Genomic DNA, 461,373 nt, shown 5'->3' on the forward strand with positions numbered 1-461,373 from the left:
ATAAACTGAACTAATATCTCCTCCATTGGAAGAGAAGTTATCAAAATAATCTGTACCTAATTGTGTTATCACTGTTTCCATTGAAGTATTAAGGTCATATTTAACAAAACTGCGTACTTCTCCGCTTTCATAATTTCGTTTAAAAAGATATAGCTCTCCATTAGAATTTAAAGTTAATCCCTTGTATTGGTCATAATCACTGTTTGATAAAATGTCCGTTGATATTGTACCATTAGAAGTGTTAATTTTTAATAGTGTATTGAAATCCACTAATGCTATGACCTCATTTGTGTCAGGATAATAAACTGAACTAATATCTCCTCCATTGGAAGAGAAGTTATCAAAATAATCTGTACCTAATTGCGTTAACACTGTTTCCATTGAAGTATTAAGGTCATATTTAACAAAATTGCGTACTTCTCCGCTTTCGTAATTTCTTTTAAATAAGAATAACTCATTTGTTACAACTTCTGTGATAATTTCAATTTCTCCAATGTTTTCAGTTTGATTGTTATACGTTAAGGTTATTATACCCGAAATAGCATTTTCTGGGACTATAACTTTTAAGAAATTACTGTCGATTTCGATTATAGTAGCAGTTATATTTTCAGTGAATTTTACAACGTATGTTTCATTTGTTAAAAATCCATTACCATCAATTGTAATTGAATCACCAACTTCAGCTGATTGTAATGAAATTTCTATATTCGTGGGGAAACTATTTTGCTCCTGCTCCGTCGAATCATCATTTGAACAAGATAAAATAATCATTAAAATTGTCAATAAACTTAAAAAATTTCTCATTTTTTTGTCTTAATGCGTTATAAAAATAGTTTATATAAACCTATCCAATAAAAGTTTGGTAAACCCAACTGAGCAAGTAGTTATTACAACCTTTTAAGATCTATTTTATACCTTTAAAATGTCAATTATACAAACCTTCTATTTAGATAAGTAGTGAAAATAAAGATTTTATAAAAGAAAATTCCCTGAAAATAATAAATATTGATAAAACTTAATGAAAGTTTCACTTTAAAATATGAGAAGGGGTATAAATTTCAAATAGATATTGCGGAATTATCTATTTAACAAATTCCATCTCTTCTCTAGTTACGTAGATAGCTTCTTCAAGCTTTACAGATGAATATGTTTGATTTTATTCAGGGAGTACTAGTAATTCTAACCCTAATTTGATTAAAACTTTTATTAATTATTCAAGAAAGCAGTCAACTAGTCCAAAACCATTACGTGGAATTACCACGGTAACTGCAAAAATATAACTCATCACCTACCACAAATAATTTGTAGTGAATTATATAAAGCAAATGGCAGAAAACTTTAATATTATCTTATCTGGTACTTATATTTTAGATACCTAAGAGGAATAGGAAGTCTCTTAGCTGTAGATTAAAGATGTACAAAATAATAATTTCAATTACCGAGAACACTATCTTTTAAAAATGCCTTTCTGAAGCCAGGAAACAAACCTAATTTACCAGCCAAAAATATACCGAACTAGAGAAACAATACGCAAAACTATCCATCCGGACGGACACCCTTCAAAAAGCAATTATTAGCCTTGCAAAAAAAGAACATATTAGAGTAGATAACAATATCTCAAACCTGAAAATAAAGCGGGGGTCTAGTTTAAATTTTGTTTCGGAAAACAAAAACAAAAAGTTAATAAATAAAAGAGGAATTTTAAAAAACTATTTAAAACTGAAAATTTAAGAAATGAATTTTGAAAAATTTAAATTTATGAGGTTTTAGCATAATTACCCTACGTGTTTTATTTAGTTGATTGTTAATACAATAGGTTCATTTATTTATAAAGTAATCTATAACTTTAGTGAATTTATCGTTTTCCTCAATAAAATAGTGTAATATCTCACTTAATTTATAATAAAAATAGCATTATTACAACCCAAACCAGGACAAAAATACTTATAAAAAACAAAGAAAATACTATACTTTTTTTATTAAATAATTCTTAGTTTTGTATTGTAAATCAGTCAATTACATATGTAATTGACTATGTATAAACTTAAATTTTAACCTTAAATACTGGGAATTATGAAACTTATTTTATCAATTTTTAAAACTCTTTTTTTACTTTTATCAATAGGAATTATTACCTCTTGTGAAACTTCTGAAGATTTACAGGAGGAAACGGAAATTATTTATGACTTTGAACAAGACGTCCAACTTATCGGAAAAAACGAAATCGAAGACCCCGGAACTAGGGGCAGATAGTAGTAAGATTTTTTTTATCATTATTTTAATAGGTGCTTTACTTGGTAGTTCAGCACCTTTTTTGCATATGCTATTTCCAGTTAAGGCTCAAGAAAAAATTGCTCTTGAGAAACAATATGATGATGGTCAAGTTAATGAACAAGATTATAAAGTTAAAAGTGATATACTATGGGAAAAATATCAAGTTTTTGGTTTTACAAATATGCGTAGATTTCTTTTTGCAGTTGGGTTTCCCATAGCACTTTTTAGTTGTTCCATCTTAATGCTATTTATAGCGAGATTTAGTAATGATCTATATATTAAAAAAGGAACGTTGATAGGTGGAACTTCATTTCAAACGATTTCCTTATATTTTATAATTTGGAGTTTTTGGTCATTTGATGAAGGTATTTATGATTTCAGTGAAACTACGTATTATTTGATTTTGGCAGTTACATCTATAACTCTTTCAATAGGTCTCTATTTTATATTTAAATCATTCGCTTTCCGAAAGTTTGAAATTAGAGAACTTATTGGTTTAACAGTTATTTTACGTAAAAAGCTTTTTCTTTTTATCGATAGACATGAATCTACCCAAAAGGCAACTATCGAAAAAGAGAAAATTGATAATAAAGTCTATACAACATTTAGAAAGGTAGTTGAATAAATCTTAGCACACAAAAATGAAAATTAGCGATTCTGAAAAAAAGGAAATTTTAAACAAGTTGTTAAAACAAGATAAAATTTATGATGAAGACTATAATTCCTTTGATGAAGATTTAAACGAAAATCTTATCTACAAATATAACTTACAAAAGACGAAATTATTCTCTTTATTATGTGAAAAGCAAAAATTAATATATCAAATAAGATTATTAAATTAGTTAGCTTTTTCTTTTTCTAATAAATAAGCAACTGTTTTTTTAAGTTCTTCTACCTCGTTAGAAATTTCATCAATTTTAGAAGCAGTAGCAAAAACCTTTACAAAAGAATCATAACTTTTAAGTTTTGAAAATTCTTCAATATTGTCTGATATATAATTTAGAATACTAACCTTATCAATAGCATCCAATTTTAAACTTAGGTCAGACTGATAATTTAAATCCTTGTTTATCGGATTTTGAATAGTCATAGATTCAGTACCCGTTAACAACCATGTAGGGTTACAATCTGTAAAAGTAGTTAAGAAACTCTCTAAAACACTAGAACTGATATTTGAATTATTTTTTACCATTCTCCATAATGTTCCCCTGCCAATGTTTGCCTTTTGTTCAGCTTGGTGAATAGATAGCCCTTTAAATTTCAAATATTCCTGTAATCGATTAGCGATCATACAAGTTAAGAATAAGTTGTTGTAAGATTTATATGAAATTTATTCATGAATTAATGCAAATATTTCTTATTTAAGTGAAATAATTACATAAAAATGTGTAAATTTGATTATACTTAGTAAATGTATGAAAAATTGCATGAACTCAAATTACTATTACATAAGTGAATTTGTACAATTACATTAAGAATGTCCGAATTACGAAGAAAAAGAGTTGAAAAATTATTGAATGAAATTCAAGATATTATTTCTATTCAAGCATTTGAAAGAAAATTAAACTTAACTCGTGGTACTATTTATAAATTTTTAAAAGAACAAAGAAAATTAAAGAATTCAGAAATTAAAGTCTTAGATAATTATTTCAAAGATATTCTAAATATATATTTTGACTAGATATACAAGAAGTTTATAAGCACTTTGTAAATTATCTAAAATAACCCCAAATAAATTACATTATGAAGAAAGAAGACGCAGAAACAAGGTATTATTTAGAATTATTAAAACACCTACACTTAGACTTTATACCCTTCTGTCAAGGGGTAGCTGAAGATAGGGAATACGAAACTTTACTAGATTCCTGGATTAAGGACTTGTTTAAGAAAAATAAACCAGTAGAAGAAGCTAAAGTGTTGTTGATAAAGCTAAGGCACGAACACTTTTTTAAAGAGGACGAAGCAAGCTAACATACATAATTACAATTACCCCATCCCCAAACGCCATGAACCCCTACTTATGTAATTTAACACTTAATAACGGTAATAAAAATAATTGAATTCATGCTAATAGTATAAACAACTTTAGACCAATTTTAATTTAATACATTTTTAACAACTCATAGGTAGCTATATAATAGCTTTCTATCCAAGTGTAAATACTTACAAACATTTACAAACGAACGTAAATGTTTACCAACCGGGTATAAGGTTTTATGCCTTTTACTTTTGACCCCTAACAAATACATAAGCGGATATTCCTGCTTTTATAATAAATAAACCTATGTATAATTACACAAATCACTTGCCAATGAAAATATAGTACCCTCCCTTACTTTTTACCGGAAAAATGATCTAAGGCAAAACCAGGTTTTTAGCCCAATGGGTCGCTCTACGCAAAATTTTAAGTAATACATAAATTAAAATACAATGAACAAAAAACAATTTATACTGACCATACTTGGTATCTCCTTAAGTGCTTTTACATATGGGCAAGGTGGTATTCAAATATTTGCATTTAAATATGACGAGGCAGGCAATGAGATCAACTTTCAAATCCCTATACCCCCCTCTTTTGGGGTAGCTTCAAAAGATGAATTAGAATCAATAGAAAAACTTACTAAAGAAAATCTTTTAGACGATCAATTCTCAGTATCCCCAAACCCTACAAGTGGGGAAGTAACCCTTCAATGGAACCCTGACCTACATAGAGATATTACCGCCATACGCCTAGTAAGTTTAGTCAATAGTGAGAGCCAGGCTATAAATTTTAATACTGCCAGTTCGGTTTCTATTGACCTTAGTGGGAAAGCAACCGGGTTGTACCTGGTCATCTTCCACCTGAAAGGGGGAAGTACCCCTTTTGTTCAAAAGAAGGTCATTAAACACTAAAACACCCTACTTACAAGAAATAGTTCACACTAAACCATTACAAATGAAAACAAACAACATATACACCCTTTTACTTTTTTTCTGCTTCTGTAGCTTTGGGGTAAAGGCACAACAAGTCCAAGAATATGACCCTTCCCGGGAAGGTACCTATACCATAAGTGAAGGCAAAGTAACAGAAACCCTGGTCACCCCCGCACCTGATATGCCATCAGCGGAAAATGCTATCCCAAAAGCTTCTAACTCCGGGATTGGTGAGACCGAAGCCAATTTTTCCATTTCCCTCTCCGGGGCAGCGACCTATAACATCCCCATAGCAGTACCCCCAGGTATTAACGGGGTTGTCCCACAACTAACTTTTAACTATAATAGCCAATCCGGAACCAACCTACTTGGGTGGGGCTGGAACATCTCGGGGTTATCTTCCATAACCAGAATCCCTTCTACCGTTTATCACGATGGTATTAACGATGCCGTAGATTTTGACAACCTTGACCGCTTTGCCTTAGATGGTAAGCGGTTAGTCTTAAAGAGTGGTACTTATGGCGGGGATGGCGCAGAATATCAGACGGAAACTTATTCTAACCTTACCATTACCTCCCATGGGACTTCCCCCTATGGGTCAAACTATGGTCCTGCATACTTTAAAGTACTGTACCCTGACGGGAGTGTTGCCTACTTTGGTAATTCCCCGGACTCCAATTCAAGATTGGAATATGGAATCACTACGATGACCAACCCTTATAAAGTAAGCATACAATATTCGTACGAAAAAGGCTTGGACACCAATCTTATTTCTATTTCTTCTATAAAGTATGGTGGTACGGGGACTTCCAGTATCAATGAGGTCAAGTTTATCTATACGGTCAGGGATAGGTTTGAAGAAAGCTATATAGGCGGGGTAGAGTTTGTAAGGAGGAACCTTCTCCAATCCGTCCAGGTATTGGCTAAGGGAACCGAATACAGAAATTATAGGTTAAGCTATGACCTTACTGTCTTCCTCTATAATCGGGTTATTGGATTGTACGAGACCGTTGGGAGAGCCGAGCATTCCGCTATTAGCTTTAGATATACCATACCGAATTTTTTTAAACAGTATAAAAGGACGGAAAGTAGGCTTGATGTTGGGAACCTAAACCTAGAGAACGCAAATATAATACCGTTAGATTTTAGTGGTAGGGGGGGCATGGAATTTATAGCACATGAGAAGAAAGACCCTACTAAACTATTTATACAGTTCGGTACCGACTTTACCCGGGGGGTGACCTTTAATAGCGGTAGTTTTACTAGGGTGTTCCCAACTACTACCAGGGATGAATCAAATAAAATTAGCCGGAGCCAAGGCTTTACTATATCTAAAGAAAGCCATTCCGAGGTAAATTTTCAAACCTATGCTTTATTCAAAAAATCGGTTATTGAACTTAGCCATGAGAGGAAATGGAAAAGACCTACCTATGAGTATATGCCGGATTGTGTTTCCACCTTTACCGAAACCATCCCCTTAAAATACGTTTCTGGGGATTTTGACGGGGATGGGCTAACTGATGTTTTAGCGCTTACCAATGCATATGATAGGAAATCTTGTAGGGGTCTTAAAAATCTTTGTAACTGTAGGGAAACCCCAATTAGTTCTTCCAGTGCAACGCTTATCAACCTGGATAGAAATATCACTTCAAATGCTATCAAAGACCTGGGGGAATGGACAACTAGCCTTGGTAGGTTTGATAAGTTACAACCAATCGACTTTAACGGGGATGGGAAAACGGATTTGTTACATATCTTCAACGGTGGCTATAAGGTTTACCAAATAGAGGATAGCAAACTAAAAGAAGTAACCAAAGGTAGCAACTCCCATATAAGGTTGGAAAAACCTATACTGATCGGGGATTATAACGGGGATGGAAAAACTGATTTTATGACGCCTATTGAAGCGGAATCCAATCAATTTTTAACCGTTTTCTCTACGGGTAAGGCTTACTTGGAAGAAATTAACAGTTATGGGTTTAAGTATTGGAATAACGAAAAAACTAATGTTGACTATACAGGTTATTTTCTTATTCCTATGGATGCCAATGGGGATGGAAAAACCGATGTGATTAGCTATACTTCTGTTGCTAATAGAAAATCCCCTCATTCAAGCACACAACGTGTCAAAGTTTTTTACAACCAGTTTAATTCTAATGCAGGGCGTAGGGCATTTTGGGAAAATACCCAAGAAATTAATATCAAATATCCTTTAAAGCGTTTTCCCCTAATTACTTTCTTTAACTCGGAACGGACTAATTACGGTTTACATTTTGCAACGCTAAATGATAGGACGGTACACTCCTATACCTTTGGGCTTGACCATACCAATACCACTACTATCAATACTATTGCCAGTAACGGGGTTAAGTATGACATCAACTATAAAAAAATGGAAAGCTTTAGCGGTGGTTTTTTTGGGTTCTACCAAAAAGGTACTAAGCAGGAATACCCCTTTGTGGATATAGCAGCTGCCCCATCCATCCGGTTAGTTAATTCTGTGGTCAGGAAAGTACCGGACAATAACAGTATAGAAGATGTTACCCAGGAGTTTGCTTATAGGGGCGGTGTTAGTGCCATGGACGGAAGGGGGTTCCTTGGCTTTACCAATGTAGCCCAGAGCAATTGGCATACCACCCCCAGGAACAAGATTTTCAACAACTATACCTTTAGCCTGGAACACAAGGGTGCGGTTAGCCAGTCTTATGTGACAAGGGGGTTTTTTAACCACGATGAAGTACCTGTTGACTATTTGTCTAAGACTATTAATGTATATACTTCCCAACTACTGCCAAATAAAGTATTTAAGCTTAAACTGGAATCCTCCACCAAACAAAACAACATCAATGGTGTGAGCGAATCCAAACACTTTGTATATGATAGTTACCTGAACCCTACCAAAGAGACTATAAACTATAACGGGCAAGGAAGTAAGGTAGTCGATATAAAGTACGCCAATAGCCGTGGTGCCCCCTACTACTTTGGGCGACCCTTAGAAAAAACCACCACTACCACTATTGGAAGCGAGCGTTTTACTACCAAAGAAGTACTAGAGTATGAGGGGTATTCTGTTAAGTTAAAGAAATCTACCGCCAATAACTCAAAAGCAAACCTGGAAGCTTTTGACTATGATGGTTACGGGAACCTAACCAAACAAGTTACCACTCCTGCTGGTGAAGTACCAAGGACGGTATCTTTTAAGTACGACCCTAGCCATAGGTTTATAGTAGAAGCAGTTGATGCCGAAGGTTTAAAAACAACGTATACCAATGATGACAGGACAGGTTCTTTGCTAACCCAAATTAACCCCTATAACCATAAAATGACTTATGAGTATGACCCCTGGAACCGGGTAGAAAAAGAAACGGACTTTTTAGGGAACCTGACTACTTATAAGTATGAGGAAGACAATACTTTTAATTATACGGTAACGGCAACCTCTAGTGATGATAGTTCGTCTTCGGTCACCTATGATGCTTTAAAACGAAAAGTTAGGGAGCAATCCAGGGGGCTTGATGGGGTTTGGAAAGGGGTTTCTTATAAGTATGATGAACTCGGAAGGTTATCGGGAGAGAGTGAACCGCACCTGGGAAGTAGCCCATCCCAATGGAATACTATTGGGTATGATGAAGAAGGAAGGGTAAAAAGCCAGACTTCTTATACCGGGGGTTCGACCCAATTTAGCTATAAAGGTTTGGAAGTTACTGCAACCGATAGAAATAAGACTGTTACCACCTTGTATGATGCCCTGGGCAATACCCTTTCAACTACAGACCCAGGGGGTAAAATTACCTTTACCTATTTTGGGAACGGAAATTTAAAATCGTCCAACTACAACTCCATGACCCAGGTGGTACAGCAGGATAATTGGGGTAGGAAGACAAAGCTTATAGACCCTTCGGCAGGGGAATATACCTATGAGTACAACGGATGGGGGGAAGTTACTAAAGAAACCACCCCAAAGGGTAGTGTTGAGTATACGTTCACCCCGACCGGAAGGCTAAAAAGTACTATTGGGCAAGGTGATGAAACTTATTATGACATAACTTACGATTATGATGATGACACAAAATTATTAGAATCGTTAAACTTTCTAAATTATATTGATCGAAATAACCAAACTATAACTTATGAGTACGATCAGTACCAGCGGGTAAAAGAAGTAAATGAATACATAAGAAATGATAGCTTTAAGAAAACCATTACCTACGATAAGTACGGTAGGCTTAGCCGGGAAGATTATGAAGCAAGTGCAGATCAGTTAAAGAGTAGTGCATCTATTAAGCAACTCTACGATAATTATGGTAACTACAGGGGTACCGATCAATACCAGATCAAAGAGAGTAATGCCCGGGGGCAGGCTACCAAGATAGAAACCATTGGCGGACAGGAGGTAAAAAACCAGTATGATAATTTTGGGTTCCTTAAACAAACTAGCCTAGCTGGAAAAGAAAAGGGAATTACCAGTATCATCAACGACTATAACTTTGAACCGATCCGGGGTAATTTACAAAGTAGGTCAAACCTTACCTATCAGGAGGATTATACCTATTCTAAAAATGAGCGTTTTGACTACGATGGTTTAGACCGGTTGGTAAGTGATAATGGGTCTATTACCAGTTATGGTAATGATGGTAGGATTACCGAAAATGTTAAAGTAGGTAGGTATGCCTATAGACCTGGCAATGATAAATATAAGATGAACGTTATCTACGTTCCTACCGAGAATACGCAAGAGGTTCGTGGCATGACCCCACGCTCCATTACTTATAATGCGTTTAAAGCCCCCGTGGAAATTAAAGCTACCAGGAAAGGTAAAAAGCAACAGGTATTTTTTAGCCACGGTCATAATATGCAACGGATCAAAGCTTACTACGGGGAAGGAGATAAAGCCAGGGTACTACTTCGATATGAGAAAACCTATTCTTCTATTGCCCCGGTTGAAACCATAAGGGACAAGGAGGACGGTACCACTAAGTTTATATTTTACCTCGGGGGCGATGCCTATACTGCACCAACGGCTAAAGTAGAACAGTACAAGGGCACGGTTAATATTCTTTCAGAAAGCTTGATCCTGCAACGCGACTATCAAGGGAGTATCTTAAACATTCTAAAAGTAATAGGGCAGGCAAACGGGGAGAGTAACGCAGAACTATTGGAGCAACGCCATTATACTGCCTGGGGGGTTGTGGATTACTTCTGGTCAAAGAGCGGTAAAAAAGTTATGGACAGGGGTAGTATCCTTGACCGGGGTTATACCGGACATGAACATTTTGATGAGGTTAGCCTTATCCATACGAACGGTAGGATGTACGACCCGTACTTGCAACGCTTTTTATCCCCGGATAACTACATCCAAGACCCTACCAACACTCAAAACTATAATCGTTATGGCTATGTCTTAAACAACCCACTTAAATATACGGATTGGAGTGGTGAAATAATTGATGGAGGTGAGTTCTATGAAATACCTTTTCTAGGTTTAGTATCACCATTTGTAATGGGGTTAGCTTTCTTTGATGCTTTTACCGGGAACAACACTTATCAAGACCTTAGAAATTTAGAGGTTGCAGATTGGATGGAAAACAACATTAATAGTTTAGGTAGAGATACAGAAAACTATTTAAACAATTTGAGAGGTGGTTTTGGGTTAGTTGACCTTGTAACGGATTGGATAAATAATACAGGTAATAGCTTTATTGAAAATTATTATAAGTTTACCAATGGGATTACAAGTTCTGACCCGCTAATGAACTCTAGCCCGGGGATTGGTGGCGCTTTAACTGGTGGTGTAATTAATGGAGCATTTGGCGATAATTCTATTCAAAGGTTACCAGAACGATTGAACTTTGAAGGAGTTAGAACCGTTGAGCAACAAAAGCAATTTTTACAAAATACTATAGATTGGTTCGGACATATCCAAAAGTTTGGGGGTCAAGGTCTTTCACCAGGCGATATCATTGATTTTTTTGCAGAACCCTTAACCGAAAAATCTTTTTCGGAAAAAATAATTGATGGGCTTAGAGATGCACTTGGAGGAGATTCTGATGGTGTTCACGAAGTGAATATTACTAATAAAGAAGGTAATTCTGTTGCAATAGGTTATTTCAGTAATGTTAGAAAATTTGCTCAAAATTATACGCTAAATAGTATAGATTTTGAAAGCAATTTAGGCGGTAGCAATTCCCATAGGATTAGTTTAAGATCCCATAGTACAGGTAGCGGTGTACCACAAGCAGTAGTATATCTTTACTTTTCAGGTGTAAATAGTAATTTATATGATTATATTGTTCAACAAATAAATCAGTATACACCACAGAGAGTTAAAATCACACCCGCTAAATAATTTATAATGCGAAAATTTATTATTGTTAATCTGATTGTATTAAGCTCTTGTATTCAAGAAAAAACGGATATAGATAAAGATTATTTATACGGAAGTTGGTTTAGTTTAAATGACAACTCCTATTCCGAGTTTTACTTTGAAGAAGATAATTATTATATATATGATATTAGAGCTGGTAACTTAGTTGAATATAGATATAAATTGAAAAATGATTCCTTATTTAGAAATTTAAGCTTAAATAAGAAGGAAGATGAAAATTTTGAATTTTACAGTTTGATTAAAAAATTCGATGAAAATCAAATTAATTTTAAATATAAATCTTTAATCAGATATCAAGATTCAATTTCCATTGAAAATTACATAAAAGGTGAAATTAAAAAAGACATTTATGATAGTACGGTAATAAAGCGTCTAAATTTTGTCAAAAGCCAAAGATGATATTAGAATATTGCATAAGGAGCAATTCTATACAAGATTGCTCCTTATTTAATTAATAAGTATTAAAAGAATAAACTCAAATAAAGAAAAGGATAAAGCCTTTCTATCTTGTAATACAGTCCGTAATATTATGATTATAACTAATATGTTTTTAACTATAATTTTAAAAAATTACCATTTATGCTGTATATAAAATCAATTTAAAGGTTATTTAAAATTACACCTCACAATGAGACATAAAATAAATATGTTCATACTTATTGCAACGGTATTTCTTAGTTGTTCAAAGAAGGAAGAGGAGATTAGTCCAGATTATTTACTTGGAAATTGGTTAGGAATTACTGATGGGTCTTATACTGAGTATTTTTTTGAGGATAATTACTTCTATTATTATTCCGTTAGTAGTGGTAATTGGACAAAAATGAGGTATGAAGTTAGGAATGATTCTATGTATAGAATTTTAGATTTTCCAGAAACGAGAAAGGAAAAACTGGAATTTTATAGTATACTAAAGAAATTTGATGAAAATCAACTTAACACAAGATTTGAAACCTTGTACCGTTATAGAGATTCAATATCTTTAGAAAACGCGGTTTATGATAGGATTGACTACGAAAACTATGATAAAAACGTAATGCGACGAGCTTCTGCCTTTGAAAAATACAAATAGGTTAAAATTAGAATTGTTATAGTAATCCTTCCTACTTAGTTGTAGGAAGGATTTTTTAAATGTAGTCAATGTAGTCGTGTAGTTTTTACGTTTTTTAAAATTTTAATACGTTATTTAAGGCTTTATCTGTTTCCGTATGGTCAAAATTACTTTGATGTCTCACAGTAGTGGTAATACTACTATGACGGTAATGTTTTGTAACATTGTATACTAACTTTATCCTGTACGACATGGACGAAAGTATTCCTTTCTAATTGAAAGGATAGCTTTTTGCTTATTACTGCTAATTCAGCCATCTAACAAGGTCTATATTAATTTTGGAGCCTGTACCATTTATTGCTTTAGTTAGAAATTCTGGTATTTAATGATTCCTGCTTCTTTGATTCAAAAGGTCTCGAAATCCGGAAGGAACACTAAAACAACTAAAAGAAAAAATCCTTAAAAGGGTGTATACCAAATACCAAAACGGGAACAGCGAACCCAGGATTATTAATTTTATAGAAATTCAATTGGCAGATATGTACCATAAGGTTTTAAAGGAATAAAGAACCAGCGCAATTTTTAAAATAAGAAAACAAGCCAAAATAGTATATAAATTGAACTGCAAGACAATTATGTGGAAGAATTATTTTAAAACCCCTTTCTGCTTTATTTATTTATAAAGTTCATTTTAAACTAAATAGACTAAACATACATACTTCTCGAAATAACCAATGCCATTATAAAACTAATAATTTCTTTAACCATTTGCATAATTTAACTTTTAACCATAATTTTATTACGGGAAAATTAGTTAAATAATCTACAATACTATACAACTTTTGCTTTTTGTAATACAATACATAAAATATTGTTCTTTATTACAGTAAGAAAACTTAAAGAAAGTATAAAGGAATAGTTTTTGAGATTTCCTATCATAACATACCCCAATATTAAACTGTAACTATTTATTATAAATACAGGTAAAGTTCAGACCCGTATTTATAAAACAAAAATAACTAGAAAACTCAACGAAAAAAGTAAGAGCAACTTAATCGCAAGTATCTATGGAGTACTTAAATGTTTTCTATGATATTTTCCGTAAGGATATGACTAACTTGTTATCAGGTTATTTACCAAGGGGAAAATATCAGAATTATCTAAAAAATCAATACCCTTACATTTCCACCCACTACTCTTTAACGGTAGTTAAACAACCTACTGAAAGTTTTAAAATTACCCGTAGCCAGGAAATACCATTTTACGAATATGAACAACACTGGACAAAGGAGGGTTTTAAAAGTTCTTATTTAAAAAATATAGATCCGGACCTTGTAGAATTCCTCTTTGAAAATACCCGAATCCGGCTTAACGAGTCGCAGGATTTTTATATAAAAGAAAAGCAGGATAGCGTATCCCTGGATATTTTTATAAACCTTGGGTACCGTACCCTTTCCAACCTGGAGCTTTGTTATTATTTCTATTACAGCAAAATGCAAAATGCTTACAAAGATATTACCGGGCATTTACATTCCTTATTCCTGGATGATACCCTATCCGAAGAACAGCTAGGAATAAAAATCAGGAAATACCAGTTAAAACTTAATTATTATAGTGCTACTTTGGAATCAAAGTACCTGGGTTCGCCCCCGGATAATGTTTCCTATCATAAGGGTATTCAGGATGTTTTCCGTTGTTTACACGAAACCATTGACCGTACTATCCTTTTTATGGAAGAATGTTGTTATAAATACCTGGATAAATGTTTAGGTATCTCCTATGAACAAAGGAAAAGCTTTATTCTTGAATATGACAAAAAATCCAAAAGGCTGGAACAGCATATTAAAAAGCAGGGGCTTCCTGAAGAAATCGAAAGCGAACTGTGCAAGCCTTTAAAAAAGATCAGTTGTGGTTTTCTAAAACACCTTACCTATGTCAAAAGGGATTTTTATCGGACCTATATAGACTTGTTTGAACGTTTGTTTTCTAAGTACGAAAACCCTAAAAACGATCAGGTATACCACCTTATTATTGCCCTTAATTTTAACACCCATATTATCGGGCAAGCACTAAGCCAGGAACTTTTAAAACGGCTCAGGGATTTTTCAAATGAACTAGAGGTACAAACCTATCTTTATAGACAACTGGCGCGGTTAGAAGAAATACCCGTTACTGGTAATATCAGTTATAACCCGGAGTTCCCTCAACTGAAAGCCTACCTGGTAGGTTATGTAAATAAAAGGATTGCACTTTCCCGGCAAAGACAAAAAGCACAAGGAATTTACGAAGTAAATAGCACAAATAAAAAAATCGGGGAAGTGGAAATCAAAGAGAGGACTATTTCAAAACGAAAAGTCAACCTGACCGTTTTTGAAATCTCTCTATTTGCCAGGCTTTTTTCTGAAATAGGGGTTATTGATTTAAATGATGGGGATAAAAAGAATTACTTTAAATTCCTTTCCAATATATACCGCTCTAAAGAAACTGACGAAATCTCGGTAAATAGTATCCGTAATGGGTTTTACGGGGCCAACGAGGAAACTATTAAACGTGTTCAATCCCATCTTATCGAGATGCTCGATTCTTTACGTAACCTGAAAGAAGGTAAAAAGGTGTCCTGATATAGGTAGGGTATTCTTAACCATTTTCAATCTGTTTCCTGGTTAAACAGCTATTAGTTATAGATATTTTTCACAGTTTTTTGTCATTAAAACCTTTAGATAAGTGTTAATATTTCCATAACAATTGTAACCCTCAGTGTTTACAAGGGTTGCTTAATAGTACGAAAAACCTCCTATTTATTAAACAATTTGTTGTACCAGCTGTGTACCACTAAAAATATTCAGCCTTATATATGTTAAAATTTATGTATTTATATCTTTTTAATATGCTGAATGTCAAATATTAAACCTGTTAAAACACAGGGTTGCACCACCCCTTTATAACTACCCTTTCATTTCTTTTTTGTCTTGTTTTACCATCATAATGTTGAAAGTAGGTACATAACCAGGCTTTAACGAGCTTGTTTTTAATAATCAATACGGCAGAGGATCCTTTTATTGCAAAACTGGTCGGGTTGATTTTAAAGTACCGCTCTCGCATTCATTTAAATAAATGTAGCATATAAAATAGTAAACAAGAGATATGGAAGTAATCATAATTGAAAGCGAGGCTTTCTACAAATTAATGGAAGAAGTAATGGGAACGGTATATAAAACAGTCCGGGAAGCCAAAGAAGAAGCTTTGAACTCAAAAGCAGTTTCCAAGGACTATGTAGGGACTATGGATGCCTTGAAGCTATTAGGGCTGAAAAGTAAGAAAAGGTTGTACCAACTTCGGGAAGACAAACTTATTGACTGGTATCAACATGGTCGCAGGGTACTTTATAGTAAACAGAGTATTATACGGTATATAGAAGGTCAAAAGGTCAATTAAATAATTAGTCTATGGGGGGATGATACCTATCTCATCCCCCCATAAACTAATTAGTTACCCTTAACAAAATTAAAAAGCATCCAAAATGAACAAAAAAGATCCGGCAGTACTGTGGTATACCAATGATTTCCTGGAAGGGACCGCAGACCTATCCCCTGAAGAGATCGGGGTATATACCATTTTATTATGTTACCAGCACCGTAGGGGGTTCTTACCTGACAACCTGAAAAAACTATCCAGGTTGGTACGCCTTCCCCAACCGGAGTTTGAAGCGATATGGGTAGAAGTAAGCCAAAAATTCGTTTCGTATGCGAGCGTGTTTAAAGAAGGTAGCGACTATGGTAGCGACCTCTTTAGCGATGAGCTAAAAAACAAGATTGTAAACCCCAGGATGTTCCTGGAATCCCGGAAGCGAACAAAATACCTCGGAAAAAAAGCGGTTTTTGCTGTCGTTGGAAACTGGTTCAGGCACCATCCTACGGCAAAAAAACTACGGAAACCTCAAAAAGAGAAAATAAAAAAGCAAATCGATTATCCTATGATCTTTGATAGCCTTCTAAACAAGGAACAAATTGAAATGTACCTTAACAAGATCGCTGATCGCTTCGCTAAGGGAAGTGATCAGCAAGCACTTTTTTTAGAAGATGAAAATAAAGATGTAATTGTAAATGAAAATGTAGATGAAAATGAAAATGTAGATGAAAATGAAATTGTAAATGAAGATGAAAATATAAATAATATAATAGAAGGCGAAGATCTAAAAATTGAAACTTTGGTCAGTAAAAATTTTAAAGAACGACTCGGCTTTTTCTTTGCTCAAAACGGGAATGCCCGTTTCCAGAAAGTGGAAGCCTTCCTTCAAAAACTGTATGCTCGAGGGGAACTAAAAGAATTTGTTGATCAAAGTGAAGCTTACATGGCTTATAAAAAAGCTTCGCAAGAACGTATCCATGGTTGGAGGGGGTATACCGGGGCGTGGAAACAAACGAATTGGAAAAGTAAATTGGCGCAGTTTAATTCAAACCTAAAATTAAATAAAAAGAAATTCTCTGTAAACCGATAGTGTAAAACAGTGGGGGTTTACAAGCCTTTATCCTGTCTTCAAAACGATTAATAAGAATAAAATCCAGTCGGATTTAAGCCGGTATAACCGGTAAGCCTAATAAGTTTCCCCGTTCGAAGTAGAATAAGCAAGGAAAACGGGTTTAAATATGTAATAACGCCAACTTATGATAATCAGTAGGACCATACTTTGGAAGCTTTTTAAAAAAGCCTATGTACTAGCGCATAACAAAAAGTTTGTAGAGACCCCGGATACCCTTGCCAATATCGCGCCAGTTATCGAATATTTCTCCATGCATGAGAATTTCTTCAGGCGAAAAGCCCTGATTACAAAAACCGGGAACACAAAACTGGTTCCCGGTTTTAATAAAGGTTTACTTATCGTAGGGGGGTATGGTAATGGAAAGACTACGATTATGGAAGCACTGGGTTTAGTCTTTGACCATTACCGGATGCCTATGCGCTTTAAAGGTTATAAAGCCCACAACCTGGTTACCGAATACGAACGGATCGGGGCGGATAAAACTTATCTGGAAAGTTCAAAATATCAGTTTTGCCACCGCCTTACCCATTGCAAAGGGTTATACATTGATGATGTTAAAAAAGAAAGGGAAGCTTCTAACTACGGGAAAGTAAATTTAATCCGGGATATCTTGGAAAAACGCTATGACCATAAACAGGGAAAAACTTATATCACCTGCAATTATCGCGAGGGGGATACAACAAATGACCTGGAAGATGCATTGGCCGAGTTCGGGGAACTGTATGGGGGGCATATCTACGACCGTCTGTTTTCCATGTTCAACATCCTTGAATTCAAAGGGCCTACTTTTAGAAGGTAATTTGGTGGAAAACATTCTTGGAAAACATATCTCAATAAAAGTGGTAAACCCATATTAAACGTAAAATGAACAGACGTTAAGAATAATGGAAAACTTATTCTATTCCAATCGCCAAATTCTGAAATTTAAGTTCTTTAACGGTTATAAATAGGGTGAAATCCCCCTTTATTTTAAAAAGTTATCCACTTACTTTTGAAGTACTCCAACTTGACGATCGCAATCATTATTTAATAAAACATTTAAAATTATAAAAATAATGGATTTAAAATATTTAAAAGAGCAACTTAAAAGTAATACCCGTTTATCGGTACCAGAACAGTTCAAGTTAAAAGAAGAAATACTTAAAACTGATCCATCGCTTATCTACCCTTGGTACTGGCTTGAACCCTGTGAGGTTAAAGTACTGATTGTTGTAGATGGGTTGAATTTTGGAATTTCAACAACAGGGTTATCAGGGTTCCTATCTATCTTCAAAAAGCTGGAACAGGAAAGCAATGTACATATCAATTACAAAGTGACCCTCGCAGACCGAAGAAACGTTAATATTAACGGACAGTCGATGCAAGGGGGCAACCCGGATTTTGATAAACGTGTTATTAATTTCAAGTTTGATAATGATCAACATTTTTCCGATACTATGTATGATCAAGTCTGGTTATTTGGAATTGCTTCTACTTCCAATTCTTTAACTAATACAGAAGCTAGTGCTATAGAAAGTTATATGAACAAAGGGGGTGGGTTATTTGCTACCGGCGACCATGGAGCTCTTGGAAAATCCCTTTGCGGTATTATACCCAGGGTAAAAGATATGAGGTATTGGGATGATACAACTCCAAGTCCTATTGATCCTTCAAATGAAGTAAGTATGAGGGGACCCCGAAGAAATGATACAAACCAGCCTAAACCTGGGGATGCAGCATCTACGGATTTTAGTAATCAGGCAGATGATATTCCCCAGACTATTCACGCCAAATTGTATAATGGCCTACCCCACCCTTTGTTAGCTATAAGTACTTCTATTGTACCTTCAGGTATTCTACAACAGATGCCAGACCACCCGCATGAAGGGGAATGTAAGCCTGAAACCGATTTTACCGTGACCAACCCCAAGACAGGGCAAAGTCAGACTATAAGAACACAAAATATTGCCATATCCTTTGTGACATCAGGAAACATAACAAATGGAAAAGTCCCTACTGACCCACACTGCTTCCCTTCTATATCTGTATTTGACGGAAAACAAGCAAATGTGGGAAGAATTGTTATTGATTCAACCTGGCATCATTTTGTAAACGTAAACCTTAATGGGTTGTTACCAAATTCCCTTGCTATCATCGAAGAGTATTTTAAAAATATAGCCAAGTGGATGACCCGAAAAAAAAATATGTTATGCTTGTATAAACGAATATTAGTTTTAGCAACTTTAAATGACAGAATCATGGAGTCCAATATGCAGAACCCGGACTTACCCCTTTCACAAATAAAAGATGAAGAATTAATATCCATAGGGACTCACGCGATACAGTATATGTCGGAAAACCATAATAGTTCATTTGGGATGGATTTTGCTATTTCTTTAATTGAACCTTTGTTACCAGATTTGACTAGAGAACTAAACCCATGGATAGAACAGAGGACTAATAATCATACAAGCCCATGGCTAAATCCTGAAGGTATTCTTCAATATGGTATAGGATCGGGTATTGTAAATCTTAGTGGGATCCTGGAGGCCAATTTAGATAAGCCTATTAGTCCTGAACTAGAAGAAGAAATCGATAGGGCTTTCTTCGATGGTGCCAAGGTAGGTATTAAAAAAGGGTTCTCTTCTTTTCAGGAATCCTTTTCTGGGTTTAATAACAATATTTCTAGGTTAACTACCGAAGATCATAAAGTATTTGGAAAAGTAACTGATGTAAAAGGCAATCCTTTAAGCGGTGTAGTACTTAAAGCTGTCGACAAAGATTTTACTGGTGAGAATTTATTAGGATCCAAGACCCTTACTGAAAAGGATGGTAGTTATAAAATTAATTACCGCCAGACAGATTTTGTGATCAACGGAAAAGAATCTGGAGGTGCTAATATTGTAATTTACGTTTATGACAAAGAAGGGGAGCTTATTTATACTTCAAAAGTTTATAATAACTCTCCAAAGGAAACGGAAATTAATATTGAACTGAATTAAACCTAAAAAACAATTAGGATCGATAGTAAAATAACTATTGTAAAAAATCAAACCCTTTCTCATTTCCTATATGAGAAAGGGTTTTCTTTCATGAACTAAAATACTTATGGCACATATTTTCTACTCTAAAACCCCGAATGCCCGATAAATTAATCGTACCTCCCAAGGGTATAACAACTGCCTTCTCCCGGTATCCAATTCTTCGATTTCCTTTAATTTCCTGCGCAACGTCTGCCGGCTAACCCCTAAAAAAATACTCAATTCCTGTTTTGTCATAAATTTTATCTGCATCTCCTATCGTGTATTAATAGCTATTAATGTGTATTGGTATTACCAAGCGTTACAAAGTGTAAAAAAACCCTCCAAAACCGTCCGTACAGCCCTAATTTACTACAATTTTTATAAAAAACAACCTTTATTACCCAGCTTGTATAACTCCCTTTTTTAACCCGTTTTTTCCACATTACTTTGACCTAAAACCAGTACGGAATGTTTAAATGGATTGCAGGTGGCCTAGCCGCTATTTTTTCGATACGGTACTTGTCCCTTTTACAAAAAGCAAGTGCCAATATCACCTCCCGGATCCGGGTGCGGGTGCATAAGGTGAATCTTATGGGTATCGAACTAAAGGCAATGGTACAATTGCAAAACCCGAACCCGGTAAGCTTGCGGATACAACACCCTTTTGTCAGGGTTTTGCATAAAAACAAGTTACTGGGAAGCTCCATTATAGAAAACCGTCTTATTGAAATACCTGAAAACAGTCAAAAGGACTTTGACCTGCATATACAATCCGCAGGATGGCTTACCCTGATCCAGGTACTGGGAACAGGGGTAGTTGGACTAATAAGGAAAGGGGACCCTGTCCGGATCGCTATACAAACCCAGATTATCTCAAGGGTTAATGGCCTGCCTTATGAACAAACCGATACCATTACCCTGCAACTCTGATGAAAGCACAACGTAAAAGACATATCGCTAGCACAAAGGGTTTTGACCACCTTATCCCACAGAGTATACGCAAGGACACGGTTATCGTAGGTCACGGAAAGGCAAGGCTGGAGGACACCCTGCAACTTATGCAAGTGGTCATACAACAGACGAAAGCAGATACTGCCCTTTTAGCAAAAAAGCTTACTGATAAAAACCTATATAAGACCTGTAAGGGGATATGGCATTTTGTATACCAACATATCCAATACAAGATGGATAAAACAGGGGTGGAACAAGTTCGCCGTCCCTCACGTACCTGGGCAGACCGGTTTACGGGCGTGGACTGCGATTGTTATACGGTTTTTATCGGGAGCATCCTTACCAATCTGGGGATCCCTTTTAAAATGAGGATTACCAAGTACGGGGGCAAGCACCACTTTCAGCACGTGTACCCTATTGTGACAACCCGGAACGGAAATATTATTATGGACTGCGTAACCGACCAGTTTAACTATGAAGTCCCTTATACCGAAAAAAAAGACATTGAAGCCCTGGGTGCTTTTGAAATCAACGGCTTGGGAATTTTATGCGGGGTAGATACGGTAGATATAAGCCTTGATGCCCTGGAAGAAACCCCTATCCCCTTGCGTGAGGTAGTAAGCCCGGCGGTAACGAAAAGAAATTACCCTGTCCGGAACAGGAGGGCAAAACTTCCGATGACCGCAAAACCTGGACGGGTACTCTCCCCTTTTCGCCTGGATGATGGGAAACAGATTAAAACACTGCCCGTAAGGAAAGATTTTAACCTGCTCAATTTTTTAATCCTATCCGGCATTTCCATAGCCGCAGGGATCGGGGTGCTAAAACTAGTGGGTAGCCATAAAAAGGAAAACAAAAGGACCCGGAGGGATAAACCAAATACTAAAAAGGGGCGCAGAGCCCCCTCGAAATAGAAATACTATGGAATTACACCGATTAGACGGCTTTGATGCCACAGGACTGGACGCACTGGATATTACAGATACGGTTGCCACTTACGGGATAGGTACGGTAGAACAGCCGGAGATTGCTTATGAGATATTGGATGACCATGGCAATGTAGTGATGTATGCCGATGTGGATGAGAATATATACGTTATTGACGGGTTGGGCGGGTTCTTTAAAAAGATCGGAAAAGGCCTGAAGAGGTTTGCTAAAAAAGTGGTCAAGCCTGTAGTCAAAACCTTTAACCGCTTTCTAAACCCGGCTACTATATTACTTAGGAACGGGTTTTTACTGGCCATGAAGATCAATATGATGAAAGTGGCAGAAAAACTACGGTTTGGTTATTTAAGCGAATCCGAAGCCAGGAAACGTGGCGGGGATATGGGCAGGTTTGCCAAAATGCGGAAGGCAGTTACCAAAGCTGAAAAGATCTACGAACTGGCAGGAGGGAAAAAGGAAAACCTTAAAAAGGCAATTTTAAGGGGTAAAGGGAATAAAGACCGGAAAGTACCCCTTAGCGGTTTCGCTTTGGGAAGCCCACTTGACAATGGGCAACCTGGCGTATTTAACGACCCCTTTGAAAAGTTTGTAGTAGAATCGGACGTGGATACGGTCGAAGCTTTTATCAGGGACGACTTGCAGGTAGAAGGATTGAGCGGGGTGGCCACCGGGACAGCTATTGCAGCTGCTTCCAGTGCTGTGGCAGGGGTGGCAGCCATCGTAGGGAAGATCGGGGATATTTTCGGGCAGGCAAAAAGCGTAAAACAACAGGCCAGTAGCATTTTTAAAAAGCCAAAAGCACAAGTAGCCCCGGCAAGGTTTAGCGATCCCCAGATCCCGAGGTTCCCTGTTCGCAATTTCACCCCTTCCCCTGCGGGGCGTACCTTGCCAGTACCTGTAATTTCCCAAAACAGAAGCTTGCTCCAAAATGACCCTGGTAGTTCCCAGGGAAAAGAAGGTTTCTTTCAAAAACATAAAACCCCCATCCTCATTGGCGCAGGCTTACTGGTTGTAGGCACCGGGCTTGCCATTGCCGTACGATCCGGAAAAAAGAAACGGGGCAGGCCTATTTCAGGAACCCCGGTTCGGCGGAAAAGTACCAGGCGAAAAAAACAGGGGGTACAAAGGGATGCCCTGGGGCGCTTTACCAAGGGTACAAAGACCCGGAGGAAAAGCAGGGCTACCAGGAAAGCCCCTGAAAAACTGGTGCCCAAAGCACTACTGTAAAATAATAATCAATATTAAAAACGCTAAGTATTATGAAATCAAACGCAAAAGATAGCCTGTTAGAGGTCGGAAAACACTTGAGTACCGGTGTTTTGGGAATGGTAGCCGGATCAGCGGTAGGAAGGTATTCACTTGCCCTGGGCGCGCTAACCATATTCGGGGGGGCTTACTACGGTAAAGACTGGGTTACTTCGGCAGGGGTAGGCATGGCATTCTCTAATGGTTTTTCTAAAAGGCCACAAACCACTAATGGTGTAGATGGTATAAGGGACAACCTGGACGATGCCAAAGACCGGGCAATAACCTCCCTAAAGGCCATTGGCAAAAAGTTATACCTGGACAAGCTCTCCCCTTCCCTGGCCCAAAAAATGGCACTCGGGGATATAGAAGACCGTCCCCTGGTATTTATGGGGTCTGAAGTAGCGGATACGGGCGACTTTGACACCGGGGAAGTAGATGAGATCATCCGGAAGATTGAAGCCGGGGAAGCCTTGCCCACCATTGATATCGGGCAAAGTTTTACCAATGGTACAGGCAATGATATCAACGGTATCGATTCCATGGAGTTAAACGGTGCCGAAGATATCTCGGAACTCAATGCCGTAGCCTAGTAGCAACAGGCACATACACATAAAACTATTAAACCTGTCTGTCGGCAGGCAGAAAAAAGACTTTTAAACGAAAAGACATGATGAAAAAAAGTTCAAGATCGCAATTCCTGGAAATTGTAAACGCCCATATCTCCCTCAGGGACCAGGCAAAAAAGTTTGACCCTGCCATGGTAAAGGTAGCTACCGGGATCAAAGAAGGAAGGTTACAATTAGCTGATACTGCTTACTATTCGATCAAATTTGCGGGTAACAAGGCCAATATCGATATGTTCGAAACCCAGGATGCCAAAGAAACCGGGATCACCAACGTGACCCAGGCCAAACTTCAAAAAGACCGCTTGTTCCTATGCAACCGGATTATCCTTTTGGCTGCACAGATTGAGGGTGACCTGCCCGGTAGTGATTCGGAACTAAAGCGGGTCATGAAACAAACCAATTTCGGGAGTATTAAAGGGGTGGCCGGGCTTCAAAACGGGGTGTTCTCACTTATCGCCAATAAAAAGATCATTATCGATGAACGCCCCATGCAGGAATTTGCCACCGATGGCAATACCCAGATCAATGTAGGGACCTACTTTCTGGAAAGCCCCCGTTTCATAAGGGACGACGAGGAATTTGAATTCAATATCGAACTTGGGGAGGATGCCCCGGAGAAAGCACTGATCAAGGTTGTCCTTGCCGGTACTGCAACCGTCCCTGCGTAAGCCTTACGTGCTATTGGTCAAAGATTAGAAAAACTATTTTAAGAAAAATGTGGTAATAATGGACATGGAAGAAAAGCAACATACCAAGGAAACCAGGGTGGTTTTTTCCTTTAGAATGGAGAAACAAAACGGACTGGTTAGCATCGATACTTTTGAATTACCAAAGCATACCAGGTATGTAAGGGGGATCCAGCTGTTATCCGATTATCCGGACCGCTTGTACTACCGGGGGAAGCAACGTATTGAAATTGGCGGGGAGGAACTCTTCCCGGATGGCTTCGAGAGCAAAATACTGATGTCATCCCTTAGTGTGGCGCCCAGGGAACGCTTCTTTGAACTGGGCGATGTACTACCTGGTGACCTGTCGGTTAAAGTACGGTTTGAGGATACGGATCATACCAAGGCAAATTTTGATACCGGATATATGGTCACCCTGATCCTCCTTATTCAACAGTCAATATAAACAATACTATGAAGTGCATGATCAAAACAGTAAAACATACAGGTAGCAGGGATAAGGTGGTACGTAGGGAGTTTATCCCTATCACCTTTACGGTGGAAAGGGAAGGGCAATTTATAAATGCGGAAGCGAAACTTCCCTTTGCCACTTCCAGGGTAAATGCCCTTTTGGTTACTTCCAGGGTTGAACACGACTGTAAGGAAGGCGCACCTCCCCCACGGTATTTCTATGGATATTCGGATAAGGTGATTACCGATGCTTCTTTCAGGAAGCTGAGCAACGGGGCTTTGTTTGATCCGCCATATCCCCCGGATACGGTTTTCAAGGGGTTTGGCAGAAGGTGGTATTTCGCCTGCCCTAAAACGGAAAGCTTTCCTGTACTGGTAGAAAATGGTTACTACCGGGACCTTGTGAACCCCTTAGAATTACCCCTAATGTTTGAAGGGTATTGCGGTCCGCAACCCTATTACTTATGGACGGGGGAACTGCCCGGGGAAGGGATCGGGGAAGCCCTGTTTTCTTTTAACCCACCAAGTTAAAATCGAAGGTTATGATATTGGGAACACTTTCATTATTTCAGAAACGCGGGATCTTCTACAAAGAACAACAGCTACATTCAGGGGATGCTTTTTCCAAAGTGATCGAAAAGGAGCTAGCCCCGGACTTGCAACTTGGACTTCCGGATATCCCGGATAAAGAGCGGTTGCTTCCGGTAGATGAGCAAGGGGATACCGATTATATAAAGGCTATTTACGAAGATCAGGGACAGGCAACCTATCCCTACAAGGTCACGGTATGGTTACTTATCGAGGCTACCTGATCCATTTTAAAATCAGTTTTCACACCGGAAACAACAAATTTAAATGTACTAATGAGTGAGGAATTTGCATTACAATACGCAAAGCAAAGGGCCAAAGAGCGGGGCTACGACAACTATCGCATAGTCTACCGCGAATTTGTAATCCCGGCAAACGGGACCTTGAAATTTGAGGCATATAATGAAATCTGGCTTATCACCCATATTACCTGGGGGCTTATCATCAAGTCGGATTACGGAAGGTACAACCATTGGTATGCCCGGGGGGTTATTGAAAATGCCCACGAGCATGGGGATCAAATTGAAATTGTCAATACCCGGAAATACCAGCGTACCGTCCGGTTTTTACAGGTGATCTTAAAAACAGCTACGCATGACAGATCGAAATAAAATGATGGGGTCTATCCGGTTAAATGAAGACCAGCTTGCCGAAATGCAGCAAATGGGCTTTACCAATGCAAGTGCCTATGTGCGCCACAAATTGCGGGAGGGAACTTCTAAACTAAAGGAACTGCAGGCTACCGCCAATCAGGATGGGGTACGGCATTTGCCGGTTGCAACGCCCCCCAACCCATCTGACCCCCAACTGAAGGATCAGTTGACCATACAGCGGTTATCACTGGAGAATAGGCAACTCCAGGAAAAACTGGAGCGGGCCAGCAAGTCTAATGAAGAGGCTTTAAACGGGGTACAACTCCAGGTGCATTCCCTGTTACAGGAAGAACTCCAGAAAAGGGATTACCAGCAGCTTAAAGAATCGCACGCAAAAGGCCAAAAAGAAATAGAACAACTCCAAAAAGGGGTTGAGCAGGCTAAAAAGGAAAACGAAGAAAAACAGAAAGAAATAGAAAACCTGGTCAAAAAACTTGGTTTTGTAGAATTAGGCAAGGCCCTGCTCCCAGGGGCAATTTCCGGGTTGGCCAAACAATACCCCAATCAGATGAAAGGGGTTGCAGGTACCCTGGGAAGGCTGGGCCTAAATGAAACGGGGGCACCTGGCAATAGTGAAGACGGGGATTACCTGCTCCAGATTTTAAACCACCTTCAGGAGGTATTTACCGAAGAGCAATTTGAACAGGTTATCCAACTGCTGATACAACTGGGGGAACAGGTCAGGGAGGACAGTAGTTTAATTAGTAAAATAAAGTATTTCCTGAGCCAAAGTACCCATTCCCCCAAAGGGGAACAGGCAAGTCCCCATCTTAACGAAACAGAATTATAACTTTAAAACTGCCCGGGTCAAAGACCCCTTTTAGGGATAGCGGGCCAAATATTATGAAGACACCGATCACCGTACAGATAGAAGTAAAAAACCAGGCCGAAGCCAAACGGGTGCAAAAGGCCCTGGAAACCATCAACAGGAATTTTGGGGCTAAAGGCATTATCAAAATGGAGCAACTCTTCCTTACGGACGCTTTTATCCGGAACCTGGTAAAAATGAAACTGGCGTAGCTGGTAATTCCTAAAAGTAAAGTACTATGGCACTTCCTGCACTTGCAATACAGGCTATTAAAAACAAACCCGGGATTAGCTTGGGAAAAAAGGCTACCAACGTCCTTTTAGCTACGGGAATGGGGGTGGCCGCCTTTTGGGGGGTCAGGGCGTTATGGAGGGCGCTTAAAAAAGACATCCGTGAGGGCCGGGCCCTGCAGGAAGGTGACCCTTCAAATTATGCTATCCGCCTGGTCATGGCCTTTGAAAATGATAATGCCTTTGGATGGGGAACAGATGAGGAAGCTTTATTTATGGTCCTGGAACAAATCCCTACTGCCAGTATGATGCGAAAGGTAAACCGCGCCTATAAGGATTTGGAAAACCGCAACCTCTCGGCAGATTTGCAGAGTGAACTCACCACGGAAGAGTTCGCTATTGCCAACGAAATTATTAATTCAAAACGATAAAACGATGCAACAAAATATAACAGCTGTCGCACCACGGAAAAAGAAAGCAAGAAACGCAACCACAAAGCCAAAACAGCCAACTGGAAAGAAACTGTCCCAACGGCAGGTCTTGATGATAGGCCTGGGGGGCGGGGTGGTTTTAGGGTTGGGGTTTTTAGCTTATACCCATTTTAAGAACAAAGCAGCTGCAAAAAGGGGGCTTACCCTGGATCCAATTACTATCCCAGCCCGGGATGTTGTAACTACAATGCCAAACTTGCCTGTAGCTACCCTTAACTTTCCCTTAAAGCGGGGTGCCAGGGGTGCTCTGGTATCCATGGTCCAGAATGCACTATTGGCTAAAGGCGGGCAACCTGCACTGATCATCAGGGAGACCAGCTTCAGAAATGGAAGGGTGGACGGGATATTTGGTAGTGGTACCGAGCGTGCCCTGCGCGCAGCAGGGTTCCCTTCCGCCATCACGCAATCTGTTTTTACCACTTTGGTCGGCAAAAACAGCATTTCAGGGTTTGACCCGGCATCTGTTTCCAGGGAACTTATTGCTGCTGCTAACAGTAGGAACCTCTTCGGGGTACTTGGTGGCTTGAAGAAGATAGGTTCCGTAAGCCAATATCAACAGGTCAGCACTTTTTTTCAAGGGGTACGCATTACAGGCATAAAGGTTACTTCCCTGGTAAACGCCTTGTTAAGTGTAGCCTTTAAGCAAAAGGAACTGGAAAAAGTAAAGATCAGGGCTGAATTCAGGAGAATGGGTTTGAAACAAAATCCAAAGGGGGTATGGTTTATCCCCGGGCTTAACGGTTCAATGGGTATGTTTGACAGGGACCATGATAAAATTGAAAGGGAGTGGGATTTGGCTATTGCCATAAAACCTACGCTTTTAAAGTCAGCCGACGGGTCTTTTATTGTACCGGAACTAAAACCCGATACGGTAGTAGGGTATATTACGGGGATAGAAAACGGGATCACCCGGATCCTTACCCAGTCCGGGGAAACAGTCTTTGCCCCCACCAGGAACCTTTCTTCCATATAGCAATGATCGAGAACTTTTAACAGTGTGAATAAAAAATTAATGTGAAACCTAAAAACAAAACGTATGAAAAAAGTAAAACAGTGGTTACGCCCTGTATGGGAAAAACTAAAGCCGTTGTATGGTTATTTCAAGGTATGGAGGGAACTGTCCTCCCTGGCAGTAGGGTTTATCGTATGGGTGCATAGTGCGGTATTCCTCCGGTGGGTAGACCCGACGGCAGGGACTTATGATGCCGGGGTATTTCAGGTGTACCTCTTTGCCATTATCGGGATTTTTATCCTGCACGGGATCGTACGTATCCTGATGAAGCTGATCTGGCCCACTTCGGAAAATTACCTTGACAACCATTTTAGAAACGATTTTAACACCATTACACCATGGCAAAAGCTAAAATTATCCACCTTTATTTTCTTTGCTTTCTTATTTGCAGTAGCCTTGTTGGCCAGGGCTTTGTAAAGCCCCCTCAAGTACCTCCGGCAACGGAAGGTGAAATTAGGTTGTGCCTTAAACAGCTCTATGATTCCCAGGTAGGGGTACGCGAATACGAGGGTGCCAACCGGGGGGCTCATGTCGAGATGTACCTGGCAAGTGTAGAGCTAGGACCGGGGTATGCCTGGTGTGCAAGCTTTGTTTCCTGGTGCTATCAGAATGCCGGGGTAACCGCTCCACGTAGTGCGTGGGTCCCTAGTTATGCACTTAAAAGTAAACGGATCTATCACAGGGGGAAATTCGAATTAAAAAGGCCACAAAACGGCGATGCATTTATGATCTGGTACCGTAGCAAAAACCGTCCCGCCCATATCGGGTTTGTAGATGATTGGGGGGAGGACTGGGTCATCACCGTGGAAGGGAACACCAACGACAAGGGTTCCAGGGAAGGGGACGGTGTCTATCGCAAACGAAGGCTAAAAAAACAGATATGGGCAGTCTCCGATTTTATTGGGTCAGGAAAACAGGTAACCAGGAAATAATGATAAAGTAATGCTTGCAAAGAGTATACAGATATTAAGGGGTAAAGGGTACAGGATCTACAGGGAGCCTTACAAGCTCAATATTGTAGGCTACCGTAGCCGTTTTATAGGCAGCAACCGTTTCGACGATGAAATCCACGTGTTCTATACCAATGACAATGGGAAATGGGTTTATCATATATTCCGGGCCACTACCGATCCTGGACAGTACTGGCTGGATAACCCCATGCACCCGCAGGGGACTGCATTCCTTAAAAAAGGGCAATATATTGATGCTTACAGTATTGGGTTGCACCGGGGGGTCTACAGTGCGCTTGTACAGACCAGGCCCGTAACGGTGATCCGTAATTATGAGCGTAAAGGACTATTTAAATGGTTTGAGTCCGGGGTTCAGGATACGGGAAGGTTCGGGATCAATATCCACCGTGCCAGGAAACAGGGGGTGACCAGGGTTATTGATAATTTTTCTGCCGGGTGCCTGGTGTTTGCCAATGCTTCTGATTTTGACCGTTTTATGCAAATTTTAGGTCAGCACCGGAAACGCTACGGAAACTCTTTTACCTTGACGCTGGTAGATTTCAGGGATGAACGCAGGAGGAACCTGCAACGGATCGCCTGGGGGACGCTCCTTGTAACCGGGGGATGGTTGGCCTTCTCCCTTCGGCAAACACGGAACAATAATTAAGTACGCAAGATGAAGGTTTCAAAAAATACAGAAAAAGCGGGATGGACTCTTGTCGGGAGTATGCTGGGGTTTATCGTAGCCAAAAGGTACGCCCCCAAAGAAACCTACCCTTTCATCCTGATCGGGGGGTTTATAGGGACTTGTCTTGGTGAGGAACTGGTTAAAGATAAGGAAATAGTAACCCCCTTACAAAAATCAAATCAGACATCCAATTGATAATTGAAAATGAATGGATTAGGTTCGTAATATTTAAAAGTATAACTACATAACAAGTACAAATGAAAGATGCTGAATTACAAAGAAAGAATGAACAACTTGATGTCAAAAGTGCTATCAAAAAGCTTCCCATTATTTTAAACATCATAGTATAGAAAGTATAGAAGTATTTGCAATCTATCTTAAACCCTAAGAATACAGCTATGAAAATTAATCCCAAAGGATTTTACCTCGTATTCAGACCTGATGAATATATCGAAAGTTTTGAAGATGTTTTTACGGACGTTAAGAGCAATCTTAATGACATAAAGGACATTTTTGAAAATGGGGTCTATGCACCAGAAGATATATATGGCCTGTATTCCAGTAAAAGTGAAGCATTAGAAGATGCAAAAGTGCTATGGGACAAAATTTTAAAAACAAACAAAATGAATGGTTTTGACAACATGATAACACCAGACAAAAAAGAAAGGTTTGCAAGGTTCCTGAATGAATTGATTCAAATATCGAATAAGTATCAACTGGCAATCCCATTTGTAGAAGAAGTTGTTGTACTTAACAGTAAATACCCAAAGACCATCGAATATGAAATTGATGAGGAAACCGGGGAGTTGATGGCATTCTGGGATCCGGACTAAACATAAAATAATACTTATGAAAATAAATTTGAACAAACTATATATAGTCTACAATCCAGGTATTCAGTCAGGAAAAGCAGATGTATTTAATGGAAAGCCAACGGATATTACCGGGCTACGTTACCAGTTTTATAGAGGTTTGGTAGCCGATCAGGTATACGGTATCTATACGACGAAGGCTTCTGCACAAAAAGCTGCCGACCGCTTACGGAAAACTTCTCCTCATACCCCCCTAGAGGGAAATAAGCCTTCCAAGGATAAGAAAGAACGTTTTAGGGAATTTATCGCTGGATTGGAAGAACTCTCTTCCAAGCATGGAATTGCCATTCAATCCATTGGAGGTGTCCTTATATTCGAGTATCCAATACCGATCATTTATGATGAAGACCATACATCCGGAGACCTGATCCCAAACTGGGAAGAGGACTAATACCTGCTAAAGCAACAAAACAATGGAAATAAACATTAAAAAATGTATATCATGTTCTGGCTAAAGCACAAATATAAAAAAGTCGATGTTTTTAGTGGCAGGCCAAATACAATAGGAAGTTTGCGCCCCCTCTTTTTGGGTGGGAGACAACCGAAAGATATCGGGGGTATTTATACTACCAAAGCTGAAGCACAAAAAGTAACAGAGGGGATTTATAGAAAATTTAACATCAAAAGATGAGCTTATGAAGACTAAAAAGAAATTATATGCGATCACTGATCAGGATGGGGTGTTTTTAAAGAGGATGAGCGTACATTCCAAAATTGAAATCCAGCAGTACCTAAACAAAAAATATACAGAAGGTGTCCCTTTGGCAGCTTATGAACTAAATGGTTCTTCCCGGAAACTTTCAAAAAAGCTGATTAGCAAGCTGGAGGCTTTTATTTCAAAAAACGATTATGACCTGGTAAATCGGGATTTAGGGCATTTTAGAATGCTGCTTGTCAAACTGAAAAAGTATCCTGCCCGTGATGGGATGATTGTCGTTAACCAATATTTCGATACGTTTTTAAGGGAACTAATCCCCTCAGAAATCTGGAAAGCTATGGTTGGGAAAATCAATAAATAGAAAAAGAAGATGGAAAAACAAGGAACATACTTTACAGGGGAAGCCCCTGTCAAACTTCGTGCATATTATAAATACGAATTGGCAGCATTGTACAATGTCTGTACCAAGACGTTTTCTTCCTGGATCCATATGTACCTGGAAGAATTAAAGCAATTCGGGTATAAAAAAAGTACAAAACTGCTTCGTCCCGAAGTAGTACGTTTTCTATTTGAACGCTTGGGGGAGCCTTAGATGTTTTAAAGGGTTTAGACGTAAAGAGCTAATTTATTCTGTAACTTTAAAGATGATATATGGGTATAAATTAAAAATGATTTCCATTCTATCAGTTGTAAATTGCTTTCAGTTCTTTAATTTTACAGACGATTCACAGGGCTGGGGTTCCTTCTCCCTAAACCGCCATTGTTGTGAATTGCTTTCAGTTCTGTAATTTTATAGACTATTCACAGGTTCCACCGGAATATCCATCGGTAAAATCTGTTGTGAATTGCTTTCAATTCTTTAATTTTATAGACGATTTACAGGCTGAAGGGGTACATTATATCCGGCACCATGTTGTGAATTGCTTTCAGTTCTGTAATTTTATAGACATTCACAGGATCATACTCTAACACCTTATTTCATTTAAGGTTGTGAATTGCTTTCAGTTATTTAATTTTATAGACGATTCACAGGATAGATAACAAAGAGTTATCAGAAGAATTAGTTGTGAATTGCTTTCAGTTATTTAATTTTATAGATGATTCACAGGGCTATAGCCTTTTTTTAAACATTTCTGTTGTTGTGAATTGCTTTCAGTTCTGTAATTTTATAGACTATTCACAGGGTGATAGTTATAATATGCTTTATTGTTTTGGTTGTGAATTGCTTTCAGTTCTGTAATTTTATAGACTATTCACAGGCAAATTCTTCCGGTTCCAAAAAACCCATAGTTGTGAATTGCTTTCAGTTCTGTAATTTTATAGACTATTCACAGGTAAAGGGGAGTCGATAGTATCTTTTATAGAGTTGTGAATTGCTTTCAGTTCTGTAATTTTATAGACTATTCACAGGTATGAATCATTGTTTTCATCATAAGAACTTGTTGTGAATTGCTTTCAGTTCTGTAATTTTATAGACTATTCACAGGTAAAGGGGAGTCGATAGTATCTTTTATAGAGTTGTGAATTGCTTTCAGTTCTGTAATTTTATAGACTATTCACAGGAATCCACAAATCGCTGAACTTATTAATCCGGTTGTGAATTGCTTTCAGTTCTGTAATTTTATAGACTATTCACAGGTGACCCCTTCTTTTATGTATTTGAAGTTAGTTGTGAATTGCTTTCAGTTCTGTAATTTTATAGACTATTCACAGGCCTACAAGGTTTTGATAATTCTAGCCACAGTTGTGAATTGCTTTCAGTTCTGTAATTTTATAGACTATTCACAGGTCAGGAAAAAAAGGAAGCTGCTAAATCCTTGTTGTGAATTGCTTTCAGTTCTGTAATTTTATAGACTATTCACAGGAATAATTAACTTTTAGAAATAGGCTATGTAGTTGTGAATTGCTTTCAGTTCTGTAATTTTATAGACTATTCACAGGAAAGCAACAGCCTCAATCGGTAACACCTTAGTTGTGAATTGCTTTCAGTTCTGTAATTTTATAGACTATTCACAGGGTAGACTAAATAGGGAAAACTACAGGGGTGTTGTGAATTGCTTTCAGTTCTGTAATTTTATAGACTATTCACAGGACAAGTGTTTTAAAGAAGGTGTGGCAGCATGTTGTGAATTGCTTTCAGTTCTGTAATTTTATAGACTATTCACAGGGCAATAGATTATCTTGATTTATCTGGAGGTGTTGTGAATTGCTTTCAGTTCTGTAATTTTATAGACTATTCACAGGATTACCCAGTAGCAATCTTCAGGGGCAAGAGTTGTGAATTGCTTTCAGTTCTGTAATTTTATAGACTATTCACAGGCGTAAGAATGCGCCAAGTAAGTATTATTATGTTGTGAATTGCTTTCAGTTCTGTAATTTTATAGACTATTCACAGGAAATAGTACGCTTACGTATGCACAACAGGTGTTGTGAATTGCTTTCAGTTCTGTAATTTTATAGACTATTCACAGGCAAGATTGGCTTTGTATTAAAAGATACAGGTTGTGAATTGCTTTCAGTTCTGTAATTTTATAGACTATTCACAGGACCCTGAGATAGAGAAGCACGCCCATAATGGTTGTGAATTGCTTTCAGTTCTGTAATTTTATAGACTATTCACAGGGCTTCCTAATGCCACAACATAGTCCTGCAAGTTGTGAATTGCTTTCAGTTCTGTAATTTTATAGACTATTCACAGGTTATTTATCTTAACCTTTGTTGCTGCGCTAGTTGTGAATTGCTTTCAGTTCTGTAATTTTATAGACTATTCACAGGCAATTAGTGTGAGTACGATCCCAACAACCCGTTGTGAATTGCTTTCAGTTCTGTAATTTTATAGACTATTCACAGGCCCTCTTTCCTTTTTGATCAACCATTATTAGTTGTGAATTGCTTTCAGTTCTGTAATTTTATAGACTATTCACAGGGTTATCTATCATAACCACATATCGTTTTATGTTGTGAATTGCTTTCAGTTCTGTAATTTTATAGACTATTCACAGGTTTAAGCTGCGAAGGGCTGTTCGGATTCTCGTTGTGAATTGCTTTCAGTTCTGTAATTTTATAGACTATTCACAGGTAACGGAGCTTTCGGAAATGGTGATGACCTGTTGTGAATTGCTTTCAGTTCTGTAATTTTATAGACTATTCACAGGATACTTGTTATAACTAACTGGTATCCTGTTTTATACAAGTACAATATGATTAGCTAATTAATCTTATTCGGGAAATAAGTAATTGCTATAGCTCCAGTTTTAAACTTCTAGAACAGCTCGAGTTGCTGTGATGGTGGTTCAGGTTCAATTTCTCTTTGGCAATTAAATAATTCCATCATACCAAACTGCTTGTCAGTTATTTGCATAATACATACCTTGCCTTTTTTAGGTAATGCATTTTTAGTTCGCTTTATATGCACAGCTGCATTCTCACGACTTGGACAAAATCGTGAGTAAATACTGAATTGGAACATTCCAAAACCATCATCAAGCAAATTCTTACGAAATCGTGTAGCTGCTTTACGTTCTTTTACAGTTTCTGTTGGCAAATCAAAAAATACAAGTACCCACATAGATCTATATTGATTTAATCGAGTTGTATAGGTTTTCACAAATTAATCTTTATATCATGAGTACTATTAAGTTATTTAAACTCGGGGTAAAGAATTTTTCTACGACTACCTTCAAAACACTCATATAGACTTGCAGTAGTTCGACTCATTGCATTCATCAGTGGACTTGATTTCCCATCAATTATTATATCCATAGCAGGTATTAGTAATAAATTGGATTTTATATTTCTATTTAAATCTTCTATTTGGCAACCACTCTCAACAATATCATAAACTATTGAGTCAACAAAAGGTCTATATGGTTCCATGATATCATCTGCAAGACAATAAGCGTTGTACTTATTATGATGGAAGATTCCGATTGATGGTAATAAGCCACTACTCACTAAAGCCCTAGCGGTCACAGCCCGTAGAATAGCATATCCGTAATTTAGTAAATTGTTAGGTGGTACTCCTTTTTGATTTCTACTAAATCCATCAAGGTCAAACAAATTCTGGAAATAAAATGCTGCAGCTAGAGCCTCTTGGTTACCCAAATCACCACTCTTTACTTCTTTAGCATAGCGTTTAAGGCGTATAGCATTTTTTGATCTATATAAATAATGACCTGCTTGATTTTCAACTTTTGCAATAACGGTTTGTTGCCAAAGGTTTTTCTTTAAGGGTATGCTAGCATTTAATTGATACCTATATCTTTCTGTCTGCTCGCTATGCCCGGTAAGAGGTTGTAAGAAAGAACAAGGCAGGTGTTGCCTATCGCAGGTGATGATCGCAGTTTTGTTCTGAACCAACTTCATTATTAATCCATTAGTTACAGTAATCTGAGGGTTCTCCAAGATTATATAACCTAAGTCTTCGATAGGAATTGTTTTTTCTTCTTTTCCTTTTTCAGGAAAATTAATTATCAGTTGTTCATTACGAGTACTCAAATATGCAGGATTTCCAAAAAAAAGGGTTTGTTTAATCATAGTTTTAATATTCTCCTACATGAACAATTTGCCCTAAGTGATTTATTCTTACTTTTTTAATACCCTGTAATCCATTTAATCCACAACGTTTCCAACTAATGCCGGAAAGAGCTTTGTTATCTTCAACTGTTGTTTCTAAGTGATGGCGAAAGAAATAATCTTTAAAAGTAAATTTTTGCACGCGATATAAGTTAGGACTTATCAAAGATGTATTTTTTTCATCAAATAAATTAATATGGTTCGGATCAAAGTTTTCTGAAGGGAATACGAACATTTCGTTTTGTTTCATGGTAAATAGAAACTTCCAACCTTTAGGGTGGTTCTTATTTACGACAGGTTGTTTTTGGTTTTTTCTAATAACTGCTTCATAAAATGATACAATCTCTTCTTGCAAGTTTTTATTTTCATCTTCATAAATTGCAACGTGATGATTATTACTAGTACTCACATAATCCACTGGGATTTCCTTACCGCCATCATCAAACAACATCTGTCCCAAATGATCTTTGGCAGTATGAAGTGATTCAACATTAGTCACTCCAGTAATGGTAACACGTTTAATAGTTATCTTCTTCTCCCTATTCAAGTAAATTGGGTCACTATCTAAATCAGAAAGAGCTTTTTTATAGTCGCCACCATACTCCGCTATTCTGGCTTTTAAAACATCTTTAATACCCACATCTGTAATTTTGTCAATATGTTTAGCATTTTTAAAATTATCGGAATTAATATCTTTTCGAATGGTGAAAATTTCTTCAAAACATAACACCTCTTTTAAGTAATTTTCTTTATTAATAATAGGGTCTTTCTTTAGGGTTTTGGTGTCAAAAGCCACATTTGGTTTATTTTGATATTTAGACAAGTGGTTTACTACTAAAAATTTTTCTTCTTTGTTTATAATTAGCTTTACTTCTTTTAAAGTAAATCGCTTGTTCAATTTGGTGGGTTTTAAAAGTGGTCTTTTAGACTTTCCGTAAATAGTTTCATTGTGTAATTTACCCCTGGGAGTAAGCTGTACCTTTACATTTAAACCATTTTTCTTCTTCGTTTTATTCTTGTTTTTTGTAACAACTTTATTTTTATTTTTAAAACTTATAAGAACACTTTCAATATGTTTCTTAGCATTTTCACGAAAATTAGAAAGAGGGCTTTTAAATACTCGCTTACCTTTTCTGTTTTGCACTATAATTAAACTTTCAATGTTTTTAATGCTATGGTGATTATCTTTTGTAGTATCCTTCCTGGCATTTAGGTTATTAATATATTGGATATGATTTCTAGTTGTATAGGCAACTGTTAAGGCATCCATGGCATGATGTCGATGATCATTGCGTTTAGTCCAGTCTTTAATAACTTCATGCTCGATCAATGTACCATTGGTTTTATTTAATCTTATTTCCTGTTCTGTCAGCCCCAATTTTCGGTATTTTGGTAGATTAAGTTCTTTCATAACATTTATTAGATCCCAATCCTCACGTAATTTATCAGTAATACCTCCGGTAGTAGTAACTACATCTGTAAACACTTCAAAAAGCATTTGCTTTGACTTCTTAGCTATATATTGACTATTTCGTAAATCGCGTTCAATAAAACCATCCGGTATCTTTGATTGCGACATTAATAATTTATTTCGCTTCCTTCGGCTTATTTGCCCCTCTTGAGCTATTGATTCAACCCGTTCTATAAAATTTTCTAAGTCCGAATTATAATCCTGCGAAATAAAATCGTAAGCAGTACGATTAGCTTTTTTTTGATTGTCATCTTTAAATGCAAGGGTTTTATTTGAATACGAATCATCAAATAATAAAGCCTTAGGTATAATATGTTCGATATCTATTTCCTTAGAATATAATTTTTCCGGGCTTATATACGTATCCGTAAATAAGTCTTTGTGTCCTCTTGATTCTAATTCTTTATACAGTCTATATCGCGTTACATCACTTTTTGTTGGATTTGGAATGCCGAACTTTTGCCTAATAATTTTTCGCATTTCATCATTACGCCTAGTAGCATTTGCAATTTCTCGAGTCATTTTTACCCGTTCTTTAGCTGATTTTTTAAGTTCACGAGCTAATTCAATCCTTATTATGTCCGGTTTTCCATATGTTTCTATTATTTGATTGACCAGATTGACCATTTGGTTAAGGATCTTCTCAACTACAGGGTTTCGTAAACTGTTTTTCTTTAGGAGTTCTAATCTTGGCTTTAATTTACGATTTTTTAAAGTTTCTACATCTAGGCTTTTTGAATGGTTGTACCCTGCAAGTTTACAAGCTTCAAAATAGAGATGACCATCTACCAGATAGGGTAAAATTTTACGGATAGCTTTAGCAGAAAGGTTGCCATAATCCTGTTGCAAAGGAATATTTGTCATGAGAGAAGCATATATAGGTTTAAACCCAAATTTCTCTTTCAGTTTCTTTTTTAGTGTTACTGCTGAATTACCGTAGATCAATCTATCCTCCTCTGAAATCTTATCGTCTTCTTCTGTGGAATACAATAAATGCCATAGCTGGTAACTACTTTGTTTATCGAAGTCATTCTGCAACCCATTAAATTTAAGAATACTTGTATCAATTCCAATTTCAGGAAAAGTGTTTTTTAATTCTTCTATTATTTGAAATGCATTCTTTTTCTTCCAATCTATTGCATAGCCTTCCCGTTCAGAAATGTCATGAAACACATTAAAAAGTGCCTGATTAGTCCTATTCCCTTCAATTTTTTCAAAATTAGATTTCCATGCAGTTAATTTTCCTATGTTCATTTCTTTAGATAGAACTTTCAGCAAATCTTTATAAGAAAGATCCCCTCTTAGATTTAGTTCATCATAAAGTAGTTTCCGTGTTTCATTGTCTAAATCTTCTATCTTTAGTTCTATGTTGGATTCAACATTTGTAAATATAAGATGATTTAAATTTTGCCAAATCTTAAACTCTTGGAACAATGGTGAAGATTTTGGAATTACTCGTCTTCCTATTGTTCGTTTTTTTGTATTACCAGTTTCTTTTTCTTCGTATTCCTGTTCCCAACTTTCGAATTGACAGAAACTAACGAGTGATTTTTGCGATTTTAATTTTCTCTGGTAAAATATGACTATATCCCTTAGATTTTCTTTTAATTCTTCAGTAAGAATTTTGTGAAATTGGGATTGCGTATTCCATATAGTTTCAAATTCGTCTAAGTAATCTTGACGATAAAAAACTTGCTTTTTTAATGAGGCATGGGGATTTCTAGCTACTTGCTTATATAAATACTGCCCTACAGTTTCATTATTAAGGTACAATTGCTTACTCCTATCAGAAATAGCCCCTAAATGTCCACTGGATTGACTTATATTATTATTTATTTCCTGTAATACAATAGCCAAATGCTCCAGTTCTAACATTTCTGTCAAACCTTTTACACGCCATTGATAATTTTCAAGTTTTTTACTGTTAGCGCTCCCAACTCTTTTTATTCCCACTAAATCAAAAGGCTTTTCGCAGATAGCCCAAGTTTGAGACTTATTTTTGCCTTGTATACTATCATATAAAACTTGGGTAAGAATTGACGGATAATACTCTTTCTGCTTATTCCATATATATTTAAATTCCTGCTTTAAATCAGATCTGTAGAAATCAGGAATATATTTTTCACCTTTTTCTAAAATTTGTAATGCGTATTGACCGGGTGTTAGGTTTTCATCATACATTTTTTTGGCAACTGACATTCCGTTAATGGATTGACCTTCTTCTTCATTATATACTTTACGGCTATCTTTATATCCTCGTTTCTTATTTAAGGATAAAAATACTTTTGCAAGATCTTCCAATAAGACTTTTTCTGTAGCAGCTTTTGAACGGATTTCTAACGTTTGATAGGTGGTATTTTTTCCAATTTCTGTCAGGGGAGTATTAGGTAAAATAAAACCTTTATTTTCTAAAATTTTAATAAGCTCTTTTCTTCGTAATTTATAACGTTGAAGATTGCGCCTTGCTCCACGCTTTAAAGTTCTATTTGCATTAGTGGAAAGAGGACGGCCTTTTTCAAAATCCGTTTTTTCAACTGAAGTTAAAGGATTAACCCTAACCCCCAGTTTAACTATGCTGGAAGTTTCCCCGTCACTTTCTGATTCATTTACAAGTGCCCATCCTATGGATGTTGTTCCTAAATCTAACCCTAATATTTTTTTCATACGTGTAAATTTCCTTCAATTTAATAAAAATAATTATTAGGTCTTTACGGAAAAACCACAATTACATTTTACAAATAATTTTGTATATTTACTGAACTGAAAGCAATTCACAATAAGGATTATTCCGTTGTGAAAACATTCAAAGCGGCCTCTGGTCGCTTTTTCTTTTTTGTCATTATACGAACCCAACCCGAAATTACTTTTTTGAACTTCCCTATAATTACGTAGAAATACGGAGGTAATAAAGAAAGGAAGAATTACGGTTGCCTAATTAAGCAAACCAGCCAAACGAATCCGGAAAAAAGAACAGAAGTGCACTAATGTAATCAATACGACCACTAAGGTTGAACAAGTGGGAGAATTATCAACTTTTAACTCATATTATTTTTACTAAAGGAAGCTTCTCTTAATATACTAAAAAAGAAAAAATATGAGGGAATTAATTTTACTAGACTTATTTTCAGGTATTGGTGGTTTCCCTTTTGGTTTACAACAGGCAGGGTTCCAATTTAAAAGGCATTACTATAGTGAAATTGATCCGTATGCTATTGCCAGTTATCAGTATAATTTCAAAAACTCCATATATGCAGGACCTATCGAAAACATCAAAGAAGGAAGCATCCCAACACCTGACATCATTACCTTCGGATCGCCATGCCAGGATCTATCGGTTGCTGGAAAAAGGGAAGGGATCAAAGGATCTAAAAGCAAACTCTTTTTTGAAGCGGTTAGAATCCTGGAGCTCTATAAACCCCGTTTGTTTATCTTTGAAAACGTCCGGGGGCTTTTCTACAGTAACCAGGGCAAAGACTTTGAAATCGTACTTAGATCGTTCGCCCACCTTGGGGTTTATGAGCTCCAATGGCAATTGCTTAATACTGCCTGGTTTCTCCCCCAGAATAGGGAACGCATCTATCTTGTCGGATCACTTGGAGGGCAAACCAGACCTCAAATATTCCCTGTCGGAGAAAGCTGTCAAAAGGCTCAAAATTGCTCTGGAAAAAGACTCTCGCAAACCAACACTGCTCCAACCATAACTACCAGGGCTGGTGATATATCAAATAAGAACAACCCTTATGTTTTTACTATCAGAAGTGGCAGGAAAGTTCCGGGGGGCTCTAAGGTGGAATTTAGAAAGGATGGCAGTACCAATTGCATTACCGGGGTAGAAAAAGATAACTTACTGCTTGGTAATTGGATACCGTTAAAACCAGAACGTACTGAAAAAGCCAAAAGGGTCCGAAAAGCAAATCAAAGAAAAGGGAAAGACTATGTGGCTTTCCGGGAAAAACAACTTGTTCCCCGGAATGATGGTAAAATGGGTGCTATTACCACAAGCCCGCAAAATGAAAACCTTCTATACAACCTTAAAAATATCCGCAGGTTGACCCCGTTGGAATGCGAACGCCTACAGGGGTTTCCGGACCATTGGACAAAGTACGGTATCCGGGAAGGTAAGAAAATAGGATTAAGTGATAGTAGAAGGTACCGACTGATTGGCAACGCGGTAAGCCCACCAGTTGTTACCCTGATAGGAAAACGGATAAAAGCTGGCAATATGTTTAACCAAGGAAAGATAAACCTTAAAAAACCTTTGAACCCCGATTTGGATGGGTTAGGAAAACCTGGTAAGACGCCTGTTAGTTATTACGGGGGAAAGCAGAACCTGGTCAAGCGGATATTAGCATTGATCCCCAGGCATAACCTTTATTGTGAACCTTTCGTGGGGGGTGCTGCAGTATTTTTTACCAAACCGCCAAGCCCGGTCGAAGTAATCAATGACCTGGATGGGAAAGTGGTTAATTTCTATTACGTCTGTAAAACCCAGTTTCCCAAACTGCAAAAGATGATCCAGGCGACCCCCCATAGCAGAAAGCTCCATACAGAAGCTAAAGAAATACTTTTGGACTCCAGTGAGAAAGATAAAATCAAAAAAGCTTGGGCATTTTGGGTACAAACCAATATGAGCTTCTCTTCCCGTATCTATGGGGGTTATGCATATGAAAGAAAGACCAATGGGGTTTCCAGGACTATCCTAAACAAGAAAAACCAGTTTACAAAGGATATATGTGAAAGGCTGGACCTGGTAGATATTGAATGCAATGATGCGCTCAAAGTTATCCGGAGCAGGGATACCAAAGAAAGTTTCTTCTATGTAGACCCCCCTTACTTTAATTCTGATATGGGACATTATAAAGGGTATAGCGAACAGGATTTTACTGATTTACTTGAGCTACTTTCTAAGATAAAAGGAAAGTTTTTATTAAGTAGTTACCCATCGGATATTTTAGCGCAATACACTAGAAAATATAAGTGGCACCAACAGGCTATAGAGCAAACCGTAAGTGTTACTAAAGGCACCCGGGATAAAAAGAAAATAGAAGTATTTACAGCCAACTATAATATTACAAAAATGGATAATGTCTTAAATGGAAGGAATGATGATATAAAAACCTCAATATTATTGAAAGCAAAAGCCATTAAACTTCGTTTTTCTCTTGTGAAAAAATAACCTATCCCGAAGCAACACGACACAAGCTGAAAGTAGAATAGCCTCCGTTTGTAGTATTACCAAATGGAAAAACAGCATATTTCATTTGACAACTATCAAAATACTATTTCCAATAAAGATGTAATAAGATTACCGGACATCCTGCAAAAGGGGCATCAATTCTTTTTGGAAGCACAGGAATTCTATTATCTCGAACCAGAGATACGGGAAACCGTGGATATCTATTTAGAACAGCTAAATACTCACCTCTTTAGTAATAAAAAAACACCTAAGAAAGATGCACTCTCCTCTGCATCATTTATAAAGGCATTTCTAGTTATGCACCGGACGATCCAATCCAGGGAAAAGCTAAAGGAATTTATCCTTTCATTACAAAAAGCAGTAACCAATAAGGAGATTACTAAGGAAGACCCTTATGCAAACCATATTGAAGAAATACAGGACAAATTAGTCAGGCAGTATAACGAAATGGTAGTGGTCGATCAGATAGAGGTTATCATCAACCCTAAATGGCGTTCCCAACTTCAAAAAATAGTATCCCCCTTGCCTAAAAAGGGATTAGGGAATTTGGATATTCCGGTACCAAATGCCAGGGTTATGACTGCACCTACTATAAAAAACGACCCGTTATTCACTTCTTTTGACCAACAACCCATAAAAAGGGGTAAAAGTACATTTCAATTACCAGGGGCAATGAGGGTATTGCTAGGGGATTTAGAAAAGTTTGAACTGGCCATTACTATTGAAGGGGATCAGGGGGGTGGAAAAACGCGGTTTACATATCAACTGGCGGATGCTTTTGCTGCAATAGGAAACAGAGTAGCCATCTTTACTTTAGAGATTGGTGGGCAATCTGACCTTATCAACCGTATGCGTGAAGAATACTTAAGCCCTCAAAACAGGAACCGTATTTCCAAGGCTGACAGGCTCCCTGACGGTTATAATACTATCACAAATGCAGCAAGAGCTTTTGACGTGATTATCATTGATAGTTGGAACAAAACGGGGCTCCCTTCACAAGACTTTGACCGCTTACGAAAGGAACACCCGGACACTATTTTTATAGTCATCTTTCAGCGTACTACCCAGAAAACAATCCGCGGAGGTACTGCCCCTTTATTTGATGCAGGTATTAATATTGAAGTGGTTAAAGTAGACGATACTTTCCAAAATAACTATGCGGTGACCACTAAAAACAGGTATGGGGTTACCGGGATAAAATACAACATCCACACCAGGAATATTATAGGAGCAGCAGAGGTTCCTTCAGAATCTGAAAATAATCAAATAGAAATGTTATGACCTACTACATCAGTATTATCCAAACTATATGGAAGTTACTTCCTATTGCATTAATTATCCTCTTGGGCATCCTTTTCTTTTCCTGGAGGAGTGAACGGCAAAAAGTAAACGATTTTAAAGAAATGCAACAAGCCCAGTCGCAAGAGATTAAGAAATGGAAAGACAAAGCTGGTAAAAACAGGGCGCGGGCAGAAATAGCAGAAATTAATGCCCGACATACTAAAACAGTAATGAGCAAAGAACTGCAACTAATGCTAAAAAGGGAAGTAGGTAATATTAAAAGGAACCTTATCAGCTACTCTTCCGTAAAAGCTTCAACGCAAGGTAATCTTGGGGTTAGAGGAAAGGATACAATCTATAAAATTGACGAAAAAACAATACTACCTGCAAAACAGTTCGGGCTGCAAAATCCGGATTTGGATTTTGAAGGGGTTTATGTCCCCCAGCTGGACACGCTGATGGCCAACTACAAGATCATCCACAACTTTGATGTTTTCTATTACTATAAAAAGCCTGGTAAAGCCCCCTGGAATTTGTTCCGGAGGAGAAGAGCGGTAGCCGAGATTAAATTCCATAATTACGGATCGCAGGCAGATAGTCTGTTTACACTGGTTATGGAAAGGAGGAAAGGTTTTTTTAAAAGGTTTCTTGGTAAGAAATGATTTTTTCAATTATTTAAGTTATAAGTTATTCCAAAAAAATGTCCAAAACTAAATTTCTCGGTTGTAGGAATTTGTCCTGAAGATCCTAGATCATAAGAAGTAGTACCATCAGGTATGAAATTATTATCTAAAACATTAATTCTACCCATGGTTAAACCACTACTTAAAACAAACCTTTCATTTTTACCCAAGATTATTCCTGCTCCGCTTATAATTTGAAATTTTTGGTTTGATGTAAGTAAAGTTCCAAAATTAATTGTAGGTCTAACCCATGATCCGCCTCTTAGTGAAATATTTACCATAGCGCCAAACCCAAAATCGTATTCACCTAGATCATTTCTTGTAATAGTCTTTTTATTTTCAGACGTATTATTAGTTGTATATACCTGATCAAATAAACTTGTAATAAAGGCACCTCCACTAAAATCTATCTTTAACCCTCCTCGTAACCATATTTTAAACTTATGTACGTATGGTGATGAATTTTCACCATCATAAATTTCCAGTTTAACTATTACATAGTCAATATTATCTCCGAAAACATCTAGAGGTAATAAATAAGTCTTAGACTCAACATTATTTGAAATTTTAATCTTTTCGAACAAAGTATCTAAGCGTTCCTTGTAGGAATTTATGGAATTATTAATATTTAATTTAACATTATTACTACTATCGTCATCAACGTTCAAGAGATTTATTTTGTCTATCAAAGATAAAATATTAGAGAAGTCAGTAAATGCTTCATTCTCAAAATATTCTAAGTCTTCATACTCCAAAGATTGTAGTTTAGATATTTTGTCAAAGTTAAAAGCTATCTTATATTCGAGTTGTTTTAATTTAAAATCTACATCAGTAATTAATTCCTCAATACTTTCACCTTTATCTAATGCGATATAATTGTTATATTCTCTAGGATCGTCTATTTCATTTTCCTTCTTATTTTGATTTATGTATTGTAGGGTAAAGTCATCTGAACCAAATAAATTTATTTTTTCATAAGACAGAATATATTTGTATCTTAAGGGGTTACCATTAATTAATTTTACTGCAAGTGGATTTCTATTTTTTACAATTAATCTTTTACTTCTTCCAGAATGGATAATACTAGTATAATCAGGACTTCCTAGATCTATTGTAATAATTGTTGTTTCAATCTCTTTTGAAGCCGATGTTTTTTTCTCCTTTATTCTCCTTAATATGCTTTGAGTTTCAAGGTTTTCTTCTTTTCTACTATCTTCATTTTCGTTTTTCTTTGTTCTTGTTACAATTAATACACTTTTATCAGGATTTTGTTTTTCATCTTCTTGTGCATTAAGTAACATTGACATAATTACCAGGAATAAACTTAAGATTAATTTCATAAAAATAATTTATTAACAATTTTTAAGTAAGAAATTTAAAAGGCTTAAAGATTACCACTATACATTTAGAACTAATTTAAAAAAAATAGAATACTAAAAAATAACCCTTAATATTCCTGTAATATAATAAATATTCATTTATGCAGAATCGTAAAAATGTGTAGGGGAAGCCTACAGTTGTACTTGAACTTACATGTCGAAAGACAACGTATTTTGAATCCAGCGCTTTTATTTATTCCTTAAAATCGAAGTAATTTTAATTTAACATAAGCCAATTACGTTAGACTAATTGAGTTTCAATAATCTATAGAATTTCAACAATAGTTTTATGGATAGATTTTTTAGTTATGCTTAAATATAAAGAGCTTAAAAGTCCAAAACATTATTGAGTGCCTTATCAGTTTCTGTATGATCAAAATTGGATTGATAACCAATAGTTGTATTTAAACTTGAATGTCTATATAATTTTTGAAGTTTTTGAGGAGACACTTTATCACCGGCAATCTGACCAAATGAATGCCTAGCTATATGACTAGTTATCTTTTTGCTTATTTCCAACATCTCCCCTATTTGCCCTAAATAGTTATTAATTTTTTTCGTGCTTGTCTTTATTTTATTGTACATTGCTTTTGAGTTTTTCTGATCGACTCCCTCGAGGAAAGGAAAAATAAAACCTTTCATTACTTTATCATGTTTTCTGTAAAAACTTAGTATATTGATAGCTTTGTCAGGTAGTCTAAGAGAGTCTATCTTGTTATTTTTCCCCATTTTATAATATAATCGGTTATCTATAATATCCCCCCATTTCATCTGTAAAGCATCGGAGATTCGAATTCCAGCTAGATAGAAAGAAAACAAAAACAAATTTTTAGTATGCCAGATAGGAGTATCTTCTTTCAATTCTAAAGTTTCTATAGCTAAAATTTCAACTTTATTCAAACCTATCTTTTCACTTTCAGGATATCTTATTTTTACCTTGCCGGTACCAAATGGGTAAAATTTCTTTTCTACAATTCCTCTGCGAATAGCTCTGTTAAAAAGTAGCCGAATTAAAACAAAAACATTCATAATTGACCTTTCAGAAACTTCACATTTTACTTTAAGGTAAATTGCTAGCTTTTTTAACATTGTTTCATCAATTTCCTGGAAATTGAGGTGTTCTCCTCCACGAAAATCTTTAATGCTATTTATTTTACTTTTATCAGATATTGCACGGTTATAATTCTCCAGTTTTTTTAAGTCTTCAATATGTTCTTTTGCCAAGGTAAAAAAAGATTGATCATTCTGTTTAAAGGTACGAATGGAATCTACAATTTGCTTGGCAGTTAATTTTAAATTCAGACTTTTGGACTCATAAATTACATCGTCTAACAAATCGTATTTTTTTCTGACAATTCTATTGATGGAAGAATGTCTAGGATGAGATGTTTTAACTTTTTCTGCCTTTTCATCAAAATCTTTCGGATTGATATTATATCCTATATGATAATAGCTCTTTTTTCTATTTACTGTAACTCTTAATGCTAACCTATATAATTTCTCTCCGTTACTATTTTTCTTTGCATGTAAAACGGTCTTTAATTTTGCCATATTACTTATATCGAATTAAAAGCTAATTTACATATAATTTTTTAGCTGGGTAACACATTGGGTAACACATTTTAGTCATTTCTAAAGAATCTCAATTATTATAATACACCATTCAAACCCTGTATATACCGCACTTTATAGGTAATTAGCGTTAATTTAGAACGATTGAAGCACCCCAAGAAATAGACTTAGGATCTAGTGCCGCGAGGTGTGGGAGTTCGAGTCTCCCCGCCCGCACTTCGGCTTCGCTCAGTGCAGGCTATTAAAAAGCTTCTCAGAATATGAGGAGCTTTTTTTATATGTAAAAAGATAAAACTACTTGGGAAAGATCAGAAGTTTATGCTAAATGAGATACAAGCTGAAGGAATTATCCCTGCTTGCACTTTTTAAATAAAAACCTGTAAGTTAATTATTTACAGGTTTTCTTATTTTTACACCTATTTCATAAAACATTGAATGCCAAATACTTATTAGAGCTATGAATTTTTACTTTAACATTTTTTTAAATAAGTTATTCTTATGAGAAAAATTAAAGGGATAAGATATATTCTACCTAAAAACTATACGATCTTCCTTTTCTAATTTGTATAAATATTATTGGATCTTGAACCTGTAATAATCACAATTTGTACTTTTATAAAGTGAGTATGTTAAGTATTTAAATCAACTTATATTTATTTAATGAAAGAAAACAATCATTTTGATAAGAAATCATTAGCAATAATTGAGGGGAAAAAGGCTAATTGGAAAGAACTCGCTAAGGATTGTGTATGTTTTGCTAATAGTTATGGAGGTAAGATATATATTGGCATTGAAGATAATGACGATTTGCCGGAAAAGAATCAAAAAATAAAAGACGAACATATAGAAAACATTCAAAAACGGATTCCATCCCTAACTCTTAACGTAGGGATAGCTCCAAAAAAAGTAATTGCTGAAAACGGCGGAGAGTATATTGAACTCAATGTTTATAGAAGTTCCCAAACTATTGCCAGCACTACAGATGGCAAATACTATATGCGAGTTTCAGATGAATGTAAACCTATTTTACCAGGAGATTTAGATCGTTTAGTTTCAGAAAAAAATGCTTTTGTATGGGAAGAAAAAGTTGTTAAAAAAATTCCTTTAGCTGACTGCGATATTTCAAAATATGATCAATTTATCAAAGATATTAAAACATCGCAGCGTATAAGTGATTTTGTAAAAGAAAAAACAATTGAAGAAATAACAGATTACTATTTCTTGACCGATAATGGGTTTCTTACTAACCTGGGAGTTTTATGGATCGGCAAAAGAAATCATAGAGCTACATTACACTATGCGCCGTCAGTTCAATTTATTAAATATGATGATAATGAGAATAAAATCTACAAAAAAGTATGGGACGATTATTCACAAAACCCGAAAGAGCTAATTAATGCTATTCTTACGGAAATCCCAGACTGGAATGAGTTTGTTGAAATCTCTGATGGTATTTTCAGAAAAAACATATACAATTATTCACCTGAGGTTATAAGGGAATTAGTTGCAAATGCATTTGCACACAGAAATTACACTATGCGAGGTGATATTTTTATTAATTTATATACAGATAGGTTAGAAATTCATAGCCCAGGATTATTACCATTGGGTGTAACGCCATCTAACATTTTAACAAAATCTGTTCAAAGAAATGCGTTATTATCAAAACTTTTCTACGATTTAAAATTAATGGAAAAAGAAGGGAGTGGATATGATAAGATATATGAAGTTTTATTGGGTAACGGAAAAGAAGTTCCGGATGTTTATGAAGGAGAAGATCGTGTCACCGTTACCATAAAAAAGAGAATTATAAGTAATGAAGTACTTAGGCTAATGGATAAAGCATCAAAAGAGCTACAGCTTAAACAACGTGAATTGATTTCACTAGGATTAATTGCTCAGAATGATGGAATATCTGCAATAGAGTTGTCCAAAATACTCAATATTAAACAAGCAAATGGTCTGATGTCTTGGATTGGTAGTCTTTTAGAAAAAGAAGTTATCAAATCGAAGGGAAAAACGAAAGGAACTTTATATTTTGTAAATCCCGAATTTTTACGAGATGCTAACTTTATTGAAAAAACAAATTTAAAAAGAATAGAACCGCACAGACTTAAGGAGCTTATTTATGAAGATTTAAAAAATTATCCTGAAAGTTCAATAAGTGAAATAAATGAACGAATTGACTTGGAAATAAAACAAAGAACTTTAAAAACAAAATTGGATGAAATGATCCTGGAAAAATTACTTTATAAAAAAGGAGAACGTAAAGGAACTAAATATTTTATCAACAAAAACACGTGAAATAATCAGATAAATGTCGATAAAATGTCGATAAACTAATGATTTCAACTTACCATTAAGCCCTATCAACACTAACTTTTCATTTTAAGATTCTTTAATGTATAGCTAAATCATTGTAAGTTGTCATAGTTTTTAGTTAATTTTAAAGATGTCATATTGAACTGGTTTAAACTTTTTTTGGATAAAAGTCAAGGGTTGCAGAGATTTGTGTTGCAAAACGTAAGTCAAACCAAAACAACCCTTTATGTACTTTGTACTTGACAAAGATATGATAGAAAATTCAATTGTGAGATACCTACCTGAACCTAGCCGTGGTTTTGCACCTACGGTCCCGTTGGTTGAGATTGTTAATGCTATACTTTATAAGCTTAAAGCTGGGGTCCATTGGCGTTTGTTACCGGTAAATGCTTTATTTTCAGGTAAGGTGCTATGCTGGCAGTCGGTCTATTACCATTACCGTAAATGGTGTATATCTGAAACCTGGAAGGATTGCTGGATAAGTTTTCTTGACGCCCATAAGGCTTATTTTGACCTGTCCAGTGTAGATTTTGATGGTAGCCATACCCCTGCCAAACGAGGTGGTGAAGTTGTTGAATACCAGGGAAGGAAGAAGGTAAAGACTACAAATTCTTTATATTTGACTGATAGGCAGGACTTCCCCTAGCAATGTCGGAACCTGTAGCGGGCAACCATAACGACCTGTTTGATATAGGGGTACAGTTCGAGGTAGTCACTACCACCCTCAAGCAAGCTAACATTAATATAGATGGGTTATTTTTAAACGCAGATGCCGGGTTCGATTCTAAAAACTTCCGAGATTCCTGTAACGAACAACAAATTAATGCCAATATATGTTTCAATAAAAGAAATGGAAATAGCGATAAGGATGAATACTTTGACCAAGAACTATATGACGAAAGGTATGCAGTAGAACGTACCAATGCTTGGATGGACAGTTATCGTTCACTCCTCAATAGGTTCGATAGATACCCGTCCAAAAAAGTGTGTCTGTGTAATGAAAAAGTTTCCAACAATTTAACAATTTTACAAAATTAACATCACTGTAAAATTTTAAAAATTGAAGGAAACCATGAACCTTACAAAGAAACAAACAGAATTTGTACTGAGCAAATTTTTAGAAAAGCCAACCGGGCTCAATGATGTCCTGGAAATGGTACTTAACGCAATGCTTTACAACGAGCGCAGCGAATTTTTGGCTACAAATGCTACTGAAGGTAATAAAGCCAATGGCTACCGTTTGGGGAAGGTCTTTGGTCAGGGTTGCCAGTTAGAACTGCGCATCCCCCGGGACCGTCAGAGTATGTTTAGCCCAGTACTTCTAGCCCTGTTCAGGGAGCAAGAAGATTACCTTCGCGAGGTAAGTTTTCAGCTCTACGGTAAAGGGCTTACTACCCGGGATATCGGTGAAGTAATGCAAACTCTCTATGGGCGTCACTATAGCAAAAGTAGCATTAGTAATTTCACCCAAAGCTTTTATGATCAGATGCGCCTATGGCGAGAGCGTACCCTGGAGTCCCACTACCTTGCCATCTTTATAGATGGGTTGCAGGTAAAGGTCAGGCGCAACGGTAAATACCAGAACGAATGCTATTATATTATACTGGCCTTAAAGGAAGATTATACCCGGGAGGTCATTGCTATAGAAACCCTGCCCAATGAATCAGCTACAGGTTGGAGGTTGGTGCTACAGGGACTTAAAGAACGGGGGTTACAAACAGTTGGGCTGGTGGCCTCGGATAACTTGAGTGGTATTACCTCAGCTGTAGCCAGCGTGTGGAAAGCTACCCCGCATCAGTTGTGCTGCGTACACTTACAACGAAACTTGCAGGCAAGGGTACGCCATCAGGATAAAGCAGAACTGGCAAAAGACCTAAGGGAAGTACTCTCGCCAGGTGTAGTAGACCATACCCGGGAAAAGGCAATGAAAAAGATAGGCCAGATCAAGATCAAATGGAAAGACTACCCAAAACTGATCTCTCATATAGACAAAGTGCCATGGGAAGATTACCTTACTTATCTGGATTTTGACCATAGGGTACAAAGAATGCTCTATACTACCAACTGGATAGAACGCTTTAACAGAAGCGCAAGAAGGACCCTTAAAGTAAGGTCCGGACTCCCTAGCGAAGAATCAGTATTGACCTTAATTACCAGTGTCGCTATAGAAAAAGGCAATAAAAAGTATGCCTATCCCGTATATAATTTTAAATTTGAGAATAAACTAAAAAAACGTGATTGTTAATTTGATTGAAAACTTTTTCTAAACAACCCCAGACACACTAAAATGGACACTACCGTTCGATACTACAACTCTGAGCTGGAAGGGGTTCAACTATCTGTCTTTTGTTGTGATAGCCGCAAAGAAATTCAATAAAAAGAAATCTAAAAAAGAGAGTGTAAATTAAACCTTATCTGAAGATTTAGAATTACTAATTTTAATATTTACTCAGATAAGATGATAACTACAGAACAACAAGAATTAGAGAAGAAAGCCCTTGAGCAATTTATGACGGGCAAGAGTTTATTTGGCAAGGACGGTGCATTTGCACCGATACTAAAGAGTTTTATAGAAAAAGCTTTAGAAGCAGAGATAGAGTTTCATTTAAGCGATGTTGAGCGTTTAAAAGGCAATAAGCGCAATGGCAAATCCAAAAAGACGGTTAAGAGCAGTGAAGGTACTTTTGAGATAGAAGTCCCCACAGATCGTCAAAGTAATTTTGAGCCAGAATTAGTTAAAAAACGCCAAACGATTCTAGCAGAGAACTTATCGGAGAAGATTATTGGTTTATATGGTCTTGGGATGGGTTTACGCGACATCTCAGCTCATATTAAGGAGCTCTATGATACCGATATCTCTCATACGGTATTGAGTCAGATTACTGATAAGATCATTCCTGATATCAAGGCTTGGCAGAGTCGTCCTTTAGAATCGATGTACTGTATTGTTTGGCTAGATGCTATGCACTATAAAGTCCGGGTTGACGGTAAGGTAGTACACAGGGCTCTTTATAACATTTTAGGTATTAATAAGTCCGGATACAAAGAAGTACTAGGGATGTATGTCTCAGAGAGTGAAGGGGCTAATTTTTGGCTACAAGTACTTACGGATCTTCAAAACAGGGGTTTGCAAGATATTTTAATTGCCTGCACAGACAACCTAAAAGGCTTTACTAATGCTATTATCAGTGTTTTTCCCAAAGCCATCACTCAACTTTGTATTGTCCACCAAATTCGTAATTCCTTAAAATGTGTAGCCTCCAAGGATCAAAAGGAGTTTTTAAAGGATTTAAAAAAGGTGTATCGTGCTGTTAGTAAAGATATGGCCGAGGAGGAACTTTTACGGTTAGAAGAGAAATGGGGTAGTAAATATCCAGTGGTCCTTAATAGTTGGCAGAACAACTGGGAGGAACTCTCACAGTATTTTCAATTTAGTGCCCCTATCCGTAAGATGATCTATACCACTAATGCCGTGGAAGGTTTTCACCGTCAAGTGCGCAAGGTAACTAAAACTAAGGGTGCATTTACCAATGATATGGCTCTGCTCAAACTAGTTTATTTAGCCACTAAAAACATTCAGAAGAAATGGACATCCCCTTTACAGAACTGGAGTTTAATTAGGGTCTGCTGAAAAACTCAGCCTTCATTGATTTTCAAGTTTATGATCGAATTGGTTTGGTTTTGAATAAAGTTTTCACTGAATAAGATTGCTTTTATCCAATAGAGTGCCACCTCAGCCAAATGGACTAAGTTGAGCACTAATATGATACTTGCAATCCAAGACTCACTGGTATTTTCAAGCCTTGCCCTTATACGGTTTAAACCATATGCTGTCTTTGCTTGACCAAACTTTCCTTCAATTGGATTACGTTCCCCAGGGCTTACTTGATTTGACAAAGCCTTTTTGGAGGGCCTTTCAAGGGGTTTGGCCCTGAGATTGATCCCTTTTTCTTTTAGGTACTTACGGTTCTCTCGGGTACAATATATTTTGTCAACCAAAACGTTCTTTGGATAATGACCAAACCGCTTTCGGTACTTCTCCACACAATCTTTCAATCTGGTACCCTCATTGTAGGCTTCCCAACTAGTATCATCCAAAAATGAAAAACCATCTACCAGTGCCATGTTTATCTTGGCACCAAACTCCACTTTTGCATTTGTTTTCCCACGCACTATGGGACGAACATGGGGTTGGTGAATGCTCACAATCCTATGGTCTACACTTTTGGTCTTAGTATCGTACATCAACTTTTGTTGCCTGTAGAGTTCCTGGATGACCAGCCAATATTTATACTCTTGCCTATCGAAAGGGATCCGGTCAAGGGTATCCAAAATACCTTCGATGGAACGTATATTCCTATGGAGATACTTTAATTGCTTCCCTATAGCAGACCGTATCTCTTTATGTGTTTTTCTTTTCTTTTGCGCTGTCTTTAGATATTCTTTCCTTGCTTTTTCCCTGTAGTTCCTCGGTTTAGTCTCTAAAGGGGAAAGTTTATAGGCAATATCCAACAATGATTCGGATTTCTCGCGCGCATCATTGAGCAAATTTAGATCCGTAGGATATGCTATATCTTGTGGACAAACTGTTGCATCAACGATCAAAGTCCCTTTGTGAGGTGGGTCTTCACCATCATCCCTTGCATCATTTGATCCTTTTTCTCTAATTTGTTCTGCTTCTCGTTTTATTTGTAAAATTCGCTGGTTAATAGCATTAATCTGTTCCAAACCAAGACGCTTGCGGAACTCTACGAAAAGAGAAGGGTCGAACGCAGGTGCATCACTAAATGAAGAATAGCCTAGAAATACTGCATATAGATGTTCTCAGAAATCTGATCAACCGTCTCCCTATCATCTAAGTTGCATAAATGTTTGATGATGATTGACCCCAAAACAACTCTTGGGCTTAAATCAGGACGGCCTGTCGATTTTTCCGGAAAATGTTTGCGATAAATGGAACACAGTTCATCCCAAGGAAGTAGCTTAGCCAAACGAACCCAACGGTTAGCAGGGTTCAATTCTCTCTCAAAAGGACTCTCAAAACCTTCTAAAACCAACTGGTTTTGACTTACATATTTGGGAGTAGGTGCACGCTTTTTTGAATGTTTTGTCATAATAACCTTGCACTTGATTGCCTAAATATAACTATAATGCCTTATAAAACAATAGATAAACAGTTTCTCAGCAGACCCTAATTATCCAGCAATTATATATCAAATTTGGGGATCGGGTAGAACTTGATTTGGAGGTAAAACCAGGTAGTTCGTGACGCTACCGCTAGGGTTCATTTTAAAAACAATTCGATTTTTTCAAATCAATTTTGTGAAAAGAAAAAATCAAATTATTTTTAAAACGTAAAAATAAATTTAGACAGAGTTTAGTCTACACAATCTAATTGTTTGATTCTGTGTTCTTGATTGCTTTTATATACCACTCTGAGTTGTGCCATTTGTCGGAACCCTTCCATAGTCCATCGCTGGCCTGATAGTTTTAAGCGTTGTTGTAATACATCTTTATGAGCAGATTCAATAGCACCTGAACCGATAAGAAGCCCTTTTTCGAGATATCTGTGGTATTGCATCCTGTCTCTGTTTTGTTTGTAATAACTGATTAGTCTATTTCTCTTTGCTGTGGTTTTTTGTTGTTTAGGTAATTCTTCAAGTACTTCGATAATAAGGTCAATACCTTTGTCTAATATCTGTTGGGAAAGCTTATTTATCCAATCATGCCTTTTGTTTTCATCCTTGTAATATAATTTGGCAAATTCGCATAAATGTTCTTTACTATGGTAATAATCTACAATTTGTATACTCTCGGGATAGTATCGTTCTACCCACTTCCAAATCCACCTGGCACCATCAGCGATAAAGACAAGGTTGTTCAGGTTCTCTAGATGATAGTCCATCTTAGAGGTGAACTCTTTATGATCCCCCAGGTGGGTAATATAAGTCGAGCTAGTTAGCTCCGTCCGGCTTGGGCTTACTTCAACAATATCTTTGGGTTGGTAGACCCTACCTAACTTACTTTCCTTCCAACTTTCTTCCCGTGTCAGGTACATAGCTCCATCGACACTTACGTAATGAAGTTCATTAGCCTTCTGATAATCATATTCTTTGTAAACCTGCTCTGAGATAACTTTGGTATCAGCATCTTCTATCCACTGCCCATACCTATGGCAGATACGCTCTATTTGTTTGGCATTGACACCTGCCCCCGTTAAACTATTGATAACTTGTTCGGCATCGCTGAAAACTAAGTGTTGCCCTATGAAACACATCGTCTCTTGGGCTAGGCTACTAATAGCCATACTACCCGGACTTTTAGCTATAATATGAGACTTACATACTTCTATCTTTCCGTATCGGGTGTGAAGTTTTTTTTAAGTTCTTATCATTTGGTATAGCTCCAACTGATAGCTGTAGGACTTCCTGCTCTATCTTTTCCATCATAAAGGCATATGTAAACTCATATTGATAACCATTCTCCATACGCTTTGGATCGGACTCCCATTCTGTAAAATGCTTCTCAAATATAGCTAAAGCTTCGGCTTTTTTACTCATTATATTTTTATCCCTAAGATAACTATTTCTTCCTAAACGGATTTTTGTCGTACAACCGATTCTAAACCTACTCCAATACCTTCTCAAAACAAACACTATTTATAACCCCAACGTAAGGTTCGTAATTTGGAATGACCTGGTATCCGTTGCGTTTGTATAACGAGATGGCTTCCGGTTGTTTTTGTCCGGTTTCGAGTCTGCATTTTTTAAACTGAAGAGCATACGCCCATTCCTCTAAGTCTTTTAATAAATTAGCCGCTATACCTCTACCTCTGTAGTCAGGTAAGGTATACATTCGCTTAACTTCTACCGTATCGGCATTTACTTCTTTAAAAGCGCCACAAGCAACCGCTTTATTTTCTATATAAAATACCAAAGCGTGGTTCAAATGTGTAATTCCATTAAATTGTGCATAAAAAGAATGATCTTCTCCATCACGATTTGCCAAATCCGCATCTAATTGTTTAACAAGGTTGATAAAATCTTCGTTTGTAGAATCGGTTTTTAAAATATGTAATTTCTGGGCTTTCAAGGTTGGAATTGGTTTTAGTTAGTTAGTTATTTGGCAAAAGGCACTAGGCAAAAGTTTTATGGTTATTCGGTTGTTGGGTTATTTAGTTATTATGTTACTAAGTTATTTAGTTATCTTTCGTGGAATGATCTCTCATAATATTGTTTGACAGTTTCTACTAAACTACCCAACTTGTTGTTAAGAACTTTTCAGGTTTACTATATTTATTTTTATCATATTTATAATAGCTAGGCAAGCGGAAAAGAGCACTGCTGAGGAGCAACTCTTCAGGAATACCCTAGTTGGCTGCCGGAATACGCAGTAGATTGGGAAGGCAACTTCCCAATCTTTTTTGTGTTCTGTTTGTTGTATTCTAAAGGCCTTTATGCCTAAAGAAAACCTATTATGCGTTTCAAAATCATATAATTCTTTTTTAGGTCGCTGGCTAGGTTCCATTTTAGCAATATCCTCTTCGAAATCAATTACTGTCCGGTAACCCAGTTGCTTTACGGCTCTTTGGGCGTTCATCAAATGTACTACCTTTTGACAACACCTTTTGAGTTCTGCCATATTTTTTGGCGCAAAATGGACTAGGTACATATTCTTTATAATATGGTGCATTTGTTTGCAAGAACCGTTTTGTTTACAACTAGCTGCCCTGCTTATCTTCATCCCCAGCTTAGCTAGTAGCTTACGATAAGACAAAGCATTATATTGAGAACCATTGTCCGAATGGTGTATACACCCTTTTAATAAGTCCGGATCTACTAAGCTAAGCCCTTTACTTAGTGCTTGTAAAGCACTCTGGGCTTTTAAATCCCAGCTAGGGTATAAACTTACTAAACGCTGCGAATATGCATCTTTAATTACAAAGAGGTGGCACCACTGGTCCACTAACCAAAAGTAAGTAATATCAACTACTAACAAACGGTAACAATCATTTATAATAAGGCCGTTAGTTAAATTGCTGTAACCAGACTTCCCTTTCCCATCACTGGTCAAGGGAATAAACCTTTTTGGTTTACTTGCCGTTAAACCAAAACGGCTTATCAATTCTTCAAAACGGGTAATACCCATCGGGATCTTTACCCCTTTTGCCTGCAAAGAGTGGTACATAACCCGGCTACCCATCTGAGGATGGGACATGCGCCATGACCTCACCACATTCAAAACAACTGCCTCCTTTTCTTTAAGGTAATCCTTACGCTGACCAGCATAGTAAACCCCCTGGCGGGTTTTACCTATATGTTTATAGAGTTCCTCCATACTATAATCACGATCCAAACTTTGCACATATCTTACCGCACTTAACCAAACTTTTTTTCAATATCTTCCCCATAATGTTTGGTTGCCGAAGCTATCAAACCACGATGATAATCTATCTGTAGTTGTTGATTACCTATTAAACGCTCCATCTTTTCTATACGGTCTTGTAACTCCTTTAATTGCAAATAATCACTCTCAGTCTCGACCACTATACGTTCGGTAGAAGGGGTACTGCGGTAAAGCTCAATCCACCTATAGATAGCTGTCTCACTAACTGCATAAAGCTTCGAAAGTTGGGATACCCGCATCTTTCCTGTCTCGTATAAACGAACCTTGTCACGTTTAAAACTCTCACTAAATACTCGTCTCTTCATCTTAAAGTCTAATTTAATCGAAAAGTTCTTAACCAAACTATGTGTTAAGCTATTCTATGAGACATCAGAATTTTTGATAGTTGATCTCTCTTAAAATTGTTTGAAAGTTTATAACCACTCCCCATATCTACAAACTTAATACTTTAAAAAATATACTACCTTTCCAAAAATTTAATTTACTATTGAAGGCTATTTAATTGCTAGTTATTTCGACGAAATTATAAACTTATTTAATATCAACAAATCAAAAATTTAAATACCCCTATACTAACATCCTACACTTTATACTTTGTATTTAATACTTTTTCCAAATTAAAAATTCAACTTCATAAAACCTTATTTAGCTATTGCCAGGAGCCTAAACAACTAAAGATTAAAAATCCACATTTAACAACTGCCCGGTCAATTGAAGTAATTGCAATTCAGCCAACTTGGCGTCATATTTAGCCAGGTTTTTATTGGTTCTTGCGTTTAATAGATTAATCTGCGCCTGTCGAAATTCAATTGAGGTAATCTGACCTAACTTAAAGCGTTCTTCGGATCTCTCAAAATTGTTCATATTGGTAATCACATTCTGCTGCTGAATATCATAAATCTTTAAAAGATTTTGATACGTACCTAAAGCATTGGCTAAATTTCTGGCAACATCGTCCTGTATTTGTTTCAGTGCTATCTCTTGATTTTCTAAAGCTATTCTGGCGTTTTTCACCCTGGTAATCGTAGTTCCTCCATCAAACAAATTCCAGGTGAGGTTTACCCCGGCAGATAAGTTATTTGAATTATTAATATTTGGTGGAAAAAACGGACTCGGTGGGTTTCTCGATTGATTCCACCCGTATGAACCATTTAATCCAATGGTGGGTAAATAACCCGATTTACTAACTTTTAAATCGTAGTTATTAATGCTAATATTAGTTTCACTTTGTAGAATAGAAACATTGTTACTCGTATAATCTTGAGTATACGTATTTAAAACCAATTCCGGCACAAAAAATACCGTAGTATCAACTACAGTTTCCGTACTGACTTCTCGGTTCATGATAAAACCTAAATCCCTTTTAGTGTTCGCAATAGATTGGTTAATATTTAATAACGCGATACTATCATTAGCCACGTCCACTTCTGCATTTAATACCCCTAGTTTTGTATTCTGCCCGTATTCGAACTGGTAGGTGGCCCTTTTTACCCGTTCCTGAGAGATTGCCAGGGTTTCTTCTAAAATTTCCTTATTCTCTAATAGCCGAGCCAACTCGTAATAGATACTGAACATCTGAATTAGGGTATTTTCAATGGTTTCACGAGCTTGTAAAGCAGATAAATTATATTGTTCTTTAAGAAGTTTGTAGTTATAAAAGCGACCCAAACCATCAAACAATAGGTAACTTAATGTAATATCCGCATTATAGCGTTGGGTTTCTACTCCCTCAATCACCCGATCAGGTTGCACAACCTGAATACTATCTCCGGTATTCAAATCAATCTGGTCAACAAAGACACTAGGAAAAGTAACCGTGGTTGATGATTTTTGATAGTTAGCCCCTGCATTTCCGGTAAGTTGTGGTAAATAACCAGAGTTTAAAAGTTTCTGATTATTTTCGGCAGCAAGTACCTGGTTGTTAGAGATGGTAATCCCATAATTATTTTCTAAAGTATACCGAATGGCTTCTTCTTTAGAAAGGCTTTGCGCAGAAACAGGGATCATATTGCAAAAAAAACAAGCTAGTATTATTTTTAAAAATACCTTATTCATATTGCTGATGTTCGTTTTGTTCTTTAATCGCACGTTCTACTTCTTCTTTAGTAATTTTATTTCCGGTAATCAACCATTTGCTACCTACTTTAATATTATTACTAAAAGATAAAAATAAGGGTAGCATAAGTAAAGTTAGTACAGTCGCAAAACCGATTCCGTAAGCAATAGAAATTGCCATAGGCTTTAAGAATTGTGCTTGCCGACTTTTTTCAAAAATAAGTGGAGCCAATCCGGCGATGGTAGTTAAAGAGGTTAAAAATATCGCTCGAAAGCGAGAACGTCCCGCCTCAAATAATGCATTATTAAACGTCAATCCTTCCCTTAGGTAACTATTAAATTTTTCAATCAATACCAATCCATCGTTTACCATAATCCCGATAAGGGCAATAATCCCTAAAGCGGATAATACATTGATCGGAAAACCGTGAATCCAATGCCCCCAGGCAACGGCGGTTAAACTAAAGGGGATTAAAAGTAGTAATAGTAGCGGCTGACTGTAACTTCTAAAAGTAAAAGCAATGGTAATGTAAATCAAAAAGAAAATGATAGGAAATACTATCCCGGCCGAACTACTCAACTTAGAAGCTTCGCGGTTCTGACCTTCAAAAGAAGCAGTAATTGTGGGATATTTTGCTTGTAATTCCGGTATTTGAACCGTTCGGATTTCAGTAAGAATGTCCGTAGCACTCTGACTAGGGTCTTTAAGGTCTGCTGAAATCTGTATTTCGCGCTGCCCTTCCAGGTGGTTGACAGCTACATCTCCCCTTTCGATCGTATATTCTGCAATTTCAGAAAGTGGTATTTTACTGCCATCAGGTGTATTGATTCGCATTTCATCCAGATTCGTAATAGAAGAGCGGTTCTCCCGGTCATAGCGTACCCAAACCCTGATTTCGTCTTGCCCCCTTTGAAAGCGTTGTGCTTGTACCCCAAAAAAGCCGGCACGTACCTGGCTCATCACACTACGTAAATCTAGACCAAGCGGATAAGCATTCTCCCGAAGTTTTAAACGGATTTCTTTAATCCCGGCCGGATCGTTATCTGCAATATCTTTTAATCGTGGATCTTTTAGCAGTACATTTTTTAATTCGACTTTTGCTGCCTTCAATTCTTCAATATTATTACTTAATAAAGATACAGATACCGGGCTACCCCCAAAATTTCCACCGGAACCAAAGATCAAACGCTCCGTTCCGGGAACAGGGCCTACCATGTCCCGTAACCGATTAGCAACTAAATTTGAATTTACTGCATCCGGACGTTCTTCTCCGGGAAGCATGTTGATCGTTAAAGTAGCATTTGAAGCACTGGTAAGGCGTTTAATCGTATTTTCAAAAAGCATTACGTCTTTATACTCCGGTGCATCCAGATATTCTTTAGTCAATTCTTTATTTAAAAGAATAGCTTTATCTTCAATCATACTAATTAAAGAGTCTGTAATCCGTTCGTTAGTACCGTTAGGCATTCCTAAATCTATCGTAATCCGGTCACTAGCAATTCTTGGAAATAAAGTAACCCCTACGATTCCCCCACCAATAGAACCTATTGTTAAAATTAAGGCAGCAAGAAAAATAGCAAAGGTTAAAAACTTGTTTTTAATGGTAAATTTTAAGGCCGGACTATACAGGGTATCTCGCAACCAGTTCATTACCTTATCTCCGTAGGTATTGATCGTACGCATTTTGCTGAAAAATCCCATAGAAGTAACAGTAGTAGTATTTTTTGAAACTCGTTTTAAAGCTTTGGAATGAGCTAAATGCGCCGGTAAAATAATAAGGGCTTCTACCAGAGAGACTAAAAGAGTAAGAATCACAATCACAGAAACTTCACCAAAAAATTCTCCGATACGACTATCTAAAAACAAAAAGGTCGAAAATGCCCATATCGTAGTAATAATAGCGGAGATAATAGGCGGAATCACTTCTAGAGTTCCATCGATAGCAGCCTGTACGGGAGTCTTACCCCGTTCATAATGTTGATAAATGTTTTCGGCAATTACAATCCCGTCATCTACCAGGATTCCAATTACAATAATCATCCCAAATAAGGACAAGACATTAATGGTTACATCAAATTGCCCGGCAAAAATAAACATTCCTAAAAAAGCAACCGGTAATCCAAAGGCTACCCAAAAAGCCAAACGGGTATTTAAAAAAACAGAAAGGAACAGCAACACTAGTAACATTCCTACCACGGCATTTTCGGCTAACAAAGCTGTACGTTGATTTAAAGTAATAGAAAGATCCCTAACCACATCCAGTTGAACGTTATTATATTTTTGGTTAAAATCTTCAATATATACTTTGACTTTATCTGCAGAAGCAATTAGGTCTTCGTTATTCGTACTGGTAATTGATATGGCTACCGATAGATTTCCGTTAAAATAAGACACATTCGGAGTTTCAGCAAAACGGTCCCGAACCTCTGCTACATCCTTTAAACGAATCGTTTGTCCGTTCGGATTAGAGCGTACTACCAGGCTTGAAAGTTCATTCCCGTAATAGGATCGGTTATTCGCCCGGATAAGGTATTCTTCTTCGTTTGTTTTAATAGTTCCTCCGGTAACCAAGATATTAGCACTGCTTACCGCTTCGGCAACTTCACTAAAGCTAAGCTGATAGGCTAATAGTTTATTCTCGTCGACGGCAATTTCAATTTCTTCGTCAGGATAACCTAACACTTCAATTTGTGAAATACCATCAATAGCTCGCAAATCATTTTCAATTTGCCTTCCAATTTGTTTTAAGGTTGCCAGCGAAATATTTTCTCCGCTTACAGCAAAACTAATTGTTTCCCGGACTTCTTCTAATTTTGAAACAACTAAAGGTTCCATTCCGGTAGGAAAAGAAGGTACTCGATCTACTGCATTTTTAACCTCTAACAACATGAAATCGATATCCTCTCCCTTTTCGATTTCTACATTAATAGTACCACTGTTTTCTCGGGAAGTTGAGGTAACCCGGTCTACTCCTTCAAGCCCTTTCAGGTTATCTTCTATTTGCAACACAATCCCTTCTTCAATTTCTTGCGGAGAAGCTCCCGGATAGGTAATAGCAATGCTGATAAATTTAGAATCCACCAAAGGAAAAAAGGAAGATTTCATGGAGAGCGCCCCCACGATCCCAAAAACAAAAAAGGCAATAACTACCACGTTTACAGCAACGTGGTATTTAATAAAATAGGCGATGATTTTTCTCATTAGTCAGCCAGCGTTTGAGAAGTTCCTACTGCATTTTCCTTTTTACTTTCTTGAAAAGGAGAGACTAACATCCCGGCATATGCTCCCGGAACACTTTTAGATAATACTACTGTACCATCCGGAATGCCTTGAAGAACCATCTTTTTATCTGAAAAATAGACGGGTTGCACGGGGATGACATCTAGAATACTATCCCTTACAATATACACTTCATTGTCAGATAATAATAAACTACGATCCATCTCAATTGCATTTTCCTGTTCTTTTCCTTTAAGTACAGCTTCGAGGTACATACCTTCTCTAAGGGCAGGGTCTGATATTTCAACAAACGAAGTAATCGTTTGCGAAGCCTGATCGACACTCCCGTTAACCCGTACAATATGACCAAGGTAGGTTTTACTACTCTTCAAATCTTTTAAGGTAACTTTGTTACCAATCGTTAGGAGATCAGCATATTCTTTTGGGATGGCAATTTCCATTTCGTAGGTTCCCGTTTCAATAAATTCTCCTAATTTTTGACCCGGTCTGATCAACGTACCCTCATTTACCAAAGCCTGGGTTAAAACCCCCTTAAACGGAGCAACAATGGTATACTTAGAAAGCCGTTGTTCCAGGTTTTTTACATTGTAGTACGAACTATAAATATTACGACCGGTGATAAAAAACTTTTCCTGGTCAGATGTCACTTCCGGAAGTTCAGGAGTCGCTTTACTCATATCAAAACTATCCAGGTAGGTTTGCCATTTGTCAAAAAAATCAGGATAATCCAAACGAAGGTCCGGCATAATCGATGTAATTAAATTGTATAAATTACTTTTTGCCGATTGTACCGAAGCATAATACTCCGTCGCATCCATACGTATCAATACCTGACCTCTATTAAAAGTCTGTCCGGTTCTAAATAATTTTGCTCCACCTCTAAATACCCCCTGAACTTCAGCGTAAAGTTCCAGGCGTCTTTTAGCAATCAGACTACCAGTAGATGCAATTTCGATAGGAACTGCGGTATTCTTTACCGTATCCGTAAAAACGGTTTTGATTACTTTATCCGGTTTGGGTTTAGGGCGTTTTTTATTTGCAATGATCGTTTTAGCACCAAAAAAAGCACCAACAATCAATAATACGCCTAAAATTGAAAGTATAATTTTTCTCATATATTGGGGTTGTCTTATGATAGCATACCAACTATCCAGACAAAACTATTAAGTAGCTGCTAGTCCCGTAGTTAAGGAAGTCATAAATGTACTATCTATAATTAACAAGGTAAACTTTACTAAATATTCTATTTGTAAGGTGTATTTAGTTCTATTCTTCAAATATTAGCATAAACCAAAGATGAATACAACCTTTCAGGAAAGAAAAAATCAAGTAATAGAAATTACTATTAAGGAAGACCGGTATGAAAAATCACTTGAATTTAATCAAAAGCAATGCGAATTGAGGGCTGAACTCTTAAATGCACACTTCAATTTCTATAAATTTTTAATTAAATAACGAATTGAGGGCTGAGGCTCTCGAATCTACAATTTAATTTATTCAATAAAAACTAGACGAGGACTGAGGCTCTCGAAGTCCGTTTCTAATTATTCTTAATAACTCGAAACAGTATTTATCTTTCTAAATTCATGTTCAATACTGTCCAAACGTTTGTTTACGCTTTTAAAATTAGAATTGCTACCTAATTTTAATTCTTTTATAGCTGCTAATATTTCTTCTTTATCACTTATCGTACAAGAAATTTTACGTAGAGATAAAACTTTCTCTACTTTTATTTATTATGCTTATCGTTAAAAATATATCTATAACACTAGCATAATATTATCAAAATTAAACATAGATATTTTGGCTATTTAGTTCATAAACTTACCCCTTGAAACAATATGATTATTTCTACCGAAGTAAAGAAGAAATATCGATCAAAGTTCCGTCAGGACCGGTGAGAAGCATTCGTTTTTGACCATAAAAAGTATCAGTAGGTTCTTGTACGATACGGTAACCTTTTTCCGTAGCAATCCGAAAACTTTCTTCGACATCATTTACCACAAAAGTCAAATAGGCACCTCCTGGGTTTTTAGACAAATCATTAGGTACAAGATGATGATTAACAGCTAAAAAACCAATTTCAAAACCAGTAGTATGATTTTTTAATTGAATATACCAATCACTTTCAAAAGTAGTTTTGAGATCGAATAGTGTATGGTAAAATAAACTACTAGCCCCTAAATCCTTAGATAAAATATTGATTATAAACCTATTCATTATGAAAATGGTATTATCAACAGTTAATCCGCCAAATCCGCAATTTTACCCTTTACTTTTTGAAGCGTTTGTATTAACTGTTCGATTTCCTGTTCGGTAAGGCTTTCCTGAACTGCCGGAATCAAATCGTACATGATGGGAATTACTTGTTCAATAACTTCTTTTCCATGTGCCGTCAGGAAAATACGATTAATTCTTCGATCGGACATATCTGTTTTACGAACCACCAAGTCCTTACTTTCCATACTATTCACTAAGCGGGTCATAGAGGTTTTATCCCTATGTGTGATAAAAGCCAAATCATTTTGGGATTGACCATCCTTAACACGTAACCTTTTTAAAACGCTCCATTGTTCTTTAGAAAGATCCAGGCCTTTCTCTTTAAATGCTTTCTGAACTAAAAACCCAAAGTCATAATGTATTTTTCCTATCCAGGATAAGGCATGTGAGGTTAAATCAATAGCTTTGGTCTCTTTCATCTTTTCCATTTTATCGTTTGTACAACATTCTGCTTTTACAGCAAAGTATCGCTAATCTAATACATCAGGTACGTTTGATTATGATTAAATTATCCCATACCTAATTTATGACTGGCAAAAATATTTATAAAATTCTGTTTATTCCTTATGGAATTAATAATTAGTACAAATTTAATCATAAATTGATTTTTTCTTTACAACCTAATTTTGAATTTGCTCTTATTCAGTTTATAATCAAACTCATTCTAACTACTTCATTTGATGGTCGGTATTTTTCTAAAAATGTAAGTTAACTAACTGATTATTATTTGTTTGACAATAAGTTATTTATCCATTTAAATTCTCCAACTCCCCTTGCGATTGTTCCCAGTTTTCCATTAATTTTTGAAGCTGTTGTTTTTTATCCTGGTAACTGTTAAAAAATCCTGGTTTGGCAATGGTTTGATCATAATTAAGTGCCAACTCCAAATCAATTTCTTTAATTTCTTTTTCTAACTTATTAATTTTTGATTCGGTGTTGCTAATCTTATTTGTAAGGGATTTAATCTTTTTTTGTTTTTTATAATCAAGCTTGGTATCATTCTTAACTTCGGTTTTTTCTGAAACCACAACTTTTTTCTTCTCAATTTCTTTTAAATCGGAAATTTTACGCTGATCCAGGTAAAAATCAATATCTCCCAGATATTCCCGGATGTTTTTGTTTTTAAATTCGTAAACCAAATTAGTTAAACCTTGTAGAAAATCCCGGTCGTGCGAAACGAGAATCAGGGTTCCTTCAAAACGTTCCAGTGCTTCTTTTAAAATATTTTTGGATTTAATATCAAGGTGGTTCGTAGGTTCATCCATCACCAAAACATTAAAAGGCTCCAGAAGCATTTTACATAAAGCCAAACGATTACGTTCTCCCCCGGATAATACCTTTACTTTCTTTTCTACATCATCTCCTCTAAAAAGAAAAGCACCCAACATGTCCCTGACCTTTGTTCGGGTTTTTTCATTAGCCGCATTGATCATGGTTTCATGAATGGTGATGTCCCCATCTAGATATTCGGATTGATTCTGGGCGAAATAGCCTAACTCTACATTATGTCCCAGTTTTAATTCACCCTGATACTTAATTTCATCAACAATAATTTTAGCCAGTGTTGATTTACCCTGACCATTCTGACCTACAAAGGCAATTTTAGAACCTCTTTCCACTAAAAGGTTGATATTCTTGAGTACTTCTTTTTCCTCGTAAGCTTTCGCAACCTTTTCTGCCTCAATCACTACTTTTCCGGGTTGTACACTTACCGGAAAGCTGATGTTCATTACCGCATTATCATCTTCATCTACTTCAATACGGTCTATTTTATCCAATTTTTTAATCAGGGATTGCGCCATAGAAGCTTTTGTGGCTTTTGCCCTAAATTTTTCAATCAACTTTTCAGTTTGTTCAATTTGTTTGGATTGGTTCTTTTGTGCAGCTAATTGTTGTTCTCTTATTTCTTTGCGTAAAACGAGGTATTTTGAATACGGTTTGTTATAGTCATATATACGTCCTAGTGATATTTCTATAGTCCTATTAGTAACATTATCTAAAAACATTTTATCATGTGATACGATAACTACTACCCCATTATAACCCCTTAGGAAATTCTCTAACCAGATGATAGATTCAATGTCCAAGTGGTTGGTAGGCTCATCCAGCAGTAATATATCGTTGTTTTGAAGCAACAATTTAGCCAATTCAATTCGCATTCGCCATCCACCAGAAAATGTATCTGTTAATTTATTAAAATCTTCCGGTTTAAAACCTAGACCTTGTAGTACCCTTTCTGTTTCTCCCTGGTAGTTATATCCCCCCAGAATTTCATATTGATGGGTCAGATCACTTAGATCGGTAATCAATTGTGTATAGCCTTCACTTTCATAATCCGTACGTTCCGCTAATTGAACGTTAATTGAATCCATTTTACGTTCGGCTGCTTTTATTTCTTCAAAAGCTTCATAAGATTCATCTAAGACCGTACGCCCTTCAACAAAATCAATATCCTGCTTTAAAAATCCGATTTTCACCTCTTTATCCGTGGCAATTTGTCCGGAGTCCGGTTCTTGTTCCTTAGAAAGTATCTTTAACATGGTTGACTTCCCTGCGCCATTCTTTCCTACCAATCCTACCCGATCTCCTGCACTTAATCTAAAAGCTATTTCTTCAAAAAGGTATTCTCCTCCAAAAGATATGGATACGTTATGTATGTTTAACATCTACTTCCGAAATTTTTATGCAAAGATGCTTAATTTTATAGTAGCAAAAAAGGATTATGAGCTTCTTGAAAGGAACTAAATTGTACAGTATATTCACCGGAACCTGCCCGGTTTGTCAAAATGAAAGCATGTATGTCAAATCAAATCCTTACAAGTTAAGTACTACACTGGAGATGCACGAAAGATGTAGTCATTGCCATACCAAATATAAAATCGAACCTTCCTTTTTTTACGGCGCTATGTATGTTAGTTATGCGGTAGGTATTGCTTTTGCAACCGCTGCATTTGTGATTGCTAATCTTATTTTTAAAGCAAGCCTTTTAAACACCTTTTTTGCAATAGTCATCACCTTGGTAGTTTTCTTACCTATTATTTTACGGCTATCCCGAAATATATGGATCAATATCTTTATGGGTTATAATAAAGAAAAAGCGGTATCAGCTAGTAAGTAAAACGGTTAATATCGATTTCCGCAGGTAGAGCTTTCTGATTTTCGATGTGCTGGAATAGTACTTCTGCCGCCCAGGGTGCAGCTAAAATCCCTCTGCTACCCATACCATTTAATAAATGAATGTTAGCGTACTGATGATGAGTTCCTACTAAGGGGCGCCTGTCTTTAACTGTGGGTCGTACTCCTGCCATTTGTTCCACAACCGTAAAATCGGTTTTTATAACCTTTTCCAGTTTTTGTAGAATAATTTCTTTAGCATTAACCGTAGGTGTATTATTTTTTTCCTGGTTATTATAAGTAGCTCCCACCTTATACAAATCATCTCCCAGAGGAATAATAAATAGAGAAAATTTTAAGGCCTCCCGCAGGTTCAAAGACATAGACCGAATAATAAGATATTCCCCTTTGTTACCAACCATGGGCAATTTAGCAAAATAAGGATTATTCTTCATCCCAAAACCTTCGGAAAAAACAATATGTTTTGTTTCAACACCTTTATAAAATACAGCTGAATTGTCAGGATCTATCTCCGCATGATCAAAACTTTCTTTGTGAAAGACATTAATCTCTCGTAGATAATCTTCAAATAACCCTAAGGCTTCGGCAATCTTGATTTTTCCGGTCTTCTCCACCCTTCCTAGCTGGTAAGGTGCAGAAATTTCTTTATTTGCATTGGCTACTAAGGTTGGAGCTAAATAATCTTTTAGTAACACATGATCCCGGGATTCAAACCAAAGATTTTGTTCTTCTATTGAATGAAACCTTCTTAAAATACTCAGATCAACTTGCAAAGACTTCTTTAGTAATCTTTCTAATCGTGAATAGTAGCGAAGTGCTATCGGTAATTGTACTTGGGCGTTCCAAACTGGAGTAAACCGTTTCAAAACAACTGGATTATAGAGTCCACCTGCAACTTTAGATGCTTGTTGTGAAAAATTATCAAACACCAGATAGGATTTATCGTGCTGCTCTAATTGTTCACAGAAAGCCATCCCTACTAACCCAAAACCAACGATAATGTAATCAACTTTCATCGCTTGTAAAGTTACTGGTTTTTAAAGTTATTAGGTTACTAAGTTATTACGGCATTAGCCTCGAGGCGGAAGTTATGATACTTCAAGCCTAATCAGCAAAATTATAAATAGTTAAATTATTCCTAGTTGTCCATTCTATAATAATTTCTATGTGTAACTTATCAATGGAATTTATACAAATAAAGTAGATAATACTAACTAAGTTCACCCAAGTTAACATATTAACTCAGTAACTAAATAATTAATAACACTTTACAACAAAAAAACGCCCGACTAAAAAGCCAGGCGTCTATTATAATTTAAGTAGATGAAGCACTAGTAACTCCACATATCCATTTCAAAATTTCGAATACTTTCTTTAATTCGTTCACTCTCTAACAACTGCATTAACGCATTGTCAACAATATAGTCATCAACCTCACGGTCACCTTGTATATTATCTTCTTTATATATTACCGAATTAAATCTTCTCGCATTTAGAATATGATCATAGGTAAATGGAAACGATGTATTCTTCCTATTGAATGCCATAGCATTATGTAAAATTTCACGAGCGTCCGGGTACCATACCCAAAACAATTCAACCATATCCGGTTCATCATCATCAAGGAAGTTTACATCCGGTGCTACCGGGGCAATCGCTAATAAACGATATCTTAATTCTCCCTGACGCTTGTCAAAATACCAGTATCCTCTGATATGGAATTCCGAAATATCCGCAGCGCTAATAGTAGTTACTTCAACGTATTGAGGGTCTACTGTTTCACCTGCATTAAATTGTTCATACCCTAAGTCTAAAGTATCTATTTTTGACAAAGTAGTAGACAAATCATCCAGTGTACGTTCTTCTGTAAAATACGAATCCGAATAAATCTTTTTGATCTTACCGTTTTTAATATTACTTAAAAGAACATCATACAAGGATCTTCTGTAAGAACCTATTTGTACCGTATCAATTGGATAATATAAAGGAAAATTAATTCGCTCATCAAGATCGATAATTTCCCAGGTAGTCTTAGCCCATAATACATCACGTTTATCAACATACCCGTATTCAAGAGGTTTGTCATTATCCGCTAATATTTGTTCTGCAGTTTTCTTTCCAATTTCTTCAGGTTCATCTGCATTTAAAATATTAGCCTGCCCTAAAGATACTGAGGTAATCAAAACACCACAGAGTGCTAAAAAAACATTTCTCAAATTCATAATCATCGTTTTATTCTAGTTAGATAATTCAATAATTACCGGTGAAATCTTTTTCAATTTATATCCGGAATTACTAGCTAACTGAGCTTTAATATCTATTACCTGCACAGAAGAACCTCTTTTAGCTTTTCTTAAAGCAGATTTCGCTTTTGAACTTAAACGTCCACCATTCACACTTATTGTAGGTTGACCTTCAACTTTAAATTTAAATCCGGTAACTTTTAACTTAATATCAAAGTCAAAGTCCGGTAAAATAGCACCAATAGAAGCTTTATCCAAACCACTCTTAGACATCTTAATACTTCCTTCTTCACCTCTTACAGTTCCAACAGGTCGTGGGATATCTTTAATTCTAAATTTCTTACTACTGGTAATAGAAGTTCCGTTAGGTAATTTACCGGAAACTTTAATATCCACTTCTCTTGACCTAACCGTAGTAACATCCATTACATACCGTCCGGCACCACCGCTTTTACGTAAACCCGGAGCAGAAGCATTAATAGTAGGAACACCTGGAATTGAAATGGTCATCGGATTTTTAACCCCTCTATATACCACATTCATTTTATCCGCAGAAATTACTGCCGAATTTGGTTTAGGGATGACCGCATATGAACTTTCAATAGGAATGGTGACAATAGAATCACCTTCTTTAAATTGAAATTCACCTTTAATTTCTCTTTCACCTACATTTCCAGCCGGGAAGTCCAACAATGTTTGACCTTCCTGCATAGACTCGGCATCCAGTTCTTTACCGTTTACAACTACTTTAAAAGCTTTTAATGTTTTATCTCTTTTACCTAAGATGATACGACCTTTAAAAGGTTCACCACTAAAGAAAGCTGTCTTGTCTGGAACTACAATAGCCTGAAAATTTGATAAAGAAACTTCAGATTGTAACTGACCGGAAAGCATTGCGGAAAGCACTTTACTTTCTGTACTTTTAATATCATTCTGAATTTGAGTCAACTTCGTAACGGAAGCAATCATTGGAAATCCTTCAAAATTATACTTTAACCAGTCTACTTTCTGACCTTCACGATTTGTAATCTTTTCTGTTGAAAATTCCTTTTCAATGTTTTCAGCAATTTTAGGATATTGATCACTAATCACTCCGGTTACACCAGTTCTATACTTATCTATTTTACTCATGAATTCTTTACCAGCCGGAGTAATATTTCCACTTGCAAAAAATAATTCATCCAGTACTACATTCTTATCCATTACCTGGTAGTCCGTAGGATCTTCCACGTCTTTTAAGATAGTACCTTTTAAGTTTTCAATATAAGTATTTAACTCTTTTGTCTCAGCACTCACCTGATCCGCCTTCTCTTTTAAAGGCTTATACTTTGCTGGCTGTTCTGAAACTTTTTCGGTTAAACCTGCCATAAAAGCAGTGTTTCTCTCGGTTGTTGTTGCGTTAGATTCGGATAACTTTTCGTTCATTAATCCGAAGGCAGCCAACACCTCTTTTGACATATTTAATGCCATCATTGCAATAAATACCAAGTACATCAGATTAATCATCTTCTGCCTTGGTGACAATTTTCCTCCTGCCATAATTATATATTTTTTGGTAGTTTTTTAGTTATTACTATTGTTACTGCGATTTCAGAAAATTAATTTCTGTTCATTGCCGTTAACATACCACCATATACACCATTAAGGGAAGAAAGATTACTTGCCAAGCTTTCCATTTGTTCTTTAAGCTTTGTAGCATTTGCAGCAATTGCAGCATTTGCTTCAGCTTGCTCCGTAGAAGATTCTAACTGAACTTTGTACAAGCTATTTAAAGATTCTAATTGCGTTGCAGCTTTAGACATTTCTTCGCTATACTTTTTCTGTCCGGCAATCGCATCTACCGTAGGGGAAATACTTTTAGCCGCACCTTCAAAATTACGAATACTTTCTCCAAGGCTACTCATTAGGTTAGAGTCCAGTCTTGCATCTTTAAGCATATCATCTAACTTCTTAGATAACAAACCTTCTGGAGTTGCATCTACTTTCTTGTCTTTTTTATTACTAGCACCACCTGCTAATTCAGGGTATACTAAAGACCAGTCAAGTTCGTCATCTACAGGTTCAAAAGCAGATACTGTAAATACCAATGCTTCTGTTACCAGACCTGCAATTAACATTTGATTACCAAAAGGCCAATGCATAATTTTAAATAATGCACCTAAAATTACTACAGCCGCACCTAGACCGTAGACCATGTTCATTAACTTTTTGCTTGATTTTGAATTTGCCATAATTAAATTTGTTTAGTTTGAAATTTAAAAAAATTAAAAGGGGTTAAATTATTAAATTGATAGATTTATTGGGACTTGCTTGTATTCTGTATTAAAATAATTAGTTTCTCGTATTATCTGCTCCGGTAGCTTCCGTACCCATATAATCCTGCACGGTTCTAAATCCGATATAACTTCTTGCAGAATCCGCATACTCGTAGTCTCTGGTACTTACCTGTAGGAAATAAGCAACATCCTTCCAGGAGCCACCGCGAACAACTTTTCTTTTATTATCATCGTCATTAACATTAGGGTTCATAGACGATACATATTCGTAAGCCGCAGGATCGTAAGAAGATTGTACCCATTCCGACACATTACCTGCCATATTATAAAGATTATAATCATTAGGCTCAAAGGTGTCTGCTTCTACCGTATATAAGAAGTTATCAGCAGCGTAATTACCTCTCAAAGGCTTAAAGTTTGCAAGAAAACAACCTCTGTCGTTCATTGCGTAAGGACCACCCCAGGGATATGTTCCTGATTCTAAGCCACCTCTGGCTGCATATTCCCATTCTGCTTCGGTAGGAAGTCTGAAATAGTTTACGAATTCTTTTTTACGCTCTTTTTGATAGGTGTTTTTTTCAATAGTTCTCCATTGACAGAAAGCTTTTGCTTGTTCCCACGAAACTCCCACTACCGGATAATCGTCATAAGCACTGTGCCAGAAGTAATCATTATGCATAGGTTCATTATAAGAATAATTAAAATCCTTGATCCAAACCGTTGTATCCGGATATACTTCAATAATTTCTTCTTTTACAAAGTCTTTTCTGTTTTTATTTCGTGCTCTTGCCGCTGCTTGTATATCCATGGAAGTAAAGCGGAATTTTAATTTACTTACATCCAGGGTACGACGACCATTATAAGATTCTTCAAGAGGGATATACATTGTATCCATTACCTCTGCATAAAACTCATCCGGGTAATCTTCTACATCCCACTCGATATCAATATCTTTATTAAGTTTTCGACCTTCGTAACCGGTTTCACCTAAACCACTGTAATTATCGTATACATATTTTTCGTACACCGACATATCTTCAGTATCCGTGTCCAGAAACGCATATTCACCAACACCATCATCACCAGGAGTTTTACCTTGTTCTTCGGCCATAATGGCTAAACGCATACGGACTACGGAATCTCTTACCCACATTACAAACTGACGGTATTCGCTGTTGGTAACTTCGGTTTCATCCATATAAAAGGAACGAACTGTAACAGTTTTAGTAGGGGCGTTAGCAAGTGCTGCTTTATCGTCATCTGATTTTCCCATGATAAATGACCCTCCGGGGATGAGTGCCATACCATATGGTTTTTCAGGATGCCATTTTTTTCCTTGCACTCCGACCAATTCACCACGGTTGCCACTACCGCCGCAACTGGAGAGAATTATTATCATAGCAAGTAATGATACAAATTTCTTCATAACTTCTTTTAGGTTAAGATCTTTGAGATTTAAGATGGTAAACCTATTTATTTATTTCCAGAAAACCAAAAATTTTCTAAAAAATATCTTAAATCTCCCTAATAACAATGTTAAACTTCGTTTTTACGTTTTGCTTTATACCATCTTTCTGGTATTTCCTGATTACAAGCTCGCTTATAATCGTTGTACGTGCAAGGTAATAACGTGTGTCTTTCTAATTTATTATTTCCGGAGGGAAGAAAAGGTATTTCAATCCACCATCTTTTTGTAATCGAACTTTGGTAAAATGACAAAATTTCATCTTCAACGGGCACCTGGTAGTGAAGTGTTTCTTTTTTACTTTTGATATTCAATTCATTAGTCCTGTAATTCAATCCTTCTATAAAATACCATATCATTTGTGCAATCAAAAGATATTGGTGTTTATTTTCCTGAAAACATTCAAATATACTGAGACTTTTTACTTTATCACTTATTCCTGCATATCGGGATATGGCACAAATTTCTCTATGATTAAAACCATTAGGAGATATAACTTCCGGACTTACGAAAGAATTTTGCAAGGCTTTTAGGTCAATACTTACCAAATCCGCATCTCGCATGATAGGTTCTACTATAGTAATATCTGTAATAACATCTCCTAACCGGTACGCATCAAAATATAATTTTTCAATTAAATCAATATGCTCCTGAGAATTAAAATATGTTTGATACCCAATATTACTGTAGTTGAATAGATTGTAGGGTTGATCTACAATGATCTTACCTACGTAGGACTGATTAGTTAAGGTAGTAGCTACATTACCGAGATCAAATGTTGCATCTACATTGACCATATTGACCATACGTTCTAATACGTCATACGCCCGATATTGGTAATAGGCCAAATCCTGACTCCCGCCTAAAAGTATAGGAATTACATCTGCCTTTAATAAATCCTGAGTAATCTCTTGAACGAGGTAATAAGTGTCCTGCAAGGTATTACCCGGATGAATAGTTCCTAAATCTGCAATGGAAACTCCCCAATTTCCCGGAAATAATTTGTAAAGGTTTCTGCGTATTTCATTGAAGTCAAGTAAAACCGGGTTATCTAAAATACTACCTCTGGTTTCATTTATTACAATAATGGCAATATCAATATCTTTGAGATCCGGTACGGTCCATTCATCCGTATGAATGTAGATATTTCGCCCTACCGACTTCTTATCAAACTTCATCAAATCAGCAATAAGGTTACTACTGACCGGTTCTAAAAATTCAAAAGGCATATCTGGGAAAGAGTTCTGCGGTTATTAATTTTTGAGTTACTTTTTCTTTGTTGCAGTCTTACGGGTTGCCTTCTTTTTTGCAGGTGCCTTTTTCTTAGGTGCTTTCTTTTCAATCAAATCTTTCACCTTTTCCAATGTTAATTTTTCCGCATCTACGGTTTTAGGCAACTCAATTTTTATTTTCCCTTTGATAATATTACTCCTACCCCATCTTGCTTTTTCTACCCGAATGCCTTCTTCTTCCCAATTATGAATAACTTTATCTATCTCTTTTTGTTTTTTCTCTTCAATCAATTGAATGATATCCTGTTCGGAAAGGTTGTCAAAGTCATACTTTTTATTAACGTTGATAAACATTCCTTTCCATTTTAAAAACGGTCCAAAACGACCCGTACCTTTTTGTACGGGAAGGTCTTCATACATATAAATAGGGGCATCCGCTTTTTCTTTAGCATCAATCAATTCTTTTGCTCGTTCAAGACTGGTGCTTAACGGATCTTCTCCTTTTTCAAGGGAAACAAACTTTTCACCGAACTTCACATATGGTCCGAATCTTCCATTATTGACGGTAACCGGTTCTCCCTTATAAGTACCTAATTCTTTAGGTAACTGAAACAAATCCATTGCTTCTTCAAACGTGACGTTGCTTAAGGTTTGTCCGGGGGCAAGACTGGCAAATTTTGGCTTTTCATCATCTTCAACCGATCCGATTTGAACCATAGGCCCGAATTTCCCTAAACGTACGCTTACTGGTTTTCCAGTTTCAGGATCTTCTCCCAGAACCCGTTCTCCTACCTCACGCTCAGCATTTTTAGCTACATCTTCAACCCGTGGGTGAAATTCGTCATAAAAGGTTTTCATGACATCAGTCCAATCCTCATTTCCTTCGGCAATATCATCAAAATCCTGTTCGACTTTTGCTGTAAAATTATAATCCAACACCGTAGAAAAATGATTTACCAGAAAATCGTTGACTACCATTCCTACATCGGTAGGAGTTAATTTTCCTTTATCACTACCTACTTTTTCAGAGAGTTGATTATTTTTAATGGTACCGTCTTTCAAAACCATCTTGGTAAACTTGCGTTCTTCTCCTTCTTTAGTTCCTTTTTCTACATATTTTCTGTTTTGAATTGTAGAAATTGTAGGTGCATACGTAGAAGGACGCCCAATGCCTAGCTCCTCCAATTTTTTAACCAGTGCTGCTTCAGAATATCGACTAGGTGGACGCGTAAATCGTTCGGTTGCACTAATTACCTTTTGGTACAATTCTTCATTTACCTTCATTGCCGGTAAGATACCTTCTTTCTCTTCATCTTCTTCATCGCTTCCCTCCAGGTACACCTTTAGAAATCCTTCAAATTTAATCACCTCTCCATTTGCAGAAAACTCTTCTTTAAAAGAACCCGAACCTATTTTAACGTTTGTTCGTTCCAGTTGAGCATCACTCATTTGTGAAGCGATAGCTCTTTTCCAAATTAATTCATACAAGCGTTGCTGATCGGATTCCACCGGAACCGTATGTTTTGAAAAATCAGTAGGACGAATAGCTTCGTGTGCTTCTTGAGCTCCTTTGGACTTTCCTTTGTACTGCCTTAATTTACAGAATTCTTCCCCATAGGCTTCCAAGATTTCTGCTTTCGCTCCGTTTTGGGCTTCGGTAGAAAGGTTTACACTATCTGTTCTCATATAAGTAATAAAACCTGCTTCGTAGAGACGTTGCGCCATATTCATGGTCTTACTTACCGAAAAATATAATTTACGGGAAGCTTCTTGTTGTAAAGTAGAAGTAGTAAACGGGGGCGCCGGTGATTTTTTAGCCGGTTTTGTGGTAAGATCCGCTACTTTATAGGAAGCACTGATATTTTTATTTAAAAAGGCTTCTGCCTCTTCTCTCGAAGTAAAATTTTTAGGCAATTTTGCCTTGATTACTTTTCCTTCTTTGTTAGTGAATTCAGCGTCTATCCGATACGAAGCCACCGGTTTAAAATTAATAATTTCACGTTCTCGTTCTACGATTAAGCGTACGGAAACGGATTGTACCCTTCCGGCTGAAAGCCCACCCTTTACTTTTCTCCAAAGTATTGGTGATAATTCATAACCCACTAGCCTATCCAGAACTCTTCTGGCCTGCTGAGCATTGACCAGGTTATAATCTATAGAACGCGGGTTCTCTATGGCTTTTAAAATAGCTTTCTTAGTAATTTCATGAAAAACAATGCGCTTGGTATTGCTTTTATTTAAATCCAGTTCTTCTGCCAGATGCCAGGCAATTGCCTCTCCCTCACGGTCTTCATCACTGGCTAACCAAACCATTTCTGCTTTTTTAGAAAGGTTTTTTAACTTCTTAACTATATCTTTTTTGTCGCTCGATACGACATATTTGGGTTTAAAGTCTTCCTCAACATCAACTCCTAACTCCTTAGAAGGTAAATCTGCAATATGTCCGAAACTGGAAGCTACGGTATACTCTTTACCTAGAAATTTTTCAATGGTTTTGGCTTTGGCCGGGGACTCCACTATCACTAAATTCTTTGCCATTCTCCTTTTTTTCAATCACAAAAGTATGTGATTTTTTTAATATCCTCGTTTTTTATTGAAGTTTCGTAAGACCGAATGTATCTCTGTTACATTAGAAAGTGGATGGTTCTGACAGATCTGTAATCGTATCATCAGGAAAACCGATTCCCTCTTTGTAAAGGTAATAGACAGGTATAAACATGAACGAAATAGTGAAATATAAGCCGATCCCACATGCTAAAATTCCTATAATGTAGGCTAATAAACCTGATAGTATTAGCAATCCAAAGCTTATCCCCCATACTTTATTTCCGAAAACAAATCCTGCTTTTACAATATCTTTTACTTCCAGTTCAGGATTAAAAGCAAAAATAACTCCAAAAAATTGCAATGGGATAATAGCGTACAAAACCGGCAAAAAACAAAGGGCACTGGATATTGCCAAAATTAAAAAGTAACATACCGATAGTAAGGTTAATTTTTTTAAATATCCTTTTTTAAAATAAAAGAAATAATCCGTGCTTACAGGTTCACCCAGGTCAGTCTGTTTACAAACTTTATAAAAATGAGCTCTGATAGCAAATTGTACGGCATAGGCTAAAAAGGAAAATAAAATAAAAACCAAGGTAAGCATGGCACCGGTAAAAAATGACATTGTAGTCCCTGCAACCGAACTTATTTCGCTAGAATTGTCTACTCCGTCCAGTAGTGCGGATGCTCCAAAAATGCTTAGCCCGGTGACCGCTATAAGGGCATATAATGCTATAATCAAAGGGACTAAGACTACAAAATTAAGCAGTAAGTGGATAAATCCCTGTATCCATACTTTTTTAAAAAGATCGATACTCTTTGAAAATACGTCTCCAAAATCAGGAGATTTGCCGCTATTAATTCGGGTAAAAATAAGATGTTCATTCATGGTTGTTTAGATTTAGTTAGGCTAAATATAAAAATTAAACAAGATTTATTCACTGACACTTTGACATAAATTGAATTGTTACCTATATTTGCAATTAAATTAAAGACCGAATTTCAGCCTTAATTTTTATGGAGAAGATTATTAATGAAGCTATTCAGGGATCTACCCTAACTGTAGAAAAAAATAATGGCAAGCGTAAATTGTTTATTGAAAGTTACGGATGCCAGATGAATTTTAGTGATAGTGAGATTGTTGCTTCTATACTGGCTAAAGAAGGATTTGATACTACGCATTTACTGGAAGAGGCTGATCTTGTCCTGGTAAATACCTGTTCTATTCGTGAAAAAGCTGAACTTACGGTTCGTAAACGCCTAGAAAAATACAACTCCGTTAAAAAAATAAATCCGGGAATGAAGATTGGCGTTTTGGGCTGTATGGCCGAACGTTTAAAAAGCAAATTCCTGGAAGAAGAAAAAATGGTTGACCTGGTGGTAGGTCCGGATGCTTATAAAGACTTACCTAATTTAATAGAAGAAATTGATGCCGGAAGAAATGCGGTAAATGTAATTCTTTCTAAAGATGAAACGTATGGCGATATCTCACCGGTACGATTGCAATCTAACGGAGTTTCAGCTTTTGTTTCTATCACCCGAGGATGTGATAATATGTGTACGTTTTGTGTAGTACCCTTTACCCGGGGAAGAGAGCGAAGCCGTGACCCGCAAAGTATATTATCAGAAATAGAAGACTTGGTAGCTAAAGGTTTTAAAGAAATCACTTTGTTAGGACAAAATGTAGATAGTTTTTTATGGTATGGCGGCGGATTAAAAAAAGATTTTGAAAAAGCTTCGGATTTTCAAAAGGCTACTGCTGTTAATTTTGCTAAATTGTTGGATATGGTGGCGCAAAAGTTTCAAAGTACCCGGCTGCGATTTACTACATCCAATCCGCAGGATATGACAATTGATGTTATTAAAGTAATGGCAAAGCATGATAATATTTGTAAATATATTCATCTACCTATTCAAAGCGGAAGTAACCGTATTTTAAAAGCTATGAATCGGTTGCATACCCGAGAGGAGTATTTTACGCTGATTGACACCATTAAAGAATACATTCCGGACTGTGCAATCTCTCAGGATATTATAACCGGTTTTCCTACAGAAACCGAAGAAGATCATCAGGACACCTTGTCTTTAATGGATTATGTAAAATACGATTACGGATTTATGTTTGCCTATTCGGAACGGCCGGGAACACTTGCAGAACGTAAACTAGACGATGATATACCTCTGGAAGTTAAAAAAAGAAGATTGGCTGAGATTATAGATAAACAACGGGCACATAGTGAATACAGGCACCGCAGTTTTATCGGTAAAACAGTAGAAGTATTAATTGAAAAAGAATCCAAAAAATCCGATCGACACTGGAGTGGTCGCACTACACAAAATACAGTCGTGGTTTTTCCGAAAGAACATTATCAAATTGGGGATTTTGTAATGGTACGTATTGATGAATGTACTAGTGCAACATTGTTAGGGAAAGCAAGTCCCTCAGCCCTCAAAGGAGAAACTTTTACTTGTACTTTGAAAGCTTAGTTTTTTAAATGAAGAAAATAAATTAAACTATCATTATGAAAAGATATTTATTTAATTTTTTATTGTTTGTCGTGGTGATTACCTCAATAAAATGTAGTACTGATGATAGCAATGAGATAAAAAGTGAGAGAAAATTAGTTTTAAAAACAACACAAATTGCAGACACCCCTATAGTATATAATTATGATACTAGCGGAAGATTTATAAATATTGAAGATACCATATCTGTATTTCCGGAGGTGGTAAGATTAAGAGAATCCGTATACAATAAAAATGGTCAAAAGGTTAGAGATATTTTTAGACGAGAGAAAGATTTTATTGCTGGTAAAATTCAATATATCTATAATACTGAGGATCAAATTACAAAAATAGTTCGTAGTTCTTTCAACGTTTTTTCGCTATTACCTAAAATTACCACTAGTACATTGACATACAACGATAACCAAATTGTTAGCATATCAAATATTGACAAAAAAAATCTGTATAAAATGATTTATACATTTAGAGATAATACTTATCAAAACTTAGAGAGATTTGAAGCATTTGACTACGAGTCAAATGACCTAGTGTTTGAAGAAACATATCAATATTCTCCTAACGGTAATTTAATTGCAAATGAAGTTTTAACCGGAGAAGATGATTTTAACAAGTCAAAATCTTTTATCTATGATGATAAGATTAATCCTTTGTCTGAAGGTAGCGAAAATCATTATTTAGATCTTCTCAGGAACCCTGCCCCTGCTTCTTTAGTAAGTAGATTAATTCCTTTATCTACAAATAATTCGCTTACTTCAATTATTGAAGGAGCTGAAATAGCTTTCGAATATAATGCTAAAAGTTATCCTATTGTAAAAACTACCATTTATAAAGATGATCGTAAAGATATTTTGTTGTTTAGTTATTACTAAATCAATTTAGAATTAAAATTAAAAGTTAATGGAAACAATACGTAAATTTTTAAAGTTGCCAATTACTACAGTTATAGTATGCATCTTTTTGCAAATTTCATGTGATAAAATTGAAGATGAAGATGATAATTTTGCAAATGATCCTTTGGCAATTGATATAGTAACAGGTATCAACTTAAGGGCAGAATTATATGATACTTCCATTATTCTAGGAAATCCTAATGATAAGACTAGTTCATTTAATGATAACATAAGGTTTAGCCCAACCCCTAATCCCCCAATCAATATTACTAAGTTATTGTTTACAAATACAAAGTTTACATCATCTCCATCTATTACGAATATTTGGGTTATAAAATCCAAACCATCAAAGGATTACTTAGATACTGACTATACGGAATTACTTCAAGACTTTTCTTATGACGAAAGTGAATTAGCTAATTTAAATATTTTAGAAGCAAAAGACGTAGAAAATACAGATGACGAATTATCTATTAACTTAAATCAATACGATCCGGGATACTATCGTATTTTTATTCAAATAGAAGGAACCCTGGTATGGTCAAACATTGTTATCCTGGATCCGGATAATCCTGATGCATTTACAGAATTAGAAGAATTTTGGAATTCAAAATAATAAAGTAATACTATAGAAATAAGAAATGCATAATAATGGATTCTTATTTCAGAATTAAATAAATGGAATCAGTACAGGCAACAAAACAACGTTTTGGAATTATTGGGAACGACCCCAAATTAAATCGGGCTATTGAAAAAGCAATACAGGTGGCTCCTACTGATATTTCGGTATTAGTTACCGGAGAAAGCGGGGTAGGTAAAGAAAGTATTCCTAAAATTATTCACGCTTTATCACATCGGAAACACGGAAAATATATCGCGGTAAATTGCGGAGCCATTCCCGAAGGTACGATTGACAGCGAACTGTTCGGACATGAGAAAGGTGCTTTTACCGGAGCAACACAAACCCGAAACGGTTATTTTGAAGTTGCAGACGGAGGTACTATTTTCCTGGATGAAGTAGGTGAATTACCGCTAACTACTCAAGTGCGGTTATTACGGGTACTGGAAAACGGTGAGTTCATTAAGGTGGGTTCTTCAAAAGTACAGAAAACCAATGTGCGTATTGTAGCAGCTACTAATGTGCAGATGTTTGAAGCTATTAAAAAGGAAAAATTCAGAGAAGATTTATATTATCGTTTAAGTACGGTAGAAATTCAACTTCCGCCTTTGCGAGAACGTAAAGATGACATCCATCTGTTATTTAGGAAGTTTGCATCTGATTTTGCATCTAAATATAAAATGCCCACCATCAGGCTTGACAACCATGCTGTTTTACTATTAGAAAAATACCGGTGGTGTGGTAATATTCGTCAATTACGCAACGTAGCCGAACAAATATCAGTCCTTGAACAAAACAGAGCTATTACAGCGCAGACGCTGCAAAGTTATTTACCTAATACCGGAAGTAATTTGCCGGCAGTAGTTTCTAAGAACAGTAGCGACAGTGATTTTAGTAATGAACGGGAAATTCTTTACAAAGTACTTTTTGATATGAAGAATGACCTGAATGACCTGAAAAAATTAACTATGGAGTTGATGCAAAACGGAAATTCACAAGATGTTCAGAAGGAAAATGAAGGTTTAATTCGGAAAATATATGGAGAAGATGAAGAAGAGGAAGCCGTTAACTTTGAAGAAGAACTCCCTACGACTACACCTGAGTATTTAAAAATTACGGAAGTAGGTAGTCTTGCTATGGATAGTGATAAATATCATTTTGCTGAAGAAATTCAGGAGGAAGAAACACTCTCGTTACAAGACAAAGAATTAGAATTGATAAAAAAATCTTTAGATCGACACCGAGGCAAAAGAAAAGCAGCGGCAGAAGAATTAGGGATAAGCGAACGAACCCTATACCGAAAAATTAAGCAGTATGATTTGTAGTTGGTAGTTGGTAGTTGGTAGTTGGTAGTTGGTAGTTGGTAGTTGGTAGTTGGTAGTTGGTAGTTGGTAGTTGGTAGTTGGTAGTTGGTAGTTGGTAGTTGGTAAAATATTGATTAATAATTACTTATGAAAATAGATTGCAGTTAATTTTAGAAAAATAGTACCAGATTTAGAAATTAAATATTAGAAAAAGGAGACGTGTAGTATCCCTTAAATTGAGCATTCCTTATTGTAAAGTCAGCTTTCTTTAAAGTTTATTTTTATAATTATTAATGTCCAGTAAAGATTCAAGATCGCTATCGCTTCTAGAATCAAGAATCAAGACTAATTATTATATTAGTAAAAACAATACTATAAAATTAGCTACTTTAAAAAGTTGAACTAATTTGATACCCGGTGATTAATAACTTAACAACACCCATGATGAATTTAGATAATAATTATTATAGAATCCATCAGTTCGAGTGCTTCGCCCAAAGGAAGAAGTGTAATTTATTCACGTTCAGCAGAGCTATCGAGAATAAGGATTTTAGTCAAAAAAGCTATTCTCGATACATTTTTTCTCCATTTCATTACGAAAAAACACTCGAATTGACGCTTTTTTCCCTAAATATATCAGAGATTTAATAACCTTAACCAAACGACGAATAACTTAATAACCAAAAACTCTTAACCAGTGCCTTTTGGCTATTGCCTAAAAAACCATACTATTGAAAACTAAAATTTTAAAGCGATTTCTTTCTTTTCTGGTTCTCGGAGTGGTACTTCTCACCTTGCAAGCTTGTGGAGCTTATTCCTTTACAGGAACTGATATTTCACCGGATATAAAATCTTTTCAGGTAAATTTCTTTCAGAACCAGGCGCCTATTGTTGTACCCGGGATTGATCAGCGTTTTACAAACGCTTTACAGGATTTAATTGTAAATCAAACCAATTTACAACTAGCAACTTCAAATGGGGATTTGGTATATGAAGGAGAAATTGTTCAATATTATATTTCGCCAAATACAGCTACTTCTGACAATACAGCGGCACAAAACCGTTTGACTATTGGTATCAACGTTCGGTTTTTTGATACTAAAGATAATACTAAGGACCTAGAACAACGTTTTTCTTTCTTCTTTGACTACCCGGCAGCAACTTCAGAATCTGCTATTCAGGATCAAGCCATTGAAGAAATTTATGAGCGTATTACCCAGGATGTATTTAATGCAACCCTGGCACGGTGGTAAAATAAAAATATATTGACAACAGAAGAATTTACATATCTTTTAAAAAATCCGGGAATGATTCAGGAGCATCAGGTGAAAACCCTGGAGCAACTTTGTCACACCTATCCTTATTTACAATCGGCTAAAGCAATTTATTTAAAAGCCTTAAAAGATAAAGGAAGCTATCAATATAATGAGTACCTAAAAAAAGCAGCAGCACATACGGTTGACCGATGGGTATTGTTTGATTTTATTACCTCACCCGTATTTATAAAAGACCATTCTCAACATGCAACCTCTTCTAATTTTGAAGAATTAGAAGTTATGGAAGCCGAGGTAATTGAAGTATCAGCCCCCCCCGGACAAAAAGAGCTAACAAATACACCCTTGGAAGTTCCTGTTATTTCTAATCAGGAATCTTCTCAAAAAGAAGAAAAAAAAGAAGAAAATAAACCTGAGCCTGGTTCCACAGAAGGTGATTTTAGTCAAGAACCCATCCCCTTTAAAGCAGATGAAAAACATTCTTTTGCAGAATGGCTTCAGCTTACAAATGTCCGACCCCTTCATTCCGACTTAAAAAGTAACACTGTCAAGATTACCCAACTACCGGAAATTCCTGAAGAAGTAGAGAAGGATAAAATTTCGGAGGCTCAAGAGAGAAAGTTTGCGCTAATTGATAATTTTATTTCTAAAAATCCAAAAATAAAACCTGCCGATAAGAAAAGTCCTTCGCGAAATTTAGCCGGTCAACAAAGCATCCCCCCGGAAGAATTAATGACCGAGACTCTAGCCCGGGTGTATACTGCTCAGCATAAGTATAAAAAGGCAATTCAAGCTTATAAAATATTAATTTTGAAAAATCCCGAAAAAAGTGGTTTCTTTGCAGACCAAATTCGGGCAATACAAAAAATACAAGATACAAAATCATAAAAAATGACAACATTTTCGATATTTTTAGTACTCATCGTTATCGTTTCGTTTTTACTAATTGTAGTAATCATGGTACAAAATCCTAAAGGTGGGGGTTTATCTTCTTCTTTTGGTGGCGGAGGCACACAACAATTGGGAGGTGTCAAAAAAACGACGGATTTCTTAGATAAGAGTACCTGGGCATTAGCTACCTTATTGTTAGTATTAATTTTATTATCTAATGTTAATTTAATGGATGGACCTTTAGATAATTCTAATGTGGATTTGCAAGAAGTTGAATCTGTCCCGGTAACACCATCTGAAGTACCAACAACTGAAACACCCGTAGAGGAAACTCCGGAATAACTATATAAAAGCAGAAAAAAATGCCGACTTTATGACAAGTCGGCATTTTTTTTTTCAATTTGTCATATCGATCCCTATGGCATAATTTCTGAAATAACCGGATTCAAACAAATTCATTAAACTTTTAAATAAAAATAATTTAAAATGGGAATTAACATTAAACCGCTTTCTGACCGAGTAGTAATTGAACCGCTACCTGCAGAAACGCAAACGGCTTCGGGCTTATTTATCCCCGACTCTGCACAAGAAAAACAACAAAAAGGAAAAGTTGCTGCCGTAGGTGGTGGTAAAAAAGACCACACCATGACCGTAAAAGTCGGAGATACGGTTTTATATGGTAAATATTCCGGTACGGAGCTAAAATTAGAAGGTACGGACTATTTAATTATGAGAGAAGACGATATTCTAGCAATCGTATAGCTATAAAACATTTCTGTATTCTAACAGAATTTTAATAACACAATCATATAAACATATTGAGAATTCTGCTTTTGTAGAATTTGAAAAAGTTAAAAGAAAAAATGGCAAAAGATATAAAATTTGATATTGAAGCGAGAGATGGCATTAAACGTGGAGTTGATGCATTAGCAAACGCGGTAAAAGTTACTTTAGGGCCTAAGGGGCGTAATGTAATTATCGGTAAATCTTTCGGAGCACCTCAGGTAACAAAAGATGGGGTTACAGTTGCTAAAGAAGTAGAGCTGGAAAACGCTCTTGAAAATATGGGAGCACAAATGGTTAAAGAAGTTGCTTCAAAAACAAATGACCTGGCTGGTGACGGTACCACTACGGCAACTGTTTTAGCCCAGGCAATTGTAAAAGAAGGCCTTAAAAACGTAGCTGCTGGTGCAAATCCTATGGATTTGAAAAGAGGGATTGATAAAGCAGTAGAAGCTATTACTAAAGACTTAGAAAAACAATCTCAAGAAGTAGGAAGTTCTTCAGATAAAATTAAGCAGGTAGCTTCTATATCAGCTAATAATGATGAAACTATCGGAGATTTAATTGCTCAGGCTTTCGGAAAAGTGGGAAAAGAAGGGGTGATCACTGTGGAAGAAGCAAAAGGAACGGATACTTACGTAGATGTCGTAGAAGGGATGCAGTTTGACCGAGGTTACTTATCTCCTTACTTTGTAACAGATAGTGAAAAAATGACAGCTGACTTAGAAAGTCCGTATATCTTACTATACGACAAGAAAATTTCGGCTATGAAAGATTTACTACCAGTATTAGAACCTGTAGCGCAAACCGGAAAGCCTTTATTAATTATTGCAGAGGATGTTGACGGAGAAGCTTTGGCTACCTTAGTTGTAAACAAACTAAGAGGTGCGTTGAAGATTGCTGCGGTAAAGGCTCCTGGTTTTGGAGATCGTCGTAAGGCAATGTTAGAAGATATTGCAATCTTAACTGGTGGTACGGTAATTTCTGAAGAAAGAGGATTTACTTTAGAAAATACAACCATTGAACATTTAGGAACCGCTGAAAAAGTAGCTATCGATAAAGATAATACTACGGTGGTTAATGGTGCTGGTGGCGAAGATTTGATTAAAAACCGGGTAAATCAAATTAAATCTCAGATTGAAACGACTACTTCTGATTATGACCGTGAGAAATTACAGGAGCGTTTAGCCAAGTTAGCTGGTGGTGTTGCGGTGCTTTACGTGGGTGCAGCTTCTGAAGTAGAAATGAAAGAGAAGAAAGACCGTGTAGATGATGCTTTACATGCTACCCGTGCAGCGGTTGAAGAAGGTATTGTTGCCGGAGGTGGTGTTGCCCTGGTACGTGCTAAATCTGATCTTAATAAGATTAAAACGGAAAACGCTGATGAAGCTACAGGAATACAAATTGTTGCCCGTGCGATTGAGGCTCCTTTACGAACTATTGTAGAGAATGCTGGTGGTGAAGGTTCCGTAGTAATTTCTAAAGTATTAGAAGGTAAAAAAGATTTTGGATATGATGCAAAATCCGAAGATTATGTGGATATGTTAAAAGCGGGTATTATTGATCCTAAAAAAGTAACCCGTGTTGCTTTGGAGAATGCAGCATCCGTATCCGGAATGATTTTGACTACCGAATGTGCATTAACAGATATTAAAGAAGATGCTCCTGCCGGAGGAGGCGGAATGCCACCGATGGGTGGAGGGATGCCGGGAATGATGTAAAATTCCTGAACGTTCTTCGAGAACAAACGAGACCCCAAAGGTTTTTAAAACCTTTGGGGTCTTTTGTTTTAATTATAAATGAGGGGCTTTATTTTAAAAACTAATATCTAAAGAAAACATTACATATCTTGGTAATAAATTACTTTGATAAATAGTAGTAGAAAAATCAGAGTTTTCTACTTGTTGAAATACAGAATTATTCAAAAGATTCTTCCCTATTAATCGACCTGATAACCACCCCTTTTTAGATTGGTATTTTAAGGTACTATCTAAAAATTGAAAGTTTTCTTTACTATTAGAATTAGGTCTAAAATAGTTGTAATTAATAGTTATTAACCAATTTTTAAATGGTTTTATAATAGCTGTAAAACCATTTATAAAAAATAGATTACTATTCAAAACTTGTTCATTTATGGAAAAGCTTGTTTTACTATAAGTAAAAGTATTTTCAAAATTAATAGGAAATCTAAACGCTGTTTTTAAAAATAGATTAGTGTTGAGATTTTGTGTTATACCATTTCTTAGTTCGGATTTATTAACTATATTATTTATTTCAGAAGTAGTATATAATACAGTTAATTTTGCTGTTGTTTTTAAAAATCTGATATATCTTTTAAGAGAAATATTTGAATAAAAGCTTGATAAATTTTTAGAAGATTGAAAATAATTTATTCTAGTAAAATTAGAGTTAATACTGAGATCAGGGATAAAAGCATTTTCTTGAAAAGTATAACCAAAATTAGTATATACGTCAATATTGTTAAATAGGTCATTCAAATAATATCCTATAGAATATTTCTGCGTTTCTATCAGATCAAGTGATAATTCATTATTAATTAAGGTTCTGCTATCAAATATAACCGGGCTAGAAAACAAATATTTGCTTTTAGGTGTAGTAAGTTCGTAACTCCCTAAAAAACTTATTTTGGAACTTTCATTTAAATGGTATTTTAATACTAGTTCAGATTCTGTTACAAAGTCTTTCTTATTTCTATTATCTAAACTCTTTAATTCCTGGTCTAAATATTTTAAAGATAATAATGGTTCGATAATCCACCTATACTTTTCGATTTTAAATGAAAATGTCGAAAAGTACTCACTTTTAATATAGTCAAAATTATTATTAAAATCAGTTTTTTGATTATCAACTAGAGTAGAAGATTTAAATGGTCTACTATCTAATTTAATTCCTATATTTAATAAATAAGAAAATGCATTTGATTTGCTAAAAAATAGAATTTCATTACTAATAAGTTGCTTTTTATATTCCGTACTTTGGACATAATCTCTGAGATTATCATCTATAAGAAAATTTCCAAATGTACTTAACTGTTGTGGAGATTTATCATTTGAAAATACAGAAATATATTGTAATGCTTTATTGATACTTAATCTATGGGTAAATTTTAATTTAGTTTTATTAAATAAATTATCAGAAGATAATCTTGTAGATAAATTAGCTCTATTATTTCTATCTAAAATAGAATTTGATTCTATATCAGATTTACTTATCGAATTTTCAAATTCAACAAGTGATTTTTTAGATAAATTGTAAGTAAATAATAGATCTAATCTTTTACTCAAGGGTTTTTTCTCTGATGAAGTAATATCAGTATATGCTATTTCGTTGCCATTTGCTAAGAAACTATTTTGGAAACTTTCTTCATTCTGAAATTCATCTCTTGTATAAAAGACATTCGTTTTAATCTTTAACTTTGGAGAAATACGATAAATAAAATTATAATTACCAAACCATTCTTGATTAATTCGAGTTCTCTGATCTGATAAAATTAAAGAATAGGACTTATCACTAAGAAGTTTTGTACTTAACAACTCTTCATTTTCTCTATTTTCGGCTGATAGATTGTCATTAAAATAATCGAAAGGGGTATTGTTTAAACCAATATTATTATAAGAAATAGATCCGAAGGATTTCAGAGACTTGGAAATTCCTAAAATATTAAAATTAAGATCATAGCTAACTCTATCACCGTATCCTATACCAAAGATTCCTGTACCAGAGTAATCAGTTTTACCTTTTTTCAGTTTTAAATTTAAAGCTACTACATTTGAATTTTCTATCCCATTTAAAAGTGGATTTTGAGAATAATTGTCAATCGCCTCAACTTGCTCTATCATATCTACCGATATATTTTTTGTTCCAATTGTATAGTTGTATCCAAATAAATCGTCTCCATCTAGATTTACTGCTTCCACAATTTTACCTCGATACTTTATCCTTCCATTTTCCGCGACTTCTATTCCCGGTAATTTTTTAATTAGATCTTCTACCTTCCGTTCAGTACCATCTTTAAAAGCCTCAGAATTAAATACAACAGTGTCTTTCTTGACTTGAAATTTTCTCTTTTCAGAAATAATTACCTCTTCTAATTCGGTAGACTTAGGAGACAATTCAAATTGAAAGATATAATTCTCACCTGTCTTTGGTGAAACTATACTATCAATATAAGATTTATAATTAAGAGCGTTGATCTGTATGTATATCTTAGACTGATATCTTTGTTTTAACTTATACTTAAAATCTCCCTTACTATCACTTAAGAAATATTCTGAAAAAGAAGTAGTATACTTTTCAGTTTTAATCAACACACTTGCTGTAGAAATAGTTTTTCCATACTTATCGATTATAGTACCTTCTAGACTCTGTGAATACAATAAATTAGAAAAGCAAAAAATAAAGTAAAACCTTATATATTCCAACATTAACTACATCTTAATAGAAAACTTTATAAATTTATAAGGTATCAAGATTATAACTAAAAAACATAAAAGTAGAGCTAAAGATTAAAAATAATATGTGAGTTTAAAGTATTCTTTAATTAATTTGTTGAAGTTCTACAACAAAATTATCAGGAATATCTATTAATCTCTTAGTAAATTCCCCTTGATCCTCGTCGTAATATATATTTGCTCCCGGAACTTGAGCAACAATTGCTAATTGATTAATTTTTAAATCAGTAGCTATTTTTGTAACATAACTTTGGTATCTATCATAAGATAATACTTTTCTTTTTTTAACTTCAAAATATTCTCTAAAATAAATTAATTTCTCTCTATTTAATTCTTTTTTTATACCTGTAAGATTAATTTCAAAAAAACCATCTTTTTCTTTAACCGCAACTATTAAACCTGGCAGTCCATGAAGTTTTAATGGTCCAAAAGAAATTGGGATTTCAGTACTGAACCAAACAGTATATTCCCTATTATTTAGTCTTAAAGTTGCTTTTATACAATTATAATTACCTATTTTTTTTTCTTCTTTAGTTATTTGCCATTTGTAACTATCATTTGAAGTTGTATATAAGACTTCTTTCCCTTTGTAATAAACAATTCTTACCTTATTCTCTGATCTATTTGAATAAATAAAGGTTGATAATTCATCATTGAGAATTAACGTTTTAAGATTATCAGGATGATTTGGAACAAACCAAGAACCTTTTTTCCTTTTATCATTTATTTTAAATACACATTCTTCACCGTCTATACACAACTTACTTTCCGAAGTAAATCCAAATTCGTCTTTAAAATTATAAGTAATTTCATAACTGCTTTGACCAAAAAATACAGAATAAAATATTAATAAAAAAAAAGTAGGTATCTTTTTCATAAACTATACTTTTAGAGTAAGCCAAGAAATGGAATTAATGACCTACTCTAATTTCTATTAATCGTTTGAATTATTCAGATAACGATTCTAGAAGATCATTTAACCTTCTAGATTGACCACAATTGTCTCCTCCTCCACATACTTCAATTCGAAATCTTCCGCCTTCATAAGTACAACAACTGAAATCTGCTTCACTAGATGGACTATTAGCATTAGTAGTTGAAAAACTCATCATAGTTCCGGCTACAAATAGCCCTAAAAAAACTTTTTTCATGTTTATAGTTTTATGTTAATAATTATAGCTTACCACATTTAGTAAATAGTGATCATTTAATTAAATATTCGCTAAACATAATAAATTTATGGGTTAAAAGTAACTAGAAAGATTTAAAGTTTATAAGGGAAAAACCATAAAATTTATGAAATTTATTCCTACAATTTCCCTTAACTAACTTCATGATGGTTTTTATACAATTATATAGAAATTCGATAATTTCATTATGTAATTTAGAATAAAAAATGAAACAGATTTAACCATTTTAAAAAGACCTCAAAAGGTTTTTAAACCTTTGGGGTTTTTTGCTTTATATTGTACAGAATAATGTACCTTAGTCGAGAATACTAATTTTATTCGCAATCCCACACAAAATCCTCAATTTCATAATCTTGTCCTAGATTGAAATTATAATGCCACCATTCAGTTGTAAAACTGGAGAAACCTGCGTTTTCCATAACGGTTTTTAAAAGTTTCCGGTTGTTTATAATTTTGGCAGGTAAATCTTTATAGGTGTGATGCGCTTTTTCGCTAAAATCATCAAAATCAGTACCCATTTCCACAACATCTCCTTTTAAATTGGTCAGAGTTAAATCTACTGCCGCTCCCCTATTATGTACAGAGCCTTGTTCTGGATCGGCTACATATTGAGGATCAGGTTGCAATTCCCACATCTTTCTTTGTACGCTTAATGGCCGGTAACAATCAAAGATTTTAAAACGATAGCCTTTTCTCATTAATTCTTTCTGCTCAGCTAATAAAGCTTTAGCCACCTCACCCCGTAACAGGCATCGCTTACAATCATACATTTGTTCACCTAAGAAATTATCAGAGGTCGCATATGGTAGGTCGATAATAAAATACGTAGATAATTTTTCCAGGTTCACAAATTCATCATCTGCAATCTGGTTTAAGTAGTCTTGCCGACTTTGTCTTGCCGAACCAAAGTCATTGCTTTGTTGTATGTTTTTTAAAACATCAGAAGCTCTTTTTTGACTATTCTTAGAATGTTCTAAAAGCGCCAATACATCCGAACTTATTGCTACTTCGCTTTCTTCTTTACAAGAAAAAAAAGTAAGTACTACAACATAAGTAATAAGTAAATTTTTGATCATATGTCTTTTCTTACAATCAATCACAATGAAATGTTGTAGTATTTTTATCCCTTCTGCTAAAGGTATTATTTTTACTTAGAACGACAGGTGTAAGCATCTAATAACTCAAATTTTAATAGAATCTTACCACGTTTAAAATCATTTGTTCTATAGAGTACTTGCATTCTCGTTAAAATCTTTGAATTCTCTTCCTTTTAACCTAGCTAATTCCAACAAACTTTTCACTTATATAAAACCAAATATTCACCTTTTTTATAAAAGACATTTATGATTACAATTCAATTTTTCCGATATAAAGATACATTTTTTTACTTACATCGCATATAAAATACTTTTCGTCGATATTTTAAGGGATAGCCGCCTTTACTTTACCGTATTCTAAATTCTTAAAACCATAATACGGATTTCTAATTTCTTTAGAGTCAGATAACCAATAACCACCTTCTCCTTCAAAAACAGCAGGACAAAACTGCAAATATATTTTGCCGGAAATTATGGTAGAAGTAGTTATAACCTTTTGCGTTTCTTCTGTTAGCGTTTTAAAAAAATCCCGTTGTTTTTGTAAATCTCTAGTCAAAGCAATTAAATTAGCCGTAGCTTCAAAAGATTGCTCATAACGATGTTGAGCCAGAAATTTTTCTAATTTTTTAGATGCTTTCCTTACTTTTTTTGGATCACTATTGACCAGGTGTTTTTTTATTTCCAAATAATTATTATATAGTTGATTAACTTTTTGGTCTGTAAATACGGCATCACTTTGATGCGTAGTACGATTAAGATTCTTTATAACTCCTCTCTCTACGGTAGTTACTTCTGTAGTAGGTTGCTTTCCTTTCTTTTCTTTTGAACAATTAACCATGAGTATACCCATAAAAAAAATTAAAATACGAAAGTAACAATTCAGCATATTCATTGTAAATAATTTAAAACAGCAGTTTGTTGAAAATAACTGGTGATGGCTTCTATTTTTTTTATTTTATACGCCGTGATTTTACGTTCCGAATCATACTTACTTTTAATGCTACTATTTTCTAATACCGACGACAACTTTTTAAGTTCATCAATAATTTCTTGATAGGCATTTAAGGAAATCCGGGCAGTTATCCTATTATTTACTGCGCTATTCAATAAGTTTTCTAATTTGATCTGCGTAGTTGTTTTATCAAAGCTATTTTTTTCTTGGGTAAGCAATAGTGCTTCTCTTTTAGTCTTACTAACACCGGAAAATACCGGAAATGAAAAAGTGGCCTTTGGCATTATAAAATCCTGACTATTATTTCCTGTTAAGTTTGTATTTTCATCAATAATAAAATAATCTAATCCTAGGGATAACGCAACTGTTTTTTTATGAGTATCAAGTTGGATCCTATCCTCATACAATTTTTCTTCTAAATCAAAAGTCATCATTTCCGGATGATAGGTAATATCTTCTAGTAATAAGGTAGGTTCCTCTTCCGGAAGGTATAAATTATCCGGAATAACGAGGGCTTCAAAACCATCTCTACCCAGCATTACATTAAAATTTGCTTCTTCGTTTAATAAAGATCCTTTTAACAGTTCGATAGCATTTTGCACTTCGTTTTTTTCAACTTGTAGCATAAGCCTGGTTACCTGTAAATTCTGCGTACTATCCACCTGTAGAGTATCCATATATTGGTCTACCACATCTAACTGCTTTTTTAAAATTCTAATCTTTGCCTTATGCTCGTATAATTTATAGTATAACCGCTCTAATTTCAAAAAGAATTTTTTCTGAAAAACTTCAAGAATATGACCATTTTTTTCTTTTTGTACCTGAGCAATTTTTTTCTGCTTTTTAAGATATCCGAGAATTGGAACCGGTTGTGAAATACCTACTACCGCTTGTACATCTCCATCGACTATACCCGGATTATTGATAAAATAGCCGGATGAAACTTCTGTATTTCCCCAGGATATTTTTTGTTTAGCTACCACTTCATCAATTCTATGACCTGTTTTTAAAGCTTGTAATTCACTATTATTTGCTAAAGCCTCTTGTTTGTATTCTTGTATAGATTGTGCGGATATGTAAATGCCACTAAACAAAAAAGTTATTAAAACTAATGTATTTTTATAGCATAGAGAATATAATGATTTCATGTATGGTTAAAATAGAGTTAGTACACTTATTTTACTGCAAAAGTCTATATTTAAACAAAGTTACCTTCATAAATTTGAACTATTTTTGTCAAAAAAGCGATGATTTTTGACGAGTTAAGACCTAAAATACAAAAATTGATACAAGAGCAGCATATTTCAGTAACAGACCGACTGCACCAAATATGTGTTTTACTAAAAGAAGAAGTGGCTCATTATGACTGGGTAGGATTCTATTTTAAAAATGGAGATAAAAAAGAATTAAAATTGAAAACTTACGTAGGGGCACCTACCGATCATGAAATCATACCTTTTGGAAAAGGGATTTGCGGACAAGTAGCAGAATCTAATCAGAATTTTGTAGTTCCGGATGTACAAGCACAGGATAATTATATTGCTTGTAGTATTTCTGTAAAATCAGAAATAGTCATTCCTCTATTTAAAAATGGCGAAAATATTGGTCAGATTGATATAGATTCGAATCAAAAAGATCCGTTTACCGAAGCAGACGAGCGTTTTCTTGAATTTGTTAATAAAGAAGCGGCTAAAATGCTTTGATTGAATTAGGAAAATCAAAAAATAGATAAGAACTATGATGTCCGGACGTTTTTCGGAATAACAATACTATGCCAAAGAAAACCCCAAAATCCATCTTACCCCTGGTACAAAAGATCTACGATCTACAAAATATAAATTCTATTTCCAAACATGAACAGATCGTTCATGGTATTATAAATGCTATTGATTCCGGAATTTTAATCGCTGGTGATAAGCTACCTTCTATTAATGAAATGGTTGCAGAAATAGGTTATGCCCGGAAGACTTTTGTAAAAGCTTATACCGAACTTAAAGAGCGAGGACTTGTAGAATCTAAAAATTTAAAAGGATACTACATCATCAGTACCGAAACTAATGTAACCCTAAAGGTAGCACTCATCCTCTTTGCCTTTCATAGTTTTCAGGAAGACTTTTATAATACCTTCAGAAAGGAGCTGGGAGAAAAGTTTCATATTGATATATTCTTTCATCATAATAATATTGACCTATTTCGTACCATACTTAATAATATTTCAGGGAAATACGGTATGTACGTCATTGCTCCTATCCAACAGGAAGCTACCATTACTTTATTAAAAAAAATATCAGCAGACCGTTTACTTATTGTAGACCGTTTTATTAAAATGCCCAGTGATTATTCTTATATTTCGCAAGAGTTTGAAGAAGTAACCTATCAAAAATTAGTCGGCTTAACTTCAAAAATTAAGAAATACGATCGATTTGTTTTATTTTATAAGAAGCAGGCAGATTATCCGCAAGGGATTTTAAAAGCTTTTAAAAGATATTGTGAAGACTTTGATATCAATGGAAATATAAAAGAAAGTTACGAGGAAGGCTCCCTCGAGAATCATACAGCTTATTTCTTTATTAGTGATTCACAACTATGGAAAGTACTAAAAGACGTACGTACGATGAACTATCACATAGGAAAAGATATTGGCGTATTAGCTCATGATGATAATATTGTAAAAGAATTAACCTTTGGCGGAATTACAACCATATCAACAAACTTTAGCGAAATGGCAAAAAAGGCCGCTCTTTTTATAAAAAAAGGAAAAAGAATACAAGAAATTGTTCCTACCTACTTGTATCAACGCAATTCTTTATAACCTACCTATGTTCCATTTTGGAAGTAAATGATAAAACTTTAAAGCTTTGAGGTATCAACTAAAATTGTAGCTAATTGCTATCCATAACTACTTCATCACATACCTGATTTCTCTATTTAAATTCTTTATAACATTTATACCACACCTTCTCTCAAAAATAAATTTCTTTTTAGACTTATACTTCTAGTTATTATATAATTGTTTTTTAACGTTTATATTGAAAAAATGATAATTAAATTGAATAAAATTAAGTTTATGAAAAAAATTACTATATATTTGTCAAGTAGCATAGAGTATCATAGCACTATAAAAATACTTTTACTACTTCGCAATAACAAACTTTATAAACACCTATTATATGAAGCAAAAACTCTTTACATCCATAATGATTACGATGCTTATGGGGATCACTACTTGTGTTCATGCGCAAATTACAGTGACAGGTATCGTAAGTGAAGCTAACGGACCCTTACCGGGCGTAAATATTTTAGTTAAAGGAACGCAAAATGGAACTACATCGGATTTTGACGGTGTCTATACACTTACGGATGTAGCAGAAGATGCCACTCTTATTTTTAGCTATATTGGTTTTGTATCTGTTGAGATTCCGGTAAACGGACAAAATGAAGTCAACATTACCTTACAAGAAGACGCCGCAGCATTAGATGAAATCGTCATTGTAGGATATGGTTCTGAAATTAAAAGAGATTTAACTACTGCCATATCCTCTATAAAAGGTGATGAAGTTACAGAAACAGCAGTGGCTAGTAATCCGGTTACCGCACTACAAGGTAAAGTCTCAGGGATTCAGGTAGAAAGCTTTGGAGGTCAACCGGGCGGTAGGGCTAATGTATTTATCCGGGGTGTGAATTCACTTAGTAATGCCAACCCGTTGTTTATTGTAGATGGACTTTTTGTAGATAATATGCAGTATATTAACCCCAACGATATTGAAGAAATTTCTATTCTTAAAGATGCAGCAGCCGCAGCCATTTACGGAGCCAGAGCTGCTAATGGCGTAGTATTAATTAATACAAATCACGGAAGAAAAGAACAAGATATTGAAGTAAAATTAAACACAAAAGTAGGAGTTGACACTCCCAGTAAACGACTGGATTTTATTGACGGACAACAATATACGGATTATCTTAATCAGCGTTTTGCCAATGATGGTTCAGAAACCCGGGTGGACTGGAATGGGGTAAATACGGACTGGCAAGATGAAAATTTATCCAGTGCCTTAGTGGAAGATTACGGATTTTCAATATCCGGAGGTGGACAAAAGTCTTCGCATTTTGTATCTGCAAATTATTTTAAACAAGATGGTATCCTGGTAGGTTCCGGTTTTGAAAGGATCAATTTTAGAATTAATAATAAATTTGAATTTGGAAAAATACGGGTCACGCAATCTGCAGGTATTACACAGGGCAAACTGCAACAAAATAACTGGTATGGATTTGATGGTACTACCGCCCCTACCATAGCCCGTACAAATGAAGCTAATGAAGGTGGCTTTGATGGTCCTAATACTCCGGTACAGGGACCAGGAGGGGTCAATCAATTTGCTTTAGCCAGTTTGGAAAACAACCTTACTACCACCCGAACTTTATTTGGGACTGCTAAGTTTGATTATGACATTAATGAACATTTTACCGTATCAGCAAATTTTGGAGTAGATTATATAACCAATCGGGTTTTTCAGTTTACACCTACTTTTGTCATGAGTGAGACCATTGATCCGGTACGTAATTTTAACGAACTTAATGATCTGACAGATTTTAGAGAAGATGCCCTGAACCTGTTGGTAGAACCTACATTAACCTACAACCAGGAGTTTGATAAACATAAAGTTTCCGGAGTTTTAGGATATACTTATTTTCTGGAAAATGTAAATAGTAGTGGCTTGTATGGACAAGGAACACCTTCTAATGCCATCCAGGTGGTAAGTGCGTTGCCGGCAAATGAGCAGATTGTTCTTTTAGGTGAAAATAGTACGGCAGGGCTGGAATCTGTATTCGGACGGTTTAATTATAATTTTGATAGCCGTTATTTGTTTTCGGCTACCTTACGTAGAGATGCGTCGTCTCGTTTTGCTAAAGACAATCAAGTAGGTTACTTTCCTTCCTTCTCTGCCGGATGGAATGTAAGTAACGAATCTTTTTGGCAGTCAGAAACTGTTAATTATTTTAAACTACGTGCTTCTTACGGAGAACTGGGTTCGTACCCTGATGTTTTTTACCCTACTATTGATGTATTTTTAAGTAATCGATCCAATACTACTTTTAATAGTCAATTAGCCAGCGGATTAGCAAGAACAACGCTAGCAGATCCTAATTTAATATGGGAAACCACAAAAACCTTTGATATTGGGGCGGATGTATCCTTTTTAAATAATAAAATTAATTTTTCTATGGACTACTACGCAAAAGATATAGAAGATGTATTAGTAGATATTGCCGTACCTGCTACTTCCGGTATTGACCTTCCGGTTACCCGAAATGCCGGGGATTTAGTAAATCAGGGGTTAGAATTTAACGTGGACTATAAAAAGAGGGAAGGTGATTTTACGTTTACCGTTGGGACTAACTTCTCATTTAACCTTAAGAGTGAAGCAGGAGACATTCCTAATCCAATCTTAGGCCCTGCCATTGACGAAGATTTACGAGTGGTAAACAGAACTGTGGCCAATGAACCCATCGGATCCTTTTACGGATTTAAAGTAGAAGATAAAGTAAATCCTGAAACCGGGGATTTTGTTCGGATTGACGTAAATGGTGACGGTACGGTAGATGCCGATGATATTACGAATATAGGAAACCCAATTCCTGATTTTACGTACGGGTTAAACTTTAATGCGGATTATAAAAACTTTGATTTCACTGTAAATTTTAATGGAGTTCAAGGAAATGAAATTTATAATTTAAGCCGTTATTATAATATCTTATGGCAAGATGGGGGGAAATTAACAGAAGTGTTAGATTCCTGGACTCCTACTAATACGGATACAAGTATTCCTCGAGCTACGGTAAGTGATGGTCAGGATAATAAAGCCCCCTCTTCCTTCTTTGTAGAAGACGGATCTTATCTACGTTTGAAAACGCTGGAGGTCGGTTATAATTTTCCGGAAAGTGTCATAGGTGACAAATTAATTAAGAATTTAAGATTATCGCTCAATGTGCAAAATGTTTTTGTCATCACCAGTTACAGTGGATACGATCCCGATGTTTCTTCTACGGATGGTGGTCGTGCCAGTCTTAATTCTGGGGTTCCGGGAGTTCGTGTTCCCGTAAATCCATTGTTAGGTCGTGGATTAGATGCCCGGGCTTATCCCAATGCCAGGACTTTTCTATTTGCAATCCAGGCTACATTTTAAAAAGTTGTAAAAGTATCGAATTATGAAAAAATTAATAAACATAAAAACAAAAGTAACAATGACAGCGGTTGTCCTTGTTGCATTAGTCTTAGGCTGTTCGGATGAATTACTTGAGCAAAATAATAACAACGGTACCTCTAGTGATAACTTCGGAACTTCACCGGAACAGGTAGAAGCTGCGGTTAATGGTGCTTTTCATCCGCTAACTACTGCTTTCTTTTGGGGTAGAATTATACATACGGGAGCCTTTTTACGATCTGATGAATACAACGTATTTGAATTTGCTTCTAATACGGCTATGGCAGGTTTGAATGCAAATCCGGGAGATCGGTGGGCATTAGAACCCTGGCAACAACTTTACAAGTCCATTGGCAGATGTAATACTATTATCAATCGGGTAACCGCAGAAGGAATTCCGGATGAGACCGTTCGGAATCAATTAGTAGGTCAAGCCTATTTTTTAAGGGCTTTTGACTATTGGTACTTACTCAATTTATATGGTAATATCCCAAAGATAACTGAAGAACCAAACCTTGATGATTTAGCAGTGTCACAAGCAGATCCTAAAGAAATCTGGGAACTTATTTTAGATGACTTAACTAAAGCAGAAGAAATGCTCCCTGAATCCTGGACAAGTGAAAATCTAGGAAGACCTACTTCCTTAGCCGCTACTGCTTTAAAGGGGAAATCTTATCTCTATCGAGAAGAATGGGAAGAAGCAGAACAAGCTTTCCGGGAGGTAATAAATTCAGGAAACTATGCGCTTTTACCCGGAACACAATTTGACAATAATTTTTCTCAGGAAAATGAAAATAATATAGAATCTGTCTTTGAATTACAGTTCTTGGGTCAGCAAACCTTTGTTTGGGGTACTGATATTCCTGGAACCGGTACTATGGGTAATTATCACATTGATTATGCACCACCAGCCAAAACTCCGGACAGAGGACATGTAATCAACCCCTGGTTGAGAGATTTGTATGAAGCAAATAACGATGAACTTAGAAGAAATGCAACGCTTGTTTATGATTATCCCGGAGCTACCGGTTACGGAGGTTTATCTTATCAAGAAGATTTTGTGACTCCCAGAATGGATGCGGATGGTAATCCTATGGAAACTGATGTACAAATAGCTACACAAGCAAATGTAGCTCCTATATTTTCCAAAAAATATACGGGCATGGATATCGGACTTCGGGAAGAAGTCGATTTTTTAGGAACTAATGTTGGGAACAACTGGCGAATCATTCGGTACGCAGATGTTTTATTAATGATGGCAGAAGCTTTAAACGAACAAAATAAAACGGGAGATGCCGAGATGTTTATCAATATGGTCAGAGAACGTGCGAATTTAACACCGCTTAGCGGATTGTCACAATTGGATATGATGCAAGCGATCATAGATGAGCGAGCGATGGAACTGGCAGGAGAAGGACACCGTTTCTTAGACCTGGTAAGGTGGGAACTAGCAGATGACTATTTAGGCCCTAACTCTTTACACGGTACAGGTTCCAATCATCCTAAGTCCTTAGTAGGAGGAACTTTTGTTTCAGGGCGGGATGAACTTATCTGGATTCCTATCGGTGAAATTTCGTCGAATCCCAGTTTAGAACAGAACCCGGGTTATCAATAAGAACAACTATTAGCCAGATAATTTGTGCTATTTTTATGGCTACTTAGTTAGGTGAATTTCTATTATTTGATGTTGATGTAGCTATAAAATACCAGGTAGTTCTATAAAGTATCTACCTGGTTTTAATCCTGTTTTTATCTTTCGCTATTGAAAAGAGTTATTTTTTATATGAGTGTATTATTACTTTTATGTTGCTGTAAAAAGGAATTCCTTTTTTCTTCTAATACGCTATTTACTCAGGTTCCTATCTCAAAATCCGGTATTGATTTTAGAAACACTATCACTGAAAATGATGCTATCAATGTAGCTGACTTTCAGTATTGTTATAATGGAGGAGGCGTAGGTATTGGCGACTTCAATAATGACGGATTACCAGATATTGTTTTTTCCGGCAACCAGGTTTCCAGTCGGTTGTACCTTAATACCGGAGATTTAACTTTTAAAGATATTTCAAAAGAAGCAAACTTTACCACTGATACCTGGGTAACAGGAATTAGTATTGTAGATATAAACACCGACGGTTTTGACGATATTTATCTGAACGTAGGGGGACCTGCTTGCGAAAATAGTCCTTGCACCAACCTTTTATTTATCAATCAGGGCGTTGATGAGAGCGGTATACCTCGTTTTATCGAAAAAGCTAGAGAATTTGGATTGGATGATTCCGGGTATAGCCAACAAACTGTCTTTTTTGATTATGACTTAGACGGAGATTTGGATGCTTTTATAATTCATAATGGGAATACCAAAAGAGATAGAAATACGCCGTTACCTAAAAGATATTTTCCGGAACATCTGAAGGATAAACTTCTGGAAAACCAAAAGGATTCGACGAATAATCAAGCATATTTTAAAGATGTATCAGAAGACGCCAGTATTATCCATAAGGGTTTTAGCCTGGGAGTAGCCATTCATGATTTTAATAATGACCATCTGCCTGATATTTATGTAAGCAATGATTTTATTACGAATGATCTGGTTTATATCAATCAGGGTACTAATACAGCAGGTATTCACCAAGGTTTTAAAAATATTGGAAAAGAGTTCTTAGCAAAACAAAGTTTTAATGCCATGGGAACGGATGTTGCAGATTATAATAATGATTTATGGCCGGATATAGTAGTGGTAGATATGCTCCCAAATGATTACGAACGACAGAAAAAAATGTTGGGATTCCATAATTATGACAAATATTTGTTGAGCCTTCAAAACGGCTATACTCCCCAATACATTCATAATACCTTACAACACCATAATGGCATGCTGGGTACTAATTTAATTCCCACTTCTGAAATAGGGGTTGCTGCCGGTATTTCCAGTACGGATTGGAGTTGGGCGCCCTTATTAGCAGATTATGATAATGATGGAGATAAAGATCTATACATTACAAATGGTTATGTTAAGGATATTACCGATCTGGATTTTATCAATTATTCCAAGCAAAATAATATGTTCGGAACCCCGGGTTCTCAAAAGGAAAAATTAAAAAAGTTGGTCCACGAACTCCCCGGAATCTACCTTCCTAATTACAGTTTTAAAAATAACAAGCAACTAGAGTTTGAAAATAGTTCGGCAGAATGGTTTCCGGCGACACCTTCTTTTTCAAACGGAGTGGCTTATGCGGATCTCGATCTTGATCATGATTTAGACCTTATTGTCAATAACATCAACGATCCTGCATTTATTTTTGAAAATCATACAAACGATCATAATGTTTCCACTCATTTTATACGGATTAAGTTAGAAGGTACTAAAGAAAACAAAAAAGGGATTGGTGCCAATATACATGTATGGACACAGGAATCCGTACAACAACAGTATGTTTCTACCATTAGAGGATATTTATCCTCTGTAGAACCTATCGCCCATTTTGGATTACCTTCTGATCGTATTGATTCTTTACAAGTACAATGGCCGGACGGTAAAATTTCAACTTTAAAAGATGTACAGGCTAACCAGGTAATTACAATAAGTTATACTACTGCCACAGATCAAAAGATTACCCTACCGGAAGCACCCCTGTTTCAATTAGAAAATAACATCTTTACTTTTAAGCATCAGGAGAATTATTATAATGATTTTACCTATCAATCGCTACTCCCCTACCAGTCTAATGCAAATGGGCCTTGTCTAAGTATTGCTAATATAAATCAAACCCCTGGGGAAGAAATATTTATAGGAGGTAGCAAAGGAGTACCGGGTAGTATTTTGGCACAGGATGACCAGGGAACCTATAAAATAATTCAGGAATTAGATAGTGAATTTGAAGATCAAACTTCACAATTTGTAGACATAGACCAGGATGGTGATCAGGATTTGCTAGTAGGGAGCGGAGGTACTGAGACTAAAACAGACACTGCTCAGTTTCAGGATCGAATTTATTTAAATAATGGTAAGGGCTTTTTTACCCGAGATACCAGCAGTGTATTCTCTAAGTTAAAAACTAATTCAAGATGTATTGCAGTAACTCAGGATCAATCAGACGCTAATTCTTATATTTTTATAGGAGGCGGAGTACTCCCAAATGCTTATCCCAAAGCAGCTAGAAGCTATATAATTAAAAATCAAAAACATGTAAGTACCCTACAATTTGACGGTATCGTTACAGATGCGATTTGGACAAAGCTTTTAACAGATTCCAAAGAAGAATTAGTCATCGCCGGTCATTGGATGCCTTTAACCCTAATGCAAATAGAAAATAATAATCTTAAAGAAATTCCGGTACAATGGCAAGATAAAGCCGGTCATCCCTTAGAAATGTCAGGTTGGTGGAATACCGTAAAGATGGCTGATTTTGATAATGACGGTGATATGGATCTAATCGCGGGTAATCAGGGAATTAACGGTTTTATAAGATCGGAGTTTAAAAAACCACTGTATATTTATAAGGAGGATTATGATCAAAACGGAAGCGTTGATCCCATTTTAGCTAAATACTTTCTTTCAGGAACAGATACTTTATTGCAACCTATTCATACGCGTGATGATGTAATGAAACAACTGGTAAGCCTCAAGAAAAATTATTCTACTTACACCCAATTTTCTAAAGCTACTTTTCAGGAATTACTTGAGATCACCGATCTTAAAAGCCAAACCTTACAAGCCTCCGTGTTTGAATCTGTTTATGCTGAAAATGTTGGGAATTACACCTTTAGAGTACATGCTTTACCCCCAGCCTGCCAGATAGCTCCGATCAATGATTTTGTGATCGAAGATTTTAATCAGGATGGTTATCCGGATGTATTGGCTGTTGGTAATAATTATTCTTCTGAAGCTAATTACGGACGACAGGATGCATCTAACGGGTGGTACTTACAAGGAAGTGCTGACGGATTTACACTTGTTCCTAATAGTAAAAGCGGATTTATAGTTTCCGGACAGTCCAATCATATGGCGCTGTTATCTGATCAGTACCAAAGAAAAAGGGTAATTGTGACACAAAATAATGATAGTATAAAAAGTTTTATGTATGCAAATCCTAATCATCAGGCGAATTTTGCACAAAGTAATACCCCTTCTAAGAAAATCAAAAACACCTCTTTATGATTAAAGAAGATTATAAGCATCACATCGATATTTATAAAAATACGGATCAGGTTAAAGTAGCTATTTCTTTAACTGATCAAAAAGATGGAAAATCGATCTATACCATTCGTATTAGTGCAGATGAAACTTTTGATCCCAGCCCAATTACCTTACGCTGGAAAATTCCTGCAATTAATGTAAAAGGAGTCTGGAAACCTACCACGGATTTTTCAAAAAGAATTATGGACGATTGGGAACTGGATCACCTGGAATCCCGAATATCTGTGGATGCTCCGGTTATCTCTGTATTTGGTCATAAAGATGAAAATACAATTACTTTTGCCTGTTCTGATGCGATTAATACGACTCAATTAAATGCACTTTACCGAGAGGAAGATAATCATATTTATTGCCATATTTCGCTATTTGTAGAAAGACATCCTACTATCAAGGAATACACTACACAACTTTATATAGATCAGAATAAACAACATTTTTCAAAATCTTTGACCGCTGTGAGTAAATGGTGGGAAACTTTTGAACAACTTGCCCCCATTCACACACCTCAATTGGCAAAAGTACCGGTTTACTCCACTTGGTATCAGTTTCATCAAAAATTAGATGCACAGGAACTTATAGAAGAATGTAAAATAGCTAAAACACTCGGATATCAGTTAATAATCCTGGATGACGGATGGCAAACCAAAGATGAAAACAGGGGTTACGATTATACCGGTGACTGGCAGCCCGATCGTTTCCCGGATATGAAAAAGTTCGTAGAGGATATTCACCATACAGGGATGAAACTGGCTTTATGGTATTCTGTTCCTTTTTGCGGAAAAAAGTCTAAAGCTTATCAAACATTTAAAGGCAAGTTTTTAACCGAAGAACATCGGTGGGCACCGGTTTTTGACCCTAGATATCCCGATGTACGAGCTTATCTTATTCGGATTTATACGGATGCACTTAGGGAATGGAATATTGACGGATTTAAACTGGATTTTATAGATGAATTCAGAGTATATCCTTCTACCCGACTTACCTTAGCCGAGGGTAGGGATTATGCCTCTGTCAACCTTGCGGTAGATCGTTTGATGACTGATATTATCCAGGCTTTACATCGTATCAATCCGGAGGTGATTATTGAATTCAGGCAAAAATACACGGGGCCAGCCATGCGAAAATATGGCAATATGTTTCGCGCTTTTGATTGTCCGGGAGATACCGTGATGAACCGTGTCCGGATTACGGATATTAAAATGCTTTGTGGTACTACTGCAGTTCATAGCGACATGTTTACCTATCATCCGGAAGAACCCCTGGAGATGAAAGCTTTGCAAATTCTTAATACCTTATATGGCGTACCCCAACTTTCCGTACGTTTAAAAAACGCTACTTCGGAAGAATTAGCCATGATCCGTTTTTACACCTGCTATTGGTCTAATAACGCCCATATATTATTAGACGGAAATTTCGAACCAAAAAATCCTTTATCTAATTACCCGATTTTAAAATCTTCAAATAAAGAATTGGCTATTATAAGCATATATGAAGATCAGGTTTTATATCTTGAAGAAGAAACATTAAATATTGATATTATAAATGCCAAAATGTCCTCTGAAGTAATTATACGTAGTGCTAAAAATTACGGGACGTATCATTGTGAAGTATATGATTGTAAAGGAGAAAAAACCAAAGATCAGGATATAAAATTATACATCGGAGTACAACAAATTAATGTACCACCAGCCGGTTTAATTCAATTAAAAAAAGTTGCTAAAAGTTAAATTACCCTATTAAAAAAGACCTATCCCTATGAACACATCTTATATTATCGCCTTCGATCAGGGAACTACAAGTACCAGAGCAATTCTATTTAACGAGAAAGGTAAGATTTGTGGTATTTCGCAAAAAGAACTTAAACAATATTACCCTAAACCGGGCTGGGTAGAACATAATCCCCTGGAAATTTATCAAGATCAGCTAGAAGTATTTACCGAAGTAATTAAAACTTCAGGTATTCGTCCGAAGGAGATCGCAGGGATAGGAATTACGAATCAAAGGGAAACCACCGTGGTCTGGGATAAACATACCGGTGAACCCATTTATAATGCAATCGTCTGGTTAGATAAAAGAACTACTGTCATCTGTGAAGAATTAAAGGAATCCGGTATCGAAGCCTACGTTAATAAAAATACCGGTTTAATTATAGACTCTTATTTTTCGGGCACTAAACTTAAGTGGATTTTAGATAATGTAGCAGGTGCCAGGAAAAAAGCTGAAAACGGAGACTTATTATTTGGTACCATAGATACCTGGCTGATCTGGAAATTTACCAAAGGAGCAAAACATGTTACGGATCATTCAAATGCATCAAGAACTTTACTTTATAATATTTTAAATTTGGAGTGGGATGCTACTTTGCTACAAGCGTTAAAAATACCTGATTCCATGCTACCTGAAGTACAACATTCTTCTTCAGCCTTTGGAAGCATTTTGTATGAACAATATGAAATTCCAATTTACGGAGTAGCCGGGGATCAACAGGCTTCGTTGTTTGGGCAAGGTGGATATAAATCCGGTATTGCTAAAAATACCTACGGTACCGGTTGTTTTACGTTACTCAATACCGGAAAAAAACCTTATACTTCTAAAAACGGCTTATTAACTACCCTATGTTGTACCTTACCCGAGGTTCCGGTTAAATATGCCCTAGAAGGAAGCATTTTTGTGGGGGGTGCTTCGGTAAAATGGCTTCGGGATCAACTACAACTTATCAATAAAGCTGCTGATACTGAAGAAATTTGTATAACTACCCCTTCTACCGATGGACTTTATGTAGTACCTGCCTTTGCCGGACTAGGTGCTCCTCATTGGGATATGGATGCAAAAGGTGCTATCTACGGGTTATCTTTGGATTCCGGTAAAAATGAAATTATTAAAGCTACGGTAGATGCCATAGCGTATCAAACCAGGGATGTGCTTGATGCTATGATTGAAGATAGCGGTAAATTGATGAAAGAATTAAAGGTAGACGGTGGTGCTTCGTCAAACGACTACCTGATGCAATTCCAGGCTGATATTCTTAACGTAACCGTAGATCGTCCTAAAATGCTAGAGGTTACTGCTTTTGGCGCGGCTTTATTAGCAGGTATCAAAGCAGGAATCTGGACTAAAAAGAACAGTGCTGCCATACGGGAAACAGACCGGAAATTTAAACCCAATATTACCGAACATGAACGTAATCGTAAATATATAGGTTGGCAGGATGCCGTAGAACGTACCAAAAGCACCAATGCTAAACTGTTATCCAATCAGGAGGAAGGCCCGGTTCGGTTTTCTATCCTGGATCGTAAGCGGCATATACAATTGGCTCAACGTACTAAATATGACCTGATTGTCATTGGGGGTGGCGTGACGGGGGCAGGTATTGCACTGGATGCAGCTTCCAGAGGTTTGCAGGTTTGTCTAATTGAAAAAAACGATTTTGCTTCGGGTACCAGTAATAAGTCGACCAAGTTAATCCATGGAGGCTTACGGTATTTAAAGCAAATGGAAATCGGACTGGTTAAAGAATCCGGTAGTGAACGTGCTATGGTTCATAAATTGGCACCTCACCTGGTAGTTCCTGAAAAGATGTTACTCCCCTTAATCGAAGGAGGTACGTATGGAAAAATGATGACTGCCATAGGATTAAAAGTATATGATTTTTTAGCAAATGTAGAGGGAGATGATAAGCGGAAAATGCTCAGTGCACAAGAAACTTTAGCAAAAGAACCTTTACTATCCAGCGCAAAATTGACCGGTGGCGGGTATTATGCAGAGTATCGTACGGATGATGCCCGTCTTACCGTAGAACTTTTAAAAAAAGCAGCCTTTTATGGCGCTACTATTATTAATTATTGTGAGATGACCTCTTTTCAATATGATGAAGAAGGAAAAATTAAAGGCTTACTTTGTTTGGATCACAATAATCAAAAGAAATTTAAGATAAAAGCAAGAAATTACGTATCCGCTGCCGGTCCCTGGGTAGATTTACTCCGGGAGAAAGATCATTCGATGACTCATAAACACCTCCATCTTACTAAAGGTGTTCATATTGTCTTTTCCCGTGAAAAATTTCCGTTAACCCAGGCTATTTATTTTGATGTACCCGATGGCAGAATGATTTTTGCAATTCCGCGAGGACGGGCCACTTACGTAGGTACTACAGATACGAATTACAACGCTAACCTGAATCGTGTGGTTGCAACTCATGATGATGCTATTTACCTGCTGGATGCAATAAATAACATGTTCCCAAGTCTTCAGTTACAACTGGAAGATATTGAATCAAATTGGGCGGGCTTACGTCCGTTGATCCATGAAGACGGAAAAGACCCTTCGGAATTATCCAGAAAAGATGAAATATTTATTTCAAAAACCGGACTTATTTCTATTGCAGGAGGTAAACTAACTGGCTATCGAAAAATGGCGCAACGTGTTATTGACACGGTCTTAAAAACAATGAATGAGAAAAAAAGAGAACAATTTTCGAAATCATTTACTCAAAACATTCCTTTAACCAGTGACCCACTTAAAGATTCTAAGGAAGTAGAAACTTATACTAATGAAATTACTCGTAGGTTAAAAGATATGGGCGTGGAAGATCCTTATTACGGATGGTACCTCACGACAACTTATGGTAAGCAGACGGACTACATTCTCAATAAAGTTTCGTATTTTTTAAATGACGATATACAGGAGAAATTGATTCGGGCGGAAGTTTGGTACGGGGTGCACCACGAGATGGTAAATAGTTTGTCTGACTTTTTCGTAAGAAGAACAGGACGTTTGTATTTTGATATACACAGTGTGTATGATTTTAGGCAATTAGTACAAGAAGATCTTATTAAATACCTGGGCTGGGATGAACAATGTTTAAAAGACGAAAATGAATATTTAGACTTATTGCTACAAGATGCTTCTACTTATTATGAAGAAGAAGTGGTATAAAAAGTAGTTTAAACTTTAACTAAGATAAATTTTGGTATGGGCATTATTTCTTTTATTGGTTTTACTTTATTAGTGGCTGGTTATGCCTGGTGGAAAACCCGAAATACGGATGAAAAATCAGCAGACGGATATTTTTTAGGCGGAAGAAGTTTAGGTGCCATTACCATTGCCGGGTCTTTACTACTAACTAACTTATCAGCCGAACAAATTGTTGGGTTAAACGGACAAGCCTTCTCCGAAGGAATTTTGGTAATGGCCTGGGAAACGCTTGCAGCTATCGCTATGATTGTTACTGCACTCTTCCTCTTACCAAGTTATATGAAAGGTGGAATTACTACGATTCCGGAATATGTAGAAAAGCGTTTTGACCATCAAACCAAAGCTATCCTGACCGTATTATTTTTAAGCGGATATGTTATCGTCATTTTACCCTCTGTTTTATATTCGGGTTCACTGGCATTTAGTACCATGTTTGATATCCCGACACTTCTGGGCATATCTCAAAAGGCGTCCATCTGGATTTGCGTTTGGACTATTGGGTTTATAGGGATGGTTTATGCTATTTTCGGGGGATTAAAAGCTGTTGCCGTTTCTGATTTGGTTAATGCCATCGGGTTATTGATTGGCGGGATGCTTATTCCTATTTTCGGACTAATGGCAATTGGTGACGGCAGTGTTATTAACGGGTTACATATTTTATGGGATTCTAATCCTGAAAAATTTGTGGCTGCAGGAGAACCAGATGCGTCCATCCCATTTGGTACGATCTTTACCGGTATGATGCTGGTACAAATGTTTTATTGGGGTACTAACCAGGCTATTTTGCAACGGGTCTTTGGAGCACAAAACTTAGAAGAAGGTCAAAAGGGAATGATCCTTGCTGCCCTGGTTAAGTTTTTAATTCCTATTATTGTGGTACTTCCCGGGGTTATCGCGTGGCATCTTTTTGATGGTCAACTAGCAAATCCGGATCAGGCTTATCCTTCTTTGGTTAAAAAAGTATTACCGGCAAGCCTGGTAGGTTTTTTTGCAGCCGTACTCTTTGGGGCGGTATTAAGTTCGTTTAATAGTTTATTAAATAGTAGTGCCACTTTATTCGGGTTTGATTTATATAAACAATATTTTAAAGAAGACGCTACAGAATTGCAAGTTGTAAAAGCAGGCAAAATTTTTGGGTTTGTACTCGGTATTTTAGGGATGTTAGTAGCCCCCTTAATTGCCAATGCGCCGGATGGCTTGTTTGCGTGGTTGCAAGAAGCAAACGGTTGTTATAGCATTCCGATTTTGACGGTGGTCATCATTGGTTTTTTTACTAAAAAAGTACCTGCCATTGCTGCAAAAATCGGAGTGATCTCCGGTGTGGTTTTGTACTCCATCAGTCAATTTATCATCAAACCTTATATGGTTTCTAATGCTTTACAAGAAGCAACCGTACAGGGGATTACAGATGCAAAGGCATTAAGTTTAATTGAAGCGGGAGCCTATCCCCATTTCTTACATGTGATGGCTATTTTATTTGTACTTAATATAGCCATTATGTTGCTTATTGGAAAAATGTACCCCAGAAAAACTGCTTACGTTCAGGAAATCACTGAAGATGTTGACGTAAAACCTTGGAAACATGCTTTTACCATGGGTATAGCCATTACTATTCTGGTAGTTAGTACTTATGTGATTTTTACCTAGTTTGTGTATTAATAATCATAGCGATATTTGACCCTTGGCGCATTTAAATAATAATTATATAAAATCCGTCAGTTCGAGTGCTTCGACCAAAGGAAGAAGTGTGCTTCAACCAGTTCAGCAGAACTATCGAGTCTTTCGACTAGGCTCAAGATGATAAGGATTTTAGTCAAAAAAGCTATGTAATCCTGAGTTAAACCGAAGGACTCGATATCCTTGATCAAGTCAAGGACAGGCTATTTTTTCTTCATTTCATTACGAAAAAACACTCGAATTGACGCTTTTTTCCCTAAATGTATCAAATGTGGATGTTTAAAATAGTATCAGGCAAATAGTGCATGCTTTAAATTTTACCAAAAAGAAATTAAAATCCATTGCTTAGTTTTAATGGGTATTCTTACCTTTAATTTTGTTTTATACAAAAGATATTAAAATGAAGATAGTTGTAACCGGGGGACTCGGTTTTATAGGATCGCATACCGTGGTCGAATTACAAAACAAAGGGTTTGAGGTTGTTATTGTAGACAATTGTTCAAATTCATCTGAAAAGGTATTAGAGGGGATCACCGCCATTACCGGCACTTCACCTACCTTTGAAAAATTTGATTTACGTGAAAAGACAAAGGTTCAGGATTTTTTTAAACGTCATGCCGATATTACCGGAGTAATTCATTTTGCTGCTTCTAAAGCCGTAGGGGAAAGTGTCCAAAACCCTCTATTATATTATGAAAACAATCTAAACGTACTTATATACATTTTACAAGAATTACAAAAAAAGACAAAGGCTGGATTTATCTTTAGTTCTTCCTGTACGGTTTACGGACAGGCAGATGACTTGCCTATTACAGAAAGTGCACCAATCAAACCTGCGGAATCTCCTTATGGAAATACCAAACAGATTGGTGAGGAAATTATTAGGGATACGTGTAAAGTTGCTAAAGGACTGGATGCAATTGCGCTACGTTACTTTAATCCGATTGGGGCGCATCCCAGCGGACATATAGGGGAATTGCCAATCGGTGTTCCTCAAAACCTGGTGCCTTTTATTACGCAAACAGGTATTGGAAAAAGAGAACAACTATCGGTGTTTGGGGATGATTATCCTACTAAGGATGGTACCTGTATCCGGGATTATATCCATGTAGTGGATTTGGCCAAAGCCCACGTAATTGCCTTACAAAGGCTATTAGACGAAAAGAACGAGCAAAATTTTGAAGTTTTTAATATTGGTACCGGTACGGGTAGTACGGTATTAGAAGTTATTCAATCTTTTGAAAAAGTAGCGGGTCAGCCGTTAAATTATAAAATTGTGGATCGTCGGGAAGGCGATGTGATTGCAGCTTATGCAGATACGCAAAAGGCAAATAATGACCTGGGCTGGAAAGCTGAAAGTACTTTAGATCATGCAATGGATTCTGCCTGGCAATGGGAGCAGAAGATTAATTGATATAGCTAAATCATATTATTATTCTACAAAAAAATCCTGCATATAGCAGAATTTTTTGATATGAAGATTGTGTTATGTATTAGTAAAAGTTAGCCCTTTTATCTTCAATATCTGCTGCGTCTTTTAATGCGCTAAATACTCTTGAATTTACTGCATTCTGCCTGGTCTTGGACTCCTGGTTAGCATAGCTATTATATGAATCTAATCCTGATCCCGGAGTTTTTCCGGTTACTTCGATTACGTAAACTCCATTTTCACCAGTGATAGGTTTGGACACTTTACCTTTCTCCAGGTTGGAAGCTACTCCTATTACATTAGGCTCCCTACCTGCTCCACTAATTGTAGGGTTTTTAAGGTTTAATTTGGATGCAGTTTTAACCGTTTGTCCGTTTTTAGAAGCGATATCTTCTAATGAACTTCCCGAAATTTTTTCCTTAAGCATTTCTGCTTTTTTCTTCTTTATCAAAATCGGTTTTACCAGGGCTTGTGCATCTTTAGCGGTTTGAGTTCCTTTAGCGGCTTTGGAAGTAACCTGTACCACTGCATACCCATCCTTAGTTTCAAAGCGTTTTACGTCGCCAACTTTGGTATCTTCTTTAAAAGCCCATTGTACTATAGAACGCTGTGCGCCCAATCCGGGAATGTTATCTGCCAGTTCTTCTAATTTATTTACCGGACGAACCGTATAATTCTGTTCTTTGGCTTTTTCTTCAAAATCTCCGTCTTTGGTAGCAATTTGAAATTTAGTAGTCTCCGTAAAGATTTGATCATTTGTTTCTTCACTGGATTCTATTTTCTGTGAAACTGTAGCTACTTTAACGGCTTTTTGAAGGTTTTTCTTATCTTCTACCTTTATGATATGATACCCAAAGTCTGTTTCTACTACTCCCATACTTCCCACATTATTCTCTAATAAATAATCGTTAAAAGCAGGTACCATACGACCCGGTGCAAAATACCCCAGATCTCCACCTTTATCTTTATTTGAAGAATCCGCAGAATATTCAGCAGCGAAAGTTGCGAATTTTGATTTATCTCTTTTGACCACGGTCAATAAGCTATCGGCAAGTTGTTTTGCCTGTTCTTTAGTTCTGGTTGTATCCCCGTTAGCCGTTCGTAAACCTTTCCAGGAGATTAAAATATGCCTTGCTTTTAAGGAATCAGGAAGTTGTTTTTGAGCTACAATTTTAGAAACTTTATAAGAGTCTCCATCTTTATAAGGTCCGTACACCCCTCCTACCGATAGGCTATACAGGGTATCTGCCACTACAGTTGGTAACTCTTTTTTAAATACAAAAGTATCATTAAAAGGAGTACTTGAATTTAAGTTAATAAAGTCTGCTACCTCATCTTCCGGTAAATCTTTTAAACCTGTTGTTTTTGTATCACCATTCAGCAGATTTTGAACGGAAGCTTTAATTGCTTCTTCATCCTCCGGACTTGCTTTTTCTTCAAAAAAGACATAACGTAAATTTCGAGTAGCTTCTGTTTTGTATTGATCTTTATGCTGATCGATATAAGACTGAATCTCATTTTCTGAAACAGTAACCGTACTATCCGCTATGCTACTATAGGGAAGTTGTACGTATTTAATGTCCACTCCGTCATTTTCCATTTTATAAGCTAGCTCTCCTTCTTTCAAGGTAGCTCCTACTCCTGCTTTTACCATGGTAAGGTAGGTATCTTCCAGCGCTTGTTTGCCCAAAGATATTTTATAATCCTGCCATGCCTGATATTGCTGAGGTGAGGTTTCCCGAATGTTTGCTACATATTCCTGCATTTTGGCCCGGTCAAAACCACCTTCTTCATTTTGAAAAGTAGGGTTGTTAGCCAGGCTTTCTTCTAATAGGTTATTTACCTGATTGGCTCCTACCCTGATTCCTAATTCTTCAAATTGCTCGTCGTAGACCGCTTCTTTTATTTGTTGATCCCAAACGTAATTTACTGCCTGCATATTAGACCCATTTGGTCCAAAATTTCGGGAAGCTTGCTCCACTTTTTTGGCAAAATCCGTTCTGTCAATCTCTTTGCCGTTAATTGTGGCAATGGTGTTTTGTGATTTTTGTGAAATAGCACCACCATTTCTGATTAAATCTGCTAATACAAACGAGAAAAGTGCTAATGCTATAATTACGATTAGGAATACTGATCGTTGTCTGATTTTATTTAAAACCGCCATGGTAAGTTTCGTTTATAATAATATAGTGGGCGAAAATAGCATTTTCTTAGAAATCTACCAATTAAACTTTTTAGGTATTTTGAAGGATTATTCGTTAACTGGGGAACTTTAACTTTTACACCTGTCGCTACCAACCGGAACTTATTCTCTAGGACGGACACTTAGTTCGACGATCTCTAATTTTGAGGCACTAGTCTCAAGAATGGTTATTTCAAACTGATCAATAATAACAACTTCGCCTTTTTGAGGGATTTCCTGGGTATGATGCACAATGTACCCTCCTAAGGTTTCATAATGATCACTTTCTTGTAGGTTCAGTTTGTACTCTTCATTTAGATAATCCACTTCTAAGCGAGTTGAAAAGCAATAGGTATTTTCGTCCACTTCTTCTTCAATAAGTGCGACGGAATCGTGTTCGTCTTCAATTTCTCCAAACAATTCTTCTACAATATCTTCAACCGTTATGATACCGCTTGTACCTCCGTATTCATCCAGTACCACTGCAACACTGCGATGCTTTTTTGTCAAGATATTCAATACGTCTTTAGCCAACATTGTTTCCGGTACAAAAATGACCGGCATCAGTATATTTTTAAGGTCTTTGGGTTTTTTAAAAAATTCAAAGGAATGTACGTAACCAATGATATCATCTATAGTTTGATCGTACACTAGTATTTTAGACAGTCCGGTTTCTATTAATAACTGGGTTACCTCTTCAATACTCTGCAGTCTATCTACTGCTTTGATCTCGGTACGGGGGATCATCACTTCGCGGGATTTCACCTCAGAGAAGTCCAATGCGTTTTGAAAGATTTGAATTTCGGAGTCAATTTCTTCGTTTGCTTCAACGGTGCTGATCTGCTCTGTAATGTAATCGCCTAATTCTGTTTTGGTAAATGCCAATTGTACTTCGTCACCTTCGGTTTTTAAGAATTTTTTTAAAACAAAATCCGAAATCCAGATTACAAAATTAGAAATAGGCCAGAATATGAGGTAAAATAAATAGGCAGGAATGGAAAAAATCTTCAACAGGGAGTTCGCATATATCTGAAAGAACACTTTTGGTAAAAACTCAGCGGTAAATAAAATAATTAAAGTGGATATAATGGTTTTTACCAGCAAATTAAGTTCTGTAAATAGATAATTAATCCATGCTAAGGAAGATGGTAGGTAAGACTGAAACCACTCCATCAAGAGTTCTCCCATAAAAAATCCATAAACTACCAGGGCAATATTATTACCGACTAACATAGCGGCAATAAATTTGGAAGGCTTTTTAGTAAGTAAAGTCAAAGTTTTGGCAAGCCAACCCGATTGCTTTTTTTCAATTTCAATATGAATCTTATTAGAAGAGACATACGCAATTTCCATACCCGAGAAGAATGCAGAAAGTAAAATGGATAAAATTATGACAAAAATTTCCAGGGTCATTGCTATTCTCTTTTTTGAGCGTCTATTTTTTTACGAAAGCTACGCTTAAAGAAAAACATAAAAATAGAAATAGCAACAAAAAATAGGTATAAATAACTTCGGCTTCCTTCAGCGCCCCACTCTTTATAGGCTTCGTATCCAAAAAAAACGGCAGCCGCAAGATAGGCAATTTCAAAAAATCGATAAATTTTCACGTAGTTACAGATTGGTTACCTGGTCGAATGTACTAAAAAATAGTAATTTGAAAGGAGCTTACTACAATATTAAGATTATGTTGGGTAATTTTGAGAAGGATTTGCTTTGAAGTTTACTCTTTTACAAACATAATTCCGTCGTTAATTCGGGAATTTAAAACGGTAAAATTCTGATTGGCATCAAACCCGTTTCCGTTATTTATAGTTCCATCAGGCAAGGTACTTTTATAAGGTTGATCGGTAAAAACCCAGCTTAAATTCTGATCCCAGTACAATTGTTGGGCTTCCAGATGGGTGCTATCCGCAGTTTTAATATCCACGTTGCCCTGCATGTCTATTAAACCGGTTTTCTGGTATGAAATGGCATAATCCGCGGTTACCGTACTTACTTTACCATCTATATCGATCATATCGAGCGCAATGCCATCAGGAAATTCCCAGTAGGCAAATTCTTTATTAGTAAAATCAAGTATTTTATCTGCATTCAGTATGGCGGTAAGCCTACCGGAATCGGTATACTTTAACTGAACTTCAAAAGCCTCTGCAATTGCTTTGTCTTTAGTTACACCTACTCCATTATTAGTCGTACTATTAGATTTAGTACAAGAAAAAAACATCGCCATTACCAAAGTAATGACGATGCACATAGTGTATGTTTTTTTTAACCTCATTTATGGTTATAAAGAAGGTACTCTAACGGTTTCTCCAATCCAACAACCTATAGTGACTGATTTTTTTTCAGGATTGTTAAAGATATCTGTTTTAGAAGGTGCCTTAGCCCTGTAATTAGCTGCCGTTGCACTTGCTGTTTTTGCTAATCCCGGATCTACCTTACCTGCTTTATTTGCATAATTTTCAGCTAACCAGTATACTGCTCTTTTACTAAAAACATCCGTACCACAATTGTTAGCACTTGCTGCCATCATCGCGGCAATCCGTAAGTAAGCTACCCCCATAGAAGGTTTGTAATTTAAAGCTTTGTTATAATAGCCTTTTGCTTTACCGTAGCTACCTTGTTTTCTAATGAGTTCTGCTATCTTAAAATATACTTTGGCTTTATCACTGGCCTTTGTTTCTAATTCGGCTGATTTATTGAAATATTCTAAGGCTTTAGAAGTACTTTTATCTTTCATAGCAAGTAATCCTAAATAATAGGTAGTTTTTGCCGATGGTTCTGCGGTGTTTAAAGCTTCTACTAACTTAAAGAATAATGGATCGTCCGTACATTCTTTGGCTGACATACGTCCGGCAGCTCCTTTTAACCAGCTTACATCACTCTTCTTAGATTCAAACTGCCCCTGGTACAACGGAATCAAGTTTTTACAATCTGCCAGTTCTCCTAACTTCTGGTTTACCCCACCTTTTACTTTACTGTAATTGGTTAGGATTTTTCCATATCGGGATAAGTTCTTTTTTTCTTTACTCGATAGTGCAACCCCTGATTCTTCTTTTTCCGTTAGTTCAGAAACTACTTTTGCCTTTTCATTTTCTTCTTTTTCAATTTTTTCAATTACTTCGTCATATAAAGAAAATACTTCCTGGATATCTTTTTTACCTTCGGCTTGCAGGTCTACTAGTAGGGAGAAGAACGTATATACACTTTTGGGGTTATTAAAATGGTCTTTATCTTCTTTCCATCCGATTAAGAACTCTTCGTACTCTTCTTCTTTACTTCCTATTTTATTATCGTACATGATCTGACCGATCTCAGAATGTAAATCACCTGATTCGGTTTTAGCCGGAAAATACTGATAACGCTCTTTCCAAACGTTAATTAATTCATTTGCAATACCCAGCTTTTCCGTATCCGTAGCAGCTTTCTTATATTTTGCTTCTAGTACTTTTATCAAATATTGATAGGTTGCTAAACTATGGGTGGGACACTCTTTTCTGATTTCCATTAGAGGTTTTTCGGCCGCTTCATAATTTTTGACTTTGGCATGCTCATAAGCGATAGATGCCTTAGTAGCACAATCTGATGCCTGAGCCTGAACTGCATTTGCCCCTATCATCCAACTTATCGCTGCAGCAAATATAATTTTGGTTTTCATAGCTGTATTTACGTTATATAGTTAATTAAATTTAATCTGTCTGAACCACTTATCGTTTAAAGATAAACTTAAGGAAAAATTAAAAAAGTTTTCTTTAACCAATCCGGCACTTGTCGTCCCACGTTGTCCTACTTCTAAGCCTAGGTTCAGACTTGAAAAAGCATTGCTTACTGGTAGTCCTATTCCAAAAGACATGCCAAACTCATCAATATCTTTATTGTTAACGACCAATCCGCTACGTTCAAACCGAATACCGGCCCGATAAATCACCCGGTTAAAGTAACTGGTCAATGATCGGTAATTAGGAATGTAGTAGCCTCCTAATTTTGTCCTGAACCCGGATTTATAAAACACCTCATCGGGAGCAAAGTTAATCGTTGCCTGATCTTCACTATCCCTATAATTGTATTCTGCTCCGATCAACCATTTTTTATCTTCTCCGATCCCAAAGCCAACTTTTACTTCTGCTGGTAGATCCACTTCGTTATCTACCGCATCAATATCCTGTCTTCTGATCACGGTCTCTCTTCCTTCTGCCTGTACGTTTACCTGAGCAAGCTCCGAAGTTGTATCCGTATCTAATTTAGAAGGAGGTGTAGACGTGATAGAGGTGACTAAGGTTAATTTATCGCTAATTTTAGTCTGATAGTTTACTCCAAAGGTCAATCCGACCCCCGACAAGTCGGTCTCGTTTAGCTCTCTGGTTTGAAATAAAGATCCTTGCTGAAAGAGTATAAACCTGTTTTCAATATTTCCGAAATTATAGTTGACTTCCAGACCTACGCTAAAATTTTTAGTAAGCGAGACACCTGTAGACAAATATACTTTATTGACTCCCCCGGACCCGGAAAACCTTTCCTGAATATTATTTTGAAACTCCGAACGAACGTTATAACCCACAGCACTAAGAGGAGTTACTCCTAATCCTACCCCAAATTTACCGATAGGAATCCCGATAGCAAAGTATTCTAAGGTCGCATTGTCTTTATAAGAGGTATCATCATTAGCATTGCTTAAACGCAAACCATTATAATTTGCTGCTACGGTAAAGGTTGTTAATTTTAATGCTCCGTAAGCTGCCGGATTTTGCAAGTTGATATGGATACTATCCTGCTGAATGCTAAGTCCCCCCATGGAACGATTCTCGGTGGTTCCTTTAAATTTTTGCAGACCTATTCCGTAGAAAGAATATGGAGATGAAGTACCTTCTTGTGCCATTAAAAATCCGCTGCATAGTATAAAAAGAAGTACTAAAGTCTTTTGTATCATTGACTGTTATTAAAAGCTAAAATATGGTTTAACCCTTCTAATAAAAAATTAGAGGTGGCAAATATGCTATTTTTTAATCTCTTAGACAAAAAATGTGCATCTCCACCGGTTAAAATAACTGTTAAATCAGGATAGTTGTTGCAGTATTGATCAATTACCGCATCTATTTCGAGCGCGGTATGTCCTGAAACTCCGGTATGTATCGCTTCTTCGGTAGAGGCACCTATGGATAAAGAGGCTTCGATTTTACTTAGTAAAGGTAATTTTGAAGTATATTGATGTAAACTTTTGTAACGCATGGTGATTCCCGGTGCAATAGCGCCCCCCAAATATTCTTCTTTATTATTTTTAAAATCGTAGGTGATACAGGTACCTGCATCGACAACCAATGTATGCTTACCCGGATATTGCTGACTGGCAGCAGCTATCAATGCGATTCTATCGACACCCAGGGTTTCCGGTGTTTTGTATAAATTAAGAAAAGGGATTTTAGTCGTATGGTTTAGGGTCACTAGCTGAACAGACTTTTCTAATTCCCCTATATCTTTAGAAGAAACAAATCCGACATTGGAAATGATTCCATAATCTATTGGATATTTTTTAATGATTTCTGTATGTATGGTTTCCACAAGTTGCTGTGAGGGTATGATGAACTGTTTTATTATGGTATTTTTCTCAAATACAGCTACTTTGGCACGGGTATTTCCGGAATCAATAATTAAATTCATAGGATTTGATCTGAAGGCAAAATTACGAAAGGATTTTTATGGGTTTTCTTTTGTGTATTTAAAAAAGCAGATTATATTTGCTCCCTCTTACAAAAGATAGTTGTTATCTTTATAAGAACGGATGTTCACATCCTGGAAGGTACCTTAGCTCAGTTGGTAGAGCAAAGGACTGAAAATCCTTGTGTCCCTGGTTCGATTCCTGGAGGTACCACGTTAAAAAACCGTCTGATTTTTCAGACGGTTTTTTTGTTTTTCTAATTATTAAAAATTTTCTTTCTCCATATTTATTATCAAAATAGGTTTCTAATTTGTAACAGTTTCTTTAGAACTATTAGTTGTTTTTAAGAAAAATTAGATAATATTTATGAATTTTATAAGTAACAATATAAAGCTATCAAATACTAAATTATAAGTATCAAAGATGAACTTTGCTATAATAAAAACTACCTTATGAAGAAAATTACATCACTTTTTAAAGTGTCATTATTATGCACTTTTATCCTATTCAGTTATTCGACTTTTTCGCAAGAAATTAGTTTAACCTCATTAGATCAGTTAGAAGATCCTGCTAATAGCGGAAAGACTATACTAGTCAATAAGAGTTTTAACTTATTTGGAAAAACGTTAAATATTGCTCCTGGAATTATTATAAAGCCTGCTGGTGGTATTTTTAAAAACGGAACTATTGCCGGAAGTGATTTTACCATCTCAACGGATAAAACGAATAGAACCTTTACCAATACTATTATTTTTAAGAACCTTTATAAAAAAACATTCTTTCCTGAGTGGTATGGTGCAAGAGGAGATGGTAGTACAGATGATTCAGAAGCTTTATTAAATACTTTTAAGACTTCCGAAAAAGTAGAATTAAGAAGATATAGAACTTATTTTTTAGGAACACCTGTTCTTATAGATCGACTAGGTATTATTCATATTGAAGGAAATAACGCGAAAATTATTACTGCTGGTTTTGCTAATAGTCCTGCTCTCCAATTTGATAATTTATTTTCTAAAGTATCTATTGAAAATCTTGAAATTGACGGTGAAGAAAACAGTGCTGGTGGTATTTGGGTAAGTAGTAGTTTTAATGGTAATAATTTGAAATTAAGCAATTTCTATAATGAGATAGATGCTGCTTACGGTATTCATTTTGAAATTAAATTCAAACCAGTAGATATTCTCCTTGAAAATTCTAACATTAACAATATAAAAGCTAAAAATAATAATGAAATAGGAGATGGACCAGGTACTGCTAGGGCAGTACGAGTTTATTGGCGAACATCAAGTCCTAATAGCAACGTAAGTATAAAAGATAATAAGCTTACTAATGTTATTGCAGAAGATGGTGATGTAATACAAATAGCTCAAAATAATCATCAATACATTAATTCTACTACTACTGTAATATCTGGCAATTATATAGCAAATGCCACCCGTAGATGGATTAAGGCTACTGCATCTAATGTTAAAATAATCAGTAATACCTTTAGGAATTTTGAAGAGGGTGATATTAATACCGCACCAGCCCGTGATAGGACTTATATGGTTGCATTTCAAATTTTTGAAGCAAAGAAGGTTGACTTAAGTAAAGAAGGTGATTATGTTCTGGGAGCATTATTTGAAAACAACAATGTTTTAATGGATTCGAATTGGGATTTTGGAAACGGAGGGGTTTTAGGACTTGATCGAACCAATGGAGCTATTATTCAGAAAAATACTTTTACTAACGGAAGAATTGTATGTAAATCTTTTAATCAAAATGCAAAGATTACCAAAAATAAACTTACCAACTCCAACTTTGATTTTGTTACGGTTAAAGATGAAGCTGATAGAGAAATAGTGTCACATATCTTTAACAATTTTAGAATTATTGAAAATCAACAAGGAATTATGGATTCCAGAAAAATAACAAGAAAAGTGAAATCTATTATAGGTTTTTCCAGGAAATCTATAATTGAAGATATGTTAGTAGAGGATAATACCATTACCGTTTATGATCAAGTCATCGACGATGATAATATAGCTTTTATGGTTTTGGATGATGGTTCTACTACAAATAAATTGCAGTTGATTAATAATACCTTAGATAAAAAATCAGTTAATAATTTAGCTACACAACCTACTTTTTTTCAAAGTAAAAATAATTTAGGTACTAACACACTTTTTGACAGTAACAAGTTAATCACTGAAGCAAACCGAACTGATGTAGGTATTAACTTAATAGCGGTAAAAGCTCCTTTTCCCTTTACCTTTAGAAACAATACCATAGAAGTAAAACCAAAAGATTCAGATGACTCCAGTATATTTTTAGAAATGTGTCCTAACGGCAAATGTCCAGTTACAAAAGCTTCTGATCCAACACTATCTAATTCTATTTCTAACAATGTAGTTGTCTTTCCGAATCCGGTAACTAATCTTTTACAAATACAGAACTGGAACTATTCAGATTCTTTTTATACTGTTATTGATATATCCGGAAGAACAGTATCAAACGGGCAATTAATAGATTATAAAGTTGATACCTCACTTCTTTCTCCCGGTACCTATACTTTATTGTTAGATTCTAATAGTGAACGGAAAGACATGAAGTTTATTAAGTAAATACTCACTATAGCGATTGAACAAAGCCTTTATAAATACAATTATATTTATAAAGGCTTTATTTTTATACAAATTGTCACTTATTGAACAATTATCTTTTCAGTATAATTCCATTGACTGTTTTCCAATTTTACTATAAATACACCTCTGTCAATTTGTAATTTAGAAACTGGCACTTTAATTAATTCTTGATTAGCAGAAAAAACTTTGTTGTATATTACTTTACCATTAATGTCTTTAAATAAACAACCTCTTTTATCCAGCCATTTACAACATATAACATTCTAGTACAAATAATTACCTAGGTCAATTTTATAGAAATAGAGACAAATTAAGTTTGTAATTTTAAGTTAGAAATTTAAAAAGCGATTTAAACAGTATTCATTAGTTGTTTAAATATAAAATAATTTTTAAAACCTATTTATTTAACATATTTATTCTTAGTGTTATCTAAACTTATTTAAGGTTGATCAAAATGGCATTTAAATTTTTGTGATTTGAAAACAGCTTTGTTTAAATCAATTTACTAGTTATAAACAACTTTAACATATACATAAATACGATTTGTCTTTTTTTCTAGTTAATAATGCATACCAAATCATTTCTTTACTTCTTAAAATTTTCTACTTTCCACTCTTTCTATTTTAACACTTTATAAATAAGAATATAAATTACTTAATAGTAATATTTTAAAGGTGTTAACCAATTATTGTTTACATAATAAGCTTAATCTGTTTACCATCTCTGATATTATTGTTGTTATGAATTGAATAATCAACTCAAACAAAAAAATCCCCAATGAAAAATTTTCAAAAAAAACCACTTAAAACTATTCTATTACTATTTTTACTTATCAACACTTTTGACACCTACTCTAAAGAAATAATAGCTAAATCTCTTAAATATAAGGATGTGAAGAAAGCAGTCAAACTAGCAGTACCAGGAGATGTTGTCAAATTACCAAGTGGTACCGAAAATTGGTATTACGGACAAGGAATTACAGTTCCAGGTGGTATTAGTATTAAAGGAAGTGGTAAAGATCAAACCCTTTTAAAACGAGCACAGGCTTCACAAGTTCCCTTTATTATTTTTGATGGTTCTAACAATAAAGCCAGTGAGTTAAGTGACATAACATTTATCGGAGGATACTTTTATAAAGATAAAGAATACGGACGATTAAGTAGAGGCATTGACTTTGTTAAAGGTTGCACCAGTTTTAAAGTTTATAATTGTCGTTTTGAAAACTTTGCTAATTACGCAATTACAGTTAATGACCGTATAGGAGAGAAGAGTGTCCAGAAAGGAGTTATTTTCAACAATGAATTTATTGACAATTATCATTCGAATGTGCAAAATTATGGATATGGTATTGTTGTGAATGGAAATGGCACCTGGACTAATCTGGAATTAGGCACAAAAAATGCGGTTTTTATCGAAGACAACTATTTTTCCGGAAATCGTCATCATGTTGCTTCTAATAACGGTTCGAAATATGTTTTCAGATATAATGATGTAAAGCATACCAATAAGGTTAGGAATTTTTCGATGGCTGATGCCCATGGAAAATCATCCTCTCCAATAGGTTCAAGGAGTTACGAAATTTATAATAATAAATTCTACACCGAATCCAACATGGAGTCAAAAGCCCGCACAGCTATCGGAATACGAGGAGGGGATGGAGTTATTTTTAACAATACCTCATCTACCTCAATTTACAGAACTATCGAATTATGGACAGAAGGATTTTCATGTGGTACTTATCCTGGAATAAATCAAATCAGATCTTTATATATCTGGAATAACGATAAGAACGATCATCTAAAATTTACAAATGATGGAGTAGCTAATAATTGTGAAGCTTCCGTCAAGAAAGGAAGGGATTATTTTCTATTTAAGAAACCAGAGTACATACCGTTTGTATATCCTCACCCTCTTCGTAAGAAAACTTTACCAAAACCAATCGATGACGATAAAGATAATAAAATGAATATAGCTTTGTTTAAACCTACTGAGGCCTCTAACACTTTTCAGCAAAATTATAGTATGAACGCGGTAGACAATAACGTTGACTTTAATAACAGATGGGCAAGTAATTCCTTTTCTGATTGGTGGATAGTTGACCTAAAGGATACCTATGATTTATCTGCTGTTACCATTATAAATTACTACGGAGATGACAGGTACTATAATTTTGTAATTGAAAGCTCTTTTGACAAACAAACCTGGAGACAAATTGCTCAAAAAACCAATAAAGAGAGAGCTACTAAAGAAGGTGTTACCTTTAAACTTACCAATAAAACGGGACGTTATATCAGGGTTCGTATTTACTATAGTTCTGTAAAAACCGATGTACATTTAGTTGAATTTAGAGCTTTTGGAAATAAAACAACCAATAAATCTGCTGATAATTCTTACAATACTGAAGAACTGAAGCTATCTTCACCAATTGAAGAACAACAGATGATAGTTTTTCCTAACCCGGCAAATAAGAATCAAGATATTACAATAACTTTAAATGACATTTTTCGTAGAATGAATATCTTATATATTTACGATTTATACGGACAATTAATACTTGAAAAAAAATTTAAAAAAGAGTTAGGAACACCTAATTTAAAAATTGAAACTTCTACCTTAAGAGTTGGATACTATAATGTAGTACTAAAATCCGGTAAGAAATTACTTAATAAAAGGATTTTAATACATTAATATTAATTGTTATTTACATACAAAGGACTAACACAATACAGTCTTTATTGTAGGTCTTTTGAATTTAGTATTTTAATTATTCATACGATTCAAATTTTAATACTTTCATAAATTACAATGTATTTTCTTAGTTATAGTCTATGAGTGTATTATCTTAAAGCTATTTTTAATTAAAAATATGGCACTCTTAAGGAATTAACGACTAAATAGCTACCTAGCTTTTACGTTAATATTGAAATAAACATAGTTGCTAAAAATGATAACCAACTACAAGTTTATTCACTTACATGCTATTTTATGGAAATTTTATCTATCGGTTTCCTGTAAGTATTTTATAAAATTTAGGAGATAATTTTTTTAAACCTACTGCAACAATTAAACAAATAATTATAGTTAGTATAGGCGCTATAAAATAGATCATTAGTGCCTTTAACTGAGAATACCCCAGGATAAAGTATAATCCTTTTTTTATAATAGTCAAGATAGGTTCATGAAATACAAATATAAAAAAAGCGAATTTAAATAGAGGATAAATTCTACTAGAAACAATATTCCTGTTTAAAAAAAGCATATCAAATAATGACCATAATGATATGATACCAATTATTACACTAACCTTATGTATTAGTAATAGTATATCTTCATTTCCTCTGTAGTAGAAAACAGTTGTTTTTATATAAAGTAGTAATATCCAACTTAAAGTAAATAACCAAGATTTTTTACTTAAATTACGTAAAAGATAATTTGGTTCAGAAATAGCCAACCACATTCCAATAGCAAAAAAAGGAAGAGATTTAAATTTTACAATTATTAGATCTATCTCAAAAACCCAGGTTAATAATAGTAAAATAATAATCTTTAATCCATAATATTTTAATAAATAATATAAGACTGGAGCTATTATTACTAAAATAAATAAGTCTCTTAAAAACCAAATAGGATAAGATATAGGATTTATTAATAGAGTATACAAAAAATCTTCTTTAGAATATTCTACAATTGGTTGATTCGTAAAGAAGTTAGCAGCAAAAGGAATTGATTGTAATCCTAAATATAATAAAATACCATATAACGACCATAAAAAGTACGGTAATAATATTGTTCGAAGTCTTTTCTTAACTTTATAATGGTAAATATCGAAGTCAAATCTTCTGAGGTTTATAAACAATAAATATCCTGAAATCATAAAAAAAATTGGTAATGCTACCCGACAGAGTCCATTACTAATAAACTCCTGAATAAAAAGATTATACCCTCTTTCTAGTTTTTCTGATTCAGTTTTATATTTTATTTCAATACTATAAGAATGAAGATAGACAATCATTACAATAAGAAGAAAGGATATTGCTTCGATTTTTGTACTTAGATATCGATTCATGATTAAAGAGTTTGTGTAATTGTTAAATTTTTGTAGGCTCCCTGTAGTCTTGTAACCCTAAGTAAATCAAACAGCAGAATAGTTATTTCTTGTTTGAATGTAAAGCACCATAACCATATTCGTAACCATAATTATAGCCTCCACGTTTTTTAAATTTAACATCATTTAGAATATAGGCCATATTTTTGAGCTTATTATCCTCGCTTAAGCCTTTGGAAAATTTAATTAACTGCTTATCGGTAAAAGCAGCACGGGTTATACATAAAGTGATATTTGCAAAATCAGAAATTAATAAAGTATCTGCAACTAACGCTAGAGGGGCAGTATCTATAATTACAAAATCATAATTATCCTTAGCTAATTCCAGAAAACTGCCGTAACGTTCACTTGCCAGTAATTGAGTAGCGTTTGGAGGAATTGGCCCACTAAAACATATATCTAGATAATTATTATCTTTCACTATATTCTGAATGCAATTATTCCATTTTATATTTGTGTTGTGTAAATAATTAGATAAACCTAATACATTCTTATCAATCTGAAAATAATTATGTAACTGCGGATTCCGAAGATCTGCACCGACTAGTAATACATTCTTTTTTAAACTAGAAATTGCTATGGATAAATTAAGTGCAATTAATGTTTTACCTTCTCCTTTTATCGAGGATGTTACATAAATTACACTGCCCTTATTCTCAACTTTTTTTGGAAGCAAATAATTAACATTACTCCCTAAAATACGGAAGGATTCTGCTTTTACTGATCTTTCATTCGTAGTAAAAAAACTATCTGGGTTTTCTAGTGAAGGAATTTCTGCTAAAATCGGAATCCCCAGAGCTAATTTTTCAAGATCTGTTTTATTTTCGACTTTAGTATCTAATGAAAATCTAAGGAATAAAATAATAAAAGGAATAGCAAGACCTAAAAACACAGAAGCAATTAATATAATAGGCTTCTTAGGCGATATTGGTTTTTTACCAGTAAGACCATAATCTACCACTTTGATTGATGGAGCGGTCACTGCATAAGTTATTGCTGCTTCCTCTCTTTTTTGAAGTAATAATAAAAATAAATTTTCTTTAATACTTTGTTGTCTCTCTATAGCTCGAAGCATTTTTTCTTTCTCAGGTAATTTAGAGAATACACTACCCGCACGATAATTTTCTCTTTTTAATTGATTGAGTGAAACCTCAAGCTGATCCTGATAAGAATCTACAGTAGTGATAATGTTTCTTTTAAACCGTTCAAGCTGATCAGTCAATACCTTAACTGTAGGATTATTACTTCCAGCACTCGCATTTAATTTTTCTCTTTGTAAAGCGATTACATTATATTCTGACACCAGATTATTAATACTATTACTCTCCAAACCTATATCAGCAGGAAGTAATCCTATAGTATTATCCTTACTTAAATTTTTCTTTAATAAATCAGAAAGTGCTACTTGTGTCTCTAGAGCAAAGACTTCTCTTTCTGTTTCGGACTTCTTTTGCATAGTCAACCCAGCATCTGCCTCTATATAAGAAAGATTATTTGATTGTTTAAAATCCTTTTTACCTGATTCAATAGAATCCAATTCATCGGTTAAATAACCAAAACGTTCGTCTATAAAATCTATGGTACGCTTAGAAACTAGCTGACGATCTAAAATACCATCCTGATCAAATTTCACTATAATTTCATCCAAAACTGCTTCAGAAAGTTCGGGGCTGTCACTCTGTAAACTAATAGAAAGCACCTCACTATTTTTTGTTGTGGGTTTTACCTTTAAATCTTTTAGAAGGTTTAATACAGCTTCTTTTTTAGTAATTATCTTAACTTCAAAGACCGAACTATTAAAATCTTCAAGTTCAAAATCCTTTTCTATTTGAATCTGCACGGGATAGGAAAACTTACTACTTGTAAGAATAGACTTGTGAATTACTTCTTTAATACCTTCACTATTACTAATAACAGGGGTTTCTACTGCCAAATCTATTTTATATGTAATGCTTTTTTTTAGTTTTTTATCAGGAAATAATTTTACTACCTTAAAGGGTGGTTTAAAAATTCTTCTTGTTTTTATATTACCTACTTCGTAATACCTAATATCTAAATTGAGGGATGATACTACCTGTTCAAGTAACTTATAGGATTGTAAAACTTCAATCTCATTATCCAAATTAATATTTGATCCTCCACCTAGAATTGATAGTGCTTCATTCGCAATATCCAACTCATTACTATCGTCAATAATCTTAATTTTGGCTTCAGTTGCATATACCGTTGGAGCATATCTAAAGTAAAGAAAAGCAATCACAATCGCAATTAAAAGCGAACCGGCAAACCAAGGCCAATAATGCAGGTATTTATTAATAACTTCTTTAATATTAAAAGAATTATTATTCTCATTTTCATCAACTACGTAATAATTCTCTTTCATTTTATATTTGTTATTAAAATAACCGAACTTAAAATTAGAGAAGCAATAGTTAATACCGTACTTGCATTACCAATAATACCAGCACTTTTTACCTTAGCCGTATTAGGGCTTACTACAATAACATCGTTAGGTTTCACAAAATAATAAGGGCTTTTAAACCAATCAGCTGAAGTAAGATCAATCTCCTCTATAGACCTTTTCCCATTACGTTCCCGAATGACTTTTACGTTATTTCGTTTTCCATTGATCGTGAGGTCACCTGCATATCCTAACGCCTGCAACAAAGAAATATTTTCTTCAGTATAGGTGTAAGTTCCTGGTAACTTTACTTCTCCTAATACTGTAAATTTCGCATTTAGCATTCGAATACTTACTACGGGGTCAGTGATATGACCTCCACTTTTTAATTCTTCCTCGATAAAAATTTTCATTTCATTCATACTTTTACCTGCTGCATTCATCCGACCAAGGATGGGAAAATCAATAGTTCCGTAATTTGATACCAGATATCCTTGTATCTTAAGAACTTCCAGATTGACATTTATGGCTTGGGTTGAACTTTGTTTATTGTACGGTATTGTGGTTTCAGGGACGGAAGCACTAACTACAATACTTAAAATATCATCAGGTTGTATGAGTACCTGATCATAAAGAATACTATCTTCTTTAAAAAAGCTACTATCTTGTAAATAGATGATATCTTTCTTACTAACGCAAGATTGCAGGCATAATACTAAAAGTATTGTCCGAAATACTTTTTTTAAGTCGATGGTTTTCATCACGTTATAAGGATTTTTCAAGCATTTCTTTAGTTTCCAAAATATGTGCGGGCGTGGACGCCCCAAACAGTACTGCATTCACTCCTTTAGTTTGTGCAACATAATCACAGGCCTCTCTTGGTCGAATAGCTCCGGAGGCAAGGAAAGACATGGCAATATTAAAACTATTTTGTTCTCGCAGTTTATGTTCCACCTCATCTTTAGAAGGATTCATTCTAAATCCAATCTTATTGATATTACTTACAATAATTGGATTATCTATTCCTAGCTCATTTACTAAAATATTGTGTAACTTGGTGTAGTTCATTGTGAAAAATCCGGCTTTTACCCCGTATTTTTTATCTACATAACTTACATACTCTCCTAGTATGTTATGCATTCCCAATCCTATTAAAAGGTCAGTCACAATGTTCAAAAGAAAGATACCTTGAACATTCATTCCCTTTAGCAATTTCATTTCTGAATCTACTAATAATTGCATAATGGGAACTGGGTTTGCACTAATTAAAGACCCTACACCTTTTAATCCAGAAATAAGTTTATTACCTGGAGTAAACTTATTTATCAATTCTAAAGGTCCTGACTCAACCAGAGCTGCCGCATATTTATGCGCGTACGGCATACTAGGATACAACTTAAAATCTTTGAATTTCGGGTTGCCCTTCATCTTATCGAACACTGGTTCTAACTGATTATGAGTAGTGAACATAAAACTTTTAATTCCTATATCATTTACATACTCTAACGTTTTATAAATCTCCTCCGAAGTTCTAAACCGTTGAGCCTGCTTAATTGCAGTTTGTTCAGACATATGATTTACTCCAAAAAACTGATTGTCTCCAAAAATTACTTTATCTATCATAATAACTTACCACTCAAACTTTTAATTTCTTCTATTATTCTATCCGTAATACTGGCGTCAGACAGGGATGCTCTTGACTCTAAAATATTACCATTTAATAAGTCTGAAAAATCTTCAAGTTGCCTTGAAAAATCTTCTCCTCGCAAGTAATACGCAACATCAAGGTTTTCATCAGTTATATATAATTGATTCCAGCCTTTTTGAAGCTCCATTTTAGGATTTGCACTATTTAAAAAAACGCTTACCTCTTGCTTGCCTGCGGTAATTTTACCTTTATCTCCGAATATTTCGACATTATTAGTAGCTTTTCTTACCGAACTATCAGACCAGTTGATATAATTAACCCCTGCAACTTGATCTTTGTGAATGAGGGTTGCATAGACTGCATCATCAACATTTGTAGAAAAGATTTTTTTTAAAACCGCAGAGGTGACCTTTACATCCGTACCAAATAAATACGTAGACAGATCAAAGCAATGTGGACCATAATCGTGTAAACAACCACCACCTTTTGCATAGTCGTTACGCCAGCCTTTATTTTCTTTAAGTACCACGCCACCAGTCATTTTATTAATATAATTAGTTACGTTCCCGATCACCCCCCCATCAATCATAGTTTTTACTCTTTGGAATACAGGATTATATCTATTTACGTATCCTACTTGCCCTTTTCTATTTTGATTACTAGCACTTGCAACCAGTTTTTTACTAGTGGAATAATTCAAAGTCAAGGGTTTCTCAACAAATATATCCAGACCTTGATCGAGGCAATATTGCGCAATGTCATAATGAAATGAATTAGGGGTCAAAATCATGACTCCATCTAATGAACACTTTTTAATCATTGCTTTATAATCCGTAAAACATTGGAAACTAGTGTTTTTTTCAATAACTCTTAACAGTTGTTTTGAAGTATCACAGATTGCTTCCACTTTAATGCCCGGAGTTTGATTTGCAATAGCCAGGTGGGATAACCCCATTTTACCGATACCTATAAGTCCGATATTTTTCATTTACTATTTGTTTTATATTTTTTAGTAATACCATCTCTGATTGCCGAAAACATGAAGTGATAACTGTTTAAATTTCGTTTGAACATTCTGGGTTCTAAAATAAGTCGATACAACCATTCAAATCCGGCTTTTCTAAATACTGCCGGAGCACGTTTAGCGGTTCCTGCATAAAAGTCAAAAGCTGCCCCTACTCCAACTGACCAAGGCACATTAAGCTTCTCTTTATATTGAGCAATCCAGCTTTCCTGTTTTAATAAACCCAATCCTACCCAAATAATATCTGCCTGAGAATTATTAATATTATCTAGCATCGTTTGATTTTCTTCTTCACTTGTTTTTCTAAAAGGAGGGCAAAAAGTACCTGCAACCTTCATTTCAGGATACTTGTTTTTTAAGTTGGTAGCTAATTTATCCGCCACTCCTTCTTTTCCTCCGCAAAAATAATGTCGCCACCCCAGTTTTTGCCCATATTCCGCACAGGCTAATAAAAGATCAGGACCATTAAAACGAGTAATTTTCTGACCCTGAAATTTACCCGCAATCACAGAACCAATACCATCACATAAAGATAAGGTTGATGTATTTATAAATTCTAAATGAGCTGCCACTCGTTTAGCATAATACATAGATTCCGTATTAGTAATACAAATATGACGCTTCGCCCGGTCGTGCTCAATTCCTTCTTTGATTATTTCAAGAACTTGTTTTCTATCAAAAGAATGAACTGGAATACCACTAACGTAACCCGGGATCAAGTTCCAATTTCCGGAGGTACTTTTTTCATCTTCTAAAACCATTTATATATTATTTTAATTTTCACTTCCGTTCAAGCAATTTCTAATATTTTGGTTAATCTGTTTTCAAAAGTCTCTAAAGTATACTTTTCATAAAATATTTTCTTTGCCTTAGCTCCCATTTCTAAAACAAGTTCCGGGCGTTTAATAAATAATTCTATACGATCCGTTAGCATTTCAACATCATTTTTAGTAACAATATAACCAGTTGTTCCCTCTTCTATAATATCCGGTATCCCACCTTCATTTGTACTTACCACAGGCAAACCAAATTGCATGGCTTCCAATAAAACTAAAGGAAAACATTCGTTATGATAAAAAGTAGGGAATACAAATACATCTGCTTTACTAAAAGCATCTTCTTTTTCAGCACCATATCTCTTACCTAGATAAGAAACCTCCTCTTGTAGATTGAACTCTTTAATTTTATCCTGAAGTTGTTCTCTAGAAACGTCTCCCTCACCCCCAATAATTGTACAGGTAAACTTATGATTTCTTTCTTTAAGAAGATTACAAGCTTCTATCAACTCATAGACACCCTTTGAAGCTATGAGATTGGACAAGAATAAGAGGTTTATCATTTTACTATTCTTTTGACTTTTAACCTCTTCCGTAGAAAAATAAGGAATTCCATTCGGGCAGTAGTATACATCTTTTTTATCCACATAGCGTGCTATATCTGTATACAGACAATGGGATAGTAAGATTATTTTTGAATCCTTAAAAACAAATTTATACAACTGATTATCTATTATTTTATCTTGATATTTATTAACACCTTTATTATGAAAATGAATAATAAGTGGTACTTTAAAAAATTTAACAAGACTTACCACAAAACAGTCCTTATATAAAGCAATACCTTTTGCTGTTATTGCTAAGTACACCTTATCTGGACGGTCATTTTTTAAAATTTTAAAAATCTCTTTTAAAATTTTAAAATAAGTGACATATTTCTTAAACGATTTTTCTCCTATTTCGTCTACAGATTTTGAGGTGCCTAAATTAACAAATCTCGTTCTAAAGGTGTTATTAATACGTTGACTATCATGAATATATTGACCGACCATGGAAGAACCATGAACAGGAGGAGGTAGATGAAGTATAAATAAAATCTTAGGCAACATACGATAATTTTCTACGAATAAAATCTTTTAACCGAAGGTATACTGAAAATTTATTAGCAAATTCTTTAGTGATTACCTTATCCAACTGCTGGTATTTTTTAAAAGAAAAATTTCTTTTATCACTTGTGTCCAATGGGGTATTAAATCTAGTAACACCACTTGTATGAGTAGCATCTTCACTAAATCCTATACTTACCAGTTTGGATTGCGTAGGGAAGACAGTTATCATATTTTTTTTAAACTGGTCATAGCAAAATCTAACCGCCCAGGAATCAATTTTTCCGTCCATCTGTGCTTTTAACATACGAGTCAGATCACTCCCTCCTTTATTAAATTGCTTTTGTTTTTCCCTATTATTAAAAAAATCCGAATAGGATTGCACCTTCCAGTCTACCTCTTGCCAAACATTTTTGGTAACACCCCAACCCCAGGAAGAAGCTCGTATTCCAAAATAAAAATCCTTGTCTTTAGTTAAACTTGGTAAATTCATGGTATATCCCGATACCGAAAATATAGAAGCATCCTCTTTATAAAAGTCCAAGGCCTGATTCATAAAATCCAAAAAATTTCTTGAAGTAACAAGATCATCTTCCAGAACTATTGTTGCCTCATGATTTTCAAGGATTCTAGTAACTCCTTGTATAATAGAATTAGCTAACCCTTTATTTTTTTTGGCATTGTAAACCGTTACTCTATTAAAACCAGCTATATCTGCTATAAAAGCCCGGACTTCCTGAACTTTTTCAATATCTGTTTCTTTTTTAGGTCCATCAGAAAAAATGTAAAGATCAGAAGCGGCTGCGAGATAATTATTTTGCAATGCTTCAATAACCTTTTTAGTTTCTTCTGCTCTATTATAAGTAAAGAGACTAATTGGATATAACTTGGTTTTGGAACTATGCATAAACCTCTAATTTTGGTTCTTTCGGTAATAATTGTTTTTTTCTCATCATGTTTCTCACCACCAGTTGATGATTATTTATAATCAAAATTAAATAGAACAGCGTCGAGATTAACATAAAAGGTTGAGCGAGGTAACTTTCTCCAATTCCACCAAAAAGTATGGCAATCATCACTGCTTTATCCATATTAGAAAATAAATTCCAAGAAGAAACTACGATAACTAAAAAAAGGATTAAAGTGATCATACCTCCACCAGCCAAAATCTCCAAATAAGAGGAATGCAAAAATAGAAACTCCAAAGTATCTAGATAATGAAAACCAGTACCCAGGTTGTTATACAAGACCGTATTATTTATATTAAAAATACCACTTCCAAAAAAAACACCTTTATCTACAATCTCCACCCATGCGATACGCCATATTTCCCATCTCCCGGTGGAAAAAGAATTAATTTGATCTCCGGAAACGTTATAAAAAAAAGTATCTAAATAAAAGAGTGATAAAGGAAATAATAACAAAAGTAAAATCGAAACCGTTTTTTGAGCTTTTGTAATTACCACATAGGAAAAAACAGCAGTAAAAATAATTAACAAAGCATTTCTGGAAGTTACAAAAGCCAACATGACATAGATGGCAAGCTGTAACAAATTGTAAATGGAACGGTCTCTTTTCACCTTATTATACCGTAAATAAAAACAAACTAGAAACCCGGTTGCTGTATATAAACCAAAATGTACCTTATCCTGAAAAAAACCTCCAAAGCCATCTTCATCTGCCATGTTCATTCCAGTAGCAAAAGCTATTGCAAACCAAAAGAAAAGATTGAAAAACAATACTTTTTGAAAAATAGTTAATAACCATATTTTAGAATGTCCGTATAAAGCATCTTTTACCAATTTATAAGTTACAAACAACACATTTTTTGAAAGGAAAAAGTAAAACAATAAATACACCGGGAGTGCTAAATTATATAGCAATCGTTCCGTATCTCCAGTACTTAAAACATAGTAAATCGAAAAGATAATAACCAAACTCAATACCACAATACCGGTTATTTTATTTTTAAATCTGAACCTTTGTTTATAGCGAGAAGCCATATGTATCAGAATCGGTATAGTTATCATAGCAAAAACTAATTTCCCGTATCTTCCCATTAATAAAGTAAGGGTATATTCTTTGATAGAATTTACAATCACCAACAATAAATATATTGCTGTAAAGGAAGTTACCATTCTTCTATTTTTTAAAGAAATATTCATACTTTAAAATGTTGTAAATGGTGATCCTTACCTATAATATTTCTATAAATACCAAAATGTATTAATTGATAAACAAGGTTTTCTACAATCATCGTATAAAAAACACCATATAATCCAAATTTTGTAATCATTATATATCCCAGCGAAATCGCAATAACACTACGAGGAATTAGTACCCAGAAATTAATATCTGTACGTTTTATAGCATTTAATGCAATTTTAAAAGGTTGAAAAAATATGTTTATGCTTTGCACTACAAATGGAAGTACTACAAGCCAACCCAAATTTTCATATTTATTACCGAATAAGGTTGCAATTAAAAACTGCCCTGAAAAACAACCGAAAATAACTAATAGCGCCGCCAAAGATCCAAAAAGTAGCATCCATTTTGCCACAGCATTTTTGATTTTTTTGTAGTCCTTATTGATATCCACAAAAATTGGTAATAAATAAGAACTCAAAGCGGTAAGTAAGGGGTTCACCAGACCTGCAATACTCATTAAAACACCTAAAATAGCAATATCATTTTTTGAAGTAATATATAATAACAACCAAGGATAGATATTTGTACTGACATGAAAAAGAAAATTAGAACCTAATAACCATTTCCCAATTCGCCAGTTACCTTCCCACAATTGATAATATTCCTTTTTAGTAATAAGCTCACCTTTGTAATTAGCAATGAAATAACTTACGGTTAACAGCAAGTAAATACCTGATGCTGTTGACAAAAAAATAGTAAAATTAGTAATTTGATTAAAATAAATAAAAGCTAAAAAAGTAATGATACCTGTAGCACACAAAAGTCCGTATTTTAAATTTTGCACGGTTTTTCTTTGACTCAGCATAATTTCTCGAATAAAAAAGTAAGATGAATGGGAAAAAATGTAGAGTAGAAATAAAAGAAATTGAGTGCTATCCCAATTCTCAAAAGAAAAGGTATAAAGAACTGGAAAAACTATTAATAAAATGAAGGTGAATAAAAACTTAATATTAAGCGTGAAAATAAAGGATTTTCTGACCGAATTCGGGTCGTGTTTCGTGTCGTTTCTGGAAATTGCAAAAGGTTTTACGATTACCGCACTTTGTAGACCTAGAATAAAAAGCGCTATGGTAAAAAGCAATACAATATCCGCATAATTTTCTTTACTATAGGTACGTGCAAGAACTACGGTCGTTGATAAAGTAGTTATACTCATACAAGCCTGATCTAAAACAACGCTGATTAGTTTAGGTAATTCTTTGTTGTTTTTTAGGCTTTTTATGAACATTCCAACTCTATTAAATGACAAAAGTTCAAATTAATTAATTTGAACTTCTTTAAAACTTTGTTGATTTTTTAAAAACCAATCATACGTTTTTGCGATTCCTTCTTCTAAGGAGACATCAGGTTGCCACCCTATTTTATTAAGTTTAGAGCTATCCATTAATTTTTTAGGTGTTCCATCTGGTTTTGAAGCATCCCATTCGATGTTACCTTGATGTCCAACTGCTTTTTGAATAAGTTCGGCCAAATCTTTAATAGTAAGATCAGATCCGGTTCCTACGTTATATAGATGATCCGGTAACGTATTTTCTAATGCAAATACTACAGATGCTGCCATATCATCTACAAATAAGAATTCTCGCATCGGTGTTCCGCTTCCCCAAAGGGTAACTGTACTATGTCCGTTTTCTTTTGCATCGTGAAACTTTCGGATCATAGCCGGAAGTACATGAGAGGTTTTTAAATCAAAATTGTCGTGGGTACCATATAAATTGGTAGGCATCAAACTAACAAAATCTTTCTGATATTGTTTTCGTATCGCTTCACAAGCTTTAACCCCTGCAATTTTAGCAATAGCATACCACTCATTAGTAGGTTCTAATGAATCTGTAAGTAAATACTCTTCTTTTAAAGGTTGTGGTGCAAATTTAGGGTAAATACAGGAGCTCCCTAAAAATATAAATTTTGAAATCCCTTGTTTATGAGCCTGATCGATTAGATTATTTTGAATCTGAAGATTCTCCATAATAAATTGATAGGGGTAATTATTATTAGCTAGTATGCCCCCCACTTTTGCCGCAGCATTAATCATACAGTCCGGTTTCTCTTTGGTAATAAAATCAGTCACAGATTTCTGATCCCGGAGATCCAGTTCTTTACTGGTTTGACCCACTAGATTTGTATATCCTTTTGCCTGTAAAGCACGCCATATGGCAGACCCTACCATTCCTCTATGGCCTGCAATATAAATTTTTGCTTCTTTGTTCATACTACTCGAACTGATTCAGGATTTTATAACCTCCTTCTAAAATATGTTGATCCTTCTTCATTAATTCCAAATCACTTTTCATCATATCTGCAACCAGGTCACTTAAGGAATGCGTAGCTTTCCATCCTAATTTTTTTTCAGCTTTAGAAGGGTCTCCAATTAATAAATCCACTTCTGTAGGCCTAAAATATTTTTTATCCACGTTTAATACCTCTTTACCTACTGGTAAATCATATTCTGAATTAGAGCAGGAGGCTATATACGCCTTTTCATCCACTCCTTCTCCTTTAAATTCTAATTCAATACCCACTTCTTTAAAGGCAAAACGTACAAAATCTCTTACTGCTGTAGTTTTTCCTGTAGCAATTACCCAGTCTTCAGGTTCATCTGCCTGTAAGATCATCCACATCATCTCTACATAGTCCTTTGCATGACCCCAGTCTCGTTGTGCATCCAGATTCCCTAAGTAGAATTTATCCTGTAAACCCAAAGCTATTCTCGACACTGCCCTGGTAATCTTTCGGGTAACAAAAGTTTCCCCTCTTATGGGTGATTCATGATTAAAAAGAATGCCATTACAGGCATACATCCCATAAGCTTCCCGATAATTTACCGTAATCCAGTAAGCATACATTTTTGCTACGGCATAAGGGCTTCTTGGATAAAACGGAGTAGTTTCTGATTGCGGCACTTCCTGTACTTTACCATATAATTCTGATGTGGACGCCTGATATATCCGTGTTTTTTTCTCTAAACCCAGCAAGCGAACCGCATCAAGAATTCGTAGCGTTCCCAAACCATCCGCATTACCCGTATATTCGGGAGTCTCAAAAGAAACCTGAACGTGGCTCATTGCCGCTAAATTGTAAATTTCATCCGGTTGAACTTCTTGTATGATACGTATCAGGTTCGTACTATCCGTCATATCCCCGTAGTGTAGTATAAAATTACGGTCTTCTACGTGAGGATCCTGGTAAATAGCATCAATACGATTAGTATTAAATAATGATGACCTTCTTTTTAAACCGTGAACGGTATATCCTTTTTTTAATAAAAGTTCACTTAAATATGCTCCATCCTGCCCGGTTACTCCGGTGATAAAGGCTATTTTATTCTTCAAAATATATAACTTTTAAATCGGGTTCAAATTACAATAAATCACACGTAAATCCTTACTTATAATAAATAATGTAATATTAGCTATGTGACATTATCTTAGGAAGAATTAGTTTTACCCTACCTTTCTTCAATTTAATCATAAAGGGGAATAAGTAAAACACCGGTGCTACTATAAGCAAAATCAGAAACTGGACATTAATATTAAACTCTAACGAATCTATAAACAGTGTTGAAATAATGATAAATAAATTTACATTACTAATAGCAAAGGTTGCTGTTTTATGGCTTAAACCTAAATCTAAAAGGCGGTGATGAATATGATTACGGTCCGCACTAAACGGGCTTTTTCTATTTCTTAAGCGAATAAAGAATACCCGGGTGGTATCTAGAATTGGAAAGGCTAACACGGAAAGCACTAATACCGGTACATTGTTAACGGAATAAACCACTTCTCCAAGATTGCTCATTTTAATAAGAGCAACTCCTTGAAATGCTAAAATAAACCCAATAAACATAGACCCGGAATCGCCCATAAAGATCTTTTGTGTTTTTGATAAATTAAAACGTAAAAATCCAAGAAGTGCAGCAATTAAAACAAAAGATACCGCAGTCATTAAATAGTTTTGATTTACTAAAAAATAAATTCCAAACACAAGACTTGCTAATGTTGCTATAGAACCAGCTAATCCATCTATACCATCTGTAAGATTAAAAGCATTTATTATAAAAATGAATATAAAAATGGTGAAAGAAGTTGAAAACATATAGGATAATTCACCTAAACCTAATAAGCTTTCAAAATTATAAATTCTTATATCCGTAAAAAAAACAATAACCGCTGCCGCTAAAAGTTGTCCTAACACCTTTTTACCAGGAGAAAGGACTAGCAAATCATCTTTAATTCCCAAAAATAGTAACACAATGATTCCACCTAACAGTGCTAAGATAGTTGTCATCCGAGTCTGATCCGGTTGAGCTATAATAGCAAATAATATTAAAGAAAGGCTAAAGACTATAAAAACACCTATCCCCCCTAATGTCGGAGTAATATTAACATGTCCGCTTCGCTCGCAAGGGACATCCATTAACTTTTTACTTTCTGACAAATATATAATTGCGGGTAGTATTTGATTTATTAATAGGTAAGCTACTATACTTACACATAAAATCAATAAAAACGGATATTCTACTAAAAAGTTAGTTAAGTTCATAATTAGTATCAATTTTAGTTTGTAGTTATTTGAGCGTTACTCAATTTAACTTTTAAATATTAATATTTATGAACTGTACTTTACTCTTTTTAAACAAATCAAGGTGTAATAATAGCATCATAAAAATTAGAATATTTGTGTAAATTTCCTCGGAAAAACTTCAACTTTTCCCCATTTCTTAATCAAATGTATACAATAATTTTAAAAAAAAATTTATTTAAAACATCAAAAGTTAACCTTATCGATTAAGTGTTTACATATTCGATAAAATACGTGACTATCAGTATTTTAATTCCAGTTTGTTAACCTATAAAACGAATTAGTAATAAATTTTAGTTAATTATAGGAAGACTTTAAAAATAAGTGTAAAATTTTACATTTAATTCAATTAAAATCCTCTTTATTTAATTAATCTTAAAAATTTAATTTCCTACAAAAAATTAGAATTTGATTTTAAGGCAAATTGATACTTTCATTATAGTAAAAGAGTAAACTAAAACTTATTATAGAACTAATAGTTACATATAAAATTTTACTTTTGGTATTATTTTACACAAACAACTAAATGTTTCACATTTATTAACACACTATTATGAAAGGGAAACTTACAATCATTCTGCTATTTATCTTTTATTTTCACACTTCTTATAGTCAAGTTATAGAAAATGCAAATAATCCCTGGATAATCAGTTTTGGTTTATCAGCGGTTGAAGATTCCGGAACTAAACTTGGGCAACCCTTTGAATTTAAGCAAAATTACCATTTTACTAATCCGTTTCTATTTTCTGTAGAAAAAAGATTTTGGGAAAATTACGGATTGCAAATTGCTGCTAATTTTAATACGTTTAAAGAAGGAAAACTGGTAAATGCTATGACATTAGAAGAGGAAATTGATTTCTTTGCCTTAGATTTATTCTTTAAATATTATGTGACCAATAGATTTGTAGATAAATATCGATCTCCGTATGAAGGGTATTTGTTATTAGGAGCAGGAAGAAGTTCATATGACGGAGAATTTTCAGAAAACGTAAACTTTGGTATCGGATTGACCTTATTTATAACCCGGGATATACGATTTTTTGCACAGGCTATGGCTAAATTTGATTTAGTTGAATCAGAAATTGGGTCTAATTATTTTCAATATGATTTTGGTCTAATCATACGTATTCCTAAAAGACCTAATGGGCGTTCAATTTTTGGTTTTTGAGGTAGTGCCTAAATTCTTAAACTATAAAAGCCCACCTTAGTGGGCCTAATTTAAACTTGAGACATTTAAAAAGCACTATTTTCTACCTATTTCCTACTGTATACTCTCTAGTTCCTGTTCTTTTTGACTTTCAGCAAAATTATTTTCCTTTTCGGTACGGGCTTCCATTGCTTTAGAAGTATTCGATCTTACTTTAATTTGACGTGGTGCTTTTTGCTTAGCTTCTTCTTTCTTCGGAATACTTATGCATAATACTCCATTATTATAAGAAGCATCTATGGCATCTTCATCTACAGTTTCCGGTAAAGAAAAAGATCTTTGAAAAGAACTGTAATTAAATTCCTGTCTGGTATACCTTCCGTTTTCATTTTGTTCCGTATCGGATTCGGATTTTTCTACGGAGATGGTTAGCGTATTGTTATCAATATTAATATCAAAATTGTCCTCGCTCATTCCGGGAGCTGCTAATTCAATTTCAAAGTTATCTTCTACTTCTTTGATATTTACCGCAGGTATCTTACTGCTCTGGTTGTACATCTTACCTCTAACCGGCCAATTGTCTTCAAAAAAATCTTCCATAAAAGAAGGGTATAATCCATTTGTTCTTCGTATCAAACTCATTTTTGTATTTTTTAAAAATTAAACTCAGTCCAAATTTATTTTAAATAGCAGGGAATGATTACTTCGAATATAAACCAAATTAACTGTAAGCGTTTTTAAATCAGTATTTAACAGAATTTAAAAAGCTGTTTTACTAAAATTAAGATAAAGGGAAGTAGAGCTATTTTAGGAATAGTATACTTATACCTATTTGGCAAGAATAAGCTATTGTATGAAAACTTGTTATGAATTGAAACTCTGTTAAAAATAAAACTCAAAGCTTTAAATTTTAGAGTAAATAGCGTTTGTATGGAAAAGCATTTATTCTAAAGAAAAACTGCTTTTAAAATACTATAATTTAGCATTTTAAAAGCAGTTATAATAACTTCTATAATTTTGGCATAATACTAGTAATAGGTAATACTATACGCCTTATTTTACAAAACTTAACTTCTATTACATTAGTATAATAATTATATAAAATCCGTCAGGTCGAGTGCTTCATCTAAAGGGAGAAATGTGCTTAAGCTAGTTCAGCAGAACTATTGAGTCTTTCAACCAGGCTCAAGATGATAAGGATTTTAGTTAAAAAAGCTATTCTCGATACATTTTTCTTCATTCCATTACGAAAAATACTCGAATTGACGCTTTTTCCTAAAATACCCTTAGGTAAAAATTATACTTTTCTATTTACAAATTCCATTAAGTCTACATCGTTACCTAGCAATACATCTTTAGAATTGATTCTACCTGCAGGGGTATCATTTTCTAGTTTTAAAACTCCTCTTGGACATACGGCAGAACAAATTCCGCAACCTACACAGCTGGATCGTACAATATTTTCCCCTTTTTGAGCATAAGACCGTACATCAATCCCCATCTCGCAATAGGTAGAGCAGTTTCCACAGGAGATACATTGTCCGCCATTAGTGGTAATTCTAAACCTGGAAAATAAACGTTGTTGAAAGCCTAAGATTGCAGCCATCGGACATCCGAACCGGCACCAAACCCGATTACCTAAAATTGGATAAAAACCAGTTCCTACCACTCCGGAGAACACTGCGCCAATTAAAAATCCATAACTAGAACGTAACTTTTCTGCTTTTAATAGAAAAACACTTTCCGTATTACTAAAATAATGAAATCCGATTAAAGCTAAAATAATGACAAAATATCCAATCGCTCCGTACTTAGCATCTTTGGCTAATTGTTTTCTTTTAAAGATCATGACCCCTGCAAAAACCAAGGTCAATATGACCGCTACTCCAATTAGAAATACATTTCGGGTTAACCAGTATTTATTAGGATCGTAGCCCAGATAAGTATAAACCACGGCGGTCGTCATTAATACTACAAAGACTACTACACTATGGATTACCCAACGTTCGATATTCCAGGCAGATTTTCGTTTATCACTCAATTGTCTAAAAGCGTCTCCGGCAGTTTCGGCTAAACCGCCACAACCGCAAACCCAACTACAGTACCAGCGCTTTCCGTATTTATAAGTTAAAATAGGGGTAATTACAAAAATAGATATCACCCCAAAGATTAACAATGCGGTTCCAACGGTTCCTGCACTAATAAAACTATCGACCCGGTATTGTTCAAAATTACTATAATTAAGTGGCCAGATATTTTTTAAGTCATAATAAGGTAAGGAAAAGCTATCACTATTTAACCGGGCCATAAACTCCGGAATTAGAAAAGCAAAGGCAGTTTGAAAAAACATAACGGACATAGTCCTGATTTTTTCATATCGGTTATGGCGGTATTTCCAGATAAATTTAATTCCAAAAGCTAAGATAGCTACTGTATACAAAGTTCCATAGACAAACCATTGACTGGCTGGATTCCCGCTTAATGCTTTACTTAACGGATCAAACAACCCGATGACTCCTACGTTATCCTTTCCTTCACCCTGCAATCCTAAAAACTGCGGATAAAAGTAAAGTACTACGTAAAATCCAGTCATGGCAATTCCTGCTAACCAACCTAAAAGACCACGACTCGAGATGGATTTAAACCAAACCCCATCATTTTTAATCCCTTCGCTTTTATCTAAATATGCAGCAGATGAAAACCAAATGATTCCAACGGTAATAGACACTAGCGAAGTAATTAACCAGAGTGCTTTATTAGGAAAGTTTATGGAGGTTAAAGAAAGTAATAAAATACCCAATCCGAACATTCCGATAAGGACCGCTATTTTTTGTTGTACTGTTAATGCCTTGGGAGGTTCTCCGGTTAAAGACATACTACGTTTAAAGTCGCTCATAATAAAAGTATATTTTAAGTAAGTAAGGTTTCTTGTTGAGAAAAAGTTTTAATAATATCAGATTCGTACGTCTTATAAAATTCAGGGTCAAAATTTGCCTCTTTTAAATGCTTGATGACATAATCTACATCCATGTTTTCGGTAAGCCAGCGGTCAAAGACCTCATGACGCATCCGGATACCGAAGGTATTAATTCCTAAAAATTCATTAGTATCATGATTATAGGATACGGTAATACACTTAGTCCGGTCCGGATGCATCCAGTGAAATTGCGACTCGTACGCTTGAGGTTTTGCAAATACCCACCCGTAAGTTTGATATTCGATGTCTAAAAATTTAGCGCTATTAAACCAATGTCCAGGCTTATATTCAATACGGTTACCACAAATAGTCTGTGCTACGGTTTCTCCCATCATCCTACCGGTATACCATACCGCTTCAATAGGTCTTCTTAACCCAATACCTTCGTGTTGCTCCGCACAATCTCCGATCGCGTATACATTAGGTAAATTAGTTTCCAGAAACCGGTTTACTTTTACCCCTCTTCCTAACTCAAGTTCAGATCCTTTTAAGAAATCAATGTTTGGTGAAACTCCGGCAGTTAATCCCACTACTTCGCAATCAATAATCTCCCCGGTTTCTGCAATCTCGATAGCTTTTACCCTACCCGATCCGTCGTCAATAATCTGCTTTAAATTCACTCCCAGTCGTAAATCAATATGGTGGCTTCGTATATGCTCGTTAATCATTTCGCTTTCGCCGGCAGGCAATACCCCGTTCCAGAAACTGTCCTCCCGAACCAGAAAAGTTACTTCGATATCTCGGGTACGTAACATTTCTGCCAACTCAATCCCGATAAGCCCACCCCCTACAATGACTGCTCTTTTACAAACTTTATTAGTAGGAGCGTATTTTTCTAATTTTTCCAGGTCTTGTTTGTGGTACATTCCTAAAGTACCTTCCAGATCCTGTCCCGGCCATCCGAATTTATTGGGTTTTGAACCCACTGCAATGATCAAACTGGTATAAGACAAACGATCTCCGGATTTTAAAATTACTTCCCGTGAGGTAGCATCAACTCCGGTAACTCTTCCTTTCTTTAGGTCAATCCTGTTTTTTTCCCAGAACCAATTTTCATAAGGTTGGGTATGCTCAAATTTCATATGCCCCATATACACATACATTAAAGCCGTACGAGAAAAAAAGAAATCTGTCTCGTCCGAAATAATGGTGATTTGCTGGTCAGAAAGTTTACGGATGTGCCGGGCAGCGGTTACCCCCGATATTCCGTTTCCAATAATAATGGTATGTTGCATGATCTATAATTTAATCCAAATGCTCGGTTTGTTAACTCTATGTCGCTATTAAAGATAATAACTTAACACGCTCCTATAATTTAGATTGATTCTAAAATCCCAAAGATTTGTAAGAAAAAATGAGTAAGCCGACTTTGCGCGTACCTATAGTAACGCATTACCATAAAATTTTTATGCTAAAAATGTGTAAGTAAGAAAACTACTGAACGACTTAGCTGAAGAATAAAACTAGTAAAACAACCTTTTTAATTAAATATATCTTATGAAAACTCTAATCACTTATTTCCTGGTAATCTTTGGTTTACAGCTAAGCCTTGGACAAACCACTTCCTTTTTTAAACAATCAGATGCTTTTTTTGCTAAATACGTTAAAAATGGTAAAGTAGATTATAGTGCCATCAAAAACAATCCGGAAGAATTAGATGCTATCCTAAAAATAGCTGCCACTACTGATTTAAGTAACGCAGATGATGCCACTTTTAAAGCTTTCCATATTAATGCTTATAATCTATATGTAATTAAAGGAGTGTTGCAAAAATATCCGGTAAAATCACCTCTGGATATTAAAGGCTTTTTTGAAAAGAAAACATACACCGTTGCCGGAAAAGATATGACCTTAAACGCTTTGGAAAATAAAGTATTACGTAAAAAATATCCGAACGAACCCAGATTTCACTTTGCGCTTGTCTGTGGTGGGTTAGGATGTCCTCCAATCATCTCAGAAGCTTATACTCCTGAAAAATTAGAAGCACAATTACAAAGACAAACAGAAATTGCTTTAAATAATCCTTCTTTTATCAAAGTGAATGGAAAAAAAGCACAAATTTCTCAAATCTTCGAATGGTATAAAGGCGATTTTACTAAAAACGGAAATGAAATCGATTTTATCAATAAATACCGAGAAGAAAAAATACCTGCAGGTAACAGAGTATCCTACTACTCCTACGACTGGACGTTAAACGATACCAAATAAAAAAACACCAACTTTATTTAAATTAAAAGAATATGAAAACAATAAAAAGATTTTCAACGCTACTCCTATGTGCAATTTTATCAATGCCACTGGTAGCCCAGGAAGAAGAAACAGGAACTACGAACATCCAGGAATTTACCCCCTCTAAGTTATTACGAAAAGGGCAATGGGATATTAAATTTTTTAACGGGTTATATACCCAAACCAGGGTTGCTGATGATAGTGGAAATATAACTGATGCAGATAGACAAACCTTTTTTACTAATACCAATGAAGTTTATACCGGTGTAAGTGAAAACCGAAGAATCAATGTAGGGGTTATTTTTCAGGTACGCTCTAACGTCCTTGGCGGAAGTGCCTTAGATGCTTTAAGTTTTAAGAACGATAATGTAACTACCCGAAGTGGCTTATCTACGATTGCTCCTTCTATTAGGGTACAACCTTTTAAAAATATCAGTAACTTTTCATTTACCAGTTCTTTCTACATTCCTGTTTTTGAAGACAAGCCTAGCCCTGTTTTCTTTGATAAACGCAGTTATTTCTGGGAAACCCGATTTTTCTACGATAAAACCTTCGGGGGTAATAAATGGCAACTTTTTACCCAGGCAGATTTTGGGTATAACTTTGGAGAAAAGAGTGTTGATGCCAGTGAAGACGAAAATTCAGGAGAACGTTTTGCAAACAATAGCCTTTTCTTACCCTTAAGTGCATTTTTAAGTTATTTCCCTTCAGCTGAATCTACATTGTTTGTGAATGTGCAACAAGCTTTCTTAATTGATTTAGGAAATGATTTTTCACAGAATTATACACAGCTAGGTATCGGTGGAAAATACCAGATAACAGAAGTATTAAACCTGGAAGCATCTTACGGAACCTTTGTAAGAGGGAATAGCACAGGTATCGGACAGACTTTTAGCTTAGGCTTAAGAGCCCTGTTTTAATATAATGAAATAAAATGCGTATTTTCAGCTTTAAAAGATAGGTTGAAAAAAGTACTCTACGTATATCTGTATTTTTGTGTAGTTGCCTGTGCCTCGCAAAACAAATCTTGTGACAAAATAAACGGTGTCAGCTTTGTAGCTTCCCCCCAGGAGATTTTTAAAGAGCATATACTTCCGGTAAAGCATATAGGGGCCAATTGGGCAGCAGTCATGCCTTTTGGATTTATAAAAGATCTACAGGCTCCTGAGGTACGGTTTAATCTGGACCGACAATGGTGGGGGGAACGTTTAGAAGGTACGGAGCGTACAATAGAATTATTACAGGAGAAAGGAATTAAAGTAATGATAAAGCCACAACTCTGGGTCTGGCACGGTGAATTTACCGGGCATATAGAAATGAAAACAGAAGAAGGCTGGCGTATTCTTGAAAAAACTTATCAAAACTTTATTCTATTGTACGCAAAAGCCGCCGAAAAATATAAAGTTCCGTTATTTTGTATCGGTACGGAATTACATACGTTTGTTAAAAAAAGACCACAGTTTTGGACGCATCTTATCCGAAAGATAAAATCAGTATATACCGGAGACTTGACGTATGCAGAGAACTGGGATCAATACCAACATGTTCCCTTTTGGGATCAGATCGATTATATAGGGATTGATGCTTACTTTCCGTTATCCGAAAAAGAAACTCCATCGGTAACCGAATTAAACCAGCATTGGCTTCCGCATAAAAATCAGATAAAAGCACTACATAATACTTTAAAAAAGCCGATATTGTTTACCGAATACGGGTATCGATCTGTAAGTTATGGAACTAGAGAACCCTGGAAAACAGATAGAAACTCAGATCCGTATAACCATGTTTTACAAGAGAATGCGTTAAAGGCTTTATATCAGACTTTCTGGAACGAGCCCTGGTTCTCCGGTGGGTTTTTATGGAAATGGTTTCACAATTATACGGAGGCCGGAGGGTTACAGGATAATCGGTTTACCGTTCAGAATAAACCCGCAGAAAAAATAGTTTCAACTCAATATAAACAAAGTGTCTGTAAATAAATTTCTACTTATCCTGCTTAGTATCGGATTGAAGACCATATTTGTTTTTGGGCAACAACCTACGGTTTCAAAAATAACCTTTAAAAATGCTAAAAAGAACGATCCTGTTTTCTTAAAAAAAATTATAGAAACCAAAGAAGGAAAGGTACTAGATTCCGTACAACTGGCACATGATATCAGAATCCTGGAACGTCTGGCATCCGTAGCTTCGGCTGAGTATGAAGTTTTAGCCACAGGTCAAAACACAGAAGTAGTTTATAACCTGATTGAAAATTTTACCTTAATCCCCAGTGCCAACGTATATACTACTAATAACGACGAATTTGCTTTCCGGGCAGGGGTAAAAGAATTTAATTTATTTAGAAGAAATATCCAGTTTGGCGGGTTTTTTCAACGTGATATTTTTAATTCATTTAATATAGGAGTACAAGCCCCTAGCCTTTTTCGTCACAATCTGGGTTTATCTCTTATCTATCAGGATTTGTCCACTCTAGAACCCGTATTTTTAGATACAGGTGATGCGGATTATAAATATAATAATGTCTCCCTGGAGGCATTGGCACTGTATCAATTGAATTTTTTACACCGTATTGAAATCGGAGGTAGTATTTTTCAAGAGAATTACACCTATCAATCGGGAGCAGTAGATCCTAATGTTCCTCAAGAACTAAAAGTAGATAAGCACCTTCTGAAATTGGTATATGAATACAGTAATTTGGATTTTGAATACTTCTATGTTTCCGGATTTAAAAGTATTTTAAATTTTCAATACGTAGGGAGTAGTAATGCTACCTTACCGGATTTTCTTATCGGGTGGAACGATTTTCTTTTCTACAAACGTTTGGGTTTAAAAGGTAATTGGGCTTCTCGAATCCGGGCAGGACTTGCTACAAATGCCGATAGCCCATTTGCTCCTTTTGCCGTTGATAATAACCTAAACATCAGGGGGGTTGGAAATACTATTGACCGGGGTACCGGAGTGATCGTCATAAATACGGAATACCGACGTACCATATTTGAGAAAAAATGGTTTGTTTTACAATCCAATATTTTTGTAGATGCAGGAAGCTGGCGTAATCCGGGAGGAGATTTAAGTGATTTCGGAGATGATCAAAACTTTAGGGTTTATCCTGGTATAGGCCTTCGTTTTATGCACAAACGTGTTTTTAATGCTATTTTTAGGATCGATTATGGCTATGGAGTCACTAAGAACGCGACCCGCGGATTAGTTTTAGGGATTGGTCAGTATTTTTAGATTTCGATAAATTTTTAAAAAGAAATAGTAATGTCTGGGTAAGATTCAAAACCGCTATCGCTTCTAGAATCAGGAACCAAGACTAATTAGTATGACACTGAAAATCAATATTATAGAATTGTTATTGGAAGGTATACAACAAATTTCCGGTTTTGCTGATAACTTGATTTTTTCAGAAATAAAAGCTCAGTAAAATCTAGAAATTTTGGAAATTGAAAAATTATAAAAATCTCTATTTATGGAAATTTGTCTCACACCCGGGAGCCTTTTAACTTTTTATAATGATCATCTTTTAACAATGAGGCTGTCTAAAAAGTATATTAAACTTTAAAATGTCAGTCTGAGCTTGTCGAAGATATTTTGAAAATCAATAAGTTGAAGACTTCGACAGGCTCAGTTTGACAACGTGAGGTTACTTTTTAGACAGCCTCATATATTATCTATTATCTATCGTAATACTCCCCAAAATTAAAGGAAATCCCGAATCGTAGCGTACCTTCTAACAGGTTATTCGTACTACCCGCATTGAATAAGGCAGTAACAAATGAGTTACAAGTAACTATTAAGACCCCAAAGGTTTCCAAAACCTTTGGGGTCTTGGGTGTACGACAAATTTTCAGTTTTACTGATAACTTGATTTTTTCAGGAACAAAAACTCAATAAAATCAAGAAATTTTGGAAATTGAAAAATTATAAAAATCTCTATTTATGGAAATTTGTCGTACACTCTTATTGGATCTAGCTTAGAATAGATAATTCTAATTCACAAAAATTAACTCCATCTCCAGCCCTTCCCGAAGGGAAGGTAGCTAAAAATCCTTTTCTTTAGAAAGGATTTAGGATAGGATAGATAGCTGTAAATAAAATAGTTGGGTCAATTTTGGTACACCAACAATATTATAAGCTAAAGCTTAAACTTTTAGATAACCATTTTTTAGTTCCAGAAAAATAAAACCAGTGCAGCTTGCTTGTTAGTATATTCAACTTTACAAGAAGCACGGTCTAAAGGTTAACAACATCCGCCTCCGTCGTAGTGAAAGGTAGATTCGCTGATATAAATATCGTTTCGATCTAAATTTTGTAATGCTTTTGCCGTTTTATCGCAAACTGCCAAAGGTTGGTTTTTTAACAACACATGACCTTTTTGATCATCAAAATAATCATCAGCGCCATAATAGATAGCGGCTTTACCGGTAAAAACACAAGGACCATCTTCCGGCATTGGGTCTTTGATTGCTGCCACTTCAATAGATTCAATATAAATTAATTCATCCGTATCGTAGTGCTGCGGGTCTAAAATTCGATAAGGTTTACGTGCCCGGATTTCGATAGTGCCAAAGCCTACGTCGGTCAGGGCTTTTACATATTCGTTAATCGGCAAACTACCACTTAAGCATAAAGCCCGTAAACGTTCGTCATTTCGCAACGCATCATTCATTGGTTGCTCGCAAGTTGGGTCACTCATGACCAAACGTCCGTGAGGTTTTAACACCCGATACATTTCTTCGATTGCTTTCTTTAATTCTTCCGCTTTAAAAATATTAAACAAGCAATTTTGAGCTGCTACATCTACACTATTATCTTCTACCGGAAGGTTCAGAGCATCTCCGTATTTTAAATCTACAAAGTCACTTTGAAACCAGTCATTTTGTGCTTCGGCTTCTTTAAAATTTTTACGGGAAGCATCCAGCATTTCCTGAACTACATCTACTCCGATCACCCCTGCTTTTTGACGGGAGAAATACGAAAATTGTAATAATTCCATTCCGCCCCCAACGCCTACATACAATATTCTTGGGGAATTAGTCAGGTCTCTTGCGTTTACCGTACTCCCGCACCCATAATTCATTTCCTGCATAATCTTAGGAATACTCAATCCAGGGAGTTCCCAGATTGGATTGGTAGTACAACACAATCCTACATCGGGGGTCAATGCTGCTTCTTTATACACATCATGTGTGGTATCAAGATAACTCATAACTTTATTTTTAGCTTAAAGAAAAACTTTTAATCACTTGTTTGAATAATAAAATCATATCCGGCTCCGCCTTTGCTGCCATGGCCATGATTTCGTTAATATCAATAGGTTTCAGGTTGTCCGGATCACATTCGTCCGTAAGTACGGATATAGCCACTACCGGAAGATCCAGGTGATTGGCCACAATTACTTCGGGAACCGTACTCATACCTACTGCATCTGCACCAATGATTTTTAAATATCGGTATTCAGCTTTGGTTTCTAATTGCGGACCAACGACAGAGGCGTAGACCCCACGGTGCAGCGTTACCTGATGCGAATCTGCAATACTTATAATTTCTTCCCGAAGTTTTTTATCATACGGGTCACTCATATCCGTGAACCGGGAACCCAGTTGTTCCACTCCTTTAAAAGCTAGCGGAGAGCCTCCTTGTAAATTGATATGATCTTCAATTAACATCAGTTCCCCTTTATTAAAATTGAGGTTCACAGCTCCAGCTGCATTAGAAACTAATAAACTTTGAATACCTAATGCTTTCATCACCCGTACCGGATAGGTTACATCTTGGGTAGTATAGCCCTCATATAAATGAAAGCGACCTTGCATCACAACTACTTTTACACCTTCAATTTCTCCGTAAATCAGCTTTCCTTTATGAAATTCAACGGTAGCCGTAGGAAAATTAGGAATGTGATTATAGCTTACCTCTGCTTTAATATCAATTTCATCAATAAATTGACCTAAACCCGTTCCTAAAATGATTCCGATCTGGGGGGAATCAAATCCCTTTTGTTTTAAGTAATCTGCAGTTTCCTCAATGTATTTAATCATGTAATCCTAACCAATATTTTATTTAATAACTACAGGAAGGGTAGTACTTTTTACACCGGATTGCACCTGAACCAGATACAAACCTCCGGATAAGCTATTCGTATCGATTTGTACCGCTTCGGATTGCGCTTCTTGTTGAAGGACTACATTTCCTAAAGTATCAAAAATACGTATTTCTGAGGTTGAAAATAAGGGATTTTGAATATTTAAAACCGCACTTGCCGGATTAGGATATACGCTAATATTTTCTAATTCATTTTTGGGTGTAGCTAAGATCGTATTACATTCGGAACCGGCAGGATTTCCTAATGCTACCGTACCCCAGGTAACATTTGCGCTTACACATTGTAAAATAATATATTGATAATCATTTATAGAAACACCATCAGGAATATTAAAGGACTTCATTCCGGTAATTGCATTTCCCATATTCGGATTTCCATTATCACTTTCTAAGGGTTGATTATTACTAACTTCAAGGTCAACTCCCTGATCGTACTTTCCATCAGTAGATAAAAAGGTAAGCAATGTTATACCCTGGACCGTCCTAAAATCAGAATCAAAAATCACCTGTGCTGTTTCTCCTACGCTAAACTCAATTTTTCCGGTTCCCGAAATCGGATAAATGTTTTCCCTGGGACCTCCTTCAAAAGACCCCGAACGAACACATTGTGCGATGGCAGTTACACAGAAACTTAATAAAAATACGGTAGTAATCAATAAATTTTTCATAATTGGTATGTGCTAATAGTTAATACAAACAACAAGTCGGATTAAAAGAGGGTTCCTTACAGGTTGTTTTTATATTTTTCTATAATTTCTATTAATTCCGGATAACGCAATACATCTTTTTTGTAATCAATATCATTTAACATGGTTAACTTAGTATAACTCGTTTCTTTTAAATTTTGAACGGATTGCTCGTATACTGAAGAAGTTCCCCATTTTTTATCTTTAAATAATGAAGGAATAAGTTCAGTTAAACCTAATAGATAATAGCCTCCGTCTTCTGCAGGGCCTATGACTGCGTTATTAGTATCTAAATGCGAAAAGGCTTCCTGAATATGAGCTACCTGTAAGTCAAAAAGATCACTCCCAATGATACACACCTTTGTATACCCTAATTGAAAAGCCGTTTGAAAAGCAAAATGCATCCGTTCGCCTAGGTCTTCTCCTTGTTGTTGGTGTTTATAGAAATGTTCTCCTTTCCAGATATCGTTCTCTATAATTTCGTTACTATACCAGATCAGTTTGTCCGCATTACTTTTACGGACAATTTCGTAGGTATGTTGTAAGAGGAATTGATAGATTTCCAGGGCAGCAGTATCTCCTACTTCTTTAGCTAATCTCGTTTTAACCTTTCCCAGTTCCGGATTACGGGTGAATACAATAATAGCTTCAGAAGATTGCACTTGTTTAATTTTTTAAACTTTTATAATGATTGTAAATAGTACAAAAACCAGGTGAATAGCACTTTAAGCTACCGTACCCTGGCAGCTACTTCCCGCTCCGGCAGTACATCCGTAACAATGTTGCGAAATGACAATTTGCCGATTCTGTAAGATAGCTTCGTTATATTCACTAATATGCTGTACTTTACTAGCTACTTTTAAGTCAAGCATCTGATTAAAATCACAATCGTATAACCAACCGTCCCAGCTTACGGACAAGGTATTTGTACACATCACATTAGCCACCGCTGCCGGATTATAAGCTTCGACCAGTGCGTACATGTAATCCTCATAATTCTCTGAAGCAATTAGATATTCCAGAAAACGGCTGATAGGTAGGTTTGTAATTGCAAAAAGGTCATGAAACTGGATGTCAAAATCCTCTAGTAAGGCTTTTTTAAATTCCTTTTTCATAGCTTCCTGCCCGGATGGTAAAAAAGCACCCGAAGGATTATACACCAGGTCCAGTTTTAAGTTACTGCCCGGCATCCCGTATCCTCTTTCATTTAACTCTTGCAATGCTTTAATAGAAGCGTCAAATACACCGTTACCTCGTTGCTTATCTGTTTTACCCCGTGTCCAATGTGGCATAGAGGAAACTACGTGGATATTATATTGTTTGAAGAAGTCCGGCAAGTCGTAATATTTTTTATTAGCCCTGATAATGGTTAAATTACTACGTACAATAAAATCCTTTACACCTAATTTACTGGCTTCTTCTACAAACCACCTAAAATTCGGGTTCATTTCGGGCGCACCTCCGGTTAAATCTAAGGTATGTGCTCCACTGTTTTTTATGACCTCCAGGCATTGTTGCATAGTTTCTCTGGTCATAATTTCCTTACGATCCGGACCCGCATCCACGTGGCAATGAGCACACACCTGGTTGCACATATATCCTACGTTAATTTGAAGAATTTCTAAAGCTTTGGGTGTAAACGTAGCATACCCACTTTCTTTTATTTTTTCCTTAAAGGTCGGCAGTTCCCCACCTGAAAACAAGCCGTTATTTAAAATACGTAATTGTTCCTTAGGATCAGAAAGATTATCGTTACGTTTATGTAAAGATTTTTTAATTTTTGGTTCTACCATGTACATTGGTTTATAAGTCTAATTTATTGACTTTATTCATCATCATCACTCCGTGGACTAGAGTTGCCCCACTTTTGATAGCTGCCCCTACATGAACGGCTTCCATCATTTCTTCTTTAGTTACCCCACGTTCTAAAGTATCTTTAGTATACGCATCAATACAGTACGGACATTGTTCCGTATGAGCTACCGCCAGGGCAATTAATGCTTTTTCTCTTGCAGACAAAGCGCCTTCTTCAAAAACTTTTCCGTAGTACTCAAAGAATTTTTCACCTAATTCTTCGCTCCATTCGGTGATTTTACCAAATTTTCTTAGGTCAGACGGATCATAATAGGTTTTGGACATAGGTTTTACTAATTAGTCTTATATGAAGTTACAAACTTACAATTTATAACCTTCGGGTTTTCTTAAAGGGGAGAAATTAATATAAAGAATATAGGTGGGTGAACTTAAAGTGTATAGTTTAAAGCGAACTGATACTTTAAATTACTTTACCGATTCAACTTATTACATCAAAATAGTTTTACCCGTCTAATTCTACTATCTATGCAACTACCTACCTTTTGTTTTTAGTTTTTTTAATTTCTTTTTTGAAATTCCTTTATGGGCAAGTCTATATTTAATAAACCTATTCTATTTTTCTTTTAAAAACGCTTGTCTAAAGTCAAAAAGCAAACCCAGTTGATCGGCGGAAAGTACACCGAACTGGAGAAACAATACACAAACCTATCCATCCGGACGGACACGCTTCAAAAAGCGATTATTAGCCTTGCCAAAAAGAACATATCAAAGTAGATAACCATATCTCAAACCCAAAAGTAAAACGGGGGTCTAGTTTGAATTTTGTTCCGGAAAAAGCCCTTAAATCGGAAAAGTGGTATAAAAAGTTTTTAAAGAAAAAGAAATAATAGATTTACGGAAATAACATACAGTGAATATGCTTTTATGTTACTGAAATATAAGCTTTTAAATAAATGATATAATTCTAAGAAAAGTTAGAATATTAAATTAGACGTTTTTCAACATAAATTGTTGAAATATTTTGTTAAAAAAATGAATAAAAAGGTGCAAAAGTACCAGAAAAAAATAAAAAAATCTATAGTGCAAATTTAAAAATTTGACGCTAAATTTGTCTGAAAATCAACGAATTATATTATTATTTTTTTTATAACCACAAGTAAATTTTTAAACGATGAACACTAAAAAATTTTTAATTAGAATTTCTTTTTTACTTTTAACATCTATAACAGTATTATCCTGTACAGAAACAGATATAGATGAAGAAACAATTTCAACAGGCAAAGAAGAACTCGAAGAACGTTAATTATTACTTAATTACTATTTTTTTAAGCTTAGTTGCTTTTACACCCTTAATTCATACTTTTCTTCCGAAGAAAATTGATTATAAAAATAGTTATAGTGAAGTTAAGCTAATTGAAGGAAAGAATACTATAGGCGATGTTGAAATTATTGTAAATAATGGTAAAGTAACCGAGGTAAAAGAAATACATAGTCAGGTAATTAATAAAGTTTTTGGATGGAGTAATTGGAGAAGGTTTTTACTAGGAGGATCACCTTTTTCTGTCTAGCCATACTTACTCTTTTCTGCTTTTGGATTTATAAAAAGGGCGAAGAGAACAAGAAAGATAGTAGTATTCAATACAGGAGAACTGTAAGAATAGTACTATCTTTTTTTTCTTTTATTTCAGTCTGGTTTTGTATCTACTCAATTCTCCCAAGAAATGACTTTTCCTATACTCAATATTACTTCTTATTAGTTGTAGGGTCAATATTAATAAATGTTAGTGTTGTTCTATACTTACAATGGCTCAATAAAGAGTTATATACTATTTCTAACATGAGGGCTAAAATAAGGTCTTTAACTAGGTTTATTTCTTATGATGTATACCAGAAGTATATTCATAGTTCAGATAGGAAAAATTTTCTAATAGATACTCTTAAAGAAGTGGATAAAATAGGGGGAAGTAAAGCTAGTTGAAAGAAGATAATTGTTTACTGAATAAGCACTAAATAATGAATAAAGAAGAAGCAAAGAAAATTTTAAAAAATGTAAAAGAGTCTAATTTTATTAGTTCAGAAATTTATTCACATTTATCAAATGAAGTTGAAAATTACCTAGAACAGGAAATAAAACAAGAAAAGAATAAAGTGAAAAAATTAATATCGCAAACCTTTAATAACGATTATAAGCAAGCAATTAATTACTATAACAAAGCACTAAATATAGGCTAGGTATCTAAAAATTCTTTTAAGCTATCCTTATCTCGAGTAATTTCAAATAATCTTTTTGCAACTTTTTTCTCAATAATATTTCTAATGTTTGGATCTAGTAGTACTTGTGATTCATATTTTACAAAAAAATCCGAAAACTCCTTTAATTTTATTTGAAAGGATTCTATGTCGTTTAAGTTATCTAATGTATTATTACTAATTGTGAACTTAGTATTTAATTCCCTTTTCTGTAGATCACTTAGACTTTTTCGTTTAAGAGCCATTCTTAAAGCAGAACCTTTTAAATTAATAGGTTCCCCCAAATCAGAATAGGTCAAATTATTATCTTTTTTAATTTGAATTATTTTCTCGTAAAAATCCATTAAAACTTTATAATTAATAGAAAATAATTTCACTTTAACGAACAAATTTTCTATATTTACGAACAATTGTTCAAATAATTATTGTTCTGTAACAAATATATATATTTTGCCAATAGAATGTTATTTATATAATAGGTCTTAACTAAGTTGTTTAATCTATTTGACCTTTAAATAAATTACTGAGAGTATAATATCAATCATAACTAATTTAAACCTTATAAATCTATACTCTATCATTAATAAAAATGGATATTAATAATGTACATAGAATTAAAGTTGAAAAATATTTACAAAGACAGCATAAAATTTTAAGACTTCGTGCAATAGAAAGAGAATTAGGGTTTCCAAGAGGTACAATTCAAAAATTTACCTATGAACAAAGAAAACTGGATGATAAAAGGATTACAGCCCTCTATCATTATTTTAAAAAGAATAGATTTAAATAACCCCAAATAAATTACGCTATGAAGAAAGAAGACGCGGAAACAAAATATTATTTAGAATTGCTAAAACATCTACACTTAGACTTTATCCCCTTTTGTCAAGGGGTAGCTGAAAATAGAGAATATGAAACTTTACTAGATTCCTGGATTAAGGACCTGTTTAAAAAAAATAAACCTATAGAAGAAGCTAAAGTGTTGTTGATTAAGCTAAGGCACGAATATTTTTTTAAAGAGGACGAAGCAAGCTAATATACATAATTACGATTACCCCAACCCCGAACGCCATGAACCCCTACTTATGTAATTTAACATTTAAAACTGTAACAAAATTAATTGAATTGATACTAATAGTACAAACAGCCTTAAGACCAAATTTAATTTAATACATATTTAACAACTCATAGGTAGCTACGTAATAGCTTTCTATCCAAGTGTAAATACTTACAAACATTTACAAACGAACGTAAACGTTTACCAACCGGGTATAAGGTTTTATGCCTTTTACTTTTGACCCCTAACAAATACATAAGCGGATATTTCTGCTTTTATAATAATTAAACCTATGTCTAATTACACAAATCACTTGCCAATGAAACTATAGTACCCTTCTTTACTTTTTATCGGAAAAAAGATCTAAGGCAAAACCAGGTTTTTAGCCCAACGGATCGCTCTACGTAAAATTTTAAAATTTAATATAATTAAAATCAAATGAAACCACTTAAAATATACATATTACTAATGCTTTGTTTTGGAAGCTCTTTATTCTCCCAAACTAATAAACTATTATTTACATATGATAAATCAGGAAATCAAGTTCAAAGAGAATACTGTACAGGAAGTTGCTTCATTCTAAAAAAGACAATAGAAGATTTAAAAGAAGATAAAACACTTGCAAATCAATTTAATGGACAATTTGTTATGTATCCAAATCCTACCAATGGAATTCTAATCGTTGAATGGTCCGAAATTAGTATGGAGAACCTACAATCAATTAAGCTTGTAAATTATTTAGGTAGTAAGATTAAGGAAGTCCCAATAAAACAATTCAATTCTTATAAGTTCAATTTGAGTTCGTATTCTACTGGAATGTATTTACTTCAGTTTAAGTTTAAAGACAACAGTACTTTTTCTCAAAAAATTATTAAAAATTAAAATATTCGAAATGAAATTTATTTTAAAAACATTACTATATGTATTAGTTTTAATGGGAATATGTACTTATTCACAAACTAAAACTCAAAAAATTGAATCTGAGGTTTTATCTAAAACGGTCAGATTAAAAAAAATAAAGCACTCAAAATTAAGATCAAATTCTAATTTCGTAAAAAATAGTTCTACCGAAAAAAGTATTTCAGGTACTGAAGTTGCCGGAATTACTCCGGCAGATTTAGATGTTTCACCTTCTGGAGCATTCACTTATAACATTCCCATTGCAATACCACCTGGAATCAATAATATGTTACCAGTCTTATCTTTAAATTATAATGGTCAAAGTGCTGATGGTCACGTTGGGTACGGATGGAACGTTATGGGTTTATCTGCTATAACTAGGATACCATCTACCCTTTATCATGATAATAACCTTGATCCTGTTGATTTTGATGCATGGGATAGATTTGCTATAAATGGTAAACGTTTAGTCTTAAAATCAGGGAAATATGGAGAAGATGGTTCTGTTTATGAAACAGAGATTTTCTCTAATATTAAAGTTATAGCTGTGGGTAATCATCCAGATTCATCAGTTTATGGTCCTAACCATTTTGTAGTTTATTATCCTGATGGTACGAGAGAATGGTATGGTCTAACAGAAAACTCTAGAAGTAGTTTGGAATGGGTAATTACTAAAAAAGAGGACCCTCAAACAAATAGTATAAGGTATTTCTATCTAAAATTTGCTAATACAATGCAGATACAATCTATTTCATACGGCGCTCAAGTTAATAATGGTGCACCAAATACTATCAGTTTTGAATATAAAAGAAGGTCACGAATAGAACAAGCTTACGTTGGGAAAAAAGAGTTTTTCAAAACTTCTGTGTTAGAAGCTATCCATGTACGAGCAAATGGCTCGCTTTTTAGAAAATATGTAATAGATCATATACAAAGTTCTCTTGGATATGATTTAGTAAGTTCCATTACTGAATACAATAAAGATGATGAGAGGTTTGCACCTATCACATTTCAATATGATAGCACAGAAGACAACCTAATACCATATTCAACACCTGGAGGAACATCGATATTTCCCGGAGTGGATTATAAAAAACACTCCATGGTTGGAGGGGAATTTACAGATGATAATAGTATGGATATAATTCTATATAATAAATTAAAACCAACCAGCTTTCATCTTTTCCAAGATTTTGCTAATAATAGAGAGATTACATTAGCTAAGACAGTTGAGATTGGTAAGTTTAAAACTATTATTCCTAATAAGTTTACACAAGAATATGGAAGAGTAATGGGACAATATGGAATAACCGCAATTGTTGAGGAACCAGTAGGTATAAGGTTCAAAACATACTCCCATAATTCATTTACTACAAGTCTAGAATATGAAAAAGTCTGGAAAGCACCTGTTCAAAGTAAGTCCAATAATTGTAATGATGAAAACACGCCTCACGAAGTAATTCCGAGAGAGTACATATCAGGAGACTTTAATGGTGATGGGTTAACCGATGTTCTTGCTATTCAGTTAGGATTTGAAGATAACTATTGTATTGTAAAAAACGATCCGGTAGTTCATTTAATCGAACTTAGCAGAAAAAAAACTTTTAATTATGTTACAAATACGGGAAAACTTTTAACAGAGATAAAACCTGGTGATCAGTTCAAAGTTGCTGATTTTAATGATGATGGAAAAGACGATTTATATCATATTACTGATGGTTTACTAAGAATTTATTCTATTTATGATGGTCAAATTTCTTATTTATGGGCAGAAACAGATGAGCTTATCAAGCTTAACCGTCCTTTTTTAATTGGGGACTTTAATGGAGATGGTAAACCTGATTTTACTGTTCCACAAGAGAATGATAGTCATACTTGGAAGTTTTTTATGGCTAATGGTCAAAATTTCCAGTCGTCACTAAGAAATATTGATGTTTGGTATGGAGATAATGGTCGTGGTTTTGGTCATTCTTTTGAAGGCGAAGTATTTCCAGTTGAAAAATTGTTTGAATACCATTATATAGCTCAAGATTATAATGGAGATGGTAAAACGGACATACTCACACATCATGTAATAACTCCTTTGGAAAATGATCTATATTCAACAGAGAAGATCAGTTTACACCTAAATAAAAATGATGTTTCCGAAATTAACTTTTCTTTTGAACCGAAGGGTTATCAGCAAAGAGAAAACTTTGGAGTTAAAAAATATGGAATTCCTGTATTTCTTGATTTAAACAATAGAACTGCAAATTTAGAATATGCCTATATAGACGCAAATAATATCTATGGTTTTGAATTTGAAAAGGATCATCGAAAAGATGTATTGTTAAGAAGTGTTAAGAATGAAAAACTCATAACAACAATTTTGTATGACGAAGATACAAAACTTGAGCAAGGTTCAGTTTATATTAACTGGTATTCACAGTCCTATCCATATATCGATGTAAGAAACCTTTCTGTAGTACCACTTGTTAGTAGGTTAATACAAACAGATCAAAATATAACAAGAAAACGTGAATTTAGGTATCGTGGAGCAATAGCTCATCTTACGGGCTTGGGCTATTTAGGGTTCCAAGGAATGAGTAGAACTAATTGGTATGGTGACGACGTAGAAGTGCTTTGGAATGGAAGTAGTACTTTCCATGGACTTAGAGGAGCACCATATCAGGAATGGGTTTCTACCAGTTCAGATACCTATATCCCAGCTTCTACAATATCAAAAACAACGTACGACTATAGCATAAGTATAAGGGCCAATAAAGGTTTAACCTTAAAATTAAATAACGTTCATAAAGAAGATTATCTATCAGGAACATCGACAACTACTTCCTATTTAAGGGATCAATTTAATAATCCTATTTCAACAAAACATATTCATAAAGATGGTTCTTCCGAAACTAAGGTTACTTATTCTAATAATATTAATTCTGAAGATAATAGTTATCACGTGGGTCGAATACTAAATAAGAGCCGTACTGACATTCTAAAAGGTAACTCTTTTAAAATATCAGAGTATTATACTTACGTAAATAATCTAATTTCAAAAATAGATAAGGAAAGTAACGGAAGTTCAAAGTTGAGCTATGAGTTTAAATATGATAAATTTGGTAATGTTATACGTAAAAGTAGTCCCGGAAATGCGTACGATAGAGTACAGACTTTTGAATATGATCGTTATGGTAGATTCGTATTAACATCAAGAGATTATCTAGGCTTAGAAACAAAGTTTGTTTATGATTTAAGTTTTGGAAATATTCTTCAATCTACTGATCCTTATGGCTTGGTAGAAACTTATAAATACGATGGCTGGAATCGGGAAACTGAGAAGACAGATTATTTAAATAAAGTTACCAAAACATCTTTTTTAAAGAAACCTGGTGGTGGAATTATAAGGAAGATTGATTATGATCAAGGTCCTGATGAATATATAGAAGCAAATTCATTTGGCTGGATTACTAAGAGAACTGAAAAATCTTTTAAAGGCAAATTATTTAGTAAATCATATGTACATGATGTAGCGGGTAGAATCAAAAGTGAAAGTGAACCCTATCTTACCTCTGCTAATAAATGGAATAAGACATATTATGATAATTATGGAAGAATTATTGAACAGAACTTATTTACAGGTAAAAATATTAAAACAAGCTATAACAATTTAACTACAACTATTAACGACGGCTTTAAAACCATAATAACTACTAAAGATACAGCTGGGAACATCACTGAAATTAAAGATGAAGGAGGAATAATCAAATATGAGTATTATGGAAATGGTTCTTTAAAATCTACTAGCTATGATAACTACAAAACTGAAGTATTCCTTGATGAATGGGGACGTAAATCTAAAATGGTTGATCCTTCAAGCGGTATTTATACCTATAAATACAATAAAATTGGACAAATATTAGAAGAGACAACACCAATTGGAAAAACAACCTATAATTATAGTAGAAAAGGAATTTTAGAACGAAAAAAATTAGAAGGTAGTAGTACTAATATGTTGATTAATTATAGCTATGATAGCAAATATAGAAATACTCAGGTAGCTGCTTTTGGTAATGACCAACAAAATTATACTTATAAATATCAATATGATGATTACAATAGATTAAATAAAGTTAGTGAGGAAGTAATTGGAAAAGTTACGTCAGGAAGATTCGAAAAAATTACTAGTTATGATGAATTTGGTCGGATACGTAATGAAATATATAATTCTCTTAACCATAATGACAATACCGAAAGTTCTGTAAAAGTTCTCAACATTTACGACGCATTTTCAGGAGAATTATCAGAGATAAGAGAAGGTGAGACAAATAAGCTTCTTTGGAAGTTAGAAAGTCAAAATCCTTCTGGTCTTTTTACAAGGGTAACTCTTGGTAATGGTTTTGAGGTTAATAGATCTTACAATGAGCAAAATAGATTGTCAATGTTAATAGACAAAAAAACTGTTGACAATACCACTATTAAAGCTATCGATTATACTTACACCTACAATAATCAACATGGCTTAATGACAAATAGAAATAATTTAATTTTTAACCAAAAGGATGAATTTGAATATGATGCTAATGATAGACTTATAGAAGCGAAAGGTAAATCTATAACCAAACATATTTATGATTTAAAAGGTAGGATCAAAGAAAATAACCGTATAGGTACCTACAATTATGATCAGTTAAAACAATATCAGTTAATTCAAATATTGTTAGATAACTCAATAAATTCACATTATGAGTCTCATAATTTACAGAAGATAGACTATAATATTCATAAAAAACCAACTTCCATTAAGAACGAAGGAACGGCTGGACTTATTGATTATGATTATGGTCCTTATAAGGATAGAACTCATTTATATCATGGAAATAAATCAGAAAAAAGCGAGAGAAATTATCAAAAGTTCTATTCTTCTATTCTTCCTATAGAAATTGAATACAATAAAGAAGCGAAATCTACCCGAATTATAACTTATGTAGCTGGTGATGCATATTCTTCCCCGATGGTTCACATTAAAAATAGTAATTCAGATGGTCCTTCCGGTATACTATATATTCATCGGGACCATTTGGGGAGTATCTCTGCAATTACTGATAGTACTGGAAAAATAATTGAACAAAATCACTTTGGTGCATGGGGTAATAGGGAATATTCTTTTAAAGCTTATAGTCAGGGAGTTTTTAAAAATAGCGACTATTTACTGAACCGTGGATTTACTGCACATGAACATATTTTCAATACCAATTTAATACATATGAATGGTAGGATATATGATAGCCTACTTCATCGTTTCTTAAGTCCTGATAATTACATTCAAGATCCTTTTAGTTCAAAAAGTTTTGATAGATATGCCTATGTATGGAATAACCCACTCTCATTTAATGATCCTAGTGGTGAGGTAGTATTTACTATTGCAGTAATTGTGGGAGTAGCAGTAGGAGCGTATTTTGGAGGAGTACAAGCGAACGGAGGAGAATTTAATCCGGTGGATTGGGATTGGAAAAGTCCAGAAACTTATGTTGGCTTAGTTTTAGGTGGAACTGTGGGTGGACTTAGTGCAGGAGCAGGAGCTGCAGTAACCTCTACATTATCGGCAACCAGTTCCGCTTTTATTTCTACTACTGCTGGAGGTATGGTTGCTGGCGGACTTAATGGCGGCGCATTTTCGCTTCTACCAGGTGGAGATAAAAATATTTTACAAGGTATAGGTTTGGGTTTAGTTGGTGGAGGCTTCGGATCAGCTGCTGGTCTAGGCTTAAGTAAATTAGGAGTAAGTATAAACTTCTTAAAAGATATTAAAAGTCCATTGTTAAAATCTACTATTGGTGGAATCTTAGGTGGTGGAGCTGGTGGATATGCTGGTGGTTTTACCACAAACTTTATTAAAACTGGAGATTTAAGTTTAGCACATGAAAGTGGACTTGATGGAATAATTTCTGGTGCTGCCACCGGTATTGTATCTGGTGTAGCAACAGGTTATGCAACCTCAAAAGCTAATAACGTTGATTTTATAACTGGTAAAAAATTTAGAGGTTCAAGGAATCCTAAAGTGGCAGCAGCAGCAGCAAGAGGTAGAAAAATACATTATGATTATAAAAAACATCTACATAAGGTTGGTGATAAGCATAAAGAATTTAGGTTACCAAGTGGAAAAAGAATTGACTTTTTAGATGTGGATAATGGTGTAATCTACGAATTAAAGCCAAACAATCCGAGAGCTATTCAATTAGGTCATAAACAACTAAATCAGTATCTTTTCGAAGTTAAACAATTACCGGAATATAAACATATAAATTGGAGAACAGTTTTAGAAACTTATTAATTATGGATCCAAAAGAATTTAAGAAACTTTATACAACCACTATAAAATTGTACAGTTTTAAAAAGAAATATCATGGATATATGATAGAATTAGAAGATTCTACTTTATTTCTAGATTTACAAAGGTCTAATTTTGGAATTTATTTTGATCTCAACATTAGGGTATTTATAGAAGGAGCCTTTGATATTTTTTATAAAAAAAACCCAGATCAAATTAAGAAAAATATTGGTAGCATTTTTATGAGACAACCTGTTGAATATGATAAATTTTTCCGTTTGGAAAATGATTTAACTGATATAGAAAGAAAAACAGGTCTAGTAAAACTATTTGAACTTGTGATACTACCTTTGAAGGATAAAGTTAAAACTTATAACGATATACTTAGAAGTATTAATAATAAAGAACTCAAAGTATTACCTCCGGTTCAAGAAGAACTTCATAAATTAGTAAAATCTTCATAGATCTCTATTTAATTTAAGTAAAGCCGTCTCGTAAGATAAATGAGGCGGTTTTATTTAGTTTAACATTATACTCTATTAGTAGATAAGTGAAAATGTAGTCAATATAGTTCCGTAAATTTTTTATTTTCAAATATAAATTTTATAATAAAAACACTACTATTCAAAGTAATAAAAGTAGAAATACAAAACTAACTTACACTTTGTAACCTTTAGGTATTTTTAAAGGGGAGAAATTAATAGCAGAAAGTAGGTTAATGAGCTTAAACCTTACAGTATTTCTGAGATTCGATTCCCCATAACTAGAAATATGAATTAGATTCTAAACAGTTTTATCCAAAAAAATCTGTACAAATCATTTTAATAATGTATCATTAAACCTAAAACGCAATGAACTCATCTTAAGCCTTTATGACTTATTATAAATTACTTTTTTTAATTTTCTTCTCTTTCCTAACCGGTTTTTCGCAGAAATCACAGCAGGCAATCTTAATAGAACAAAGGGTTGACTCTTTACTATCTCAAATGACCGTATCCGAAAAAGTAGGGCAACTCGTTTTATATAGTGGAAGTTGGGATGTAACCGGTCCTCCGTCTGATTTGGGGAATCAGAAAAAACTGGATAACATAAAAAAAGGAAAAGTTGGGGCAATGCTCAATGTTACTTCTGTAGCCGGAGCTAAAAAATTACAAAAAGCGGTCTTAGACCATTCGCGATTAAAAATTCCATTATTGTTTGGGTATGATTTGATCCATGGATTTAAAACTATTTTTCCGATACCTTTAGCGGAAACTGCCAGTTGGGACCTGGAAGCTATTCAAAATTCAGCTGGGATTACTGCCAGAGAAGCTACGGCTTCCGGGATTAACTGGGCGTTTGGACCTATGGTTGATATCTCAAGAGACGCCCGGTGGGGACGGGTTATGGAAGGAGCGGGCGAAGACCCCTTTTTAGGTTCAAAGGTTGCCGTTGCCCGGGTTCAGGGTTTTCAAGGTAAGGATTTATCTGATCCTCATACGCTGGCTGCCTGTGTCAAACATTTTGCCGCTTATGGTTTTGCAGAGGCCGGACGTGACTACAATACGGTAAGTATCGGAGCGTACGAACTTTTTAACACGGTACTCCCCCCTTTTAAAGCTGCGGTTGACGCTGGTGTTGCTTCGGTGATGAGCGCATTTAATGAACTGGACGGTATTCCTACTTCGGCTCATAAAGAATTACTTACGGGCATCCTTAAGGAAAAATGGAACTGGGATGGGTTTATTGTTTCGGACTGGGGTTCTATTGTAGAATTAATTTTACATGGCTACGCCAAAGATCAAAAAGAAGCTGCCTATCGGGCTATAAATGCAGGGAACGATATGGACATGGAAGGTCGGGTCTATGAAAAACATCTGGAAACTTTGATTACTGAAAATAAAGTAGCTATCCAACTTCTGGACGATGCTGTCAAACGAATTCTTCGGGTTAAATTTAAGTTAGGGTTATTTGATGACCCCTATCGCTATCTAAACGAAAAACGCGAACAATCGGAGATTTACACCCAAGAAAACCTGGAAGCAGCTGAAGATATGGCGTTAAAATCCATAGTCTTACTTCAGAATAAAAACAATATCTTACCTATTTCCAAAAAAGTCACATCTATTGCAGTGATCGGACCATTAGCTGCTGATAAAGACACCCCTTTAGGCAATTGGCGTGGCAAAGCCGAAAAAGAATCCGCCATTTCTTTACTGGAAGGAATCCAGGAAATACTCCCCAAATCAACTAAGATCAGCTATGCAAAAGGGGTTCATCTGGGTCTGGGGGAAAGGAGTTTTACAAACGAACTGACTCTTAACCGAACGGATGATAACGGAATAGAAGAGGCAGTTGCTCTTGCTAAAAATGCTGAGATAGTAGTTTTGGTTATTGGTGAAGAAGCTTTTCAATCCGGAGAAGGACGTAGCCAGGTTAGTATTGAACTGACCAATCCCCAGAAAAAACTATTTGAAGCTGTACAAAAGGTAAATAAAAACCTGGTTGTGGTACTTATGAACGGGCGACCTTTAGCAATTCCCGACGTAGCAGAAAAAGCTCCTGCTATTCTAGAAGCCTGGCATTTGGGTTCCAGGTCCGGAAATGCGATTGCCCGTATACTTTTTGGAGCGTATAACCCTTCCGGAAAACTTCCGGTATCTTTTCCACGTCATATAGGACAAGTTCCTTTATATTACAATACAAAATCAACCGGTCGACCTGCAAATGCCCAGGGTATGGTTTTTTGGTCTCATTATACCGATGAAAGAAATGCTCCCCTATTTCCCTTTGGTCATGGTTTATGTTATACGAGTTTTACATATTCAAATTTTAAGATAAGTAAAGAAACTTTTTCTAAAAAAGAAAAAATTACGGCAAGCGTTAAGCTTACCAATACGGGCAAAGTAGCCGGAAAAGAAGTAGTACAATTATATATCCAGGACTTATTTGGTAGTTTAACCCGACCAATTAAGGAATTGAAAGGCTTCGAACTTGTTACTTTAAATCCCGGTGAAAGTAAAATCGTGTCTTTTATTATTGACGAAAAACTACTCCAATTTTATACCGCAAATAAAAAATGGGAAGCTGAACCCGGGGATTTTAAAGTGTATATTGGTGGAAGTTCCTATACGGACTTAGTTCAAAAGTTTAGGTTAACCGATTTGTAATTATTTTCAAATTTTATTTTTTACTCCTGTATGGATACTGCCATTGACCAAAAAGTTGAAGATTTATTATCAAAAATGTCCCTGGAAGAAAAAGTAGGTCAGATGACTCAAATTGCCTTAGATGTCGTGACCAAGGGAGAAGATCAATACAGTTCTTCGCAACCTTATGAATTGGATATAAAGTTGGTAAAAGAAGCTATTCATACGTATAAAGTTGGTTCCATCTTCAATACTCCAACTGCACCATTATCCAGGGAAGAATGGTATAAGCTTATTAAAACGCTTCAGGACGAAGCAGCTAAAACCCCACTTCAAATCCCTATTATCTACGGTATTGATGCCATACACGGGGTTAATTATACGACTGGGGGCACTTTATTTCCGCAACAACTAGGATTAGCCGCTACTTTTAATACTAAACTGGTAGAAGAACTGGCTTCTATCGCAGCCTACGAAACCAGGGCTTCTTCTATTCCCTGGAACTTTTCTCCGGTATTGGACCTGGGTAAAAATTCTTTATGGCCCCGATTATGGGAAACCTTTGGAGAAGATGCCTATTTAAGTACTTCTTTAGGAGAAGCTATGATCAAAGGATATCAGGGAACATCCGGCGATCCTGAAAAAGTGATGAGTTGTATGAAGCATTATATAGGATACGGCTCTCCGCTTTCTGGTAAAGACCGTACTCCCGCCTGGATACCGGAACGGGAACTACGGCAATATTTTTTACCTGTTTTTAAAAAAGCCATAGATGCCGGATCAGCAACTTTAATGATCAGTTCAGGGGAAATCAATGGTACCCCGGTGCATTGTAGTAAGTTTTTATTAACCGAGGTACTTCGGGAAGAATTGGGTTTTGAAGGTATTGCGGTTACGGATTGGGCAGATATCAACTACCTGCATACGAGGCATAAAGTAGCACCTACGATTAAAGATGCCGTAAGAATGGCCATTAATGCCGGGGTAGATATGAGCATGGTACCACATGACTTCGATTTTATAAAACACTTACTGGAACTGGTTAATGAAGGATTAGTTAGTCAAGAAAGAGTAGATAGTGCCGTAAGAAGGATTTTAAAGGTAAAACTACAACTCAATTTATTTCAAAAACCCGTTACTCATCCCGATACATATCCGAAGTTTGGATGTGAAGCATTTAAAATGTTAAGCCAGGAAGCTGCGGAAGAATCCATTACTTTATTAAAAAATAAAGAAAACCTGCTACCCTTATCCGAAGATTGCAAGGTATTAATTACCGGACCCTCTGCTAACTCCATGCGACCGCTTAACGGAGGCTGGTCTTATAGTTGGCAGGGTGATGAAGTGGATACGTATACCAAAGATAAAAATACCGTTGCTGATGCTTTTGCAACTAAAAAAAATGTGGTTTTTAAAGAAAGCCTGACTTTTGAAAATACAGCAGACTTTAAAACTATAGAAAAAGAAGTGGAAGCCAGTGATGTAGTACTACTTTGCCTGGGTGAAAACTCCTATACCGAAACCCCGGGCAATACACATTCCCTAATAATACCGGATGACCAGGTTGCTTTAATTGAACAAATAGCAACAAAAGGAAAGAAAATCATTCTGGTATTATTTGAAGGACGTCCGCTTATCTTTAGCAAAATTGAACCCCTGGTGGATGCGGTTTTTATGGCATATTTACCTGGAAATTACGGAGCCGATGCCCTGTTAAACCTGGTATACGGCAATAAAGTCCCCAGTGGTCGCTTACCTATTAATTACCCGAAACATCCGCATTCCCTGGTCAATTATAACCATAAGCATAGCGAAAACATTCATGTTCCAATGTATTATACTTCGGATTATGATCAGCAATATGAATTTGGACACGGCTTGTCATATACCACTTTTACCTATTCGGATTTACAACTGAGCGCTTTAAAAATTACCGAAAATGAAGTATTGAACGTATCTGTTACCATCACAAATACTGGTTTATATACTGCTAAAGAATCCGTACTCTTATTTATAAGTGATTTATATGCCAGCATTACCCCGGAAGTAAAAGCATTAAAAGGTTTTAAAAAAATAGAACTGGCACCAAATACTTCCAAAAAAGTTACTTTTAACATTACAAAAACTGAATTATCTTTTGTAAATGAAGCTTTACAAACCATCGTAGAACCTGGGGATTTCGAAGTACATATTGGTCCGCTTACCCAAAGGTTTGAAGTTATATAAATAAACTCTGGTACATTTAGGGGAAAAAGCGTCAATTGGAGTGTTTTTTCGTATTGAAATGAAGAAAAAATAGCCTGTCCTTGACTTGACCGAGGATATCGAGTCCTTCGGTTTAACTCAGGATTACATAGCTTTTTGGACTAAAACCCTTTTCATCTTGAGCTTGGTCGAAAGACTCGATAGTTCTGCTGAACTAGTTGAAGCACACTTCTTTCTTTGGTCGAAGTACTTAAACTGACGGATTTTACAATAATTAATGTTTATATGCAGTATTGGTATAAATAATTCTCAAATACCTGGTTTAAACCAAAGATTAAAAGGATTTAACTCATCTACGATTTTCAATACTATAATAAGTCCTAATTCCTGATTCTAGAAGCGATAGCAGTCCTAAATCTTTAACAAAAACTAATTATTTAAAACCCCAGAAAGTAAAATAATACCAATTAAAACTAAGACGGAAACTATCTTTTACCATTTTAATTGGTATTATTTACGAAATCTATTTTTTAATAGGCAACAGTTTCAGCTACTTCTTTATCATTGATTAAACTTGGAATTTCAGTTACGGATTCTGTAATCAAATCATCAAAGTGAATGGGAAATTTATTGATGCGTTTTCCGGTAGCATGATAAATCGCATTTGCTATAGCCGGTGACATTGAAGCTAATCCGATTTCTCCAACCCCTTTACTTCCTAACTCATTAATAATATCATCATGTTCTTCTACAAAAATTACATCCATTTCATGTATATCCGCATGTACCGGAATATGATATTCTCCTAGGTTAGTATTAATAAACTTACCAATATTACTGTCCAGCATGGTTTCTTCTTGCAAAGCTTTACTAATTCCCCAGGTCATTCCCCCTAATATTTGACTTCGGGCGGTTTTAGGATTAATAATCCTTCCTGCGGCTACCGCAGTTACGGCACGGGTCACATTAATTACCCCCAACTGTTCGTCTACTTCAACTTCTACAAAAGCAGCACTATGAGCAGCACGGGTATATTGTTTTAATTTAAAGGCATTTGGGATGTTACTTTTACTGGCTTTGACCGCTTTTCCTTTATTAGCTGCTATAATTTCGGTAAAGCTAATGGTATGTTCAGGTGTATTTTTACTGTATAAACTTCCATCTTCAAAAACAATATCCCGATAACGGATTCCCAAGAACGGAGATTGATAAATAAGTTTTGCTTTTTTTAGTAATTTCTTTTTTAAAGATTCGCAAGCTGCTTTAATCGCTGATCCTACGACTCCGGTGGTATACGATCCACCCTGAATCGGAGAAATAGGCAAATCACTATCCCCGTACTTGAAGGTGACCTGATCCAGGTCTAAACCTAGCGTGTCTGCGGCAATTTGGCTAAAAATCGTATAAGAACCTTGTCCTACATCTGTCACCGCACATTCAATGGTAAGTTTGCCATCACTATTCATAATAGCCTTAGCTTTGGCCGGTAAAGCAATTACATCCCAAATTCCGGAACTCATTCCCTGCCCTACCAGTCGGTTGCCTCGTTTCATACTACGAACTTCAGGATTACGTTGATTCCACCCGAATTTTTCGGCTCCCTGGCGATAACACTCTTTCAATTCTTTACTGGAAAATGGTTTATCTGCACTCGCATCCCGTTCGGCATAATTAATTAACCGAAATTCTAACGGATCTATATTATTTTGATAAGAAAGTATGTCCATTGTAGCTTCTACTGCGTGTAACCCGGTACTTCCGCCCGGTGCTCGCATATCTAAAGGAGAATATACATCTAAAGGAACTAATTTATACTCTAACAAAGAATTCTGGGCTGGGTATAACATATGTCCCCAGTTAACAACTACCTCGGTATAATCTTCAAACCTGGAAGTTTCTGCAACAGCTTTATGACGTAAGGCGGTGAGTTTACCCGTAGCATCCGTACCAAATTGTGTGGATTGAAAGGTTTGCGGACGGTGACCAAAGGTAAACATCTGTTTACGATCCATCGTCACCCGAACATTCTGCTTAAGTTCTAGCGACGCCATCACACATAAAAACAGTTGGTATTGCGGTCGTAATCCCGATCCGAACCCTCCTCCTACAAAAGGAGAAACCACCCTAACATCGCTAAATTTCAACCCGAAAATATTTGAAATGTATAATTGGCAATTGCTCGTCCCCTGGGTTTTGTCATACACTGTTAACTTACCATCTTCATAGATAACCGTAGAAGCAAATAATTCTAGCGGATTATGATGTTCTGCCCCATGATAAAAATTTTCAGATGCCTGATGTTCTGCATTTCGATACGCTTCAAAGAAATCCCCTTTGGGAGAAGGTGGTAAAGGTTTTAAAATATGAGCAATACCTACCTGAGGGTCCTTGGTTTGATGCAGGTTATTCTTTAGATCCGTATCAAAAGTTTCTTCTTCATAATGGATGTCCAATAAAGAAGCAGCATACCTTGCCTTTTCAAAGGTATTTGCAACGACTAATGCAACCGGTTGCCCGTTACATTTAATTTCATTGTCATACAAAGGCTTAAAGGGCGAACCCGGAGGAGCATCCATATCTGCATATAGCATGTCAAACCAGGGTAGTTTAGGTCGGTTAAAGGGGGTAAATATTTCAATAACCCCATCAATTGCCCTGGATGCATCTTCAATAATTTCCGTAATCTTACCTTTAGTGACGGTACTATTTACAATATAACCGTACACCAGGTCTTTATGATTATATTCTCCGGCGTATTTAGCCTGTCCGGTTACTTTTAAATGGCCTTCCAGCCGACCTACCGGCGTTCCAATACTTTTCTTTTTCATAGTTGAAATTTTATAGTGAAGGTTTAGCTCCGGGACGTTGTGTTGACGGATCTAAAGCCATGATGCAGTTACGTACTAACGCCCTTTTGGTGGCTTCAATTTTAAAAGAATTATGTTCAAAACCTACGGCTCCTTCCACCATCATTTCTGCGGCTTGTTTAAAATTTTCAGGAGTTGGGCTTTTTCCTTGTAAAAAGTTTTCTACTTCTTTATTACGCCAGGGGATATGGGCTACACCTCCCAAAGCTATTCTAATCTTTTCAATCTTACCAGCATTTAATTTCATTCCGGTAGCTACACTTACTAATGCAAAAGCATAGGAGTTTCTATCCCGTAGTTTTAAATAAGAATAGTTATCCGCGTATCCTTCCGGCGGAAGTACAATCGCTGTAATCAATTCATTTTTACCCAGGGTATTTTCAATATCAGGAGTATCGCCGGGAAGCGTATGAAAATCTTCAAAGGCAATAGTTCGATCGCCTTTAGGTCCGGTTACTTCTACTTTTGCTTCTAAAGCTGCCAGAGCCACACACATATCTGATGGGAAGGTAGCAATACAATGTTCGCTATGCCCCAGAATGGCATGTAAGCGGTTCATCCCTTCTTTTGCCGGACATCCCGAACCCGGAACCCTTTTATTACAGGGAGACACTTTATCATAAAAATAATAGCAACGGGTACGTTGTAACAAATTCCCACCGTTAGTTGCACTATTTCTTATTTGTGCTGAAGCTCCGGCTAATATGGTGTTTGATAGTAACGGATATCGTTCTTTAATCAACGGGTGATGCGCCGTATCAGCATTAGAGACTAAAGCCCCCAGTCGAACTCCGTCTGCACCAAGATCTTCTATTGTTTTATAAACGTTAAAATCCGAGATATCAACTAAGGCTTCCGGATGTTCGATATCGTATTTCCAAAGATCAATTAAATTAGTCCCTCCTGCCACATAAAAAGAATTATGTGCTTCTTCTTTTTTTGCTACTGCTTCTTGTGCAGTAGTTGTTTTTACATAGTCAAAATTATTCATTCCTGTAGTTCCATTACGTTAGCAATTGCGTCTATAATATTAGGGTTGGCCCCACAACGGCATAGGTTTCCACTCATAGAGTCTTTTAATTCTTCCATGGTCGTTACCTGATTTTCTTCTATCATCCCTATAGCACTACATATCTGCCCGGGTGTACAATAGCCACATTGAAAAGCATCGTGTTCCAGAAAGGCTTTCTGTAAGGGATGCAACTCTTCTTCTTTAGCAATGCCCTCAATTGTAGTAATTTCGGATTCGTTTTTCATGACTCCCAGCGACAGGCAACTCAATATTCTTTTACCGTCACAAATAACAGTACAAGCTCCGCATTGCCCATGGTCACAACCCTTTTTAGTCCCGGTTAAATTTAGATGATCTCGTAACGTGTCCAGGAGGCTTACCCAGGGTTGTATGTATACAACTTCCGATTTTCCATTTACGGTAAGTGCAACTTTTACATCCTTTTGATTTTCTGATTTCATGAAGTGGTATCTGTTTTATAAGTAGTTTTATATCGTGTTTACCAGTACTGTCCGGATTTCACAATAATTAACAACTTTTCTATTAGCAACTATTTATAAGGGAAATTATAAGATTTTAAAGGTAGTTCCGGCGTTTATCAACCAAATTATTTGCTTTTTTAAATAACATACTACATTCTATGGCTACAAAACATCAAGCAAATTTTCTATTTTAGGTTATTCCTGTAAATTACTATTAGAAACAGGTTCTAACATACTTTCAAAGTAAATATCACTATTAAAGAATTGCCGGGTAATAGCATGCGCTTTTAAATTCTGATTGCTATCTTTAAGATGTCTTTGTAGGTATTTTTCCGTATCGCCTGCCAACCATTCTGCGTAATTTTCTTTTTCTACCACTAATGGCATTTTTGCTGACATATTCTGAATATTTTCTACCAGCCCGGTTGAAGGAACGTTATAAATAGAAAAGGTAACAAAACCATCTTCTAATGTGGTACAGATTCCGGCCACACAAAAGGGTTTTTCATCTTCTTTATATACATAGTAGGGCTGTAATTCTCCATCTATATATTTATGAATAAAAAATCCGGAAATAATAACCAGGCAAGGTTGGTCATTGTTTAATAAATCTGCTAACTTTTCTGATTCGGCACCTCTAGGTTTTACAAAAAGTGTGGAAAAAAACTTTTGAAAATCCTGCCAGTCCCCCTCAAAATCATCTGGTAATAAACCCCATATCCCTAAGGAAATATAATCCGTACTATTAGCTTTTATAATCGGTAGTAAATTTTCATTAGCTCCGTCTATAACTACTTCTTTAAAATACGTGTTGGGGAATTTAAAATTAAGGTTGAAGTGATCCTCAATTTCTGCTCTTTCCCTGGTATTGGACAGTTTTAAATGATAAGAAGCCATACACTACATTTTAATGATAAGGAGTTCTTTACCCTAAAAAACTCGAACTCATAAAATTAAATGAACAATTTTGTAAAAAACATCCGTATACCTATTAAAATGAATGTTTTCAGATTAATTTTACCTTTAATAATACCAGATTAAGTAACTGTGTAAGAAAATGCTTAAGATGATACTTTATACTTAATATGGCCTCTGGTGCATTTGAATAATAATCATATAAAATCCGTCAGTTCGAGTGCTTCGCCCAAAGGAAGAAGTGTATCGAGAACAAGGATTTTAGTCAAAAAAGCTATTCTCGATACATTTTTTCTTCATTTCATTACAAAAAAAACTCGAATTGACGCTTTTTTGCCCTAGATACTTCAGAGGCAGATACAACAACTATTTATTGACCTGTTAAACGCAATACTTTTTAAGGAATAATGTCTTATTGTCTTTAATGGTCATATCTGCAATTGATGCGGTATATAGAATAAGTTGTATATTTAACAAAATTTTAATTTTTCTCCGAAATACATGAGAATAAAAACAGTTTTTATACATTACAAGAGTTAAATTACCCTTAGATGAAATTGCTTAGTAAGCAATCTTTATTAAAGAATTAAAGTGAAAAAGGATTATAGAATAAGAAAAGTTGTCATCTAAGATATTACAACCTTTTAATAAAGCATCATTAGCAGCACACCTCTTTGGAAATGAAAAAAAAAGTGACTTTAAAACAACTAGCTAAAGAATTAAATCTTTCTATTTCTACAGTTTCCAAATCTTTAAAGAACGACCCTGAAATCAGTCGAAAAACCATTGTTCGGGTTCGGGAACTGGCCAAATTTTATAATTATAAACCGAATGCTTTGGCGGTAAGCCTCAAAAGCAGTAAGACTAAAACCATTGGTGTCTTACTACCTGAAATTTTAAATAATTTTTTTGCAACGGCACTCTTCGGTATCCAACAGGAAGCTGCTAAAGAAGGTTATAAAATAGTGACTTGTTTTACTAATGAGTCTTACCAAAAAGAAGTGGATTATCTGGAAACCTTAACCTATAGTAGTGTTGACGGAATTATTTTGGCCTTAAGCCAGGAAACACAAATTAAAAATAAAGTATCTCATATTACAGAACTGGCTCAAGACAATATTCCGGTGGTTTTGTTTGATCGGGTAAGCGATACGATTCAGTGCGATAAAGTGATTATTGATGACTATGATGCTTCCAAAAAAGCGGTAAGCCATTTATTAGATTCAGGTTGTAAGCATATTTTAGTTATTTCTACCATTCATGAATTAAGTGTAGGTAAACTTCGGGCAGAAGGCGCACAAAAAGTAGTTACTGCCTATACCGGTGCAACCTTATCTACGATCGAAGTTACCCAGGAAGATGAAGGGGCAAAAGAAATTACTGCTTTTCTAAAGAATCATAAGGTTGACGGAATTTTAGGTTTTGACGAATTATCGGTTGCCTTGGCTATTCATATTGTTAATGCAATTGGTAAAAAGATACCTGAAGAAATAGCAATTATAGGTTTTTCTGATAGTACTTTGTCTCGCTATTCTTCTCCTAAAATTACTACCATATCACAGCATGCCGAAGAGTTAGGCAGTATGGCCACTGCACTATTATTAAAAAGAATGAACCCTGATACTTCAGAAAACACCCCAAATTTTACGACTAAAGTTGTAAAAACTTCTTTACTTAAAAGGGCGTCTACCAGGTAATTACAACAGGGAACACCCCGGGTTTTTAAGGAGATATTATAGAAGGTTCTTTATTAATCCGATTTTGTTTAAAATTTACTTAATTTTTTTGTTGGGATTTCTATTGTTTTACGACTTTATGATAGATAGTAGTAAATACAAATAACTATTGTACAGGTGTGGTGTTAGTTGTTTATTTGCAAATTAATTGCAGGTTTTAACGGGTTTGAATTCCAGTTACCATTTAATTAAGTATTATTGACAACACAACATCATATTAAAAATAAAATAGTGGTAATCATTCCGGCCTATAATGAAGAAGCATCCATAGGTCTGGTATTAAAGGAAATTCCGGAGATTGTAAGTGAAGTCATTGTTGTTGACAACGGTTCTACGGATCAAACCACTGCTGTCAGTAAAAAGAATGGTGCTGTTACATTGTATCAACCCTTAAGGGGATATGGAAATGCTTGTTTAAAAGGTTTGGAATATGTAAACCACCAGAAGATAAAACCTGACATTATTGTTTTTATAGACGGTGATTATAGTGATTATCCTTCTGATATAGAGAAAGTTATTCAACCTATATTAGATAATGATACGGATCTGGTTATTGGTGCTAGGAGAAAGGAATTAAGAGAAGCAGGGTCTATGACCTTTCCACAAATTTTTGGGAATTGGCTGGCCACTGCGTTGATGAAGTTGTTTTTTAATTCACGCTTTACAGACCTGGGTCCACTAAGGGCAATTAAATATGATAAATTAATGGCTTTAGAAATGCAAGATCCTACCTACGGATGGACCGTAGAAATGCAATTAAAAGCATTAAAAAAGAAGTACAAATATGCAGAAATTCCGGTGCGTTACAAAAAGAGAATTGGAGTATCAAAGGTTTCAGGAACCATAAAAGGTGCTATATTAGCAGGTGTAAAGATACTAAGTTGGATTTTTAAATACAGTTTTAAATAGTGGACATTTTCATTATTGTCATATATACATTGGCACTACTCATTATATTTTTATATAGTCTGGCACAACTTAACCTGTTGTTAAATTATTTGAAAGCAAAAAAAGAAAAAGTAAACGTACCTAAATTTAATTTATCTAATCCTGAAGAAGTTCCTTATGTTACCATACAGCTTCCTATTTTTAACGAGCTTTATGTGGTAGATCGCTTACTAAAAAATATTGCTGAAATTGAATATCCACGGGAGCGTCTAGAAATACAGGTGCTGGACGATTCCAGTGATGAATCTATCCATAAAACTGCGGAAACCATAGTTCAATTACAAAAACAAGGTCTGGACATCCAACATATTTGCAGAACAGACCGTTCGGGTTTTAAAGCTGGCGCATTAAAGGAAGGTTTGGAAATAGCGAAAGGCGAATTTATTGCCATTTTTGATGCTGATTTTTTACCGAAAAAGGATTGGTTACTGGAAACTGTTCCGTTTTTTAAATCTCCCGAAGTAGGCGTAGTACAAACCCGGTGGGGGCATATTAACCGGAATTATTCCTTACTTACAAAGATACAGGCATTTGCCCTGGATTTTCATTTTACCATGGAACAGGTAGGTCGTAATTATAAAAATCATTTTATTAATTTTAACGGTACGGCTGGTATCTGGCGAAAAGCATGTATTGAAGATGCCGGAAACTGGCAGGGAGATACCTTAACCGAAGATCTGGATTTAAGCTACCGGGCTCAGTTAAAAAAATGGAAATTTCATTATCTTGAAGAAGTGGAGACTCCTGCAGAACTTCCGGTAGTCATTAGCGCTGCGCGTTCACAACAGTTCCGATGGAATAAGGGAGCTGCTGAAAATTTTCAGAAATTATACTGGAAGATGGTGAAAGACCCTACGGTTTCCATTAAAACCAAATTTCATAGTTTTTTCCATTTACTTAATAGCAGTATGTTTTTATTAGTACTGTTTGTTGCGATTTTAAGCGTACCTATTTTATACATTAAAAATAGCAACCCTATGTTTAGTTGGTATTTTAATGTGATTGCTTTTTTTGCCTTAAGTACCCTAATTTTCTTTTGTTGTTATTGGTTTACTTTTAAGAAAATTCATGGTTCCGGCTTTTGGAAATTTATAGAATACATTAGAATGTTTTTCACATTTTTTTCCATCGCCATGGGATTTTCAGTTCATAATAGTGTAGCGGTACTCGAAGGACACTTTGGAAAAAAAAGCGAATTTATCCGAACACCTAAATTCAATATAAAGAATTTAAAAGATACCTGGAAAGGCAATAAATACGTCAATAAGAATATCTCGGCTAATACCATTGTTGAAGCCTTATTAATGGTTTATTTTGGTTTTGCATTGTACAGTGCCTTTAAGTTACAGGATTTCGGTCTGTTTTTATTTCATATCATGTTATTTATGGGATTTGGATTTGTGTTTTTTAAATCTGTGACTTCAAAAATGTAATGCTATTCTCAGGGGGCATCCATAAATGGACGTATCTTTCTTCGTTTCTTCTGGGATTATTGTATTTCTACTTTGCTTATTATATCGAGCGAACCCAATTTTTGTCTCTATTTACCGTTTGGACCGTTTTATTCCTAATCACTTATATTTTATTACGTTATATTAAGCCTAGTTTTTTAGTCTTTAGTTTATTAGCAATTTTATTTCGTCTTATATTTTTAACGGTAACTCCTAACCTCTCTCAGGATTTTTATCGGTTTGTCTGGGACGGGCGTATGTTATTAGAAGGATACAATCCCTACCTAAGCTTGCCGGAAACATGGATTGCTAATGCCTCTGCCCCAATTGCCGAAGCAACCCTTTTATACAAAGGAATGGGGCCCATGAACGGGAGTCACTACACGAACTATCCCCCAGTGAGCCAATTTATATATTGGTTGGCAGCCCTTTTTGATAAAAACACCTACTTAAACGCCATGATTTTTATTCGGGTTATGTTGATTCTTGCTGACCTGGGTACCATATGGATGGGTAGTAAATTGCTTAGTGCGTTACACCTACCAAAATCTCAAATTTTTTGGTACGCACTCAACCCCTTTATACTTATTGAGTTGACCGGAAACCTTCATTTTGAAGGAGTGATGGTCTTTTTCTTAATCACCGGACTATGGTTTGCATTTAATAAAAAATGGCTTCTAGCCGGAATAGCTATAGGATTATCCATATCGGTTAAACTGATCCCTCTATTGTTATTACCGGTCTTTATACAATACTTGCTAAGAGAACGCGTAGTTTATAAGAATTTTACTTTAGGTCGACTTAGAATTCCCCTAGTATTTTATAGTAGTACGTTGCTTATGGTGTTTTTAACTTTTTTACCTTTTATTTCTTATGAATTTATGCGGAATTTTGCTCAGACTATTAATTTATGGTTTCAAAGTTTTGAATTTAACGCCAGTATTTACTACATATTTAGATGGATTGGCTATCAGGTAAAAGGATGGAACATTATTGAAACTTTAGGTCCCGTATTATCCATATGCGGTATTGTTGCTATTTTGCTCATCAGTTTTTTTAAGGATAACCTACGATTTTCTTCCCTACTTACCGGGTTATTGTTTGCCATATGTGCTTATTATGCATTTGCAACTACCGTACATCCCTGGTATCTAGCTATACCCTTAGTACTTTCTGTATTCACCAGATACCGCTTTGTTCAAATTTGGTCTTTTTGTATTATTTTTAGTTATACGGCGTATATCAACAGCACTTATCAAGAAAACCTTTGGATGGTTGCTCTTGAATATATTATAGTAATTGCTTTTTTAGGTTGGGAATTATTTCGAGTATCAAAAGCAAAAAAAGCAAAACTACTTACGAAATCATTTTAAGCGTATTTACTTCCTGTTCAGTTAACTTTCTCCAATGGCCCCGTGGTAAATCCTTTTTAGTTAACCCTGCAAAGATAACCCGATCCAGTTTTGTAACCGTATAATTGAGGTGTTCAAACAGTTTGGTCACAATTCCATTTTTTGCGGATTTTAATTCAACCCCAATTTCATTTTTAGAACTATTTTCGATATAAGTAATTTCATCCACTTTTATAAAACCTTCTTCTAACTTAATCCCTGCTTCAATTTTTTGTAAATCCGCAGACTTTAAATTTTTATCAAGAATTACATGGAAAATTTTGCGAACGTTTGTTTTATGATTAATCAGTTTTTTTTCCAGATCTACATCGTTAGTAAACAATAGAAGCCCGGTTGTATTACGTTCCAGGCGACCCACTGGTTTTAAAGGAGTTTTGGATGCGTTAGCTACCAGTTCCATTACCGTACGGGTTTTTTCCGGATTAGTAGTAGTGACAAAGCCTTTGGGTTTATTTAATAAAACGTATTCTTTCTTTTCCGGGGTAATTCTACGACCATCAAATTTAACCTCATCTGTTAATTTCACTTTATAACCCATTTCGGTTACCGGCTTTCCGTTTACCCAAACACTCCCGGTCTGAATATATAAATCCGCATCTCTCCTGGAACAAATACCGGAATTGGCAATAAACCGATTGAGTCGTATCTCATCAGGATTTCCGGAATTTTTAGGACTGCTTTTTATTGCAGTGCCTTGTCTCTTCCCGGTTGTTTTTTTCTTAAAATCAGGTTTTTGATAGTTCTTTTTATCAAAATTCTTACCCTTGCCACCTTGCATAGTATAATTTTTGCAAAGATACTGTATTTCAACGAAGAGGTATTAGAATTTATCCGGAAAGCTTAGCGTACTTTGACGTTCTCGGTTTACTTGTAATTTAGTGACATCCGGCCGGGAATAATGACCTACCGGATCAAAATTCTGACGTTCCTGAAGGACTTTGGTAAAATCAATGGTATGTACATAGATTTTTTCTTCCCCGATTTGAGGTGGCAATACCCATTCTCCATCCGGTCCGGCAATACAAGAACCGCCGTTAGCAAGCGTGTCTTTTGCATTTTCTAAAATTTGATCTAGATGCGGAGTATCTTTCGGGAAGTCTTTAACCTGCATCATACTACTAACAGAGATTACATATGAACGGGATTCCCGGGCTATAAAACGGGTAATATCTTTGGTATTATAATCACTTCCAGGCCAAACGGCAATATGCAGATTTTCACCTTGTCCGTATAAAGATGCTCTGGGTAAAGGCATCCAGTTTTCCCAGCAATTTAAGCCGCCTACCGTAAAAGCTTTTAACGGATGCACCTGCAATCCGTGCCCATCTCCAGGTGCCCAGGTTAATCGTTCTTCATAAGTAGGTTGCAGTTTACGGTGAACGGATCGGATATTACCAGTATTATCAATATAAACTAAGGATGCATAGAGGCTATGCCCTCCCCGATCCAGTGGCCTTTCAATAATGCCAAGATAGATAGCTATATTTTTTTCTTTTGCAAGCTGACATATACTATCTAAATCACCGTGTTCTATACAAATCGAATTTAGGGCATAATGTGCATGTAGTTCTTTTTGCACGGTACTGTTAAAGCGAGCTCCGTCGGTTAATTCAATCCAAAAAGGGTATCCGGGTAACAACCCTTCGCCAAAAACAACCAGTTCTGCCTTTTTAGTAGCAGCTTGTCGCATAGTTTCTTCTATCTTTTGAATGGTTTTTTGTTTATCTAACCATACTGGTGAAATTTGAGCTAAGGCTACTGTTAATAAAGGGTTTGAAGTTGTTTGCATAGGTTCTTTTTGAATAAAACAGTTAAAGTAACGAAGGTAACTTGGGGATTCTATTAATAATTACATAGGGGTCAATTAATACAATACTTAAAGCACCTACAACAATAATTAATTTTAAGATATTATGAAGGCGCACATAATTAATTGTGCTTTCTGATTTCCAGACACCAACGAGAAAAAATAATAACAACCCGATCGAGGCGTAAAAATAATAAACCATATAACCTAAATCAAACTTTTGTAGAAGTAGATAAATCGGAATCAAAGACAAGGCTACTAGCATGGAAATACCAATTTTTGAAACTTTTTCTCCGTAAATTACCGGTACTGTCTGATAGTTTTGAACCAAATCTCCTTTAATATTACTCAAGTCTTTCATCATCTCCCGAATTAGTAAAATTAAAAATAGAAAAACAGCATGTACAAAAATTACCTTATCGAAGTTTTTATAATAAATAAAAACCGCGAAAAAAGGAGTGATTGCTAATAGCGCGGCAGCAATATTACCAATAATTGCGTATTTTTTTAGTTTATGCGAATACAACCAGATAGCAAAAATATAGATGGAAAAAAACAATACGGCTTTAAAAGAAACATAACTGGCAATAATTACCGCTAAAAAATTTAAGATAAAGTACACGGTTAATTGTGTTCGCTGGCTTATCAGATGATCCAACATATATTTATTGGGTCGGTTGATCAGATCTTTTTCTTTATCGTAAAAATCATTGATAATATATCCTCCGGCAATGCTAATAGCAGAGGCTAAAATCAGACTAAACAAGCTATCATCCAAAAAAATAGCAGATAACGGAAGTTCAGGAGCAAGGATAAAGACAGCAGTTAGATATTGTGCTAAGACAATAATTACAATATTATAACCGCGAACTAAAGAGAATAAACTTATTAATTTCAAAAAAACGACCTTGTTTTTTCGAGAAAGCATACATCTCCTTTTTAGAAATTATAGACAACCTCTAATTTATAGTCTTTTAATGCTGCTTGTGCTTTTTTTAAATCCTGGGTAAATCCTAAAATATAACCTCCCCCACCGGAACCACATAATTTAAGGTAATAATCATTAGTTTCAATACCATTTTTCCAAAGGTCATGAAACTGCTTAGGAATCATAGGTTTAAAATTATCTAGCACCACATGTGATAATTCTTTAATATTAGTAAATAAAGATTTAACATCTCCTTTTAGAAAATCTTCCACACAGGCATCCGTATGTTTAACAAACTGATTCTTCAACATCGACCGAAAGCCTTCTTTCTTCATATTTTCCATAAAGATAGAAACCATAGGAGCCGTTTCGCCTACCATCCCGCTGTCTATTAAAAATACCGCACCTTTTTTATGATCCGTACTTTGCGAAGGAATACCGGCAGGTTCAATATTGTCTTTAGAATTAATTAAAATCGGAAGACTTAGATAGCTATTTAACGGATCTAACCCAGAGCTTTTTCCGTGGAAAAAAGATTCCATCAACCCAAAAATCTCTTTTAAACGAAGTAATTTTTCACGGGTTAAATTTTCTAAAACGGTAATTTTATCGTGGGCATATTCATCATAAATTGCAGCAACCAGGGCACCACTACTCCCTACACCATATCCTTGAGGAATGCTACTATCAAAATACATCCCGTTTTCCACATCTTTTTCCAGACGTTCGATATCAAAAGAAAGATGATGTTCTTTAGGTAAATTCTTTAAGTAATTAGTAAACTCCTTTAAACTTTCATTAGAAGAACGCGCAACTTCAGATAAAGTATCCGCTGTTTTTAAAGCACCTTTATAAAAGTTGTATGGAATGGACAAACCCTTAGAGTCTTTAATAATTCCATATTCTCCGAAGAGTAAAATTTTAGCGTAAAATAAAGGTCCTTTCATCGATAGTTTTACTAAAAATTTATTTTGTTTAAGGATTTACCATAAAGTTACAACAATTCTATGCCAAAACCTATTTTGTCGCAAATATAGTTCCCATTTTCACAATATGCAACTAACTCACTTTCAATGAATTTTTTAATAACTTTTTGTTCATTTTCAGGATACAATACGTGTACATTTGCCCCGGCATCCAACGTAAAACAAACCGAAGAACCGGTATTTTTACGATACTCCCATATCTTTTGGATAATTAGTAATGTATTGGCTTTCATTAATATAAAATATGGCATAGAAGTCATCATCATTGCATGTAAAGTAAGTGCCTCACTTTCTACCAAATGAATAAAAGCATCTTTATTTCCAGAAGTTAAAATTTCAGTAATTCGCGTGATGTTCTGATAAGCTTGTTTAAAACGACTTTCCGCATACGGATGTTCATGCATTAATTGATGTCCTACAGTGCTGCTCACTTCTTTTTTTCCCTTATCTACCAGTAAAATAGTATCCTGGTAGTTTTTAAAATGGTCATGGATAGTAAAGGGAAATGGTACTGCATATAAATTTGTACTTTCTTTTATTCCTTCATGAGTACCCCATACCATCATCGGCCCGTTAATACTTCGGCAGGCACTTCCTGAACCTAAGCGGGCAATAAAAGAGGTTTTTTTTAAAATATAATCTTGATCACCAATCTCACATATTTGTGCTTCCAAAGTAGTCAGGCAATATGCCAAAGCACTCATACTACTAGCTGAAGAAGCGATCCCGCTACTATGAGGAAAGGTATTACGGGTTTCTATCTTAAAGTGATATTGTTTTAAGAACTCAAAAAAGGGTTCGATCTTAGAAAAAAAACTTTCCAGTTTAGGTAAAAATTCCGGTTTAGCAATTCCTTCAAATAGTAATTCGAATTCAAAATTATCGTTAGGAATTTCTTTTTCTTTAAAATAAAGGGTGGTGATAGTTTTAGATTGATCCAGAGTAAAGCTGATGGAAGGATTTGCTGGTTGTTGCACCGGATACTTTCCCCAGTATTTTACCAAAGCAATATTACTCGGAGCACTACATGAAATTTTTCCTTCCGGAAGAAGATGTACTATTTTATTTTTAGTAAAAGAGGTGGTTACATTCATAATGCAAAACTAACATATCCGTTTCATCTGTAAAACTAGATTCGGTTTTTATCTTTAAGGCTATTAAATCTTACTTTTTACTGTATTCTAAGAAAAGTAAAAGATCAAGACTACAAATAAATTATTAATTTAGTCCCTCACAATCATCCGGATGAAAAAAGGAATTACCCGTATTAGTATTGCTGTTTTTATATGCCTATCTATTGGTTTCTTAAGCAGTATAGCTACTCAAAGTGGTATAGCTACCTGGTACGTTCACCTTAAGAAACCAATAGGTACTCCGCCCAACTGGCTTTTTGCACCTGTTTGGACATGTATTTATATTCTTATGGGTGTCGCTGCTGGTATTGTGTGGAACCGTGGCTTTTATCATAAATTAGTGAAAGTTGCGTTATATCATTTTGGATTTCAACTCTTGTTCAATGCTGCCTGGTCGGTATTGTTTTTCGGATTGCGAAATCCTTTATTAGGGCTTATTGATATTGTTGTTCTTTTTATTTTGCTTTTATTTACCTTTAGATGGTTTAACGTGGTAAATAAAGTAGCGGCGTATCTATTGATCCCTTATATAATCTGGGTACTTTATGCGACCTATTTAAATTTTGGTATTTGGAATTTAAATTAATTTGCGTTAGGAAGAATTAACTATTTATGAACAAAAAATCACTGGTCTTACAGACCACTCTAGAACTTATTACCAAGCAAGGTATTGAAGCCACTTCACTTTCTGAAATTATTAAAGAGTCTGGGGTTGCTAATGGTACCGTTTACCATCATTTTAAAAATAAGGAAGAAATAGTAACGGAACTATACCTTATGCTTACTCAGGATTTCGGAACGGTGATCATGAGAAATACAGAGGAAGAAGATGATTTTAAAAAACGTTTTTCAATCATGTGGTACAATTTATTCTACTACTTTATCAATAATCCCTTAGCTTTTATTTTTTCCGAACAAATAGCCCGATCTCCTGAAATTCCACAAAGTTTAAAAAACAAGTCTCGGGTCTACTATAAAGAAATTGAGAGTTATTTTAGAACCGGAATTAAAAACAAGATTTTTAAAAACCATAACACCTTAGTTATGGAAGAGTTGTTTTTTGGTAATGTGGTTTCTATCGTCAAAATCCATGAAAACGAAGAGGTGAATTTGCTGGATAAACATCTAACTCAGGCAATTGAAATCTCGTGGAAGGGGTTTTTGAGGGATTAGTATTATTTGGTTATTGAGTTATTGTGTTATTAAATTACTAGGTTATTTAGTTAAATAGCCAAAAGGCACTAGGCAAAAGTTTTTGTTGTTGGGTTGAGTTATTTAGTTATTATGTTACTAGGTTATTGAGTTTCTATGATGCCAACTTCAAATATTGAAAATTGAGTAATAAAATGAGGGCTTAGGCTGAGGTCTGAGGCTGAGGTTCTCGAAGCCTCGAAGGATTATTTAGTTGAATAGGCACTGGGCAAAAGTTTTTGTTGTTGGGTTGAGTTATTTAGTTATTATGTTACTAGGTTATTAAGTTATTTAATTTTTATGGCATTTCGCAATGGCTTTTGCAATTAGGAAACCTCCGGTCCAGGCATTTTGAAAATTAAAACCTCCGGTAATGGCATCAATATTTAAAACTTCCCCTGCCAGATATAATCCCGGTTGGAGTTTACTTTCAAAAGTTTTAAAATTTACTTCTTTTAAATCTACACCACCCGCTGTTACAAATTCCTCTTTAAAGGTACTTTTACCGTTTATTTGAAATGTACTACAATTTAATTGACGGGTTAATTCTTGTAATTTTTTATTAGAAACTTCGCTCCATATTTCATTTTCGGTAATGGTACTTGCCATTACTAATTGTTGCCATAAACGTTTGGGAAGACCAAAATTGACAGAGTTTATAATCTTAGCTGTTTTCCCAGAGTTACGTATACTTTTTACGTATTCTAAAATCTCTTCGGCTGATTTGTCTACAACCCAATTTATAGCCAACTCGAAGTTGTAATTCATTTGTTGCAATGCTAAAGCACCCCAGGCAGATAGTTTTAGAATAGCTGGGCCACTAAACCCCCAGTGCGTAATTAGCAGCGGACCTTCGCTTTGTAAATTGCTGTTTTGTACTTTAAGTTGTACTTCGGTGGCAAGTCCGGGTAAATCTTTAATTCGGTTATCCTTTGTATTAAAAGTAAATAATGATGGAACGGCATTGATTATAGTGTGTGACAAGGTTTTTAGCTTTCCCCATATTTTAGGATTACTACCCGTGGTTACCACTACTTTATCAGAGGTAAACGAAGCCTTTGAAGTAGTAACCTGCCATAACCCATTTTCTTTTTTAAAGTCCTGTACGGCATTTTTTGTTTGCACTTCAATACCTAATCGTTTTACTTCAGCCATAAAACAGTCGATAATAGAAGTAGAAGAATTAGAAACCGGAAAAATACGACCGTCGTCTTCAATTTTTAAATCAACGCCCCTTTCTTCAAACCAGGCCATGGTATCACCAGTCATAAAGGAATGAAATGGTCCTAATAATTCCTTTTGCCCCCTGGGATAATTTAAACTTAGTTCTTTAGGTATAAATTCAGCGTGTGTTACATTACAGCGCCCACCGCCTGAAATTCGAACTTTGGACAGCACTTCGTTACCCCTTTCCAAAATCAATATCTTTACATCCGGTCTCTGATCTGCAATATTAATTGCAGTAAAAAAACCGGCAGCACCTCCGCCTATGACAATCACATCATACTTCATAGAATAGGTTTGGGTAATCGGTGAAAATTGCGGAAACTCCTACACTTTTACAGTAATCGAAATGTTCTTTGTTCAAAACAGTCCAGCAATTAATATAAAAACCCTCCTCCCTAGCTTTATTAATTTGATTTCTATTTAATTTTTTAACGGAAGGGTGAATGGCAACTGCTTTTAGTGCTTCGGCTTCACTTAAGACGTCATTTATTTCCAGTTCGGTTAATACCCCTATGGCAATTGAAGGATGTAATTTTCGTATTTCGTAAAGAGAATCCAATTCAAAACTGGAAATTAATATATTCTTTAAATCCCAATTACCTAGATGAAATTGATTTTCTAAGATAGTAAGTAGAGCCTGCTCGGTTCCTTTTCCTTTTAGTTCAATATTCAAAAGCCCTTTTCCGGCAGTTAGCTTTAAAACTTCTAAAAGTGTCGGAATTTGAAAGCTGTTTTCTGTACGTAAAGCCTTTAGTTCTGCTAAAGTTAATTGGCTCACCTCTCCTTTGCCGTTTGTAGTTCGATCTACCGTATCATCATGAATAACTACCAGTTCGCCGGACTTGCATTGATGAATGTCAATTTCAATACCGTATACGCCGTGATCCAATGCTTTCTGAATGGAAGGCAAGGTGTTTTCATCAACCAAACCTGCCGCTCCCCTATGTCCGAAAATTTTCATTTAGCTTATTTGAAAGCAGAAATACCGGTAATGTCTAATCCGGTAATCAATAAATGAATATCATGAGTACCTTCGTAAGTAACTACACTTTCTAAGTTCATCATATGTCGCATGATACTGTACTCACCGGTAATTCCCATACCTCCCAGAATTTGTCGGGCATCTCTGGCTACTTTTAAGGCCATGTGTACATTGTTCCGTTTCGCCATGGATATTTGGGCTGAAGTTGCTTTGCCTTCTTCTCTTAAAACCCCCAGACGCCAAGCTAGCAATTGTGCTTTGGTAATCTCAGTGATCATTTCTGCCAACTTTTTTTGCTGCAATTGCGTTCCGGCAATAGGTTTATCAAATTGTACCCGTTCTTTTGCGTAACGTAAGGCTGTATCATAACAGTCCATCGCTGCCCCTATAGCTCCCCAGGCAATTCCAAAACGTGCGGAATCTAAACAACCCAAAGGTGCGCCTAGTCCACTTTTATTAGGTAACAGGTTTTCTTTAGGCACTTTTACATTATCAAAAATCAATTCCCCCGTAGATGAAGCTCGTAACGACCACTTATTATGCGTTTCTGGCGTAGAAAAACCTTCCATCCCTCGTTCTACGATTAATCCGTGAATACGTCCTTCTTCATTTTTCGCCCAAACCACTGCAATATCGGCAAAAGGTGCATTTGAGATCCAAAGTTTGGCTCCATTTAATATATAGTGATCACCTTTATCTTTAAAGTGAGTCGTCATTCCCCCCGGATTAGATCCATGATCCGGTTCGGTAAGACCGAAGCAACCCATAAATTCACCGGATGCTAACTTGGGTAAGTATTTTTTTCTTTGCTCTTCATTACCATATTTCCAGATTGGATACATGACTAATGAAGATTGTACGGAAGCGGTTGACCTCACACCGGAATCCCCTCGTTCGATTTCCTGCATGATAAGTCCGTAGCTAATTTGATCTAAACCAGCTCCGCCATACTCTTGCGGAATGTAAGGACCAAAAGCTCCGATTTCTGCTAGTCCTTTAATTATTTGTTTTGGAAATTCTGCTTTTTGCGCATAGGTCTCTATAATCGGAGAAACTTCTTTTTTTACCCAACTTCGGGCAGCATCTCGAACTAATTTATGTTCGTCAGAAAGCAAATCATCTAATTGGTAATAATCAGGAGATTCAAATAAGTCCGTTTTCATATTCCTTTTAGGTCAAAGATACTAATCTTCCTTGCTTTTTTATAGGTATCACTATCAAAACCGGGTAAAAACAATGTCATTTCACATGGCTTTTCGTTTCGTTAATACCCTATAAATTAATTGACTCCACACATTTATATAATTATTAACGAAAAAAGTTAAATTATAAATGTTTGTAAATCAATGATTTAAATATAAAAACGATGATTTTGACGGTTGGCATAATTGTTCCTCTATACTAGATGTTGAAATAATTCAACAGTAATTAATAATGAAAACTATAAACAAGATGAAAAAGTTAATCATAATACCAGCAGTTATTTTAGGTCTTTTAAGTTACACTTCAACTAGCGCACAAGATGCTCTGGCAGATTCAGGTGATACTACTGAAGTTGCCCTACAGGATGAATATACTTCTGTAGCAGTAGAAGAAGTACCACAACCTGTCCTGGACGCAGTAGCTAAAGATTTTTTAGGTGCGCAGGTAACAGCTATCGGAGCCTTAGAAGATAAATCCGAATTTAAAATTACCTTAACCAAGGAAGATGGTGAATCTGTAGATGTATACGCAGACGCCGAAGGTAACTGGATTACTAAAGATGAGTAATTCAAATCAATTAAACTATCTCTAATTTGATCACACCCACCAAATCGATCAATTTAGATTTCCCCGTTAGTTTAAAAAAGGGCGCCTAGTGCGCTCTTTTTTTGTTTTGAGGAATTTTGAGAGTATACTTTTTAAACTGATTTAACGTTATTAAATGGACAACACCAATTGAATTTGGCATAAAATTAGCTGTAATTTATATAGATTTTTGGCAGTGGTTATTTTTATTGTAATATTGCTAATTCTATTTTTCAATAAATAGAAACTTCGTTAGATATGAAAGAATTTAATTTACATAGAGAAAAAGCTGTAAATAGCCTTTTGTTTGTAATTAATAAACTTGAAAAACCTGACACTCATAAAACTTATAAAATATTATATTTTGCAGACCAAAAGCACTTATCAAAGTATGGTAGACCAATTTTAGGTGATACATACGTAAAAATGCAATACGGACCAGTTCCTTCCTTTGTCAAAAATGTTGTGGATGAAGAAATTGATGGATTGGAAGAGGTTGTGGCAACGTATAATCGTTATTTTATAAAATCTTTAAAAGATGCGAATTTAGATTATTTGTCAGAATCAGATATGGAATGTTTGTTAGAATCTGTTGAAGAAAACAAAAATCTAACTTTTCCTGAGCTTACAAACAAATCTCATGATTTTGCTTATGAAAAATCTAATTGGGTTATTGGCTATTTAGATATGGCTAAAGCAATTGGGGCAAGCGATGATATGTTAAAGTATATTAATCAACAAATGATTAATGAAAGCGTTGAGCTTCGATGAGTTTAGGTGATTTATTTCCTGATGATTTAAAACAAAAATTTGCAGAAAGAAATATAGATATAGGTAAGTCAATCCTTATTAAAATTGAGGATATTGATGTAAATTATCCAAAATATGTCATTATAGTATCTAAAAATAACAATGAATTTTTATTAGCTTACGTTATTATTAATACAGAAGTTAATGAAAATGTTTTTCCTACACCATATCTTAAAAGCCTGCACGTTTTAATAGACAAACAAAATCATTCCTTTTTAGATTATGATAGTTACGTAAATTGTTCTGAAATTAGAACTTTCAATAAACAAGATATCATTAATTTTCTAATTAAAAACCCCGAAAGAGCGGTTGGAAATGTTTCGGAAAATGTCTTAAAGGCAATTCATACAACAATTTCAACAGCGAGAACTATTCCTAAGTATCTTAAGGATAAGTTTGGTTTTTAATTACTGTTAACGGTTGGGCTATGAAACTTATGGCAGGTGATAAGCTATACGTTTAAAATTGGTACTAAGCCAAATATTTATATTTTACTTTTATCTTTTTATCGTAAATTTCAAATCTTATTTAAAGACTTTGGAAATAAACACAGAATTTCGGAAAGCCTAATCTGCTCTATATTTTTTATATATTGTTCTCTGTAGTTTTTATTTTAAGGATTTGAATAGATTATTAATTTGCTCATTCTCACTAATTGGTTTTTCAATTTGATGTTGTTCTTTTAATTCTTTAGAATCTTGCTCCTTTATATAATCACTTAAACTACCATCTATATAACTAACTCGTTGGGGATAATAAGCATTAGGAAACTCATCATAGTTATTTAGTTCGTCATATTGTTCTTGCTCTAAATCCTCAATTCTTTTTTTTAATTCTCGTATTTCTTCAGATGTATTAAAACTAAAATCATCCTCGATTGATTTTAAGTCATCAATTTTCCGATTCATAGTGTCAATTTCATCATCATCTGAAAGGCTCAGTCCAGATACTATTTCACTTATAATTTCATAACGTATATCTTCATTCTTTTCTCTGAAAATTTCAAATTGATCAGGGAAAGTTATTTCAATTTGATATAGTGAATACAGGTCATCTAAATCCCAAAAACATCCAGAAATATTTAGTAATATTTTCTCAATATTGAAATCTACTTCGCCTTCAAATGAACATAATATAGAAGTAAATTCAGAAATTGACTTATAAGTAATATTCTCTGAATAACAGATTTCTAAGAATTTATTTTTAATAAATTCAAAGCGAATAGGATTATTTGATTTGAAAAAATTGTCTATGAGTTTTAATTTAAGTATGATTATATCTTCGTCGCTTGGTAGTGAGTGTCTAGAAATGTTTTGGTCGACTTTTAGGGAGTCAAATTTAGTAAGGACTACATCTTCGAGTTTTTTCATTTCGCTGGATTCCAATTGTATTCTTAAATCAGAATCTTCTTTTATCATAATTGCAAATGCAGGCTTTAAATAAAGAATAGATTTAAATAAATGTTCTTTTGTTATTGAATCCTTATTTATATAATTAACTAAAAAATCTTGAATTGATGGGTTTTGATAGCTTATAGATAAATTACCTTGATAGCCTCGGCTAATTTTAATCATAGAGTTTTCTAATTCCTTTAAAGAAGCTTTAAAATTATGACTGTTAATTGCAACATGATATCCAGAAGCATTTGTTTCTTGATAAATTTTAACTTGACTATATAATTGATTGTAAAAGATTTCTGAACCAGATATTAATAGACAATCTAATATAATTCGTGATATAGTAGAAATTTGATTCTCATAAACGTGTTTCCAAATTAGGAATGGAGAATCAAACAACTTAATTAAGGATACGGGAAATTCTGAAGGTGTATGTTCATTCCAAAATTTAGAATTTGAGAAGGATTCTATAATCCTAGGGTTATAGTTTCGATGCTTAATTAACTTAAAAAGATAGTCTTGTTTTATAATTTCTTCTATGTATTCAAAAGGTATTTCGTTAACCGAGAGATGATTGTAAAGTATATTAGCTTTTACTAAGGTACTATACTTGGAAATATCTAAAACACATTTAGTTAAGTCTTGCTCAAATACATCAAATCTTTGCTTTGCTTGATTCAGTATATATTCTCTTGTTGTGAAAATCAATACTTTGTTTGATGATTTTTGTACTTTGTTAATAAACTGAATTATCTTTTTTTCCTCATTAGTAGCTAAAGAGTTTTGCAAAAAATTTCTACCTAAAAAGTCATCGAATAGAAAAATCTGTTTTTTCTTTTCTTCAAAGAGCTTAAATCCATCATTTATGCTATCAGATAAAAAAATAAATTCATTATTCGATTTACTTAGGAGGTTAAAAACAAGCATTTCGGCTAATGTTGTTTTTCCGATACCCGGAGGTCCAGAAATTATTACATATTTATTTTCTTTAAGAATTGATAAAGCTTCTTTATAACTGTCATTTTGAACATAAACTTTGATTTTTTCTTTTATATCTTCAATGTAAAATTTAGAATGGTTTACTACTTGCTTATTTATAATTGTATGTAATACATCAATGCTAGACAACCATAATTTGTGAAAATTTTTTTCAATAGAGGGAAACTTAGTCAATAGATTATTGAAATCTTCTTTTCCATAAATATCTTCACTATACTTAATATAAGGATTAAAAACTTCAATTATTTTTTCCTTATTTTGAGGAGATAATGAAACACTTGTAGTTAAAATATACCTTTCTGGATTTAGTTTTTTTACTTTTTCCACTTCCTTTTTTAGGCTTTGAAAGAGGGAGTCATAAGATTTGTATCTTTTAGCTTGTATAATCAATAACTCTCCTCTAGAATGACGTAAATCAATACCTTGATCTGCTCCATCCCCAAACGATTCCAAGTGAGTATTTAGGTGTAATTGTAATAGATCTCTTGATAACATTTCAAACTCATAAGACGAAAGTATTAGAAAGTCATAATTTTTCATTGATTAAGTTCGATTTTTAGTTGTTATGTTTAATTGCAGAGAACAATTATATAAAGGAAAATAAAGGTAATAAAAGAAAAAAGAGTCATCATGAGGTGAACCTATAAAAAGAAGATTTACTTTTCTTTTTTGTAAGCAAGCCTAGTGATGTACAATGTTAATACTCCAATAATCAAGCTTACTAGCGAAATTAGAAATTACGAGTACATAATCTCTAGTGGTAGCATATTCTTGTTGAACATAGATACTTGATCAAAGCTGTTACAGCTTGCAAGATTATCAATTTTTTTATGCTGTCTACTAAAAACTTTCAAACTCAATTAATTATATCCTAATTCGAATAATTATCAATCAAATTTCAACTTTAACCTGTAGTAATAATCCCCAACCTATTTTAGACTTCCACAGAATTAAATTTTTATTAACACGATTGTTAAAAACATAAATATTTAAAAATCAGATAGTTATTAACTACACGCCAAATAATTAGTATTGGCATAATTATTCCTTTTTACTTAGTAACAAAACAAAATAGTAATTAAAATTTAAGATAAGATGAAAAAGTTTTTTGTAGTACCCGCATTAGTTTTAGGATTTGTATTTAGCGTTGCTAATGTAACCGCCAAAGAGAATTCAAACAATCTTGTTGAAGCAGTAATCGTACAAGACGAATATATTGAAGTTGCCATCGAAAATTTACCGCAACCTATTTTAGACGCGGTAGCCAGTGATTTCGCCGGAGCCGTCATTTCTTCTGCAGCCGCTAAAGAAGATGCTTCTGAATTTAAGCTAATGTTAGCTAAAGAAGATGGTGAAGTAGTTGAAGTGTATGCTGATGCAGACGGTAACTGGATCACTAAAGAATAATACAATATTTGAGTTAGCCAATCTTTATTGTAAAGTTCAATAAGATAAAAAAGGAGATTTGTTAAGAATCTCCTTTTTTATGTTGTATAGTTTAGTCAATACTACAGAACCTAAATTTTCTATGTCTTCAACACTAGCTTACTTAAGTTAAAACTAAAATTTTAGGTAAAATTCTTTAGTCAATTCCTGGTAAGCTTCGGTATATTGATGTCTTTCTTTTTCGATAATCAGTTCTTCTTCTACCGGCTTCTTATTTTCCTTTTTAGTAAAAGAGAAAAGAGAACGTACAAAATTCGAATTTGAATTTCCTCTTACATGACAAATCTTACTAGGGTACAGCTTATTATTTCGAGCGATGATTATAGCTTCTTCCCTATTTCTGTAAGGAAGAATCATTGAAAAACTTCCTTCCAGGTTTAATAATTTTGCTACTCCTTCAAACAATTGTGACAAAGGCAATGCATCCTGGAACCGAGCCAGATCCCTTTGTACAGAACTAGTTTTGTACTGCTCTTCATAAAAAGGTGGGTTACTTACAATAAGGTCGTAGGTTTGATCTATCTCTTCGACAAATGTTATAAAGGGTGCATGATAACAAAACAAGCGGTCATTCCACTTTGAATTTTCAAAATTTTCTACGGCTTGTTCATAAGCATCCGGATCAATTTCTAATCCGTCAATCATCTCAGCGATGGATCGTTGTGCCATCATTAAGGCAATAATACCGGAACCGGTACCAATATCCAAAATAGTAGTTTCATTGTTGTGGACTGGAGCCCATGCCCCTAATAGCATCCCATCGGTGCCTATTTTCATGGCACATCGATTATCAGCTACTGTAAATTGTTTACATTGAAACATTTAAGAAGGCAAATACAGTTCAATCAAGCCTTCCGGAGTGGTAACGGTAATGGATTGGTTAGGACGATCTACTTGATGAATAAATTCGTCATTCATAGGAATTAAAATCTGTACCCCGTTTTTTTCAACTTCAAACAAAGCTTGTGCGGTACTGTCATTGACACCAGTAATTACGCCAACTTCCCCATAATTCGTATCTGTCATGGTAAAACCAATAATTTCATGAAAATAAAACCGGTTCCCTTCCAGGGGTGGTAATAAGGTAAGGGGTAAGTAAATATCAGCCTTTAGTAAATCTTCTGCATCTTCTTCGGTACTGACATCTTCAAACTTTACTCGTAACAGGTTACTTTTATGTAGTGAAGATCTTTCAATAAAAAATGGAACCAAATTTTTACCGTATCCGATAAAAACCGATTCCATTTCTGTATATAATTCAGGTTCGTCGGTATCCAATTTGATCAATAACTCCCCTTTAAAACTAAATTTGCTGACAATTTTACCAAGATAGAAACAATCTTCTTTCTTCATGTCAAATGTTGCTTACTCTTCTTCGGTAGAAGCAGCTTCTGTAGTTTCAGCCTCTGCACTTTCGGCAGCAGCTACTTCTGCATTTGCTTCAGCTTCTGCCGCAGCAGCCTCTGCTTCCCTTTTTGCATTTACTTCTCTTTCTGCAGCTAATATTTTTTCTTTAGCTTCTGCTTCCGCTTTATCTAATTTAGATTTTTCAGCATCTACACTACCTTGCTTTTCCTGTACCCAAGCCTGAAATTTTTCTTCGGCTTGCTCTTCCGTTAAAGCTCCTTTAGCAACTCCTCCTAATAAATGCTTTTTTAATAACACTCCTTTAGTTGAAAGAATATTTTTTGCCGTATCTGTAGGCTGTGCTCCGTTTTGCAACCACTTAACCGAACCATCAACATCTAAATCGACAGTAGCTGGATTAGTGTTAGGATTGTAAGTACCTAATTTTTCTAAATAACGTCCATCTCTTTTTGATCTGGCATCTGCAGCCACAATCCAATAAAACGGTTTTCCTTTTTTTCCGTGTCTTTGTAATCTTATTTTAACAGGCATAAAAAATTAATTTTTGGGTACGCGACCCGATTTATAATTAAGGCTGCAAATATACATTAAAATATAACATCCTCCCTTTTTAATTAATGACATAATTCTTTATTATAAAACATCAGTGTCCGGTAAAGATTCAAGATCCGCCTGCAGTCGAATAGGTCGCTATCGCTTCTAGAATCAAGAAACAAGACTAGTAGCCCTAGTTTACCATAGTGTTAGTATATTAAAATGACCCAAGTATTTTATTTATAACTACCTATCCTATCCCAAATCCTTTCCAGAGGAAAGGACTTTTAGCTACCTTCTCTTCGGGAAGAGCTGGGGATGGGATTAATTTATATGAATTAGAATTATCTACGTTATTTTAAACTAGAGCCAGACTAATAATTATAAAACAAAAAAAGTATTTTCTTATATAATCAGGACATTTATACCTTAAAAAAACCGACTAAAAGCAAATAATAAAGATAAATGAAAAGAAGATTTTTCGTATAAATTATCATATTTTAAATTATATTTGTGTATTTCATCGATACTTTTAAACTTTAATCGTTAAAATTTAAGATTTTTTTATCAAAAAAATTGTTTTTTACGGTTTTTCCGCCTATGTTTGTTCTCGAATAGTTATTGTCATTCATAAAGCCCCAAATTATGATTCAAAAAATTACGCTTTTCTTATTTACGACGCTTTTAATTTGTACCTCCTGTACTGAGGATATTGAAATTAATACACCTTCTTTACAAGCAGTAGTTGATGGTGATTTATTTCACCCTAGCGATCGTAAGGCAATTCTACATGAAGATGGTTTGCTAGAAATTACTGGTACTACAGGAAATCAAACTATCAGTATTTCGACCTATATTAATAAAACCGGAACTTATCAGGTTTCAACCAAATCTGCTAAGCCTTTTATTCAAAATATAAACTTTACTCAACAAGATATTTCTTTTGCTATTGAGGAAAATACCAGTGAAGGTGAAATTATAGTTACTGACATTTACGATAGTTATGTTTCCGGAAGTTTTACTTTTACTAATCTTACTTCAGAAAACGGAGCTGCTATGACCATCTCTAATGGTTGGTTCTATATGTTACCTATTGTATATGCAGGAGATATTGAAGAAGAAGAATTTAATATAAATCCATGTTTGTTAAATGCATCTTTAACGGCAAAAATAGATGGAACAGAATTAATTACGGATGACCATGATGCCAAACCTTTTGGGGTAAGAGAACCCTTCCCATCCATACGTATTACTGCGACTAATGGAGCACAAGATATTGAAATCGTATTTTCTGTAGACGCTATTCCCGGCACCTATGACTTAACCGGATCAGGAGATTACAGTGCGACTTATGGAAATAATAAAGAAAAATCAGCTGCTATCTCTGGTACCTTAACGATAGTAGAGCATGATAAAGAAACTAAATGTATTAATGGAATATTCGAATATGAAACTGCATCCGGAGTTCGTGTAACCGAAGGTGTATTTGATTACGGATATTAATTATTGTTTGTTTTTAATTGTTTGTTGTTAGAATGCCTCCTATCGGGGGCATTCGTTGTTTAACACTTTTAACAGTAAATACCATTATTTTCTGTTAAAATAACCCATATTCCGCTAAAATTGGTTAAAAGCCTTGACAAAACTGCTTCTTGCCTATATATTAAAAGTATAAGATTTGAAAATCAGATCGTTAACTTTAAAATTAGATATTATTATGATATATAGTGAAGAAATAAATAACCAATTAAATACAATTATTGAAAAAAACATTGCAGCGGTAAAAGGATATAGAGAAACTGCAGAAAATACAAACAATACTACCTTTAAAAACATGTTCTTGGAACAAGCCAGTAAAAGAGAAACTTTTGTAAGCGAATTGCAGGCAGAAGTAACAAAATATGGAGGATCTCCTAAAAGAGATACGGATTTTACTTCGGATTTACACAGAACATGGATTGATGTAAAACAGTTCTTTTCTTCTAATAATGAAGAAGCTCTTTTTGAAGAAATCATAAGAGGAGAAGAAAATGCGGTAAAAGAATATGAAGAAGTATTGAGAGAAACGCAATTGACGGATACCAGCGAAAGAATGTTGCGCAATCAGTTAGCATTTATAAAAAGTAGTGTCTCAAAAATGAGATCTCTGGAAACTCAGGTAGCATAAAAATAGCATCCATAAGACCAACCAAAATTTGTATAATTTAAAAATTTCAACAAAATGAACTTTAGAAAAGAAATATCAGAAAAATTAAATAATTTATTACAGAACAATCTAAACACTCATGAAGTGTATGAAAAAGCATTTGAGAATTCAAAGAATACGGAATTACATGCATTCTTTAAACATAAAATGGAACAGCGATCCGGTTTTATTAAAGAATTAAGAAACGAAATTCTTCGATACGGACAGATTCCGGAAGATGAAGCTGATTTTAGTACTACTCTAAAGACAACCTGGCTAGATTTTAAAAGCTTGTTTTCTAATACCAGTCAAGAAAGTATGTTAGAGGCTTGTTTGGAGGCGGATAAAAAAGCTTTGGAAGAATATAAAGAATTAGCAAAAGAAAGAGATCTACCGCCTACTATAGATGCAATTATAGCAAATCATTCCAACCAGATTCAGAATGCTATTAATAAAGATAAAATGTATCTAGAATCTGCAATTATTTAATAGTTCATTTTGTTGAAATTAAAATCCGGGTAAGTCCCGGATTTTTTTTGGTTGATAAGTACGAATAACTTTCTCTGGCATCCCTATTGATATTATGTAACTTTGATAATATACGGTAAAGGAAGCTACGATTATGTATTTGATTTTTGACACGGAAACTACAGGATTACCTAAGCGATGGGATGCCCCGGTAAGTGATACGGATAACTGGCCCAGATGTATACAGATTGCCTGGCAGCTACATGATGAAATGGGAAACTGTATAGAACATCAGGACTACCTGGTACAACCGGAGGGTTTTAACATTCCTTATGACGCTGAAAAAATCCATGGGATTTCTACGGAGTTAGCTGCACAACAAGGAATTCCTTTAACCGAAGTACTTCAAAAATTTCAGGCAGCTTTAACAAAAACTAAATTTATAGTAGGTCAAAATGTCGGTTTTGATGTCAATATCATGGGAGCCGAATATTACCGGGAAAATATGGATAACGTATTGCAATCTTTACCGGTTCTTGATACTTGTACGGAAACCACCGCACAATTATGTAAAATCCCGGGTGGTAGAGGAGGTAAGTTTAAACTTCCAACACTTACGGAGTTGCACCAATATTTATTTGGCGAAGCTTTTAATGAAGCACATAATGCTACGGCAGATGTAGAGGCAACTACCCGTTGTTTTTTTGAATTAGTCCGTAAACAGGTATACACTCCTGAAAAACTGGATGTCAGTCCGCAATATTTTAAGGATTTTCAGGAAACCCATCCGGAACCCATTCAATTAATAGGCTTACGGCATATTAATTTAAAAAAAGCTTCACAAGAATTACTCAAAAATTCTCAAAAAGATAAAAAGCCAAAGGTTTCTCAAATCGACCTTCTTAAAAATAAAGAAGCTTTACGGGATGCCCCGTTTGCCCATTTACATAACCACACCCAATTCTCCGTACTTCAATCCACTACTAGTGTAAAGGATTTGGTTGACGCAGCAGCAAAGCATCAAATGCCAGCAGTTGCCATGACGGATCATGCTAATATGATGGGTGCTTTTCATTTTGTACAGGCAGTTTCTACCCATAATAAAAAGGTAAAAGCAGCCCTGGAGGAAGCAGAAAATGAGAATGCAATTAGCGAACTGTCTTATATTAAACCCATTGTAGGTTGCGAATTTTTTGTTTGTGAAAACCATAAGGATAAAAGTAGAAAAGACAACGGGTACCAGGTGGTGTTTTTAGCCAAAAATAAAAATGGATACCACAACCTGGCAAAAATGTCCTCAATTGGGTTTGTAGATGGATTTTATTATGTTCCCCGGATTGACCGGGAGGTGGTAAAAGCCTATAAAGAAGACTTAATTGTACTTACCGGAAATCTTTACGGCGAAGTACCTAGTAAAATTTTAAATGTTGGTGAAAAACAAGCAGAAGAAGCTCTGACCTGGTGGCAACGGGAATTTGGCGAAGACCTGTATATTGAAATTATGCGCCATAACCAGGAAGATGAAAACCGGATCAACCCGGTACTACTTAATTTGGCAAAAAAACACGGTATTAAAACAGTAGCATCTAATAATACCTATTACTGTGACAAAGAAGATGCCAATGCACATGATATTTTACTTTGTGTAAAAGACGGAGAAAAGCAAGCTACTCCTATCGGCCGTGGTCGCGGATATCGGTACGGATTACCTAACCAGGAGTATTATTTTAAATCTTCAGAAGAAATAAAGAGCTTATTTAAAGATATTCCTGATGCTATTTTTAACGTTCAGGAGGTTATCGATAAGATTGAACCTTTTGAATTAGCAAGAGATGTTTTATTACCGGCTTTTGATATCCCTGAACAATTTCAATCCGAAAAAGATCATGTGGATGGCGGTAAAAGAGGTGAAAATGCGTATTTACGTCATATCACTTATGAAGGTGCTAAAAAAAGATACGGTGAGATCACTCCGGAAATTACCGAGCGTATTGACTTTGAACTTTCGGTTATTGAGAATACGGGATATCCCGGTTACTTTTTAATTGTAGAAGATTTTATACGCGCTGCGAGGGATATGGGAGTTTCAGTCGGACCAGGACGGGGTTCTGCCGCAGGCTCTGTGGTAGCCTATTGTTTATGGATTACTAATCTGGACCCTATCAAATATGATTTACTTTTTGAGCGCTTTTTAAATCCGGACCGAATCAGTATGCCGGATATTGATATTGATTTTGATGATGAAGGCCGAAGCCGGGTAATGGACTATGTAATTAAAAAATACGGCGCTAACCAGGTAGCCCAGATTATTACCTACGGAACTATGGCTGCCAAATCCTCCATTCGGGATACGGCAAGGGTGCTGGATTTACCCCTGGGAGATGCCGATCGAATCTCAAAACTGGTTCCTAATTTTACCAAACTTGATAAAATATTTAGTAGTGAAGAAGCTGCTTTAAAGAAGTCTTTTAGAAGTGATGAACTTTCTAAAGTACTGGAACTTTTAAATATTTCGCAAAGCGGAAACCTGGAAGGCGAAACTTTAAATCAGGCACGGGTACTGGAAGGTTCTGTGAGAAATACCGGAATACATGCCTGTGGGGTCATTATCACCCCGGATGATATTACCAAGTTCGTACCGGTAGCCCTGGCAAAAGATTCTGACATGTACTGCACGCAGTTCGACAACTCGGTGGTAGAAAATGCCGGTTTGTTGAAGATGGATTTTTTGGGGCTAAAGACGCTGACACTGATTAAAGATACGGTCAAAATTGTAAAGGCAAAGCACGGCATTGAACTGGATCCTGAGAACTTTCCACTAGATGATGAAAAAACCTATGCTTTGTTCCAAAGAGGGGAAACGGTAGGCGTGTTTCAATATGAATCGCCCGGGATGCAAAAATACATGAAGGAATTAAAGCCTACGGTTTTTGCAGACCTTATTGCCATGAACGCTTTGTACCGCCCGGGACCCTTAGAATATATCCCCAGTTTTATTAACAGGAAACACGGTACGGAACCTATTAATTATGATCTTGAAGCATGCGAAGAATATTTACAGGAAACTTATGGGATCACGGTATATCAGGAGCAAGTGATGTTACTATCACAGAAACTGGCAAATTTTACCAAAGGTGAAGCGGATGTACTCCGTAAAGCCATGGGAAAAAAGCAAAAAGCAGTTTTAGATAAGATGAAGCCTAAGTTTATTTCTCAAGCCTCTGCAAACGGACATGCTGAAGATAAACTGGAAAAAATCTGGAAGGATTGGGAAGCTTTCGCAGCCTATGCTTTTAATAAATCCCACTCTACCTGCTACGCCTGGATTGCTTACCAGACGGCTTACTTAAAAGCCCACTACCCAGCCGAATATATGGCGGCAGTACTTTCTAATAATATGAATGACATAAAACAGGTTACGTTTTTTATGGAAGAATGTAAGCGAATGAAGTTAGAAGTACTAGGCCCTGATATCAACGAATCTTACCGAAAATTCTCGGTGAATAAAGATGGTGCGGTACGTTTTGGTATGGGGGCTATCAAAGGAGTGGGTACTAATGCGGTAGAAACCATCGTTGAAAACCGAAAGAAAAATGGTCCGTATACTTCTATTTTTGATTTTGCAAAACGGGTTGACCTTCGGGCGGCTAATAAAAAGGCTTTTGAGAGTTTAGCCCTAGCCGGGGGATTTGATTGCTTTGATACCACGCATCGGGCGCAATACTTTTATCATGATGGTGATGATACATTTTTTCTGGAAAAAGCAATTAAATACGGAGCAAAATACCAGGAAAATGAAAATTCTTCACAAGTAAGCCTGTTTGGAGATAGTAGCGAAGTACAGATACCTGAGCCGGTCATTCCACCTTGTGAAGAATGGGGTACTATGGAAAAACTAGCCAAAGAAAAAGAAGTAGTAGGAATTTATATCTCGGGGCATCCGCTAGATGATTTTAAATACGAAATGAAATACTTTTGTAACGGTACGCTTTCTCATTTTCTGGATTTGGAAAAAATAATTAATAGGGAAATTGCTTTTGGGGGCGTGATATCTTCGGTAGAACATCGAACTTCAAAAAACGGGAAAGGCTGGGCTACTTTTATTGTTGAAGATTACCAGTCTGCCCATGAGTTCCGCATTTTTGGAGAAGACTATTTAAAACACCGTCCTTTTTTAGTTAAAAACACCTTTGTGTTTGCTAAGGCATATATCAAAGAAGGTTGGGTTAACCGGGATACAGGTAAAAAAGGAGAACCCCGAATTCAATTTAATAGTTTTCAATTGTTACACGATGTGATGGAAGCACATGCTAAAAAGTTGACCTTACACCTTAATATTGACGATCTATCTGAAAACGGAATTTCCACTTTAAAAAATACCTTAGCGCTACATAAAGGAAGTCATAGCCTAAGCTTTGTGGTACATGAAAAAGAAGAAGCGATTCAATTACCCATGCCCAGTAGAAAGCAGAAAGTACAAATTTCGCCCATATTGCTAAATAACTTGGAGGATTTATCTATTGCCTATAAGTTGAATTGAAAGGATTAAAATTTGTTGTGTTTTTCTATACATTTTATCCTAGAAAAAACTTAATGCCCAACTTTTGGCTTGGTCTAATTCTTTAAAAAATGTAAAAGCCTCATTCCACAAGGGTTGTTCTTGTAGTGCCCTTTTAAGTTCTTCGGGGTTATTAGATACAATGGCAAAGCCAATCATATTTTTTAAGATTTTACCTTTATATACATTCAGGTCAATTTCATGTGGATACTTGCGATGGGTGATTAGAATAAAGTTTTTCTCTTTATAATACTCTTTCAGTTGTTTTGTAATTTTATTAGCAACCTCAACACTTAAAATCGCGTCTTTTTCCATTACCAGAATAGCGTAATGTGCTTCATACGTAAGGGTGTAACTGGAAATATTAGGATCAGACATCGTACTAATTAGATAAACAAATATAGAAATTTAAGTAATGTTATAGCTAAATAAATATAAAATGGCATAGAGGATTTATAAAGAAAAAAATTGAAGATCAAGGCAAAAAACGCAGGCTTAGCCTTAGCTAAGACGAGGCTTTTTAACGCAGAGATTCAAATTTTTTCTATGAAGATTCATGCTATTTTATGTTGATTTAGCTATATATAGAGGAAACTACATTTTTGAGTTTTTAAATGCATATTGATTACTTCTATTTTTTAAAGAATTTATCTATGACGTTATCTAGTTTTCCAAGACAAATTAGTTTAAACGTTATAATTTCATTTTTAACAGTTCACTTTAACACATGGTTTTAAGTCATTTTTACTTTAGAATATCCCGTATTTGAACTGTATTTTGCATGAAAATCTTCTGAAATACTCCATAAATCCGATATATTATTCTAAAAAATTAAAGAATACTCAAAACAACCTCTGGTTATGACGTAATTTTTTGATGCCTTTAGACTAAAAAAGTCAAAATTCTCGAAGTAAGAAATTATTAAATTATTCTAATTTTAGTTAAATAAATACTAAAACATATAGGTTTTTGTTTATTTATTGCAATTCCCTGAAATACATAATACCCTGATAACTAGAAATATAATTACCTGTAATTTACTATTCAAAGAATCATACTTAAACAAATCCTCTTTTTTACCTGTAATTAAAAAAAGATAGTATCGTCTGACTACATATCAAACCTTAAAACCTTTTGATACGCATATAAAGACAGTTGGCCAATTGTTTCCTTTTTGCATAAAACAGATTAATAACTTTAAAAATTAAGACGATGAAAAGATTATTTTCAAGCATTCTAGTGGCTTTATTACTAGTAGGGTGTAGCAACGAAGAAGAATTGGTACCGGAAAACGAAATTGAAATTGCAGAAACTACAGAAGATGCCCTTGAGGCAGAAGCTAAGTCCAGAGGTTTCTTCCAATCTTTAAGAGCATTAAAAGAAGCTAAAATACTTTTAAACAGTATCCGTGAAGATGGTGGAGTTCCTTATAACTTCTTTAGACCAGCCTTAAAATTTACTGCTGCACAAAACGTATTTTTACCTAGTGTTTTAGGTATTGACTTTAGGATTGACCGATCTGTAGTACCTGAAGGTCCTACTGCCAGGTTCCCAATGTTCCGAGGGGTAGAAACACTACCTGATGGTCGTAGAAGAAGAGGATATTATGTAATTACAGAAGCTTCTGATCTATTTATGGCTAAGAAATTAGGGGTAATTTACTCTCCTAGAATGGCAAGGGCTATTGGTTCCGGAGGGGAACAAAGAGCGTTTTTTAACCGAAGAGGTAGATTGGTTTTTGAAGGATCAGTAGATTTTTCTCCTAAGAGATCTTTAGTAGCGGGTGCTCAGGACGGATTACTATTTGGATTTCCACCAGCAGAAGTTAACCCGGGAGCAGTTGCTGATGAGAACTGGTCATCTTATGTAGTATTACCTAGTGGTGTAGTAATTAATGCACAATTAGTAGCAAACCGTACAGGTATCCATGACAGGATCCCTAACCCAGCTGGGAACGGACAAGCTCAGGAAGATGATTTAAACAACCCGAACCTTGCCATTGACCAGGCTTCTGTAGTAATGCAACTTCTTGACGGATGGCATGCTGAGAGACCTTACTACTTCCATATTGTAACGGATACTTCAGATCCGGGACCAGCAACTATCGAATTAGGTGTATTTGCTCCTAAATTAGCTAACCTGCCTACCTTCGGATTGTTCCCAGGAGGGTCTATGTTACCTTTCAGCCCAACGGCAAATGGTAGGACTTTTGACTCTGACGGTTTTGGGGTACAGGGATTAAACACAGCTTCTTTAAGTGAAAGACAAGTGCAGGATCCTACTAATACCTTCCCAATTGATCCAAGCGATACAAGATATGCACCAATGTGGGATGCTCATATCACTGAGTTTACAATTCCTGAGGAAGAAAGACCTATACTTAGAAGTTTTGAGCAAATCAACGAATTGTTAGCTGAGGGTACTTTAATTCCTTTCAGGGGAAATGCAAACCCAAGCCCACTTGCTAACTCTTTATCAAACTTACTTACTGCTACCGGAGCTATCATCAACTGTCCTGTAATTACCCAACCAGCTGATAGTGTAATTGGTACTCAGATAGGTGAGCCTGACAACAGATAATTAGAATTTCTTAACAATATGCTTACGGGTGAAGATGTAGAGATTAATGTAAGCAATATTTATAAAAAACTTAGTAGTAGCAATACTGCTAAGTTTTTTTTGTTTTATAACATTAGTAGCCGATAAAAACTTAAGACCAGCCTGTTGATGGGTAGGTCGCTATCGCTTCTAGAACCAAGAATCAAGACTAAGTATTATCATATTGAAAATCAATATGATAAAACTACCCATGGCCCTAGTTTACAATAACGTAGCTAATTCTAATTTATATCAATCAATCCCATTCCAGCTCTTCCCGAAGGGAAGGCAGGCAACTAAAAGTCCTTTCCTTTGGAAAGCATTTAGGATAGGATAGCACTAGCTGAAAATAAAATGGTTGGGAAAATTTTGATATACCAATACTATGGTAAATCAGAGCCGTTAACACGTTAGACCTTCACAAATACCACTATAAAATTTTCTAATAATTCATTCAAAGTATAAGTAAATGTTCAATCATATTCAGTTTTATACGATAACGCCGAAAAATAGAATGGTTTTTAGATAAGAATAGTTGATATAAAGAAAAAAGGGAACCCAAATTGAGTCCCCCCTTTTTTCTAATAAAAATCATTAACTATTTATTTATGCTCTCGGCACATGCCAAATTTGGAAAGATCTGATCTTATTATCTAATGTACCCAAAGTTGGAACAGAATTATTACTATAGCCTTTTACATCCCTAAAAAGATTTTTAATGTATACAGGAGTTAGTTGAAAAGACAACCTATGTGGCCTGAATGAAATATAATTAGTTTCATTTACATAATTCCTCATAGAATACGAATATGATGAGACTTTTTCCTTCCAATGTTTTGGAAGGTTTCTATTAAATTTATAACCAGCCTTATTATAAAACTTCACGGAATACTTAATATTGGGACCTTTGAGATACTTGTCTTGGTAAAAGGTTATACCAGCACCCGCTAGGAGTTTTGCTTTACTCATATACTTATTCCTATTTTTATTGAATTTTTCAAATTCAGAATCACTATCAAAAATATACAATTTAGAAGTTGAATTCTCGCCATCAACAAAGGTAACTTGAGCATTTATATAGTGCTTCAATATTTCTTTATTTGCATATACCTCCTCCATACTATAGGTTTTACCGTTGTATGTTACAGATTCAAAATTTTCGATGTCACTTTGTACTTGAACATCTTCGGCTAAAGCTTGTGTGCTAAGCTCCTCTGAGGTTACACTTTCTTCTATCTCTTCATTAGAACAAGAGACAAAAAATACTGTTGTTAACACTAAAAGTGCTACATAATTTAATTTTTTCATTTTAAAAGGTTTTAATGAGTATTAATATGTGTGGCTAAACTAACGGTTAATTTGAAACAAATAGCCAATATGAATTTATTAGTAGCTTATTCACTTATTTTTAACATAAATCTTAAGGGTATTACATTCGATAAGATGTTTTTATACTTTTTTAACCTCTGGTCATTTGAGTAATAATTATTACAAAATCCGTTGGTTCGAGTGTTTCGACCAAAGGAAGAAGTCCATCGAGTCTTTCGACCAGACTCAATATGATGAGAATTTTAGTTAACAAAGCTCTGTAATCCTGAGTCAAATCGAAGGATTCGATGTCCTCGATCAAGTCAAGGACAGGCTATTTTTTCTTCATTTTATTACGAAAAAACACTCAAACTGACGCTTTTTTCCATAAATGCACCAAATATATTTATATACTTTTCTTTAATTTAGTATACGATAAAGACTTAAGACCCACCTGTTGACGGGCAGGACGCTACCGCTTCTAGATTAGGACTTACTATTAAAATATCGATAATTAATATCGTAAGATTATTCACGCTAAGAAGATAAATTACTTTTAAAAAGTAGCCACAAATATTATAAAGTTTAGTATCACCTTGTTTTACTATGCTTTGTACACTTTTATATATTGAAGTTGTTTAAACTTTCCTTAATTGGCTGCAAAATGTTCTTTTTCACTTACTTTTTATCATTTTTAAGTTCCGTAGCTACGGCTATGCAACTGAAAAATGATTTCAATTAAGCAAAAAATACCTATTTTTCGCTTCAATTAGAAAAGTTTAAACCACTTCATTTTAACCGGACACTAGTATTAACAACTATGAAAATTAAAATAAGGTATTATAAAAGTGATGTGGATTTAGAAATTAAAAGCAGGTATCAACTCCCTCTATCTTTCTAAGCATCTCTTTAGCCGAATTTGTAAAGTTTCTAAATCAAAACTATTTATTATCACCCTATTATTTCCTTTAACAGTTCACTTTAATACATGGTTTTAGGTCATTTTTACTTTAGAATATCCCGTATCTAAACTGTATTTTGCATGAAAATCTTCTGAAATACTTCGTAAATCTGATATATTATTCTAAAAAATTGAAGAATACTCAAAACAACCTCTGGTTATGGCGTAATTTTTTGATGCTTTTTGACTATAAATATCAAAATTCGCAAAGTAAGAAATTATTAAATTATTCTAATTTTAGTTAAATAAATACTAAAACATATAGGTTTTTGTTTATTTATTGCAATTCCTTAAAATACATAATACCCTGATAACTAGAAATATAGTTACCTGTAATTTACTATTCAAAGAATCATACTTAAACAAATCCTCTTTTTTGCCTGTAATTAAAAAAAGATAGTATCGTCTGACTACATATCAAACCTTAAAACCTTTTGATACGCATACAAAGACAGTTGGCCAATTGTTTCCTTTTTGCATAAAACAGATTAATAACTTTAAAAATTAAGACGATGAAAAGATTATTTTCAAGCATTCTAGTGGCTTTATTACTAGTAGGGTGTAGCAACGAAGAAGAATTGGTACCGGAAAACGAAATTGAAATTGCAGAAACTACAGAAGATGCCCTTGAGGCAGAAGCTAAGTCCCGAGGTTTCTTCCAATCTTTAAGAGCATTAAAAGAAGCTAAAATACTTTTAAACAGTATCCGTGAAGATGGCGGAGTTCCTTATAACTTCTTTAGACCTGCTTTAAAATTTACTGCTGCTCAAAACGTATTTTTACCTAGTGTTTTAGGTATTGACTTTAGAATTGACCGATCTGTAGTACCTGAAGGTCCTACTGCCAGGTTCCCAATGTTCCGAGGGGTAGAAACACTACCTGATGGTCGTAGAAGAAGAGGATATTATGTAATTACAGAAGCTTCTGATCTATTTATGGCTAAGAAATTAGGGGTAATTTACTCTCCTAGAATGGCAAGGGCTATTGGTTCCGGAGGGGAACAAAGAGCGTTTTTTAACCGAAGAGGTAGATTGGTTTTTGAAGGATCAGTAGATTTTTCTCCTAAGAGATCTTTAGTAGCGGGTGCTCAGGACGGATTACTATTTGGATTTCCACCAGCAGAAGTTAACCCGGGAGCAGTTGCTGATGAGAACTGGTCATCTTATGTAGTATTACCTAGTGGTGTAGTAATTAATGCACAATTAGTAGCAAACCGTACAGGTATCCATGACAGGATCCCTAACCCAGCTGGGAACGGACAAGCTCAGGAAGATGATTTAAACAACCCGAACCTTGCCATTGACCAGGCTTCTGTAGTAATGCAACTTCTTGACGGATGGCATGCTGAGAGACCTTACTACTTCCATATTGTAACGGATACTTCAGATCCGGGACCAGCAACTATCGAATTAGGTGTATTTGCTCCTAAATTAGCTAACCTGCCTACCTTCGGATTGTTCCCAGGAGGGTCTATGTTACCTTTCAGCCCAACGGCAAATGGTAGGACTTTTGACTCTGACGGTTTTGGGGTACAAGGATTGAATGCGGCTTCTTTAAGTGAAAGACAAGTGCAGGATCCTACCAACACCTTCCCAATTGATCCAAGTGATACAAGATATGCACCAATGTGGGATGCTCATATCACTGAGTTTACAATTCCTGAGGAAGAAAGACCTATACTTAGAAGTTTTGAGCAAATCAACGAATTGTTAGCTGAGGGTACTTTAATTCCTTTCAGGGGAAATGCAAACCCAAGCCCACTTGCTAACTCTTTATCAAACTTACTTACTGCTACCGGAGCTATCATCAACTGTCCTGTAATTACCCAACCAGCTGATAGTGTAATTGGTACTCAGATAGGTGAGCCTGACAACAGATAATTAGAATTTCTTAACAATATGCTTACGGGTGAAGATGTAGAGATTAATGTAAGCAATATTTATAAAAAACTTAGTAGTAGCAATACTGCTAAGTTTTTTTTGTTTTATAACATTAGTAGCCGATAAAAACTTAAGACCAGCCTGTTGATGGGTAGGTCGCTATCAAACTTACTTACCGCTACCGAAAACTAATAATTTTATAATTCAAAAAAATGTATAATTTCTATGAATTAAACAAGCTAACATCTCTTTTTGCGCGGAAATATATTACTTAACTTAACTCAAACCCGTTGATTTTTAAAATACTAAATCCGGGTTATAGAATATAGTATCAAGATTAATTTCTGAATGATAGTAAAAAACCTTACATTGATTATGCAAATAAGAAAATAGTAAAAACATATTCTTTAGCTGTAAGTTTTAGATAATTTATTGACTAATATTGCAGAACATATACAAATTTTAAACTATAGATATGGCATTAGAAATAACAGACGCTACTTTTGACGAAGTAGTATTAAAAAGTGATAAACCGGTTCTTGTAGATTTTTGGGCAGCATGGTGTGGCCCTTGTAGAATGGTAGGTCCGATTATAGAGGAGATTAGCAGCGATTATGAAGGTAAAGCAGTGGTAGGCAAAGTAGATGTGGATGCTAACCAGGAATTTGCGGCAAAATACGGAGTGCGTAACATCCCTACGGTCCTTGTTTTTCAAAACGGGGAAGTTGTAGGACGACAGGTAGGAGTATCTCCTAAAAATGTGTACGCAGAGGCCATTGACTCCTTGTTGTAAAAATAGAAATGAATGTAAAGTTAAAACAGGCTAAAAGGCCTGTTTTTTACTTTTAGGGTAAAATAAATATGTACCCGATTTCGTTAGCGTTGCAATAGGAATTTGTAATCAGTTTTTACTCAAGATTAAATTTTAATAATTAGTCTTGAGTCTTGATTCCAAAAGCAATAGCGACCTGCCTATCAGCAGGTGGGTCTCACATCATTACTGGACATTACTGATTATAAACAAACAAAACTTTTAATAGCCTATTTATATTTAATAGAGATCAGTTATTGGGTGTCATTAAAACTACTTTATGAAGGTAAGAGATGAAATTAACAAAACTTCGGGTTTTATCAACCTGGAACTACTGGCCAAAAAAGTAGTTGAAGGTTTTATTTCGGGGATGCATAAAAGTCCTTTTCACGGTTTCTCCTCGGAGTTTGCTGAACATAAAGTATACAACCAGGGAGAAAGTACCCGGCATATTGACTGGAAGTTATATGCGAAAACAGATAAACTATTTACTAAACAATACGAAGAAGAAACCAACCTGAGGTGTCATCTGATTATAGATAATTCTTCATCGATGCATTACCCAAAGGTGAAGGAATATCATCTAAACTCTTTAAATAAAATAAGCTTCTCGGTATTAGGGGCTGCATGCCTCATGCAAATTTTAAAAAAACAACGGGATGCAGTTGGGTTAAGTATCTATAGCGACCGTTACGAATATTATTCTCCCGAAAAGGGAAGTGAACGGCATCACCAGATGTTATTACACCAATTAAATCAAGTTCTGGTTAAAGAGAAAGCTCCAAAAAACACTAAAACCTACGAAATACTACACCAGATTGCAGAAAAAGTTCACCGCCGATCCCTGATCTTTTTATTTACGGATATGTTCCAGTCCTCGCAGGAAGCCGAAGCCCTTTTTGAAGCCTTACGCCATTTAACCTATAATAAGCATGAGGTAGTGTTGTTTCATACGTTTGATAGTCAAACGGAGATAAACTTTGATTTTACCAATAGTCCCACTCGTTTTGTAGATGTAGAAACCGGAGAACATATTAATCTGTACGCAGATAATGTAAAAGAATCTTATCAAAAAGCGGTACGTACGTATTTTGAAGATTTACGTTTGCAATGCGTTCGATACCGGATCAAGTATGTAAAAGCGGATATTCAACAGTTGTTTGATCAAATTCTAACCACCTATATGGTGGAACGTCAAAAATTTAAATAACTATAGAAAAATGATAAAGAATAATTGTTTTTTAAAGATATTATATGCTAAAGTACATTTCGATTTTACGAAGAATATCCAGTTTAAAATAGTTGTTTTATTTGTTTTTGCTGTTCAGGGTATTATTTCTCAAAACTTAGAACAAGAAGCACAAAGTAAAATTGAAATATTACAAACCCTTATAGAGGAAGCGGAAAATAATAAAAGAGAAGTTATCCGCGAAAAAATGACTTTACGAACAGCAGAGGTCTTTTTAAACTATGCTAAGTGGGATGAATTAAATACGACTTTTAATAAGGATGGGTTTGAATCATTAACTACCTATAAAAAACTTTTTAATCCCAATAATGATCCGCTCAAAGATGGTCTTGATAGTAAGGGCAGGGATGCTCAGGCAGTTGCAGACTACCTACCCACCTTAGAGCGAAAACAGGTTATTAACATTCTTGATAAAGCGATTGCAAATATAAAAGCGCTTAACAACAACACTTTAAAAAGAAAAATAACCATCAACCCTGATTGGTCAAATATTTCTTTAGACCTACCGAATGCCCAGGTAATACAGGAATCTAATGGGGATAGGCGTCCTATCTTTACATCAGGTTATAACTTTATGCCTGATACATCCATCGATCCTACAGGAATTTCAGATAAAGTATTGGATCTAACCGAATATTACGGAGCTGATAACACCTTTCTTCTTGCCGGAAATGTATCAAGTGCACCCGGAGATTTAAACGTTGCCTATCAAAGAAGATTAAATGAAGCGAATAAATCTTCTAATTTTGGAAATGTTTTTTTGATTCATAGAATAGTACCTCAATATTTAAAAGATAAATATAAGAACGATAAGTCAGATACCTCCATTTATGCCGGACAGCGGCTATTTACAACTTATGATATTGATAATCCTGATACCCGGATTTTATGGGAAACCATTCTAAGCCAAGCATCTTTGGATGCCAGAGGAAAAAAATACGTACAACAGGGCTATTTATTAGCTAATGAACCTCATTTTTCTACGGCAGAAGGTTCTTTTGACAACGGAACTCCAAAAAATGCTAATGCTAAGGCAGATTGTATAGCAGATGACTTTTGTAACTTGAATTCTGTTTCAAAATTTACTAAAGACAACTTTAGTGTGTATCTTAAGTCCATACATCAAACCATTGATAACTTAAACAATAATTATGGATTAACTGATACTAATAGATATGCACAATTTGAAGATATAAAGATAGACATACCTTTTAAAAGAAGTTTAATTGGTACGCCAATAGCCTATGACTGGATGCGTTATAATCAATATAGGGTAACTAATTGGTTTAAATTTTTAAAGGACAATATTGTAAAGAATGATCCTACTGCCATCACGAATATAAAATTAATACCCGGTTATTTATTAGATAATATAAAAGATGCCGGTCTGGATTTTGAAGACTTGACCCGATTGTCCGGAATTAGCGGTAATGATGCTAAAGCGGTGAAAGAAAAGATGAGAGGCACACAAAGTCCGTTACTTAAAAAATACATGTACGATTGGCTTATCATGTCATTTTCTTACGACTTTTTCAGATCGGTAAGGCCTAATCAAATTATTTACAACTCTGAAGTTCATTATTTTTCAACAGTTCAATTCAGGGATTTATACCTTACACCAGAATATGCACGTTCTGTCACCTGGCTTTCTCATATCCTGGGACAAAATATGGGCGACATTTGGGTTTGGTCCAGGGCAAAAGATGGTTCTGTTACTACTCAGAGATCAGAAGCCCATGCAGGTTCTTTAGGTCAACAACCCGCTATTGTCAACGAAATTCAATTGACGATGTTTGATCTAAATGCGCATGCAGAAGACATCTATCAAATTCAATTAGATAAAAAACCAATTAGAATATTTTATTCTGAGACTTCTGCAATTAATAAGACCGATCATATGACTCAATTGTCCGGGTTGTATGAAAAATTATACTTTGACGGATATCCCTTAGGCTTTGTTACAGAAAAAATTATTAAAGAACAGGATAATAATTTATGGAAGGTGGTATTAATTTCTCAAAGTCCCTCTGTAACAGAAGGTGAATTCAACCAACTTCAGGCCTATTTAGATAAAGGAGGTACTATTATTATTGATGAAGCTAGTCTTAAAACAAATGAATACGGAAAACCTTTGAACAAGGTATTAAATACAACCAATGGCGGTTCAATTATAACTGCAACTGACTTTAATTCCTTCAGGACACAAGCACTATCGACTGTTAAAGCTGCGGGATTAAATCCAAAATTAGCTCTTACCGAAAATAAATCAATAGATGAACGTGGTTGTTTCTGGAGATCTATACAAACTCCGGATGGCAGAAATGTAATTTCAATTAATAATTTATCCAAAACTAGTTCGGTTGTTACGATAACATTAGATGGTGTAAACAAATCAGATCTACAAATAAAAAATATGTTTAACGGAGAAGTTTTACCTACCAGTGAGATTGAATTGAAGCCAGAAGAAGTTTTACTCCTGGACGTTACATCGAAGATAGGAAATGTGGATACGGAAAATGAGTCTGATATAAAAATCTTCCCTAATCCCAGCACCGATTTTTTTGAAATTGCCTTTAACAAACCGAAGACTTTCTTAAAAAGTATAGAAATATTTGATGTTTTAGGAAAACTAGTATATACAAAAGAAAATGAGGATAATTCCAATTTAAAGATTAGTGCAAGAATGTTTCAGATTGGAATGTATCTGTTGAAGTTAAAAGATTCCTCCGGAAATATAGATACTCATAAAATAGTAGTCAAATAGAAATATAATTTTACTGGCAGTTTGTGGAATGATTGGTTAAAATTTGTGTAGGTTATTTGTACATGGTAAAATTCTTCTTCAATTTTTTTATATAAAGAATCCTATCATTTTAGGTCAATTTAGCCATGTCATAAAAAATTATTTTTTACTATCCATTCGTATTCTAACTTAGTGTGGTGGACTATAAAATAATCTTTTCACTTACTTCACATACTTTATTACCATAAAACCGAAAAAGATAGCTTTTCATGGATTTATTATTTTAATTGTACCTTCACTACCTAACTCATTAATTTTCAATAGAAATAACTACCCTATGAAATATTTTCAATTTAAGACTTTTATTTTTTCTGTTTTATTGATGCAATTTGTCTGTGCTCAAAATTTTGAACAACAAGCACGTGAAAAAATTGCAAGACTTCAGAATTTAATAACGACAGCAGAGAAAGCTAATAGAGATGTCATTCGTGAAAAAATGACTTTAAGGACAGCAGAAGTTTTTTTAAACTATGCTAAATGGGATGAATTAAATACTGAGTTTAATCAAAAAGGTTTTGAATCCCTTACTACTTATAGAAGTATTTATAATCCAAATAATGATCCGCTGAAGGACGGTCGTGATAGTATGGGAAGAGATGCAAAAGCTGCTGCTGAAAACTTACCAACTTTTGAACGTAAGCAAATTATTATGATGGTGGAAAAAGCTATAGCAAATGTAAGGGCACTTAATAAGAATATTTTAAAAAGAAAACCTACTATTAATCCGGATTGGTCTAAAATTAGTTTAGATGCTAAAAATGCCAGAGTAGTTCAAACCGTTAACGGAAAAAAGCGTCCAATTTTTGTATCGTCTTATAATTTTATGCCCGATATATCCATTGACCCGACAGGAGTTTCTAAAAAAGAGTTAGACTTAACTGAATATTATGGAGCGGACAATACCTTTCTCATTGCAGGAAATACTTCAAGTTCACCGGGAGTTTTAAATGTGGCTTATAAAAATAGTCTAATTAGAGCAAACAAGTCAGCAAATTTCGGTAATGTCTTTTTACAACATAGGATAGTTCCTTTTTATTTACAAGAAAAATATAGGAATGATAAGTCTGATACTTCTATATATGCCGGGGAGAGATCATTTACCACTTATGATATTGACAATCCGGACACTCGAATACTTTGGAAAACAATTTTAAACAAAGCCTCCTTAGATGCTAAAGGCAAAAATTTTTCAGGGCAAGGTTATTTATTAGCTAATGAGCCCCATTTTGCTACGGCAGAAGGCAGTTATGACAACGGAGCACCTTCTAGCGCTGATGCAGAAGCAGCTTGTGTAGCTGATGAATTTTGTAACTTAAATTCAGTTTCAAAATATACAATAGATAATTTTGCCGTTTACTTAAAAGACATACATTATACAATTAATAACTTAAATAACAAGTACGGTTTAAAAGGAGTAGATCGATATGCCAGTTTTCGAGACGTAAAAATTGAATTACCATTTAAAAGGAGTTTGATAGGAACTCCAATCGCTTATGACTGGATGCGTTACAATCAATTTAGAGTAACAAATTGGTTTCAATTTTTAAAAGATAATATAACAAAAAATGATCCTGAAGCAAAGGTACATCTAAAGTTAATTCCAGGTTATTTAACAGACGAAATTAGGGATTCAGGATTAAATTTTGAAGACTTAACTAGGTTATCAGGAATTAGTGGAAACGATGCAAAGGTTGTGAAGCGTAGGATGAGAGGTGCGCAGAGTCCATTACTTGAAAAATATGCTTATGATTGGCGACTCATGTCTCTTCCTTATGATTTCTTTAGATCGGTAAAACCGAATCAAGTTAATTATAATTCCGAAGTTCATTATTTTGCAACCGCGCAGTTCAGAGATCTATACTTAAAACCCAAATATGCGCGATCTGTAACTTGGCTTGCACATTTACTAGGACAAAATATGAGTGAAATTTGGGTATGGTCCAGAGCTAAGGATGGGTCGGTAACTGCCCCAAGATTAGGGTCTCATACAGGTTCTTTAGGACAGCAGCCTGGTATTGTTAATGAAATACAATTAACCATGTTTGAACTCAATGCGCATGCTGAAGATATTTATCAAATACAGTTGGCTAAAAAGCCTATAAGAATATTTCATTCAGAAACTTCTGCTATTAATAAAATTGATCATATGGTACCAATATCTAATTTATATGAAAAATTATATTTTGATGGCTACCCTCTAGGGTTCGTAACAAAGAAGATAATTCAAGAACAAAATAACGACAATTGGAAGGTTATACTTATTTCCGAGAGTCCCTTTGTCACGCCAGGTGAATTTAAAGCTTTACAAACCTACTTAGACAATGGCGGAACTATAATTATGGATGATAAAAGTTTAAAAACAGGTCCATATGGCAATCCTTTAAATAAAGTCCTTAACACTAATAAAGGAGGAAGAATAATGAAGGCAAATAGCCTTGGGCAATTTAGAAATACAGCAATATCTGTGGTCAACACATCTGGTCTAAAGCCAAGACTAATACTTAATGAGGATAAACCTGTTAATGAACGAGGTTGTTTTTGGAGGTCTATACAAACGCCTGATGGTAGAAATGTAATTTCAATTAATAATTTATCTAAAACAAGTTCTAAGATAACTATTAGATTGAAAGGTGTTCCTGCTTCAAATTTAACCTTAACCAATATGTTTACAGGAGAAATTTTATCTTCTAATAAAATTGAAATAGAATCAGAAGGAGTGCTTTTTCTGGACGCCAGATCAAAAAGAAACTCAAATAGAAAAGAATTAACTTTAGAAGAAAATTCTGGTATTAACATTTATCCAAATCCTACCTCTGATTTTTTTAAAATTGAGTTTAACAAACAGAATGTTTTCTTAGAAAAAATAACAATGTTCGATATTTCAGGGAAAATAGTATTTTTAAAAGATGTTGATAATGTTTCAAATTTAACAGTCGATACGAATATGTTACAAGATGGAGTGTATTTATTGAAGTTACAAGACTCATCCGGAGAAATAGATATTCGTAAAGTAATAGTAAAGTAAGAGTGTGGTTCTATTCTAGTAGTTTTAGATTAACAAAATAAGATTTGTACTAGCTATTTTCACGAAAAAAAATGCAAAAAATTAATTTAAAAATAATTGTATAAGTAAAATAAAGTCGTAGATTTGCACCCGCATAAGCAATTGGTCTGGTAGTTCAGTTGGTTAGAATACCTGCCTGTCACGCAGGGGGTCGCGGGTTCGAGTCCCGTCCAGACCGCTTTTTATAAAAGCATCGTAATATAAACCTCGCTAGTCTATGACTTAGCGAGGTTTTATCTTTTAAGGGGATGATCGCATTAAAATTATACTTATAAACTTCTTATATAATTGGTTAAGCTTGAATTGGCATCCAGACCTATTTTTTTCTTTATCCTATATCTTGAGGTATGCACACTGCGCAACGAAATATTTAAAATTTTGGACATTTCGTAGTTATTAAAATTTAACTTAATAAGCGCACAATGTTTTAACTCAGTAGGTGTTAATTCAGGATGCTTATTACATATGGTTTTATAGAATTCCGTATTTACTTCAGTAAATCTCTTGTTAAATTCGTTCCAGGTGGTTGTATTAATATGAGAGTATTTCTTTTTATACTCTGTATATTCCGCAGGAGCTTTTATTTTAATAAGGTCAACTAAAAAATCAATATTTTCCTGCATCTTAATTACTTTTAACGCATATCCGGTCAATTCTTTATTTTTTACTTCCAGGATAGCTTCATTTTTTTCGATTTTATGTTGGCTTATCATAGAGAGCCTTTTAAATTTACTTCTTTGATAAAATACTATATAAACACCAGTTCCTAAGGTTAGGATTATTGCAAAAAGAATAATGGCACCTGTCAATTTTTTATCTTCTTCTTTAATAAGTACTTGTTGTTGAGCAATAGTTATTTTATTTTTTTCTAACTGAGCTCTGTATTTATTTTTGATTTCAAATAGGTCTTCATTGAGTTTACTAGTGGTACTGAAAAGCTTGTCATTAACTTCCCTGGAAGCTTTTAAATAATCAACGGCACTCCTCCAGTTACCTTGAAGAATATGGACATCAGCAATTTTTTGTAAGATTGCAGGTTCTGATTCAATATGTACTTGCTTGATCCTAATCCATTCTAAACTTTTCTGATAATAATAATGGGCACTATCATATTGATATAATTCTTTTTTTAAATCTGCGGTAAAAGCTAAATTCATTGCTAAGTAAGGAGCATTTTTCTTTTCCAGATAAGATCGGGCCCGTACTAATTGTTTTTCGGAAAGTGTAATGTTTCCAACCTTCATATTACAAAACCCCTGATCTGTCATTGCATATGGCAATATACGTCCGTTATCATACACCTGATTACATGAATCCAAATAGGTAAGGGCTACTTCGTACTTATGCCGGTCACGCCAAAATGTAGCGATGCTAAAGTAATTCGAAACTATTTGTTCCTTTACCTCCTGATCAGATACCATTATGGACTTAGATAGTGATAAGGCACGGTGGAGATAATGTAATGCCAGCGAATCTTTGCTATAAATATCGTATAGGATCCCAATATCTCTATAAATCTCGACAGATACAATATCTTCTTTACGATTTTTTGCAAGTAATAAAGCTTCCCATAGATTATCAAAAGCAATACCATATCTACCACTATATCGATACTTATCGCTTTGATCAATAAGCCTTCTTATTTTAATACTATCGTGTAAATCTAAATCATCCGTATTTTGGGATGTAGTTATACTCCCGTTTGAACTTTTGTAGTTCTCCTGCCGCGTATGGTCACAAGCCCCTAAGAAAAAGAACATGGTAAAAATGATATGAACTACTACCCTTACATACATTTACTAAATATAACTATAACCAATAACATTTACTTATTGTATACTTTTCAATATGACCTTTAGAAATTAAGTTATTTATTTTTAGTTGTTTACAAATTTACAAGAAAGTGATTGATGTGATATTGAATAACATAAAAAACTAGTTGTTGTCATTTTGAATACCTATTTATTTCATTATTATATACATATACGTGAACCTTGTCATAAAATTTAAAATTTTAGAGTTATATGAAATTTTTATCAGTGAAGTTCAGGTTACTTCTTATAATCCTATGCATATATTCCTGTAGTTCTTTATATGCTCAGCATATTTACCGTACTGATTTACCATCTAATCAACTGGTGGCAAAAGGTTGGGTTAAGGAATTTTTACAGCGTCAGGAAAGTGGGTTAACCGGAAATCCGGAAGAAAGCGGTTGGCCGTTTAATACCAACATGTGGTGCGAAGAAATGGATGTAAAAGATGATGAGTTTCAATACTGGCGTTCTCCCTGGTGGCCATATGAACACACCGGCTATTATCTGGACGGGGCTTTAAGAGCAGGATATGCTATAGATTCGCAATCTTTATTAAATAAAGTTGATGCTAATATTAAACATGTGCTCGCAAATGTAGATAAAGAGGGGCGTTTACGTGCAGGTAATATTGGTATGGAACATGAGTGGTGGCCTATGGTGGTTTTTATGAGAATGTTATTCGAAAAATACGATGCTACCCAAGACCCTGATCTATTAAATGTTTTAGAGAAACATTATCAAGCCACGTATAAGCTGGAAGAAAGTTTTAGAGTTCCAAAGACATCAGGGTTTTATGTACGCTCCGTATTACATGTTGAACATTTGTGTGAACTCTATAGAATAACCGGCAATGAATTCTATCTAAAAGCAGCAGAACGATTGTATACCGGGTTTCAGCAACAAGCAGAAAAAGTAGGTAAAAACGAACCTATATTTCAATTTTCGGCTAAGGGCATGATACAAGAATTAAAATCTACAGGACATGGAGTGACTTACCATGAATTTTTAAAGCTTCCTGCCATTCTATATAAGTATACTGGTGATAAAAGGTATAAAGAAGCAATATACGGTGCCGTCAAACAGTTGGAGGATAATCATGAACTTGCTGACGGATTGGCTAGCTGCTCAGAACCTTTTGCAGGAAAAGGTCCGGAAAAAGCACATGAAATGTGTAATACGGTAGATTACAACTGGTCGCTTGGTTATGCTTTGTTAGCAACCGGTGACCCGTATTTTGCGGACAAAATGGAGAAGAATCTATACAATTCCGGATTTTCTTGTGTGACTAGTAACTTTAAAGCGCACCAATATTTTTCTGCTCCTAATCTGGTTATGAGTACAGGTATGTCCAGTGAGTATGACGATCACCACGATTGGGGGTTTGGTTCTAAAGGTCGTTTAAGCTATAAGCCTGGGCATGATACCCAGTGCTGTTCCGGAAACGTACACCGGATGTTTCCAACTTTTTTAAGTCGAACCTGTATGATTGAAAAAAATAAGAATAAAGTGTCGGTAGTTTTTTATTTACCTGCTACTATAAACATTCCGCTAGGCGATGAACTATTTAGTTTTACTCAAAAAACCAACTATCCTTTTGAGCATGATATTACCATAGAAGTATATGAGGCGCCTGTAAAAAAAATAGCTTTGGATTTGAGAATACCAGGTTGGACAGAATCCTATCAAATTAGCTTAAATGGTAAAGAAATTTTTAAAGGTTCTGAAAGTACCCTATTTAAAACACTATCCCGAAAATTCAAGAAAGGGGATTTGCTCACTATCCGTTTTAAAACTTCGCCTCAAATTGATAATCGGGGAAAAGGTATAGCTATTAATTACGGACCCTTAGTTTTCTCTAAATCTATCCAAGCAAAAACACGCCTGGTAACTAGTGATTATGCCAAAAAGTGTAGTCCTGAATTTCCAGCTTATGAGATGTATCCTTTACACCTCCATGATTGGGCTGTAGCTCTTTCTAAAAACCTTACCAGTAAAGATATAGAAGTAGTCAGAACGGATCACATAGGATATCCCTGGGAACATGGAAATACCCCAATCAAACTAAAAGTAGCAGCAATGACGGTTAAGAACTGGGATCTTATCAGATGGTCTTCCCTTGCTCCTTTTCCGGAGATTATCGAGACAAAGGATAAAATTAATTTGGAATTAGAACCTATGGGAAGTACGCTTTTAAGGCTTACCGAATTTCCAAAGGCAGAGTTTTAGCTTTTTATTATATGAAGTTGTGGATTTTTAACCCGCGGTACATTTAAACTCTAACTATGGTAAAATCTGTCAGTTCGAAAACGTAAATTAAGAAAGAGGCGTACTTCAAGTGTTTAGTAGAACTATTGAGTCTTTTAACTAAGCTTAATATAATAAGGATTTAAGTCAAAATAGCCATATCGTTTATAGTTAGATAGAAGGACTCGATATGCTAATTTAAGCTAAGGGTAAGCTCATTTTTATAACGAAGTTTGCCAAAAACTGATTACGCTTTTACGTAAAAATGTAGCATTTATTTTTCTTAGTTTTATGCGTATGAAAATTACTTTTTTATTCTTCCTGCTGCTCTCTTCTTATACTTTTTCACAAATAAACGAGATACGTCTTATTTCCTGGAATATTCAGGATTTCGGAAAAACAAAGAATGAAGAAGAATTAAATGAAATTGCAGAAATTGTAAGAGAAGCAGATATCGTGGCAATTCAGGAGGTTGTTGCTGGTTATGGAGGAGCTCAGGCAGTCGCAAAATTATCTGGAATTTTAAATAGAAAAGGGGCGCAATGGGATTATGTTATTAGTGATCCTACTAATAGTCCGAAATATGCTACGGAACGTTATGCAGTTATCTGGAAAACTAAACATATAAAAATAAAAAACAGAGGGAAATTAATTAGTGAATTGGATACACTTGTTGACAGAGAACCTTTTTTAATAGACTTCTACATAAATGATAAGAGGTTAAGCCTGGTCAACTTTCATTCTAGGCCTTATAATAAGAACCCTGAAGCTGAAATTAAAGCAATTACTAAACATTTGATAAATACTTTTTCTACACCTATCATGTTAACTGGTGATTTTAATGTAAATGAAGCTAAACCTGTATTTGATCATTTCAAAAATAATGGATATTATACCGCTATAAAGAATCAACAAACTACTTTAAAAAGAGCCTGTAAAGGTTTTAACTATCTTAACTATCCTATTGACAATATATTTTTCTCTTCCCAAATTTTAAAAATCGACAGTGGAGTTTTAGATTTTGTAAAAACTTGTGATCGCCTGGAGAAAGCCAGAAAACTATCTGACCACCTTCCTGTATATCTTAATTTTGATTTTAAAAATTAACTACACCTACATCCCTCGCCTACTATCCACTGGCAGCAAGGATCTGATTGACATGCAGCTTTGTTTTTATTGGAACATCCGCAGTTAGAAGTCGTATTACAATCTTTTACACTATTCCCCAATTCTTCGCAAGCAATGCCATCTTTATCTGCATCCAAATCATTTCTACATTCGGGATCGGCATCAAATGCAGCTTGAGCGGAACTTTGTGAAGTATAATTAGCACAATTGGTATCGCTGCATGGAGTATCTGCACCACCTTTTGAGCATGAAAAAGGTAAAAACCCTAATAATACCAGAAATATAAGTAAGCAACCACTTTGCTTTGATTTAGAAAAAGTTTTTCGGTAGGTTACCCCCGGGATTCCTGTTTTTACAGAATATCCTTTTGAACTTAAACTCCCCCTTTTGTTCCTATAACTGGGAGTGATTCCTGATTTACTTATATGTACTCCGAATCCTTTACCTAGTTTTATTTTCTTGTTAAATTTAAAAGCCATAATCAGTTTTTATTTGAGATAAAGTTCATAATCACTTTTTCTATATGAGAGGGTAAGTCAGCACTTTTAATTTTAAATCTCTTTACATTCATTTGGGTTAACCAGGTCTCCCAATAATTTTCGATAATTTCTTGTGCATAAGGATGGTTACTATTTTGACTTTGAATCCCTAATACTAAAACCTCCAAGTCTTCTAATCCCTGGGTGGCGGGTATAAAACCTAAGCCTCGGTCTTTTATTTCTGTTTTCCAATCTGATTTGTTTAATTTGAGTTTTGTTAAAGATTGCGGTGTCAAATATGACGTTAGATTTCCTTCTTTTTTTAAACCGGCTTTATCATACAAGTATCCATCAGTTAGTATTACCAAGATATTCCGATTACATGCTTCCATACAATAATCCTTTACATGATTTTTAAAAAATCCCCAAATATCTGAACCTGAATAGCCTTCTGTCTTAGCAATGGCTCTAGATTGCGCATATATCTGTCCCGGAAGCGTTCCGTAGCGTTTTATGGTTTCAGGTATCCATTTATCTTTGGACACGCCTTTTACATAACTTACTTTTAATTCCTCAGCAAGTTGATTGATTGTAGGATTAGTAGGAGCTGGTTCAAAATACACTTCCATTTTATCATATAGTAAAACCAGCTTCTTTCTAAGAACATGATTATTAAAAGCTTTAGCTATTGACAAGATATAAGCCGAATCTTTTGCCTGTTGTTGTGGTAATTCTATCCGGTCTGAAAGATCCAGGAGAATACTAATATTTAAATTATTATCTTTTCGATCCAGAATATGGAGTTCACATTTTGAATTAAAATTTTGCTTTTTTATGTTGGCAATAACATCCGAATTTTCTTCTTGATTTTTAGATTCTTTTTCGGATTGACACATGATAAAAATTAGCAACGCGCAAAACGTAATGAGTAGTACTTTTTTCATTTTAATGGGTTTTTGTAAATATGGTATTATGATAATCCTCCCGGACTCCAATTTTTGCTAAATGAGCCTTACTAATTTCGAGGCATTCTGAAATTAACTTATCATTTTCAAACTTGGAGATCACTAATTTCTCATTGATAAAAGTTAACCATCCTTGTAAATACTCTGAGGCATATAGTTTATATTCTTTAGTAGGAATGATAGTACCATCAATGATACGCTGCAATTCATTAATCCTTCCTTTGGCTTTAGAAATTTTTTCTTTGATCTCCTGAATTAATACTCTTACTTCATCAATCTTAGTTTTATTATCATGAATTTGTTCTTTGTGTAGCGTAATTTGTTCGTTACGTTTACGAATGGCGTTTTTGATTTTATCTTTTTCTTTATGCTCTTCCATAACAAAATCAAAGATGAAACCCCAAATTAAATAGACGATAAAGCCAAGAAAAATAATCAACCAAAACTCCTGACTTTTTATGGCTTCGGCAAAACCAAATTTATCTTTAAGACTAACAGCATTAAGTTCCCATAATTTTCTTTCTATAAAAAAAGCGAGTAGGATGTCAAAAATTAAAGTCACTACGATGATTGCTGCAAGTTTAAAATAAGAGGCTATATTTTTCTTTTGATAAAACATATGAATTAAATATCCAAGGCCAATAAAAATAAATGGAGCAAAAATAACGGTAGCAAAATCTTGAAATCCACTTTCCCAAGCTCTAACAATGGATTTAGGTGCAAAAATTTTAGTTGATCCATATGTAAATTCTCTTATCATAGCGGAATAAACAACTGATGTATAGAACATAAATAAGTAGATAGTAATAGGAATTAAAGCTCCAATTCCTATCCAAAATTTTGTAGAAGCCCCCTGTTTTGCTGGGATTCCGTAAGCATCCGGGTTTTGAGGTAGATCTGTGATCTCAAATTTTAATTCTTTTATTAATTTTTCAACATCCTGATTTTTATCCTCATTATGCGCTATCTTCTCATTTGCGTTATCAATAGCTACCTGAAATCCTTTGATTTCTGACTCTTTTTCTAATTGTTCTTGTGCATAGGGTTTTTTAAGTTCTTCTTGTTTGTGCTGCAATTCTTTTTCTTCATTTTCAAATTTGGCATAGATGGCATCAAGACAGATTGATAGTGTTTGAGAATTTCCGGTATTTCTGGAACTATCTCTATACCCTGCCTCATGATAGGTTCTTTTTCTTGCTTCCTCGTTGGGCTGTTCATCTTTTATTTGAATTACTGTTTCTTTTGGTTTAAGCTTTACCAAGTCTTTTAATCCCATCATCACTTATTTAATTGGTTAATAATTTCTTCTTTAGTTCGATTGATTTTTACGGATTCGATAAGAAATTGTGCCAGGAGTTCAATATTCTCATCTAAAAAACCGAAGAGTTTGATATACTTTTTTAAAGCGGAGAGTTCATCTTCTGTTACAACTTCATCTGCCCAAATCATTGCCGTAAAATCATACAGGAAACTTATTTTTTCAGGAATTTCTTCCGGAATTAGGTTATTTGCATCTACCGGATTAAGTAAAATTTGATCCAGATGTTCTTTTGAAATACCGCGTTCTTCTGCAAATTCATATAGCATTTTTAATTCGAGGGCACTAAACTCTCCATCGGCAAGTGCAATCTGGTATAATCGAAGAAAGTGACTTTTAATCACCGTGGGTATTGATGTATGATCCATAATGGTTTTATTTATAAAATTCTGTCTCGTTGGTAGGTTTTAGCCTCTTCTATAATTATAGTTTCTTTACTTACTGGTTCGGATATTTCACGCATGGGTTTTTTTATGAATATTTCTACCAGAAATAAGATTCCGGTTACAATATCTATGGGTACCCAGGGAAGTTTCATATAAAAATGAATAGGCCATACAGGATTAAATAAGATCAATATGAGTCCAAACAGAATGACCCAATACCCAACGGTAAAATTTTTAATCATAACTAGAATGGCACCTAGAGAAACGATCCCACGCAACCACCCGTAATATTTTAAAGGATTAGGTAGTACGGCAATAAACAAGAGTAAAGCGCAACAAAATGATAGCATACGTACAAGATTTATTAGTAGTTTTTTATTCACTAAGCATCTTTTTTAATTGAGAGTTTCTATTATGAGGCTTTGATGGAAAAGGATTTGGACGGGGATTCGGACGATTAGGAATTCTTTCGGGGATAGAGGACGGTGTTGGTTTCGAAGGTGGTTTGATAGGTGTGGTTTTCTTTGTCATGATATAAGGTTAATCAAGTTAAATCGTGGTACATTTGAATAATAATTATTGTAAAATCCGTCAGTTCAAGTACTTCGATCGGAGGAAGAAGTGTATCAAGAATAAGGATATTACTTAAAAAAGCTGTTTTCGATATCCTCGATCAAGTCAAGGACAGGCTATTTTTTCTTCATTTCATTACGAAAAAACACTCAAACTGACGCTTTTTCCCTAAACGCACTAGAGGTTTAAGTTAAATCGTTGATAATTGCATTGGGAGCATCTCTTTTTACGGCACTTATACCATCCTTACAGCTTTGTTTAGAATTATACATTTCACTTGTAGCAATAATTTCTCCGTTACTTTTTGAACGAAGGTTAAAGTAAAATTTACCATTAGTACTTTTCTTAATTTCAAATTTTGCAGTGGACATTGTTTTTGTTTTAAGTTAATATTACCCCAAACTTAAAACCATTCTTAAGTAATTCCTTACAGATATCTGTAAAGTAAAAAAAGAACGGCTTTTTAACCGTTCTTTTTTATCATTTTAAACTACAAGTTAATCCTCCCAACCACATAATGTTCTTCCAATTTGCTTTGCTTCTTGTAAAGAAACCTTATAAATACCCGAAGAACAACGAGAAAGACCTCTGCAAGACTGTCTGTAATGATACCGTTTACTCCCTTTTCCTTTACAGATGTATACCTTGGCTTCAATTTTAGTATAGCTGGTAAGGGACGAGAAAAATACACCCAATATGATAATAGAGATGCCTATCCGATTAATAAGAATATTTTGTATCATTAATTATTTCTGTAGATTTTATTTTTAGCTATTTCTAAAAGACCTAATAATTCATTGTAGTCACCTCTTTCAAGAAGAATTATGGATTTTCTATTATTCCTTTCTACTTGTAAATATGATGACCATTCATTATTATTATTCCAGAAGCAACCAGCTTCAAAACCACTTCTACTTCTAAAAGTAATTTCAGTATAATTTTTAGGATTAACACCAAAAACACTTTCTTTAATAATGTTCATAGACTTAATTAAACCGTCTATTTCATCAGAATCTAATTGAGCTATTTTAGAGTCAGATGAATATGTATCCTTTACCTCTAGTTTTATTCTTAGAGAGCGAATAGATTCTCCAGCAATCATATCAGTAATCCTCAAAATTTGAATTTCTGCCTCACCAATTTTACCAATACCTATAAATTCCTTTTCTATAAGAGTACCAGCTTTCGATGAGAACAATTCTGCATTACTTATATTTCCTGTACTGTTCTGTGCACAGCATATATTATATGCTATACTTAATATTATAAGTATTTTCTTCATTTAAAATTATTTAAGAGGTATGACAACTTTCTGAACAATGTTTACATCCGTTAGATTGTGTATAAGTCTTTTCAGCTTCTATCACTGCCGATTCGCAACTATAATACTCACCCAAGTACTTTTTACTCGTTACAAGTGTGAGCCAGTAACATCCATCCTTATGAACTTCATGGTCGCCATTTGCTTGTTCAGTATTGTTTACATAATATTTCGTCATAATTAAAAAATTTAAGATTAATAATACCCCAAACATAAATCCATTAAAAGACAATCCCTTACAGGTTTCTGTAAGGGATTTAAAGTATGGTATGGAAATGGGTTGTTAGTTAAAAGCTTTATATTTTACCTTCTTTTGCTAATTTTACAAGTAAGTTGACTGTGTTTTTAGCTTCAAATTCGTCATAAAGTTTACTGATTCTCTTATCAATCGTACTTTCACTATTTGGCGTTATATTTTCTTGCTTAAACTTTTCAGAAACTTGCTTTTTTGTAAGTCCGTTAGCTAGTTCTTTTAGGATGGCACGATCAAAATCATCTAACTCAACTACATTAGTAGCGGCAGTTAAGTTGATTTGAGGGGAAACAAAGCATTTATTTAAATAGACTTTATTGACAGCTTGTATTAATTCCAACATTCCGTTAGGTCCTTTACAAACATACCCATTGATCTTTTGTTCTTTAAAAAGTAAATCAACCTGTGCCCGGTTTTTTTCCATAGAATTCACTATGATTTTTATCTCCGGCATTAGGATTCTTACTGCTTTAATTAATTCAATACCAGAAGTCAATTTTCGGTCTACATGATCTTTTAAAAAAATTAAATCAGTGATAAGTAAATCATAAGGTTGTTTGCCTTGTAAAGCTACTTTGATACGGCTAAGGGCTTTATCACAATACAACTCCTCCTGTAAATCTTCAATCTTTAATCTCTCGCGTAAAGTTTCTGAAACTCCACGAATTTCACCTTGAAAATCTTCAGCTAATAACACTTTTTTAAACATAGGTAGTACTATTTTGGAATATAAATTTCAGCCCGAAAACCTTTCCCCTCTTCGGTATCAAATGTAATAGATCCGTTGATAGCTTTAATACGCTTTTCCGTATTGCGAAGTCCGTTTTTTCTATTTAAGGAATCTTTCGGCGCACCTATTCCGTTATCTTCATAGTACACCTGTATTTTATCTTGCTGATCTTTAAATAGAACAACCGCCTGGCTAGCTTTACTATGTTTTCCCATGTTGATAATTAATTCCTGCAATACTTTTGAAAGGATAGTTTTTGTTTGATGATCTAATCTAAACCATTCCATTTCCTTTCCACCAGAAATTATCAATTCAACTTCTAAGGGTTTCATATATTCTAAAGTTGCTTTTAGAATTTTCCAAAAATCCGGGCCAGTGTCTACTTCGTTTAACTCCCTCGATAAATTCCTAAGGTCTTCATAAAATGCCCCCAACGCGTCCAAAATAATTGATTTCTTTACACCTCGTTGTAGCATTAGCATGATTTGGTTGATTTTACCGCCATGATCGTCGTGTAATTTTAAAGAAAATTCCGCCTCTGTATTTAATATAGCTTCTAATTTTTCTGTTTTACTTTTCTGTCTTAGTTTTTTAGTTCGTTCATTAAAGCCAAAAAGAGAAAGTCCAAATGCGGTAACAGCAAAGAGAAAGCCTCCTAAATAAAGTGTCTTTTGATTTTGTTGCTCACTGACTTCCAGTGCTTTTTCGGCATTTTCTTTTTCTAAGCGTAAATTAGCTTCCCGGGTGACCGTATCATCGTATTTATACTTGGCAAATTGAGTCTTTACCTTCAATTCTTGTCGATAGAGACTATCTTGTAAAAACACATAGCGGTCGCGTATTTTCACATCTTTTGGTTCTAATTTCATTAGAAAGCTAAGTGCATCCTTTTCTGCTCTTGGGATTTTTAACCGTTTAGAAACTTGAATTACCGAATCAAAATAAGAACTTGCTCTTACCGAATTGGTTTTACTATAAAATTCTCCGAGATGGGTATAGCTGGCTATTTTCCCTCGGAGATCATTACTTTGTTTACGAATCTTAAGCGGTTCTAGAAATTCTTTGATTTGAATTGCTTCTCCGTTAAGCCATCGGGCATAGACAAGATTATCCAGAACCCTGGCGTATTCTTTCTTATTACTTATTAAAACGGAATCTGAAAGAATGCTTTTTAATTTTAAAATAGCAGCGTTATATTGTTTGTTGTCAATGTACGTAGCGGCTAGATTATTTTGATATATAAATTTATCTGTTTTAAAATTAGTGTTTTCAATAGCTTTTACATAATACTTTATTGCGTCAGAATAGTTTAATAGTTTTCTATGATTTGTAGCCAAAGTGCTATAGGATGATGAAATATATTTAGCATCTTTTTTAGAATTAAAATATTGTAAAGCTTCTACAATAGTCTCTTTACTTCCAAAAAAATCATTTTTATTTTGTTGTATTAGAGCCATTCCTAAAAAACCCTTTCCAACTTTAGAATTTCTTTTTAAAGTAAAAAAGAAATTTTTCGACTGATTGTAATGATAAAATGCACTATCATAAACACCCTGTTTCTTAAAATATAAGGCTATATTAAAATGAGCATTTGCGCTATAATGAATGTTTGAAAATGCTTTTGCCTTCTTTAATAAATAACTATCGTATAGAAAAGAACTATCTTTTTGATTTAATTTATAATGAAGAGAACTCTTAGCAGCAATAACTGCCAAACTTATAGAATCTAAAGGTAATTTTGATATAAGGGTAAAGCCGCTATCTATTAATTGTAATCTCTGATTTAAATCAATATTTCTATTTTTGCTTGCTATTAATAGCTTATATAAATTTTTGTTATCTATTTGAAAAACCTGTTTCTGTTTATTTGAATTACAAGCTATCAATATAGATACTATATATAATAGTATAAAGCGGGAAATCATTTTCAAAATTTATTGCTAAATGTATGAAAATAAGAAAACCACACCGTAAAACGATGTGGTTTGTATTAAAAAATAAGAAATTATTCGTCATCTTCTCGTTCCATCTCTACCTGTCCATCATCACCTTCAGTTGCTTGAACATGATAGAGTTCACCTGTCTCTGTGATTTCATCTGTGGTACATGAAAATAGAACTGTATTAAAAACCAATGCCATTACGGCTATAATCATTTTTTGCATTTTAATAATTTTAAAAATTGAACATAGGAGTGGCTGTTTGAGATGATCTCAAATTCATTTTTACCAATCCCGTAAGAGTTTGGAGTACTCCGTTTTTTTGGAAAGTGAAAATCAAATGCGACCGTTTTTAGCTACTTTCCGATGGCTAACTACTAGCTGCATTACAGATTTCCGTAAGAATGATTTTCTAGAAATACTATGTTAGCAAAGCATAGCGGATCATTCTTGAGTGCAAGATGGGGAAGATTAAAAATGTGATTGCAGACTCGCGATCGACTTTTATTCGACTAATTACAGACACCAATTAAAACGGTGGTTCACACAGCGTTGATTCGAAACTATGTCGATAAAAAAATTGTATTTTTAGTATAATGGATGAAAAAAGAATAGAAGAAATTGTTCAGAAAGTGTTTGAGAAAGCAGAGAAAGAACAAGCTTCTCATACTAAGTTTGCCTTATCCAAACATATAAGTAATCAAACTACTTTAAGTTCAAAAACCCTTGAGCGAACATATGACCGATACATTAATAAAAAGAGTACGCAAGGACCACCAACTGCTTATAGTGTTGATTTACTTTGTAAATATTTAGGATTTGAAAATTACTTGGATTACGTTAAGAATAACCCAATTAGAGAAGATAAAATCATAGATGATGAAGAAAAAAACAAAACACAAAATGGTCACCAACAAAAAAATAAAAATGTAAATACTTTTGAAAAAGAAGAAGGAAGTGGTAAAAAAAATGAAGAAGAAAAGAAGAGCAAAAGAATTATAACACTCTCAATCAGTATAGCTTTAGGTGTAGCTGTTTTGGTTTTTATAATCTCTAATTGGCCTAAAAAATCTTTAGAAAATGATTTTGAACCTGGAAAGTGTATGACCTGGGCTGAAACAAAATTTGTAAGTGTTTCTTGTGATATGGGTCCTTATTCTGAATATGGAACTAAAGTCGAACCTCTACGAAAAGCGACATTTAAAAATATGAGAAAAGTAAAGGTGGATGCTGCCTATCAATTCTTTGCAAAAGACGGTAGTCCGTTGATCTGGTACTATAAAAATAAAGATAAGGAGTATGAATTTTTTACGGCTCCCGGTTTACATCCTACTACCAATAAAACTTTAAAAAAAATAACCCCTTATATCATTGAAAAGCACGTACCTGTACATACTTACCATAAGAGTTCTTTTATTCAACAGGGTAGTAAACTAAAAAACTAATGGAGATTTTAACTTAACCCAAAAAATAATCATATCTAATTTACCATATAAAAAACCTGATAAACCCCGGTTAATTCATATCTTTACGACGTTGTGTTGTCCGCCATGCGGCGGACTAGGTTTAGTAGTAAATAAACCTGTCTCGTTTTTACGAGGATGAGAAGCTTTTCCATTTAACTTGGAAGGGCTTTTTTTAGTCTTAACATCTATTCACTTTATAAACTTCTTTATACCTAGTTAAAAACATAGTAGTAAGAATTGATGCTTATTTGTAAAATAATAAAACGAAAGTCATTCATCTAATTGTAGTATTTTTCTTTCAAATACTAACAGATATCACTTTAAATATGTTAAAATGCCAATTTTGTACGATAAAATTCATAAAAAGTTTGGTGAATTCAATTTTAGTCGTATCTTTACCATGTGTTAATAAAGAAATAGTTTGTTCATCAGCCCCAAGATGAAAAACTTTAGTAAAAGTGAGTTTTAATTTTAGTAAGCCCTTAAATTAAGATGATTTGTGTGAAGTGAAAGAGTGCCGAAAGGCGCTCTTTTTCATTTATTCCTTTTAAAAATACTGCCACTGTCACCAGTTCTTGTTTTTTAAACTAAACAAACTGGCACCTAATATTAGTACATCCAAACAACCATTTTTACAATCATTTTCAATTAATTAACAACTTAGTAGCTTTAAAAAAAGCTTATATAAATTATCCTGAAATTTAATCGGTTCACCCCCACTTTTATCCTATTTATCAATTTTAATTTGCGTACAAGCTATGGTATAAGCATATTTGTTTTGGATATTAAAGAATAATCTTTAGAAAATACGAATAAAGCTTTCTATTCTTTTCGTTAATAATTCGGGAATTTTAAGAATACTAATTTCGAAAGTATTAAGGAATCATCTGGGAATTAGTAATTCTAAAGAAATATTAATTCTATCACCATTTAAAATAGTAGAAAATGAAATTAAAAATAGTATTATTTATTATCGTATCAGCATTGGTTGCCTTTGGAATCGCTTTTTATATGTATCAGAAAAAGGTGCCCGGACTAGCATCTGAAAACGCTAGCTATCAGGTGACCGCCAATGAATTGTTTGATGCATTTAATGATAATGAAGAAGCAGCTTCGCAACAATTTCTTGAAAAAGTAATCGCCGTTACGGGAGAAGTCGTAAGTATTAAAGAAAATAACGACCAATATACCGTTGTACTTCATGCAGATAATGCTATGGCAGGCGGTATTAATTGTTCTTTTAGAAATACACCGGATACTATTGAAAAAGGTGCAACGATTACTATTAAAGGAAGGTGCCAGGGATTTTTGATGGATGTGGTATTAAATAATTGTGTTTTAGAAAAATGAAGATAAAAGTAATACTTATAGGTTTTTTAGTTTGCTTCACTTCTTGTTATAATGATAAAGAAGATTTGTTATACGGAGCAGTAGAATGTGATACGGAAGCGGTTAGTTTTTCTGAAGAAATTATGCCTATTATTAGTAACAATTGTTCTACCGTAGGATGTCATGTCCAGGGTGGTAGCGGGGTTGGAATTTTGGAAAATTATGATCAGGTAAAAGCCATAGTAGACGATGGTTCTTTCAGGGATCGAGTATTGGTTCAAATGGATATGCCACCTTCAGGTTCATTAAGTGCTTGCGAACTACAACATCTGGAAGAATGGATAGCAGATGGAGCACTCAATGATTAGGTCAATTGATAAATTAATTTAAAACTCTTAAACCAAAATGAAAATAACTAAAATTCTACTGCTATTCCTGCTGATAGGAAGCAGTACCTTCGGACAAAAATACTTAACGCAAACCGGAACCATCCAGTTTTTTTCTGAAACTCCGCTGGAAAATATTGAAGCCGTAAATACCCAGGTTTCCAGTGTCCTGAATGCGGAAAACGGTGAAATGGCATTTTCTTTACTTCTTAAAGCTTTTCTCTTTGAAAAAGCACTCATGCAGGAGCATTTTAACGAAAAGTATGTAGAAAGTGATAAATTTCCAAAATCCCAATTTAAAGGAAAAATAGAGAATTTTGATATTTCCAAATTAACAACAGAACCTAAGGAATTTACGGTAAAAGGAAGACTTACTATACATGGTAAGACCAATGACATAGTGATTAAGAAAAAGTTATCTACAACGGAGAACGGCGAAATATTAGGTGCTTCTACCTTTACCATCAACCTGGAGGATTATGATGTCAAAATACCCGCCGCAGTTAGAAAAAATATATCAGAAAGCATTAAAATAACAGTTAAAGTTACTTATGAAAAATTTGGGTAATTTTTTATTATTAATTTCGGTTCTATTCCTTTTTTCCACTACTACAATGAGTGGTCAGGATGATTTGTTAGACATTTTAAACGAACAGGAAAAGCCTGCGACAGACTATACGATTGCTACCTTTAAAAGTACCCGTTTAGTAAGCGGTCACTCTGTAGAAACTAATGCAAAAGGAGTATTGCAATTTTTGATAGGTCATCGTTTTGGCAGAATAAACGATGGTTGGCGTAACCTCTTTGGCTTAGACAATGCCATTATCCGTCTTGGGTTTGATTATGGGATAACTGATCGAATTAACATTGGAATTGGTCGCTCTTCTTTTGAAAAAGTATATGATGCTACTTTTAAATGGAAATTTTTACGCCAGCAATCCGGAGCTACTACTTTTCCGATAACCGCAACATTGGTAAGTTCAATTTATGCCAGTTCTACGGAATGGTCAGAACCCGACCGGGAGAATTTTTTCTCATCAAGGTTAAGTTATCACCATTCGCTTCTGTTAGCCCGTAAGTTTGGCAATCTCCTTTCGTTGCAACTTATGCCTACGGTAGTACATCGCAATCTGGTTCCGGTTGAACAAGATGATAATACCATATTTGCCTTAGGAGCAGGAACCTCCGTCAGATTAACTGGTTCACTTCGGTTAAATTTAGAATACTATTATGTATTACCCGATCAGGTTACCAGTACCATAGGCGGAGAAACGGTAAAGAACTCCTTTTCTATAGGTGTAGACTTGGAAACCGGAGGTCATGTTTTTCAGCTTCATTTAACAAACAGTAGAGGTATGACAGAAAGGTATTTGGTAGGAGAAACTACCGGGGACTGGTTTGACGGTGACATTCATTTTGGCTTTAATGTAAGCCGAGTTTTTACAGTGAGAAAACCTAAAGAATTTAAAAAATGAAAAGAAAAACGCTACTTAAAATAACACTTCTATTAGGTATCATCCTTATAGGATCTTGCCAACATGATCCGGTCTTTACCGAGGTAACAGATCCGAACATGACAGATCCGGACATTACCGACGAAAACGGTAGAATCTGTGATAGTGATACTATTTATTTTTCAAATCAGGTATTTCCAATCCTTATGGGGTCTTGTGCTACTACCGGATGTCATGATAGCAATACGGCAAGGGCAGGAGTCAATTTAACATCCTATGAAAATATTTTTGAGACCGGGAGAATTGAACCTTTTGATTTAAATAGGTCTAATTTGTACAGGGTTATAACTGAAACTGACCTTAGTTTTGTAATGCCCCCGGGTAATCCATTACCGCAGGACCAAATTGACATCATTGGAAAATGGATTGAACAAGGTGCACTAAATAATTCTTGTGATAATTAAAATATCATTATTTATTGCGCTTTTTAGTACATAGCATTTTTAGCGAATAGTGGTTCGTTATTATAATGATTGGTTCTAGGATTTTTGATTTTCAGTTCCGTTCCAATCAAGAAGATTAGTTTCAGTCTGATTTGGATAGAAAAATTATATTGAAAACATGATAATTTTCGGTTAAAAGCTTGATATCCCAAATCAAATTCAGAACAAGTTATTTTTTCTTCGTTTCACTACAAAAATCCATTCAATTTAATGGTTTTTTTACTATTTGCTTATATCAAACTGAAATTTACAAGCACACCTTTTGTATCATTTTTCTTTAAAATCACTTCTAAAAAAACATCATTATGTCGTTAAAATACATTTTAATACGATAAAAAGCATAAAAATTTGGTAGATTGAAATATAGTCGTATCTTTACCATGTGTTAATAATAAAACGGTTTTTAATAAGCCCCCAAAATAAAAACCGGTAGTAAAAGTGAGTTTTAATTTTAGTAAGCCCTTAAATTAAGATGATTTGTGTGAAGTGAAAGAGTGCCGAAAGGCGCTCTTTCTTCTTTATACCTATAATTAGCAATAGATAAATAGCACGATTTAACATAAAAAAAAACTAAAAATACTTATCTCTTTATTAAAACTAGCTAATATCATTTAAAGTATACTTCAAAACCTTTTTAGATAGTATTAAATTTATAATCTACAGTATCTTTACTCCTTTTATAAATCTAATGAATATAAAAATGTTCCCGATTACTAAGTATTTTCAATTTCGTACTCATGTATTTGCCTTTATATTTTTAATAACGCTGACTACCAGTAATGCTCAGGATTTTGATAATTTTAAAGAGTTTTTTACTTTTCATCCTAATAAGAAAGCCGCAGCAGCCGATTCTACCTTGTACCCTTCTAAATTTATCACTGCTCCGGTTGTTAGTTTTTCTCCGGAAACCAGTTTAGGATTTGGGATTGGAGCAAAGTACTTATTTAAATTTAGAGGTAGTGGCAAAGAAACCCGAACTTCGAATATGCCAATTACGCTACAGTATACCTTGAATAATCAATTTATACTTTTTTCCGGTTTTGAAATTTTTACCAATCAGGAAAAATGGGTAATTACCGGTAATGTTACCGTTCAGAATTATCCTCGTTTATATTATGGTATTGGGAGAGATACTTCAGAAGATTTTGAAGAAGAATATAACTATTTTCAGGCTCTAGTAGAACCCATTTTATTAAAGCAAGCCTTTACCCGGTATTTATTTTTAGGAGGAGGTTTACGTTACAATCACATCTTTAACGTAGAAGTTGAAGAAGAAGGGCAACTAGCAGCTACCATGCCCGAAGGTTTTGACGGCTCCACCTCAGTCGGAGTTGAGTTAGCCGCCTTATATGATAACCGTAATAACATTTTAAATGCAAAACAAGGATGGTACCTGGAACTTACTCACGGTTTTTACGGAAAAGTACTGGGAGGTACTAATGAATTTCAACTTACCCGGTTTGATCTACGCCATTATATATCGCCGTTTAAAAAGAATAATGATGTCATAGGTTTTCAATTTAAAGGACACTTTTCTCATAAAGATGTACCTTTTTCTGAACTAGGGTTGCTAGGAAGTAGCGAAATATTAAGAGGCTATCGCGAAGGAAGGTACGTAGAGCGTAATCTATTGGCCGGACAAGTAGAATATCGGAAACATTTTAAAAACACCCGTTGGGGAATGGTGGCATTTGCCGGAGCCGGAGATGTATATGGAAACCTGAATGAATTCAAAATCAACAACCTTAGACCAAACTTTGGAGTAGGTGTTCGGTTTTTATTAGACAAAGTAGAAAACTTAAATATACGGGTGGATTGGGGTTTCGGAGATGCTTCAAACAATGTATATCTAAATATAGCCGAAGCTTTTTAACGTAAGTTTTTTCTTTCAATTTAAAGTTTAAATAACTTTAAAAATGTTAAAAAGCATATTTTATACGATAAAATGCACAAAATATTTGGTGGATTTAATTTAAGTCGTATCTTTACCATGTGTTAATAAAGAAACAGTTTTTCATTAACCCCAAAATGAAAAACTTTTAGTAAAAGTAAGTTTTAATTTTAGTAAGCCCTTAAATTAAGATGATTTGTGTGAAGTGAAAGAGTGCCGAAAGGCGCTCTTTTTTCATTTTGCATAATTGATCTGGTAGCACTTTAAATAGTAGTTTCTAAATTTATTTTAAAAAAATCTTCTTTTTTTAAAGCAGTTGATTTTAATTTACAGCTATAATAATAAATTTGGTTCAAAATAAGTGTAGTAAGGAAAATCAATAACATTTACTGAACAGCATGATACTTATATAAAAGTTTGATAAAAAAGGGGTTTTGTACTAGTGTAAGCAACTATATATGAAATATATAAATGATTCAAATATTCAGTAACCGGGAAATTTCAATTGTATTTTGGTTTCTAATTTTCCTTTTGTTTGTATAGACCAAAAAAAGTGTTCGAAATTCTTCTGCACATCTAGTGAAAACTTTCTTTCATGAAAAGATAATTGATATTGTATTTCTAATGACAATTTACGTTGGTTTAATCATTCTTGGATTGATAATAATTGGGTTCTGGGAAATTTCAATGTTAAAGGATTCGCTATTATGGATAGCTTTTGCGGGATTTCCTCTTTTAATGAAGACCAATAATATAAACTCTGAGCAAGGCTTTTTAAATTTAATTATGAGAGATAGTCTAAAAGGAATTGTGATAATCGAATTTATTGCCAACTTATATACATTTTCTTTAATTACTGAATTAATCTTGATTCTTATTATGACATTCGTTGGAGCCGCAACAATAACTACTAAAGGCAAACCTGAGTATAAATCAGTGGAAAAACTATTTAGTGGAATCACTTCTATTTTTGGTGTAATAGTACTTACACATACTATTTATAAAATCACTCAAGGCTTTGGAAATTTTGCTAGTTTAATGACAGTAAAAAGTTTTTTATTACCTATTATTTTAACTTTCGCATTTGTTCCCCTTTTATATTGTGTAGCATTATGGTCCTTCTATGAGATTACGTTTATTAGAATGAATCGCAGATTGAAAAAGAAAAAGCAAAAACGATATTTAAAAAAAAGAATGTTCACGAATTTTTGGTTAAATCGTGGAAAGCTCAGGCGATTTCAGAGTGAAATGGGATTCGAACCAATTATGAGTAATAAGGACATTGATAATGTTATATTTAAGTTTATGAAAGAGAAATAGTACAGTTGCTAACATTATATATGAAATTAGAGCAAAGTTTAGTGTCAAATTAAAAGGTCATTTTCTTTTTGCCATGGCACTAGATTTTTATAAATTAAATAAGAAATAAAAATGCGCGGATAAATCGATTAGTTTAGGCTTTCTTGTTTTGCTCTAATTCATATATTTAGTGTTACTAATTAGGGTCTGCTGAGAAACTGTTTATCTATTGTTTTATAAGGCATTATAGTTATATTTAGGCAATCAAGTGCAAGGTTATTATGACAAAACATTCAAAAAAGCGTGCACCTACTCCCAAATATGTAAGTCAAAACCAGTTGGTTTTAGAAGGTTTTGAGAGTCCTTTTGAGAGAGAATTGAACCCTGCTAACCGTTGGGTTCGTTTGGCTAAGCTACTTCCTTGGGATGAACTGTGTTCCATTTATCGCAAACATTTTCCGGAAAAATCGACAGGCCGTCCTGATTTAAGCCCAAGGGTTGTCTTAGGGTCAATCATCATCAAACATTTATGCAATTTAGATGATAGGGAGACGGTTGACCAGATTTCTGAGAACATCTATATGCAGTATTTTTTAGGCTATTCTTCATTTAGTGATGCACCTGCGTTCGACCCTTCTCTTTTCGTAGAGTTCCGCAAGCGTCTTGGCCTGGAACAGATTAATGCTATTAACCAGCGAATTTTACAAATAAAACGAGAAGCAGAACAAATTAGAGAAAAAGGATCAAATGATGCAAGGGATGATGGTGAAGACCCACCTCACAAAGGGACTTTGATCGTTGATGCAACAGTTTGTCCACAAGATATAGCATATCCTACGGATCTAAATTTGCTCAATGATGCGCGCGAGAAATCCGAATCATTGTTGGATATTGCCTATAAACTTTCCCCTTTAGAGACTAAACCGAGGAACTACAGGGAAAAAGCAAGGAAAGAATATCTAAAGACAGCGCAAAAGAAAAGAAAAACACATAAAGAGATACGGTCTGCTATAGGGAAGCAATTAAAGTATCTCCATAGGAATATACGTTCCATCGAAGGTATTTTGGATACCCTTGACCGGATCCCTTTCGATAGGCAAGAGTATAAATATTGGCTGGTCATCCAGGAACTCTACAGGCAACAAAAGTTGATGTACGATACTAAGACCAAAAGTGTAGACCATAGGATTGTGAGCATTCACCAACCCCATGTTCGTCCCATAGTGCGTGGGAAAACAAATGCAAAAGTGGAGTTTGGTGCCAAGATAAACATGGCACTGGTAGATGGTTTTTCATTTTTGGATGATACTAGTTGGGAAGCCTACAATGAGGGTACCAGATTGAAAGATTGTGTGGAGAAGTACCGAAAGCGGTTTGGTCATTATCCAAAGAACGTTTTGGTTGACAAAATATATGGTACCCGAGAGAACCGTAAGTACCTAAAAGAAAAAGGGATCAATCTCAGGGCCAAACCCCTTGGAAGGCCCTCCAAAAAGGCTTTGTCAAATCAAGTAAGCCCTGGGGAACGTAATCCAATTGAAGGAAAGTTTGGTCAAGCAAAGACAGCATATGGTTTAAACCGTATAAGGGCAAGGCTTGAAAATACCAGTGAGTCTTGGATTGCAAGTATCATATTAGTGCTCAACTTAGTCCATTTGGCTGAGGTGGCACTCTATTGGATAAAAGCAATCTTATTCAGTGAAAACTTTATTCAAAACCAAACCAATTCGATCATAAACTTGAAAATCAATGAAGGCTGAGTTTTTCAGCAGACCCTAATTACATAAGAAATATTATGCATAAAGATCAGGAAAGTAGAAAAGATGACATTGACCTATACAACGCTTTAATCAAAGGAATAGAAAGCGGAGTATCAAATGAAACCGTTGATAGTATATGGGATCAAGCATTACAGTTGAACAATAAAGGGAATTAATTAACCTTACCCATAAAAGCTTCTATTAGTCAAAAATTCAAAGATAGAAGATACCCCCTTCAAAACAGAAAACCTCAAAAGCAAAACCTAAAACAAGTAATATTTTTCGTACCTTATAATTTATAAATCAAATTTAATATGCTAAAATGCATATTTTATACGATAAAATACACAAAATGTTTGGTGGATTCAATTTTAGTTGTATCTTTACCATGTGTTAATAAAGAAAGAGTTTTTATCAAACCCCAAGATAAAAATTTTAGTAAAAGTGAGTTTTAATTTTAGTAAGCCCTTAAATTAAGATGATTTGTGTGAAGTGAAAGAGTGCCGAAAGGCGCTCTTTTTCATTTATTACTTTTATGCTGTAATAAGCTCCCAGTGTTCCCAAACCTTTTTTATATACAGAACAAAAAAAGCCACCGCAACAATAAACTCGATAAAAGTTCCGGCTAAAAAACCTAAAACCGAACCTTTAGCTGCACGTAGTGCTTGTTTAGAATTGGATGAATTTGTCATCTCACCTAAAAATGCCCCGGCAAACAAACCAATAAAAATTCCGAATGGAATAGGTATAAAAAATCCTACAATTAATCCCACCGTCGCACCGATAATTCCATATTTAGACCCTCCGTACTTTTTTGCACCTATGGCTGGTATAATATAATCCAGTATAAAAACAAATATAGAGATAGCCAATGTAATCCCTAAAAAAACCCAATTCATAGGAATAATAGAAGTCAAATGTAAGAGTAATAATCCGACCCAACACGTAAATAGCCCTGGTAATACCGGTAAAAAACTACCTATAATGCCAATAATACACAATATAAACCCAATACCAATTAATGCAATGTCCATGCTACTATTTTATTTCTAAATTATCAGAAGTAAAGAAACTAATTAACTTTGGTAAAGATGATACGTTTTAAACTTCTTTCTATCTTCATTAAAAATTAGTAGGTTTGGTTATAAGTAAATGTACCATGTATTCTCGGATTGTAGTATTACTATACGTTATTTGTCTTTATAGTTGTAACCAGTTTCAACTGGTTAAAGAAGATAAAAAGGAAGAAGTTCTTAAAGAAGAATGGGATAAAATAACTAAGGAATCCGTAGAAGAACCTCCGTTATTTGCAGTATGCACTATGGTGTCCGAAGAAAAACAGGATTCTTGTTTTGCCGCACAAATTCATAGTCATATTCAGCAAAAGATAAAAAAAGACAAACTTTATTTTACTAAAAATAGAATGGACACTTTATGGATTACCTTGCTTATTAATAAAGATGCCCGTATTACTTATAAGGATTTTGAACTCCCCCCCTACTTAAAAAAGCATTACCCTGAATTTAAAAAAAGGTTGAAAGAAGGTATTTACACGCTACCTAAATTACTCCCGGCTACTAAAAGAGGAGTTCCTACCAATATAAAATATAGGCTTCCCGTTCTTATCCCTGTGGAATGATGTATCTTTAATCCAAACTTGGTAACAGACAAAATTTGCAAACCGAAAAAATTATTTTAGGCATTGATCCGGGTACGACTATCATGGGATTTGGTATGATCCAGGTGGTTAAAAATAAAATGCAATTTATGCAATTGCATGAATTGCAATTAAAAAAATATGACGATCATTACTTAAAATTAAAGTTGATCTTTGAACGTACCATTGAATTAATTGACACCTACCATCCGGATGAAATTGCCATTGAAGCCCCGTTTTTCGGTAAAAATGTACAATCTATGCTTAAATTAGGTAGGGCGCAGGGAGTTGCGATGGCTGCCGGACTTAGTCGGCAAATACCTATTACCGAATATTCTCCTAAAAAAATTAAAATGTCAATTACGGGTAATGGTAATGCCAGTAAAGAGCAGGTGGCTAAAATGCTACAAAGCCTTTTACATCTAAAAAGGCTTCCAAAAAATTTGGATTCTACAGATGGCCTTGCCGCGGCAGTTTGCCATTTTTATAATATGGGTCGGGCGGATGTCGTAGGTAAAAGTTATACCGGTTGGTCTGCATTTGTTACCCAAAACGAGAAGCGGGTAACTAAACGAATTCAACCTAAAAAGTAATACATTTATTTACTAAGAATTTGGTTAGATGCCTGTACCAACACCCTTTATTAAACAAAAAGAATTCGGAATTTATATCCATATCCCTTTTTGTAAACAAGCTTGCCACTACTGCGATTTTCACTTTTCGACTACCTTAAAACATAAAAGCCAACTAATAGTTGCCTTATGCAAAGAAATCATCCTTAGAAAAGAAGAAGTAGCTCCTAAAAGTGTTGTCGAAACGATTTACTTTGGAGGAGGAACACCCAGTGTACTCGAAATAGCCGAATTAGAAGAAATTTTACATACAATTTATAAGCACTATAAAGTTTTGCCAGAAGCAGAAATTACACTGGAAGCTAATCCGGATGATTTGGCTACAGATCGCTTTACATCTTTTAAAGCTATAGGGATTAATCGATTGAGTATCGGCATTCAGTCTTTTTTTGATCAAGATTTAAAGTTGATGAACCGGGCGCATAACGCTCAGGAAGCACGCTCTTGTTTACAAAATGCAAAAAAACATTTTGATAACATTTCTATAGACCTGATTTACGGCATCCCCGGTATGGACAGTAACCGATGGAAAGAAAATCTGCATCTGGCACTCTCTTTAAACATTCCCCATATTTCAAGTTATGCCCTGACGGTAGAACCCAATACAGCACTATCTACTTTTATTAAAAAAGGAATTATTGCCCCGGTTGAAGATGAACTGGCACAAGAACACTTTGAAATCCTGGTAGCAACTATGGAAACCGAAGGGTATACCTATTACGAATTCTCTAATTTTGGGAAACCTGGGTATTTTAGTAGAAATAATACCGCTTATTGGCAAGGTAAACCTTATCTGGGCATTGGGCCTTCGGCACATTCGTATGATGGGCATATCCGTAGTTGGAACATTAATAACAATAATACCTACATAAAATCTTTAGACGAAAACACAATCCCCCGGGAATCAGAAAGATTAAGCAATACGGATAAGTATAATGAATATATTATGACCGGATTACGGACGATCTGGGGTGTTTCTTTGGATAAAGTAGAGAAAGATTTTGGAGAAAAATATAAAACCTATCTCTTACAACAAGCCGAAGAACATCTTCAAAATCATTTGTTATTTCTTGACGGAGATACTTTATCCGTAACCAAAAAAGGAAAATTCTTAAGTGATGGGATTGCCAGTGATTTGTTTTTAATTAACCTAAAAGAATAGTAGTATCTAAAAGCAACGCTTTTGCAGTTCTGACATCATACTAAAAACTACTATGATGAAGATAATTCCTGCCTTTTATATGTTAGTGACTTCCCTTTGTGCCACCTTGTGTTGTCCTGAAGAAGATGATAATAATTATGCTTTTGGTTTTGAAGAATTTGTCAACAATGATATTATTGAAATTAATAACAGTAAAAAGAAATATAAAGTAGGAGATACTATTTTTGTTAATGTAACAATAAAAAATAGGCAAGTAAATAATCTAGGAGACCAAATTTTTCTTTCTGATTATTCCGCAGGAGGAGAGTCCCCTTCATTATTTCAATACCAGTTAACATTATTAAAAGAAAATGCTTTTAACACTATCTCCCAAATTCCTATTTTATCTGAAGATATTGTAATTAAAGAGGGTTCTGTAGAATCTTTTGGGAAAGATGGAATTTCACAATTAATAATTCAAAGTTCTTACAACGGAGAAAGTTTTAGCAGTACATTTGGTTTAATTTTAAAAGGACCCGGAAACTTCTATATTGCAGATGCCTTCCGAAAGGATGGAACCGTAGAATTATCGGGAAGGGATTTTATAGACTTCTCTCCTAATATTCGATCTGTTATTATAAATGCCGATGCTGAGGGTAGATTTGCGTTTACTGTTATGCCTTAATTAACCTTTAGAATTTTTTAAAACCTAAACCTTCTTTGTAAAGAAAACGCGAAAATCTTTACATACCCTTCTCCTTATATAAAGAAAATACAAAAATCTTTACATAACAACTTTCTTATGTAAAGAAAACGCGAAAATCTTTACATACCCTTCTCCTTATATAAAGAAAATACAAAAATCTTTACATAACAACTTTCTTATGTAAAGAAAACGCGAAAATCTTTACATAACAACACACCTTTGTAAAGAAAATTTGATTTTCTTTACATAACAAATCCAAAAAATGGAACCTGTTACTCCTTGGGAACTTACTTTTCTTCCTATTCAGGAAGACCTGGAAACTAAAAAGGTGCTTAAAAAGTTACCGGGTGTTCATGCCGCCCTGGCAGAATTAAAAGGTTTTGCCGCTTCTATACCTAATCAATCCATTTTAATAAATACATTAGGCTTACAGGAAGCTAAAGACAGTTCGGCTATAGAAAATATTATTACCACTCACGATGATTTATACAAATCAGAATTGCAATTTAACCAGATTGAATCTCTGGAAACCAAAGAAGTTCAGAACTATAAAAAAGCGCTGCAAGTTGGCTTTGACCTGATTAAAAAAAACGGGTTATTAACTAATGCTACTATTTTAAAAATACAGGAAGCCCTTGAAAATAATAATGCGGGGTACAGAAAATTACCGGGTACCACCTTAAAAAATCAAAAAACAAAAGAAGTTATCTATACGCCACCTCAAGATAAAAACAAAATTGTTGCCTTAATGGATAATCTACAAGAATTCGTTAATAATAATGACTTGTCCGACTTAGATCCTATTGTTAAGATGGCGGTTATCCATTTTCAGTTTGAAAGTATTCATCCCTTTTATGATGGTAACGGGAGAACAGGTCGGATTATCAATATTTTATACCTCATTACCCAACAACTTTTAAACCTACCAATACTATATTTAAGTAATTTTATTATCAAACATAAGTTGGATTATTATTCCTTGTTACAAGAGGTAAGAGAAACTAATCACTGGGAAAACTGGTTGCTTTTTATGCTAGAAGGGGTAGAAGAAACGGCTAAAGATACCGTTCGCTTAATCACTGATATGAAGCAATTAATGGCAAGCTCAAAAAAACAATTGCGTGACAATTATAAATTTTACAGTCAGGATTTATTAAATAATTTATACCGACATCCTTATACCAAAATAGATTTTATAGCCGAAGATCTCAAAGTTTCCCGGTTAACTGCGGCAAATTATCTCAATACACTAGCAAAAGACGGTGTTTTGATCAAACAAAAAGTAGGGACTGCAAATTACTATATCAATCAACCCTTATTTAATTTGCTAACCCAAAGATGATCACTACGTTTCAACATAAAAATAAAAAATATACGGTAGATCTCAATCAACCTCTGGATATATCTATACCTGTGAAAGCCACCGAAGAAAGTGTAAACGCTTGGTATATCTTGCCCCCGGAGATCAAACCCGTCCGCGATCAGGATTGGGTTGCCAAAGTATCAGAAGGAGCAGCCGTAAACTTTAATAACATTCATTTTAACCCTCATTCACACGGTACACATACCGAAAGTCTGGGGCATATTACCCCTACTTTTTATGATATAAATCAGACCTTAACAACCTATCATTTTATAGCACAATTAATAACTATAAGTCCTGTAAAAGACCAGGAGGATTTTATAATTACTGAAGAAATTCTTACCCAACATATTAAAGAAATTCCGGATGCCCTAATTATCCGAACGCTTCCCAATCCTATTCAAAAAAAGTCAAAAAACCATTCGCATACCAATTGGCCCTATCTTACCCAAGCAGCAGCCCGGTGGATTTGTAAGCAAAATATAAAACACCTGTTGATCGACCTTCCATCTGTAGATAAAGAAAAGGACGACGGAAAACTGGAGGCGCATAAAGCTTTTTGGGGATTTCCGGATCAATTACGTAAACAAGCTACGATTACGGAGTTGATTTATGTAGAAGATACCATTCCGGATGGGATTTATTTACTTAACTTACAAGTAGCTCCCATTCAGAATGACGCGGCACCCAGTCGCCCACTTTTATATAAAATTTTGGATACCTTATGAAAAAAATAATACAATTAGAAGAAATAGCCATGATGTTATTAGGTATTTATGCCTTTACCTTTCTTTCTTATCCCTGGTGGTTGTTTGTCTTATTATTTTTAGCCCCGGATATAGGAATGATTGGATATCTGATTAACCCAAAAATCGGGGCCGGGGTATACAATCTTTTTCATCATAAAGGGATAGCCGTACTTTTATTCGTATCTGGTGTTTTTTTTTCGATAGAATTTTTACAACTTGCAGGCTGTATCCTTTTTGCACACGCTTCCTTTGACCGGATAGTGGGGTACGGACTTAAATACCAAGATAGTTTTCATCATACCCATCTTGGTACCATTGGTAATAAAAAATAAATGGAATTACTATTTACAGGATTAGCTATAGGGGCTGTTATCACCTTTTTTGTGTTTAACCGGTTTAACCGTGCTCATAAAAAAGCCCAAATTGAAAAGCAATCCGTTGTATTGATAGAAAAGATGCGAAATGTTTGTAAACTAATTGCCGTAGAAGGGGACTTTGCTGAAATCTATCATTATAAAAGTGTACAGGATAAATTTATCAAACTTTTAATTGGTCAAAAAAAAGCATTAATCTTAATTGATGCTAAAGCCCATGTAGGTTTTGACCTGACCCAGATTAAAATTGATAGTGATACGGAAAGTAAGAAAATAATTTTAACCCATTTCCCACAACCCAAATTACTTTCTATAGAAACAGATTTTAAATATTACGACAAGCGTGAAGGTTGGTTAAACCCCTTTACCTCTTCTGACCTTACGGAGATCAACCGGGAAGCTAAACAACATATCATCGATAAAGTCCCGGATAGCGGCCTTCTGGAATCCGCAAAAACCGAAGCTTTAAATGCTATTCAGATTATGGAAACCCTGGCAAGTTCTATCGGATGGACCTTAGATTATAATGCCTTAAAGCAAGTAGAAGTAAAAACACCTAAAAAACTGGAAGCCTAATTAATAGCTATGAACATCGAAGAATTCAGAACCTATTGCCTTTCAAAAAAAGGAGTGACCGAAGAATTTCCTTTTGACGAAGTAACCCTGGTTTTTAAGGTAATGAATAAAATGTTTGCTTTATCAAAATTAGACCGTATACCTTTTCAATGTAATTTAAAATGTGATCCTGATCGTGCTTTGGCTTTACGCGAAGAATTTACAGACATTCAACCGGGCTATCATATGAGTAAAAAACACTGGAACACTATTGTAGTATCTCCTGCCCTTCCCCATAAATTACTACCGGATTTAATAGATCACTCTTACCAGCTAGTCGTTGATAAACTAACCAAAACTCAAAAAGAAACCCTTAAAAAGCTATAAGCATTCTCAACACTTTGAATACACCACAATCCTTTTACCAACAACGATTAGAAAATTTTCGCAAAAAACTAAAAGAAGTTACCCGAACCTTACGAATTTCCAGTTTTATCCGCTTATGCTGGTTTTTTCTAGTTGCATTTAGCATCTACTTTTTTTATCCTTCCGTCCAGTATATTTTAATCAGTGTAGGCGTGGGTATTGCCGGGTTTTTATTCTTAATAACCAGACATAATCAAATTAATTACCAGAAAAAGAAAACATCCGCCCTGGTTAAAATTAATGAAAGAGAGTTAAACGTACTTGACGGAAATGTAGATCAACTACCTTCCGGAGAAGAATACGTAGACCCCATACATGCCTACAGTCATGATATTGATTTGTTCGGTAAATGTTCTTTTTTTCAATATCTTAACCGGACTAATACTCCGGAAAGTAAAGATATACTGGCTTTTTTACTATCCGAAAATAAGACGGATCATATTGCTATAAAACAGGAGGCTATTAAAGAACTATCCGAAAAAAAAGAATGGCGCCAGGACTATAGCGCTACCGCCTCCCTATTAAAAGCCGAAATTAAAGTACAAACCGTATTAACCTGGCTACAAAATTATAGAAGTTTTTTACCCGGTTGGATTGGGAAGTTTACGCTTGCTTTTTCAATCGCTTCCCTTCTTGTGATTACAGCTTGTATCCTTGAATTAATTAGCATGTCTTTTCTAACTATTTGGTTTTTTATAGGCTTAGGCAACACCGGAATTTATTTAAAAAAAATCACCGTAGTCTATAATCATGCGGGCAAAGCCAAAGAACTTTTTAATCAATATTACCAGTTAGTAGAAAGTATTGAGCAAACTACTTTTAAAAGCGAATTACTTAAAGAAAAACAAACCCAACTTCTCAACAAGACTGTAAAAGCATCCCAAACCCTAAAACGCTTTTTTAAAATTCTGGATGCGCTTGATCAGCGAAATAATATGATTTACGGAATCTTTGGAAACGCATTTCTGCTTTGGGATATCAAGCAGGTCAGTCATATAGAAAAATGGATAGCCTTACATAAAAATGATGTAGAAATATGGTTTGAATGCGTAAACTTTATTGACGCTTATAATAGTTTAGGAAATTTCGCTTTCAATCATCCAACATTTGTTTTTCCTAAAATTACAAACAACTCCGAAGTAATAAACGCGCAAGATTTAGGACATCCGTTACTATCTCCGGTGAAGAGGGTAGATAATAATATCATCATAAAAAACAAAGAATTTTTTATTATTACCGGGGCAAATATGGCAGGTAAAAGTACCTTTTTAAGAACAGTAGCCTTACAGATTGTGATGTCAAATGTGGGTTTACCTGTTTGCGCTACTTCCTGCACCTATAGCCCTACCAAGTTGATTACTAGTATGCGGACTTCGGATTCGTTAAGCGATGATAGTTCTTATTTCTTTTCAGAACTTACCCAATTAAAACATATCGTGGATGTATTAGAAAAGGATAATTACTTTATTATTCTTGACGAAATTTTAAAAGGGACTAATAGTAAAGACAAGGCGGAAGGCTCTAAAAAATTTGTAGAAAAACTGGTAAGAACCCAGGCTACCGGCATTATTGCCACGCATGATTTAAGCCTATGTAAAATCGCAGAAGAAATACCCGTGGTCAAAAACAAATATTTTGATGCCCAGATCATCAATGACGAATTGTATTTTGACTATAAATTTAAAGAAGGTATTTGTCAAAATATGAACGCCTCTTTTTTACTCTCAAAAATGGGAATTGTATAACGAAGTTGACACAGGAAAAACGGAAATACTTTTCGTTTATAATTAAAAGATGCCAATAAAACGAACTAAACCTTATACAACTAAAGTGTTCTTATTTGACAAAACTAACAATATCATGGTAATCAAACAAATCCCCAATTTTAAGAATCTGCTGACTTTGCGTATCTATTAATACCGATGTAGGGGTTGAAATTACCTGGTATGCTTCAAAAATGGGTGCTCCGGCATCAAGGATGGTAAAATTATACTGGTTATCAGATAGCATTTTTTTATTGTCCGTAACAGAAGATTCAGTTTGTAATACTAATACTGCTACTTCTTCCGGGTTTTGAGAATCAAATTGGTTGATATAAGGGTAAAACTCTTTACAGGTATCACACAAAGCCGAAGAGAAAATAAGTAAAATCTTGGGTTTTTTAATATCTTCCAGAGATACGGCTTTATTATTTTGATCATATAATACAAAATCCTGAGCAGTCGCTCCTACTTTAGGTTGTATCTCGTTGAGTTCTTTAACGAATTGTTCTTGTTTTGATAAGGGTGTAGCATTAGATCTTTCTTCTATTTTGTCTTTAAGGTAAATAAAATTAGCATTTAATTTTTGAACCTGAATTGCATTAAAAATACTCAATCCTAAAGCCACTACAAGCAGAAGAATAACAATAAGAATAGTACGGTTTGAATTCATCACCATAAATTAGTAAAAAAGGCTGCCGGAAAAGTACTCTTACTTTATATACCATTTTGAATTGAAGTGTTAAATAATATCAATTACTATTACTTGAAATTCAAAATGACCTACATTCAAGTTATAAATGCAACAGTTTGGGTTTTGTTGATAAAAGTTGCGTATACCTCATTGGGTGTTTTATACCCGAACCTTTTCCTAGGCCTATTGTTTAAAATGTTTTCTACTTTCTCTACCGCTTCCTTAGTTATCTCTGCAAAGCTACTACCTTTTGGGAAATACTGCCTTATCAGCCCGTTGAGGTTTTCATTGGCACCCCTTTGCCAGCTATGGTAGGGTTTTGCAAAGTAGAAATCAATGTCAAGCTCCTCTGCTATTTCCTGATGGTTTGCAAACTCCTTCCCGTTGTCACTGGTAATAGTTTTAATAAAGGGCTTCCAATCTTCCAGTAGTTCTTCCGTTTTCACCTGGACTTCCCGGGCTGATTTGTTTTCTATATGTCCCATCCTTAGCATCCCTGTAGCCCTATCGTTTATAGTGACAAGGGCACCTCTATGGTCTTTACCTATCACCAGGTCAATCTCAAGGTCACCTATCCTTTCTTTTTTGTCTACTACCCGGGGGCGTTCTGTTATGTCCCTTCTATTAGGGATGCACCCCCTACCTGCTTGCTTACCGCCTCTTTTCTGGTACTTCCTTCCCTTATTACGCAAACAAAGGTATGTTCTCCCGCCTGCTTTCTTATCCTGCCATATAAACTGGTAAATACGTTCATGCGATACACAAGGGGTCCCCTCTAGCATAGCCCTTCCTTTGATCTGTTCCGGGCTAAGGTGGTCTTGAAGCCCATCACAAACAAGCTTCTCCATGGAAGGGGTAAAAACCTTATGCTTTGTTTTATCCTTATGGCGTTTTTGGGCTTTTCTTTGGGCTAGCTCAGCATTGTACTTCCCACTTCGGTGATCAGCATTGCGTCCTACTTCCCTATATATAGTAGAGCGATCCCGACCCAACTGTTCTGCTATTTCCTTTTTAGGGGTTTTAAGTTCTAAAAGCGCTGATATTTTGTACCTTTCCTCCAGCGTTAAATGTTCCATATTCTTTAAGTTTTCCAACCCAAAGGTATGAGATTTTTCGCCGCCCCCACCATAGTTTTAGCCCTAGGGCTAAAACTATGGTGGGGGCTTTTTATCAACAGATAAACTGTTGCATTTATGTGTTGAATCTAAGTGACGATAATAAAGACTTTCCTACAACAGCCTTTTTTGACCTGTTAGTTAAAATTTAATTTCTTACTATAACCTGGATAGTTGATTCTTTTTGGTTTCCATTAGCATCTTGAGCTACTAATTTAAACGTATGATTTCCTGTATTTAATCCGGTAGTTTCCTTTCTGGAACCATTCCCCCATTCATAAGGTGCTACCCTTTCCGTTCTAATAAACTTACCATCAATGTAAAGGCTAACTTGCTGAATATTTCCAGAAGTTTTGGCTTTAATATAAAAGTTAGTATATCCTCTGTTCAAAGTAGTATTTCCGGAAGGATTGGCAAAAGAGATGGTTCCGTTAAAGTTATTACTTCCGTTAGCAGTTTTTACCGTAAAGGTTCGGGTGATGGTTCTTACCGCTCCTTTATTATCTTTAGCTTCTACCTTTAAAATATGCGAACCTTTAGATAAACCTAAAGTCTCAGAAGCATTAGCTCCTTCTCCCCATCGGTAAGGCGCATTTTTTTGTACTCTTATCAGCTTATTGTCCATATATAATTTTACTTCGGTAACGGATCCGTCACTATCCGAAGCATTAACGGACACTACCATTTTAGTATATCCCTCTTTAAAAGTAGCATTGTTAAAAGGTGTGATAAAGGAAACTGACGGAATTTTATTATTCCCATTGTTACCGTTTCCACCTAAATTCCATTTTGGTCCTTTTCTAGAGTTACATTTAATCCCGGTACCCACTACTCCCGGGCATAACACTTCATCGGCATGTTTCTGTCCGTTTGCAAAAATTGTTTTATCTCTGTGAGCAGGTTCATGTCCGCATTGTACGGTATTATAAAAGACTTTTTTACCATTTCCATTCAGAGCTTTTTGCATTTCCTGCTTCATAGCTTCACAGATACTGCGAACCGTTCTATTACCTACTTTTACCTCTCCGATACCATGATCGTAGGTACTTCTACAATAACATTTACCATTTACCGAAAAACTATCTGCCCAACCCTTATTGGTTATCTTATCAGCTAAGGGGTTACTGGCTTTATTATCAGAGACATCAGTAGTAGTCTGGCCATCTGAAAATTCTTCTACGGAGCAACTGGTTAAAATAAATCCGCTAATGACTAAAAGAAGGAAGACCTTCTTTAAAATTTGGTGAGATTTCATAATTATGATTTGTGTTTATTCTAATAAATTAACGTCTAAACTACGAAAATAGTACTAAACACCTTTATTTTATAAAAATTATTTATTTTTAAGCTAAAATAACCCCTAATCAATACGAATCTTTCCCTTAAAAAAATTTGGATATAAAATGACTGTATTTAAGTGTTACTCTCTTTTTTCTATACTACATCATTTCTTAATTAACTGTAAAAAAATCAGCTATCATTTTTGTAAAAATGATAGCTGATTGTTAAAAATTATAGCTAAATAAATATAAAATGAAATAGAAGATTTAATCCCTAATTTTGACTTTAGAAACCCCATTTTCTGTAGTAATACTTATAGAAGAATTACCTTTAGAATTTTCTATGATCTCAAGTGCTTTTTGTTTATTGATCTTCTTTCTTTTGTAGTAAAACGTAGTATTTTTTTCTTCCATTCTACTAATCATTGATTGATGATCACTTGCCATTCCGGATGCATGTCTTATTGCATGCATTGCTTTTGCTTTATGGTGTCTTGCTTCTATGGCCGCTTTCATAGCTTGCTTTCTAGCTTTTTGAGCAGCTTTTCTAGCATGCTTAGCTGCTTCTAACGCTGCTTCTCTGGCACGCATTCCTTCTTCTTTAGCCTCCATAGCATGTCTTCTTGCTTCTTGTGCCATTTCCATTGCATGCCTTCGCGTTTCTACCGCAGCTTCTCTTGAATGTATTCCCGCCTCCCGTGATGCTTCCATAGCACTTCTTGTAATTTCTTCTAGTTGCTCATCAGAAATAAGTTTTTGCTCATGTAAACGTTCCAAATTTTCTCCAATCTTTTCCATGGCTCTTTCTAAACTTCTTTCTATTTTATCATAGTCTACGCTACCCATTGCATTTTCAACAATTTCGTCCAGGTTGTCCGGTATGGCATCTATATCGCCTATGATCTGTATATCATCAATTTCAGGTGGCGTAGGAGGTTCCGGTAATTCTATATGCTCAACGCCGATAGATTCAGGAGCTTCCGGGGGTTCAGGTAAATTCATAGCTTCATTTTCCGCAACCTTAGGCGGTACCGGTGGAGGTGTAGAAACTACGGGAGGTGATGGCAAAGAAACAGCTAAGTTATCATCAAAATTAACGTTGTCTATCCCAACTATTAAGGTTGAAGGGGCTTTGGTTTTTTTCTTTTGTTCTTCAGACATGGCATAATAAATACCCTTCATTTCTTCCACTTCTTCAAAACCTAAAGTCGTATTTCGGTTTTTCTTGGACTTTTTACTATACTTTTTGATCCATTTATGGTAGGTTTTAAAATCTTTTGGTGATACACCGTCTTGAAGCGGAATTTCTTTAATACTAGTTGCGCTAGCCTTAATTGCTTCAATACCTTCAGGAGGTATGACTTTTACGATTTCTTTTGCCTTCAAGCTTTCGGTAAAAAATAAAAAGCACAGAACCAACATAGGGATCATGGCTAAAAGTCGTAAAACTGTTCGTTTTTTAGAAAAATGAGTGGTCATCATTTGTAATCTTTTTTTAGTTAATGAATAATTAAGGGAATTGGACAAAGCAACCTGATAAGAATGCTCCGGATAGGTTACTAATAAGTCTATATAGCTTTTCAGCGAAAATTGATGTTTTAAAACACTTTGGTCAGCCAGAAATTCATGGTTTAACTTCATAGATTTTCTAAAGAATAGAAGAAAAGGATTGAACCAAAAAACAACCTGTAGAATTTCTAATAAAAGGATGTCCCAGGTGTGTCTTTGAACTACGTGTGTTTTTTCATGAAACCAGACTTCATCCGGAATTTGTTGCTTATAAAAATCTTTGTCCCATACGAAAATATAAGACAAAAATGTAAATGGAACCGTAGGCTTTGCTAGTAAAACATTAGTGTGTCCAACATCCTTTTGTCTCTTATGATTTTTTATTTTCTTTCTTATACCAATCAGTGACCCAACAAACCTGCTTCCGAAGATTAAAACTCCAATCCAATATATATACCATACGTACTTTATCATTGAAAAATCAGTACTTTTACTTACCAGTTCCGTATTTTCCTCCGGTATTGACTGCATTTGACCTACGTTACTTTCTACTAAGGGTAATTGCTTGATAACAGGGGTTGCCTGTATATAAATAGTTTTAGGATAGGTAATAGATACGGTAGGCAGGTAAAAAGAAAGTAGCAAACTCCCCAATAAGTAATACCTTTTAAACTGATGAAATTTTAGGTTTTCAAGGAATAATTTGTAACATCCCCAGAGTACTCCTAAACACAATATGCTTTTGATTACGTACATTACTTTTTCTTTTTTTCTATGGCGGAATCAACGATTTTTTTTAACTCTTGTAGTTCATCTTCAGAAAGATCGGTTTCAGTAGTAAAAAAAGAGGCAAATTGTGAAGCAGAATTATTAAAAAAGTTTTTAATCAGTCCGTTTACATGTTTTGAAAAATAATCGGATTTTTTTACCATAGGATAATATTCCCTTGATTTTCCAAAAGTAGTATAACCTACAAAACCCTTATCGCTCATTCTTTTTAGTAGCGTAGCAATAGTAGTGGTTGCCGGTTTAGGTTCGTCATAAGCATCCAGAAGGTCTTTCATAAAAGCTTTTTCCTTTTTCCAAAGGAGTTTCATTAATTTTTCTTCCGTTTTAGATAATTGCATTTGCTCTACATTCTTAGAATTAACTCTACAAATGTAGAATTAAAAATGGAATAAACAAATTAATCCCCTATTTTTATTTTGTGAAGTTTACTTTTTAGGTAATGGACAAATAGTTAATTAGATATACCAATTAAAGGTAACACTCTATTTTTTAGGGTACTAAATAATTAGATTAACTATCAGTGTCCGGTAATATTACATAAAATTCATAAAGCATACTAAAATAAGGTGATCCCAAACTTTATAGTATTCGAAGGCTAAATTTTTTTACTTTTTAAAAGCAATTTGTTTTTTAACGTGAATAATCTTATTAAATCGATTTTCAACATTATGATACTTAGTCTTGATTCTTGGTTCTAGAAGCGATAGCGATCTTGATTCTTTAACAGATAACAATCAACCTATCCCCCTACTTCCTGATACAAAGCCGTAAAATACTGATAGAAATAAGGAATGGTTTCTATACCTTTTAAATAGTTCCAAACCCCAAAATGTTCATTAGGTGAATGAATCGCATCACTATTAAGGCCAAATCCCATTAATATGGTTTTACTTTCTAATTCTTTTTCAAAAAGAGCAACGATTGGAATACTTCCCCCGCTTCGTTGCGGAACGGGTTCTTTACCAAATGTGGTCTGATATGCTTTATGCGCTGCCTGATACCCAATATGATCTAATGGAGTAACGTACCCTTGCCCACCATGATGTGGAGTTACTTTTACCTTAACCGCATCGGGAGCTATGTTTTTAAAATGTTCTGTAAATAACTTGGTAATTTCTTTCCAGTCCTGATTAGGAACCAGGCGCATCGATATTTTTGCATACGCCTTGCTTGGGATTACCGTTTTGGCACCCTCACCCGTATATCCACCCCAGATACCGTTTACGTCTAAGGTAGGCCTAATAGCATTACGCTCATTGGTTGTATAGCCTTTCTCTCCGTAAACTACATTAATCTGCAAGGCTTCCTTATATTTTTGTAGGTCAAAAGGTGCCTTTGCCATAACAGATCGTTCTTCTTCTGACAGTACTATGACCTTATCGTAAAATCCGGGTATGGTAATGCTATTATTCTCATCATGAAGGGATGCAATCATTTTAGTTAAAATATTAATAGGATTGGCAACAGCTCCCCCGTACAACCCACTGTGTAAATCCCGGTTAGGACCAGTAACTTCTACTTCTACATAACTTAAACCGCGCAACCCGGTGGTGATGGACGGAATATCTTTGGCAATCATTCCGGTATCGCTGATCAAAATCACATCATTTGCCAGCTTTTTTTTATTTGCTTTTACAAACGTGTCCAGGTTAGAGCTCCCTACTTCTTCTTCACCCTCAATCATAAATTTTATGTTGCAGGGTAGTTGATTCGTTTCAACCATAAATTCAAATGCCTTTACGTGCATGTAGAGTTGCCCTTTATCATCGCAAGCACCTCGAGCGTATATAGCACCATCAGGGTGTTTCTCCGTATTTTTAATAATCGGTTCAAAAGGAGGATGATCCCATAAATCCAAAGGATCCGGAGGTTGCACATCATAATGTCCGTATATCAATACGGTAGGTAAATGAGGTGCTACTATCTTTTCACCATAAACAATCGGATGACCTTTAGTAGAATGAATTTCGACCAAATCGCAACCTGCTTTTTGCAATGATTGTTCTACCGCCCCAGCCATGCTAATCAAATCTTGATGATATGCTTTATCAGCACTGATAGAAGGAACTTTTAGTAATTCAAAAAGTTCTTTTATAAAACGATCTTTATGTAAATCTATATACGAATCAACACTTTTCATATTTAAACGCTTAAGCTGGTAAAATAGTAAAGTTTTACAGTAAATAATTTGATTTAATACTAAAAAATAGGTTTGGAGATAAAGTGAATTCCTTTAGCATGATAGTTAGTACTTTACTAATAAAGTAGTTGATGCCATTTATAGTAGTTGTAAAAAACAAATTTTAAGGTAAACCTTATGATTCGATATTACTTAATTTAAATTTTTTGTTATAATTTTAATAATTGTCTCCCTTACTTACATAATTTTTAATAAAAATTACAAATGAAAATGGTAATTCATTAATTAACAATACTTTAATAATTACACACTTCTGAAATATAAAAAATAGGTTAATTTTAAGCCAAACACACAGATAATAAACTCTAAGAAACCTATGTTAGCCCACCAATACCTTTTGATCTCACCGTATTCTTTTTTACAACCTCATAAAAGCAGATTAAATCTGTAATTATTTGATTTTAAAAAGAGTAAATTACCCCAGACATTTTAATTAGTAATACGATCTTAAGCTGGGCTTATAGGAAATTAGCATCTTATTTTGTTTGTTGTACGTTCGTATTTAACATATTTATATTAATATAATTTTTTCACAATGAATCAAAACTTCTATTTAGGTAGTTTATTAAGAACTACACAATTTTTAAAACGATGGGGACTTCTCCTGTTACTAATTTCATCCTTTTCATATGTTGTAAAAGCACAACAAATGCGGATTGAACCCGGAGTTATTGTAACTTGTCCGGCAGATTTTGAAGCAAAGCATACTAAACATGGAATTCCTGAAATCCCTAATCCGGAGTTTAGGACAAAAATGAAGAAAAACGCTACTGCTGAATTTATTGTGACTTTTGGACCGGGAGCTTTAGCAAATCCGGAGGCCCAGGCTGCTTTTGAGTTTGCGCTGGATATTTGGGCAAATGAAATTGTTTCTTCAGTACCGATTCGGGTAACTGCTGATTTTGCTAGCTTTGCAAACCCTAGAACATTAGCGGCGGCAGGACCGACTTATGTAGTTGATAATTTTCCTAACGCCCCTGTGCCGGATGTTATTTACCCTGCTGCTTTAGCTAATGCCATAGCTGGTGAAGTATTAGATCCTAATCAAACCTCTGAATTTCGAGTAAGTTTGGGAGATGCCTTTAACTGGTATTTTGGGACCGATGGGAATCCCGGTCCGGGACAATTTGATTTTGTTACAGTTGCTCTACATGAGATAGGTCATGGTCTTGGATTTGTAAGCATAGATAATGTTGCTGGCGGAGTTGGTAGATTGTTCCCTACTAATCTTCCGAATTATGCAATCTTTTCTGAGTTTACGGTGAATGGTGACGGAGAACGTATTACCTCATTCCCTACCCCTTCAACTGAACTAGGTGATCAACTTACTTCAAATGACCTTTTTATTGATGGTCCTTTAACGGTAGCAGCACTTGGGGGTAACCCAGCTAAAATTTTTGCGCCTAACCCGTACCAAGGCGGATCGAGTATTTCACATTGGGATGAAGCTACCTTCCCGGCAGGAGACCCTAATTCTTTAATGTCTCCTCAAGTAGGCCAGCAAGAGTCTAACTTTGATATTGGTGCTATTACCCGTGGTTTCTTTCGCGATATGGGATGGGTCGTAAATGATGTTGTAATACCGCCACTATCAGTAGATCCTGATATGATTGAAGAAGAACTTTTTGTAGGTGAAGAGTTGCTCACATCAATTGCCCTAACCAATCAATCAGAAGAAACCCTTCAAGTTACAGGAAGTATTAAAAACGGAAGTTCATTTATAGATTTTACCGATGATCCGATGATTGAAATTGCTGCCTCAACTACGGATAGCCTACAGGTAACCTTAAATACTACAAATGCTGTAAAAGGAATAGTAAATGATACTATCGTACTTACCATATCTGGTATTGATGATCCTTTAGAAATACCAGTATCCCTTAGAATTCTGGACGGTACTGAAGCTCCGATCATTTCCGTTGACCCGGAATCCTTTGAAGAGACACTTATACAAAACACCGTACTTGTTAAAGACTTAACTATACAAAATCAGGGGGACGCACCTTTAACCTTTAATATTTCGGTTCAAGATGAAGATGGAATCGATGTATTTCCATCACAGGTAGCAAAAACCCAGTCTTTTATAAAAGAGAACGGATTTCAAAAAGTTACCCTGAACCAGCAGACAAGTGGTAATTCTATGACGAAAATGGTAGCTCCATCATCAAATAGTATGAATCAGATTGCTACTAGTTTATATGCAACTGATTTTGAAGATTTTACACCAGGAAATATCAATGGTCAAATGGGTTGGTTAAGCCGGTTTGACGATAACTGGATAATAAGTGATGAAAATGCTAAGGAAGGTTCACTCCATTTCAGGGGTATATCAGATGGACTTGGTACAAGACTCGGTGCTATTCCTTTGGCTGTAAGCCCAATAGTCACACCTTTTGACGATTTATACACTGCTTTCTCTGCGGATATTAACATTAATAGTGGAGGAAATACATGGGAGGTTATACCACAAAGTGTAGCTGAACAACTTATAGTAACTAGTGTAATATTTAATCCTGATAATACGATTGATATTCTAAACAACGACGGAGCTGATGGAGAATTGATACGTATTCCTCAAACTACTCCCGAAGGTTATTTTAAACTTTTAATTGAAGTATCAGGACCACGTAATGAGTTCCAGGTATTTTTTGATGATGAGTTAGTATTTACCGGCATCCCTTTTGCTTCTTTTATCGACCAGGTTGCCTTAATATCAGATATGATAGAAGAGGGAGGAACCTTAGATATGGATAATGTAGAAATTACTGATTTCAATGAGGATGCTTTTTTCGTTTCAGTTGCCCCTGAAGCTGGAAGTGTTGCTATACAGGATTCTACTACGGTAAATGTAATCTTTAATAGTAGAGACTTAGACCCTGGTACCTATATGGCAAATTTAGAAGTAACCAGTAATGACGCTGATAATAGTCCTATTGACATTCCTATTACAATGACAGTAGTTAAGCCTCCTACTATTAGTGTAAGCCCTGATTCTTTAAGCGTGGCAATTAACGTTGAGACGGACAATCCGGCAATTAAAACAGAAATTCTAACCATCACTAATTCCGGTCAAAGTCCTTTAGAATACAATGCAGCTATTGGTGAAAGTGATGTTCAATTTGCTGCCATGGCTGAAAAATCAAATAAAATTCTTAGCCAGTTAAACCTCAAAGATTATGGTGTGGGTAGTACAGGAAATGCCACGTTACGTAAAAGTAATACTACTTCTTCACCCGTCGCAAATTTAGAATTAAAGAATCTGGAAGAAATTACAGATAGTATATTTTATGATTCCGGTGTAAATGTCACTTCTACTTTTGTAGGTAGTGATGATGCGACAAGAGCATCTTCTACCGCTGTACGTTTTGACGTAGAGGAATTTTTTACCTTAACAGCTATTCGCAACGCGTTTAGAACTGAAGATGTAGAAGAACCCGTTGTTATTTTAGAAATTTATAAAGGCGGAACCAATCCTAACGAGGGAGAATTACTACTTACGCAAGCCGTAGAACAAACAAGTGAAGAGGGGATATTTGCGCTGGAAGAACTGATAGAATCCTTACAATTTAAGGCTGGCGAAAGTTTTTGGGTAGTTCATAAGTATCCGGTTGGCATTTTATTTCCGGCAGGTTTTGACGAGAATGGTATGCAAAGAGAAGGTGCTAATCTCTTTAGTCTTAATGGTGGAACTGACTGGGATATTGAAGTTCCCGATGATTTCATTTTCTTAAACAGGGCTTTAGGTACTACAATTCCACCAGCAGTACTTGTAGAACCTGCTAACGGGACTGTGGCGCCGGGCGCTACAGAAGAAGTTACGGTTACTTTTAACGCTACTGGACTTGCAAACGGCACCTATAATACTCCTATAGGAATTACTAGTAATGATCCGGTTACCCCTGAAGTAATAGTTCCAACTACCCTTGAGGTTACAGGACAAACTAATAATATTGTCGTAGAAGAAGAAGTCTTGTTTTACAACAATGTATTTGTAGGAAATCAAGCTCGCCAAACCGTAACTATTATTAATGACGGGTTAGGAACACTTACTATTGCAGAAATAAGTACGGATAATGATGATTTTACGGTTTTTAGAGAGAGCGCTGTCATTGGTGCAAAAGATTCTCTATCTGTTACGGTTACCTTTAATCCAAGCAGTGTAGGAAGCATCAACGGAATTCTATCTATTATAAGTGATGATGCGGATACCCCCCTCGTAGAAGTAATTTTAAACGGAGTAGGTGAAGAACCATCTGTAGCCGTTTTATCACCGGATCGTATAGAAGAAACACTTGAATCCGGAAGTACGACCACCAGCACGGTAACCTTATCTAATGAAGGAAACACTCCGTTAGTCTACTCATTTCCGGAGGTAGCTGCAGCTAACTTATTAAGTACTCCTGGTATTGTATTAAATAATACGAGTTATATCAATTACGCTACAACTAACGAAACAAAAGGAGCTGTTGATTCTCGCGCAGGCCATAACGTTATATTAGGAGCTGGTAGAGATGATGCTTTTGGATATAGATGGATTGATAATAATGAGATAGGAGGTCCTGTATATAATTTTCAAGATATTACTTCCACTGGGGAAGATATTACTCTTGATGTGGGTGGAGACGATACTTTTAATGCTCCTTTAAATTTTTCTTTTGAATTTTACGGCACTATGTATACTAACGTAAATGTACATGCAAATGGTTTTCTATCTTTTAACACAATAGAAACCGATTCTTTTATAAATCGTCAGATACCGGTTGATGATGCTGAAAATAACATCATTTCTGTACTATGGGATGATCTTGAACCTTTAGAGGGTGAAGGTTCTGTCCATTATCAAAGTTTTGAAGATAGGCTTATTGTACAATGGACTAATACACCACGCTTCTTTTTTCCTCTAGAGGAAACAGTAACGTTTCAGGTTGTTTTGTATAGTGATGGAAATATAGATATGTTTTATCAGGATGTGAGTACTGCAAGCTTCCGGAATAGTACCACAGTCGGTATTGAAAATGCAGACGGATCAGATGGAATACAAGTTGCTTTTAATACGGATTATATTGAAAACGGACTTGCCGTTAGATTTATTAAACCGGCTCTCGACCTTACCCCTTTTATTACTGAGATTGATAATATCTCAGGGGTGATAGCTGTAAACCGTTCCAGAAACTTTGAAGTTACCCTGGATGCTACTAACCTAACTGAGGGCGTTTATTTTGATGAATTAAGAGCCTCAACAAATTCCATAGATAAATCCCGAAGTACAGTACTTTTTGAACTAACAGTCGTAGAAGATGTTCTATCGGTAGATACAAATGTTTTAACGGGGAATGCAGGTTTTACGGTAAATAATCCGGTATCAGAATTAGCTAAATATCAAATTGGCACTCAGAAAAGTAATGCCTTACAGTTATCGTTAATGACTTTAACTGGTCAACAGGTGTATGGGGCTAAAGATTTTACCATAGATGCTTCCGGAAAAGGTTCTCTTGATGTTTCTGCACTTTCTAAAGGTATTTATTTATTAATCTTATCAGATGCTGATAAAAATGTACTGGGACAAAGAAAAATCGTAAAGAAATAAGAAAATAAGAATTCTTAGTACAGCTCTTATACTACAGAAAAAGCCACTTTGTTACTCTAAACAAAGTGGCTTTTTACTTATTTCAAATGTGAATATTAAATCGTAAAAGTTTAATTAACAATACTTTAATATCACTAAATTGTTGAAATATTAAAATTCCTTTACATTTAAAGCAAAGCACAAATTTGACAATTTCTAAAACTCTTTATATGGTTTACCCTACTTATTTAGCTACAAGTACTACTAAAATATTTTGTACCAATTAATTGATAAATATTAATTGGTCTGACTTTAATGTAGTAACTACTCCCCTCCTCTTTTAGATTACTGCATTCTTCTTATGTACAATTATGCAATGATAAGGTATTACCTTATCTGGTATCTACTATTCTATATACCCGCTACTTACTAACTTAAATTAAACACCATGAAAAAAAACTTCTACACAAGTAGTTTTTTAGGAACTATGCAATTCTTTAAAAGATGGGGACTACTCCTATGGCTACTATCCTTATTTTCTTATGTAACTCATGCACAAAAAGTAAAACATTACCCCGGGGTTATAGTAACCTGTCCTGCAGATTTTGAAGCAAAACATACAAAACACGGTATCCCTGAAATCCCGAACGCAAAATTGAAAAGTAGCTTAAAACAAAACGCTACTGCCGAATTTATTGTGACTTTTGGTCCGGGAGCCGAAGCTAACCCGCGAGCAAAAGCCGCTTTTGAGTTTGCACTGGATATTTGGGCAAATGAAATTGTTTCTTCAGTACCTATTCGTGCTTTTGTTGATTTTGCGACATTTGATGATCCTGGCGTCCTAGCTGCTGCAGGTCCTACCTACCTAAGCGTTGGTTTTCCTAATGCACCGGATCCGATTGCCTCTTATCCTGCCCCCCTTGCAAACGCATTAGCAGGTGAAACGCTTTTACCAGTAGAGTTGGATTATGATTTTACAGTCAGCTTAGGAGATGGTTTTGAATGGTATTATGGTACTGACGGTAATGCCGGTCCCGGGCAATTTGACTTTATCACCGTTGCACTACATGAAATTGGGCACGGACTAGGATTTTTAAATGTAAATTCAATTGGCTTTGATGGGTTAGGTACCTTAAGAGGATCAGATACCCCTGATTATTCAGTCTTTTCTAATTATATAGTAAATGGTAATGATGAAAGTATCAAAAGTTTTCCGGACCCTTCAGAAGAATTAGCAAATGAATTAACGTCTGATGACCTTTTTGTTAACAGTCCTTTTGCCGTTGAAGCCCTGGGAGGTACGCTACCTAAAATATATGCACCCTTTCCCTATCGGGTCGGTTCGAGTATATCTCATTGGGATGAGGATGCATTTCCTGCTGGGGATCCTAATTCATTAATGACTCCTGTGGCTAATACACAAGAGTCTAATTTTGATATTGGTAATATTACCCGGGGCTTTTTTAGGGATATGGGCTGGGAAATTAATGGCAACTTTAATCCCGTAACATCTAATCCCAGTAGGATTAGTGAAGAACTTTTTGTAAATAATGAATTACAAATACCAATTACCTTAAGCAATCCCTTAGCAGAACCGGCAGAAGTTACCGCAAGTATCAAAAACGGAAGTGAATTTATAAGCATTACTTCTGAAACTAATTTTGAAATTGCACCGTCAGGTACTGATACTTTAAAAATTACCTTAAGCACTATAAATGTTCCCAAAGGTATTTTTAGGGATACTATTGTTCTTGCTACAGCAGGTTTTGATAATATTAGGGAAGTACCCGTATCACTTAGAATCTTAGATGGAACTGAAATAGCAGTACTTTCTATTGATCAGGACTCCTTAAATGAAACGGTAGATTTAAATAACACGGCGGTTAGAGAACTAAGTATACGTAATTTGGGAGATGACCCACTTACCTATAGTATTGCAGTTCAAGATGAAGATGGAAATGATGTTTTCCCCTTACAAGTAGCAAAAACAAAATCCTTTATTGAAAAAAACGGATTTAAAAAAATTACTCTGGATCCACCTACTAGTGGTAATCCCCTCTATCAAATGGTATATAACAAGGATAAAACTGCAAATCAGTTAAATTCCAGTTTATATGCAACGGATTTTGAAGATTTTGAACTGGGAAGACTTAACGAACAAATAGGTTGGTTTGCAGCATACGAGGATAATTGGGTCATAAGCGATGATAACCCAAAAGAAGGTTCTTTACATATAAGAGGAGAATCAGACGGACTGGGTAGTACCAGAGAATTTGGAGAACCATTAGCTATAAGTCCTAGGGTCACACCCGTCAGTAATGCATACACCGCTTTTTCAGCAGATGTCCAAATTCAAGGGGACGGAAATACCTGGCAATTATTACCACAAAATGCTACGGAAGGACTCGTAGTTACCCGGATTATTTTTAACCCTGATAAAAGTATAGATATCTTGAATTTAGAGAATGGAGGTGAATTAGTACGTATTCCTCAGACCGTTCCTGATGGCTATTTTAAGGTATCCATTGAAGTTTCAGGTATCCTTGAGGAATTCTCCGTATTTTTTGATGATGAACTTGTTTTTACCGGGATACCCTTTGGTACGTTTATGGAAGAAGTTGCCCTGGTATCTGATATGGCTGTAGCCGGGGGTACTATGGATGTTGATAATTTTGAAATAACTGATTTTAACGAAGATGGCTTCTTTGTATCAGTTGCCCCGAGGGCGGGAGAAGTAGCTATTGCTGATTCTACTGAGGTTAGGGTTGTTTTTGATAGCAGAGGCCTGGATAAAGGAGTATATACAGCAAATTTAAAAGTATCTAGCAATGATTCGATTAATAGTCCCGTTAACATACCTGTGAGTCTGACCGTAGCTTTACCTCCTACCATTGTCGTAACCCCGGATTCTTTAAATGTAGCTATCAATGTCCAAACAGACGTTCCGGCAGTTAAAACCGAGACTTTTACCATATCTAATGCTGGTGAAAGTCCTTTAGAATATACGACAGCTGTCACTGATGGTTCCGTCCAACTATCAGCTTTAGCGAATAAATCAAAAGCAATACTTGACGGATTAAACCTTAAAGACTATGGCTTAGGAAATACAAAAAAAGGAACATGGGCTAAAGACTACCCAAACAAACTATCTTCTTCTAAAACATCCGAATTAAAAAACCTGGAAGATATTACAGATAGTATATTTTATGATTCAGGCGAAAGTCTTATTCCTTTCTTATTCGGTTTTAGTGATCCTGATATACCGGTTTCTTCGGCTATACGTTTTGATGTCTCGGAATCCTTTACTTTATCTGCTATTCGTAACGGGTTCAGGGCTAATCTTGACGAAGATATCGTTGTCATTTTAGAAATTTATAAAGGCGGGAGTACTCCTAATGAAGGAGAACTACTACTCACTCAGGCAATAGAACAGGAAAGTGCTTTTGAGGTGATTATATTAGAAGAGTTAACCACAAAATTACAGTTTCAGGCAGGAGATTCATTTTGGGTTGTTCACAAATACCCAACAGGTGTAAGAAACCCGGTAGGTTACGATGATCTGGGTATTTTACGTGAAGGTGCAAACTTGGTAAGTTCTGATGGCGGAGCTAACTGGGTTGCCTTGCCAAGTTTTAATATTTACAATCGGGCATTAGGTAGTAAAGAGTCACTTCTAGTGATAGAACCATCAAGCGGTACTCTAGCTCCAAGAGCTACACAAGAAGTTGCTGTTACTTTTGCCGCCAGCAATTTTGCTAATGGGGTTTATAAAAACACTATCGCCATTAATAGTAACGATCCGGTGACCCCTCAAGCAGAGGTGCATACTACCTTAGAGATTTCGGGGCAGGTTAATGATATTGAATTACTGGACGAAGTAGTTTTATTTAATGATGTATTTATAGGGAGTACAAGTGAAAAAACTATCACTATTGTTAATAACGGATTAGGTAGCCTTACCCTAAATGAACTAAGTACGGACATTGAGGATTTTACGCTATCAGAACAGAGCGCTATCGTAAACTCAAAGGATTCGCTTGTGGTAAGCGTTACTTTTACTCCCCGTACTACTGGTAATATTAATAGTATTTTATCCATAAAAAGCGATAATGCAGATAACCCGGAGTTAACGGTTGTACTAAACGGGGTCGGAGTTGAACCTCCGGTAGCAGTATTGTCACCAGATGAAGTTAACCTAGAGGTTGAAGCCGGAAGTACGACAACCAGCACAGTAACACTAGAAAATGAAGGTAATGCTCCGTTAATTTATTCTTTTCCGGAGGTTGCGGTAACTAAATTATTAAATACTAAAGGTCTGGTACTTAATAATACCGGGCATATCGATTATGGAGTCACTAAGAGTTTAACTAAAGATGCGCTTGGCAGCCGTAAAGGCCATAATGTAGTTTTAGGAGCAGGATCTGACGATAATTTTGGGTACACCTGGATTGATAGTGATGAAGATGGAGGTCCCGTATTTAATTTTGAAGATATCTCTACTACAGGTATTGAAGTTACCTTGGATGTAGGTCTGGATCAATTTATAAATGTACCCTTACCTTTTACATTTGACTTTTATGGTTCAGAGTATACTGATATATACATATCCGAAAATGGTTTTCTTTCTTTTAACCAACCCGGTCCTACTAATGCTTTTAATGACCAAATCCCTTTTCCTGACGATGTCAATAATATTATTTCAGCAATGTGGAGTGATCTTGCAAGATTACCTTCGGGAAGTATGCTACATTATCAAAATTTTGACGATAAATTTATCGTACAATGGACAACGTTTGCCGAACTTTTCAGTAATCCTGATGAAAGTGTAACTTTTCAAATTGTTTTATATCCCGACGGTAATATAGATATTTTCTATGATGATGTATCAACTGCAAGATTTCTGGATATAGTTACTGTGGGCATTGAAAATACAAATGGTTCTGACGGGATACAGGTAGCTTTTAATACGGAATATATTAAAGATAACTTAGCTGTTAGATTTATCAAACCCGACGAAGGAGATGTTCCCTTTATCACCGGTATTAATAAAGCTACAGGAGCAATACCTGCTCAGGGCTCCGCAACTTTTACGGTTACCATTGATGGTACTGATTTAAGTCCGGGCCTATACTTTGATGAATTGGTGCTGTCCAGTAACTCCGTAGACAAATCCAGAAGTAGCACCCTATTTAATTTGACGGTGTTAGAAGCTAATACACTTACTGTAGATAGGAATGATTTTTTAAATTCCGGATTTAAGGTTAACAATCCGGTATCAGATGTCGCTATTTATCAAATCAGTAATCAAAAGAATGCGAGGTATCAGTTAAAGTTATTAACCTTAACCGGTCAGCAGATGTATAGTTCTGATGATTTTATACTGGATAGTTCCGGCAAAGGTTCTCTTGATGTTTCTAACCTTGCTAAAGGAGTGTACATATTAATACTGTCGGATCTAAGTACTAATATTTCTTCCCAAAAGAAAATTATTAAACAATAGCTGTTTTTTGTTTTTAAACAACTATTTAAGTTAGCCAAAGCCGTTTTGATGATCATATCAAAACGGCTTTTTATATAATTCTGTAATCATAACTAAACCAGAAAAACAAGTAAGTAAAGGAGTTTTCTCCTCAAACATAATTTTATTAGGAATATCTATAATTTCTATTGTTAAAATCATTAATTTATGAACCTTTGTTCATTTTTTACGAGCAAATGCTAAAAGTTTACTACTTTAGCCCTCTCATTCAAATGGCATTTTCAATTTAGTAACTATTGGTATTTTAACTTTTATACCTTATTAAGCGAATCTCTATTATTGTAAATATGATTTTACAACCACTGGAATAATAACAATCTTAAAATCTTCAAACTAAAATTGACTAGCCTGCCATAAGAAATGTATAGAAGGAAAACACTTTATATTGGATTAACCCTAGCTGGTATACTTTTTCAAATGTGGAGTTGCCAAGATGAAATCAAGGTAGAAGAATCAAAGTTGGTATTTTTAACCTTTAAAAATACATTAGCTATTGATAGAATAGATGCTCCTGTAAAAATTTCACGTGGTTTATTATTAAAAAATATAGATAGCCTGCCTGAAAATAATACGGTAGTATTAGTGGATTCTACAGGGTCTATTCTTCCTTTTCGATTAGAGGATGTGGATAATGATGGCAATTGGGATGAGTTTAATACTACCATGAATTTTAAAGCTAATGAGACTAAAAAGCTACAAGTCAAGGTAGTACCTTCTTATCAAGTTCCTACCTTTAAACAGCATACTAATATTCATTTTGGTAATGGTAAAAAAAGTGATAAGATATTTCAAATATTGTCTTATCAAAAAAAGCAAAAGCCGGGTAAAATAAATTCGTTATTCTTTTTAAATAGATCAAAAGGATCAGGTTTTTCTTATGTAGCTTTACACAAATTTAATACTATACATACAAGTATCACTAATACATTGTCGAATCCGGTAAAAGGAATCTATGAATAAACGGATAATAACTTTAGGTGAAGTTTTAATGCGATTGACCACGCCAGTTAGCGAACGGTTTTTACAAGCTCAAAATTATAATATTTACTTTGGTGGAGCAGAAGCTAATGTTTCTGTAGCTCTAGCCAATTGGGGTGTTTCTACCGCCCACGTCACCTCATTTCCTGCACATGATATTGGGCGGGCAGCCACTAATTATTTAAAACAACATGGAGTCGATACCTCATTTGTTTATACGAATGAAGGTAGAATGGGACTATATTTCCTAGAAAATGGGGTTATGCAACGTTCCTCCAAAATTATATATGATCGTTTTGATTCTTCCTTTTCAAAGTTAGATCCTGCTACCATTGACTGGGATCTGGTATTTAAAGATGCGGATTGGTTTCACTGGACAGGGATTACCCCTGCTGCCTCTGCCACCGCAGCCCAGATTTGCCTGGATGCTTTAAAAGCTGCTGAGAAAAAAGGAATTACTGTGAGTGGTGATATCAATTACAGAAGAAATCTTTGGCAATATGGCAAACAACCTTTGGATATTATGCCGGAATTAGTGAGTCGTACCCATGTGATTATTGCAGGCCTCACAGATTTTGAAAATTGTATGGATATTATAAGTGATGACTTTACGGATGCTTGTCAAAAAGCGATACAGGCTTTCCCTTCCATAGAAACCATTGCAAATACCCATCGCGAATCGGTATCTGCTTCGCATAACCGCTTAACGGGTATGCTTTATAAAAACGGAAAATTATTGACTTCCAAAACTTACGATATCAGCCATATCGTAGATCGTATAGGAGGCGGAGATTCATTTATGTCCGGTCTTATTTACGGCTTAATGAATAAAAATGATCAGGATGCTCTGGAATTTGCAGTGGCCGCATCAGTTTTAAAACATTCCATTATCGGGGATGCAAACCTGACATCTATTGAAGAAGTAGAACAACTAACCCATGGAGTGAACATAGGCAAACTCCTAAGATAATAAACATGAATAAAGAAGCAAGCTACATTATTGAAAATATGAAATCTACAGGGATGATCCCTGTATTTAACCATGCTAATATCGAAATTACCCAACAAGTGGTAGATGCAGCATACCAGGGAGGTGTCCGGGTTTTTGAATTTACCAATCGTGGGGCAAATGCGCTGGAAGTTTTTAAGGCTTTGAAATCCTATACTGAAAAGTATGAAGATCTTCTGCTAGGGATCGGAACTATATTTACCAAAGAACAAGCTGCGGATTTTATTGCAGCGGGGACAGACTTTATAGTATCACCCGCCTTAATTGATGAAGTTGCAGAAGAAGCTATAAAGCATAACATGGTCTGGATACCCGGTTGTGCCACACTTACTGAAGTTTATAAAGCCATTACCATGGGAGCAGCCGTCGTAAAATCTTTTCCGGGTAATGTCCTGGGGCCCGATTTTATAAAAGCAGTAAAGTCCGTTCTTCCGGAAGTACATATTATGCCCACCGGAGGCGTAAAACCTACCCGTGAAAACCTAAGCCAATGGTTTAATGCCGGAGTTTTATGTGTAGGAATGGGATCTCAACTATTTAATAAAGAGGATATTAAAAACAAAAATTACACCAAATTAAGTGCTGATATTACGAATGCAATTAATTTAATTAAAGAACTAAAAGGTTAATAGTATTGTTATCTACATAAAAAAGCCGTTTCACAAAGGTTATGAAACGGCTTTTTTATGTATTTCAACGACTTCAGTTCGAATATGAATAATCACTTGAATATTCCATCTTTTACCAATTATTCTACGTTTAGTACCTCCTCAATCTGCGGGGCATATTTTTTAATGGTCATTTCCACCCCGGATTTTAATGTCATCTGATTCACACTACATCCTACGCAGGCACCTTCCAGTTGTACTTTTACCCTTTTGTCATCTTCTATAGCTACCAGAGAAATATCTCCACCGTCACTTTTTAAAAACGGTCGGATTTCTTCTAGTGCTTTTTCCACATTCATCCTAAGTTCTTCTGTTGTCATCATTGTCTACTTTTTTACCGCAGCACATCCTGCCATAGTTGTTATCTTTATTGCTTCTGTGGGAGGCAACATATCATTTCTATTTACCACCTCGCGTACTACTTCTTTAGTAATTGCAGTAAAAGCTTCCTGCACTACCGAACTGGTTTGTAAAGCAGCAGGCCTACCTACGTCCCCTGCTTCACGAATCCCTTGTACTAATGGGATTTCACCCAGGAACGGAACTTCCAAATCTTCAGATAAGTGTTTAGCTCCTTCTTTTCCAAAGATATAATATTTATGGTCAGGTAATTCTTCCGGAGTAAAATACGCCATATTTTCGATAATACCTAAAACCGGCACGGCAATACTATCCTGTTGAAACATAGAGATCCCTTTACGGGCATCTGCTAAGGCTACCAGTTGCGGAGTACTTACAATAACGGCTCCGGTTATGGGTAAGGATTGCATAATTGACAGGTGGATATCTCCGGTTCCCGGAGGTAAATCCAGTAATAAAAAGTCCAGTTCTCCCCAGGCAGCATCAAAAATCATTTGATTTAAAGCTTTTGCCGCCATTGGCCCTCTCCAGACTACCGCCTGATTTAATTGTGTAAAAAATCCTATAGAAAGAATTTTTACCCCGTAACTTTCAATTGGTTTCATCTTAGAAGCACCATCTACCTTTACAGAGAGTGGTCGTTCTCTTTCTACATCAAACATGACGGGTATGGAAGGCCCGTAGATATCAGCATCCAGCACTCCGACTTTAAAACCCATTTCTGCCAGGGTTACGGCAATGTTAGAAGTAACTGTTGATTTACCTACCCCCCCTTTTCCGGAAGCAATGGCAACAATATTTTTAATTCCCGGGATAGGTTTTCCCTTAATTACATTCTTAGCAGCTTCTTCTTTAGGTGGTGCAGCGACCGCTATATTTACCTTTACCTTGGCTTTTTCATAAACTTCGCTATGAATAATTTTTATAATATCAACCTCGGTTCTTTTTTTAATATGTAATGCGGGGGTTTTTAAAACCACATCTACAATTACTTCGTCTGCAAAAGTCATTACATTTTGAACCGCACCACTATCTACCAGGTTTTGACCTTCCCCGGCAACCGTAATTTTTTTTAAAGCTTCAAAGATTTTTGGCTTTTCCAACTTCATAAACAACTGCTATTTTTAAATTCTATTAATTCCTATTACAAAGATACTTTATTAAAGCGTAAAGAGATCTAATTCTGCAAACGGAGCGTACAAAGTATTTGTGATAACACAAAGATTATCCTAAATCGGTAACCGGATTCCAATACACCTTTTCAAAATCCTGGATTTGGTTATCTTTTACTACAATCCCTTCGTTTTCTAATAACTGTTGCATTAAATTGGTTCCTTCAAAATGATGTTTTCCGGTAAGGATGCCTTTTTGATTAACTACCCGGTGTGCAGGCACATCCGTTCTGTTTTTACAGGCGTTCATTGCCCATCCTACCATTCTGGCGCTTTTTGCTGCTCCCAGATATTTTGCAATACTTCCGTAGGAAGTAACTCTTCCGTAAGGGATACGCTTTGCTACCACATATACTTTTTCAAAAAAACTTTGCTCTTCCATTACTTAGGTTATTCTACATCCGTAAAGATTCGTACTACGGTAATGACTACTAAAATTAACATTAAAAATGCCATAAAGTAGTTAGAATATTTAGTGATTGATGCCGTTCTGTTTTCTATTTTTAAAAAGGACAATACGTATAGATATAAGGAAGTAAAGGTTCCTAATCCTGCGGCAATACTAAATACGGTAATATAGTAGGCATCATAATCTACTTTATTACTTACACTCATCGCTGCGGCTATTGCACAGAAATAAGGGATGGGTAGTATGTTTAATAAGGATACCATTGCTCCTTTAAAAAAACTCTGGGTATGTGCATGCTTATACGTTCTTATTTTTATATTTTTTTGCCGGGCTTTTACAAAGAAATAGATAGATAGTAACAAAAAGATGACGGCTCCCGTCCGTAATAAAATATTCCGGACATACGGGTTAAAAAAGATATATTTTGCCAGTAAGATAGCGATACATGCCTGGATAAACACCACAAGTGTTGCTCCGATAGCCACCAGTAATCCGTTATGTTTTCCCCTTTCAACACAAGTCTTTGCCACCGTCATATTAACTAAGCCGGGAGGTAATACCCCCAGTAGCGAAGCAAAATAGGTAATCAGGAAAAATTTTGTTACTTCCAAAGCTTATGATTTTAAAGTAAACTGTATGTAGGTTATGGCTTTCTTTTGTTCAAGATATTGTTTTTCATAAAAAGTCTGAATAGCCGTTACTTCTTTGGGAGCTCCTTCATTTTTATAAACATCGTGGTTTGCATATAAAACAGGATATCCAAGCCCATGTAATAACCCTAAAGTATAACCATGCATAAATTCACTATCGGTCTTCAAATGCAATAATCCTTCCGGTTTTAAAATATCTTTATACTGACTTAAAAAACTAGTATTGGTAAGCCGGTGTTTAGTACGTTTATACTTAATTTGTGGGTCAGGAAAGGTAATCCAAATTTCATCTACTTCACTCTCATTAAAGAAATAAGAAATTAATTCGATTTGCGTCCTGATAAAAGCTACGTTATTAAGATCTTCTTCTAAAGCGGCTTTGGCTCCTTTCCAGAACCGTGCTCCTTTGATATCAATACCAATAAAGTTTTTATTTGGGTTTCTCTTTGCTAATTCAATGGTGTATTCCCCTTTTCCACAGCCTAATTCGAGAACAATTGGGTTTGAATTTTTAAAAAAATCAGTTCTCCAGGAACCTTTGTAACTAACCTGATCTTTTAATACTTCTTCTCTTGGTATTTCTATAACATTTCTAAACGTTTTATTTTCTTTAAACCGCTTTAGTTTGTTTTTACTTCCCACAACTTATAAATAAGCATCAAATGTAATTAATACCCAATAAACTATAAAATAGAGAAGCTGCCTTTATTTTTAAAAATAGCCATTGTCCTGATTTATTGTAGTTTGGGATGATCTGTTACCGGTATTTTTGCTTTCTCCAGCGTAAAAGAAAATTCGCTTCCTATCCGGTAGTCACTTTCTACATAGATTTTTTCTCTATGAGCTTCAATGATATGTTTTACAATAGCTAAGCCTAATCCGGAACCACCTACCTTTCTGGAGCCACTTTTATCCACCCGATAGAAGCGTTCAAACAAGCGTGGAATATGAGATTCTGCGATTCCTTCTCCATTATCGGTTACCCGAATGATAATTTTATTTTTAACTAAATTTTCAATACTTACCTCCGTAGTCCCGTCTTCTTTACCGTATTTAATAGAATTTACAACCAGATTAGAAAGTACCTGTTGGATTCGTTCCTTATCTGCATAAACCAGGATTGGTTTCTGATATTGCATATCGAATAAAAGGGTAATGTTTTTTTTTGCAGCTTTCATCTCAAAAAGGTCAAAAACGCTCTGTATTAATTCAACAATATTAAAAGTGGAGTAATTGAGATTCAGGTCGCCCACCTCTAATTTGGTGATCATATCCAGGTCATTTACAATATAAATAAGACGTTCTACCCCTTTATTTGCCCGGTTTAGGTATTTCTCCAGGATTTTTTTATCACTCATGGCCCCATCCAACAATGTCAAAATATATCCCTGTACGGTAAAAAGTGGGGTTTTTAACTCATGGGATACATTACCCATAAATTCTTTCCGATAATCTTCTCTGACTTTTAAGCGTTCGATTTCACTTTTTCGTTTTAACGCAAATTTTTCAACTTCTTTAATTAGCGTCTGCATATCCGTAGTCACCGGGGTTCGGTTTATATTTTCTACGTCCAGCATTTCAATATCGTCATATATTTTACGGACACTGCGATAGATAAAACGTTGTACCCGATATTGTATAATTACAAAGCAAATCGGATAACAAAATACCGGAAACAGTAGCATATATGCTACTTTAAAAACTAGTGGGTTTTGATAAAAAAAAACGCTTAGTAAAAGCGTTAATATAAGAGTAATATATAAGGAAGATAAAGTTGCAAAGCGATATGATTTTTTAAATTTTTCTGCCATTAAACTACAAACTTGTATCCGACCCCCTTGATCGTTTTAAAACTGGAATCGCCGATCTTTTCTCTTAACTTTCTGATATGAACGTCAATGGTACGGCCACCTACCACAACTTCATTACCCCATACTTTATCTAAGATATCTTCTCTTTTAAAAACCTTTCCGGGTTTTGAGGCTAATAAAGATAACAATTCAAATTCTTTTCGCGGAAGTAGAATTTCTTTTTTGTCTTTTATAATTTTATATTCATCCCGATTGATCACCAGATTCCCGATTTTTACTACGTTATTAGAAGTTTCTTCTTCTTTTAACCTGCGTAACAAAGCTTTTACTTTACTAACTAGGACTTTAGGACGTATGGGCTTGGTAATATAATCATCAGCTCCGGCATCAAAACCAGCTACTTGTGAATAATCTTCTCCTCGGGCGGTTAAAAAGGTAATGATTGTATGTTCCAGATCCGGTATTTTACGGATATTTTCACAGGCTTCTATACCATCCATTTCCGGCATCATCACATCCAGGATTATCAGGTGGGGCTTTTTTTTATTTGCTTTAGCAACTGCCTCCACCCCGTTTTCAGCTGTAATTACATTATATCCTTCAGCACTCAAATTGTAACTTACAATCTCAAGGATATCCGGTTCGTCATCAACTAACAGTATGGTAATATCTTTTTTCTTCATTTTAAATAAATTCTTAACCAGGTATGTAAATATACTACATAAAACAGAGGCTAACTTTAATATCTAACAAGGTAACAATTCGCTAACCTTAACTTTAACTAAAGTATACATAGCGCTATCTATCCTATCCTAAATCCTTTCCAAAGGAAGGGACTTTTAGCTACCTTCCATTTAAGAAGGGCTGGGCATGGGATTGATTTATATGAATTAGGATTACCTACGCTATTTAGAGCCTACGTTATTATTTCTTTATTTTATGATGAAAAATACTTGACCTTGCTAGTATGGTCAAGCAAATTGATACTTTTCTTTAAATATTACAGGTTAAATCAAGTTAATTATGATCCCGGTAGGTGATGAGCAAATTCATAGTTGCTGAAAGTAAATCCTTAGTTTCCGTAAGCAACCCAAAGTAAAGAGTGGTGTTTTTAGGGCTGCTTTCTTCAGTGCGGGTGCGTTCAATCTGACGGTTTATTTTTTGGTTCACCATAACGAATAATTCTTGTTTTTCTTCGATTATACTTGACAATTGAGAAAAATCCCTTAATTCAAAAACCTTTTCAATTTTGTCATAAACTTCATTAAGCTGGGCTTCTATTTCTTTAAGGTCTTTGATTTGATTGAATCGTAGTTTTTTATGGTTATTATTTACATGCTTATAACTACTTTTAGCAATATATTCCAGTGATTGCGTAATATCTTCCAGGTAACCTAGAATGGTGATGTAAAAATTACTGGCACCTACACTAGCCTCATCCAGGTTTTTAATAAAATAAAAAATATTATCACGTAATTGCTCTACTTCAGTTTCTAGTTTGGCGATTCCTTTTCGATTTTTCTTTAACGACTGCAAGTCATATTTAGCTAAATTATCGATAGTGGCGTTGTACATCTTATTTCCTCTTTTAATAAAGGATTTAATATTATCCGCACTTTCTTCAATAACCCCCTGTACCGAACTGCTTTCATATCGTTTTAAGGTGTCTTCTACTTTATCCGCTTTCGTTTTTTTACGGTATTTTAAAGTATTTCTAATTAAAATGATAACCGCAGCTACTAATAACACAAGCGTCATTACAGGCTGATTGATATTAATTAAAAAAGCAATAAGTGCTGCTGCAATAAACGCGCTTAAAGCCGTAAAAAACCAGCCACCGATTACATTAAACACCCCGGCAACCCGGTACACCGCACTCTCCGTACCCCAGGCTTTATCGGCCAGTGAAGTTCCCATTGCTACCATAAAGGTAACGTAGGTAGTAGACAGCGGGAGTTTCATAGATGTTGCAATAGAAATAAGAATCCCCGCTACCATCAGATTGACGGCAGCACGTACCATATCAAAAGCAGGTATATCCTCTTTTTTTAATCCTATATAGGTAGATGCTGGTAGTTGTTCAAATTGTTTGCTGACAAATTTTTTAAAGGAAGTAGGTAGTATGGCAGTCATAAATTCTGAGGCAACAATAGTACCTCTTACCACACCCCTGGATAAAAAATTAGCCTTAAAACGTTCTTGCCCCTCGCCTTGTCTGGAAAGATCAATAGAGGTTTTAACTACATCCCGGGCTTTAGCTGAAAACCAAAGGGTAAGAACCATAATAACACCTGCTATTAACAATAATAAAGTAGGTGTTTCTGCCTTCCCGCTTAAAGAAGTCATTAATAATTCATCTGCAGGTATTCCGGAAGAAACCCATACTTTATAAGCTTCCCAGGCGGCAATAGGAACTCCAATAAAATTAACCAGGTCGTTTCCGGCAAAAGCTAAGGCCAGTGCAAAGGTACCTACGACAATAATTATTTTATAGATATTGCTTTTAAACAGGGTAATGGCCAGGTAAGAAATTAAAGACCACATAATAAATCCTACTGCAATAATAAGAAATACATTATTTTCCAGAAATCCCTGAAGCGTTGTCATAATACTTTGACCTGCCACATCGATATCATATAAGCTTCCTTTGGCTGCTATTAATTCATCAATAGAAGTGTACGAAGTTCCAAAAAAGGTATTAGCCCAGGTCAGAAAAGAATTTCCAGAAGTATTTACTGAGGTTTGTATTACCTGATTGGCAAAATTGGTTCCTTTTATCCCTTTTACAAAAATAAAATAAAGGATCGCGGTTAACGCCACTCCGCCAAAGACAGCACCGGACCATTTTGGTTTTTCTTCATAATTAAAAGATAGTAGTAACCGGGTAATAAATTGCACCAGGGCACCTATAGAAAATGCAACAACTACAGATAGCAGGATACCCAATATAATCTCTAATGCTTTTTCATTATTAATATAATTTCCTATTTCTGAAAAAGAAACTGCATGATCCGCATTAATTTTTAAAATCGTAACACAAACCGCAGCCCCTAGCAATTCAAAAACAATAGAAACCGTAGTTGAAGTAGGCATCCCCAGACTATTAAAAAAATCCAATAGCAGGATATCCGTAATCATGACCGCCATAAAAATGATCATAATTTCATCAAAATAGAATTCACCGGGAACAAAGATACCTTTACGGGCAACCTCCATCAGACCACTGGAAAAAATAGCGCCCGCTGCGATACCTACACTGGCTACAATCATTACCGTTCTAAAGGAAATTGCCTTAGAACCAATGGCAGAATTTAAAAAATTAACTGCGTCGTTACTAACACCTACCACTAAATCAGCAATGGCCAGAATAGCCAGGGCTGCTATCATCCAAATATAATAGTCCTCCATAAATGTAAATAACTAAGAAAGGCACAAAAATCAATCTTAAATCGTACCCAAATGTTAGTTTAATGTTATCTTTTGAATGTTCAGGTCGCAAGATATACTAATGTTCGCTATTCACGAAAACTTACTTACTAATATCTTAGCATGTATATTGCTATTTACGCTTGATAGGTGTATTCTTTATATTTAGGAAGATGGTGACTCATTATTTCTTTAAGGGCGGCATGAACAGGTTCCGGAGTAGCGGGAGATATTTTAAAACATTTAGTTAACGGACAAATATCAAATTGAACATCTTCCAGATGGTCGTGCATTTCATCAGTTAATTTTTGCAAAAATAATTTGGTAACCGTAGTCCTAAAATTATATTCGGTTTCCAGGACTGATTGTACAGCAACTGCACTATCATGATTAAGATGCCCCCAATTAATCTTCATATAGGTTATTTTAACTAATAAATTCTTTCAAATCGCAACCTATTTTCCCCCTACTTGTAATAACGGTACGGATATTAGATAGATTGTTTTAGTCAACAAAGCGACAAATAAAATCCATTTACCTGAAATGAACAAATAATTTACATTAAGTTTAAAAAGCCCCCATTTACTACTGAAAAGGCTAAAGTTTTCAGTATTAACCAAATAATTTCTACTAGAAAATGGTCTAAGAAGTCATAATTTACTGTAAAATTAAATATATAACTTAATAAATATAAACACTTTACAGGTTCAAAGTTAATTTAATGTTACGTAAATATTGTTTAATTGTAAAATTAAAGGTACATTTGTAATATAATTGTTAATAAGACCCCATTTAAAAGTTGAGATTATGAAAAATATAGGTATACTTATGGTAATGTTATGTACACTATCCATTACTGCACAAAACAAGAAACCATTGTTTGAGAAAGAAGGAAATCTGGTTAAAGGAACGTTTTATCATGAAAACGGTCAGATTAGCCAACAAGGGTTTTATAGTAATAAAAAATTACACGGTAAGTGGTCATCTTTTGACAATAACGGAAAGAAAATTGCCATGGGTCAATATGAAAACGGAGCCAAAACCGGTAAATGGTTCTTCTGGAACAATGATAAGTTATCTGAAGTAAACTATGTAGATAATAGTATTGCAGAGGTAACTACCTGGTCAGAGAAGAATGACGTGGTAGGTAATTTTAAATAAAATAACATGCCTTATACATTATACGAAAACGTCCTGAAAATCAGGGCGTTTCTTTATTTATATTATAATCTACCTAAACCATAATTCTTAAAATAGAAAAGATATTTCATAACATTTACTTAACGGTATGGTGATTCTTATTTAATTTATCAATAACACCCAGGTAACATAAAGGTTCTTTATTTGCATCAAATTTTGAACACGTTACATGAGAAATCTATTATCTCTTTGTGCACTATTCGTTGTTGGAATATTAAGTGCGCAGGAAACCGGAAGCATTTCGGGTGCTTTGTTAGATAAAGAAGCAAACAACCAACCTCTACCCTTTGCCAATGTATTAATTAAAGGGACGACCAAAGGAACCACTACTGACTTTGATGGACTTTACACTATAGAGAACCTTGAACCTGGTACTTACATTTTAGAATTTAGTTTTGTAGGATATCAAAGTATAGAAAAAGAAGCTACCGTAGAAGCAGGAAAAACAACTACGATCAACGAATCATTAGGAGCAAGTGCTGCCGCCCTAGATGAAGTGATTATCAAAACTACAGTAAAGAAAGAATCCGAAGCTGCTATCCTCTTAGAACAAAAAAATGCGGTTACTATTCAACAGAAAATCGGAGCACAGGAATTGGCTAAAAAAGGGGTTAGTGATGTAGCTACCGGACTTACTAAAGCCACAGGAATCTCTAAAGAAAGTAATAAACTATATGTACGGGGATTGGGGGATCGGTACAACAATGCGTATCTAAATGGATTGCCTATTCCTTCTCTGGATCCTAGTTTAAAATTAATTGACCTGGGTATTTTTCCAACGGATATCGTTGAGAATTTGGGTATCTTTAAAACGTATTCAGCTGCTTTATACGGTGATTTTGCCGGGGCAAGTGTGAATATTGATGCTAAAAATCGACCGGGTAAAGATTTTCTGGAAGTCAACTTTTCTTCGGGTATTAATACAAATGCGGTAGGTAATGACTTCTTTTTACTAGACGGAGGTAATTATGACCAATGGGGATTGGATGACGGTTCCCGGAGAGTTCCTATCTTTTTGGATATCCCTAACTATAATTACGTAAGTACTGATATCGATTATTACCCTTTTGATACTTCGTTTAATCCCAGAAATCGATTTAATGCTCCGGATGGAGGATTTGGTATTACCGGAGGAAAAACCTTTAAGTTTGGTGAAGATAATAACCGAAAACTAGATGTTTTATTTACGGCTTCTTTTAGCCAGGGACATGAAACGGCTTTAAACGGACTGGAAGCTGCTTTTAATACCGAAGGAGATGCTATTACCGGGATTGGATTTGTAGAACAGGCAGACCGCTATCGCTATAAAACCAATACGACTGCCCTCGCCAGTATTGGATATCGTTTTAATAGCAACCATAGTATTGCTAGTACTACGTTATTAGTTAATGATACTCAAGATGAATTACGTGAGTTTACTGCGCAAAGTAAAGAAGATACGGATGTTATTATTAAACTACGCCGAGGCACCTATGAACAAAACACCTTATTTACCCAACAATTAACCGGAACGCATCAATTTAAAGAAAATAAATACGAAATAAACTGGGGTGCTAGTTACAACGACGTACTCGGGTTGATACCGGATCGCCGACAGTTGATTTTTACAGAAACTAATAATGGCTTTTTTATAGGAGATGCAACCAGTCCGGATTTTGCAAATAATCAGCGATTTTACCAGCAATTAGATGAAATTGATTATTCCGGAAAGGTGAATTTTGAATGGAATTTTAATAAAAATGAAGAAGAAGTTTATACGAATAAAGCCAGCTTTGGCATCTTCGGAAGGATTAAAGATCGTGACTTTGAAGCTAATCAATTAAATTACAACATCTTAAATATTAATAATATTGATGTTGACTTTAATAATCCTGATGCACTTTTAAGCGAAGCTAATTTTTTGGACGGAACCTTTACCGTACTTGAAAATCTAAACCCCACTCGAATTTATGAAGCGGATTTTTCTAATTTTGGTGGTTTTAGTGCGATTCAATATGCTTTTAATGAGAAATTAACGGCTAATGCTGGAATTCGCCTGGAACTTTTTGAGCAAAATATTTTTTACCGATTGTTAGAAGATCTGGAAACCGACCCTTTTCGACAAAATACTATTGATGAAACCTTTATTCTACCAAGTTTTGATGTAAAATATGCCATCAATGAATTTTCCAATTTTCGTTTTGCTGCTAGTAAAACAGTAACCTTACCAAAGTTTACCGAAGTAGCTCCCTTTTTATACGAAGATGTAACCGAATCTACTTTAGGTAATCCGGAATTACAAAATTCTGATAATTATAACGTGGATTTAAAATGGGAATATTTTCCGGAACAATCAGGAGAAGTGATAAGTGCCTCTATCTTCGGAAAATACCTGGATAACCCAATTGAAAAAATAGGAATTGCCTCGGCTACTAACAATTTTTCCTTCGGAAATACAAACGAAGCCATCATCTTTGGGCTTGAACTGGAATATAAAAAGAACATTGGGAAGCTTTTTCAAGTAGAAGATACTCCCTGGAACAATGTAAACTTCGGGATCAATACCACTTTATTACATTCTGAAGTAAAAGTGGATACGGATATTTTAATCAACAATTCATCGGTAGCAGCAACTAATAGTGAGCGGCAGCTTCAGGGAGCTTCTCCTTATTTAATTAATACGGACGTTTCTTATGTTACAGAACTTAAAAATCAAAAGATTACCGCCGGGCTTGACTTTAATTTTTTTGGGGATCGTATCTATGCTGCGGGTAGTAATGGTAGAGGGGATATCTTTGAAAAAGGATTTGGCGTTCTAAATTTCAACTTTAAAGATGAAGTCGGAGAACATCTGGAGATAAGTTTTAAAGCCAGAAACCTTTTAAACCCGGATATTATCAGGTACCAGGATCAGGAAAATCTTGGGGAAGAACTGGATGTATACCGATACGACCGGGGTTTGCAACTTTCTTTAGGAATTACATTTAAATTATAAAAACAATAAATCGAACACATAAAATTAGCGTAAAATGAAAACTAAAAAATTAATAATCTTTGCAGGAATGATTGCTGTATTACAGTTTTCCTGTACCGTTCAAGAAGATAATATCGGGGATATTACCATAGAAGGAGATACTGTGATTAATAATGGTGGTGGTGTTAATTCAAATGCCGTTGTTGAGGTAACTGAAAACATCACTGAAGATCGTATATTTTCATCAGATACTATTTATAATTTACAGGGGGGTATCTCGGTAGAAGACGGAGCTGTATTAACCGTTGAGGCTGGTACCCGGATTACTGCCGGAAGTGAAGGAGGGGTATTTGCCTTTTTAGCCATTCAACAAGGAGCTCAAATTATTGCAAATGGTACAGCAGACAACCCTATTGTTTTTACTTCTAACCGTCCTACTCCTAATCCTGGTGATTGGGGTGGGTTGATCCTGGCTGGAAGGGCTCCTATCAATCGTGGAGAAGTTGCTACTACAGAAGTTGCCAACTTAACTTACGGAGGTAACGACCCTGCGGACAATTCAGGAATCCTTAGGTATGTACGACTGGAATATACCGGTGGTAAAATTAACGAAGATGCGGAATATAACGGATTATCCCTGTATGGTGTGGGTAACGGTACTACGCTTGAGTTCATTCAGGCTTTTAACGGAAATGATGATGGTATTGAATTTTTTGGAGGTACCGTAAACTTAAAATATGCTTTTGTTGTGGGTTCCGGTGATGATTCTATTGACTGGACTGACGGTTGGGTTGGAAACGGACAATTCTGGATTGTACAACAAACTACTTTACAAGGCGATAAAGGGATTGAAGCTGATAACTTTAGTGATAACCCGGCTGCTACTCCTTTTTCAAATCCAACTATATCTAACGTGACTTTGATTGGTGCTGATGATGGTGATGGAGAAAATAAAGGGATTGAATTTAGGGCTGGTACTAAAGTACGTATGTATAATACGATAGTCAAAGGCTTTCCGGGAGCGGGTATCGAAGTTGATGATGACCAAACCCTGGTAAACCTCAATAATAATGAAGTTATTGTTCAAAATTCAATCATTGATAACGTAAATTCTTTTGACCTGGATCACGAAAATGTGGCTACGGTGGATTTGGCTGATTTTTCTATGTTTGCTAATTATTCGCTAACTGGTTCCGGAGCTCCTTTTAATACACCAGCTACTACAATTCCTGATGTAGATCCGAATGAAGAAGAATTTGAAATCAGTGGCTTTACCGGCACATATCAGTATACCGCAGCGGTAGATGGGATAGACAACTTTGATCCTACTGCCCTAGGCGACTTTTTTGACTCGGCTCCTTATGTTGGTGCATTACAGGTTGGTGATAATTGGACCTTAAACTGGACTCGTCGATAGGTGAAAATTAAAATACTAAAACCACCCGTTTTTTTTAGATAAACAGGTGGTTTTATTTTTATAGTATCTTTTGGTTAAGGTTACAATCCCTTAATTTAAGATTAATATTGTGATAAAATAGGTTGTATTAAAAACCGATTACTTTGTATTCTCTTTAAAAGTATTTGACGCATTTTTGATTTTCGCTTTCTTCTGATCCGGTAAGAAACAAATTATAGTAAGAGACGTGTTCGTAGAAGGCTTGGAGATCGTTATTGCCAACAACATAACGTATTTCTAAAGCCTTCTCTTTTTTAAATTATTTTCTTTACTAGCATACATCGAGATCACAAAAACCATATAAACGTTTATTGATTAACTTCTTAACTATAGTTATTTTTAGTGATAGAAGGCTCTGGTTTACAAATACTAACTCAACTATTCTATCATTACATCTGAAGATAGAGAGCAGATTCATCCTAACTAAAACTTACGTAAAGCTATTGTTAAGAGGCAACTGCATAAAATCACCTACTTAACTTTGAATTTAAAATTTCATAACATTCGCTATTTATCAAAAGATGCTTTTTTAAGTAATTCATAGTCAAACTTTACTTTATTATCAACGGAAATTGACTTTTACTGGATAAAAGATACTTTAAGCTTGATAATCTCTATATTTTTTCTAAAAAATATAATTATCTACTAATTCCCCCAGGTTATAATCCCTTAAAACAAGATTAATATTTAGGTAAATAAGAATACGGTTAAACCTGATTTCTTTGTATGAGTTTTAAACTCAAAATAGAACAACTAAATTTTTAAACTTTTTTATTATGAAAAAATTCTTAATGATTCCTGGATTTGCTTTGGCAATGTTAGCATTTACAGGTTGCGGTGATGATGATGAAAATCCTATTGATCCTACTGATCCCACTGATCCTCTTATGGATAATGTTTTGTCTGGTCAAATCACAGAAGATAGAACTTTAACTGCAGATGCTATTTGGACTTTAGATGGTCGTGTTACTATTGTGGATGGTGTTACTTTAACTATAGAACCTGGTACCATTATTAAAGGTAATCCAGGCGCATCAGCTGATGCTGCAGTATTAATTATCGCTAGAGGTGCAACTATTGATGCAGAAGGAACAGCTGAAAATCCTATCATCTTTACATCGTCAACAGATAATATTGCTGTGGGTGAGACCGCAGGTACAAACCTGGATCAAAATGACCGAGGATTATGGGGAGGAGTGGTAATTTTAGGTAATGCACCTATTTCTGTGGATGGAAATGTAGAGGCTGCTCAAATTGAAGGAATACCAGCTGACGACATTAATGGTTTATACGGAGGAACTGACCCTAATGATAATTCTGGAGTACTTAGTTATATATCCATTAGACATGGTGGGATCACTTTAAGCGCTGGAAACGAGCTTAACGGTCTTACACTAGGTGGGGTTGGATCCGGTACGACTATAAATAATATTGAAGTGGTAGCTAACAATGACGATGGTGTTGAATGGTTTGGGGGCACCGTAAATGTGAATAATGTCTTTGTATGGGCGCAAGCTGATGACGCTATTGACATTGATCAATCTTATAATGGCACCATAGATAATGTAGTTGTTGTTTTAGGCGAAGAATCGGATCATGCTTTAGAAATCGACGGTCCTGAAGGACAATTGATAAGTTCTTTTACCTTAGAAAATGCAACGTTAATTGGAAATTCTGCTACAAATGATGGTGAAATTGCAGATTATAGAAGCGGAGCTACAGGTGCTACAAATAATGTACTAGTATTTGATTTCAAAGATTCTTCTGATGTGGAATTAGATAACAACGGCGTAGCTCAAAATTTTCTAGATGGAAATTTAACTTTTTCTAATTGGCAGGTAGTACTACCAGTAGGAATTGCAGCGGCTAATGAAGTATTTATAGAAAAAGGAGGTTGCCTGACAAATTGTGAAGACGATGATGATGAAAGCATGAGAACTTTTGAAGACTTAATTATTTTAACCCCTGATTTTACAGAAAGGGCTGCAGATTGGACATCTGAATTAGCTAATTCTGACGCAGCAACTGTTGGAGCTGAGACTTCTGCGTTTGGCTGGACTTATTCAAATACCAAAGCTGGTTTAGGTTTCTAATTAAGAATAAGATTCTTCAAAATATATAAATAATATTATTGCTCGCTATATATCTAGCGAGCAATAATTATTCTACACCTCATATAAAATGTTATTAAAAAGTAAGTTATTTACAGGTTTATTAATTCTTTTTCTAATCACACCCCTATTTTCATTTTCACAAGGTAAAATAACAGGAAAAATACTAGATGGTGAAACTAATGATATACTTCCCTTCGCTAATATCACCATTAAAGGTACCACTATCGGATCAACATCAGATTTTGATGGTTTTTACGAACTTTCTGTAGATGAACCAGGAGTTTATACGGTTATATATTCTTTTGTCGGGTACGAAACTAAAGAAATTAGCGAAATAGAAATTACGTCAGATTCAGATGTTAAAGAAGTAAATGTAACTTTAAATGCTTCTGCAGCTCAATTAGAAGATGTAGTTATTACCACGACGGTAAGAAAAAACACTGAACAAGCGGTCTTAACTTTGCAAAAAAATTCAGTAAAACTTTTGGATGGTTTATCTATTGAAAGTATTAAAACTACAGGAGCTAGTGATATTGCTTCGGCAGTCAAAAATGTTCCAGGAGTTTCTGTACAAGGAGGTAAATTTGTGTACGTTAGAGGTTTGGGAGATCGATATACCAAATCTATTTTAAATGGTAGCGACGTTCCAGGACTAGATCCCGATCGAAACACTTTACAATTAGATATTTTTCCTACTAATATTTTAGAAAATATTTTAGTGGTAAAATCATCTACAGCTGATCAACCCGCAGATTTTACCGGAGGAGTTGTTGATATTATTACCAAAGATTTTCCATCCAGAGAAGAGTATAGTGTTTCAGGAGGTTTTGGATACAATTCTAATATGCATTTTAACAATGATTATTTAAATTACGAAGGAGGTAATACAGACTTTTTAGGTTTTGATGATGGAACAAGAGATAACCCCTTAAGAAATGTTAGAGGAACCCTTTTAACTCCACAAGAGAATGGCCTTGTCGCGAGACAATATGTTGAGCAATTTGATCCGACTCTTGCTCCGGAAAGAAATAACAGTTTTGCTAATTTCTCTTTAGGTTTTACCGCGGGAAAACAGTTTACTGTTGGTAATAATAAGTTAGGTTATTTAGCTTCACTATCTTATAAAAATGAATCTATATATTATGATGAGTATATCGATGCGCAGGTTTACCGTAAAGATGATCAGGATTTTTCTAACAACGAATTAATTACAGACCGGACACAACAAGGAGAATTAGCTTCTAATAATGTATTAATAAGTGGATTAGTTGGACTTTCTTATAAACGAGAATTTTCAAAGTATAAATTAAACATCTTACATCTTCAAAATGGACAAGCAGAATCTTCAACATTGAGACTATCCAACTTTTCTGTCAATTCTAATCAGATTAAAAAGGATAATTTAGAATATACACAACGATCTATAACTAATCTTCAACTTTCAGGGGAACATTCTAATCAAAACGCTTCTTGGAATTTTGATTGGAAATTATCTCCGTCTTTTGCCAGAGTCTACGATAAAGATATACGTTCTACGCCTTTACGAATTGAAAATAATGCAGATGGTAGTACTACTTTCTCGCTTGATCCTAGCGAAGCGCAAGATCCTGTAAGAATATGGAGGGATTTAGAAGAAATTAATTTAGCCAGCAAACTAGATATTTCTAATAAACATCAAATGTTTAATAAAGAGGCTACTCTAAGATTTGGTTTTGCACAAACCTATAAACAACGTGATTTTACTATTGACCGTTTTAATTTTCTAGCTCGTAGGTTTGCTACCTTTAGTGAATCTTTTGAAGATGGCAATTCTGAAGCTTTACTAGCTCCAGCAAATCTATATAACCCCGAAACTCGTATAGGCATATTTGTTCGTAGAGATGCCGTAGCCTCTGATAATTTTGACTCTTCTGCTAATGTTTCTGCCAGCTATATATCCGAAGAATTTAAATTTTCCAATCAATTGAATGCGATTGTAGGAGTTCGCTTCGAAAAGTATGATTTAGTTTATACGGGTATCAATCAAAATAATGTCATTTTTGATGATGAGAATATACTAGATAAAGCAGATTTTTTTCCATCTGCTAACATCATTTATGATCTGAATAAAGATGGAGATCATAAACTCAGAGTGTCCTATAGCCGAACTACGGCAAGACCATCATTCAAAGAAGCTTCGATCGCGCAAATTTTTGATCCGGTTAATAGCACCTTTTTTATAGGAAATATCAACATTCAGCCTACGTATATTAATAATTTTGACCTACGTTATGAACATTATGGTGAAGGAGCAGATTTTTTTGCAATTAGTGGATTTTATAAAAGTTTTAAAGATCCTATCGAACTAAGCTTTATAAGAGCAGCCAGAGATCAATTTACCCCTCTTAATCTTGGAGATGCCACAGTTCTAGGTGCAGAAATTGAGTTTAGAAAAAATCTAGGTTTTATTATTGGGCTAGATAATTTTAATCTTAATACAAATATTTCAGTCATAGAATCAAATCAAAATTTTAGTGAAGACGAAAAAAATGCAAGGCGTGATAATTTAAGAGACGGAGAAGACCTTCCTGACGGACGTACTTTACAAGGGCAGTCTCCTTATTTAATAAATCTAGGTATCAATTATGATAATGAAAACAATGGATTTAAAGCAGGAGTTTTTTATAACGTACAAGGAGAAACATTACAAATTGTAGGTAATGGTGATGTTCCTGATGTATTTACGTTACCTTTTCATAGTTTAAATTTAAGTTTGGGTAAATCCTTTGGTAAAGAAAATAATTCTTCTATGACCTTAAAATTTAACAATATTCTAAATGATGATCGAGAAAGTGCGTATCAATCTTTTGGGGCAGAAGATCAGTTATTTTCCAGATGGAGTCCCGGTCAAGAAATTTCTTTAAGTTATAGTTATAAATTTTAGATTTTGGAATTGTCTAGAAATCTATAGAAGGATAGCACCATATTAAAGAATAAGGTTTAAAAGGATTTGAATTATCTAAACTAAAAGCTATAAAATGCTTTTGACCTAAAAAACTAGACCGTTAATTATCCTTAAAAAATTAACTTTTTAAAATTTAAATTATAAAACTATACTATACTTACGGGGAATACTCATCTGATGTTAAAGGAATATTACGGATCTGATAAACAATTATAACAAATGTTAGTAATGACATACTAAAACAAATCATAATTAAAAAAAATACATAACTGACTGATTTTATTAAACTTTAACGCTTATGTATTAGAAAAAAGAAGGGCTCTAACGAATAATTTCATAAAAAATTGTATTTTTACTATCCCAAAGTAAACCGAATTTATGAAGAAACTCTACTTAACCCTCGTTTGTACCGTCATAACTTGCTTTCTGTTTTCTAACAGCGGAAATGCGCAAGATACTTCTAATGCGCCGTTGCAAAACGGACACACCATTGAAGGATTAAAGGTTTATCCTAATCCCACAACCGGTGATATTTTACAAATTACTTCCCGAAGTCATAATACATTAGTTGTATCTGTATACAATGTACTTGGTAATAAAGTGTTGTTTAAAGTTCTTGTAGGGAAAGAACTTAATATTTCCAGCTTAAAGCCAGGTGTATACATTCTTAAAATTAAAGAAGGGGAAAATCACTCTACACAAAAGCTGATTGTGAGTTCAAATTAAGTAAAGGGCTACTACTAACTTTATTACTTTTATTGAACCATTAACCATATGCTTTATTAAGCATACCTTTATTAACACGATAAAATGAGAAAAATTACTATGATCATAGGGTTACTCCTATGTACTTTATCTATTAACGCACAAGAACTAATTGCCTTTCAAAGTTTTGAAATTAACGCTGCAGATACTTGGAACTATCAGGCAAATCCAGCTGCTTATGAGAATCGATTAATGAGTTTTGCATGGACTCCTACAGAAGAAATTCTCCTATTAGATAACGCAAGCGATGGAGCTATGTTTTGGGGGATTCGGGATTTAAATAATTCTGGACCGGGAATGGATGTTGATGAACATATAATTAGTTTTGATGCGATAGATGTATCAGGTAAAAACGACGTTGTTTTCCAGTTTTATTACAATACTTTCAATTTTGGAAATACTGATTATATAAAGGTTGAGCTTATCTTTGACGGACTAAGCCAGGGAGAAGAAGTACTAAAGAAAAATACACAGGAATGGAAATTATTCAGTAGGGTCATTCCTGATGGAGTAACGGAATTTAAAGTCAGAATTATTGCCAAACAAAACGGTCAGAAAGAATATGCGGGACTGGATCAATTTTCAGTTCTGGCAAATGCAAACACAAGCCCGGACGTAACTATTACTTCTCCTACAGAAAATGAAACTATCGTTATTACAAATGCTGGAAAAATAGTAGATTTTGACGTTCAAAACTTTGTAATTTCTAGTAAAACACCAACGAATCAGAACAACCGAGATGGAGATGGTTTTATCTCATATACCTTTGATAATGGAACATCCAATACGGCATTTATTGACGATCAAATTGTTATTTCATCGCTATCAGATGGTAACCACAGTCTTAGCTTACAACTTGTAGATAACGACGGTAATCCGTTAGTACCTAATATCGAAACTACCGTTAACTTTACCATACAGGTAGTCTTACAAGAATTACCCTTTACAGAACAATTTATATACACTTCAGGTGAAGCTTTAGGAGATCAACTTATTTGGACTAATGAAAATTCAGGAGATGATATAGAAATAATTAATGGTAATTTATCTTATCCTGATTTAATTTCAGATGAAGGTAACTCCATTCGTATGTTAGGTAGTGCAAAAGATGCTTTTGTAGAATTTACTAATGTTGATTCCGGCAAAGTATATACTTCTTTTCTTTTAAATGTAAGTTCAGCAATTCCACCTGGTAATAGTTCCTATTTTGCTACGTTAAGGGGAGATACTTCTTTTGCCATGCGTTTGTGGCTACAATCTGAAAATAATACTTCTTATCGTATTGGTATAAGCGATGGGGCAGGTACTGATAATTATACAAGTACTACTTATAATATAGGAGAAACAGTATTCATTGTAGTCTCTTATAATTTAGATTCCGGAGTTTATAATGCCATAATTAACCCTAACGTATCTCAACCTGAGCCTAATACTACCTTAATAGGCACGGATAATACGCCAATTTCTAAAATTAACAATTTTCATCTTAGACCCAATAGCTCTGCAACTACGCCTACGGTACAGATGGATGCTTTACGTATAGGAACATCCTGGAGTGAGGTAACCACTAATGTTCTTAGTATTGATACGATAGATAAAACTTTAAATACCATAAACCTCGCACCAAACCCAGTTTCACAGGGGGAGGTTCTACTAATTTTAGGAAGAAAAGCGGATAAAAAACCCTTAACTGAAGTACATATTTATTCTTTGTTAGGTGAATTAATATCTAAACAGCGTATGAAAGGTTCCCAAATTTTAACTGATAATTTGACTCCGGGCACTTATATACTAAACTTTTCAGATGGTAATACGGTTTATAAGACTTCCAAATTAATAATCACACCTTAAGCTTTTTTATTTATTTTGCATTTTTAAATTAAGGCGTATTTTATATTAAGAAGTAAATCGGGTAGATAAATTAGAAGAGAAGCTGTCTTGCGGATTAACAAGGCAGCTTCTTTAATTTTTAAAAAAGAATAAAGGATTTAAAATTTGATCTTTTGTACTTTTAACCTATGCAACCAGGTACTATTTTTACGTCTACTACTGCTAAGAATTTTGAAAATCAAGCGTTAACAATTTTTCAATATCAATATACCAATAATACGGTTTACCAACGCTATTGTAATTTATTGGGTAAATCAAAATACAATACTAAAAAACTAGTTGACATCCCTTTTTTACCGATTTCATTTTTTAAATCAGAACAAGTAATTTCCGGTATAAACAACCCAAAAATAACTTTTAGCAGCAGTGGTACTACTGGTACAACGACTAGTAAACACTATGTTGCTGACCCCCGGTTTTACCTTCAAAGTTTTACTAAAGGCTTTGAAAAAAACTACGGGGCTATGGAAGATTATATTTTTTTAGCCTTACTTCCCTCTTATCTGGAAAGAGAAGGTTCTTCTTTAATTTATATGGTAGATCACTTTATCAAACAAAGCAGACATAAAGAAAGTGGTTATTTCCTATATAATTTAGATAAACTAGCATCAACACTGGATCAGGTTGCTCAACAAAATAAGCAGGTAATACTAATTGGTGTTACCTTTGCCCTACTGGATTTTGCTACGCAATTTCCTACCAGGCTTTCAGATAACATTATCGTCATGGAAACCGGGGGTATGAAAGGAAAGCGCAAAGAAATTACCCGTCATGAAGTACATAAGTTTCTAAAAAAACAACTAGGCATAACCAAAGTACATAGCGAATATGGAATGACCGAGTTACTCTCTCAAGCCTATTCAAAAGGAAATGGGATTTTTACCTGTCCCCCATGGATGAAAGTACTAATACGAGATCCTAAAGATCCTTTAGCTTTTTTACCCCCTGGAAAAACTGGTGGTATTAATGTAATCGACCTGGCCAACGTACATTCTTGTTCTTTTATTGGTACCCAAGACCTGGGCAAAATGAATATAGATGGAAATTTTGAAGTATTAGGGCGTTTTGATCATAGTGATATCCGCGGATGTAATTTAATGTCGCTATAAACGCTATAAGGAAGACCCTATGTATCAAATCATACTCTGTTATTTTGTAATAGTTATTCTCTAAAAAATAAAATTTAAATATTTTCATCATTTTTCAGACACCTGTATTTACGATCCAACACCTTCTATATTAACGAACTCCCTTATATATCTAGTGATATAAACAATTAAAATAGTTTTTAATATCAGATTCAGCTTGTAAGGTATAAAAGTAAGCTTCGACTTACTTTATAGAATTGCCTAGCATGAAATTTATTTTAACTCCTTTACTGTTGTTTGTTTTTATAGGTACGGCGCAATCTATAGATTACAATCTTAAAGATGGTTTTATGGCAGAAGGTTATGATGTGGTTGCTTATTTTGATAATACTGCGGTAAAAGGGGATACTAAATTTCAGATGGAGTATAAAGGTGCCAATTACAAATTTAGTACTGTTGAAAATTTAAAAACTTTTCAGGATAATCCGGAAAAGTATATCCCAAAATACGGAGGATATTGTGCTTACGCGATAGGTGTAAACGGAAAGAAAGTAGATATAGACCCTAAAACTTTTGAAATTAGAAACGGAGAACTGTTACTGTTTTACAATGCCTGGGGAACAAATACTTTAAAAAAGTGGAAAAAAGAAGGGGGTGATGACCTTTATTTAAAGGCAGAAGCCAACTGGAATAAAATGATAGCAAATGAATAAGAAAGATTAATTTTTAAGTTTTTTTCAATAATTGGTTAGTTAGTTGAAAAGGCCTGTCTTAATATACTTAGACAGGCCTTTTCTTATGTATTTTTAAAAAGTAATTAGCGGGTAATTTCTATTACGTCAAATTTCATAGTTCCGTTGGGCACCTGTATTTCGGCAACTTCGCCTTTACTTTTACCTAGTAAGCCTTTACCAATAGGAGAATCCACTGAAATTTTACCGGTTTTTAAGTCTGCTTCGCTTTGAGCCACTAGTTTGTAGGTCATTTCCGTTCCGTTTGTTTGGTTTTTAATCTTAACCGTAGAATGGATTAGCACTTTTGAAGTATCTAGTTGCGATTCATCTATTAGCCGGGCCCCGGATAAGGTTTCTTCTAATTTAGAAATACGCATTTCTAATAATCCCTGTGCTTCTTTTGCAGCGTCATACTCCGCATTCTCACTAAGATCTCCCTTATCTCTTGCTTCGGCAATGGCTTGTGAAGCTTTGGGACGTTCCACGTCTTTAAGATGATTTACTTCATCCCTTAATTTTTTTAATCCTTCTGCAGTATAATACGATACTTTACTCATCTTTTATACGTTTATTAATATAAAAATCCCATCAAAGTGGGACTACATTTAAGTTTGACCTATGTCCATATCAATTACTCATTAATATATATATCTTTACAATAAAATAGATAGAAATTAAATATTACCATTGGGGTGATAGTGGTAATTACAGACATATTCTTAGAATCAAATATACAAAAATGTATCAAAGTCTTTTTAACTTTTTCAGAAATTATCGTATCCATTTCACATTGGGAGCAGCTCTTTTATTTACTGTTGTAGGTATGGTTTCTTGCGCTGATGATGACCGGGTAGAAAATCCTTTTCTTTCTGATGTCCAGGTGAATTTTACCGCAAACCTGAACCTCCCTCAGTTTAGCCAATTAAAATTTGATAATAATACGGTAGAAGTAAGTACCGATGGTATCGGTATCCGCGGATTGATTATTCATAGGGTTACTGAAAATTTATTTTTAGCTTATGAACGAAGCGATCCGAATCATTCACCTAATGAATGTTCGGCATTGATGATCGAAGGAAATGAAGTTACCTGTCCGTGTGACAGCGATGATAATCGTTACAATCTAATTACCGGCCAACCGGTAAGCGGCGGAGGTCAATACGGATTAAAGCCCTATCGAATAGAAAAAACAGGTAATACGTTAGTTATTTCAAACTAATATAGTACCTGCTTGATTATTACTTACACGCTTATCATTCAGAAAATAGTATATTTCTACTAAAGGTTTAGGTCATTATAGTTTTAGAAACCAGGTTTGTTCGTCAAAAAAATCTGAAGTAGCCATGATGTCATGATTACGTATTTAAAGATTAAGATTTGATATTCAAATTTAAATCTACACAAATAAGCATTTTTATCTTTCTAAAACCTAAGTGTTGCCCCTACCAGAAAATTAATCCCTGCCTGCGGATAAAATCCAGCTCTTTCTTGTGTTACAACAGTACCGGGATTTGAAAAGTCATCATCAAATGTAAAGAAAAACCCGTTTGATATATAGTCCACATCAAAGATATTATTGATAAGTCCGGTTAGTACTATAGATTCAAAAACAGGTATGTTTTTTATTTCTGCAATAATATTAAGATCATTTGTAAAAAAACTATCTAATTTAGACACATCGCTATCAATATTACCCATGTATTGCTCTCCTACTATTTTACTAAACAAACCCAACTGAAGGAAAGAAAAGGGTTGATAAATAAGCGCATTTCCGGCAACCAAATTAGGGGAATAAGATATATTCGTTTCTCCCAGATCGCGTAGTTCTCCATCTATACTTGCCACAAAATTTTGATTTTTATTTTGGCTTACAGAAACGTTAGGACGTAATGTTACTTTATCAAAAAGTTGCAGGTTAGCTTCAATTTCTAAACCTAGACGATAACTATCCCCTACTGAAGATCGTATGGGAGCTCCTACATCATCTAAAGCACCAGTCAATACTAGTTGATCTTTATAAAACATACCATATAAATTGGCATTGACAGAGTTTTCCTTTTGCTGAAAGCGCCATCCTAATTCTACATCAGATAAGCGTTCAGCTTTACTAATTCCATTTTCAAAATCGCTTCTCCGAGGTTCTCTATGAGCTACCGCAAAAGAAGTATATAATTGATGTTGATTACTTACTTTATAGGTCAAACCAACTTTAGGGTTAAAAAAATCATAGTTTTCATCAACAGTCAAAGGCACTAAATCAGAAGTTTCTCCGGAAGTTTCATAATTGATAAACCGACCCTGCAAGTCTAAAAAGCCTATCCAGGTATTATTAAGTGTATAGCTTACTTTAGCAAACGTGGTAAACTCCTTTTTTGTTCCATTTCCAAAATAATAACGGTCTCTGATCTCAGACCCTCCTGCATTTTGCGCCCAGATTACTTCGCCAAAATGATCTCCATCGTATAAACTATAGAAAGCACCAAAATTCACATCCAGGTTTCTTGCATTATAATTTGCAGTAGCATTTACTACATAGAAATCATTGTCAAGCCATCGTCTACGTATTAAATCTGTAGTATTAATGATCTCATTGCCAAGCTCTATTGGAGTAAAACCGTAGTCTTCGAAAGATTCATCCTCTCTGTATTGTTCAAAAAAACCTCTTCCATAAGTATAATTGAGACTAAGGTTTGTGGACCAATAAGTGCTTATTTGTTCATTCCAATGCAATTGGTAATGATCTTGTTTGTAATTGTCAACCTCGTTATCATAAAACTGATTTTCTCCATTCTCATCAGTATATTGACCGGCAGGATTAAAGGTTCTATTAGAATTTAACCTTTCTTCATCAATCCCAAACCAGGATTGATAGGTAATCTCATGTCCACCAAAAGCGATAGCCTTAATTAACGTATGATCATCTACGTATGATCCCTGTAAAAAATAAGATTTTAAATCAGACGAAGCTCGATCAATATAACCATCAGAAGCAATTGCTGATAACCTACCGGCAATTTCTACATGATCATTTAGGAGACCAGTACTGAATTTTACATTGTGACGCCGGGTATTAAATGATCCAAAAGAATTACTAATTTCACCGTAGGCTTTATTTGAAAAGGCATCCGTTAATAAATTTAAACTAGCTCCAAAAGCTCCGGAGCCATTTGTAGAAGTCCCTACCCCGCGTTGCAATTGTAAATTTTCAATAGATGAAGCAAAATCCGGTAAATTTACCCAAAATGTCCCTTGACTTTCTGCATCATTGAAAGGAATACCATTTAAGGTCACATTTACCCGGGAGGCATCACTACCACGAACTCTTATGTAAGTGTATCCTACTCCCGCACCTGCGTCAGATGCCGTAACTACTCCTGGTAAATAATTTAATAAAATAGGAATATCTTGCCCAAGATTACGTTCGGCTAGCTCTTCTTTAGATACATTGGAATGTGTAATAGGTGCATCCGCTGATACTCGAACGGATTTTACCAAAACCTCATCCAGTTTTTCCGCTTCTTTAGGAATGGAATCTTGGGATTGTTCTTGTGCCCTTACGGATGTTAAGGTTAAAAAAACTCCTACGGTAATTAATACATATTTCATTCGTACTTACTTTACGAATAAAAGGGGTAGTTATTCTTTTTATTTATGTTAAATAGATTTTGTTGTCACAAAAAACGAGGGTCATTACACCTTATCGCCCATGCGCCAGCTTGCCTGTCGTAAAATGATACATTGTATCTTTTTACTCCATCGTCCCTTGGCAGCATTACCCGCCCAGGTTCATTGGGTATGATCTCAGCCTTACTAATTCTGAATTCAGAATTCTGAATTTAGAATTAGAAAAGCACCCCTTTGAGATTTGCGTGCAAAAGTACTACCTTTTGTTTTAATATTGTAACTTTATTCTTTACATTTTTTAAAACCAGGAGTTCGGCAAACAATGCTTTTCCTGTTTTAGAGTTATCACTTTATGGAAAACACAAAAAGATCAGTTACTTATAAAATCATCGCGGGATATAGCCTGGCTACTATCCTGGCTTTTATTGCTTTTTGGGTCATTTATAACCAAATTACGGACTATGCTGAAATTAACAATGTAAGCGATGATAATAGTAAAAAATTGATTTTAGTAGGAGAAGCCACTACCAGTTTATATGAAGCCGAAAGTCTTACCCGAAACATTATTCAGACCTCTGATATTGAACGTTTTGAAAACTATCGAAATAAAGTAAATTCTATTATTAGTACTATTGATCGGATTTCGGAGCTTTCTTTTGATACGCTTCAAATTAAAAAAATGGACAGTATTAAATTATTGATTGATAACAAAAATCAAAACTTTGCCTCACTAATAGATATTTACCGCGAACGAAAAAACCGGGATTTACAGCAAAATGTGATTGACCAACTTAAAAAAACAAGTGAAGAATATGGTAACTACCGCGACCTGGATAAACGTTTTAATAAATATACAAGAGATAAAAAACGAGCTTTAAAACGGATTCTTGAATTATCTAAAGAAGACAATGCAAAAAGATTGACCAATCAAACTTTGGATTCTGTTGCCAATCGTTTTTATAAAGCTTTAGCTCAAATTGAAGCTAAAGAACGGCAATACGAAAATAAAATAGAAGCTAAAGAGGACGAACTTTTAAAGAATGATCAGATCATTACCAAACAATTAAGAGATTTAATGACAGGTATTGAACTAAACGTCCGTAAAGAGTATAATGAACGCCTGTCAAAATCCCGGAAAATCCTAAATCGTACTTCTAACTTTTTTGTCATTTTCATCGCAATAAGTTTAGTTATTGCCTTGATATTTTTAATTCTAATAACCACGGATGTATCTAAATCACAGAAATTCAGGAATGAACTGGAAGCTGAAAAAAACTATACGGAGAAGCTTTTAAAGACCAGAGAATCTTTAATAAATACGGTAACGCATGATCTGCGGTCTCCACTTAATACGGTGATAGGATACTCGGACTTATTGGAAAAAACCGGTTTAACCACTAAGCAAACGCATTACCTTAACCATTTAAAACGATCATCAGATTATATGCTTCATCTGGTTAATGATTTATTGGATTTATCCAAATTAGAAGCAGGTAGGATGAATATCGAACAACTTCCATTTTTGCCTAAAAAATTGATTGATGATACAGTTAGTGCTAACATTCCGGCGGAAGATAAAAAGCATTTGAGAATTACGCTTGATATCAAAGAAGAACTGGATAGATCTTATCAAAGTGACCCTTTCCGGATTAAACAAGTACTTACAAACTTAATTAATAACGCCTATAAATTTACAGAAACTGGGACCATCCGTATTTTAGGATATTTAGAAGAAAAGGAATTAGGAAGACAACATCTGGTAATTGTAGTGCAGGACACCGGTATTGGGATTACCGAAAAGCAACAACAACACATATTCCAGGAGTTTGCACAGGGAGACAATTCAACCGAAAAGAAATTTGGTGGTTTTGGACTAGGTTTAGCCATAACCAAAAAAATTATTGATTTGTTAGGAGGCTCTATTATTTTACAAAGTACTCCCGGTGATGGAAGTACCTTTACCGTTAGCATTCCGGTGATTCCTTCTCTGGAAAACATTCCTGTGACCGAAGCAGTAACTGTAGAAGAGGAAGCCTTTCAATTTAATAATCAAAAAGTATTACTTATTGATGATGACCCCGCCCAGTTAAGTCTTACTCAAGAAGTCATTACCCTGGCCGGATTACAATATGACAGTTGTATAAACGGTAAAGAAGCGGTTCAATTGATACAAGAAAAGTCGTATGATCTAATTTTAACAGATATTCAAATGCCAATAATGGACGGGTTTGAATTTTTAGCTTTTATAAAACAATATTATACAAAAGATCAAATGCCTCCTATAATTGCTTTATCAGGAAGAACCGATATTGATAGAGAAGATTATATAAAAGAAGGATTTACCAATAGTTTACGGAAACCTTATGCCCCAGCAGATTTATTAGAAGCTATTGCTACTATTTTACCAATTCGGAAGCCAAATATTACAAATGATCCTGTAAATCTTGGTACTTCTAATGAACTGTTTTCTTTAGAAGATATAGAAATTTTTGCCCAGGGAGATAAAGAATCATTTTATGCTATTCTGGATACTTTTGTAGAAGGAACTACGGATAATTTAGCAGAATTTTCCGAAGCTATTCAAAATCAAGATAAAAAGAAAATAAAGTCTTTAGCTCATAAAATGTTACCTATGTTTCGTCAAATTAAAGCCTTTACTATCATCCCAAAATTAGAAACTTTAGAAGATCCAAACCGTTCTATTTCGGATAAAGAAATAAGCCTTTTACCAACCGAATTAATAAAACCTATTGAAGCTTTAATATCCGAATTAAAAGTAATATAAGAAAACAGTATGAGATAGTTCGCAAAGTAAATGCGGTTTGGCTTGCATATAAATTATAAGCTGATATCGTATTGTTTTAATTTGTTATATAAAGTCTTCCGATCAATAGAAAGCATCCGCGCCGCTTTTGCTTTATTTCCATTCGCTTTTTCCAATGCTTCCAGGATCAACTCCTGTTCATTATGATTTTTAAAAAGTCCGTAGGTTTGATTACTTTTAGTTGAAGCATAAGCAATATCCTGAGGAAGTACAGTTAGCGAAATCAATTCATTTTGAGAAAGTAATACGGATCTCTTTACAATATTCTTTAATTCCCGAAGATTCCCGGGCCATTCGTACTTTTTAAAAGCTTCTAAAACTTCATCGGCAAAACCCACTATATTTTTATCCAGTTCTTCGTTAGCATTTTCCAGAAAATGATTGGCAAACAACATTAAATCTTCTGTCCGTTCCCGTAAAGGAGGTACTTTTATCGAAAATTCATTCAGACGATGGTATAAATCTTCTCGAAACTCCCCTTCTTTTACCGCTGCCGATAAATCTTCATTAGTGGCCGCAATTACCCGAATATCCACTTCAATCTCCTTATTACTCCCTACCGGCTTAATCTTTCGTTCTTGCAATGCCCGTAGCAACTGTACTTGAAGTTCATAACTTAAATTACCAATTTCATCCAGAAACAAAGTTCCGCCATTTGCGGCTTCAAAGTGTCCTACTTTATCATTAACCGCACCCGTAAAAGAACCTTTTACATGACCAAAAAATTCGCTGGAAGCAATCTCTTTAGGAATTGCGCCACAATCTACGGGTACAAAAGGTTGATTTTCTCTTTTACTCCGTTTATGGATATTACTGGCTACATATTCTTTTCCTGTTCCGCTATCTCCAATAATTAAAACAGACATTTTGGTAGGAGCCACCAGGTCAATATATTCATTTAGTTTTTTTGAAGCATCACTAATCCCTTTTACAAAAGAAGAAGAAACAGTCGTTGTGACTGTAGTAGATTTCTTTTTAGAAGAAGATAGAGTTCCTTTTTTATTGGGAATAGATGGTTCTGTCGTAGCAGAGGTCGTATTTATAAGTGGAACCGCCAGCGCTTTTTGTATCGTATCAAGAATTGTATCCGGGTTAAAAGGTTTTGCTATATAATCAAAAGCACCTTGCTTGATAGCATTAACCGCCATGTTAATCTCGGCATATCCGGTCATGACAATCACCTGAGTATTTTTATCCTTTTTATGAATATCCTCTAATAAAGCAATTCCATCTTTATCCGGCAAACGCACATCGGTTAATACCACGTCAAAATGATGTTCCCTTAATAAGTTCACAGCTTCCTGTCCTGAAAATGCAGTTTGCACTTCATACTCTTTTTTTTCTAAAAAGGTTTTAAGCATTTTGCAAAATGCAACATCATCTTCAACGATCAATAAATTAGGCATTCGGTATGTATTTAAAACGGAACTATAATACGTTATAAAGTTAAAACATTAAAATAAACAACTTAGTATAAGAATGGTAAATAAGTTGTAAGAGATTTAATAGATATTTATAGACTCTTTGAACTTCAATAACTTTTCTATATTTATTACATTAATTTACATTAAGGTCTGGTAAAGATTCAAGATCGCTAATGCTTCTAGAATCAAGAATCAAGACTAATCTTTATATTATTGAAAATCACCAACTATATTTGAACAAACTACTGTTGAAAAAGTAAAAAAGCAACCTTCAAATATCTTAAAATTTAGAATTACTTTATTTTACTAGGCTTTGTAAACTTTTATTTCAACTGGATAATAATGATAAATAAACTACATACTATATCAATTTCTAATATCCCTAATAATAGATTAAACTAAAACTATTTCCAATTAAAAAAGAGGCTCTGGGAATGAGCCTCTTTTTAGCACTAAACAACTCTATATCGCCTATAGTTGCAAAACGATATGCTTTTATACGCCTTGTGTTTACGATTTATCTTCTGATGAAATCCATTCACCGTCAGCGTTTATAAATAAAATTTTGGATTGGTTATTTTCGTTAATTAGGATGAGTTTGTAACTATTATCTTTGGCTATGTAAGCTTTTACGATCCGACTTGCCCCGTAGTCATTTACTACTGCGTTTTGTACCGCCATTGGCAAATCAACAATCTTTACTTCAACATATTCCTGAAACTCGTTTTGATAATCAAACTCATTATCGGTATTAGCATAAGCTAAATCTTCTTGTGCTATGACTCCCTGAGCCGATATAACACTTACTATTATTGCAATTATCATAGGTAACTTTATCATGGTTTTAAAAGTAGTATCTATCATACTGTTTAACATAATGTAATAACCGAGCCAATTTTCTTAACGCCCTACAATTCCATTTAATCTATTATAAATCAAATGATTACATTTTAAGGGAACATTCTCTATTTTGTTAATATGTGGAAAACCAAGTGTTTTTTGTGGAAATGATACTCACATGTATACAGATTACCAATCCGGTGACCTACGGTTTGCCTTTTTTAAAGCTTGCGTTTTTTTATTCTGTAATCTTTTAAGTTGAGAAGTTTTGCTTGGTTTGGTTTTTTTACGCACTTTAGGAACTTGCAGAGAAGATTGTAGTAGCTTTATCAAACGATCGGTACAAATTTCTTTATTACGATGTTGACTCCGGGTCTGACTACAACTTAAAATTAGGTCCCCTTGATTGGATAACCGGGAAGCTAGTTTTGTCTGTAAGCGTAACTTTTCAGTATTAGTAAAAGCTTCGGATGCTTCTACGTTAAAATGTAATAAAATTTTAGAAGAAACCTTATTTACATGCTGTCCTCCTGCCCCGGAACTGCGAACTGCTTTTACTTTTATTTCTTCTAAAACTTTTTGTAAAAGCATAACTTTTTAATACTAAATAAAAATGTATTAGGTAAACAGCTTTACCTGATGTGCGGATTTTAATAAATCATTTACCGTTTTAACCGGGTTAAAGGTAGTTAAAGGCACTTCAACAAATACACTGATCCAATTGGACATTGCTCCATTCCAAAGCCCAGGTAGTTCAAGAGCTTTTAAAGTCTGTCCGTTTACTGACTTTCTAGTGATAAATCCTGCATCCGGGTCTACAAAATTCAGAAGATTAAACTTTTCTCCTTTATAATTACGTACCCCACATACTAAATCTACCGGATTAAAATGGGTAGAAGTACTCATAATATCACGTTGGCGACGATCTCTTTTATCAATCTGAGGCGTTTCTATGATCTGTAAAGTGGTACGGCCACTTTCCTGTTTGATCCAGAAAGGCCCTCCTCCCGGTTCACCTTCATTAATAACCATCCCACAAACTCGTATAGGTCGATTAAGGGATTCTTTTAAGAACTCCAATTTATATTGTTCTGAAAATTTATCGAAATCTAAAGGTAAGCGAACATTGAGCTGCTTGACCATAAATTCTTTAATATCCTTTAAGTCATGTTCTGAAGGAGGTTTTTGTTCGATGGCATTTAGAATCCTAAAAACCTCATCTTGTATTTCAATAAGTTTACCAGCAAGTATTTTTTTATAACCGGTTAATTCTTCCTGGTATTTACGCACTACTACATTATCAATATTTTTAATATAAATAATATCAGCATCCAGGTCATTTAAATTTTCTATTAAGGCACCGTGCCCCCCAGGTCTGAAAAGAATTGTACCGTCTTCAAGTCGGAAAGGTTGATTATCTTCTGTAACGGCGATAGTATCTGTTTGTGGTTTTTGAAAAGAATAGGTGATAATGAAATTAGTATCTGTTTTTTCTTCAACCTTTTTCTTTATACGTTCAAACTCATCCTTAAAATCGGTAAGGTGATCTTCAGAAATAGTAAAATGTAGTTTTGAATCTCCTTTTACATTTTTATTGTATCCTGCTGCTTCATAAAGATGTTCTTCAAAGGCAGTGGCCGTACTACGCGTATACTTATGGAACGGAAGTAAACCCTTAGGATAAGCCCCGAAGTTACATCCCTTCTCTTTTAGTAATATTTCAACAAATATATAGAGTTGCCTTCCCTCGGATAATGTTTCAAAATTAGGATAAGCTTGTTTTACTTTTTCCATTACGCCATCGTAAAAAGGAAACTTTTCCAGTCCAATTAAGAATAAGCGTATGGCATCTGCCTTTTCGTGATTGGTATAGGAGTTGAGACTTTCTTTTTCATAATCATAAGAATCTAAAAAACGAAATAACTCCTTAAACATCCGGGAAGCCGCACCGGAAGCCGGGACAAATTTTATAGTTTCTAGTGTAGATAAACGGGAATCATATAGTTTTTTTAATTCTGACTGGTGATGATCCGAAAAGCGTAAAATTCCATTATGAAGACTGGCTGCACTTCGTAAAGAAACCGGTGGAATTTCTTTTTCGAAGGTATCAATTTGTGCAATTACTTTATCTACGGTAAGTCCTCTGGATTTTATATAGGCAATATCTTTATCTGAAATGTTCACTATGTTTGTGTTAATTGATCAATGGTTTGTTTTGCAATTCGAAAGCGATTTTCTCGATTTCCCTTCAGCACAATATACGGTTTTTTACTTTTTTGCAATGCTTTTTTAAATAAGGAAAACATAGCTTCTCTTTCATTAGGCTTATCTCTTAAATCGTCAGGAACCCAGGGAGTATCTATATAAGTAAGAAAATAAAAATCCGTATTATTTTCTTTTAAGTATTCTAATAATTCTCCCGGAACCTTGTTGTTAAAATAGGCTTCGGAATATACACTGGTTTCTAACACATCAGTATCACAAAACAAAATATTGTTTGCTTTTTTAAAGCCTTCTTGCTCTAGTGCTAATTGCCCTCTGGCAATAGGTATAATATCTTCATACGAACATATCTCACGGGTGTTATCCCATTTTTGTTGTAGATAATCGCGAGCAAATTCGGGTACCCAAACGGTTTTATAATGCGCTGCTAATTGCCTGGACAAGGTTGTTTTTCCTGTAGATTCCGGACCAAAAAGTACTACTTTTAAGCAATTTTTGGGCTTGTCATTTTTATTTTCTGATTCCATTGTCTATACCCCTGAATGGCTAAAAAAGTAAATATTAAATATTGAAGAGAAAGCATACCTAGCCCTCGGTAGGCATAAAGTGGTACCGTAATCAGGTCTGCAATGATCCAGAGCGTCCAATTCTCAATTTTTTTGGTCGCCATATACCACATAGCAGTAAAAAACATCCCCGAGGTTAAAATATCGATGTAATTTTCAATTAAGATTTCAGTTCCGAAGAATTGATAAATTGTATACGTCACGATCATGGTTAATATACAAAGTAAGATACCCAAAGCCTTTTCTTTTCCGGTAGTTCTGGATATTAATACAACCCGGCTTCCCCTGCTTACTCTAGACCAATTATACCACCCGAAAATACTCATGGCCGAATAGTAAAAATTCATCATCATATCCCCGTAATAACCAGCTGTATAAAGTAAGTATACCGAAATTATGGTAGCAATCAACCCGGTAGGATACACCCAAATATTTTCTTTTTTAGCATACAGCACACTGATAATTCCAAATACAAAAGTAATGGCTTCTAATAGAATTTGAGGTAGGGAAGCTTTACTATAGGCTTCTAAGAAAAAATCAAAAATGAGGTTCATACGAGCTTCTATTCGATTTAACCATTTTCATATAAACCAATACATGTTCCATTTCACCGAATGCAACTTTGATTTCTTCTGTCACGAAAGCCATTACTTCATCATAAGGACCAAAAATTTGAGTGCTTAATGGGTTTTCTAACACTTCAAACGAAGATGTCCGTAATTTTTTAATAAAATTAATGATATGGATTTCAAAATTATCTTGTAGAGGAGTAAGGGTTAATTCCAAAGATATCTGCATAATGTTTTAATTTTTTTTAAATTATTTCTACTGGTGGTTTTAAATAAACACAGGTAAAGCCTTCAAATTCCAGGTATGCCAGTTGATGCTTTGATGTTGACTTTTTATCTTTAAAAGTTGCCTGAACCCTTTGCTTGTTTTTAAGAATAGATGTAATCTCAATATGGTTTTTTAAGCTTACACCTGGCGTAGCTTTCATTTTATAAATGGATTCTTTAGCACCCCAGGCAATTGTTAATAACCGAATGTTTTCTTCTTGATTAGAAGTAAAGGCAATACAGTCGTTACCTATAAATTTATCTTTTATCACCCCAATTTTTTTACGTTGCTTTTCTATATCAATACCCGTAGGACTATCACTGACGATAATAGCAGAAAAATGATACGAATGTGTAATGGAGATAGATTTGCTATCTTGTAGAAAAGGTTTTCCTAGATCGTTATAATACAAATCTTTGTCCTTGTACCCAGCTACTTTCAATAATTGTCTGACACTGGCAAAACCCCTTTGATGCAACACTGATGACATGTTGCTCAAACGCTCCGTGCTATAAGGAGTTAATTCTATATTTTTCAACAGTTGATCCGTGGTTTCAATGATTTTCCAGATCCAAATGGTAGTTCCGGCATCTACTGTTATTGTTTTGTAAAGAGGCATATTCTCTTAAAGTTATTACCTATCTTTGTACGATTAAAAAAGTTTCAAATAGTATACTATTTAAAGGGTTGAATATAGCCTAATTTTACAGGATACACTAATTGCAAAGAATTAAATAAAAGTATTTATGAGTACGACGACACTACCTTATGTTCCTTATAAAGTAAAGGATATTTCACTTGCTGCCTGGGGAAGAAAAGAAATTCACCTTGCCGAAGCAGAAATGCCGGGATTAATGTCCTTACGGGAAGAATATAAGGATGAACAACCCTTAAAAGGTGCGCGGATAGCCGGATGTTTGCATATGACCATACAAACGGCAGTATTAATTGAAACCTTAAAAGCCCTGGGAGCTGAGGTTACCTGGAGTTCTTGTAACATTTTTTCTACTCAGGATCAGGCAGCGGCAGCAATTGCTGAAGCTGGTATCCCGGTATACGCTTGGAAAGGAATGAGTGAAGAAGAATTTGACTGGTGTATCGAACAAACACTTTTCTTCGGCGAAGACAAAAAGCCTTTAAACATGATCCTGGATGATGGTGGGGATTTAACGAATATGGTATTAGACCGTTACCCGGAATTAGTGGATGGAATCAAAGGATTATCAGAAGAGACTACTACCGGAGTACATCGCTTATATGAAAGAATGAAAAATGGAACCCTGCCCCTTCCGGCAATTAACGTAAATGACTCTGTTACCAAATCCAAATTTGATAATAAATACGGGTGTAGAGAAAGTGCAGTGGACGCTATTAGAAGGGCAACTGATACCATGCTTGCCGGTAAAAGAGTGGTTGTTTGCGGATATGGAGATGTAGGAAAAGGAACGGCTGCCTCATTTAGTGGTGCCGGATCTATTGTAACGGTTACTGAAATTGATCCTATCTGTGCTTTACAGGCTGCTATGGATGGTTTTGAAGTTAAAAAATTAAAAACGGTTATTGGTAATGCTGATATTTTAATCACCACTACCGGAAATAAAGATATTGTACAAGCCGAGCATTTTAAAGCTTTAAAAGACAAGGCAATTGTTTGTAATATCGGTCATTTTGATAACGAAATCGATATGGCATGGTTAAATGACAACTACGGTACTACTAAAGATGAAATCAAACCACAGGTAGATAAATATACAATTAACGGCAAAGATATTATTATCCTGGCTGAAGGACGATTAGTGAACTTGGGATGTGCTACCGGTCACCCTAGTTTTGTGATGAGTAATTCTTTTACCAATCAAACCCTGGCACAAATCGAACTTTGGAAACATTCGGAGAACTACAAAAATGAAGTGTATATGTTACCTAAGCACCTGGATGAAAAAGTAGCGCAATTACACCTTTCCAGATTAGGTGCAGAACTGGAGACTTTACGAAAAGATCAGGCTGATTATATAGGGGTATCGGTAGAAGGGCCTTTTAAACCGGAATATTATAGGTACTAGATGCTAGATGCTAGATGCTAGAAAGTAAAAAAATCCTCGTGAGAACACGAGGATTTTTTTACTTTCTATTTATTCTATTTTGTTAGAAAAAATTATTCTGCTTCGGCAAGTAGGCAGTCCGTATATTTTGCGGTCTTCGTTTGTATCATTGCCAGACCTTCTTCCCGGCTTGTTAAGGCATCCATTTTGATCTGCTCTCCGTTAGGAAGGTGCATTACATAAAAACCTTCTTCAAAAGAAGATAATTTGATTATTTCTCCATCTGCTTTTACCGCATTCCAGGATTTTTCTGAAGGTTTATACACTAAATCTAGTTTTTCACCTTTGCGAGCACCTTCAATTACAGTAATTTGCATCCTGTTTTTTGTGGCTGTCATTTCAAACTTATTTCCATCTTTCTCAACTACTTGAGTTTCCATTTCCCCTTCATTCATTGCAATTGGGTTGGATCCGGTCCAGAATTCCATAAGATTAAAAATAACTACATCTCCGAAAAAAAATAAGCCATAAACCGGTACAATATTAAGTGCCCAAAACACCAAATTGTTTATAAACTTATTATCTGTAATTTCTTGGTTCCAGTCTTTTAAACCATTGAAAGCAGAAAAGGACCCTAAACAGCTGGTAAATAAAACGGAAGCTGATAACATTACGCAAATAGTTGCTTTTTTCATAATTTTTAATTTTAAGTTAGGTCTAAATGTATGTTTTATGTCAAAAAAATAATAACTCATTAAGATATTATTAATATCCTAAAAACATTTTTATTCAAATTAGTCGGACATATCTAAATTAAAAATTTACAGAAAAATAGATTCTTATTCCTAAAAAACAATAAGAATAAAGTTCAATAACCTTTAAAGTCGTATAAAATTTTTACTACTCTTTATTTATTGATTTATCAAAACAAAAAATCCCTTCCAAATAGTATGAAAGGGATTCGTTATGTTATTATAACAATGTTTATGCTTCAAAAGGTTCTATAGAAACATAGGACTTATTATCTTTTTTCTTAGTAAACTTTACAATACCGTCTACTCTTGCGTGTAAGGTATGATCTTTACCAGCATACACATTATTACCCGGTTTATGAGCAGTTCCTCTCTGTCTGACAATAATATTACCAGCTATGGCAGCCTGACCTCCAAAAATCTTTACTCCTAATCGTTTCGATTCGGATTCTCTACCGTTTTTAGAACTACCAACTCCTTTTTTATGAGCCATAATTTTATAATTTAATTCTTACGATCGGACAAAACCATCGTAAAAAAGGTTATTCTTATTCTTCTATTCCACCTTTATAGGTATCCTGCCATACTTTTAATTCAGCCCAATTTCCATCCGCAGCCATTTTTGCTTGCTTAGGCCAGGAACCAGGATTATGATTACCTCTTACCTCTTTAATATAACCCGCTATGACAGAAGGTTCCGTTTGAGATAATTGTTCAAAAGTAGTGATTCCGTTTTGTTTTAAAGTTTCCGCTATTTTTGGGCCAATTCCTTCAATCTTTTTCAAATCATCACCTGCAGTAGTGGTTTTAGTTTTAACCGGTGCTGCTTTAATTACAACAGGTTCAGCTACTTTTTCCTTTTTGGCTGGTGCTGCTTTCTTTTTTCCGGAAGCCGAAATACTCTCAATTAAGATTTCAGTTAAAGCCTGACGATGACCATTCTTTACCCGATATCCTTTTCTTCTTTTTTTCTTAAAGACGATAACTTTATCTCCTTTAAGATGTCTCGTGATTTTTGCTCCTACAGAAGCTCCATCTATAGCCGGGGCGCCTAAAGTAATGTTATCACCATCAGCAGTAAGAAAAACTTTGTCAAAATCAACACTGTCTCCTTCTGCACCTGATAAACGGTGTACAAAAACTTTTTGGTCTTTTGCAACTTTAAATTGCTGCCCTGCTATCTCTACAATTGCGTACATATAGCGTAACGTTTTGTGAATTAATTAAATATGAACTTACACCTAATTTAGGCGGGTGCAAATATAATGCTAATTAATTAATTTACAAATGATTTACACATTTAAAGAAACCGCAGTTGGCTTTTTACGGGTATTCCAACTATCTTTAAATAACTGCATAAAAGATAAGGTCAATACAAAGGTGGTTGCGAATCCCATAATGGCTGCAACAAACACAACAAGACCTATCCCGACATGATAATGAGAGTTCCAGTTCTCTAACATCTGTGGTAAAAAGTCAGTATTTATATGAGTTACGTAAATCGCAAAAAAGATAGTAAATAAAAGGGTAGCATTAAAACCGGTGAACAGCCCTGCCATAAAACCCTTTTGGTATTCAAAATCCCTTCCTTTTTCCCGTTTGTAATTACGCATTGCCAAACAAAGCCCAAAAGCCATTATAAAGCCGTTTCCTAAACTAAATACCGGATTAGTTTGTACTCCAAATAAAGAAAGTGCCAAAAAATAACCGGCTAGTGCTACGGCAAGAATAATTCCGTAGCTTACTGGGATTGTTGATTTTTTCATAACTATTGATTTTAAACTATTTAAGCTCTATTAAATTAGTAATTAGACAGTAAACTTTTTGTAATGTATTGTTAATTAATTAAATGCAAATGATTTAAATAGTTCGCTTTTACCACCATCCCTGAACGAATCGTATTATCTCAGCTTTTTTGATTTAAAGACATCTAGAAATTTACTATTCTTTTTTAATTTTAAATTCAAATACTTCATAGCAATGAATCTTTTTAATGTGTATATTCGGGTTCAAAAATTAAAAAATGGCTTCTATCTTTACTAAGATCATCAACGGGGAACTCCCCTCACACAAGGTTGCAGAGACCACAGACTTTTATGCTTTTCTGGATATTAACCCTAATACTAAGGGACATACCTTATGTATTCCGAAAAAAGAGGTTGATAAAATTTTTGACCTAGACGAGGAGACCTATAAAGGGTTGATGTTGTTTTCTAAAAAAGTAGCCGAGGCCTTGAGAAAAACGGTGGATTGCGAGCGTATTGGCCTTTCTGTTGTTGGGTTGGAAGTACCCCATGTTCACGTACACCTGATTCCATTACATTCCATGAGAGATGTTACTTTTCAGTCTAAGGTTTCTATGACAGATAGCGAACTTAAAGAGTTGGCACAACAAATTTCTGCTAATTTTGAACAATAATTTTTTGTTAGCACCTATATTCCGGTGATAAATGCATCAGTTTCTATATTATTGTAAATACCTCAGGGTTTACAATATAAAAGCCAACTACTACGCTAATCATCACAATTATAAATATTAATATATAGAATAAAGGCTTGTACTTTACAGAACTCTCGGTAGGAAGGATTGTCTTCTTGTGATATTCGCATACGCGTTCCATATCTTCAGTAAATCTTCCGGGATAAATCTCAGTATTACATTTGTAACAAACCATTTGTGTTTTAAATGCTTTAGGAATACGTTCTATAAACCTGAAATCTTGTTTGTACTTTACAAAAGATAATTGTAACCCATCATTAGCAAAGCATTCAGGACAATTATTAGTTAATTTTGCCTGTTTTAAAATAATCTCGGTGGCATTCACATCCTCAATTTATATACTAACGTATTTTAAACCAGTTTGGTATATCGCCAAATCAACGGTAAATAACATAAATCTTCACAGAAAAAACTTCTTTGACCTTAATATTCATTTAGCTATAGCCTTTTTGTTAGCACTATGCCTTATTTAATGTAATTTGAAAAGTAGTTCCTTTTTTAAGTTCGGAGTTTAGGACTTTTATTTTACCAGAATGGTATTCCTCAATAATTCGTTTAGCCAGGGATAAGCCCAGTCCCCAGCCCCTGCTTTTTGAAGTAAAACCCGGTTCAAAAATTTTAGTGAATTTACTTTTAGGAAGCCCTTTTCCGGTGTCACTCACCCTAATAAATACATGTTTATCATCATCTGTAAGTGTGATAAGTAAATCCCCTTTACCCCGCATAGCATCAATTCCATTTTTAACCAAATTCTCAATGGTCCAGCCATACAGCTGTGAATTTAGAGCAACTATAATTTCTTTTTCGGGTATTTTTAAAGTGAAATTAATGAGTTTAGAACTACGAAGTCTTAGGTATTCAAAAGCTTCCTTTGTTTCAACCACTATATCCGCATTATTTAATTGAGGGATAGATCCTATTTTTGAAAATCGTTCGGTAATCATCTTTAAACGTGAAATATCTTTTTCGATTTCTACAATATAATCCGGGTTTACGTTTTCGGTTTTTAGGATTTCGTTCCACCCTACTAATGATGATAGCGGTGTTCCTATCTGATGTGCGGTTTCTTTTGCCATTCCCGCCCATAATTTGTTTTGTTCGCCCGCTTTTGAAGTCGTAAAAAAGAAATAAATAACCCCGATCAATAAAAAAATGATAAGTGCAATGGCTATTGGATAATACCTTAGTTTCCTTAAGATATCAGAATTGCCATAGTAGATGTACTGTTTGGAGCCTTTTAAATCCAATTCGATAGGCTGGTTTTTTAATTTAAGGTCTTGTAAAAAAGAAGATAACTCTCCGGGAGAGTCAATAATACCCGCAGGCAAATTTGAGCATAAATCTTTTAGAATTTCCCCATCTGCATCCGTCATGATAATGGGAATCGATTTATTAGTACCTGCAATAAGTATAGATAGGTCTAAGTAGTCATCCTGCGATTCACTATTGAGCGCAATATAATTTTGAGCCCAAATTTGAATTTTAGTAGTTTCATCTTTTTTTAACCGCTGAAGAAAGAGAGAAGTATTCCAAAGAATTAATCCGGTAATAACTAAAACAGAGATTACAATAAAATAACTCGCTAATTTGCGGTCATCTGAAAAATTCATATGAAACTTATGTTAATATCAATAAAGATACTAGATTAAATTGAAAATAATGATTCTATTTATAGGCTTGCTTCCCTTAGGAAGTTTCTTTTATAAAGACAACTTGAAAGTTTATAACACTTTAGCCAAACCTTATACAAGAAATAAAAAAGTTTATCGGTACATTTAAAATGTATTTTAACCATTCACAAAGTAATAATGGATACTACTATTGCAATTGATCCCAATAAAGAACCTACAAAAAAAGTACACCAAACTTTATTAGGAGCTATTGGTCCCCGCCCTATTGCTTTTGCAAGCACGATAGATGAACAAGATCGACCTAATCTTTCTCCATACAGTTTTTTTAACGTGTTTAGTGCGAATCCCCCGATCCTTATTTTTTCTCCGGCCAGGAGAGTACGGGATAACACCACTAAACATACGCTTGAAAACTGTAAAAAGGTCAAAGAAGTGGTTGTGAATATTGTCAATTATGATATTGTCCAGCAAATGTCATTATCCAGCACTGAATATGAGGAAGGGGTAAATGAATTTGAAAAATCAGGACTAACCATGATTCCCTCTGAAAAGATAAAACCTTTTCGGGTAGGAGAATCCCCCGTTCAGTTTGAATGTTTGGTAAAAGAAATCATTGCATTGGGAAATGAAGGAGGTGCCGGTAATCTAATCATTTGCGAAGTGGTCATGATGCACGTAAATGCTTCCCTCCTAAGCCCAACTGGTGAAATTAATCAACAAAAGATTGACCAGGTGGCCCGGATGGGCGGTAATTGGTACACAAGGGCTAAAGAAGGTATGTTTGAGGTTCCTAAACCTTTAACTACAAAAGGGATAGGTATTGATCAGCTACCTGAAAATATAAAGAACAGCGAGGTACTTACCGGAAATGATCTAGGTATGCTGGGAAATGTAGCTTCTTTACCTTCAAAAGAAGAAATTTTGAATTTTGTTGATAAAAATCCGGACGTTATTCATAAAACAAGTAGGCTAAACACCTCAGAAATTCATAAATTTGCACAATCCTTTTTAATATGTAACGAAGTAGAAAAAGCTTTGTTACTATTAATGATAAATCAAACAGAAAAGTAGCGTAAGATGGAAGTACAAGGTAAAGTAAAAATGATTGGTGAGACCCAAACTTTTGGTAATAACGGATTTAGAAAAAGAGAAATTGTAGTCACTACAGAAGAACAGTATCCACAACATATTATGGTTGAATTCGTACAGGATAAAACTGAATTATTGAATAATTACCAGGTTGGGCAGGATGTCAAAATAAGTATCAATTTGAGAGGTCGTGAGTGGGTAAACCCTCAAGGGGAAACAAAATATTTTAACTCTATCCAGGGATGGCGAATTGAAAATTTACAGAATAACGCACCTCAAGGCGCACCACCAATGCCACCGTCAGAAGCTTTTGAACCGGTAAGTGATTTCACGAAAGAAGAGCATGACGATTTACCATTTTAAGTTTAAAATTCTTACAACAAAAGAAGAGTGGGATTAATTTAGTACACTATTTTAATATAAAGATGTACGGTTTATCAAAATACTTCCCATAAAATACGTAATAAAGCAAAAGTCCGGTTAAAACCGGACTTTTTATATATAAAATTACATAAACCTTCTAATAAAACTCAAAAGCAATGATGAACAAAGTTATTTTTAAAAGGTTATTACAAAGATCATATTTTTTTGGAGATTTTCAAACAACTTAAGTTTATTTAACGTACTGCCTTTCTATTATTTATGTTTTTTTTAAACAATACTGATACGCTTCCGGATCCTAGCTTTGCAAATGACGATGGACTAGTGGCCGTAGGAGGTACTTTAACTTCGCAACGCTTATTAGAAGCTTATCACAAAGGTATTTTTCCGTGGTATAGCGAAGGACAACCAGTACTTTGGTTTTCTCCTGATCCCAGAATGGTTTTACTTCCGGAATACCTGAAAATTAGTAAAAGTATGAGAAGCTTATTTAAAAATAATGCTTTTGAAGTAACCTATAATACTTGTTTTAGCGAAGTAATACGTGCCTGCGCTACAGTTTACAGAAAAGATCAGGTGGGTACCTGGATTACGGATGATATGATAGTTGCTTATGAAAAATTATATAACGCCGGACACGTACTATCGGTTGAGGTGTGGAAAGACCAAGAATTAGTAGGTGGCCTTTACGGAGTGTATTTAAAAGAAAAAAGGGTTTACTGCGGCGAAAGCATGTTTAGCTATCAAAGTAACGCCTCAAAATACGGTTTTATCTCTTTAGTCCGAAAGTTAGAAACTGAAAACATCAAATTGATCGATTGCCAGATGTATACGGATCATTTAGCCAGTTTAGGTGCTTTTGAAATTCCCAGATCTGAATTTTTAAAGTTTTTGGAATGAGCTTTATGGATTTTAATCAATGAGGCTTTAAAATTAGCATTAATTCTATAAAATACTTAAAATCACTTCTACCCTTTTACTTCTTCATACCGAAAACAAGAAACTTCGTGATCGTTTACCATACCTATTGCCTGCATAAAAGCATATATAACCGTTGATCCGGTAAATTTAAAACCTCTTTTCTTTAAATCTTTACTAATCTGATCAGAGAGCGGTGTTGTTGCCGGAGCATCTTTATAATGTTTCCAGCTATTCTGAACCGGAGTATGATCAACAAAGTTCCAGAGGTAGGTATTAAAAGAACCAAATTCCTTTTGAATTTCCATAAACCGGGAAGCGTTGTTAATAGTTGCATGTACTTTGAGTTTATTACGAATGATCCCCGGATTGTTTAGTAATTGCGTAATTTTATCTTCGGTATAATTAGCAATTTTTTGATAATCAAAAAAATCAAAAGCTTCCCTAAAATTTTCTCTTTTTTTAAGAACGGTAATCCAACTAAGACCCGCCTGAAAAGTTTCTAAAATTAACATTTCAAAAAGTTCTTGTTCGTCGTGTACCGGAACACCCCATTGTAAATCATGGTAAGTTTCGTATAATTGATCTCCGAGACACCACCCACATCTGTTTTTTTTCATAACGTTCCTTTGTATTAAACTAAAACTGTACTTTGTAAGCTGAAGTTCAATATTTCGTCCAAATATAACAAATACTAAATTTTACCAGCATGCAGACTTCAACCCTTTCTTCACTTATAGAAGAAACCATAAATAAAGCTTACACCTACCAGGAATATCGTACACTTACTCATCAACTTGCGGAAGAAGGAAAAACAACCGGACCAGATCAATCAGAAAATCTGGTGCAATTTTCTCAATTAAATGATAAGCGGATGAAACGCCTGGATAAAACCATTAAAATTGATTCGGAAGCAGCAGAAAAACTGAATGCTGTTCAAAAAAAAATCATTTGGTTGGTAATTACCGAAGCTTGGTGTGGTGATGCGTCTCAAAGTATGCCCGTTTTAAAAAAATTGGCTGACACTAATCCGAATTTTGAAATGAAAGTGATCTTAAGAGATGAAAACGAGGAGTTGATGAATAACTTTTTGACCAATGGTGGTAAGTCCATTCCTAAAGTAATTTTTTATGAAGTAGATACAAAGACCGTACTTCATGATTGGGGACCAAGGCCTACGGAAGCTACCAATATGGTAAAGGCCTATAAAGAGGAACATGGTAAACTAACACCGGAATTTAAACAAGATTTACAGCAGTGGTACAATAAAAATAAAGGCAAAGCGATTACCGAAGATATTGTAAAGCTACTTACCTAATTATCCTCCGTAGTTAAAGTAATAGGTGATTGAACCGTTTTGTAATTTTAGAGCGGATTCAGAAAACATTGCTTTTTGAGCATATTTTAATGCGTTTTCAAACAGGCACTCATTTCGGGTAGAAGATTTTTTCTTATCTATTTTGGTTTCGGATACATATCCATTTTGATTTACTGTAATAAGAACGACCACTTTACCACTGGCGCTACAGGTATAAATAGGATTAGGAATTCTCTTTTGCCGTCGATTTTTTAAATTAAAGGTCACTGAGCTGTTTCTATTATTAGCTACCTTGGCATTTAAATCTTCAGAAGGGTTTACCGCTTCGGTTTCTTCGGTATTTAAATCTTCTTCGATACTTTCTTCACCTTCCAGCGCCTCTTCAGTTTCTGTAGATTCCTCAGTACTTTCAGGAGCATCTGTCAGGGACTTAATACGCTTTTCAATATCATCATGATTTTCAAAATCCTGATTATAGGCATTATGTGTTCTTTTATTTGCAGTTATTTCCTGTTCCTGAATTTTTTCCTCTTCAATTTCCGGTTTTTCTTGTGTCAGCTCTTCTAGTAATTCTTCGGGGATTTCCATAAGGATTTCAGCTTGCTCCTGTTGCTTTTTAAACATGTTGATGTTATATAAACTCAACAGGAAAATACCCATAAGCAAAATAGTGATGATTAAAGCCTTATGTTTTTCTATAAAATCCACTAGAATGATAACTCCATTTTTATAAGAATATTTTAAAAACTCTATTCTTCCATAAGGGAGGTTTCAAAGGCTTTCGGAGATATCGCATTTTCAACAGAAAAGTTACCAATACGAGTCCTACGTAATGCACTTAAGTAAGCTCCGCTACCCACTTCTTTTCCATAATCATGTACCAGTGATCGAATATAGGTGCCTTTGCTACAAACCACCCGAAAGTCCACTTTAGGAATTTCTATATTAACCAGTTCAAATTTTGCTATTTGTATTTTCCTTGGGGTAATTATTACCTCTTTACCTTCTCTGGCATATTCATATAATCGCTTACCTTCTTTTTTTAAGGCGGAAAAAACCGGGGGTATCTGAGTAATGTTACCTTCAAATTTGGAAGTGGTCGCCTGTAATTTTGCTTCGGTAAGATGGGAAGTCGGGAAGTTTTGATCAATTTCGGTTTCAAGATCATAAGACGGAGTGGTTGCCCCCAGGGTTAAGGTACCCGTATATTCTTTTTCCTGTCCTTGAAACTCCTGAATTTTTTTAGTAAACTTTCCGGTACAAAGGATGAGTAAGCCGGTAGCTAACGGATCGAGTGTACCTGCATGACCTACTTTAATTTTCTTAATCTTAAATTTTTTCTTAAGTAACCATCGTACTTTATTTACTACTTGAAAAGAAGTCCATTCCAGTGGTTTATCAATCAGGATTACCTGACCTTCCTTAAAAGTTTCCAGTGTTTCCATTACCTATTTATAAAACCTACAACAATCGCTATAAATCCTACTAGTGCGCAGTAAATAGCGAAGTAAGATAACTTACTTTTACGAACCAGGGAAATCATCCAGGTACAAGCAAATAACCCGGAAATAAATGCTGCAAAAAAACCAATAATCATAGGTAAAGCAGCACCTTCTGTAACTACAAGATCACCACTCATCATGTCTTTTGCAATTTTTCCTAGAATTAGCGGGATTACCATCAAAAAAGAAAACCTGGCTGCTTTAGTTTTATCATTCCCTAGTAATACGGAGGTTGAAATGGTTGCCCCACTCCTAGAAATACCTGGTAACAGGGCGATGGCCTGTGCAACACCAATTACAAACGCATTAGAAAAACTAACCGGTTTTGCCGTGTTTTTTGCCTTATCTGCTAATATTAATAATACGGCTGTTATCAATAGCATGCTACCTACTAAAAGAATATTACCACCGAATAATTGTTCTAACTGCTCTTCAAACAACAGACCTATAAATACGGCTGGTAACATAGATATGACGATTTTAATAGAAAAGGCGGTTTCGTCATTATAGGTAGAATTAAATAAACCGGATAAAATTTCTAAAATATCTTTTCTAAAAACAACAATGGTACTTAATGCAGTAGCAAAATGCAAAACAACGGTGAAAAGTAAGGATTCTTCAGGTATACTTTGATCTCCTAAAATAGCTTTTCCTAACTCCAAATGTCCACTGGAAGAAACCGGTAAAAATTCAGTCAATCCCTGTATAATTCCAAGTATAATAGCATCAATTATTTCCAACTTATAAGATAATCTGTTCTTAATTCGCGGCAAAGATACTATTTTGACATTTACCAATAATAGTAAACCTAAGCACTTCTTAAAATTAAAAAGTCAGGGCGCCTTCAAATAGGATACAGGCATTACTTCTCACTTCAAGTTGGTGATCATTCATAATTTTAAGGTCAAGATATCCCCCTCTCTCAGATAATTGATAGGCCTTCATTTCTTTTTTATTCAATTTCTTAGCCCAGGATAAAGCTAAAACCGAATGCGCCGAGCCGGTTACCGGGTCTTCATCAATACCAATCCAGGGACCAAAACACCTCGAATAAAAATCGTATTTTTTATCATCTGACTTACAAGTTACTATTAAACCTGATATAGTTGTTGAAAGCTTTCCGGCTTTTTGAAAATTGGGTTTTAGGTTTGCTAAGGTTTCTTTATCCGAAACCTCAACTATTACCATATTCAGATCTTCTGAGAATTTTGCTTCACATATATTCTTAACGGTGAAAGCTTCTAACAATTTTTGATCCGGAGTATGATCTATCGTATGATATAATGGAAAGTATAAAGTAATATTTTCTTCTCCTTTAAAAGCTTTTAAAACTAAATTATAATTAGTTGTAAACTGAACTTCAAACAAACTTGTTTTTTCAAAGATAACTTTAGCCGCTGCTAAAGTCGCATGTCCGCAAAATTCAATTTCAACCGTAGGTGTAAAATATTGAATAGAATAATTCCCTTTTTCATTTGGAAAAGGACGTATAAATGCAGTTTCGGACAAATTTAATTCGGCGGCAATGTTTTGCATTGTAGTTTGATCTAAATCTTTTTCTAACAAACAAATCCCAGCAGGATTTCCGCTAAAAAGTTGATTCGTAAAAGAATCTACGATAAAAGTTTGTATTTTCATACGTTGAAATTAAAATATTATTTCTTTTTTTGATACAAATTATTGTACGTACATTCATTCGTATTTTCAATTCATCTATTATGCTAATTACAAATATTTCAGATTTTAGAAAAAATATGAACTCTTATTTTGATCAGGTAATTTCCGATTTTGAAACGCTACTTATTAACCGGGGTAAAGATAAAGGTATTGTTATAATGTCGTTATCAGAATATAATTCTTTGATGGCTACCCACCATGAACTAAGTTCCCGAAAAAATCAACAAAGGTTAGATGCAGCAATTGAAAAAGTAGAAAAAGATATTACTTTCTCAAAAGATTTATTAGAGTAAACAAATGAAATATATACCTCAGGTGCATTTAGGTGGAAAAAGCGTCAATTCGAGTGTTTTTTCGTAATGAAATGAAGAAAAAATGTATCGAGAATAGCTTTTTTCATTAAAATCCTTGTTCTCGATACACTTCTTCCTCTGGTCGAAGCACTCGAACTGACGGATTTTATAATAATTATAATTTAAATACACCACAGATGAAATATATATTTGTAGATGAATCTTGGGAATATTATCTCTATTGGCAGAAAAATGATAAAAAAACATTAGTATTCGGTAAAGATTCAAGATCGCTATCGCTTCTAGAAACAAGAATCAAGACTAATTATTACAGTATTGAAAATTAATATTTACGTTAAAGAGTACATTACTTTTAAAATAGTAAAAAAGTAACCTCTAACCATTTTAAAGTTTGAATTTACCCTATTTCACTATGCTTTACTACTGGTGAATTCAGGGAAAAAAGTTTAAATTTAAGTGTTTTTTCGTAAGGAAATGAAGAAAAGATAGCCTGTCCTTGACTTGATCGAGAATATCGAGTCCTTCGATTTGACTTAGGATGACATAGCTTTTTTGATTAATATCCTTAAAACATAATTATACAGGATACCGGTCAAGAAGAATTGATAGTGAACATCGACTGATTTATAAATTTTTAAACGATCAATTCTTTATGATTAAATGTAGGTTCCATTATGACTAAATCTTTCAAACCCTGCTAAAATTCAAGCTTTTCTATATTTTAAAATACACTGAACACCACATCCTTTTCAATTAATTCCCTTCTTAAAAAAAATCCGGATAAGAGGTCTTCTTTTTTCAATTTAATCAACTATATTTGCAGGCTGAAAACGGACTGTTAATTTTGTTTTAATTTCAGTCATTTTTTAATAATTATAAATCCATTATTAAACTGATATAGAATGTCTAAGGTTACGGGTAGAGTTTCACAAATTGTAGGGCCAGTTATCGATGTTGAATTTGCAGCAGGTACTGACCTTCCTAAAATCTACGATTCATTAGAAATTAAACGAGAAGGTGATATTCCATTAACACTGGAGATACAATCTCATATTGGAGAAGATACGGTACGAACTATTGCTATGGACTCCAGTGACGGATTAAGCAGAGGGATGGAAGTAACTGCGACAGGTTCTCCTATCCAAATGCCAATCGGAGGTGATGTATATGGTCGTTTATTTAATGTAATCGGTGATGCTATTGACGGACTTGGAGATTTACCGAAATCCGGTGCCAACGGACTGCCTATTCACCGACAAGCTCCTAAATTTGAAGATCTTTCTACTTCAACCGAAGTACTATTTACAGGGATTAAAGTAATCGACCTTATTGAACCTTATGCGAAAGGAGGTAAGATTGGACTCTTTGGAGGTGCGGGAGTTGGTAAAACCGTATTAATTCAGGAATTGATTAATAATATCGCCAAAGGACACGGAGGATTGTCTGTATTTGCTGGGGTAGGAGAACGAACCCGTGAAGGAAATGATTTACTTCGGGAGATGTTAGAATCCGGAATTATAAAATACGGAGATGATTTTATGCATTCTATGGAAGAAGGCGGATGGGATCTTTCTAAGGTAGATAAAGCTGTTATGAAAGAATCCAAAGCAACTTTTGTATTTGGACAAATGAATGAACCACCAGGAGCAAGAGCCCGGGTAGCTTTGTCCGGATTGACTATCGCAGAATATTTCCGGGATGGTGCCGGCGAAGGACAAGGAAAAGATGTTTTATTTTTTGTGGATAATATCTTTAGGTTTACGCAAGCAGGTTCTGAAGTATCTGCACTACTGGGACGTATGCCATCAGCGGTAGGATACCAACCAACCTTAGCAACAGAGATGGGTGCAATGCAGGAACGAATTACTTCTACGAAAAGAGGTTCGATTACATCCGTACAAGCAGTTTATGTACCAGCAGATGACCTTACCGATCCGGCTCCGGCAACTACCTTTGCCCACCTGGATGCAACTACGGTATTATCACGTAAAATTGCGGAGTTAGGTATTTATCCTGCGGTAGATCCGTTAGATTCTACTTCCAGGATTTTATCAGCGGATATTTTAGGAGATGATCATTATAACTGTGCACAACGGGTAAAGGAGTTATTGCAACGATATAAAGAATTACAGGATATTATTGCCATCTTAGGGATGGAAGAACTTTCTGAAGAAGATAAATTAGCGGTGGGACGTGCCAGACGGGTACAACGTTTCTTGTCACAACCTTTCCATGTTGCCGAACAGTTTACAGGTATACCGGGTGTATTAGTTGATATTAAAGAAACAATTAAAGGATTTAACATGATTATGGATGGTGAACTAGATCATCTTCCTGAAGCTGCATTTAACCTAAAAGGTACAATTGAAGAAGCTGTAGAAGCTGGTGAAAAAATGTTAGCAGAAGCATAGTTTAATTAAGAATTAAGAATGCAGAATTAAGAATGAGGTTCAATTCAATTTTTAATTCATAATTCTGAATTCTGAATTCATAATTTAAAAAAATGTATTTAGAAATAGTAACACCAGAAGCAATATTATACAGCGGCGAAGTAACCTCAGTTACCGTACCGGGAGTAATGGGTGAATTTCAAATGTTAGAAAATCATGCTCCTATTATTTCTTTATTAGGTGCTGGAAATATTAAAATTAAGGGTATTGTTGCTATTGAAAAAGAAGTAGCTGATAAATTTTCTCAGGAAAACGGAGCTACCTTACTTCCGATCAATTCCGGGACTTTAGAAATGAAAGATAACAATATCATTATTTTGGCAGACTAAATCCCAGGTTTTGTTACAACTAATAAAAGAAGCTGTCTCATAACTTAATGAAACGGCTTTTTTGTTGTTTTTTCTCGGACTCCTATCCGTGAACGGTTATCAAATACTCAATTCTCAGAAAGGTCGATTAGGTATTGAGACACTTTCTTTTATGATCTTTTTTTCAGTAGAAATTTACGAATATCTTGTTATCTCAGCGTTTCATTCAATTCAATTTATAAAAATAAAATTCCCAATAAAGCAACAAACTTCATCGGGAATTGAACATATACCTAAGTTTTTTAACTGTTTAGGTATTAAAATTTTAATTCTTTATGAATTTTACCGGAGATGTATGGTTACCAATAGAAATAAAGTAGATTCCACTTACCAGTTCTGATACGTTGATACTTGTATGGTTGTTATCAATTTTATCAACACTTTGCTGTAGAACTACTTTTCCAGTCAGGTCGGATATTTTGACTACCTTACTTTCTTCATTGATATGATGTAAGTATAATGTATTGCTTACCGGATTAGGCGAAACAATAAATGCAGGTATATCCGCATCTAACACGCTGCTATCTTTATTTCCGGCTTTTATAATTTTCCAGTTTTGATTTGCATTATCTACGCTGTAGGTCCAGACTTGCGCATTAGAATTTAAACTACCTTCTTTTCTATCCAATCCTTTACTTAAACAATGTTTTGGCTGAATACTAAATGACTGATTTCCTCTGCGAACCACTTTCCATTGTTTGTGCTGACCTTTAGCATCTGTCCAGGTAGCAACATTTGAACCATTCGTACAATTTGCAAAAGGCACTTCGAGATATCGGTTAGAAGCTTTATTTCGAATGCTGTAAAAATTACTACCTACATGTGTAAATACCCATTTTTGATTGTCAAAACTTCCCGGATTAACCATTCTGACATTGTGCTTTTCTTTAGCATTTGAAGTTAACCTTTGACTATTTAGCGTAGACGTAATAAAATAAGTACCATTAGCAATTATCTGTGACCCTACCTTCGTGACGGTAACATCATTGATTTGATCTCTAACTAATGCATCTTGCCATGAAGTATTTAAAGGCCTAATATGAGCTTTGTAAATATATCCGGTTCCTGCAGTTGGAGCTTTAGGTAGGTTAATTTGTAATTTAACGGTTCCCGAACCCGGATTGACCTGAACCATTGCTTGTCCTAAATAACCCGTAGAAGACCAAAACTCTGCAACAATTTCTCTTTTAGCCTTTGCAGTGTATTTTATAGCTACTTCATAAGACTTTTTTGACTCAATAGTTGTGGGAGCATTCGCAAATGTAATAGTATCTTTTTGTTCTTTACCTTTATTACAAGATTCTCCCGGTAATCCATAACAACCCAATCCGGCAGGCCCTTGTTTTGGGTTCCAGTTAATTCCGGTTTTAAACGGAGGTACGCCAAATTCGTATGCACCTGCATCCGGTTTTTTTCCTTTAAATCCATTTGTAAATCCGGAAATGACCCTACCAAAATCTATTGCTTTGGCTCCTTTCTTTAAAGTAAAATTATTGTTATTAAAATTTGTGAAAGATTCTTTATTGACTAAGTTGTTTTGTTTATTGGACTGTGGTTCCCAGGTACTTTCACTTTCCTGATTCCCCGCCTGATCTTTTGCTTCTCTGTCGGTAATGTTATTCCATACTTTAACATTAGAAAATTTGGTACCTTCTTTATGCCATGCACCCATGGTAGCAGAGCCTTTTACGAAGGTATTATTAAAGATATTAAGATTAGTACCGTTCCAATTAATCTGTATATTCGTCCATTGTGTATTCCATACCACGTTATGATGAACATCCCAGTTTTTAGAATCATTATCCAGGTAAATTCCCGTAGCTTTAAACCTTCCAACCCTTGCTTTTGAGTCGTGAAATGTGTTGTGGTGGATAGAAGATTTTGCGGCTCTTACATCTGTAGTATACAACAAGCCTCCATCATCAGCAACAAAATTATTTTGACTAATATCATTGTAGGCAAACTCACCACCGTCTACATAAGCCTGGATAATATCTTTTCCTGCTCTGGCTAAGGTGTTATTTCTATATTTTCCTCTTTTTGCACTCCGGGTATTCAATACACAATCATAATTCCCAAGGTAATTAAAATCGTGGATATACGAGTTTAGCACACGACTATCAGTTCCCTGGTCATATACTCCATTACCTGCCCCCCAGGCAATTTCGCATCGTTCGATAACATTATTTGAACCGGTTATTAATACACTTTGTCTTCTGGAATCAAATCCGTTAATTACACCTAGTGTATGGTTGCCATAAAAACTGGACACTTTAAATAACTTGTTATTATTACCTGTGATATCTATAGACCCCCCAAAAACAGCCAAACCTTCTATGTGGATATAGTTTTTATCCAATTTAATAGTTTGTGTTCTTCTTCTAAAACTTATAGAATTATTTGCAGGTTTTCTTCCTCCTTCAATCTGAACAAAAAGTGTTTTCTTATTTTTATCATAAAACCATTCGTTTTTATAATCCAGGGCTTCTTTTATTCCCTGTAAAAAAAATTCACCTTTTTTAATTCCATGACCTGTATACCCCGGATGATGCCTGGATTGAATCCAGTCCTGATTTCTCTTTAGTTTAAAATTAACCCTATTTGAAGTAGCACTGGTAATATAGTCAGTCCAGGCTATAAATCCTGCGCCACCAAAGAAATGAATAGAGCCTCCGTTTTTCCACTTACTAGCATACGGAATGCTCTTTGCGTGACCATTCGACTGACTACCGTTATAGTTGAGCCAGGTTTTACCACCTCCGGCAGAACCTCTGTTACAAGCAGGTAAATAGTCGCGTTTAAATACATTTTGAGGTATATTATTAGGCCATCTGGCAAGATCCATAAGCGTATTCTTATGAAGTACCATATTATCCTGACCTAAATCCCAGTTGACTTCAGCTTTATAGATAGCACCTTTATCTACTTTCCAGTTATTAATGGCTTGCATCGCCGTGATAATTACTTTTTCACCAGTTTTTGCCCTATAAGTAATCGGTTGACCAGGGGATCCGGATCTAACCGGTTGCAATACCTCTTCATACGTTCCTCCGCTAATAATAACAACATCTCCGGATTTAGCAACCGAAGATGCCTTAGCAATGGTTTTATAGGGTTTGGATTGAGTGCCTGGATTACTATCGTTTCCATTTTTTGCTACATAAATATCTCTTGCACTAAGACTGGCTGAAAATATCACGGCTGCACACCATAAAAATTTTTGAAATACTACTTTAGAAATGCTTATTTTCTTCATTTGTAAATATTAATTAGTTAGTTTAATATTTAGATGTTGACTAGTATAATAATTATGAGTTTGTTGTTTCTATAATTATTATAATTTGAGTTTGTGAATCTAAAAAGAGGTGGTAAAGATACTTGATCTCTCTTGTAGAGATTGGTATTGTTCTCTATATCTAGTATTTGAAATAAACGATATAGAATTTGTAACGGATTATATAATATTTGATTAAAAAAGAACAAACAAACGTTAGTAGTTAGAGTATTTTATAAATTGAAAACTATTAATAGGTCAAAAGAAAATATGCACTGTCTTCCTTTAATAAAGAAAAAATAGAAAGTTCCCTTCCTTATGAAATAACATAATGTGAATTTAAAGCAAGTCTCCGTTCCGATAGGAGTTGACATTTTTTAATCCGTTGTTTTACTATAAAACAGATTAAACCAAGGGTTCTAGTTAATAATAGCGTTGGTGTTTCTAAATTAATCCAACTATTTTATTTACAGCTATCCATCCTATCCTAAATCCTTTCCATAGGAAAGGACTTTTAGCTACCTTCCTTTTGGAGCTGGGGATGGGATTGATTTTTACAAATTAGAATTATCTAAGCTATTTTAAACTAGAGTTTAAACCAAGATATAACTATCATAATTTCAGAACAGTACATAATTTTAATGAAAATTTTTCGTTGTGGATAATAACTACTAACACCAAATACCCTTTTTATGAACCGTTCTTTACTCTTCTTTACTATATTTATTTTCACTACTACTTTAGGTTTCGGACAAGATTTATCTATCGGACTTCAGGCAAATGACCTAACCAATAGAAAAATGCAACCTCTGGCTAAACCTGGTTATCTACAAACGGTAAAAGATCCTGCTTTTGGGACTACCATTCGCCGAATTAGCGATGCGGGGAATGGTAATATTATAAAGCCCATGTACAGTACGGTACAAGCTTGGAATGCGGATGAGACCCTTATGATTTTATATAAAGTGAATGGTGGACATCAATTATTAAACGGAACGGATTATACTTTTATCCGAACAATGACGGATGTAACCCCGGCTGATATTGAAGAGTTATTCTGGGATACTAACGACCCTGAAATTTTATATTATATTAATAAAGCAGATAGAAATTTAATAAAATACAATGTAGTATCTAAAAACAAAGAAGTACTGGCAGATTTGGCTGCCCTTACCAATTGTAAAGAAGTATTGGAATCCGGCAATGATGTACAAATGATGTCAGCAAACTCTAATGTCATAGGGTTCCGGTGTGGTAATAGTAAAACGTTTTATTACGAAATAGATACCGGAAAAATTACTGAATTTAATATCACTGCTCCTACCATTAATTATACGGCAGCCATGCCTGGTCCTAGCGGTGAATTATTTTTTCACGAAAGAAAAGTGTATGACGATAAGGGTAATTTTGTTAGAGATTTGAACATTGCAAAAACCGAACATTCCAGTTTGGGTAAATTGGGTAATGGAAATGATGCTTATTTTCAGGTATCTTTTAAAGCACAAAGTCAGCCTTGCAGTGGTAACCTAGTTGCTCACGATATGGTAACCGGAGCATGTTATTCTATTATAAGTCAGGATAAAGGCTATAACTATTCTCAAAACGGTACGCATGTATCCGCTTTAGCTTACAAAAATACTTCGGGAAGTTGGGTAGTGGCTTCTATGATTGGAAAGAATGAAGACGGACAATCTCTTTTAGATCAAGAATTAGTGTTAGTTAATGCGGACCCTTCAGATTTTAAAGTATACCGAATTGGTCATCACCGTTCAGATGAAAGAGAATATGACTATTGGGGAGAACCTCACGCTACCATAAGTCCTAGTGGTACAAGAGTATTATTTGGGTCTGACTGGAGTGGTACGGAAGACGGAAAATCTGTAGATGCTTATGTAGTAGAACTTCCTGCTTACAAAACAACAACACTCTCTAGAGGGGAAATTATTGAAAGTAATAATAATTCTCTTATTTTATATCCTAATCCGGTTTCTAAAACAGGTATTTTAAACATATCGGTTTCTAATCAAGAAACCTACACTTTCTCTCTCTTTGATATAAGTGGCCAACAGTTGTTAACTAAAAATATGAATAGTAGTGATAACCAAATTGATTTAAGTAAACTGTCATTATCCCCGGCATTATACATGTATTCCCTTAAATCCGGAACCGGAGATATAACGGGTTCTTTGTTAGTGGAGTAGATTTAAAGCAGCCATGGCTGGAGCTCCGGTAAGTAATATGACTTCTGCCTACGGGGGTATTCGCTGGAAAAGTTGACTAAGTAGAGCTTTTCAATACGAAAATACAAAAAGCCGGATCGGTAAGATCCTTTGGGAAGGACTGGATATTTGCGTTAAAAAGCATCACTTTGCTTCCAACCATTTCTTTTGTGCGGTATTTTCTTTTTTCGTCATATTTTTATCTATTGCAATAACGTATTCGGGATTTTCCTGAAGTGTAATTTGGGTATTCTGTTGTGTATTATTTCGTTGATAAATAACTTCAAGGGTTGTACCTACTTTTCTTTTGGATAACCAATTCTTCCAATTTTCTTCAGCAGTAAATTTTTGATTGTTAATAGATATAATTTGATCACCTTTTTCAAGACCCGCATGGTAAGCAGGCGTTCCCTGTACGGTATATTCTTTAATCTGTATCTTCCTGTCAGTAGTAAAATCTAATTCTAACCCGGTAAAGGAGGTTGTATTATTCTGGATAACTATTACCCCAACATTCTTAAAAAGCGCTTTGTAATCCGGCATACCGCTTTTATAGATAAAATTAGTAAAGAAATAATCGGCAGTAGACTGACCGGCATATTCTGCTAAAAGTTCATATAAATCTTTTACTGTATACGGCACTTCTTTTTTACCATAACGTTGCCATACCCGTTTCATATAATCATCCAGGTTTTTATCCTCCGAAGTTTTCCCTAAGTATAAGTCCAATGCTAATCCTAACATACTCCCGTACGAATAATAAGAAATAAAAGTATTTTTTCGATTAACCGGATCTACTGAGGTAGCTGCATCTACAAATGGTGCTTGATAACTCATTTCAATTGGAGTAAAATAATTTCGCGCAGGGGAATTCCATACATAATTAAACGCTTTAGCTAATCCTTGTACATACTCATCTTTAGTAATCACTTTTGCCCTACATAATATTAAATTTGTATAGTAGCTGGTAAAACCTTCTGCAAACCAGAGTGCTTCTGACATATTTGTATTTTCAAAATCAAAAGGTTCGAGATCTTTAGGCCGTATGCGTTCGACATTCCATGAATGGAAAAATTCGTGAGAAACGGTACCTATATTTTCTTCCATCCCACCTTCTGAAAGACTCTCAACATCCGTGAGAATAGTTGAATTGCGATGTTCCATACCATCTCCGGACACATTAGGCATATAGCAAGCTAAAAAGGTATAGGTTTGATTTTCAAAATCCGGATATTCTCCAAAAACTTCTTTTTCCTGTAATACAATGCTCTTTACTTTTTTAAAATAGGTATCTAACTCTGCTTCAGTTCCCAGATGATGTAAAATAAATCGAAATGAATATTCTTTACCGTTTGAAGTATCCGTAAACTTTCTTACCGAATGATCACTGATTTCTACCGGGCTATCCATAAAGTACTGTAAGTCGGGAGCGATATAAGTTGTACCGCTTACATACTTTAATTGAGTAGCTATTCTCCAATTTGAGGACTCCGGAATGTTAAAGGTAACCTCTATAGGTGCGTTTTTTAATTGAGAAGCATACATAAACGTAGCCGGAATATTGAGATGCGCATGGGTTTGATCAATTTGAGAATAGGTGCCATCTGCCCTATCAGCAAACAATGTGTATGAAACAACAGCTGTTCCTTTATGACCGATAATCTTCCATTCATAAGGATTTGACCTTATAATTAATAAACTATTCCCCTTTGCATCTTTAGCTTTTACATTATACACATTTTTAGCAAATTCATGTAAGGCATACCGCCCCGGCGAAGTCCTACTCATTCGTACTGCCAGCGTATCATCTGTTACCCCTTTAAAAGTTGCTATGATACTTGCTTCGTGATGAATAGCATTATCAAAAGAAACAGTATAAGAAGTGCTTTGTGTATATCCTATCTGATAAAGAAAAAAGCATAGAATAGAAATAGAAAATTTCATAGAAAGTATTAGGTTTATCAGTGTACGAGCCCCTAAAGTAAGAAATTAGAAAAAGCTTTTACATTGAATTTAAAGAAGTATTTGTTTTATTTTTGAATTTATGGAATTTCCTAAAAAACTTCAGAAGAAACTAGAAGATAGAAAACAGGCGAATGCATTTCGTAGTTTAAAAGCATCATCCGGTTTAATCGATTTTTCTAGTAATGATTACCTGGGTTTTAGTAAGGATGCAATTATCTACCAAAATGCAGAAATACTATTAAAACAACAAAATTTACAAGAAAACGGGTCTACCGGATCTCGTTTATTATCTGGCAATCATACTTTATATCAAACTACTGAAAAAGAAATTACTCACTTTCACCAGGCGGAAGAAGCACTGATTTTTAATTCCGGGTATGATGCGAACCTTGGCTTTTTTAGCGCTGTTCCGCAACGTGGGGACTTTATTTTTTATGATGAATTAATACATGCTTCTATTCGGGATGGCATCCGAATGAGTTCTGCCAAAGCTTTTAAATTTCAGCATAATGACTTAGATTCTTTACAAGATAAAATTAAAAACCTGGCAATAAACCAATCGACCTCTGAAATTTATGTGGTTACCGAGTCTGTATTTTCTATGGATGGTGATGTCCCGGATTTAAAAGAATTAACCACACTAGGCGTGAACAATAACTATCATCTAATTATAGATGAAGCTCATGCTACTGGTGTTTTTGGGAAGTACGGTGAAGGTTTGGTACAACACCTACACCTTCAGGAAGCGGTTTTTGCCCGTATTCATACGTTTGGAAAAGCTTTAGGTTGTCATGGCGCCGTCATTTTAGGTTCAGACCTTCTCAAACAATATTTAATCAATTATGCTCGCAGTTTTATTTATACTACAGCGCTACCTCCTCATGCCGTAGCTACTATTCAAGCTAGTTATGTAGCTTTAAAGAATACTAAGGTTATTCAAAATCTTAAAGAAAATATCCAATATTTTAGAGATGAAATTATAAAAAATGGCTTAGAACCTCATTTTATTAAAAGTACATCTGCTATCCACTGCTGTCTGATACCTGGAAATGATAAGGTAAAAGAAATAGCAACTTTTCTTGCCCAAAAAGGATTTGATGTAAAACCTATTCTCTCCCCTACCGTTAAAGAAGGAGAAGAGCGACTTCGGTTTTGCCTGCATAGCTATAATTCCAGCGTTGATATTTCGGAAGTTTTGTCGATCTTAGCTACCTTTGTAATATGAGTTCTCAATTTGTTACTGTTGCCCGGTATCAATACTCTGCCGAGGCGTTAATTGTAAAAGGAAAACTGGAATCCGAAGGGATTGAAGTGTTTATGACCGATATGCATACTATTGACATAGATCCCTTAGCAAGCAACGCAATCGGAGGGGTAAAAGTAAAGGTTCGATCGAGAGACAGGTTTGCAGCTTCCAGAGTTTTAGAAAGTATTCATCCGTATTCTGTTGATAACAATCAAAAACCTATTGAATGTCCCAAATGCAATAGTAAAAAGGTAATTTATACCACCACTATCGATAGTTTTAAAGGACTGGTGCAATATCTTTTTGGTTTTCTGCTTTTTCTACTCCCTACGTATCAAAAATTTGCCTACCGTTGTGAAGTTTGTGAAACCCAGTTTAATTTAAAATGAAAACTACTTTTTTTGTTACCGGTATTGGTACTGATGTAGGGAAGACGATTGCTTCAGCCATATTAATAGAGGCTCTTCAAGCTGATTACTTTAAACCGGTACAAGCCGGAGATTTAGCACATACGGATACGGATAAAGTAAAAGCTTTAATTACCAATAGTAAATCTGTTTTTCATCCAAGTCAATATGCGCTTCAAACTCCCATGAGTCCACATGCTGCGGCAGCTATAGAAGGAATTACGATTGACATTAATAGTATAGAATTCCCAAAAACAGACAATTCGTTAGTAGTTGAGGGTGCCGGAGGACTTTTAGTTCCTCTCAATGATAAAAAAACCATTTTAGATATAATTCAACCGGAATTTCATGTAATTGTAGTATCTCGCCATTATCTGGGTAGTATCAATCATACCTTATTAACGCTTCAACTATTACAGGAAAAAGGATTTAAAACCTCACTAATTTTCAACGGTGCCGAGCATTCGACAACCGAAGACGTTATTAAAAAAATGAGTGGCGTATCCGTGATTGGTCGTATTGATGAGGAGCCTTATATTGATAAAAATGTAGTTAAAGCTTATGCTGAACAATTTAAAGATCGTTTAAAAAATTTCATACAATGCTAGATATTAAAAGCTTAAAAATAACATCAGATCATCAATTTCTTGACGCTAAGAATCATATAACCCCGTATATTTCTATTCAGTTACAAAAAATATATCCGGATGTCCTAAAGGGGAAAAAGAATGTAATTGACAAACTATTAAAATTAATAACAAGGTTCCCTAAAGTTCCGGTTTTTAAAAATTATCTCACTACAGCCTATATGGTACAAGAGAGAAAAGAAAAGGGATATGAAGCCAATCGATGGTTATCAAAAGAACACCCTGATTATCTTTTTGGTAAAACCAATCTGTCGAATGAATATTTAGATAAAGATCAACCCGAAAAAGTCCCGGAAGTCCTGGGAATTGACCTAAACCTACAATTGTTGTATCCGGAGAGAGAACAATTTCATGAAGATGAAGTGATGGCTTTCTACATTGTAGTGGTACGTTATTTAATAGCAGTCGGAGAGTATGATCAGGCAGAGATCGTTTCTAAAATGTTGAAAGAAATAAATCCTTTACATCCAAAAATAAATGCTTTAGATACGGTTATCACAGACGGGATTTTTAAAAAGATGCAAAACAGTCATGAAGAAGAATTAGCATTCAAAAGAACAGTTAAAGCGGTCGACCGGAAAAAAGAAAGGCAAACCACGATAAAACCTACGTTTAATTATCCGGAACAAATTGATTACTTATATACTTCAGATTTACCACTGGCTACAGAAAGGATTGATGAATTACTAGCTTTGGATAAAACAAAGTTAGGAGAGGACTTAATTTTAGTTTTAAAAGATTCTATAGAAAGGTTTGATTATTTTTATGAGTTAAGTGAGAAAAACGGATGGGACGAGGATATCTATAGTGCTCCTATACATAGTCTGTTTTTCTTATGTGAAATACAGCATCCTGAAGCATTAACCCAAATTCTGGATATCTTAAGACAAGATGAAGATTACGTAGAGTTTTGGTTCGGAGATATTATGGGTGAAATTCTTCCTGCCTCCATTTATTTTCAAGGAAAAGACCAATTGGATATTTTGTTCAACTTTATAAAAGAACCGAATGTATCTGCTTATTCTAAGGACGCTGTAATATCTGCAATGGCTATAGTGCCCTATAAAGAACCTCATCGCGAAGAAGAAGTGGTCACTTATTTTAAGAATATTTTGACTTTTTATATCAAACATAATGATGATGAAACTATCGCAGATACCGATTTTATGGCCTTTATGGTTTCCAGTATAGCTAGTAGTCATCGTAAGGAATTACTCCTTCTTATAAAAATGCTTTTTGAAAAAGATGCGGTTAATTATTGGATTTCCGGAAAATTTGAAGAATTAGAACAACATTTTAATGAAAAAACAGAATTAAAGTCACCTGTTACCTTGTGTTCAAATTCAGTAAAAGAAATGTACCAATTATATAAAGTAAACTGGATTGATCAGCAGCTAGAAGATTTTGAAGATAAGGAAGATTCATTATTTAATCCTACGTTTCTTCCGAATTATGAAGATAAAGACGACTATCTATACAATCCTTTACTTGAGGAAGATGAAGATGACTACTATTATAATGATGAGCCTGTTGTAAAAGATAAAAAGATCGGACGGAATGATCCGTGTCCATGTGGTAGCGGAAAAAAATATAAAAAATGCTGTATCAACACCGGTAAATATGAATAGCCTCTCTGAAAGAGACCAAAAATCCATTTGGCATCCGCTAACCCAACATAAATTACATCCGGAGACTTTACCGATCGTAAAGGCTAAAGGAGCATTGCTTTATGATGAAAATGGAAAAACCTATATTGACGGGATTGCTTCCTGGTATACTGCTATGTACGGGCATTGTAATGAGCATATTATTGCTAAAGTGCAGCAGCAAATGCAACAATTAGATCAGATTGTATTTGCCGGATTTACCCATCGACCTGCCATTGATTTATCCGAAGCTTTGCTTGAGTTGTTACCTGATAACCAACAAAAGATATTTTTTTCTGATAACGGTTCTACAGCCAATGAAATTGGTATTAAAATGGCGTTACAATACCATTTTAACCGGGGTGAAAAACGAGGAACTATTATTGCTTTTGAAAACGGGTTTCACGGAGATACTTTTGGAGCCATGTCGGCTTCCGGGCTTTCCGTATATAATGGTCCGTTTGAAGATTTTTTTATAGATGTGAAACGAATTCCCACTCCGAATCCCAAAAACATCGAAGAGGTTGTCCATCTTTTAACTCAAATTATTAAAGATCATAAAGTTGCCGCTTTTATTTATGAACCTTTAGTGCAAGGTGCTAATGCCATGCATATGTACCCCGCATGTTGCCTGAACCGGTTATTAAAAATCTGTGCAGATCACGAAGTTATCACTATCGCTGATGAAGTGATGACTGGCTTCGGAAAAACAGGAACTACTTTTGCTTCTGATCAGGTTACTATTAAACCGGATATTATTTCTCTATCGAAAGCCTTGACCGCAGGTTTTGTCCCTATGGCAATTACTTCTTGTACTCAAAAAATTTACGATGCTTTTCTTGATGATTCCGTAGGAAAAGCATTCTTTCATGCACATACCTATTCAGCTAACCCGATTGCCTGTGCCGCGTCGCTGGCAGGAATTGAACTATTAAATTCTGAGGTTATTCAGGAGAAAATTCAAACGATTATAGCTTCACACCAAGCCTTTAATGAGCGTATCAAAAACCATCCAAAAGTTACTTCCACCCGCCAAACCGGAATTATCTTTGCCCTCGACCTAGCTATTGAAATGGATCGATATGGTAAAAAAAGGTATGAAATCTTTGATTTCTTTATGCAACGCGGGGTTTTCTTAAGGCCTTTAGGAAATACCATCTACATTTCAACACCTTATGTCATAGAAATCAGTGAATTAAAACAGATTTATCAAGCAATTTCAGAACTTCTAGATAGCCTCTAAAACAAAACACCCCCGAATCTGTGACAAAAATTGATTAAAACACCCCCGAATCTGTGACAAAATTAATCAAAAACACCCCCGAATCTGTGACAAATTAGTATTTTTGCTCGCATGATTAACCGAACACTTTTACAACGACTATCAGAATGGAGAGCTAATAAAGACAGAAAACCTCTAGTACTAAGAGGGGCTCGACAAGTCGGAAAAACTACTTTGGTTAAAATATTCTCCGTTCAATTTGAACAATTTATCCATGTAAACCTGGAAAAAAAAGAAGATCAGGATATTTTTCTGGAAGCTGAAAATGTATCTGAACTTATTAAAACCATAAGCTTTGTTAAGAATAAAGAATCTTTTCTAACCAAAGAAACACTTCTCTTTATTGATGAAATTCAGGAAGTTCCTGCTGCCATCAATCAATTACGCTATTTTTATGAAGAGATACCACAGTTATACGTTATTGCCGCTGGAAGTTTATTAGAAATGGTATTGTCTAAAAGACTAAAATTCCCGGTAGGCCGTGTGTTTTTTATCCAGGTTCGCCCTTTTTCATTTGAAGAATTTTTGATTGCTTTAAACGAAGAAAATACTTTAGCTGCTCTTAACGAAGTTCCTGTTGAGAAATACGTACATAAAAAGATGTTGCAACTGTATCATGAATATGCACTGGTTGGTGGTATGCCGGAAGTGGTTACTACCTACGCTAAAAATCGTGACCCCTTGCAGCTTAGTGATATTTATGATAGTTTGCTTGTTTCTTATATCGATGATATCGAAAAGTATTCGCGCAATCCAAATCAAACCCAGATTCTGCGTTTTCTAATGAACAATTTTATTCAAAAGGCAGGAGAACGTATCACTTTCGGTAATTTTTCAAATAGTAATTATAAGAGCAGGGAAATGGGCGAAGCCTTTCGGATTTTGGAGAAAAACCAACTTTTAAAACTCACATATCCCACGACTGCTGAAAAACTTCCAATTACTATAACCAAAGATCGTAAGCCAAGACTACAGGTACTGGATACCGGCCTGGTAAATTATTTTTCTAAAATCCAACACTTACTCATTACTTCTGATGATCTTACTAATACTTACAACGGTAAAATTATCGAGCATTTAACCGGACAGGAATTATTAGCCCTTAACTATTCTCCTTTACATACTTTAAGTTTTTGGGTGCAGGAAAATGCCAAAGCAAATGCAGAAGTAGATTTTATTTATCCGTATAAAGGCAAATTGATTCCTATTGAAGTTAAATCCGGAAAAAAAGGAATCCTAAAATCTTTACATATTTATATGTCAAGGACTAACCATAAGCTTGCGGTTCGATTATACGCAGGAGATATACAGATTGATACCGTACAAAATCAAGGTATGGAATATTATCTAATGAGCCTGCCTTATTATTTAGTTTTTAAGATTGACCAATATCTGAATTGGTTCGAAAATGAAATTAATAACTGATCTTCAAATCTGCATTCATTACAAACCCTATTTTTGTCAAAATTTAATATGCTAAAGCAACCGATCTCCATTACCGGATTTTCTTCCATTTCTGCTCTTGGGAATACTCAAGAAGAAATTTGGAAAAAATACCTGGATACAAAACCGCTGATTTCCTATCAAAACTTTAATGGAATAGAAACCCCCGTTTCAAAGTTAGCCGTTGCTCAGAATGAAACTCTTGAAAAAATAAGAGAGGAAAATTCAAATTATAAAAACCTGGATCGATCGGTTTTGCTAGCTCTTGCTGCTTCAAGGCATTGTATAAAAGAAGCCGGTTGGTATAACACCGTTAACTTTGGGGTGAATATAGGTTCATCCCGCGGAGCAACCGAACTTTTTGAACGATATCATCAAGAATTCCTTCAGCAAAAGTTGGCTTCTACTTTAAGTTCACCTACCACTACTCTGGGTAATATATCCTCCTGGGTTGCCCAGGATTTACAAAGTGCTGGGCCGGATATTAGTCATTCGATTACTTGCTCTACCGCTTTGCATGCAGTTTTAAACGGAATTGCCTGGTTACAATCGGATTTATGTGACAAATTCCTAGTAGGTGGTAGTGAAGCCCCATTAACTGCCTTTACCATTGCTCAAATGAAGGCTTTGAAAATTTATGCTTCAAAAAATAATACGGATTACCCCTGCCGGGCTTTAGATTTAGATAAAAATAAAAACACCATGTTCCTGGGTGAAGGAGCCGGAATGGTATGCCTGGAAAAAGGGAAGAATAATAAGGCGAAAGCTTTAATTACAGGTATCGGATATGCAACCGAACCACTAAAACATCATATTTCGATATCTACGGAAGCTACTTGTTTTCAAAAGTCTATAAAAATGGCATTGAAAGATAAAACTCTTTCTGAAATTGACGCAGTTGTCATGCACGCCCCGGGAACGATCAAAGGAGATTTGTCCGAATACAATGCGATAAAGCAGGTCTTCGGTTCCAACTTACCTGCACTTACTACAAATAAATGGAAGATCGGGCACACTTTCGGAGCTAGTGGTATTTTGAGCTTAGAACTTGCGATTCTAATGCTGCAAAACCAAAAAATTATACCTGTACCTTTTTTAGAAAATCAAAAGCTTCCTAAAAAACTGGAACGTATATTAGTCAATGCTGTAGGTTTTGGTGGAAATGCGGTGAGTGTTCTTGTGGAGAGGGTTTAACCGTTTACTTTAAAAGATGCAATTAACTAAACCTTTTAGCTAACCATATTTACTTCATTACTTCATTTTCACAAATGCTTATCAAATAAACTTTTGGCCTCTGGCTTTACCTAATCACTTTATATTTAGAAACTACTATTATGAAACCTTTCTTTGTTATTTAAAAATTTCAACCGCTACTTTATTCCTCCTCAACAATTTTGTGAAAATCTAAACCGTTATTTAAGCGGAATCAATTATTTTTGATAACTACACATTTTTAATTCTATGGATACGATCAGGCACGACTGGACAGCAAGTGAAATACTCGAAATTTATAACAAACCTTTAATGGAACTGTTATACAATGCTGCAACCATTCATAGAAAATATCATGATCCTAATACGGTACAGGTATCCACTTTGTTATCTATAAAAACAGGAGGGTGTCCTGAGGATTGTGGCTATTGCCCGCAGGCGGCACGTTACCATACAAACCTTGAAGGGAACGATTTAATGAGTGTCTCCCAAGTGAAGGCTCAGGCATTACGTGCAAAGGCATCGGGAAGTTCGCGGGTGTGTATGGGAGCTGCCTGGAGAAATGTAAAGGACGGACAAGAGTTTGATGATGTGCTAGAAATGGTTCGTACTATTAATAAACTGGATATGGAAGTTTGCTGTACGTTAGGGATGATTACTGAAAATCAGGCGCAACGTTTAGCAGAAGCGGGTTTATATGCCTACAATCATAACCTTGATTCTTCTGAAGAATATTATAAAGAAGTGATCTCAACCCGGGGATATGAAGACCGTTTGGAAACCATTGGTAATGTCCGTAAAACAAATGTTACCGTTTGTAGTGGTGGAATTATTGGAATGGGTGAAAAACCCGAAGACCGGGCAGGGATGCTGGTAGCTTTATCTACCCTAGACCCACAACCGGAATCCGTACCTATTAATGCATTGGTTGCGGTTGAAGGCACTCCACTTGAAGATCAGGAACCAGTTTCTATCTGGGAGATGATACGAATGGTGGCGACTACCCGAATTGTAATGCCCCATACCCAGGTGCGATTATCTGCCGGAAGAACAGAAATGTCCCGTGAAGGACAGGCCATGTGCTTTTTTGCTGGTGCCAATTCTATTTTTGCCGGAGATAAATTATTAACCACGCCTAATCCGGATGTGAATGAAGATATGGAAATGTTTAAGTTACTGGGACTAAACCCACAAGCCCCTTTTGTGAAAAAAGCACAACCTCAAACGGTTGAAGCTGTAGATTCTACCTTAACATCCCTGGGTGAAAAACCAAAATGGACACGACCTGCACATAGTATTGAAAAAAACGAACTGGCTTCTATAAAAAACAAAAAAGCCTTGTCATAAGTACTCCCGTCTATTTAAAAATGTACACATGAACACGTTACATTTGGAGGAAATACCCAGGATAGCTGCTATATCCCGAGCTGATTTTATAAAACAATTTGCAAAACCACAAAAACCTGTGGTTATCCAAAAGTTAACTGAAGATTGGCCTGCTTACCAAAAATGGAACCTGAATTATATTGATAAAATTGCCGGAGGTATTGAGGTACCCTTATTTGATGACCGTCCTATTTCTTCAAAATACAAATTTAATGAGCCTCATATGCGTATGAAAATGAGTGCTTATATTGATTTATTAAAAACGCAACCTACCAATTACCGTATTTTTCTTTATAATTTATTAAAAGAAATACCTGTTTTACGAGATGATATTAAGTTCCCGGATTTAGGGTTTAGGTATTTAAGAGGAATCCCGTTTTTGTTCTTTGGAGGTGAAAATTCAAAAGTTTTTATGCATTATGATATTGATTATGCTAACATTTTGCATTTTCATTTTGACGGGGAGAAAAAATGTATTCTCTACCCTCCTTCCGAATCAAAATTCTTGTATAAATTACCTTGCGCCCTTATTTCTCACCAGGAGATTGACTTTAATAATCCTGACTTTACGAGATGGCCGGCCTTACAAAAGGCCAAAGGTTATATCACGCATTTGAAACATGGGGAAATGCTGTATATGCCTGAAGGGTACTGGCATCAAATGACCTACCTAACCCCGGGATTTTCATTAAGTATCCGTTCTATGACCCGAAGGCCTAAACATATTGTAAGAGGATCTTATAATTTTTTTATAATGCGTTATATCGATAATGCTATGCGAAACCTATTTAAAGAAAAATGGATGTCTTATAAAAATAAAAAGGCAATTAAGCGGTCTAATAAATTGGTTTAACTATTTCTTTTTTCGTTTTGGTAACAAATCAGGGGATTCTATGGGATTTTCAATTCCTTTGATTGCGCGGTCAATATTATCAATATATTCTAAAGAATCATCAATATAAAAACTTAATTCCGGCATCCGTCGTAATTGATTTCTGGTCTTTTGTGCTACCTGGTGTTTTATTTGCGACTTTAGGCCTTGTACTTCGGTTAGGACAGACGTAGCCTTATCGGGAGGAAAGATACTCATATATACTTTGGCAATGGACAGGTCCGTAGTTACTGCAACCTTAGTTACCGAAACCAAAATACCTTGTGTACCTGCGTTTCGTAAGGCATTCTGAATAATAACTGCAATATCTTCTTGTAAAATCCCACCGATCTTTCGCTGTCTGTTTGTTTCCATGTTACAAAAATACGTATTCGTAAGTTGCTTTAAAATCTTCTTAAAAGTTATTTAACCTAAAAGCGGTCACCCTGAAGCAGGAACGACACTTTTGCCTAGTGCCTTTTGCCTAATATCTAGTACCTCGTATTTACAGTTAGAAAAAAGATTTAAACAGATACTTTGTACTTTCTTCTTCCTTTAATTTCAACCTAGACAAAATTTTAAGGAAGGCCAGAGCGGTAATAAAGGCATCTCCTGAGGCTGTATGACGGTCACTCATGGGCAATTTGAGTTCCAGGCCCAATTCGTCAAGTGTGTAATGTTTTTCTCTGATCTGCGAAGCATATACTTCATGCTTGGCTCGTTTAAACAACACTCCGGTGTCCAAAAACGGATTCTTTAACTTTCCTAATCCGTTTCTGGTTAAGGCTTCCTGAATCATACCTTTATCAAAAGCTGCATGGTGCGCAATAATCGTACTAGTTTTTAAATAAGCTAATAATTGTTGAAGTGACTCATATTCTGAAATTTTAGCCGTTCCGTCATTTTTTCTAATACCGTGTATGGCCACGGTTTTTTCGTTAAAAAGTTCTTGCTCCACGTAACACTCCAACTGATCCGAAACTTTAATGGTCAGACCGTGGATGGCTACTGCTCCGATGGATAAAATCCGATCATTTTTAATGTCAAAACCAGTGGTTTCCGTATCTAAAGCTACAAATCGAGTGGTTGAAATGGTAGTGTATCGTTCATTTTTTTTATCAAAATACGACTCGTACTCCTTCCAAAAATCAGGATAGTCTTTTTTATCTTTTTTCCAGAAGTACCTCATCTACATCAGGATTTTTAACTGATATCGAACAGTGAGTAGTTCTTGTATTTCACGTATAGGCCGAAAACATTGCTTTAACTTCAGCTTATCCCCTTTACTTAAGGTTTTTAAATTGATATATCTTCCGGAGTCATTGTATTGCAATCCCTGACGAGTACGAAACTTTAAAAGCACCCTAAAAGCTTTAGAACAACTTTCAAACAGATCGCTATTGTTTTCTTCTAATTCGGCAAGGCGATCGTATCTTTCTAAAGTACTGTTAATCCCGATCAAATGATGTTCTAATGCCAGTATGCGAGCGGCATCAATGAGTACCATCATTGCCCGGGTTTTGATATCAAAAGAGTCTTTGTGTTCTCCGTTTTGTTCAACGAGAAATTGTTTGAAAAAGCCTAAAGGTGAAGGTTTCTGCAAGGCACTTTTGCCTAGTAATGCTAGAAATCGCTTGCTCTTGTCAACTCCAGTAAAGACCACGTTTGAAAGGTTGTCAGCTAGTTTTTCATTTCCATAAACCACTCTAAAGTCAAAAAATATGGCGGACAATAGGGTGGTCTCCTCATTTGGCGTAGCCATCCAAGAAGTAAATTGTTCACTCCACTGTGAAGCAGAAAGGCACCAGTTGGGATTACTTGCCATCATTTCGGCTTCACAATATTTAAAGCCTACGGTATGAAGGTTTTTTGTAATTATAGCACTTAACTGTAGAAAGTAACCCTGAACTTCCGGGTACTTTTCTGGTAAAACGTCTTCAAAAAGCAAAGCATTATCCTGATCTGTGATAAGCAATTGTTCTTTTCGGCCTTGACTGCCTAATACTAAAAAAGCAAAAGAAACCGGTGGTTGCTCAGGCATCTCGTCTATAGCAAGCTCCACCGTACGTTGCACGAGTGCGTCATTAACTTCGGTGATAATATTTAAAATGTGTAAGGTTGGTATTTGCTGTTCCAGGTAAGTTTTCAATAATCTTTTTACCTGTTTTCTGATATATCGTAATCGCTGAACCTTCGTTATTTTCTTAATATCCTTTATAAGTACTGTTGGGTTATTACCTAAGGAAACCAGAATATCATGTTCTGATAAAACACTTACTAATTTTGATTCTCTACTTCCGTTTTTGGTAAGGCATAGATGACTGATATGATTTTTAATTAAGGCAATCTGAGCTTGTGCAACTGTTAATTTTTTTGGGTAGGTTTTAACTGGTGTAGTCATAACCTCGGCAATTTTAGTATCTACGGGGTATGTGCCCGTAGCAATCTTTAACCGTAAATCACTATCAGTAACAATTCCTAATGGATATTTTGATGCATTTACAATGATAATATAGTTACTGTTTTTCTTTGTCATTAATTGGGCTGCCTCGGCTACTGTATTTTCACTTTTACAGGTTAACGGGTTTTTCCGATAGCGTATACTACGAAGCGTAGAAACATCCCGGGCTATTTCCAGATCAATAGAATGCTTAATTTTCTTCCCTTTTTCGGTATTAGTGAAGGAATTTCGCGCATGCGAGGCAAACGTTTGTAAGACAAAAGTATTTATCTGTTCATTCTGCTGAATTAAAGGTGAAAAAATAGAAGAAGGAATTGCGTATACAATAGATTCTTGATCGGCCTTTGCGGACATCCTATAATTTTTTTTGATAATCATGATTCGTAAACCGAAAAGATCTCCGGTATCACAAATATCTATGAGTTGGATGCTTTTATTGCTATTTTCTCGATACAAACCTATAGCTCCCTCCCTAACGATATAAAAAGCATCGTGACAAGGATCATCTTGTTTGAAAACATAAGAATCTTTTTCAACAAACTTGACTACAACTTCAGATGAAACTTGAAGCAGTGTTTCTCTATCTAGTTCTTTGAACGGTGGGTAATTCTTTAAAAAATCAAGAATACGTTCTGCAATGGTATTTTTCATTGATCAGTTGGTAATAAAGGTGAAAGATTCTTCTTCAAAAAATAGAATAAGAAGGTAAAGGTTTCTCTAATTCCTTACAAAACATTTTTCTTCTAAAGACAAGTTTAAGATACTTCTTTTACGAAAGTATACTTAATTTAAATTTCTTTTTTGAATAAAAAATTGCGTAAGTAAACGTTCGCATTTATCTGCTAGAATACCACTTTTTACTTTGGTTTTAGGGTGAAGTTGGGTTTGCATCATGGTAAACCCCCTTTTTGGATCACTGGCGCCATAGATAATATTGTCAATCTGACTCCAGAATAAAGCTCCGGCACACATTTGGCATGGTTCTAAGGTAACGTATAGGGTACAACCTTTTAGATATTTACCCCCTAAAAAATTAGCCGCAGCAGTAATTGCTTGCATTTCTGCATGGGCAGTCACGTCGTGTAGTTGTTCTGTTAGGTTATGAGCGCGGGCAATAATCCTGTTTTCAACAGTTATAACAGCTCCTACGGGAATTTCATCCTTTTTAAAAGCAGTCTCCGCTTCCTGTATAGCTTTGGACATAAAATATGCATCATCAAAAGGTTCTAACATAGCAATTTTTTATTTCGGCAATTTATAAATAAAGGTGAAAGTACCACTTATACTTTTGTAAAATAAAATGGAATCCAGTGACTAATGGTGAACCGTTCTTTGTTTATAAAGCATACTACTTATAAGAAGTTATCATATGAACATCTCTGCTATCGTAGTTTTTAAATCCAAGTCTTCTATAATTTTACTAGATGAATCGCTTATTTTTACAGGATGAATCACGAATTGTTAGCCCAAATAAATAACCCGGAAGATTTAAAAAAATTAAAACCTTCTCAGCTTCCGTTACTTGTAAGCGAACTTCGTGATTTTATAATTCATATGCTTGCAGTAAAAGAAGGACATTTGGGTGCTAGCCTAGGCGTGGTCGAATTGACCGTTGCCGTACATTATATCTTTAATACACCAGATGATCTTTTGGTTTGGGATGTGGGTCACCAGGCGTACGCCCATAAAATTTTAACCGGACGTAGAAAGCAATTTCATACCAATCGGCAATTGAACGGATTAAGCGGTTTTCCTAAAATATCAGAAAGTAAATATGACAGTTTTGGTACCGGTCATTCTTCTACCTCTATTTCTGCGGTTTTGGGAATGGCTGTTGCTTCTAAAATTAAAAAAGACTTTAAAAAACAGCATATTGCAGTAATCGGAGATGCTTCTATTGCGAGCGGAATGGCATTTGAAGCTATGAATCATGCAGGTATCTCAGGAACTAATATCTTAATAATTCTAAATGATAATGATATAGGTATCGATCCCAGTGTAGGAGCACTAAAATTACATTTTAAGGATTTAAAAAATAGGTCGGATAATAATTCTATCTCAATTTTTGAAGCCTTTAACTTCGCTTATTATGGGCCTATAGACGGTCATGATTTATCGTTACTTTTAAACCAATTGGAGGAACTTAAAAATACTCTAGGCCCTAGAATTTTACATATTAAGACTATCAAAGGAAAAGGGTTACAAAAGGCTGAAGAAAACCAGGTTCAGTACCACGCACCGGGAAAATTTGATGCAACTACCGGAAATGTGCTTCCTTCTAATATTACTAACGAACAACCCCCAAAATTTCAAGATGTTTTTGGGCTTACTTTAGTTGAAATTGCCCGAAAGAATAGTAAAATAGTGGGTATTACACCTGCTATGCCTAGTGGTAGTTCTTTACATTATATGATGAAGGAATTTCCGGACAGAACTTTTGATGTAGGTATTGCTGAACAACATGCAGTTACTTTTGCTGCCGGACTAGCTACGCAAGGTTTTATTCCGTTTTGTGTGATCTATTCTACCTTTTTACAGCGAGCTTATGATCAGGTAATTCATGACGTAGCATTACAGAAGTTACCCGTTATTTTTTGTATTGACCGGGCAGGATTAGTTGGTCAGGATGGTGCTACACATCATGGTGTATTTGATATTGCTTTTTTACGATGTATTCCTAATTTAATTTTACTAGCCCCTAAGGATGAGATCGAACTTAGAAACATACTTTATACGGTTTCTTTAGGGATAGAAGGTCCTGTAGCCATACGTTATCCCCGTGGAAAAGGTACTTTGGTAAACTGGCGAATGCCTTTTGAAAAAATCGATTTTTTCAAAGCTGCACGACTTACCGAAAATAATTGTAAAATTGCTGTTTTATCTACCGGAACTATTGCAACAAATGTAACTGAAGCTATACATCAAACGGGTCCGATTGCGGATCATTATCATTTTACTTGTATCAAACCACTGGATGAACCTTCCCTTCACCAAATTTTTAAGAAATATGAAACGATAATCATTATAGAGGACGGGGTCGTAACCGGAGGGTTTGGATTCGGAATTCTTGAATTTGCTAATTTCCATAAGTATTCAAAGAAAATACATATCATGGGCGTACCGGATCAATTTATCAATCAGGGTACTGTTGAGGAGTTACAAGAGTTGTGTGGGATTTCGGTTGGGGGGATTTGTGGGGTTTTGGACACAGTTCATCTTCAGAATATTAGTAGTACAGAAAATTAAAAGCGGTATTGTATAAAACGATACCGCTTTTATATTATATGTTCTTAAAAATTCCTATTTAACAAATCTATAAAATGACTGGTCATTATCTATCTTAAGAATATAAGTGCCTTTTGCCAGATTTGAAACACTTTGAGTAAGCGGGGCTATAGCTTTATTTTCTAACACTTTTCTTCCATGTAAATCATAGATGGATAAGATATGCTTTCCTTCAAGTCCTTCTATAGATACATTTTCATTTTTAAGATCGGTTATTAATTTTATTTCAGATAATACATTATCAAGAGTATTTAGTACCTGAACATCTTCAATCTTTATACGAACTTCCGTATCTGTATATACAATTTCAAAGTTTTTATTTTCCGGAAGATTTTGAACATCAAGATTATCAAAGGTACCGGAAATATTCTCTGCTTCCAGAATTACATATTCTTCTGATAAAGTGGTAGTATCCAGGGATGTTAAAAAATCAACTTCTAGTTCTCCTGCTAATGTAACGGTTCCATCTAGCGATACAATCTGATCCGAAGTTGCTCCTAAAACACGAATTTGAAGCGTAGCGTTTTCCTGTTGTTCCCAACCGTCAGTTAGCCTATATGTATAGGTAGATTGAGAAGCATCAATAAATTCTGAAGATATTCCTAGTCCAAGTGTACCAGACTCATTTATAAACCCTCCTGTATGAGAACTATTGTTAGCCAAAAGGCTTCCTCTATTCACAATTGTAGCGTTTTCATCTTGTATAATTCTACCTTCATTAGTAATTAACCCTTCTTTTTCATTGATTAAAGTTCCACCTTCATTTATTAAATCCCCACCTACAACATTATTAGTATCATTTCCGTCAGCAATAATTATTTCTCCTTTATTGGTTAAAGTTACTCCAGGTTTTATCGTCAGTTGTCCGCCTCCGAATTGACCTAATTGTTGTACAATTAGTATTTTTCCATTGTTAATGAAATCTTCTAAAATGATTGCATCTCCGGTAAAAATATTAACTTCTCCCTCATTTTGAAAATTACCTGATCCATGAAAGAAAAATGAATCTTCAGTTGTATCAATGTTTCCGTCACTTTTATTAATAAAATTCCCAGTATTTGAAAAGCTTCCAAAACTATTAGAATAAATTTCTCCGGAATTATAGAATGTTCCACTTTTAAGGTTTCTAAAACTAGATTCCTCGATAGATATGCTACCGTTATTTTCCATGGTTCCATTATTATCAAAATCACCTGCTTCTATGCCTATACCGCCATTATTTACAAACTGATTGTTGTTAATAAAGCTCATACCCTCTATAATTAAAAGTGCATTTTCTTCATTTAAAATATCACCGGCATTTATAAAGTTACTAAATGAACCATCATTATCGTCTGATATTCTACCCTTATTTACTAATCTTGTACTATTAGATTCTAATTCTATCAAATTATATCTATTAAAATTTATAATACTTTGATTTTCTAACATTCCATTCCCTGATAGAAGTAATGCTGTGCTATCTTTTAATGATAATGTACTGACTTCGGTGTTAACCCAATTCCCTTCAATTATTAATGCTGAATTAAAAATCGAGTCAGATGCTTTACCTGTATTGACTAATTCAACCGTACTTTGATTAATAATTTCAACTTCACTATCTACAATAGCTCTTCCTGAAATTCGAATTACGGCGTTCTCAGGAGTTGTTGTTCCAGGGTATCGATTATCCTTCCAAAGGAATTCATCTGTCCAATCGCCTTCAGGACCTTCAAATTCAAAAAGTTCCCTACCTATAACTTTAATACGAACTTCATTTAAATCGTAAATAATTTCCACATTTTGATCATTTAAAAAATTGGAAGTTATGACCTTATCAAAAGTTCCATTTATAAATTTTGCTTTTATAATTGAATATTCTGCTGACGTATTTATTATACCTTTATCTTGATTAAAAACATCTATATGTAAATTTCCTGATAAAGAGATTGTATCATTAGGTACTTCTATTAGACTACTTGTCTCTTCTGCAATTTCAATAAAAATCTTACTCTCACTACTTAGCATAAAATTATTATCAAACTGGTAAGTTCCTAAAGTGCCAAAAAATTCACCCTCAGGTATAATTGAACCTGTTGTATTTTCAAAGTCTCCGGAATGAATCTGGTTATCTCCTTCTAACAATCCTTTATTTAAAAACCGACCATTTGCGGACTCTGTTAAAATTTTACCATAATTCGATACTTTACCATTTTCTTCGTTAATAAAAGTTCCATTATTTATTAATTCTCCATCTACAATCCTAACCCTCCCGAAATTTTTAAAAGTCACTTCGTTTTCCATTATTAATCGACTACTTTCATTTGAAAAAGAACCTATAGTAAAACTGCCATTGTTTTCAAATTCCTTTCTTAAGATAAAAGTTGCACCAGGATTTATTACTACACCTCCATTATTTATAAAATCTCCATCCTCGTGTTGGATAAATAATGTACTCGATGAAATTTCTATACCGCCAGATTCGCTATTATTCCAATTGCCGTAGTTTGAAATACTAGAAGAACCATTAAAAATTATACGGCCTTTATTTTCTACTGAACCATCTGCCTGATTAATAAAGTCAGTATTAAATACAAGTAATCTTGAGGATCTATTTATTAATTTACCATTATTTTCAAAGGTTCCTGAACTTATTCTAAACTCTGAGTCAATATTTATTATCTCTCCATAGTTTATTAATTTCATTCCTTTTTCTATATTAAATTTAGATTTAAAGAAATCTATATCTTCAATTAGAACTGTTCCGTAGTTTGTAAATTCACTATTAACAGCATCCTGTAGATCAGGAGATGCGTTGAACTTTCGATTATTAATAAACATTCCTTCAGTATCCTCAATCTTAACAAAGCAATTATTACCGTACACCATATCTCCATCATTCTTATAGCTACCAGCATTAATTAGAAGTATTGATGTATTATCTTTCATTTGAAAACTACTTCCTTCAATATTCGTAAAATTTCCCTCAACTTGGAGCGATCCTTTTAAAGAAGTCAATGAAATATCACCTCGATTTACCACATTAATCCCTTCTTTAATTAAAGCTTTACCTTGTATTTCTATTTCTGTTCCTACGGGAATATCTACGCCGGGATACCTATTATCTTTCCAAAGTGAGGCATCCGTCCATGAACCTTCCGGACCTTCAAATATAAATGTACTTTGATCCGGATCAATAATAGTATCCGGGGCTTTTGTAAATTGTAATATTACGCTAGTGTCGTTGTATAAAACACTAACTAAAACATTTTCTGATGGATTTAATACTTCGACTTCAGAAAAATTTCCTGAAATTAAATTGGCTTCAATAATATTAAATTTCTTTATTTCTGTATTATCTTCATTTAACAGAAGTTCTTCTAGAAATTCCACTTCTAATCTACCTGATAAATTAATGGTACCATCAGAAGTTATTTGATCAGCTTCAAGATTCGTTACCTGAACTCTAGAAGAGCTTTCAGAATCGTATATAACATCATTATTAAAATTATATAACCCGATAGTTTTATCTTCAACCCCGGGATTAATTCTTCCTATATTATTGTAGGTACCGTTATGTATAGAATTATTACCTGATAATACTCCATTATTCAAAAAATTAGATCCGCTAGGATCATTATTTAAAATTCCAGTGTTTATAAATCCGTAGTTTTGATCTTCCGGAACCTTTCCATTTTCATCGCTTTTTGAATTATAATTAATCTCTGTAGTCCCAGTTAAATTATCCCAAATTCCATTATTGATAACCTGATCAGCATCTGTTATTGTTATAGTACCTGTATTTATAATTTTACCCGTAGAAGAATTAGTAAATCTTTCTATAATAACTGTCGAAACAATATTTTCATTTTGTAGAACACCATTATTTATAAAATCAGCATTGAAAAAGAAGCTATATCTTCCTTTATTAATTACTTGGTTATTATTAATCAATACCGAGTTAAAACCCAAACTAAAATTAGCATCAATTTCATTTATCAGAATACCATTGTTTGTGATCAATGAAGCATCAGTTTCATTATCATTATTATTCTCAATTTCACCTCTATTGATGAAAGTAGTATTACTACTTAATAAAATTTCAACATTCCTTAATATTTGTATCTTTCCAATGTTGTTAAATTGAGCTTCTTTTAATAAAGTTAGTTTGACATTGTTTTGTAAGTCTAGGGTTCCTTCAAATCTATTTTCTAGATTGCCCATCAGACTAATTTCAACAATATTAGGTTCGGATTGCGATTGTAAAATGATAGTTCCATCATTAAGAATTGTAGTATCTTCAGAAATTGATACTTTCCCTTGTATCAACACTGAATCTACTTCCATAATATTTGTACCCGGATATAAACCATCTTTCCACAGGGACTCATCTGTCCAATTGCCATCAGGTCCTTCAAAGACGTATGTAGTACTTTGAAAGGCATGTAAGGAGTTGTAAAATAAAAATAGAATAGTTGTTAAGTGTAAAAATGTTTTCATAAATATAAAGTGTTTAGTAAAAATAAATTGATATGTGAATCACGTTCTAAATGTATATACTTTCCATAGTAATAATTATGTCTTACCTGTAATTTTATAAAAATTTTAAGATATTTTTTTTGTTTTTATTAAGCAAATACTTTCTTTTAAATCAACTAGTTGTAAAAATCAGTACCTTTACACTATAAGTCTTCCGTCGCCGATTTTTGTTACACTTTTTTGGCTCTGGATTTTCTTTTACGCTATTATTATGCATTTAATTTAAAATGTGTTAAATTATTAAGAATACTAAAATGATAGTAGGGATAAGAATAGAATGTATAATTTCAGATGTTATAAGACTAAAAGCAGTACTGTATAAAACAATACCGCTTTTACATCACAATCTTAAAAAGTACTATTTGACAAATCTATAAAATGATTGGTCATTATCTATTTTTAAAATATAGTACCCTTTGGCTAAATTTGAAACGCTTTGAGTAAGCGGAGCTGTAGTTTCATTTTCTAACACTTTTCTACCGTGTAAATCATAAATAGATAAGGTATGTTTTCCTATAAGTCCTTCTATGGATATACTTTCATTTTTAAGATCGGTTATTAATTTAATTTCAGATAATAGGTTATCCAGAGTGTTTAACACCTGAACATCTTCAATTTTTATACGAACTTCCGTATCTGTATATACAATTTCAAAGTTTTTATTTTCCGGAATATTTTGAACATCAAGATTTTTAAATGTGCCAGAAATATTTATTGCTTTTAGAATGACATACTCTTCTAATAAAGTGGTAGTATCTATGGGTGTTGAAAAATCAACTTCCAGTTCTCCTGCTAATGTAATAGTTCCACCTAATGAGACAACTTTATCTGAAGTTGCTCCTAAAATACGGATTTGAAGTACCCCATCTTCCTGTTGTTCCCAACCATTAGTTAGCTCGTACGTATAGGTAGATTGAGAAGCATCAATAAATTCTGAAGATACTCCTAATCCAAGGGTGCCAGATTCATTAATAAATGTTCCCGTATGTGAACTAGTATTTGCCAGGATACTTCCTCTGTTTATAGTTATAGCATGTTTATCTTGTATAATTCTACTTTCATTAGTAATTAGCCCCTCTTTTTCATTTACTAAGGTTCCGCCTTCATTAATTAAATCTCCACCTCTAATATTAATGGCACCATTTCCTTCAGCAATAATTATTTCTCCTTTATTAGTTAAAGTTACTTCAGGTTTTATAGTCAGTTGTCCGCCCCCACCTTGTGAATCTGCTTGAACAATCAATATCTTTCCATTATTGATGAAATCATCAAAAATAAAGGCATCTCCCGAAAAAATATTTAATTCTCCTTCATTTTGAAAAACACCTGATATATAAGTAAAAAAAGAATTTTCAGTTGTATCAATGTTTCCTTCACTTTTATTAATTAAATTCCCTGAACTCGAAAGGCTCCCAAAACTATTAGAATAAATTTCTCCGGAATTATAAAGAGTTCCACTTTCCAGATTTTTAAAACTAGATTCCTTAATAGATATTCTACCACTGTTCTTTATGGTTCCACTATTCTTAAAATCACCACCTATTCCCATACCAACACTACCATCATTTACAATTTGATTGTTATTATTGAAACTCATATCATCAATAAATAATAAACCATTTTCTTCATTTAAAATTATACCTTCATTTACAAAATTACTACCAACTGAAACTTTATTAGCATTTGATATTCTACCTCCATTTGTTAATCTTGCAGTCTCAGAGTTTAATTTTATAAGGATAGATCTATTATAATTTATAGCGCCTTCATTCTGCAATATTCCATTATCCATAATAGATAGAGAACTGTAATTTTTTAAGGTGAGTTGTGCATTTGCCTGGTTATTGAAAAAACCCTGTATATTTAAACTACCATTCTCGGAAGAGGCAGGGATAGCAAAATTTGGAATAACAGATATATTACCATTATTCTCTATTGTCGTCTGCTGTTCGATAATTGCTTTACCAGATACAATTACATTTTGATCCTTTAAAATTACAACTCCGGGATACCTATTATTTTCCCAATTATTAATATCAGTCCAGGATCCTTTACCGGAAAAAATGTAAGGCAACATATTTTCCGAATCATTAAATATTCTTATACTGATTTCTTCTTCCGAACGATTAATCTCATATCGATAGTTTTTGGGTAATTTAGAAATTTTAACATTATTAAACTCCCCAGAAATACTTTCCCCTTCAATTATTTTGTAATCTAAAAAAGAATTAGGCTCTATTAAGATAGGTTCTATTATTTCAACTTCTAAAGATCCTGAAAGAAAAACATCAGCTTGAGAGGTCAAAAGATCCGATACTCTCCCAGTTATTTGAACTTCTAAAACTCCGTTATTGTTTTGTATGTAATTATTAGTAAAAGTATAAGAACCAATGATCTGTCTTTGCATTCCCGGACTTACTGTAGTAGAATTTGTATAATTACCAATATGATTTTTATTGACACCTGAAAGTGAAGTAAAAGAACCGGTAAAGGTATTGTTCGCATCATAATCATCTAAAATATTATTATTTTCAAATACTATCGTGTTTAAATTTATTTTAGCTAGACTACTTTCTTCGTTGATCCAATTACCATTATTAGTAACTTCAAGACGTGAACCCTTTAGTATTCCTTTATTATAAAATTGAGAATTTTGAGAATTAAACCAGTTAACTCTAAATTCAACAGAAATTTCTCCTTCATTTTCAATTATTCCAGAGTTAAGAATACTTGAATTCGAATCAAAAAATAATTTGCCAGAATTTAATACTCTACCATTATTGGTTAAGGTATCTGAAAAAGCTATATAAAATAAGGCTGTGTCTGAATTAACAATTTCTTCATTATTTAAAATATTCTTTTGAGTTCTAGATTTAGGGTTTAATACTTTTCCAACATTGATAAGTTTAGATTTATTATCCTTTAAATAAAAGTTTACTTTATCCATTAGTAACATTTCACCTTTATTTTCTAGAATACCCTCCTTATTTAAAAATAAGTTGTTGCTTTCTTTTAAAATTATTGAGCCTTCTTCTTCATTAACTAAAGAACCTAAAATATTTAAAGTAGATTCATCCAGGGTATCTTCTAATTTAGATACTATTATCTGTCCGTTATTAATAATTTCTAATTCGTCAGATATAGATACATTGCCATTTATAACAACGATTTCAATATTAGAGATTGAAGTTCCAGGGGCTTCTTCATTTTTCCACTTCTTTACATCTGTCCAAAGACCTTCCGATCCTCCGAAAGTGTAAACTTTACTTTTAGTCAATCTTAAAAAAACTTTGTTTTCTTGATATATTAAATTCGGTATATACTCTAAGGATTCATTAGGAAAAGTAATTTGATTAAATTCTCCAGAAATACCATCTGCTTCCAGTATTAAGTAATCTCTCGTTTCACCTTGATTCAAGTCTAAATCTTCTAATATGTTACTTTTTAAAGCTCCGTTTAGTTCTATATTGGATAGAGAAATAATCTTATCATTGGCTGTATTATTTACATCAAAATCTATAGAACTAAAACTCTCTTGAACTAAGTTTTCATTAAAAGTATATGTCCCAATAGGATCCTTTTTAGTTCCTGGTGCAATTACTGATCGATTTCTATATAAGCCTACATGAGACTGATTGAATCCTTCAAGTTTTGAAACTCCTTGAAAATTCCTTCCATCAGTTTGATTATTTAAAGAACCATTATTTAAAAAAGTAGCAAAACGTCCTGATAAGTTAACAGTACCTGAAGTAGTTTGATCTTCTGCTACGTTATCCCAATTTCCGTAGTTTTCTATTAATCCGATGGAACTATCAAATTCGCCCGTATTTATAAAATTACCTGTTGTAGCATTAACGAATCTATTTAAAGAGACCATGTGGAAGCTATTTCTATTAAAGACCTGAGCAGTGTTTATGAACTCTGATTGATTACCTATAAAAAATGTACCTTCGTTTATTAATGTATTGTTATTCTCAAATAGTAAAGAAAATCCTAATCTTAAATTTCCTTCTGCGTTGTTTATAACAGTTCCGTTATTTATAAAAGAACTGGTTTGAGAAACTTCAAACGTAAAACGTATACTTCCGTTATTTACTAAATTCGTATCTTGATCTTGAAGTGTTACTTTACAGTTTTGACCTATTTCTATGAATCCATTATTAGATAGTAATGCTTGATCTTTTAAAATAATTTGAGTGAAATTATCTATTAATAATTTACCCTCTTTCTCATTAATTAAAGATCCAAATAATTGAATTATTGTTTTAGGGTCATCATTCTTAGAATTCTCTACAATAGAAAATACTCCCCTATTGGTAATAGTAAGTTCTTACGGAATGACTACATTATTTTTAATTGTTACTGTATCCCCGGTCAAAATAAATTCACCCGGATACAATCCATCTTTCCACAGGGATTCATCTGTCCAATTGCCATCAGGTCCTTCAAAGACGTATGTAGTACTTTGAAAGGCATGTAAGGAGTTATAAAATAAAAGTAGAATAGTTGTTAAACGTAAAAATGTTTTCATAAATATAAAGTGTTTAGTAAAAATAAATTGATATGTGAATTACATTCCAAAAGTATATACTTTCCCCTATAATAATTATGCTTTATTTGTAATTTTATAAAATTTTTAAGATATTTTTTTATTTTTAAACTGAAAAGCAACAAGCAATTTAATTATACTCCTTTAACAACTTATGAAACATATCAGCCAGTCTGATTTCTAAGAATTTTACGACTGCCTTTTCATCTTTTCCTTCTTTATACATTTCAAAAATACGAGTGGCGAAACGTTCTTTTATTTTTTTCAGTTCGCCTTCAGGATTTGCCATATTTTCGGGTTGTAGGTTCCAGGCTATTAGAGAATCAAGGAGTGCCTTGTGTGCTTTGTTCCTTTTTTCTAAGGTTGCTTGCCTTTTTAAATCTTCCGGATCTTTTTCTTCAGTACTATTAATTTTACCTGTAAGTACAAAATATTCTTCTTTAATCTGGCGATCAATTTCTTTTGCTTCAATAACTAATTTTTGATAGGCACTATATAGTTTTTCACTGTAATATTCAGTGAAATCGAAATACCCATCCAATTCTTTTAAGTAAGCAATCCCAATTTCTTTATATATTTTCTTTTCTTTGTCTTCAGTTTCTTTTAACTGTTCGGATAATTTATTTAACCTTCGATTTTTACCCTTTATTAATTGAGCAAAACCTTCTTTCTCTGGTAATTCATATAATTTTGGTGTAATTTCAGAAGGCAGTCCTATAAAATTATATTGTCGATATCGGATACGAAGGGAATCAGTATCATTTCGATCTCTTTTGTTCAAATTAATTTTAGGCTTTTTTAAACCGAAAGCATAGTTGTATCCAAAAGTTGCGGTTAATTCACTTAGCCAACCGTTACTTCCTCCTTCCCTAAAAATCTGAACGGCATTTAAGCTAAAATTATGTTGCTCCTTTAAAGTATAGGTAAGAGCGCCCCTCATATTAATCACACTAGTTTGTGAGGTGGCATTTTTAGAAGTATTATATCCCCCGGAAATGCGGATGTTTAATGTCTTATCAAAAAAGTATTTTGCTGCACTAAAGGTTGGCCCCCAGGTAGTAGCCTCCTCTCGACCTATTGTATTATAGGTTCCGTTTAATGAGGTATTTAAAGTTAAATTATACTCTGTAAAATTTATGGTATGAGCGATATTCATATTATGAAACGTAGAGGCATCACCAATTCGAACCACTCCCCCCTGCTCATTTGCTACATCATTTAGAGCATAATTTAAATTAAGGTTTTGTCTTGACTTTTTATTATTAGAAAGCACGTAATTTATAGCAGCGGTAGCGCTTTGAGATAGCTGTCGGTAATCCAGGTTTTCTAATTCTTCGTCGAGCAAGTCTCCGTCATTAATTTCATCAAATTGATTAGGTTTTACATTTGTAAAGGTCGAAAAATTAGAATATGACCCTCCCAGGGTTAATCGATCAGAAAGGGTTAAAGTGACATTTGCGGAGCCCACCGTTCGGTTTGTGTTGTTAGCTTTTAAATTATCTAAGTCATCCCTTTGATAACCTAAATTAATAGCCAGTGCTAATTTATTATTAAAAAAAGTATTAGATGCATCTACGGTAATATTTTCAAAATCATTATTAAAATAATAGGCTCCCAGGGTCTCATAACCCGGATCTATTCGTTCATAGCTCAATCCGAAGTTTACTCTACCAATAACATAACCCAATCTAGATCGGATAGCATTATAATATTCTGTAGAAGCCCTATTATTAAAAACTACGGCTAAAGGTGCAATTTCTTCGGTATCTAGCTCCTCCGCCCGTATATCTTTTGAAATTGCTGTAGCAGCATATTCCGATTGTAGGGTAAAACTGTTCCCTAATTTGACTTCTCCTTCTATACTTACTACCAAGTTTTCTTGAGGTAATACACCTTTTATTTCTGGTATGGAATCAATAGAGTTTGTATCATCTTTAGCATAAAAAGCTATAACCCCTACTTTATATCTTTCTTTTTCCATACCAGCTTTTAATCCATATCCCATACGGTTGTATGCCGGAACCGTACGTGGGTCATCATCATCATTGGTAGCTTTTAATAATCTTCCCGACATAGCACTAAACTTAAATGCACCAGGTGGTGTCAAATCTACCCCTCCCCCGGTAAATTGATGTCCGTTTAAGGTGTAGGGAGAAAAAGTCATACTTACATTCCCGATATGACCGGTGATCCATTTATATTTAGGATGTAAACTAATTCGATTAAAATCGAAAGGTAACTGATAACCGAGATCCTCTCCTTGATTTGAAATACTATAGGAAATAGGTATCGAAAAGCTATAAATGTTGACGTTAAGTGCCCCTTGTAAAAAAAGGTGAAAGGTTCCCTACTTTGATTTTGATTGGAATTATAATACACCCCACTTGCAGAAACCTGTCCGCTAATTTTTATAGGTTTACTGTTAGCAATGGTTTCATAATCTAATGATTGACCAAAAATAAAAAGTGGGAAAAATATAAATGCGAGTAATGATTTTTTCAAATACTCCAGATTAGTAGGTTCATATTAAACTATTTATGGGGTAAATAGACCAAAACATTCACACTAAATACTTTGACAGCACAAATTAACAAAATGTTAAGAACATTTCATAATTAAGAACAGAGAAATTTTATGGTTTTTCTGTTTTAAAATTCTAAATTCTTTTACAATATTTTAATGAGGATAGAGTTAAATGTTTTAATAAAAAAAAGGTTTCATTATTTACTAAATGGATTATCCTATAAGTAGCTTCTTACTAACTTTTGTTACAGGTAATTTTAATAAATTTTATAGGTGACTGTAAGTAGCTTTGACATGTAAACCGACTAGCTTAATCTTACTGCTAATTATTTTTTTATTGCAGCCAGATTTATTTTAACTTATTTTTGTCTAAGGAAAGATTATAAAGAAATTAGTTGTAATCATAAAATTGACAAAGTACAAAAACCACACGTTTGTGTGGTTTTTGTACTTTAAGAAGAAAACTTTATTACTGTCTTTCAAAGGTTTCACTTTTTAAAGCGGATGTGGGAGAGTCATTAGGATCTCTAAAAACTAATATCATCTTTTCTTCCAAAACAGTTATTTCTACATTTACCTTAGTATCAATTGCATTTCCTTCATCGTCTAAAACAATAAGGAAAGAATCCTCAATTTTATAATTAAGTGTAGAAGACTCTGGAGCAACGCAGTCATCATCAGTATCATTTGAATCGTAAACTGTACTTTCAACAGTATTATTTTGAAATATGTAAGTCGTCAACTTTTCACAATCCAATACAACTGAATCCGCATCATCCCCTACTTCTACGCGATTAACTAGCCTCCAAGTTCCTTGTTCTGATTCATTTGGACTATCATCATCGCCACATGAAATAAAAATAAAAGTCAACAAAAAACTAAAGGTCAAAAAAGTTTTTTTCATAATTGAAAGTTTCCTACATTCAAGTTATAAATGCAACAGTTTGGGTTTTGTTGATAAAAGTTGCGTATACCTCATTGGGTGTTTTATACCCGAACCTTTTCCTAGGCCTATTGTTTAAAATGTTTTCTACTTTCTCTACCGCTTCCTTAGTTATCTCTGCAAAGCTACTACCTTTTGGGAAATACTGCCTTATCAGCCCGTTGAGGTTTTCATTGGCACCCCTTTGCCAGCTATGGTAGGGTTTTGCAAAGTAGAAATCAATGTCAAGCTCCTCTGCTATTTCCTGATGGTTTGCAAACTCCTTCCCGTTGTCACTGGTAATAGTTTTAATAAAGGGCTTCCAATCTTCCAGTAGTTCTTCCGTTTTCACCTGGACTTCCCGGGCTGATTTGTTTTCTATATGTCCCATCCTTAGCATCCCTGTAGCCCTATCGTTTATAGTGACAAGGGCACCTCTATGGTCTTTACCTATCACCAGGTCAATCTCAAGGTCACCTATCCTTTCTTTTTTGTCTACTACCCGGGGGCGTTCTGTTATGTCCCTTCTATTAGGGATGCACCCCCTACCTGCTTGCTTACCGCCTCTTTTCTGGTACTTCCTTCCCTTATTACGCAAACAAAGGTATGTTCTCCCGCCTGCTTTCTTATCCTGCCATATAAACTGGTAAATACGTTCATGCGATACACAAGGGGTCCCCTCTAGCATAGCCCTTCCTTTGATCTGTTCCGGGCTAAGGTGGTCTTGAAGCCCATCACAAACAAGCTTCTCCATGGAAGGGGTAAAAACCTTATGCTTTGTTTTATCCTTATGGCGTTTTTGGGCTTTTCTTTGGGCTAGCTCAGCATTGTACTTCCCACTTCGGTGATCAGCATTGCGTCCTACTTCCCTATATATAGTAGAGCGATCCCGACCCAACTGTTCTGCTATTTCCTTTTTAGGGGTTTTAAGTTCTAAAAGCGCTGATATTTTGTACCTTTCCTCCAGCGTTAAATGTTCCATATTCTTTAAGTTTTCCAACCCAAAGGTATGAGATTTTTCGCCGCCCCCACCATAGTTTTAGCCCTAGGGCTAAAACTATGGTGGGGGCTTTTTATCAACAGATAAACTGTTGCATTTATGTGTTGAATCTAAGTTTAATAAATATTTAAATACAAATAAATCAAACGGGAAAATTTAATTATAATTTTGTTTTAAACTGAATTTATAATTCATTTCTAGCATAAAAATGTTTCTTTTACAGTTTTACCTGAACTGGAAAGATCTGGGCGTTACCGGATATATGAAGTACTAAAGGTAGTGTAAATTAAACTCTGTCTGAGTTATTTTTTCTTATCCATTTCAAAATTAGTCGAAACTTGTTTTCGACTGATTTTGGAATGCGACCTAGCGTCAGCGACACGTTTTGATTGGTTTTTACCAATATCCAGGTTTATCCTATCCTCAAAGATAATATAAAGTTGCTGTATGGTAGAGTTCCAGTTGTGCAGAGGGCTTGTCCACTTTTTCTGGATGTTCATCGTAGCAAGGTAAACGAGCTTGAGCAGTGCCATATCATTTGTAAAGGCACCCTTGGTCTTGGTTACTTTGCGTACCTGGCGATGGTACCCCTCTACAGCGTTCGTGGTATAGATGATTTTTCTAATAGGTGCTGTATACTTAAAGTACTGTGATAGATGCTCCCAGTTGTTTTGCCAACTTTGAATGACTACCGGATATTTTTCTTCCCACTTGCCCGATAGCTTTTCCAGTTCATCCTCTGCCACTTGTTTATTTGTTGCCCGATAGACTTTTTTAAGGTCCCTCATAAATTCCTTTTGATCCTTTGAAGCTATATACTTTAAGGAGTTACGTATTTGGTGAACGATACAAAGTTGAACCTCAGCTTTGGGGAAAACACCGAGTATCGCATTAGTAAATCCTTTTAGGTTATCGGTACAGGCTATCAAAATATCTTCAAGCCCCCTATTGTTAAGGTCGGTGAGTACCTGCAACCAGAAGTTAGCACCTTCGCTCTCAGATAAGTATATCCCTAGTATTTCTTTTTGCCCCTCTTTGTTAATTCCCAAGATGTTGTAAAGTGCCTTGTGAACGATCTTCCCTTCTACTTTAACCTTGTAGTGCATAGCATCTAACCAGACGATGCAGTATAAAGGTTCTAGAGGACGGTTCTGCCATGCTTTTACATCCGGAATGATCTTATCTGTAATCTGGCTTAGCACGGTATGGGAGATCTCTGTGTCGTACATCTCTTTGATGTGTGAAGAGATATCACGGTAGCTCATCCCCAGGCCATAGAGACCGATTATTTTATCTGAAAGGTTGTCTGCCAGGATACTTTGCCGCTTTTTGACCAGCTCTGGTTCAAAGCTACTGAGACGATCTTGAGGGGTTTCAACATCAAAAGTCCCAAAACCGCTCTTGATGGTCTTCTTGCCCTTGCCATTACGTTTGTTTCCTTTGGAACGTTCAACATCGTCCAGGTGACCTTCCATCTCAGACGCTAAAGCCTTCTCAATAAAACTTTTAAGCATTAGTGCAAAAGCACCATCTTTACTAAAAAGACTCTTACCAGACATAAATTGCTCTAGTGCCTTCTTCTCTAATTCTTGTTGTTCTTGTGTTGTCATAATATCTCATTAAAATTAAACTAAAATTTTAATCAGACAGAGTACAGTTTACACTCTCAATCAAAGTTGCGTATACCTCATTGGGTGTTTTATACCCGAACCTTTTCCTAGGCCTATTGTTTAAAATGTTTTCTACTTTCTCTACCGCTTCCTTAGTTATCTCTGCAAAGCTACTACCTTTTGGGAAATATTGTCTTATCAGCCCGTTGAGGTTTTCATTGGCACCCCTTTGTCAGCTATGGTAGGGTTTTGCAAAGTAAAAATTAATATCAAGCTCCTCTGCTATTTCCTGATGGTTTGCAAACTCCTTCCCGTTGTCACTGGTAATAGTTTTAATGAAGGGCTTCCAATCTTCCAGTAGTTCTTCCGTTTTCACCTGGACTTCTCGGGCTGATTTGTTTTCTATATGCCCCATCCTTAGCATCCCTGTAGCCCTATCGTTTATAGTGACAAGGGCACCTCTATGGTCTTTACCTATCACCAGGTCAATCTCAAGGTCACCTATCCTTTCTTTTTTGTCTACTACCCGGGGGCGTTCTGTTATGTCCCTTCTATTAGGGATGCACCCCCTACCTGCTTGCTTACCGCCCCTTTTCTGGTACTTCCTTCCCTGGTTACGCAAACAAAGGTATGCTTTCCCGCCTGCTTTCTTATCTTGCCATATAAACTGGTAGATACGCTCATGCGATACACAAGGAGTTCCTTCTAACATAGCCCTTCCTTTGATCTGTTCCGGGCTAAGGTGGTCTTCAAGCCCATCGCAAACAAGCTTCTCCATGGAAGGGGTAAAAACCTTATGCTTTGTTTTATCCTTATGGCGTTTTTGGGCTTTTCTTTGGGCTAGCTCAGCATTGTACTTCCCACTTCGGTGATCAGCATTGCGTCCTACTTCCCTATATATAGTAGAGCGATCCCGACCCAACTGTTCTGCTATTTCCTTTTTAGGGGTTTTAAGTTCTAAAAGCGCTGATATTTTGTACCTTTCCTCCAGCGTTAAATGTTCCATATTCTTTAAGTTTTCCAACCCAAAGGTATGAGATTTTTCGCCGCCCCCACCATAGTTTTAGCCCTAGGGCTAAAACTATGGTGGGGGCTTTTTATCAACAGATAAACTGTTGCATTTATATGTTGAATCTAAGAATGTATATAATATTCTTTACAATAATGTACGGGAATAATCAAAAAAGATAAAATTACCGTCAATATGGATAATTTTCTAATAGAAAAATTTCTAATAAATTGTAACCATACAACTGTAAACATATTAAAAATTTTAGGGCTTAATTCGTTTAAATTAAGCCCTAAATATAGAATTATCCACAAGAAATTGCTACTCTTATCGCAGCAAAAACACCTGGTAACACTCCCAAGACAGCACCAGCCGCTACTGCAGCAACTGCGGATGCCGCACACTGACCTGGACTCATATGCCCACCATCAATATTTTGTAATTCATTAAGAGATAACTCAATACTTCCAAAACCTTCTAAATTTTTCATTTTTTAAATTTTTAATTAATAATTAATCTTGTATTTCGTTAAACAACAAGATGATTTACAACTTTAAAAGAAAACGCGTTTTTCTTTTACACTACAAGAATACGATAGTAGGGTCTCAAAAAATGAGATTTCATTTAAAATTAATTTATAGTGGTTTTATTACAATTCAACTTTGAAAAACTCATAACCACTAAGTTTAACAAATAAAGCTTTGATTTACTTCTTAGTAAGCCTTTATTTTGTAGCTTCTCATTTAAGAATTTCATGAATTTTAAAGAAAATACGCCATTTCACTACCCTTTACTCTTTTTACTTGCATTTTGTACTCAGGTACAAGCACAAAAAGTTGCAGATTCTCTTAAAAATGTATCTTATGACTACATGTGGGAACGCTATTATGCAGATACTACTCGTGCTGCTAAAGTTATTTATACAGATGCCATTATTGCTAGAACTAAGAAAGAGGGGGATACTGCCACGTTAATAGGAGGGTATGAATTGCGGTCTTATTTGTACCGAAAAAATAATAGAGATAAATACTTATCGTATTTAGATAGCATTATTGGACTAGGAACAATAACTCCTGCATATTTACAACCGGAAAAAGCTTTTTCTGAAAAAGCTCTATTTTATTATAAAAGAAGAAATTTAAAAAAATCTTTAGAAAATTTTCTAAAGGCAAATCAATTCGACAAAAAAAATAGCAAAATTATCACTTATCAAATTTTATGGTCTTTAGCTAAAATTAAATATCAATTGGGTGATAAAATCGCAGCCTTGGACTTATACAAGAAAAATTTAGAAGATGTCCAAAAAAGAAACTCTAAAAGTAAAATTGAAGAATTACAAATTCTATTTAATATGTCTACTTTATATAATGAATTAGGAAAATTGGATACCGCTAATTATTATATAGATACTGGACTACAAATTTCAAAAAATATTGAGAATAGCTATCATTATTACAATTTTTTAGCAAACAAGGGCATAAATTTTTACTATCAAAAAAACTTTGAAAGAAGTGAAGAATTGCTTAAATCTTCATTAGATTCCTTACAAAGAATAGCAAATAAAGCGCATGTCCATTTATACTTAGGTAAAATTAATAAGGAATTAAAATATTCTGCTGAAAGTTTAAAAAATTTAAAAATTGCCGATAGTATAACAGATCAATTAAGAGTCACTGATTCTTTTTATAGAGAAATATATGTGGAATTAATAGATTATTATAAGAGTAGAGATGATTTAAATAATCAATTTTTGTATTTAAAAAAATTAATTAAAATTGATAGTATTAATCATAATAATCAAATTTATTTAAACAAAAATTTATATACAGATTATGAAATTCCTAAACTTAAATCAGAAAGGGATCGAATTATTTTAGAGATTAAACAAAAAGATCAGAAAAAGAGAATTTGGATTATTGCTTTACTAGCTGTCAGTATTTTAATTCTATTCGGATTTATTTATCAATACCAAAAGAAAAAAAGCTATCAAACTAAGTTCTTAGCATTAGTAAATGATAGAGACAATCACAAAACTGAAGCTATAACTAAATATATAAAAAAATCATCTGATCAAATAGATATTTCGGAGGATATTATAAATCATATTTTAGTAGGTTTACAACAATTTGAAATCAATAATGATTATATAAAACCTGAACTTACTTTAATAGTTTTAGCTAAACAATTAAAAACAAATAGTAAATATCTATCAAAGGTAATTTCGATAAAAAAAGAGAAGACATTTGTTCAATATATCAATGATTTAAGAATAACTTATGCTATAAAGAAACTTAAAGATGATCTTAGTTTTAGAAAATACACGTTACTAGCAATAGCAAACGAAATAGGTTTTAAAAAAACGGAATCATTTACTAAAGCTTTTAAAAAAAAAGCTGGAATTACTCCATCCTATTTTATAAATGAATTAAAAAAACATCCGAATTCGTGAATTTGGATATTTAATTCTTTTCTAAGTATATTTAAACTGTTTTATTTGTGTTTGAATTTAAAACTAGAGAGATGAAAAAATTAAAATTAGAAAAGTTCAGAGTGTCCAAATTGAATAATTCGCAAAGTATTATTGGTGGTACAAATTTTAAAAAAAGCGAAGATTGTAATAATACACCAAATACAACTGGTCATACTCAAGATGAGGAAAAAGATGAAGATCTTATACCACCATGTTTAAATACATCTAAAAATTTGAATACTAATTTTATTTAATGAAGAAAAAAGATTTTTTAGAAAATCATTAAATAAATAATTTAGAATACCAACTATTTATTTTAATAAAAAAGGTGAATTAAGTGTTGCCAATCTAAAGGTAGTGTAAATTAAACTCTGTCTGAGTTATTTTTTCTTATCCATTTCAAAATCAGTCGAAACTTGTTTTCGACTGATTTTGGAATGCGACCTAGCGTCAGCGACACGTTTTGATTGGTTTTTACCAATATCCAGGTTTATCCTATCCTCAAAGATAATATAAAGTTGCTGTATGGTAGAGTTCCAGTTGTGCAGAGGGCTTGTCCACTTTTTCTGGATGTTCATCGTAGCAAGGTAAACGAGCTTGAGCAGTGCCATATCATTTGTAAAGGCACCCTTGGTCTTGGTTACTTTGCGTACCTGGCGATGGTACCCCTCTACAGCGTTGGTGGTATAGATGATTTTTCTAATAGGTGCTGTATACTTAAAGTACTGTGATAGATGCTCCCAGTTGTTTTGCCAACTTTGAATGACTACCGGATATTTTTCTTCCCACTTGCCCGATAGCTTTTCCAGTTCATCCTCTGCCACTTGTTTATTTGTTGCCCGATAGACTTTTTTAAGGTCCCTCATAAATTCCTTTTGATCCTTTGAAGCTATATACTTTAAGGAGTTACGTATTTGGTGAACGATACAAAGTTGAACCTCAGCTTTGGGGAAAACACCGAGTATCGCATTAGTAAATCCTTTTAGGTTATCGGTACAGGCTATCAAAATATCTTCAAGCCCCCTATTGTTAAGGTCGGTGAGTACCTGCAACCAGAAGTTAGCACCTTCGCTCTCAGATAAGTATATCCCTAGTATTTCTTTTTGCCCCTCTTTGTTAATTCCCAAGATGTTGTAAAGTGCCTTGTGAACGATCTTCCCTTCTACTTTAACCTTGTAGTGCATAGCATCTAACCAGACGATGCAGTATAAAGGTTCTAGAGGACGGTTCTGCCATGCTTTTACATCCGGAATGATCTTATCTGTAATCTGGCTTAGCACGGTATGGGAGATCTCTGTGTCGTACATCTCTTTGATGTGTGAAGAGATATCACGGTAGCTCATCCCTAGGCCATAGAGACCGATTATTTTATCTGAAAGGTTGTCTGCCAGGATACTTTGCCGCTTTTTGACCAGCTCTGGTTCAAAGCTACTGAGACGATCTTGAGGGGTTTCAACATCAAAAGTCCCAAAACCGCTCTTGATGGTCTTCTTGCCCTTGCCATTACGTTTGTTTCCTTTGGAACGTTCAACATCGTCCAGGTGACCTTCCATCTCAGACGCTAAAGCCTTCTCAATAAAACTTTTAAGCATTGGTGCAAAAGCACCATCTTTACTAAAAAGACTCTTACCAGACATAAATTGCTCTAGTGCCTTCTTCTCTAATTCTTGTTGTTCTTGTGTTGTCATAATATCTCATTAAAATTAAACTAAAATTTTAATCAGACAGAGTACAGTTTACACTCTCAATCTAAAAAGCAAAACACCATTTACGAGTTGTAAATGGTGTTTTAAAATAAAGTTTAGATAAAACCTAAACGTTATTTTCTACTTCTTCAATACCCTAAATATTTTTCCACCGATTTTAGCTAAATATAACCCGGTAGTCATATCAGAAGCATCCCATATGAAATCTGTAGTGGTTGTAATATTATCTTTATAATATACTTTAGTACCTAAAATATTATATACCTCTAAAGAAGTGTTAGTACTATTCTTTTTAGTCAAGGAATCTGCAAAAGAAAATGTAAATATTCCATTTGAAGGATTAGGTGAAACTCTAATACTATTATTGATAGTGACTAATGGTGTGTCTACTGATAAAACACCCCCTTCTTCAATGTTTCCAAAAATCTGAAACTTTTGGTCTAAAGGACCAGGTCTTCCGAAAGCTAACGAAGCTACTGTCCAATTAATTGCGCCTGCTCCAAATATATCATTCTCATCTCTAATATGAGATTCCCTTCCTATTCCTGCATCCTGTGTTTCCCAAGACCATTGTTGTATATTAGGTCTAAAAGGTAGTATTGCATAAATGGATATCCAATAATCTCCACTATTCAACTTTATTTTATTGTCAAATGTCACTTCAATATTAGGATTAAATCGTTCAGATACAGGTGTTACCACTTCGCTATCAAAAATTTCATTGCCTGGAACTCCTTCGTCATCTTCATAAATAATTACCCTAACATCATTTAACGGTGGTCCGTTTCTTCCGGAGCCAAACGCTAATAAACCTTCGATCTCCCAATTATAACCTTCTGGAATTGTGAAATCATCAGCTGCCTGAACTAAACCATCAAAATCTGTAAAGAATTGTGACGGTAAGGTAGAAATTGAAATATCATTTTGTTCGTAAATCGGTACCTCTAGAACTCTAAGGGTAAATCCAGTAGAAACCTGTTCTCCATTAGAGGTAGCGATAAGACCAATTGTTGCAGAACCTTTATTATTTGGAAGATATGAAATTACCAGACTATCATTTTTTCTATTAACAGTCACGAAGTCAGAATTAGTATTTGTAATTTCTATCTCTATTGGTAATCCCTGTGATTGTAAAAATAAGTTATTGATATTAACTTTAATAGAATCCGGATCTTCATCAACAAATGCAGTAATATCATCTAACGTATTAATTACACTTAAATTGGATTCTGGAAATTCTCTTCCAATAATTGGTAATTTTGCGCTAAATACACCGTTTCCATGAGTAGCTACAGCAATAAAACCATCTTTACGAGTTACGATTTCATCTGCTACTGTTCCATTAGTAACAAAAGGCTCTCGATACCATTTTGTATTTGCTCCATCAATCTTTAAAGTATAATACACCCCGGTACTTGTTGCTGCAAATACTTCATCTACTAAAGATGATAGGACTCCCGTATCACTGCCAAAAAAGGCAGTACTCCGTACGGAAGGGCCATTACCCGTTCCATCTGGGTTTTCTTCTAAGTTACCACTAATATCTGTCCAGGTTTCTCCTCCATCTTTCGTAAAAAATAAACTAGGTATTCCATAATTAGAGAAAGTAATAATAACCCTATCCGGATTAGATGGATCTACATTGATATCATTTACATTACCAGCAGGTAAACCTTTACCTGTGCTTATATCTATGGCAGGTTGATTATCCAAATTGGCATTATCCATACGATACACTAAGCCAGTACTTGTACCATAATATAATCGATTTGCCACTGGATATTTTGAAACGTCTAATGAAACAATGTTTCCAGAGGCTACTACTGAAGAGGTTATAATAGACCATTGTTCAGTGGCTAAAGAATTAGAAAATAAAGGCACCTCATCTAAATTGTTATTTCTCCAAATTGTATTCCCATTCGGTAAATACATTATATTATCGTTATTCTTATCTAGAATAAAAGGAGCTACAAAACTTAGACTACCTGCACCTTCTGGTTGAATTCTTGTAAAAGCAGTTTGTATTCCGTTTTCATCATAATTAAATCGAAATATTCTACCTCTCTGTGAAGAAACATATCTCGTTAACCCTCCATCAGCAATTGCACTGTAAGAACCATCTCCTGAAAATAAATCCACCCAATTAGCAGTTGAGTTTGTTGAATTTGTATACCAGGTACTATTATCCTGAAAACCAGCAATTAAATCATCACTATTTGCACTTGGATCAAAAGAAACGTGATAAGGTTGTGTTGTTAAATAGCCATTATTTAAATCAATCCAGGATACGGGTTCCACACCACTATTGGCAGTAGTAATATCTTCAGTTATATATACTCCTCCATCATTTCCGGATAAAACTTTATCTGGGTTAGATGGGTAATATATTAACATATGTTGATCCGGATGTTGATTAGTATAAGTAGAAATATCATTTACAGGTGAATATCCAGCGATCCAACTTTCCTGACCAGCAGGTGTAGTATAACCCGTAGTAGATCGATATAAATTAGTTCCTCCCAAAATAATAAAATTAGGATCCCCGGGTTTTACTTCACAAACCATATTATATCCAAATTGTAAATTTAAATTCCCTACAGGCGCGCCAATAGTTCTAGGAATGTTTGCTGTTAGGTCTGTATAAGAACTATCCACTACATTGTATCTAAATAAATAAGCATCGGCTAAAGTATTTCTTGCAAAAAAATAAACTGTATTTTCATTATTTGGATCTATCTCAATCTTAACCCGTCCAAAACTTTCTAATCCTTCCGGAGTAATATTAGTCCATGTCTCTCCGTCAGCTGATGTAAAGAAACCCTTATTCGAAGGAGCTGAAAACTCTACTGTAGCATAAAGTTTTCCGGAAGGAGAACTTACTACATCTGTCCAGCTATTGTCATCTCCAGTATCTAAGACCTTATCGAAGGTCAAACCTTTATCAGATGATTTTTGAATTCCTGTTGTTGTAGATACATATAAGTCACTATTAATAGGGTTAATAGCAAGACGTGATATTAAATCAAAATCTGTGTTAGTATCAACCACACTATTATCATTTGTTGCATCTAAGATTTTCCAACTTAAACCACCATCAATAGATTTGTAAACACCATTCCCCTGATAAGGAGCGCTGGAAGATGCACTTGCAGAATTCCCAAAAAACTCACCTGATCCATAATACCAAGTTTTATTATCTAGTGATGTAGTATCTTGGATAATATAAGTAATACTTTGAGAATCGCCTTCAACATTTGAGACCTTACTCCAGGTCACTCCACTATTTTCGGATCTCCATAAACCACCGGATACCCCACCAGCCAAAATAATATTCTCATCATTTACATCAATTGCCAAAGCACGGGTTCTGCCCCCAACGTTAAATGGACCTCTACTTTTAAAATAAGAATAATCACCATTTTTTAATTTGGACTTGGTTTTAAAATCTGTACCTTCTTCAATATTTTCGGAAAAATTTCTTTCTAAATTCTTAATGTTTTCCGGAATTTGGTTTGTATATGGGTTTTTAACCATATTAAATTCGTGCTCTAAACGATCTATGGCACGGTCAGCCACCTTTTGTGGTTTCTTTTCAATGGCACCAGATTCGGAGTCATAAATTTTTGACATTTTGTACAGTTGATGTCCTTTTAATACCGGACCTTGCTGAGGAGGAGTAGTTTGTGCCATTATAGCTGTAGTAAAACCTAGAGCTGATAATACACAACCTAACACCCTACGTTTTGACGTAAGTGTATTGATTTGCATAAATAATAATAATGTTAATAATCTGAAACTAAGATAAAGGAAATATTCAAACAATATGTTGATAAACTAACATTAGTTTGCGAAAAATCAGTATCTTTCTTTATTAGATTATTAATTATTGATGAATTTAATGCTAATCATTCAATTAAAGAAGATAATAACAAGTAGAAATATGTATTGAATTAATTAAATGTAGAAGTAAGTCTATGTTTCTTTTAAATAATTATAAGTTCTCACCTTTTCATCTTAGATTCAACATATAAATGCAACAGTTTATCTGTTGATAAAAAGCCCCCACCATAGTTTTAGCCCTAGGGCTAAAACTATGGTGGGGGCGGCTAAAAATCTCATACCTTTGGGTTGGAAAACTTAAAGAATATGGAACATTTAACGCTGGAGGAAAGGTACAAAATATCAGCGCTTTTAGAACTTAAAACCCCTAAAAAGGAAATAGCAGAACAGTTGGGTCGGGATCGCTCTACTATATATAGGGAAGTAGGACGCAATGCTGATCACCGAAGTGGGAAGTACAATGCTGAGCTAGCCCAAAGAAAAGCCCAAAAACGCCATAAGGATAAAACAAAGCATAAGGTTTTTACCCCTTCCATGGAGAAGCTTGTTTGCGATGGGCTTGAAGACCACCTTAGCCCGGAACAGATCAAAGGAAGGGCTATGTTAGAAGGAACTCCTTGTGTATCGCATGAGCGTATCTACCAGTTTATATGGCAAGATAAGAAAGCAGGCGGGAAAGCATACCTTTGTTTGCGTAACCAGGGAAGGAAGTACCAGAAAAGGGGCGGTAAGCAAGCAGGTAGGGGGTGCATCCCTAATAGAAGGGACATAACAGAACGCCCCCGGGTAGTAGACAAAAAAGAAAGGATAGGTGACCTTGAGATTGACCTGGTGATAGGTAAAGACCATAGAGGTGCCCTTGTCACTATAAACGATAGGGCTACAGGGATGCTAAGGATGGGGCATATAGAAAACAAATCAGCCCGAGAAGTCCAGGTGAAAACGGAAGAACTACTGGAAGATTGGAAGCCCTTCATTAAAACTATTACCAGTGACAACGGGAAGGAGTTTGCAAACCATCAGGAAATAGCAGAGGAGCTTGATATTAATTTTTACTTTGCAAAACCCTACCATAGCTGACAAAGGGGTGCCAATGAAAACCTCAACGGGCTGATAAGGTAATATTTCCCAAAAGGTAGTAGCTTTGCAGAGATAACTAAGGAAGCGGTAGAGAAAGTAGAAAACATTTTAAACAATAGGCCTAGGAAAAGGTTCGGGTATAAAACACCCAATGAGGTATACGCAACTTTTATCAACAAAACGCAAACTGTCGCATTTATAACTTGAATGTAGGTATCTAAATATTAATAACCCAAAAAACAGTTAGATTCTATACATCAAACAAAGTTGAATGAAAATAACTTAAAGACAAACCCTACTCCCCAACCGGCACTAAAAAAACTTCTCGTACTTCAGTTATTACATGGCAAATATCACTTTCCACAATAATTGGGGTTTCTGAAGAGAAAGGTTCGAAATCAGCTCCGGTTATTTCTAAGGTATAAGTTCCTTCTTTTTCAAATGCACCAAAGTAAGCACTTTCAATAAATTCCAACAGTTCTGAGCCTGTACTATCAATGGCATTTACCGAAATACCATTCTTAATAATAGAGTCTGTTTCAATATTTTTAACCACAACTTCCAATCCGGGACGTAATTCTTCAGTACAAAAAACAGGATCTTCCACATCTCTGGTGCTTTCACTACACGAGACAAGTAATAATAACCCGGTTATGATATATAAAAGTTTCATCATTTAATCTTCTTACTTTTTTATAAGATGTAAAAAATAGATAAACGTTGCGTCTGTACTATAAATCAAAAGTTATTCCCTGGGCTAAAGGGAGTTCTATAGAATAATTAATGGTATTGGTTTGCCTTCTCATATAAACCTTCCAGGCATCTGAACCTGATTCCCGTCCTCCCCCGGTATCTTTTTCACCACCGAAGGCACCCCCAATCTCTGCTCCGGATGTTCCTATATTTACATTAGCAATGCCACAATCAGAGCCTTGCTGCGATAAAAACAATTCTGCTTCCCTTAAATTAGTGGTCATAATTGCCGAAGACAAGCCTTGTTTTACATTGTTCTGGATAGCAATTGCATTTTGAACTTCTCCGTCATACCTCAGTAGGTATAAAATAGGAGCAAAGGTTTCGTGTTGAACAATGTCAAAGCTATTATCAGCTTCAATAATAACCGGGCGTACATAACATCCGCTTTTATAGTCTTCTCCTGTTAACACTTCACCTTCGATTAAAATGGTACCTCCTACTTTCTTTACTTTTTCCAAAGCTTTCTGATAGGTAGCTACGGCCTCTTTATCAATTAATGGACCCACATGGTTTCTTTCATCTAGCGGATTACCAATTTTTAATTGTTGATAGGCTTTAAGTAAGGAGTTCTTTACTTCCTCATAAATTTCTTCATGTATAATCAATCTTCTGGTAGACGTACAACGTTGTCCTGCCGTACCTACTGCGCCAAAGACAGCACCCATGATGGTCATTCTAATATCGGCATCCGGAGTAACAATAATGGCATTATTGCCCCCCAATTCTAATAGAGATTTTCCTAAGCGTTTTCCCACGGTAGCTGCTACGATTTTTCCCATTCGGGTAGAGCCAGTTACTGAAATTAGCGGAATTTGATCATCCTTAGTTAGCATTTCTCCAACCTGGTAGTCTCCATTTATTAAGCACGAAATCCCTTCAGGTAGATTATTTTCTTTTAAAACATTTGCAATAATATGTTGGCAAGCAACCGCACATAAGGGTGTTTTTTCGCTAGGTTTCCAGATACAAACATTCCCACAAACCCAGGCTAACGCTGTATTCCAGGCCCAAACCGCTACCGGAAAGTTAAAAGCCGAAATGATCCCTACAATACCCAACGGATGGTACTGTTCGTACATACGATGCATTGGTCGCTCGGAATGCATGGTAAATCCATGTAATTGTCGGGATAAACCTACCGCAAAATCACAGATATCAATCATTTCCTGTACTTCCCCCAAACCTTCTTGTAAAGACTTACCCATTTCATAAGACACTAAGGTACCCAAGGCTTGCTTTTGTTTCCTTAGTGCTTCTCCGAATTGCCGGACTATTTCTCCTCTTTGTGGTGCTGGCACCATTCGCCAATGTACAAAGGCTTCTTTTGCTTTCTGTATTACCTGTGTATATTCTTCGGCAGTGGTGGTAGTTACCTTTGCAATAGCATTTCCGTCTACCGGAGAATAGGATGCTATATGATTGCCGTTACCTAACCAAGCCATTCCGGTTGAGGTTCCTTTATTTTCCGGTTGAATCTGTAAAGTTGCTAAAGTGTCTTTAATCATTTGTGTAAATGCCATAAGTTTATATGAATCTTAGTTTGCAACAAAACGCTTGTCAGTTTCCATGACATGTCCGCAATTAGTACAGGTTCGCAACTCTTCGCTGTTATAAAAGTGTTGAAAATGTTTTAAAAAATCTTTTTCGATATTTTCTAATGGAAAATAAACTTCATATAATTTATGATTGCATTGATCGCAGTACCATAACAAACCATCTTTACCAGGTAATTTCGTACGTTTCCGTTCAATAACCAATCCAATCGAATTTTTATGTCGTACCGGTGAATGCGGAACCTTGGCCGGATGCAGGTACATATCTCCTTCTGATAATGTCATGGTTCTTTTCTTTCCATCTTCTTGGATATGTACTTCTATTTCTCCTTCTAATTGGTAGAACAATTCTTCGGTTTCATTATAATGGTAGTCTTTTCTGGCGTTTGGTCCTGCTACAATCATTACAATATAGTCCCCTGCATCTTTGTATAGATTTTTATTCCCAACCGGGGGTTTTAGCGTATCCCGGTTTTCTTTAATCCACCGTTGTAGATTAAAAGGTTTTTGAATTGACATTATTGCTATTTTAAAGTTTTAAAAGTAATAAATCTGATACTATTTTATACAAAAGGGAATCTTAAGATTTTTTTGTTGGTTAATAGTTGTTAGTTTATTTGTTATCTGTTACTTGTTATTGGGTTATTTAGTTAAATAGCCAGAAGCGAAAAGTGTCATCTGTTACTTGTCATTAAGTTATTAGGTTATTTAGTTGTTAAGTTGAATCTGATCTCTCATAATATTGTTTGATAATTTTTAAATGCTGAAGGCTTAGCTTATAGTCAATTCATAATTCTACATTCTGAATCTTGTGTTGCTCGCAACTAAATGAATCATAGATTACCCTTTCGTACCAAAATTTGCTGGATTTTGCCTAAGGCAGACGGGATTAATTCGACCTGCCAATTCTTCTGCGTTGCTTCGCAACTTGTAGCATTGTGGGTCTCATTAAAAAGAAATCGCTCGAGCAACTTTCGTTGTAGAGCGATTTCTAACTAAATAACCAACCAAAAAGTCTTTATATTGATACAATTCTATATTTAAAAAGTGCTAATTACTTTCAATTACAAGAATATCATGCTTTCTTTATGTTACTAAAATAACGTATGAAAATCCCTATTCATTGCCTACTATAATGATAATCAAAAGTTAAATTTTCTTTTAGTTTCACTAGTAAATAGTTGATGTGCATTGTTTTACTTTAGGAATATCCTCTCTTTATAACAAAACATTAAAAAGTCATTTTTTAGTAGCAAAATCATTTTAGTTACATTTGGTGAATTACCTATTGTATGAAAGATAAAAAAATTACTTTTTCCGTATTTGGTGGTGGTAGTTGGGCTACGGCAATTGTCAAAATGTTAACTGAAAACTTGGAAGAAGTAGGATGGTATATGCGCAGTGTATATGCTTTGGAACATATTAAAAAACAAGATCATAACCCCAATTATTTGAGTTCAGTAGAATTTAAAAACGAACAACTACTATTAACTAATAATATCAACGAAGCAGTAGAACGATCAGATTACTTGATTTTTGCCATTCCTTCGGCGTTTTTATATACCGAATTAGAAAAACTAACTACCTCTTTAAAAGATAAAGTGATTTTCTCTGCCATTAAAGGGATTATCCCAGAAACCGGAAAAATTGTTGGAGAGCATTTTCATGAGGTTTATAATATTCCTTTTGATCATATCGGTGTGATTACAGGCCCTTGCCATGCTGAAGAAGTTGCCCTAGAACGCTTATCTTATTTAACCATAGCTTCTGATGATGAAGCTAAAGCCGAAATGATGGCAAAGCACTTGCGTAGTGATTATATTAAGTGTAAAACCAGTGATGATATTATAGGAACCGAATATGCGGCGGTGCTTAAAAACATTTATTCGGTTGCTGCCGGAATTGCCCATGGTTTGGGATACGGGGATAATTTTCAAAGTGTATTGATGAGTAACGCTATCCGCGAAATGAAACGTTTCATTAAAAAAATACATAAAATGAAACGGAACATTAATGATTCCGCTTATTTAGGAGATTTACTGGTAACGGGATATTCTATTTTTTCCCGAAACCGGATGTTTGGGAATATGATTGGTAAAGGCTATACGGTAAAAAGTGCCCAAATGGAAATGAATATGATTGCCGAAGGCTATTTTGCCGCAAAAACCGCTTACGAAACGAAAGCTGCGGAGCATACCCGAACGCCTATTATCGATGCGGTACATAATATTTTATATAAAAATAAAAATCCGAAAAAGGTATTTAAAAAATTAGCGGATCAATTGGATTAATTATGATAAATATATTGGTATCCCCACAATGGTTAAACGAAAGATTGGACAACGCCAACCTAAAGGTCATTCTAGCAAAACTAGATAGAAAAGCAGTTACCATACCTAATTCCATAGCAATCCAACAGATCCCCGGAACTATTAGTATTGATATTAAAAGAGATTTTTCTGATACTACTAGCGATTTACCCAATACCTTACTTCCTGAGAAGAAATTTCTGGAAAAAATTAGAATGTTAGGCATCAAACCTTCGGATAATATCGTAATTTATGATCAATATGGTCTGTATGCCAGTCCCAGAATATGGTGGATATTTTCTAACCTGGGGTTTAAAAATACCTATGTTCTGAATGGCGGAATGCCTTCCTGGATCCAACATCAATATCCTATCGAATCTATGGGAATAGAATCTTTAAAGCAAGAAATCAACCTAGAAGAAAATTTTGAAATACCCAAATCTCTATTTAAAGTTTGTAATAAAGAAGAAATCCTTCAAACTTTAAATGATGACAGCCATGTTGTTATTGACGCCCGTTCTTCCGGAAGGTTTTATGGAACAGCACCAGAACCCCGTCAAACTTTACGAAGCGGGCATATTCCTAATTCCATTAACCTTCCTTTCACGCAACTGGTTCAAAATGGGGAGATGCTTCCTAAGGAAGAATTGATTACCATTTTTAAACCTTTACAACTACAAAATAAAAAACTAATTTTTACCTGTGGTTCTGGTATTACTGCTTGTATTGTACTTTTAGCTGCAAGTATCGCCGGGTATTCTGACTTATTTTTATATGATGGCTCTTGGAGTGAATGGGGTGCTTCCCGAAATCTACCTGTTTCAACCTCTTAAAAATTTCAAAAAAAGAACTCTTGATTTGTTCCCAATTTTAGTTTTAAAAACGTAATTTGTTTTTAAATTAAGTATATAAAATAGGAACAGAATGTCGATAGAAGTTTTTTAATTAGTCTGGAATAGACTATAATTAAAGTATACTTTTAGAGGTAGAATGTTTTTGACTCCGCTCTAACTGACATTTTAGAACCGAGTTTGTATAAAATAAATTGTTAAGTTCAAAATGATCCCTTTTCTTATTTAATTATAATAGAAATAGAAATAAATTAAAAATATGCTAAGATCAAGTTTGTTATTGATTTCCATTGGTTTATACACTATCTGTAGTAGTGCACAGCAGCAATTTCATTTACAGGATTTTTATAAATATGATGCCGAACTGGATTATGTAGTGGATTCTATTTATAATTCATTAACAGACCAGCAACGCATAGCACAAATGATTATTACTTCTGCGGGAGAACTGGGTAAACCTATGAGTACGGTTGAAAAGCTAGCGGAAAAAGATGCTATTGGTGGAGTAGTATTTTTAAAAGGGGATAAAAAAACGCATACGGAGAGCATAGGTACTCTTAATAGTATTTCAAAAAAGAACAATACACTACCCCTGCTTTTTAGTATGGATGCAGAACCCAGTTTATTTGCCAGCCGGATTAAGGGAGCAAAAGATGTAGGTAAAACTATAAATATTAAAACAAAAGAACAATCTGACGAAGTAGTTGCTATCATTAATAATGAATTAAAAGAAATAGGAGTCCAACATAACTATGCTCCGGTATTAGATGTAAGTGCTTCAAATGAAGCTATTAAATCCCGTAGCTATGGAAGTGATAAAGACAAAGTGATTGAATTGGCAAATCAATTTATACAATGTACCCAGGAAGGGGGTATTATCGCTACGGCAAAACATTTTCCCGGACATGGACTGGTAAAAGGGGATACACATAAACAAAGTGTCTATATTGATGGCGCTTTACAAGAAGTAGCTAACTATAAAAAAATTATTGAAGACGGTGTTATTTCTATCATGGTTGCTCATATCACCATTCAAAACAATGAGATGTACGGAACAAATAATTTACCCGCTAGCTGTTCGCCAAAAATTATTAATGGTTTATTAAAAAAGGAGATGGGTTTTAAAGGCGTAGTCATTTCAGATGCTTTAAATATTATGAAAGCGGTTACTATCCTGGACAATGCCCCTTTACTAGCCTCTAAAGCAGGTTGCGATTTGATTTTAATGCCTCAAAATGAAGAACAGGTTATCAAAGATATTTTAGCTGAAATAAAAACTGACAAAAATTACAAGAAACAGATAGAACAATCCGTAAAAAAGGTGCTTAGAATGAAGGTTTGTGCTGGAGTGGTTTCCATTTGAAATTAGTACTATTGTTACATGTATTTCTTGAATGTCTAAGAAACAGGATCGCTATCGCTTTTAGAGCCAGGAAACAGGACTAACTTTAACTCTCTTAATTTAGCTCTTTGAGATTATTAGAACGAAAATTTATGATGAATAACTATCTGGTTAGTAGCACTTTTAAGAAATAGAGTTATAACAACACTTTAGGAACTAAAAAATAAAGATTTAAACAACCTCAAACAATTTACCCGGTAGCGGGCGTACCACTCCTTTTAATTCCATATTAAGCAATAGCGCTGCTATTTTAAAAGTTGGGATGTTGCATTGTAAGGCAATTACATCTAATAATTCCTTTCCGTTCTCTTTTAAAAAGTTGTATACTATTTTCTCTTCTTCCTCTAATTCTACAAATAATTGTTTTTGAACCGGTTTCTCTTTCTTTTTACTTAACTCCCATCCTAACATATAAATTAAGTCTGCAGCACTGGTTAACATTTGCGCTTTTTGAGTTTTAATAAGGGTATTACAACCTTTGCTCAACGTATCGGTGGGTCTTCCGGGAACCGCAAATACTTCCCTATGATAAGAATGTGCAATATCAGCCGTAACCAGTGACCCTCCTTTTCCGGCGCTTTCAATAACTACGGTAGCTTCGCTTAACCCTGCTATGATCCGGTTTCTTCCTAAGAAATTCTTCCGGTCAAAGGTATCCGTACTCCAAAAATCCGTAAAAAACCCACCGTTATTTTCAACATCCTCCATGTATTTTTTATGGGTTTTAGGATAAATTTGATTCAAACCGTGGGCAAGACAAGCTACGGTTTGTAACTTATAATGAATGGCTGCTTTATGCGCTGTAATATCTACTCCGTAAGCAAATCCTGAAACAATTACCGGGTTAAGCGGAGCGAGCTGTTCAATAAATTCTTCACAAAACCGAACCCCATGACTGGTCACCTTACGTGTCCCTACGATACTAATAATTTTACGATCCTGTAATTGTATATTTCCACGACTAAACAAAACTACCGGGCTGTCTATACAGTGCTTTAATTTGGACGGATAACCAGGTTCATCGTACATAGAAAACTGAATATTATGATCTTCTACAAACCGGATTTCCTGATCGGCTAATATCTGAATTTCTTTATTGCCTAAGTCTTTGATTTTATGTGCGCCAATTCCGTGGATTTTCAATAACCGAGATGGTTTTTCTTTAAGAACTCCTTCAGCAGAACCTACGGTGTTTATTAATTTTTTAATAGAACTATCACCCAGGTTAGGAGCCTTCTTTAAGATTAAAAGTGATCGCAGTTTTGTTTGGTTCATTTTTATTTCCCTTATACCTACAAAGAACTATATAAAATTGAATTATACAAAGTTTGTAAATCAAGTAATTTATTCATAAACCTGTTCATAAAAAATAAAAGAAGACACAGGTTAGCCTTTTGTTTTTTCTATCTTTGAAATGTTTACGGTTTAACTCGTTTTTATGAATCATACGGCAGCTTATCTTAAAGATCTTTTATATCGATATGATTGTGTCATACTTCCTGGTTTCGGGGCTTTTTTATCACAAAGAAAACCTGCTTTTATCCAGGAAAATAGCCAACATTTTTATCCACCGTCCAAAGTAATTTCTTTTAACGAGCAACTGCAACATAATGATGGTTTGTTAGCTAATTATATAGCTTCTGTTGAAAAATGCAGTTTTAAAGAAGCTGTTGACAAAATTGAAATTTACGTAACTAACCTAAAAAACTCTTTATACAACCAAGAGGTGTATTTAAAAAATATAGGTGCCTTCTTTACTTCAGGAGAAGGTAGATTACAGTTTAAACCGGACTCACAAACTAATTTTTTACCGGAAGCTTTTGGGTTATCTTCGATTACTACTCCGGCCGTAATTCTTCAAGCTCCGGAAAGAGAAGTGCTTAAAGAACAAGTAGAAGTATTAGAAGAAAAAACTCCAATTGCTTTTACGCCAGAAAAACGAAAAGAACGAAACTACTCACGATATGCAGCTACGGCAGCTATTATCATTGGAATTACCGGTTTATTAAGTTATACCGGAATCCAATGGAGAAACAGCCAGGTAGCAGACGCAAATTTTATGACTCGTACAGAGGTTGCAAAGGATATGGATCATTTGATTCAGGAGGCTACTTTTGAAATAAGTAATCCCCTACCAGCTATCAATTTAGCGGTTGCGAATCTTAAAGAAAAGAAAACAACCGAATCTTCAACGGTTTACGGATATAAGTATCATATTGTGGCAGGTGCGTTTCGAATTAAAGAAAATGCGATTAATAGAAAAGAGCATTTACAAGCTAATGGATATCAAGCCCGTTTAATCGGTAAAAATAAATACGGTTTACATCAGGTAGTATATAATAGCTATGCTACCCGTTATGAAGCTTTGCAAGCTTTAAAAAACATAAAGCATTCAGAAAATCGGAGAGCATGGTTACTTATTGCTTCCATTCAAAATTAAGCCCCTCTATTTTATGAACGCCAAATCTCCTTCCGAATCACTTACGGTACTCACTGATTTGGTACTCACAGGTGAAACCAATTCTTTAAATAATCTTTTTGGTGGTGAATTGTTAGCACGTATGGACCGGGCCGGTGGTATTGCCGCAGGTCGACATTCTCGAAGAGTAGTGGTAACGGCATCCGTAAATCATGTTGCATTTAGTAAAGCCATTCCGCTGGGAAGTGTGGTTACCATTGAAGCTAAGGTATCCCGCGCTTTTACTTCTTCTATGGAAGTGGTCATTGATGTCTGGATTGAAGACCGTCAAAGCGGGGATCGAACCAAATCCAATGAAGCTATTTATACGTTTGTTGCTGTAGATGCTCAAGGTACTCCGGTACCAATTCCACCTATCCAACCGGAAACTCCCCTGGAAATTGAACGCTATGAAGCTGCCTTACGGCGAAAACAACTGAGCCTGGTACTTGCCGGTAAATTAAAAGCTGCAGAAGCTACGGAACTAAAAGCTTTATTTGTCTAGTATTCTTACATTCTATAAATCCATTGTTGGGGATTTAGTTTTTTAGTATTTTGATAAATCAGGAATTTCATAATAGCCCTACCGGTTGCGGGATTTGTCCGGACGTTACCGATTACTTCTTTTGTTTCTAACTTTTGACCTTCGGTTACTGCGATGTTCTCGAGGTTGTAATAGGTCGTTATGTAATTTCCATGTTTGACGATGACCAGACGGCTTGCCCCTTTTAATTTTTTAATATCCATTACTTCTCCGGCAAAAATTGCCCTTGCTTTTTCTCCAGGTTTGGTTTCCAGTTCTACCCCGCTACTATTAATTTCAATATTGGGTAGGGTGGGATGGGGTTGACGACCAAATTTTTTAGTGATTCGGCCGGCACCTACCGGCCAGGGAAGCTTTCCTTTATTTGCCGTAAAGCTGTCGGCCAACTTTTTATCCTCGGGGGTTAGTGAGAAGGTAGTGGCCGTTCCAGTAGTTGCTGTCTTTGAAGTTTTCTTCTTTTTGTTAGCTCGTGCAATTGCTTCTCGTATTAGTTTTTCGATCTGCCGGTCAACTGCATCTGCTTCTTTTTGTTTTTGTCGAATTTGCTTTTTATAAACACTTTCTTTACTACGAATAGTTGCCATTAGCGCTACCTGCTGTTTTTTTTGCGAAGCCAATTTTGCCTGTACCTCTTTGTTTTCCTGAACCAGTTTTTCTTTATTTTCTTTTTTCTTGGCCAGGTCCAGGTTTAACTGTTGTAAATCGGTTGCTTTGTTTTGAATCTGTTCCCCCTGTTCTCTTCGGTATTCATTGTATTGTTTTAAGTATTGTAACCTGCGATAGGCTTGAGCGAAATCAGCAGAGGATAGTAAAAACATAATTTTGCTTTGTTGCGATTTGCTGCGACGTGCCTGTACTACCATTTTGGCATATTCTTCTTTCAGTACCTTTAGTTCTTTGCGGTAGTCTTGTATTTTATTTAGGTTGGCATTGATCTCACGAGAAAGTAAATTGGCTTGTTGATTGGTAACCTTGATCAGGTTTTGCCGGGTTTGAATTTGAGAACTCAGTGTTTCTACTTCATCCAGTACTGACTTTTCTTTAGCCTTATTGGATTCTTGCAGTTGCATCATGCTAGCAATTTCCTGGCGTAACTGCTTCCGTTTTTCTTCTAGCTGTTCCTGCTTGGTTTTTTGAGAAAATGCATTGAAGCTTAAACAACAAATTATACAAACGGCGAATAATTTACTTATGCTCATTCAATGCTAACTTTTTCATATCCTTTCGGAATAGAAAACGGAAAACTTACAGCTGCATTGTAATCTACCGTCTTATATTCAATCTTGATTTTGGTAATATCACTTTCATCCTTTGCCTGAATTTCTATTTTCTTCGGAAAATCCTGATTGGCTACCTTTTGATATTCTTCATAATTAATCCGGGCACTACGGTTCTTTTCAGCTTGTGCAATTTGTTGCCATTGTAATTTAAAAGTATTAGGATTGAAAGCCAATAATCTTTGAAATAATGCTAATTCTTCTTTAGGTTTTAAAATATATACATCTGATACTACTGAAGATTGAAAGGCTTCGCTATTCAAATCAAATATGGCTTTTCCGATCAACATTTGTTGTATTTGTTCAAAATTCAAAGTAGTCCCCAAAAATTTACTGAGAACACTGAAATCCCCTTCAAAATAAGAATTATTAATTTTTTCGTAATAACTGACTTTATCCGGAGTAATAAGTACTTTTGCTAACGTAATTCCTAACATTTTAGCACTTAGCCATATCTTCTCGTCTTTTTTCATTCGTAAGGTTACACTTGGGCTCACCGATTGTTTTTTACCTTCATATCTTACTCGAAGTTTTGCATTCAGGGTGTTAAAATCAAAGGTGTTTGTATTATACTTGTCAATAACCTTTTCAGCTTTCATTTTCTTTAGTTTTGCACCTCCAATTCCTTTTGTTCCGCCGCAAGAAGTTATTACCATGACAATAACTATTAATATTCCAATTTTCTTCCTCATGAATTATTGTACTTTACGCTGGTTTTCGACTGCCTTCTTTTCAAATTCGGCTGCCTTTTCAGGGCTTCCTTTTTTTTGATAGGCTAAAGATAGTTGTTTGTACAGATCAGATAACAATTTAGGGTCATCAATAACAAAATCTACCCCGGTTTCTAAAGATTCAATGGCATCATCTACCTCATCGGTATTAAGAAAAGTTACTCCTTGTACTAAATATAGTACCGGTTGCGTAGGATATAATTCGAGTGCTAATTCGCTTCCTATTTTAGCTTTTTCAAATCGTTTTAGATCTAGTTGCAATAACAAAATCCTCTTTAATACTGTAAAGTCTGAAGCATTAGCTTGTAAGCCTTTTTCGTAGAAGTTTAATGCCAGTTCTTTTTGGTTTTTTTCGTAGTAATAATTTCCAATTTCAGTAGCGATTTTAGGACCTGCCTTATCTCCGTCAAAAGCTTTGGATACTTCAACCAAGTTGGATTCATATTGCGGATTGCCTTTTATATAAATAAGAAAATCATTAACTACTTTATATTTTGCATCCGAATCTACGACTTTACTAGCCAACGAAATTTTAATAGAATTTACCGCTTCGTTAATTTGATTATCGTTCAGGTAAAACTTGTACAACGCTAAATGTACCAGTTCGGATTTTGGGTTTCTCTCTATTAATTTTTTTGCAACTTTAAAAGCTTCTTCTTTCTGATCGTTTTGACTATACAGGTAGATAAGGTTGATATAATTTTGTTCGTTTTTAGGATTACTTTCGATTTTCTGTTCTAATTTGGCAATCTGACTATTCGGATTGGTAAGTTTTGAACCGATTTTTAACCGAAGTTGTTGCCGGTAACTATCCGTACCCAACTCTTCTTCTAATTCGTCAATAAGGTTCATGGCTTCTTCATACCTTTTTTCCAGAAAATATAAGTTAGCCAGTTGTTCTTTAAATAAAGGGTCGTACGTAACCAGTTTTTCAACTGTTCCTACGGATTCTTTAAATTTACCCTGAACAAAATAGGTTTCATAGAGTAATTCAAGAATATACCGCTTTTCTTCAATTTTATCCAAGGCTTTCTTAAACTGAATTTCAGCTTGATCGTATACTTTTAAAGCCTGGTAATTCTTGCCGAGTTCTACATATAATATTCCTGGAGAACTGTCAATTTTAATACATTTTTCTAACGCTTGTACGGCTTTTTCATGATTGGTAATTGCTTTTTGTTTGAGGGCTTCAAAAAAACTTTCCTGAAACTCATCTGAATTATTGCCAAGATCATCCACATTAATTTCCATCTGAGGTTTGATTTCCTGAGCACTAAGCTTCCCTCCCAGAAACAGGACTAACAGTAATTTGTAAATGATCTTGTTATAAAGCATATTTTATTTTAAAACGGAATAATCCCCAATACTTACCGTGGTAAATTCGCCATCATATTGCACGTTATTACCAATCATCGCATTGTCTAGTTTTGCATTTTTTATGGTCGTATTAGTTTGTACCAAAGAATTTTTTATGCTTGTATTCTCAATCACACAACCGTCTCCGATAGAAACATTAGGCCCTACTTTAGCATTATTTAAAACTACCCCTTTCCCAATATAACAAGGTTTGATAATTTCAGATTCATCCTGAATTAGATCAGGGTCAATCAAAGGTTCCTGGTCTTGTTCTAAAAAACCTAACATCCTGGTATTTGTTTCCACTGTCACCGCTTTATTTCCGCAGTCCATCCATTCGTCAACTTCTCCTGTCACAAAAACCTTTCCGCTTTGTATCATTCGCTTGATTCCGTCATTAATTTGATACTCACCGCCGTTGATAATATTATTTTCCAGTACGTATTGTAATTCTTTTTTCAGGACTTCAACATCTTTATAATAATAAATACCAATGACCGCTAAATCCGAAACAAACTCTTCCGGTTTTTCTATTAGTTCTACGATTTCTTTTTTTTCATTCAGTTTTACGACGCCATAAGCTTCCGGTTGATCTACCTGCTTTACCCAGATGACCGCATCTGCATTTTTATCCAGGTTAAAATTAGCTTTAATCAAGGTGTCTGCATACGCAATTACCGCTGGTCCGGAAAGGGAATCCGCAGCGCACATAATGGCATGCCCGGTTCCTAAAGGTTGATCCTGACGATAAATCGAAGCTTTTGCATTTAATTCTGCCGCCAATTCTTTTAGGCTTCCTACCACATCTTCCCCAAAAAAAGCGGGATCTCCCAGGATGAAGGCAATTTCGTCAACCGGTTCGTCCAGTACCTTAGAAATATCCGTGACTAATCTATGTACAATCGGTTTTCCGGCGATAGGTATTAATGGTTTAGGAACTGTTAAGGTATGAGGGCGCAATCTTGATCCGCGACCTGCCATAGGAACTATTATTTTCATTGTTTGTTGTTATCTAGGTTTTGTTAGAAACCTTAATTGTTTGTATATGTGCTTTACTGTTTTTTATTTAACCCCGGTACTACCGAACCCCCCTGCTCCCCGACTGGTTTCCGACAAAACGTCCACTTCATTCCAGGTTGCCTGCTCATATTTAGCTAAAACCATTTGTGCAATCCGGTCACCGTTTTGGATTTCGAAGTTTTCTTTTGACAAATTGATTAGAATTACTCCAACTTCTCCTCGATAATCCGCATCAATCGTTCCCGGAGCATTTAATACCGTAACCCCTTTTTTAATCGCCAATCCGCTTCGGGGTCTAACCTGTGCTTCAATCCCTACGGGTAATTCCATAAATAGCCCGGTAGGTATAATTTTACGTTCCATAGGTTCCAGTACCACAGGATCGGTAAGATTTGCTTTTATATCCATTCCTGCGGAAGCTATGGTTTCGTAATTAGGTAAGGAATGAGATGATTTATTAATAATGTGTACGGTCATAAAACAAAGCTAATTTTTTAGGGATTTATTTTTTTAGTATTCTGCTTATCTCTTTTCGTTCCCCAAAATATAAAAGTAGCAAAAACGTAAGGAATAGCGGAACAGATACTAAATAATTGCTGTCAAATACATAAAAAGAAAGGGTTGAAAACAATATGGATAATCCAAAATAAGTTCCGATTTTTTTTAGGTCGTAGGGGATAGGATATTGTTTTCTACCCAGCCACCAGGAACTTAACATCATAAAACTATAAGCTACCAGGGTGGCGATAGCAGAACCTATATAGGAAATATATGGGATTAAAAGGATATTAAGAACTAATGTAATTATTGCTGCTACTACTGAAATATATGCCCCTATGATGGTCTTATCCGTAACTTTATACCATACAGATAGGTTGTGATAAATCCCTAAACAAAAATTTGCCAGCAATACGATAGGTACGATTATAATTCCCTCCCAATACACTGGATCTCTTACAATATATACTTTTAAAATATCAATAAAAGTCACTACAAAAAGAAAAATAACTGCTCCGAAAATAACAAAATACTTGGTAATTTGCGCATAGGTGTTTGCTGCGTTTTTTTCTTTGGCCTGACTAAAAAAGAAAGGCTCGATTCCTAATCGGAATGCTGTAGCAAATAAGGTCATAAACAAGGCTAACTTATAGCAAGCTCCGTAAATTCCCACCTGTGCTTTTGCAATTGCATCCGGTAGCATTTTACTTAGTAAGATTTTATCAAAGGTTTCATTAATGGAATAAGCAGCTCCGGCAATCAGAACCGGCCACCCGTATTGCATCATTTGTTTCCAAAGTTTTACATCAACTTTATAGGATATCTTAAAATAAAAGGAAGCCAACGCTAGTAGTGTAAAAGCACTGGCAATAAAATTGGAAATAAAGATAAAATGAATTTCGTTTTGGTTTTCAAAAAGATGATAAATTAAAGAATTCGGAGAAATCATTTTTGACATATAAACCAAAAAATATACGTTCAAAGATAAATTGATTACAACGTTTGCAATTTTAATAATAGCATATTTTATCGGCCTCTGGGATGCCCTTAGATAAGCAAACGGGATGATAACGACTGCGTCCAGAAATAAAATCCAAATTACCAGTTTAATATAATTAACATCAATTTCAACGAAGTCCGCAATTGCTCCCTGAAAAGTCCAGGCTATCCCTACGAATAGGAGGGATGAAAACAATAAAGAAAGCGTAGAAGTGTTGACTACCTGTTTTTGTTGTGATTTTTCCTGGTAAAACCGAAAAAACGCGGTTTCCATTCCGTAGGCCAGGATTACGTTACAAATGATAAAATAAGAAAAGATGATGGTTACTTTTCCGTATTCATCTTCAGGTAGGATATTGGTATATAACGGAAGTAACAGAAATGAAAACATCCTGGGCAATACCGTTGCCAAGCCGTAGATAAAGGTCTGTTTAAAAAGCTTCTGAAAAATAAGTGTATGGTCTTAAATTACAGAGTAAAAATACGATTAATCTCTGTTTGTTTAAGAGAAAGTTGAAAATAGGGCTGCTGTTGGTATAGTGGTTTTGTTTTTGAAAGTGGTTTTTTATTTGCTTACTCTTATGTGACACACCTATAGCCCCCACTTCAAAAAGCTCAATACAGGGTTCGATAGGGGAACTCGGTACGGGTTTCAAAAGGAAACCTAGCTCAGGTTCATAGAGGGAAATTTGCATAATTCTAATTTACCTCTTTTACAAATTCATTTACATTCTTATTTTTATCTACCACAACAATCCGAGTTTTACCTTTTGGCAAGGCTAGAAAAAACGGTTTTGTTTTATCACTAACTTCTACAATATCCATAGGTACTGCTTCTTTATAATTCTCTTCTATATTAAAAGCTAATACCTGACACGGTAATTCAATATTGAAATCTGAAATATTAATTTCAACCCATTCTTTATCATCTGCTTTTACCCATTTGGGTCGATTGTGAATATAGCTTGTTTTAGGATGGAAAATAGCAATGTCATAATAGCCTTCTTTACCTTGTTTGATCTGATAGCTTGAATTCGTATGATCTACCAAAACTCTGGAAACTTTCAACTCCGGAATTGCATTATACAACGGATGATTATATTCAGCGTTGCTTCTTTCTGTAAAAATTATTTGATTTATGGTTAAAGGATCCTCTCCGGTTAAAATTTTTAAATGTTCTGCCATGGCTTTTCCCCAAAATGGATGTTTGCCTTCCAAAGCATGATCAAAACCTCCGTATATAAGCGTTTTTCCTTCCTTCTTCCCAGTTATAATATTTTTTGCCTGATTTATTTCACGATTATTATAATCACTCATATCATCATAAGGATATACCCAAAATCCCAATTGTAATGCAGTTCTTATTAACTCTCCAAATTGAGGTTCTCTAGAATAACTTCCTGACGTCATCAGCGGATATTTTCTTTGGTTGAGTAAGGTATCTTTATATTTCTTTTTAACAGATAAGGTTTCAACAGCTAAATTTTTAAAGCCTTGTTTGTATAATTCTTCTAATAAACTTTTGGCAAATATTCGATGTTGTGGTTGGTGATGTGCCTCATTTAGAATGGTATAATTAACTTTTGTTGTTTCTTGAAGGACAAAGTTTTTAGCGTTTTTAAAATGGTATACATTTAAAATACTGTCAATCTTTAGACTATTAAAACCTTTATATGTTCTTTTCTTTACAGCACTATCCCATGTCCGTAAAGCTTCTTTATACTCACCAATAGAAGACAGATAAAAAGCTGCGGTTTGCCCGTCTTTAGCTGCTAGTTCTTTTAACTCTGCTTTAAATTTATATTTATGATCGTAAGTACTTTCCTGTGCTTGTAATATGCTAAAAAATGGAATACTAAAAACAGTCAGGAAAAGAAGGTATTTTAAAAAATGCATCTTCTCAAATTCTCTTAGAATTTATCCCGAGGTGGTGCTTCCGGGAAGGCCATCATTCTTTTTTTTGTGATTCCGGTGATTTTAAAGTATTTTTTTACGTTTCCGTCCATATAACTTACAACCGCTTCGTTGTTCTCCAGGGTAAAAGGAATTGGTTTTTCTATGACAGGCAATTGGTTTCCGTATTCTTTTTTAGGATCATTGCTCATAACCATATCCTTTTTTTTATAAACCGAATGTTTGTAATTTCCGGAGTACCTTTTGCTATTTGGATTAAAGGTCAGGTCGATTTTCTTTCCCTGGAAATAGACTTCTTTTAATTCTACTTCCGGAGTTTCTTTGATTGGTAATATAACATTGAATCCACTACCACCTTCTTCAATTCCAGCCACCCATTCCTGAAAATAAGGTTGGTCAAAAGCAACCGGAGCTTTTTCTTCCATCCTAAATTGAGATTGATTCATTGTTTGTTTTTTAGTATCTGTAGTATTTTGACTTGTGGCACATTGAATAAACAGGGTAAGTATACTCATAAGCATACTAAACTGATATGTCTTTTGAAGTGATTTCATGTGATTTCTTTTATCAATTTTAAGTATTTATAAAATTACAATAGTTATGCCGTAAAATTAAAGGAATTTGATAGAATCCTTAAAACAAAAAAATTCCAACTGTATTACCAGTTGGAATTCTAAATGTGTTTTTTAATAAAACTTATCCATTTAGTGCTTCTGCACCTCCTACAATCTCTAAGATTTCGTTAGTAATTGCGGCTTGTCTTGCTTTATTGTATGAAAGTTTTAAGGAATCTCTCAATTCGGTTGCATTATCCGTTGCTTTATGCATGGCGGTCATACGAGCACCGTGCTCAGAAGCAAAAGAGTCTCTGATTGCCTTATATAACTGTGTTTTTAAAGACTTTGGGATTAATTCTTTTACAATTTCCGCTTGTTCGGGTTCGTAGATATAATCAATGGTGGTTGTCGCCGTTACCGTTGTAGTCGGAGCTTCGATAGGTTTAATAGGTAAAAACTGTTCTACTGTTACATCCTGTGACGCAGCATTTCTAAATTTGTTATATACCAATTCAATACGGTCATAAGCTCCGTTTGTATATAATTCCATCAACCGGTCTGCAATCTTTACTACGTTATTAAAAGTCAAATCCTCGAAAAGACTACTTTCATTAGCAACGATTGTATGTGTTTTAGATAGGATATCATTGGCTTTTTTTCCAATAGTTACAAAATCCACTTGTTTCCCGGCGTATACATTTTCGTATAGATTACGGGAAGCTTTAATAATATTGGTATTAAAAGCTCCTGCCAATCCCCGGTTAGAAGCAATGGCTACTACTAACACCTTGTTCACCACCCGTTGTTCTGAAAATACGCTGGCATTGTCTCCTTCTAAAGCGGCACTTAAACTTTGTAATAATTCCGTCAATTTATCCGAGTACGGACGCATTGCGGTAATTGCGCTTTGCGCTTTGTTCAACTTTGCTGCCGATACCATTTTCATGGCACTGGTAATTTGCATCGTTGACGATACTGAGGTAATCCTATTTCTTAATTCTTTTAAATTGGCCATTCTTTTATCAAGTTATGAGTTATGAGTTATGAGTTATGAGTTTTTGATAATTTTTACCAAAATTCTAATAAGCTCATCACACTTCCTCAATAAATCATTGGGAATTTCCATTATCGTTTCCTGAATAACTAAGAGCCAAAACTCAGTTTCATCAGCTTCTTTTAAGGCAATTCCGAATTTATGTTTAAAATCTTTAGTGCTAACACCACGTTGTGCTTCTCGTATATTAGCTCCAATACTTGTTCCTGATCTCAAAACCTGAGATGCAATCTCGTATTCTTTTTTCTCTTTCAAAGCATGTGCAAAATGAACAATATCACAAGCAAAATCAAAACTCTTTTTTCGAATTGGGCTGTCGTTCATATAACTCATAACTCTGCACTCCTAACTCAACACTAAGCTACTTATATTTCGCAGCGATTTCGGTTACGGCGGATCTTAGCGTGTCGGTTACTTCGTCTGTTAATTTTCCGGCTTTTAACGTATCTAAAGTGCTTCTATGTTTTGCGTTTAGATATTCTATATAATCACTTTCAAATTCTTTGATCTTATCTACAGGAACGTCTTTTAATAAGTTTTTAGACCCGGCATAAATAATAGCAATTTGATCTTCTACTGTATACGGATCGTTCTGTGCTTGCTTTAAAATTTCTACGTTTCGCTTTCCTTTTTCGATTACATTTAAAGTCGCGGCATCCAGATCAGAACCAAACTTGGCAAAAGCTTCTAGTTCACGGAACTGGGCCTGGTCTAGCTTTAAAGTACCTGCTACCTTTTTCATGGATTTGATCTGTGCAGAACCACCTACTCGTGATACGGAAATACCTACGTTAATGGCAGGACGTACCCCGGAGTTAAACAAATCAGAAGTTAAGAATATCTGTCCATCTGTAATCGAAATCACATTAGTTGGGATATATGCCGAAACATCACCTGCTTGCGTTTCAATTAAGGGTAATGCCGTTAGCGAACCTCCTCCTTTTACTTTCCCTTTTAAAGATTCCGGAAGGTCGTTCATATCTTTAGCAATGCTATCATCATTAATCACCTTTGCAGCTCGCTCTAATAAACGGGAGTGTAAATAGAATACATCTCCAGGATAAGCTTCACGACCCGGCGGACGACGAAGTAATAAGGATACTTCACGATACGCTACCGCTTGTTTAGAAAGGTCATCATATACAATTAATGCAGGCCGACCTGTATCTCTAAAATATTCTCCAATAGCTGCTCCTGCAAAGGGTGCATATACCTGCATGGGAGCCGGATCAGATGCATTTGCCGCTACAATGGTGGTGTAGGCCAAAGCACCTTTATCTTCTAATACCTTAGCAATACCTGCAACCGTAGAGGCTTTTTGACCAATGGCCACATAAATACAATATACCGGTTCTCCGGCATCGTAAAATTCTTTTTGATTTAGGATCGTATCAATACAAACGGTAGTTTTACCAGTCTGACGGTCACCAATCACCAATTCCCGTTGACCACGGCCGATAGGTACCATGGCGTCAATTGATTTGATACCGGTTTGTAAAGGTTCTGTTACCGGTTGTCTGAAAACTACTCCGGGGGCTTTACGTTCTAATGGCATTTCAAAAGTTTCACCGGAAATCTTACCTTTACCATCGATGGGTGTTCCTAAAGTATCAACCACACGTCCTACGATTCCTTCACCTACATTAATAGAAGCAATGCGCTGCGTACGTTTTACAGTAGCTCCCTCTTTTACCTCTGTTGAAGGTCCTAAAAGTACCACCCCAACATTGTCTTCTTCCAGGTTTAATACAATTCCTTCTAATCCGGATTCAAATTGTACTAATTCTCCGTACTGTGCATTTGCCAAACCGTACACCCGGGCAATACCATCCCCAATTTGTAATACTGTTCCGACTTCTTCTAAAGAAGCCGTAGCTTCAAAATCTGACAATTGTTGTTTTAAAATTGCTGAAACTTCAGCTGGATTCACCTCTGCCATTGTTTGTATATTTATTTACAAGTTTCCTTGTTTCTTGTACGTTCTTTTTATGCTTAGTTACTTAATTCTCTTCGTAGGGTAGTTAGTTTATTCTTTATACTTGCGTTGTACTGTAAATCCCCTACACGTAGTATAAATCCACCGATAATACTTTCATCTACAATATTTTCCAAAACCGCTTCGTTGCCCGTAAGTTCTTTAACTTTAGCTTTTACTTTCATACCTAAAGAAGCATCTAAAGGAATTGCCGTAGTCACTTTAGCAACCTGTATGTTATGCATTTTATCATACAACTGCTGGTAGTTTATAGCGACTTTATCTAAAATTTCAATACGCTTATTCCGGATTAAAATTTCAAATAGGTTTTGAGTGATGTCCTGCGAATTTTTAAAAATTTCTTTAAGAGAAGCCAACTTTACTTCGCTTTTAATTAAAGGACTCTGCAACACCATTCGTAATTCGCCACTAGCTTCAATAGTATCGCTAATACGTTTCATATCTGTTTGAACGTCCAGCATTTTGTTTTGATCCTTAGCTAAACTTAAAACAGCTTTAGCATATCGTATTGCGGCTCTACTCATTATAAATTATTTTAAAGTCACATCACCTAGCATAGAATCTACCAACTCCATTTGCCTGTTTTTATCACTTAACTCTTGTCGTACTACTTTTTCAGCAATCTCTACGGATAAGATAGCAACCTGACTTTTTAGTTCGGCAATGGCAACTTTCTTTTCATTAGCAATCATTGCCTGTGCATTTGCCACCACTTTATCAGCTTCTGCCTGTGCCTGCTCCTTAGCTTCTGCGATCATATTATCTTTAAGCTGTCTGGCTTCTTTTAACATTCCATCTCGCTCTGCCCGAGCTTCGTTTAAAATACGTTCATTATCCGCCTGAAGGTTTTGCATTTCTTTTCTTGCATTTTCTGCTGATTTCAATGCGTCCCTGATTCCTTCTTCCCGATTGTTTACAGAATCCAAAATTGGTTTCCAGGCAAATTTTCTCATCAAAAGGATTAAAATAAGCAGGATAACCGCCTGCATAATGAATAACCCTGGTGAAAAATCATTTAATAAATCCATTCTTTACTTATAATTTATATATGCTCTTCTATTATTGATCAATTTTGATTTTAAAATAGGTCCCATAACCAACCGTTATGGGAACCCTATTCTTTTAAAAATTAACTTCCTAAGATTAATGCACCAAAGGCCAAACCTTCTAAAAGGGCACCAATGATGATCATCGCAGTCTGAATTTTACCTGAGGCCTCTGGTTGTCTAGCAATAGCTTCCATTGCCTTACCACCTATCTGGCCTAGTCCGATTCCTCCTCCAATTACGATTAATCCAGCTCCTATTAAATTAAGAGTTCCAGTCATAACTAAATTGATTTATAAAAATTAAACAAAGTCTTTATTTAAACAATTGAATTGTCTTCAAGCCCGTGTACGTTTCCGTCATGAGCGTGTTCGTGATCATGTTCTTCTACTGCCATTCCAATAAATAGCGCAGATAGCATTGTAAATATAAATGCCTGTAAAAAAGCTACTAAAAGTTCTATTACCGTAATAAAAAGTGATAATACCAGAGAAACACCGGTAGAAGCTACTGCTCCAAAGGCCGCTTTCATGGTTATCATTAAAGCGATAAGGCTCATTACAACAAAGTGTCCTGCAGTGATGTTAGCAAACAGACGAATTAATAGAGAAAACGGTTTTGTAAACATTCCTAAGATCTCTATTGGCATTAGAATAATTTTCATAATTACCGGTACGCCAGGCATCCAAAAAATATGTTTCCAATAATCTTTAGACCCACTAAACTGAACAATAATAAAGGTAAACACTGCTAAACAAACGGTTACTGCAATCTGACCGGTTATATTAAACCCAAAGGGGGTAAGACCAAATAAATTGGAAATCCAGATGTAGAAAAACACCGTTAATAAAAACCCCATATATTTTCGATACTTCTTTTCACCAATATTAGGTCGGGCTATTTCATCGCGAACATAAAGGACAATAGGTTCTAATATTCTTGAAAACCCTGTAGGCACCGAAGATTTTTTATAATTTCTGGCTAATGCCGAAAAGATCAACAACATAAGTAGACCAACCAGTATCATCCCCAATACGCTTTTCGTTATTGAAAAATCCAGCGGTCTTTTATTTGTAGGATGATTCTTTTCGTCAAAAGTAAGGGTACCACTGGCATCCGTTTTATATATTTTTTCGTGGTATAATTTATAATAATTGCCATTTACTTCGGCTACTGTCTCCCCATGATGAAATTTAGATGAAGAAAATATCTGCAATCCATCATCCCATAAAATAATTGGTAAAGAAAAGCCAATATGTTTTCCGGTTTTACCATCAGTATACAAAACAAAATCATGAGAATCCTGTAAATGATGTTCGATATACGCTTTAATTTCTTCTTTAGTATCTACCGGATTTCCTGTCTGACTTTTTTCATCATTCTTTGCTACAACCAGAACACTTACTAAAAAGATTTTAAAAACTAATATTCTTTTTAAAACATTAAAATCTAAACTCATACGTTACCTAACTCCTATTTTAATTAATAGTGCAAATTTGGGTGCAAAAGTACGCAATTAAATTAGATTCTTAAATTATTTAAGAAAATAAGTTTGTGATAAAAACAAAACAATTAACTAATTATTAATCAGTACTTTAAATCTTTTATGATTTTAGTTACTCCAAGAATTTCTATAAGTAGACCTATTATAAAAGGAATGAATAACTGTATTTTAGAAAAGGAGATGTGATCCTTCAGGTAAAATTTATACACTGCAAGGAATAAAAAAAGTTTAAAGAAGCTAATTCCAAGATAATAAAATCCAATTTTATTTTTAACTACCCCTTTTAGTAAGTAGATCAGAACTAAAATTAAAACAGACGTCACAATACTGCCAAAATATACCCAAAACAAAATCATTGTATAGAATTACTTAGTATTAATTGTTGTTTTAAGTAAGAATTTAGATTGAGACGAATGGGTATTATAATAGTACTACAAATTACGATTTCATCTCGAAATCCTCCATAAACTTGGTTGTATAGTTGCCCGAAATATAATCAGGATGATCCATTAGTTGTCTGTGAAAAGGTACAGTGGTTTTGATTCCTTCTACAATAAATTCGTCTAGTGCCCTTTTCATTTTATTAATGGCTTCCTCACGAGTTTGCGCGGTAGTAATCAACTTTGCAATCATCGAATCATAATTGGGCGGAATACTATATCCGCTATACACATGCGTATCTATACGAACTCCGTGTCCTCCAGGAATATGCAGATTCGTAATTTTACCAGGAGAAGGCCTAAAGTCTTTATGCGGATCTTCAGCATTAATTCGGCATTCTATAGAGTGTAACTGCGGATAATAATTTTTACCAGAAATTGGCACTCCTGCAGCTACTAATATTTGTTCGCGGATCAAGTCATAATCTACTACCTGCTCTGTAATCGGATGTTCTACCTGGATTCGGGTATTCATTTCCATAAAGTAGAAGTTACGATGCTTATCAACTAAAAATTCAACGGTACCTGCTCCTTCGTATTTTATAAATTCTGCTGCTTTTACGGCTGCTTTTCCCATTTTATCCCGTAATTCATCGGTCATAAAGGGAGAAGGTGTTTCTTCAGTTAATTTTTGATGTCTTCGTTGTACGGAGCAATCTCTTTCGGATAAATGACAAGCTCGACCGTTACTATCTCCTACTACTTGTATTTCAATATGCCTGGGTTCTTCAATTAATTTCTCCATATACATACCATCGTTCCCAAAAGCAGCACCTGCTTCCTGACGGGCACTATCCCAGGCTTTCTTTAGGTCTTCTTTTTTCCAGACCGCACGCATTCCTTTTCCGCCTCCACCAGCAGTTGCCTTTAACATTACCGGATACCCCATTCCTTTGGCTATCTTTTCTGCTTCTTCATAAGATTCCAATATTCCTTCACTACCAGGAACGGTGGGTACTCCTGCTTCTTTCATGGTGGCTTTAGCCGTTGCTTTATCCCCCATTTTATCAATCATTTCAGAACTGGCACCTATAAACTTAATATCATGTTCCTCACAAATTTTAGAAAATTTTGCGTTTTCCGATAAGAACCCATAACCCGGATGAATAGCATCAGCATTAGTGATTTCTGCAGCCGAGATAATATTTACCATTTTTAAGTAAGATTCATTGCTAGGTGCAGGTCCTATACAAACTGCTTCATCGGCAAAGCGTACATGAAGGCTCTCAGCATCTACCGTAGAATATACAGCTACGGTTTTAATTCCCATTTCCTTACAAGTCCTGATAACCCGTAAGGCTATTTCACCTCTATTAGCAATTAATATTTTTTTAAACATACTTAGTTGTGTTTGGAGGGTAACCTATTAATAATTACAATATTTTACTTAGAAACAAGGGTTTAAGTTTATTATCCTGTAATTATCTGTATTTTGGTATTAATAACTTATTTGCTATGAAGGATCCACTATAAATAAAGGTTCGTCAAATTCTACCGGAGAAGAATCATCAACCAATACTTTAACAATGGTACCTGAAACTTCGCTTTCAATTTCATTAAAAAGCTTCATAGCTTCTATGATACAAAGTACATCTCCTTCTTTTATGGTATCTCCAACTTCAACAAATACCGGTTTATCAGGAGAAGGTTTTCTGTACAACGTACCAATAATTGGTGATTTAATAGTGATATGGTTCGGATTACTTTCTGTATTTGAAGCACTTTTAGGTGCTTCATCTTTATTATTGTCAGGAGCCGAGGTTGCCTGTGTAGTAGTATTAACAGGAACTGCCGGTATAGGTGCTGTATTTACCGGAATTTGCTGTACATACGTAGTTTCTTTTGTATCTTCCGAACCGGTTTTAATGGTAATTTTTACGTCATCCATTTCAAGCTTTACTTCGCTTGCCCCTGATTTGGCAACAAATCTAATTAAATTCTGAATTTCTTTTAAATCCATAATGTTTAATAATTGTGTTTAGTATTTAGGAATTATAAGCCCATTTTACATACATGGAACCCCAAGTAAATCCACCTCCAAAGGAAGCAAAAACCAAATTATCCCCCTTCTTTAATTTTTTTTCGTAATCACTTAGTAATAATGGCAAGGTTGCTGATGTAGTATTGCCATAACGATCTATATTCATCAGCACTTTTTCACTTGCTAAACCCATACGGTTTGCCGTAGCATCTACAATTCTTTTGTTTGCCTGGTGTGCAATTAACCAGTCTACATCTTTACTGGTCAGGTTATTACGTTCCATAATCTTTGAACTGGCATCTGCCATATTAGAAACTGCATATTTAAAAACCGTCTTACCATCTTGTCTGACAAAATGCTTTTTATCTGCAACCGTTTCTTGTGTAGGTGGTAAAAGAGATCCACCTGCTTCTATCCTTAAAAAGTCTCTGCCTATCCCATCTGATCGAAGGTATTCATCCTGTACTCCCAATCCCTCATAGTTAGGTTCGAATAGGGCAGCACCACCCCCATCACCAAAAATAATACAGGTAGTTCGATCCTTATAGTCAATTATGGATGACATTTTATCTGCACCAATCAGCAATACTTTTTTATATCTTCCTGATTCGATGTAGCGTGCAGCGGTAGACATTCCGTATAAAAAACTGGAGCATGCCGCCTGCAAATCATAAGAGAATGCATTTGTAGCATGGATAGCACTGGCAGCATAAGCTGCAGTTGCTGCTACCATCAGATCCGGTGTTGCGGTAGCGAAGATAACCATATCAATTTCGGAAGGGTCTACGTCGGTCTTTGATAATAAATCTTTTGCTGCTTCTATTCCTAGAAATGAGGTGCCTTTATCACTATCTTTTAGAATTCTTCTTTCTTTAATTCCAGTACGACTAGTGATCCATTCGTCATTAGTATCAACCAGTGTTTCTAAAACTGCATTTGTTAATACATATTCCGGCACGTAAGCGCCTACGGCTGTAATAGCAGCTGAGATGTTACTCATTAGTAATTTTTTAGTGATGCGTTACTACCAAAATTGCAATTAAACGCCGAAATTTACCAATTCTGATACAAATATGGCTTAAAATAACAGGATTTTACCATATTTTCGATTAAAAACAAAAAAACCCTCACTATAGTGAGAGTTATTCATTGTTTTTAATAAAACTCTTAAGCTGCCGCTTCTTCTTCAGTATTGTCGATAATAACCTGGCCCCGGTAGTATAATTTACCCTCAAACCAATGTGCTCTATGATATAAATGTGCTTCACCCGTTGTAGGATCTGTTGCAATTTGCGGTACAGTTGCTTTATAATGTGTTCTTCTTTTATCTCTTCTGGTTTTCGAGATTTTTCTCTTAGGATGTGCCATTGTTCAGCTAATTAATCGTTTAATAAATTTTTTAATTGATCCCAACGCGGATCTGTTTCTTTTTCCTGCCGGTCTTTTTTATTATCTCTTCCTCCCGGATGTAACTCTTCCAGTTTGTCTAATATATCCGAATCCAAAGACCCGTCTTCAACGCCAGGATGTACTCTTTTTAAAGGTACGCCCAGTACAATCAGTTCGTATATATATTGTTGAACGTTTACCTGGTAATCTCCATGTGGTAAAATCAACAATTCTTCATTCTCATCATTGAACTCAGCACCAAACTTAATTACTAAAAAAAGTTCGTTTTGTACTGCTAGGTCAAAGGGTTCATTAGTTACATCACAGTTCACATTAACCGTTCCCTGTGCTTTAAAATTAAGCTCCATTAAAGTAGACTTCTTCTCAAAAGCCAAATCCACTTTTACCGAAGCACTATTAAACTCTTCGTATGCTAAATGCTCAAAAAATGAGTTGTCAATTATATAATCAAACTGATGTACGCCAATCTTCAATCCAACAAAAGGGATGGTATATTCCTTTAATGGTTTCATTTCCTATCAGTTTACTCGCCTTATCACGTCGATAAAGGCGGGTGCAAAGATACTAAATTTTTTAGATTTTTAACCCTTCCGTATGAATTTAAATTTTATGGTTTTTCACTTTATCAACCTACGGTCTATTCTAAATGATTAGATTTCTTTTTCTGAAAACGCGACTTTCTAGGTTGCCGTTTTAAAGGGTTATCTGTAAGTTCTTCGTATTCTTTTCTGTTTTTATAAATTTTAAGAGCAGTAAAAACCGCTTCTTTAAAAGAACCGAAGTCCGCTTTGTTTTTTCCGGCAATTTCAAAAGCAGTTCCGTGATCCGGAGAGGTTCTAATTCTATTTAATCCTGCAGTATAGTTTACCCCTTTCCCGAAAGATAAAGTTTTAAAGGGAATCAAACCCTGATCATGATACGAAGCTATAATGGCATCAAAACTTTTATAAGTATCGGACCCAAAAAAACTATCCGCGGCATAGGGACCATAAACCAGTGTTCCTTTTTCATTTAGTTCTTTAATGGTGGGTTTTAAAACGTCTTCATCCTCATTACCAATCACTCCATTATCCCCACTGTGCGGATTTACTCCGAGTACTGCAATCTTTGGTTTACGGATACCAAAATCTTTTTGGAGCGCATCATGTATCGTGGTAACCTTACGTTTAATAAGTTCCGGGGTTATATGTCCGGAAATATCTTTAATGGCTACATGATCCGTAAGTAAACCCACTTTTAAGGTGTCAGTGATCATAAACATCAAGCTATTCCCTTCTAGTTCCTGTGCAAGGTAATCCGTGTGTCCGGGAAAGGTAAAGGTTTCGGACTGAATACTTTTTTTATTAATCGGAGCTGTTACCAATACATCCACGTCATTTTCTTTCAGAGCCTTCACGGCAGAAGTAAAGGAGCGAATTGCATAATCCCCGATTTTCTCATCTTCTTTTCCGAAATTGATCGCTACGGATTCTTTCCAAAGGTTATACACATTGATTTTTCCATCAACGATTTTATCTAACGTATCTATACCATGAACCGTTGTATCCACTTTATACTGTTTTTTTAAGAACGAAATAATTTTTACGGATGCAAAAATAACCGGAGTACAAAAGTCCAACATTCGGGGGTCTTCAAATGTTTTAAGCACCACCTCACTCCCAATTCCATTTAAATCTCCTATGGATATTCCCACTCGTATTTTTTGATCTTCCGTCATTTTGTCTATTTGTTTATACGTATTTTTGAAGTGGCTTTAGAAAATAAAGTGCAGCACACTTCTATTTATTGTGACTGCAAATTTAACCATTTAATTTTCATTTATGTTTACAGGGATCATTGAAGAAGTAGGAACTATTCTTCAGATTGAAAAAGAACAGGAAAACATGCATTTAACGGTACAATGTTCTTTTACCAAGGAATTAAAAATAGATCAAAGCGTTGCTCACAATGGGGTTTGCCTGACGGTGGTACGTAAAGATAAAGATGCTTATGTAGTTACTGCTATAAAAGAGACCTTAGATAAAACAAATTTAAATCGATTACAGGAAGGTGCTTCTGTAAACCTGGAACGAGGGATGAAACTCGGCGATCGGTTAGATGGGCATATTGTTCAGGGACATGTAGATCAAACTGCGGTTTGTACGGAAATTATGGAAACGGAAGGTAGCTGGCGTTTTACTTTTGAATACGATGCCTCTTTACATAATATGACTATTGAAAAGGGTTCGGTTACGGTAAACGGAGTAAGTCTGACCGTAGTGGATTCTAAACTCAACCAGTTTAGTGTTGCCATTATTCCTTTTACCTACGAGCATACTAATTTCAACACTTTTAAAGTAGGGACGGAAGTCAATCTGGAATTTGATGTGATTGGAAAGTATGTAAAACGGATTACTGAGTTGGGGTAGGTGTTATTGCTGATTTTGAATACAATATTGACAAATTGCCTCTAAAGATGTGTATACTATCTCTAATTCTTCCTTGTCAATTTGATAATTTTTATATCTGGAAAAATGACAGATATCATAAAGTTCTTTATACGAATACCAAATCTCTTGTGTTGTATTGTGCTCCACAAAAAATTTCATTGCTTCATGAGGCGTTCCTCCTATGAATTGATTAAAGGTTCTTCTGTACTCGTTATACGACTCAAACTCTAATTTTTTGCTTAAATCCGGATGTACATATTGGTTGGGGAAAAGGGAACCTTCAAAAAACTTCAAAGCAGTGTAGAATGCCGTAGTAACTTCCCAATCTTTAAAATTACCATTTGACTTTATAAACTTATGAGCGTTTAAATTATGGGTAGCATGATCAAAAGGGTTGTACTTTCTAGCTGCCATATTTTAAAATAAAACCATCAGAAGTAATATTATCAACCTCGATCATCTTTGAAAAAGACATTATAGAAAAATCTAATTCAATTTGATTATTAGTCTTATTAATTTCTTCCGATATAGAGTAAGCCTTTCTTCTCTTAGTTTTATCGTAATAGTCATTTTTAGCAAGAATTACTAAGCATTTAAAAGACGAAAAATGATCTACTTTCAAATACATATCTTTAACTTCAATATTTTGTTCATTTAATTTGGACTTAAGCAAAGAAGAAGATTGGGCTGCTGATTGCAAATTTTTTTGAAAATCAGCTTCTATTTCCTTGATAACATCATCTTTCCCTCTTTTATAGGAAGAATGTAAAAGTTCACCTATTGGCAACTGATCACCAATAATACCGAAGTCTATTAAATTTAAAGAATTATTCATTTCAAAATGATTTTATATCAATTTTGCAAGAATCGCTAAGATAAAATAAATATTCACGCGTATGTAAGTTTAATAATGAATTAATTAGCTCGTAGAATAGACATTATTTGTGGAGTAATACAACTATTGTTTTTCTCACTTCTTAAACTAAATATACTTGTTACTCTCCATGAAATATTAAATCAAAAAAGCCCAACCTATATAGAATAGATTGGGCTTGGAATTTTTTATACTTGAATTAAATCACCTTCCTGGTCATGAAAATGATATTCTAAATAAGTATAGGCATCTCTGGGTACTACTTTAATCCACTTTTTATGGTCTAAAAACCACTTGGATCTAGTAGAAGGAAAACCCTGTGTTAAGTATGCCGCAATAAAAGGATGTGCACTTAAAGAAACTTTTTTGTGCTCCTTTTTTAAAATTTTCTCAAGGTCTACTTGTATTTTATCTAACAATACAATAGGTGCTTCAACCTCTTGGTCACCACCACTTGGATTTTCTTCCCGGGTTTTAATTTTCATTTCGGGTCGAACACGTTGTCTGGTTATTTGAATTAAACCAAACTTACTAGGTGGTAAAATTTTATGTTTTGCTCTATCATCTTTCATTTCTTCTTTTAAATGATTAAAGAGCGTTCTTCGGTTGTTTGCATTATTCATATCAATAAAATCAACTACAATAATACCTCCCATATCGCGGAGGCGTAATTGTCTTGCTACCTCAGTAGCGCTAATTAGATTGACTTCTAATGCGGTATCTTCCTGGTTTTTTGCTTTGTTTGACCTGTTACCACTGTTCACGTCAATAACGTGCATGGCTTCGGTATGTTCAATGACCAGATAAGCGCCTTTGCTCATAGATACGGTTTTACCAAAACTGGTTTTAATTTGTCTTTCTATTCCGTATTTTTCGAAAATCGGAATTCGGGAATTATGTAACTTCACGATAGATTCTTTTTTTGGTGCCATTTCCAGGACACTTTCTTTGATATTATGGTAAAGTTCTTCATTGTCGACAACAATGGATGAAAAGGAATCATTAAATACATCTCTTAAAATAGAAGATGCACGATTCATTTCCCCTAAAACTTTAGAAGGGTGATGCGCTTTGTATATCTTTTTACACATAGACTCCCACCTTTCTAGCAAGTTTTGTAAATCTTTATCAAGTTCTGCTACTTTTTTGCCTTCTGCGACGGTACGTACGATAATACCAAAACCTTTGGGTCGGATACTTTTTACTAATCGTTTTAACCGGTCTTTTTCTTCATTAGACTCTATTTTTTGCGAAATAGAAATTCTTTTAGAAAACGGAACTAAAACAATATAACGTCCTGCAATGGATAATTCTGAACTGATTCTCGGACCTTTAGTCGAAATCGGTTCTTTTACAATTTGTACAAGTAAAGATTGATTTGATTTTAACACATTGGTAATTACCCCATGTTTATCAATATCTTTTTCAAAAGGAAAATCTTTTAACAAGTAGTTCTTTTGTTTTCCTGAACTCACACCTTTAATAAATTTTAATAAAGAAGCTACCTGTGGGCCTAAATCATGGTAATGCAAAAAGGCATCTTTCTCATAACCTACATTCACAAATGCGGCATTTAGACCGGGAACTGCTTTTCTAATTTTAGCGATAAAAATATCACCTACAGAAAAATCGCTGTTATCTTCTTCTTTATGTAATTCAATAAGTTTTCCGTCCTTTAACAAGGCAAAATTTGTAGAGTCACCTGATCTGATTATCAATTCTTTATTCACTCTGATAAGGTTTATTCCTGTAAATTACAGGAGATTCAACAAATTTTTAAATGAAAATCCTGATGTTATAAAAAGTATCAGAACTTTCATAAAACACTATGTTTTACAATTACGTAGATAGTAATAATTCAAGATACTCTATCTGAATTATAACGATCGATGTCAATGAACTTAAAATTAAAAAAGTAGTTTGTAACAACTACTTTTTCTTGTGACGGTTGGCTCTTCTTCGTTTTTTACGCTTATGCGTAGCAACCTTGTGTCTTTTACGTTTTTTACCACTTGGCATAGTGTGTGCTCTTTTATATGATTATTTACTAACTTCTACGTTGGACTTTACACCTTCTACAAAAATCTTTGCAGGTTTAAAAGCCGGAATATTGTGTGCAGGAATTTTTATTGTAGTATTTTTAGAAATATTCCTTCCCGTTTTTTCTGCTCTGGTTTTGATAATAAAGCTACCAAATCCTCTCAAATAAACATTATCGCCACTTTCCAAAGAACTTTTTACTTCTTCCATAAAGGTCTCAACAGTTGCCTGAACATCTCCTTTTTCAATACCTAGTTTCTCTGAAATTTTTGCTACAATATCTGCTTTAGTCATTATACTTCCTTTTAGGGTTTTATTTAAATTTTGAGGGGGCAAATATAATAATTTAAAATCCAAAAAATCAAGACTTAAGATGAAAAAGTGATCTTTTAAAGCTTTAATTTTACAAAACAGACAAATTTATGATTTATTTTTCTAAAAAACTCATTTCGTGGTATTTACAAAACAAACGTTCCATGCCTTGGAGGGAGACGACAGACCCTTATCATATTTGGCTGAGCGAAATCATACTTCAACAGACCCGGGTTGCTCAAGGATTACCATATTATAACGCATTTATCGAAGCTTTTCCTACCGTGTTTGAACTTGCCGAAGCCGAAGAAGAAACCGTACTTAAATTATGGCAAGGATTAGGGTATTACAGTCGGGCCCGTAACCTTCATTATACGGCAAAACAGATTGTATCGGAGTATGGCGGGCAATTTCCAAATTCTTATAAAGAGTTATTAAAATTAAAAGGAGTTGGGGATTATACTGCCAGTGCTATTGCTTCTATCTGTTTTAAGGAGCCTACGCCGGTTGTAGATGGTAATGTTTACCGTGTATTGTCCCGTTATTTTAAAATTGCTACACCTATTAACAGTACGGCTGGTATCAAAGAATTTAAAGAAATAGCTTTGCAGGTAATAGATACCGAACAACCTGATACCTATAATCAGGCTATAATGGAATTCGGGGCTTTACAATGCAAACCTCAAAATCCGTATTGTATTATTTGCCCGTTAAACGAAAGTTGTGCCGCTTTACAAAAAGGAAGCGTATCAGAATTACCGGTTAAATTAAAAAAGTCAAAAATCAAAAAACGATATTTTACGTACCTGCTCTTTGTAATTAAAGATGTTAAAACTATCTTACAAAAGCGTACGGAAAAAGGTATTTGGCAAAACCTGTATGAATTTCCTTTACTAGAGTTTGATAAAGCTCCTAAAAGTGAGAAGCTTATTTTTGAGCATCCTTTATTTCAAAATATGGTAAAGGATACAGTGTATCAAATTGAAAAAATCAAAGACTACCACAAAGTCCATAAATTAAGCCATCAACATTTATATACAGAATTCTATATAATCCATACGGAAACAGTCCCTGAACTGACTCTAAATCAAGAAGAAATTAAGCTTTCCGAACTCCGAAATTATCCGGTACCTATATTAATTGGCAATGCTATTGACTATATTGAGAAGAATCAATTAATTTTGTAAGCCTACCATATCATCATTTTTTGGTATATTTACTAAAGACCTAACACAAATCATTCAAAATTAAAATTTTATGTCAGGAACACTTAACAAAGTAATGCTTATCGGACACACCGGAGATGAAGTTAAAATGCATTATTTTGAAGGCGGAAATAGTATTGGTCGATTTCCTTTAGCTACTAATGATTCATACATGAACAAAACTACCGGAGAACGGGTGACCACTACAGAATGGCACAATATTACGGTACGTAACAAAGCTGCTGAAATTTGTGAGAAATACCTTAAAAAAGGGGATAAAGTATATATTGAAGGAAGGTTAAAGACCCGTAAGTGGCAGGATGATAAAGGCAATGATCGCTACTCCACTGAAATTCAATGTACCGAATTCACCTTTTTAACCCCTAAAGGAGAAAATCAATCATCAGGTGCAATGCCAGGGGTTTCTGCCATGCAAACTGATGCTAAAACAACCCCAACAGTTAGTGGAGACACTCAGCCTACCTCCAAAATCCCCGAAGAAGACGATTTACCTTTTTAAACTTGTTTAACCAAACCTTTAGCCGTTGGACCCTGGCCCAGAATTTTTACTTTTTGTTTTTCCCTTTTTGCTAACTTCTCAGCTTCCGTATATTCTTGCGGTTATTCTTTTGCTTTTTTGCTCTGCTTTAATATCTGGTAGTGAGGTTGCTTTGTTTTCCCTTACTCCTTCGGATTTACCTAAGGATAAAGAACTTGCCACCCCTAATCAACAGATCATTTTAAAGCTTCTGGCAAAACCAAAAAAACTGTTGGCCACTATTTTAGTTGCTAATAACTTTATCAATATTGCCATCGTACTGCTTTTTGATATTCTCGGTAAAATATACTTTGAAGACTTGAACTACACTGTGCTAGGTTGGATTAATGTTCGTTTTGTAGTTGAAGTAGGTATTGTAACCTTTTTTATCCTACTATTTGGAGAAATTTTACCCAAAATCTACGCAAGTCGTAATAAAGTTTTATTTTCTAACTTAATGGCAAAGCCTCTAAATGTTTTGGATTGGTTTATTACACCAATTAGTTCTCCTATGCGTAGCATTACCATTGCAATTCATAATCAGTTCGGAAAACAAAAATCAAATTTTAGTGTAGATCAGCTATCACAGGCACTAGAATTAACCTCAGAAGAAGATACTACGACCGAGGAAAAAAAAATACTAGAAGGTATTGTTTCCTTTGGAAATACAGATACGAAACAGGTGATGAAGCCCCGTATTGATATTTTCGCGTTGAATATCGAACTTCCGTATGCTACTATTATTAAAGAAGTAGTAGAACAAGGGTATTCTCGGATTCCGGTTTTTGAAGAAAGTATTGATAAGGTAAAAGGTATTTTATACGTCAAAGATTTGTTACCTTATATTAATACCACAGATTTTGACTGGACCCAATTATTAAGGGAGCCTTATTTTGTCCCGGAAAATAAAAAACTGGATGATTTGTTGAATGATTTTAAGTTGAAAAAAAATCACCTGGCCATCGTAGTTGATGAATACGGAGGTACCAGTGGCCTTATTTCGCTAGAAGATATTATTGAAGAGATTGTAGGGGATATTAGCGATGAGTTTGATGATGAAGACTTGATTTTTTCAAAATTAGATGATGACACTTATATTTTTGAAGGAAGGACTTCACTTAAGGATTTTTATAAGGTAATCCAGCTAGAAGATACCGATCTGTTTGAGGAGAAAAAAGGAGATGCGGAAACGCTTGCGGGGCTTTTATTGGAACTCTCAGGCAATTTTCCAAAACCCGGTGAAGTTATACACTTAGCAAACTTTACTTTTAAAGTAGAAGCTTTAGATAGTAAACGTATTAAACGTATTAAACTAAGTATCAAGAATGAAGTCTAGCCTTTTAGTAATTATTATTCTTATAGTACTAATGTGTTTTGGGTGTCAAGAAGAAGCTACTAATCCAAAACCTCGTGCGATGCTAGGTCTGACTTTTCCGGAGGCAACCTATAACAGTTTGCAAACCTCTTGCCCGTATACTTTTGAACATAATAATATTACCGTAGCTACCGCTATTGATCAAAAAAACCCTTGTTGGTTGAATATCTCATATCCTCAACTCAAAGCCACTATCTATTTATCTTATTATCCGGTTACCAACAATTTACGTTCTTTATTGAGGGATGCGCAAAACATTACTAAAGAACATATGGTAAAAGCGGATGCGATTAAACCCGAAGTATATACCAATCCTGATAAAAGAGTGTTTGCCGAAATCAATAAGGTAAGCGGGGATGCTGCCTCTACCACGCAGTTTTACGCTACCGATAGCACTTCTCATTTTATATCCGGCTCGGTATATTTTCGGGCAAAACCTAATTACGACTCTATTTTACCAGCTGCACACTATTTGTACAAAGATGTAGTGCATTTGATTGAAACCTTAGAGTGGGAAGAGTAAGGTCGAGTTAATTTAACTTCATCACAATGTCATACATAGATAATAAAATTAATCAATCATAATTTCTGTAAACATTTAAATCTTTAACTTTTAGGATTACAAAAGATAGTTTACAATCGAGGAAACTTTTTATATATTTGCAATGTTTCCTATTTAATAATAATGATAAAGAGGTTTGAAACTATTTTACTTGAAGAAGCTTTTGAGTTTATCAAAAAACAAGATATTAAGGCTAAAAAGAAAATTTTTCAAAACATACGTAGGGCAGAACGACATAATGATCCTAAATTCTTTAAAAAATTAACAAGTGAAATATGGGAGTTTAGAACATTATATTCAGGTGTACAATATAGACTATTAGCTTTTTGGGATAAAAAAGATAAAAATCAAACGTTAGTTTTAGCAACTCATGGAATCTTGAAAAAAACTAGTAAAGTGGACAAAAAAGAAATTGAAAGATCAGAAAATATTAGAAAAATGTATTTTAAAAATAAAGAAGAATGAAAAAATACACTTTGGATAAAGCGGAAGACTTATTGATTGGAAAAAGAGGTACTAAAGAAAGAGAAGAATATGAGTTTGAGCTAAAACTAGAACTCATCGGAGATATGATAAAAAAAGCACGAAAAAAAAGAAAACTAACTCAAGAACAACTTGGCGAATTGGTAGGAGTGAAAAAAGCTCAAATCTCAAGATTAGAAAATAATACGGGCAATGTAACATTTGAAACCGTAATGCGAATTTTTAATGCACTTGATGCAAAATTAAATGTAAGCCTCCAACTATAAATACTATCTCTCTACTATTTCCTTTACAAAATCTATAGGTTAATTCTGCTTTTAAATCAGCATACTATTAATCCATATAAATACCATACATTTCATTTATTTTAAAGACTTTTGCCGTTAGTTTTATAAGCATGTCAAAAGATACTTTAAAATGGGTTTACCTGGGAGTTCTTTCTTTAGTCTGGGGTAGTTCCTTTATTTTAATTAAAAAATCCTTACTTGGTTTAACACCCCTTCAATTAGGGAGTTTACGTATCTTGTTTGCTGCGGTATTCTTATTACTCATTGGGTTACCTAGCTTAAAAACCATTAAAAAGAAGGAATGGAAGTGGATTGCTATTTCGGCATTTGTAGGTACGTTTATACCGGTTTTTCTGTTTGCTTATGCTCAAACCGAAATTGATAGTGCGATTACTTCAATTCTTAATTCGACCACTCCCCTGCTTACCTTAATTTTAGGAGCTTTATTGTTTTCTATAAATTTTACCCGAAATCAATTGATTGGAATTATTATCGGACTTCTGGGGTGTTGCGCTTTAATCTGGATTGGTTCTAACGTAAATCCCAGTCAAAACTATTGGTTTGCCGGTTTGGTTATTCTAGCCTCCGTTTGTTATGCAGCTAATGTGAATATTATTAAACGGTATATGCAGGACATCAACGCCACGGCAATTGCCGTAGGAAATTTTATTTTTTTAATTATTCCGGCTATTATTGTACTCATTGCTTCTGGTTTCTTTGCTACGGAAACGTTACAAGATCCTAAAGTACAAACCAGTTTATGGTACGTTGGCATTCTTGCCGTAGTAGGCACCGGAACGGCAAAAGTGTTGTTTAATAAATTAGTTCAAATCAGTAACCCGATTTTTGCATCTTCAGTTACCTATACCATCCCGGTAGTTGCCTTTACCTGGGGTATTCTAGATGGTGAAGATTTTACTCTTCTACAGTTTTTATCAGCAGGTGTGATTATACTAGGGGTTTTTATTTCGAATCGGAAGTAGAATTGCCAGATTTTAAGAAGTAACATATTTTAAACTCTTAATTTTTTGAAAAATCTTAAGAACGATTCGTTAATCCTGGACCACCCCCACAAAATAATTTTTCTTCCCTCGTTGTAATAAAACGAACTTCCCGTTGATTAAATCATCTTTTGTGATTTGATAACTATCTGTGACTTTTTCTTTGTTTACCGAAATGGAATTTTCTTTTAATGCCCTTCTTGCTTCCCCATTAGATTTTAGAAAATTAGTTTCTTCAGCTAGGGCAGCGATAATATCAATTCCATCTTCTATTTTATCCTTAGATAATTGTGCTTGGGGAACCCCTTCAAATACATCTAAAAACGTAGCTTCATCAAGGCTTTTTAAGTCGGTAGAAGTAGATTTTCCAAACAAGATAGCAGAAGCTTTGACTGCATTCTCCAAATCTTCGGTTGAATGCACCATAGCCGTAATTTCTTCAGCTAATTTTTTCTGAAGGTTACGGGCGTGCGGAGCTTCCTGATGTTCTTTAATTAATACTTCTATTTCTTCTTTCTTTAGAAAAGTAAAAATTCTAATATATTTTTCGGCATCTTCATCGCTGGAATTTAACCAGTATTGGTAAAATTTATAGGGAGAGGTACGTTTTGCATCCAGCCATACGTTGCCACCTTCTGATTTTCCAAATTTGGAACCGTCAGATTTGGTAATAAGCGAACAGGTTAAGGCATAGCCCTTACCTCCTCCTATTCTACGGATCAACTCCGTTCCTGTGGTGATATTACCCCATTGGTCACTACCGCCCATCTGTAACGTACAATCCAGGTTTTTATATAAGTGTAAGAAATCATAACCCTGTACCAATTGGTAGGTAAATTCGGTAAAAGACATACCGTCTGTAGACTCCGAAGAAATCCGGTTTTTAACGGAATCTTTTGCCATCATATAATTGACTGTAATATGTTTTCCAACATCCCGGATAAAATCCAAAAAGGAAAAATCCTTCATCCAGTCGTAGTTATTTACTAAAACCGCAGCATTTGCAGTTTTGCTTTCAAAATCTAAAAAACGCCCCAGTTGTTTTTTAATAGCTTCCTGGTTATAACGCAAGGTTTTTTCATCCAGTAAATTTCGCTCAGCCGACTTTCCCGAAGGATCACCAATCATGCCTGTTGCGCCTCCGACTAAAGCTACCGGTTTATGACCTGCTCTTTGATAATGTGCCAACAGCATGATGGGAACCAGATTACCAATGTGCAAAGAATCTGCGGTAGGATCAAAACCCACATAAGCAGCCCGCATTTCTTCTAGCAGATATTCTTCGGTTCCGGGCATAGCATCATGTAACATCCCCCGCCATTGTAATTCTTCAATAAAATTTGAAATCATAGTAATTTTGTTCTACTGGATCGCAAAGATATAAATCTGAAACCTTATGCTTGTAATCATAAATGTTTAAATACAATAAAACTAGTGAGAATAATAAAACCCAGATTGTACTTAATTCATACATTAGATTTTTTTCCAAATATAAAAGCCAAAAAACCACCGAAATTCTGATAGGAAACCAAAAGCCTACTATTTATACTTACTTTAGCTTATCAATTAAGACTATATGATTTTAGTTACCGGTGCTACGGGCCTTGTAGGTACTTATCTTTTATCCGAACTTACCAGAGGGAACCGGAAGATTCGGGCTATGTACCGTACACAGGAAAAACTTGATCATACCCGAGAGGTTTATTTGAAATTAAGTGCATCCAATACTGAAAATAGTTTCCAAAGGATTGAATGGGTACAGGGAGATATTACTGATGTAGTAACTTTAGAAACAGCTTTTACAGGAATTACCGTAGTATACCATTGTGCTGCCCTGATTTCTTTTGATCCGGCGGACTATTCTAAACTACGAAAAATTAATATTGAAGGGACTGCTAATATTGTAAATCAATGTGTTTTACATAGAGTTCATACTTTATGCCATATAAGTAGTATTGCTACTTTGGGCGAAAGTGTATCTTCTCAAAAAATTAATGAAAAAACCGAATGGAACCCGGAACATAAACATTCGGTATACGCCATTACAAAGTACGGAGCAGAAATGGAAGTTTGGCGTGGTTCTCAAGAAGGATTACAGGTTATCATTGTGAATCCGGGCATTATTATTGGCAGTGGCTTTTTTACATCCGGAAGTGGTTATTTCTTTAGACGGATCGCCAAAGGTTTATCTTATTACACCCCAGGTATCAGCGGATATATTGCAGCAGAAGATGTAGCTTCCTGTATGACTGCATTGGTTGATAAAGGTATAAAAAACGAACGCTATGTCCTCGTAGCTGAAAACTGGTCTTTTCAGCAATTCTTTTCTACGGTAGCAAATGCACTAAATAAACCTGCTCCGCATAAACAAGCAAGTAAAATAGGAATGCAACTGGCCGTATGGTATTACAACCTTCGTTATTTATTAACTGGAAAGCGGAGAAAATTGTTTAATGCCACCGTAAAAAGTGCTTTTTCGGAATCTGTTTATGATAATTCTAAAATTGTACAAGAACTGGATTATTCTTTTATTCCAGTAGATAAAGCAATTCAAGAAACTGCTGATTATTTTAAAAAGTATTATAACGTTAGCAATACCAAATAAGAAATATGACTTTGCAACTTAGATGGGTAAATTGCTATCATTACTGAAATTAGGATTTGTACTAAGCATAACCGAAACAATCCGGTTCAAAAGCATACTAAAATTCAATATTTAGAAAAATTAGTGTCCGATTAAAATAAACAAAAGTTTACGCAGCATAGTAAAATAAAATAATACCAAACTTTAAAGTAGTTAAAGGTTACTTTTTTACTTTATAAAAATAATTTGTCTTGATTCTTGGTTCTAGAAGCGATAGCGACCTGCCCGTCTGCAGGCGGGTCTTGAATCTTTACCGGACATTAATGATTCAAAACACTATTTCCTCAAAACCCCCTGCACCTCCATAATCGGTAAGTCTTGCAGTGCTCTTTCGTTAATTGTATTTTTAGGGAAAACAAAACGCTTATCAAAGAGTTGATTGTTATGAAAATACGTAACTGAAAAAGTATTGATCATCGATAATACTTCATCCTGAACGTATTCTATCTTTCTAAAAGACTTGGGAGCAATATCTCCTAAGTTATGACGTAGTAAAGATGTCTTTTTTAGATCATCATAACCTTTAGTTACTACCAACGCCGTTTCTAAGGTTTGACCGCTATCATTAATTAAATAGGCATTCCACTCATTAGCGGTAAATTCATCGTTCCATTCCCTGACTACTGCCACGTACACATCGGTTACAACCGGAATATGAATATCTTTTTTCAAAATAGATATTAATTTAGACAATAGTAATTACAATGCCGGAATAAACTGGTCTAAAAACCGTTTGTCATTTTCGCTTAATAACCTGATATCTAAAATCCCGTATTGCAATAAAGCAATCCGATCGATTCCCATTCCAAAGGCAAATCCGCTGTATTCATCCGGGTCGATATTACAATTTTTTAAAACATTAGGGTCTACCATCCCGCAACCCATGATCTCTAACCAACCCGTTCCTTTAGTCATTTTATAATCGGTTTCGGTTTCCAGGCCCCAATATACATCTACCTCAGCACTAGGCTCTGTAAACGGAAAGTAAGAAGGACGCAACCGGATTTTTGACTTTCCGAACATTTCCTGGGTAAAGTATTGCAAAGTTTGTTTTAAATCGGCAAAAGAGACATCTTTATCGATATATAAACCCTCTACCTGATGGAAAAAACAATGGGACCGGGCAGAAATCGCTTCGTTACGATATACCCTACCTGGCGAAATGGTACGAATAGGCGGTTTGTTATTTTCCATATACCGTACCTGTACTGATGAGGTATGTGTTCGCAATAAAATATCCGGATCCGTTTGTATAAAAAAGGTATCCTGCATATCTCGCGCCGGATGATATTCGGGTAAATTCAAGGCAGTAAAATTATGCCAGTCATCTTCAATTTCAGGACCTTCACTTACATTAAACCCAATACGAGAAAAGATGTCGATAATATTATTTTTTACTAAGGATATTGGGTGTCGCGAACCTATACTAATAGGTTCTCCCGGTCGTGTAATATCCTCACCTTTACTCTGGTACTGTGTACTGGTATCTGCTTCTTCTTTTAAAAGCTTTACCTTTTCTTCAGCTATATTTTTAAGGGTATTAATCGCTTGCCCGAACTCCTTTTTTTGTTCTACGGCAACGTTTCTGAATTCTGAGAAAAAATCGTTGATAATCCCTTTCTTTCCAGAGAACTTAATCCGAAAAGCTTCAATTTCTTCTTTGGATTTAGCTTGAAAATCTTCAACTTCGGCAATATATTCCTTGATCTTATCTATCATCTGTTTTATCTTTTCAACAGGTTTTGGTTTCAGCTACTGGCAAAAATACATTTTTCTAACGGATGTATTCTTGTTTGACAAAATATTGAACAATGGCTTCTTTCATTAAAACTGACTGTTCGCCAGCTTTTAAATGTGGTAATTGTTCTAAAACTTTATAATGAGGCCAACCATCATCATCATAAAAATCAAACTCATAATATCCATAAGGTTCTAACAACCTACAGATGGCAATATGCATCAAATCCAGTTTTTCATCTTTCTTAAATTTGCGATGTATTTGTCCCAATTCCTGAACACCAACCAGGTAAATGATGGTATCCAGGTCTATTTCGTCACCATCAGCGAATTGCGAAGACAGTTTTTTTAGTAAAACTTCCCAGCGTTCTTTTAATTTTTCATCTCCAACCATATGGACTTCTGTTCAGAATGCAAAAATACAATCTTTAGTATATATACTTATGTTTAGTGGAGATATAAAATCTAATCCTTTTTTAGTTTGAGTCCCACCCCCTGCCCCCCTAATGGAGGGAGTATTTACTAAATCATGGAAATTTAAAAATTTTAATGGGTAACCCATTAAAATTAATAACATCTTACGATTGAACAATTCTTATATTGCGAGCCAAATGAATTGTCTTTATGAATTATATAGATATTATCCTTGCGGTACTTTTGCTTTGGGGATTAATTCGGGGGTTTAGTAAAGGATTGTTTTCTTCTTTAGCTTCGCTGATCGCGCTTGTGGTAGGTTTATACATTGCCGTACACTTTTCTGAAGTAGTTGGTTCTTACTTTTTTCCAAATACAGCAGAGGATAATCATACTGCCATAAAATTAGCATCCTTTGCTATCACTTTTGTCATTGTTATTATTTTGGTCACTTTAGCCGGAAAAATTTTGACTAAGATAGCGGATTTTGCTTCTTTAGGAATTGTAAATAAACTTCTGGGTGCCGCCTTCGGAATTTTAAAAATGGCTTTTATTGCTAGTGCCATTTTAATGCTGGTAGATGCGGGAAACCGGTCTTTACAATTTTTTAAACAAGAAACCCTGGACGAATCTTATCTTTATGAACCCGTACGTAAAATTGCCCCTATGATTCTACCGAAGATCATGAGAAAATCAGATCGTGAAAATGTAGAGGAATCAAATCTTATTTAACTGACTGTACCTGGAGTTGAATAGTACTCAGGCATTCATCAAAGTTTTGAAAAATACGTTCGTCTGATACCAAATCCGGAATAATATCAATAGAAGTCATCATATACCTAGGTTGTTGTTGTAAACCAATAATATACGTCAGTACTTCTTTTTGTTTTAGTGAAAAAAGAATTTCTTCCAGCACGTATAACCCGGACTGGTCCATATAAGGAACGTTGTCCATTCGTATAATTACAGCAGCAACTTTTTCAGGAATTTGAGAAGCCAGTACCTGAATTTCCTTGCTGGCGCCAAAAAATAAGGGACCGTTTAAGTGCTTTATCACAATATCTTCCCTAAGATGATTCGGCAAACTTTTTTCGTCTGTCCATAAATCTTCATTTAAGTCATGTAACCGGTTTATTTTAGAAGCCGTTGCGGTATAGTCGCCCATCTTTTTCATAAAAACCAAAGCTGCTAGTACCAAGCCAACGCCTACGGCATATACCAAGTTCCAAAAAACGGAAAGTATAAGGACAATCAGCATAATAGCAACTTCGATTTTAGGCATATGCGGAATTGCTTTTAGACCTTTATAATCCATTACGCCAAAGCCTACGGTTATTAAGATGCCTGCTAGTACCGCAGCCGGAATTTGAGAAGCTACCGGTCCTAAGGCAAGTAAAATAACCAGTAAAAGCAACCCTGCTATAATCCCAGACAACTTTGTCCTACCCCCAGCATTTATATTAACTACGGTTCGAATAGTAGCTCCTGCCCCTGGAATTCCTCCGAACAACGCAGCGACACTATTTCCAATACCTTGTCCTACCAATTCTCTATTTGGTTGATGCCTGGTTTTGGTCATATTATCGGCAATTACTGAGGTTAATAAAGAATCTATACTTCCTAGAAAAGCAAGGGATAAGGAGGTTAATAAATAAGGCGAAATTAATCCAAAATCGAAATTGGTGAAAATGGATACATTAGGTACTGGAAACCCTCCTGGTATTTCCTGGATCGGACGGTATTCTAAATTCATAAAATAAGCAACCCCAGATACCAGGATCAATGCTACTAACGTACTGGGTATGGCCGTAGTAACCCTCTTAAATCCATAAATAATCAATATGGTTGCCAGACATAATATAAGTTCTAACCAGTTGATATATTGGATTGACCTAGGCAATATTTTCAGGGTACCTAACACCCCGGAAGTTTTAGCTGCTGCGACAGATTTAGCTTCTTTTAGAATTTCATCTGGGTTTATATTTTCTGTTTGAGATAAGGTTTTTCTTAGATCTTCTACTACAAAAATATTATCTATGTTTTCTTCTTTTATGGTTCGGTTAAGAATACGCTCTTCTCCTTGTGGTAAGTAGTTATTAATAAGTTCAGTATCTTCCTTTGGGTAATATCCTATTGCCGGTAGTATTTGGGTAATTAAAATCATAATCCCAATTGCCGTCATAAACCCGGAAACTACGGGTTGGGGCATAAATTTAATATATTTACCGATACCAACCGCACCTAATCCAATCTGGATCAAGCCTGCCACTAAGAAAATCGTTAAAATAGCAGGTAACGCTTTTTCTATATCTCCTTCATTTGCTGCAATAATTCCGGCAATTACCAGTGTACTTACGGCAGTCATCGGAGCAGTAGGCCCGGATATTTGCGTGGCTGTTCCCCCAAAAATAGCGGCAAACAAGCCAATAAAAATAGCTCCGTACAACCCTGCAGAGGGACCCAATCCTGAAGAAACTCCAAAAGCCAAGGCTAGCGGTAGTGCTACGATTCCGGCAGTCAAACCTCCAAAAAAATCTCCTTTTAAATTAGAAAATAAACCTTTCATAAATGGTTAGTTAGCCTTTGATAGTTTGTAAATTTACTATTGTAAAATCCGTCAGTTCGAGTGCTTCGACCGAAGGAAGAAGTGTGCTTCAACCAGTTCAGCAGAACTATCGAGAACAAGGGTTTTAGTCAAAAAACTATTCTCGATATCCTCGATCGAGTCAAGGACAAGTTGTTTTTTCCTCATTTTATTACGAAAAAACACTCGAATTGACGCTTTTTTCTAATTATGTTATAGTTATGAATTAGTTGATAACTAAAATAGAAAGCTTTCTTTCTATGTATGTACTCAATCAAAGAAAGTACTACGCTTCAAAAAAGGTAACCTTACCCGAACTGATATCGTACATTCCTCCAATTAATAGGATTTCGTTATGTTCTTCCATTTCTTTTAAAACCTGACTTCTCGTTCGGATATTATCTAATGTGAGTTGAACATTCTTTTTTGCCACTTCATCGACAAATTTCAGGTTGCCCGAGTTTCTTTGTGAAGCTTCAGAAGGTTCTTTTACTGCAACTACAGCTGGTTTAATTTTAGAAAGTAAGGCGGTTAAATTTCCCATCTGTGCGTTATCGCAGGCTCCTTTTACCGCTCCACAACTGGTATGACCTAGCACCACGATAATTTTAGTTCCAGCCAATTTACAGGCAAACTCCATACTACCCAGCATATCTTCGTTTACAATATTACCCGCCACCCTGGCACTAAAAATATCCCCGATTCCCTGGTCAAAAATAAGTTCTGAAGATACCCGGGAATCGATACAACTGAGTACGGTAGCAAACGGATATTGTCCTCTGCTCGTATCTTTCATTTGATCTAAGAGGTCTTTATCTTCTTTTTTATTTTCAACAAAACGTTGGTTTCCTTCTTTTAATAAGGTCAAGGCTTTATCCGGTGATATAGAAGCCTGAACTTCCTTAGTATATGCTTTTCTCATTAGATGGGTTCTGTTAATTTAGGTTTCATAAAAAATTCAATATAACTATCTGGGTTTTTTACTTCTCCTCGTTCGGATATTAAATGAATGGTAATATTTCTACTTTTAGCTTTTTCAGAGAAATCTTCCAGAATCTCGATAATATCGTAGTCCAGGAACTTCGTTTTCCGCACGTCCAAAGTTAAAACAGTATTTTCAGGCAATGTATCCAATTCCTTCAAAATAGCGCCTTTATTAAAAAAAGTAACCTGTTCTGCCAGGGTCATATTGATCCTATGTACGCCGTCACTTTTATCCTGAATATGAAGAAAGTGAGAATTTTGGTAACTTTTGATAAGAATAACCACAATACCTACTAGCAAGCCCAATCCAATTCCTACTAACAAATCTGTAAAAACAATCCCTACTACGGTTACAATAAATGGAACAAACTGTTTCCAACCCAGTTGATACATAGTTTTAAATAAGGCAGGTTTTGCTAATTTATACCCTACAATAAATAAGATAGCTGCTAATACGGAAAGTGGGATTTTATTTAATAATCCGGGTATTAAGATTACTGAAATTAATAATAAAAAACCGTGAAGGATAGCCGCCATTTTAGTTTTTCCGCCGGATTGAATGTTGGCTGAACTACGAACAATCACCTGAGTTACCGGCAATCCACCTATTAATCCGGATAAAATATTACCGGTTCCCTGGGCAAGTAACTCCCGGTTAGTAGGGGTCACTCCTTTTTCAGGGTCTAGTTTATCTGTTGCTTCTACGCAAAGTAAGGTTTCCAGACTGGCAACTAACGCAATGGTAAATCCGGTTACCCAAATTTGAGGGTTTGTAATTGCCGAAAAATTGGGAAAACTGAACTGTCCTAAAAAAGAACTAAGGTTATCCGGAATAGGAACGCTTACTAAATGCTCGGGTGAAATCCCCCAGGTGTCCGAGGATTGCGTAGTTAAATAAAAAATAATACCAACGACTACGGCTACCAGCGGACCTTGAATTAACTGAAAAATCCTGCCTTTTTTTACCAGTACGTTAGACCATAATAACAATATTCCCAGAGAGATCAACGCAATTAAGGTTGCTCCCGGGCTAATATAATTGACCGAATTTAATATTTCTGAAAAGGTATTTTGACCATCTACCTGAAGAAACGAAAAATCTCCTTCCGGATCCTTATCATAGCCAAAGAAATGAGGGATTTGTTTTAAAATAATGATAATCCCAATCCCGGTTAGCATTCCTTTAATTACCGAAGAGGGAAAATAATATCCGATGATCCCTGCTTTTAAAACTCCAAATAATATTTGAATAATGCCTCCAAGTACCACGGCCACCAGAAAATTCTGATAGCCTCCCAAAGTACCTATTGCCGTTAATACAATAGCGGCTAATCCGGCAGCCGGACCACTGACCCCAATTTGTGATCCACTCAAAGCACCTACCACAATACCTCCAATAATACCCGCAATTAATCCTGAAAATAAAGGGGCGCCACTGGCAAGGGCAATACCCAGACATAAAGGCAATGCGACAAAAAAGACCACAATACTTGCCGGAATATCACTTTTTAAGTGTTTAAACATTTTATTTAATTTTTAGTAAAAAATGATATTAAATATTAGCAAGATGTATCATTTCTTTGCAAGAAACTAAAAATAATAGTAATACTATCACGAATGCGTTAATGATTTGTAAAAATGTGAGGTTGTGCTGTGTTTCGTGTTTACATGTATTTTGATTTAACTATAAAAGACCTTAGAATTATACAAAGACTTTATCCTACAATATTTACAATTTTTCCGGGAACAATAATTACTTTTTTAGGGGCTCGACCGGAAAGTTGTTGTTGGGTTTTTTCATGTTGCATTACCGCTGCTTCTATTTGATCTTTGGTTAAATCCAGTGATAATTCCATCTCAAAACGTTTTTTACCGTTAAAGGAAACCGGATAGGTTTTAGTACTTTCCTGTACAAATTTTGCGTCATATATCGGAAACGGAGCGGTCGCAATGGATTGTTGATGTCCGAATTTACTCCATAATTCTTCACTAATATGCGGGGCATAGGGTGATAAAAGAATTAAAAGGGGTTCTAAAACAGATTTGGAATAACATTTAGCTGCCGTTAATTCGTTTACCGCAATCATAAAGGTACTTACGGAAGTATTGAAAGAGAAGTTCTCAATATCATCCTGTACTTTTTTAATGGTTTTATGTAATATTTTAGCCCCCTCTTTTTCCTCGGCAATTGTTGTATCTATGGTATAAAAGCTTCCTTTTTCACCGGAATGGTAGAGTTTCCATAGTTTTTTCAGGAAATTATGTACGCCCGTAATTCCGGCGGTATTCCAGGGTTTGGCTTGTTCTAGCGGTCCTAGAAACATTTCATATAAACGTAAGGTATCCGCACCGTATTGCTCGCAAATATCATCGGGGTTAACGACGTTATATTTGGATTTGGACATTTTTTCGACTTCGCGGGATACTATAAAATCCCCTCCCGGCCTCCCCGAAGGAGAGGAGTCTATTTCTTTATAGATCTCACCATTATCTAGAATAAATTCGGCATTTTTAAACTCTGGACGCCACAATCTAAAAGCCTCAATATCAAGTGCGTTTGTAGTTCCTTTTAATAAGGACGTATCAACATGAATCTTATAATACTTGAAAGAAGTTATCATGATTTTCCCCTTTAAGTTCATTTCTTTAACTTCCTTCGAAACTAAATTTTGAACTTTAGTAGTTAGTTTTTCACGAATATAATTATGTTGTATCTCTTCTTTATTTCGAGGTTTATTATAGTGTTTTCTGAAGATCTTCATTAAATCATAGGAGTAAAGCCTATTTTCTATGATGTTATATTTATTTCTTAAAGTTTCTAACTTTTTGTTGTCTTCAGTTGAAAGTTTTAATTCTGGATTGATAAAACCTCCAAAATTAACTCCTATTTGATGAATAAAAGCACTCTCCCCCAAAATCATCCCCTGATTAATCAACTTTTTAAAAGGTTCACGAACCGGAACGATTTCGCGATCGTATAAAAATTTAGTCCAAAACCGTGAGTATAATAAATGCCCGGTGGCATGTTCGCTTCCACCAATATATAAATCGACGTTTTGCCAATAATCCAAGGCTTCTTTGGATGCAATTTCGTTGACATTTTTTGGATCCATATATCTAAACAGGTACCAGGAGCTTCCTGCCCAACCTGGCATGGTGTTTAATTCTAAAGCCCCACCTTTTCTATCTGGAGAAGAGATATTTTCAAATTCTTTTTTACTTACTATTTTACCGGTTCCGTCTTTTTCTAACCAATACCATTCTTTTGCCCTGCCTAAAGGGGGTTCCCCGGTTTCGGTGGGGAGGTATTTTTCAATTTCCGGTAGTTTTATGGGTAAATGCTCTTTGGCAATCATTTGTGGCATTCCGTCTACATAATAAACCGGGAAAGGTTCGCCCCAATAGCGTTGTCGGCTAAAAACTGCATCCCGTAGTCGATAATTGATTTGGCGTTCGCCCTGTCCTAATACTTTTAAAGTTTCAATAGCCACCCGATTGGCTTCTTTATAATCAAGATCATCTAGGAAATCGGAGTTAGTGATGATGGTGTTTTGTTTATCGGTATAGGCTTCTTTGGAAATATCAACATCTTTAAAAATATTAAAGATAGGTGGCATCCCCGGTTGGTTTTTAAAATGATTGGCAAAGTCATAATCCCGTTGATCTCCGCAAGGTACCGCCATTACTGCCCCGGTTCCGTATCCTGCTAATACATAATCTCCAATCCAAATCGGAACGGGTTTTTTAGTAAAAGGATGCTCGGCATAAGCCCCGGTAAATACCCCACTGATTGTTTTTACATCTGCCATTCGTTCGCGTTCGCTACGTTTTGCTGTAGCTTCCACATAAGCTTCTACGGCTTCTTTTTGTTCAGGTGTAGTGATTTTAGCCACCAGTTCATGTTCCGGAGCCAAAGTCATAAACGTCACTCCAAAAATGGTATCCGGGCGGGTGGTGAAAACTTCTATCTCAAGTTTAGAGTGAGGAGTTAAGAGTTCAGAGTTACTTAACTCATCACTCATAACTCTGAACTTAACCAGCGCTCCCACAGACTTACCGATCCAGTTGGTTTGGGAATCTTTTAGGGGTTGTGGCCAGTCGATGGTTTGAAGGTCTTGTAACAGGCGTTCGGCATAGGCGGTAATGCGCATACTCCACTGGGTCATCTTTTTTCTTACCACCGGATAGCCCCCGCGTTCCGAAACTCCGTTGACAATTTCATCGTTGGCTAGTACGGTACCCAGTTGCGGACACCAGTTTACTTCAGTTTCGGCTAGATAGGTGAGCCTATATTTTAATAATAGTTGTTGTTGTTCTTTTTCGGTGTATTGATTCCATTCTTCGGCGGGGAATTTTGAAATATTTTCATCGCAAACCGCATTTACAGTGGTATTTCCTTCCTTTTTAAAAACGGTGATTAATTCGGCAATAGGCCGGGCTTTATCGGTTGTATTATCATACCAGGAATCGAAGAGTTGAATAAAGATCCATTGGGTCCATTTATAATACTCCGGATCACTGGTTTTTACCTCGCGACTCCAGTCAAATGAAAATCCGATTTTATCTAATTGTTCACGGTACCGGGCAATGTTTTCTCGAGTAGTTACGGCAGGATGTTGCCCGGTTTGGATAGCGTATTGCTCCGCCGGTAAACCGAAGGAATCGTAGCCTTGCGGGTGTAAGACATTAAACCCCTGGTGGCGTTTGTAACGAGCGTAGATATCACTGGCAATGTACCCTAAGGGATGCCCAACGTGCAATCCTGCCCCGGAAGGATACGGAAACATATCTAGTACGTAGAATTTTTCTTTTTCGCTTTGATTTTCAGCTTTAAAGATTTGGTGTTTTGCCCAGTATTTTTGCCATTTGGATTCTATCTCCCTAAAATCGTAACTCATGCCTGTCATTCCTGTTTTTTAAGAAGGCAAATGTACTAAAACTGAAAGGGATATTGAAGGTTTTGCGTTTGGTTTGTAAAGGTGGGTTTTGGTTATTCTTATGAGGGTTATATTTATATAATTCTGTTTTTAGGGTGGAGATTTGAGAGTCAGGAAACAGGATTGCTGCGCTTTTGGACTCAGGTGCGAGGAAACGGGATCGCTGACGCTTCTAGACTCAAGAAACAGGAGTCATGACTCGTTTTGAGCAAAGTTTTGAAAATTGAGACTATTAAAATTATACTAGACTTTTCTTGCTTTTTCTTCCATAGGTTTTAGGCAGTGGTAGATAAAATTATTGACCGGGGTTGCAATATGTAGACGTTCTCCTTCACGTACGATATACCCATTAAAATTATCTAATTCTGAAGGTTTGCCCTGCATTAAGTCCCGCTGGGTAGAAGCCGTGGCTCCTTCGGGTTGTTTACTGATAAAATTCATGGTAGTTGCAACTATATTTGAAGGTAAACCGATGTCTTTTGCCTGGCTAATTTCATAAATTTCTTCGGCGGTTTGTTTTAATAAGGTACGTAATTTTACGTTTTGATACATTTGCTGAATGGGCGTTCGGGTTAAGCCTCCTAGTCCGCTTACGGTGGCGATAAACATAAATTTAGTCCAGATATCCACCCAAATGTCTTTAGATAGTGTGCATTTAAATCCGCCACTGTTTAAAATAGTATGGATCGTTTTTGCTCTTTCTGAAATAAGCCCTCGTTCTATCTCTCCAAATATAAGTTCGGGAGTATGCCCAAAATGGTTCACCACCCCGGGTTGTTCCAGTTTACTGTACAATTTGCAAAGCCCGCCCATTATGTTCTGTTTGTCCAGGTGTTGTAATAGCTTGTCAACATTATCTGCCCCGTTTTGTAAGGGAATCACTACCGTATTGGGATGAATAACTGTTGCCAGTTCTTTTGCCACTTCGGCGACCTGCCAGGATTTAGTACAGATCAAGACGATATCCGGATGTTGTAAATCACTGATGTTTGGAAATACTTTAAAGTTTTTAGTTATATAAGTTTCTTCAGCAATACTCTTTACCTGTAACCCGTTTGTTTGTAAAACTTTACAACTTTCGCCCCTGGCGATAAAGGTAACTTTCTGACCGGAATGTGCCAGTTTTCCTCCAAAATAAGCGCCTACACCCCCGGCACCGATAACTGCTATGTGCATCTGATCTAAATTTCGGACAAAAATATGATAAGTTGGTAAAAGATTCAAGACCGCTAACGCTTCTAGAATCTAGAACCAAGACTTTATTGTATTTTTTTAAAATATATAAAATGAAAATATAAAGAACCTGTTATGTGTTGCGAAAAAAGCATTTACCAGTCTGCGGACTTGCAGGTCGCTAACGCTGCAAGAATCAAGAATCAGGACTTTATTGTGTTTTATAAAAGTATGTAAAATGAAAATATAAGATTCTTGTTTGTTTAAAAGTAAATAATTATTTACTTTTAATAATGTAGTTAGATTAATTTAGATGAAATGTTCCGAGCTCTATCGTATTTTGACGAAAGACGGTTGGTATGCTATATCTCAAAAAGATTCGCACGTTAAAATGAGGCATAAAACCAAAAATAATACCACTATATTTCCCATCATGGTAGTCAGGAAATGGGTAAGGGTTTAGAGAAGAAAATTTTAAAGGATGCCAGGATTAAAAAAATAAAATGATGTTAAAGAAAAAAACAATACTACTGACAGTAGAAAAAACAAATACAGGATTTTCTGCATTTTCAAAAGATTATCCGATTTTAACAACAGCTACATCCGTACCTGAGCTTATCAATAATGCTTATGAGGCTACCAATTTCTATTTTGAAGAAGAAAAAATAAATCCGGAATCAATCCAAATCAAGTTTGAAATTGATTTTGAACAATTTTTTAAATATTTTAAAGTAATTAATGCAAAGTTCTTAGCAGAAAAAATAGGTATGAATGCATCTTTGTTATCACAATATGTTCAGGGGCATAAAAAACCATCGGCAAAACAAACTGAAAAAATACTTAGTGGTATACATCAAATTGGCGAGGAACTCTCCGGAATAAACCTTTTACAAGTAGTATAGCATCCCTTAATTTTAAAAATGAAGTAAATAGTACGCTATCATTTTAAATGAAATGGAGTAAGTAATCCTAACTTTAGTACTTTTACGTTTCAAATTTGCTTTTATGAGTTCTTCTTTTGAGAAATATCAAAAAAGAAGATTAATTTCTTCTTATTTTTCGGTGGTTATTAGTATTTCCTTGGTACTTTTTTTATTAGGCCTCCTGGGTTTGTTGATTTTAAATACTAAAAAGGTGGCGGATCATTTTAAAGAAAAAATTCCGGTTTCTATTTATTTAAAGGATACGGCAAAGGAGGTTGAAATCAAACAGCTTGAAAAAAGCCTAGCACTGGCAGATTATACAAAATCCACCCAATTTATTTCTAAGGAAGAGGCTGCGGAATCGCTAAGTAAGGAAATCGGAGAGGATTATATGGATTTTTTAGGGTATAATCCGCTACAAAATGCGATTGATGTGTATTTAAAAGCGGATTTTGTAGATGAGGTTAAAATTGAAGAAATTGTAAGCTCTTTACAACAAAAGAATTTTGTAGATGAAGTTGATGTAAGTAAGCCACTTATTTCGCTATTAAATGATAACATTAAAAAGATCAGTTTTTGGGTCTTATTAATTAGCGGCATTTTTACGTTTATAGCCGTGCTTTTGATTAATAGTTCGATTCGGCTTTCTGTTTATTCTAAACGTTTTATTATTAAAACCATGCAAATGGTAGGGGCTACTAAATCTTTTATCCGGAAACCTTTTATCTGGAAATCTATCCGGTTAGGTATCGTAGGGGCTATTGTCGCCATCATTGGCGTAGGTGTGGTGCTTTTTTACCTGGATAAGACTTTTCCGGAATTGTCTTTATTAAAGGATATTCCTCTATTGGTAGGATTATTTTTAGGTGTTTTTGGGATGGGGGTGATTATTACCTGGATCAGCACCTTTTTTGCTACTCAGCGCTTTTTAAACCTCCGAACGGATGAATTGTACTATTAAAATTTAAATTATGCTTATCAATTGGAATCCTGATCCTGAAATTACCCGTTTATTTGGGATACTTCCTATACGCTATTACGGGTTGTTTTTTGTAACAGGCTTACTGTTAGGGGTACAGGTGGTCAAAAAAGTATATAAATCCGAAGGGGTTCCTGTGGCATATTTAGAAACCTTGGCGTCGTATTTGTTTCTAGGAACAATTATCGGGGCAAGGTTGGGACATTGTTTGTTTTATGATTTTGACTATTATGCTGATCATATTCTGGAAATGTTTATTCCTTTTCGAGAAGTGAAGGGTAGTTGGCAATTTACCGGCTTTACCGGATTGGCCAGTCACGGTGGAGCCATTGGCATTTTAGTTGCCATCACTATCTACTGTATAAAATATAAAATGCCGTTCTTAAAAATTATGGATTACTTGAGTATCGGGATTCCGGTAGGTTGTATTTTTATTCGTTTAGGTAATTTTATGAATTCTGAAATTTACGGGAAACCTACAAACGGGGATTATGGAGTGGTTTTTATGCGGGATGATTTGATCCCCAGACATCCAACACAATTGTACGAAGCTTTTTTATATTTGCTAGTTTTTATAACAGTATACTTTTATTACCAAAAGCTTCGCCCTAAATACGACGGCGTTCTTTTTGGGATCTTTTTAATTGGCATGTTTGTTTCCCGCTTTCTAGTTGAATTTTTTAAAGAAAACCAAGTTGCCTTTGAAGATAATATGACCTTAAATATGGGACAATGGTTAAGTATACCTTTTATCGTCATTGGCGTGTTCTTTTTATTTTATAATCAGGTGTTTGGGAAAAATACAGCTGAATTTACTTAAACATAGGTTAAACAATTATATCGATTATTTACAATTTTTCTAATCTCTAGGTGAATCTTTAGTATAAAGTAAAACCCAATTTTATAATAGCACATTCAGAAAATAGCTTAGATTTTTAAAAACAGATGAAATAAGATCCAAGATTTTATTTGTTTAAGATCTTAGATTTTGTTTTTTGTTAGTTTAATGGGAAAATAATATATTTTCGCTCTAGTTTATAATTGCTATTATTTGTATCTTTAATTTATGGATTTAGAAAAGATAAAAGTTGGGATAAGTAAGTTATCTGTTGAAGATCAGGCTTTATTGGCTGTAGAGTTAGAGAAGCTCATCACTAAGGAAAGCTCTTCAATTCAAGTGCAAGCATCTCGTCGTCATATTTTGGACAATAAACAAGGGTGTTGCCCTCATTGTAATCACCCAAAATATGTTCGTTTTGGTATAGATAGAGGAGCACAGCGCTACAAATGTAAGTCCTGTCGCAGGAGCTTTACAGAATATACAGGCACTTGGATGGCTGGTTTACATAAGAAAGATAAAGTAGATGCCTATTTAGCCTTAATGTTAGAAGAAAAGAGTTTGGATAAGATCAAGGAATCTTTGAAAATCAATAAAAAGACTGCATTTGATTGGCGTCATAAAATATTAGCTTCCTTAACGGATACAAATCGGGATGATTTTACTGGAATTACTGAAAGTGATGAAACCTTCTTTTTAAACTCGGAAAAAGGAAAAACTCCTGAAGGGCGTGAATCTAGGAAACGTGGTGGCACCTCTAGTAAAAGAGGTATTAACAAAGATCATGTAGCGGTCATTGTTACACAAGACAGGAGGTCAGGTTTGGATTTGACAGTTGCAACTATGGGGCGTATCAAGAAAAGTGATATACAAAAAGCTATCGGAGACCGAATTAACAAGAACCAGACGATTCTTTGTAGTGATGCCCATGTGAGTTATAAAGGCTTTGCTATAGACCAAAACATAGAACACTATCCATTAAAAGGGAGTATAAAACAACAGGTAAAAGATAAAATATACCATATACAACATGTTAATTCTACCCACAACAGAATAAAAAAATGGATTGATAATGCTTTTTGGGGTTTAGCCACTAAATACCTGCAACAGTACCTAAATTGGTTTAAACTCAAAGAGCAGCTCAAAAACAATAAGGATAAAGCGTTGCTATTTGTGCAATAAACCGTCTTAAATGTTAACGCTATAAAGAATTACAAAAATATTGAAGCACAATATCAAAAACTAATATCAACGCAATTATAAACTAGAGCATATATTTTTAATAGTAATAAAACGCACGTTCCCTATTACTGATTATTTTGTGTTTATCAGGCTGCTGCTAGTTGTGCGGTTCTCTGAATCCTCCTTCCTATTTCTTGGGCATTGGCAGTTTGTATGTAAGCTTCCCTCTAACCGAGTGGCTCTCTTTTTTGTAATTAGTGCTTTTAGTTTTTTTTCGTCTCTATAATTTTTAGGTAGTTTTCCTTTTCTTTTGAAGTCAGTTTTAATTTGATGCTTGGTTACAAAGTTTCTGTTTTTGTTGGTAGCATAGATAGCATTTGCTCCAATAATCCTGGTTTTTCTATGGGTCAGATTTTGTATTTTGTAGATAGTGGATTGTAATCGTGTGCCTTCATTAAAAGCATCAAAGCTGATATGCTCAATAAAATTAATCCCGTCAATTTGAAGTTTGTTTACTTTGGCTCCAAACTCTACCGGTTTTAGATATGTATATAAACTAACAACTTTTAAAACTTAAAATCCAATTTAAGCAGAAAGTATTGAGGCAAAATTTTATTTTCTGAAATTAACTGGTTTGTGTCTCCCACGTAGTACGTAGCAAAAGTATCCGTATTCCAAATATTTCGGGCTAGAAACTTAAGGGTAAGGGCATTTTTTTTAATAACGTATTTAGCGTCAAAGTCAGTAAAATAATATGTGTTATCTCGATTAGAATTTCCAAAAAAATAGCGTTCGTTTGATAGTTTAAAATGAAGTTTTTCACTGACTTCAAAATTCAAATCTAAAAATGACGTATTATTTATATTTGAAACATTTGAATTGACAGAAACTTCCGAAGTAATTGACTTACTACCAATATGAAAATTAAATACTCCATTATAAATTGACCGTATTTCTACTCCGTAATTAAAAGATCTACTCCTAATGTCTCTAAGTTCAGAATTATTTACAATATTTTGGAAATTTGTTTCAGAAATGCCTCCTTTGACCTTAAAATTAATCGATAGTTGTTCTACAAATTTATCTATACTTGTATTCCAGGTATATTGTTCTTTATCATCAAGAATAAAAGTCTCTGATAAACTATAATTGGGCACAATTTCGCTTCTGGAACTTTTATATTGATCGTTCTTTAAATAAAGAAATGTAGAATTGATAAGAAATTCATCACTCCAGTTACCATAAACATAATTTGCAAAGAAAAAAGAATTATTTAATTGTTCAAAATTACCAAGACCTCTGTTAAAATTTCTAAAATTAGTTAATATATATCCGCTTTGTACATCTGAAAAAGAAAAATTCTTTGTTTCATATTCATAAGCGAATGATAACTTATTTTTTTTATTAATAGAGTAATTGAGACCAATCCCAGGAACTACGTAAAATATAGATTCCGAATTATCAGAACTATTTTGATTTACGGTAACAAATAATTGATGTATTTGAAATGACGGTCGTATAACCACTTTTCCTATTTCCCAGCTATATTTTGATTTTAAATATAAATCACTAAAAAGATAATTAAGATTATTGGAAAATAAATTATCGTCCGGAAAACTGGTTTGATTATTATTTTTAAATGACAAAGAACTCTTAAGCTTTGAGTTTGTATTTTGATATCCCAATTTAATATCTAAATTATTCTTGTTGATTTTAGTAATATAATTTCCCTCTAATGCCAAATAATTAAACTTATAATCCACGTTTTGTAAAATAGATTCTATCTCTTCTTCTTCAGGAAACAAGTTTTCAAAAAGAAATTGATCAACTGAAAAATTTTGAGGCTTTTCATCGTAAGTATATCTTCCAGTTATCAATAGGGCACTTTTATCTTTTTGCCTTTTAGTATACGTGATTCTTTGATCAATGAATACGTTATCGGTGTCTAATTGTTTATTTATAGATTCATCATTGAAGGTTAAAGCCTCTCTACTATTTTGCTTACCAATGTTATATTTACTTACATATTCTATCCTACTATCATCATTAATAGAATAGATTCCATCTAATTTTCCAAATCCGGTGAATAGTTTTTTTCTTATTCTCCCTTCTTCGTTGTTAGTAAAACTATCTTCTCCAATTAAATACTGTATGGTGTTAGTATTAAAAAAACTGATTTCATCGGTATTGAAAAAAGCAATCCCTTTAATCTTTAATTTTTCTAATGGATTGTATACTGTATTTAAAGAAGCAAACTCAGAATTATTTAAATTGATACGCTCTTTTTTAAGATCAGGTTGCAAACCTTCAATATTTATAATATCTATGGCTCCAATATCGTCACCAACATATGTTATATCAGAAAAAACATTTGGATTAATAATTTTATAAATATCTCCAATTGCATCTATTCCAGTATTATTTACATTACTAAAAACATAAAATTTGGTGTCTTTATTAAACGAAATAAGATTAAGACGATTCTCATAAAAGTTATCGGTTCCATATCCAAGTGAAGCATTTCCGAATAGTGAGGTTTTTTGACCTTGTTTTAAGGTTAAATTGATAGCTACTTTATCACTATTTTCAATCCCTTTCAATAGTGGATTATCAGAAAATCGTTGGAGGATTTCAACTTTATCAATACTATTAGAATTTAAGTTCTTGGTTAATAAGCTATATCCTTTTTCAAATAAATCATCTCCTTCTATCATTACCTTTTCCACAGCTTTACCTTGCACTTTGATTTGTCCGTCATTATCTACCTCTACCCCAGGTAATTTTTTAAGGATATCTTCAGCAATTTCTTCACTGCCATCAGCAAAACGATTTGCTTTGAAAATTATAGTATCTTTTTTTACGGTGATAGCGGCATTAGCATTTATAATTACCTGATCCAGGGTAAAAGAATCATTTTTCAAAACTATATTTTTTTCAATTGGTTTATTATGATTCTCTAACTTCAAAGGGATAAAAACGTCAGCGTATGATAATCCACTTACTTTGATTACATAACTTCCTAACGAATCAATTTGCATCTTATAAAATCCATCTAAATTACTGTAAGTATATGTAACCGTTTTTGTAGTGTCAGCAGTAAAAAGGACTACATTGGCAAATGAAACCGATTGATTTATTGTGTCCTTTATACTTCCTTGAAGGAAAGTCTGTCCAAAACCTGAATTTGTAATTATTAGAACAAAAAGTAAAAAAATGTTTTTGTTCGATTTTGGTTTTATATAATTTGACCTTATCATAATCATGTTTACTGTATAAAGTCGAATTTTAGATAAATGTTTATCGACAATTACTTATCTAAGTAGTGTTCAATATTAAAAATGTAATTATAATTTATTGCTGAATAAAAGGGGTTTCCTATATAAAACAAAAACTTGGGGAACGAATATTAAAGATTGATGATTAATATTATATAGACCTAACAACAATAAGTAAACTATTTATTCGGAAAAAATTCTAAATGATTTACTTCTGTTTCATTAACTTCAACCGTTGCGCCTCTAGGTAGCTTACCCTTAATTGACTTAACAATTGAGTTTACCAGTTTACCTCTCTTTTCAACATAATTTTTAAGACTTATTGTTTTTCCAGAACGTGATAAATCCTGAATATTCTGACTATGTGGAATATTAATTGACTCAACTAAAAATTCAACCTCTCCTTTACTATCTCGTGCTTCTAGAATAACTCCTGGAAGCCCGTGGAGTTTCCAGGGACCAAAAGGAATTGGAATGCTAGTAGCGTACCAGGCGGTGTAGGAACGACCACGAAATTCACAAGTTGCTTTGGTACTCAATAAATCACCAATATACTTTTGCTGTTCATGTAATGTCCAATTAAGCTTGGGTTTTTTTTCTTTGATTATATACGTTTCCCCTTTTATCCACACAGTTCTCGTGAATAAAGAATCTTTCTCAAAATCAGTTTTATTAATAGTACCTATTGAGTCATTAATATTTACTTTAATACTTACATTTCCTAATTCACCGCTTTCTTCGGTATTTTTTTCGCTCATTTGATCATTCCAAAAGAAAATTGATTGTTTTTGATTAGAAAACAATGTTGATTTATAGTTTTTTGGGGTGCCATCAAGACTAATATTAAAATCATAGACAATTTTGCAATTAGTTTGGATTTCTTGCGAATATGCGTAATAACAAGAAATTAATACTATTACTGTGTTGATTAAATTTTTCATAATTGTTTAAGAAGAGCTTTAATAATTATTAAAGCTCTTCATTTTTTTGTTTAATTTATCGCGTCACTAAGAGATATCCTCGCCTGTCGTGTTAACTCCCTAATTGTTGAAGCAACGCTATCGCAAGGAATATCTTTTGCTGTTAAAGTAACGGAGGCACTCGTGGAAGACACACCTACACTTACTGTAACTGATACATCAACTGTACAAAAATCCTCTAACAAAAGTTGAATTTCTTCAAAGTTATTAAATTCATCTTTAGAAGAAATATCAAGATTAATAACTGTTGTTTCATTTTCGCAACTAGATGTTATAACAAAGTTTGTTCTGTGATTTGAGTCATTCTCAACTGCAAAAGTTGTTCCAGCAAAAGTTGTTCCAGCAAAAGTAAGAAATGCAATAAGTGTTAAAAATAATTTTTTCATTTTATTATAAATTTATTAATTTGTTTCCTACTCTATTAAAAAAGGCTTTTCGGATTCCGCCTGGTCATTGCGCAATGATGTTTTGTATTCATTTTATAAAAAGTTACTTAGACAATTCATACAGAAAATATTCATCTGTTCTATCATATCTTTGCAAAATTGTAATATGGAAAAAACATCTAAATAACATTTTAAGAAACCGTTCGTTTTTTGATTGAAGCAAAGATGTGGGGTATTTAATTATTGTACAACAGATCATTCCCTGTTTTTTAAAAATACCAACCTTATTTTTAAAAATAATGGAGATGTTTTATGTTATTACTAAGCTTTCAGTTTAATTATAGTAATTAGATATAATAACTTGAACACTAAAGATATCTCAACTGTTTACGTTTTAGAAAATTTTGATAATAGTGAATTAAAGATCTAGATTTTTGAACTAAAAACTCTTTTGATTTTATGGTTTAGCCAGGTATAGTATCTTTAAATAAACTTTAGCTATTTAATTTATAGTTTGCCTTATAATGATCTTTATTACTAGATTCGCTTTCCTCTATTTTGTATCTCACTGTTACCTCTATTCCCAAGACATTGAATCGAATCTTTTTGGCACTAAAAAAGATACACTACTAACAAAATCATATGACGAAATTTACAAACTTCATTATGATAACTATGAAATTGATAGTCTTTATAACTTTTATGCCAAAGCTTTCATAAGAAAAGCATATGAAGAAAAAGATACAGCCAGAATTACTATTGGCTATTATGTATTAACATACAAGAATTTAAATAGTAACCTTCAATTTAATGATAGCCTGATTAAGTACGCTAATATGTTAAAATCTTATCAATGGTCCTGGCAAGGTTACGACAATAAAGGAGTTATATATAATGATAAAAGAAACTTTCAATTAGCATTAATTAATCATGTTAAAGCTTATAATATAGCAAAGGAGTATGGACTTAAGGATTATCAAATCAGTTCTCTACTAAGTCTAGGTATTTTAAAAGAGCGAATCGGTAGGTATGAAGAATCTTTACAGAATTTTAAATTAAGTACAATATTTTTAAAAGAGAAAATAGAGAAAACTGATAGTATTGATGAAAGTCTACAACAGTCTTATCTCAATAATTTACATATCTTAAGCAATTCATATCGCTTAAATAAAAAGTTAGATTCTGCCAAAATTATAATTAATGAAGCGAAACAATATCAAAAATTTGAATGGGCTTTTAGAAGTCTGAATAAAATTAAATTAAATGAAGCAGAAATTGATTATGATTCGAGAAAATACAAGAATGCAATTAAAAACGGGACGTTTGCTATTTCTCATTTTATCGAAGATGAAGATGAGAAAAGCGTTGCTGCTTGCTATTATATAATAGGCATGTCACATTTTAAATTAGGCTACAAAGATATCGGTATAGATTATTTAATTAAAATGGATAGTATATACTCAAAATTAGGAAGCATATACCCCCCTGTTAGATCAGGTTATGAGAATTTAATTTCATATTTTAAAAAGAAAAAATATATAGAAAAACAATTATATTTTGTTAATCAACTATTACATTTTGACAGTATTGCACATGATAACTATACATTTATATATGAACACTTAGTAAATAATCTGGAAAAACCCGAACTATTAAAGCAAAAAGAAGAATTAACTAAGCAATTAAAAGGTAAAAATAAAAAAGTTCGATATTGGGTTTTTACAGCACTATTTGTAATTATAATATTGTTATTTGAAATTGTAAGAAGGAAGAAATTATTATTAAAAAAAGAAAAAGAAAAAGAATTACTAGAAATAAAATTTCAAAAAAGGTTTGATGATCTGGTAGGAAAAACCAAGAAATCTTATTCTTATAAATCCACTAATATAGAAGATGAAAATTATACTGATAATTTAGAAATTTCAAAACCAGTAGTATCTGATATTTTAAAGCAACTTAAGCGGTTTGAAGAAAATCAAGATTACATAAATTCTGAACTAACTGCTACCATATTAGCGAAACAATTTAACACTAATGCAAATTATTTAGGACGTATTGTAAAGTTTCACCATCATAAAAGTTTTAGACAATATGTAAATGATTTACGAATAGACTTTGCTTTAGATCAAATTCGTAATAATTTAAAATTTCGAAATTATTCTATATCTGCAATAGCTAAAGAAGTAGGTTTTAAAAATACTGATCCTTTTACCAAAGCTTTTAAAAATAAGGTAGGTATAAATCCTTCTGATTTTTTAAAAAAAATTTCGAAATAGAGCTTATCTTTTAGATTTTAACCCTTTTTTTTAAAAATAGGGTTATAAAGTCAATTTTTATAGTTGTTTATATCCTAATCTTGTTTTTCTTTGTTTGAGAAATTTAAATTATTTGAGTATGAAAACTTTAAAACAGTTAAAAAACCTTGAACTAACCAATCTACACTATATAGTAGGGGGTGATGGTGATGTTGGGCCTGGTGATAAAAAAGGCAAAGACAAGGATAAACCTAAACCTTCAAATCCCAAACCACCATCTACACCTACTCCAATAATATCTAGTGATTAAAAATAATATTATAAAATTGAGCGAGTATGTAATATACTTGCTCAAATTATCATATGAGAAAATTTAGTATACTTCTAATCTTGTTTTCCTTAGTTACACATGGTCAAACATTAAAGAATAAAGATCATTATCTTTCTAAACAACTAGTAAATGATATTAAGTTCAAAGAATGTATAATTTTCATTAAAGACTGTCTTGTTATTAAGGCAACCCCTAGTGTAGTCGCCGTACTTGATAGTGATATGGATATTAATCATAAAGGATTAAAACCTTTTATATGGAAAAATCCGCAAGAAGTCATTGATGGTATTGATAATGATCAAAATGGATATATTGATGATTTAAACGGATGGAATTTTATTGGGCAAAAATGCAATGGTGAAAGTTTAGTATTTACTTCTATGGAAGAAACTCGTATTCTTAGAAAATATAGTAAGAACTATGTTGATAGTCTTTTTTCAAATAATACAATTCCATATCAATATGAAGATGTTAAAAAATCATTTGAATCACTGTTTAACGCAGCAAAAGAGACTGTTGATATTTATGGAGAACAGGAAGGTAATTATACCTTAGTTATAGATACTTTAAAAATTCTAATGAATAAAGAAGATATAAATCGATTTGACCTCATTAATTATAAAACTAATAATGATACTATTCAAAATTACCTGAACTTTGCAAAACACTATTACGATACCGGATTTCCATATAAACAATTTATAAAAGAACTAAATTTCAATAAAAAAGTTTTACAATTTGCTTTAAATCTAAATTATGATAATAGGGATTTAATAGGTGATCAAGTCGCAAATATTAATGATAAAACATATGGAAGTCCTAAATTTAATTTGATAACTGATAAAATAAGCCACGGAACAGAAATTGCTGGGGTCATAGCGTCATTACTTACGAATGGTGATAGTTCTTTATTTTTATCAGAAAAACTACAAATTATGCCTATCATAATAACGGGTAATGGTGATCCTACTGATAAAGATATTGCACTCGCTATACGATATGCAGTAAATCAAGGTGTTAAAGTAATTAATCTAAGTCAAACCAAGACCTTCTCAATAACTGAGAATTTCATCGATAATGCACTTGCCTACGCAGAAAAAAAAGATGTTCTTATTGTTAAATCCGCCGGTAATGAATCTATAAACCTAGATAAAAAAATTAGATACCCCAATGATATTGATAATAATAATAAAGAACTTTACAATAACATGATTGTTGTAGGATCATCTACTAAAAATTTAGATAGCACGCTTTTAGATTCTAGTTCAAACTACGGGAAGGATTATGTTGATATTTTTGTTCCAACTGATGAAGTAAAAACTTTTTTGCCCAATGATAAACTTTCTATAGAGGACGGAGGAACATCATATGCTGCACCAATAATTGCTACTCTTGCTTTATTGATTCGATCATATTATCCTACACTTACCGCACCTGAGGTTAAAGAAATTATTATGAAATCTGGTACTCCGTATGATATAAATGTAGAAATTACTCGAGAAGATGGTTCTAAAGAAATGGTTCCCTTCTCATCCCTTTCAAAATCAGGAAAAATTGTCAACGCCTACAACGCCATTAAAATGGCGGAAAAAATTTCAAAAAGACAACTATCTAATAATTAATTTTATTTCTACCATTAAAAATTGGATAAAACGAAATTTTTTGGGAAGGCTGCAATGTCAGAAAACAGATTAAGGCTTTTAACAAATTTGAACTTAAAAATTGTAGGTGGTGAATCACCAATTAATGATGGAGAAAAATAGAAAAAAGGTGAAAAGGGATCAGGAGGAAGTAATTCTAAACCTCCGGCTTTACCAAATCCTATAATTAGTTCCGGTGAAAAATAGTTATAGGTTTACCTTGTATATTTTATAAATTCTAAAAACTGCTATTAAAGAAAAGTAATAGCAGTTTTCTCAAAAATTTAATCTTGATTTTACGTGTTTTATTAATAATCCTTCTGGTAAATACACTAGTTGCTAAAAAATCTAATGATTCCAATTTACTTAAAAATGAATGGTGGATGAGGACTTGGAATAAAGATAGTCTTCCAGGCATTAGTTTAAATGCAGCCTTTCATAATAATAATTTACCTAAACAGAATACCGATACTATTATAATAGCGGTATTGGATTCAGATTTTGACACAAAGCATAAAGATTTAAAAGAATATTTTTGGGTAAATCAAAATGAAATTTCAAATAATTCTTTGGATGATGACAGTAATGGATATGTAGATGATAAATATGGTTGGAATTTTTTAGGCATCAAAGGTCAAAAAAAAGCGCTAACCTTTACATTAATGGATGAAACACGAATACTATCGAAATATTCTGAAGAAGCTTTTGGTAATCTCAAGGAAGAGAAAGGTTTACCTTTCACTTTTGAAGAAGTCAAAAAATCATATGATTCCATTATTTCAGAAATAAAACAAGATATTGAATATAATAATCAAATTATTCAAGGGTATTCTAAAACCATAGAAATGTTGGAGCTTAAACCTAATGATTCGGTAATAGATTTTTCCACAATTAATTCTGATAATATAGAAAACGAATCTTTGCAGCAATGGGTTGAATATTTATCGTATTTATTTGATGAAAGTTACAATTATACTGATGTACTACATGATTTAAAAATCTCGGAAAAATGTTTAGAAATCTGTATGAATTTAAATTATGATAATCGTGAATTGGTAGGAGATAATTATACTAATTTTTTAAATATTAATTACGGTAATTCATATTTTAATCAGAACAGTAGATTTCTTGAGCATGGCACGGCAATATCTGGAGTTATATCTTCTATACTTCAATTTCAAAAAAATAATGGAAACACCTTAATAAAAATAATGCCTATAACTATAACAGGTATTGGTGATTTTACCGACAAAAATCTTTCTTTAGGAATAAGATATGCTGTTGATAATGGTGCTAAAATTATTAATATAAGTCAGGGTAAAAAATTTTCAATTCAAGAAGATTTTGTAGATGATGCTTTAAAGTATGCTGAAACACATGATGTTTTGATAGTCAATTCTGCAGGAAATGAAAATGAGAATGCGGACGATATCATAAAATATCCTAATGATGTAAATAATAAGGATAAAGAAATTGTAAATAATTTTATAGTTGTTGGTGGTAGTACTAAATCAATAAATAAAAATTTAAGAGAAGGAGATTCGAGAGTGTAAACTGTACTCTGTCTGATTAAAATTTTAGTTTAATTTTAATGAGATATTATGACAACACAAGAACAACAAGAATTAGAGAAGAAGGCACTAGAGCAATTTATGTCTGGTAAGAGTCTTTTTAGTAAAGATGGTGCTTTTGCACCAATGCTTAAAAGTTTTATTGAGAAGGCTTTAGCGTCTGAGATGGAAGGTCACCTGGACGATGTTGAACGTTCCAAAGGAAACAAACGTAATGGCAAGGGCAAGAAGACCATCAAGAGCGGTTTTGGGACTTTTGATATTGAAACCCCTCAAGATCGTCTCAGTAGCTTTGAACCAGAGCTGGTCAAAAAGCGGCAAAGTATCCTGGCAGACAACCTTTCAGATAAAATAATCGGTCTCTATGGCCTAGGGATGAGCTACCGTGATATCTCTTCACACATCAAAGAGATGTACGACACAGAGATCTCCCATACCGTGCTAAGCCAGATTACAGATAAGATCATTCCGGATGTAAAAGCATGGCAGAACCGTCCTCTAGAACCTTTATACTGCATCGTCTGGTTAGATGCTATGCACTACAAGGTTAAAGTAGAAGGGAAGATCGTTCACAAGGCACTTTACAACATCTTGGGAATTAACAAAGAGGGGCAAAAAGAAATACTAGGGATATACTTATCTGAGAGCGAAGGTGCTAACTTCTGGTTGCAGGTACTCACCGACCTTAACAATAGGGGGCTTGAAGATATTTTGATAGCCTGTACCGATAACCTAAAAGGATTTACTAATGCGATACTCGGTGTTTTCCCCAAAGCTGAGGTTCAACTTTGTATCGTTCACCAAATACGTAACTCCTTAAAGTATATAGCTTCAAAGGATCAAAAGGAATTTATGAGGGACCTTAAAAAAGTCTATCGGGCAACAAATAAACAAGTGGCAGAGGATGAACTGGAAAAGCTATCGGGCAAGTGGGAAGAAAAATATCCGGTAGTCATTCAAAGTTGGCAAAACAACTGGGAGCATCTATCACAGTACTTTAAGTATACAGCACCTATTAGAAAAATCATCTATACCACCAACGCTGTAGAGGGGTACCATCGCCAGGTACGCAAAGTAACCAAGACCAAGGGTGCCTTTACAAATGATATGGCACTGCTCAAGCTCGTTTACCTTGCTACGATGAACATCCAGAAAAAGTGGACAAGCCCTCTCCACAACTGGAGCTCTACCATACAGCAACTTTATATTATCTTTGAGGATAGGATAGACCTGGATATTGGTAAAAACCAATCAAAACGTGTCGCTGACGCTAGGTCGCATTCCAAAATCAGTCGAAAACAAGTTTCGACTAATTTTGAAATGGATAAGAAAAAATAACTCAGACAGAGTTTAATTTACACTACCGGAGATTTCAAATTACGGGAAAAAAAATGTTGATGTATTTGCTCCGGGACAGGCTATAAATACTTTAACTCCTAATAATAGTTCTAACTTATCAGACGGAACCTCTTTTGCAGCAGCGATAGTTACAGGAATATATGCATTGATCCGTTCTTATTACCCATCTTTGACAGCTCATGAAATTAAAAGAATTCTTATAGATTCCGGTACTTCTTACGATATTAAAGTAGAAATCACCCAAAAAGACGGATCAAAAAAACTAGTTCTTTTCTCTTCTCTTTCCAAATCAGGAAAAATCATTAATGCTTATAATGCATTATTAATGGCAGAACAGCTATCAAAAAGATAGTTTTAGAAAAAATATTATAACAAATAACAAAGCTTAGCGTAAAAATCCTTGAAAAACTCTTTGTTTTCACTATCTCCTTATTATTTATCACCTGTTCTTCAAACGATGACGAAGAAGATTGTATGAAAATCATAACGTTTCCCGGATATCAAGTAGGTGGTACCATTCAACCTGAACGAAAATTAGAAGTACCCTGCGATTTTGAAGAGCCGGAAGAAAATGATATTATTACCATCCCATCTCTCGAAAACTTTTCTTATAACGTAATTCAATTTGAGTTTACACAAGATACCGTTGCTAAAACCGATAGGTTACAATTTCAAATTGAATTAAATAATAATAATAATTTTAAAGCAATCGGTTTTCCTTACTTAACTCTCAGATATGACGATGGTATAGAAGTTTCTACTAGTTATGCAAATGATGCTATCAATGCTTGTTTAGAGATTGAAGCTAATGGGAGTTGTTTGCATACTTATGATAAAACCTTTAATGGTGGTTCAAGCCAAATAGTTTTAGACACTTTCCAACTTAAGAAAGTTGAATACTTATTGACAGAATAACCAGAAGAACTAATTCTGAGTCCATTTTAATACATTCATAGTTTACTTTGAGTTAGTAAAGATCTTGAATTTGTTTGTAGTTTGAAGGTATATAGTGATGGTTAGGCAGTGTTTCGTAAGGGAAAGAGTTAAAGATAAAGCACTGACCATTTATTTGTATTATTGTTTTTTGTGGTTTTAGCGAAACACTATTTTGAAAAGCTGCGTAGCAGCACAATCAAAATAGATAGTTGAGCTAATTCCGCCACCAAGGCGGGATCTCCTAAATTCTAACACAAAGTCTATTAAGTTCGATAAATCGGTTCATTTTTTAAGTTTATAATTTAACACTTAAATGAACTGATATGTTATTTGGATATGCACGTATAAGTACCGCGTCTTAGAAATTTGATTTACAAATCGATGCTTTGTTAAAAGCAGGAGTAAAAGAAAAGAATATTTATAAAGATGTTTCCTCTGGAGCAAAAGCAAATCGGAAAAAATTGGATTTGCAATTAAGTAAATTGCGTGAAGAGGATGTAGTCATTGTTTGGAAGATGAATCGAATCGCAAGAAGTGTAGGACATATGCTAAAACTCGTCGATGAATTTGAACAATTGGATGTAGGCTTTAGAAGTTTACAAGAACCTTTTACAGATACAACTTCCGCACACGGAAAATTTGTGTTGACCATTTTTAGTGCCGTTGCGGAAATGGAGCGTAATATAATCGTAGAACGAATATTAGCCAGACAGGAAAGTGCCAGGAAAAGAGGCGCTAAGATTGGTAGGAGAAAAGGTTTAAGTAAAATGGCTGAAGCAAAAGCAATCCTGGCAGAAAATTATTACCGGGATGAAAAAAACCAGCTCTCTATTACTGAAATAATGAAACTAGTCGATATTAATTCCAAAGCCACTTTATACAAATATTTAGCGCATTGTGGTCGTAGGAACTGTATGATTTGTAAAGCTACTTTTTGGGATAAGAATCAAGATGTAAATAATGCATATTGCAGAAAACACATAAAAAAACCGAGGGAAAAAGTGGTATCTTAATGTTATTTTGCTAAATTAGAAGCAGTAAAATTATGAACCACCCCATGTTTGAGGTTTACTTCAGGTGTAGGGTTATTTATTAAATCATGGGGTTAAAAATAAGTACAATAGCTGCTATACCTGAAAATGTAAATAGAGATTATTTATATATATTAGATTACTACAATTGGGATGAACCTATAGGGAATACTCTAAGAAACAGTTTTGATAAAATTGCAAAATTCGCTTCTGAAAATAATTCAATAGCGATCCAAGGTATTCCCGAAAGCCATTTTTATTCCGAACTTTGGTCTTGGGAATCAATTAATGGTATCGATCCAAAAGAATTATTACCTGCTTTGATGATCACTACGATACATCCAAAATATTTTTTAGAAAGAAATGATAAGGATGTAAAAAAAGAAAAAAATTCAGAGGACAAATTAGTTTTCATAAAGATCGCAAAAGTTTGTAAAACTCCTCGAGATGTTTTAAAACTTATTGAAAAGATTTTCAGTGATATTCAAAACCATAAAAAAATTTGTGATTTTCAAGTAAAAAGTGAACTGAGTGAAGGAATTGGAAAAATTCTAAATGATACTATAATCTTAGAACCCGACATAGCAGGAGTCGGAATAAATATTAATAATATCTGTAAATTTTTGTCAAAAAAGCAACTCAAAAAAATTAAAAAATCTATATAAGCGATAAATTAAAGTAATATGAGTGATCATAATAATGAAGAAACAACTAATAGAATAGAACTATTTGAGAATGAGGTAAGCGGGCTTAAGAAAGAGATTCAAAAACTTAGAATTTTCATTGATTAGGTAACAAACTAGAAGAGTTCAATTATATAAATTGATTTATACCATTCATAAACCGAATTAATGAATATAAAGGACTATTTAAAAAGACTAAATAATAATTCGCAAGAAATTTTTAATAAATCAATTCATGACACGGAAAACTTAGGAAGAGCACATCACTATTCTTCGTTTATTGGTGAATTTTCGAATTATGTTTTTGATAAGAATGAAGAAAGAATGATTCTTACAGTGGCAATCCAACTTGAATCGGCTAGTTTCAATTTAATTTATGGAATGTACCGAGAAGCATTTTCTTCATTAAGACTGGCTTTTGAACTTGGGCTTGGAGCTATTCATTTTTCTATACATAAATTGGAGCAAAATGAGTGGATGAAAGGTGAAAATGATATTAAATGGTCTAAATTGATAGATAATGAAAATGGAGTTTTATCAAAACGCTTCTGTAATGCTTTTTTTCCGGAAGCATCAGAGTATATCGAGGACTACAATGATAAATCTAGAAATGCTTATAGAAGAATGTCAGAATTTGTGCACGGAAATTATGAAACTTGGAGTAAAAGTGGCCTTAAATTGAAATTTGATCCACAGCTTAAGAAAGACTATTTTGAACTCAATAGTGATATTTCTAAAATATTAATATTTATGCTTTGTTGTCGATATTTAAAATCACTAACTCAAGAAAATAAAGAATCTATATCTGAATTTCTTCTAGAAGAATTGAGACATATATCTCCTGTAAGAGAATATTTGGGGGGTGCAAAAGAACTATAATATGACAGAATTTAAACTTAGAACTGAAAGCATCAAAGATGACGACATAACATTGCTTGCTGTAAAAAATAAGAATGATAAAAAAATAATTAAATCTTTACTTTCATCAGAACCATGCTTGTTAGAAGGTTCTAGGGGTACTGGAAAATCTTTTCTTATGAAGATTGCACAAATAAAATTGGAAAAGAAAGAATTAGCTTTATCTATATTTATATCATTCAACATAAGCTCTTTAATAAATACCAGAGATAATTTACAATTTTATCATTGGATGTTGGCAAAAACGCTTAGAGCATTAATGAATAAATTAAGAAAAAAAGGATTATCCATTTCAAATTATTCAAAAACTTTATTAAGTAATGATTCATCAGAAAATGACAAAACTATTGAGAAAAATTTGAAAGAGATTGTAAGACTTTTTGAAAATTCATACAGTCAGCAATGCACAAATGTTAATGTGGAAAAACTTCCTGACATAGAAGACGTTAAGGAGGCAATTCAAGAAATCTGTACTAAAAACAACCTAGATAGAATTTATTTTTTCTTTGATGAGGCTGCTCACGTTTTCAGACCAGAACAACAAAGACAATTTTTTAATCTATTTAAAGATTTGAGATCTCCATATATTACTTGTAATGCTGCAATATATCCTGGGGTTACACATTTCGGAGATTCTTTTGAACCAATTCATGATTGTATATATGAAGTGCTTGAAAGAAATATAGCAGACAGTGACTATTTAGAATATTTTAAAAAATTGGTATCGAAACAAGCTGACACAGGTTTGACAAAAGCATTAAACACTCAAGTTGAACTATTTAATACTCTTGCGCTATCATCTGGAGGTAACCCCAGAATTTTATTGAAGACTATTCAAGAAATGCAAAAGTTTAATACGAATGAAGCCAATAGAATTATTAAGGATTTTTACCGAGTTAAAATTTGGTCGGAACATACTGAATTGGGAGAGAAATATAAGGGTCATCAATCCTTGATTGACTGGGGTAGAGATTTTCTCGAAAAAACTGTTATACCAGCTATTTTAAAAAATGAAAAATCTAGTATCTATTTTTGGATCAGTAAAAATGTCCCCGAGACAGTTAAGGAATCTCTTAGACTATTGACTTATACAGGAATTATAAGAAAGCTTGATATAGGTATTCGTTCACATGGAGAATTAGGTAATAGATACGAGGTAAAATATGGATGTATAATAGCTTTAAAGCCCAATCCTCATTCTTATTCAAAAGAATTATTTGAGATTCGAGATATTAGACGTTTCAATGAATTTAGCAGTAATAAAAAGGAGTATGAAAAAATTGAAAATCTTTCTGCATCTATTCTTGAAGATGAGCAGTATATAGAGTCCCTTGAAAGTATGCTTAATAAATCTATTGATGTTTTGTCTCTAACAAAATGGCAAAAGGAAAGATTGAAACATTCAGGATTTCAAACCATTAAAGATTTATATGGCTTAAAAGAAAAAGTACTAATTGAGAAGATATATAATGTGGGACCCGTAAGGGCAAGAATTATGATGAATGCGGCCAATTCTGAGTTGTTAGAGTATATTTCAGGGTAACTTTGAGGACATTTATAATTTGATTTTAATCCGAAGGTCATTAATTATAAGAATTAAAACAATGAACAATATTAAATTATACATAATAATTATAATTGGGATAACATCATCAACTACTTACAGTCAGGTCCTAAACGAAAAATTTGAGAATTATTCATCTCGGAGTGATTTAGAAAATAATTGGACAATAGAAGGAGATTATTTTCTTGAAAAGAATTTTCGTGAATCTAAAGAGTTAAGATTCAAAAATTCATTTAGCCTAATTCACAATACTCCTAAAAAAGGAATTGGTAAAATTGAATTAAAATCTTTAATCACAGGATTAAATGATTGGGAGGTGATTGTTTACTTAGAAAAGAATTCTGTATTTAATGATTGGAAAGAAGTAAATAGAACTAATGTCAATAAATTATTAGATAACTACTCTACTACAACTTTAGATTTTAATAAAATAGAAAACTTATTCTTAAAGCTAGAATTTATTTCTACTGGAGAAGCCTCTCCAATTGCAATAGAAAGTATAATATTCAATAAAATATCAAATGAGGCAAAACAAAAGATAAATTATGAGAAACAACTAAAAGAAGCTCAAGTTGTTCGAGAGGATGAGATAAAAAAATTTATAAATAACAAGTCTTTTAATGATGCTAATGAGTTAATTAGAACTTATAAAGAGGATTATAAAAAGCGAGTTAAAGCCCTAACTATGCTTTCAAGAAAAAGTGTCGCCATCAAATTAATTTCTGGTACAGCATCTACATTAGGGAACTACAATCAATTATCTAATCCTCTTAATTACAATAGATTTAAAGAATTCAAGACTCAACTATTCAAAAATCTAGAATCAATTGACACTCTATATTTTAATGATGAGATTGAAGGTAGAATAAATAATTTTTATAATCAGTTGAAAACTCCAATAGAGATAGTAAAAGGTATTGGAGATATATTCACTGGTGGAGCTGTAAGCAAGTTAGTGAATGGATTTAAAGGGTTAATAACAAAGGGGTTTAGCACTGAGAGATTAATTACTCTGGGAGTGAAGAAGAGTAAGCTACGTAAAAAACGAAAAGAAGGCATTCTACTTTACACTAAATCGAATAAATTTTTTAAGGAAATTGAATCTCAAAATCACAATACCCTTGCTTTAAATCTTAATATTCTTTCCATCTATGATAAAACTGACGACTTTAATCACAGGGTTAATAATAAACTCAAAGAATACCTTGCATTTGAAAATATATTAATTGATAACTTTCATCTCCAAGAGATAGTAAAGAATGAATCTCATCAACAATTTAATAGTGAAATTGATTCATCATTTGTAAGCTTATTAGGTGATAAATCCACATTTAGTGTAAGTCAAATTACAAATCACATAAAAAAATTAGATGTCTTTTTCTCAGATACAGAAGACTTAATTAAAGAGTATGAAAGAATTTCCAATTCTTTCAGTAGTTATTATACTGATTTTAAGACTCAATTGGAAAAGGGTTGTCCATTTTCGGGATTAGATGAAACAGATCAAAAATATTGGAATGATAATATATCTGAATTGATTAAAACAACGAATGAATTGCAACAAGGTTTTATTGACAATTATGTTAATATCAAGTTCATCAAGGAATAAAACTCTTTTACATAGATGCTAAAAATTATAGCTGCTCTTTAAGACAGCAATGCTTTTTAGCTGAACCGTTAGCAAGAGTTCAATAAAACGATAATAAAATGGCAGGAAAATATGATGCATATTTAGTGTGTAAAAATGGACACGGAATAAATAGTTCCTATTTCACGAGTCCAGAATTTAATCAAGCCTTTTGTACAATTTGTGGAGCAAAAACCAAAAAAGACTGTCCAAATTGTGGAAAAGATATTGAAGGAAAAATACACTATGAAAATATAGTTGACCTTTCTAGTGGAATTGTATCCGTCCCAGAAATATGTAAACATTGTGGAAAAGACTTTCCTTGGAAATCAAAAATAGAAAAAATAGCGAAAAATATTACTAAAATTGATAGAGACAACCTATTACTTTTAGAAACAATTTTTGATAAATTCCATTTGGTAGTAAAACAAATTCGTCAAAGATATGATGACAGAGAAACACTTGATGTTAGAGATGAATATGACACTCAAGACTTATTACATTCACTTCTGAGAATTTATTTTGAAGATATCAGAACTGAAGAATGGAATCCAAGCTATGCAGGTTCGTCAACAAGGTCTGACTTCCTTCTAAAAAAAGAAAGTATAGTAATTGAAGTTAAAAAAACAAGACCTAATTTAAAAGCAAAACAAATTGGGGAACAATTAATAATAGATATTGCTAAATACAAAACACATCCGAATTGTAAAACCTTATACTGCTTTGTTTATGACCCTGATGGGTATATAAATAATCCAAAAGGAATTGAAAATGATCTAAATAATGACACGTTAAATATGAAGGTAAAAGTAAAAATCGTTCCAAAAGGACATTAAATAACTGCTACTGAAATTGGCTACTATAAGGAATATCTCGTTCTAGTCTACTTCTAATATCTATGAACGTTTTCGGTTAGTTTTGTACTTGCAAAGTAAACAATAAAAACATGTAGCTATTCATAACCGATACCGATAAAAGTTCAATAAAATGATGGATAAAATAAGTTCAATTTATAATTCTTCAATTCAATCCATTGAAAATTCAAGTAATGGAGTGGTAAATGGTGTTTTAAGTGGTTTTGACAAATTAGATCAGATAACCAATGGATTTCAAAATTCAGAACTTATTGTTATAGGCGGCAGACCTTCAATGGGTAAAACATCATTAGCTGTTTCATTAGCTATAAAAATAGGAGCTAACAGTAAGGATACACTTGGAATTTTTTCTTTACAAATGCCGGTTTATCAGTTTGTATCTAGAATGATTTCTCAAGAAACAGGTTTCAGTGCTTTAAAATTGAAAAAAGGTGAATTAGAGAAGCATGAATGGGAAATATTACATACTCGCACTAAAAATATTAAGGAAGCGCCTATTTATCTACAACACTCGCACTGTATGAATATTAACGAAATTATAATGACTTGTAATGAGTTAGTAGAAAAAAAGCAAGTGAAATGCATTTTAATAGACAAATTGCAACTAATTGAGCCGTTACCTTCAGATTATAAATTTAATAATAGAGAGCAAGAAATAAATAAGGTAGTAATTAAATTAAAGCAAACAGCATTGAAATTAAATATCCCGATCATATTATTTTCTGATTTAAATAGATCAGTAGAGGGACGTGGTGGTTCCAAAAGACCTCTATTATCAGATCTCAGAGATTCAGGTCAAATTGAAAATGAAGCAGATATTGTAGCTTTTATATATAGACCTGAGCAGTATAGAATAGCAGAATGGGATGATGATGAATCTAGTTCAACATCTGGTGAAGCAGAATTATGTATAAAAAAACACAATGTTGGTGAATTCCATAATATAAAATTATCGTTTAATTCAATGACAGGGAAATTTGATAGTCTTAGTAAAAAGATATCTTCTAAATTTGATAATATGAGCGATGATCCTTTTTCCGATATAGGAACTAAACAAGAATTTGTATTTGGTAGTAGCTTTCATAATCTTGAAAACGATGACATACCTTTTTGATTTAATAAAAGAAATAATTCACTAAGACGATTAAAATCCAGTTCAATATAATTTTCATTCGTTTCAAAATCTAAAAAAAACCGATACGTTACTGTATCGGTTTATAAATTATGTCACCATCCAATGTGCATGACTAGCATTAAAAATTTCTAATGCTAAAAATTTCCATACATCTTTCTAGCTTGTAATATACTTTTACGGTGGTATTTAAAGTTCCTTCCGATGCGAGTATATTTAATAATATGAGCATCCCGTAGTTGTTGCATTTTTGTTCGACTTGTAAAGCCTAACAATTGTTTTGCTTCTTGGGTGCCAATCCATTCGGCTTCGTTCTTATTGGTATTGCCTAATTTTTCTTCGGCATAATCCAGTACTTCATCAATTAACTGGAAAAGAGCTTCGGTTTCTATTGTAATTGTACTCATGCTTTTATTGTTTTTGTAGTAGCATACCTGTTAGAGTTTTGATTGAGAAAATCTAAAATGCTATTTTTTGAGTACTGATAGGTTTTACCGATTTTAGTAAATTGAATAGCATCGACATCCCGTAGCTGCTGCATTTTAACCCGGCTTTTAACTCCTAATAATTTTTTGGCTTCATTGGTGTCAATCCAATCAGATGCACCTTCACTTTCGGTTACTTTAAATTGCTCATAAATCTTATGAGTCAATTCATCAATTAATTTGTAGAACGTAGCTTTTTCAAAAACAATTACTTCCATAATAATACATTTTAATGCTTATAGAAACAAAGAAACTAAATGCTCTCATACTTAAAACCTAAATATGCAGGTAGGTGTTTCTATCTGCAAATCTTTGCAGTAAGATCTAGGTAGTTGCTAGCAAAAAGGTATATAAGCCATTTTTAATTTTAACAAATTAAAATATTCAAGCCTAAGATCAATTAAACTACAGTAAGTTCCGGAAAAATAATATGACTTAAGACAAATACTAAAAATTCAGAACATCATTTAAAGCTTTATCCGTTAGGGTATGGTCAAAATTACTTTGATATCTTACGGTAGTAGCTATATCAGAATGACGATATAATTTTTGCAACATTTGTACGGGTATTTTAGAACCTGAAATATTACCAAAACTATGACGTGCGATATGGAAGGTAAGTTTTTTCTCAATTTTAGCTAGCTTTGCAATCTTTTTAAGGTTTTTATTAACGTATGTATTGTGATTATGTAAAGCCCTATGAATAGCTTCGTCGTTATCAAAATCACATTTTCTTAAAAATGGAAAAATTAAACCCTTATTATCTTCTTTGTATAGCTCATATTTTTCTAGAATAGCAATCACCTTGATAGGAAGTTCTAATGAATCTAATTTTTGATTTTTACGCATGGCATAATATAACCTTCCATCTCGTATCGCATCCCATCGCATAGTCAATACATCGCTAAAGCGAATTCCCGCCAAATAAAATGAAAATAAAAAAGCATTACGGGTATGATTTAAAGAAGAATCTTCTGGTAGTTCTAATTCTTCCAGGTCTTTTATTTCTTCTATGTTTAGACCTATTTTTTCAGCGTTAGGCGTTTTTAAGGTAAACTTACCCCTGCCAAATGGATAGTGCTTCTGTTCTACTTCATTTAATCGTATGGCTTTATTATACATTACGCGTATAAAGGAAAACATATTGTAGAGAGAATCCTGACCCAAGTTTTTTGCAACCAGATAAATTTCCAATTTCTTTAGAAGGGCTAGCGTAATTTGTTCAAAATATAAATCCTCATTTTTATTGAATTTTTTAAAGGAATTAAAGCTTCTAACATAATTACGATAGCTGGCATATTTTTTAAGTTGCTTTAACTCTTTTAAATGGGTTTCAGTTAATTCATAAAAGGTTTGCTGACCTACCCTATCCAGTTTAATCTTTCGGATGATCTGTTTTATATCAATATGCTCATTTTTTCTCCTACTTTCTAAGATCAAATTTTCGGCTAATGCTAGCTTATTAATAATTAAATTATTGATACTTTGATTTTGCGGATGCGAATTTTTTACCCTCAAAGTTTTAAAATTCCAATCTTTTTCTTTAATATAGGCGAGAAATATATACTTAGGTTTTCGATCATAAGTAATACGAAGTACAATAGGAAAAGTATCATCAGCTTTCTTCTTACTTTTATAAAGTAGTATTTTCGTCGTAATCATTATATATAGCTATACCAATTCTCTCCACAAATATAATACAAAAAGGTTAAACATAGGTTAAACAAATACGTGTACAAAACGATTGTAAATGAATTTTAATGAACTTTTACATAACATAAATCATTTAAAAACAATACTATACGTAATTTAGTGTATTTACAAGTTCGATTATGGGACAATGGTTAAGTATCCCTTTTATCCTAGTAGGCGTGTTCTTTTTGTTTTATAATCAGGTATTTAGGAAACGTGATGTTCAGGCGGTTTAAATAGAGGTTAATTTTTTATTATAATTCATAAAATTGGAAGGTTAGATGTATAATTCTAAAGACGAAAAAATACAAATCGTTAAATAATACAATCTGAAGTAAAATAGAGGTCATAATACGCATATCTAAATCCTCAAGCTACAATCAAACCCAAAAATTAAAAATAAAGATGACTACTAAGATAACACTCTTATGAAAAACTATATCCTAAGTGCTCTAAGCATTTTTATCTTTTCGTTGGGTTTTGCCCAACAAACTAAGGTGATCACTCAATCTGTAAAAATTTATGATTATACAGAACAAAATTTTATTGAAAAACAATTAAGAAATTGGCAACATAAGGATATTGTTTTAGATACCATTCCCGGTACCAGTATAGACAGACTATACCGGGAATTTGATTTAAACCTAAAAGATTCGATCATTGTAGCTATTATTGATAGTGGTATCGATATAGAACATGAAGATTTAAAAGGGCAGTTTTGGGTCAATACAAAAGAAATTGCTGGTAACGGTATTGATGATGATCAAAACGGATATATTGATGATATACACGGATGGAATTTTCTAGGTACTAAAAACGGACAGCAAACACTTTATGCGAGGAAAGAATTAGTCAGGATACTAAAAAACAAAAGGTATTTTAAAAATAAAGAGAAATTCCTAGCTAAAGCTGATACTACCTCAGTAGAAATGGCTCAAAATTATGAAAAACAAGTAAAAACCCTAAAGGAAGACTGGGACTATGTCACTGACATTGAAAACGACTATAAAAAAATTAGAAAAGATTTAAAATCGTACTTCCCCAACCAAAGATATAACATGGAAGCTTTAAAAGATATTGACACCATAAAGCATCCTGAATTATCTTATTCGGTTAGAAAACTGGATTATTACCTTACTTATGATGCGACCCTTGAATGGATGTCTGATTATAAAGAATACCTTCAGGTCATAGAAGATTACAAACTCAATCCTAAATTTCAAGACAGAAAAGATATTGGCGATGATATTTCGGACATAAATGATAGAAACTATGGTAACCCAATCATAACCCCTAAAAATCGTAAAGAATTACATGGTACTGCGGTTGCTAGTTTAATTGCCGCCCGTAGGAATAATGACATCGGAATGAACGGTGTTTTAAATAACGTCAAATTAATGGTTTTAAGAGCCGTTCCTTCTGGAGATGAATATGATAAGGACATAGCGCTAGCCATTAGATATGCAGTTGATAACGGAGCAAGAATAATCAATATGAGTTTTGGGAAAAGCTACTCCTCTTATCCTCAAATGTTAAAAGAAGCAATTACGTATGCTTCTACAAAAGATGTGCTATTAGTACATGCGGCAGGAAATGATAGTAATAATGTAGACACTATTACTTTCTATCCTCTAGATTATTCAAATGAAGGTCGAAACTCTAAAAAGAATGAGTTTGTCGATAATTTCGTAAATGTAGGTGCGATTCATTATAAATTAAACGAAAAATTATCCGCTTATTTTTCAAATTATGGTAAAGGAGATGTAGATATTTTTGCACCCGGACATTTTTTAAATTTAGCATTACCTGATAACGCTTATTCTACGGATAGTGGCACTTCATTTGCAGCACCTGTTGTCGCTGGTATCGCAGCGATCCTTCGCAGTCAATATCCTGCATTGTCCGCTGCCCAGACAAAACAAATTTTACTTTCATCAGGTATCACTTATGATCTACTAGTAAGACCTCCGGGGGGTGAACAAGAAGAAAGAGTCCCATTTTCTTCTTTATCCAAATCAGGTAATGTTGTAAATGCTTATAACGCATTTGTGATGGCAAAGGAAATGTTGAAAGAGTAATGACGAGACAATCTTAAAATTACCTTTAAAATGTTATAACATAGTACTAACTTTATGTAATAAACATAAAGCTTAATGGAAACTAAAATAGGAAAAATAGGAAATTCTTATGGTATTATTTTACCTGCTCATATGCGAAAAATAGCAGAAATTAATGAAAAGGTACACGTTCATACGGATGGTAGAAAAATTGTGATTACTGCTCCTTTAAACAGCACTATTAAAAAATGGCCAACTAGAGTAAATGTTACTATAAAAAATAAGTCCGGTCAGGTAGCTTTAGATCAAATACGTTGCATTGATAAAAGAAGAATTAAAGACTATTTGGAAACTTTTACATCCAAAGAAGTCAAAGAAGTAAATAATACTCTTCTTGAAATCTTTAAATAATAAAAACAAATAATAGCTCCCTGCCACATACCTAAACCAATCAAGTTTATAGATATACCTGCTAGAGTTAATAATTTTTAAGATATTTGCAAACTAGTGTGTCCAATAGAAAGAATTGAGCTATGAAAAAACAATCAAAACCCGTTCAAACCAAACCCGAATTTATTTTTGGAAAAAAGAACTATGTAGTGATGGGGATAGGTCTTGCGGTAATTGCTTTTGGTTTTATTTTAATGGCCGGGGGCGGTAGTGACGATCCTAATGTGTTTAATCCGGCAATCTACAATTTTAGAAGAATTCGATTGGCACCTACCATTGTTTTAATTGGCTTTGGAATTGAAGTATATGCCATTCTACTAAATCCGGATAAAAAGAAGTAAGTTTACTTTCTAAATTTTTCTTCCTTATAAAATTTCTCTAGGAAATCATAACAAACCAATTCGTAAAATCGCTGTTTGGAACGAAAGGCCCGGTTTACTAACATGTGTATATAACTGGAAATTAGGGAATTTTTTAAAACTTCTTCAGGATGGTTTTTTAAATTTTCTTCAATTTGATAAACTATCGGCTTCATTTCTTTAATGTATTCAGCATTTATAGTACAAAGTAGCTCTTCTTCCACTGAAGTAGCTTTGTCATGGAGAATAGCTTTACATTTTGTTTTTAATTTTCGGTATTTAGTATCTAATTGTTTGGTTAACCTTTTATCAGCCTGAAATTCTTTTTTATAACCCGCTACATTTTGAGTACAAAGTTTTAATTTCTTATCCGGAGAATAGGTAAAAAGATTAAGTAAACTATTGATTAACTTAATTACCAGAAAAAAATAATCTTCTTCATTATTAATTTCGCGAATTGCCTTTAATATTACTTCGCTTTCTTTATAAAAAAGCAACTCAGATGCTTCGATATTAAATTTTGAGTAGCGTTCTAACTCTCGTTGAT

The 461,373-nt window shown here is 34.7% G+C and carries 387 protein-coding genes, 2 tRNA genes, 8 pseudogenes and 1 CRISPR repeat array (2 of these 398 running past the window's edge); of the genes and pseudogenes, 201 read left to right on the forward strand and 196 right to left on the reverse strand.

Annotation, left to right across the window (positions count from 1 at the left end):
• Positions 1–804 carry the 5' portion of a hypothetical protein gene (locus tag NBT05_RS02500; protein WP_265771847.1) on the reverse strand. The gene continues 438 nt to the left of window position 1, outside the view, so the window shows 804 of its 1,242 coding nt (coding positions 1–804); the start codon lies at positions 802–804; the stop codon falls past the left edge of the window.
• A gap of 1,269 nt (positions 805–2,073) precedes the next feature.
• Here NBT05_RS02500 and NBT05_RS02505 point away from each other — a divergent pair.
• Together NBT05_RS02505 and NBT05_RS02510 are read left to right on the forward strand one after the other, a co-directional pair.
• The gene (locus tag NBT05_RS02505) at positions 2,074–2,253 is read left to right on the forward strand and encodes a hypothetical protein (protein ID WP_265771848.1); all 180 of its coding nucleotides are present in this window, start codon (positions 2,074–2,076) and stop codon (positions 2,251–2,253) included.
• Positions 2,254–2,320: 67 nt separating this feature from the next.
• Positions 2,321–2,899 (forward strand): hypothetical protein, encoded by a 579-nt coding sequence (locus NBT05_RS02510; protein ID WP_265771849.1) that lies wholly within the window; start codon positions 2,321–2,323, stop codon positions 2,897–2,899.
• Between the two features lie 213 nt (positions 2,900–3,112).
• Here the strand turns inward: NBT05_RS02510 and NBT05_RS02515 are convergent, their stop codons facing one another.
• Positions 3,113–3,565, reverse strand: coding sequence for a hypothetical protein (locus NBT05_RS02515; protein WP_265771850.1), 453 nt, complete (start codon positions 3,563–3,565; stop codon positions 3,113–3,115).
• A gap of 186 nt (positions 3,566–3,751) precedes the next feature.
• On the opposite strand from NBT05_RS02515, the gene NBT05_RS02520 reads away from it, so the two are divergent.
• The 11 genes from NBT05_RS02520 to NBT05_RS02570 all read left to right on the forward strand — a co-directional run bounded on the left by NBT05_RS02520 (position 3,752) and on the right by NBT05_RS02570 (position 20,141).
• Positions 3,752–3,955, forward strand: coding sequence for a hypothetical protein (locus tag NBT05_RS02520; RefSeq protein WP_265771851.1), 204 nt, complete (start codon positions 3,752–3,754; stop codon positions 3,953–3,955).
• 62 nt (positions 3,956–4,017) lie between these two features.
• Positions 4,018–4,245: a hypothetical protein gene (locus tag NBT05_RS02525; RefSeq protein WP_265771852.1), complete on the forward strand. Its 228-nt coding sequence runs from the start codon at positions 4,018–4,020 to the stop codon at positions 4,243–4,245.
• A gap of 459 nt (positions 4,246–4,704) precedes the next feature.
• The gene (locus tag NBT05_RS02530) at positions 4,705–5,166 is read left to right on the forward strand and encodes a hypothetical protein (protein ID WP_265771853.1); all 462 of its coding nucleotides are present in this window, start codon (positions 4,705–4,707) and stop codon (positions 5,164–5,166) included.
• Between the two features lie 43 nt (positions 5,167–5,209).
• Positions 5,210–11,533: an RHS repeat-associated core domain-containing protein gene (locus NBT05_RS02535; RefSeq protein ID WP_265771854.1), complete on the forward strand. Its 6,324-nt coding sequence runs from the start codon at positions 5,210–5,212 to the stop codon at positions 11,531–11,533.
• A 6-nt stretch (positions 11,534–11,539) separates the two neighbouring features.
• Positions 11,540–11,971 (forward strand): hypothetical protein, encoded by a 432-nt coding sequence (locus NBT05_RS02540; RefSeq protein ID WP_265771855.1) that lies wholly within the window; start codon positions 11,540–11,542, stop codon positions 11,969–11,971.
• A 229-nt stretch (positions 11,972–12,200) separates the two neighbouring features.
• Positions 12,201–12,641 carry a hypothetical protein gene (locus NBT05_RS02545; protein WP_265771856.1) on the forward strand — a complete coding sequence of 147 codons (441 nt, stop codon included), beginning with the start codon at positions 12,201–12,203 and terminating at the stop codon, positions 12,639–12,641.
• 1,046 nt (positions 12,642–13,687) lie between these two features.
• A complete protein-coding gene (locus NBT05_RS02550) occupies positions 13,688–15,241 on the forward strand; it encodes a hypothetical protein (RefSeq protein WP_265771857.1) in 1,554 nt (517 codons plus the stop codon).
• A gap of 523 nt (positions 15,242–15,764) precedes the next feature.
• Positions 15,765–16,055 carry a hypothetical protein gene (locus NBT05_RS02555; RefSeq protein WP_265771858.1) on the forward strand — a complete coding sequence of 97 codons (291 nt, stop codon included), beginning with the start codon at positions 15,765–15,767 and terminating at the stop codon, positions 16,053–16,055.
• A gap of 85 nt (positions 16,056–16,140) precedes the next feature.
• A complete protein-coding gene (locus NBT05_RS02560) occupies positions 16,141–17,118 on the forward strand; it encodes a DUF1376 domain-containing protein (protein WP_265771859.1) in 978 nt (325 codons plus the stop codon).
• Between the two features lie 166 nt (positions 17,119–17,284).
• Complete coding sequence (locus NBT05_RS02565) at positions 17,285–17,959, forward strand: hypothetical protein (protein ID WP_265771860.1); 675 nt, start codon at positions 17,285–17,287, stop codon at positions 17,957–17,959.
• Positions 17,960–18,215: 256 nt separating this feature from the next.
• Positions 18,216–20,141: a hypothetical protein gene (locus NBT05_RS02570; protein ID WP_265771861.1), complete on the forward strand. Its 1,926-nt coding sequence runs from the start codon at positions 18,216–18,218 to the stop codon at positions 20,139–20,141.
• Between the two features lie 120 nt (positions 20,142–20,261).
• Here NBT05_RS02570 and NBT05_RS02575 read toward each other — a convergent pair whose 3' ends face one another.
• Positions 20,262–20,417, reverse strand: a complete 156-nt coding sequence (locus tag NBT05_RS02575; RefSeq protein WP_265771862.1) for a hypothetical protein — start codon at positions 20,415–20,417, stop codon at positions 20,262–20,264.
• A gap of 213 nt (positions 20,418–20,630) precedes the next feature.
• On the opposite strand from NBT05_RS02575, the gene NBT05_RS02580 reads away from it, so the two are divergent.
• The 22 genes from NBT05_RS02580 (at position 20,631) to NBT05_RS02685 (ending at position 32,610) form a co-directional block, all read left to right on the forward strand.
• The gene (locus NBT05_RS02580) at positions 20,631–21,092 is read left to right on the forward strand and encodes a hypothetical protein (RefSeq protein WP_265771863.1); all 462 of its coding nucleotides are present in this window, start codon (positions 20,631–20,633) and stop codon (positions 21,090–21,092) included.
• Positions 21,092–22,027 (forward strand): hypothetical protein, encoded by a 936-nt coding sequence (locus NBT05_RS02585; protein WP_265771865.1) that lies wholly within the window; start codon positions 21,092–21,094, stop codon positions 22,025–22,027. The genes NBT05_RS02580 and NBT05_RS02585 overlap by 1 nt, the downstream gene beginning before the upstream one ends.
• Positions 22,028–22,034: 7 nt before the next feature.
• Entirely contained in the window at positions 22,035–23,285 is a 1,251-nt protein-coding gene (locus NBT05_RS02590) for a hypothetical protein (protein WP_265771866.1), read from the forward strand.
• 32 nt (positions 23,286–23,317) lie between these two features.
• Complete coding sequence (locus NBT05_RS02595; protein WP_265771868.1) at positions 23,318–23,896, forward strand: hypothetical protein; 579 nt, start codon at positions 23,318–23,320, stop codon at positions 23,894–23,896.
• A gap of 77 nt (positions 23,897–23,973) precedes the next feature.
• Positions 23,974–24,600: a hypothetical protein gene (locus NBT05_RS02600; protein WP_265771869.1), complete on the forward strand. Its 627-nt coding sequence runs from the start codon at positions 23,974–23,976 to the stop codon at positions 24,598–24,600.
• Between the two features lie 58 nt (positions 24,601–24,658).
• Entirely contained in the window at positions 24,659–25,063 is a 405-nt protein-coding gene (locus NBT05_RS02605) for a hypothetical protein (RefSeq protein WP_265771870.1), read from the forward strand.
• A 17-nt stretch (positions 25,064–25,080) separates the two neighbouring features.
• Positions 25,081–25,599, forward strand: coding sequence for a hypothetical protein (locus NBT05_RS02610; RefSeq protein WP_265771871.1), 519 nt, complete (start codon positions 25,081–25,083; stop codon positions 25,597–25,599).
• Positions 25,600–25,610: 11 nt separating this feature from the next.
• The gene (locus NBT05_RS02615; RefSeq protein ID WP_265771872.1) at positions 25,611–25,880 is read left to right on the forward strand and encodes a hypothetical protein; all 270 of its coding nucleotides are present in this window, start codon (positions 25,611–25,613) and stop codon (positions 25,878–25,880) included.
• A gap of 51 nt (positions 25,881–25,931) precedes the next feature.
• The gene (locus NBT05_RS02620; protein ID WP_265771873.1) at positions 25,932–26,267 is read left to right on the forward strand and encodes a hypothetical protein; all 336 of its coding nucleotides are present in this window, start codon (positions 25,932–25,934) and stop codon (positions 26,265–26,267) included.
• 91 nt (positions 26,268–26,358) lie between these two features.
• Positions 26,359–27,099, forward strand: coding sequence for a hypothetical protein (locus NBT05_RS02625; RefSeq protein WP_265771874.1), 741 nt, complete (start codon positions 26,359–26,361; stop codon positions 27,097–27,099).
• A gap of 53 nt (positions 27,100–27,152) precedes the next feature.
• Positions 27,153–27,329 carry a hypothetical protein gene (locus tag NBT05_RS02630; RefSeq protein ID WP_265771875.1) on the forward strand — a complete coding sequence of 59 codons (177 nt, stop codon included), beginning with the start codon at positions 27,153–27,155 and terminating at the stop codon, positions 27,327–27,329.
• 26 nt (positions 27,330–27,355) lie between these two features.
• Positions 27,356–27,778 (forward strand): hypothetical protein, encoded by a 423-nt coding sequence (locus NBT05_RS02635; protein ID WP_265771876.1) that lies wholly within the window; start codon positions 27,356–27,358, stop codon positions 27,776–27,778.
• Positions 27,747–28,811, forward strand: coding sequence for a peptidoglycan-binding domain-containing protein (locus NBT05_RS02640; RefSeq protein ID WP_265771877.1), 1,065 nt, complete (start codon positions 27,747–27,749; stop codon positions 28,809–28,811). The genes NBT05_RS02635 and NBT05_RS02640 overlap by 32 nt, the downstream gene beginning before the upstream one ends.
• Positions 28,812–28,925: 114 nt before the next feature.
• Positions 28,926–29,267: a hypothetical protein gene (locus tag NBT05_RS02645; protein WP_265771878.1), complete on the forward strand. Its 342-nt coding sequence runs from the start codon at positions 28,926–28,928 to the stop codon at positions 29,265–29,267.
• A 119-nt stretch (positions 29,268–29,386) separates the two neighbouring features.
• Positions 29,387–29,782, forward strand: a complete 396-nt coding sequence (locus NBT05_RS02650) for a CHAP domain-containing protein (protein WP_265773198.1) — start codon at positions 29,387–29,389, stop codon at positions 29,780–29,782.
• A gap of 10 nt (positions 29,783–29,792) precedes the next feature.
• Positions 29,793–30,467 (forward strand): hypothetical protein, encoded by a 675-nt coding sequence (locus NBT05_RS02655; protein ID WP_265771879.1) that lies wholly within the window; start codon positions 29,793–29,795, stop codon positions 30,465–30,467.
• A 9-nt stretch (positions 30,468–30,476) separates the two neighbouring features.
• The gene (locus tag NBT05_RS02660; protein WP_265771880.1) at positions 30,477–30,683 is read left to right on the forward strand and encodes a hypothetical protein; all 207 of its coding nucleotides are present in this window, start codon (positions 30,477–30,479) and stop codon (positions 30,681–30,683) included.
• A gap of 170 nt (positions 30,684–30,853) precedes the next feature.
• Positions 30,854–31,321, forward strand: a complete 468-nt coding sequence (locus NBT05_RS02665; RefSeq protein WP_265771881.1) for a hypothetical protein — start codon at positions 30,854–30,856, stop codon at positions 31,319–31,321.
• Between the two features lie 16 nt (positions 31,322–31,337).
• Complete coding sequence (locus NBT05_RS02670; protein WP_265771882.1) at positions 31,338–31,751, forward strand: hypothetical protein; 414 nt, start codon at positions 31,338–31,340, stop codon at positions 31,749–31,751.
• 42 nt (positions 31,752–31,793) lie between these two features.
• A complete protein-coding gene (locus NBT05_RS02675) occupies positions 31,794–31,991 on the forward strand; it encodes a hypothetical protein (protein ID WP_265771883.1) in 198 nt (65 codons plus the stop codon).
• A 4-nt stretch (positions 31,992–31,995) separates the two neighbouring features.
• Positions 31,996–32,379: a hypothetical protein gene (locus tag NBT05_RS02680; RefSeq protein WP_265771884.1), complete on the forward strand. Its 384-nt coding sequence runs from the start codon at positions 31,996–31,998 to the stop codon at positions 32,377–32,379.
• 9 nt (positions 32,380–32,388) lie between these two features.
• On the forward strand, positions 32,389–32,610 hold the full coding sequence (locus NBT05_RS02685; protein ID WP_265771885.1) for a DUF4248 domain-containing protein: 222 nt from the start codon (positions 32,389–32,391) through the stop codon (positions 32,608–32,610).
• 94 nt (positions 32,611–32,704) lie between these two features.
• Positions 32,705–35,173: a CRISPR direct-repeat array (repeat unit 46 nt; unit sequence GTTGTGAATTGCTTTCAGTTCTGTAATTTTATAGACTATTCACAGG).
• A gap of 107 nt (positions 35,174–35,280) precedes the next feature.
• Here NBT05_RS02685 and cas2 read toward each other — a convergent pair.
• The 3 genes from cas2 to cas9 all read right to left on the reverse strand — a co-directional run bounded on the left by cas2 (position 35,281) and on the right by cas9 (position 40,728).
• Positions 35,281–35,586 (reverse strand): CRISPR-associated endonuclease Cas2, encoded by a 306-nt coding sequence (gene cas2, locus NBT05_RS02690; protein WP_265773199.1) that lies wholly within the window; start codon positions 35,584–35,586, stop codon positions 35,281–35,283.
• 71 nt (positions 35,587–35,657) lie between these two features.
• Positions 35,658–36,554, reverse strand: coding sequence for a type II CRISPR-associated endonuclease Cas1 (gene cas1, locus NBT05_RS02695; RefSeq protein WP_265771887.1), 897 nt, complete (start codon positions 36,552–36,554; stop codon positions 35,658–35,660).
• A gap of 4 nt (positions 36,555–36,558) precedes the next feature.
• A complete protein-coding gene (gene cas9 / locus NBT05_RS02700) occupies positions 36,559–40,728 on the reverse strand; it encodes a type II CRISPR RNA-guided endonuclease Cas9 (RefSeq protein WP_265771888.1) in 4,170 nt (1,389 codons plus the stop codon).
• A gap of 430 nt (positions 40,729–41,158) precedes the next feature.
• Between cas9 and dcm the strand changes: the two genes are divergently transcribed.
• The 3 genes from dcm (at position 41,159) to NBT05_RS02715 (ending at position 45,204) form a co-directional block, all read left to right on the forward strand.
• Positions 41,159–43,240, forward strand: a complete 2,082-nt coding sequence (dcm, locus tag NBT05_RS02705; RefSeq protein WP_265771889.1) for a DNA (cytosine-5-)-methyltransferase — start codon at positions 41,159–41,161, stop codon at positions 43,238–43,240.
• A gap of 63 nt (positions 43,241–43,303) precedes the next feature.
• The gene (locus tag NBT05_RS02710; protein WP_265771890.1) at positions 43,304–44,542 is read left to right on the forward strand and encodes an antirestriction protein; all 1,239 of its coding nucleotides are present in this window, start codon (positions 43,304–43,306) and stop codon (positions 44,540–44,542) included.
• Positions 44,539–45,204 carry a hypothetical protein gene (locus tag NBT05_RS02715; protein ID WP_265771891.1) on the forward strand — a complete coding sequence of 222 codons (666 nt, stop codon included), beginning with the start codon at positions 44,539–44,541 and terminating at the stop codon, positions 45,202–45,204. The genes NBT05_RS02710 and NBT05_RS02715 overlap by 4 nt, the downstream gene beginning before the upstream one ends.
• Positions 45,205–45,209: 5 nt before the next feature.
• On the opposite strand, the gene NBT05_RS02720 is transcribed toward NBT05_RS02715, so the two are convergent.
• Positions 45,210–46,565, reverse strand: a complete 1,356-nt coding sequence (locus NBT05_RS02720) for a hypothetical protein (RefSeq protein ID WP_265771892.1) — start codon at positions 46,563–46,565, stop codon at positions 45,210–45,212.
• 366 nt (positions 46,566–46,931) lie between these two features.
• Entirely contained in the window at positions 46,932–48,155 is a 1,224-nt protein-coding gene (locus NBT05_RS02725) for a site-specific integrase (protein WP_265771893.1), read from the reverse strand.
• 681 nt (positions 48,156–48,836) lie between these two features.
• Between NBT05_RS02725 and NBT05_RS02730 the strand changes: the two genes are divergently transcribed.
• The 5 genes from NBT05_RS02730 to NBT05_RS02750 all read left to right on the forward strand — a co-directional run bounded on the left by NBT05_RS02730 (position 48,837) and on the right by NBT05_RS02750 (position 54,129).
• The gene (locus NBT05_RS02730; RefSeq protein ID WP_265771894.1) at positions 48,837–50,480 is read left to right on the forward strand and encodes an ATP-binding protein; all 1,644 of its coding nucleotides are present in this window, start codon (positions 48,837–48,839) and stop codon (positions 50,478–50,480) included.
• 244 nt (positions 50,481–50,724) lie between these two features.
• Positions 50,725–51,144: a transposase gene (locus NBT05_RS02735; RefSeq protein WP_265771895.1), complete on the forward strand. Its 420-nt coding sequence runs from the start codon at positions 50,725–50,727 to the stop codon at positions 51,142–51,144.
• Positions 51,145–51,146: 2 nt separating this feature from the next.
• On the forward strand, positions 51,147–51,536 hold the full coding sequence (locus NBT05_RS02740) for a transposase (RefSeq protein WP_265771896.1): 390 nt from the start codon (positions 51,147–51,149) through the stop codon (positions 51,534–51,536).
• A 34-nt stretch (positions 51,537–51,570) separates the two neighbouring features.
• Complete coding sequence (locus NBT05_RS02745; protein WP_265771897.1) at positions 51,571–52,743, forward strand: IS256 family transposase; 1,173 nt, start codon at positions 51,571–51,573, stop codon at positions 52,741–52,743.
• 213 nt (positions 52,744–52,956) lie between these two features.
• The gene (locus NBT05_RS02750; protein ID WP_265771899.1) at positions 52,957–54,129 is read left to right on the forward strand and encodes an IS256 family transposase; all 1,173 of its coding nucleotides are present in this window, start codon (positions 52,957–52,959) and stop codon (positions 54,127–54,129) included.
• Positions 54,130–54,134: 5 nt separating this feature from the next.
• Here the strand turns inward: NBT05_RS02750 and NBT05_RS02755 are convergent.
• From NBT05_RS02755 to NBT05_RS02815, 13 genes and pseudogenes are all read right to left on the reverse strand, one after another.
• Positions 54,135–55,253: pseudogene (locus NBT05_RS02755) on the reverse strand (transposase); the annotation flags it as partial.
• Between the two features lie 44 nt (positions 55,254–55,297).
• On the reverse strand, positions 55,298–55,612 hold the full coding sequence (locus NBT05_RS02760; RefSeq protein WP_265771900.1) for a transposase: 315 nt from the start codon (positions 55,610–55,612) through the stop codon (positions 55,298–55,300).
• A gap of 263 nt (positions 55,613–55,875) precedes the next feature.
• Entirely contained in the window at positions 55,876–56,805 is a 930-nt protein-coding gene (locus NBT05_RS02765) for a UPF0236 family protein (RefSeq protein WP_265771901.1), read from the reverse strand.
• A 31-nt stretch (positions 56,806–56,836) separates the two neighbouring features.
• Positions 56,837–57,058, reverse strand: coding sequence for a hypothetical protein (locus NBT05_RS02770; RefSeq protein ID WP_265771902.1), 222 nt, complete (start codon positions 57,056–57,058; stop codon positions 56,837–56,839).
• 67 nt (positions 57,059–57,125) lie between these two features.
• Entirely contained in the window at positions 57,126–57,590 is a 465-nt protein-coding gene (locus tag NBT05_RS02775) for a GNAT family N-acetyltransferase (protein WP_265771903.1), read from the reverse strand.
• Positions 57,591–57,767: 177 nt separating this feature from the next.
• The gene (locus NBT05_RS02780) at positions 57,768–58,835 is read right to left on the reverse strand and encodes a DDE-type integrase/transposase/recombinase (RefSeq protein WP_265771904.1); all 1,068 of its coding nucleotides are present in this window, start codon (positions 58,833–58,835) and stop codon (positions 57,768–57,770) included.
• Positions 58,836–58,876: 41 nt separating this feature from the next.
• Positions 58,877–59,209: a transposase gene (locus tag NBT05_RS02785; RefSeq protein WP_265771818.1), complete on the reverse strand. Its 333-nt coding sequence runs from the start codon at positions 59,207–59,209 to the stop codon at positions 58,877–58,879.
• A 373-nt stretch (positions 59,210–59,582) separates the two neighbouring features.
• Positions 59,583–60,959, reverse strand: coding sequence for a TolC family protein (locus NBT05_RS02790; protein ID WP_265771905.1), 1,377 nt, complete (start codon positions 60,957–60,959; stop codon positions 59,583–59,585).
• Positions 60,952–64,161, reverse strand: coding sequence for an efflux RND transporter permease subunit (locus tag NBT05_RS02795; RefSeq protein ID WP_265771906.1), 3,210 nt, complete (start codon positions 64,159–64,161; stop codon positions 60,952–60,954). Before NBT05_RS02795 ends, NBT05_RS02790 begins: the two co-directional genes overlap by 8 nt.
• Complete coding sequence (locus tag NBT05_RS02800; RefSeq protein ID WP_265771907.1) at positions 64,161–65,315, reverse strand: efflux RND transporter periplasmic adaptor subunit; 1,155 nt, start codon at positions 65,313–65,315, stop codon at positions 64,161–64,163. Before NBT05_RS02800 ends, NBT05_RS02795 begins: the two co-directional genes overlap by 1 nt.
• A gap of 736 nt (positions 65,316–66,051) precedes the next feature.
• Positions 66,052–66,420 (reverse strand): VOC family protein, encoded by a 369-nt coding sequence (locus NBT05_RS02805; RefSeq protein WP_265771909.1) that lies wholly within the window; start codon positions 66,418–66,420, stop codon positions 66,052–66,054.
• Between the two features lie 23 nt (positions 66,421–66,443).
• Positions 66,444–66,899 (reverse strand): MarR family winged helix-turn-helix transcriptional regulator, encoded by a 456-nt coding sequence (locus NBT05_RS02810; protein ID WP_265771910.1) that lies wholly within the window; start codon positions 66,897–66,899, stop codon positions 66,444–66,446.
• Between the two features lie 327 nt (positions 66,900–67,226).
• Positions 67,227–69,146, reverse strand: coding sequence for an ABC-F family ATP-binding cassette domain-containing protein (locus tag NBT05_RS02815; RefSeq protein ID WP_265771911.1), 1,920 nt, complete (start codon positions 69,144–69,146; stop codon positions 67,227–67,229).
• A 56-nt stretch (positions 69,147–69,202) separates the two neighbouring features.
• Between NBT05_RS02815 and NBT05_RS02820 the strand changes: the two genes are divergently transcribed.
• Positions 69,203–69,598 carry a DUF983 domain-containing protein gene (locus NBT05_RS02820; RefSeq protein WP_265771912.1) on the forward strand — a complete coding sequence of 132 codons (396 nt, stop codon included), beginning with the start codon at positions 69,203–69,205 and terminating at the stop codon, positions 69,596–69,598.
• On the opposite strand, the gene NBT05_RS02825 is transcribed toward NBT05_RS02820, so the two are convergent.
• The 8 genes from NBT05_RS02825 to NBT05_RS02860 form a co-directional block, all read right to left on the reverse strand.
• Positions 69,588–70,631 carry an NAD(P)/FAD-dependent oxidoreductase gene (locus tag NBT05_RS02825; RefSeq protein ID WP_265771913.1) on the reverse strand — a complete coding sequence of 348 codons (1,044 nt, stop codon included), beginning with the start codon at positions 70,629–70,631 and terminating at the stop codon, positions 69,588–69,590. The two genes, NBT05_RS02820 and NBT05_RS02825, sit on opposite strands and share 11 nt — an antisense overlap.
• Before the next feature lie 315 nt (positions 70,632–70,946).
• Complete coding sequence (gldN, locus tag NBT05_RS02830) at positions 70,947–71,837, reverse strand: gliding motility protein GldN (protein ID WP_265771914.1); 891 nt, start codon at positions 71,835–71,837, stop codon at positions 70,947–70,949.
• A gap of 15 nt (positions 71,838–71,852) precedes the next feature.
• Positions 71,853–73,397 carry a gliding motility protein GldM gene (gene gldM / locus NBT05_RS02835; RefSeq protein ID WP_265771915.1) on the reverse strand — a complete coding sequence of 515 codons (1,545 nt, stop codon included), beginning with the start codon at positions 73,395–73,397 and terminating at the stop codon, positions 71,853–71,855.
• Between the two features lie 59 nt (positions 73,398–73,456).
• The gene (gene gldL / locus NBT05_RS02840) at positions 73,457–74,089 is read right to left on the reverse strand and encodes a gliding motility protein GldL (protein ID WP_265771916.1); all 633 of its coding nucleotides are present in this window, start codon (positions 74,087–74,089) and stop codon (positions 73,457–73,459) included.
• 100 nt (positions 74,090–74,189) lie between these two features.
• Positions 74,190–75,560, reverse strand: a complete 1,371-nt coding sequence (gene gldK, locus NBT05_RS02845) for a gliding motility lipoprotein GldK (RefSeq protein WP_265771917.1) — start codon at positions 75,558–75,560, stop codon at positions 74,190–74,192.
• 110 nt (positions 75,561–75,670) lie between these two features.
• Complete coding sequence (locus NBT05_RS02850) at positions 75,671–76,828, reverse strand: formimidoylglutamase (protein ID WP_265771918.1); 1,158 nt, start codon at positions 76,826–76,828, stop codon at positions 75,671–75,673.
• 36 nt (positions 76,829–76,864) lie between these two features.
• On the reverse strand, positions 76,865–79,369 hold the full coding sequence (topA, locus tag NBT05_RS02855) for a type I DNA topoisomerase (RefSeq protein ID WP_265771919.1): 2,505 nt from the start codon (positions 79,367–79,369) through the stop codon (positions 76,865–76,867).
• A 91-nt stretch (positions 79,370–79,460) separates the two neighbouring features.
• Positions 79,461–80,267: a hypothetical protein gene (locus NBT05_RS02860; protein ID WP_265771921.1), complete on the reverse strand. Its 807-nt coding sequence runs from the start codon at positions 80,265–80,267 to the stop codon at positions 79,461–79,463.
• Between the two features lie 128 nt (positions 80,268–80,395).
• Between NBT05_RS02860 and miaB the strand changes: the two genes are divergently transcribed.
• From miaB to groL, 9 genes are all read left to right on the forward strand, one after another.
• The gene (gene miaB / locus NBT05_RS02865; protein WP_265771922.1) at positions 80,396–81,865 is read left to right on the forward strand and encodes a tRNA (N6-isopentenyl adenosine(37)-C2)-methylthiotransferase MiaB; all 1,470 of its coding nucleotides are present in this window, start codon (positions 80,396–80,398) and stop codon (positions 81,863–81,865) included.
• Positions 81,866–81,900: 35 nt separating this feature from the next.
• Positions 81,901–82,773, forward strand: coding sequence for a hypothetical protein (locus NBT05_RS02870; protein WP_265771923.1), 873 nt, complete (start codon positions 81,901–81,903; stop codon positions 82,771–82,773).
• A 28-nt stretch (positions 82,774–82,801) separates the two neighbouring features.
• Positions 82,802–83,410: a hypothetical protein gene (locus NBT05_RS02875; protein ID WP_265771924.1), complete on the forward strand. Its 609-nt coding sequence runs from the start codon at positions 82,802–82,804 to the stop codon at positions 83,408–83,410.
• 62 nt (positions 83,411–83,472) lie between these two features.
• The gene (locus NBT05_RS02880; protein WP_265771926.1) at positions 83,473–84,738 is read left to right on the forward strand and encodes a sigma-54 interaction domain-containing protein; all 1,266 of its coding nucleotides are present in this window, start codon (positions 83,473–83,475) and stop codon (positions 84,736–84,738) included.
• A gap of 710 nt (positions 84,739–85,448) precedes the next feature.
• Positions 85,449–85,970 carry an LptE family protein gene (locus NBT05_RS02885; RefSeq protein WP_265771927.1) on the forward strand — a complete coding sequence of 174 codons (522 nt, stop codon included), beginning with the start codon at positions 85,449–85,451 and terminating at the stop codon, positions 85,968–85,970.
• A gap of 12 nt (positions 85,971–85,982) precedes the next feature.
• Positions 85,983–86,879: a hypothetical protein gene (locus NBT05_RS02890; RefSeq protein WP_265771928.1), complete on the forward strand. Its 897-nt coding sequence runs from the start codon at positions 85,983–85,985 to the stop codon at positions 86,877–86,879.
• A 3-nt stretch (positions 86,880–86,882) separates the two neighbouring features.
• A complete protein-coding gene (gene secG / locus NBT05_RS02895; RefSeq protein WP_265771929.1) occupies positions 86,883–87,224 on the forward strand; it encodes a preprotein translocase subunit SecG in 342 nt (113 codons plus the stop codon).
• Between the two features lie 144 nt (positions 87,225–87,368).
• On the forward strand, positions 87,369–87,644 hold the full coding sequence (locus NBT05_RS02900; RefSeq protein ID WP_265771930.1) for a co-chaperone GroES: 276 nt from the start codon (positions 87,369–87,371) through the stop codon (positions 87,642–87,644).
• Positions 87,645–87,745: 101 nt separating this feature from the next.
• Positions 87,746–89,386 (forward strand): chaperonin GroEL, encoded by a 1,641-nt coding sequence (gene groL, locus NBT05_RS02905; RefSeq protein ID WP_265771931.1) that lies wholly within the window; start codon positions 87,746–87,748, stop codon positions 89,384–89,386.
• 93 nt (positions 89,387–89,479) lie between these two features.
• Here the strand turns inward: groL and NBT05_RS02910 are convergent, their stop codons facing one another.
• The 6 genes from NBT05_RS02910 to NBT05_RS02935 form a co-directional block, all read right to left on the reverse strand.
• Positions 89,480–92,110 carry a hypothetical protein gene (locus tag NBT05_RS02910; RefSeq protein WP_265771932.1) on the reverse strand — a complete coding sequence of 877 codons (2,631 nt, stop codon included), beginning with the start codon at positions 92,108–92,110 and terminating at the stop codon, positions 89,480–89,482.
• A gap of 112 nt (positions 92,111–92,222) precedes the next feature.
• Complete coding sequence (locus tag NBT05_RS02915) at positions 92,223–93,014, reverse strand: GLPGLI family protein (protein ID WP_265771933.1); 792 nt, start codon at positions 93,012–93,014, stop codon at positions 92,223–92,225.
• 70 nt (positions 93,015–93,084) lie between these two features.
• The gene (locus tag NBT05_RS02920; RefSeq protein WP_265771934.1) at positions 93,085–93,288 is read right to left on the reverse strand and encodes a hypothetical protein; all 204 of its coding nucleotides are present in this window, start codon (positions 93,286–93,288) and stop codon (positions 93,085–93,087) included.
• Between the two features lie 353 nt (positions 93,289–93,641).
• A complete protein-coding gene (gene ddpX, locus NBT05_RS02925) occupies positions 93,642–94,403 on the reverse strand; it encodes a D-alanyl-D-alanine dipeptidase (protein ID WP_265771935.1) in 762 nt (253 codons plus the stop codon).
• A 346-nt stretch (positions 94,404–94,749) separates the two neighbouring features.
• Positions 94,750–95,262 carry a DUF3347 domain-containing protein gene (locus NBT05_RS02930; protein ID WP_265771936.1) on the reverse strand — a complete coding sequence of 171 codons (513 nt, stop codon included), beginning with the start codon at positions 95,260–95,262 and terminating at the stop codon, positions 94,750–94,752.
• Between the two features lie 50 nt (positions 95,263–95,312).
• Entirely contained in the window at positions 95,313–96,524 is a 1,212-nt protein-coding gene (locus tag NBT05_RS02935) for a TolC family protein (RefSeq protein WP_265771937.1), read from the reverse strand.
• Between the two features lie 99 nt (positions 96,525–96,623).
• On the opposite strand from NBT05_RS02935, the gene NBT05_RS02940 reads away from it, so the two are divergent.
• The 9 genes from NBT05_RS02940 to galE all read left to right on the forward strand — a co-directional run bounded on the left by NBT05_RS02940 (position 96,624) and on the right by galE (position 114,844).
• Complete coding sequence (locus NBT05_RS02940) at positions 96,624–97,079, forward strand: GAF domain-containing protein (protein WP_265771939.1); 456 nt, start codon at positions 96,624–96,626, stop codon at positions 97,077–97,079.
• A gap of 68 nt (positions 97,080–97,147) precedes the next feature.
• A complete protein-coding gene (locus tag NBT05_RS02945) occupies positions 97,148–98,188 on the forward strand; it encodes a GntR family transcriptional regulator (RefSeq protein ID WP_265771940.1) in 1,041 nt (346 codons plus the stop codon).
• 358 nt (positions 98,189–98,546) lie between these two features.
• Positions 98,547–101,561: a SusC/RagA family TonB-linked outer membrane protein gene (locus NBT05_RS02950; RefSeq protein WP_265771941.1), complete on the forward strand. Its 3,015-nt coding sequence runs from the start codon at positions 98,547–98,549 to the stop codon at positions 101,559–101,561.
• A 22-nt stretch (positions 101,562–101,583) separates the two neighbouring features.
• Positions 101,584–103,194 (forward strand): RagB/SusD family nutrient uptake outer membrane protein, encoded by a 1,611-nt coding sequence (locus NBT05_RS02955; RefSeq protein WP_265771942.1) that lies wholly within the window; start codon positions 101,584–101,586, stop codon positions 103,192–103,194.
• Between the two features lie 168 nt (positions 103,195–103,362).
• On the forward strand, positions 103,363–106,740 hold the full coding sequence (locus NBT05_RS02960; protein ID WP_265771943.1) for a CRTAC1 family protein: 3,378 nt from the start codon (positions 103,363–103,365) through the stop codon (positions 106,738–106,740).
• Positions 106,737–108,506, forward strand: coding sequence for a glycoside hydrolase family 36 protein (locus NBT05_RS02965; protein ID WP_265771944.1), 1,770 nt, complete (start codon positions 106,737–106,739; stop codon positions 108,504–108,506). The genes NBT05_RS02960 and NBT05_RS02965 overlap by 4 nt, the downstream gene beginning before the upstream one ends.
• 28 nt (positions 108,507–108,534) lie before the next feature.
• The gene (glpK, locus tag NBT05_RS02970; protein ID WP_265771945.1) at positions 108,535–111,714 is read left to right on the forward strand and encodes a glycerol kinase GlpK; all 3,180 of its coding nucleotides are present in this window, start codon (positions 108,535–108,537) and stop codon (positions 111,712–111,714) included.
• 36 nt (positions 111,715–111,750) lie between these two features.
• A complete protein-coding gene (locus NBT05_RS02975) occupies positions 111,751–113,400 on the forward strand; it encodes a solute:sodium symporter family transporter (protein ID WP_265771947.1) in 1,650 nt (549 codons plus the stop codon).
• 430 nt (positions 113,401–113,830) lie between these two features.
• A complete protein-coding gene (gene galE / locus NBT05_RS02980) occupies positions 113,831–114,844 on the forward strand; it encodes a UDP-glucose 4-epimerase GalE (protein ID WP_265771948.1) in 1,014 nt (337 codons plus the stop codon).
• 79 nt (positions 114,845–114,923) lie between these two features.
• Here galE and NBT05_RS02985 read toward each other — a convergent pair whose 3' ends face one another.
• The 7 genes from NBT05_RS02985 to NBT05_RS03015 form a co-directional block, all read right to left on the reverse strand.
• Entirely contained in the window at positions 114,924–117,023 is a 2,100-nt protein-coding gene (locus tag NBT05_RS02985; protein WP_265771949.1) for a peptidylprolyl isomerase, read from the reverse strand.
• Positions 117,024–117,164: 141 nt separating this feature from the next.
• A complete protein-coding gene (locus NBT05_RS02990) occupies positions 117,165–118,454 on the reverse strand; it encodes a hemolysin family protein (RefSeq protein WP_265771951.1) in 1,290 nt (429 codons plus the stop codon).
• A gap of 2 nt (positions 118,455–118,456) precedes the next feature.
• Positions 118,457–118,648 (reverse strand): hypothetical protein, encoded by a 192-nt coding sequence (locus NBT05_RS02995; RefSeq protein WP_265771952.1) that lies wholly within the window; start codon positions 118,646–118,648, stop codon positions 118,457–118,459.
• A 113-nt stretch (positions 118,649–118,761) separates the two neighbouring features.
• Positions 118,762–119,319 carry an LPS export ABC transporter periplasmic protein LptC gene (lptC, locus tag NBT05_RS03000; protein ID WP_265771953.1) on the reverse strand — a complete coding sequence of 186 codons (558 nt, stop codon included), beginning with the start codon at positions 119,317–119,319 and terminating at the stop codon, positions 118,762–118,764.
• A gap of 6 nt (positions 119,320–119,325) precedes the next feature.
• Positions 119,326–120,699 (reverse strand): tetratricopeptide repeat protein, encoded by a 1,374-nt coding sequence (locus tag NBT05_RS03005; RefSeq protein WP_265771954.1) that lies wholly within the window; start codon positions 120,697–120,699, stop codon positions 119,326–119,328.
• A gap of 21 nt (positions 120,700–120,720) precedes the next feature.
• The gene (locus tag NBT05_RS03010) at positions 120,721–121,968 is read right to left on the reverse strand and encodes a hypothetical protein (RefSeq protein ID WP_265771955.1); all 1,248 of its coding nucleotides are present in this window, start codon (positions 121,966–121,968) and stop codon (positions 120,721–120,723) included.
• Positions 121,965–122,696 (reverse strand): type III pantothenate kinase, encoded by a 732-nt coding sequence (locus tag NBT05_RS03015; RefSeq protein WP_265771956.1) that lies wholly within the window; start codon positions 122,694–122,696, stop codon positions 121,965–121,967. Before NBT05_RS03015 ends, NBT05_RS03010 begins: the two co-directional genes overlap by 4 nt.
• A gap of 138 nt (positions 122,697–122,834) precedes the next feature.
• Here NBT05_RS03015 and NBT05_RS03020 point away from each other — a divergent pair.
• Both NBT05_RS03020 and NBT05_RS03025 read left to right on the forward strand, forming a co-directional pair.
• Positions 122,835–122,907 (forward strand) — tRNA-Phe (locus NBT05_RS03020).
• Between the two features lie 239 nt (positions 122,908–123,146).
• Positions 123,147–125,297 (forward strand): T9SS type A sorting domain-containing protein, encoded by a 2,151-nt coding sequence (locus tag NBT05_RS03025; protein WP_265771957.1) that lies wholly within the window; start codon positions 123,147–123,149, stop codon positions 125,295–125,297.
• Positions 125,298–125,377: 80 nt separating this feature from the next.
• Here the strand turns inward: NBT05_RS03025 and NBT05_RS18430 are convergent, their stop codons facing one another.
• Positions 125,378–125,473: a hypothetical protein gene (locus NBT05_RS18430; RefSeq protein ID WP_416346185.1), complete on the reverse strand. Its 96-nt coding sequence runs from the start codon at positions 125,471–125,473 to the stop codon at positions 125,378–125,380.
• 622 nt (positions 125,474–126,095) lie between these two features.
• Here NBT05_RS18430 and NBT05_RS03030 point away from each other — a divergent pair.
• Positions 126,096–128,006, forward strand: a complete 1,911-nt coding sequence (locus NBT05_RS03030) for a discoidin domain-containing protein (RefSeq protein WP_265771958.1) — start codon at positions 126,096–126,098, stop codon at positions 128,004–128,006.
• A 310-nt stretch (positions 128,007–128,316) separates the two neighbouring features.
• On the opposite strand, the gene NBT05_RS03035 is transcribed toward NBT05_RS03030, so the two are convergent.
• The 13 genes from NBT05_RS03035 to NBT05_RS03095 form a co-directional block, all read right to left on the reverse strand.
• On the reverse strand, positions 128,317–129,384 hold the full coding sequence (locus NBT05_RS03035; RefSeq protein ID WP_265771959.1) for an acyltransferase family protein: 1,068 nt from the start codon (positions 129,382–129,384) through the stop codon (positions 128,317–128,319).
• A gap of 82 nt (positions 129,385–129,466) precedes the next feature.
• On the reverse strand, positions 129,467–131,806 hold the full coding sequence (locus NBT05_RS03040; RefSeq protein ID WP_265771960.1) for a GumC family protein: 2,340 nt from the start codon (positions 131,804–131,806) through the stop codon (positions 129,467–129,469).
• Entirely contained in the window at positions 131,803–132,585 is a 783-nt protein-coding gene (locus NBT05_RS03045; RefSeq protein ID WP_265771961.1) for a polysaccharide biosynthesis/export family protein, read from the reverse strand. The genes NBT05_RS03040 and NBT05_RS03045 overlap by 4 nt, the downstream gene beginning before the upstream one ends.
• 4 nt (positions 132,586–132,589) lie before the next feature.
• Positions 132,590–133,447, reverse strand: coding sequence for a hypothetical protein (locus NBT05_RS03050; protein WP_265771962.1), 858 nt, complete (start codon positions 133,445–133,447; stop codon positions 132,590–132,592).
• The gene (locus NBT05_RS03055) at positions 133,444–134,460 is read right to left on the reverse strand and encodes a Gfo/Idh/MocA family protein (protein ID WP_265771963.1); all 1,017 of its coding nucleotides are present in this window, start codon (positions 134,458–134,460) and stop codon (positions 133,444–133,446) included. Before NBT05_RS03055 ends, NBT05_RS03050 begins: the two co-directional genes overlap by 4 nt.
• Positions 134,457–135,257 (reverse strand): WecB/TagA/CpsF family glycosyltransferase, encoded by an 801-nt coding sequence (locus NBT05_RS03060; RefSeq protein ID WP_265771965.1) that lies wholly within the window; start codon positions 135,255–135,257, stop codon positions 134,457–134,459. Before NBT05_RS03060 ends, NBT05_RS03055 begins: the two co-directional genes overlap by 4 nt.
• Before the next feature lie 29 nt (positions 135,258–135,286).
• A complete protein-coding gene (locus NBT05_RS03065; RefSeq protein ID WP_265771966.1) occupies positions 135,287–136,381 on the reverse strand; it encodes a glycosyltransferase family 4 protein in 1,095 nt (364 codons plus the stop codon).
• On the reverse strand, positions 136,371–137,285 hold the full coding sequence (locus NBT05_RS03070) for a glycosyltransferase (RefSeq protein ID WP_265771967.1): 915 nt from the start codon (positions 137,283–137,285) through the stop codon (positions 136,371–136,373). The genes NBT05_RS03065 and NBT05_RS03070 overlap by 11 nt, the downstream gene beginning before the upstream one ends.
• Positions 137,278–138,543, reverse strand: coding sequence for an O-antigen ligase family protein (locus NBT05_RS03075; RefSeq protein ID WP_265771969.1), 1,266 nt, complete (start codon positions 138,541–138,543; stop codon positions 137,278–137,280). Before NBT05_RS03075 ends, NBT05_RS03070 begins: the two co-directional genes overlap by 8 nt.
• Positions 138,540–139,814, reverse strand: a complete 1,275-nt coding sequence (locus tag NBT05_RS03080) for a lipopolysaccharide biosynthesis protein (protein ID WP_265771970.1) — start codon at positions 139,812–139,814, stop codon at positions 138,540–138,542. The genes NBT05_RS03075 and NBT05_RS03080 overlap by 4 nt, the downstream gene beginning before the upstream one ends.
• 30 nt (positions 139,815–139,844) lie before the next feature.
• Complete coding sequence (locus NBT05_RS03085) at positions 139,845–140,798, reverse strand: GDP-L-fucose synthase family protein (protein WP_265771971.1); 954 nt, start codon at positions 140,796–140,798, stop codon at positions 139,845–139,847.
• 1 nt (position 140,799) lies between these two features.
• Positions 140,800–141,918: a GDP-mannose 4,6-dehydratase gene (gmd, locus tag NBT05_RS03090; protein WP_265771972.1), complete on the reverse strand. Its 1,119-nt coding sequence runs from the start codon at positions 141,916–141,918 to the stop codon at positions 140,800–140,802.
• 76 nt (positions 141,919–141,994) lie between these two features.
• Complete coding sequence (locus tag NBT05_RS03095) at positions 141,995–143,023, reverse strand: MraY family glycosyltransferase (protein ID WP_265771974.1); 1,029 nt, start codon at positions 143,021–143,023, stop codon at positions 141,995–141,997.
• A gap of 697 nt (positions 143,024–143,720) precedes the next feature.
• Between NBT05_RS03095 and NBT05_RS03100 the strand changes: the two genes are divergently transcribed.
• A complete protein-coding gene (locus NBT05_RS03100; protein WP_265771975.1) occupies positions 143,721–144,335 on the forward strand; it encodes a hypothetical protein in 615 nt (204 codons plus the stop codon).
• A 93-nt stretch (positions 144,336–144,428) separates the two neighbouring features.
• On the opposite strand, the gene NBT05_RS03105 is transcribed toward NBT05_RS03100, so the two are convergent.
• From NBT05_RS03105 to NBT05_RS03115, 3 genes are all read right to left on the reverse strand, one after another.
• Positions 144,429–144,956, reverse strand: a complete 528-nt coding sequence (locus tag NBT05_RS03105; RefSeq protein WP_265771977.1) for an Hsp20/alpha crystallin family protein — start codon at positions 144,954–144,956, stop codon at positions 144,429–144,431.
• Positions 144,957–145,611: 655 nt separating this feature from the next.
• Positions 145,612–147,210 (reverse strand): 4Fe-4S binding protein, encoded by a 1,599-nt coding sequence (locus NBT05_RS03110; RefSeq protein ID WP_265771978.1) that lies wholly within the window; start codon positions 147,208–147,210, stop codon positions 145,612–145,614.
• Between the two features lie 14 nt (positions 147,211–147,224).
• Positions 147,225–148,526: an NAD(P)/FAD-dependent oxidoreductase gene (locus NBT05_RS03115; protein WP_265771979.1), complete on the reverse strand. Its 1,302-nt coding sequence runs from the start codon at positions 148,524–148,526 to the stop codon at positions 147,225–147,227.
• A gap of 262 nt (positions 148,527–148,788) precedes the next feature.
• Between NBT05_RS03115 and NBT05_RS03120 the strand changes: the two genes are divergently transcribed.
• From NBT05_RS03120 to NBT05_RS03135, 4 genes are read left to right on the forward strand one after another with little or no spacing between them, the layout of a single operon-like run.
• On the forward strand, positions 148,789–149,499 hold the full coding sequence (locus NBT05_RS03120; RefSeq protein ID WP_265771980.1) for a DUF547 domain-containing protein: 711 nt from the start codon (positions 148,789–148,791) through the stop codon (positions 149,497–149,499).
• Between the two features lie 32 nt (positions 149,500–149,531).
• Positions 149,532–150,440, forward strand: a complete 909-nt coding sequence (locus tag NBT05_RS03125) for a hypothetical protein (protein ID WP_265771981.1) — start codon at positions 149,532–149,534, stop codon at positions 150,438–150,440.
• 42 nt (positions 150,441–150,482) lie between these two features.
• Positions 150,483–151,499 (forward strand): glycoside hydrolase family 113, encoded by a 1,017-nt coding sequence (locus tag NBT05_RS03130; protein ID WP_265771982.1) that lies wholly within the window; start codon positions 150,483–150,485, stop codon positions 151,497–151,499.
• Positions 151,486–152,754, forward strand: coding sequence for an outer membrane protein assembly factor (locus NBT05_RS03135; RefSeq protein WP_265771983.1), 1,269 nt, complete (start codon positions 151,486–151,488; stop codon positions 152,752–152,754). The genes NBT05_RS03130 and NBT05_RS03135 overlap by 14 nt, the downstream gene beginning before the upstream one ends.
• A 1,009-nt stretch (positions 152,755–153,763) precedes the next feature.
• Here NBT05_RS03135 and arsM read toward each other — a convergent pair.
• From arsM to NBT05_RS03165, 6 genes are all read right to left on the reverse strand, one after another.
• Complete coding sequence (arsM, locus tag NBT05_RS03140) at positions 153,764–154,732, reverse strand: arsenosugar biosynthesis arsenite methyltransferase ArsM (RefSeq protein WP_265771984.1); 969 nt, start codon at positions 154,730–154,732, stop codon at positions 153,764–153,766.
• Between the two features lie 10 nt (positions 154,733–154,742).
• On the reverse strand, positions 154,743–155,564 hold the full coding sequence (locus tag NBT05_RS03145) for a purine-nucleoside phosphorylase (protein ID WP_265771985.1): 822 nt from the start codon (positions 155,562–155,564) through the stop codon (positions 154,743–154,745).
• Positions 155,565–155,582: 18 nt separating this feature from the next.
• On the reverse strand, positions 155,583–156,296 hold the full coding sequence (locus NBT05_RS03150; RefSeq protein WP_265771986.1) for a T9SS type A sorting domain-containing protein: 714 nt from the start codon (positions 156,294–156,296) through the stop codon (positions 155,583–155,585).
• A gap of 56 nt (positions 156,297–156,352) precedes the next feature.
• Positions 156,353–156,976 carry a TIGR04282 family arsenosugar biosynthesis glycosyltransferase gene (locus tag NBT05_RS03155; protein WP_265771987.1) on the reverse strand — a complete coding sequence of 208 codons (624 nt, stop codon included), beginning with the start codon at positions 156,974–156,976 and terminating at the stop codon, positions 156,353–156,355.
• A 63-nt stretch (positions 156,977–157,039) separates the two neighbouring features.
• The gene (arsS, locus tag NBT05_RS03160; protein WP_265771988.1) at positions 157,040–158,107 is read right to left on the reverse strand and encodes an arsenosugar biosynthesis radical SAM (seleno)protein ArsS; all 1,068 of its coding nucleotides are present in this window, start codon (positions 158,105–158,107) and stop codon (positions 157,040–157,042) included.
• A 10-nt stretch (positions 158,108–158,117) separates the two neighbouring features.
• Positions 158,118–158,453 (reverse strand): arsenosugar biosynthesis-associated peroxidase-like protein, encoded by a 336-nt coding sequence (locus tag NBT05_RS03165; protein WP_265771989.1) that lies wholly within the window; start codon positions 158,451–158,453, stop codon positions 158,118–158,120.
• 309 nt (positions 158,454–158,762) lie between these two features.
• Between NBT05_RS03165 and NBT05_RS03170 the strand changes: the two genes are divergently transcribed.
• The 3 genes from NBT05_RS03170 to NBT05_RS03180 all read left to right on the forward strand — a co-directional run bounded on the left by NBT05_RS03170 (position 158,763) and on the right by NBT05_RS03180 (position 160,361).
• Positions 158,763–158,903: a hypothetical protein gene (locus NBT05_RS03170; protein ID WP_265771990.1), complete on the forward strand. Its 141-nt coding sequence runs from the start codon at positions 158,763–158,765 to the stop codon at positions 158,901–158,903.
• Positions 158,904–159,385: 482 nt separating this feature from the next.
• Positions 159,386–159,697 carry a hypothetical protein gene (locus NBT05_RS03175; RefSeq protein WP_265771991.1) on the forward strand — a complete coding sequence of 104 codons (312 nt, stop codon included), beginning with the start codon at positions 159,386–159,388 and terminating at the stop codon, positions 159,695–159,697.
• 445 nt (positions 159,698–160,142) lie between these two features.
• Positions 160,143–160,361, forward strand: a complete 219-nt coding sequence (locus NBT05_RS03180) for a hypothetical protein (protein ID WP_265771992.1) — start codon at positions 160,143–160,145, stop codon at positions 160,359–160,361.
• Here NBT05_RS03180 and NBT05_RS03185 read toward each other — a convergent pair.
• Complete coding sequence (locus tag NBT05_RS03185) at positions 160,358–160,756, reverse strand: hypothetical protein (RefSeq protein WP_265771993.1); 399 nt, start codon at positions 160,754–160,756, stop codon at positions 160,358–160,360. The genes NBT05_RS03180 and NBT05_RS03185 overlap by 4 nt on opposite strands.
• 212 nt (positions 160,757–160,968) lie before the next feature.
• Between NBT05_RS03185 and NBT05_RS03190 the strand changes: the two genes are divergently transcribed.
• The 7 genes from NBT05_RS03190 (at position 160,969) to NBT05_RS03220 (ending at position 174,009) form a co-directional block, all read left to right on the forward strand.
• Positions 160,969–161,169 carry a hypothetical protein gene (locus NBT05_RS03190; protein ID WP_265771994.1) on the forward strand — a complete coding sequence of 67 codons (201 nt, stop codon included), beginning with the start codon at positions 160,969–160,971 and terminating at the stop codon, positions 161,167–161,169.
• An 18-nt stretch (positions 161,170–161,187) separates the two neighbouring features.
• Complete coding sequence (locus tag NBT05_RS03195; protein WP_265771995.1) at positions 161,188–161,415, forward strand: hypothetical protein; 228 nt, start codon at positions 161,188–161,190, stop codon at positions 161,413–161,415.
• 459 nt (positions 161,416–161,874) lie between these two features.
• On the forward strand, positions 161,875–162,318 hold the full coding sequence (locus tag NBT05_RS03200) for a T9SS type A sorting domain-containing protein (protein WP_265771996.1): 444 nt from the start codon (positions 161,875–161,877) through the stop codon (positions 162,316–162,318).
• A gap of 10 nt (positions 162,319–162,328) precedes the next feature.
• Positions 162,329–168,658, forward strand: a complete 6,330-nt coding sequence (locus NBT05_RS03205) for an RHS repeat-associated core domain-containing protein (protein WP_265771997.1) — start codon at positions 162,329–162,331, stop codon at positions 168,656–168,658.
• A gap of 2 nt (positions 168,659–168,660) precedes the next feature.
• Positions 168,661–169,119 (forward strand): DUF4304 domain-containing protein, encoded by a 459-nt coding sequence (locus tag NBT05_RS03210; RefSeq protein WP_265771998.1) that lies wholly within the window; start codon positions 168,661–168,663, stop codon positions 169,117–169,119.
• Positions 169,120–169,527: 408 nt separating this feature from the next.
• Positions 169,528–171,804: a beta-glucosidase BglX gene (gene bglX / locus NBT05_RS03215; protein WP_265771999.1), complete on the forward strand. Its 2,277-nt coding sequence runs from the start codon at positions 169,528–169,530 to the stop codon at positions 171,802–171,804.
• Positions 171,805–171,834: 30 nt separating this feature from the next.
• Entirely contained in the window at positions 171,835–174,009 is a 2,175-nt protein-coding gene (locus tag NBT05_RS03220) for a glycoside hydrolase family 3 N-terminal domain-containing protein (RefSeq protein WP_265772000.1), read from the forward strand.
• A gap of 509 nt (positions 174,010–174,518) precedes the next feature.
• On the opposite strand, the gene NBT05_RS03225 is transcribed toward NBT05_RS03220, so the two are convergent.
• The 4 genes from NBT05_RS03225 to NBT05_RS03240 form a co-directional block, all read right to left on the reverse strand.
• Positions 174,519–176,816 (reverse strand): xanthine dehydrogenase family protein molybdopterin-binding subunit, encoded by a 2,298-nt coding sequence (locus NBT05_RS03225; RefSeq protein ID WP_265772001.1) that lies wholly within the window; start codon positions 176,814–176,816, stop codon positions 174,519–174,521.
• Positions 176,817–176,826: 10 nt separating this feature from the next.
• Positions 176,827–177,846, reverse strand: a complete 1,020-nt coding sequence (locus NBT05_RS03230; RefSeq protein WP_265772002.1) for an FAD binding domain-containing protein — start codon at positions 177,844–177,846, stop codon at positions 176,827–176,829.
• Entirely contained in the window at positions 177,843–178,328 is a 486-nt protein-coding gene (locus tag NBT05_RS03235; RefSeq protein WP_265772003.1) for a (2Fe-2S)-binding protein, read from the reverse strand. Before NBT05_RS03235 ends, NBT05_RS03230 begins: the two co-directional genes overlap by 4 nt.
• Before the next feature lie 216 nt (positions 178,329–178,544).
• On the reverse strand, positions 178,545–179,246 hold the full coding sequence (locus NBT05_RS03240) for an SOS response-associated peptidase family protein (protein ID WP_265772004.1): 702 nt from the start codon (positions 179,244–179,246) through the stop codon (positions 178,545–178,547).
• Between the two features lie 698 nt (positions 179,247–179,944).
• Between NBT05_RS03240 and NBT05_RS03245 the strand changes: the two genes are divergently transcribed.
• From NBT05_RS03245 to NBT05_RS03260, 4 genes are all read left to right on the forward strand, one after another.
• Positions 179,945–180,961: a LacI family DNA-binding transcriptional regulator gene (locus NBT05_RS03245; protein ID WP_265772005.1), complete on the forward strand. Its 1,017-nt coding sequence runs from the start codon at positions 179,945–179,947 to the stop codon at positions 180,959–180,961.
• A gap of 237 nt (positions 180,962–181,198) precedes the next feature.
• Positions 181,199–181,909 (forward strand): glycosyltransferase family 2 protein, encoded by a 711-nt coding sequence (locus NBT05_RS03250; protein ID WP_416346186.1) that lies wholly within the window; start codon positions 181,199–181,201, stop codon positions 181,907–181,909.
• Positions 181,909–183,381: a cellulose synthase family protein gene (locus tag NBT05_RS03255; RefSeq protein ID WP_265772006.1), complete on the forward strand. Its 1,473-nt coding sequence runs from the start codon at positions 181,909–181,911 to the stop codon at positions 183,379–183,381. The genes NBT05_RS03250 and NBT05_RS03255 overlap by 1 nt, the downstream gene beginning before the upstream one ends.
• Complete coding sequence (locus NBT05_RS03260) at positions 183,381–184,772, forward strand: mannosyltransferase (RefSeq protein ID WP_265772007.1); 1,392 nt, start codon at positions 183,381–183,383, stop codon at positions 184,770–184,772. Before NBT05_RS03255 ends, NBT05_RS03260 begins: the two co-directional genes overlap by 1 nt.
• Here NBT05_RS03260 and NBT05_RS03265 read toward each other — a convergent pair.
• Genes NBT05_RS03265 through NBT05_RS03285 form a run of 5 tightly spaced genes read right to left on the reverse strand, consistent with a single transcriptional unit; the run spans position 184,756 to position 189,626 of the window.
• Positions 184,756–185,589: a pseudouridine synthase gene (locus tag NBT05_RS03265; protein WP_265772008.1), complete on the reverse strand. Its 834-nt coding sequence runs from the start codon at positions 185,587–185,589 to the stop codon at positions 184,756–184,758. The genes NBT05_RS03260 and NBT05_RS03265 overlap by 17 nt on opposite strands.
• Positions 185,590–185,631: 42 nt before the next feature.
• A complete protein-coding gene (locus NBT05_RS03270) occupies positions 185,632–186,600 on the reverse strand; it encodes a carbon-nitrogen hydrolase family protein (protein ID WP_265772010.1) in 969 nt (322 codons plus the stop codon).
• 22 nt (positions 186,601–186,622) lie between these two features.
• Positions 186,623–187,546, reverse strand: a complete 924-nt coding sequence (locus NBT05_RS03275) for a geranylgeranylglycerol-phosphate geranylgeranyltransferase (protein WP_265772011.1) — start codon at positions 187,544–187,546, stop codon at positions 186,623–186,625.
• A gap of 11 nt (positions 187,547–187,557) precedes the next feature.
• Positions 187,558–188,493, reverse strand: coding sequence for a mevalonate kinase (locus NBT05_RS03280; RefSeq protein ID WP_265772012.1), 936 nt, complete (start codon positions 188,491–188,493; stop codon positions 187,558–187,560).
• A 47-nt stretch (positions 188,494–188,540) separates the two neighbouring features.
• On the reverse strand, positions 188,541–189,626 hold the full coding sequence (locus NBT05_RS03285) for a diphosphomevalonate/mevalonate 3,5-bisphosphate decarboxylase family protein (protein ID WP_265772013.1): 1,086 nt from the start codon (positions 189,624–189,626) through the stop codon (positions 188,541–188,543).
• A 151-nt stretch (positions 189,627–189,777) separates the two neighbouring features.
• Here NBT05_RS03285 and NBT05_RS03290 point away from each other — a divergent pair, with 151 nt between their 5' ends.
• Positions 189,778–190,251 (forward strand): TspO/MBR family protein, encoded by a 474-nt coding sequence (locus tag NBT05_RS03290; RefSeq protein WP_265772014.1) that lies wholly within the window; start codon positions 189,778–189,780, stop codon positions 190,249–190,251.
• Positions 190,252–190,277: 26 nt separating this feature from the next.
• Positions 190,278–190,838, forward strand: coding sequence for a TetR/AcrR family transcriptional regulator (locus NBT05_RS03295; protein WP_265772015.1), 561 nt, complete (start codon positions 190,278–190,280; stop codon positions 190,836–190,838).
• 309 nt (positions 190,839–191,147) lie between these two features.
• On the opposite strand, the gene NBT05_RS03300 is transcribed toward NBT05_RS03295, so the two are convergent.
• From NBT05_RS03300 to NBT05_RS03310, 3 genes are read right to left on the reverse strand one after another with little or no spacing between them, the layout of a single operon-like run.
• A complete protein-coding gene (locus tag NBT05_RS03300; protein WP_265772016.1) occupies positions 191,148–192,368 on the reverse strand; it encodes an NAD(P)/FAD-dependent oxidoreductase in 1,221 nt (406 codons plus the stop codon).
• The gene (locus tag NBT05_RS03305) at positions 192,358–193,044 is read right to left on the reverse strand and encodes a glycerophosphodiester phosphodiesterase (RefSeq protein WP_265772017.1); all 687 of its coding nucleotides are present in this window, start codon (positions 193,042–193,044) and stop codon (positions 192,358–192,360) included. The genes NBT05_RS03300 and NBT05_RS03305 overlap by 11 nt, the downstream gene beginning before the upstream one ends.
• Before the next feature lie 5 nt (positions 193,045–193,049).
• Positions 193,050–194,228: an acyl-CoA dehydrogenase family protein gene (locus NBT05_RS03310; RefSeq protein WP_265772018.1), complete on the reverse strand. Its 1,179-nt coding sequence runs from the start codon at positions 194,226–194,228 to the stop codon at positions 193,050–193,052.
• A gap of 289 nt (positions 194,229–194,517) precedes the next feature.
• Here NBT05_RS03310 and NBT05_RS03315 point away from each other — a divergent pair, with 289 nt between their 5' ends.
• From NBT05_RS03315 to NBT05_RS03325, 3 genes are all read left to right on the forward strand, one after another.
• Entirely contained in the window at positions 194,518–194,835 is a 318-nt protein-coding gene (locus NBT05_RS03315; protein ID WP_265772019.1) for a hypothetical protein, read from the forward strand.
• Between the two features lie 276 nt (positions 194,836–195,111).
• A complete protein-coding gene (locus NBT05_RS03320) occupies positions 195,112–195,624 on the forward strand; it encodes a Panacea domain-containing protein (protein WP_265772020.1) in 513 nt (170 codons plus the stop codon).
• The gene (locus NBT05_RS03325) at positions 195,621–196,070 is read left to right on the forward strand and encodes a type II toxin-antitoxin system PemK/MazF family toxin (RefSeq protein ID WP_265772021.1); all 450 of its coding nucleotides are present in this window, start codon (positions 195,621–195,623) and stop codon (positions 196,068–196,070) included. Before NBT05_RS03320 ends, NBT05_RS03325 begins: the two co-directional genes overlap by 4 nt.
• 201 nt (positions 196,071–196,271) lie before the next feature.
• Here NBT05_RS03325 and NBT05_RS03330 read toward each other — a convergent pair whose 3' ends face one another.
• Complete coding sequence (locus tag NBT05_RS03330) at positions 196,272–198,599, reverse strand: AAA family ATPase (RefSeq protein ID WP_265772023.1); 2,328 nt, start codon at positions 198,597–198,599, stop codon at positions 196,272–196,274.
• Between the two features lie 555 nt (positions 198,600–199,154).
• Between NBT05_RS03330 and NBT05_RS03335 the strand changes: the two genes are divergently transcribed.
• On the forward strand, positions 199,155–199,466 hold the full coding sequence (locus NBT05_RS03335) for a hypothetical protein (protein WP_265772024.1): 312 nt from the start codon (positions 199,155–199,157) through the stop codon (positions 199,464–199,466).
• Positions 199,467–199,619: 153 nt separating this feature from the next.
• On the opposite strand, the gene NBT05_RS03340 is transcribed toward NBT05_RS03335, so the two are convergent.
• The 3 genes from NBT05_RS03340 to NBT05_RS03350 are packed head-to-tail and all read right to left on the reverse strand — an operon-like array spanning position 199,620 to position 201,404.
• Positions 199,620–200,327 carry a tRNA1(Val) (adenine(37)-N6)-methyltransferase gene (locus tag NBT05_RS03340; RefSeq protein ID WP_265772025.1) on the reverse strand — a complete coding sequence of 236 codons (708 nt, stop codon included), beginning with the start codon at positions 200,325–200,327 and terminating at the stop codon, positions 199,620–199,622.
• A complete protein-coding gene (gene rimM, locus NBT05_RS03345) occupies positions 200,328–200,858 on the reverse strand; it encodes a ribosome maturation factor RimM (RefSeq protein ID WP_265772026.1) in 531 nt (176 codons plus the stop codon).
• 12 nt (positions 200,859–200,870) lie between these two features.
• Positions 200,871–201,404 carry a 30S ribosomal protein S16 gene (locus NBT05_RS03350; protein WP_265772027.1) on the reverse strand — a complete coding sequence of 178 codons (534 nt, stop codon included), beginning with the start codon at positions 201,402–201,404 and terminating at the stop codon, positions 200,871–200,873.
• Between the two features lie 648 nt (positions 201,405–202,052).
• Here NBT05_RS03350 and NBT05_RS03355 point away from each other — a divergent pair.
• The 4 genes from NBT05_RS03355 to dnaE all read left to right on the forward strand — a co-directional run bounded on the left by NBT05_RS03355 (position 202,053) and on the right by dnaE (position 208,600).
• On the forward strand, positions 202,053–202,910 hold the full coding sequence (locus tag NBT05_RS03355; RefSeq protein ID WP_265772028.1) for a DUF6252 family protein: 858 nt from the start codon (positions 202,053–202,055) through the stop codon (positions 202,908–202,910).
• 214 nt (positions 202,911–203,124) lie between these two features.
• On the forward strand, positions 203,125–203,574 hold the full coding sequence (locus NBT05_RS03360) for a ferritin-like domain-containing protein (RefSeq protein ID WP_265772029.1): 450 nt from the start codon (positions 203,125–203,127) through the stop codon (positions 203,572–203,574).
• Positions 203,575–203,628: 54 nt separating this feature from the next.
• Positions 203,629–204,081: a PA2169 family four-helix-bundle protein gene (locus NBT05_RS03365; protein WP_265772030.1), complete on the forward strand. Its 453-nt coding sequence runs from the start codon at positions 203,629–203,631 to the stop codon at positions 204,079–204,081.
• Positions 204,082–204,214: 133 nt separating this feature from the next.
• Positions 204,215–208,600 (forward strand): DNA polymerase III subunit alpha, encoded by a 4,386-nt coding sequence (dnaE, locus tag NBT05_RS03370; protein ID WP_265772031.1) that lies wholly within the window; start codon positions 204,215–204,217, stop codon positions 208,598–208,600.
• A 39-nt stretch (positions 208,601–208,639) separates the two neighbouring features.
• On the opposite strand, the gene NBT05_RS03375 is transcribed toward dnaE, so the two are convergent.
• Positions 208,640–208,996: a hypothetical protein gene (locus NBT05_RS03375; RefSeq protein WP_265772032.1), complete on the reverse strand. Its 357-nt coding sequence runs from the start codon at positions 208,994–208,996 to the stop codon at positions 208,640–208,642.
• A gap of 834 nt (positions 208,997–209,830) precedes the next feature.
• Here NBT05_RS03375 and NBT05_RS03380 point away from each other — a divergent pair.
• Positions 209,831–211,198: a hypothetical protein gene (locus NBT05_RS03380; RefSeq protein ID WP_265772033.1), complete on the forward strand. Its 1,368-nt coding sequence runs from the start codon at positions 209,831–209,833 to the stop codon at positions 211,196–211,198.
• A gap of 624 nt (positions 211,199–211,822) precedes the next feature.
• Here the strand turns inward: NBT05_RS03380 and NBT05_RS03385 are convergent.
• Positions 211,823–212,524 carry a hypothetical protein gene (locus NBT05_RS03385; protein ID WP_265772034.1) on the reverse strand — a complete coding sequence of 234 codons (702 nt, stop codon included), beginning with the start codon at positions 212,522–212,524 and terminating at the stop codon, positions 211,823–211,825.
• A 1,473-nt stretch (positions 212,525–213,997) separates the two neighbouring features.
• Here NBT05_RS03385 and NBT05_RS03390 point away from each other — a divergent pair.
• The 6 genes from NBT05_RS03390 to NBT05_RS03415 all read left to right on the forward strand — a co-directional run bounded on the left by NBT05_RS03390 (position 213,998) and on the right by NBT05_RS03415 (position 223,470).
• A complete protein-coding gene (locus NBT05_RS03390) occupies positions 213,998–215,365 on the forward strand; it encodes a hypothetical protein (RefSeq protein ID WP_265772035.1) in 1,368 nt (455 codons plus the stop codon).
• Positions 215,366–215,840: 475 nt separating this feature from the next.
• A complete protein-coding gene (gene trxA / locus NBT05_RS03395; protein WP_265772036.1) occupies positions 215,841–216,158 on the forward strand; it encodes a thioredoxin in 318 nt (105 codons plus the stop codon).
• A gap of 298 nt (positions 216,159–216,456) precedes the next feature.
• Positions 216,457–217,386 (forward strand): DUF58 domain-containing protein, encoded by a 930-nt coding sequence (locus NBT05_RS03400; protein ID WP_265772038.1) that lies wholly within the window; start codon positions 216,457–216,459, stop codon positions 217,384–217,386.
• Positions 217,387–217,396: 10 nt separating this feature from the next.
• Positions 217,397–220,189, forward strand: a complete 2,793-nt coding sequence (locus NBT05_RS03405) for a T9SS type A sorting domain-containing protein (RefSeq protein ID WP_265772040.1) — start codon at positions 217,397–217,399, stop codon at positions 220,187–220,189.
• Between the two features lie 316 nt (positions 220,190–220,505).
• Positions 220,506–223,253, forward strand: coding sequence for a T9SS type A sorting domain-containing protein (locus tag NBT05_RS03410; protein ID WP_265772041.1), 2,748 nt, complete (start codon positions 220,506–220,508; stop codon positions 223,251–223,253).
• Positions 223,254–223,396: 143 nt separating this feature from the next.
• Positions 223,397–223,470 (forward strand) — tRNA-Asp (locus NBT05_RS03415).
• A 91-nt stretch (positions 223,471–223,561) separates the two neighbouring features.
• Here the strand turns inward: NBT05_RS03415 and NBT05_RS03420 are convergent.
• On the reverse strand, positions 223,562–225,088 hold the full coding sequence (locus NBT05_RS03420; RefSeq protein ID WP_265772042.1) for a helix-turn-helix transcriptional regulator: 1,527 nt from the start codon (positions 225,086–225,088) through the stop codon (positions 223,562–223,564).
• Between the two features lie 228 nt (positions 225,089–225,316).
• Between NBT05_RS03420 and NBT05_RS03425 the strand changes: the two genes are divergently transcribed.
• Positions 225,317–227,332: a beta-L-arabinofuranosidase domain-containing protein gene (locus NBT05_RS03425; protein ID WP_265772044.1), complete on the forward strand. Its 2,016-nt coding sequence runs from the start codon at positions 225,317–225,319 to the stop codon at positions 227,330–227,332.
• A 315-nt stretch (positions 227,333–227,647) separates the two neighbouring features.
• Positions 227,648–228,457 (forward strand): endonuclease/exonuclease/phosphatase family protein, encoded by an 810-nt coding sequence (locus NBT05_RS03430; protein ID WP_265772045.1) that lies wholly within the window; start codon positions 227,648–227,650, stop codon positions 228,455–228,457.
• Here NBT05_RS03430 and NBT05_RS03435 read toward each other — a convergent pair.
• From NBT05_RS03435 to NBT05_RS03490, 12 genes are all read right to left on the reverse strand, one after another.
• Positions 228,454–228,957, reverse strand: a complete 504-nt coding sequence (locus NBT05_RS03435) for a DUF4236 domain-containing protein (RefSeq protein WP_265772046.1) — start codon at positions 228,955–228,957, stop codon at positions 228,454–228,456. The two genes, NBT05_RS03430 and NBT05_RS03435, sit on opposite strands and share 4 nt — an antisense overlap.
• Positions 228,958–228,959: 2 nt before the next feature.
• Positions 228,960–229,901, reverse strand: coding sequence for a hypothetical protein (locus NBT05_RS03440; RefSeq protein WP_265772047.1), 942 nt, complete (start codon positions 229,899–229,901; stop codon positions 228,960–228,962).
• A 1-nt stretch (position 229,902) separates the two neighbouring features.
• The gene (locus NBT05_RS03445; protein WP_265772048.1) at positions 229,903–231,201 is read right to left on the reverse strand and encodes a beta-carotene 15,15'-monooxygenase; all 1,299 of its coding nucleotides are present in this window, start codon (positions 231,199–231,201) and stop codon (positions 229,903–229,905) included.
• A complete protein-coding gene (locus tag NBT05_RS03450; protein WP_265772049.1) occupies positions 231,201–231,608 on the reverse strand; it encodes a hypothetical protein in 408 nt (135 codons plus the stop codon). The genes NBT05_RS03445 and NBT05_RS03450 overlap by 1 nt, the downstream gene beginning before the upstream one ends.
• A gap of 11 nt (positions 231,609–231,619) precedes the next feature.
• Positions 231,620–231,976, reverse strand: a complete 357-nt coding sequence (locus NBT05_RS03455; RefSeq protein WP_265772050.1) for a DUF6804 family protein — start codon at positions 231,974–231,976, stop codon at positions 231,620–231,622.
• A gap of 25 nt (positions 231,977–232,001) precedes the next feature.
• Positions 232,002–232,157 (reverse strand): hypothetical protein, encoded by a 156-nt coding sequence (locus NBT05_RS03460; RefSeq protein ID WP_265772051.1) that lies wholly within the window; start codon positions 232,155–232,157, stop codon positions 232,002–232,004.
• A gap of 227 nt (positions 232,158–232,384) precedes the next feature.
• Positions 232,385–232,570 (reverse strand): YegP family protein, encoded by a 186-nt coding sequence (locus NBT05_RS03465; RefSeq protein ID WP_265772052.1) that lies wholly within the window; start codon positions 232,568–232,570, stop codon positions 232,385–232,387.
• Between the two features lie 126 nt (positions 232,571–232,696).
• Positions 232,697–232,942, reverse strand: a complete 246-nt coding sequence (locus NBT05_RS03470; protein ID WP_265772053.1) for a hypothetical protein — start codon at positions 232,940–232,942, stop codon at positions 232,697–232,699.
• Positions 232,942–233,481, reverse strand: a complete 540-nt coding sequence (locus tag NBT05_RS03475; protein WP_265772054.1) for a hypothetical protein — start codon at positions 233,479–233,481, stop codon at positions 232,942–232,944. The genes NBT05_RS03470 and NBT05_RS03475 overlap by 1 nt, the downstream gene beginning before the upstream one ends.
• A gap of 335 nt (positions 233,482–233,816) precedes the next feature.
• On the reverse strand, positions 233,817–234,482 hold the full coding sequence (locus tag NBT05_RS03480) for a DNA-binding response regulator (protein WP_265772055.1): 666 nt from the start codon (positions 234,480–234,482) through the stop codon (positions 233,817–233,819).
• Positions 234,483–234,490: 8 nt separating this feature from the next.
• Complete coding sequence (locus tag NBT05_RS03485; protein ID WP_265772057.1) at positions 234,491–236,218, reverse strand: ATP-binding protein; 1,728 nt, start codon at positions 236,216–236,218, stop codon at positions 234,491–234,493.
• A gap of 290 nt (positions 236,219–236,508) precedes the next feature.
• A complete protein-coding gene (locus NBT05_RS03490) occupies positions 236,509–236,658 on the reverse strand; it encodes a hypothetical protein (protein WP_265772058.1) in 150 nt (49 codons plus the stop codon).
• Between the two features lie 380 nt (positions 236,659–237,038).
• Here NBT05_RS03490 and NBT05_RS03495 point away from each other — a divergent pair, with 380 nt between their 5' ends.
• From NBT05_RS03495 to NBT05_RS03540, 10 genes are all read left to right on the forward strand, one after another.
• Complete coding sequence (locus tag NBT05_RS03495; RefSeq protein ID WP_265772059.1) at positions 237,039–237,887, forward strand: hypothetical protein; 849 nt, start codon at positions 237,039–237,041, stop codon at positions 237,885–237,887.
• A gap of 966 nt (positions 237,888–238,853) precedes the next feature.
• Positions 238,854–239,258 carry an OB-fold protein gene (locus tag NBT05_RS03500; RefSeq protein ID WP_265772060.1) on the forward strand — a complete coding sequence of 135 codons (405 nt, stop codon included), beginning with the start codon at positions 238,854–238,856 and terminating at the stop codon, positions 239,256–239,258.
• Entirely contained in the window at positions 239,255–239,605 is a 351-nt protein-coding gene (locus NBT05_RS03505) for a hypothetical protein (protein ID WP_265772061.1), read from the forward strand. The genes NBT05_RS03500 and NBT05_RS03505 overlap by 4 nt, the downstream gene beginning before the upstream one ends.
• Positions 239,606–239,642: 37 nt before the next feature.
• Positions 239,643–240,191, forward strand: a complete 549-nt coding sequence (locus tag NBT05_RS03510) for a YceI family protein (RefSeq protein ID WP_265772062.1) — start codon at positions 239,643–239,645, stop codon at positions 240,189–240,191.
• Complete coding sequence (locus NBT05_RS03515; RefSeq protein ID WP_265772063.1) at positions 240,175–241,098, forward strand: DUF5777 family beta-barrel protein; 924 nt, start codon at positions 240,175–240,177, stop codon at positions 241,096–241,098. Before NBT05_RS03510 ends, NBT05_RS03515 begins: the two co-directional genes overlap by 17 nt.
• Positions 241,095–241,541, forward strand: a complete 447-nt coding sequence (locus tag NBT05_RS03520) for a c-type cytochrome domain-containing protein (RefSeq protein WP_265772064.1) — start codon at positions 241,095–241,097, stop codon at positions 241,539–241,541. The genes NBT05_RS03515 and NBT05_RS03520 overlap by 4 nt, the downstream gene beginning before the upstream one ends.
• Before the next feature lie 739 nt (positions 241,542–242,280).
• On the forward strand, positions 242,281–243,453 hold the full coding sequence (locus tag NBT05_RS03525) for a BamA/TamA family outer membrane protein (RefSeq protein ID WP_265772065.1): 1,173 nt from the start codon (positions 242,281–242,283) through the stop codon (positions 243,451–243,453).
• A 642-nt stretch (positions 243,454–244,095) separates the two neighbouring features.
• Positions 244,096–244,791: a hypothetical protein gene (locus tag NBT05_RS03530; RefSeq protein WP_265772066.1), complete on the forward strand. Its 696-nt coding sequence runs from the start codon at positions 244,096–244,098 to the stop codon at positions 244,789–244,791.
• Between the two features lie 260 nt (positions 244,792–245,051).
• The gene (locus NBT05_RS03535; protein ID WP_265772067.1) at positions 245,052–246,530 is read left to right on the forward strand and encodes an IS5 family transposase; all 1,479 of its coding nucleotides are present in this window, start codon (positions 245,052–245,054) and stop codon (positions 246,528–246,530) included.
• 35 nt (positions 246,531–246,565) lie between these two features.
• On the forward strand, positions 246,566–246,706 hold the full coding sequence (locus NBT05_RS03540) for a hypothetical protein (protein ID WP_265772068.1): 141 nt from the start codon (positions 246,566–246,568) through the stop codon (positions 246,704–246,706).
• Between the two features lie 357 nt (positions 246,707–247,063).
• Here the strand turns inward: NBT05_RS03540 and NBT05_RS03545 are convergent, their stop codons facing one another.
• Positions 247,064–247,564: a DUF456 domain-containing protein gene (locus NBT05_RS03545; RefSeq protein ID WP_265772069.1), complete on the reverse strand. Its 501-nt coding sequence runs from the start codon at positions 247,562–247,564 to the stop codon at positions 247,064–247,066.
• 125 nt (positions 247,565–247,689) lie between these two features.
• On the opposite strand from NBT05_RS03545, the gene NBT05_RS03550 reads away from it, so the two are divergent.
• The 10 genes from NBT05_RS03550 (at position 247,690) to NBT05_RS03595 (ending at position 255,878) form a co-directional block, all read left to right on the forward strand.
• On the forward strand, positions 247,690–248,169 hold the full coding sequence (locus NBT05_RS03550) for a hypothetical protein (RefSeq protein WP_265772070.1): 480 nt from the start codon (positions 247,690–247,692) through the stop codon (positions 248,167–248,169).
• 35 nt (positions 248,170–248,204) lie between these two features.
• Positions 248,205–248,780: a crossover junction endodeoxyribonuclease RuvC gene (gene ruvC / locus NBT05_RS03555; RefSeq protein WP_265772071.1), complete on the forward strand. Its 576-nt coding sequence runs from the start codon at positions 248,205–248,207 to the stop codon at positions 248,778–248,780.
• Between the two features lie 28 nt (positions 248,781–248,808).
• Positions 248,809–249,981, forward strand: coding sequence for a radical SAM family heme chaperone HemW (hemW, locus tag NBT05_RS03560; RefSeq protein WP_265772072.1), 1,173 nt, complete (start codon positions 248,809–248,811; stop codon positions 249,979–249,981).
• Positions 249,982–250,033: 52 nt separating this feature from the next.
• On the forward strand, positions 250,034–250,645 hold the full coding sequence (locus tag NBT05_RS03565) for a hypothetical protein (protein ID WP_265772073.1): 612 nt from the start codon (positions 250,034–250,036) through the stop codon (positions 250,643–250,645).
• A 283-nt stretch (positions 250,646–250,928) separates the two neighbouring features.
• Positions 250,929–252,008, forward strand: coding sequence for a Fic family protein (locus NBT05_RS03570; RefSeq protein ID WP_265772074.1), 1,080 nt, complete (start codon positions 250,929–250,931; stop codon positions 252,006–252,008).
• Complete coding sequence (locus tag NBT05_RS03575; protein ID WP_265772075.1) at positions 252,005–252,757, forward strand: cyclase family protein; 753 nt, start codon at positions 252,005–252,007, stop codon at positions 252,755–252,757. Before NBT05_RS03570 ends, NBT05_RS03575 begins: the two co-directional genes overlap by 4 nt.
• On the forward strand, positions 252,754–253,110 hold the full coding sequence (locus NBT05_RS03580) for a DUF4260 domain-containing protein (RefSeq protein ID WP_265772076.1): 357 nt from the start codon (positions 252,754–252,756) through the stop codon (positions 253,108–253,110). The genes NBT05_RS03575 and NBT05_RS03580 overlap by 4 nt, the downstream gene beginning before the upstream one ends.
• On the forward strand, positions 253,111–253,728 hold the full coding sequence (locus NBT05_RS03585) for a DUF4230 domain-containing protein (RefSeq protein ID WP_265772077.1): 618 nt from the start codon (positions 253,111–253,113) through the stop codon (positions 253,726–253,728).
• A gap of 9 nt (positions 253,729–253,737) precedes the next feature.
• Entirely contained in the window at positions 253,738–254,094 is a 357-nt protein-coding gene (locus tag NBT05_RS03590) for an MmcQ/YjbR family DNA-binding protein (protein WP_265772078.1), read from the forward strand.
• Between the two features lie 14 nt (positions 254,095–254,108).
• Positions 254,109–255,878 carry a MutS-related protein gene (locus tag NBT05_RS03595; protein ID WP_265772079.1) on the forward strand — a complete coding sequence of 590 codons (1,770 nt, stop codon included), beginning with the start codon at positions 254,109–254,111 and terminating at the stop codon, positions 255,876–255,878.
• Between the two features lie 91 nt (positions 255,879–255,969).
• On the opposite strand, the gene NBT05_RS03600 is transcribed toward NBT05_RS03595, so the two are convergent.
• The 6 genes from NBT05_RS03600 to NBT05_RS03625 form a co-directional block, all read right to left on the reverse strand.
• Entirely contained in the window at positions 255,970–256,566 is a 597-nt protein-coding gene (locus NBT05_RS03600; RefSeq protein WP_265772080.1) for a TlpA family protein disulfide reductase, read from the reverse strand.
• A gap of 116 nt (positions 256,567–256,682) precedes the next feature.
• A complete protein-coding gene (locus tag NBT05_RS03605) occupies positions 256,683–257,663 on the reverse strand; it encodes an IS30 family transposase (RefSeq protein ID WP_265770627.1) in 981 nt (326 codons plus the stop codon).
• Between the two features lie 187 nt (positions 257,664–257,850).
• Positions 257,851–258,957: an Ig-like domain-containing protein gene (locus NBT05_RS03610; protein WP_265772081.1), complete on the reverse strand. Its 1,107-nt coding sequence runs from the start codon at positions 258,955–258,957 to the stop codon at positions 257,851–257,853.
• A 292-nt stretch (positions 258,958–259,249) separates the two neighbouring features.
• The gene (locus NBT05_RS03615) at positions 259,250–261,247 is read right to left on the reverse strand and encodes a M56 family metallopeptidase (RefSeq protein WP_265772082.1); all 1,998 of its coding nucleotides are present in this window, start codon (positions 261,245–261,247) and stop codon (positions 259,250–259,252) included.
• The gene (locus NBT05_RS03620; RefSeq protein ID WP_265772083.1) at positions 261,247–261,618 is read right to left on the reverse strand and encodes a BlaI/MecI/CopY family transcriptional regulator; all 372 of its coding nucleotides are present in this window, start codon (positions 261,616–261,618) and stop codon (positions 261,247–261,249) included. The genes NBT05_RS03615 and NBT05_RS03620 overlap by 1 nt, the downstream gene beginning before the upstream one ends.
• A 401-nt stretch (positions 261,619–262,019) precedes the next feature.
• A complete protein-coding gene (locus tag NBT05_RS03625) occupies positions 262,020–263,420 on the reverse strand; it encodes a dipeptidase (protein ID WP_265772084.1) in 1,401 nt (466 codons plus the stop codon).
• Between the two features lie 595 nt (positions 263,421–264,015).
• On the opposite strand from NBT05_RS03625, the gene NBT05_RS03630 reads away from it, so the two are divergent.
• From NBT05_RS03630 to eda, 5 genes are all read left to right on the forward strand, one after another.
• The gene (locus tag NBT05_RS03630) at positions 264,016–269,067 is read left to right on the forward strand and encodes a choice-of-anchor D domain-containing protein (protein WP_265772085.1); all 5,052 of its coding nucleotides are present in this window, start codon (positions 264,016–264,018) and stop codon (positions 269,065–269,067) included.
• Between the two features lie 427 nt (positions 269,068–269,494).
• Positions 269,495–274,546 carry a choice-of-anchor D domain-containing protein gene (locus NBT05_RS03635; protein WP_265772086.1) on the forward strand — a complete coding sequence of 1,684 codons (5,052 nt, stop codon included), beginning with the start codon at positions 269,495–269,497 and terminating at the stop codon, positions 274,544–274,546.
• A gap of 399 nt (positions 274,547–274,945) precedes the next feature.
• Positions 274,946–275,545 carry a DUF4861 family protein gene (locus NBT05_RS03640; protein WP_265772087.1) on the forward strand — a complete coding sequence of 200 codons (600 nt, stop codon included), beginning with the start codon at positions 274,946–274,948 and terminating at the stop codon, positions 275,543–275,545.
• Positions 275,538–276,533: a sugar kinase gene (locus tag NBT05_RS03645; RefSeq protein ID WP_265772088.1), complete on the forward strand. Its 996-nt coding sequence runs from the start codon at positions 275,538–275,540 to the stop codon at positions 276,531–276,533. Before NBT05_RS03640 ends, NBT05_RS03645 begins: the two co-directional genes overlap by 8 nt.
• A gap of 5 nt (positions 276,534–276,538) precedes the next feature.
• Positions 276,539–277,201, forward strand: a complete 663-nt coding sequence (eda, locus tag NBT05_RS03650) for a bifunctional 4-hydroxy-2-oxoglutarate aldolase/2-dehydro-3-deoxy-phosphogluconate aldolase (protein ID WP_265772090.1) — start codon at positions 276,539–276,541, stop codon at positions 277,199–277,201.
• Positions 277,202–277,320: 119 nt separating this feature from the next.
• Here the strand turns inward: eda and NBT05_RS03655 are convergent, their stop codons facing one another.
• From NBT05_RS03655 to NBT05_RS03695, 9 genes are all read right to left on the reverse strand, one after another.
• The gene (locus tag NBT05_RS03655) at positions 277,321–277,560 is read right to left on the reverse strand and encodes a NifU family protein (protein WP_265773201.1); all 240 of its coding nucleotides are present in this window, start codon (positions 277,558–277,560) and stop codon (positions 277,321–277,323) included.
• A gap of 6 nt (positions 277,561–277,566) precedes the next feature.
• Positions 277,567–278,709, reverse strand: a complete 1,143-nt coding sequence (locus NBT05_RS03660) for an Mrp/NBP35 family ATP-binding protein (protein ID WP_265772092.1) — start codon at positions 278,707–278,709, stop codon at positions 277,567–277,569.
• A 115-nt stretch (positions 278,710–278,824) separates the two neighbouring features.
• Positions 278,825–279,154 (reverse strand): MGMT family protein, encoded by a 330-nt coding sequence (locus tag NBT05_RS03665; RefSeq protein WP_265772093.1) that lies wholly within the window; start codon positions 279,152–279,154, stop codon positions 278,825–278,827.
• An 8-nt stretch (positions 279,155–279,162) separates the two neighbouring features.
• Positions 279,163–279,792: a LysE family translocator gene (locus tag NBT05_RS03670; RefSeq protein WP_265772094.1), complete on the reverse strand. Its 630-nt coding sequence runs from the start codon at positions 279,790–279,792 to the stop codon at positions 279,163–279,165.
• 3 nt (positions 279,793–279,795) lie between these two features.
• The gene (trmB, locus tag NBT05_RS03675) at positions 279,796–280,473 is read right to left on the reverse strand and encodes a tRNA (guanosine(46)-N7)-methyltransferase TrmB (protein WP_265772095.1); all 678 of its coding nucleotides are present in this window, start codon (positions 280,471–280,473) and stop codon (positions 279,796–279,798) included.
• A gap of 92 nt (positions 280,474–280,565) precedes the next feature.
• Positions 280,566–281,642, reverse strand: a complete 1,077-nt coding sequence (locus NBT05_RS03680) for a sensor histidine kinase (RefSeq protein WP_265772096.1) — start codon at positions 281,640–281,642, stop codon at positions 280,566–280,568.
• Entirely contained in the window at positions 281,642–282,325 is a 684-nt protein-coding gene (locus NBT05_RS03685; protein ID WP_265772098.1) for a response regulator transcription factor, read from the reverse strand. Before NBT05_RS03685 ends, NBT05_RS03680 begins: the two co-directional genes overlap by 1 nt.
• Positions 282,326–282,659: 334 nt before the next feature.
• Complete coding sequence (locus tag NBT05_RS03690) at positions 282,660–285,050, reverse strand: inorganic phosphate transporter (RefSeq protein ID WP_265772099.1); 2,391 nt, start codon at positions 285,048–285,050, stop codon at positions 282,660–282,662.
• Between the two features lie 155 nt (positions 285,051–285,205).
• Positions 285,206–285,484, reverse strand: a complete 279-nt coding sequence (locus NBT05_RS03695; protein WP_265772100.1) for a hypothetical protein — start codon at positions 285,482–285,484, stop codon at positions 285,206–285,208.
• A 391-nt stretch (positions 285,485–285,875) separates the two neighbouring features.
• Here NBT05_RS03695 and NBT05_RS03700 point away from each other — a divergent pair, with 391 nt between their 5' ends.
• The 9 genes from NBT05_RS03700 to NBT05_RS03740 all read left to right on the forward strand — a co-directional run bounded on the left by NBT05_RS03700 (position 285,876) and on the right by NBT05_RS03740 (position 300,191).
• Positions 285,876–286,229, forward strand: coding sequence for a toxin-antitoxin system YwqK family antitoxin (locus NBT05_RS03700; protein WP_265772101.1), 354 nt, complete (start codon positions 285,876–285,878; stop codon positions 286,227–286,229).
• A 208-nt stretch (positions 286,230–286,437) separates the two neighbouring features.
• Positions 286,438–289,242, forward strand: a complete 2,805-nt coding sequence (locus NBT05_RS03705) for a TonB-dependent receptor (RefSeq protein WP_265772102.1) — start codon at positions 286,438–286,440, stop codon at positions 289,240–289,242.
• A 34-nt stretch (positions 289,243–289,276) separates the two neighbouring features.
• A complete protein-coding gene (locus NBT05_RS03710) occupies positions 289,277–290,638 on the forward strand; it encodes a hypothetical protein (RefSeq protein WP_265772103.1) in 1,362 nt (453 codons plus the stop codon).
• A gap of 815 nt (positions 290,639–291,453) precedes the next feature.
• Positions 291,454–292,770 (forward strand): hypothetical protein, encoded by a 1,317-nt coding sequence (locus NBT05_RS03715; RefSeq protein ID WP_265772104.1) that lies wholly within the window; start codon positions 291,454–291,456, stop codon positions 292,768–292,770.
• Positions 292,771–292,858: 88 nt separating this feature from the next.
• Positions 292,859–295,714 (forward strand): TonB-dependent receptor, encoded by a 2,856-nt coding sequence (locus NBT05_RS03720; RefSeq protein ID WP_265772105.1) that lies wholly within the window; start codon positions 292,859–292,861, stop codon positions 295,712–295,714.
• 399 nt (positions 295,715–296,113) lie between these two features.
• A complete protein-coding gene (locus NBT05_RS03725; RefSeq protein WP_265772106.1) occupies positions 296,114–296,461 on the forward strand; it encodes a T9SS type A sorting domain-containing protein in 348 nt (115 codons plus the stop codon).
• An 84-nt stretch (positions 296,462–296,545) separates the two neighbouring features.
• Positions 296,546–298,351 carry a T9SS type A sorting domain-containing protein gene (locus tag NBT05_RS03730; RefSeq protein ID WP_265772107.1) on the forward strand — a complete coding sequence of 602 codons (1,806 nt, stop codon included), beginning with the start codon at positions 296,546–296,548 and terminating at the stop codon, positions 298,349–298,351.
• 167 nt (positions 298,352–298,518) lie between these two features.
• Positions 298,519–299,499: an acyl transferase gene (locus tag NBT05_RS03735; protein ID WP_265772108.1), complete on the forward strand. Its 981-nt coding sequence runs from the start codon at positions 298,519–298,521 to the stop codon at positions 299,497–299,499.
• A gap of 245 nt (positions 299,500–299,744) precedes the next feature.
• Positions 299,745–300,191, forward strand: coding sequence for a YHS domain-containing (seleno)protein (locus NBT05_RS03740; RefSeq protein ID WP_265772109.1), 447 nt, complete (start codon positions 299,745–299,747; stop codon positions 300,189–300,191).
• A gap of 104 nt (positions 300,192–300,295) precedes the next feature.
• Here NBT05_RS03740 and greA read toward each other — a convergent pair whose 3' ends face one another.
• Entirely contained in the window at positions 300,296–300,769 is a 474-nt protein-coding gene (gene greA / locus NBT05_RS03745; RefSeq protein ID WP_265772110.1) for a transcription elongation factor GreA, read from the reverse strand.
• 182 nt (positions 300,770–300,951) lie between these two features.
• Between greA and NBT05_RS03750 the strand changes: the two genes are divergently transcribed.
• Entirely contained in the window at positions 300,952–301,431 is a 480-nt protein-coding gene (locus NBT05_RS03750; RefSeq protein WP_265772111.1) for a Rieske (2Fe-2S) protein, read from the forward strand.
• 203 nt (positions 301,432–301,634) lie between these two features.
• On the opposite strand, the gene NBT05_RS03755 is transcribed toward NBT05_RS03750, so the two are convergent.
• Positions 301,635–303,818, reverse strand: coding sequence for a TonB-dependent receptor (locus NBT05_RS03755; protein ID WP_265772113.1), 2,184 nt, complete (start codon positions 303,816–303,818; stop codon positions 301,635–301,637).
• Positions 303,819–304,188: 370 nt separating this feature from the next.
• Here NBT05_RS03755 and NBT05_RS03760 point away from each other — a divergent pair, with 370 nt between their 5' ends.
• The gene (locus tag NBT05_RS03760; RefSeq protein WP_265772114.1) at positions 304,189–306,621 is read left to right on the forward strand and encodes an ATP-binding protein; all 2,433 of its coding nucleotides are present in this window, start codon (positions 304,189–304,191) and stop codon (positions 306,619–306,621) included.
• A gap of 53 nt (positions 306,622–306,674) precedes the next feature.
• On the opposite strand, the gene NBT05_RS03765 is transcribed toward NBT05_RS03760, so the two are convergent.
• From NBT05_RS03765 to NBT05_RS03800, 8 genes are all read right to left on the reverse strand, one after another.
• Complete coding sequence (locus NBT05_RS03765) at positions 306,675–308,066, reverse strand: sigma-54-dependent transcriptional regulator (protein WP_265772115.1); 1,392 nt, start codon at positions 308,064–308,066, stop codon at positions 306,675–306,677.
• A 528-nt stretch (positions 308,067–308,594) separates the two neighbouring features.
• Positions 308,595–308,924, reverse strand: coding sequence for a hypothetical protein (locus NBT05_RS03770; protein ID WP_265772116.1), 330 nt, complete (start codon positions 308,922–308,924; stop codon positions 308,595–308,597).
• A 189-nt stretch (positions 308,925–309,113) separates the two neighbouring features.
• A complete protein-coding gene (arfB, locus tag NBT05_RS03775; RefSeq protein WP_265772117.1) occupies positions 309,114–309,515 on the reverse strand; it encodes an alternative ribosome rescue aminoacyl-tRNA hydrolase ArfB in 402 nt (133 codons plus the stop codon).
• Positions 309,516–309,542: 27 nt separating this feature from the next.
• On the reverse strand, positions 309,543–311,108 hold the full coding sequence (locus tag NBT05_RS03780) for a DUF4301 family protein (RefSeq protein ID WP_265772118.1): 1,566 nt from the start codon (positions 311,106–311,108) through the stop codon (positions 309,543–309,545).
• The gene (locus NBT05_RS03785) at positions 311,108–311,674 is read right to left on the reverse strand and encodes an ATP-binding protein (RefSeq protein ID WP_265772119.1); all 567 of its coding nucleotides are present in this window, start codon (positions 311,672–311,674) and stop codon (positions 311,108–311,110) included. The genes NBT05_RS03780 and NBT05_RS03785 overlap by 1 nt, the downstream gene beginning before the upstream one ends.
• Positions 311,632–312,267 (reverse strand): nicotinamide riboside transporter PnuC, encoded by a 636-nt coding sequence (gene pnuC / locus NBT05_RS03790; protein ID WP_265772120.1) that lies wholly within the window; start codon positions 312,265–312,267, stop codon positions 311,632–311,634. Before pnuC ends, NBT05_RS03785 begins: the two co-directional genes overlap by 43 nt.
• Complete coding sequence (locus NBT05_RS03795; RefSeq protein ID WP_265772121.1) at positions 312,251–312,511, reverse strand: hypothetical protein; 261 nt, start codon at positions 312,509–312,511, stop codon at positions 312,251–312,253. The genes pnuC and NBT05_RS03795 overlap by 17 nt, the downstream gene beginning before the upstream one ends.
• Before the next feature lie 16 nt (positions 312,512–312,527).
• The gene (locus NBT05_RS03800) at positions 312,528–313,169 is read right to left on the reverse strand and encodes a 4'-phosphopantetheinyl transferase family protein (RefSeq protein ID WP_265772122.1); all 642 of its coding nucleotides are present in this window, start codon (positions 313,167–313,169) and stop codon (positions 312,528–312,530) included.
• 127 nt (positions 313,170–313,296) lie between these two features.
• Here NBT05_RS03800 and ahcY point away from each other — a divergent pair, with 127 nt between their 5' ends.
• Positions 313,297–314,613: an adenosylhomocysteinase gene (ahcY, locus tag NBT05_RS03805; RefSeq protein ID WP_265772123.1), complete on the forward strand. Its 1,317-nt coding sequence runs from the start codon at positions 313,297–313,299 to the stop codon at positions 314,611–314,613.
• Positions 314,614–314,705: 92 nt separating this feature from the next.
• Here ahcY and NBT05_RS03810 read toward each other — a convergent pair whose 3' ends face one another.
• The 4 genes from NBT05_RS03810 to NBT05_RS03825 form a co-directional block, all read right to left on the reverse strand.
• Positions 314,706–315,287, reverse strand: a complete 582-nt coding sequence (locus NBT05_RS03810) for a DUF3332 domain-containing protein (protein ID WP_265772124.1) — start codon at positions 315,285–315,287, stop codon at positions 314,706–314,708.
• Between the two features lie 289 nt (positions 315,288–315,576).
• Positions 315,577–315,837: a 50S ribosomal protein L27 gene (gene rpmA, locus NBT05_RS03815; protein ID WP_265772125.1), complete on the reverse strand. Its 261-nt coding sequence runs from the start codon at positions 315,835–315,837 to the stop codon at positions 315,577–315,579.
• Positions 315,838–315,892: 55 nt separating this feature from the next.
• The gene (rplU, locus tag NBT05_RS03820) at positions 315,893–316,543 is read right to left on the reverse strand and encodes a 50S ribosomal protein L21 (protein ID WP_265772126.1); all 651 of its coding nucleotides are present in this window, start codon (positions 316,541–316,543) and stop codon (positions 315,893–315,895) included.
• Positions 316,544–316,636: 93 nt separating this feature from the next.
• Positions 316,637–317,110 carry a DUF4199 domain-containing protein gene (locus tag NBT05_RS03825; protein ID WP_265772127.1) on the reverse strand — a complete coding sequence of 158 codons (474 nt, stop codon included), beginning with the start codon at positions 317,108–317,110 and terminating at the stop codon, positions 316,637–316,639.
• 257 nt (positions 317,111–317,367) lie between these two features.
• Between NBT05_RS03825 and NBT05_RS03830 the strand changes: the two genes are divergently transcribed.
• Entirely contained in the window at positions 317,368–317,763 is a 396-nt protein-coding gene (locus tag NBT05_RS03830) for an HIT family protein (RefSeq protein WP_265772128.1), read from the forward strand.
• Positions 317,764–317,806: 43 nt separating this feature from the next.
• Here the strand turns inward: NBT05_RS03830 and NBT05_RS03835 are convergent, their stop codons facing one another.
• Positions 317,807–318,169 (reverse strand): hypothetical protein, encoded by a 363-nt coding sequence (locus NBT05_RS03835; RefSeq protein WP_265772129.1) that lies wholly within the window; start codon positions 318,167–318,169, stop codon positions 317,807–317,809.
• 133 nt (positions 318,170–318,302) lie between these two features.
• Complete coding sequence (locus NBT05_RS03840; protein WP_265772130.1) at positions 318,303–319,454, reverse strand: sensor histidine kinase; 1,152 nt, start codon at positions 319,452–319,454, stop codon at positions 318,303–318,305.
• 198 nt (positions 319,455–319,652) lie between these two features.
• Here NBT05_RS03840 and NBT05_RS03845 point away from each other — a divergent pair, with 198 nt between their 5' ends.
• From NBT05_RS03845 to aat, 3 genes are all read left to right on the forward strand, one after another.
• Positions 319,653–320,546, forward strand: a complete 894-nt coding sequence (locus NBT05_RS03845; protein WP_265772131.1) for a flavin reductase family protein — start codon at positions 319,653–319,655, stop codon at positions 320,544–320,546.
• Positions 320,547–320,552: 6 nt separating this feature from the next.
• On the forward strand, positions 320,553–320,927 hold the full coding sequence (locus NBT05_RS03850) for a DUF3127 domain-containing protein (protein WP_265772132.1): 375 nt from the start codon (positions 320,553–320,555) through the stop codon (positions 320,925–320,927).
• A gap of 279 nt (positions 320,928–321,206) precedes the next feature.
• Positions 321,207–321,845, forward strand: a complete 639-nt coding sequence (gene aat, locus NBT05_RS03855) for a leucyl/phenylalanyl-tRNA--protein transferase (protein ID WP_265772133.1) — start codon at positions 321,207–321,209, stop codon at positions 321,843–321,845.
• Between the two features lie 68 nt (positions 321,846–321,913).
• Here the strand turns inward: aat and NBT05_RS03860 are convergent, their stop codons facing one another.
• Positions 321,914–322,483: a DNA-3-methyladenine glycosylase I gene (locus tag NBT05_RS03860; protein WP_265772134.1), complete on the reverse strand. Its 570-nt coding sequence runs from the start codon at positions 322,481–322,483 to the stop codon at positions 321,914–321,916.
• 89 nt (positions 322,484–322,572) lie between these two features.
• Between NBT05_RS03860 and NBT05_RS03865 the strand changes: the two genes are divergently transcribed.
• Positions 322,573–323,181, forward strand: coding sequence for a thioredoxin family protein (locus NBT05_RS03865; protein WP_265772135.1), 609 nt, complete (start codon positions 322,573–322,575; stop codon positions 323,179–323,181).
• Here the strand turns inward: NBT05_RS03865 and NBT05_RS03870 are convergent, their stop codons facing one another.
• The 4 genes from NBT05_RS03870 to NBT05_RS03885 all read right to left on the reverse strand — a co-directional run bounded on the left by NBT05_RS03870 (position 323,182) and on the right by NBT05_RS03885 (position 326,321).
• A complete protein-coding gene (locus tag NBT05_RS03870) occupies positions 323,182–323,805 on the reverse strand; it encodes a hypothetical protein (protein ID WP_265772136.1) in 624 nt (207 codons plus the stop codon). It lies immediately after the preceding gene.
• Positions 323,806–323,930: 125 nt separating this feature from the next.
• Positions 323,931–324,626, reverse strand: coding sequence for a tRNA pseudouridine(55) synthase TruB (truB, locus tag NBT05_RS03875; RefSeq protein WP_265772137.1), 696 nt, complete (start codon positions 324,624–324,626; stop codon positions 323,931–323,933).
• Complete coding sequence (locus NBT05_RS03880; RefSeq protein WP_265773202.1) at positions 324,626–325,423, reverse strand: undecaprenyl-diphosphate phosphatase; 798 nt, start codon at positions 325,421–325,423, stop codon at positions 324,626–324,628. Before NBT05_RS03880 ends, truB begins: the two co-directional genes overlap by 1 nt.
• An 85-nt stretch (positions 325,424–325,508) precedes the next feature.
• A complete protein-coding gene (locus tag NBT05_RS03885; protein WP_265772138.1) occupies positions 325,509–326,321 on the reverse strand; it encodes a PhzF family phenazine biosynthesis protein in 813 nt (270 codons plus the stop codon).
• An 80-nt stretch (positions 326,322–326,401) separates the two neighbouring features.
• Between NBT05_RS03885 and NBT05_RS03890 the strand changes: the two genes are divergently transcribed.
• The 4 genes from NBT05_RS03890 (at position 326,402) to NBT05_RS03905 (ending at position 329,453) form a co-directional block, all read left to right on the forward strand.
• Positions 326,402–326,653 carry a type II toxin-antitoxin system Phd/YefM family antitoxin gene (locus NBT05_RS03890; protein ID WP_265772140.1) on the forward strand — a complete coding sequence of 84 codons (252 nt, stop codon included), beginning with the start codon at positions 326,402–326,404 and terminating at the stop codon, positions 326,651–326,653.
• A gap of 622 nt (positions 326,654–327,275) precedes the next feature.
• Positions 327,276–327,356, forward strand: a complete 81-nt coding sequence (locus tag NBT05_RS03895; RefSeq protein WP_416346191.1) for a hypothetical protein — start codon at positions 327,276–327,278, stop codon at positions 327,354–327,356.
• A 220-nt stretch (positions 327,357–327,576) separates the two neighbouring features.
• Positions 327,577–329,085, forward strand: coding sequence for a F0F1 ATP synthase subunit beta (atpD, locus tag NBT05_RS03900; RefSeq protein ID WP_265772141.1), 1,509 nt, complete (start codon positions 327,577–327,579; stop codon positions 329,083–329,085).
• A gap of 92 nt (positions 329,086–329,177) precedes the next feature.
• A complete protein-coding gene (locus NBT05_RS03905) occupies positions 329,178–329,453 on the forward strand; it encodes a F0F1 ATP synthase subunit epsilon (RefSeq protein WP_265772143.1) in 276 nt (91 codons plus the stop codon).
• Positions 329,454–329,757: 304 nt separating this feature from the next.
• On the opposite strand, the gene NBT05_RS03910 is transcribed toward NBT05_RS03905, so the two are convergent.
• On the reverse strand, positions 329,758–332,748 hold the full coding sequence (locus tag NBT05_RS03910) for an RICIN domain-containing protein (RefSeq protein ID WP_265772144.1): 2,991 nt from the start codon (positions 332,746–332,748) through the stop codon (positions 329,758–329,760).
• 710 nt (positions 332,749–333,458) lie between these two features.
• Between NBT05_RS03910 and NBT05_RS03915 the strand changes: the two genes are divergently transcribed.
• Positions 333,459–334,967 (forward strand): T9SS type A sorting domain-containing protein, encoded by a 1,509-nt coding sequence (locus tag NBT05_RS03915; RefSeq protein WP_265772145.1) that lies wholly within the window; start codon positions 333,459–333,461, stop codon positions 334,965–334,967.
• A 162-nt stretch (positions 334,968–335,129) separates the two neighbouring features.
• On the opposite strand, the gene NBT05_RS03920 is transcribed toward NBT05_RS03915, so the two are convergent.
• Positions 335,130–336,929, reverse strand: coding sequence for a M61 family metallopeptidase (locus tag NBT05_RS03920; protein WP_265772146.1), 1,800 nt, complete (start codon positions 336,927–336,929; stop codon positions 335,130–335,132).
• 100 nt (positions 336,930–337,029) lie between these two features.
• Between NBT05_RS03920 and NBT05_RS03925 the strand changes: the two genes are divergently transcribed.
• The 9 genes from NBT05_RS03925 (at position 337,030) to NBT05_RS03965 (ending at position 347,072) form a co-directional block, all read left to right on the forward strand.
• Positions 337,030–338,175 (forward strand): aminotransferase class I/II-fold pyridoxal phosphate-dependent enzyme, encoded by a 1,146-nt coding sequence (locus NBT05_RS03925; protein ID WP_265772147.1) that lies wholly within the window; start codon positions 337,030–337,032, stop codon positions 338,173–338,175.
• Positions 338,172–338,585: a putative signal transducing protein gene (locus tag NBT05_RS03930; protein ID WP_265772148.1), complete on the forward strand. Its 414-nt coding sequence runs from the start codon at positions 338,172–338,174 to the stop codon at positions 338,583–338,585. The genes NBT05_RS03925 and NBT05_RS03930 overlap by 4 nt, the downstream gene beginning before the upstream one ends.
• Positions 338,582–339,211 (forward strand): dethiobiotin synthase, encoded by a 630-nt coding sequence (bioD, locus tag NBT05_RS03935; RefSeq protein ID WP_265772150.1) that lies wholly within the window; start codon positions 338,582–338,584, stop codon positions 339,209–339,211. Before NBT05_RS03930 ends, bioD begins: the two co-directional genes overlap by 4 nt.
• Positions 339,205–340,878 (forward strand): DUF1186 domain-containing protein, encoded by a 1,674-nt coding sequence (locus NBT05_RS03940; RefSeq protein WP_265772151.1) that lies wholly within the window; start codon positions 339,205–339,207, stop codon positions 340,876–340,878. Before bioD ends, NBT05_RS03940 begins: the two co-directional genes overlap by 7 nt.
• Entirely contained in the window at positions 340,871–342,139 is a 1,269-nt protein-coding gene (gene bioA, locus NBT05_RS03945; RefSeq protein ID WP_265773203.1) for an adenosylmethionine--8-amino-7-oxononanoate transaminase, read from the forward strand. Before NBT05_RS03940 ends, bioA begins: the two co-directional genes overlap by 8 nt.
• A 111-nt stretch (positions 342,140–342,250) precedes the next feature.
• Positions 342,251–343,603 (forward strand): ATP-binding protein, encoded by a 1,353-nt coding sequence (locus tag NBT05_RS03950; RefSeq protein ID WP_265772152.1) that lies wholly within the window; start codon positions 342,251–342,253, stop codon positions 343,601–343,603.
• A gap of 48 nt (positions 343,604–343,651) precedes the next feature.
• On the forward strand, positions 343,652–344,815 hold the full coding sequence (locus NBT05_RS03955) for a beta-ketoacyl synthase N-terminal-like domain-containing protein (RefSeq protein WP_265773204.1): 1,164 nt from the start codon (positions 343,652–343,654) through the stop codon (positions 344,813–344,815).
• 267 nt (positions 344,816–345,082) lie between these two features.
• The gene (bioB, locus tag NBT05_RS03960; protein WP_265772153.1) at positions 345,083–346,180 is read left to right on the forward strand and encodes a biotin synthase BioB; all 1,098 of its coding nucleotides are present in this window, start codon (positions 345,083–345,085) and stop codon (positions 346,178–346,180) included.
• Positions 346,181–346,208: 28 nt separating this feature from the next.
• Complete coding sequence (locus NBT05_RS03965) at positions 346,209–347,072, forward strand: cupin-like domain-containing protein (RefSeq protein ID WP_265772154.1); 864 nt, start codon at positions 346,209–346,211, stop codon at positions 347,070–347,072.
• Here NBT05_RS03965 and rbfA read toward each other — a convergent pair whose 3' ends face one another.
• From rbfA to NBT05_RS03985, 4 genes are all read right to left on the reverse strand, one after another.
• Positions 347,073–347,465 (reverse strand): 30S ribosome-binding factor RbfA, encoded by a 393-nt coding sequence (gene rbfA / locus NBT05_RS03970; RefSeq protein ID WP_265772155.1) that lies wholly within the window; start codon positions 347,463–347,465, stop codon positions 347,073–347,075. It lies immediately after the preceding gene.
• A gap of 136 nt (positions 347,466–347,601) precedes the next feature.
• On the reverse strand, positions 347,602–348,279 hold the full coding sequence (locus NBT05_RS03975; RefSeq protein WP_265772156.1) for a PolC-type DNA polymerase III: 678 nt from the start codon (positions 348,277–348,279) through the stop codon (positions 347,602–347,604).
• Entirely contained in the window at positions 348,280–350,202 is a 1,923-nt protein-coding gene (locus tag NBT05_RS03980; RefSeq protein WP_265772158.1) for a DUF294 nucleotidyltransferase-like domain-containing protein, read from the reverse strand.
• A 132-nt stretch (positions 350,203–350,334) separates the two neighbouring features.
• Positions 350,335–350,784, reverse strand: a complete 450-nt coding sequence (locus NBT05_RS03985) for a nucleoside deaminase (protein ID WP_265772159.1) — start codon at positions 350,782–350,784, stop codon at positions 350,335–350,337.
• A 213-nt stretch (positions 350,785–350,997) separates the two neighbouring features.
• Between NBT05_RS03985 and NBT05_RS03990 the strand changes: the two genes are divergently transcribed.
• On the forward strand, positions 350,998–352,797 hold the full coding sequence (locus NBT05_RS03990) for a 1-deoxy-D-xylulose-5-phosphate synthase (protein ID WP_265772160.1): 1,800 nt from the start codon (positions 350,998–351,000) through the stop codon (positions 352,795–352,797).
• A 54-nt stretch (positions 352,798–352,851) separates the two neighbouring features.
• Here NBT05_RS03990 and NBT05_RS03995 read toward each other — a convergent pair whose 3' ends face one another.
• The 9 genes and pseudogenes from NBT05_RS03995 to NBT05_RS04035 all read right to left on the reverse strand — a co-directional run bounded on the left by NBT05_RS03995 (position 352,852) and on the right by NBT05_RS04035 (position 369,457).
• Positions 352,852–357,315: a T9SS type A sorting domain-containing protein gene (locus NBT05_RS03995; RefSeq protein WP_265772161.1), complete on the reverse strand. Its 4,464-nt coding sequence runs from the start codon at positions 357,313–357,315 to the stop codon at positions 352,852–352,854.
• Positions 357,316–357,712: 397 nt separating this feature from the next.
• Positions 357,713–361,231 (reverse strand): T9SS type A sorting domain-containing protein, encoded by a 3,519-nt coding sequence (locus NBT05_RS04000; RefSeq protein ID WP_265772162.1) that lies wholly within the window; start codon positions 361,229–361,231, stop codon positions 357,713–357,715.
• Positions 361,232–361,684: 453 nt separating this feature from the next.
• Positions 361,685–361,885 (reverse strand): hypothetical protein, encoded by a 201-nt coding sequence (locus NBT05_RS04005; protein WP_265772163.1) that lies wholly within the window; start codon positions 361,883–361,885, stop codon positions 361,685–361,687.
• A 148-nt stretch (positions 361,886–362,033) separates the two neighbouring features.
• Positions 362,034–364,067: a hypothetical protein gene (locus tag NBT05_RS04010; RefSeq protein ID WP_265772164.1), complete on the reverse strand. Its 2,034-nt coding sequence runs from the start codon at positions 364,065–364,067 to the stop codon at positions 362,034–362,036.
• 828 nt (positions 364,068–364,895) lie between these two features.
• Positions 364,896–365,330, reverse strand: a complete 435-nt coding sequence (locus tag NBT05_RS04015; protein WP_265772165.1) for a lipocalin family protein — start codon at positions 365,328–365,330, stop codon at positions 364,896–364,898.
• A gap of 19 nt (positions 365,331–365,349) precedes the next feature.
• Complete coding sequence (locus NBT05_RS04020) at positions 365,350–366,330, reverse strand: IS30 family transposase (RefSeq protein WP_265770627.1); 981 nt, start codon at positions 366,328–366,330, stop codon at positions 365,350–365,352.
• Positions 366,331–366,758: 428 nt separating this feature from the next.
• Positions 366,759–367,958 (reverse strand): annotated as a pseudogene (locus NBT05_RS04025) (IS256 family transposase); the annotation flags it as partial.
• 28 nt (positions 367,959–367,986) lie between these two features.
• A pseudogene (locus NBT05_RS04030) lies at positions 367,987–368,964 on the reverse strand (IS30 family transposase).
• Positions 368,965–369,271: 307 nt separating this feature from the next.
• On the reverse strand, positions 369,272–369,457 hold the full coding sequence (locus NBT05_RS04035; RefSeq protein ID WP_265772166.1) for a hypothetical protein: 186 nt from the start codon (positions 369,455–369,457) through the stop codon (positions 369,272–369,274).
• Positions 369,458–369,721: 264 nt separating this feature from the next.
• Between NBT05_RS04035 and NBT05_RS04040 the strand changes: the two genes are divergently transcribed.
• Both NBT05_RS04040 and NBT05_RS04045 read left to right on the forward strand, forming a co-directional pair.
• Entirely contained in the window at positions 369,722–371,416 is a 1,695-nt protein-coding gene (locus NBT05_RS04040; protein WP_265772167.1) for an AraC family transcriptional regulator, read from the forward strand.
• A 71-nt stretch (positions 371,417–371,487) separates the two neighbouring features.
• Positions 371,488–371,691 carry a hypothetical protein gene (locus tag NBT05_RS04045; protein ID WP_265772169.1) on the forward strand — a complete coding sequence of 68 codons (204 nt, stop codon included), beginning with the start codon at positions 371,488–371,490 and terminating at the stop codon, positions 371,689–371,691.
• 234 nt (positions 371,692–371,925) lie between these two features.
• On the opposite strand, the pseudogene NBT05_RS04050 reads toward NBT05_RS04045, so the two are convergent.
• Together NBT05_RS04050 and NBT05_RS04055 are read right to left on the reverse strand one after the other, a co-directional pair.
• A pseudogene (locus NBT05_RS04050) lies at positions 371,926–373,125 on the reverse strand (IS256 family transposase); the annotation flags it as partial.
• Between the two features lie 138 nt (positions 373,126–373,263).
• Positions 373,264–376,911 (reverse strand): T9SS type A sorting domain-containing protein, encoded by a 3,648-nt coding sequence (locus tag NBT05_RS04055; protein ID WP_265772170.1) that lies wholly within the window; start codon positions 376,909–376,911, stop codon positions 373,264–373,266.
• A gap of 378 nt (positions 376,912–377,289) precedes the next feature.
• Here NBT05_RS04055 and NBT05_RS04060 point away from each other — a divergent pair.
• Positions 377,290–378,270 (forward strand): annotated as a pseudogene (locus NBT05_RS04060) (IS30 family transposase).
• Positions 378,271–378,358: 88 nt separating this feature from the next.
• On the opposite strand, the gene NBT05_RS04065 reads toward NBT05_RS04060, so the two are convergent.
• From NBT05_RS04065 to NBT05_RS04075, 3 genes are read right to left on the reverse strand one after another with little or no spacing between them, the layout of a single operon-like run.
• Positions 378,359–378,739: a hypothetical protein gene (locus NBT05_RS04065; protein ID WP_265772172.1), complete on the reverse strand. Its 381-nt coding sequence runs from the start codon at positions 378,737–378,739 to the stop codon at positions 378,359–378,361.
• Positions 378,740–378,794: 55 nt separating this feature from the next.
• Positions 378,795–380,339: an aldehyde dehydrogenase family protein gene (locus tag NBT05_RS04070; protein ID WP_265772173.1), complete on the reverse strand. Its 1,545-nt coding sequence runs from the start codon at positions 380,337–380,339 to the stop codon at positions 378,795–378,797.
• Between the two features lie 15 nt (positions 380,340–380,354).
• On the reverse strand, positions 380,355–380,891 hold the full coding sequence (locus NBT05_RS04075; protein WP_265772174.1) for a 3-hydroxyanthranilate 3,4-dioxygenase: 537 nt from the start codon (positions 380,889–380,891) through the stop codon (positions 380,355–380,357).
• Between the two features lie 773 nt (positions 380,892–381,664).
• On the opposite strand from NBT05_RS04075, the gene NBT05_RS04080 reads away from it, so the two are divergent.
• The 3 genes from NBT05_RS04080 (at position 381,665) to NBT05_RS04090 (ending at position 384,895) form a co-directional block, all read left to right on the forward strand.
• Positions 381,665–382,663 carry an NAD(P)H-dependent glycerol-3-phosphate dehydrogenase gene (locus tag NBT05_RS04080; RefSeq protein ID WP_265772175.1) on the forward strand — a complete coding sequence of 333 codons (999 nt, stop codon included), beginning with the start codon at positions 381,665–381,667 and terminating at the stop codon, positions 382,661–382,663.
• A gap of 2 nt (positions 382,664–382,665) precedes the next feature.
• Entirely contained in the window at positions 382,666–383,514 is an 849-nt protein-coding gene (locus NBT05_RS04085) for a sulfurtransferase (RefSeq protein WP_265772176.1), read from the forward strand.
• A gap of 277 nt (positions 383,515–383,791) precedes the next feature.
• Entirely contained in the window at positions 383,792–384,895 is a 1,104-nt protein-coding gene (locus NBT05_RS04090) for a glycoside hydrolase family 3 N-terminal domain-containing protein (protein ID WP_265772177.1), read from the forward strand.
• Positions 384,896–385,105: 210 nt separating this feature from the next.
• Here the strand turns inward: NBT05_RS04090 and dprA are convergent, their stop codons facing one another.
• The gene (gene dprA / locus NBT05_RS04095; protein WP_265772179.1) at positions 385,106–386,209 is read right to left on the reverse strand and encodes a DNA-processing protein DprA; all 1,104 of its coding nucleotides are present in this window, start codon (positions 386,207–386,209) and stop codon (positions 385,106–385,108) included.
• A gap of 163 nt (positions 386,210–386,372) precedes the next feature.
• On the opposite strand from dprA, the gene NBT05_RS04100 reads away from it, so the two are divergent.
• On the forward strand, positions 386,373–387,374 hold the full coding sequence (locus NBT05_RS04100; protein ID WP_265772180.1) for an SPOR domain-containing protein: 1,002 nt from the start codon (positions 386,373–386,375) through the stop codon (positions 387,372–387,374).
• A 13-nt stretch (positions 387,375–387,387) separates the two neighbouring features.
• Positions 387,388–387,897, forward strand: coding sequence for an acyl-CoA thioesterase (locus tag NBT05_RS04105; protein WP_265772181.1), 510 nt, complete (start codon positions 387,388–387,390; stop codon positions 387,895–387,897).
• Positions 387,898–387,902: 5 nt separating this feature from the next.
• Here NBT05_RS04105 and NBT05_RS04110 read toward each other — a convergent pair whose 3' ends face one another.
• From NBT05_RS04110 to pdxA, 21 genes are all read right to left on the reverse strand, one after another.
• Positions 387,903–389,135, reverse strand: coding sequence for a murein hydrolase activator EnvC family protein (locus NBT05_RS04110; protein ID WP_265772182.1), 1,233 nt, complete (start codon positions 389,133–389,135; stop codon positions 387,903–387,905).
• The gene (locus NBT05_RS04115; RefSeq protein WP_265772183.1) at positions 389,132–389,905 is read right to left on the reverse strand and encodes a DUF4292 domain-containing protein; all 774 of its coding nucleotides are present in this window, start codon (positions 389,903–389,905) and stop codon (positions 389,132–389,134) included. Before NBT05_RS04115 ends, NBT05_RS04110 begins: the two co-directional genes overlap by 4 nt.
• 3 nt (positions 389,906–389,908) lie before the next feature.
• Positions 389,909–391,279 carry a tetratricopeptide repeat protein gene (locus NBT05_RS04120; RefSeq protein WP_265772184.1) on the reverse strand — a complete coding sequence of 457 codons (1,371 nt, stop codon included), beginning with the start codon at positions 391,277–391,279 and terminating at the stop codon, positions 389,909–389,911.
• A 3-nt stretch (positions 391,280–391,282) separates the two neighbouring features.
• Positions 391,283–392,299 (reverse strand): sugar nucleotidyltransferase, encoded by a 1,017-nt coding sequence (locus tag NBT05_RS04125; protein ID WP_265772186.1) that lies wholly within the window; start codon positions 392,297–392,299, stop codon positions 391,283–391,285.
• Positions 392,300–392,362: 63 nt separating this feature from the next.
• On the reverse strand, positions 392,363–392,797 hold the full coding sequence (gene dut / locus NBT05_RS04130) for a dUTP diphosphatase (protein WP_265772188.1): 435 nt from the start codon (positions 392,795–392,797) through the stop codon (positions 392,363–392,365).
• Positions 392,798–392,822: 25 nt separating this feature from the next.
• Entirely contained in the window at positions 392,823–394,229 is a 1,407-nt protein-coding gene (locus tag NBT05_RS04135; RefSeq protein WP_265772189.1) for a lipopolysaccharide biosynthesis protein, read from the reverse strand.
• Positions 394,230–394,516: 287 nt separating this feature from the next.
• On the reverse strand, positions 394,517–395,713 hold the full coding sequence (locus tag NBT05_RS04140; RefSeq protein ID WP_265772190.1) for a hypothetical protein: 1,197 nt from the start codon (positions 395,711–395,713) through the stop codon (positions 394,517–394,519).
• 14 nt (positions 395,714–395,727) lie between these two features.
• Entirely contained in the window at positions 395,728–396,285 is a 558-nt protein-coding gene (locus NBT05_RS04145) for a hypothetical protein (RefSeq protein ID WP_265772191.1), read from the reverse strand.
• 142 nt (positions 396,286–396,427) lie between these two features.
• Positions 396,428–397,303, reverse strand: coding sequence for an ATP synthase F1 subunit gamma (atpG, locus tag NBT05_RS04150; RefSeq protein WP_265772193.1), 876 nt, complete (start codon positions 397,301–397,303; stop codon positions 396,428–396,430).
• A 33-nt stretch (positions 397,304–397,336) separates the two neighbouring features.
• Complete coding sequence (locus NBT05_RS04155; RefSeq protein WP_265772194.1) at positions 397,337–397,675, reverse strand: four helix bundle protein; 339 nt, start codon at positions 397,673–397,675, stop codon at positions 397,337–397,339.
• A gap of 28 nt (positions 397,676–397,703) precedes the next feature.
• On the reverse strand, positions 397,704–399,281 hold the full coding sequence (gene atpA / locus NBT05_RS04160; RefSeq protein WP_265772195.1) for a F0F1 ATP synthase subunit alpha: 1,578 nt from the start codon (positions 399,279–399,281) through the stop codon (positions 397,704–397,706).
• Between the two features lie 53 nt (positions 399,282–399,334).
• The gene (gene atpH / locus NBT05_RS04165; protein ID WP_265772197.1) at positions 399,335–399,862 is read right to left on the reverse strand and encodes an ATP synthase F1 subunit delta; all 528 of its coding nucleotides are present in this window, start codon (positions 399,860–399,862) and stop codon (positions 399,335–399,337) included.
• 6 nt (positions 399,863–399,868) lie between these two features.
• The gene (locus NBT05_RS04170) at positions 399,869–400,366 is read right to left on the reverse strand and encodes a F0F1 ATP synthase subunit B (protein WP_265772198.1); all 498 of its coding nucleotides are present in this window, start codon (positions 400,364–400,366) and stop codon (positions 399,869–399,871) included.
• Between the two features lie 101 nt (positions 400,367–400,467).
• Complete coding sequence (gene atpE / locus NBT05_RS04175; protein WP_265772199.1) at positions 400,468–400,665, reverse strand: ATP synthase F0 subunit C; 198 nt, start codon at positions 400,663–400,665, stop codon at positions 400,468–400,470.
• Positions 400,666–400,703: 38 nt separating this feature from the next.
• On the reverse strand, positions 400,704–401,843 hold the full coding sequence (gene atpB / locus NBT05_RS04180; RefSeq protein ID WP_265772200.1) for a F0F1 ATP synthase subunit A: 1,140 nt from the start codon (positions 401,841–401,843) through the stop codon (positions 400,704–400,706).
• Between the two features lie 483 nt (positions 401,844–402,326).
• A complete protein-coding gene (accC, locus tag NBT05_RS04185) occupies positions 402,327–403,667 on the reverse strand; it encodes an acetyl-CoA carboxylase biotin carboxylase subunit (RefSeq protein ID WP_265772201.1) in 1,341 nt (446 codons plus the stop codon).
• Positions 403,668–403,781: 114 nt separating this feature from the next.
• Positions 403,782–404,288 (reverse strand): acetyl-CoA carboxylase biotin carboxyl carrier protein, encoded by a 507-nt coding sequence (gene accB, locus NBT05_RS04190; protein WP_265772202.1) that lies wholly within the window; start codon positions 404,286–404,288, stop codon positions 403,782–403,784.
• Between the two features lie 25 nt (positions 404,289–404,313).
• Positions 404,314–405,309, reverse strand: coding sequence for a beta-ketoacyl-ACP synthase III (locus NBT05_RS04195; protein WP_265772203.1), 996 nt, complete (start codon positions 405,307–405,309; stop codon positions 404,314–404,316).
• 167 nt (positions 405,310–405,476) lie between these two features.
• A complete protein-coding gene (gene rpmF / locus NBT05_RS04200) occupies positions 405,477–405,677 on the reverse strand; it encodes a 50S ribosomal protein L32 (protein ID WP_265772204.1) in 201 nt (66 codons plus the stop codon).
• Positions 405,678–405,688: 11 nt separating this feature from the next.
• Positions 405,689–406,231, reverse strand: a complete 543-nt coding sequence (locus tag NBT05_RS04205) for a YceD family protein (protein WP_265772205.1) — start codon at positions 406,229–406,231, stop codon at positions 405,689–405,691.
• Between the two features lie 125 nt (positions 406,232–406,356).
• Positions 406,357–407,436 (reverse strand): 4-hydroxythreonine-4-phosphate dehydrogenase PdxA, encoded by a 1,080-nt coding sequence (gene pdxA, locus NBT05_RS04210; protein ID WP_265772206.1) that lies wholly within the window; start codon positions 407,434–407,436, stop codon positions 406,357–406,359.
• Between the two features lie 103 nt (positions 407,437–407,539).
• On the opposite strand from pdxA, the gene NBT05_RS04215 reads away from it, so the two are divergent.
• The gene (locus NBT05_RS04215) at positions 407,540–408,127 is read left to right on the forward strand and encodes a riboflavin synthase (protein WP_265772207.1); all 588 of its coding nucleotides are present in this window, start codon (positions 407,540–407,542) and stop codon (positions 408,125–408,127) included.
• 3 nt (positions 408,128–408,130) lie between these two features.
• Here the strand turns inward: NBT05_RS04215 and NBT05_RS04220 are convergent, their stop codons facing one another.
• The 4 genes from NBT05_RS04220 to NBT05_RS04235 all read right to left on the reverse strand — a co-directional run bounded on the left by NBT05_RS04220 (position 408,131) and on the right by NBT05_RS04235 (position 411,356).
• Positions 408,131–408,562, reverse strand: a complete 432-nt coding sequence (locus NBT05_RS04220) for a hypothetical protein (protein WP_265772208.1) — start codon at positions 408,560–408,562, stop codon at positions 408,131–408,133.
• A complete protein-coding gene (locus tag NBT05_RS04225) occupies positions 408,552–408,983 on the reverse strand; it encodes a hypothetical protein (RefSeq protein ID WP_265772209.1) in 432 nt (143 codons plus the stop codon). Before NBT05_RS04225 ends, NBT05_RS04220 begins: the two co-directional genes overlap by 11 nt.
• A gap of 227 nt (positions 408,984–409,210) precedes the next feature.
• The gene (locus tag NBT05_RS04230) at positions 409,211–410,752 is read right to left on the reverse strand and encodes a ribonuclease E/G (protein ID WP_265772210.1); all 1,542 of its coding nucleotides are present in this window, start codon (positions 410,750–410,752) and stop codon (positions 409,211–409,213) included.
• 310 nt (positions 410,753–411,062) lie between these two features.
• Entirely contained in the window at positions 411,063–411,356 is a 294-nt protein-coding gene (locus tag NBT05_RS04235; RefSeq protein ID WP_265772211.1) for an HU family DNA-binding protein, read from the reverse strand.
• A 131-nt stretch (positions 411,357–411,487) separates the two neighbouring features.
• Between NBT05_RS04235 and mutY the strand changes: the two genes are divergently transcribed.
• From mutY to NBT05_RS04270, 7 genes are all read left to right on the forward strand, one after another.
• A complete protein-coding gene (gene mutY / locus NBT05_RS04240; RefSeq protein ID WP_265773205.1) occupies positions 411,488–412,561 on the forward strand; it encodes an A/G-specific adenine glycosylase in 1,074 nt (357 codons plus the stop codon).
• 70 nt (positions 412,562–412,631) lie between these two features.
• Positions 412,632–413,099 (forward strand): single-stranded DNA-binding protein, encoded by a 468-nt coding sequence (locus NBT05_RS04245; RefSeq protein ID WP_265772212.1) that lies wholly within the window; start codon positions 412,632–412,634, stop codon positions 413,097–413,099.
• A 25-nt stretch (positions 413,100–413,124) separates the two neighbouring features.
• Positions 413,125–414,453, forward strand: coding sequence for a gliding motility-associated protein GldE (gldE, locus tag NBT05_RS04250; RefSeq protein ID WP_265772213.1), 1,329 nt, complete (start codon positions 413,125–413,127; stop codon positions 414,451–414,453).
• Entirely contained in the window at positions 414,443–415,015 is a 573-nt protein-coding gene (gldD, locus tag NBT05_RS04255) for a gliding motility lipoprotein GldD (protein ID WP_265772214.1), read from the forward strand. Before gldE ends, gldD begins: the two co-directional genes overlap by 11 nt.
• A gap of 162 nt (positions 415,016–415,177) precedes the next feature.
• Complete coding sequence (locus tag NBT05_RS04260) at positions 415,178–415,519, forward strand: type II toxin-antitoxin system RelE/ParE family toxin (protein ID WP_265772216.1); 342 nt, start codon at positions 415,178–415,180, stop codon at positions 415,517–415,519.
• Positions 415,516–415,803 (forward strand): helix-turn-helix domain-containing protein, encoded by a 288-nt coding sequence (locus NBT05_RS04265; RefSeq protein WP_265772217.1) that lies wholly within the window; start codon positions 415,516–415,518, stop codon positions 415,801–415,803. The genes NBT05_RS04260 and NBT05_RS04265 overlap by 4 nt, the downstream gene beginning before the upstream one ends.
• Before the next feature lie 131 nt (positions 415,804–415,934).
• On the forward strand, positions 415,935–416,807 hold the full coding sequence (locus NBT05_RS04270) for a DMT family transporter (protein ID WP_265772218.1): 873 nt from the start codon (positions 415,935–415,937) through the stop codon (positions 416,805–416,807).
• Between the two features lie 69 nt (positions 416,808–416,876).
• On the opposite strand, the gene tyrS is transcribed toward NBT05_RS04270, so the two are convergent.
• Positions 416,877–418,175, reverse strand: coding sequence for a tyrosine--tRNA ligase (gene tyrS / locus NBT05_RS04275; protein ID WP_265772219.1), 1,299 nt, complete (start codon positions 418,173–418,175; stop codon positions 416,877–416,879).
• Positions 418,176–418,401: 226 nt separating this feature from the next.
• On the opposite strand from tyrS, the gene NBT05_RS04280 reads away from it, so the two are divergent.
• A complete protein-coding gene (locus tag NBT05_RS04280) occupies positions 418,402–419,430 on the forward strand; it encodes an NAD-dependent epimerase/dehydratase family protein (RefSeq protein ID WP_265772220.1) in 1,029 nt (342 codons plus the stop codon).
• Between the two features lie 315 nt (positions 419,431–419,745).
• On the opposite strand, the gene NBT05_RS04285 is transcribed toward NBT05_RS04280, so the two are convergent.
• From NBT05_RS04285 to NBT05_RS04295, 3 genes are read right to left on the reverse strand one after another with little or no spacing between them, the layout of a single operon-like run.
• On the reverse strand, positions 419,746–420,141 hold the full coding sequence (locus NBT05_RS04285; protein ID WP_265772221.1) for a hypothetical protein: 396 nt from the start codon (positions 420,139–420,141) through the stop codon (positions 419,746–419,748).
• Positions 420,142–420,168: 27 nt separating this feature from the next.
• Complete coding sequence (gene pheS, locus NBT05_RS04290; protein WP_265772222.1) at positions 420,169–421,188, reverse strand: phenylalanine--tRNA ligase subunit alpha; 1,020 nt, start codon at positions 421,186–421,188, stop codon at positions 420,169–420,171.
• Positions 421,189–421,243: 55 nt separating this feature from the next.
• Entirely contained in the window at positions 421,244–421,600 is a 357-nt protein-coding gene (locus NBT05_RS04295) for a hypothetical protein (RefSeq protein WP_265772223.1), read from the reverse strand.
• A gap of 230 nt (positions 421,601–421,830) precedes the next feature.
• Here NBT05_RS04295 and NBT05_RS04300 point away from each other — a divergent pair, with 230 nt between their 5' ends.
• Positions 421,831–422,352: a CvpA family protein gene (locus tag NBT05_RS04300; RefSeq protein ID WP_265772224.1), complete on the forward strand. Its 522-nt coding sequence runs from the start codon at positions 421,831–421,833 to the stop codon at positions 422,350–422,352.
• Here NBT05_RS04300 and NBT05_RS04305 read toward each other — a convergent pair.
• The 5 genes from NBT05_RS04305 to NBT05_RS04325 all read right to left on the reverse strand — a co-directional run bounded on the left by NBT05_RS04305 (position 422,345) and on the right by NBT05_RS04325 (position 431,301).
• Positions 422,345–424,186, reverse strand: coding sequence for a SulP family inorganic anion transporter (locus tag NBT05_RS04305; RefSeq protein ID WP_265772225.1), 1,842 nt, complete (start codon positions 424,184–424,186; stop codon positions 422,345–422,347). The genes NBT05_RS04300 and NBT05_RS04305 overlap by 8 nt on opposite strands.
• Before the next feature lie 304 nt (positions 424,187–424,490).
• The gene (locus tag NBT05_RS04310; protein WP_265772226.1) at positions 424,491–425,126 is read right to left on the reverse strand and encodes a carbonic anhydrase family protein; all 636 of its coding nucleotides are present in this window, start codon (positions 425,124–425,126) and stop codon (positions 424,491–424,493) included.
• On the reverse strand, positions 425,126–426,712 hold the full coding sequence (locus NBT05_RS04315) for a SulP family inorganic anion transporter (protein ID WP_265772227.1): 1,587 nt from the start codon (positions 426,710–426,712) through the stop codon (positions 425,126–425,128). The genes NBT05_RS04310 and NBT05_RS04315 overlap by 1 nt, the downstream gene beginning before the upstream one ends.
• Before the next feature lie 191 nt (positions 426,713–426,903).
• The gene (locus NBT05_RS04320) at positions 426,904–430,086 is read right to left on the reverse strand and encodes a leucine--tRNA ligase (RefSeq protein ID WP_265773206.1); all 3,183 of its coding nucleotides are present in this window, start codon (positions 430,084–430,086) and stop codon (positions 426,904–426,906) included.
• 282 nt (positions 430,087–430,368) lie between these two features.
• Positions 430,369–431,301 carry a ketopantoate reductase family protein gene (locus NBT05_RS04325; protein ID WP_265772228.1) on the reverse strand — a complete coding sequence of 311 codons (933 nt, stop codon included), beginning with the start codon at positions 431,299–431,301 and terminating at the stop codon, positions 430,369–430,371.
• Positions 431,302–431,611: 310 nt separating this feature from the next.
• On the opposite strand from NBT05_RS04325, the gene NBT05_RS18435 reads away from it, so the two are divergent.
• The 5 genes and pseudogenes from NBT05_RS18435 (at position 431,612) to NBT05_RS04345 (ending at position 435,301) form a co-directional block, all read left to right on the forward strand.
• Entirely contained in the window at positions 431,612–431,761 is a 150-nt protein-coding gene (locus NBT05_RS18435) for a type II toxin-antitoxin system HicA family toxin (protein ID WP_416346189.1), read from the forward strand.
• A gap of 40 nt (positions 431,762–431,801) precedes the next feature.
• Positions 431,802–432,200: a helix-turn-helix domain-containing protein gene (locus tag NBT05_RS04330; RefSeq protein WP_265772229.1), complete on the forward strand. Its 399-nt coding sequence runs from the start codon at positions 431,802–431,804 to the stop codon at positions 432,198–432,200.
• A 103-nt stretch (positions 432,201–432,303) separates the two neighbouring features.
• A complete protein-coding gene (locus tag NBT05_RS04335) occupies positions 432,304–433,182 on the forward strand; it encodes a cell division protein FtsX (RefSeq protein WP_265772230.1) in 879 nt (292 codons plus the stop codon).
• A 10-nt stretch (positions 433,183–433,192) separates the two neighbouring features.
• Entirely contained in the window at positions 433,193–434,020 is an 828-nt protein-coding gene (gene lgt / locus NBT05_RS04340) for a prolipoprotein diacylglyceryl transferase (protein WP_265772231.1), read from the forward strand.
• A gap of 246 nt (positions 434,021–434,266) precedes the next feature.
• Positions 434,267–435,301 (forward strand): annotated as a pseudogene (locus NBT05_RS04345) (IS1595 family transposase).
• 485 nt (positions 435,302–435,786) lie between these two features.
• On the opposite strand, the gene NBT05_RS04350 reads toward NBT05_RS04345, so the two are convergent.
• The 3 genes from NBT05_RS04350 to NBT05_RS04360 form a co-directional block, all read right to left on the reverse strand.
• A complete protein-coding gene (locus tag NBT05_RS04350; protein ID WP_323670462.1) occupies positions 435,787–438,258 on the reverse strand; it encodes a TonB-dependent receptor in 2,472 nt (823 codons plus the stop codon).
• Positions 438,259–438,674: 416 nt separating this feature from the next.
• On the reverse strand, positions 438,675–439,436 hold the full coding sequence (locus NBT05_RS04355) for a GLPGLI family protein (protein WP_265772233.1): 762 nt from the start codon (positions 439,434–439,436) through the stop codon (positions 438,675–438,677).
• A 50-nt stretch (positions 439,437–439,486) separates the two neighbouring features.
• Positions 439,487–439,861, reverse strand: a complete 375-nt coding sequence (locus NBT05_RS04360; RefSeq protein ID WP_265772234.1) for a hypothetical protein — start codon at positions 439,859–439,861, stop codon at positions 439,487–439,489.
• 524 nt (positions 439,862–440,385) lie between these two features.
• Here NBT05_RS04360 and NBT05_RS04365 point away from each other — a divergent pair.
• The 15 genes and pseudogenes from NBT05_RS04365 to NBT05_RS04430 all read left to right on the forward strand — a co-directional run bounded on the left by NBT05_RS04365 (position 440,386) and on the right by NBT05_RS04430 (position 455,765).
• On the forward strand, positions 440,386–442,137 hold the full coding sequence (locus tag NBT05_RS04365; protein ID WP_265772235.1) for an AraC family transcriptional regulator: 1,752 nt from the start codon (positions 440,386–440,388) through the stop codon (positions 442,135–442,137).
• Between the two features lie 118 nt (positions 442,138–442,255).
• Entirely contained in the window at positions 442,256–442,426 is a 171-nt protein-coding gene (locus NBT05_RS04370) for a hypothetical protein (protein WP_265772236.1), read from the forward strand.
• A 53-nt stretch (positions 442,427–442,479) separates the two neighbouring features.
• A complete protein-coding gene (locus NBT05_RS04375; RefSeq protein ID WP_265772237.1) occupies positions 442,480–444,069 on the forward strand; it encodes a S8 family serine peptidase in 1,590 nt (529 codons plus the stop codon).
• 308 nt (positions 444,070–444,377) lie between these two features.
• On the forward strand, positions 444,378–445,640 hold the full coding sequence (locus NBT05_RS04380; protein WP_265772238.1) for a S8 family serine peptidase: 1,263 nt from the start codon (positions 444,378–444,380) through the stop codon (positions 445,638–445,640).
• A 48-nt stretch (positions 445,641–445,688) separates the two neighbouring features.
• A pseudogene (locus NBT05_RS04385) lies at positions 445,689–446,888 on the forward strand (IS256 family transposase); the annotation flags it as partial.
• A 190-nt stretch (positions 446,889–447,078) separates the two neighbouring features.
• Positions 447,079–447,168, forward strand: a pseudogene (locus tag NBT05_RS18440) (hypothetical protein); the annotation flags it as partial.
• An 18-nt stretch (positions 447,169–447,186) separates the two neighbouring features.
• On the forward strand, positions 447,187–447,369 hold the full coding sequence (locus tag NBT05_RS04390) for a hypothetical protein (protein ID WP_265772239.1): 183 nt from the start codon (positions 447,187–447,189) through the stop codon (positions 447,367–447,369).
• Between the two features lie 122 nt (positions 447,370–447,491).
• Positions 447,492–447,932: a hypothetical protein gene (locus tag NBT05_RS04395; protein WP_265772240.1), complete on the forward strand. Its 441-nt coding sequence runs from the start codon at positions 447,492–447,494 to the stop codon at positions 447,930–447,932.
• A 398-nt stretch (positions 447,933–448,330) separates the two neighbouring features.
• Complete coding sequence (locus tag NBT05_RS04400) at positions 448,331–448,966, forward strand: recombinase family protein (RefSeq protein ID WP_265773207.1); 636 nt, start codon at positions 448,331–448,333, stop codon at positions 448,964–448,966.
• 86 nt (positions 448,967–449,052) lie between these two features.
• Positions 449,053–449,649 (forward strand): hypothetical protein, encoded by a 597-nt coding sequence (locus tag NBT05_RS04405; protein ID WP_265772241.1) that lies wholly within the window; start codon positions 449,053–449,055, stop codon positions 449,647–449,649.
• Between the two features lie 186 nt (positions 449,650–449,835).
• Entirely contained in the window at positions 449,836–450,546 is a 711-nt protein-coding gene (locus NBT05_RS04410) for a hypothetical protein (RefSeq protein ID WP_265772242.1), read from the forward strand.
• Between the two features lies 1 nt (position 450,547).
• A complete protein-coding gene (locus NBT05_RS04415; RefSeq protein WP_265772243.1) occupies positions 450,548–452,128 on the forward strand; it encodes a hypothetical protein in 1,581 nt (526 codons plus the stop codon).
• Positions 452,129–452,189: 61 nt separating this feature from the next.
• On the forward strand, positions 452,190–453,758 hold the full coding sequence (locus NBT05_RS04420; RefSeq protein ID WP_265772244.1) for a hypothetical protein: 1,569 nt from the start codon (positions 452,190–452,192) through the stop codon (positions 453,756–453,758).
• Positions 453,759–453,856: 98 nt separating this feature from the next.
• Positions 453,857–454,612 (forward strand): DUF2321 domain-containing protein, encoded by a 756-nt coding sequence (locus NBT05_RS04425; protein WP_265772245.1) that lies wholly within the window; start codon positions 453,857–453,859, stop codon positions 454,610–454,612.
• A 151-nt stretch (positions 454,613–454,763) separates the two neighbouring features.
• Positions 454,764–455,765, forward strand: coding sequence for a replicative DNA helicase (locus tag NBT05_RS04430; protein WP_265772246.1), 1,002 nt, complete (start codon positions 454,764–454,766; stop codon positions 455,763–455,765).
• A 155-nt stretch (positions 455,766–455,920) separates the two neighbouring features.
• On the opposite strand, the gene NBT05_RS04435 is transcribed toward NBT05_RS04430, so the two are convergent.
• The 3 genes from NBT05_RS04435 to NBT05_RS04445 all read right to left on the reverse strand — a co-directional run bounded on the left by NBT05_RS04435 (position 455,921) and on the right by NBT05_RS04445 (position 457,930).
• The gene (locus NBT05_RS04435; protein WP_265772247.1) at positions 455,921–456,190 is read right to left on the reverse strand and encodes a hypothetical protein; all 270 of its coding nucleotides are present in this window, start codon (positions 456,188–456,190) and stop codon (positions 455,921–455,923) included.
• The gene (locus NBT05_RS04440) at positions 456,187–456,486 is read right to left on the reverse strand and encodes a helix-turn-helix domain-containing protein (protein ID WP_265772248.1); all 300 of its coding nucleotides are present in this window, start codon (positions 456,484–456,486) and stop codon (positions 456,187–456,189) included. Before NBT05_RS04440 ends, NBT05_RS04435 begins: the two co-directional genes overlap by 4 nt.
• A gap of 229 nt (positions 456,487–456,715) precedes the next feature.
• Positions 456,716–457,930: a site-specific integrase gene (locus NBT05_RS04445; RefSeq protein WP_265772249.1), complete on the reverse strand. Its 1,215-nt coding sequence runs from the start codon at positions 457,928–457,930 to the stop codon at positions 456,716–456,718.
• 458 nt (positions 457,931–458,388) lie between these two features.
• On the opposite strand from NBT05_RS04445, the gene NBT05_RS04450 reads away from it, so the two are divergent.
• The 3 genes from NBT05_RS04450 to NBT05_RS04460 all read left to right on the forward strand — a co-directional run bounded on the left by NBT05_RS04450 (position 458,389) and on the right by NBT05_RS04460 (position 460,808).
• Complete coding sequence (locus NBT05_RS04450) at positions 458,389–460,038, forward strand: S8 family serine peptidase (protein ID WP_265772251.1); 1,650 nt, start codon at positions 458,389–458,391, stop codon at positions 460,036–460,038.
• Positions 460,039–460,113: 75 nt separating this feature from the next.
• Positions 460,114–460,428, forward strand: a complete 315-nt coding sequence (locus tag NBT05_RS04455) for a type II toxin-antitoxin system PemK/MazF family toxin (RefSeq protein WP_265772252.1) — start codon at positions 460,114–460,116, stop codon at positions 460,426–460,428.
• Positions 460,429–460,550: 122 nt separating this feature from the next.
• On the forward strand, positions 460,551–460,808 hold the full coding sequence (locus tag NBT05_RS04460; RefSeq protein WP_265772253.1) for a DUF3098 domain-containing protein: 258 nt from the start codon (positions 460,551–460,553) through the stop codon (positions 460,806–460,808).
• 2 nt (positions 460,809–460,810) lie between these two features.
• Here the strand turns inward: NBT05_RS04460 and NBT05_RS04465 are convergent, their stop codons facing one another.
• Positions 460,811–461,373, reverse strand: partial view of a thiopeptide-type bacteriocin biosynthesis protein gene (locus tag NBT05_RS04465; protein ID WP_265772254.1) — the 3' portion only. It continues 307 nt past the right edge of the window; the window shows 563 of its 870 coding nt (coding positions 308–870); the start codon falls outside the window, past its right edge; its stop codon occupies positions 460,811–460,813.

The sequence above is a fragment of the Aquimarina sp. ERC-38 genome (assembly GCF_026222555.1).
Lineage (GTDB): Bacteria > Bacteroidota > Bacteroidia > Flavobacteriales > Flavobacteriaceae > Aquimarina.

Coding starts and splice junctions, on each gene's coding strand:
- NBT05_RS03450 (WP_265772049.1), bottom strand. CDS start 231,608: ATGGATCATACATCAATACCCACGGTGATTAAAAGTCACTTTCTTCGA.
- NBT05_RS03845 (WP_265772131.1), top strand. CDS start 319,653: ATGGATACTACTATTGCAATTGATCCCAATAAAGAACCTACAAAAAAA.
- NBT05_RS03995 (WP_265772161.1), bottom strand. CDS start 357,315: ATGAAAACATTTTTACACTTAACAACTATTCTATTTTTATTTTACAAC.
- NBT05_RS02805 (WP_265771909.1), bottom strand. CDS start 66,420: ATGAATAGGTTTATAATCAATATTTTATCTAAGGATTTAGGGGCTAGT.
- NBT05_RS03920 (WP_265772146.1), bottom strand. CDS start 336,929: ATGAAATTTTCTATTTCTATTCTATGCTTTTTTCTTTATCAGATAGGA.
- NBT05_RS02825 (WP_265771913.1), bottom strand. CDS start 70,631: ATGAAAGTTGATTACATTATCGTTGGTTTTGGGTTAGTAGGGATGGCT.
- NBT05_RS02735 (WP_265771895.1), top strand. CDS start 50,725: ATGTACTTTGTACTTGACAAAGATATGATAGAAAATTCAATTGTGAGA.
- NBT05_RS04075 (WP_265772174.1), bottom strand. CDS start 380,891: ATGTCAATTCAAAAACCTTTTAATCTACAACGGTGGATTAAAGAAAAC.
- bioA (WP_265773203.1), top strand. CDS start 340,871: ATGAATAGCCTCTCTGAAAGAGACCAAAAATCCATTTGGCATCCGCTA.
- NBT05_RS02680 (WP_265771884.1), top strand. CDS start 31,996: ATGAAGACTAAAAAGAAATTATATGCGATCACTGATCAGGATGGGGTG.
- hemW (WP_265772072.1), top strand. CDS start 248,809: ATGCCTGTACCAACACCCTTTATTAAACAAAAAGAATTCGGAATTTAT.
- tyrS (WP_265772219.1), bottom strand. CDS start 418,175: ATGATTTCAAATTTTATTGAAGAATTACAATGGCGGGGGATGTTACAT.
- NBT05_RS03385 (WP_265772034.1), bottom strand. CDS start 212,524: ATGAAAAAATTAAATTATGTAGCACTTTTAGTGTTAACAACAGTATTT.
- NBT05_RS03885 (WP_265772138.1), bottom strand. CDS start 326,321: ATGAAAATACAAACTTTTATCGTAGATTCTTTTACGAATCAACTTTTT.
- rplU (WP_265772126.1), bottom strand. CDS start 316,543: ATGTACGCAATTGTAGAGATAGCAGGGCAGCAATTTAAAGTTGCAAAA.
- NBT05_RS02605 (WP_265771870.1), top strand. CDS start 24,659: ATGGACATGGAAGAAAAGCAACATACCAAGGAAACCAGGGTGGTTTTT.
- NBT05_RS03490 (WP_265772058.1), bottom strand. CDS start 236,658: ATGATTATAGCCGTAATGGCATTGGTTTTTAATACAGTTCTATTTTCA.
- atpA (WP_265772195.1), bottom strand. CDS start 399,281: ATGGCAGAGGTGAATCCAGCTGAAGTTTCAGCAATTTTAAAACAACAA.
- NBT05_RS03220 (WP_265772000.1), top strand. CDS start 171,835: ATGGATACTGCCATTGACCAAAAAGTTGAAGATTTATTATCAAAAATG.
- NBT05_RS03795 (WP_265772121.1), bottom strand. CDS start 312,511: ATGCAGATATCTTTGGAATTAACCCTTACTCCTCTACAAGATAATTTT.
- NBT05_RS02540 (WP_265771855.1), top strand. CDS start 11,540: ATGCGAAAATTTATTATTGTTAATCTGATTGTATTAAGCTCTTGTATT.
- cas2 (WP_265773199.1), bottom strand. CDS start 35,586: ATGTGGGTACTTGTATTTTTTGATTTGCCAACAGAAACTGTAAAAGAA.
- trxA (WP_265772036.1), top strand. CDS start 215,841: ATGGCATTAGAAATAACAGACGCTACTTTTGACGAAGTAGTATTAAAA.
- NBT05_RS03205 (WP_265771997.1), top strand. CDS start 162,329: ATGAAATTTATTTTAAAAACATTACTATATGTATTAGTTTTAATGGGA.
- NBT05_RS02940 (WP_265771939.1), top strand. CDS start 96,624: ATGATTTTTGACGAGTTAAGACCTAAAATACAAAAATTGATACAAGAG.
- rbfA (WP_265772155.1), bottom strand. CDS start 347,465: ATGGAAACAAACAGACAGCGAAAGATCGGTGGGATTTTACAAGAAGAT.
- NBT05_RS03060 (WP_265771965.1), bottom strand. CDS start 135,257: ATGGTTTTAGAAGATGAAAAAAGTACCTCCGGAAATTGGAACTTGATC.
- NBT05_RS02725 (WP_265771893.1), bottom strand. CDS start 48,155: ATGGCAAAATTAAAGACCGTTTTACATGCAAAGAAAAATAGTAACGGA.
- NBT05_RS03275 (WP_265772011.1), bottom strand. CDS start 187,546: ATGCTTTCTCGAAAAAACAAGGTCGTTTTTTTGAAATTAATAAGTTTA.
- NBT05_RS02655 (WP_265771879.1), top strand. CDS start 29,793: ATGCTTGCAAAGAGTATACAGATATTAAGGGGTAAAGGGTACAGGATC.
- NBT05_RS04435 (WP_265772247.1), bottom strand. CDS start 456,190: ATGAGTACAATTACAATAGAAACCGAAGCTCTTTTCCAGTTAATTGAT.
- NBT05_RS02635 (WP_265771876.1), top strand. CDS start 27,356: ATGGCACTTCCTGCACTTGCAATACAGGCTATTAAAAACAAACCCGGG.
- NBT05_RS03040 (WP_265771960.1), bottom strand. CDS start 131,806: ATGAAAGAGAATTATTACGTAGTTGATGAAAATGAGAATAATAATTCT.
- pdxA (WP_265772206.1), bottom strand. CDS start 407,436: ATGACGGAAGATCAAAAAATACGAGTGGGAATATCCATAGGAGATTTA.
- NBT05_RS03840 (WP_265772130.1), bottom strand. CDS start 319,454: ATGAATTTTTCAGATGACCGCAAATTAGCGAGTTATTTTATTGTAATC.
- NBT05_RS03230 (WP_265772002.1), bottom strand. CDS start 177,846: ATGAATAATTTTGACTATGTAAAAACAACTACTGCACAAGAAGCAGTA.
- NBT05_RS02570 (WP_265771861.1), top strand. CDS start 18,216: ATGGATTTAAAATATTTAAAAGAGCAACTTAAAAGTAATACCCGTTTA.
- NBT05_RS02950 (WP_265771941.1), top strand. CDS start 98,547: ATGAAGCAAAAACTCTTTACATCCATAATGATTACGATGCTTATGGGG.
- NBT05_RS03550 (WP_265772070.1), top strand. CDS start 247,690: ATGTATTCTCGGATTGTAGTATTACTATACGTTATTTGTCTTTATAGT.
- NBT05_RS03890 (WP_265772140.1), top strand. CDS start 326,402: ATGCTAATTACAAATATTTCAGATTTTAGAAAAAATATGAACTCTTAT.
- NBT05_RS03930 (WP_265772148.1), top strand. CDS start 338,172: ATGAGTTCTCAATTTGTTACTGTTGCCCGGTATCAATACTCTGCCGAG.
- bglX (WP_265771999.1), top strand. CDS start 169,528: ATGACTTATTATAAATTACTTTTTTTAATTTTCTTCTCTTTCCTAACC.
- bioB (WP_265772153.1), top strand. CDS start 345,083: ATGGATACGATCAGGCACGACTGGACAGCAAGTGAAATACTCGAAATT.
- NBT05_RS02860 (WP_265771921.1), bottom strand. CDS start 80,267: ATGAATGAACATCTTATTTTTACCCGAATTAATAGCGGCAAATCTCCT.
- NBT05_RS04260 (WP_265772216.1), top strand. CDS start 415,178: ATGATAAAGAGGTTTGAAACTATTTTACTTGAAGAAGCTTTTGAGTTT.
- NBT05_RS03865 (WP_265772135.1), top strand. CDS start 322,573: ATGCAGACTTCAACCCTTTCTTCACTTATAGAAGAAACCATAAATAAA.
- NBT05_RS04195 (WP_265772203.1), bottom strand. CDS start 405,309: ATGAGTAACATCTCAGCTGCTATTACAGCCGTAGGCGCTTACGTGCCG.
- NBT05_RS03285 (WP_265772013.1), bottom strand. CDS start 189,626: ATGAATGTAACCACCTCTTTTACTAAAAATAAAATAGTACATCTTCTT.
- NBT05_RS02815 (WP_265771911.1), bottom strand. CDS start 69,146: ATGTTAAACATACATAACGTATCCATATCTTTTGGAGGAGAATACCTT.
- secG (WP_265771929.1), top strand. CDS start 86,883: ATGACAACATTTTCGATATTTTTAGTACTCATCGTTATCGTTTCGTTT.
- NBT05_RS03175 (WP_265771991.1), top strand. CDS start 159,386: ATGAAGAAACAATTTCAACAGGCAAAGAAGAACTCGAAGAACGTTAAT.
- NBT05_RS03165 (WP_265771989.1), bottom strand. CDS start 158,453: ATGTCCAAAACCTATTATGATCCGTCTGACCTAAGAAAATTTGGTAAA.
- NBT05_RS04100 (WP_265772180.1), top strand. CDS start 386,373: ATGAATCATACGGCAGCTTATCTTAAAGATCTTTTATATCGATATGAT.
- ahcY (WP_265772123.1), top strand. CDS start 313,297: ATGAGTACGACGACACTACCTTATGTTCCTTATAAAGTAAAGGATATT.
- NBT05_RS03965 (WP_265772154.1), top strand. CDS start 346,209: ATGAACACGTTACATTTGGAGGAAATACCCAGGATAGCTGCTATATCC.
- NBT05_RS03980 (WP_265772158.1), bottom strand. CDS start 350,202: ATGAAAAATACCATTGCAGAACGTATTCTTGATTTTTTAAAGAATTAC.
- NBT05_RS03735 (WP_265772108.1), top strand. CDS start 298,519: ATGCAACCAGGTACTATTTTTACGTCTACTACTGCTAAGAATTTTGAA.
- NBT05_RS03570 (WP_265772074.1), top strand. CDS start 250,929: ATGGAACCTGTTACTCCTTGGGAACTTACTTTTCTTCCTATTCAGGAA.
- NBT05_RS03580 (WP_265772076.1), top strand. CDS start 252,754: ATGAAAAAAATAATACAATTAGAAGAAATAGCCATGATGTTATTAGGT.
- gldN (WP_265771914.1), bottom strand. CDS start 71,837: ATGAATTTGAGAAATGTTTTTTTAGCACTCTGTGGTGTTTTGATTACC.
- NBT05_RS03045 (WP_265771961.1), bottom strand. CDS start 132,585: ATGAAAACCATCGACTTAAAAAAAGTATTTCGGACAATACTTTTAGTA.
- NBT05_RS03240 (WP_265772004.1), bottom strand. CDS start 179,246: ATGGCTTCTTATCATTTAAAACTGTCCAATACCAGGGAAAGAGCAGAA.
- NBT05_RS03925 (WP_265772147.1), top strand. CDS start 337,030: ATGGAATTTCCTAAAAAACTTCAGAAGAAACTAGAAGATAGAAAACAG.
- NBT05_RS18435 (WP_416346189.1), top strand. CDS start 431,612: ATGAAATGTTCCGAGCTCTATCGTATTTTGACGAAAGACGGTTGGTAT.
- NBT05_RS02935 (WP_265771937.1), bottom strand. CDS start 96,524: ATGAAATCATTATATTCTCTATGCTATAAAAATACATTAGTTTTAATA.
- NBT05_RS03950 (WP_265772152.1), top strand. CDS start 342,251: ATGATTAACCGAACACTTTTACAACGACTATCAGAATGGAGAGCTAAT.
- NBT05_RS03375 (WP_265772032.1), bottom strand. CDS start 208,996: ATGTCTGATCCTAATATTTCCAGTTACACCCTTACGTATGAAGCACAT.
- NBT05_RS04355 (WP_265772233.1), bottom strand. CDS start 439,436: ATGAAAAATTTAATCAACACAGTAATAGTATTAATTTCTTGTTATTAC.
- NBT05_RS03500 (WP_265772060.1), top strand. CDS start 238,854: ATGAAATTAAAAATAGTATTATTTATTATCGTATCAGCATTGGTTGCC.
- NBT05_RS03010 (WP_265771955.1), bottom strand. CDS start 121,968: ATGATACAAAAGACTTTAGTACTTCTTTTTATACTATGCAGCGGATTT.
- NBT05_RS03585 (WP_265772077.1), top strand. CDS start 253,111: ATGGAATTACTATTTACAGGATTAGCTATAGGGGCTGTTATCACCTTT.
- cas1 (WP_265771887.1), bottom strand. CDS start 36,554: ATGATTAAACAAACCCTTTTTTTTGGAAATCCTGCATATTTGAGTACT.
- NBT05_RS02790 (WP_265771905.1), bottom strand. CDS start 60,959: ATGAATAAGGTATTTTTAAAAATAATACTAGCTTGTTTTTTTTGCAAT.
- NBT05_RS03015 (WP_265771956.1), bottom strand. CDS start 122,696: ATGAATTTAATTATTGATTCCGGAAATACCCGTGCCAAAGTAGCTGTA.
- NBT05_RS03680 (WP_265772096.1), bottom strand. CDS start 281,642: ATGGCAGAAAAATTTAAAAAATCATATCGCTTTGCAACTTTATCTTCC.
- NBT05_RS03830 (WP_265772128.1), top strand. CDS start 317,368: ATGGCTTCTATCTTTACTAAGATCATCAACGGGGAACTCCCCTCACAC.
- NBT05_RS03575 (WP_265772075.1), top strand. CDS start 252,005: ATGATCACTACGTTTCAACATAAAAATAAAAAATATACGGTAGATCTC.
- NBT05_RS02715 (WP_265771891.1), top strand. CDS start 44,539: ATGACCTACTACATCAGTATTATCCAAACTATATGGAAGTTACTTCCT.
- NBT05_RS02875 (WP_265771924.1), top strand. CDS start 82,802: ATGGAAACAATACGTAAATTTTTAAAGTTGCCAATTACTACAGTTATA.
- NBT05_RS04010 (WP_265772164.1), bottom strand. CDS start 364,067: ATGACTTTTTCTCCCTACACCTTAAACGGACATCAATTTACCGGGGGA.
- NBT05_RS04320 (WP_265773206.1), bottom strand. CDS start 430,086: ATGAGTTACGATTTTAGGGAGATAGAATCCAAATGGCAAAAATACTGG.
- NBT05_RS04215 (WP_265772207.1), top strand. CDS start 407,540: ATGTTTACAGGGATCATTGAAGAAGTAGGAACTATTCTTCAGATTGAA.
- NBT05_RS03525 (WP_265772065.1), top strand. CDS start 242,281: ATGTTCCCGATTACTAAGTATTTTCAATTTCGTACTCATGTATTTGCC.
- NBT05_RS02620 (WP_265771873.1), top strand. CDS start 25,932: ATGAGTGAGGAATTTGCATTACAATACGCAAAGCAAAGGGCCAAAGAG.
- NBT05_RS03335 (WP_265772024.1), top strand. CDS start 199,155: ATGAAAAAGTTTTTTGTAGTACCCGCATTAGTTTTAGGATTTGTATTT.
- NBT05_RS04360 (WP_265772234.1), bottom strand. CDS start 439,861: ATGAAAAAATTATTTTTAACACTTATTGCATTTCTTACTTTTGCTGGA.
- arsS (WP_265771988.1), bottom strand. CDS start 158,107: ATGGTAGAACCAAAAATTAAAAAATCTTTACATAAACGTAACGATAAT.
- gldK (WP_265771917.1), bottom strand. CDS start 75,560: ATGAAGAAATTTGTATCATTACTTGCTATGATAATAATTCTCTCCAGT.
- NBT05_RS03320 (WP_265772020.1), top strand. CDS start 195,112: ATGAAAGAATTTAATTTACATAGAGAAAAAGCTGTAAATAGCCTTTTG.
- NBT05_RS03955 (WP_265773204.1), top strand. CDS start 343,652: ATGCTAAAGCAACCGATCTCCATTACCGGATTTTCTTCCATTTCTGCT.
- NBT05_RS03125 (WP_265771981.1), top strand. CDS start 149,532: ATGAAAACAATAAAAAGATTTTCAACGCTACTCCTATGTGCAATTTTA.
- NBT05_RS04125 (WP_265772186.1), bottom strand. CDS start 392,299: ATGAAAATAATAGTTCCTATGGCAGGTCGCGGATCAAGATTGCGCCCT.
- NBT05_RS04270 (WP_265772218.1), top strand. CDS start 415,935: ATGTCAAAAGATACTTTAAAATGGGTTTACCTGGGAGTTCTTTCTTTA.
- NBT05_RS04460 (WP_265772253.1), top strand. CDS start 460,551: ATGAAAAAACAATCAAAACCCGTTCAAACCAAACCCGAATTTATTTTT.
- NBT05_RS03075 (WP_265771969.1), bottom strand. CDS start 138,543: ATGAATATTTCTTTAAAAAATAGAAGAATGGTAACTTCCTTTACAGCA.
- NBT05_RS03605 (WP_265770627.1), bottom strand. CDS start 257,663: ATGGAACATTTAACGCTGGAGGAAAGGTACAAAATATCAGCGCTTTTA.
- NBT05_RS03030 (WP_265771958.1), top strand. CDS start 126,096: ATGAAAAATTTTCAAAAAAAACCACTTAAAACTATTCTATTACTATTT.
- eda (WP_265772090.1), top strand. CDS start 276,539: ATGAATAAAGAAGCAAGCTACATTATTGAAAATATGAAATCTACAGGG.
- NBT05_RS02560 (WP_265771859.1), top strand. CDS start 16,141: ATGAACAAAAAAGATCCGGCAGTACTGTGGTATACCAATGATTTCCTG.
- ddpX (WP_265771935.1), bottom strand. CDS start 94,403: ATGATCAAAAATTTACTTATTACTTATGTTGTAGTACTTACTTTTTTT.
- NBT05_RS03435 (WP_265772046.1), bottom strand. CDS start 228,957: ATGGCTTTTAAATTTAACAAGAAAATAAAACTAGGTAAAGGATTCGGA.
- NBT05_RS04410 (WP_265772242.1), top strand. CDS start 449,836: ATGAATATAAAGGACTATTTAAAAAGACTAAATAATAATTCGCAAGAA.
- NBT05_RS03695 (WP_265772100.1), bottom strand. CDS start 285,484: ATGAAGATTAATTGGGGGCATCTTAATCATGATAGTGCAGTTGCTGTA.
- NBT05_RS04000 (WP_265772162.1), bottom strand. CDS start 361,231: ATGGTCTCTTTAAATAGATTCGTTAATGCTACAACAGGTAATTTTATA.
- NBT05_RS02585 (WP_265771865.1), top strand. CDS start 21,092: ATGAAAGCACAACGTAAAAGACATATCGCTAGCACAAAGGGTTTTGAC.
- NBT05_RS04120 (WP_265772184.1), bottom strand. CDS start 391,279: ATGCTTTATAACAAGATCATTTACAAATTACTGTTAGTCCTGTTTCTG.
- NBT05_RS04445 (WP_265772249.1), bottom strand. CDS start 457,930: ATGATTACGACGAAAATACTACTTTATAAAAGTAAGAAGAAAGCTGAT.
- NBT05_RS03290 (WP_265772014.1), top strand. CDS start 189,778: ATGAAAAAAGGAATTACCCGTATTAGTATTGCTGTTTTTATATGCCTA.
- NBT05_RS03715 (WP_265772104.1), top strand. CDS start 291,454: ATGAAAAAATTCTTAATGATTCCTGGATTTGCTTTGGCAATGTTAGCA.
- NBT05_RS04415 (WP_265772243.1), top strand. CDS start 450,548: ATGACAGAATTTAAACTTAGAACTGAAAGCATCAAAGATGACGACATA.
- NBT05_RS02800 (WP_265771907.1), bottom strand. CDS start 65,315: ATGAGAAAAATTATACTTTCAATTTTAGGCGTATTATTGATTGTTGGT.
- NBT05_RS02730 (WP_265771894.1), top strand. CDS start 48,837: ATGAAAGAAAACAATCATTTTGATAAGAAATCATTAGCAATAATTGAG.
- lptC (WP_265771953.1), bottom strand. CDS start 119,319: ATGAGGTTAAAAAAAACATACACTATGTGCATCGTCATTACTTTGGTA.
- gldM (WP_265771915.1), bottom strand. CDS start 73,397: ATGGCAGGAGGAAAATTGTCACCAAGGCAGAAGATGATTAATCTGATG.
- NBT05_RS03860 (WP_265772134.1), bottom strand. CDS start 322,483: ATGAAAAAAAACAGATGTGGGTGGTGTCTCGGAGATCAATTATACGAA.
- NBT05_RS04300 (WP_265772224.1), top strand. CDS start 421,831: ATGAATTATATAGATATTATCCTTGCGGTACTTTTGCTTTGGGGATTA.
- NBT05_RS03420 (WP_265772042.1), bottom strand. CDS start 225,088: ATGTATGTAAGGGTAGTAGTTCATATCATTTTTACCATGTTCTTTTTC.
- NBT05_RS02545 (WP_265771856.1), top strand. CDS start 12,201: ATGAGACATAAAATAAATATGTTCATACTTATTGCAACGGTATTTCTT.
- NBT05_RS03310 (WP_265772018.1), bottom strand. CDS start 194,228: ATGAAAACGGACTTATTTGAATCTCCTGATTATTACCAATTAGATGAT.
- dnaE (WP_265772031.1), top strand. CDS start 204,215: ATGTATTTGATTTTTGACACGGAAACTACAGGATTACCTAAGCGATGG.
- NBT05_RS03065 (WP_265771966.1), bottom strand. CDS start 136,381: ATGTTGCCTAAGATTTTATTTATACTTCATCTACCTCCTCCTGTTCAT.
- NBT05_RS03350 (WP_265772027.1), bottom strand. CDS start 201,404: ATGCCTGTTAAAATAAGATTACAAAGACACGGAAAAAAAGGAAAACCG.
- NBT05_RS03665 (WP_265772093.1), bottom strand. CDS start 279,154: ATGGAAGAGCAAAGTTTTTTTGAAAAAGTATATGTGGTAGCAAAGCGT.
- NBT05_RS03590 (WP_265772078.1), top strand. CDS start 253,738: ATGAACATCGAAGAATTCAGAACCTATTGCCTTTCAAAAAAAGGAGTG.
- rpmA (WP_265772125.1), bottom strand. CDS start 315,837: ATGGCTCATAAAAAAGGAGTTGGTAGTTCTAAAAACGGTAGAGAATCC.
- NBT05_RS02870 (WP_265771923.1), top strand. CDS start 81,901: ATGAAAAGATATTTATTTAATTTTTTATTGTTTGTCGTGGTGATTACC.
- NBT05_RS03725 (WP_265772106.1), top strand. CDS start 296,114: ATGAAGAAACTCTACTTAACCCTCGTTTGTACCGTCATAACTTGCTTT.
- NBT05_RS02520 (WP_265771851.1), top strand. CDS start 3,752: ATGTCCGAATTACGAAGAAAAAGAGTTGAAAAATTATTGAATGAAATT.
- NBT05_RS04015 (WP_265772165.1), bottom strand. CDS start 365,330: ATGAAAAAAACTTTTTTGACCTTTAGTTTTTTGTTGACTTTTATTTTT.
- NBT05_RS04440 (WP_265772248.1), bottom strand. CDS start 456,486: ATGGAAGTAATTGTTTTTGAAAAAGCTACGTTCTACAAATTAATTGAT.
- NBT05_RS03620 (WP_265772083.1), bottom strand. CDS start 261,618: ATGCAATTATCTAAAACGGAAGAAAAATTAATGAAACTCCTTTGGAAA.
- NBT05_RS03295 (WP_265772015.1), top strand. CDS start 190,278: ATGAACAAAAAATCACTGGTCTTACAGACCACTCTAGAACTTATTACC.
- NBT05_RS02670 (WP_265771882.1), top strand. CDS start 31,338: ATGAAAATAAATTTGAACAAACTATATATAGTCTACAATCCAGGTATT.
- NBT05_RS02575 (WP_265771862.1), bottom strand. CDS start 20,417: ATGACAAAACAGGAATTGAGTATTTTTTTAGGGGTTAGCCGGCAGACG.
- NBT05_RS03910 (WP_265772144.1), bottom strand. CDS start 332,748: ATGAAGAAAATAAGCATTTCTAAAGTAGTATTTCAAAAATTTTTATGG.
- NBT05_RS03610 (WP_265772081.1), bottom strand. CDS start 258,957: ATGAAATCTCACCAAATTTTAAAGAAGGTCTTCCTTCTTTTAGTCATT.
- NBT05_RS03985 (WP_265772159.1), bottom strand. CDS start 350,784: ATGTTAGAACCTTTTGATGATGCATATTTTATGTCCAAAGCTATACAG.
- NBT05_RS02780 (WP_265771904.1), bottom strand. CDS start 58,835: ATGGAGGAACTCTATAAACATATAGGTAAAACCCGCCAGGGGGTTTAC.
- NBT05_RS04280 (WP_265772220.1), top strand. CDS start 418,402: ATGATTTTAGTTACCGGTGCTACGGGCCTTGTAGGTACTTATCTTTTA.
- NBT05_RS02530 (WP_265771853.1), top strand. CDS start 4,705: ATGAACAAAAAACAATTTATACTGACCATACTTGGTATCTCCTTAAGT.
- NBT05_RS04005 (WP_265772163.1), bottom strand. CDS start 361,885: ATGAAAACATTTTTACGTTTAACAACTATTCTACTTTTATTTTATAAC.
- NBT05_RS02850 (WP_265771918.1), bottom strand. CDS start 76,828: ATGCCTTTTGAATTTTTAGAACCGGTCAGTAGTAACCTTATTGCTGAT.
- NBT05_RS03410 (WP_265772041.1), top strand. CDS start 220,506: ATGAAATATTTTCAATTTAAGACTTTTATTTTTTCTGTTTTATTGATG.
- NBT05_RS03530 (WP_265772066.1), top strand. CDS start 244,096: ATGACAATTTACGTTGGTTTAATCATTCTTGGATTGATAATAATTGGG.
- NBT05_RS03360 (WP_265772029.1), top strand. CDS start 203,125: ATGATATATAGTGAAGAAATAAATAACCAATTAAATACAATTATTGAA.
- NBT05_RS02555 (WP_265771858.1), top strand. CDS start 15,765: ATGGAAGTAATCATAATTGAAAGCGAGGCTTTCTACAAATTAATGGAA.
- NBT05_RS03800 (WP_265772122.1), bottom strand. CDS start 313,169: ATGCCTCTTTACAAAACAATAACAGTAGATGCCGGAACTACCATTTGG.
- NBT05_RS02975 (WP_265771947.1), top strand. CDS start 111,751: ATGGGCATTATTTCTTTTATTGGTTTTACTTTATTAGTGGCTGGTTAT.
- NBT05_RS03425 (WP_265772044.1), top strand. CDS start 225,317: ATGAAATTTTTATCAGTGAAGTTCAGGTTACTTCTTATAATCCTATGC.
- NBT05_RS03535 (WP_265772067.1), top strand. CDS start 245,052: ATGACAAAACATTCAAAAAAGCGTGCACCTACTCCCAAATATGTAAGT.
- NBT05_RS03990 (WP_265772160.1), top strand. CDS start 350,998: ATGAATCACGAATTGTTAGCCCAAATAAATAACCCGGAAGATTTAAAA.
- aat (WP_265772133.1), top strand. CDS start 321,207: ATGTTTTTTTTAAACAATACTGATACGCTTCCGGATCCTAGCTTTGCA.
- NBT05_RS03195 (WP_265771995.1), top strand. CDS start 161,188: ATGAAGAAAGAAGACGCGGAAACAAAATATTATTTAGAATTGCTAAAA.
- NBT05_RS03655 (WP_265773201.1), bottom strand. CDS start 277,560: ATGACAACAGAAGAACTTAGGATGAATGTGGAAAAAGCACTAGAAGAA.
- NBT05_RS02550 (WP_265771857.1), top strand. CDS start 13,688: ATGGAGTACTTAAATGTTTTCTATGATATTTTCCGTAAGGATATGACT.
- groL (WP_265771931.1), top strand. CDS start 87,746: ATGGCAAAAGATATAAAATTTGATATTGAAGCGAGAGATGGCATTAAA.
- atpD (WP_265772141.1), top strand. CDS start 327,577: ATGTCTAAGGTTACGGGTAGAGTTTCACAAATTGTAGGGCCAGTTATC.
- NBT05_RS02965 (WP_265771944.1), top strand. CDS start 106,737: ATGATTAAAGAAGATTATAAGCATCACATCGATATTTATAAAAATACG.
- NBT05_RS04295 (WP_265772223.1), bottom strand. CDS start 421,600: ATGGTTGGAGATGAAAAATTAAAAGAACGCTGGGAAGTTTTACTAAAA.
- NBT05_RS02900 (WP_265771930.1), top strand. CDS start 87,369: ATGGGAATTAACATTAAACCGCTTTCTGACCGAGTAGTAATTGAACCG.
- NBT05_RS03085 (WP_265771971.1), bottom strand. CDS start 140,798: ATGAACAAAGAAGCAAAAATTTATATTGCAGGCCATAGAGGAATGGTA.
- NBT05_RS04145 (WP_265772191.1), bottom strand. CDS start 396,285: ATGAAATCACTTCAAAAGACATATCAGTTTAGTATGCTTATGAGTATA.
- NBT05_RS04325 (WP_265772228.1), bottom strand. CDS start 431,301: ATGCACATAGCAGTTATCGGTGCCGGGGGTGTAGGCGCTTATTTTGGA.
- NBT05_RS03150 (WP_265771986.1), bottom strand. CDS start 156,296: ATGAAAAATTTATTGATTACTACCGTATTTTTATTAAGTTTCTGTGTA.
- NBT05_RS03305 (WP_265772017.1), bottom strand. CDS start 193,044: ATGAAAATTTTCGGACATAGGGGAGCGGCAGGTTTGGTTGATGAAAAC.
- NBT05_RS03120 (WP_265771980.1), top strand. CDS start 148,789: ATGAAAACTCTAATCACTTATTTCCTGGTAATCTTTGGTTTACAGCTA.
- NBT05_RS03265 (WP_265772008.1), bottom strand. CDS start 185,589: ATGCAAGGTGGCAAGGGTAAGAATTTTGATAAAAAGAACTATCAAAAA.
- NBT05_RS03115 (WP_265771979.1), bottom strand. CDS start 148,526: ATGCAACATACCATTATTATTGGAAACGGAATATCGGGGGTAACCGCT.
- NBT05_RS03145 (WP_265771985.1), bottom strand. CDS start 155,564: ATGATTAAATACATTGAGGAAACTGCAGATTACTTAAAACAAAAGGGA.
- NBT05_RS03315 (WP_265772019.1), top strand. CDS start 194,518: ATGAAAAAGTTAATCATAATACCAGCAGTTATTTTAGGTCTTTTAAGT.
- NBT05_RS04420 (WP_265772244.1), top strand. CDS start 452,190: ATGAACAATATTAAATTATACATAATAATTATAATTGGGATAACATCA.
- cas9 (WP_265771888.1), bottom strand. CDS start 40,728: ATGAAAAAAATATTAGGGTTAGATTTAGGAACAACATCCATAGGATGG.
- NBT05_RS04370 (WP_265772236.1), top strand. CDS start 442,256: ATGAAAACTTTAAAACAGTTAAAAAACCTTGAACTAACCAATCTACAC.
- NBT05_RS03720 (WP_265772105.1), top strand. CDS start 292,859: ATGTTATTAAAAAGTAAGTTATTTACAGGTTTATTAATTCTTTTTCTA.
- NBT05_RS03100 (WP_265771975.1), top strand. CDS start 143,721: ATGAAAGGGAAACTTACAATCATTCTGCTATTTATCTTTTATTTTCAC.
- NBT05_RS02710 (WP_265771890.1), top strand. CDS start 43,304: ATGGAAAAACAGCATATTTCATTTGACAACTATCAAAATACTATTTCC.
- topA (WP_265771919.1), bottom strand. CDS start 79,369: ATGGCAAAGAATTTAGTGATAGTGGAGTCCCCGGCCAAAGCCAAAACC.
- NBT05_RS03850 (WP_265772132.1), top strand. CDS start 320,553: ATGGAAGTACAAGGTAAAGTAAAAATGATTGGTGAGACCCAAACTTTT.
- NBT05_RS03475 (WP_265772054.1), bottom strand. CDS start 233,481: ATGAAGAAAATACTTATAATATTAAGTATAGCATATAATATATGCTGT.
- NBT05_RS04450 (WP_265772251.1), top strand. CDS start 458,389: ATGAAAAACTATATCCTAAGTGCTCTAAGCATTTTTATCTTTTCGTTG.
- galE (WP_265771948.1), top strand. CDS start 113,831: ATGAAGATAGTTGTAACCGGGGGACTCGGTTTTATAGGATCGCATACC.
- NBT05_RS04310 (WP_265772226.1), bottom strand. CDS start 425,126: ATGAGAAAAGCATATACTAAGGAAGTTCAGGCTTCTATATCACCGGAT.
- NBT05_RS04365 (WP_265772235.1), top strand. CDS start 440,386: ATGATCTTTATTACTAGATTCGCTTTCCTCTATTTTGTATCTCACTGT.
- gldL (WP_265771916.1), bottom strand. CDS start 74,089: ATGGCAAATTCAAAATCAAGCAAAAAGTTAATGAACATGGTCTACGGT.
- NBT05_RS02960 (WP_265771943.1), top strand. CDS start 103,363: ATGAGTGTATTATTACTTTTATGTTGCTGTAAAAAGGAATTCCTTTTT.
- NBT05_RS03770 (WP_265772116.1), bottom strand. CDS start 308,924: ATGATAAAGTTACCTATGATAATTGCAATAATAGTAAGTGTTATATCG.
- NBT05_RS03625 (WP_265772084.1), bottom strand. CDS start 263,420: ATGAAAAGTGTTGATTCGTATATAGATTTACATAAAGATCGTTTTATA.
- NBT05_RS04315 (WP_265772227.1), bottom strand. CDS start 426,712: ATGTTTAAACACTTAAAAAGTGATATTCCGGCAAGTATTGTGGTCTTT.
- NBT05_RS04020 (WP_265770627.1), bottom strand. CDS start 366,330: ATGGAACATTTAACGCTGGAGGAAAGGTACAAAATATCAGCGCTTTTA.
- dprA (WP_265772179.1), bottom strand. CDS start 386,209: ATGAACCAAACAAAACTGCGATCACTTTTAATCTTAAAGAAGGCTCCT.
- NBT05_RS03055 (WP_265771963.1), bottom strand. CDS start 134,460: ATGAAAAATATCGGACTTATAGGTATCGGTAAAATGGGGTTATCCCAC.
- NBT05_RS03180 (WP_265771992.1), top strand. CDS start 160,143: ATGAATAAAGAAGAAGCAAAGAAAATTTTAAAAAATGTAAAAGAGTCT.
- NBT05_RS03600 (WP_265772080.1), bottom strand. CDS start 256,566: ATGAATTCAAACCGTACTATTCTTATTGTTATTCTTCTGCTTGTAGTG.
- NBT05_RS03760 (WP_265772114.1), top strand. CDS start 304,189: ATGGAAAACACAAAAAGATCAGTTACTTATAAAATCATCGCGGGATAT.
- NBT05_RS03325 (WP_265772021.1), top strand. CDS start 195,621: ATGAGTTTAGGTGATTTATTTCCTGATGATTTAAAACAAAAATTTGCA.
- NBT05_RS02675 (WP_265771883.1), top strand. CDS start 31,794: ATGTATATCATGTTCTGGCTAAAGCACAAATATAAAAAAGTCGATGTT.
- NBT05_RS03940 (WP_265772151.1), top strand. CDS start 339,205: ATGCTAGATATTAAAAGCTTAAAAATAACATCAGATCATCAATTTCTT.
- NBT05_RS02740 (WP_265771896.1), top strand. CDS start 51,147: ATGTCGGAACCTGTAGCGGGCAACCATAACGACCTGTTTGATATAGGG.
- NBT05_RS03505 (WP_265772061.1), top strand. CDS start 239,255: ATGAAGATAAAAGTAATACTTATAGGTTTTTTAGTTTGCTTCACTTCT.
- atpH (WP_265772197.1), bottom strand. CDS start 399,862: ATGAGTAGAGCCGCAATACGATATGCTAAAGCTGTTTTAAGTTTAGCT.
- atpB (WP_265772200.1), bottom strand. CDS start 401,843: ATGAGTTTAGATTTTAATGTTTTAAAAAGAATATTAGTTTTTAAAATC.
- NBT05_RS03710 (WP_265772103.1), top strand. CDS start 289,277: ATGAAAACTAAAAAATTAATAATCTTTGCAGGAATGATTGCTGTATTA.
- NBT05_RS04045 (WP_265772169.1), top strand. CDS start 371,488: ATGAAAAAATTAAAATTAGAAAAGTTCAGAGTGTCCAAATTGAATAAT.
- pnuC (WP_265772120.1), bottom strand. CDS start 312,267: ATGAACCTCATTTTTGATTTTTTCTTAGAAGCCTATAGTAAAGCTTCC.
- NBT05_RS04155 (WP_265772194.1), bottom strand. CDS start 397,675: ATGAGTTATATGAACGACAGCCCAATTCGAAAAAAGAGTTTTGATTTT.
- NBT05_RS04375 (WP_265772237.1), top strand. CDS start 442,480: ATGAGAAAATTTAGTATACTTCTAATCTTGTTTTCCTTAGTTACACAT.
- NBT05_RS02785 (WP_265771818.1), bottom strand. CDS start 59,209: ATGAAGAGACGAGTATTTAGTGAGAGTTTTAAACGTGACAAGGTTCGT.
- NBT05_RS03445 (WP_265772048.1), bottom strand. CDS start 231,201: ATGATGGGATTAAAAGACTTGGTAAAGCTTAAACCAAAAGAAACAGTA.
- arfB (WP_265772117.1), bottom strand. CDS start 309,515: ATGCTTTTACAAAAAGTTTTAGAAGAAATAAAAGTAAAAGCAGTTCGC.
- NBT05_RS03355 (WP_265772028.1), top strand. CDS start 202,053: ATGATTCAAAAAATTACGCTTTTCTTATTTACGACGCTTTTAATTTGT.
- NBT05_RS03235 (WP_265772003.1), bottom strand. CDS start 178,328: ATGAAATCAGAAAATCAAAAGGATGTAAAAGTTGCACTTACCGTAAAT.
- NBT05_RS02660 (WP_265771880.1), top strand. CDS start 30,477: ATGAAGGTTTCAAAAAATACAGAAAAAGCGGGATGGACTCTTGTCGGG.
- NBT05_RS02810 (WP_265771910.1), bottom strand. CDS start 66,899: ATGAAAGAGACCAAAGCTATTGATTTAACCTCACATGCCTTATCCTGG.
- NBT05_RS03400 (WP_265772038.1), top strand. CDS start 216,457: ATGAAGGTAAGAGATGAAATTAACAAAACTTCGGGTTTTATCAACCTG.
- NBT05_RS03190 (WP_265771994.1), top strand. CDS start 160,969: ATGGATATTAATAATGTACATAGAATTAAAGTTGAAAAATATTTACAA.
- NBT05_RS03765 (WP_265772115.1), bottom strand. CDS start 308,066: ATGCCTAATTTATTGATCGTTGAAGATGATGTTGCATTTTGCAAAATG.
- NBT05_RS02630 (WP_265771875.1), top strand. CDS start 27,153: ATGAAGACACCGATCACCGTACAGATAGAAGTAAAAAACCAGGCCGAA.
- NBT05_RS02745 (WP_265771897.1), top strand. CDS start 51,571: ATGAACCTTACAAAGAAACAAACAGAATTTGTACTGAGCAAATTTTTA.
- atpG (WP_265772193.1), bottom strand. CDS start 397,303: ATGGCCAATTTAAAAGAATTAAGAAATAGGATTACCTCAGTATCGTCA.
- NBT05_RS03025 (WP_265771957.1), top strand. CDS start 123,147: ATGAAGAAAATTACATCACTTTTTAAAGTGTCATTATTATGCACTTTT.
- NBT05_RS03005 (WP_265771954.1), bottom strand. CDS start 120,699: ATGAAAACCAAAATTATATTTGCTGCAGCGATAAGTTGGATGATAGGG.
- rpmF (WP_265772204.1), bottom strand. CDS start 405,677: ATGGCACATCCTAAGAGAAAAATCTCGAAAACCAGAAGAGATAAAAGA.
- NBT05_RS03280 (WP_265772012.1), bottom strand. CDS start 188,493: ATGAAAGGACCTTTATTTTACGCTAAAATTTTACTCTTCGGAGAATAT.
- NBT05_RS03405 (WP_265772040.1), top strand. CDS start 217,397: ATGATAAAGAATAATTGTTTTTTAAAGATATTATATGCTAAAGTACAT.
- NBT05_RS02915 (WP_265771933.1), bottom strand. CDS start 93,014: ATGAAAAAGATACCTACTTTTTTTTTATTAATATTTTATTCTGTATTT.
- NBT05_RS03470 (WP_265772053.1), bottom strand. CDS start 232,942: ATGATACAAAATATTCTTATTAATCGGATAGGCATCTCTATTATCATA.
- bioD (WP_265772150.1), top strand. CDS start 338,582: ATGAAAACTACTTTTTTTGTTACCGGTATTGGTACTGATGTAGGGAAG.
- NBT05_RS04330 (WP_265772229.1), top strand. CDS start 431,802: ATGATGTTAAAGAAAAAAACAATACTACTGACAGTAGAAAAAACAAAT.
- NBT05_RS02610 (WP_265771871.1), top strand. CDS start 25,081: ATGATCAAAACAGTAAAACATACAGGTAGCAGGGATAAGGTGGTACGT.
- NBT05_RS03750 (WP_265772111.1), top strand. CDS start 300,952: ATGTATCAAAGTCTTTTTAACTTTTTCAGAAATTATCGTATCCATTTC.
- gldD (WP_265772214.1), top strand. CDS start 414,443: ATGAAGTCTAGCCTTTTAGTAATTATTATTCTTATAGTACTAATGTGT.
- NBT05_RS02685 (WP_265771885.1), top strand. CDS start 32,389: ATGGAAAAACAAGGAACATACTTTACAGGGGAAGCCCCTGTCAAACTT.
- NBT05_RS03070 (WP_265771967.1), bottom strand. CDS start 137,285: ATGCATAGTTCCAAAACCAAGTTATATCCAATTAGTCTCTTTACTTAT.
- accC (WP_265772201.1), bottom strand. CDS start 403,667: ATGTTTAAAAAAATATTAATTGCTAATAGAGGTGAAATAGCCTTACGG.
- NBT05_RS03700 (WP_265772101.1), top strand. CDS start 285,876: ATGAAAAATATAGGTATACTTATGGTAATGTTATGTACACTATCCATT.
- NBT05_RS03330 (WP_265772023.1), bottom strand. CDS start 198,599: ATGAAAAATTATGACTTTCTAATACTTTCGTCTTATGAGTTTGAAATG.
- NBT05_RS02920 (WP_265771934.1), bottom strand. CDS start 93,288: ATGAAAAAAGTTTTTTTAGGGCTATTTGTAGCCGGAACTATGATGAGT.
- NBT05_RS02505 (WP_265771848.1), top strand. CDS start 2,074: ATGAAACTTATTTTATCAATTTTTAAAACTCTTTTTTTACTTTTATCA.
- NBT05_RS03660 (WP_265772092.1), bottom strand. CDS start 278,709: ATGAAGTTGGAAAAGCCAAAAATCTTTGAAGCTTTAAAAAAAATTACG.
- NBT05_RS03740 (WP_265772109.1), top strand. CDS start 299,745: ATGAAATTTATTTTAACTCCTTTACTGTTGTTTGTTTTTATAGGTACG.
- NBT05_RS03685 (WP_265772098.1), bottom strand. CDS start 282,325: ATGAAGAAAAAAGATATTACCATACTGTTAGTTGATGACGAACCGGAT.
- NBT05_RS03870 (WP_265772136.1), bottom strand. CDS start 323,805: ATGTTTAAAAAGCAACAGGAGCAAGCTGAAATCCTTATGGAAATCCCC.
- NBT05_RS03615 (WP_265772082.1), bottom strand. CDS start 261,247: ATGTACGTAATCAAAAGCATATTGTGTTTAGGAGTACTCTGGGGATGT.
- NBT05_RS02565 (WP_265771860.1), top strand. CDS start 17,285: ATGATAATCAGTAGGACCATACTTTGGAAGCTTTTTAAAAAAGCCTAT.
- greA (WP_265772110.1), bottom strand. CDS start 300,769: ATGAGTAAAGTATCGTATTATACTGCAGAAGGATTAAAAAAATTAAGG.
- NBT05_RS02985 (WP_265771949.1), bottom strand. CDS start 117,023: ATGGCGGTTTTAAATAAAATCAGACAACGATCAGTATTCCTAATCGTA.
- truB (WP_265772137.1), bottom strand. CDS start 324,626: ATGGAAACACTGGAAACTTTTAAGGAAGGTCAGGTAATCCTGATTGAT.
- NBT05_RS03630 (WP_265772085.1), top strand. CDS start 264,016: ATGAATCAAAACTTCTATTTAGGTAGTTTATTAAGAACTACACAATTT.
- NBT05_RS02580 (WP_265771863.1), top strand. CDS start 20,631: ATGTTTAAATGGATTGCAGGTGGCCTAGCCGCTATTTTTTCGATACGG.
- miaB (WP_265771922.1), top strand. CDS start 80,396: ATGGAGAAGATTATTAATGAAGCTATTCAGGGATCTACCCTAACTGTA.
- NBT05_RS03690 (WP_265772099.1), bottom strand. CDS start 285,050: ATGGAGGACTATTATATTTGGATGATAGCAGCCCTGGCTATTCTGGCC.
- NBT05_RS03810 (WP_265772124.1), bottom strand. CDS start 315,287: ATGAAAAAAGCAACTATTTGCGTAATGTTATCAGCTTCCGTTTTATTT.
- NBT05_RS02955 (WP_265771942.1), top strand. CDS start 101,584: ATGAAAAAATTAATAAACATAAAAACAAAAGTAACAATGACAGCGGTT.
- NBT05_RS03430 (WP_265772045.1), top strand. CDS start 227,648: ATGAAAATTACTTTTTTATTCTTCCTGCTGCTCTCTTCTTATACTTTT.
- NBT05_RS03225 (WP_265772001.1), bottom strand. CDS start 176,816: ATGAAAAAGAAAAGTATTGGAACGCCGGTAGGTCGGCTGGAAGGCCAT.
- NBT05_RS03440 (WP_265772047.1), bottom strand. CDS start 229,901: ATGAAAAAAGTACTACTCATTACGTTTTGCGCGTTGCTAATTTTTATC.
- NBT05_RS03495 (WP_265772059.1), top strand. CDS start 237,039: ATGGATGAAAAAAGAATAGAAGAAATTGTTCAGAAAGTGTTTGAGAAA.
- NBT05_RS03245 (WP_265772005.1), top strand. CDS start 179,945: ATGAAAAAAAAAGTGACTTTAAAACAACTAGCTAAAGAATTAAATCTT.
- lgt (WP_265772231.1), top strand. CDS start 433,193: ATGCTTATCAATTGGAATCCTGATCCTGAAATTACCCGTTTATTTGGG.
- NBT05_RS04265 (WP_265772217.1), top strand. CDS start 415,516: ATGAAAAAATACACTTTGGATAAAGCGGAAGACTTATTGATTGGAAAA.
- NBT05_RS04335 (WP_265772230.1), top strand. CDS start 432,304: ATGAGTTCTTCTTTTGAGAAATATCAAAAAAGAAGATTAATTTCTTCT.
- NBT05_RS03105 (WP_265771977.1), bottom strand. CDS start 144,956: ATGAGTTTGATACGAAGAACAAATGGATTATACCCTTCTTTTATGGAA.
- NBT05_RS03465 (WP_265772052.1), bottom strand. CDS start 232,570: ATGTCCACTGCAAAATTTGAAATTAAGAAAAGTACTAATGGTAAATTT.
- NBT05_RS02650 (WP_265773198.1), top strand. CDS start 29,387: ATGTACCTGGCAAGTGTAGAGCTAGGACCGGGGTATGCCTGGTGTGCA.
- atpE (WP_265772199.1), bottom strand. CDS start 400,665: ATGACTGGAACTCTTAATTTAATAGGAGCTGGATTAATCGTAATTGGA.
- NBT05_RS04105 (WP_265772181.1), top strand. CDS start 387,388: ATGAACGCCAAATCTCCTTCCGAATCACTTACGGTACTCACTGATTTG.
- pheS (WP_265772222.1), bottom strand. CDS start 421,188: ATGATAGATAAGATCAAGGAATATATTGCCGAAGTTGAAGATTTTCAA.
- NBT05_RS04085 (WP_265772176.1), top strand. CDS start 382,666: ATGATAAATATATTGGTATCCCCACAATGGTTAAACGAAAGATTGGAC.
- NBT05_RS03460 (WP_265772051.1), bottom strand. CDS start 232,157: ATGACAAAGAAAACCACACCTATCAAACCACCTTCGAAACCAACACCG.
- NBT05_RS04080 (WP_265772175.1), top strand. CDS start 381,665: ATGAAAGATAAAAAAATTACTTTTTCCGTATTTGGTGGTGGTAGTTGG.
- NBT05_RS02600 (WP_265771869.1), top strand. CDS start 23,974: ATGATGAAAAAAAGTTCAAGATCGCAATTCCTGGAAATTGTAAACGCC.
- NBT05_RS03270 (WP_265772010.1), bottom strand. CDS start 186,600: ATGCAAACAACTTCAAACCCTTTATTAACAGTAGCCTTAGCTCAAATT.
- NBT05_RS04245 (WP_265772212.1), top strand. CDS start 412,632: ATGTCAGGAACACTTAACAAAGTAATGCTTATCGGACACACCGGAGAT.
- NBT05_RS04070 (WP_265772173.1), bottom strand. CDS start 380,339: ATGGCATTTACACAAATGATTAAAGACACTTTAGCAACTTTACAGATT.
- NBT05_RS02795 (WP_265771906.1), bottom strand. CDS start 64,161: ATGAGAAAAATCATCGCCTATTTTATTAAATACCACGTTGCTGTAAAC.
- NBT05_RS03730 (WP_265772107.1), top strand. CDS start 296,546: ATGAGAAAAATTACTATGATCATAGGGTTACTCCTATGTACTTTATCT.
- NBT05_RS04350 (WP_323670462.1), bottom strand. CDS start 438,258: ATGCAAATTGATTCGTTAGGAAGTTATGTAATCAAAGTAAGTGGATTA.
- NBT05_RS04090 (WP_265772177.1), top strand. CDS start 383,792: ATGCTAAGATCAAGTTTGTTATTGATTTCCATTGGTTTATACACTATC.
- NBT05_RS02765 (WP_265771901.1), bottom strand. CDS start 56,805: ATGGCTATTAGTAGCCTAGCCCAAGAGACGATGTGTTTCATAGGGCAA.
- NBT05_RS03520 (WP_265772064.1), top strand. CDS start 241,095: ATGAAAAGAAAAACGCTACTTAAAATAACACTTCTATTAGGTATCATC.
- NBT05_RS04065 (WP_265772172.1), bottom strand. CDS start 378,739: ATGATGAAACTTTTATATATCATAACCGGGTTATTATTACTTGTCTCG.
- NBT05_RS04455 (WP_265772252.1), top strand. CDS start 460,114: ATGGAAACTAAAATAGGAAAAATAGGAAATTCTTATGGTATTATTTTA.
- NBT05_RS04035 (WP_265772166.1), bottom strand. CDS start 369,457: ATGAAAAATTTAGAAGGTTTTGGAAGTATTGAGTTATCTCTTAATGAA.
- NBT05_RS04305 (WP_265772225.1), bottom strand. CDS start 424,186: ATGAAAGGTTTATTTTCTAATTTAAAAGGAGATTTTTTTGGAGGTTTG.
- NBT05_RS02820 (WP_265771912.1), top strand. CDS start 69,203: ATGAGCTTCTTGAAAGGAACTAAATTGTACAGTATATTCACCGGAACC.
- NBT05_RS03705 (WP_265772102.1), top strand. CDS start 286,438: ATGAGAAATCTATTATCTCTTTGTGCACTATTCGTTGTTGGAATATTA.
- NBT05_RS03540 (WP_265772068.1), top strand. CDS start 246,566: ATGCATAAAGATCAGGAAAGTAGAAAAGATGACATTGACCTATACAAC.
- NBT05_RS02535 (WP_265771854.1), top strand. CDS start 5,210: ATGAAAACAAACAACATATACACCCTTTTACTTTTTTTCTGCTTCTGT.
- NBT05_RS03755 (WP_265772113.1), bottom strand. CDS start 303,818: ATGAAATATGTATTAATTACCGTAGGAGTTTTTTTAACCTTAACATCC.
- NBT05_RS02990 (WP_265771951.1), bottom strand. CDS start 118,454: ATGACCCTGGAAATTTTTGTCATAATTTTATCCATTTTACTTTCTGCA.
- NBT05_RS03915 (WP_265772145.1), top strand. CDS start 333,459: ATGAACCGTTCTTTACTCTTCTTTACTATATTTATTTTCACTACTACT.
- NBT05_RS04055 (WP_265772170.1), bottom strand. CDS start 376,911: ATGCAAATCAATACACTTACGTCAAAACGTAGGGTGTTAGGTTGTGTA.
- glpK (WP_265771945.1), top strand. CDS start 108,535: ATGAACACATCTTATATTATCGCCTTCGATCAGGGAACTACAAGTACC.
- NBT05_RS03380 (WP_265772033.1), top strand. CDS start 209,831: ATGAAAAGATTATTTTCAAGCATTCTAGTGGCTTTATTACTAGTAGGG.
- NBT05_RS04110 (WP_265772182.1), bottom strand. CDS start 389,135: ATGAGCATAAGTAAATTATTCGCCGTTTGTATAATTTGTTGTTTAAGC.
- NBT05_RS03645 (WP_265772088.1), top strand. CDS start 275,538: ATGAATAAACGGATAATAACTTTAGGTGAAGTTTTAATGCGATTGACC.
- NBT05_RS02910 (WP_265771932.1), bottom strand. CDS start 92,110: ATGTTGGAATATATAAGGTTTTACTTTATTTTTTGCTTTTCTAATTTA.
- NBT05_RS02760 (WP_265771900.1), bottom strand. CDS start 55,612: ATGACAAAACATTCAAAAAAGCGTGCACCTACTCCCAAATATGTAAGT.
- NBT05_RS04205 (WP_265772205.1), bottom strand. CDS start 406,231: ATGAAACCATTAAAGGAATATACCATCCCTTTTGTTGGATTGAAGATT.
- NBT05_RS02515 (WP_265771850.1), bottom strand. CDS start 3,565: ATGATCGCTAATCGATTACAGGAATATTTGAAATTTAAAGGGCTATCT.
- NBT05_RS03825 (WP_265772127.1), bottom strand. CDS start 317,110: ATGAAAAAATCAACAATCCCAGTAAGCTACGGAATTATTCTTGCCGTA.
- NBT05_RS03635 (WP_265772086.1), top strand. CDS start 269,495: ATGAAAAAAAACTTCTACACAAGTAGTTTTTTAGGAACTATGCAATTC.
- NBT05_RS03905 (WP_265772143.1), top strand. CDS start 329,178: ATGTATTTAGAAATAGTAACACCAGAAGCAATATTATACAGCGGCGAA.
- NBT05_RS04040 (WP_265772167.1), top strand. CDS start 369,722: ATGAATTTTAAAGAAAATACGCCATTTCACTACCCTTTACTCTTTTTA.
- NBT05_RS03080 (WP_265771970.1), bottom strand. CDS start 139,814: ATGTTCATAAAAAGCCTAAAAAACAACAAAGAATTACCTAAACTAATC.
- NBT05_RS03390 (WP_265772035.1), top strand. CDS start 213,998: ATGAAAAGATTATTTTCAAGCATTCTAGTGGCTTTATTACTAGTAGGG.
- NBT05_RS02945 (WP_265771940.1), top strand. CDS start 97,148: ATGCCAAAGAAAACCCCAAAATCCATCTTACCCCTGGTACAAAAGATC.
- NBT05_RS04425 (WP_265772245.1), top strand. CDS start 453,857: ATGGCAGGAAAATATGATGCATATTTAGTGTGTAAAAATGGACACGGA.
- NBT05_RS02590 (WP_265771866.1), top strand. CDS start 22,035: ATGGAATTACACCGATTAGACGGCTTTGATGCCACAGGACTGGACGCA.
- NBT05_RS03260 (WP_265772007.1), top strand. CDS start 183,381: ATGCTATTCTCAGGGGGCATCCATAAATGGACGTATCTTTCTTCGTTT.
- NBT05_RS02510 (WP_265771849.1), top strand. CDS start 2,321: ATGCTATTTCCAGTTAAGGCTCAAGAAAAAATTGCTCTTGAGAAACAA.
- NBT05_RS02880 (WP_265771926.1), top strand. CDS start 83,473: ATGGAATCAGTACAGGCAACAAAACAACGTTTTGGAATTATTGGGAAC.
- NBT05_RS02595 (WP_265771868.1), top strand. CDS start 23,318: ATGAAATCAAACGCAAAAGATAGCCTGTTAGAGGTCGGAAAACACTTG.
- dut (WP_265772188.1), bottom strand. CDS start 392,797: ATGACCGTACACATTATTAATAAATCATCTCATTCCTTACCTAATTAC.
- NBT05_RS04430 (WP_265772246.1), top strand. CDS start 454,764: ATGATGGATAAAATAAGTTCAATTTATAATTCTTCAATTCAATCCATT.
- NBT05_RS03365 (WP_265772030.1), top strand. CDS start 203,629: ATGAACTTTAGAAAAGAAATATCAGAAAAATTAAATAATTTATTACAG.
- NBT05_RS03975 (WP_265772156.1), bottom strand. CDS start 348,279: ATGAGGTACTTCTGGAAAAAAGATAAAAAAGACTATCCTGATTTTTGG.
- NBT05_RS02770 (WP_265771902.1), bottom strand. CDS start 57,058: ATGAGTAAAAAAGCCGAAGCTTTAGCTATATTTGAGAAGCATTTTACA.
- NBT05_RS03210 (WP_265771998.1), top strand. CDS start 168,661: ATGGATCCAAAAGAATTTAAGAAACTTTATACAACCACTATAAAATTG.
- NBT05_RS02750 (WP_265771899.1), top strand. CDS start 52,957: ATGATAACTACAGAACAACAAGAATTAGAGAAGAAAGCCCTTGAGCAA.
- NBT05_RS02930 (WP_265771936.1), bottom strand. CDS start 95,262: ATGGTTAATTGTTCAAAAGAAAAGAAAGGAAAGCAACCTACTACAGAA.
- NBT05_RS03640 (WP_265772087.1), top strand. CDS start 274,946: ATGTATAGAAGGAAAACACTTTATATTGGATTAACCCTAGCTGGTATA.
- NBT05_RS03510 (WP_265772062.1), top strand. CDS start 239,643: ATGAAAATAACTAAAATTCTACTGCTATTCCTGCTGATAGGAAGCAGT.
- NBT05_RS03515 (WP_265772063.1), top strand. CDS start 240,175: ATGAAAAATTTGGGTAATTTTTTATTATTAATTTCGGTTCTATTCCTT.
- NBT05_RS04395 (WP_265772240.1), top strand. CDS start 447,492: ATGAAAATCATAACGTTTCCCGGATATCAAGTAGGTGGTACCATTCAA.
- arsM (WP_265771984.1), bottom strand. CDS start 154,732: ATGAGTTATCTTGATACCACACATGATGTGTATAAAGAAGCAGCATTG.
- NBT05_RS03300 (WP_265772016.1), bottom strand. CDS start 192,368: ATGAAGTATGATGTGATTGTCATAGGCGGAGGTGCTGCCGGTTTTTTT.
- NBT05_RS03565 (WP_265772073.1), top strand. CDS start 250,034: ATGATGAAGATAATTCCTGCCTTTTATATGTTAGTGACTTCCCTTTGT.
- NBT05_RS03110 (WP_265771978.1), bottom strand. CDS start 147,210: ATGAGCGACTTTAAACGTAGTATGTCTTTAACCGGAGAACCTCCCAAG.
- NBT05_RS04170 (WP_265772198.1), bottom strand. CDS start 400,366: ATGGATTTATTAAATGATTTTTCACCAGGGTTATTCATTATGCAGGCG.
- NBT05_RS02525 (WP_265771852.1), top strand. CDS start 4,018: ATGAAGAAAGAAGACGCAGAAACAAGGTATTATTTAGAATTATTAAAA.
- NBT05_RS04115 (WP_265772183.1), bottom strand. CDS start 389,905: ATGAGGAAGAAAATTGGAATATTAATAGTTATTGTCATGGTAATAACT.
- dcm (WP_265771889.1), top strand. CDS start 41,159: ATGAGGGAATTAATTTTACTAGACTTATTTTCAGGTATTGGTGGTTTC.
- NBT05_RS03785 (WP_265772119.1), bottom strand. CDS start 311,674: ATGGAATCAGAAAATAAAAATGACAAGCCCAAAAATTGCTTAAAAGTA.
- NBT05_RS04405 (WP_265772241.1), top strand. CDS start 449,053: ATGGGGTTAAAAATAAGTACAATAGCTGCTATACCTGAAAATGTAAAT.
- NBT05_RS03050 (WP_265771962.1), bottom strand. CDS start 133,447: ATGATAGATAAAGTAATTTTTGGAGACAATCAGTTTTTTGGAGTAAAT.
- NBT05_RS04225 (WP_265772209.1), bottom strand. CDS start 408,983: ATGAATAATTCTTTAAATTTAATAGACTTCGGTATTATTGGTGATCAG.
- NBT05_RS04220 (WP_265772208.1), bottom strand. CDS start 408,562: ATGGCAGCTAGAAAGTACAACCCTTTTGATCATGCTACCCATAATTTA.
- NBT05_RS03455 (WP_265772050.1), bottom strand. CDS start 231,976: ATGCTATCATTTTGTTGCGCTTTACTCTTGTTTATTGCCGTACTACCT.
- NBT05_RS02720 (WP_265771892.1), bottom strand. CDS start 46,565: ATGAAATTAATCTTAAGTTTATTCCTGGTAATTATGTCAATGTTACTT.
- NBT05_RS03480 (WP_265772055.1), bottom strand. CDS start 234,482: ATGTTTAAAAAAGTGTTATTAGCTGAAGATTTTCAAGGTGAAATTCGT.
- NBT05_RS04140 (WP_265772190.1), bottom strand. CDS start 395,713: ATGCATTTTTTAAAATACCTTCTTTTCCTGACTGTTTTTAGTATTCCA.
- NBT05_RS03035 (WP_265771959.1), bottom strand. CDS start 129,384: ATGAATCGATATCTAAGTACAAAAATCGAAGCAATATCCTTTCTTCTT.
- rimM (WP_265772026.1), bottom strand. CDS start 200,858: ATGAAGAAAGAAGATTGTTTCTATCTTGGTAAAATTGTCAGCAAATTT.
- NBT05_RS02615 (WP_265771872.1), top strand. CDS start 25,611: ATGATATTGGGAACACTTTCATTATTTCAGAAACGCGGGATCTTCTAC.
- accB (WP_265772202.1), bottom strand. CDS start 404,288: ATGGATTTAAAAGAAATTCAGAATTTAATTAGATTTGTTGCCAAATCA.
- NBT05_RS04235 (WP_265772211.1), bottom strand. CDS start 411,356: ATGACTAAAGCAGATATTGTAGCAAAAATTTCAGAGAAACTAGGTATT.
- NBT05_RS03200 (WP_265771996.1), top strand. CDS start 161,875: ATGAAACCACTTAAAATATACATATTACTAATGCTTTGTTTTGGAAGC.
- NBT05_RS03340 (WP_265772025.1), bottom strand. CDS start 200,327: ATGTTTCAATGTAAACAATTTACAGTAGCTGATAATCGATGTGCCATG.
- NBT05_RS03545 (WP_265772069.1), bottom strand. CDS start 247,564: ATGGACATTGCATTAATTGGTATTGGGTTTATATTGTGTATTATTGGC.